Source organism: Amycolatopsis sp. VC5-11, from assembly GCF_037034185.1.
GTDB classification, from domain to species: domain Bacteria; phylum Actinomycetota; class Actinomycetes; order Mycobacteriales; family Pseudonocardiaceae; genus Amycolatopsis; species Amycolatopsis nivea.
This window is the reverse complement of record NZ_JBAGKF010000001.1, coordinates 1131121-1474209: the sequence shown is the minus strand read 5'-3', so window position 1 is coordinate 1474209 and position 343089 is coordinate 1131121. Positions and strand designations below refer to the sequence as shown.

338 protein-coding genes, 7 tRNA genes and 2 pseudogenes (1 of these 347 only partly in view) are annotated in these 343089 nt (G+C 68.9%); 133 read left to right on the top strand and 214 right to left on the bottom strand.

Translation table 11 applies throughout. The annotated features are described in order from the left end of the window. Window positions 1-345 precede the first annotated feature (345 nt). The 6 genes from WA670_RS07330 to WA670_RS07305 form a co-directional block, all read right to left on the bottom strand. The gene (locus WA670_RS07330; RefSeq protein WP_167754350.1) at window positions 346-744 is read right to left on the bottom strand and encodes a MaoC family dehydratase; all 399 of its coding nucleotides are present in this window, start codon (window positions 742-744) and stop codon (window positions 346-348) included. Further along, entirely contained in the window at window positions 741-1190 is a 450-nt protein-coding gene (locus WA670_RS07325) for a MaoC family dehydratase N-terminal domain-containing protein (RefSeq protein ID WP_037816309.1), read from the bottom strand. The genes WA670_RS07330 and WA670_RS07325 overlap by 4 nt, the downstream gene beginning before the upstream one ends. Before the next feature lie 125 nt (window positions 1191-1315). Then, window positions 1316-1480: a 50S ribosomal protein L33 gene (gene rpmG / locus WA670_RS07320; RefSeq protein ID WP_005152047.1), complete on the bottom strand. Its 165-nt coding sequence runs from the start codon at window positions 1478-1480 to the stop codon at window positions 1316-1318. A gap of 49 nt (window positions 1481-1529) precedes the next feature. Beyond that, window positions 1530-1602 (bottom strand) — tRNA-Met (locus WA670_RS07315). A 162-nt stretch (window positions 1603-1764) separates the two neighbouring features. Then, window positions 1765-1837 (bottom strand) — tRNA-Thr (locus WA670_RS07310). Between the two features lie 79 nt (window positions 1838-1916). Continuing rightward, window positions 1917-4538, bottom strand: coding sequence for a putative bifunctional diguanylate cyclase/phosphodiesterase (locus tag WA670_RS07305; protein ID WP_037816310.1), 2622 nt, complete (start codon window positions 4536-4538; stop codon window positions 1917-1919). A 249-nt stretch (window positions 4539-4787) separates the two neighbouring features. On the opposite strand from WA670_RS07305, the gene WA670_RS07300 reads away from it, so the two are divergent. The 4 genes from WA670_RS07300 (at window position 4788) to lon (ending at window position 9924) form a co-directional block, all read left to right on the top strand. Further along, window positions 4788-5729, top strand: a complete 942-nt coding sequence (locus WA670_RS07300) for a GNAT family N-acetyltransferase (protein ID WP_037816311.1) — start codon at window positions 4788-4790, stop codon at window positions 5727-5729. A 35-nt stretch (window positions 5730-5764) separates the two neighbouring features. Continuing rightward, complete coding sequence (locus WA670_RS07295) at window positions 5765-6613, top strand: SAM-dependent methyltransferase (RefSeq protein ID WP_037816312.1); 849 nt, start codon at window positions 5765-5767, stop codon at window positions 6611-6613. Next, the gene (locus WA670_RS07290) at window positions 6610-7434 is read left to right on the top strand and encodes an SAM-dependent methyltransferase (protein WP_275293183.1); all 825 of its coding nucleotides are present in this window, start codon (window positions 6610-6612) and stop codon (window positions 7432-7434) included. Before WA670_RS07295 ends, WA670_RS07290 begins: the two co-directional genes overlap by 4 nt. Before the next feature lie 87 nt (window positions 7435-7521). Continuing rightward, the gene (lon, locus tag WA670_RS07285) at window positions 7522-9924 is read left to right on the top strand and encodes an endopeptidase La (RefSeq protein ID WP_336157173.1); all 2403 of its coding nucleotides are present in this window, start codon (window positions 7522-7524) and stop codon (window positions 9922-9924) included. 63 nt (window positions 9925-9987) lie between these two features. Here the strand turns inward: lon and WA670_RS07280 are convergent, their stop codons facing one another. The 3 genes from WA670_RS07280 to WA670_RS07270 all read right to left on the bottom strand — a co-directional run bounded on the left by WA670_RS07280 (window position 9988) and on the right by WA670_RS07270 (window position 12754). After that, a complete protein-coding gene (locus WA670_RS07280) occupies window positions 9988-10635 on the bottom strand; it encodes a hypothetical protein (RefSeq protein WP_336157172.1) in 648 nt (215 codons plus the stop codon). A gap of 15 nt (window positions 10636-10650) precedes the next feature. After that, entirely contained in the window at window positions 10651-11532 is an 882-nt protein-coding gene (gene rfbA / locus WA670_RS07275) for a glucose-1-phosphate thymidylyltransferase RfbA (protein ID WP_336157171.1), read from the bottom strand. A 73-nt stretch (window positions 11533-11605) separates the two neighbouring features. Continuing rightward, window positions 11606-12754, bottom strand: coding sequence for an exo-alpha-sialidase (locus WA670_RS07270; RefSeq protein WP_336157170.1), 1149 nt, complete (start codon window positions 12752-12754; stop codon window positions 11606-11608). A gap of 198 nt (window positions 12755-12952) precedes the next feature. Between WA670_RS07270 and WA670_RS07265 the strand changes: the two genes are divergently transcribed. Further along, complete coding sequence (locus WA670_RS07265; RefSeq protein WP_336157169.1) at window positions 12953-13654, top strand: hypothetical protein; 702 nt, start codon at window positions 12953-12955, stop codon at window positions 13652-13654. Window positions 13655-13692: 38 nt separating this feature from the next. Here WA670_RS07265 and WA670_RS07260 read toward each other — a convergent pair whose 3' ends face one another. After that, window positions 13693-14184, bottom strand: a complete 492-nt coding sequence (locus WA670_RS07260; RefSeq protein WP_009072171.1) for a YajQ family cyclic di-GMP-binding protein — start codon at window positions 14182-14184, stop codon at window positions 13693-13695. A 118-nt stretch (window positions 14185-14302) separates the two neighbouring features. On the opposite strand from WA670_RS07260, the gene WA670_RS07255 reads away from it, so the two are divergent. Next, window positions 14303-14384, top strand: a tRNA-Tyr gene (locus WA670_RS07255). A gap of 184 nt (window positions 14385-14568) precedes the next feature. Here WA670_RS07255 and WA670_RS45170 read toward each other — a convergent pair. Continuing rightward, complete coding sequence (locus WA670_RS45170) at window positions 14569-15075, bottom strand: ComF family protein (RefSeq protein ID WP_442893075.1); 507 nt, start codon at window positions 15073-15075, stop codon at window positions 14569-14571. Between the two features lie 302 nt (window positions 15076-15377). Next, window positions 15378-16301: a DNA-processing protein DprA gene (locus WA670_RS07250; RefSeq protein ID WP_037816320.1), complete on the bottom strand. Its 924-nt coding sequence runs from the start codon at window positions 16299-16301 to the stop codon at window positions 15378-15380. 400 nt (window positions 16302-16701) lie between these two features. Between WA670_RS07250 and WA670_RS07245 the strand changes: the two genes are divergently transcribed. After that, window positions 16702-17190 carry a VOC family protein gene (locus WA670_RS07245; RefSeq protein ID WP_336157168.1) on the top strand — a complete coding sequence of 163 codons (489 nt, stop codon included), beginning with the start codon at window positions 16702-16704 and terminating at the stop codon, window positions 17188-17190. A 17-nt stretch (window positions 17191-17207) separates the two neighbouring features. Next, window positions 17208-18002, top strand: coding sequence for a MerR family transcriptional regulator (locus tag WA670_RS07240; protein WP_037816472.1), 795 nt, complete (start codon window positions 17208-17210; stop codon window positions 18000-18002). 6 nt (window positions 18003-18008) lie between these two features. On the opposite strand, the gene htpX is transcribed toward WA670_RS07240, so the two are convergent. After that, on the bottom strand, window positions 18009-18857 hold the full coding sequence (gene htpX, locus WA670_RS07235; protein ID WP_336157167.1) for a zinc metalloprotease HtpX: 849 nt from the start codon (window positions 18855-18857) through the stop codon (window positions 18009-18011). A gap of 147 nt (window positions 18858-19004) precedes the next feature. Between htpX and WA670_RS07230 the strand changes: the two genes are divergently transcribed. From WA670_RS07230 to WA670_RS07215, 4 genes are all read left to right on the top strand, one after another. After that, on the top strand, window positions 19005-19967 hold the full coding sequence (locus WA670_RS07230) for a YncE family protein (protein WP_238603422.1): 963 nt from the start codon (window positions 19005-19007) through the stop codon (window positions 19965-19967). A 39-nt stretch (window positions 19968-20006) separates the two neighbouring features. Continuing rightward, the gene (locus WA670_RS07225; protein WP_238603423.1) at window positions 20007-20876 is read left to right on the top strand and encodes an LLM class F420-dependent oxidoreductase; all 870 of its coding nucleotides are present in this window, start codon (window positions 20007-20009) and stop codon (window positions 20874-20876) included. Next, a complete protein-coding gene (locus WA670_RS07220; protein WP_037816326.1) occupies window positions 20873-21745 on the top strand; it encodes an LLM class F420-dependent oxidoreductase in 873 nt (290 codons plus the stop codon). Before WA670_RS07225 ends, WA670_RS07220 begins: the two co-directional genes overlap by 4 nt. 189 nt (window positions 21746-21934) lie before the next feature. Beyond that, complete coding sequence (locus tag WA670_RS07215) at window positions 21935-22912, top strand: hypothetical protein (protein ID WP_238603424.1); 978 nt, start codon at window positions 21935-21937, stop codon at window positions 22910-22912. Window positions 22913-22930: 18 nt separating this feature from the next. Here WA670_RS07215 and WA670_RS07210 read toward each other — a convergent pair whose 3' ends face one another. From WA670_RS07210 to WA670_RS07200, 3 genes are all read right to left on the bottom strand, one after another. Next, a complete protein-coding gene (locus WA670_RS07210; RefSeq protein WP_238603425.1) occupies window positions 22931-23344 on the bottom strand; it encodes a DUF2784 domain-containing protein in 414 nt (137 codons plus the stop codon). 137 nt (window positions 23345-23481) lie between these two features. Continuing rightward, the gene (locus WA670_RS07205; RefSeq protein WP_238603426.1) at window positions 23482-24984 is read right to left on the bottom strand and encodes a lipopolysaccharide biosynthesis protein; all 1503 of its coding nucleotides are present in this window, start codon (window positions 24982-24984) and stop codon (window positions 23482-23484) included. Continuing rightward, a complete protein-coding gene (locus WA670_RS07200; RefSeq protein WP_238603427.1) occupies window positions 24981-25916 on the bottom strand; it encodes a glycosyltransferase family 2 protein in 936 nt (311 codons plus the stop codon). Before WA670_RS07200 ends, WA670_RS07205 begins: the two co-directional genes overlap by 4 nt. A gap of 188 nt (window positions 25917-26104) precedes the next feature. On the opposite strand from WA670_RS07200, the gene WA670_RS07195 reads away from it, so the two are divergent. Then, window positions 26105-27304 carry an acyltransferase family protein gene (locus tag WA670_RS07195; RefSeq protein WP_238603428.1) on the top strand — a complete coding sequence of 400 codons (1200 nt, stop codon included), beginning with the start codon at window positions 26105-26107 and terminating at the stop codon, window positions 27302-27304. Here WA670_RS07195 and WA670_RS07190 read toward each other — a convergent pair. Both WA670_RS07190 and WA670_RS07185 read right to left on the bottom strand, forming a co-directional pair. After that, on the bottom strand, window positions 27226-28056 hold the full coding sequence (locus tag WA670_RS07190; protein WP_238603429.1) for a hypothetical protein: 831 nt from the start codon (window positions 28054-28056) through the stop codon (window positions 27226-27228). The genes WA670_RS07195 and WA670_RS07190 overlap by 79 nt on opposite strands. Window positions 28057-28127: 71 nt before the next feature. After that, entirely contained in the window at window positions 28128-29144 is a 1017-nt protein-coding gene (locus WA670_RS07185; RefSeq protein ID WP_336157165.1) for a hypothetical protein, read from the bottom strand. Window positions 29145-29418: 274 nt separating this feature from the next. On the opposite strand from WA670_RS07185, the gene WA670_RS07180 reads away from it, so the two are divergent. After that, window positions 29419-30234 carry a glycosyltransferase gene (locus WA670_RS07180; protein WP_275293226.1) on the top strand — a complete coding sequence of 272 codons (816 nt, stop codon included), beginning with the start codon at window positions 29419-29421 and terminating at the stop codon, window positions 30232-30234. A 5-nt stretch (window positions 30235-30239) separates the two neighbouring features. Here WA670_RS07180 and WA670_RS07175 read toward each other — a convergent pair whose 3' ends face one another. Beyond that, entirely contained in the window at window positions 30240-31766 is a 1527-nt protein-coding gene (locus WA670_RS07175; protein ID WP_336157164.1) for an O-antigen ligase family protein, read from the bottom strand. After that, on the bottom strand, window positions 31763-32608 hold the full coding sequence (locus WA670_RS07170; RefSeq protein WP_336157163.1) for a hypothetical protein: 846 nt from the start codon (window positions 32606-32608) through the stop codon (window positions 31763-31765). Before WA670_RS07170 ends, WA670_RS07175 begins: the two co-directional genes overlap by 4 nt. 78 nt (window positions 32609-32686) lie before the next feature. On the opposite strand from WA670_RS07170, the gene WA670_RS07165 reads away from it, so the two are divergent. Next, entirely contained in the window at window positions 32687-33841 is a 1155-nt protein-coding gene (locus tag WA670_RS07165; protein WP_336157162.1) for a glycosyltransferase, read from the top strand. A gap of 5 nt (window positions 33842-33846) precedes the next feature. Here the strand turns inward: WA670_RS07165 and WA670_RS07160 are convergent, their stop codons facing one another. From WA670_RS07160 to WA670_RS07130, 7 genes are read right to left on the bottom strand one after another with little or no spacing between them, the layout of a single operon-like run. Continuing rightward, on the bottom strand, window positions 33847-34560 hold the full coding sequence (locus WA670_RS07160; RefSeq protein ID WP_336157161.1) for a polysaccharide deacetylase family protein: 714 nt from the start codon (window positions 34558-34560) through the stop codon (window positions 33847-33849). Beyond that, entirely contained in the window at window positions 34557-35492 is a 936-nt protein-coding gene (locus WA670_RS07155) for a glycosyltransferase family 2 protein (protein ID WP_238603436.1), read from the bottom strand. The genes WA670_RS07160 and WA670_RS07155 overlap by 4 nt, the downstream gene beginning before the upstream one ends. Next, entirely contained in the window at window positions 35489-36625 is a 1137-nt protein-coding gene (locus WA670_RS07150; protein ID WP_336157160.1) for a class I SAM-dependent methyltransferase, read from the bottom strand. Before WA670_RS07150 ends, WA670_RS07155 begins: the two co-directional genes overlap by 4 nt. Window positions 36626-36629: 4 nt before the next feature. Next, entirely contained in the window at window positions 36630-37658 is a 1029-nt protein-coding gene (locus WA670_RS07145) for an NAD-dependent epimerase/dehydratase family protein (protein WP_275293232.1), read from the bottom strand. Window positions 37659-37661: 3 nt separating this feature from the next. Further along, window positions 37662-38312, bottom strand: a complete 651-nt coding sequence (locus WA670_RS07140; protein ID WP_238603439.1) for a PIG-L deacetylase family protein — start codon at window positions 38310-38312, stop codon at window positions 37662-37664. Next, window positions 38309-39097 carry a glucose-1-phosphate cytidylyltransferase gene (locus WA670_RS07135; RefSeq protein ID WP_238603440.1) on the bottom strand — a complete coding sequence of 263 codons (789 nt, stop codon included), beginning with the start codon at window positions 39095-39097 and terminating at the stop codon, window positions 38309-38311. Before WA670_RS07135 ends, WA670_RS07140 begins: the two co-directional genes overlap by 4 nt. Further along, window positions 39094-40344 (bottom strand): class I SAM-dependent methyltransferase, encoded by a 1251-nt coding sequence (locus tag WA670_RS07130; protein WP_238603441.1) that lies wholly within the window; start codon window positions 40342-40344, stop codon window positions 39094-39096. Before WA670_RS07130 ends, WA670_RS07135 begins: the two co-directional genes overlap by 4 nt. 282 nt (window positions 40345-40626) lie before the next feature. Between WA670_RS07130 and WA670_RS07125 the strand changes: the two genes are divergently transcribed. Together WA670_RS07125 and WA670_RS07120 are read left to right on the top strand one after the other, a co-directional pair. After that, entirely contained in the window at window positions 40627-41847 is a 1221-nt protein-coding gene (locus WA670_RS07125; RefSeq protein ID WP_240014141.1) for a glycosyltransferase family 4 protein, read from the top strand. A gap of 3 nt (window positions 41848-41850) precedes the next feature. Then, on the top strand, window positions 41851-43170 hold the full coding sequence (locus WA670_RS07120; protein WP_238603443.1) for a UDP-glucose dehydrogenase family protein: 1320 nt from the start codon (window positions 41851-41853) through the stop codon (window positions 43168-43170). Window positions 43171-43229: 59 nt separating this feature from the next. Here the strand turns inward: WA670_RS07120 and WA670_RS07115 are convergent, their stop codons facing one another. The 4 genes from WA670_RS07115 to WA670_RS07100 all read right to left on the bottom strand — a co-directional run bounded on the left by WA670_RS07115 (window position 43230) and on the right by WA670_RS07100 (window position 46402). Further along, window positions 43230-44153, bottom strand: a complete 924-nt coding sequence (locus WA670_RS07115; protein ID WP_238603444.1) for a glycosyltransferase family 2 protein — start codon at window positions 44151-44153, stop codon at window positions 43230-43232. A 141-nt stretch (window positions 44154-44294) separates the two neighbouring features. Continuing rightward, window positions 44295-44981, bottom strand: coding sequence for a glycoside hydrolase family 75 protein (locus WA670_RS07110; RefSeq protein WP_238603445.1), 687 nt, complete (start codon window positions 44979-44981; stop codon window positions 44295-44297). Window positions 44982-45130: 149 nt separating this feature from the next. Further along, window positions 45131-45763, bottom strand: a complete 633-nt coding sequence (locus WA670_RS07105) for a polysaccharide deacetylase family protein (protein ID WP_037816349.1) — start codon at window positions 45761-45763, stop codon at window positions 45131-45133. Between the two features lie 177 nt (window positions 45764-45940). Further along, complete coding sequence (locus tag WA670_RS07100; protein ID WP_134733059.1) at window positions 45941-46402, bottom strand: CGNR zinc finger domain-containing protein; 462 nt, start codon at window positions 46400-46402, stop codon at window positions 45941-45943. Window positions 46403-46498: 96 nt separating this feature from the next. On the opposite strand from WA670_RS07100, the gene WA670_RS07095 reads away from it, so the two are divergent. Further along, on the top strand, window positions 46499-47359 hold the full coding sequence (locus WA670_RS07095) for an alpha/beta fold hydrolase (protein ID WP_205673385.1): 861 nt from the start codon (window positions 46499-46501) through the stop codon (window positions 47357-47359). 23 nt (window positions 47360-47382) lie between these two features. Here the strand turns inward: WA670_RS07095 and ddaH are convergent, their stop codons facing one another. Further along, window positions 47383-48228 carry a dimethylargininase gene (gene ddaH / locus WA670_RS07090; protein WP_107051121.1) on the bottom strand — a complete coding sequence of 282 codons (846 nt, stop codon included), beginning with the start codon at window positions 48226-48228 and terminating at the stop codon, window positions 47383-47385. 74 nt (window positions 48229-48302) lie between these two features. Here ddaH and WA670_RS07085 point away from each other — a divergent pair, with 74 nt between their 5' ends. The 4 genes from WA670_RS07085 to WA670_RS07070 all read left to right on the top strand — a co-directional run bounded on the left by WA670_RS07085 (window position 48303) and on the right by WA670_RS07070 (window position 52835). Continuing rightward, window positions 48303-48746: an Lrp/AsnC family transcriptional regulator gene (locus WA670_RS07085; RefSeq protein ID WP_037712217.1), complete on the top strand. Its 444-nt coding sequence runs from the start codon at window positions 48303-48305 to the stop codon at window positions 48744-48746. A 51-nt stretch (window positions 48747-48797) separates the two neighbouring features. Continuing rightward, a complete protein-coding gene (locus WA670_RS07080) occupies window positions 48798-49559 on the top strand; it encodes an enoyl-CoA hydratase (protein WP_043827733.1) in 762 nt (253 codons plus the stop codon). 286 nt (window positions 49560-49845) lie between these two features. After that, on the top strand, window positions 49846-51774 hold the full coding sequence (locus tag WA670_RS07075) for a 2-oxoacid:acceptor oxidoreductase subunit alpha (protein ID WP_134663697.1): 1929 nt from the start codon (window positions 49846-49848) through the stop codon (window positions 51772-51774). Continuing rightward, entirely contained in the window at window positions 51771-52835 is a 1065-nt protein-coding gene (locus WA670_RS07070) for a 2-oxoacid:ferredoxin oxidoreductase subunit beta (protein ID WP_336157159.1), read from the top strand. The genes WA670_RS07075 and WA670_RS07070 overlap by 4 nt, the downstream gene beginning before the upstream one ends. Before the next feature lie 63 nt (window positions 52836-52898). Here the strand turns inward: WA670_RS07070 and WA670_RS07065 are convergent, their stop codons facing one another. Beyond that, window positions 52899-54329 carry a sunset domain-containing protein gene (locus tag WA670_RS07065; protein WP_336157158.1) on the bottom strand — a complete coding sequence of 477 codons (1431 nt, stop codon included), beginning with the start codon at window positions 54327-54329 and terminating at the stop codon, window positions 52899-52901. Window positions 54330-54341: 12 nt separating this feature from the next. Beyond that, on the bottom strand, window positions 54342-55379 hold the full coding sequence (locus WA670_RS07060; protein WP_037816359.1) for a polyprenyl synthetase family protein: 1038 nt from the start codon (window positions 55377-55379) through the stop codon (window positions 54342-54344). A 260-nt stretch (window positions 55380-55639) separates the two neighbouring features. Here WA670_RS07060 and WA670_RS07055 point away from each other — a divergent pair, with 260 nt between their 5' ends. After that, window positions 55640-56290 (top strand): hypothetical protein, encoded by a 651-nt coding sequence (locus tag WA670_RS07055; RefSeq protein WP_037816361.1) that lies wholly within the window; start codon window positions 55640-55642, stop codon window positions 56288-56290. Between the two features lie 750 nt (window positions 56291-57040). On the opposite strand, the gene nuoN is transcribed toward WA670_RS07055, so the two are convergent. The 17 genes from nuoN to WA670_RS06970 all read right to left on the bottom strand — a co-directional run bounded on the left by nuoN (window position 57041) and on the right by WA670_RS06970 (window position 76114). Continuing rightward, window positions 57041-58606, bottom strand: coding sequence for an NADH-quinone oxidoreductase subunit NuoN (nuoN, locus tag WA670_RS07050; protein WP_199818108.1), 1566 nt, complete (start codon window positions 58604-58606; stop codon window positions 57041-57043). A 12-nt stretch (window positions 58607-58618) separates the two neighbouring features. Next, a complete protein-coding gene (locus WA670_RS07045) occupies window positions 58619-60169 on the bottom strand; it encodes an NADH-quinone oxidoreductase subunit M (protein WP_037818895.1) in 1551 nt (516 codons plus the stop codon). A 1-nt stretch (window position 60170) separates the two neighbouring features. Next, the gene (gene nuoL, locus WA670_RS07040) at window positions 60171-62078 is read right to left on the bottom strand and encodes an NADH-quinone oxidoreductase subunit L (protein ID WP_134663695.1); all 1908 of its coding nucleotides are present in this window, start codon (window positions 62076-62078) and stop codon (window positions 60171-60173) included. A gap of 12 nt (window positions 62079-62090) precedes the next feature. Beyond that, window positions 62091-62390 carry an NADH-quinone oxidoreductase subunit NuoK gene (gene nuoK / locus WA670_RS07035; protein WP_033291119.1) on the bottom strand — a complete coding sequence of 100 codons (300 nt, stop codon included), beginning with the start codon at window positions 62388-62390 and terminating at the stop codon, window positions 62091-62093. Next, complete coding sequence (locus WA670_RS07030; RefSeq protein WP_037818892.1) at window positions 62387-63265, bottom strand: NADH-quinone oxidoreductase subunit J; 879 nt, start codon at window positions 63263-63265, stop codon at window positions 62387-62389. Before WA670_RS07030 ends, nuoK begins: the two co-directional genes overlap by 4 nt. Beyond that, window positions 63262-63807 carry an NADH-quinone oxidoreductase subunit NuoI gene (gene nuoI, locus WA670_RS07025; protein WP_037818891.1) on the bottom strand — a complete coding sequence of 182 codons (546 nt, stop codon included), beginning with the start codon at window positions 63805-63807 and terminating at the stop codon, window positions 63262-63264. The genes WA670_RS07030 and nuoI overlap by 4 nt, the downstream gene beginning before the upstream one ends. After that, a complete protein-coding gene (nuoH, locus tag WA670_RS07020; RefSeq protein WP_037818889.1) occupies window positions 63794-65140 on the bottom strand; it encodes an NADH-quinone oxidoreductase subunit NuoH in 1347 nt (448 codons plus the stop codon). Before nuoH ends, nuoI begins: the two co-directional genes overlap by 14 nt. Further along, window positions 65137-67599, bottom strand: coding sequence for an NADH-quinone oxidoreductase subunit G (locus WA670_RS07015; protein ID WP_238603451.1), 2463 nt, complete (start codon window positions 67597-67599; stop codon window positions 65137-65139). Before WA670_RS07015 ends, nuoH begins: the two co-directional genes overlap by 4 nt. Beyond that, entirely contained in the window at window positions 67596-68876 is a 1281-nt protein-coding gene (gene nuoF / locus WA670_RS07010) for an NADH-quinone oxidoreductase subunit NuoF (RefSeq protein ID WP_134663693.1), read from the bottom strand. Before nuoF ends, WA670_RS07015 begins: the two co-directional genes overlap by 4 nt. Then, window positions 68876-69739, bottom strand: a complete 864-nt coding sequence (nuoE, locus tag WA670_RS07005) for an NADH-quinone oxidoreductase subunit NuoE (protein ID WP_336157157.1) — start codon at window positions 69737-69739, stop codon at window positions 68876-68878. Before nuoE ends, nuoF begins: the two co-directional genes overlap by 1 nt. Continuing rightward, window positions 69736-71067: an NADH-quinone oxidoreductase subunit D gene (locus WA670_RS07000; protein WP_037818884.1), complete on the bottom strand. Its 1332-nt coding sequence runs from the start codon at window positions 71065-71067 to the stop codon at window positions 69736-69738. The genes nuoE and WA670_RS07000 overlap by 4 nt, the downstream gene beginning before the upstream one ends. Then, window positions 71064-71825, bottom strand: coding sequence for an NADH-quinone oxidoreductase subunit C (locus WA670_RS06995; RefSeq protein WP_134734101.1), 762 nt, complete (start codon window positions 71823-71825; stop codon window positions 71064-71066). The genes WA670_RS07000 and WA670_RS06995 overlap by 4 nt, the downstream gene beginning before the upstream one ends. A gap of 6 nt (window positions 71826-71831) precedes the next feature. After that, window positions 71832-72380 carry a NuoB/complex I 20 kDa subunit family protein gene (locus WA670_RS06990; RefSeq protein WP_009072052.1) on the bottom strand — a complete coding sequence of 183 codons (549 nt, stop codon included), beginning with the start codon at window positions 72378-72380 and terminating at the stop codon, window positions 71832-71834. A 4-nt stretch (window positions 72381-72384) separates the two neighbouring features. Then, complete coding sequence (locus WA670_RS06985) at window positions 72385-72795, bottom strand: NADH-quinone oxidoreductase subunit A (RefSeq protein ID WP_037818926.1); 411 nt, start codon at window positions 72793-72795, stop codon at window positions 72385-72387. 662 nt (window positions 72796-73457) lie between these two features. After that, entirely contained in the window at window positions 73458-74750 is a 1293-nt protein-coding gene (locus tag WA670_RS06980; RefSeq protein WP_336157156.1) for a geranylgeranyl reductase family protein, read from the bottom strand. Between the two features lie 10 nt (window positions 74751-74760). Continuing rightward, window positions 74761-75450 carry a demethylmenaquinone methyltransferase gene (locus WA670_RS06975; RefSeq protein WP_037818876.1) on the bottom strand — a complete coding sequence of 230 codons (690 nt, stop codon included), beginning with the start codon at window positions 75448-75450 and terminating at the stop codon, window positions 74761-74763. 10 nt (window positions 75451-75460) lie between these two features. Further along, complete coding sequence (locus tag WA670_RS06970) at window positions 75461-76114, bottom strand: DUF4386 domain-containing protein (protein WP_336157155.1); 654 nt, start codon at window positions 76112-76114, stop codon at window positions 75461-75463. A gap of 81 nt (window positions 76115-76195) precedes the next feature. Here WA670_RS06970 and WA670_RS06965 point away from each other — a divergent pair, with 81 nt between their 5' ends. Beyond that, window positions 76196-76654, top strand: a complete 459-nt coding sequence (locus WA670_RS06965) for a MarR family winged helix-turn-helix transcriptional regulator (RefSeq protein WP_167754427.1) — start codon at window positions 76196-76198, stop codon at window positions 76652-76654. A gap of 62 nt (window positions 76655-76716) precedes the next feature. Here WA670_RS06965 and WA670_RS06960 read toward each other — a convergent pair whose 3' ends face one another. Together WA670_RS06960 and WA670_RS06955 are read right to left on the bottom strand one after the other, a co-directional pair. Beyond that, the gene (locus WA670_RS06960; RefSeq protein WP_336157154.1) at window positions 76717-77820 is read right to left on the bottom strand and encodes a glycosyltransferase; all 1104 of its coding nucleotides are present in this window, start codon (window positions 77818-77820) and stop codon (window positions 76717-76719) included. A 3-nt stretch (window positions 77821-77823) separates the two neighbouring features. After that, window positions 77824-78942 (bottom strand): glycosyltransferase family 4 protein, encoded by a 1119-nt coding sequence (locus WA670_RS06955; RefSeq protein ID WP_205673459.1) that lies wholly within the window; start codon window positions 78940-78942, stop codon window positions 77824-77826. Window positions 78943-79118: 176 nt separating this feature from the next. On the opposite strand from WA670_RS06955, the gene WA670_RS06950 reads away from it, so the two are divergent. After that, window positions 79119-79952 carry an inositol monophosphatase family protein gene (locus WA670_RS06950; protein ID WP_037818869.1) on the top strand — a complete coding sequence of 278 codons (834 nt, stop codon included), beginning with the start codon at window positions 79119-79121 and terminating at the stop codon, window positions 79950-79952. Here WA670_RS06950 and WA670_RS06945 read toward each other — a convergent pair whose 3' ends face one another. From WA670_RS06945 to menD, 5 genes are all read right to left on the bottom strand, one after another. Continuing rightward, window positions 79953-80417 carry a DUF3592 domain-containing protein gene (locus tag WA670_RS06945; protein ID WP_037818868.1) on the bottom strand — a complete coding sequence of 155 codons (465 nt, stop codon included), beginning with the start codon at window positions 80415-80417 and terminating at the stop codon, window positions 79953-79955. Between the two features lie 9 nt (window positions 80418-80426). Continuing rightward, window positions 80427-81101: a hypothetical protein gene (locus WA670_RS06940; RefSeq protein WP_134734109.1), complete on the bottom strand. Its 675-nt coding sequence runs from the start codon at window positions 81099-81101 to the stop codon at window positions 80427-80429. A gap of 56 nt (window positions 81102-81157) precedes the next feature. Then, window positions 81158-82675 carry a M1 family metallopeptidase gene (locus WA670_RS06935; RefSeq protein WP_134734111.1) on the bottom strand — a complete coding sequence of 506 codons (1518 nt, stop codon included), beginning with the start codon at window positions 82673-82675 and terminating at the stop codon, window positions 81158-81160. Window positions 82676-82766: 91 nt separating this feature from the next. Beyond that, on the bottom strand, window positions 82767-83111 hold the full coding sequence (locus WA670_RS06930) for a hypothetical protein (RefSeq protein WP_336157153.1): 345 nt from the start codon (window positions 83109-83111) through the stop codon (window positions 82767-82769). 31 nt (window positions 83112-83142) lie between these two features. Further along, entirely contained in the window at window positions 83143-84819 is a 1677-nt protein-coding gene (gene menD, locus WA670_RS06925; RefSeq protein ID WP_037818922.1) for a 2-succinyl-5-enolpyruvyl-6-hydroxy-3-cyclohexene-1-carboxylic-acid synthase, read from the bottom strand. Between the two features lie 93 nt (window positions 84820-84912). Between menD and WA670_RS06920 the strand changes: the two genes are divergently transcribed. The 3 genes from WA670_RS06920 to WA670_RS06910 are packed head-to-tail and all read left to right on the top strand — an operon-like array spanning window position 84913 to window position 87907. After that, a complete protein-coding gene (locus WA670_RS06920) occupies window positions 84913-85836 on the top strand; it encodes a 1,4-dihydroxy-2-naphthoyl-CoA synthase (protein WP_037818864.1) in 924 nt (307 codons plus the stop codon). Between the two features lie 14 nt (window positions 85837-85850). Then, complete coding sequence (menE, locus tag WA670_RS06915) at window positions 85851-86990, top strand: o-succinylbenzoate--CoA ligase (protein ID WP_336157152.1); 1140 nt, start codon at window positions 85851-85853, stop codon at window positions 86988-86990. Between the two features lie 47 nt (window positions 86991-87037). After that, window positions 87038-87907 (top strand): 1,4-dihydroxy-2-naphthoate polyprenyltransferase, encoded by an 870-nt coding sequence (locus WA670_RS06910; protein ID WP_134663683.1) that lies wholly within the window; start codon window positions 87038-87040, stop codon window positions 87905-87907. Between the two features lie 127 nt (window positions 87908-88034). Here WA670_RS06910 and WA670_RS06905 read toward each other — a convergent pair whose 3' ends face one another. Next, on the bottom strand, window positions 88035-89474 hold the full coding sequence (locus tag WA670_RS06905; RefSeq protein ID WP_336157151.1) for an aldehyde dehydrogenase: 1440 nt from the start codon (window positions 89472-89474) through the stop codon (window positions 88035-88037). 104 nt (window positions 89475-89578) lie between these two features. On the opposite strand from WA670_RS06905, the gene WA670_RS06900 reads away from it, so the two are divergent. Next, complete coding sequence (locus WA670_RS06900; protein WP_336157150.1) at window positions 89579-90226, top strand: TetR family transcriptional regulator; 648 nt, start codon at window positions 89579-89581, stop codon at window positions 90224-90226. Here WA670_RS06900 and WA670_RS06895 read toward each other — a convergent pair. From WA670_RS06895 to WA670_RS06885, 3 genes are read right to left on the bottom strand one after another with little or no spacing between them, the layout of a single operon-like run. Further along, the gene (locus WA670_RS06895) at window positions 90204-91280 is read right to left on the bottom strand and encodes a PLP-dependent cysteine synthase family protein (RefSeq protein WP_037818859.1); all 1077 of its coding nucleotides are present in this window, start codon (window positions 91278-91280) and stop codon (window positions 90204-90206) included. The genes WA670_RS06900 and WA670_RS06895 overlap by 23 nt on opposite strands. Then, window positions 91277-91567, bottom strand: coding sequence for a DUF4229 domain-containing protein (locus WA670_RS06890; protein WP_037818858.1), 291 nt, complete (start codon window positions 91565-91567; stop codon window positions 91277-91279). The genes WA670_RS06895 and WA670_RS06890 overlap by 4 nt, the downstream gene beginning before the upstream one ends. Window positions 91568-91578: 11 nt before the next feature. After that, window positions 91579-92052: an Lrp/AsnC family transcriptional regulator gene (locus WA670_RS06885; protein WP_009072012.1), complete on the bottom strand. Its 474-nt coding sequence runs from the start codon at window positions 92050-92052 to the stop codon at window positions 91579-91581. Window positions 92053-92414: 362 nt separating this feature from the next. On the opposite strand from WA670_RS06885, the gene WA670_RS06880 reads away from it, so the two are divergent. Then, a complete protein-coding gene (locus WA670_RS06880) occupies window positions 92415-92627 on the top strand; it encodes a BldC family transcriptional regulator (RefSeq protein WP_009072010.1) in 213 nt (70 codons plus the stop codon). A gap of 174 nt (window positions 92628-92801) precedes the next feature. Next, on the top strand, window positions 92802-92984 hold the full coding sequence (locus tag WA670_RS06875) for a hypothetical protein (RefSeq protein WP_037818857.1): 183 nt from the start codon (window positions 92802-92804) through the stop codon (window positions 92982-92984). Window positions 92985-93088: 104 nt separating this feature from the next. Here the strand turns inward: WA670_RS06875 and WA670_RS06870 are convergent, their stop codons facing one another. From WA670_RS06870 to hemL, 7 genes are all read right to left on the bottom strand, one after another. Continuing rightward, the gene (locus WA670_RS06870) at window positions 93089-94372 is read right to left on the bottom strand and encodes a MinD/ParA family ATP-binding protein (RefSeq protein ID WP_043836155.1); all 1284 of its coding nucleotides are present in this window, start codon (window positions 94370-94372) and stop codon (window positions 93089-93091) included. A gap of 85 nt (window positions 94373-94457) precedes the next feature. Beyond that, window positions 94458-95450: a c-type cytochrome biogenesis protein CcsB gene (gene ccsB / locus WA670_RS06865; protein ID WP_037818853.1), complete on the bottom strand. Its 993-nt coding sequence runs from the start codon at window positions 95448-95450 to the stop codon at window positions 94458-94460. A 3-nt stretch (window positions 95451-95453) separates the two neighbouring features. Continuing rightward, entirely contained in the window at window positions 95454-97058 is a 1605-nt protein-coding gene (gene resB, locus WA670_RS06860; protein ID WP_134663679.1) for a cytochrome c biogenesis protein ResB, read from the bottom strand. Continuing rightward, window positions 97055-97828 carry a cytochrome c biogenesis CcdA family protein gene (locus WA670_RS06855; RefSeq protein ID WP_134663678.1) on the bottom strand — a complete coding sequence of 258 codons (774 nt, stop codon included), beginning with the start codon at window positions 97826-97828 and terminating at the stop codon, window positions 97055-97057. Before WA670_RS06855 ends, resB begins: the two co-directional genes overlap by 4 nt. Window positions 97829-98411: 583 nt before the next feature. Next, the gene (locus WA670_RS06850; RefSeq protein WP_037818850.1) at window positions 98412-98993 is read right to left on the bottom strand and encodes a TlpA family protein disulfide reductase; all 582 of its coding nucleotides are present in this window, start codon (window positions 98991-98993) and stop codon (window positions 98412-98414) included. Then, window positions 98990-99616 (bottom strand): histidine phosphatase family protein, encoded by a 627-nt coding sequence (locus WA670_RS06845; protein ID WP_009071997.1) that lies wholly within the window; start codon window positions 99614-99616, stop codon window positions 98990-98992. Before WA670_RS06845 ends, WA670_RS06850 begins: the two co-directional genes overlap by 4 nt. Further along, complete coding sequence (gene hemL, locus WA670_RS06840; protein WP_037818849.1) at window positions 99613-100917, bottom strand: glutamate-1-semialdehyde 2,1-aminomutase; 1305 nt, start codon at window positions 100915-100917, stop codon at window positions 99613-99615. The genes WA670_RS06845 and hemL overlap by 4 nt, the downstream gene beginning before the upstream one ends. Window positions 100918-101102: 185 nt before the next feature. Here hemL and WA670_RS06835 point away from each other — a divergent pair, with 185 nt between their 5' ends. Beyond that, window positions 101103-101588, top strand: coding sequence for a TspO/MBR family protein (locus WA670_RS06835; RefSeq protein ID WP_370318148.1), 486 nt, complete (start codon window positions 101103-101105; stop codon window positions 101586-101588). Here WA670_RS06835 and WA670_RS06830 read toward each other — a convergent pair. The 12 genes from WA670_RS06830 to WA670_RS06775 form a co-directional block, all read right to left on the bottom strand. Then, window positions 101585-102118: a DUF5666 domain-containing protein gene (locus WA670_RS06830; RefSeq protein ID WP_134663677.1), complete on the bottom strand. Its 534-nt coding sequence runs from the start codon at window positions 102116-102118 to the stop codon at window positions 101585-101587. The two genes, WA670_RS06835 and WA670_RS06830, sit on opposite strands and share 4 nt — an antisense overlap. A 7-nt stretch (window positions 102119-102125) precedes the next feature. Further along, window positions 102126-103328: an ABC transporter permease gene (locus WA670_RS06825; RefSeq protein WP_134734117.1), complete on the bottom strand. Its 1203-nt coding sequence runs from the start codon at window positions 103326-103328 to the stop codon at window positions 102126-102128. Beyond that, window positions 103325-104023 (bottom strand): ABC transporter ATP-binding protein, encoded by a 699-nt coding sequence (locus WA670_RS06820; RefSeq protein WP_037818846.1) that lies wholly within the window; start codon window positions 104021-104023, stop codon window positions 103325-103327. Before WA670_RS06820 ends, WA670_RS06825 begins: the two co-directional genes overlap by 4 nt. Then, window positions 104020-105267, bottom strand: a complete 1248-nt coding sequence (locus WA670_RS06815) for an efflux RND transporter periplasmic adaptor subunit (RefSeq protein WP_134734118.1) — start codon at window positions 105265-105267, stop codon at window positions 104020-104022. The genes WA670_RS06820 and WA670_RS06815 overlap by 4 nt, the downstream gene beginning before the upstream one ends. Before the next feature lie 64 nt (window positions 105268-105331). Next, window positions 105332-105670, bottom strand: a complete 339-nt coding sequence (locus WA670_RS06810) for a hypothetical protein (RefSeq protein WP_037818917.1) — start codon at window positions 105668-105670, stop codon at window positions 105332-105334. Between the two features lie 49 nt (window positions 105671-105719). Then, entirely contained in the window at window positions 105720-106190 is a 471-nt protein-coding gene (locus tag WA670_RS06805) for a hypothetical protein (protein ID WP_037818844.1), read from the bottom strand. Beyond that, the gene (locus WA670_RS06800) at window positions 106190-106762 is read right to left on the bottom strand and encodes a hypothetical protein (RefSeq protein ID WP_134663673.1); all 573 of its coding nucleotides are present in this window, start codon (window positions 106760-106762) and stop codon (window positions 106190-106192) included. The genes WA670_RS06805 and WA670_RS06800 overlap by 1 nt, the downstream gene beginning before the upstream one ends. 20 nt (window positions 106763-106782) lie before the next feature. Next, complete coding sequence (gene hemB, locus WA670_RS06795; protein ID WP_134734119.1) at window positions 106783-107754, bottom strand: porphobilinogen synthase; 972 nt, start codon at window positions 107752-107754, stop codon at window positions 106783-106785. Between the two features lie 93 nt (window positions 107755-107847). Beyond that, window positions 107848-109380 carry a uroporphyrinogen-III synthase gene (locus tag WA670_RS06790; RefSeq protein ID WP_037818842.1) on the bottom strand — a complete coding sequence of 511 codons (1533 nt, stop codon included), beginning with the start codon at window positions 109378-109380 and terminating at the stop codon, window positions 107848-107850. An 82-nt stretch (window positions 109381-109462) separates the two neighbouring features. Continuing rightward, window positions 109463-110410, bottom strand: coding sequence for a hydroxymethylbilane synthase (hemC, locus tag WA670_RS06785; RefSeq protein WP_037818841.1), 948 nt, complete (start codon window positions 110408-110410; stop codon window positions 109463-109465). Continuing rightward, window positions 110411-111724 (bottom strand): glutamyl-tRNA reductase, encoded by a 1314-nt coding sequence (locus tag WA670_RS06780; protein ID WP_037818840.1) that lies wholly within the window; start codon window positions 111722-111724, stop codon window positions 110411-110413. Continuing rightward, entirely contained in the window at window positions 111725-112513 is a 789-nt protein-coding gene (locus WA670_RS06775; protein WP_037818914.1) for a redox-sensing transcriptional repressor Rex, read from the bottom strand. It lies immediately after the preceding gene. An 864-nt stretch (window positions 112514-113377) separates the two neighbouring features. On the opposite strand from WA670_RS06775, the gene WA670_RS06770 reads away from it, so the two are divergent. Beyond that, window positions 113378-114028 (top strand): hypothetical protein, encoded by a 651-nt coding sequence (locus tag WA670_RS06770; protein WP_134734529.1) that lies wholly within the window; start codon window positions 113378-113380, stop codon window positions 114026-114028. A 48-nt stretch (window positions 114029-114076) separates the two neighbouring features. Here WA670_RS06770 and WA670_RS06765 read toward each other — a convergent pair whose 3' ends face one another. Genes WA670_RS06765 through WA670_RS06755 form a run of 3 tightly spaced genes read right to left on the bottom strand, consistent with a single transcriptional unit; the run spans window position 114077 to window position 117435 of the window. Beyond that, on the bottom strand, window positions 114077-115633 hold the full coding sequence (locus tag WA670_RS06765) for a molybdopterin-dependent oxidoreductase (RefSeq protein ID WP_134734530.1): 1557 nt from the start codon (window positions 115631-115633) through the stop codon (window positions 114077-114079). A 58-nt stretch (window positions 115634-115691) separates the two neighbouring features. After that, window positions 115692-115907: a glutaredoxin family protein gene (locus WA670_RS06760; RefSeq protein WP_134734536.1), complete on the bottom strand. Its 216-nt coding sequence runs from the start codon at window positions 115905-115907 to the stop codon at window positions 115692-115694. Window positions 115908-115929: 22 nt separating this feature from the next. Beyond that, window positions 115930-117435 carry an AMP-binding protein gene (locus tag WA670_RS06755; protein ID WP_134734531.1) on the bottom strand — a complete coding sequence of 502 codons (1506 nt, stop codon included), beginning with the start codon at window positions 117433-117435 and terminating at the stop codon, window positions 115930-115932. Between the two features lie 281 nt (window positions 117436-117716). On the opposite strand from WA670_RS06755, the gene WA670_RS06750 reads away from it, so the two are divergent. From WA670_RS06750 to WA670_RS06740, 3 genes are all read left to right on the top strand, one after another. Further along, window positions 117717-118427: a sigma-70 family RNA polymerase sigma factor gene (locus WA670_RS06750; RefSeq protein ID WP_199818095.1), complete on the top strand. Its 711-nt coding sequence runs from the start codon at window positions 117717-117719 to the stop codon at window positions 118425-118427. A gap of 97 nt (window positions 118428-118524) precedes the next feature. After that, window positions 118525-119613, top strand: a complete 1089-nt coding sequence (locus tag WA670_RS06745; protein WP_336157149.1) for a DUF5667 domain-containing protein — start codon at window positions 118525-118527, stop codon at window positions 119611-119613. 303 nt (window positions 119614-119916) lie between these two features. Then, window positions 119917-120825: an HAD family hydrolase gene (locus WA670_RS06740; RefSeq protein WP_051729659.1), complete on the top strand. Its 909-nt coding sequence runs from the start codon at window positions 119917-119919 to the stop codon at window positions 120823-120825. Window positions 120826-120832: 7 nt separating this feature from the next. Here WA670_RS06740 and WA670_RS06735 read toward each other — a convergent pair whose 3' ends face one another. Then, on the bottom strand, window positions 120833-121240 hold the full coding sequence (locus tag WA670_RS06735) for a RidA family protein (protein WP_336157148.1): 408 nt from the start codon (window positions 121238-121240) through the stop codon (window positions 120833-120835). 61 nt (window positions 121241-121301) lie between these two features. On the opposite strand from WA670_RS06735, the gene WA670_RS06730 reads away from it, so the two are divergent. Continuing rightward, a complete protein-coding gene (locus tag WA670_RS06730; RefSeq protein ID WP_336157147.1) occupies window positions 121302-121913 on the top strand; it encodes a TetR/AcrR family transcriptional regulator in 612 nt (203 codons plus the stop codon). Window positions 121914-121916: 3 nt separating this feature from the next. Here the strand turns inward: WA670_RS06730 and WA670_RS06725 are convergent, their stop codons facing one another. The 12 genes from WA670_RS06725 to WA670_RS06670 form a co-directional block, all read right to left on the bottom strand. Beyond that, complete coding sequence (locus WA670_RS06725; RefSeq protein WP_134734534.1) at window positions 121917-122945, bottom strand: lysophospholipid acyltransferase family protein; 1029 nt, start codon at window positions 122943-122945, stop codon at window positions 121917-121919. Then, the gene (locus tag WA670_RS06720; protein ID WP_037818830.1) at window positions 122942-123988 is read right to left on the bottom strand and encodes an NAD-dependent epimerase/dehydratase family protein; all 1047 of its coding nucleotides are present in this window, start codon (window positions 123986-123988) and stop codon (window positions 122942-122944) included. The genes WA670_RS06725 and WA670_RS06720 overlap by 4 nt, the downstream gene beginning before the upstream one ends. Window positions 123989-124249: 261 nt before the next feature. After that, a complete protein-coding gene (locus tag WA670_RS06715; RefSeq protein WP_007030867.1) occupies window positions 124250-124351 on the bottom strand; it encodes a 30S ribosomal protein bS22 in 102 nt (33 codons plus the stop codon). Between the two features lie 143 nt (window positions 124352-124494). Then, window positions 124495-124710, bottom strand: coding sequence for a helix-turn-helix domain-containing protein (locus WA670_RS06710; protein WP_033291067.1), 216 nt, complete (start codon window positions 124708-124710; stop codon window positions 124495-124497). Between the two features lie 770 nt (window positions 124711-125480). Further along, the gene (gene proC / locus WA670_RS06705; protein WP_037818829.1) at window positions 125481-126293 is read right to left on the bottom strand and encodes a pyrroline-5-carboxylate reductase; all 813 of its coding nucleotides are present in this window, start codon (window positions 126291-126293) and stop codon (window positions 125481-125483) included. Between the two features lie 24 nt (window positions 126294-126317). Beyond that, window positions 126318-127148, bottom strand: a complete 831-nt coding sequence (locus tag WA670_RS06700) for a thioesterase family protein (RefSeq protein ID WP_043836187.1) — start codon at window positions 127146-127148, stop codon at window positions 126318-126320. Window positions 127149-127309: 161 nt separating this feature from the next. Beyond that, window positions 127310-128113 carry a sugar phosphate isomerase/epimerase family protein gene (locus tag WA670_RS06695; protein WP_037818826.1) on the bottom strand — a complete coding sequence of 268 codons (804 nt, stop codon included), beginning with the start codon at window positions 128111-128113 and terminating at the stop codon, window positions 127310-127312. Between the two features lie 34 nt (window positions 128114-128147). Continuing rightward, window positions 128148-129854 carry a phage holin family protein gene (locus tag WA670_RS06690; RefSeq protein ID WP_205673410.1) on the bottom strand — a complete coding sequence of 569 codons (1707 nt, stop codon included), beginning with the start codon at window positions 129852-129854 and terminating at the stop codon, window positions 128148-128150. Between the two features lie 148 nt (window positions 129855-130002). After that, on the bottom strand, window positions 130003-130986 hold the full coding sequence (locus WA670_RS06685; RefSeq protein ID WP_037818825.1) for a Ppx/GppA phosphatase family protein: 984 nt from the start codon (window positions 130984-130986) through the stop codon (window positions 130003-130005). A 211-nt stretch (window positions 130987-131197) separates the two neighbouring features. Continuing rightward, complete coding sequence (locus tag WA670_RS06680; protein WP_009071942.1) at window positions 131198-131887, bottom strand: response regulator transcription factor; 690 nt, start codon at window positions 131885-131887, stop codon at window positions 131198-131200. Then, window positions 131884-133122, bottom strand: a complete 1239-nt coding sequence (locus WA670_RS06675) for a sensor histidine kinase (RefSeq protein WP_134733645.1) — start codon at window positions 133120-133122, stop codon at window positions 131884-131886. The genes WA670_RS06680 and WA670_RS06675 overlap by 4 nt, the downstream gene beginning before the upstream one ends. Window positions 133123-133272: 150 nt before the next feature. Then, complete coding sequence (locus WA670_RS06670) at window positions 133273-134160, bottom strand: oxidoreductase (RefSeq protein WP_037818822.1); 888 nt, start codon at window positions 134158-134160, stop codon at window positions 133273-133275. A gap of 75 nt (window positions 134161-134235) precedes the next feature. Here WA670_RS06670 and WA670_RS06665 point away from each other — a divergent pair, with 75 nt between their 5' ends. Together WA670_RS06665 and WA670_RS06660 are read left to right on the top strand one after the other, a co-directional pair. Beyond that, window positions 134236-134862 carry a response regulator transcription factor gene (locus WA670_RS06665; protein ID WP_134733643.1) on the top strand — a complete coding sequence of 209 codons (627 nt, stop codon included), beginning with the start codon at window positions 134236-134238 and terminating at the stop codon, window positions 134860-134862. Then, window positions 134859-135764: a hypothetical protein gene (locus WA670_RS06660; RefSeq protein WP_240691514.1), complete on the top strand. Its 906-nt coding sequence runs from the start codon at window positions 134859-134861 to the stop codon at window positions 135762-135764. The genes WA670_RS06665 and WA670_RS06660 overlap by 4 nt, the downstream gene beginning before the upstream one ends. Before the next feature lie 97 nt (window positions 135765-135861). Here the strand turns inward: WA670_RS06660 and WA670_RS06655 are convergent, their stop codons facing one another. From WA670_RS06655 to WA670_RS06625, 7 genes are all read right to left on the bottom strand, one after another. Further along, complete coding sequence (locus WA670_RS06655) at window positions 135862-136611, bottom strand: phosphoglyceromutase (protein WP_134733641.1); 750 nt, start codon at window positions 136609-136611, stop codon at window positions 135862-135864. A gap of 421 nt (window positions 136612-137032) precedes the next feature. Next, window positions 137033-137863, bottom strand: coding sequence for a DUF4349 domain-containing protein (locus WA670_RS06650; protein WP_134733639.1), 831 nt, complete (start codon window positions 137861-137863; stop codon window positions 137033-137035). 66 nt (window positions 137864-137929) lie between these two features. Further along, window positions 137930-138442 (bottom strand): YbjN domain-containing protein, encoded by a 513-nt coding sequence (locus WA670_RS06645; RefSeq protein WP_134733637.1) that lies wholly within the window; start codon window positions 138440-138442, stop codon window positions 137930-137932. Further along, the gene (gene mshA, locus WA670_RS06640; RefSeq protein ID WP_167754382.1) at window positions 138439-139737 is read right to left on the bottom strand and encodes a D-inositol-3-phosphate glycosyltransferase; all 1299 of its coding nucleotides are present in this window, start codon (window positions 139735-139737) and stop codon (window positions 138439-138441) included. The genes WA670_RS06645 and mshA overlap by 4 nt, the downstream gene beginning before the upstream one ends. Window positions 139738-139750: 13 nt before the next feature. After that, window positions 139751-140572, bottom strand: a complete 822-nt coding sequence (locus WA670_RS06635; RefSeq protein ID WP_134733635.1) for an alpha/beta fold hydrolase — start codon at window positions 140570-140572, stop codon at window positions 139751-139753. Window positions 140573-140600: 28 nt separating this feature from the next. Beyond that, the gene (locus WA670_RS06630; protein WP_134733633.1) at window positions 140601-141788 is read right to left on the bottom strand and encodes a L,D-transpeptidase; all 1188 of its coding nucleotides are present in this window, start codon (window positions 141786-141788) and stop codon (window positions 140601-140603) included. Between the two features lie 174 nt (window positions 141789-141962). Continuing rightward, window positions 141963-143018, bottom strand: a complete 1056-nt coding sequence (locus WA670_RS06625) for a UDP-N-acetylmuramate dehydrogenase (RefSeq protein ID WP_336157146.1) — start codon at window positions 143016-143018, stop codon at window positions 141963-141965. 309 nt (window positions 143019-143327) lie between these two features. On the opposite strand from WA670_RS06625, the gene WA670_RS06620 reads away from it, so the two are divergent. The 6 genes and pseudogenes from WA670_RS06620 to purU all read left to right on the top strand — a co-directional run bounded on the left by WA670_RS06620 (window position 143328) and on the right by purU (window position 146879). Continuing rightward, window positions 143328-143828, top strand: coding sequence for a DUF2505 domain-containing protein (locus tag WA670_RS06620; RefSeq protein WP_037807589.1), 501 nt, complete (start codon window positions 143328-143330; stop codon window positions 143826-143828). Beyond that, a complete protein-coding gene (locus WA670_RS06615) occupies window positions 143807-144607 on the top strand; it encodes a class I SAM-dependent methyltransferase (protein WP_134733629.1) in 801 nt (266 codons plus the stop codon). Before WA670_RS06620 ends, WA670_RS06615 begins: the two co-directional genes overlap by 22 nt. A 69-nt stretch (window positions 144608-144676) precedes the next feature. Next, window positions 144677-145474 (top strand): DedA family protein, encoded by a 798-nt coding sequence (locus WA670_RS06610; RefSeq protein ID WP_240691513.1) that lies wholly within the window; start codon window positions 144677-144679, stop codon window positions 145472-145474. Next, window positions 145374-145604: pseudogene (locus WA670_RS06605) on the top strand (maleylpyruvate isomerase N-terminal domain-containing protein); the annotation flags it as partial. The gene WA670_RS06610 and the pseudogene WA670_RS06605, both read left to right, overlap by 101 nt. Before the next feature lie 3 nt (window positions 145605-145607). After that, window positions 145608-145982 carry a mycothiol maleylpyruvate isomerase gene (locus WA670_RS06600; protein WP_336157189.1) on the top strand — a complete coding sequence of 125 codons (375 nt, stop codon included), beginning with the start codon at window positions 145608-145610 and terminating at the stop codon, window positions 145980-145982. Window positions 145983-146027: 45 nt separating this feature from the next. Next, entirely contained in the window at window positions 146028-146879 is an 852-nt protein-coding gene (gene purU, locus WA670_RS06595) for a formyltetrahydrofolate deformylase (protein ID WP_336157188.1), read from the top strand. A gap of 99 nt (window positions 146880-146978) precedes the next feature. Here purU and WA670_RS06590 read toward each other — a convergent pair whose 3' ends face one another. After that, window positions 146979-148025 carry an NAD(P)-dependent alcohol dehydrogenase gene (locus WA670_RS06590; protein WP_336157145.1) on the bottom strand — a complete coding sequence of 349 codons (1047 nt, stop codon included), beginning with the start codon at window positions 148023-148025 and terminating at the stop codon, window positions 146979-146981. A 120-nt stretch (window positions 148026-148145) separates the two neighbouring features. Between WA670_RS06590 and WA670_RS06585 the strand changes: the two genes are divergently transcribed. Further along, window positions 148146-148763, top strand: a complete 618-nt coding sequence (locus WA670_RS06585; protein ID WP_134733658.1) for a TetR/AcrR family transcriptional regulator — start codon at window positions 148146-148148, stop codon at window positions 148761-148763. Here WA670_RS06585 and WA670_RS06580 read toward each other — a convergent pair. Beyond that, entirely contained in the window at window positions 148744-149688 is a 945-nt protein-coding gene (locus WA670_RS06580; protein WP_134733621.1) for a helix-turn-helix transcriptional regulator, read from the bottom strand. The genes WA670_RS06585 and WA670_RS06580 overlap by 20 nt on opposite strands. A 62-nt stretch (window positions 149689-149750) precedes the next feature. Between WA670_RS06580 and WA670_RS06575 the strand changes: the two genes are divergently transcribed. Genes WA670_RS06575 through WA670_RS06565 form a run of 3 tightly spaced genes read left to right on the top strand, consistent with a single transcriptional unit; the run spans window position 149751 to window position 151258 of the window. Beyond that, window positions 149751-150143 (top strand): RidA family protein, encoded by a 393-nt coding sequence (locus tag WA670_RS06575; protein WP_037807569.1) that lies wholly within the window; start codon window positions 149751-149753, stop codon window positions 150141-150143. Further along, a complete protein-coding gene (locus tag WA670_RS06570) occupies window positions 150140-150544 on the top strand; it encodes an SRPBCC domain-containing protein (protein WP_037807566.1) in 405 nt (134 codons plus the stop codon). The genes WA670_RS06575 and WA670_RS06570 overlap by 4 nt, the downstream gene beginning before the upstream one ends. Window positions 150545-150598: 54 nt before the next feature. After that, on the top strand, window positions 150599-151258 hold the full coding sequence (locus WA670_RS06565) for a haloacid dehalogenase type II (protein WP_037807563.1): 660 nt from the start codon (window positions 150599-150601) through the stop codon (window positions 151256-151258). Here the strand turns inward: WA670_RS06565 and WA670_RS06560 are convergent. From WA670_RS06560 to WA670_RS06550, 3 genes are all read right to left on the bottom strand, one after another. Continuing rightward, window positions 151248-152261 (bottom strand): NADP-dependent oxidoreductase, encoded by a 1014-nt coding sequence (locus WA670_RS06560; RefSeq protein WP_134663651.1) that lies wholly within the window; start codon window positions 152259-152261, stop codon window positions 151248-151250. The two genes, WA670_RS06565 and WA670_RS06560, sit on opposite strands and share 11 nt — an antisense overlap. Window positions 152262-152375: 114 nt before the next feature. Beyond that, window positions 152376-152810 (bottom strand): SRPBCC family protein, encoded by a 435-nt coding sequence (locus WA670_RS06555; protein ID WP_037807557.1) that lies wholly within the window; start codon window positions 152808-152810, stop codon window positions 152376-152378. A gap of 96 nt (window positions 152811-152906) precedes the next feature. Next, on the bottom strand, window positions 152907-153824 hold the full coding sequence (locus WA670_RS06550; RefSeq protein WP_037807556.1) for an ABC transporter substrate-binding protein: 918 nt from the start codon (window positions 153822-153824) through the stop codon (window positions 152907-152909). A gap of 140 nt (window positions 153825-153964) precedes the next feature. Here WA670_RS06550 and WA670_RS06545 point away from each other — a divergent pair, with 140 nt between their 5' ends. Beyond that, window positions 153965-154657, top strand: a complete 693-nt coding sequence (locus WA670_RS06545; RefSeq protein ID WP_336157144.1) for an ABC transporter permease — start codon at window positions 153965-153967, stop codon at window positions 154655-154657. Beyond that, window positions 154654-155367 carry an ABC transporter permease gene (locus WA670_RS06540; RefSeq protein WP_037807739.1) on the top strand — a complete coding sequence of 238 codons (714 nt, stop codon included), beginning with the start codon at window positions 154654-154656 and terminating at the stop codon, window positions 155365-155367. The genes WA670_RS06545 and WA670_RS06540 overlap by 4 nt, the downstream gene beginning before the upstream one ends. On the opposite strand, the gene WA670_RS06535 is transcribed toward WA670_RS06540, so the two are convergent. The 5 genes from WA670_RS06535 to WA670_RS06515 all read right to left on the bottom strand — a co-directional run bounded on the left by WA670_RS06535 (window position 155321) and on the right by WA670_RS06515 (window position 159752). Beyond that, window positions 155321-156709, bottom strand: coding sequence for an aromatic amino acid lyase (locus WA670_RS06535; RefSeq protein WP_336157143.1), 1389 nt, complete (start codon window positions 156707-156709; stop codon window positions 155321-155323). The two genes, WA670_RS06540 and WA670_RS06535, sit on opposite strands and share 47 nt — an antisense overlap. Window positions 156710-156719: 10 nt before the next feature. Then, entirely contained in the window at window positions 156720-157265 is a 546-nt protein-coding gene (locus WA670_RS06530) for a YbaK/EbsC family protein (protein ID WP_134733617.1), read from the bottom strand. Window positions 157266-157296: 31 nt separating this feature from the next. Next, window positions 157297-157596: a DUF2516 family protein gene (locus tag WA670_RS06525; protein ID WP_037807548.1), complete on the bottom strand. Its 300-nt coding sequence runs from the start codon at window positions 157594-157596 to the stop codon at window positions 157297-157299. Window positions 157597-158676: 1080 nt separating this feature from the next. After that, on the bottom strand, window positions 158677-159360 hold the full coding sequence (locus WA670_RS06520) for a hypothetical protein (RefSeq protein WP_037807546.1): 684 nt from the start codon (window positions 159358-159360) through the stop codon (window positions 158677-158679). Then, entirely contained in the window at window positions 159357-159752 is a 396-nt protein-coding gene (locus WA670_RS06515) for a helix-turn-helix domain-containing protein (protein WP_037807545.1), read from the bottom strand. Before WA670_RS06515 ends, WA670_RS06520 begins: the two co-directional genes overlap by 4 nt. Before the next feature lie 140 nt (window positions 159753-159892). On the opposite strand from WA670_RS06515, the gene WA670_RS06510 reads away from it, so the two are divergent. Then, window positions 159893-161029 (top strand): methyltransferase domain-containing protein, encoded by a 1137-nt coding sequence (locus WA670_RS06510; protein WP_336157142.1) that lies wholly within the window; start codon window positions 159893-159895, stop codon window positions 161027-161029. A 14-nt stretch (window positions 161030-161043) separates the two neighbouring features. On the opposite strand, the gene WA670_RS06505 is transcribed toward WA670_RS06510, so the two are convergent. Beyond that, window positions 161044-161877, bottom strand: coding sequence for an enoyl-CoA hydratase/isomerase family protein (locus WA670_RS06505; protein WP_336157141.1), 834 nt, complete (start codon window positions 161875-161877; stop codon window positions 161044-161046). Window positions 161878-161999: 122 nt separating this feature from the next. Here WA670_RS06505 and WA670_RS06500 point away from each other — a divergent pair, with 122 nt between their 5' ends. Continuing rightward, a complete protein-coding gene (locus WA670_RS06500) occupies window positions 162000-162380 on the top strand; it encodes a winged helix-turn-helix transcriptional regulator (RefSeq protein WP_037807737.1) in 381 nt (126 codons plus the stop codon). A gap of 124 nt (window positions 162381-162504) precedes the next feature. Here WA670_RS06500 and WA670_RS06495 read toward each other — a convergent pair whose 3' ends face one another. From WA670_RS06495 to WA670_RS06485, 3 genes are read right to left on the bottom strand one after another with little or no spacing between them, the layout of a single operon-like run. Then, window positions 162505-163128 carry an AAA family ATPase gene (locus WA670_RS06495; RefSeq protein ID WP_037807536.1) on the bottom strand — a complete coding sequence of 208 codons (624 nt, stop codon included), beginning with the start codon at window positions 163126-163128 and terminating at the stop codon, window positions 162505-162507. A 19-nt stretch (window positions 163129-163147) separates the two neighbouring features. Beyond that, window positions 163148-163447, bottom strand: a complete 300-nt coding sequence (locus tag WA670_RS06490; RefSeq protein WP_078870243.1) for a TFIIB-type zinc ribbon-containing protein — start codon at window positions 163445-163447, stop codon at window positions 163148-163150. Between the two features lie 33 nt (window positions 163448-163480). Continuing rightward, window positions 163481-163849: a VOC family protein gene (locus tag WA670_RS06485; protein WP_037807534.1), complete on the bottom strand. Its 369-nt coding sequence runs from the start codon at window positions 163847-163849 to the stop codon at window positions 163481-163483. A gap of 94 nt (window positions 163850-163943) precedes the next feature. On the opposite strand from WA670_RS06485, the gene WA670_RS06480 reads away from it, so the two are divergent. Continuing rightward, window positions 163944-164411, top strand: coding sequence for a CGNR zinc finger domain-containing protein (locus WA670_RS06480; RefSeq protein ID WP_336157140.1), 468 nt, complete (start codon window positions 163944-163946; stop codon window positions 164409-164411). 708 nt (window positions 164412-165119) lie between these two features. Here the strand turns inward: WA670_RS06480 and WA670_RS06475 are convergent. After that, window positions 165120-166418, bottom strand: coding sequence for a DUF445 domain-containing protein (locus WA670_RS06475; RefSeq protein ID WP_037807530.1), 1299 nt, complete (start codon window positions 166416-166418; stop codon window positions 165120-165122). Between the two features lie 29 nt (window positions 166419-166447). Here WA670_RS06475 and WA670_RS06470 point away from each other — a divergent pair, with 29 nt between their 5' ends. Continuing rightward, the gene (locus WA670_RS06470; protein ID WP_238603481.1) at window positions 166448-167614 is read left to right on the top strand and encodes a pyridoxal phosphate-dependent aminotransferase; all 1167 of its coding nucleotides are present in this window, start codon (window positions 166448-166450) and stop codon (window positions 167612-167614) included. A 441-nt stretch (window positions 167615-168055) separates the two neighbouring features. After that, window positions 168056-169501 (top strand): hypothetical protein, encoded by a 1446-nt coding sequence (locus tag WA670_RS06465; RefSeq protein WP_336157139.1) that lies wholly within the window; start codon window positions 168056-168058, stop codon window positions 169499-169501. 436 nt (window positions 169502-169937) lie between these two features. Here the strand turns inward: WA670_RS06465 and yczR are convergent, their stop codons facing one another. Next, entirely contained in the window at window positions 169938-171377 is a 1440-nt protein-coding gene (gene yczR / locus WA670_RS06460) for a MocR-like transcription factor YczR (protein ID WP_275295567.1), read from the bottom strand. 61 nt (window positions 171378-171438) lie between these two features. Between yczR and yczE the strand changes: the two genes are divergently transcribed. Further along, window positions 171439-172080: a membrane protein YczE gene (gene yczE / locus WA670_RS06455; RefSeq protein WP_336157138.1), complete on the top strand. Its 642-nt coding sequence runs from the start codon at window positions 171439-171441 to the stop codon at window positions 172078-172080. Here the strand turns inward: yczE and WA670_RS06450 are convergent. Further along, window positions 172077-172610 carry a Clp protease N-terminal domain-containing protein gene (locus tag WA670_RS06450; protein WP_134733597.1) on the bottom strand — a complete coding sequence of 178 codons (534 nt, stop codon included), beginning with the start codon at window positions 172608-172610 and terminating at the stop codon, window positions 172077-172079. The two genes, yczE and WA670_RS06450, sit on opposite strands and share 4 nt — an antisense overlap. Continuing rightward, window positions 172610-172819 (bottom strand): hypothetical protein, encoded by a 210-nt coding sequence (locus tag WA670_RS06445; protein WP_009071860.1) that lies wholly within the window; start codon window positions 172817-172819, stop codon window positions 172610-172612. The genes WA670_RS06450 and WA670_RS06445 overlap by 1 nt, the downstream gene beginning before the upstream one ends. Before the next feature lie 425 nt (window positions 172820-173244). Between WA670_RS06445 and WA670_RS06440 the strand changes: the two genes are divergently transcribed. Both WA670_RS06440 and WA670_RS06435 read left to right on the top strand, forming a co-directional pair. Continuing rightward, window positions 173245-174009, top strand: coding sequence for a protein phosphatase 2C domain-containing protein (locus tag WA670_RS06440; protein WP_238603486.1), 765 nt, complete (start codon window positions 173245-173247; stop codon window positions 174007-174009). A 59-nt stretch (window positions 174010-174068) separates the two neighbouring features. After that, the gene (locus WA670_RS06435; protein WP_037807517.1) at window positions 174069-174752 is read left to right on the top strand and encodes a DUF998 domain-containing protein; all 684 of its coding nucleotides are present in this window, start codon (window positions 174069-174071) and stop codon (window positions 174750-174752) included. Here WA670_RS06435 and WA670_RS06430 read toward each other — a convergent pair. Together WA670_RS06430 and WA670_RS06425 are read right to left on the bottom strand one after the other, a co-directional pair. Beyond that, window positions 174730-175758, bottom strand: a complete 1029-nt coding sequence (locus WA670_RS06430; RefSeq protein ID WP_336157137.1) for a D-cysteine desulfhydrase family protein — start codon at window positions 175756-175758, stop codon at window positions 174730-174732. The genes WA670_RS06435 and WA670_RS06430 overlap by 23 nt on opposite strands. 48 nt (window positions 175759-175806) lie before the next feature. Then, window positions 175807-176412 carry a DinB family protein gene (locus WA670_RS06425; protein WP_336157136.1) on the bottom strand — a complete coding sequence of 202 codons (606 nt, stop codon included), beginning with the start codon at window positions 176410-176412 and terminating at the stop codon, window positions 175807-175809. 66 nt (window positions 176413-176478) lie between these two features. On the opposite strand from WA670_RS06425, the gene WA670_RS06420 reads away from it, so the two are divergent. From WA670_RS06420 to WA670_RS06410, 3 genes are read left to right on the top strand one after another with little or no spacing between them, the layout of a single operon-like run. Next, window positions 176479-177855, top strand: coding sequence for an amidase (locus WA670_RS06420; protein WP_336157135.1), 1377 nt, complete (start codon window positions 176479-176481; stop codon window positions 177853-177855). Then, entirely contained in the window at window positions 177822-178400 is a 579-nt protein-coding gene (locus WA670_RS06415; protein ID WP_037807509.1) for a TetR/AcrR family transcriptional regulator, read from the top strand. Before WA670_RS06420 ends, WA670_RS06415 begins: the two co-directional genes overlap by 34 nt. After that, window positions 178384-179229 (top strand): oxygenase MpaB family protein, encoded by an 846-nt coding sequence (locus WA670_RS06410; protein ID WP_336157134.1) that lies wholly within the window; start codon window positions 178384-178386, stop codon window positions 179227-179229. The genes WA670_RS06415 and WA670_RS06410 overlap by 17 nt, the downstream gene beginning before the upstream one ends. Window positions 179230-179257: 28 nt before the next feature. Here WA670_RS06410 and WA670_RS06405 read toward each other — a convergent pair whose 3' ends face one another. Further along, the gene (locus WA670_RS06405) at window positions 179258-179794 is read right to left on the bottom strand and encodes a CGNR zinc finger domain-containing protein (protein WP_037807507.1); all 537 of its coding nucleotides are present in this window, start codon (window positions 179792-179794) and stop codon (window positions 179258-179260) included. 54 nt (window positions 179795-179848) lie between these two features. Between WA670_RS06405 and WA670_RS06400 the strand changes: the two genes are divergently transcribed. Beyond that, a complete protein-coding gene (locus tag WA670_RS06400; RefSeq protein ID WP_336157133.1) occupies window positions 179849-180706 on the top strand; it encodes an alpha/beta fold hydrolase in 858 nt (285 codons plus the stop codon). On the opposite strand, the gene WA670_RS06395 is transcribed toward WA670_RS06400, so the two are convergent. Both WA670_RS06395 and WA670_RS06390 read right to left on the bottom strand, forming a co-directional pair. Further along, complete coding sequence (locus tag WA670_RS06395) at window positions 180665-182104, bottom strand: amidase (RefSeq protein ID WP_336157132.1); 1440 nt, start codon at window positions 182102-182104, stop codon at window positions 180665-180667. The genes WA670_RS06400 and WA670_RS06395 overlap by 42 nt on opposite strands. Before the next feature lie 169 nt (window positions 182105-182273). Continuing rightward, a complete protein-coding gene (locus tag WA670_RS06390) occupies window positions 182274-182534 on the bottom strand; it encodes a DUF397 domain-containing protein (protein ID WP_037712143.1) in 261 nt (86 codons plus the stop codon). A 481-nt stretch (window positions 182535-183015) separates the two neighbouring features. On the opposite strand from WA670_RS06390, the gene WA670_RS06385 reads away from it, so the two are divergent. Next, the gene (locus WA670_RS06385; RefSeq protein ID WP_037807502.1) at window positions 183016-183252 is read left to right on the top strand and encodes a hypothetical protein; all 237 of its coding nucleotides are present in this window, start codon (window positions 183016-183018) and stop codon (window positions 183250-183252) included. A 572-nt stretch (window positions 183253-183824) separates the two neighbouring features. Here WA670_RS06385 and WA670_RS06380 read toward each other — a convergent pair. Beyond that, window positions 183825-184673: an SAM-dependent methyltransferase gene (locus WA670_RS06380; RefSeq protein WP_037807500.1), complete on the bottom strand. Its 849-nt coding sequence runs from the start codon at window positions 184671-184673 to the stop codon at window positions 183825-183827. A 120-nt stretch (window positions 184674-184793) separates the two neighbouring features. Between WA670_RS06380 and WA670_RS06375 the strand changes: the two genes are divergently transcribed. Continuing rightward, on the top strand, window positions 184794-185948 hold the full coding sequence (locus WA670_RS06375) for a glycosyltransferase (protein ID WP_336157131.1): 1155 nt from the start codon (window positions 184794-184796) through the stop codon (window positions 185946-185948). Here the strand turns inward: WA670_RS06375 and WA670_RS06370 are convergent. After that, the gene (locus tag WA670_RS06370) at window positions 185908-186762 is read right to left on the bottom strand and encodes a helix-turn-helix domain-containing protein (RefSeq protein ID WP_037712135.1); all 855 of its coding nucleotides are present in this window, start codon (window positions 186760-186762) and stop codon (window positions 185908-185910) included. The genes WA670_RS06375 and WA670_RS06370 overlap by 41 nt on opposite strands. A 283-nt stretch (window positions 186763-187045) precedes the next feature. On the opposite strand from WA670_RS06370, the gene WA670_RS06365 reads away from it, so the two are divergent. Together WA670_RS06365 and gndA are read left to right on the top strand one after the other, a co-directional pair. Then, window positions 187046-187963 carry an MBL fold metallo-hydrolase gene (locus WA670_RS06365; RefSeq protein WP_037807496.1) on the top strand — a complete coding sequence of 306 codons (918 nt, stop codon included), beginning with the start codon at window positions 187046-187048 and terminating at the stop codon, window positions 187961-187963. A gap of 56 nt (window positions 187964-188019) precedes the next feature. Continuing rightward, window positions 188020-189456, top strand: coding sequence for an NADP-dependent phosphogluconate dehydrogenase (gndA, locus tag WA670_RS06360; protein ID WP_043840368.1), 1437 nt, complete (start codon window positions 188020-188022; stop codon window positions 189454-189456). 55 nt (window positions 189457-189511) lie between these two features. Here the strand turns inward: gndA and WA670_RS06355 are convergent, their stop codons facing one another. Both WA670_RS06355 and WA670_RS06350 read right to left on the bottom strand, forming a co-directional pair. Beyond that, window positions 189512-190234 (bottom strand): Clp protease N-terminal domain-containing protein, encoded by a 723-nt coding sequence (locus tag WA670_RS06355; RefSeq protein WP_336157130.1) that lies wholly within the window; start codon window positions 190232-190234, stop codon window positions 189512-189514. A 32-nt stretch (window positions 190235-190266) separates the two neighbouring features. Beyond that, window positions 190267-191244, bottom strand: coding sequence for an ArsR/SmtB family transcription factor (locus tag WA670_RS06350; RefSeq protein ID WP_336157129.1), 978 nt, complete (start codon window positions 191242-191244; stop codon window positions 190267-190269). Between the two features lie 70 nt (window positions 191245-191314). Between WA670_RS06350 and WA670_RS06345 the strand changes: the two genes are divergently transcribed. Next, window positions 191315-192466, top strand: a complete 1152-nt coding sequence (locus WA670_RS06345; protein ID WP_336157128.1) for an MFS transporter — start codon at window positions 191315-191317, stop codon at window positions 192464-192466. On the opposite strand, the gene WA670_RS06340 is transcribed toward WA670_RS06345, so the two are convergent. From WA670_RS06340 to WA670_RS06330, 3 genes are all read right to left on the bottom strand, one after another. Next, window positions 192426-193598 (bottom strand): 4-hydroxybenzoate 3-monooxygenase, encoded by a 1173-nt coding sequence (locus WA670_RS06340; RefSeq protein WP_336157127.1) that lies wholly within the window; start codon window positions 193596-193598, stop codon window positions 192426-192428. The two genes, WA670_RS06345 and WA670_RS06340, sit on opposite strands and share 41 nt — an antisense overlap. A gap of 12 nt (window positions 193599-193610) precedes the next feature. Beyond that, complete coding sequence (locus WA670_RS06335) at window positions 193611-194834, bottom strand: NAD(P)/FAD-dependent oxidoreductase (protein WP_275295807.1); 1224 nt, start codon at window positions 194832-194834, stop codon at window positions 193611-193613. 67 nt (window positions 194835-194901) lie between these two features. Next, a complete protein-coding gene (locus tag WA670_RS06330; protein ID WP_275295808.1) occupies window positions 194902-195981 on the bottom strand; it encodes an erythromycin esterase family protein in 1080 nt (359 codons plus the stop codon). 88 nt (window positions 195982-196069) lie between these two features. Between WA670_RS06330 and WA670_RS06325 the strand changes: the two genes are divergently transcribed. Then, a complete protein-coding gene (locus WA670_RS06325) occupies window positions 196070-196741 on the top strand; it encodes a MerR family transcriptional regulator (protein WP_037807483.1) in 672 nt (223 codons plus the stop codon). Here WA670_RS06325 and WA670_RS06320 read toward each other — a convergent pair whose 3' ends face one another. Continuing rightward, a complete protein-coding gene (locus WA670_RS06320; protein WP_336157126.1) occupies window positions 196742-197050 on the bottom strand; it encodes an NIPSNAP family protein in 309 nt (102 codons plus the stop codon). It abuts the gene before it with no gap. Further along, window positions 197047-198168 carry a 5-methyltetrahydropteroyltriglutamate--homocysteine S-methyltransferase gene (locus WA670_RS06315; RefSeq protein ID WP_134663627.1) on the bottom strand — a complete coding sequence of 374 codons (1122 nt, stop codon included), beginning with the start codon at window positions 198166-198168 and terminating at the stop codon, window positions 197047-197049. The genes WA670_RS06320 and WA670_RS06315 overlap by 4 nt, the downstream gene beginning before the upstream one ends. A gap of 75 nt (window positions 198169-198243) precedes the next feature. On the opposite strand from WA670_RS06315, the gene WA670_RS06310 reads away from it, so the two are divergent. Continuing rightward, a complete protein-coding gene (locus WA670_RS06310) occupies window positions 198244-199584 on the top strand; it encodes a nucleobase:cation symporter-2 family protein (RefSeq protein ID WP_037807478.1) in 1341 nt (446 codons plus the stop codon). 10 nt (window positions 199585-199594) lie between these two features. Here the strand turns inward: WA670_RS06310 and WA670_RS06305 are convergent, their stop codons facing one another. Continuing rightward, window positions 199595-201529: an amino acid transporter gene (locus tag WA670_RS06305; protein WP_336157125.1), complete on the bottom strand. Its 1935-nt coding sequence runs from the start codon at window positions 201527-201529 to the stop codon at window positions 199595-199597. 50 nt (window positions 201530-201579) lie between these two features. Then, entirely contained in the window at window positions 201580-202110 is a 531-nt protein-coding gene (locus WA670_RS06300; protein WP_336157124.1) for a hypothetical protein, read from the bottom strand. A 149-nt stretch (window positions 202111-202259) separates the two neighbouring features. On the opposite strand from WA670_RS06300, the gene WA670_RS06295 reads away from it, so the two are divergent. Together WA670_RS06295 and WA670_RS06290 are read left to right on the top strand one after the other, a co-directional pair. Continuing rightward, window positions 202260-203267, top strand: a complete 1008-nt coding sequence (locus WA670_RS06295; RefSeq protein ID WP_336157123.1) for a rhomboid-like protein — start codon at window positions 202260-202262, stop codon at window positions 203265-203267. 117 nt (window positions 203268-203384) lie between these two features. Continuing rightward, window positions 203385-206090: a sensor domain-containing protein gene (locus WA670_RS06290; protein ID WP_336157122.1), complete on the top strand. Its 2706-nt coding sequence runs from the start codon at window positions 203385-203387 to the stop codon at window positions 206088-206090. Here the strand turns inward: WA670_RS06290 and WA670_RS06285 are convergent. Further along, window positions 206084-206884 (bottom strand): arylamine N-acetyltransferase family protein, encoded by an 801-nt coding sequence (locus WA670_RS06285; protein ID WP_336157121.1) that lies wholly within the window; start codon window positions 206882-206884, stop codon window positions 206084-206086. The two genes, WA670_RS06290 and WA670_RS06285, sit on opposite strands and share 7 nt — an antisense overlap. 157 nt (window positions 206885-207041) lie before the next feature. Between WA670_RS06285 and WA670_RS06280 the strand changes: the two genes are divergently transcribed. Continuing rightward, window positions 207042-207875, top strand: coding sequence for a hypothetical protein (locus WA670_RS06280; protein ID WP_037807464.1), 834 nt, complete (start codon window positions 207042-207044; stop codon window positions 207873-207875). Window positions 207876-208485: 610 nt separating this feature from the next. On the opposite strand, the gene WA670_RS06275 is transcribed toward WA670_RS06280, so the two are convergent. The 5 genes from WA670_RS06275 to WA670_RS06255 all read right to left on the bottom strand — a co-directional run bounded on the left by WA670_RS06275 (window position 208486) and on the right by WA670_RS06255 (window position 211235). Then, window positions 208486-210219 (bottom strand): glycoside hydrolase family 9 protein, encoded by a 1734-nt coding sequence (locus WA670_RS06275; RefSeq protein ID WP_336157120.1) that lies wholly within the window; start codon window positions 210217-210219, stop codon window positions 208486-208488. A gap of 205 nt (window positions 210220-210424) precedes the next feature. Continuing rightward, window positions 210425-210498 (bottom strand) — tRNA-Phe (locus tag WA670_RS06270). 31 nt (window positions 210499-210529) lie between these two features. Further along, window positions 210530-210603, bottom strand: a tRNA-Asp gene (locus tag WA670_RS06265). 14 nt (window positions 210604-210617) lie between these two features. Next, window positions 210618-210690, bottom strand: a tRNA-Glu gene (locus tag WA670_RS06260). A 293-nt stretch (window positions 210691-210983) separates the two neighbouring features. Continuing rightward, window positions 210984-211235: a hypothetical protein gene (locus WA670_RS06255; protein WP_275295220.1), complete on the bottom strand. Its 252-nt coding sequence runs from the start codon at window positions 211233-211235 to the stop codon at window positions 210984-210986. Between the two features lie 451 nt (window positions 211236-211686). Here WA670_RS06255 and WA670_RS06250 point away from each other — a divergent pair, with 451 nt between their 5' ends. After that, complete coding sequence (locus WA670_RS06250; RefSeq protein WP_037807455.1) at window positions 211687-212106, top strand: hypothetical protein; 420 nt, start codon at window positions 211687-211689, stop codon at window positions 212104-212106. Window positions 212107-212692: 586 nt separating this feature from the next. On the opposite strand, the gene WA670_RS06245 is transcribed toward WA670_RS06250, so the two are convergent. Further along, window positions 212693-212896, bottom strand: a complete 204-nt coding sequence (locus WA670_RS06245) for a cold-shock protein (protein WP_003097368.1) — start codon at window positions 212894-212896, stop codon at window positions 212693-212695. 457 nt (window positions 212897-213353) lie between these two features. Here WA670_RS06245 and WA670_RS06240 point away from each other — a divergent pair, with 457 nt between their 5' ends. The 4 genes from WA670_RS06240 (at window position 213354) to WA670_RS06225 (ending at window position 216087) form a co-directional block, all read left to right on the top strand. Beyond that, on the top strand, window positions 213354-214562 hold the full coding sequence (locus WA670_RS06240) for a L,D-transpeptidase (protein ID WP_336157119.1): 1209 nt from the start codon (window positions 213354-213356) through the stop codon (window positions 214560-214562). 172 nt (window positions 214563-214734) lie between these two features. Next, a complete protein-coding gene (locus WA670_RS06235) occupies window positions 214735-215028 on the top strand; it encodes a hypothetical protein (RefSeq protein WP_037807446.1) in 294 nt (97 codons plus the stop codon). Between the two features lie 7 nt (window positions 215029-215035). Beyond that, window positions 215036-215581, top strand: a complete 546-nt coding sequence (locus WA670_RS06230; protein WP_037807444.1) for a SigE family RNA polymerase sigma factor — start codon at window positions 215036-215038, stop codon at window positions 215579-215581. Window positions 215582-215586: 5 nt separating this feature from the next. After that, a complete protein-coding gene (locus WA670_RS06225) occupies window positions 215587-216087 on the top strand; it encodes a hypothetical protein (protein ID WP_336157118.1) in 501 nt (166 codons plus the stop codon). 343 nt (window positions 216088-216430) lie between these two features. Here the strand turns inward: WA670_RS06225 and WA670_RS06220 are convergent, their stop codons facing one another. After that, entirely contained in the window at window positions 216431-217789 is a 1359-nt protein-coding gene (locus WA670_RS06220) for an MFS transporter (RefSeq protein WP_134663774.1), read from the bottom strand. A 204-nt stretch (window positions 217790-217993) separates the two neighbouring features. Between WA670_RS06220 and WA670_RS06215 the strand changes: the two genes are divergently transcribed. Further along, on the top strand, window positions 217994-218572 hold the full coding sequence (locus WA670_RS06215; protein WP_167754377.1) for a PaaI family thioesterase: 579 nt from the start codon (window positions 217994-217996) through the stop codon (window positions 218570-218572). Between the two features lie 484 nt (window positions 218573-219056). Here WA670_RS06215 and WA670_RS06210 read toward each other — a convergent pair whose 3' ends face one another. From WA670_RS06210 to WA670_RS06175, 8 genes are all read right to left on the bottom strand, one after another. Further along, window positions 219057-221522: a tetratricopeptide repeat protein gene (locus WA670_RS06210; protein WP_134732662.1), complete on the bottom strand. Its 2466-nt coding sequence runs from the start codon at window positions 221520-221522 to the stop codon at window positions 219057-219059. A gap of 696 nt (window positions 221523-222218) precedes the next feature. Next, window positions 222219-223154 (bottom strand): glutamate ABC transporter substrate-binding protein, encoded by a 936-nt coding sequence (locus WA670_RS06205; RefSeq protein ID WP_037807716.1) that lies wholly within the window; start codon window positions 223152-223154, stop codon window positions 222219-222221. A gap of 29 nt (window positions 223155-223183) precedes the next feature. After that, window positions 223184-224572: a hypothetical protein gene (locus WA670_RS06200; protein WP_336157117.1), complete on the bottom strand. Its 1389-nt coding sequence runs from the start codon at window positions 224570-224572 to the stop codon at window positions 223184-223186. A gap of 91 nt (window positions 224573-224663) precedes the next feature. Beyond that, window positions 224664-225719 (bottom strand): ATP-NAD kinase family protein, encoded by a 1056-nt coding sequence (locus WA670_RS06195; protein ID WP_134663775.1) that lies wholly within the window; start codon window positions 225717-225719, stop codon window positions 224664-224666. A gap of 142 nt (window positions 225720-225861) precedes the next feature. Next, window positions 225862-226083 carry a heavy-metal-associated domain-containing protein gene (locus WA670_RS06190; RefSeq protein WP_238603509.1) on the bottom strand — a complete coding sequence of 74 codons (222 nt, stop codon included), beginning with the start codon at window positions 226081-226083 and terminating at the stop codon, window positions 225862-225864. 182 nt (window positions 226084-226265) lie between these two features. Beyond that, complete coding sequence (locus tag WA670_RS06185; protein ID WP_009071749.1) at window positions 226266-226469, bottom strand: cold-shock protein; 204 nt, start codon at window positions 226467-226469, stop codon at window positions 226266-226268. 211 nt (window positions 226470-226680) lie between these two features. Continuing rightward, complete coding sequence (locus tag WA670_RS06180) at window positions 226681-227022, bottom strand: hypothetical protein (RefSeq protein WP_037807433.1); 342 nt, start codon at window positions 227020-227022, stop codon at window positions 226681-226683. 230 nt (window positions 227023-227252) lie between these two features. Further along, window positions 227253-228896, bottom strand: a complete 1644-nt coding sequence (locus tag WA670_RS06175) for a thiamine pyrophosphate-binding protein (RefSeq protein WP_238603510.1) — start codon at window positions 228894-228896, stop codon at window positions 227253-227255. A gap of 124 nt (window positions 228897-229020) precedes the next feature. Between WA670_RS06175 and WA670_RS06170 the strand changes: the two genes are divergently transcribed. Beyond that, window positions 229021-230301 carry a hydroxyacid-oxoacid transhydrogenase gene (locus tag WA670_RS06170; protein ID WP_336157116.1) on the top strand — a complete coding sequence of 427 codons (1281 nt, stop codon included), beginning with the start codon at window positions 229021-229023 and terminating at the stop codon, window positions 230299-230301. Continuing rightward, complete coding sequence (locus tag WA670_RS06165) at window positions 230295-230699, top strand: acyl-CoA thioesterase (RefSeq protein WP_336157115.1); 405 nt, start codon at window positions 230295-230297, stop codon at window positions 230697-230699. Before WA670_RS06170 ends, WA670_RS06165 begins: the two co-directional genes overlap by 7 nt. On the opposite strand, the gene WA670_RS06160 is transcribed toward WA670_RS06165, so the two are convergent. Beyond that, complete coding sequence (locus tag WA670_RS06160) at window positions 230700-231653, bottom strand: helix-turn-helix transcriptional regulator (protein WP_037807428.1); 954 nt, start codon at window positions 231651-231653, stop codon at window positions 230700-230702. It abuts the gene before it with no gap. A gap of 45 nt (window positions 231654-231698) precedes the next feature. Here WA670_RS06160 and WA670_RS06155 point away from each other — a divergent pair, with 45 nt between their 5' ends. The 4 genes from WA670_RS06155 to WA670_RS06140 all read left to right on the top strand — a co-directional run bounded on the left by WA670_RS06155 (window position 231699) and on the right by WA670_RS06140 (window position 233748). Beyond that, window positions 231699-232778 (top strand): epoxide hydrolase family protein, encoded by a 1080-nt coding sequence (locus tag WA670_RS06155; RefSeq protein ID WP_336157114.1) that lies wholly within the window; start codon window positions 231699-231701, stop codon window positions 232776-232778. Window positions 232779-232839: 61 nt separating this feature from the next. Further along, a tRNA-Lys gene (locus WA670_RS06150) sits at window positions 232840-232912 on the top strand. Window positions 232913-233111: 199 nt separating this feature from the next. Beyond that, entirely contained in the window at window positions 233112-233261 is a 150-nt protein-coding gene (locus WA670_RS06145) for a hypothetical protein (RefSeq protein WP_158714405.1), read from the top strand. Window positions 233262-233547: 286 nt separating this feature from the next. Beyond that, a complete protein-coding gene (locus WA670_RS06140; RefSeq protein ID WP_037807424.1) occupies window positions 233548-233748 on the top strand; it encodes a hypothetical protein in 201 nt (66 codons plus the stop codon). A gap of 18 nt (window positions 233749-233766) precedes the next feature. On the opposite strand, the gene WA670_RS06135 is transcribed toward WA670_RS06140, so the two are convergent. The 10 genes from WA670_RS06135 to WA670_RS06090 all read right to left on the bottom strand — a co-directional run bounded on the left by WA670_RS06135 (window position 233767) and on the right by WA670_RS06090 (window position 247814). Beyond that, a complete protein-coding gene (locus WA670_RS06135) occupies window positions 233767-235161 on the bottom strand; it encodes a hypothetical protein (RefSeq protein ID WP_336157113.1) in 1395 nt (464 codons plus the stop codon). 725 nt (window positions 235162-235886) lie between these two features. Beyond that, window positions 235887-236942, bottom strand: coding sequence for an FG-GAP repeat domain-containing protein (locus WA670_RS06130; protein ID WP_336157112.1), 1056 nt, complete (start codon window positions 236940-236942; stop codon window positions 235887-235889). A 32-nt stretch (window positions 236943-236974) separates the two neighbouring features. Further along, a complete protein-coding gene (locus WA670_RS06125) occupies window positions 236975-237904 on the bottom strand; it encodes a glycoside hydrolase family 6 protein (RefSeq protein ID WP_037807416.1) in 930 nt (309 codons plus the stop codon). After that, entirely contained in the window at window positions 237901-239781 is a 1881-nt protein-coding gene (locus tag WA670_RS06120) for an FAD-dependent monooxygenase (protein WP_336157111.1), read from the bottom strand. Before WA670_RS06120 ends, WA670_RS06125 begins: the two co-directional genes overlap by 4 nt. Next, on the bottom strand, window positions 239766-240707 hold the full coding sequence (locus WA670_RS06115) for a polyprenyl synthetase family protein (protein WP_336157110.1): 942 nt from the start codon (window positions 240705-240707) through the stop codon (window positions 239766-239768). The genes WA670_RS06120 and WA670_RS06115 overlap by 16 nt, the downstream gene beginning before the upstream one ends. Next, complete coding sequence (locus tag WA670_RS06110) at window positions 240704-242176, bottom strand: hypothetical protein (protein WP_336157109.1); 1473 nt, start codon at window positions 242174-242176, stop codon at window positions 240704-240706. The genes WA670_RS06115 and WA670_RS06110 overlap by 4 nt, the downstream gene beginning before the upstream one ends. A gap of 92 nt (window positions 242177-242268) precedes the next feature. After that, entirely contained in the window at window positions 242269-242739 is a 471-nt protein-coding gene (locus tag WA670_RS06105; RefSeq protein WP_158714401.1) for a hypothetical protein, read from the bottom strand. 385 nt (window positions 242740-243124) lie between these two features. Further along, a complete protein-coding gene (locus WA670_RS06100; RefSeq protein WP_336157108.1) occupies window positions 243125-244078 on the bottom strand; it encodes a helix-turn-helix transcriptional regulator in 954 nt (317 codons plus the stop codon). Between the two features lie 103 nt (window positions 244079-244181). After that, window positions 244182-244580 carry an STAS domain-containing protein gene (locus WA670_RS06095; protein WP_134663791.1) on the bottom strand — a complete coding sequence of 133 codons (399 nt, stop codon included), beginning with the start codon at window positions 244578-244580 and terminating at the stop codon, window positions 244182-244184. 174 nt (window positions 244581-244754) lie between these two features. Then, a complete protein-coding gene (locus tag WA670_RS06090; RefSeq protein WP_336157107.1) occupies window positions 244755-247814 on the bottom strand; it encodes a BTAD domain-containing putative transcriptional regulator in 3060 nt (1019 codons plus the stop codon). 123 nt (window positions 247815-247937) lie between these two features. Between WA670_RS06090 and WA670_RS06085 the strand changes: the two genes are divergently transcribed. Further along, the gene (locus tag WA670_RS06085) at window positions 247938-249419 is read left to right on the top strand and encodes an FAD-dependent monooxygenase (RefSeq protein ID WP_336157106.1); all 1482 of its coding nucleotides are present in this window, start codon (window positions 247938-247940) and stop codon (window positions 249417-249419) included. Between the two features lie 8 nt (window positions 249420-249427). Beyond that, window positions 249428-250090: an SGNH/GDSL hydrolase family protein gene (locus tag WA670_RS06080; RefSeq protein WP_336157105.1), complete on the top strand. Its 663-nt coding sequence runs from the start codon at window positions 249428-249430 to the stop codon at window positions 250088-250090. On the opposite strand, the gene WA670_RS06075 is transcribed toward WA670_RS06080, so the two are convergent. The 4 genes from WA670_RS06075 to WA670_RS06060 all read right to left on the bottom strand — a co-directional run bounded on the left by WA670_RS06075 (window position 250091) and on the right by WA670_RS06060 (window position 254657). Further along, window positions 250091-250930 (bottom strand): SDR family NAD(P)-dependent oxidoreductase, encoded by an 840-nt coding sequence (locus tag WA670_RS06075; RefSeq protein ID WP_336157104.1) that lies wholly within the window; start codon window positions 250928-250930, stop codon window positions 250091-250093. Further along, entirely contained in the window at window positions 250927-251859 is a 933-nt protein-coding gene (locus WA670_RS06070) for a patatin-like phospholipase family protein (protein ID WP_336157103.1), read from the bottom strand. Before WA670_RS06070 ends, WA670_RS06075 begins: the two co-directional genes overlap by 4 nt. 80 nt (window positions 251860-251939) lie before the next feature. Further along, window positions 251940-253544: a carboxylesterase/lipase family protein gene (locus WA670_RS06065; protein ID WP_336157102.1), complete on the bottom strand. Its 1605-nt coding sequence runs from the start codon at window positions 253542-253544 to the stop codon at window positions 251940-251942. A gap of 219 nt (window positions 253545-253763) precedes the next feature. Beyond that, entirely contained in the window at window positions 253764-254657 is an 894-nt protein-coding gene (locus WA670_RS06060; protein WP_336157101.1) for a LysR family transcriptional regulator, read from the bottom strand. Between the two features lie 124 nt (window positions 254658-254781). On the opposite strand from WA670_RS06060, the gene WA670_RS06055 reads away from it, so the two are divergent. Continuing rightward, window positions 254782-255771, top strand: coding sequence for an NADP-dependent oxidoreductase (locus tag WA670_RS06055; RefSeq protein WP_442893067.1), 990 nt, complete (start codon window positions 254782-254784; stop codon window positions 255769-255771). 42 nt (window positions 255772-255813) lie between these two features. On the opposite strand, the gene WA670_RS06050 is transcribed toward WA670_RS06055, so the two are convergent. The 7 genes from WA670_RS06050 to WA670_RS06020 all read right to left on the bottom strand — a co-directional run bounded on the left by WA670_RS06050 (window position 255814) and on the right by WA670_RS06020 (window position 263445). Then, window positions 255814-256218 carry a hypothetical protein gene (locus WA670_RS06050; protein WP_336157100.1) on the bottom strand — a complete coding sequence of 135 codons (405 nt, stop codon included), beginning with the start codon at window positions 256216-256218 and terminating at the stop codon, window positions 255814-255816. 9 nt (window positions 256219-256227) lie between these two features. Continuing rightward, on the bottom strand, window positions 256228-259596 hold the full coding sequence (locus tag WA670_RS06045; RefSeq protein ID WP_336157099.1) for a hypothetical protein: 3369 nt from the start codon (window positions 259594-259596) through the stop codon (window positions 256228-256230). Continuing rightward, entirely contained in the window at window positions 259596-259928 is a 333-nt protein-coding gene (locus tag WA670_RS06040; protein WP_037807383.1) for a hypothetical protein, read from the bottom strand. Before WA670_RS06040 ends, WA670_RS06045 begins: the two co-directional genes overlap by 1 nt. Window position 259929: 1 nt before the next feature. Continuing rightward, complete coding sequence (locus tag WA670_RS06035; protein ID WP_037807706.1) at window positions 259930-260187, bottom strand: acyl carrier protein; 258 nt, start codon at window positions 260185-260187, stop codon at window positions 259930-259932. Next, a complete protein-coding gene (locus tag WA670_RS06030) occupies window positions 260180-261787 on the bottom strand; it encodes a fatty acyl-AMP ligase (protein WP_238608206.1) in 1608 nt (535 codons plus the stop codon). Before WA670_RS06030 ends, WA670_RS06035 begins: the two co-directional genes overlap by 8 nt. A gap of 90 nt (window positions 261788-261877) precedes the next feature. Next, complete coding sequence (locus WA670_RS06025) at window positions 261878-263077, bottom strand: RNA polymerase sigma factor (protein ID WP_238603534.1); 1200 nt, start codon at window positions 263075-263077, stop codon at window positions 261878-261880. Beyond that, window positions 263074-263445, bottom strand: coding sequence for a YciI family protein (locus tag WA670_RS06020; protein WP_037807377.1), 372 nt, complete (start codon window positions 263443-263445; stop codon window positions 263074-263076). The genes WA670_RS06025 and WA670_RS06020 overlap by 4 nt, the downstream gene beginning before the upstream one ends. A 117-nt stretch (window positions 263446-263562) precedes the next feature. Between WA670_RS06020 and WA670_RS06015 the strand changes: the two genes are divergently transcribed. Then, on the top strand, window positions 263563-264330 hold the full coding sequence (locus WA670_RS06015; protein ID WP_037807375.1) for a methyltransferase: 768 nt from the start codon (window positions 263563-263565) through the stop codon (window positions 264328-264330). A gap of 6 nt (window positions 264331-264336) precedes the next feature. On the opposite strand, the gene WA670_RS06010 is transcribed toward WA670_RS06015, so the two are convergent. Beyond that, window positions 264337-265083, bottom strand: coding sequence for an alpha/beta fold hydrolase (locus WA670_RS06010; RefSeq protein WP_238603536.1), 747 nt, complete (start codon window positions 265081-265083; stop codon window positions 264337-264339). Between the two features lie 80 nt (window positions 265084-265163). On the opposite strand from WA670_RS06010, the gene WA670_RS06005 reads away from it, so the two are divergent. Then, window positions 265164-265760 (top strand): TetR/AcrR family transcriptional regulator, encoded by a 597-nt coding sequence (locus tag WA670_RS06005; protein ID WP_336157098.1) that lies wholly within the window; start codon window positions 265164-265166, stop codon window positions 265758-265760. A 320-nt stretch (window positions 265761-266080) separates the two neighbouring features. On the opposite strand, the gene WA670_RS06000 is transcribed toward WA670_RS06005, so the two are convergent. Beyond that, a complete protein-coding gene (locus WA670_RS06000; protein ID WP_336157097.1) occupies window positions 266081-266614 on the bottom strand; it encodes a hypothetical protein in 534 nt (177 codons plus the stop codon). 182 nt (window positions 266615-266796) lie between these two features. Here WA670_RS06000 and WA670_RS05995 point away from each other — a divergent pair, with 182 nt between their 5' ends. Next, complete coding sequence (locus tag WA670_RS05995; RefSeq protein WP_037807364.1) at window positions 266797-267843, top strand: LysR family transcriptional regulator; 1047 nt, start codon at window positions 266797-266799, stop codon at window positions 267841-267843. Window positions 267844-268436: 593 nt separating this feature from the next. On the opposite strand, the gene WA670_RS05990 is transcribed toward WA670_RS05995, so the two are convergent. From WA670_RS05990 to WA670_RS05975, 4 genes are all read right to left on the bottom strand, one after another. Next, window positions 268437-268802: a DUF427 domain-containing protein gene (locus WA670_RS05990; RefSeq protein WP_037807362.1), complete on the bottom strand. Its 366-nt coding sequence runs from the start codon at window positions 268800-268802 to the stop codon at window positions 268437-268439. A gap of 81 nt (window positions 268803-268883) precedes the next feature. Further along, window positions 268884-269597 (bottom strand): S1 family peptidase, encoded by a 714-nt coding sequence (locus tag WA670_RS05985; protein WP_037807359.1) that lies wholly within the window; start codon window positions 269595-269597, stop codon window positions 268884-268886. 158 nt (window positions 269598-269755) lie between these two features. Continuing rightward, on the bottom strand, window positions 269756-270118 hold the full coding sequence (locus WA670_RS05980) for a hypothetical protein (protein ID WP_134664139.1): 363 nt from the start codon (window positions 270116-270118) through the stop codon (window positions 269756-269758). Between the two features lie 22 nt (window positions 270119-270140). Beyond that, window positions 270141-270506, bottom strand: coding sequence for a hypothetical protein (locus WA670_RS05975; protein WP_037807356.1), 366 nt, complete (start codon window positions 270504-270506; stop codon window positions 270141-270143). Between the two features lie 318 nt (window positions 270507-270824). On the opposite strand from WA670_RS05975, the gene WA670_RS05970 reads away from it, so the two are divergent. The 5 genes from WA670_RS05970 (at window position 270825) to WA670_RS05950 (ending at window position 277360) form a co-directional block, all read left to right on the top strand. After that, on the top strand, window positions 270825-273278 hold the full coding sequence (locus WA670_RS05970; RefSeq protein WP_336157096.1) for a class III lanthionine synthetase LanKC N-terminal domain-containing protein: 2454 nt from the start codon (window positions 270825-270827) through the stop codon (window positions 273276-273278). Between the two features lie 320 nt (window positions 273279-273598). Beyond that, window positions 273599-275962, top strand: coding sequence for a sensor histidine kinase (locus WA670_RS05965; RefSeq protein WP_336157095.1), 2364 nt, complete (start codon window positions 273599-273601; stop codon window positions 275960-275962). A 42-nt stretch (window positions 275963-276004) separates the two neighbouring features. Then, window positions 276005-276430, top strand: a complete 426-nt coding sequence (locus WA670_RS05960; RefSeq protein WP_009071597.1) for a roadblock/LC7 domain-containing protein — start codon at window positions 276005-276007, stop codon at window positions 276428-276430. Beyond that, window positions 276427-276792, top strand: a complete 366-nt coding sequence (locus WA670_RS05955; protein WP_037807351.1) for a DUF742 domain-containing protein — start codon at window positions 276427-276429, stop codon at window positions 276790-276792. The genes WA670_RS05960 and WA670_RS05955 overlap by 4 nt, the downstream gene beginning before the upstream one ends. Further along, the gene (locus tag WA670_RS05950) at window positions 276773-277360 is read left to right on the top strand and encodes a GTP-binding protein (protein ID WP_009071593.1); all 588 of its coding nucleotides are present in this window, start codon (window positions 276773-276775) and stop codon (window positions 277358-277360) included. The genes WA670_RS05955 and WA670_RS05950 overlap by 20 nt, the downstream gene beginning before the upstream one ends. 60 nt (window positions 277361-277420) lie before the next feature. Here WA670_RS05950 and WA670_RS05945 read toward each other — a convergent pair whose 3' ends face one another. Together WA670_RS05945 and WA670_RS05940 are read right to left on the bottom strand one after the other, a co-directional pair. Next, complete coding sequence (locus tag WA670_RS05945) at window positions 277421-278794, bottom strand: tryptophanase (protein ID WP_336157094.1); 1374 nt, start codon at window positions 278792-278794, stop codon at window positions 277421-277423. A 45-nt stretch (window positions 278795-278839) separates the two neighbouring features. Beyond that, window positions 278840-279937 (bottom strand): tryptophan dimethylallyltransferase family protein, encoded by a 1098-nt coding sequence (locus WA670_RS05940; RefSeq protein ID WP_238603540.1) that lies wholly within the window; start codon window positions 279935-279937, stop codon window positions 278840-278842. 331 nt (window positions 279938-280268) lie between these two features. Here WA670_RS05940 and WA670_RS05935 point away from each other — a divergent pair, with 331 nt between their 5' ends. Then, entirely contained in the window at window positions 280269-280808 is a 540-nt protein-coding gene (locus WA670_RS05935) for a DinB family protein (protein WP_336157093.1), read from the top strand. A gap of 600 nt (window positions 280809-281408) precedes the next feature. Beyond that, window positions 281409-282764, top strand: a complete 1356-nt coding sequence (pcaB, locus tag WA670_RS05930) for a 3-carboxy-cis,cis-muconate cycloisomerase (protein ID WP_336157092.1) — start codon at window positions 281409-281411, stop codon at window positions 282762-282764. Window positions 282765-282823: 59 nt separating this feature from the next. On the opposite strand, the gene WA670_RS05925 is transcribed toward pcaB, so the two are convergent. Both WA670_RS05925 and WA670_RS05920 read right to left on the bottom strand, forming a co-directional pair. Next, window positions 282824-283354, bottom strand: a complete 531-nt coding sequence (locus tag WA670_RS05925; protein ID WP_336157091.1) for a DUF4383 domain-containing protein — start codon at window positions 283352-283354, stop codon at window positions 282824-282826. Between the two features lie 164 nt (window positions 283355-283518). Then, window positions 283519-283965 (bottom strand): anthrone oxygenase family protein, encoded by a 447-nt coding sequence (locus WA670_RS05920; RefSeq protein WP_043837668.1) that lies wholly within the window; start codon window positions 283963-283965, stop codon window positions 283519-283521. A gap of 90 nt (window positions 283966-284055) precedes the next feature. Here WA670_RS05920 and WA670_RS05915 point away from each other — a divergent pair, with 90 nt between their 5' ends. After that, window positions 284056-284634: a TetR/AcrR family transcriptional regulator gene (locus tag WA670_RS05915; RefSeq protein WP_037807340.1), complete on the top strand. Its 579-nt coding sequence runs from the start codon at window positions 284056-284058 to the stop codon at window positions 284632-284634. Window positions 284635-284753: 119 nt separating this feature from the next. Next, window positions 284754-285632 carry a hypothetical protein gene (locus tag WA670_RS05910; RefSeq protein ID WP_336157090.1) on the top strand — a complete coding sequence of 293 codons (879 nt, stop codon included), beginning with the start codon at window positions 284754-284756 and terminating at the stop codon, window positions 285630-285632. Window positions 285633-285635: 3 nt separating this feature from the next. On the opposite strand, the gene WA670_RS05905 is transcribed toward WA670_RS05910, so the two are convergent. Both WA670_RS05905 and WA670_RS05900 read right to left on the bottom strand, forming a co-directional pair. Next, the gene (locus tag WA670_RS05905; protein ID WP_336157089.1) at window positions 285636-286817 is read right to left on the bottom strand and encodes an alpha/beta hydrolase; all 1182 of its coding nucleotides are present in this window, start codon (window positions 286815-286817) and stop codon (window positions 285636-285638) included. A gap of 192 nt (window positions 286818-287009) precedes the next feature. Then, window positions 287010-287972: an alpha/beta hydrolase gene (locus tag WA670_RS05900; protein ID WP_134732628.1), complete on the bottom strand. Its 963-nt coding sequence runs from the start codon at window positions 287970-287972 to the stop codon at window positions 287010-287012. A gap of 164 nt (window positions 287973-288136) precedes the next feature. Between WA670_RS05900 and WA670_RS05895 the strand changes: the two genes are divergently transcribed. The 3 genes from WA670_RS05895 to WA670_RS05885 all read left to right on the top strand — a co-directional run bounded on the left by WA670_RS05895 (window position 288137) and on the right by WA670_RS05885 (window position 290063). Then, window positions 288137-288610 carry a MarR family winged helix-turn-helix transcriptional regulator gene (locus WA670_RS05895; protein WP_275291224.1) on the top strand — a complete coding sequence of 158 codons (474 nt, stop codon included), beginning with the start codon at window positions 288137-288139 and terminating at the stop codon, window positions 288608-288610. A gap of 49 nt (window positions 288611-288659) precedes the next feature. Then, the gene (locus WA670_RS05890) at window positions 288660-289508 is read left to right on the top strand and encodes an SAM-dependent methyltransferase (protein WP_037807331.1); all 849 of its coding nucleotides are present in this window, start codon (window positions 288660-288662) and stop codon (window positions 289506-289508) included. Window positions 289509-289580: 72 nt separating this feature from the next. Further along, a complete protein-coding gene (locus WA670_RS05885; RefSeq protein ID WP_336157088.1) occupies window positions 289581-290063 on the top strand; it encodes a hypothetical protein in 483 nt (160 codons plus the stop codon). On the opposite strand, the gene WA670_RS05880 is transcribed toward WA670_RS05885, so the two are convergent. Next, on the bottom strand, window positions 290027-290956 hold the full coding sequence (locus WA670_RS05880) for a patatin-like phospholipase family protein (protein WP_336157087.1): 930 nt from the start codon (window positions 290954-290956) through the stop codon (window positions 290027-290029). The genes WA670_RS05885 and WA670_RS05880 overlap by 37 nt on opposite strands. Window positions 290957-291179: 223 nt before the next feature. Between WA670_RS05880 and WA670_RS05875 the strand changes: the two genes are divergently transcribed. The 8 genes from WA670_RS05875 (at window position 291180) to WA670_RS05840 (ending at window position 298221) form a co-directional block, all read left to right on the top strand. Further along, entirely contained in the window at window positions 291180-291656 is a 477-nt protein-coding gene (locus WA670_RS05875; RefSeq protein ID WP_336157086.1) for a PE domain-containing protein, read from the top strand. After that, the gene (locus WA670_RS05870) at window positions 291653-292273 is read left to right on the top strand and encodes a DUF3558 domain-containing protein (RefSeq protein WP_134732632.1); all 621 of its coding nucleotides are present in this window, start codon (window positions 291653-291655) and stop codon (window positions 292271-292273) included. Before WA670_RS05875 ends, WA670_RS05870 begins: the two co-directional genes overlap by 4 nt. Beyond that, the gene (locus tag WA670_RS05865; protein WP_336157085.1) at window positions 292273-293550 is read left to right on the top strand and encodes a WXG100 family type VII secretion target; all 1278 of its coding nucleotides are present in this window, start codon (window positions 292273-292275) and stop codon (window positions 293548-293550) included. The genes WA670_RS05870 and WA670_RS05865 overlap by 1 nt, the downstream gene beginning before the upstream one ends. A gap of 2 nt (window positions 293551-293552) precedes the next feature. Beyond that, window positions 293553-294275, top strand: coding sequence for an ESX secretion-associated protein EspG (locus tag WA670_RS05860; protein WP_336157084.1), 723 nt, complete (start codon window positions 293553-293555; stop codon window positions 294273-294275). 74 nt (window positions 294276-294349) lie between these two features. Next, a complete protein-coding gene (locus WA670_RS05855) occupies window positions 294350-294892 on the top strand; it encodes a PadR family transcriptional regulator (RefSeq protein ID WP_238603553.1) in 543 nt (180 codons plus the stop codon). A 1-nt stretch (window position 294893) separates the two neighbouring features. Next, the gene (locus WA670_RS05850) at window positions 294894-296900 is read left to right on the top strand and encodes an NADPH-dependent 2,4-dienoyl-CoA reductase (protein ID WP_336157083.1); all 2007 of its coding nucleotides are present in this window, start codon (window positions 294894-294896) and stop codon (window positions 296898-296900) included. 29 nt (window positions 296901-296929) lie between these two features. Then, window positions 296930-297898, top strand: coding sequence for a prephenate dehydrogenase (locus tag WA670_RS05845; RefSeq protein ID WP_078870234.1), 969 nt, complete (start codon window positions 296930-296932; stop codon window positions 297896-297898). A 65-nt stretch (window positions 297899-297963) separates the two neighbouring features. Continuing rightward, window positions 297964-298221: an antitoxin gene (locus WA670_RS05840; protein WP_275291213.1), complete on the top strand. Its 258-nt coding sequence runs from the start codon at window positions 297964-297966 to the stop codon at window positions 298219-298221. A gap of 70 nt (window positions 298222-298291) precedes the next feature. Here WA670_RS05840 and WA670_RS05835 read toward each other — a convergent pair whose 3' ends face one another. Then, window positions 298292-300250: an FUSC family protein gene (locus WA670_RS05835; RefSeq protein WP_238603555.1), complete on the bottom strand. Its 1959-nt coding sequence runs from the start codon at window positions 300248-300250 to the stop codon at window positions 298292-298294. Window positions 300251-300324: 74 nt separating this feature from the next. Between WA670_RS05835 and WA670_RS05830 the strand changes: the two genes are divergently transcribed. Together WA670_RS05830 and WA670_RS05825 are read left to right on the top strand one after the other, a co-directional pair. Further along, on the top strand, window positions 300325-300771 hold the full coding sequence (locus WA670_RS05830) for an SRPBCC family protein (RefSeq protein ID WP_134663844.1): 447 nt from the start codon (window positions 300325-300327) through the stop codon (window positions 300769-300771). Window positions 300772-300856: 85 nt separating this feature from the next. Next, window positions 300857-301615 carry a polysaccharide deacetylase family protein gene (locus WA670_RS05825; protein WP_051728597.1) on the top strand — a complete coding sequence of 253 codons (759 nt, stop codon included), beginning with the start codon at window positions 300857-300859 and terminating at the stop codon, window positions 301613-301615. 52 nt (window positions 301616-301667) lie between these two features. Here WA670_RS05825 and WA670_RS05820 read toward each other — a convergent pair whose 3' ends face one another. The 6 genes from WA670_RS05820 to WA670_RS05795 all read right to left on the bottom strand — a co-directional run bounded on the left by WA670_RS05820 (window position 301668) and on the right by WA670_RS05795 (window position 309412). Beyond that, window positions 301668-304256: a CHAT domain-containing protein gene (locus WA670_RS05820; protein WP_238603557.1), complete on the bottom strand. Its 2589-nt coding sequence runs from the start codon at window positions 304254-304256 to the stop codon at window positions 301668-301670. A gap of 53 nt (window positions 304257-304309) precedes the next feature. Then, entirely contained in the window at window positions 304310-304795 is a 486-nt protein-coding gene (locus WA670_RS05815; protein WP_037807307.1) for a hypothetical protein, read from the bottom strand. Beyond that, on the bottom strand, window positions 304792-305397 hold the full coding sequence (locus tag WA670_RS05810) for an RNA polymerase sigma factor (protein ID WP_009071544.1): 606 nt from the start codon (window positions 305395-305397) through the stop codon (window positions 304792-304794). The genes WA670_RS05815 and WA670_RS05810 overlap by 4 nt, the downstream gene beginning before the upstream one ends. A 1664-nt stretch (window positions 305398-307061) precedes the next feature. Then, window positions 307062-307202 carry a hypothetical protein gene (locus WA670_RS05805; RefSeq protein WP_158242475.1) on the bottom strand — a complete coding sequence of 47 codons (141 nt, stop codon included), beginning with the start codon at window positions 307200-307202 and terminating at the stop codon, window positions 307062-307064. 99 nt (window positions 307203-307301) lie between these two features. Further along, window positions 307302-308051 (bottom strand): SGNH/GDSL hydrolase family protein, encoded by a 750-nt coding sequence (locus WA670_RS05800; RefSeq protein ID WP_134663848.1) that lies wholly within the window; start codon window positions 308049-308051, stop codon window positions 307302-307304. Window positions 308052-308782: 731 nt separating this feature from the next. Further along, window positions 308783-309412 (bottom strand): NAD(P)-dependent oxidoreductase, encoded by a 630-nt coding sequence (locus WA670_RS05795; protein ID WP_336157082.1) that lies wholly within the window; start codon window positions 309410-309412, stop codon window positions 308783-308785. 89 nt (window positions 309413-309501) lie between these two features. Between WA670_RS05795 and WA670_RS05790 the strand changes: the two genes are divergently transcribed. Continuing rightward, window positions 309502-310065, top strand: a complete 564-nt coding sequence (locus tag WA670_RS05790) for a TetR/AcrR family transcriptional regulator (protein WP_336157081.1) — start codon at window positions 309502-309504, stop codon at window positions 310063-310065. Here WA670_RS05790 and WA670_RS05785 read toward each other — a convergent pair. Next, window positions 310062-310547, bottom strand: coding sequence for a GbsR/MarR family transcriptional regulator (locus tag WA670_RS05785; RefSeq protein ID WP_037807294.1), 486 nt, complete (start codon window positions 310545-310547; stop codon window positions 310062-310064). The two genes, WA670_RS05790 and WA670_RS05785, sit on opposite strands and share 4 nt — an antisense overlap. A gap of 94 nt (window positions 310548-310641) precedes the next feature. On the opposite strand from WA670_RS05785, the gene WA670_RS05780 reads away from it, so the two are divergent. Together WA670_RS05780 and WA670_RS05775 are read left to right on the top strand one after the other, a co-directional pair. Continuing rightward, window positions 310642-311541 carry an ABC transporter ATP-binding protein gene (locus WA670_RS05780; RefSeq protein WP_043837696.1) on the top strand — a complete coding sequence of 300 codons (900 nt, stop codon included), beginning with the start codon at window positions 310642-310644 and terminating at the stop codon, window positions 311539-311541. Continuing rightward, complete coding sequence (locus WA670_RS05775; RefSeq protein WP_336157080.1) at window positions 311538-313133, top strand: ABC transporter permease; 1596 nt, start codon at window positions 311538-311540, stop codon at window positions 313131-313133. The genes WA670_RS05780 and WA670_RS05775 overlap by 4 nt, the downstream gene beginning before the upstream one ends. 2 nt (window positions 313134-313135) lie before the next feature. On the opposite strand, the gene WA670_RS05770 is transcribed toward WA670_RS05775, so the two are convergent. Continuing rightward, a complete protein-coding gene (locus WA670_RS05770; protein WP_037807288.1) occupies window positions 313136-313477 on the bottom strand; it encodes a hypothetical protein in 342 nt (113 codons plus the stop codon). 118 nt (window positions 313478-313595) lie between these two features. Here WA670_RS05770 and WA670_RS05765 point away from each other — a divergent pair, with 118 nt between their 5' ends. Next, window positions 313596-314837: an MFS transporter gene (locus tag WA670_RS05765; protein ID WP_336157079.1), complete on the top strand. Its 1242-nt coding sequence runs from the start codon at window positions 313596-313598 to the stop codon at window positions 314835-314837. Here WA670_RS05765 and WA670_RS05760 read toward each other — a convergent pair. Next, a complete protein-coding gene (locus WA670_RS05760; protein ID WP_336157078.1) occupies window positions 314760-316004 on the bottom strand; it encodes an MFS transporter in 1245 nt (414 codons plus the stop codon). The genes WA670_RS05765 and WA670_RS05760 overlap by 78 nt on opposite strands. Before the next feature lie 79 nt (window positions 316005-316083). Here WA670_RS05760 and WA670_RS05755 point away from each other — a divergent pair, with 79 nt between their 5' ends. The 3 genes and pseudogenes from WA670_RS05755 (at window position 316084) to WA670_RS05745 (ending at window position 318528) form a co-directional block, all read left to right on the top strand. Further along, window positions 316084-316662, top strand: a complete 579-nt coding sequence (locus WA670_RS05755) for a helix-turn-helix domain-containing protein (RefSeq protein WP_336157077.1) — start codon at window positions 316084-316086, stop codon at window positions 316660-316662. Between the two features lie 53 nt (window positions 316663-316715). Next, window positions 316716-317447, top strand: a pseudogene (locus WA670_RS05750) (IS5 family transposase); the annotation flags it as partial. A gap of 145 nt (window positions 317448-317592) precedes the next feature. Further along, window positions 317593-318528 carry an erythromycin esterase family protein gene (locus WA670_RS05745; protein WP_336157076.1) on the top strand — a complete coding sequence of 312 codons (936 nt, stop codon included), beginning with the start codon at window positions 317593-317595 and terminating at the stop codon, window positions 318526-318528. 72 nt (window positions 318529-318600) lie between these two features. Here WA670_RS05745 and WA670_RS05740 read toward each other — a convergent pair whose 3' ends face one another. Then, a complete protein-coding gene (locus WA670_RS05740) occupies window positions 318601-319146 on the bottom strand; it encodes a TetR/AcrR family transcriptional regulator (RefSeq protein ID WP_037807285.1) in 546 nt (181 codons plus the stop codon). A gap of 181 nt (window positions 319147-319327) precedes the next feature. On the opposite strand from WA670_RS05740, the gene WA670_RS05735 reads away from it, so the two are divergent. Beyond that, window positions 319328-320086: a nuclear transport factor 2 family protein gene (locus tag WA670_RS05735; RefSeq protein ID WP_134732644.1), complete on the top strand. Its 759-nt coding sequence runs from the start codon at window positions 319328-319330 to the stop codon at window positions 320084-320086. On the opposite strand, the gene WA670_RS05730 is transcribed toward WA670_RS05735, so the two are convergent. Beyond that, window positions 320070-321164: a winged helix DNA-binding domain-containing protein gene (locus tag WA670_RS05730; protein ID WP_336157075.1), complete on the bottom strand. Its 1095-nt coding sequence runs from the start codon at window positions 321162-321164 to the stop codon at window positions 320070-320072. The genes WA670_RS05735 and WA670_RS05730 overlap by 17 nt on opposite strands. Before the next feature lie 23 nt (window positions 321165-321187). After that, the gene (locus WA670_RS05725; RefSeq protein WP_336157074.1) at window positions 321188-322030 is read right to left on the bottom strand and encodes an NAD(P)H-binding protein; all 843 of its coding nucleotides are present in this window, start codon (window positions 322028-322030) and stop codon (window positions 321188-321190) included. 96 nt (window positions 322031-322126) lie between these two features. Here WA670_RS05725 and WA670_RS05720 point away from each other — a divergent pair, with 96 nt between their 5' ends. Further along, entirely contained in the window at window positions 322127-323083 is a 957-nt protein-coding gene (locus tag WA670_RS05720) for a helix-turn-helix transcriptional regulator (RefSeq protein WP_336157073.1), read from the top strand. Window positions 323084-323086: 3 nt separating this feature from the next. Here the strand turns inward: WA670_RS05720 and WA670_RS05715 are convergent, their stop codons facing one another. The 3 genes from WA670_RS05715 to WA670_RS05705 form a co-directional block, all read right to left on the bottom strand. Next, a complete protein-coding gene (locus tag WA670_RS05715; RefSeq protein ID WP_336157185.1) occupies window positions 323087-323872 on the bottom strand; it encodes a metal-dependent hydrolase in 786 nt (261 codons plus the stop codon). A gap of 60 nt (window positions 323873-323932) precedes the next feature. Continuing rightward, the gene (locus WA670_RS05710; RefSeq protein WP_009086015.1) at window positions 323933-324286 is read right to left on the bottom strand and encodes an STAS domain-containing protein; all 354 of its coding nucleotides are present in this window, start codon (window positions 324284-324286) and stop codon (window positions 323933-323935) included. Between the two features lie 220 nt (window positions 324287-324506). Further along, complete coding sequence (locus WA670_RS05705) at window positions 324507-324812, bottom strand: WhiB family transcriptional regulator (protein WP_009086013.1); 306 nt, start codon at window positions 324810-324812, stop codon at window positions 324507-324509. Window positions 324813-324963: 151 nt separating this feature from the next. On the opposite strand from WA670_RS05705, the gene WA670_RS05700 reads away from it, so the two are divergent. The 3 genes from WA670_RS05700 to WA670_RS05690 all read left to right on the top strand — a co-directional run bounded on the left by WA670_RS05700 (window position 324964) and on the right by WA670_RS05690 (window position 326637). Next, entirely contained in the window at window positions 324964-325380 is a 417-nt protein-coding gene (locus WA670_RS05700) for an anti-sigma factor (protein ID WP_037807276.1), read from the top strand. Then, window positions 325377-326153: a SigB/SigF/SigG family RNA polymerase sigma factor gene (locus WA670_RS05695; protein WP_037807274.1), complete on the top strand. Its 777-nt coding sequence runs from the start codon at window positions 325377-325379 to the stop codon at window positions 326151-326153. Before WA670_RS05700 ends, WA670_RS05695 begins: the two co-directional genes overlap by 4 nt. A gap of 64 nt (window positions 326154-326217) precedes the next feature. Then, window positions 326218-326637: an ATP-binding protein gene (locus tag WA670_RS05690; RefSeq protein ID WP_037807271.1), complete on the top strand. Its 420-nt coding sequence runs from the start codon at window positions 326218-326220 to the stop codon at window positions 326635-326637. On the opposite strand, the gene WA670_RS05685 is transcribed toward WA670_RS05690, so the two are convergent. Next, window positions 326583-327101: a hypothetical protein gene (locus WA670_RS05685; protein ID WP_336157072.1), complete on the bottom strand. Its 519-nt coding sequence runs from the start codon at window positions 327099-327101 to the stop codon at window positions 326583-326585. The two genes, WA670_RS05690 and WA670_RS05685, sit on opposite strands and share 55 nt — an antisense overlap. A gap of 124 nt (window positions 327102-327225) precedes the next feature. Here WA670_RS05685 and WA670_RS05680 point away from each other — a divergent pair, with 124 nt between their 5' ends. Then, complete coding sequence (locus WA670_RS05680; RefSeq protein WP_037807267.1) at window positions 327226-328227, top strand: helix-turn-helix transcriptional regulator; 1002 nt, start codon at window positions 327226-327228, stop codon at window positions 328225-328227. A 29-nt stretch (window positions 328228-328256) separates the two neighbouring features. Here WA670_RS05680 and WA670_RS05675 read toward each other — a convergent pair whose 3' ends face one another. The 3 genes from WA670_RS05675 to WA670_RS05665 all read right to left on the bottom strand — a co-directional run bounded on the left by WA670_RS05675 (window position 328257) and on the right by WA670_RS05665 (window position 333386). After that, on the bottom strand, window positions 328257-331973 hold the full coding sequence (locus WA670_RS05675) for a S8 family peptidase (protein ID WP_336157071.1): 3717 nt from the start codon (window positions 331971-331973) through the stop codon (window positions 328257-328259). A gap of 86 nt (window positions 331974-332059) precedes the next feature. Then, a complete protein-coding gene (locus WA670_RS05670) occupies window positions 332060-332713 on the bottom strand; it encodes an alpha/beta fold hydrolase (RefSeq protein WP_336157070.1) in 654 nt (217 codons plus the stop codon). Window positions 332714-332726: 13 nt separating this feature from the next. Then, on the bottom strand, window positions 332727-333386 hold the full coding sequence (locus WA670_RS05665; protein ID WP_134663874.1) for an HNH endonuclease family protein: 660 nt from the start codon (window positions 333384-333386) through the stop codon (window positions 332727-332729). A gap of 242 nt (window positions 333387-333628) precedes the next feature. Between WA670_RS05665 and WA670_RS05660 the strand changes: the two genes are divergently transcribed. From WA670_RS05660 to WA670_RS05640, 5 genes are all read left to right on the top strand, one after another. Further along, entirely contained in the window at window positions 333629-334666 is a 1038-nt protein-coding gene (locus tag WA670_RS05660; RefSeq protein ID WP_336157069.1) for a tetratricopeptide repeat protein, read from the top strand. Window positions 334667-334738: 72 nt separating this feature from the next. Beyond that, window positions 334739-335629 (top strand): hypothetical protein, encoded by an 891-nt coding sequence (locus WA670_RS05655; RefSeq protein WP_238603573.1) that lies wholly within the window; start codon window positions 334739-334741, stop codon window positions 335627-335629. Window positions 335630-335639: 10 nt separating this feature from the next. Next, on the top strand, window positions 335640-336005 hold the full coding sequence (locus WA670_RS05650) for a glyoxalase (RefSeq protein ID WP_238603574.1): 366 nt from the start codon (window positions 335640-335642) through the stop codon (window positions 336003-336005). 18 nt (window positions 336006-336023) lie between these two features. Next, window positions 336024-336560, top strand: coding sequence for a helix-turn-helix domain-containing protein (locus WA670_RS05645; protein WP_134663880.1), 537 nt, complete (start codon window positions 336024-336026; stop codon window positions 336558-336560). Window positions 336561-336618: 58 nt separating this feature from the next. Beyond that, window positions 336619-337398: a class II aldolase/adducin family protein gene (locus WA670_RS05640; protein WP_336157068.1), complete on the top strand. Its 780-nt coding sequence runs from the start codon at window positions 336619-336621 to the stop codon at window positions 337396-337398. 6 nt (window positions 337399-337404) lie between these two features. Here the strand turns inward: WA670_RS05640 and ppk2 are convergent, their stop codons facing one another. The 4 genes from ppk2 to WA670_RS05620 form a co-directional block, all read right to left on the bottom strand. After that, entirely contained in the window at window positions 337405-338295 is an 891-nt protein-coding gene (gene ppk2 / locus WA670_RS05635; protein WP_043837720.1) for a polyphosphate kinase 2, read from the bottom strand. 78 nt (window positions 338296-338373) lie between these two features. Beyond that, complete coding sequence (locus tag WA670_RS05630) at window positions 338374-339822, bottom strand: hypothetical protein (protein ID WP_336157067.1); 1449 nt, start codon at window positions 339820-339822, stop codon at window positions 338374-338376. Window positions 339823-339930: 108 nt separating this feature from the next. Beyond that, entirely contained in the window at window positions 339931-340674 is a 744-nt protein-coding gene (locus tag WA670_RS05625) for a hypothetical protein (RefSeq protein WP_336157066.1), read from the bottom strand. Continuing rightward, a complete protein-coding gene (locus WA670_RS05620; protein ID WP_336157065.1) occupies window positions 340674-341273 on the bottom strand; it encodes an RNA polymerase sigma factor in 600 nt (199 codons plus the stop codon). The genes WA670_RS05625 and WA670_RS05620 overlap by 1 nt, the downstream gene beginning before the upstream one ends. A gap of 181 nt (window positions 341274-341454) precedes the next feature. On the opposite strand from WA670_RS05620, the gene WA670_RS05615 reads away from it, so the two are divergent. Together WA670_RS05615 and WA670_RS05610 are read left to right on the top strand one after the other, a co-directional pair. After that, window positions 341455-342174 carry a hypothetical protein gene (locus tag WA670_RS05615; RefSeq protein ID WP_336157064.1) on the top strand — a complete coding sequence of 240 codons (720 nt, stop codon included), beginning with the start codon at window positions 341455-341457 and terminating at the stop codon, window positions 342172-342174. After that, window positions 342171-342947 carry a hypothetical protein gene (locus WA670_RS05610; RefSeq protein ID WP_336157063.1) on the top strand — a complete coding sequence of 259 codons (777 nt, stop codon included), beginning with the start codon at window positions 342171-342173 and terminating at the stop codon, window positions 342945-342947. Before WA670_RS05615 ends, WA670_RS05610 begins: the two co-directional genes overlap by 4 nt. Window positions 342948-343041: 94 nt before the next feature. Here WA670_RS05610 and WA670_RS05605 read toward each other — a convergent pair whose 3' ends face one another. Further along, a protein-coding gene (locus WA670_RS05605; RefSeq protein ID WP_336157061.1) for a hypothetical protein crosses the window boundary here: on the bottom strand, window positions 343042-343089 show its 3' portion. The gene runs 582 nt beyond the window's last position; the window shows 48 of its 630 coding nt (coding positions 583-630); its start codon lies off the right edge, out of view — the gene reads right to left on this strand; the stop codon is at window positions 343042-343044.

The window sequence follows — 343089 nt, the reverse complement described above, 5'->3', positions numbered from 1 at the left end:
GTGGGACGCACCCAATGTGGCGTTCGGTGCGTGCCGCGCACCCAATGTGGCTTTCGATGCGTCAGATGCACCCAACGCCACATTGGGGCGATCAGGCCGAGCTGCGGGCTCGTCAGGGGCGAGCGAGAGCTGCGGTTTGCGGCGGGTTCCCGGTAGCGCTCGCCGGGCCGCGGCGGAGCACCGGCTGGCGAGGCTGGCCGCGTGGCTTCGCTTCCCCGAAAGGCCGTGAAGGGCTCCTTGAGGGAATCTGGTTCCCTCAAGGAGCCCTTCACGGACCGCAGCAGCGCGCCGGACCTATGGCGGCAGGACCGGCCACGGAGGAACCGCTGGGCAAAGCCGGGTTGCTCAGGGGCGGACGAGAGCCTGCGGTTTGCCCAGCACGGTCTTGCCCTCGAACTTCACCGTCAGGTCGATCCGGGCCAGTCCCTCGTCGGTCAGGGCGCCGACCTTGGCGGTCACCTCGACCAGTGCGCCCTCGTCGTTGTCCGGCACCACGACCGGGCGGGTGAAGCGCGTGCTGAAGTCCACGAGGCGGGCCGGGTCGCCGAGCCAGTCGGTGACGATGCGGCCGGACAGGGCCATCGTGAGCATGCCGTGCGCGATCACGTCCGGGAGGCCGACCTTGGTCGCGAAGTTCTCGTTCCAGTGGATCGGGTTGAAATCGAGCGAGGCACCGGCGTAGCGGACCAGCTGCGCGCGGGTGATGCGGACCTCCAGCGGAGGCAGTTCGTCGCCGACGTTCACGCTTCCGCCCCCCGAACCACGAGCTGCGCCCGCGTCGTGCACACGAGTTTGCCGTCCGCGTCGGTGATTTCCGCGCGGAGGTTGATGAAGTCGTTGCCCGCCCGCGCCATGATCGACTCGATCGTGGCCGAGATTTCGAGCTCGTCGCCCGCGTGGACCGGGCGTTCGTAGCGGAAGCCCTGGTCGCCGTGGACCATCCGGGAGTAGTCGAGGCCGAGCGCGGGGTCGGTCACGATGCCGTTGATCTTCGGCAGGTTCAGGATGGTGAGGAAGGTGGGCGGCGCGAGCACGTCCGGGTGGCCGGCCGCGCGGGCCGCCTCCGGGTCCCGGTACACCGGGTTCGGGTCGTCGATCGCGTCGGCGAACTCGCGGATCTTCTCCCGGCTCACGAAGTACTTGCTGTCCGACGGGTACTCCCGCCCGGTGAACGACTGGTCCAAAGGCACGCGAAGAAGGCTAACCGAACCCGGCGGCCGTCCCGCGCGGGTGCCTAAACCCGTCGGTAACAGCGAAAAGCCGCCCCGGCGAGTGCCGGGACGGCTTTTGCGAAGCTGGTAAAAGACCGCCTGCGTCAGCGGGTCTCTTTGTGAGTCCGGTGCGTACCGCAGTTCGGGCAGAACTTCTTCATCTCCAGGCGATCCGGGTTGTTGCGCCGGTTCTTCTTGGTGATGTAGTTGCGGTGCTTGCACTCCTCGCACGCCAGCGTGATCTTGGGTCGCACGTCGGTGGCAGCCACAGCGTTTCCTTCTCTCTCAGATCCGGGGGCCAGCCCCGTCGTTACCGCGTAGCGGTGGCCGGACTTGAACCGGCGACACAGCGATTATGAGCCGCTTGCTCTGCCAACTGAGCTACACCGCCCTACGTGACACCCACCCCGCCCGAGCTGCCAAGTCAAGGTGACCCGGCCCGGGGGTCCAGGGGGCAAGCCCCCTGGCGGGGGTCTGGGGGTTCGACCCCCAGATGGACGCCGCGAAGCGAGCCACGTCTGCGTTTTCCGCAGACATAGCTCGCCTACTCGCGAGCCCCTTTACGGAATCGAACCGTAGACCTTCTCCTTACCATGGAGACGCTCTGCCGACTGAGCTAAAGGGGCCTGCCTCTCGCGAGGACTTGGAAAGATTAGCAAGCCCCTTCACCCGCACGTGCAACCGGGGTCGGTTAACCGCAAAACCTCAGGTCAGCAGGGTCAGCACGGTCTCCGAGTGCCGTCCCGGCGAGCGTGCCGTGCGGGCCTGCAGCCACGCCTCGAGGCGGTCCTCCGGCAGCGGCCGCGAGATCAGATAGCCCTGGGCGACGTCACATCCCATCGCCTCGAGCTGATCGCGCGCCACGTCCTCCTCGACGCCTTCCGCCACGACCGTCAGGCCCAGCGAGTGCCCGAGCTCGACAATCGACCGCACCACCGCGAGGTCGCCGAGATCCGTGCCCATGCCGAGCACGAAGCTCTTGTCGATCTTGACCTGGTCCACCGGCAGCTGGCGCAGGTACGCGAGCGACGAGTAGCCGGTGCCGAAGTCGTCCACCGCCAGCACGATGCCCAGCGAATGCAGCTCGCGCAGGATCGGCAGCGCCTTCTGCGGGTCGGACATCACGCCGGACTCGGTCAGCTCGAACGTCAGCAGTTCCGGCGGCACGTCGAAGCGTTCCAGTTCGCGCTGGACCTTCGCCGGGAAGTCGTCGTCGGACAGGTTCCGCACCGACAGGTTCACCGCCGCGGAGATCCGCAGGCCCTCGTCGAGCCACTTGCGCACGCGCTTCAGCGATTGCTCCAGCACGAACGACGTCAGCACCCCGATCAGGCCAGCCGCCTCGATCGCGGGCACGAACTCGTCCGGGCCGAGCCTGCCGAACTCCGGGTGCACCCAGCGCACGAGCGCCTCGACGCCTTGCACCTGCCGGTTCGGCAGCGTCACCTTCGGCTGGTAGTGCACGGAGACGTGGCCGTCTTCGAGCGACTGCCGGAACTGCGTGACCATCTGGAACCGGCGCAGGAAGATCTGTCCCATGCTCGGCACGTAGCCGCGTACTTCCTCGCCGCCGCGAGTGGCGCGGACGGCGACGTCGGCACGCTGCAGCAAGCCGTCGACGTCAACCTCGCCGGCGTCGTCCACGGAGCTGGCGTAGCCGATCATCGCGTTGGCCTCGACCGAAAGCCGGTCCACCGGGTACGGCTCGGACAGCTGCACGCGAAGCCGTTCCGCGGCGCGGTGTGCGTCTTCGATCGTGCAGTCCACGAGCAGTGCGGCGAAGGACGCGCCTTCGAGCCGGGCGAGCGGGACGTCCGGGCCGAGTGCGCCGCGGATGCGGGTGCCCGCGGCGACGACCATCCGGTCCGCCCACGAGTAGCCGAGCGCGTCGCTGACTGTGGAGAAGACGTCGAGGTCGATCCGCAGCACCACGACCTCCGCCGATTCGCGCAGCGGATCCCGCGAGACCTGCTGGAATCCGGGCCGGTTCAGGTGCCCGGTGAGCGGGTCGTGGTAGGCGTCGTGGCGGAGCGTGGCGAGCAGCCGCCGGTTGTCGAGCGACGTCGCGAGGTGGCTGGCCATCGTGCCGAGCAACTGGACGTCGTACTTGCCGAAACCGCGCCAGCGCGAGAGCCGGTCGTGCGCTTCGACGACGCCGAGCAGCCGGTTCGCGCTGCGCAGCGGCACCACGAGCGCTTCCTGCGCACTGCGTTCCAGCAGCGCCGCGCGGACGTCCGGGTTGGCCTCGGTGATCCGGAAGTGCCGCACGTGCGCGCCGGGCAGGCGCAGCAGCGGGTCGTCGCTGGCCGGGTCCGAGGCCGGGAGTTCGTTGCCCGCGACCACGACGCGCATCGGGTCTTCGGGCTCGAGCCGCAGCCGGAGCACGACGCGTCCGGCGGCGAGCTGGTCCTTGATCCGCTCGGCGATCGTGGCCCATTCGCGCACGTCGACGCCGCCCACCAGTTCCTCGCCGCGGCTCGCCGGACGGGCGGCGGCCTGCTGTCCGGACCGCGCGACCATCAGGCTGACGTCGGACAGCGCTTCCATGTCCCGCTGTTCGCGAAGCAGATCGGAGTAAGCCCAGTACAGCGCGGTCAGGCCGAGGAACACCGCCAACACCAGCGGCCAGGCCTGCGGGGTGCTCGCGATGACGAGGTAGCCGGTGAGGCCGACCGAGGCGTTGACGAAGCCGACCACGAGGATGCGGCCGGTCAGCCGGATCGCGGTGCTCACGCGCATCCGGCGGCGCAGCACGCGCACGGCGGCCAGCGCGAGCAGCGTGCTGACCAGCGGCGCGGTGAGCGTTCCGGCGAGCGCGGCGACCCACGGCATGGTCGGCCCGCCGCCCATGGCCAGGTGCACGAGCCCGGCGACGGCGAACGCGCCGGTGATTTCGAGCAGGAACGCGCCCGCGTTGTAGAGGACGCGGCCGGCGACCTTGCGGGCCAGCAGCGTGCCGATGCCCGCCACGAGATGCGCGGCGAGCACCACTTCGAACGGGGCGACGAAGAAACCGATTACCAGCGGAATCTCGGTGAACGAGATGGTCCACGAAATGCCGCTGCGGACGTCGACGTTGATGCCGAGCTGTTCGGCGAGCAGGAACGCGACCGCGAGCACCGGGCCGATCCACCAGAGCTTCGCCGAACCGTGGAACGGCAGCCAGGCGCCGACGGCGAAGGCCGCGAGCAGGCCGAGACCCAGCACGAAGAAGGTGTAAACGCGGAAGCGGCTCTCGTCCGTGCGGCCTTCGGCCGGTGCGGAGCCAGCACCTCCCGAGCCCATCGCCTCCGGCGCGGTACCGGGATGGGCGTTGCTGTCCGGCATCCGACCTTCCTTCCCGGCTGCCCGGTCGCGCTCGTCCGTGACGTCAGGTGTGGGCGAGGGCGCCACCTTACCCCGTAGGGCGTACCGGCGTCCCTTTCGAGACAGTAGGAGATCACCCCAGGGTTAACAATGGGCGTTCTTCTCTGACCTGCGTGGACCAAGGAGTGAAACTCCCGGTTCGCCCCGGAACCCCCGGGCCGGGGAGTGTTCTGGGGGTCTTTTCCGGCCCGGTCGGCGGACAATGGCGGCATGCACAACGACGTGACAGCCACCGGGCATGCGGCGCGCATCGCCACGGTGGACGCGCTGCTTCCCGCGCCACTCCCCTTCGAGGTCGGAGGGGATTCCGTCCTGCTTTCCGCCGAGGTCGGCGACACCACCGCGGCCGGTCTGACCACCTGCACCGGGCTCGGCCCGGACAGCCCGCGGTCGATGTGGCGGGCGCTCGTCGAGCACCGGCTGGAGGTTCAGCTCGCCGGTCCCGATCCGGCAGCCGGACTCGACGCTCTGCTCACTCGATGGGATGAACACCTGCGGTCCCTCGCCCGAGTGGGGGATACGGAGTGCGCCGCGGTGCTCTCCCGGCCCAGCCGCGACACCGCCGGGGCCACCGAACTCCTCCGGCACGGCTTCGCCCCGGTCGGCGTGCTGGCGGTGCGCCCGGCGCAGCGGATGGCCGCCGGACCCGACGCGACGCCGGGCGTCTGCATCCGGCACGCGACGCCGGACGACCTCTCCACCGCGGTCGCGTTGCAGCTCGAACTGCAGCGGTACGACGCGCAGTTCGGCCGGATCACGCTGCGCCCCGGCGTCGAGGAGCTGATCGCCAAGGAACTGCTGCACCACCTCGAACGGCCTGAGCCGCAGGTCTGGATCGCGGAGCTGTACGGCCAGCCGCTCGGCATGGTCGTGCTGCAGATGCCCGACGAGACCGGGTGGATCCGGCACCGGGTGGCCGCCTCCCGCGTGGGTTACCTGTCGTCGCTGGCGGTTTCCGAGGCCGCTCGGTCGTCCGGTGTCGGCACCGCGCTGGCCGCGCACGCGCACCAGGTCTTCGACGAGGCGGGCGCGGATGTCGTGCTGCTGCACCACGCCGTGGCGAACCCGCGGTCGACGCCGTTCTGGTACGCGCAGGGCTACCGGCCGCTGTGGACCGGCTGGCAACGCCGGCCCGCCGTGCGTTCTCGCTAGTCTGGCGCGGTACGGCCTGTTCGAGGGGAGTCCCAGTGACCGAAAAGCCCGACGCTGCACCGAAAGCGCCGGAAGGCGTCGATGTCGAGAAACCTTCGGCCGCGCGGGTCTACGACTGGTATCTGGGCGGCAAGCAGAACTGGGCGGTGGACCGGGAATTCGGCCGCAAGGTCGAGAAGATGTGGTCGCTCGCCCGGCCCGGCGCGAAGCAGAACCGCGAGTTCATGAACCGCGTGGTGCGCGCCGCGCTGGACGCGGGCATCCGGCAGTTCCTCGACCTCGGCTCCGGCGTGCCGACCGCGGGCAACGTGCACGAGGTGGTCGAGGCCGCGCTGGGCGACGACGACGAGGCCACTGTGGTCTACGTCGACTACGAGCCGGTGGCCGTGGCGCACGCGACGCTGATCCTCGAGGACGAGGCGGCCACCGACTGGGCCGGCATCGTGCAGGCGGACATGCGCGATCCCCGGGCGGTGCTGAACCACCCGCGCACCCGCGAGCTGATCGACTTCGACAAGCCGGTGTGCGTGATGCTGATGGCGGTGCTGCACTTCGTCGGCCCGGACGACGATCCGGACGCCGTCGTGCGCGCCTACCGGGACAAGCTCGTGTCCGGCAGCTGGCTGGCGATCTCGCAGATGAGCGAGGGCGACGGCAGCGGTCCCGCGCTGGAGGGGCTGCGCTGGTTCGTGGAGCAGTACCGCAAGACGAGCAACCCGATGTGGCTGCGCGACCGCGAAGAGATCGAGCCGTTCTTCGGCGGCTGGCCGCTGCTGGAGCCGGGGATCACGCATCTGCCGGACTGGCGGCCGGAGCGCGAGCTGAACGCGGTCGAGGCGGAGGCCCGTCCGTTCGCCTGGTGCGCGGTGGCGCGCAAGCCATGACCGCGCCGGACGCACCGCGGGGCGTGGACGTCGACAAACCGTCCGCCGCCCGGATCTACGACTGGTACCTCGGCGGCACCCAGAACTGGGCGGTGGACCGGGAATTCGGCCGCCGCGTCGAGAAGGTGTGGCCGCTGATCCGGCCGATGTCGCGGGAGAACCGGGCGTTCATGAACCGGGTCGTGCGCGCCGCGCTCGACGCGGGGATCCGGCAGTTCGTGGACCTCGGCTCGGGCGTGCCGACGGCGGGCAACGTGCACGAGATCGTCCGCGATCGGCTGCCGGCGAGGGTCGTGTACGTCGACTACGAACCGGTCGCGGCGGCGCATTCGCGGGTGATCCTCGAAGGCGAGGACGCGACCGACTGGGCCGGGATCGTCGAACGCGACATCCGCGATCCGGAAGCGATCTTCGCCGACGAGATCACCGAGGAGCTGATCGACTGGTCACAGCCGGTGTGCCTGCTGATGATCACCGTGCTGCACTTCCTCGGCCCCGGCGACCGGCCGGAAGAGCTGGTCGCCGCCTACCGCAACCAGCTCGCGCCCGGGTCGTGGCTGGCCGTCACGCACGGCACCTGCCGGGACGACGCGCCGCCGGAACGGGCCGCCGAGGTCCGCGCGTTCGTCGACGCGTACCGGGACACGTCGAACCCGGCGTACCTGCGCTCGGACGAGGAGATCCTGCCGTTCTTCGGCGGCTGGCCGCTGCTGGAGCCGGGGATGAGCGCGCTGCCGGACTGGCGGCCGGACGAGCCGGTGTCGGAGTTCGCCGCGGAGGTCCGGCCGTTCGCCTGGGGCGCCGTCGCGGTCAAGCCCTGACTTCTCTCCCAGCGAACACTCCCTGGGAAACAAACCCGCCCTTCGGAGAGTTGAGCACTGCAGACTCAACTTATTCGAGGAGTGCACATGTCCGACCCCCGCCTCCTGCCCGTCCTCCCGCTCGATGACGATGTCGTGCTGCCGGGCATGGTGGTCCCGCTCGACCTCGGCGACGCAGAGACCCGGGCCGCAGTGGAGTCCGCTCAAGCCAAGACCCCCGCGACCGCGTCGTTCCCCGGGATCCGCTCGGGCGCGGCGAGCAAGGCCGAAGTCCTGATCGTCCCGCGCGTGCACGGCGAGTACGCCGAACTGGGCACCGTCGCGACCGTCGAACGGATCGGCCGCGTTCCCGGCGGCAAGACCGCCGTGCTGCTCCGCGGCACCTCGCGCGCTTCCGTCGGCCGGATCGCCGACGGCCCCGGCGCGGCCCGCTGGGTGCACGCCGACGCCGCGGACGAAACCTCCGACGACCGCACCGCGCAGCTCGCCGCGGAGTACAAGGCCGTGGTCATCTCGGTGCTGCAGCAACGCGGCGGCTGGCAGATGATCGACGCCGTCCAGCAGGTCGAGGATCCGTCCGCGATCGCCGACCTGGCAGGCAACGCGCCGTACCTGTCCACCGACCAGAAGCTGGAGCTGCTGAGCGCGCTCGACGTCAGCGTCCGGCTGGAGAAGGCCCTCGAGTGGAGCCGGGAGTACCTGGCCGAGCTGGAGGTCACCGAGACCATCCGCAAGGACGTCGCGGACGGGATGGAGAAGCAGCAGAAGGAATTCCTGCTGCGCCGCCAGCTCGAAGCGATCCGCAAGGAACTGGGCGAACTCGACGGCACCGCGGCCGACGACGACTACCGGGCCCGCGTCGAGGCCGCCGACCTGCCGGACGAGGTGCGCAAGGCCGCGCTGGCCGAGGTCGACAAGCTGGAGCGGACGTCCGAGCAGTCGCCCGAGGGCGGCTGGATCCGGACCTGGCTCGACACGGTGCTGGAGCTGCCGTGGAACGAGCGGACGGAAGACGTCTACGACATCGCCGCCGCGCGCGCCGTGCTCGACGCGGACCACGCGGGCCTGGACGACGTCAAGGAACGGATCACCGAGTACTTGGCCGTGCGCAAGCGTCGTGCGGAATCGGGCCTCGGCCCAGTCGGCGGACGGCGTTCCGGCGCGGTGCTGGCGCTCGCCGGCCCTCCCGGGGTCGGCAAGACGTCGCTGGGCGAATCGGTCGCGAAGGCGATGGGGCGCAAGTTCGTGCGCGTCGCTTTGGGCGGCATCCGGGACGAGGCGGAGATCCGCGGCCACCGGCGCACGTACGTCGGCGCGCTGCCGGGCCGGATCGTGCGGGCCATCAAGGAAGCCGGCTCGATGAACCCGGTCGTGCTGCTCGACGAGATCGACAAGGTCGGCGCCGATTACCGCGGCGACCCGACGGCCGCGCTGCTCGAAGTGCTGGACCCGGAACAGAACCACACGTTCCGCGACCACTACCTCGAGGTGGAGCTGGATCTGTCCGATGTGGTCTTCCTGGCGACGGCCAACGCGCTGGAAACCATCCCCGGCCCGCTGCTGGACCGGATGGAACTGGTGACGCTGGACGGTTACACCGAGCACGAAAAGGTCACCATCGCGCGGGATCACCTGCTCCCCCGCGAACTCGAGCGAGCCGGTCTGGCGTCCGGTGACGTGGTGCTGACTGACGACGCGTTCAGCCGGATCGCCGCGGAGTACACCCGCGAGGCCGGAGTGCGCGACGCGAACCGGACGATCGCGAAGGTGCTGCGGAAGATCGCGACGAAGGTGGCTTTGGGTTCGGTCTCGCTGCCACTGTCGATTGCGGCGGCGGACCTGGAGACCTACCTCGGCCGCCCACGGCACGTACCGGAATCGTCGCTGCCGACGGCGACCCAGCGGACATCTTTGCCAGGCGTGGCAACGGGTTTGGCCGTCACCGGCGCTGGCGGGGACGTGCTGTACATCGAGGCGTCGCTGGCCGATCCGGAGAGCGGGGCTTCTGGCCTGCAGCTGACCGGGCAGCTGGGTGACGTGATGAAGGAGTCGGTGCAGATCGCGCTGTCGTACCTGCGCTCGCACGGTGCGGAGCTGGAACTGCCGGTGGGAGACCTGCGAGAGCGGGGAATCCACGTACACGTCCCGGCAGGCGCGGTGCCGAAGGACGGACCTTCGGCGGGCATCACGATGACGACCGCGCTGGCGTCACTGCTGTCGGGCCGGGTGGTCCGGGCCGATGTGGCGATGACCGGCGAGGTTTCGCTGACCGGACGGGTGCTGCCGATCGGCGGGGTCAAGCAGAAACTGCTGGCCGCGCACCGGGCGGGGATGAAGACGGTGATCATCCCGCAGCGGAACGAGCCGGATCTGGATGACGTGCCCGCGGAGGTGCTGTCGCAGTTGGAGGTGCACGCGGTGGCGAACGTGCGGGAGGTGCTGGAGTTGGCTTTGACACCAGCGTCTTCGGAGGTTCGACAGGCGGCTTGACCGTAGGTCCGTGAAGGGCTCCTTGAAGGAATCTGATTCCCTCCAGGAGCCCTTCACGGCACGTCAGGAGAAGTCGACCTTCTCCCATTCGAAGCCTTCCACCCAAGACGAGTCCTGCGCGGCAAAGCCGGCGAACGCCGTCACCACCTCCGCCAGGCTCCCGACCTCCGTGCGGTAATGCCGCTCCGGCGACCCGTCCCGGCGCTCCAGCGCGAACTTCCCCCGCGGAGCCGCCGCGAACTTGCCCTGTCCTATTTGGACATAATGGTCGCCGCGTTCCAAGACGGCATACCAATTCTTCGCCGACAACCGGCCCAGCGCCGTCTTGATCCCTGCTGCGTCAGGGTTTTCCACGCGGGAACCGTCGCACATGGTCAGGTCCAGCACGCTCGGCCGGTGCACCTCGCCGGTCTGCGGATTGAACACCGTCAAGCCGTGTTTTCGAGCCAGGTCAAGGACAACACGCGTCACCGCAACCGCGCGCGAGTGTTGGATCGCCAGTACCGCGCCGTCGCCGGAGCGCTCGATAGCCGCGTTCCACGGGGATTCTTCGGGATCCTCGGCCTCGTACAGTTCCGGGTATTTCGCGGTCAGGTCGCGGTAGAACCCGTCCAGCTCCGGAGCAGCCGAGCCAGAGCTGTCGCAAAGGCTGGCGTAGCGGGCTTGCGGATCCTCGGCGTCCCCAGCCCATACCCCCAGGTCGTAACTCACAAATTCCCCTCCGGGTCAGCCCTGCGCCCCCGCGAGCAAGGCCACGTTCATCACGTATTCGCCATATCCGGACTTCGCCAGTTTGGTGCCCAACGCGTGGCATTCTTCCGCGCTGATGAAGCCCATCTTCAGCGCGACTTCTTCCAGGCACGCGATCCGCACCCCGGTCCGGTGTTCCAGCACCTGCACGAACTGTCCGGCTTCCAGCAGCGAATCGTGCGTGCCGGTGTCGAGCCAGGCGAAACCGCGGCTCAGCTCGATCAGCTTCGCGCGGTCGCGGCGCAGGTAGGAGAGGTTGACGTCGGTGATCTCCAGCTCGCCGCGTGCGGAAGGCTTCAGGTTGCGGGAGATGTCGACGACCTCGTTGTCGTAGAAGTACAGCCCGGTGATCGCGTTGTTCGACCGCGGCTTCTCGGGCTTTTCCTCAATGGACAGCAGGGTGCCGTTCTCGTCGACCTCGCCGACGCCGTAGCGCTCGGGGTCCTTCACCTGGTAGCCGAACAGGACGCAACCGTCCAGGTCGGTCGCGGCGGTGCGCAGCGTCGTGGAGAAGCCTTGGCCGTAGAAGATGTTGTCGCCCAGCACCAGCGCGACCGAATCGTCGCCGACGAAGTCCGCGCCGATCACGAACGCCTCGGCGAGACCGTTCGGGCTCGGCTGTTCCGCGAACGAGAAGGAGAGCCCGAACTGGCTGCCGTCGCCGAGCAGGCGGCGGAAGTTCGGCAGGTCGGCCGGGGTGGAGATGATCAGGATCTCGCGGATCCCGGCAAGCATGAGCACCGAGATCGGGTAGTAGATCATCGGTTTGTCGTAGACCGGCAGCAGCTGCTTCGACACGGCCTGCGTGATCGGATGCAGACGGGTTCCGCTGCCCCCGGCGAGCACGATGCCCTTCACAGCCCCTCCTCAATGCGGTGGTGGTGTTCACCGTACCGAGTGAGCATGGAGGCCGTCCTGGGCTTCGCACAACTCAGAAAGCCGGACCTTTCCCGAAGAACGCCTGGCAGCCGTGCGCGTACTCGGTGGCGATTTCCAGCACGTTCTTCCCGCCGTCGACCGGCAGCACGGTGGACGAATAGTTGGGGCAGTAGTTGTTGTAGATGCCGCTGATGTGGACCGGCGCGGGCAGTTCGTACCAGTTGCCGGCGCCGAAGTTGTCGTTGGCCAGCAGCGTCTGCCCGTTTCCGGCCACCGGGGCGCCGTCGGCGGTCGTGTAGATCTGGCCGACCATCACCAGCCGCACGCCGTTGGGGCCGCCGGGGAACAGCGTGGTGGTCTGGGCGTGCTGGAAGTAGTTGCCGCTCGCGGTGTTCACCCTGGTGCCGGGATCGGCCGGATCGCCCCAGTTCGCGCCGTCCGCGGAGATTTTGTAATACGGATCGCAGTAGCGGTCGCGATAGTTGCAGATCTCGTAGCCGAACCAGTACCGGCCGTCGGGCAGCCTGCGGATGATCGGCATGCCCGGACGCACCCGGGACGGCCCGATGGCCATCGTGAGCTGCTTGGTGCCCCAGTTGATCCCGTCGGTCGAGGCGACGCGGTTGAGCACCTGGCCGTACTTCGGGGCCTGCGTCTCGTCGGCGTAGTGCAGCCAGAGCGTGCCGCCGGCGTCCACAGTGAACTCTGGTTCCCAGACGCCGTCGTGGTTGTGCGAGAGCGCGGCCTCGGACAGGTACCGCCAGTTGTGTCCGCCGTCGCGGCTGGCCCACACCTTGATCCCCATCCGGCGCTGCGGTCCCGCGTCCTGCCGGTAGGTCGCCGCCCACAGCAGCGTGCCCGCCCGCATGCGGCCGACCCGCTGCGGCAGTTCGTAGAGGGTTCCGCAGCATTGACCGGACCTGGCGTCGGGGTCGCGGATCTCGCCGATCTGGTGGAAGCTCGCGCCCTCGTCGGTGCTCTCGAGGATCGGCGCGAACCGGCCGTTGCCGTCCTCGCTGGTCAGCGACGCGATGATGTTCCCGCGCCCGAACGGCGAGTGTTCCAGCCGGATCAGCCGCGGGTACGAGCCGAAGCCGGGGACGAGCAGCTTCCGGTCGGCGGCTTCCGCGACCGGCGCGATCGCGGTCACGAGGACCGCCAGCGAGGTGAGGAAAGCAAGCACGGGAGTCCAACGGCGCATCCAGAAACTCCTCTCACGACCAGCCGGGCGATTACACCACGTGGTCGCGTCGCCACCATCGATTTCGCCTGGTCACCCGCGTGAGTCCACCCCTTCGAGGAGATCACTGGGCTGTTCAGGGCGCCCGTTTCGTAACGACTGGGCGGAGCGTGACGAAAGATCATCCGGAGGCCCCGTCGGGGCAAGCGAGGGGGAATCATGCGCCGCACCGCAGTGCGTCTGGCCGCCGTCTGCGCGGCGGTAGCGCTCACCGCGTCGTGCTCACTGCAGCCGAGCGGCATTGGGGCGATCGCGTACCCGATGGAAGACGAACCCAGCGACTCCCCCGCGCCGGTTCTGCCTCCGCCGCCGCGTCCGGAGAAGCCGCGCCTCGCCGAGAACCCGACGGAGACCCACCAGGGCAAGAACAACGCGACCGTGCCGTTGACCTGGCCGTCCGAGGTGGCGGGATTCCTCACCTTCGACTGTCCGAAGTGCACCGGCCACATCGCGGTGACGACCGACGGCACCGAAAGCCTGCTGGTCAACGACGGCGACGCCTACCACGGGACGGCCTGGTTCAACGTCTCCCCCGGCGGCAAATCCGTCCACACGCTGACGGTCGAGGCGAAGGGTGCGTGGACCGCGACGATCACCGATTACCGCGGAGTGCCGCCTGTCGAACCGGGCAAGCCGTACAACGGCCACGGAGACGCGGTCCTCGCGGTGCCGCCAGGGATGGTGACGGGGAAGTTCTTCACGGGCTCGAAGGGCTCGAACGGAGTCTGGGTGCTGGCGGACGGCTACCCGCACCTGGCGGTGAACCACATCGGCCAGACCACCGAGGAGTTCCCTCTCGAAGGACCCACGTATGTGGCAGTGGAGACGTTCGAGGCGGATTGGACCTTCACCGCCTGGTGAGGTGCTGCGGACGTGTTGGCGTCCGCAGCACCTGTAGGTCACCGGTAGTTGGTGAACTGCAGCGCGATCTCGAAGTCCTTGCCCTTCAGCAACGAGATCACCTCCTGCAGCTGGTCCTTCTTCTTGCCCGACACCCGCAGCTGGTCGCCCTGGATCTGGGCCTGGACGCCCTTCGGGCCCTCGTCGCGGATGAACTTCGCGATCTGCTTCGCCTTGTCCGACGCGATGCCCTGCAGGATCTTGCCGCTGATCTTGTAAATCTTGCCGGAGATCGCGGGCTCGCCTGCCTCGAAGGCCTTCAGCGAGATGTTCCGCTTGATCAGCTTCTCCTTGAAGACCTCCACCGCCGCGAGGGCGCGCTCTTCGGTCTCCGACTCGATCGCGATGGCTTCCTCGCCGGACCAGCTGATGCCGGTTCCGGTGCCGCGGAAGTCGAACCGCGTGCCCAGTTCCTTGCTGGCCTGGTTGAGCGCGTTGTCCACCTCCTGGCGGTCGACCTTGCTCACCACGTCGAAAGAGGGATCCGCCACGTGTCCTCACACCTTGTCTCAGCTCGTCAGGGACCCCCAGCGTAGCGCCGGGGGATCCCGGTTGACCGGCCGTCCGGACCGTTGGGTATCCTTCTTCCCGGCCGGTTCGCCCGGCCATGGCAGGTTACCCAAGCGGCCAAAGGGATCTGACTGTAAATCAGACGGCTCAGCCTTCGGGGGTTCGAATCCCTCACCTGCCACACCAGCCAAATCACCCCCGTGACCAGCACGAACCGGTCACGGGGGTGATTTCGTGCTGCATGGTCGAGCGCATCTGATTCCGGTTGGGCGTGCATTGGCCGCGGCGCACGGCGGCGCGGAAGTCACCGCGAGCCTTCGCGACGCGTACGGCTTCCGCTCAATGGCCCCGCTGGGCCGTGTGCATCAAATCCCAGTGCCCGACGCCGCGACGGTGCAGGACGGGCTCTGTACCGGGCACACGAACGCGTCGTAGGGCGCGGTGCATGAGTCAAGCAACTGCCGATGATCGGACCAGTCATGGCGACACCATCGCGCGACGCACAGCGCGGTCACCTGGCTCGCACCTGCATCATGCAGCGCAACCGCAGCCGATTGGACGGTTACTCCGGTCGTCCAGGTATCGTCGACCAGGAGGATTCTCTTGCCCGCAACCCTGTCAAGGGCAGATTCAGGAACTGAAAACCTGTCTGGCACGATCGTGCGCTTAGGCGCATCAATACCCACGCCTAGATGCAGCCTGAACCTGTTCTTGGATCCATTGCACAAGGCGACGTTGCGAGCAAGTTCCGCGACCGGATGCTCCGGACCCGGCCGACTTTTCGACGGGACGAAAGTGACCGAATCCCAGGCCTCCCCGGAACCCTGCCCCGCAATACACCGCCAATGTATGTAAGTCGCGGCAAGAATCATCATCGCGAGGTCTTCGGCACATTTTTCCGCTGGCGGAATCGATTTGTACTCTCGCACATGGTGAGCCGATTGATGTAATCCAGGCGCATAGCCTCGCGCGTACGCAAGGATCGCCACCTGATTGGCGAGCCTGTCGCCGAACTCATCTCGATGCCCCGCACATTTACCGCAGACTACCTCCGTGGCCGGTCCGGCACAGACCTGACATGCGACGCCCGGATCCTTGCGAACGTTATGAAAGAAGCCGCCCACGCGACGCGTGAGGGCCGCGCGAAGCCTCTCCGCAACAGGATCAGCCGGACTCATCGAACGATGAGCTCCCTAAACTGACTAAGCTCATCGCCCGCAGATGCGGCATCCATCGCCATACTGACCGCTTCATGCTCACTTGTCGCATGAAATACACCAGGCTGGTCAAGCAAGGCGATTCCCCACTTAGTCGCATCGAGCACAGAACTAGTCAGGATAACCGGACGACCGTGAGCCACCGCAACCCGAGCTTGAATGCGCGCCCCACTGTGCTCTCCAGCTTCGACGACGATAGTGGCCATTCCATACGCGCTCATTGTTGCGTTACGCATGGGGAATGTTTGCTTACTGGGCGGAGCATCCGGCCAAAACTGCGATAGAATCAGGCCGTCGCTGTCAATAATTCTCTGCCGAAGCTCAGCGTTCTCCGCCGGATAGACTTTCCGGATCCCGGTGCCCACGACCGCGACCGTGCGCCCGCCAGCTTCCAGGGTCGATTCGTGCGCGGCAGAGTCGATGCCCCTGGCCAGGCCGCTCAGGACCGATACTCCTCGCCGCGACAGCTCGGCGGCAACGTTCCGCGCAAACGCAAGCCCCCGAACAGACGCGTTTCGCGAGCCTACGACCGATATGCCACGGTCGTAGGCTCGGAGCGCACCCTGCGCGAACAGGACCGGCGGAAGCTGGTGAACCTCTCGAAGCTGGGCGGGGTACCGCTCATCCTTGAAGGTCATGAACTCGAAGTCGGCGTTCCGCCATCGCCGGACGTCCGCGCGAGCGGCATCCAACAGCTCCTCGGGACTTGACCCCCGTCCGGCCATGCTAAACAGACCGGCGGGGTAGAACTCGTCCCAGAGCCGCATGGCACTCCCGCACTCAGCAACTCGCGCCGTGATATGCGACCAGCTCAGACCATCCGGGCGCGCGCGAAGCAACGCAACCAGGGCGCTCCGCTCCTCGTCGTCCCACTCGTCCATGGCGGCCAGCTTAAAGCCATGCGCTCCGTTCACCTCGCCCCTCGCTCCCCTGATGCGTCACCCTGAGACTGAAATCTCGATTCTATCGAACATATGAGCGAAGAGAGTATCGGGAGAGCGGCAATTACACGGTCGGGGGCCAAGTCCGCCTGATCCTGACAAAGTAACCGCCCCATCGCTCCGCGGCCGCACACTCAACAACCCCACAGGTCAAAGCAAGCTTTCCGCTGGCCAACAGAGCAGACAACTCAGCCGTCCCGGGTTCGGATCCCGCACTGCCACACCGCCAGAACGGCCCCGGTGCCGAGTCACGCGGCTGTTCTCGACTGCTCGTCAATTTACGACCCTGCCACAAGCCCGGACTTGACCCTCCTGCGACAGGAGGCTCCACGCTCTCCCCATGAACGAATTTCGCGGCCCGGTTCCCACCCCCGCCTACGACGCGGTGTCTCCGGGCAACTATCTCGGCTTCTACGGGATGCCGATGTTCCCCAACGTGCCCACCGCCGACCTCGATGCCTCCACGGACTTCTGGCTTCGCGGGCTCGGCTTCGACAACCTGTTCACCTTGCCCGGCCAGATCGTGCATCTGCGGCGCTGGGCGTTTCAGGACGTCCTGCTCAAGCCCGGGACCCCAGCGACCCCGAGTGAAGTCAGCATCAGTTTCTCCTGCGTGCTCAGCGAACTCGACGAAATCGCCAAGCGGTGTGAGGAAATTACGCCGGGGTGCACTAGCGGGCCGGAGTTGATGCCGTGGAACTCGCGGGAGTTGACGGTCGTCACGCCGGAGGGCATGAGGGTCGTGATGACCGCGGCGGAGCCGATCGATCCGGACGGGCCCGTCGCGGAGGGGATGCGTGCTGTGGGGATCGACGTGCCACGCTCGTGAGCTGCGACACTGAGGTCGTGACCGAGCAAGACGGCCTCACTGTCGGACGCACGGCGACGCTGGTCGGCGTGAGTGTCAAAACCCTGCATCACTGGGACGCCGTCGCCCTGGTGCGTCCGAGTGGGCGCACCAGGGCTGGCTACCGGGTGTATTCCGCCGAGGACATCGCGCGGTTGCATCGGGTGCTCGTGTACCGCGAGCTCGGCTTTCCGCTGTCCGAGATCGGGCGGCTGCTGGACGATCCGACCGCCGACGCGCACGCGCATCTGACTCGGCAGCGGCGCGAGCTGCGCGACCGGATCGCGCGGTTGGAGCACATGGCGTCCGCGGTGGACCGGATGGCGGCGGCGACCCGGGGCGGGATGCAGTTGACGGCGGAGCAGCAGGTCGAGATCTTCGGGTCCGAGTGGGATCCGGAGTGGGTCGACGAGGCCGCGGAGCGCTGGGGCGACACGCGGCAGTGGGCGGAGTACCGCGAGCGGACCACCGAACTGACCCCGCAGGACTGGCAGGAGGCCGCGGCCGAGCACGAGACGCTCCACGCGGACCTGGCGGCGGCGCGGCGGGCGGGGGTAGAGCCTGGGTCGGCGGAGGCGAACACGCTCGCGGAGCGGCATCGGGCGACCTTGTCGCGGTACTTCGACTGCACGCATTCGATGCAGGTGTGTCTCGGGCGGAAGTTCGTGGAGGAAGCCGGATACACGGAGTACTACGACGCGTTGGCGCCTGGTCTCGCGGGCTGGCTGCGCGACGTGATCTTCGCCAACGCGATCGTGCACGGGGTGGATCCGGCTACCGCGGAATGGGAGTAACGCGGGTCAGCGGCCGCGGGCCATCTCCTCGAGCCGCCGGATCCGGTCCTCGATCGGCGGGTGCGTCGAGAACATCTTGCTCAGCCCGGCCCCGGGCCGGAACGGGTTCGCGATCATCAGATGCGACTGCGAAACCACCGCCGGTTCGGGGGCGAGCGGCGCGGCCCGGGTCCCCCGCTCCAGCTTCCGCAACGCCGAGGCCAGCGCCAGCGGATCACCGGTCAGCTCAGCCCCGGAAGCATCCGCCTGGTACTCCCGCGACCGGCTCACCGCCATCTTCACCACCCCGGCCGCGATCGGGCCGATCAAGACCAGCAGCAGCGACATGAACGGGTTGCCCTCGCGGTCGTTCCCGCCGAAGAAGAACGCGATGTTCGCCAGCACGCTGACCACACTCGCCAGCGCCCCGGCGACGCACGAGATCAGGATGTCCCGGTTGTACACATGCGACAACTCGTGCCCGAGCACCGCACGCAACTCACGCTCGTCGAGCAGCTCCAGGATCCCAGTGGTGCAGCACACAGCCGCGTGCTGCGGGTTGCGCCCGGTCGCGAAGGCGTTGGGCGCCGCGGTGGGGCTCACGTACAGCGAGGGCATCGGCTGCCGCGCGGACGTCGCCAGCTCCCGCGCGATCCGGTACATCGCGGGCTGCTCGACCTCCGACACCGGCCGCGCGTGCATCGCGCGCAGGGCCATTTTCTCGGAGTTGAAGTAGGCGTAGGCGTTCATCCCCAGCGCCACGACCAGGCCGATCACCAGGGCTCCGCGGCCGAACAATCCGCTGATCCCGACGATGATCGCGGAGAGCAGACCGAGCAGCATCGCCGTCTTCAGTCCGTTGTGGTGCTTGTGCACGCGCGCTTGCCTCCGTCCGCTCTGGCAGGTGCCGCAAGGTGGGTTACTCACTGGAAACAACGCGATCGGGGGACGCGAAGTTCCTTCAGCCGATCCTCGTCCGGGTTAGGGTCGGCGGGCAACCCAACCGACCGGGGCAGGTGAGCGATGCGCGGTTCCCAGTGGTCCCGGAGAGGGCTGTTCGGCCTGGTCAGCGCGGGTGCGGCGGCGCTCCTCGGCGGTACCGCGGGGGCGTCCGGGCGGGTCACCAGCGTGCAGGTCGGCGGGACGCTTGCGGCGCTCGCGGTGAGTCCGGTCACCGGGCTGGTGTACGCCGCCGACCAGGCGTCCGGCATGGTCGTCGTCCTCGATCCGGACGCGGCACGGGTCGTGGCCGCGCTCGCGGTGGGCGGGGAACCGAGCGATGTGGCGGTGGACACCGAGCGGATCTACGTCACCAATCCGGCCGGCGGCACAGTGCTCGCCTTCGACAGCCAGACGCACCGGTTCCTGAGCGCCGTCAGCGCGGGGGCGGGTGCGTCGGCGCTCGCGATCGATCCGCAGGCCAACCTCGTGTACGCGGTGAGCGGCAAGACCGGCACGTTCGCGGTGCTCGACAGCATCAGTCTCACTCAGCAGGACCTGCTGCCAGCGCCGAAGCCGGGCCTCGCCGGGATCGCGCTCGACCGCGGCCGACGGCGCGCCTACTGCACCAGCCCGAACACGAACTCGGTCGAAATCTGCGACCTGGACGCGGGCACGTTCACCGCGAGCGTTCCGGTGGGTGCTTCTCCTACCGGGATCGACGTCCACGAACTGAGCGGATCGGTGTTCGTGGCGAACTCGGCGATCCACCATATGTCCATTGTGGACGGCTCGGCGCGGGCGCAGGTGAAGACGGTGCTGCTGCGCAGTGAAGCTTCGTCGCTCGCGGTGCATCAGGCCAGCGATGTCGTGTACACCAACGGCGGGCAAAATGGACTGTCCCGCGTGGACGGACAAACCGGGACCCTGAACGGCGAACTGAGTCTCGGGGTGAACCCGGGCGCCGTGGCGGTGGATCAGCGCACGCACACGGTGTACGTGACCGATCCGCTGCACGGCACGGTCAACGTGGTGCGCGATTTCTGACTGCGCACATGAAGTTACTCCAGGTATACGGTGTCGGGTATGGAACTTGGCCTCCAGGTGCCCGACTTCACGCTGCCGGGAGGGACCGCCGCGCTCGGCGGCGAACTCGCCGAGGCGGTGCGGGCGGCGGACGACGCCGGGTTCGCGTATCTCGCGGTGATGGACCACTTCTTCCAGATTCCCAGCGTTGGTCCGAGCGATCACCCCATGCTTGAGGCGTACACGACGCTCGGCTACTTCGCCGCGCACACCCGGCGCGCGAAACTGTTCACCTACGTCACTGGCGCGATTTACCGGCATCCCGGCCTGCTCGCGAAGGCGGTCACCACGCTCGACGTGCTGTCCGGCGGGCGGGCCATGCTCGGCATCGGGGCCGGGTGGAACGAGGAAGAAGCCCGGGGTCTCGGCTTCCCGTTTCCGTCCACCTCGGAACGGTTCGAGCTGCTCGAAGAGAACCTGCAGTATGTCCGGCAAATGTGGGATGCGGACGAAAAACCGTTCTCCAGCAAGCATTTCACCGCCGAACGACTGCTCAGCAGTCCGCAGCCGCCGCACCGGCCGCCGATCATGGTCGGCGGCGGGGGCGAGAAGAAGACGCTGCGGCTCGTCGCGAAGTACGGCGACTTCTGCAACATCGGCAACGGCCCGGATCTCGAACGGAAGCTCGACGTGCTCAAGCGGCACTGCGAAACCGAGGGCCGCGACTACGCCGAGATCGCCAAGACCGTTTACCACTACCTGGACATCGGTCCGTCCGGGGAGAAAACCGGCGAATTTCTCGCCGAGGCGCAGCGGCTGCACCGGCTCGGCGTGCACGCCGTGATCGGCCCGCTGCCCGGCGGCCTGGGTCGGGACCGGATCGAGATTTTCGCGCAAGACATCATTCCGGCGGTTAAGGAGTTGGCATGAAACTCGGGTTGCACCTGGCTCAGCAGACCTGGCCGAACGGCCCGGCGGCGCTCGGCGCGGACCTGGCGCGGGTGGCCCGGACGGCGGACGAGGCCGGGTTCGAATACCTGTCGGTGATGGACCATTTCTTCCAGATTTCGAGCTACGGCCCGCCCGAGCACGAAATGCTGGAAGCCTGGACCACGCTCGGCTTCCTGGCCGCGCACACCGAGCGCGTCAAGCTGCTCACGCTCGTCACCGGCGTCATCTACCGCCACCCCGGGCTGCTCGCGAAGGCGGCGACGACGCTCGACGTGCTGTCCGGCGGGCGGGCGATCCTCGGCATCGGGGCAGGCTGGAACGAGGAGGAATCCCGCGCGCTCGGGTTCCGATTCCCGCCGATGAAGGAGCGGTTCGAACAGCTCGAGGACGCGCTCCGGTACGTCCACCAGATGTGGTCGGACAGCGACGAACCGTTCACCGGAACGCATTTCAGCGGTGAGCGGCTGCTCAACAGCCCGCAGCCGATCCAGCGTCCGCATCCGCCGATCATGATCGGGGGCAGCGGCGAGAAGAAGACCCTGCGGTTCGTCGCGCAATACGGCGACATCTGCAATCTGCTGCCCAACGCGGACCTTCCGCGCAAACTGGAAGTCCTGAAGCAGCATTGCGAGGACGTCGGCCGCGACTACTCCGAGATCACGAAAACCGCTTCGCTGCGGCTCGACACCGGCGAAAACGGCGAGAAAACCGGGGAACTGCTGGACGAACTCGGCCGGCTGTCGGAGCTCGGGTTCACCGTCGCGACCGGCTGGGCGCACGGCGTGCCGGACCCGGCGGTGCTCGAACGGTTCGCCACCGAAGTGATCCCGGCGGCGGAAAAACTGTGATCCGGCGGTGCCGGGTGGCCGTCGCGTCGCCCGGCACCCGCTCCGCCGGACAGCCGGAAAACTGATAACCGTAACGAAATCAGGGCGCAGCAACGACATCTCGGACGACCGCTCGGCGCATCCAGGGAGAAACCAATGCCCGCCAGCAGACCGTCCCGTCCTGTTCTGCACACCGGAGAGCGTGTGCGAGTGCGCAGTGCCGAGGAAATCCTCGCGACCCTGGACCAGAACGGCACGATCGACGGACTTCCGCTGATGCCGGAAACACTGCGGTTCGCCGGGCGGGAGCTGCCAGTGCACCTGAGCGCGCACAAAACCTGCGACACCATCAACCACAAGGGCACCAGCCGTCGCATGGACCGTGCGGTGCACCTCGCGGGTGCGCGGTGCGACGGCCAAGCGCACGGCGGCTGCCAGGCCGGATGCCAGCTGTTCTTCAAGGAAGAGTGGCTCGAACGGCTCGACGGCAGCCCCATCCGTCCGGAACGGCCCCGCACCGGAACCATTCCGCTGCCGCTCGAGGTCGTCGAATCCGGCACCCGGGCCGGCACTGACGCCGACGGCGAACCGCTCTACCGCTGCCAGGCCACCGAACTCGTGCGTGCGACGTCGTACCTGCCCGTGCAGGATTGGCGACAGTACGTCGACGACGTGCGGACCGGGAACGTGCCGCTCGGCTCGACTCTCCGAAGCCTGGCGATCTCCGCGTTCAACAACTTCCAGAAACTGTGCCGCAAACTCCCGCCGCGGCTGCGGATCCGCGGCGGCTCGTACTACCCGTTCTACCGCGGCACCGGGGCGGCGAAACAGGCACCCGCCGACCTCGACCTCCAGCCGGGCGAACTGGTCGAGGTCAAGAGCAAGGACGAAATCATGGCGGCCCTCGGCCCGAACAACCGCAACCGCGGCCTGTGGTTCGACGCGGAGATGCTGCCGTACGCGGGCCGCCGAGGCAGAGTGCTCGGGAAGGTCGAGAAGATCGTCGACGAGGTCACCGGCAAGATGCTGAAGCTGCGCGATTGCGTGGTCATCGACCAGGTCAACTGCGCCGGGCAGTTCAACCGGTACTGCCCGCGCTCGGACTACATCTACTGGCGCGAGGCGTGGCTGCGGCGAGTGCCGGAAAAGAGCCGGACAGCTGACAGCTCGGACAGCGCGAAGGTGTGACCGCCCGACCGGTCCCTGCTAGTTGACCGGGAGCCGCGACGAGTTCGGCGGCGCGGAGTCGAGCAACCGGCGAACCGCCCTCCTGCGATGTGCGTACCACCAGGCACCCAGCCAGCTGACCACGACCAGCAATCCGATCACGGCGCGAAAACGGTTGACGTGGTGCGGGTCGTAGAGCACGCCTGCGAGATAGGTCTCTACGAAGCCTTGGGTGTAGGGCAGCAGGCCGCCGGCCTGGCGCAGCCCGTTTTCCGCTTCGGTAAGCGGGCAGGCGAGCGGAAAAATCGAACTGACAATCGCCCACGCCACCAGCGGAATGTGCGCGAACAACGCACCCGGCCATTTCCACGCCGCGAATCCACCGAAAATCAGGTAGCCGAGCACTAAGAAGTGCACGCCCAGCAGGATGTAAGCCAGCAGCTGTGCGGCCAAGGGTTTCCTCCCTCCGCTCACCGGGTTGCCCCCGGTTCTCCACTCCATTGCCGAGACTCGGCAACGGGCAGGCGACATTCGGGAAATCGCACCGGGGACACGGATCGTTTCCGCATTCCCCCGATCGTGACCTCGGATCAGCTGTTTTTCAGCAGTTTTCCAGTCGACAGCATGCGCGCCGCGAACAGGCCCTCGCGGAATGCCCCAGGGAAGAACAGCCGCAGGAACCCGAGGTAACCGGCCAGCACCACGGCCAGTCCGGCGACGAGCGTCACGATCGCCGGAACCCCGTGCTGGCGCAAGACGATGTGCACCACCCACGCGGCCGCGACCGCGGGCATCGAGGAGATGAACGCGGGAAGGATGGTCAGGATCCAGGTGCCCAGCCCGAAGCCGGCGAGTTTGCCGATCGCACGCACGAGGAACGGCGTGATCACGACCGTCGCGATGGTGTAAGCCGTCGCCACCCCGGTCACGCCCCACGGGAGCCCCAGGAAGAACGCGGGCACCATCAGAGTGAGCGGAATCCAGGCCCAGCGGAGCGAGACGTCCGCACGGCCCAGCCCCATGAATACCGACCCTCCGGGCGTGGTGAGCGACTGCAGCACACCGGTGACCGCGAGCGCCGTCACCACCGGAGCCGAAGGCAGCCACTGTGCACCGAACACCGTCTCCACGAAGTCCGGGGCGAGCACGGCCACCCCGAGCATGCTGGGCAGTGCCACGAGCGCGATCACCCCGGTGATCCGGAGGAACACCGACCGCACCCGGGCTACGTCGTCCTGCACCTTCGCGAACACCGGGAACGCCACGCGGTTCGCCACGTTCCCCAGCAGGCTCACCGGAATCAGCATGATCCGGTACGGCACCGTGTAGTACGACAGCGCGGTCTGCCCGAGGAACCGGCTCACCACGACATTGTCGACGTTGCGCGCGGCGTAGCCGATCAGCTGCGCACCCACGAGCGGCAGGCCGAACACTCGCAGGTACTTCCACGCTTCCTTGTCCACCGCGATCTTCGGCAGGCCCGCGGCGGCGAACCAGAAAACCAGCACGATGAGGTCGGTGCCGACCTGCTGCACGACCAGTGCCCAATACCGCATGCCGAACTCGGCCGCGACCACGCCGATCGCTCCGCCGAGCAGGGTGCCCGCGATCTCGGTGACCGCCATCGCGCGGAACCTCAGGTTCCGCTGCAGTTTCGCGGCGGCCACATTGGACACACCCTTGAGGACCGGGCTGGCGGCGAGCGCGATCAGCACCGGGCCGAGGTCCGGCACGTCGAGAAAGCCCGCGATTTCGTCTGAGAACAGCACTGTTGCCCCGGCCATCGCGAGCCCGATCGCGGCCAGCGTCCAGAACGTGACCCCTTCGTCCTGTGGCCGCAGATCCGGCTTCTGCACGATGCTCGACGACAGACCGGCTTCGAGCAGCACCGCGGTAAGCGAGATGTACACCGTCGCGGCCGCCGCGACGCCGAAGTCCGTGGGACCCAGCAGCCGAGCCAGCACCACCGCGAAGCCGAGCCGCCCGAATTGGCGCACGATCATCGCCACGACAGTCCAGCGAGTGCCATTCGCCGCGGCTGCCGCCGTCGAGCGCGGCGGTGCGGGGGCGGGCTGCTCCGCGTGCGTCGTCACCGGCGGTTCCCCGCGCGTACCGCGAGCTTCGCGTACTCGTACCCGCCGCGAGCGACGGTGCGCAAGATCCGCCTCCAGTTCGTGCGCAGCCATCCGCGCATCTGCAGCAGGCAGCGGACCTTGTCGCGCGGGCTGATCCGGGACCGCAGCACCGCGAGCGCGTACTGGCGGCCGATGTTGAGCACTGGAAACGGGATCCGGCCGCGCCACTCTGGGTCGAGAATCAGGTATCGCGACCGTGCGGTGGGCGCCTGCCGCATGATGCGGCCGGGGTGTTCGCGGTGCAGGAACAGCTCTTCGTCGACCAACCGGATCGGCCCGTGCAAGGCGAGTTCGACGATCTCCAGGCGGTCGGCCGAATCGAACGACGCGTGCAGCGACGTCAGTGCGAGCAGATCCCGGTTCACGACGCCGAACCATGCGAAGCACATGTGGTCGCGCTGGGTCAGGTCGCGGAACCGCACCGCGACGTCCGGGTGTTCGGCTCGCAAGTTTTCGTCCCAGCGGTGCGTGCGGTTGCCGTCGACGTCGATGTCCACCGCGACGGTGTGCGCGCACGACGCCTCCGGGTGCGCGCGCAGTTCCTCCAGACACCGGCTGAAGTAGGTGGGCAGGTAGACGTTGTCGCCATGCACCCACGCGAAATAGTCGCCGTCGGTGTGGTGAAAACCGTAGTTGTGATTGCGCGCCGCGCCGAGGTTGCGATCGTGCCGGACGTACGAAATGCGCGAATCGAGCGCGCAGTACTCCTTCGCGATCGCTTCGGTGCCGTCGGACGAAGCGTTGTCGCAGATCAACAACTGCCAGTCGGCGAGATCCTGGGCACAAATGCTGTCGAGCGCCTGGGCGAGGAACCGTTCGCCGTTGTAGATCGGCATCGCCAGCGACAACAACGGTCTGCGTCCTCCGACTGCGCTTGCTCCGTACGCCATGCCTGCCCCTCCGCCGTTCTGACGCCGGGCGGCGGGTCCGGCCCGCGCACCTCATCGCCAACGGAATCGGAAACCGCCGATCGACGTTACGCGTACGGCACCGGTTGCGATGTACTGAGGACGGCATTGTTATTTCTCCGGCCCCGGTGTCACCGGGACAACGGAACCGGCTGCGGGGAGTTAGCGACATGACCGGCACCGAACCGGAGAAGACCGCGCGCGCCCGGCTCTCCGGGCTGGACGGCCTCCGCGGGATCGCCGCGCTGTTCGTCGTGCTGCACCACTGCCGGCTCTTCGCCTACCCCGGCTTCCCCGCCGACAACGGCCCGCCGTGGCTGTCGCCTCTGCTGTACGGGCATCTCGCGGTGGTCTTGTTCATTGTGCTGTCCGGGTTTTCCCTCGCTGCGGCTCCGGCACAGAGAGACTGGCGGCTGGGGCGCGTCCGTACCTTCCTCCGCCGGCGGGCATGGCGCATTTTGCCCGCATACTGGGCCGCGCTGCTGCTGAGCTTCCTGGTCGCGCGGTTCCTGGTGACCGAGACGCCGGATGTGGTTCCGACCGGAAAATCCTTGCTGGTTTTCGGTTTCCTGGTCCAGGACGCGGTGTCCGCGCCGAGCCCGAACAGTGCGTTCTGGTCGATCGCGGTGGAAGCTCAGCTTTACCTGGTTTTCCCGCTGCTGCTTGTGCTGCGGCGGCACGTCGGTGCGATCACGCTGATGGTGTGCGTGTGCACCGGCGTCATACTCATCCGGCTGCTGTCGGGACAAGTACCGGTTTTCGCCTCGCTGCTCCACGCGACTCCGGAGTTCGCCGTGCTTTTCACGCTCGGTGCGGTCGCGGCCGGAGTTCTCGCTCCGGGAGCGCGGCACCGAGTCCCGTGGCCATGGCTGGCCCTCGGCGGCGGAGTGGGGATTGCCGGGCTGATCGCGGTGCTGGGCTCCGTGCGCACGGTCAGCAACTATTTCTGGATCGACTTGCTCGCCGCGTTCCCGACGGCGGCGCTGCTCGCCGGACTCGCACAAGGGCGTCCCAGGGGTCTGGTGCGGCTCCTCGACACCGCACCGCTGCGGGCACTCGGGTCCTGTTCTTACAGCCTGTATCTGGTGCATGTGCCGATCGTTGCGGTGGTCAGCAGGCTGCTCATCGGACCGCATGTGCCGGCCGGGCTGCCTGCGTTCCTGCTCACGACTGTGATCGTCCTTCCCGTGGCGCTCGTCTTCGCCCGCGGTTTCGCGGCCGTGTTCGAACTGCCGTTCCAGCGGCACCGGTCCGCCGCGGCACTGCTCGCCGCAGTACGCGCGAGCCTGTCTCAGCGCGGCAGCGGCACCGGCGCGCCTCCCGCGAACACGTTGCCCGACGCGATGCGGACGTCGAATTCCGAAGGGTAGATCGGCCCGTATTTCGCGCCGGGCAGGAAAGTGTTGCCGGTGAAGACGACGTCCTTCAGCCGAGCGCCCTGCTGGCCTCCGACCGAATAGAACGTGTAGCCGCCACCGCCGAGAGTGTTGCCGGAGATGACGACAGGGCCCGCGTCGGGATGGTCGGGTCCGATGTCCGGGGAAAGGAACACCGCGGAGTTGGCCCCCTCGCCGGTGCCGATCTCGATACGGTTGTTCTTCACCACTACGTCGCCGACGTCTTCGGTGAGCTGCAGCCCGTCCGAGTGCGCGCCCGGCGAGGGGGCGAAGTCGTGGATCCACGAGTCGGTGATCGACGTGTGCGCGCCGAGTTTCGCGCCGTCGTTGGACATTCCCGTAATCTCGACCCGGATCGCCGACCAGTTTCCGTACGCGATCCCGGCGTCGGTGTAATCCCCGGTGATCAAGGTGTCCTCGATCCGGACCGAACCTTCGTTGCTGGTGCGGATTCCCCACGGCGTGCTGCCGTCACCGGTGAATTTACTGTTCCGCACCACCACTCCCGGCGCCGTGACGGTGAGCATGCCGCGCACATCGAGACCGCTCAGCACCATTCCCGGCCGGTCCGCGGTCAGCGAACCGGTCTGGGCCGGGCAGGGAGACGACCGGGCATCGGAGTCGGCGGAGGGTTCGCAGCGCTGAGCGGACACGGCCACGACGACGGCGGCTGCGGCCGCGGCAACCACCACCGCCGCGACCACAAGCAGTTTCGCCGGTCGCACTATCGCGACGATACCCGGAACACGGTCCGGCCCGATGCTGCCGAGAGAGTGGTACCGGGCCGGACCGCCGATCAGGACGGCATCTGCAGCGCGCTGCCGTCCGCGTACGTGTTGCCGGAGACCGTTTTCGCGACGAACTCGCTGGAGTACACCGGGCCGTACACTGCGTCCTTGACGAACTTGTTGTTCGTCACCGAAACGTTCTGCAACGTCGCTCCCTCGCGGCCGTTCACGCTGTAAAGCGTGTAACCGCCGCCGCCGAGCGTATTGCCGTCGATCGTGATCGGGCCGGCCGACGGGTTCTCGGCGCCGATGTCCGGGGACAGGAAAATCGCCGCGTTGCCGACCCGGGAGCCAAGGTCGATCTTGTTGTTCTTGATCACGATGTTGCCCACGTCCTCGACCAACTGCACGCCGTCGCTGTGCGCACCGGCGGCGGGCTTGAAATCGTGGATCCAGGAATCGGTGAGCGACACGTTGTTGCCCAGTTTCGCTCCGTCGTTGCTCATTCCGGACAGGTCGATCCGGGTGGCGCTCCAGTTGTGGTAGCTGATCGCTTCGCTCTGGTAGTCGCCGGAGAACGTGGAGTCCTCGATCCGCACCGAACCCTTGCCGGTGGTGCGCACCGCCCAGTCCTGGCCGCTGCCGGTGAACTTGCTGCGCTTGATCGTCACGTCGGGAGCCGACACGGTGATCGTGCCGCTCACGTTCAGCGCGTCGAGGACCTGACCGGCCTGGTCGGCGGTCACGTCCTGGACGCTCTTCAGCGTGACGCCGGCCGGCACGCCGTACCCGCCGGCGGGTGCGGGCTGCGCGGACGTGGACTGAGCCGCGCTGGTGGCGGACGCCGACAGAGCGGCGGACGCGGCCGGAGGCGCGGGCTGTTCGGGGGACGAGGTTTGCGTGGGGACGGAAGACGGGGTGGCCGGGCGGAAGTGCCGGTCGGCCCCGTGGTGGCGGGTGTGCCACGACGCGTCGGCCACCGCCGCCGGGGACTGGCTGGCGAACCCTCCGCCGAGCTGGATCACCACGAAGGCGGCCGTGAGGACGGCGGCCATGAGACCCGCGGAAACAAGGATGCGGCGCAAGAGCGCCTCACCTCCAAGGTAAAGATCACAGAAATGCAATCGAGATCGTTTTGTGATGGAACGAGAGGGACTATGCACGGTTGCCCTCGGCAGTGCAAGGCATCGCCCGGTGACAGCCCGTGAAAACCGGCGCCGACCAGGGTGATTATTTACCAGAAATGACATCCGACACGGCCCGGAAATCGATCTTCCACTCTTTCCAGTGAAATAATCACCGAAATTTCCCGGGACGATCTTCTTCCGCCGCGGCGGTGACATTCCGTAAACTGCACCAGTGGACGTGGTCATCCCTGCGCACAATGAAGAGGCGTCGGTCGGCGCGGTGGTCCGAAAGCTGTGCCGGGAACCGCGTCGGCTGCGCTGCGTGGTCGTCGCGAACGGATCTTCCGACCGCACAGCGGAAATCGCCCGGGCAGCCGGTGGCGACCTCGTACTGGAGACCTCGCGCCCCGGCAAGGCACACGCGCTGAACCTCGGCGACGCGAGGTGCGTCACCTTTCCCCGCGCGTACGTGGACGCGGACATCGGCATCGACGCGGACGGATTGCTCCGGCTCGGCTCCGCTCTGGCGAAAACCGGTGCACTGCTTGCGGTCCCGGGTGTTCGCCTGCGCACCGAGGACGCGTCGTGGCTAGTCCGCCGGTACCTCGCGGCGTGGCAGCAACTGCCGGCGGTCCGGACGAACGGCGCGGGCCGCGGCGTCTACGTGCTCTCGGAGGAGGGCCACACCCGGACGTTCCCGCTACCGGAGAATCTCATCGCCGACGACGGTTACGTAGAGCGCCGGATCGGCCCGGCGCAGCGGGTGGTGGTCGGGGAGGTCGAGGTGACGGTGACGCCGGTGCGCACCATCGCGGCCATGGTCCGCAGGCGGATCCGCGTCGTCGCGGGAAATCGGCAGCTCGCCGAACTGGGCCTGCCCGCAGCCAGCGGTGCCGCCGGAGTGGGCGCGCTGACCCGCCTGGTGCGCGAGCGGAAGGTGCGGCTGCTCGACGCGGCGGTGTTCGCCGGGGTGAGTCTCGTCGTGCGCGGGCTGGACGCGATCCGCCGCGCCCGCCGCCAGCGGGTCGCGTGGGGAACCACTCGCTGAGAGCCTCAGACCGGATGCCAGGTCTGGTTCGCCAGCCTGCTGATCCACGAGGGCGGCTGCCGCTGCGCGTCCGGCACGTCGCGAACCGACACCCGCCACAGCGCCGCGGCGCATCCGATCAGCAGGTGCGTCGTGATGAACATGATCGCGAAACCGAACGCGTCGAAGGTGAACGCCGCGACCGCGGCGGCGGCGATCGAACCGGCCAGCGCCTGGCCCATGCCTCGCGCGTCGGCGCTCGGCGCGCTTCGATGCACCCGCCGCGCGAGCGAGTAGCCCGTCCCGAACAGAGCCAAGCCCACGGCCAGTCCCACGACGCCGACCGTGACGAGTTCGTACAGATACTCGTTGTCCAGCACGCGGTACAGCTTCGGCACGTAGGTGCCGGGTCCGATGCCGAAGAACGGGTGGTGCTGCCACAGCCCGAACACCGCGGCGTAGTCGTCGGTCCTGCCCTGGATGCTCGGATCGGTGCCCGCGTTCGTGAACAGGCCCTTGATGCTCGTCAGCAGACCCGGCGCGCCCGCCTGTACCGCGACGAATCCGGCGATCGCGAACGGCAGCAGGTTCAGCAACGCCCGCAGCCGCACGGACCCCAGGTAGACGAGCAGCGCCACCCCGGTGGCGAGGATCGCCGACCGGCCGATGGACAGCGGGATCCCGCCGGCGATCATCGCCACGATCGTCCAGCGCGCGGGTTTGTGGCGTTGCGCGGTCAGCGCGAGGTGCAGCGCGAGCGGCAGCGCCATGCTCAGCACCACGCCGTATTCGATCGGGTGGGTGGCGAGCCCGGCGACCCGGTTGAAGCCGTCGCGGCTTTGGACGAAGTCCGCCGTCGATTCGTGCACGGTGAGTCCCGGCACGCGGATCATCTTCGACAGATCGACGATGTCGAAGAACTGCAGTGCCGCGACGAAGGCGAGCACCGCCGCCCCCATGGTGACCCGCGTCAGCACCCGGCGCACCGCGCGGATGTCTCGCAGCGTGTCCGCGGTGTACAAAAGCACGCCGATGGCACTCAACTCGCCGAGCAGTCCGGAGTTCGCTCCGGACGCTTCGAGCGCGCTGAGCCCTCGGATCTGCCCAGCCGCATAGCTCGCCAACTGGCTCACCACCGCCAACAGCACCAGGACCCGCAACGGCTGGAAGCGGCGGTCGGTGCCGAGGTCCGGCGCGAGCCGCAGGAAGAACCAGATCAGGAACAGCCCGGTCGCCAGCAGCCCGCTCGGCACGCCAGCCTGGCCGAGCGGGGCGATCACCAGGTTCGCCGGCAGCAAAAACGTCAGCGAGAGGAGGAGGGTCAGCCCAGTCACCTCGTCCTTGGGCGAGAACGCGTACCCGATCAGCAGTGCCGTGACGGCGAGGGCCAGAAACGTCAAGTCCGGCACGAATACCTCGGCGACCGTCGCCAGCGCTCCGCCGCCGAGCGCGGCGGTGGCCAGCCACGGGTGCTTGTCGATGCGCCGTTCGATCGGGATGAACTCGCCGAGGCCCAGCCGGGCGCGCAGGCCGGAGCGCGGAAGGCCGCTCACTGTGCCCGTTCGGCTTCGGGAACGTCACCGCGCGCCCCCGACCGGGCGACCGTGCCGTTCACCCCGACCGGGCGGAACTTGCGGGTCGGCTGGTCGGACAGCGGTGTCGCGGTGCGTTCCGGCCTGGACGCGCTTTTCTCCTCCGGCCATTCGATCCGCCGGTCGTCGACGCCCGCGGCGTCGTCCGGCGGAGGACCGGCGGCGGGGTCAGCCGTCGCGGCGGTGGCGGACGCGGCGGCACGGACCGAGCGCCGGCGCAGCAGGTAGTCCACATACACCGACGATCCGAGCGCCAGCACCACACCGATGGCGAGCGCGGCGAGCAGCACCTTGGTACGGCTGCCACTCGAGATCGCGGCTTCCTTGGGCTGCAGCGCGTCGTCGACGGTCACCCGGAACTGGGCAGGGATCTGCTTGACGTCCTGCAGCGCCTGCATCCGCCGATCGAGTTCCTTCCACAGCAGGCTGTAGGTGCTGAGCGAGCTTTGCGCGGTCTTCCCGGTGATGGTGATCAGCAGCAGCGGACGGCCACTGTCCACATTGATCACGTAGTCCGGGCTGCCACCCGCCTTCCCGACCACGTCGCGCACGTCCGGCGAATCCGCGATCGACCCCATCACCGACGCGGCGGTCCGGGTGTCGAAGTACGGGTTGCCCGCCAGCCGCGCGGCCGCGGCTTCGTCTTGCGCGTACGGGATGTTCACGACAAGGACGCCGTTGACCGAATAACTCGGCGCGACCTGGCTCGCGGCGAGGAACCCCAGTAGGCCCGTCGCGACCAGAGCGGCGGCAAGGACGTACCACCGCCGGAACGCGATCCGGAAAATCCCGAAGAGGTCCATTGACCCGCCCTTCGCCTGGCCGTCAGGATGGGTCTCCCCCGGCCCCTCGAGTAGTGAATCGACAAAGGCGGTCCGAACGTGACAGATCAAGGGTCACCGTCTGGTGTCGCGTCTCCACAACGAGGACAATCCGGCCGGATCTCACTCGGGTTCGCCTGCGCGTGGGACGACCCGCCACAGCCGACCTGGTCTTACACGCCTTGGTATTTGCGAGCCGCGTTGCGCGAGCGGGCCGACGTGCGCGACGTCGGCCTCACCTGGGCGCGCCCGGCGCGGACGGCGCTGAAAGTACTCGCCACGCACCGCCACGAGGGACGCTGGGCAAGCGGCTGGAAACACCATCCGCTCACCCAAGGGCTCGCCGGACGGCGGTTGCGGCGGTCGGCCGCGGACTGTGACGCGGTACTGCAGATCGGCGACCTCGCGCGGCTGCGCACGCCGTACCTCGTCTACCAGGACCTGAGTTTCGATCTGCTGCGCGAAGAACGCCGGCTGCGGCATTTTCCGCACTTGAACGCGCGCCGGCTCGCACAGCTGCGCGAGCGGCAACTGGAGATCTACGCGGAGGCGGCCGGGGTGCTGGCGATGAGCGAATGGCTCGCCGGGCACCTGATCCGGGTGACCGGTCTGCCCGCGGAGCGGGTCCACGTCGTCAATCCGGGCTGCAACGCTCTCCCCGAGTCCGCGCCGACGGTTCCCGAGCGCGCTGGCCCGCCGCGGCTGTTGTTCGTCGGAAAGGACTTCACCAGCAAAGCGGGACCGGAAGTGCTGGCAGCGTGGGAAATTCTCCGACGCGAGTCGGATCCGCGGATCGAATTGACGATCGTCGGGCCCGTCGCGTGGCCGCTGCCGGGGCCGGTCCCAGACGGTGTGCGGTTCCTCGGCAGGATCCCGCTCGACCAGGTGGCGGCGCTCTACCACCAGCACGACCTTTTCGTGATGCCAAGCCACTTCGAGGGGTACGGGATCGCGTTCGTCGAGGCGTTGGCGCACGGTATCCCGTGCGTTGGCCGCGACCGGTGTGCGATGCCGGAGATCATCCGCCCCGGAGACAACGGCGGTCTCGTGTCGACCGACGACCCGGCGGAACTCGCCGCCCTGATCGCCGACCTGCTGGCAGACGAAAGCGTCCGCGCGCGCACGGTGCAGCAGGCTCCCGAAGTGCTGGCACACGCCACCTGGGGGCGCGCGGCGGAGGAAATCCTCGCTGTGACAGCCAAAATCCTCAGCTGAGCACCTCACCGCCGAAACCACGCCCACCGCTCCGCGGTGCCCGTTCGCATCGCCGCCTCCAGCGAAACCCCCCGCAGTCCGCGCTCCGCCAGCGCGTCAAGCACGGCGGACGCCAACGCTCCGCGGTCGAACGTCGGCGCCGGAGCACCGGAAGGATCGCCGGGGTCGTCACCGTAACCATCGTGCGCGAGAAGGATCGCTCCGCGCTTCATGCCTTCCATCGCGCGTGCGGCCAGAACCGGCACTGGTTCGTCGAGCCAGTCCCACGCGGTCGGACCCCAGAGGACCGGCTCCAGACCAGTGCGCCGGACAGCCCGCCATGTCGTCGGGGTTTGCGCGCCGTACGGTGGACGAAACCAGCGCACCGGTGTGCCGAGGGCGTCCTCCAGCACCCGGCGGGCAGTCGCGACCCGCGTCCCGACCTCGCGCGCACCGAACCGCGTCAGCCGGGAATGATCGAGACCGTGCAACGCGATCTCGTGGCCCTCCGCGACTGTTTCCGCGAGTAGCGTGCGGTATTTCCCGACCCGCTCCGTCAGTACGAAAAACGTCGCGCTCGCACCCCTCGCCGCCAAGGCGGAAAGAACGCGCTCGGTACCGACCGGATCCGGCCCGTCGTCGAAGGTCAGGACCGCGTGTGCTTCCTCGGTCCGGACCGCGCGCACCGAACCCGCCCAGGTGGTGCCTGCGCGCACCGCCGCCCGGAGCACGGATCTCACGACGACACCCGGGTGCCCGGCCACCCGGACTCCCACTGGGCTCGCCGCTGCCACACCAGAGCCCAGCGCGAACGCCGACGCAGCACCCGTTCCGCGAGCGCTCGCACGGCGACGCCGAACCGCAGCATGAAGAGACCGTACCGTCGCCAACGGCCGAGATGCCGCTGGACGACGCCGGCCCGCCCGGCCAGAACGAGCACGTCACGGCTGGCGACATCGCCGGCCGAAGAAGCGCCGACGTCGTGCACGACCTCGCAGCTCGGCGTGATCGACGGCCGGCAGCCCAGATCGCGGGCGCGTCGGCACAGATCCTGATCCTCGCCGTAGATGTGGAACGCCTCGTCGAGGCCGTCGAGCCGGTCCCACAGCTCCCGGCTGAGCAGCATCAGTCCGCCGGAGACGACGTCGACGTGCCGCACGGAATTCCGTGCCCAGCCGCCGAGCGATTCCGGGTCGAAAATCCGGGACCCGCGCAAGAGCACGGCAAGCCCGAGCGCCGAGCAGGTCAAGCTCCACGGGGTGATCCGGCCGAAGCAGCTGCGCGGTTCCAGCCGCCCGGTCACGTCCAGCGTGCGCCCGCCGGCGATCCCGTCGGCGGGATTCGCCCGCAAGTGCGCGACCAGCGCGTCGATGGCCCCCGGCTTCGGCTCGGCGTCCGGATTGAGCAGCAGCAGATAGCGGCCGGACGCGCGTTCCGCGGCCCGATTCACGCCGTAAGCGAATCCGGTGTTGCGGCCCAGCCGCTTGACCGTGCCCGATCCGGCCACGTCGTCGACGATGTCCGCCACCCCGTCGGTCGACCCGTTGTCGCTCACCAGGATCTCGAACGGCATCGACGGAGCCGCCGGCCCGGTCAGCGCCCGCAGCGTGCGTTCAGCGTGTGCCGCGGCGTTGTAGGTAACCATCAGCACCGACAGTTCGACCCCGCTCATGCGCGTCCCGCCAGCACGTCGTCCACGCGGACCCACCTTCCGCCGCACTCCTCGACCTCCGGCACGCTGTGCCGGACCTCGTCCAGGAGATGCGGCAGCAGAAGCAGCACATCAGCGGGTTGGCCCCGGCGAAGGTAAGCGGGGGCGATCACCGGAATCCGCGTGCCCGGCATTCGCCTCCCCTGTTTGCCCGGCGACGCGTCCGCGACCGCGAGCAGCAGGTCGTCGTCAATCCCGGCGTGGCACAGCAGCGGCACCGCCCGGGAAGCCGCGCCGTAGCCGATCACCCGGCGGCGGGCGTGCTTCCGGCCGACGAGCCACTCGCGCAACCGGGCCGCTTCGGTGTCGGCCCGTTTCTGCAGAGCACGCACCTCACCAGCGGACACCACCGCACGCTCGGCTTCGATCAGCACACGCGTGTCGCGGTCCGGCTCCGGAGTTCGATTCGCGAGCGCTACCAGCGTGCCGCCCGCGAGCGGGCAGTTCCACGCCCGGTGCACGCCGAGGCCGTAGTGGCCCAGCGCCTCGTCCAACGCGGGCAGCGACCAATACGCGTGGTGCCCGTGCCGCAGTTCGTCCCACTGTCCCAGTCGCATTACGCTGCCCAGGCTGAACATCTGGAACACCAGCAGCCCGCCCGGCGCCAACCGGGCCGAGCGGCTGAGCAGCGCGTCGCTCTGGTTCGGTTCGTGCAGCATGCCGTAAATGTCGAAAACGAGATCGGCGCGTCCGTCCTCGGGGACAAGACCCCGGCGCCGCAATCTCGGCAGCCACGCACTGCCGTGCGGACTGCCGAATTCGGCCACCGTCTGCCCGGCGCGCAGCCGGCCTTCCGCGGCCAGCCGGTCGAGCACGTGCTCGGCCTGCTGCCGCATCGAGCGCGGCTCCAGGCCGAGCACGGTTTCGGGCAGTCCGGGGTCTTCCGCCAGCTGGGCAAGACCGCACGCCGCGCACAGCCACATGCGCAGCGGATATCGCGGGTCAGGCCCGTCGTCGTCCGGCTCGGCGAACTGCTCGCAACCCGGCTGCAGGCCGAGATCGAGCACCACCTCGCCACGCGCGCCGCGGCAGTACCGGCACCGGACAGATTCCGCCGGGCCCGCGGTCAGCGGGTCCGCCACCGGGCTGGCCACCGCCTCAGCCCACCGCGACCGGGCGAAGGCCGGCGTCGACGCTGCCGGTCGCCCCGCGGTCGCGCAGCCGGGCAAGCCGGGTGAACCGGCGGTCGAACGCCTCCTGGGTCAGCCCGAAGGCGCGGTACTTGCCGGCCAGTTCCCGTGCGCCGGCGGGCACTGTCCATACGCACGCGAAGCCGGGCAATGCGGCCCGAGCGCGGGAAAAGTCCACACGGTAGGAACGCGGGTCGTTGCCGGCTTCCCCGGTGATCAGCAGCTCGGAACCCGGCACCGCCTTCGCCACCGCCTCCGCGATCTCCGCCACCCGCAGGTTGTTCTCCTCGGTCCCGACGTTGAACGCCCTCGCGCGCACCGCTTCCGCCGGCGCGGTGAGCGCCGCGGCGAACGCGCTGGCGATGTCCGCGGCGTGCACCAGGGGCCGCCATGGGGTTCCGTCGGACAGCACCCGGACCACCCCGGTGAGAATCGCGTGGCCGACGAGGTTGTTCAGCACGATGTCGGCGCGCAACCGCGGCGAAAAGCCGAATGCGGTGGCATTGCGCAGGAAAACCGGCGTGAAGTCGCTGTCGGCGAGATTGACGAGATCGTCCTCCACCCGCACTTTGGACTCGGCGTACGGCGTGACTGGACGCAGCGGTGCGTCCTCGTCTACCAAGTCGTCGCCGCCCGCGCCGTATACCGAACACGTCGAGGCGTAGAGAAAGCGCCGCACGCCGGCTTCCTTCGCGAGCATCGCCAGCCTCGTCGACGCGCGGTGGTTGACGGCGTAGGTGAGGTCCGGGTCCAGCGAACCGAGCGGATCGTTCGACAGTGCGGCCAGGTGGATCACCGCCTCGAAACCGGCGAGCTGATCGACCGTGACGTCGCGCAGGTCCACTGCGAGCGCGGGCGGATCATTCGGCTGCGGGCCCAGCACGCAGTCGGCGAAGAGGCCGGAATCGAGCCCGGTCACCTCGTGTCCGGACTGGGCGAGCACCGGTGCCATCACGCTGCCGAGGTACCCCTGGTGTCCGGTGAGCAAGACGCGCATCGATCAGCCTCCCGCGAGGTCGAGGGTGAGTTTGCCGGTATGGAAGGCCTCCGCGTACCGCGCCTGACATTCGATGCCGCGGATCCGGGCCAGCCCCAGGAACGCCTCCCGGTCGTACCAGGGCCGGTGCCGCTGCGACGCGTAATACTCCTGCAACAGCGTCACTTTCCGCTCCGCGATCTCTGGCGTGAGCGGCTGGTAAGCGGATGGACGGCCGAGGTCGCCATCCCATTTGACGATCTCGTACCCGAGCGCCGGCTGGCCCCGGAACGCCGTCGGGATCAGCTTCGCCAGCCCCCGGTGGTCCTGGTGCGCGTCCCTCGGCTGCGGCCCGATGACGAGGTCCGGATCGATCTTCGAACGCAGGTCCTCCACTGCTTCCTTGGCCTCTTCCCACTGCGCGGGGAGCCGGCCGTCGCGCAGTTTCAGTACCGTCACCGAAAGCCGGGCGCCTGGGCAGAACGCGGCCAGCGCGGCTCGTTCCTCTTCCTCGCGCACGGTCCCGCCGCCCGACAGCACGAGCGCCTGGATCTCGAGCCCGGGTCGTGCTTCGCACAGGGTGAGCAGGGTCCCACCGGCACCGATCGCGAGATCGTCACAGTGCGCGGCGAGCAGGGCGACCTTCGCCAGCCCGGGCAGCCTGGCGCCGATCATCCGACCGGTACCCGGTCGTTTTCCCAAAGCGCCCAAGGCTTTTCTCCCCGTGCATACGCCTCGTTCAACGCCGCCCGCTCCTTGATCGTGTCCGTGGGCCGCCAGTAACCGCGGTGCGGATACGCGAGCAGCCTGCCGCGCTTGGCGAGTTCGGCGCAGCCGTCGGCGACCAGGTCGCCGTTCTCCGGGATGTGGTCGAACACTTCCTGTCGCAGCGCGAAATACCCGCCGTTGGCCCACAGCGGCATCTCGCTCACCGGCGTGATTCCCGAGACGAAACCTGCCTCCGATACCTCCACGCAGTGGAATGTCGCCGGCGGCGGGACGATCATCATCGAAGCGCCCGCGTCGGACGCGGAGAACCGGTCGATGAGGTCCGGCAGGGGCGCGTCGGTGAGCACGTCGGCGTAGTTCGCGAGGAACATCTCCTCGGCTTCGACATACGGCCGCACCCGGCGCAGACGTTCGCCGATCGGCGAGTTGATCCCGGTCTGCACGAACGTGATCCGCCAGTCGGAGATATCGGCGGAGAGCAGGTCCACCCGTCCGCCCTGCAGCACGAAGTCGTTCGACGCGCTTTCCTCGTAGTGCAGGAAGAAATCCTTGATGTGGTGCGCGCCGTAACCGAGGCACAGCACGAAGTCCTTGTGCCCGAAGTACGCGTAATACCGCATCACGTGCCACAGCAGCGGCCGCGGCCCGACGAGTTGCATCGGCTTGGGCGCGTCGCCCGGACCGGACTGCATCCGCGTGCCGTACCCGCCGCAGAACAGGACTACCTTCATCTCGCCACCTCGCTCCGCGCCGGGTCGACGACTTCCAGCCGAGGAATGGGGAACACCAGCTTGCCGCCCCACTCCCCGACGTAGGACAGTTGCTCGGTGAGTTCCTCGCGCAGATTCCACGGCAGCACCAGCACGTAGTCGGGGCGATCCTCCGCCATCCGTTCCGGGGCCAGGACCGGGATGCGCGTGCCGGGAGTGAACCGGCCGTGCTTGTACGGATTCCGATCGACGGTATAGGCCAGCAAGTCCGGCCGGATCCCGCAATGGTTCAGCAGTGTGTTGCCCTTGCCCGGCGCTCCGTATCCGACCACGGTCGCGCCTTCGCGGGCGGCTTCGACCAGGAACCCGAGCAACTCCCGGCGCACGGTCGCCACCTGCCTGCCGAACTCCGTGTATCCCGCGAGTTCGTGCAGTCCCGCGGTTTTCTCCTGAGCCAGCACCTCCAGCACGCGCGCGCTCGGCTCGCCGGCCGCCTCGTCCGGTCGCGCCCACAGCCGGAGCGAACCGCCGTGCGTCGGCAGCAGTTCGACATCCACCAGGGTGAGCCCGCCGGTCGCGAGAGCTCGCTGCGCCGACGCGACGGTGTAGTACTGGAAATGCTCGTGGTAGATCGTGTCGTACTGAGTGAGCTCGATGAGCGTCAACAGGTGCTGCACCTCGATCGAAACCCAGCCGTCGTCCGCGACGAGGGCCCGCAGCGCACGCGTGAACCCGATCAGATCCGGAATGTGCGCGTAGACGTTGTTGGCCACCACCAGGTTCGCCGGGCCGTTGCTTTCCCGGACCTCGGCGGCCGTCGCCTCGTCGAGAAAAGTGGTCAGCGTGGGCACGCCCCGGTCTCGTGCCGCCTGGCCGACGTTTGCCGACGGTTCGATTCCCAGACACCGGATCCACCGTTTGACCACATGTTGAAGGAGATATCCGTCGTTGCTCGCGACTTCCACCACAAATCCGTCTTTTTCCAACCCGAGCCGCTCGACCGCGTCGGCGACGAACCGTTCCGCGTGCTCGACCCACGACGCGGAGTACGAGGAAAAATAGGCGTACTCGGTGAAAGTGTCCTCCGGCGTGATCAACGGAGGCAGCTGGGCGAGCCAGCATTCGGTGCACACGCGCAGGTGCAGCGGGTAGGTGATCTCGGGCTCGGCGAGTTGCTCAGCAGTGAGGAAGCGCTCGCACGGCGGAGTCGCGCCGAGATCGGCCACGTCCGCCAAGCTCGTGGAGCCACAGAGTCGGCAGGTCAACATGGGGCGCCCTCTCCGGGGTGACCGCGGCTCCGCGGGTCGCGTACCGCTTACGACCCGGTATTCGCTCCGCACTGGGTGCCGCGTTACAGCGGTCCGGAATGCCTAGCCACCCGAAAAATGGCCACGGCCACGCCGTGCGGTGCGTTTTCGACACACCGCGACGCGGCCGGAAACCATTGCAGCGCAAGCGATCATTGCAACACGGTCACTTTCGCCGGCACCGTAACAGAGCCGAGCGGCGCAGCGAACTATGAACGTCGACCGTCTGCAGGAGAGGCCGCCATGACGCGTCCGCACATCCTCGTCATAGTCCAGAATCTCCCGGTGCCCCTCGATCGACGGGTCTGGCTCGAATGCCGTGCGCTCACCGAGGCGGGCTACGAGGTTTCGGTTATCTGCCCGAAGGGCGACGGAGATCCAGGCTACGAGGTCTTCGAAGGCGTGCACCTGTACAAGTACGCGCCCGCCCCGGAGGCGGGCGGGGTGTTCGGCTACGCGCTCGAGTTCGGCTACTCGTGGCTGCGCACCGCGTGGTTGAGCCGGAAAGCATGGCGGCGCAAGCCGTTCTCCGCGCTCCAAGCTTGCAATCCGCCGGACACCTATTGGGCACTCGCGCGGTTGTGGCGGCGCCGGGGCGTCCGGTTCGTGTTCGACCACCACGACCTCAATCCGGAGGTCTTCCGGTCGCGCTTCGGCGAACCGTCCGGCCGCGCCGCCCGCGCGCAGCTCGCCGGTCTGTACTGGTTGGAGCGGATGACCTTCCGCACCGCCGACCACGTCATTTCCACCAACGCCTCCTATCAGCGGATCGCGGCCGACCGCGGCGGCGTGCCGGAAGAGAACACGAGCATCGTGCGGTCCGGGCCGGACACCTCGGTAATGCGGGCCGGCAGGCCAGTGCCGGAGCTTCGCCGCGGCCGCCGGCACCTCGCCGTGTGGCTGGGCATCATGGGCCCGCAGGACGGCGTCGACGTGGTGCTGGACATCGCCCGGCGGACGGTGTTCGAACACGGCCGCGACGACGTGCAGTTCGCCGTCCTCGGCTTCGGCGACTGTCTCGAGGACCTGCGCCGCCAGTGCTCCGAACTCGGTCTCGACGACTACGTCGATCTGCCGGGACGGGTCGGGCCCGCTCAGATCTCCGAGTACTTTTCGACCGCCTCGGCCGGGCTCTCGCCGGATCCGCTGAACCCGCTCAACGACGTCTCCACGATGAACAAAACGATGGAGTATCTGGCCTACGGACTGCCGGTGGTCGCCTACCGGCTCGCCGAGAACGCTATCTCCGCCGGCGACTGCGCGGTGTACGTCGAACCCGGCGACGCGGCCGGTTTCACAGAACAGCTCGTCTCCCTGCTCGACGACCCGGATCGCCGGGAGGAGCTGGGCAAGCGGGGCAGGTTGCGCGCCGAACGCGAACTCGACTGGGCCCCGCAGGCACGAACCTACGTCTCCGTCTACGACCGGCTGCTGCGCCGCGACAACGCCACCGAGGGGATCTGACCCATGTTCGTCCGGAGCATCGCTGTAGTCGGCACCGGCTATGTCGGCCTGACCACAGGCGTCTGCCTCGCCTCTCTCGGCCACCGCGTGGTCTGCGCCGATGTCGACCAGGACAAGATCGCGCGGTTGTCCCGCGGCGAAGTCGACATCCTGGAGCCCCGGCTTGCCGAACTGGTGGCCGAGGGACTCGCCGCAGGCAGGTTGAGCTTCGTCCTCGGCGCCCGAGCCGCCGTCGCGCCGGAATCGGGTACCGCCGCCGAAATCGTGTTCCTGTGCGTGCCGACCCCGATGGGCGTGGGCGGCGTCGCGGACCTGGGCTCGGTGGAAGCGGTGCTGCGCGAGATCACCGAAGTACTGGCACCGGATTCGGTCGTGGTCAACAAGTCGACTGTGCCCGTCGGGACCGCAGACCGCACGCAGGAGCTGCTGGGCCGCGACGACGTCGCCGTGGTCAGCAACCCCGAGTTCTTGCGCGAGGGGTCGGCGGTCGAGGACTTCCTGAAGCCGGACCGGATCGTCGTCGGCAGCCGGTCGCAGGACGCGGCGGAACGCGTCGCCGCCCTGTATTCGCGGCTCGGCGCGCCGACGGTCCTCACCGACGCGGCAAGCGCAGAGCTGGTGAAGTATTCGGCGAACTGTTTCCTCGCCATGAAGTTGTCGTATGTCAATGCGATGGCCGAACTGTGCGAGCGACTGGGTGCGGACATCGGCGACGTCACCGAGGGCATGGGCTACGACCGCCGGATCGGCCAGTCGTTCCTCAGGCCCGGCCCGGGTTGGGGCGGCTCGTGCCTGCCGAAGGACACCAGGGCGATGTTGCAGATCGCGGACTCCGCCGACTTTGAGTTCCGCCTGCTGCGCGCGGCAATCGACACGAACGAACGGCAGCGGCAGCGCATCGTGGACAAAGTGCGGCAATCGGTCACCGGGCGGCGTTCCGGCACGCTCTCGCATGCGCGCGTCGGCCTCCTCGGCCTCACGTTCAAGGCCAACACTGACGACCTGCGTGATTCGCCCGCGATCGCGGTCGCCGCGATGCTCCGCCAGGACGGTGCCGATCTCGTCGCGTACGACCCGGCGGTGCCGGCCGGCACCACGCATCCGGCACTGGCGTCGATCAACGTGGTCGAGGATCCGGAGCTGGCCGCCAAGGACGTCGACGCGCTCGTCGTGCTCACCGAATGGCCGCAGTTCCGTACGCTCGATTGGCCGCGCCTGGCCGAGCTGACGCGGTGTCCGGTCGTCGTGGACACCCGCAATTTGATCGACCCGGACGTGCTCGCCCGCGCCGGATTTCGGTGGTACGGCCTCGGGAGGCGGTGAATACCGGCGCTGAGCCCGCGAGAACCGCCGGCCGTGCGCCGGGTGCGGACCAACGCCGTTCAGTCCGGAAGCGCGGTCAGCCGGCGCGAAGGGCGCATCAACGCCCCGAGCGCGGCTCTCGCGGTGCGTCGTCCGCCGAGCGAACGGAAGAACTCGCCGAACGCCACCGCGGCGAAGTAGGCCGCCGACGCCAGGCTCCCGCTGCGCCGGCGAAAAAGCTCGACCCGGTTGACGGTGAGCAGCGCCCGCAACTCCGGGTTGGCACGGGACTCGCCGCCGAGGTGATCGACCACCGCGGTCGGCTCGTACCACGGCTGCCAGCCGAAATCCTTTGCCCGCAAGCAGAACTCCGCCTCTTCGCCGTAAAGCAGGAACGATTCGTCCCACGGGCCGATATCGTGCAACGCCTCAGCGCTGATCAGCATCGCCGCTCCGGTGCCCCAGGCGACCGGACGGGGGTACTCGTATTGCACTGGATCAGTGATCAGCTCGCCCATCGTTCCCCATCGGCCCGCGCACGCGCTTCCCACGATCGCTTCGGCCAGCGCGCGGCGCACCGTGGGATCGCGGCGGATCGAAGGCTGGAGCGAACCGTCCACGTTGAGCAGCCGTGGATAGACGATGCCTCTGCGCGGGTAATCGAGCGCCTTTCCGAGCACGGCCAGTGAGCCCGCACGGGGGCGTGCGTCCGGATTCAGGACGAAGACCGCGTCCACGTCGACGTTCTGGACTTCTTTGATCGCCACGTTGAGGGCCGCGGCGCGACCGCCGCCGTGCCCGGTGCTCACCAGCCGAACGGGAAAGTCCCAGCCGCGGCTCGCGATCTCCGGGGTGTCGTCGCTGGACATGGTGTCGGCCACGACCACCTCGACGAGTTCTGTGCCGTGGCACGCAGCGGGAAGCGAAGCGAGGCATCCGGGCAGCACTTCGGCGCTTTTGTAGGTCACGACCACGACCGACACTCGGAACTGCTGCTCGCTCACATCCGAAAGGTCGGTCCGGAGCATGCCCTTGTTACGGCGAACTTCGTTGGGCACCAACGTATATCAGGCCGCCATCAGCACTGCTTGGCAGAGTTCGCGGCAGCTCTCGCGCCGAGCATTCTCCTCAGTTCTCTGAAAAACTCAGTTTCCGCCCACGAACTCCGACGCCAGCTTTTCGCCCGTGCTCGTCGCCGCGGCGTGGTCCTCGATCGGGTTCACCGCCGAGTCCTTGAAGCACACGTACGTCACGCCGGAGTCGACGCCGCCGTTCTTCGGGTCCGGGTTGATGCCGAGGTCCTTGGCCGTCGCGTACGACGCTTCGCCGATGATCTTGTTCGGCCCGGTGTCCCCGATGACCGCGTATTCGACCTTGCCTTTGTAGATCACCGCGCAGGAACCGCCTCCGTTGAGGCCGGAGTTTTCGTAGTTCCAGATGCTGCTCGAACTGGGGACGACGATGTACGGCAGCTTGGCGGCGTTGAGCGGTTTCCCGTCGGATTGCGGGAAAGCGGTGTCGGGCAGGAAGCAGCAGTCGGTGTTCTCGTTGCACTCGGTGGTGCGCTGGCCGTCGCAGTCGATGTCCATGTCGGCTTTCCAGAAGACCGCTTTGCCCGCGTCGCAGACCGGGACGGACGCGCTGCCGGAGTCTTCGTCGGTTTGGTATTTGCCGTTGGAGATCTGATTGCAGGACGCCACCTTGGCGAGGATCTGATCCGCGGTCGGGCCCGCCTGGACCGCTTCCGGAGCGGGGGTCGCCGCGGAGGCGAGCGCGGTGGGCAGGACGGCGGCGGCTATCGCCAGAATCGCGAGCAGGACGAGTTTCCGCATCGACGCTCCCTGTTTATTAGGAAACTTTCCTTACGGCGGCGCGCGCTCAGGATGCCGCCGAACGGATGCGGTCACAACCCGCCAAAAGAGGGTGTTTTTTCCCGCCGAAGCGAGCAGTCCGTGAAGACTCGTCTCGAATGGAGGACCGGTTACCGACCGGGCCTCGACGCCCAGCGGCCGGTGAATCGGCGCGGACGGCGGCTCACTGCCTCGGCCCACCGCGGGCTCAGGTCCGAGCGGATCTCCGTCCGCGACCGCACCAGTGCCGCCCCGCGCACTCCGCCGACATTCGCGTACACGCGCGTCGCTCCGGCGTCGCGCAGATGCGTCAGCACCCGACGGTCGAACCGGCCCTCCGGCAGCGAAAACCGCCGCACCGGCGTACCGCTCAACTGCTCCAGCAACCTCGGCGCGTCGTCCAGTTCCCGGCGCACCGCGAACGAACCGTCGAACCGCCGCCAGTCCAGCCGGTCCCAGCCGTGCGATCCGACGTGCATCCCCGCGTCCACCAGCTGCCGCAGCCCGGCGCGGTCGACGTACCCGCGCTCGCCGACCCGGCCGGCCAACGGGAAGAACTCGGCGTAAAGCCCGCGCTCGACCAGCCGCGGCAAGGCGATCTCGACGTCCGACGAGTTCCCGTCGTCGAAGGTGAGCTGCGCACCCGTCCCCGAGACGACGTCCAGCAGCGCGTCGAACTGCTGCACGGTGATCCACCGCTCGTCCTCACCGGGATCGAGGGCCCGCTGGGGCTTCCCGATGCCGTGCACCGCAAAGGTGATCATCGCGCCTCCCGTCCGTCGTACCGTACCCGATTAATCGGATTAGCAAACGGAGTAGTTACCGACGCCGATCCCATGGTCAACAGTGCATTTCCAGCCCAGACTAAACACTCCCGCAGGAAAATCGGAATATGTCCACACTTGTAGACAGCCCCCATCTTCACACGTTTGGGTGAAGATTCAATGATTGCGTTGATAGTGCCGCCGCGCCTTCTCCCGGTTGCCGCAGGCCGCCATCGAGCACCAGCGGGCGCGATTGGCGCGGCTGCGATCGAGCAGGAACAGCTGGCACTCGTCATTCGCGCAGGCCCGCAGCCGCCCAGGAAGATCCTTTTCGAGCGCCGCCCAATCCAGAATCGCTTCGACGGCCAGCCGAGCATGCGGCGGCGTTTCCACTGACCACTGCAGCCCGTCCGCGGAGACCTCCGGAACCTGCCGCACCCTGTCGAGAAGCGGACGCAACACAGTCGGCGAGCTGTCCCCGCGCACGACGTCGCGCAGGAGATCTCGCGCCTGACGCAGCAGCTCCAGCTCCGCGGCGCTTCCGTCTCCGCCGTGCTCCCGCGCCCACTGCTGCCCCAGCGCGTCCTGTTCCTCGCCGTTGACCAGCGGCCTGCTGTTGAGCAGGTCGAGCACGTCCATCGCAGCCCCTAACCAGATTGAACCCTTTGACAGGTTAGCCCGGCCATGCTTCCATGGCGAGCACCTAACCAGATTAAAACCTCAAAGGGGTTAGCCATGATCCAGCACCGGACGGCGACCGTCGACGGCCACGAGCTCTTTTACCGCGAGGCCGGTCCCGCCGACGCGCCCGCGATCGTCCTGCTGCACGGGTATCCGACCAGCTCGTTCATGTTCCGGAACCTCATCCCGCTGCTGGCCGGCCGCTACCGCGTGATCGCGCCGGACCACCTCGGCTTCGGGCACTCCGCCGCTCCCTCAGCCGACGAGTTCGACTACACCTTCGACGCACTCGCCGACCTCACGTCCGGCCTGCTCGACCAGCTCGGCCTGGACCGCTATGCGGTGTACGTCCAGGACTACGGTGCCCCGATCGCCTGGCGGCTCGCTCTCAAGCACCCCGACCGGATCTCCGCCATCGTCACGCAGAACGGCAACGGATACGAGGAAGGCTTCGTCGACTCGTTCTGGACCGGCCTCTGGGCCTACGGCGCGAACCCCGGCCCGGATACCGAACCGGCTGTCCGCGCCGCGCTGAGCTACGACGCCATCCGCTGGCAGTACCTGCACGGCGTCCCCGACCCGAGCCTGGTCAGCCCGGACACCTGGGAACACGACCACGCCCGGGTGTCCCGCCCCGGCAACGACGAAATCCAGCTCGCGCTGTTCCGCGACTACCAGAACAACCGCCCGCTTTACCCGCTGCTGCACGAATTCCTGCGCACGCACGACGTCCCGGTGCTCGCCGTGTGGGGCCGCAACGACGAGATCTTCGGCCCGGCCGGCGCCGAAGCCTTCGCCCGCGACGCGCGAGACGCCGAAGTGCATCTGATCGACGGCGGCCACTTCCTGCTGGAAAGCCATCTCGACGTCGTCGCGGGCTACCTGCACGGCTTCCTCGGCCGGGTCCTCAGGTAACCGGGCTCGGCGAAACCGGCGTCCTACTTGCGGATCTCCAGCGTGCAGCACTTCGGCCCGCCGCCAGCCTTCCGCAGCTCCGAAATGTCCACATACACCGGCTCGTAACCCCGCTCAGCGAGCCGCGCGCCAAGGTCGGTCGCCTCGACCGGCAACACGACGTTGCGCCCGTCGGACACCCCGTTCAGCCCGAAGCATTCGGCGTCGGCTGCGGTGGCAAGCACTGCGTCCGGGAACATCCGGCGCAGCACCCGCTGCGAGCCCGGCGAGAACGCGTCCGGGTAGTAGACGACCTGCGCGGTCGTCGTGTCCGTCGCCTCGGCCAGCACGAACAGCGCGGTGTCGAGGTGGTAGTAGCGCGGGTCGATCAGCTGCAGCGACACGACCGGGACGCCGAGGACCTCCTGCGCCTCGGCGTGCGCGGCCGGGTCGGTGCGGAAGCCGGTGCCGGCCAGCAGCACCCGGCCGGTCCAGGCGAAATCGCCCTCGGCCTCGTTGATCTTCTCCGGCATGGTCAGGTCGCGGTAGCCGTGTTCGAGGAACCAGCGGCGGAAGTGCTCCGCCTCGGCGGCGCGCTGCGGGGCGCGGAACCGCGAGCCGAGCACGCGCCCGTCCACGACGGTGCCCGAGTTGGCCGCGAACACCATGTCCGGAAGGCCAGGTTGCGGGTCGATTTCCTCGACCGTGTGGCCGAGGCGGCGGTAGGTGTCGCGCAGCTCGGTCCACTGCGCGACGGCGACGTCCGCGCTGACCGGCTTCGAGGGGTCCATCCAGGGGTTGATCGCGTAGTCGACGGCGAAATAACGCGGCGGGCACATCAGGTAACGGCGGGGCGTGGGCACCCGCGGCGGCACAACCTCTCCCTGCATGCAACAAGGCTAAGGTCGACCTAATCTCGCAATCAATCGCTGTTCACTGCGCACCTGCGTGCTAAACATTGCGTGTGAACACCATCGACCAGCGAATCGTTTCCTGCCTGGTGGCCAACGCCCGCTCCAGCTACGCGGAGATCGGCAAGGTGGTCGGGCTGTCCGCCCCGGCGGTGAAACGACGCGTGGACCGGCTGTTGGAAACGGGCGTGCTGCGCGGCTTCACCGCGGTCGTCGACCCGGAGGCGCTCGGCTGGGGCACCGAGGCGTTCGTCGAGGTGCACTGCCAGGGCAACGTCACGCCCGGCCGGATCCGGGCCCGGCTCGAACCGTTGACCGAGGTCGTCGCCGCGTACACGGTGTCCGGCGCGGCGGACGCGATCGTCCACCTGCGCGCCGCCGACATCCACCACCTCGAGACCGCGTTGGAACGGCTGCGCGGGTTGGAAATCATCGACCGGACAGTGTCGACAGTCGTGCTGTCCCGGCTGTTGGAGCGGCCGCCGACGCCGTCCTGAATGACGGTTCTAACCGGCAGCGGCACCCACGACCCTGCGATGCTGAGCGCCATGACCGACCGCATTCACAGCGAGCACGACCAGGGCATCGCGCTGCTCACCGTCGACGCCCCGAAAAGCCGCAACGCGCTCACCCTCGACCTCTCCGCCGAACTGGCCGCCGCGGTCGCGCGCGCCGAGGCCGACGAGAGTGTGCACGCCGTGATCGTCACGGGCGCCCCGCCGGCGTTCTGCGCGGGCGCGGACCTCACCGCGCTGGGCAAGGCAGACGCCGAAGGATTGCGTTCGGTGTACGCGGGCTTCCTCGCTGTCGCGGGATGCAGCCTGCCGACGATCGCCGCGGTCGGCGGGGCCGCCGTCGGCGCTGGTCTGAACCTCGCACTGGCCGCCGACGTCCGGCTCGTGGGTCCGCACGCCAAGTTCATCCCACGGTTTCTCGAACTCGGCTTGCACCCCGGCGGCGGCATGACCTGGATGTCGCAACGAATCCTCGGTCCGCAGCAGGCGTCCGCGATGGCGTTGTTCGGCGAAACCCTTACCGCGGAATCCGCGGTAAGGGTGGGGTTCGCCCTGCGCTTGGTGGACGGCGACCACGACGCATTGGTCCAGGCCGCCCGCGACCTCGCCGCCCCGGCGGTCGCCGCTCCGCGCGAGGTGGTGCTGTCCACCAAGCGGACTATGCGGCAGACGAGCGGCCTGACCGAACACGCCGCCGCGGTCGACGCCGAACTCGCTCCGCAGCTGGAATCGCTGGCCGCACCGGCATTCGCGGAGCGATTGGCGGCGATGAAAGCGCGCATCAGCGGCCGCTGAGCACCGCCGCGCACAAATTCTCACATTCCGAGAACCCTCAACCTGGAGCAAACTGCTGGTCAGTGCCGTACCGGCGGCGAGAGACGCGCGTCACTCCGGACGCCGGGCCGATTCGCCCTACGATCGAAGACACCCCGGTGGGCACTCGGCCTGGCGACCCCACACTTGACCGCTCTGCGACCGCGGCCACAGGTGTGGCGAGTAACCTCGGAAGCAGGCCTCGGCGGGCTCCCCGGGGAGCCGACCCTGGCCCGCAGCACGCCGGGAGAGAGGGATTCCCTGACCCATGAGCACCAGTGCGAACGGCAGCGCGGCCGGGAACGGGCACGGCGCGCTGGCCGCGTCCCGGACCACCGAGGTGAACAAGCTGGACCGGGTGGTCATCCGGTTTGCCGGCGACTCGGGCGACGGGATGCAGCTGACCGGCGACCGGTTCACCTCGGAGGCGGCTGCCTTCGGGAACGACCTGTCGACCATGCCCAACTTCCCCGCCGAGATCCGGGCGCCGCAGGGCACCATCCCCGGCGTCTCGTCCTTCCAGGTGCATTTCGCCGACTACGACATCCTCACGCCGGGCGACCGGCCGGACGTGCTCGTCGCGATGAACCCCGCCGCGCTCAAGGCGAACGTGCGCGACGTCCCGCACGGCGGGACGATCATCCTCAACACCGACGAGTTCTCCAAGCGGAACCTGGTGAAGGTCGGCTACGAGACCGACCCGCTCGACGACGATTCGCTGTCGCCGTTCCAGGTGCACCGGGTCGCTATGTCGACGCTGACCCAGGGCGCGCTCGCCGACACCGGCCTCGGCAAGAAGGACGCCGAACGCTGCAAGAACATGTTCGCGCTCGGCCTGTTGTCGTGGATGTACCACCGGCCGACCGAGGGCACCGAGCGGTTCCTGCGCGAGAAGTTCGCGAAGAAGCCGGACATCGCCGAGGCGAACATCCTCGCCTTCCGGGCGGGCTGGAACTACGGCGAGACCACCGAATCGTTCGCGACCACCTTCGAGGTCGCGCCCGCGAAGCTGAACAAGGGCACCTATCGGCAGATCACCGGGAACACCGCGCTGGCGTACGGGATCGTGGCCGCCGGACAGCAGTCCGGGCTGCAGATCCTGCTCGGCACGTACCCGATCACGCCGGCCTCGGACGTGCTGCACGAACTGTCCAAGCACAAGAACTACGGCATCATCACCTTCCAGGCCGAGGACGAGATCGCGGGCATCGGGGCCGCGCTCGGCGCGTCCTACGGCGGGGCGCTGGGCATCACGTCCACGTCCGGCCCCGGCGTCGCGCTCAAGTCGGAGACCATCGGCCTCGGCGTGATGACCGAACTGCCGCTGGTGATCATCGACGTGCAGCGCGGCGGGCCGTCCACCGGCCTGCCGACCAAGACCGAGCAGGCCGACCTGCTGCAGGCGATGTTCGGCCGCAACGGCGAATCGCCGGTGCCGATCGTCGCGCCGCTCTCGCCCGCCGACTGTTTCGACGCGGCGATCGAGGCCACCCGGATCGCGCTGAAGTACCGCACGCCGGTGCTGCTGCTGTCCGACGGCGCGATCGCCAACGGGTCCGAACCGTGGCTGGTCCCGAATGTCGAGGACCTGCCGGATCTGCGCGTGGAATTCGCGTCAGAACCCAACTCCGACAACGGATCCGGCGAGTTCTGGCCGTACGTGCGCGATCCGGAGACGCTCGCGCGGGCGTGGGCGATCCCGGGCACTCCCGGGCTGCAGCACCGCATCGGCGGGCTGGAGAAGGCCGACGGCACCGGGCACATCTCCTACGACCCGGACAACCACGACAAGATGGTGCGGCTGCGCCAGGCGAAGGTCGACGGCATCGACGTGCCGGACCTCGAGGTCGACGACCCGTCCGGCGAGGCGCGCGTGCTGGCGCTGGGCTGGGGTTCGTCCTACGGCCCGATCGGCGCGGCCTGCCGCCGGGTGCGCAAGCTCGGGATGCCGATCGCGCAGGCGCACCTGCGCCACCTCAACCCGTTGCCGCACAACCTCGGCGAGGTGCTGGCCCGCTACGACCGGGTCGTCGTCCCGGAGATGAACCTCGGCCAGCTCGCGCTGCTGCTGCGGGCGAAGTACCTGGTGGACGTGCACTCCTACACCAAGGTCGCCGGCCTGCCGTTCAAGGCCGAGGAACTGCAGAACGTGTTCGCCGACATCATCGCCAACCTCGTTCCGGAGGGCGTCAAGTGACCGCCATCGATCTCGGGCTGCCGCAGTTGGGCGGCATCGACCTGGTGCCGACCACCGACGAACCGCAGAAGGCCAAGGACTACAAGTCCGACCAGGAAGTGCGCTGGTGCCCCGGGTGCGGCGACTACGTGGTGCTCAACGCCGTGCAGTCGTTCCTGCCGACGCTCGGGCTGAAGCGCGAGAACATCGTCTTCATCTCCGGCATCGGCTGCTCGTCGCGGTTCCCGTACTACCTCAACACCTACGGCATGCACTCGATCCACGGCCGCGCGCCGTCGATCGCGACCGGGCTCGCCACCACGCGTCCCGACCTGTCGGCGTGGGTCGTCACCGGCGACGGCGACGCGCTGTCCATCGGCGGCAACCACCTGATCCACGCGTTGCGGCGCAACGTGAACATCAAGATCCTGCTGTTCAACAACCGGATCTACGGGCTGACCAAGGGCCAGTACTCGCCGACGTCCGGCCAGGGCATGGTCACCAAGTCGACCCCGATGGGTTCGCTGGACACGCCGTTCAACCCGCTGTCGCTGGCGATCGGCGCGGAAGCGTCGTTCGTGGGCCGCGCGATGGACTCCGACCGCAAGGGCCTCACCGAAGTCCTTGAAGCGGCGGCGAAACACCGCGGTTCGGCGCTGGTGGAGATCTACCAGAACTGCCCGATCTTCAACGACGGCGCGTTCGATGTGCTGAAGGACAAGGACGAGGCCGCGTCCCGGCTGATCCCGCTGCGCGCGGGCGAACCGATCCGCTTCGGCCCGGAAGCCGAATTCGGCGTCCGCCGCGGCGACTGGGGCGGCCTGGACGTCGGCAAGGTCGCCGAGATCGGCGAGGAAAACCTGGTGGTGCACGACCCGTCGATCGCGGACACGTCGTACGCCTTCGCGCTTTCCCGCCTCGGCGACCAGAACCTGAACCACGTCCCGACGGGCATCCTGCGCCAGGTCGAACGCCCCACCTACGACGACGCCGCACGGGCCCAGGTCGAGCAGGCGCGCGAAGCGCGGAAGCCGGACCTGCAGGGATTGTTGCGAGGCAAGGACACCTGGACCGTCGCATAGTCCACATAAGACAGAGGCCGCCACTCCCGATCTCGGGAATGGCGGCCTTTGTCTTATGTGGACTCAGTGCAGCGGACGGAACCCGACCCGCTCAGCATCGGCGGCGCTGCGGAACCACACCTCAGCCACCATCTTCGGGAACTGCGGCGAATCCTCCCCGCAATACCGCAACGCCGTCACGCTCGCCTTCACCGTGAATCCCTCCGCCGGACGACCGCCGCCCGGACGCGGCATCGCCGAACCGGGTCCGAACGGTCCCGGCGGCACCGCGTCGTCCGCGGTCTGCCGTGCGGGCGGCGGTTCCGGAGCGGCCATCGCGGCCTGATTCGGTTGCACGGACGGCTCGAACAGCGAACCGCTGTGTCCGCCCGCGAGATCCGGTTCGCGGCGCTCCACCGGGCGCATCGACGGCTGGATCGGCCGCGGCGGGTCGAAACCGCCACGCGGGGATTCGCGGCGCTGTCGCTTCGGCAGGCCCTGGCTGCCTTCCGGAGTGTCCTCTGTGGACTCGGCGGCGACAGGCTCGACGCTCGGGATCAGGTGATCGGTCGACGAATCCTCTTCGAGGTGGCCGACGGCTGACTCCACCGGTTCGGCGGGTTCCTCGAACGGCGACCGCTGCGCCGCTTCCGGCTGGTTGAACCAGTCCGGTTCCGGTTCGGGCGCGCGGCCCGGGCCCGGACGGAACAGCGAGACCGGCTCGGACTCCGAAGCCGTGCTGTCCAACGGAGTCGGGTCGAGCCGTCGCTCCAAAGAGGACAGACCGTCCGCCGGTTCGGCGAGGTGCCGGCTCGGCTCCTCTTCGGCGGGACTCTCCGAGTGATCCGCTGCGGGAACGTCGGCCGGTTCCGGAATCCGGTGGTAACCGCTGTCGTGCTCGTCCGCCGACTCCGCGCCGCGGTGGTAGCCGCTTTCGTGCTCGTCGGCGGGTTCTGCGACGCGGTGGTAGCCGCTGTCGTGGTCCGCGGCCGGTTCCGCGATGCGGTGCGAACCGGTGTCGACCGGCTGCAGGTACTCGGTGGCCGCGGCGCGGTAGGCCGAACCGGAGTCCTCCGGAGCGCTCTCGGCCGGGGCGCTGTCGAAAAGCCCGTTCGCCGCTTGGTGTTCGCGAGCCTCGGCCTGTGCGAACGCCTCGTCGAGGTCGTCCTCCGGCGCTTCCGCGGTGTCCGCGGCAGAAGCAGCGGCCGGTTCCGGCGCCGTGCGGTATTCCGCGTCGTACTCGGCTTCCGGCTCGAAGGCGCTCGTCGCCTGGATGACTTCCGTCGGAGCGTGCTCGCGGCGGTCTCTGGTCCAGTCCTCCGCGGGCGGCAGCACCGCGGTGCGCGCGGGCGTGCTGGCCGCGGCGCGGGCCGTGTCGGCGTGTGCGCTCGCCAGTTCCGTTTCCAGTTCGCGCACCCGTTTGCGCGCCGGACGCGCCAGCACCAGCCAGGCGATGACCGCGCCGACAATGAAGGCCAGCAGGCTCCAGAGCCACACCTGCCCGAAAATGGACATTTCTCGCCCCTTTTAGAACGTTCGCGCGACCAGGTAGTCGGCGACCGACTCGCAAGCGTCGCGCGCAGGGGAAGCGGGCAGCGAGGCGAGCTCGGCACGTGCTCGGGAAGCGTAGTCGGAAAGGGTTTCACGCGCGCGTTCGAGGCCACTGGAACGGCGCAGCAGCTCGAGCGCCTCGGCCACCAGGTCGTCGTCGGTGATGGGGCCGGCGAGCAGCTCGACGAGCCGCGGGTCGGTGCCCGGATCGGCCAGCGCGTACAGCATCGGCAGCGTGCGAACGCCTTCCCGCAGGTCAGTGCCCTGCGCCTTGCCCAGCTCGACCGAGGGCGACGCGATGTCGATGACGTCGTCGGAGATCTGGAAGGCCGCGCCGATGATGTCGCCGAAGCGGCGCAGTGCCTGGATGTGCTCCTCGGCCGCACCGGACATCATGCCGCCGAAGCGCCCGGACGTCGCGATCAGCGACCCGGTCTTCTGCGCGATGACGGTGAGGTAGTGCTCGACCGGATCGTCGCCAGGGCCGGGACCGACGGTCTCCCGCATCTGCCCGCTGACCAGCTCGCCGAACGTCTCGGCGATGATCCGCGCGGCGTCCGTCCCCAGGTCGGCAACGAGCCGGGAGGCGTGCGCGAAGAGGTAGTCACCGGTGAGGATCGCGACCGTGTTGTCCCAGCGCGAGTTGACGCTCTCCGCGCCGCGCCGCATGGTCGCCTCGTCCATGACATCGTCGTGATACAGCGTCGCGAGGTGCACCAACTCGACGGCGGCAGCAGCGATCAGCACCTGCTCGCCCTGCTTCGGCCCGAACTGCGCCGACAGCAGCGTGAACAGCGGACGAAAACGTTTGCCCCCCGCCTCGACCAGGTGCAACGCCGCGTCGTGCACAGCGGGCACGTCACTCTTCACGACGTCCCGCAGCATCGTCTCGACGTCCGCCAGCCCGCCCGCGATGGCGCGCAGCAACGGCTCGTCCTGGATCTGCAGCCCGACGGTCGCGCGCAGGTCCTCTACAGCGCCATCCCGGGCCGCCCCCGGAGGTGGTGAAGACACAGACACGTCGGCTCCGCTCTCTCATGGCGCTCTTCGCCAGTCGGTTACCCCCTTCAGGGTAGTGGTTGCCCCGCGGCCTGCCTTTACCCGCTGTCCTGCGGAAACGGTGACGAACGCGACACTGCCGCCCCTGATGCCCGCCACGCCACGAACGGGTTGATCCGCGATCCCGGACGGGTGATCGCCGCCCGAGGACGCAACGGGCGATTCGGACCTGCGGATAGTCGGGAGAGGGAGCAACACAGCCGAGGAGACCCGACATGATCATCAAGCGCACCGCACTGGCCGGAGCAGCCCTGGCCACCGCCGGCTTGCTCGCCACCGCCGGCACCGCCGTCGCGGACAGCCCGGCCGGAATCGCCGACATCGGCAACGCGAACTTCACGAAATCCGGAACCACCATCTCCATCCCGACGCAAGCCCCGTGCGCCGTAGAAGGCCCGACAAGCGCCTCCGCAGCAGCGGTGTCGCAACCAGGCGTCCGCTTCGGCGGCGGCACGTCCTCCTGCACAACGGAGGTCACCGACCCGGCGAACGACGTCACCACCACCACGTCGACGGCGACCGGAAACAACTTCGAACTGTCCGCCCTGGTGAGCTCCGGCGGCAAACGAATCCGCATCTCGTCGTACACCGTGACCTGCAAGGCAACCCAGAGCGGCACAAACGCGAACTGGACCCTGAGCGGCCTGACCGGAATCAGCGGCCTGCCCTCGCCACTCCCCGCGAACTACACGAAGCCGCTGACGAAATCGGACGGCACGCTGCTGGCGAACGCAGTCTTCAACATCCAAACGCTGCCCGGCGACGGAAGCATGACCCTGACCATGCTGCGCATCGACTTCGCCCCCGCCTCGGGCGCCTCGGGATCGGTCACCGTCGGCCACACCGCCTGCGCTCCCACTCCCTGAAGCGAATGAGGGGAACCCTCACGGAATCAGATTCCCCCAGGGTTCCCTTCACGACCAGCGACCGGCCGTGAAGGGCTCCTTCACGGACCTAGATTCCCTCAAGGAGCCCTTCACGGCCCGCCCGCACCGCACCGCGATGCACCCAATGTGGCATTCGTTGCGTCACACGCACCCAATGCCACATTGGGGCGCTAACCCCACCACGGTGCAGCGAGCGAAAGAGGCTCCGCCGCCGCACCCACGCACGCTCCGCGTGCGAGCCCCCGCGCGCCACCACAACCGCAGCCAACGCACCCAACCCCACATTGGGACGCAAGCTCACCCCGCCCCAAACCGCGCCCAATGCCACGTTGGGGCGCTAGCCCCCACGGCGCAGCGAGCGAAAGAGGCTCCGCCGCCGCACCCACGCACGCTCCGCGTGCGAACCCCCGCGCGCGCCACCACAAACCGCAGCCAACGCACCCAGCCCCGACTTGGGACGCATGCCGCCCCACCCCAAACCTCAGCCAACGCCACATCGGGACGCAAGCCCGACCCCCACAAACCGCAGCAGATGCACCCAAAGCAAGGCACCCACACCTCCCCCACCCCCGATACGACGCCAAAAACACGGCGCGGGGGTGCTTGTCAAGGCATCTTTCCCGCCTTGACAAGCACCCCCGCGCCGTAGTGACAATCAAAAATCGGGGTGCCCACGCAACCACTCAGGGCGCAATGTCGCCGCCAGGCGACGAGCCGCCCAACCCAGCCCTAAGAAGCAAACCCCCCAGCCCCAGCCCAGTCCAACGCAAAGGCCGGAAGAACCCCAAGCACCAACGTAACCACAACACCCAACGCAATAGCCGCAGTAGTAAACCCACCCGGCACAGTCACCGTAGGCCCATCAGCAGCAGGCTCGGAGAAATACATCAAAACAATAACCCGCAAATAGAAGAACGCAGCCACCGCACTAAACACCAGCGCGACAACCACCAACGGCGCCATCCCATCCGACAACGCCGCCGAGAACACCACGAACTTCCCGACAAACCCACTGGTCAACGGAATCCCAGCCAACGCCAGCAAGAGGAACGTAAACACCCCAGCCAACAACGGCGACCGCTTAGCCAACCCAGCCCAAGCGGAGAGATGCGTAGCCTCCCCACTGGAATCCCGCACCAGGGAAACAACCCCAAACGCAGCCAACGTAGTAAACCCATACGCCAGCAGATAGAACAACGTACTGGACAACCCGTCCTCAGTCATCGCAATAGCACCGACAAGCAAGAACCCAGCATGCGCCACCGACGAGTAAGCGATCATCCGCTTAACATCCGTCTGCGTCAGCCCGAGAATCGCCCCGAGCGCCATCGAAATAATGGCCACCGCCCACATAACCCCGCGCCATTCCCAGCTAGTCGAGGAAAACCCGACACTGAGCACGCGCAGGATGGCACCAAACGCAGCGACCTTCGTACAGGCAGCCATAAACCCGGTAACCGGCGTAGGCGCACCCTGGTAGACGTCCGGCGTCCATGTGTGGAACGGCCCGACAGAACCCTTGAACAACAGGCCCACCACAAGCAAGCCAAGACCAGCGAACAACAACGTGTCCGACCGATCCGACCCAGCAGCCGCGTGCGCGATGTCAGCCAGCTTCACCGAGTCCGCATACCCGTACAGCAACGCCAGCCCGTAAAGGAAGAACGCCGACGAGAACGCCCCCAGCAGGAAGTACTTGACCGCGGCTTCCTGCGAGATCAGCCGACGCCGCCGGGCGAGCCCGCACATCAGGTACAGCGGCAGCGAAAGCACTTCCAACGCGATGAACATCGTCAGCAGATCATTCGCCGCGCAGAACGTCATCATCCCGCCGAGCGCGAAGAGCGTCAGCGGAAAGACCTCGGTCTGCGACGTCGTAGCAGACTGCGCGCGGTCCTGGACCGTGCCGGGCCGGATCGCCGCCTGAGCCACGAACGCGCCGCCCGCCTCGACCTTCCGGTCCGCGATCAGGAAGACCGCGCCGAGGCCGAGCAGCAGCAGCGTGCCCCACAGGAACAGCGACGGCCGGTCCACCGAGATCGAGCCGGAGAACGTCGTCGTACCGGCCTTCGAGGAAGAAGAACCGGTCGCGTACAGGATCAGCGAAACCCCCGCGGCGAGGATCGCGACGAGGGAGATCGTCACCTGGATCCCCCACCGCGTGGCCTTCGGCGCGAACGCTTCCACCAGCACGCCGATGCACGCGACGCCGAAGACGATCAGCATCGGCAGCACGGCCGCGTAATCGACCGAAGGCACTTCCAGCGGCGCTGCCGGCGCTTGCGCCAGGAACATGTCGAGCACGGTTTACTTGCCTCCCTGCACGGCAGACAGCGTCGCCTGCACCGACGGGGTGATCGTGTCGAGCATCGGCTTGGGGTAGAAACCCAGTCCGATGATCAGGATGACCAGGGGCGCGAGGATCGCGATCTCGCGTTTGCCCAGGTCGGTAATGGCTTTGCGAGCGCCGAGTTCCGGCGCGATCGCGGTGCCCGGTCCCCCGCCGACGCCCACGAGAGCGTCGCCGCGGACCGGGCCTTGCATGATCCGCTGGTACAGCCACAGCACGTACGCCGCGGCGAGCACCATGCCCACGGTCGCGAGGATCGTGTACACCGGCTGGTCCACAAAGGACCCCAGCAGCACGAGGAACTCGCTGACGAACGAGTTGGTTCCCGGCAGCGACAGCGCGGAAAGACCGGCCAGCAACAACATTCCGCCGAGCAGCGGGGTCACCTTCGCCATGCCGCCGTAGTCCGAGATCTTGCTCGACCCGCCGCGCATCACGATCAGGCCGATCACCACGATCAGCATCCCGGTCGACAGGCTGTGGTTCAGCATGTACGACACCGAGCCGACCATCGCCTGCTCGTTGAAGGTGAAGATGCCCAGCGCGATGAACCCGAAGTGGGCGATCGACACGTAGGCGATGAACCGCTTCATGTCGCGCTGTCCCGCCGCGAGGATCGAGCCGTACAGCACGCCGATCACCGACAGGATCAGCACCAGCGGCGCGAGCGCCTTGCTGCCCTCCGGGAACATCGGCAGGCAGTACCGCAGGAACCCGAACGTGCCGACCTTGTCCAGCACGCCGACGAGCAGCACCGCGACGCCGATCGGGGCCTGGCCCGCGGCGTCCGGCAGCCAGGTGTGGAACGGGACCAGCGGGGCCTTGATCGCGAACGCGAGGAAGAAGCCGAGGAACAGCCAGATCTGCGTGCCGGTCGGCGCGTCGCGCACCACCGTCACCAGCGTGGCCCAGTCGAACGTGCCCTTGCCGAGCTTGTCCGAGGCCAGCGAGTACGCCCCGATCGCCGACGCCAGCATGATCAGGCCGCCGAGGAACGAGTACAGGAAGAACTTCACCGCCGCGTACTGCCGGTTCGCGCCGCCGTAGCCGCCGATCAGGAAGTACATCGGGATCAGCATGATCTCGAACAGCACGTAGAAGAGGAACACGTCGGTCGCCGCGAAGACGCCGATCGTGATCGCCTCCTGCAGCAGGATCAGCGACAGGAACCCGCCCGCGCTGCGGCCCGCGGGCAGTTTGTCGGTGAGCCCGAGCGCGCCGACGACGATCGGCACCAGGAGCGCGATCACCGCGATCATGATGAGCGAGATGCCGTCGGTGCCGAACGAGATGTGGATGCCGAAGTTCGGGATCCAGTCCATCGTGGTGGCCTGCTGGATGCGCTCGCCCGAGGGCGAGTAGCTCGCCCAGAACGGGATGATCAGCAGGAACTCCACAATGGACACGGCGAGCGCCGTGGCGACCGCGGCCCGGTCGTTCCCCTTGAGGAACGCCAGCACCAGCGAGCCGGCCAGCGGCAGCAGGATGAGCGCCAGAAGCCAAGTCATGTCAGGAGAACCTCACCAGCAGAAGGGCCGCGAGAAGCAGGAACGTGCCGCCGAGCATGGACAGTGCGTAGGAGCGCACGAATCCGGTCTGCGTCCGGCGCAGCCGCCCGGACCCGCCGCCGAGTGCCGCGGCGAGGCCGTTCACCGCGCCGTCGACGCCGCGGTTGTCCACGTACACCAGCGCCCGCGCCAGCCAGGTGCCCGGACGGGCGACCAGGGTTTCGTTGAGCGCGTTGCCGTACAGGTCCTTGCGTGCCGCGCGGACCGGCCAGGACACCCGCTCGGGCTTCTCGAGCGGAACGTCGCGCGAGGGGCGGAACAGCCAGACCGCCAGCAGCACGCCGAGCGCGGCCAGCACCAGCGTCGCCGCCGGGACCGTCCACGACGGGATCGGGGTGTGCTCGGCCTCCTCGAACTTGCCGACCACCGGGGCCAGCCAGTCGACGAACCGGTCGCCGATCGCGAAGAACGCGCCCGCGCCGACCGAACCGACCGCCAGGATCGCCATCGGGATCCACATGACCGGCTTGGACTCGTGCGGGTGGAAGTCGCGTCCGTCCGAGGACTTGATGTCCTTCCAGCGTTCCTTGCCGAAGAAGGTCATCATCATCAGCCGCGTCATGTAGAACGCGGTGAGCCCGGCGCCGATCACCGTCGCGAGGCCGAAAGCCCAGCCGCGCCAGCCTTCCTGGCCGAACGCCGCCTCGATGATCGCGTCCTTCGTGTAGTACCCGGTGAGGAACGGGAAGCCGATGATCGCCAGGTAGCCGAGGCCGAAGGTGACGAAGGTGATCGGCATCCGCTTGGCGAGGCCGCCGAACTTGCGCATGTCGACCTCGTCGTTCATGCCGTGCATGACCGAACCGGCCCCGAGGAACAGCCCGGCCTTGAAGAAGCCGTGCGCCACCAGGTGCATGATGCCGAGCGCGTAAATGCCCGGCCCGAGGCCGACCGCCAGCATCATGTAGCCGATCTGGCTGACCGTCGAGTACGCGAGCACCTTCTTGATGTCGTCGTAGGCACAGCCGACGACGCATCCGAGCAGCAGCGTGACCGCACCGACCAGGGTGACGACCAGCCGTCCGTCCGGCGTCGCGGTGAAGATGACGTTGGAGCGGGCCACCAGGTACACGCCCGCGGTGACCATCGTCGCCGCGTGGATGAGCGCCGACACCGGGGTCGGGCCCTCCATCGCGTCCGGAAGCCAGGCCTGCAGCGGGAACTGGCCCGACTTACCGCAGGCGCCCAGCAGCAGCAGGATCGCGATGGCGGTGATCGCGCCCGGCGGGATCTTGCCCTGCGCGACGCCCTCGAAGACCTGCGCGTAGCCGGTCGACCCGACGTACTTGAACATCAGGAAGATCGCCAGCGCGAGCCCGACGTCGCCGACGCGGTTCATCAGGAACGCCTTCTTCGCCGCGGTCGCCGCGGACGGGCGGTTCTGATACCAGCCGATCAGCAGGTACGAGGCGAGACCCACGCCCTCCCAGCCGAGGTACAGCGTCACGAAGCTGTTGCCCAGCACCAGGATCAGCATCGAGGCGACGAACAGGTTCAGGTACGCGAAGAAGCGGTACCGGCCCTCGTCGTCGGCCATGTAGCCGATCGAATAGAAGTGGATCAGCATGCCGACGCCGGTGATCAGCAGCACGAACGTCAGCGACAGCGCGTCGATGCGCAGCCCGAAGTCCACTTGCAACTGGGTCACCGGGATCCAGGAGTAGACCTTGGTGTCGGTGACCGAGCCGCTGTCGGTGGAGAAGAACAGGATCACGGCGTACACGAAGGCGAGCGTGACGGTGGCACAGCCGAGCAGGTGCCCCCACGCTTTCGCGCGTTTGCCGGATAGCAGCAGAACCAGGGCGCCGAGGGCGGGAAGGGCCACCAGCAGCCACGATGATGCGGTCACTCGGTCTCTCCCCTAGTACTTCAGCAGGTTGGTGTCGTCGACCGAGGCCGAGCGGCGGGTGCGGAAGATCGCCATGATGATCGCCAGCCCCACCACGACTTCGGCGGCCGCGACCACCATCACGAAGAACGCCATGACCTGGCCGTGCAGCCCGCCGTTGATGCGGGCGAAGGTGACCAGGGTCAGGTTCACCGCGTTCAGCATCAGCTCGATGCACATGAACACGACGATCGCGTTGCGGCGGACCAGCACGCCCACCGCGCCGATGCAGAACAGCAGCGCGGACAGCAGCAGGTAATAGCTCGGGGTCACTTTCCTTCCCCTTCTTCTTCCTCGGCGGGCTCGGCCTTGTCGGCGCCGCCGACCAGTGCGTGCGCGTCGGGCTTGGGGCCCTCGTCCGCGATGAGCTTGCGCTCGCGCATGAGCCGGATCGCCGAGGTGGATTCGATGATCTCCGACAGCGACTCCGGCGCGACCGAACCGTCCGGCAGCAGCGCCGGGGTCGACACCGAACTGGCGGTGGCGAAGACGCCGGGGCCGGGCAGCGGCGACGGGCGGTCGTGCTCGCCGCGGAAGCGCAGCTTGACCAGTTCGCGCTGGGAGAGCTTGCTCTTGCCGCTGCGGCCGGTGAAGGCCAGCACCATCGCGCCGAGCGCGGCGGTGATCAGCAGCGCCGAGGTGAGCTCGAACGGGAACAGGTACTGGGTGAAGATCAGCCTGCCGAGACCGCCGGGGCCGCCGCCGGTCTGCTGGTACGGGTCGAGCGGCTTCGCCGGGGTCACGTTCACCATCGCGCGGAACACGCCCGCGGCGATCAAGGCGGCGAGCCCGATGCCGAGCACCCCGGCGGCGAGCCGTTGCCCGCGAAGGACTTCGACCACCGAGTCCGAGCTGTCCCGGCCGACCAGCATCAGCACGAACAGGAACAGCATCATGATCGCGCCGGTGTAGACGATGATCTGGGTGAACCCGAGGAACGGCGCGGACTGCGTCATGTACAGCGCGCCGAGCGTCAGCATCGTGAGCACCAGCCACAGCGCCGAGTGCACGGCGTTGCGGGAGAAGATCATCCCGAGCGCGCCCAGCAGCGAGAGCGGGCCGAGGATCCAGAACGCGATGGCCTCGCCGGTCGTCACGGACGCGTCGACGCCGGACGCCGGCGCCTGCGCGAGAAGGGCGGCGATCACTTCTTCGCCTCCTGCTGCTGCGCGTTCGCGGCCAGCTCGGGGCCGTTCACGTAGTAGTCCTGCTCGTTGTCGCCGAGCCGCATCGGGTGCGGCGGCTGCTCCATGCCCGGCAGCAGCGGGGCGAGCAGGTCTTCCTTGGTGTAGATGAGCCGCTGCCGGTCGTCGTCGGCCAGCTCGTAGAAGTTGGTCATGGTCAGCGACCGGGTCGGGCACGCCTCGATGCACAGGCCGCAGCCGATGCAGCGCAGGTAGTTGATCTGGTAGTCCGCGCCGTACCGCTCGCCGGGCGAGTACCGCGCCTCTTCGGTGTTGTTGCCGCCCTCGACGAAGATCGCGTCCGCCGGGCACGCCCACGCGCACAGCTCGCAGCCGACGCACTTCTCCAGCCCGTCCGGATGCCGGTTGAGCTGGTGGCGGCCGTGGTAGCGGGGTGCGGCCGGGGCGCCTGCCTCGGGGTACTCCTCGGTCGCGACCTTCTTGAACATCATCCCGAAGGTGACGCCGAATCCCTTGATGGGATTGAGGAAGTCAGTTGCCGCCATCTTCTGTTCCTTCCTGTGCGGCCGCCGCGGTGACGCCGGCCGGCTTGCGCCGCGCGGCCTTCGCCTCCGCCTTGGCCAGCGCCTTCTGCCGCGGCGTCGCGTCCGGGACCCGCAGGTCGAGCGGCGGCAGCGGGTAGCCGCTTCCGGCCAGGTCCACGTAATCCGATTCGGGCAGCTTCTTGTCCGGCAGCGCGAGGCTCAGCAGCACGAGCACCACCAGCACGATGCCGACGCCGACGAGGATCTGCGGCCAGCTCCACTGGACCGTCTTGATCGCGACCACGACCACGATCCACACCAGGTTGACCGGGACCAGGACCTTCCAGCCCAGCCGCATGAACTGGTCGTACCGCAGCCGAGGCAGCGTGCCGCGCAGCCAGATGAAGCCGAACAGCAGGATGAACGTCTTGGCGAAGAACCAGAGGACCGGCCACCAGTTCTGGTTCAGCGCCGAATCGTCGCCGACGAACGGGAACCGCCAGCCGCCGAGGAACAGCGTGGTGCAGAACGCGGAGACGATCACCATGTTGACGTACTCGGCGAGGAAGAACATCGCGAACTTCATCGAGCTGTACTCGGTGTGGAAGCCGCCGACCAGCTCGGATTCGGCCTCCGGGAGGTCGAACGGCGCGCGGTTCGTCTCGCCGACCATCGAGATCACGTAGATCACGAAGCTCGGGATGAGCATGTAGAAGTACCAGCCGTGCGACTGCGCCTGCACGATTTCCGACGTCTGCAGCGAACCGGAGTACAGGATCACCGCGACGATCGAGAGGCCCATCGCGATCTCGTAGGAGATCACCTGCGCCGCCGAGCGCATGCCGCCGAACAGCGGGTACGGCGAGCCGGAAGCCCAGCCCGCCAGCACGATGCCGTACACGCCGACCGACGAGCAGGCGAGGATCACCAGCACGCCGACCGGGAGGTCCATCAGCTGCAGCACCGTCCGGTGCCCGAAGATCGAGACGACCGGGCCGAACGGGATGGCCGACAGCGCGATCAGCGCGGGGACCGCGGACAGCACCGGCGCGAGGAAGTACACCTTGCGGTCGGCGGTGTCCGGGATGATCTGCTCCTTGAACGGGAGCTTGATCGCGTCGGCGAGCGACTGCAGGTAGCCGCCGGGGCCGACCCGGTTGGGGCCGGGCCGGTTCTGCATCCGGCCGATCGCCTTGCGCTCCCACACGATCAGGAAGATCGTCAGGACCGGCCCGATCAACAGGACCACGACCGCCTTGATCAGGACGAGCCACCACGGGTCGTCGGCGATGAGCCGAGCCCGTTCCGCGGCGTCCGGGTACGCGGCGAGGAACTGCGTGAGCTGCGGGCTCACTGGTCACCTCCGGAGATCTGCACGAGCGCGCCGTGTCCGGCGGCGAGTGCGGCGCGGACGGCCGAGCCGTCGGAGTTGCCGGGCAGCCACACGACGCCGTCCGGCAGGTCGGCGACCTCGACCGGCAGGGTGATCGACCCGCGCTCGTTCGACACCCGGACCGTTCCGCCCAGGCCTTCGGCGGTCTTCGCCGAAAGCCGGGCGACCGGCGGCCGCTGGGTGCCCTTGAGGTGCGGTTCGTCGTCCTGCAGCGAGCCGTTGTCGATCAGCTGCCGCCAGGTGGCGAGCACTGCCTTGCCGTTCGGGACCGGGGCCGCCGCGGCGGCGACCGACGGCGCGGGCGCCGAGGCGGCGACCGGCGCGAGCTTCGCGAAGTCGCCCGCGGCGGCGGCCGGGGTCTGGGTGAACAGGTCGGCGTCCATTTCGACGGCCAGGGTGTCGAGCACTCGGCCGTCGGAAAGGGAACCGGTGCCCTCCAGCGTGGTGTCGAAGTCGCGGCGGCGGCCCTCCCAGTTGAGGTAGCTGCCGGACTTCTCGACCGCCGGGGCGATCGGCAGGACCACGTCGGCCCGTTCGGTGACCTCGCTCGCCCGCAGTTCCAGGCTGACCACGAAACCGGCGTTGTCGAGCGCGCGGCGGGCCAGGTCCGGGTCGGGCAGGTCGTTCGGGTCGACGCCGCCGACCACCAGCGCGTCGAGCTGTCCGCCGGAAGCGGCCTGGAGGATGCCGGTGACGTCGCGGCCCGGTTCGGCCGGAAGCTCGGCGCCCCACTGCTTGCCGACCTCGGCGCGGGCCGCCTCGTCGGCGACCGAGCGGCCGCCCGGCAGAAGCGTGGGCACACAACCGGTTTCGAGCGCGCCCCGGTCGCCCGCGCGGCGCGGGATCCACGCCAGCCGGGCTCCGGTGCGGGCAGTCAGCCGCAGCAGCGCGGAGAACAGGCCGGGGATTTCCGCGGCCCGCTCGCCGACCAGGATCACCGCGCCCTCGCCGCTGAGCGCCGCGTCGACGTCGGCCGCGTGCTGCGCGATCCCGTCCACCGCGGCCGCTTCGCCGCCGGGGACGCAGGCCAGCAGTTCGCCGAAGGTCTTGCGCACCGAGGAGGTCGTCCACTGTCCCAAGTGGACGACGCGGGTGCGGTTCTTGCGGGCCGCCTTGCGCAGCCGCAGGAACACGATCGGCGCTTCGTCCTCGGGCTCGAACGCCACGCACAGCACCGTCTTGGCCCGTTCGATCTCGCCGAACGTCACGCCGGTTTCCGGCGTGGTGCCCACGACCGTCGACCCGAGGAACGCGAGCTCCTCGTCCGAGTGCGCGCGGGTGCGGAAGTCGATGTCGTTGGTGCGCAAGGCGATCCGGGCGAACTTCGAGTACGCGTAGGCGTCCTCGACAGTCAGCCTGCCGCCGGTGAGCACCGCGCCGCCCTTGCCCTCGCGGGCCTTCAGCAAGCCTTCCGCGGCGGTCCGGAGCGCGTCGGTCCAGGACGCTTCCTCCAGCTCACCGTCGGCGTTGCGGACGAGCGGACGGCGGATCCGGTCACCGGCCTGCACGTAGCGGAACGCGAACCGGCCCTTGTCGCACAGCCATTCCTCGTTCACCTCCGGGTCGTCGCCCGCCAGCTTGCGCTGGACCTTGCCGCGCCGGAAGTCGGTGCGCTCGGCGCAGCCGGACGAGCAGTGCTCGCACACGCTCGGCGAGGAGACGAGGTCGAACGGCCGCGACCGGAACCGGTACGCCGCGCTGGTGAGCGCGCCGACCGGGCAGATCTGGATCACGTTGCCGGAGAAGTAGCTCTGGAACGGTTCGCCGCCGGTGGTCCGCGACGCCAGATCCAGTACGTCGGCGGTTTCCGCGGTGCCGATCTGCTGGTGCGCGCCGCGTTCGAGCAGCGCGATGAACGGGTCGCCGGCGACCTGGTCGGAGAACCGGGTGCAGCGCTGGCACAGCACGCAGCGTTCCCGGTCCAGCAGCACCTGCGACGAGATCGGCAGCGGCTTCGGGAACGTGCGCTTGGTGTCCACGAACCGCGATTCCGCGCGGCCGTGCGCGAGCGCCTGGTTCTGCAGCGGGCACTCGCCGCCCTTGTCGCAGATCGGGCAGTCCAGCGGGTGGTTGATGAGCAGCAGCTCCATCACGCCCTGCTGCGCCTTGTCCGCGACCGGCGAGGTGAGCTGCGTCTTGACCACCATGCCGTCGGCGACCGTCATCGTGCACGAGGCCTGCGGCTTCGGCATCGGACGGCCGCCCATTTCGACCTCGACCAGGCACTGGCGGCACGCGCCCGCCGGGTCGAGCAGCGGGTGGTCGCAGAAGCGAGGGATGCTGGTGCCGAGCCGTTCGGCGGTGCGGATCAGCAGCTCGCCCTTGGGCGCGATGACCTCTTCGCCGTCGATGGTCAGCTTGACGTAGCCCTCGGGGACCGGCGTTTCCGCCGTTTCGGGCTTGTCGGGGGCGATCGTCATGCCTGCGCTCCCACCAGTTCTCGCTTGTTGCTCTCACACAAGGCCAGGAACTCGTCCCGGAAGTACTTGATGCCGCTCTGGATCGGCGACACCGCGCCGTCGCCGAGCGCGCAGAACGAGCGGCCGAAGATGTTGTCGCACACGTCGAGGAGGGTGTCGATGTCCTCCTCGGTGCCGTGGCCCTCGACCATCCGCTCCAGGATCTGCGCCAGCCAGTACGTGCCCTCGCGGCACGGCGTGCACTTGCCGCAGGACTCGTGCTCGTAGAACTGCGTCCACTTCATGACCGCCCACGGCACCGAAACGGTCTCGTTGAAGACCTGCACCGCGGTGGTGCCGAGCATCGAACCGGCCTCGGCCGCGCCCTCGAAGTCGAGCGGGACGTCGAGGTGCTCGGCGGTGAACATCGGCGTCGACGAACCGCCGGGCGTCCAGAACTTGAGCGGGATGCCGTCCTTCATTCCGCCGGCCAGCTCCAGCAGCTCGCGCAGCGTGGTGCCGAGCGGGCACTCGTACTGGCCGGGCTTCTCGACGTGTCCGGAGATCGAGTAGATCTTCGGACCGGGCGACTTTTCGCGGCCCATCTCGCGGAACCACGACGAACCGGCGTTGATGATGTACGACGCGGACGCGATGGTCTCGACGTTGTTCACCGTCGTCGGCGCGGCGTACAGACCGGCGGCCGCGGGGAACGGCGGCTTGAGCCGGGGCTGCCCGCGACGGCCTTCGAGCGAGTCCAGCAGCGCGGTTTCCTCGCCGCAGATGTACGCGCCGGCCCCGGCGTGCACGGTCAGCTCGAGGTCCCAGCCGCTGCCGAAGATGTTCTTGCCGAGGTAGCCCTTCGCGTACGCCTCGCGCGCGGCCGCGTTGAGCCGGCGGATGCAGTGCAGCGCCTCGCCCCGGACGTAGATGAAGCAGTGGTGCGACCGCATCGCGTACGAGGCGATGATGCAGCCCTCGATCAGCGAGTGCGGGTCCGCCATCATCAGCGGAATGTCCTTGCAGGTACCGGGTTCGCCCTCGTCGGCGTTGATCACCAGGTAGTGCGGCTTGTCCTCGTTGGGCGGCATGAACGACCACTTCACGCCCGCCGGGAAGCCCGCGCCGCCGCGGCCGCGCAGACCGGAGTCCTTGACCACCTGCACGAGCTGCTCGGGCGTGGCGGCCAGCGCCTTGCGCGCCGCGGTGTAGCCCTCGAGCGCCTCGTACGTTTCGATGCGCCAGGATTCCGGGGACAGCCAGCGCTTCGTGAGGACCGGAGTGATGGGATCAGCCATTACTTCTTCTCCACTTCAGGAAGCGGAACATCCTGTGCACCGGGGGCGGACCAGCCGCGGTCGGCTGCGATCTGCGCGCCGCGCAAGGTCTCGACCGCTTGCGACGGACCGTCCACGGCACTGCGGTACGCGGCCTCGTCCTCGGGCCAGAACCCGGCGAGCTGCCGCTCCGCGCCCTTGAAGTCGGTCAGCGCCGCACCGCGCGTCGGGGCGGGCTTTTTGCCTGCCTGCAACGCGTCCACGAGCGCGACCGCCTGCTCCGGCGTCTGGTTGTCGAAGTACTCGTAGTTCACCTGGATGACCGGGCCGAGGTCGCAGGCGGCGAGACATTCCGCGTGCTCCAAGGTGATCGAGCCCTGTTCACCCGGCGTGCCCGCGGTTTCCTCGTGCCCCAGCGGCTTTTCCGCGGAACCGAGGTGCGTCTGGAGCTTCTGGTAGATGTCGTCGCCGCCCAGCGCCGCGCACAGCGTGTTGGTGCAGACGCTCACCAGGTGCTCGCCGCACGGGCGGCGCTTGTACATGGTGTAGAACGTCGCGACCGCGCTTACCTCGGCGTCGGTCAGGTCGAGATGCTGCGCGCAGAAGGCGATGCCTTCCTGGCTCACGTAGCCCTGCACCGACTGCACCAGGTGCAGCATCGGCAGCAGCGCCGAACGCGACATCGGGTACCGGGCGATGATTTCCTTCGCCTCGCGGTGCGTGTCGGCGTCGAAGACGTCCGCGGCCGGCGTGTCGGCGAGGATTCCCTCGGCGACGGACGGGTCGGGCGCGATCGCGGCGACGTCGGTGTCGGCTCCCGCGGCCGCGTAGGTCTTCGTCGCGTCGTGCGGCCCCGGCTCCGGGACTGCGGTCGGGTTCGTCATCGGTCAACTCCCCCCAGAACCGGGTCGATCGAAGCGATCACGACGACGAGGTCGGCCACCAGGCCGCCTTCGGCCATCGCGGGCATCGCCTGCATGTTCACGAAACTCGGCTCCCGCAGGTGCACGCGAAGCGGGCGGGTGCCGCCGTCGGACACCAGGTGCGCGCCGATCTCGCCGCGCGGCGATTCGACCGGCGCGTAGACCTGGCCCGGCGGCACGTGGAAGCCCTCGGTGACGAGCTTGAAGTGGTGGATCAGGGATTCCATCGACTGGCCCATGATCTTCTTGACGTGGCCGAGCGAGTTGCCCATGCCGTCGCTGCCGATGGACAGCTGCGCGGGCCAGGCGATCTTCTTGTCCTCCACCATGACCGGGCCCGGCTCGGCCATCTTCGCGACCTGCTTCATGATCCGCAGGCTCTGGTGGATTTCCTCGAGCCGCAGCAGGTACCGCGCCCAGCTGTCCGCGTCGGTCGAGGTCGGCACGTCGAACTCGATCTCGTCGTAGCGCGAGTACGGCTCGGTCTTGCGCAGGTCCCACGGCAGGCCCGCGGCGCGCAGCACCGGGCCGGTGATGCCGAGTTCGAGGCACGCGTCCAGCGGCAGCACGCCGACGTCCTTGAGCCGGTTCCGCCAGATCGGCTGACCGGTGAACATCTTGTCGTACAGCGGAAGCCGCTTGTCCATGAGCTTGCAGAAGTCGAGGACCTTTTCCGTCCAGTCCTCGGGGAAGTCCTGCGCGAGCCCGCCGGGCCGGATGAACGCGTGGTTCATCCGCAGGCCGGTCAGGTACTCCAGCAGGTGCATGGCTTCTTCGCGCTCGCGGAAGCCGAGCGTCATCGCGGTGGTGGCGCCGAGGTCCATGCCGCCGGTCGCGATGAACACCAGGTGCGAGGTGATCCGGTTGAGCTCGAGGAGAAGCACGCGCAGCAGTTCCGCACGCGGCGGGGCCTTGATGCCCAGCAGTTTCTCGACGCCGAGGCAGTAGCACATCTCGTTGGACAGCGGGGCGAGGTAGTCCGCGCGGGTCACGAAGGTGACGCCCTGGGTCCAGTTGCGGAACTCCGCGCTTTTCTCGATGCCGGTGTGCAGGTAGCCGACGACCGCGCGCAGCTGCGTGACCGTCTCGCCTTCCAGCTCCAGCACGAGCCGGAGCACGCCGTGCGTCGACGGGTGCTGCGGGCCCATGTTGATGACCATGCGGTCGTCGTGCTGGGCGTCGCCGAGAACTTCGTCCCAGTCCCCGCCGGAGACGTGGTAGACGGGGCCTTCGGTGGTGTCCCGGACTTCCGCGTACTCGGCTTCCGTCGTTTCGTTGGTGCTGGTCACGAGTACGACCTCCGCTGGTCTGGCGGCGGGATTTCCGCGCCCTTGTATTCGACCGGGATCCCGCCGAGCGGGTAGTCCTTGCGCTGGGGGTGGCCGTCCCAGTCGTCCGGCATGAAGATGCGGGTGAGCCCGGGGTGGCCGTCGAAGACGATGCCGAACATGTCGTAGGCCTCGCGCTCGTGCCAGTCCGCCGTCGGGTAGACCGGGACGAGGGACGGGACGTGCAGGTTGTCCATGTCCATGGTGACTTCGAGGCGGATCCGGCGGCGGTAGGTCATCGACAGGAAGTCGTAGACCGTGTGCATCCGCTGCGGGACGTCCACGCCGTAGTCGACGCCGGTGACCGCCAGCAGCATTTCGAACCGCAGGCCTGGGTCGTTGCGCAGGACCTTCGCGATGTCGACGAGGTGCTCGCGGCTGACGTAGAAGGTGATCTCGCCGCGGTCCACAGTGGTCTGGAGGATCGCGGTCGGCGGGATCTTGTTGTCCGCCAAGGCGGCCATGAACTCGTCGGCGAACTCGTCGAACCAACTGCCGTACGGGCGCTCCGCGGGCGGCGGGCTGTAGGCGGGCAGCCGCAGGCCGCCGTAACCGGAGGTGTCCCCGCTGCCGCGGACACCGAACATGCCCTTGCGCTCGCGACCGGCGACGACCGGTTCGGCCGCGCCGGGGCCGTGCGCTTCGAGGCCTGCTTCGGGCCGCTCCGCGCTGGACTGCGGGCCGCCGGTTTCGGGAGTCTCTTCGGGGTTCTCAGGCACCGGTGCTCACTTCTTCGCGTACTTGATCGAGGACGGGATCAGCTCGGTACGGGCCCCGCTGGCCGCGCGGATCGCGGCGCGGCGGGCGTTGATCGGCTCGTCCTGGATCTTTGCGTGCAGCTTGAGGATCGCGTCGAGCAGCATTTCCGGCCGCGGCGGGCAGCCGGGCAGGTACATGTCGACCGGCACGATGTGGTCGACGCCCTGCACGACGGCGTAGTTGTTGAACATCCCGCCGGACGACGCGCAGACGCCCATCGAGAGGACCCACTTGGGCTCGGCCATCTGGTCGTAGATCTGGCGAAGCACCGGGGCCATCTTCTGGGTCACCCGGCCGGCCACGATCATCAGGTCGGCCTGGCGCGGCGTGGCGGAGAACCGCTCCATGCCGAACCGCGCGATGTCGTAGCGCGAACCGCCGACCGACATCATCTCGAACGCGCAGCAGGCGAGCCCGAACGTGGCGGGCCACAGCGAGTTCTTGCGTGCCCAGTTGACCAGTCCCTCGAGGCTGGCAAGAAGGATGCCGTTGGGGAGTTTTTCTTCGAGGCCCATGGGTTCAGTTCCAATCCAGGCCGCCGCGCCGCCACACGTAGGCGTACGCGAACCCGACCGTCACGATGAACAGCACGATCTCCACCAGGCCGAAGACACCGAGTGCGTTGGCGTTCACCGCGAACGGGTAGAGGAACACCATCTCGATGTCGAACAGGATGAAGAGCATGGCCGTGATGTAGTAGGCCACCGGCATCCGGCCGCCGCCGACGAGCGGCTGCGGCGACGGTTCGATGCCGCACTCGTAGGCAGCGGTCTTCGCGCGGTTGTACCGCTTCGGTCCGACGAGCGGACCGAGCAGCACGGAGAACACGGCGAACCCCGCCGCGAGCACGAAAAGCAGAACGAGCGGCAGATACACGTTGAGTCCGGGCGCCGCCGGTCCGGGATCGGCCTGCGCCAGCACGGGCACCATCAGCACGGGGTCTTCGCCATCCTTTCCGCGCCGCTGCGGGTTGTTCTCGGGTGGTGGTCCGAGTTCTCGGTTGCGCACCCTAAGGGAGCTGGGTCACACCGCCGAGGGTCAGGGCGCCCTTACGGCCCGTGTCCGACCCACCACCTGCTTGTGAAATAGTTCACAAGCGACGAGTCGCGGTTGTGAAGCGATTCACAAAGCATGGGGGGAGTGTAGGACGTGAGTCACACTCTTGTCCCGAGGGGTTATGGACTAAGGCAGCCCTAACTAGACAGAACGCTTCGCCTGGCCCAAGCCGGGCCACAAAGGCGAGACCAGCGGTAAAGCCCGATTCAAGAACCGCGCCGAGCAGAACCCCCGACTCGATCTTGTGACGCATCACACTGACCGGCCGGACAACCCATTGCTCCACCCGGGTAACTCCGCAGCCGATGCACCCAACCATCGAGGCACCCAGCCCCACCCGCAGCCGATGCACCCAACAATCGAGGCACCCACACCTCCCCCGCACCCCGATACGAAGCGCATCTGCGGTTCGGGGGTGCTTGTCAAGGCATCTTTCCCGCCTTGACAAGCACCCCCGAACCGTCAGCACAATCAAGCTTCGGGGTGCCCCACGCAACCACCATGCGCAATGTCGCCGCAAGGCGACGAGCCGCCCACTACCGAGGACGAGGCGTAACCCGAGCCAACGCAGCGATCAACCGATCCACCCCATCGCCCCCACGAGCGTCGTAACACCCGGAAAGCCCCTTGTACACCAAGGGAAGAATCTTGTTGACCCGCAACCCGTACTTGGTAGCCGCGTGCATGATCTTCGGCTTCCCGATCAACTTCGCGAACACGTTCCCCAGCCGGTAATACCCGCCCATCAGCTCGCCGACAGCCCGCGGATACCCCTCCAACGCCCGCTCCCGAGACGGCCCCTCCGGCCGCGCCAACGCCTGCACCACAGCCTCAGCCGCGAGCTGCGCCGACTCCATCGCCGCCGAAATCCCCTCGCCGTTGAACGGGCTCACCATCCCCCCGGCGTCGCCGAGCAGCAGCAGCCCGTTCCGGTAATGCGGCGTCCGGTTGAACCCCATCGGCAACCCGGCCCCGCCGACCTTGCCGATGGCGTTCTCCTCGCGGTATCCCCATTCCTCAGGAGTCCCGTCAAGCCACTGCCGCAACAACGCGCGATAGTCGGTGTTCCGGAACGACGCCGAGGTGGACAGCATCCCCAGCCCGACGTTGACCGTCCCGTCCCCCAACGGAAACGCCCACCCGTACCCAGGCAGCAGCTTCGGATCCCGCGGATCAGACCGGTCCCACAGCTCAAGATGCCCCTCGATGAACGGGTCATCATGCTTCGGGCTCTTGTAATACCGCCGAACCGCGACCCCCATCGGCCGCTTCTCGTTCTTGTCGATCCCCACGCTCAACGCCAGCCGCGCCGACACCCCGTCGCAAGCCAGCACCAACGGCGCCCGATAACTGACCGGCGTCTTCTCCGGCCCGACCTTCGCCTCAACCCCCACGACCCGGCCGGAAGCATTGGTAATCGCCCCAGTGACCGTGGTCCGCTCGTACAACCGAGCCCCAGCCTTCACCGCGGTCTTCGCCAGCAGGTCATCAAAGTCGTGCCGAGTACGCGAGACGCCGTAAGGCGGGTAATCAGTGAGATCCGGCCAATCGAACTCCAGCGTCAGATCCCCGGTGAGAATCCGCAGCCCCCGGCTCCGCACCCAGCCCGCTTCCTCGCTGGTGTCCAGACCGAGGTCGATCAACTGCTTCACACCCCGCGGCGTGAGCCCGTCCCCGCACACCTTCTCGCGCGGAAAGACGGTCTTCTCCAGCAGCAGCACGTCCACCCCGGCGCGCGCGAGGTAGGTGGCCACGGTCGAACCAGCCGGTCCAGCCCCGACCACGATCACTTCGGCGTCGTGGTCCGGGCTGCGGCGCGAAGTCGTCATGCCGCCGAGTTTAGGCAGGCTTGCGCGCGCGGTGGATCGCGACGACGCCGAATGTGAGGTTCAGCCACTCCACCTCGGTCCATCCGGCGCTCGCGATGATCTCGCCGAGCCCGCGCTGATCGGGCCAGGCGAGCATCGATTCGGCCAGGTAGGAGTAGGCCTCGGGGTTGGTCGAGGACCGGCTGCCGACCCAGGTGAGCAGCTTGAGGACGAACCGCCGGTAGATGAACCGGATGGGGGCGAAGGTGGGCGTCGACACCTCGCAGATCACCAGCCTGCCGCCCGGTTTGACCACCCGCAGGATCTCCGCGAGCGCGCCCTTGGTGTCGACGAAGTTCCGCAGCGCGAGGGAGATGGTGACGGCGTCGAAGCTGTTGTCGGCGAACGGCAGGCACATCGCGTCCGCGGCGACCATCGGCACCTTCCGGTGCAGGCCCGCCTTGAGCATCCCGACGGAGAAGTCGGCGGCGAGGCACCAGGCTCCGCCGCGCGCGTACTCGACGGTGGACACCCCGGTGCCCGCCGCGAGGTCGAGCACCTTCTCCCCCGGCTTGGCGTCCAGCACGCGCGCCGTGGTGGTGCGCCAGCGCCGGTCGAACCCGAACGTCATGAACGAGTTCGCCCGGTCGTAACCGGACGCGACGCCGTCGAACATCGCGGCGACTTCGTGCGGATCCTTGTCCAGGCTCGCTCGGGGCATGGGTCCGAGATTAGTCCGTCCGTGCCGCGCGGTCGCGCGGGAGCAGGACGCTGGCGGCGACCAGCCACGCCAGCCCGCCGAACCGCCCGACCGGGATCAGCGGATACAGCGCCGGGGTCAGCAGCGACAGCGAGGCGAGCACCGCGGCCGCGGCGACCACCATCCCGGCGGCCGACAGCCAGCGCGGCAGCAGGTTCAGGAACAGCGCGGGCACCGCGATCCCGGCGATCAGCAACGCCAGCGGCACCACGAAGCCCGGCCCGCCGGACGCGAACGCGAGGCTGGTCAACGCCCGTGCCACCGCCGGCGTCTCGCTGGACTGCGCGGCGGTCCAGGTGATCAACCCGCTCATCGCGAGCGCGGCCGCGGACAGCACACCGCCGGTCAGTCCGATCACCGCGCCCGGCGCCGCGACGCCGAGTCGCCGCTGTCTGCGATACGCCGTCGCGGCCCAGACCGCCAACGGCACCGACGCGCCGAACACCGCGAACGCGAGCAGCTGCACAACGCCCTCGTTGCCGCCGATATACGCGGCGACTTCAGCCGCGCTGGAATCCGGCCGCGTCCCCGTCGCCCCGAGCACCGCCGATGCGACGGTCAGCACCCCGAACGCCAGCGCCGGTGCCAGCAAGGGCGGACCGCCCTGTCGAGTCATGGTCGTCATGGCAAACCTCCAGGTCAATTAGTTTCACTGCTAGAACGATTACACTGGTGTAATTGATTGTCAAGCGATACGGTTCAGGGCATGCAAGGACCTCCGCAGTTCGGCAGCGCTTTCCTGCTGGCCCAGCTGGGCGCACACGCGACCCAGCGCTTCGCCGAACGCGTCGCGGACCTGGGCCTGACCCCGCCCCAGACCGGCCTGCTCCGGGCGATCGCGCGGCGGCCCGGCGAGAGTCAGCAGGTGCTGGCCGCGGAACTGGGCACGCCGCCGACCCGGCTGGTCGCCCTCGTCGACGGCCTGGAGCAGCAGGGCCTGATCGAACGCCGCCGCAACCCGCAAGACCGCCGCCTCTATGCGGTTTTCCTGAGCGACAAAGGCCAAGAAACGATGGCCGCACTCGCGAAAGCCGCCGCAGCACACGAAGACGAGATGATGGCCGCACTGTCCACAGAGGAACGTTCGGTGCTGCGCGACCTGCTGGCCCGAGTCGCCGCCGACCACGACCTAACCCCCGGCGTCCACCCCGGCTACCGCGGCTAGTTGTCCGTGAAGGGCTCCTTGAGGGAATTAGATTCCCTCAAGGAGCCCTTCACGGACCTTTGTCAGCCCAGCGCGGCGAGCATTCCCCGCACCGAGGTCGGCCAAGCGAACTCCTCCGCCCGCGCCCTCGCGGCTGCCCGCCGGATCTCTTCAGGACTATCCAGCAGGCCGGTCACCGCGTTGGCGAACGCGGGCGCGTAGTCATCCACCGCCGCCCCGCACCCGGGCCGCACGATCTCCCGCAATGCCGAGGACGCCGAAACCACTACCGGCGTACCGGAAGCAAGCGCCTCCAAAGCCGCTAGCCCGAACGTCTCATGCGGTCCCGGAGCCAGCGAAACATCCGCGCTGGCCAGCAATCGAGCCACCTCGCCGCGTCCAGCCAAGAAGCCGAGGAACGTCACCGGCAAGCCCCGGGCCCGCCGTTCCAGCGCCCGCCGCCGAGGCCCGTCGCCCGCGATCACCAACCGCACCCGAGCCCCGGACTCCGTCAGCTCAGCGACCGTATCCACGCTCCGCTCAACATGTTTCTCCGGCGACAACCGACCACAATGGACAATCAACGCGTCGGCACCGCCAGCCAGCGCCGACCGCCACCCGGAGTCCCGCATCGACGGCGCGAACGTCGCCAGATCCACCCCTAGCGGCACCCGCCGGACGTTGGGCGCGGCGATCCGCTCGAACTCCGCGTGCGCGAAGGCAGTCGTGCACACCACCGTGTCGTACGACGCCGCCATCCGCCGGTTGGCGGCATCCGCGACGTGCCGGGCCATCGCTCCGGGCAGCAAAAACTGCTCCAGCAACCGGTCCAGCCGCTCGTGCGAAATGACCATGCTGGGCACGCCGTTCCGCCGCGCCCAGACGCCCATCCCCCGCAGGGTCAACCGGTCGGACACCTCCAGCCGGTCCGGTTCCAGCCGCCGCAGCACCGCACGGACCCGCTGCGGATCGACCGCGCGGTACCCGCCGGTCCCGGGAATTTGCAAGGCAGGCAACGAATACCGGCGCACCCCGGTCGGCAGGCTTTCCACCGCGTACCGCCGCCCCGGCACGACCAGCGTCACCCGGTGCCCGCTGGCGACGTACCCCGCGCCGAGGTGGTTCAGCGCGGTCCGCAGCCCGCCGGACCGCGGTCCGTAGAAGTTCGCCAGCTGGACGATGTGCATGGCTCAAGCCGCACGCGCGACTCGGCCCTGTACCGCTTCGTAGTGCCCGACCAGCTCCCGGCACACCGCGGGCCACGTCCGGCCCAGAACCACTTTCCGCGCCTTCTCGCCGAGCCGGGCCCGCAACGCCGCGTCGCGCAGGTCATTGACCTTGGCAACCAGCGCCGGGCCGAACGCCTCCCGGTCAGCCGGCAGCAAATACCCGGTACGGCCTGGCAAGACGAGATCCTTCGGGCCACCCGCGTCCGGCGCGAGCACCGGCAGTCCGGACGCCATCGCCTCCTGCACCGCCTGACAGAACGTCTCGTGCGGTCCGGTGTGCACGAAAACGTCGAGGCTCGCGTACGCGACCGAAAGCTCGTCACCGTACTTCGCGCCGAGGAAAGCCGCGCCAGGCAACCGTTCCCGCAACGACGGCAGCTCCGGTCCGTCGCCGACGACGACCACGCGCACGCCCGGCATCCCGGCCAGCACGGTCAGCCGGTCGACCTCCTTCTCCGGCGCGAGCCGTCCGACGAACCCCACCAGCAGCTCGCCGTTCGGCGCAAGCTCCGCACGCAGCGCCGGATCCGCGTGCGCTGGGGAAAACCGGCTGATGTCCACGCCGCGCGCCCAGCGGTGCACGCGCGGAACGCCGTGCAGTTTCAGCTGTTCGATCGAGTCCGACGACGGCGCAAGCGTCCGGTCGGCCCGCGAATGCAGGCGGCGCACCCAGCGCCAGGCCGCCCGCGCGCCGATGCCGAAGCCGTACGACGTGGCGAACCCGGCGATGTCGGTCTGGTAGACGGCGATCGACGGCACGCGCAGCCGTCTGGCCGCGGCGAGCCCGCGCGCGCCGACCACGAACGGCGAGGCCAGGTGCACGACGTCCGGGCCGAAATCGGCCAGCGCGGTCAGCACGGTGCGCGTCGGCAGGCCGATCGGCAGCGAGTTCACGCCGGGGAAGTCCAGCGCCGGAATGCGGACGACCGGCGCGCCGCGGTAACTCGCCGGACCCGGTCCGGGCGCGACGACCAGCACGTCGTGCGCGGATTCGACCAGGTGCTCGACGACCCGCAGCACGGAATTCGTCACGCCGTTCACCTGGGGCAGGAAACTTTCGGTGACTATGGCGACTCGCACGGCGTCACTGTCGCAAAACCGCAGGCAGGGCGGGCCAATCCCGCGTAACCGACCGGCCAACGGTGGCGAAACACTCCGCAGCGTCCGCGCCCGGGCGCCGACCGTCGAAGAATTCGCCACGACATGTCATCTTCCGGTCGTGTCCCGGACACCAGGAACGCCCAGACTAAGCAGGCATGACCCTCTTGTCCTCCAGGCCGTCGCGGCCCGTGGAACCCGGGCTGCTCTCCCGAGCACTCGAGGTCGCGGGGCGGCTGGCGAACGACGCCACCGACGTGATCACCGCGACCGCGGGCCGCGGCGCGCACCCGGCGACGCTGGATTCGCCGTTCGACTGGGTCACCGACACCGATCGGATCCTGGAACGGCACACCCGCCGCGTGCTGACCGCGGAGTTCCCCGGAATCCCGGTGGTAGGCCACGAATTCGGCGCCGACCACGGCGCGGACGTCGCGGAGTACCGCTGGGTGGTCGACTCCGTGGACGGCACCGCGAACTACGTCGCCGGAGTGCCGTGGTGCGCCTACAGCCTCGCCCTGGTCGACGCGAGCGGCCCGGTGGTGGGCGTCGTCGCCGACCCGTACCGGGCGCAGATCTACGCCGCCGCCCGCGGCCGGGGAGCCCGCGCGAACGGAAAACCGCTGAAGCTGGTCGACCGCGCGGGCACCGCCGGAGCGATCGTCTGCACCGAACTGGCGCGCAAGGGCCCGTGGCCGGGAATGGGCGAGTTCATCGAACGAGCGGCAGCCGCACACACCGGGGTGCGGGTGCTGGGGTCGGCCGCCCTGTCGATCGCCCAGGTCGCACTGGGGCACGCCGCCGCGGCGGTACTGCACAGCTACCACGAATGGGACGTCGCGGGCTCAGTCGCAATGGCGATCGAGGCGGGCGCGGTGGTGCTGGACAAACACGGCGAGGACGCCGCGCTGCCTACTGACGGACTGCTGGTCGCCGCACCCGGCGTGGCCGACGAAGTACTCGGCTGGTGGCAGGAAACCGCCGGAACCTGATCACACCTTCGCGGCGACCGGCTCCGCCACCGAAGCGGACCGGTCCCGCTTCATCAACCGGCGCAGCCACCACAGCAACGGGCCCGCCACCAGCCACGTGATCAGCACCGTCATGCCCACCGGCAGCAGCGTCAACGTCGCGGTCCGGCCGGCGACCCGGGTCAGCTCGGGGTTGGTCGCGTCGTACTCGATCGCCACCAGCTGGCCGGCCGCGAGGCCCGACGGGTACAGCACCCCGGTCGGCGGGCTGTGCACGATGCCGTCCGGGGTCTGGTACTGGATGATCGTGCGGTCGAAGGCCACCGACTCGACCGTCGCGTTCGCCGTGCCCAGGTGCGATTCGATCGCGCTGTCGTTGCGGAACGCGGCGAAAACCAGGCTCACGCACATCACCGTGAGCAGCACAGCCACGCCCAGCACGGCGAACCACGCGATCCGCCGTGCCTTCACACTCCTGGCTGCCACACCCAGAGTTTAGTCGGGTGCGCCGACCAGCTCGGCACTCGGCAGCCAGTGCGCCCGGTACAGCACGTGCAGGTTGTACGAGTTCACCAGCAGCCGAGACGTCCAATGCAGCTGAAAACACTTGTGCTGCGCCGATTCCTCGCCCGGAGCCGAACCAGGGGCTCCGAACGCGAGGTCGAAGAAGTCCTCGGCGGTGTGCCGGAAGACCGCCGGGCTGCCGGTCAGGAACATCGTGTTCGCGTGGAACCGGTCGAGCAGCCGGTCCCGGGTGGGCCATTCCGGCCAGTCGATCGGCCGCCGATCAGCCGGGACCCGCACGGTATGCGGCCGGGCCGGGCCGAGCGCCGCCCGCAGCCGCGGCCACTGCGAAGGGCGCAGGTGCGCGGTGTGCTGGCTCAGCACGAGATCCAGCGGACGACCGGTGAACTCCGGTTCCTCGGGAATCCGGCCGGTGCGCAACGGCAGGTGGATGATCGTGTGGCGGGACCGCGAGGCTAGCAGCCACAGCACCCCGATCCGGTACGCCGCGCTGCGGTCGACGTACATCTCCACGTGCGACATCTCCGTGCCCGGAGCGACCTCGAACAACAGCGCGGTGTCCAGAACGGGATCAGGGCGCAGCACCCGCCACTCCCGGCCGTCGAGCCGGGCGTGGCGGAGCTGCGCCCGCACTTTCATGGCCACGAAATCCTCCTCCTGGAGCGGAACTCTCCAGGATCCCGCGGCCAGGCAAGCGAATTTCAGTGCCGCTCAGCCGCCGCCAGCGCGCGGTGGTTCGCCTGGATCTGGTCCCACGCCTTCGGCTTCGCCGGAACGGCGGCGAAAGCCTTGGCCGCCGCGACCGTCCCATTAGGACCGACGGCGGGCTTCCCCTTGGTGAACAGCCAGGTCTGGAACAGTTCCTGCAACGGCTTTCCCGACACCTTCTCCGCGAGCGCGATGAAGTCCGGGATCACCGCCGCTTTACCGGCCTTGGCGGTCTGCCACTGCTGGAGGATCGAGAAGAACGCCTGGTCGCCGACCGTGGTGCGCAACGCCTGCACGGCCATCGCGCCCCGGTCGTACACCGCGCGGTCGAACTGGTTCGGCTCGCCCGGATCGCCCGGCAGGACCTGCCAGAACGGGTCGTCGGCCGCGTAGGAGTCGTACGCGTACTGCGCGAGTTCCGCGGTCGTGCCCTCGCCCTGGTGCTCGGACCACAGGTACTCGGCGTAGGACGCGAAGCCCTCGTTCAGCCAGATGTCGCTCCACTTGCCCAGCGAAACGTTGTCGCCGAACCACTGGTGTGCGTTCTCGTGCGCGATCAGCGTGGTGTTGGAGCCAGCGGCGAAGTTGCGCGCGCCGTAGGTCGGCCGGGTCTGGTTTTCCAGCGAGAAGGTGATCCCGCTGGTCACGACGCCGCCCTCGGCCTCGAACGGATACGGCCCGAACTGCGACGCCAGGAACTCGTCAACCTCCGGCGTCCGCTCCACGCTCGCCTTGGCCGCATCGAGCGAATCGCCGAGATCCGAACCGTAGGCGGTGATGAACGGCTTGCCGTCCGGCGTGGTGGACTGGACCACGTCGTACTTGCCGACGATGAACGACGTCAGGTAGGTCGCCTGCGGTTTGGTGCTGCGCCAGTTCCACCGCGTCCAGCCGGCCCGCTTCTTGGTCTTCTTCACGAGCGTGCCGTTCGAGATGGCGGCGAGCCCGTCCGGAGCCTCGATCGACACGTCGTAAGTCGCTTTGTCGGTCGGGTGGTCGTTGGAGGGGAACCACCACTGCGCGCTCTGCGGCTCGTCGATGCCGAGCGCCCCGAACGCGCCCTTCTTCCACGTGTTCAGTCCGCCGACCTTCTCCGTCGACGGGCTGTCGGAGTAGCTCACGACGACCGTCGCGGACTGGCCCTTCAGCAGCGGCTGCGCCGGCGTGATCACCAGCTCGCCGTCGCCGTTCTGGTTCGTGAACTGCGCGGGCCGGTTGTTCACCAGCACCTTCGACGCCTTGAGCGCGAAGTCAAGGTCGAAGCGCGACAGGTCCTGGGTGGCGGTGAGCAGCAGCGTCGTGGTGCCCGACAGGACGTCGGTCTCCGGCTGGTAGCTCACGCGGATGTCGTAGTGCTGCACGTCGGTGCCGCCGTTGCCGGCGTTCGGGTAGTACGGGTCGCCGACCCCCGGCGCGCCCGGTGCCGGCACTGCCGAGGCGGTGCCTGCCAGCAGCACCGTCGCGACTCCAGCCGCAACCGCCCCGATTCCGGCCCGAGTTCTCGATCGCATGGTTCCTCCAAGGTGGCCAATGCGACCGAACGTATCCACGTGAGCACCCCACAGGTACGTCCGAACGACGGGTTCTTACCCACTGGGAAGATCATCCGGATTCGGCGATCCACCACGCGATGGCGATCGGGATGCCGTACAGGATCGGGCCCGCGTACAGCCCCGGCCACGGTCCCCAGCCGCGCCGCACGGCGAGCCCGGCCATCGCGAACGACCCGGCGATCGCCGCGAACCAGCCCACCCACGGCAGCGACGCGACCGCCTGCTGCCCGGCCTCGCTGCAGATCGCCCTGCTGTCCCCGGCGAAGCAGTTGTCGCTGGCCATCACCAGAAACGACGAGAAATACGAGCACACCAGCCCGATCAGCGCCAGCGCCGCCACCGCCGCGCTGAACCAGGCCCACCGGCCTCGCGGGCGCAGGTCCGCCTCGTTCACGAAATCCCCCATATTCACCGGCCCCCGCCGGTTAAACCGTCCCCACCGCTTCCGCGACCGCGGACTTCAGCCGCGCGTGGAGATTCCGGTGCTGCGCCCGGTCGACCCGGACCTCGACGACCCGCAGGCCCGGCGCGGGCCGCAGCGCGGCACGGAACTCTTCGACCGTTTCGGCCAGGACGTGCGGCACCCGGTAGCCCGCGCACAGCGCGCCCAAATCCGCGCCGTGCGGCGTGCCGAAGACGCGCTCGAAGCTCGCCGAGTGTTCCGGCGCGCCCTGCTCCAGCAGCGAGAAAATGCCGCCGCCGTCGTCGTTCAGCACCACGATCGTCAGGTCCGGCAACTGCTCCGCCGGGCCGGTGAGCAGGCCGGACGCGTCGTGCAGGAAGGTCAGATCGCCGAGCAGCGCGTACGACGGCGCGCGGTGCACAGTGGCCGCGCCGATGGCCGTCGACACCGTGCCGTCGATCCCGGCGACGCCGCGGTTGCGGTGCACCAGGACGTCCGGCCGCAGCCGTCCAGCGAGCGCGACATCGCGCGTCGGGTTCGAGGAGCCGACCACCAGCAGCGCGCCTTCCGGCAGCGCGTCGACCAGCTCCGTCGCTACCCGTACGCCGCTCGGCCACGGCTCGGCGGCCAGCGCCGTCGAAACCGCTTGGCTGGCCGCGGCGTCCGCGCGCTGCCAGCTCGCGAGCCACTCCGGATCGGCGGGCTTCGTCGGTTCGGCGAACCACTGCCCGACCTGGCGGACGTTGTGCGCGGGCGCGGGCCAGTCCGAATCCGGACGCACCAGCAGCACCTCGACCTCCGGGTCCGACAGCACCTTCTGGACCTGCCGGAACACCGTCGGACGGCCGAGGCACAGCACCTGCTCGGGCCGGTGCCGCGAGATGAATTCCTCGACGCCCAGCAGCCAGGCTCCGGACGACATCGCGGTCGCGCCGGACAGGCCGAGCCCGCCGGTCTCCGAAACCACCGGCCAGCCGTGCTGTTCGGCCCACTCGCTGGCCGCCTGAGCGCCGGTGTCGCACGCGATCACCAGGCCGTGCCGCGCCGACGGGACCACGAACGAGGGCAGCGCGCCGAAGTCCGGCAGCTCGGTCCAGCGTTCGCCGTCGGGGCGGCCTTCGAGCGATTCGTACCACTCGCCGTCATCGTCGAGGTCCGGCACCAGCGGCTCGCGGAACGGGATGTTCAGGTGCACCGGCCCGCAGCGCCACTCGCCGTACGCGGCGTTCCACGCGCGGCAGATCTGGCTGCGCCAGTAGGAGTTCTGCCCGGCCCGGCGTTCGGCGACGGCCAGCTCGTCGAAGTAGCGGACCGCGTCGCCGTACAGCTCGTACTGGTTGATCACCTGGCTCGCGCCCGCCGAACGCAGCTCCGGCGGACGGTCGGCGGTGAGCACGATCAGCGGCACGCCCGCCCGGTCGGCCTCCAGCACGGCCGGGTGGAAGTTCGCCGCCGCGGTGCCGGAGGTGCAGACCACCGCCGCCGGACGGCCGGTGCGCGCCGCGATGCCGAGCGCGAGGAACGCCGCGCCGCGCTCGTCGATGCGGACGTGCAGCTGCAGCCGTCCCGAAGCGGCGGCGTCGTAGAGCGCGATGGACAGCGGCGCGTTGCGAGATCCTGGACACAACACGACGTGCGACACGGTGTTGCGGACGAGTTCGTCGACGATGACCCTGGCCTGCGCGGTGGACGGGTTCACCGGCAGGCCCCCGTTAAGGAACCGTCCGACGGGCACTCCCCGGGGGCGGCGTCAGGCACAGCGATCATGTCCACAGGTCCTATTCTCCCAAACGTGGATGACGCCCGAGTTTCCGAGCTGTTCGACCCCGCCGCCTGGTCCGAGGTCGAAGGGTTCTCCTTCACCGACATCACCTACCACCGTTCGCGAGATGCCCGCTCCGGCAAACGGGTGGTCCGGATCGCTTTCGACCGTCCGGAGGTCCGCAACGCCTTCCGCCCGCACACCGTCGACGAGCTCTACCGGGCGCTCGACCACGCCCGGATGAGCTCGGACGTCGGCTGCGTCCTGCTCACCGGGAACGGCCCGTCGCCGAAGGACGGCGGCTGGGCGTTCTGTTCCGGCGGTGACCAGCGTATTCGCGGACGGTCCGGGTATCAGTACGCGAGCGGGGAGACCTCGGACACGGTCGACCCGGCGCGGGCGGGGCGGCTGCACATCCTCGAGGTGCAGCGATTGATCCGTTTCATGCCGAAACCCGTGGTCGCCGTGGTGCCCGGCTGGGCCGCGGGCGGCGGGCATTCGCTGCACGTCGTGTGCGATCTCACCCTCGCCTCGGCCGAGCACGCGCGGTTCAAGCAGACCGACGCGGACGTCGGCTCGTTCGACGCGGGCTACGGTTCGGCGGGCCTCGCCCGGCAGGTCGGGCAGAAGTTCGCGCGCGAGATCTTCTTCCTCGGCCGCGACTACACCGCCGAGCAAATGCACCGGATGGGCGCGGTCAACGAGGTCGTGCCGCACGCCGAGCTGGAGCGGGTCGCGCTCGAATGGGGCTGGACGATCATCGGCAAGTCGCCGACCGCGCAGCGGATGCTGAAGTACGCGTTCAACGCGATCGACGACGGGCTCGTCGGACAGCAGCTGTTCGCCGGCGAAACCACCCGGCTGGCGTACATGCAGGACGAGGCCGTCGAGGGTCGCGACGCGTTCCTGGAGAAGCGCGACCCGGACTGGTCCGACTACCCGTACTACTACTGAGAAGGTCGTTCGCCGTGCACGTGGTGTGGCTCGACGGCAGCGCCGACGCGTTGACCGCCCTCGACGCGGCCCTGGCGGCTGCCCTCGACGGCGGTCCGGCGGTGCTGCCGCTGAACTCGGCGGATCCGTCGGCCCCGGCGCTGCTCGAGGCGATGGCCCCGGAGCAGCCGGTCGAGCCGGACACCGCCGTGGTGATCGCCACGTCCGGGTCCACCGGAGCGCCGAAGGGAGTGCTGCTGTCGCCGCGTGCGCTCATCGCGTCCGCGACGGCAACGCACGCCCGGCTCGGCGGCCCCGGGCACTGGCTGCTCGCCACGCCCGCGCACTACATCGGCGGCCTGCAAGTCCTGATCCGAGCGCGGCTGGCAGGCACGAAACCGGCGTTCCTGACCGGCACCGGCTTCCGCCCGGACGAGTTCGCCGCCGCTGCCGCGCCGGTGCTCGCGGAGAACGGCCCGCGCTACACCGCGCTCGTGCCGACCCAGCTAGTCCGCCTGCTCGACGACGGCGGCGCCGGCCTGGCCGCCGCGAAGGCCTTCGACGGCATCATCCTGGGCGCCGCCGCCACCTCGCCCGCCCTGCGAACGCAAGCGGCTGAGGAAGGCGTGCGGATCGTCCCGTCGTACGGCATGAGCGAGACCGCGAGCGGCTGCGTCTACGACGGTGTTCCGCTCGACGGGGTGCGCGTGGAACCCGACGCTGACGAGCGACTGTGGATCTCCGGCCCGGTGCTGTCGCACGGCTACCGTCTCGCCCCGGAACTGACCGCGGAGTCGTTCCGGGACGGCTCTTTCCGCACCTCCGACCGCGGCCGCTTGTTGCCCGACGGCCGGATCGAGGTGCTCGGACGCGCGGACGACGTCATCAACACCGGCGGGGTCAAGGTGTCCGCCGCCGCGATCGAACGGCTGCTCGGCGCGCAGCCCGGGGTGCGGGACGCCTGTGTCGTCGGGATTCCGGATCCGCAGTGGGGCGAGGCGGTCGTGGCGATGGTGGCGGGTTCGACGGACGAGGCCGCGCTGCGAGCCGCGGTCCGGGCTGAGCTGGGTGCGGCCGCGACGCCGAAACGCGTCGAGTTCGTCAGCGAGTTGCCGTTGCGCGGACCGGGAAAGATCGACCGGCAGGCAGTGGTCGCCGCCCTGCGGACGCGCTGAGCGGGTTCACCGAACGGGTGAAGATCGCATGGCGTTGAATGGACCCCATGGCGACAGTCAGTGAGTGGATCGAAGGCGCCCGGCCGAGGACGCTGCCGAACGCGATCGCACCGGTCGTGGCGGGCGTCGGAGCGGCGATCGCGCTCGACGCGTTCTCCTGGTGGCGTTCGCTGCTCGCTCTGCTGGTCGCGTTGTCGCTGATCATCGGCGTGAACTTCGCCAACGACTACTCCGACGGCATCCGCGGCACCGACGAAAACCGCGTCGGCCCGCTGCGTCTCGTCGGCTCCGGCGCGGCGAACCCGAAGGCCGTCCTGCGTGCCGCGCTGACCTCCCTGGGCTTGGCCGGAGTGCTGGGCCTGGCGCTCGTCGCACTGAGCGGATACTGGTGGCTGCTCGCGATGGGCGCGCTGTGCATCCTCGGCGCGTGGTTCTACACCGGCGGCAAAAAGCCTTACGGCTACTACGGTTTGGGCGAGATCGCGGTCTTCGTGTTCTTCGGACTGGCGGGCGTCCTCGGCACGGTTTACGTCCAGGCCGGCCGGGTTAGCTGGGACGCACTGGGCTGCGCGGTAGCGGTCGGCTCGTTCTCGATGGCGGTGCTGGTGGCGAACAACCTGCGCGACATCCCGACCGACCTCGAGTCCGGCAAGCACACCCTCGCGACCCGCATGGGCGACGGCGGCACGCGAAAGCTCTACCTGACCCTGGTGACGGTCCCGTACGCACTCACCGTGCTGATGGGGATCTGGCACCCGCTGCTGTTCATCACCTTCGTGACCGCGCCGCTGCTGCTGAAGCCCATCAAGTCCGTCGGAGGCGGCGGCAAGGGCCGGGAGCTGATCCCGGCCCTGCGCGACACCGGCATGGCGATGTTGGCGTGGGCAGTGCTGAGCGCGGTCGCCCTGGCGCTCTAGCGGCCGACCGCGATCGCCTGCTAATTCGCAAACACCGCCCGGGCCAATCGCGCCCACGGCCCACCCCGCTCCGCCTCGAACCCACCGAACCGAGCCGGGCGATGCAGAGCGCATTCGCCCTCGCGCTCTAACGACCCACCGCAATCGCCTGCCACTCCACGAACTCCGCCAACCCGTGCGAGCCGTACTCACGGCCCACCCCGCTCGCCTTGAACCCGCCGAACGGTGCGTTCCCATGCCGCGGCGCGCCGTTGACGTGGAACGTGCCCGTGCGCACCGCCCGCGCGAGCTCGACGCCGTGTTCCGCGTCGGCCGTCCAGACGCCGCCGCTCAGGCCGTAGTCGGAGTCGTTCGCGAGCCGGATCGCCTCCTCCTCGGTGTCGAACGGGATCACCACGAGCACCGGCCCGAAGATCTCCTCGCGCGCGATCCGCATGTCGTTCGTGACATCGGCAAACACCGTCGGACGCACGTAAAACCCGTCCCTCAGCTCAGGATTCGCGAGCGGCTCGGCACCGCCCGCCGCGATCCGCGCGCCCTCTTCGACGCCTAGCCGCAGGTACGACAGCACGCGCTCGTACTGGTCTTGGCGCACGATCGGCCCGACGAACGTGTCCGGCTTCGCGGGATCGCCGACCACGAGCCCGTCGGCCATTTCCGCGAGCGCGGCCACGACCTCGGCGTACCGCTCGCGCGCCGCGAAGATCCGCGTGTGGGCCACGCACATCTCGCCGTTGTTCGCGAACGTCGCGGTCCGGATCCCCTCGGCGACGGTCTTCGGGTTCGCGTCCGCGAGCACGATCGCCGCGGACTTTCCGCCCAGCTCCAGCCCGACGCGCTTGAACTGCTCTCCCGCCAGCGACGCGATCCGCCGCCCGGCCGCCGTCGAGCCGGTGAACGAGATCTTGTCGACGCCGGGGTGCGTCACCAGGTACTCGCTCACGTCGCGGTCGGCCGCGAACACGCTCACCACGCCCTCGGGGAACCCGGCCTCGGCGAAGATTTCCGCCAGCAGCATCGCGTCGAGCGGGGTTTCCGGCGCGGCCTTCAGCAGCACCGGATTGCCCGCCAGCAGAGCCGGAATCAGCTTCACCAGCGCGGCCGAATGCGGCGAGTTCCACGGGATCACCGCAGCCACCACGCCGACCGGCGCGGCCCGCACGATCGTCCGGTTGCCCGCCTCGTCAGTGAGCGTCTCCTCCCAGCCGAACTCGCGCGCGGTCTTGAGCCACGCCGCCGTGCGCTCCGGGAGGTTGTGCTGCGTCCAGCCGGTGAACCAGCTCGGCGAGCCGTTCTCCGCGGTGATCAGCTCGGCGATTTCGTCGGCCCGGGCGGCGTGCAGTTCGTTGAACCGCTCGACGAGCCGCAGCCGCTCGGCCAGCGGAGTTCTCCCCCACGGTTCGAGCGCCCGCCGGGCCGCCGCCACCGCGCGGTCGACGTCCGCCTTCGAGGCCTTTGGCGCGGTGCCGACCAGCGCCCGGTCGTGCGGCGAACGGATTTCGAAGGTGTCGGTCGTCGCGGGCGCGGTCCAGCGGCCGCCGAGGAAGAGCTGGTCGTAAGTGCGCATCGGGATCTCCTGCCAGAGTTAACGGAACACTGCTCTCTTGTTCTCGAAGTTAACAGGACGCTGTTCTTTTATCAAGAGAGCAGTGTCCTGTTACACTCCGAGGCGTGTCCGACTTCCAGCGCGCCCGCAGTCCCGAGCAGGTGGAAGCCCGCCGCGAGGCGATCCTCGACGTGGCCGAACAGCTGATGACGGAGGCGTCCGTCAGCGAGGTCAGCATGCGCGAGCTGGCCCGCCGGGTAGGCCTGTCGGCGTCGAACGTCGCGCGCTACTTCCCCACGCGGGAGGCCGTCTACCTGGAGGTGCTCGACCGCGCTCGCGGCGCGTGGCTCGACTCGCTCACCCTCGACGGCGATCTGTCAGAGGTCGCCGCGACCCTCGCCCGCTCACTCGCGACGCGACCAGTCCTGTGCGAACTGATCAGCGTGCTGGCGAACGTGCTGGAGCGCAATGTCTCGACGGAAATCGCGCGGGACTACAAGCTGCGCTCGGCGAAGCACAACGCCCGCACCGCCGACCTGCTGCACGCCGCGCTGCCAGGCCTTTCCGCGGAGACCGCACAAGAACTGTCGTCCGCGATCTTCATGTTCACCGCGGGAATGTGGCCGCTGGCGCACCCGAACGAAGCCGTCCAAGAAGCCATCAAGGACCCGCGCCTGACCGGCTCCCGCCTCGACTTCGAGGACCGGTTGCGCCGCCTGATCGTCGTGCTGACGCTGGGCTACCAGGAAGCTAGGCGTCGAATCGGCCAGTGAGCAGGAACTCGTCGAACCGCGCCCGATACGGCGCGAGGTCGATCCCCTGCTCGCCGAGCCATTCGTCCGAGTAGTACGTGTTCGCGTACCGCTCCCCGCCGTCGCACAGCAGCGTCACCACCGAACCCGCCTGGCCGTCCGCCAGCATCCGCGAGATCAGCTGGAACGCGCCGTACAGGTTGGTCCCGGTCGAGCCGCCCGCCCAGTGCCCGGTGCGGTCCCGCAGCAACCGGATCGCCGCCAGCGAACCGGCGTCGGGCACCTGGAACATCTCGTCGATCACGCCGGGCACGAACGACGGTTCGCAACGCGGCCGTCCGATGCCTTCGATCCGCGACGGCATCCCGGTCGCGTAGTCCGGCGCGCCGGTTTCCCACGCGCCGTAGAACGACGAGTTTTCCGGGTCCACCACGCAGATCTTCGTGGTGTGCCGCTTGTACCGGACGTACCGGCCGAACGTCGCGCTCGTCCCGCCGGTGCCCGCGCCGACGACGATCCACGACGGCACCGGATGGCGTTCGGCACGCATCTGCGCGAACACCGATTCGGCGATGTTGTTGTTGCCGCGCCAGTCCGTCGCGCGCTCGGCGTAGGTGAACTGGTCGAGGTAATGCCCGTTGCACTCAGCGGCCAGCCGCTCGGCCTCCGGGTACATCGCCGGCGCGGAGTCGACGTAATGGCACTCGCCGCCGTAGAACTCGATGAGCGCGATCTTTTCCTTGCTCGTCCGCCGCGGCACGACGGTCACGAACCGCAGGCCGAGCATCCGCGCGAAGTACGCCTCGGACACCGCGGTCGAGCCGCTGGACGCCTCGACCAGCACGGTGTCCGGGCCGATGTGCCCGTTGACCAGGCCGTACAGGATCAGCGAGCGCGCGAGGCGGTGCTTGAGCGAGCCGGTCGGATGCACCGACTCGTCCTTCAGGTAAAGGTCGATGCCCCATTCCGGGGGCAGCGGAAAAACGTGCAGGTGAGTGTCGGCGCTGCGGTTGGCGTCGGCCTCGATGATCCGGACTGCTTCGCGGACCCAGGCGCGGCTGTGCGGTTTGCTCATGCCGCGGAATCGTCGGCCGAGGTCTCGCCGCGCAGCTGCGAACGCAGCTGGGCACGAGCACGCGCGCGGGATTCGTTGCGCTTGGCCAGACCGGCCGTCACGCGCTGGTTCAGCCCGCGCAGGAGCAGCAGTCCGAGCGGAAGGCCGACGACGAGCCCGATCAGCAAAGAGACCAGCAGCGGCACGCCGACCAGCGAAAGCACGACCGCGACCACCGCGACGAGCGCGAACCGCGCGATCAAGTACACCGTCAGGTCACGGGGAAGGTGGTCCGGTGTCTCGCTCACACCGAAACAGGCTACGCCCCGCTTGCCGGGTCCTCGTCCAGGCCCGCGTTGTTGGGGCGGCCCTCGAACCGGGTGGAGAGCACCACTGTCGTGTTGGTACGGCCGACGCCGGGGATGCGGCGCAGCCTGCCGAGGGTGAGCTCCAGCTCGTCGACCGTCGAAACCCGCACCTTTACTACGAAGGCCTCGTCGCCCGCGACCGCGTAACAGCTTTCGACCTCGGGCAGCTCGCCGAGTGAAGCGGCGACGTCCTCGTCGGTGGCGGTGTCGGTGGGATGGATGCCGACCAGCGCGGTGACGCCGAGTCCGACCGTGTTCGGGTCGACCATCGCGTGGTACCCGGTGATCACGCCCGCCGCCTCGAGCTTCCCGACGCGTTCGTGCACCGACGACGCGGAGAGCCCCACCGTCCGGCCGAGGTCGGCGTAGGTAGCGCGGCCATTGGCCCGCAGCTCGGCGATGATCTTCCGGTCCAGCTGATCCACCGGCTCATTATGCGGCGCGCCCGCGCGGGAGGCGCATCCCGGTAGGCCCCGGATTGTCTCCTGCGTCACAGCAACCTCGACGCCGGACGCCGCCCAGACGCGGCCTTTGCTCAGTCTTTACCCGAATCTCGGCGCAACTGGTCAGAAAGTGCCTGGTCAGCGGGGCGCGAACGGGCGCTGAGCGATCCTGAGAATCTGCTGAGTTATGTCCCTTTTGCACTTTAAGGGCTCTTTACCCAAGGACAACCGTTCGAGTACCCGACGGGTGAAGTGCCACGATTGCCGCGTTGGCCACCCGGGCGCGACGGGCGAAATCGCCCGATGCCCCCGGTATAGCAAGTTGGGCGTTAAGGAGGCGGAAAATGACCGCAACCATGGGCGGACGGTTGCTCACCCCGGGTGAGGTGGCCGCTCTGTTCCGGGTGGACCCGAAGACCGTGACCCGCTGGGCCACCGCGGGCCGCATCGGCTCGATCCGGACGCCGGGCGGACACCGCAGGTTCCGCGAGTCCGAGGTGAACGACCTTCTGGCCGAGCTCACCACGGACGCGAGCGAGCCGACCCGCAAGATCTGATCCGCGGGTCTCGAACACGCCGAAGGGTCGTGACTGGCAAGGGGTGCCTCCCGCATCGCTTGCCGGTCACGACCCTTCGCCGCGTTCCGGGGCGGGTCCGCGCGCGCACCGTCCCCCCGGTCCGGCCCGATTGCGGCTAATCTGGGGGGCCAGCACGACGGAAGGACCCCGGGCATGATCCCTTTGCTCGCAGCGGTGGGCGCGATCACCATCGCCGTTCTGTTGTGGCGGGCACTCGGCGCGCAGCGGATCAGCGTCCCGCAGCGCCGCCCGGCCGTCGCTCCCGACGACGATCCCGAATTCCTGCGCAAGCTCTCCGAACAGCAGCGCAAACGCCCGGACGAAACCGACTCCTGAGCGTGCTTGATTGCCCCGGCTCCGCCGGGGCGCCGAGATCGCCGGGAAGCGATCTCGGGTTGTGGTTGCGGAGCCCGCACGGTCAATCAAGCGCAGCCGCTTGGTTAAGCCCTGCCGTTAAAACCGTCCGCCACGGTCGCCGCCAGTTCCAGCAGCGCCAGCCGGGTGTCCCCGCCGAGACGCTCCAGTTCGATCTCCGCGCCCTCTTCCAGGTGCGCGTCGAACGGGATCCGGCACACCGAGCGCACCTTCGCGCCGAAGTGCGCGGCCAGCTTGTCCAGGTCGACCGAACTGCCCTTCGGGCGCACCGAGTTGATCACCACGACCGAGCGTTTCACCAGGTCGCCGTAGCCGTGCGCCTCGAGCCAGTCCAGCGTCGCCGAGGCGCTGCGGGCCCCGTCGACCGAACCCGAGGACACCACCACCAGCGAGTCCGCGACGTCTAGGACGCCCTTCATCGCCGAGTGCATCAAACCGGTGCCGCAGTCGGTGAGGACGATGTTGTAGAAGTGCTCGAGCAGGTTCACCGTGCGCCGGTAGTCGTTCTCGGAGAACGCCTCCGACACCGCCGGATCCTGTTCGCTGGCCAGGATTTCCAGCCGGCTCGACCCCTGCGACGTGTACGACCGGACGTCGCTGTAGCGCGTGATCTTGTCCGCGTCGCGCAGCAGGTGCCGCACGGTCGCGGTGGTCTCGATGGCGATCTTCTGCGACAGCGTCCCGCGGTCCGGGTTCGCGTCCACCGCCACCACACGGTCGCCGCGCAGGGACGCGAACGTCGCGCCGAGCGTGGTCGTGGTCGTGGTCTTGCCGACGCCGCCCTTGAGGCTCAGCATCGCGATCTTGTAGCACCCGCGCAGCGGCTGGTTGACCCGCGCGATCAGCTCGCGCCGGCGCGTGTCCGCCGGGCTCTCCCCCGGGTTGAGCAGCTTGCCGCTGCCCAGGTACACCGCCTTGCGCCAGCCGGACTGCGGCGTGCGCTTCTGCTGTTTGACCAGGTGCGCGGTGGCCAGCTCGTCCGCGCTGGACGCCGGTTGCGGCAGCCCCTGCGCCCCGGCCGGAGCGCCCGGCACGGGAGCCACGCCCGGAGGAGCGACGGGCTGCTGCTGGTACCCCGGCGGGGCGGCGTGCTGCGGCTGGTGCTGCTGCGCGGGAGGCTGCAGCGGCGGCAGGTTCTGGTCGTAGTGCGGCTGGTAGCCGCCCGGCTGCGGCAGCGGCTGGTACGCGCCCTGCGGCGGCGGGTCGACGACCTGCGTCGGCTGCGCGTCGTACGGCCCGGTGCCGGGGTGCGGCGTCGAGTCGGTGCGTTCCTCGGAGAACATGGCAGCCGGTTCCTGGGCCTGCTCGGACTGCTGTTCGCCGGCAGTCTCTTCACTGGGTCCGGTCACCGTTGCCAACCTCCCGGGTACGTCGAAGGGCCCCTGGCGACGACGGTAGTCGCCCGAGGCCCGGTCCGGGCGGTGGACCCCCGGCTCAGCTCACTCCGGCGTAGGAATGCAGTCCGGCGGTAACCAGGTTGACGAAGAACAGGTTGAAGATCGTCACCGAGAACCCGACGATGTTGATCACCGCCGCGCGCGTCCCGCGCCAGCCCGCGGTGGCGCGGGAGTGCAGGTATGCCGCGTAAACGACCCACGCGATGAACGCGACAGTCTCCTTCGGGTCCCAGCCCCAGAACCGGCCCCACGCGGCCTCGGCCCACACCGCGCCGCACAGCACGCCGAAAGTGAAGATCGGGAACGCCACGATCGTGGCGCGGTAGGCGATCCGGTCGAGGACGTCGGCGGAGGGCAGCTTCGGGCCGAAACCGGCGAACTTGGCCGGGTTGCGGTCGTGCGCGGTGCGGAAGAGGTACAGGACGCTCGCCACGCCCGGCACCAGGAACACGCCGGAGCCGATGATCGCGGCGGACACGTGGATGTAAAGCCAGTACGACTGCAGCGCGGGCACGACCGGCGCGGCGACCGTGTAGAGCATCGTGCCGTTGATGAACATCAGGATCACGACGGGCAGCAGCAGGAACCCGGTGAGGTGGCGGACCGGGAACTTCTTGATCACCACGAGCCACGCGACGACGGTGATGAAGGTGACCGCCATGCCGTACTCGTACATGTTGCCCCACGGGGCGCGGTGCACCGCGAGTCCGCGCAGCACGATCGCCGACAACTGCAGCAGCGCGCCCAGCACCAGCAGCGCCGCGCCCATCCGGCCGATCCGCTCCGCGCGGCCGACCGCGCGCGGGGCCTCGGGCTCGGCCGGGACGTCGCCGTTTTCGATCGCGGCGTCGTCGGAGTCGGGTCCGCCCGCGCCGACCAGCACGCGTTTGCGGCTGCGCTCGGCGGCGAGACGGCCCTTCGCGCCGAACGCCTGCTCGAAGAGCGTGAACAGCAGCGCCAGCACGTAAATCGCCACTGTCGTCGTGTACAGCAGGTCGCTGTACTGCGAGAGAGTCTCGTTGATTTCCATGCCTCAGCTGCCCTTCCGGCCCGTGACCAGCCGTTCGCTGATCCGCTGGAATTCCTCGCCGTATCCGGCTTGATCCGTGCGCGCGAGCCCCGCGACCTCGATCACGGTACTCGCGCTCTCGTCCTTGCCCGGCCGCACCCGCACCCACACGCGACGCCGCTTGACCAGCAGCGACGCCCCGAGCCCGGCGAACATCACGATCGCGAAGCCGAGCACGTAGCCCTGCGTCGGATCGTGCGAGATCTGCAGGTTGACCCACTTGTTGACGCCGTCGAAGCGCACCTTCGTGCCGTCGTCGAGCGTCAGTTCCTGGCCGACCGCGAGGTTCTTGCGGGCGACCCGCTTGAGCCTGCCGTCCTGGACGCGGGACTGGTCGACCGAGAACACCGACTGGCCGCGGCCCGCGTCGAGACCGAGGTCGCCGCGCAGCACGTCGACGGCGACCATCGGGTTGTTCAGCTGCGGCGCGGTCGAGGTGAGGACGCCGCCGTGGATGAACGAGGACGGCGCGAAGAGGCCGGTGATCGCGAGCTGCTTGGTGCGCCGCTGGACCTCGTCGGTGACGCCGGGCTGGTCGAACTTCGTCGCGCCCTCGGACAGCATCGTCCCCGGGTTGGTGAACATCCACTGGGTGTTCTGGGTGCGCTTCTCGCCGTTCGGGAAGGTCACCGTGAACTGGGGCGAATAACCGTTGCCCAGCAGGTAAACCCGGTCGCCGACGGTGCGCAGCGGCTCGTTGACCTCGAGGTCGTACGGCTTCCACGTGCCGGTCTGCAGGTCCTGACCGGACTGGTACTCGATGTGCGAGTGGTAGTAGTCGGCCTGGTTGGTGGCGGTGTAGCGGGCGGTGAAGTCGTTGACCTTCACGCAGAACGGGTCGAGGTCGGTGCCGTCGACGCGCAGGCCCGCTTCGAACGAGTCGTAGTTGTAGATGCCCGAGTTGCAGAACTGGCCGCCGTTGGCCTGCACGATGACCTGGCCCTCGTAGCTGTAGAGCTTGCCGAGTGCGAAGAAAATGATCAGGCCGAGCATGCCGAAGTGGAAAAGCAGGTTGCCGGTCTCGCGCAGGTAGCCGCGTTCGGCCGAGACGCTGAACCCGCCGCCGTCCTCCTCGCGCTCGACGCGCCGCCAGCCGGACAGCTGCTTGCGCACGTCCTCGCGGATCGTCTCCGGCGTGCGCGCGGTGCGGGCGATCCGGTGGTGCGGCATGCGCGCGAGATTGCGCGGCGTCAGCACCGGCTTCGCGCGCATCTGCTTGAGGTACTCGAAGCTGCGCGGCGTGAGACAGCCGATCAGCGAGATCATCAGCAGGATGTAGATCGCGGAGAACCAGACGCTGGAGTAGACGTCGTAGAACTCCAGCTTGTCGAGCAGCGATCCCCACCAGCCGTGCGCGCTGATGTACTCGTCGACCTTCGGCGCGTTCAGCCGCCGCTGCGGCAGCAACGCGCCGGGCAGCGCGGCGAGCGCCAGCAGGAACAGCAGCACCAGCGCGGTGCGCATGGACGTCAGGCCGCGCCAGGTGTTGCGCAGGAAAGCCAGGAACTGCTTGGCCGCGGACGGCCGGTACGGCTGAGGGTTCTTCGGGGGCGCTTCGGTAGTGGTCACAGCGGCAGCTCGAGATCGGAGGCGACGGAGTTGCGGAGCCAGCCCATGACGTCTCCCCACAGCCCGGTGACCAGCAGGATGCCGACCACCATCAGCAGCACCCCGCCGAAAATCTGCACGCGGCGGCCGTTGCGGCGAAGCCAGTCGGTGGCGCGCACGGCCCAGCGGGCGCCGAGCGCGATCAGCAGGAACGGGACGCCGAGGCCGAGGCAGTAAACGAGCACCAGCACGTACCCGCGAACCGCGGCCCCGCCGGTGGCGCTGGCGAGACTGGTGACGGCCGAGAGCGTCGGTCCGATGCAGGGCGTCCAGCCGAGCCCGAACACCGCGCCGAGCACCGGCGCGCCCCACAGCCCGCCGCCGGGCACGCGGTGCGAGCGGACCTCGCGCTGCAGCCCCGGGATCCAGCCGATGAAGACCAGGCTCATGAGGATGGTCAGGATGCCGCCGATGCGCTGCAGCAGATCCTCGTTGACCAGCAAGGTGTTCGCGAGCCAGACGAGCGTGCCCATGGTCGCGACGAACACCACGGTGAACCCGAGCACGAACAGCCCCGCCGCGCCCAGCACGGCGTAACGGCCTTTCTTGCGCTCCTCGCCGTCGCGCACCGCCGGGGCGTCTGCGCCGACGAGAGCCGCGAGGTAGGCGAGGTACCCAGGCACGAGCGGCACCACGCACGGCGACGCGAACGAGATGGCCCCGGCCACCAGCGCGACACCCGCGGCGAGCAGCAGCGGCCCGGAGAGCGCCAGCTCGGACACGGAGTTCACGCACTTGAGAGTAGGCAGTGAGCTGGACGTGAGGCGGGCGGGGCCCGCTCACAGGACCTACGCCACAACGGGGGTGGGACCTTGGTCCTGTGCTCGTGAGCGGCTAGGCCGGTTAGAACCGGCATGGGCACTCACGAGGAGGCCAGGCCGCAGAAGAACGCGCGACGCCGGGCTGGCAACGGCCTCCTGCACGGCTCGGGCCGGGGACCCCCAATGCCACTTTGGGTGCGTCGGACGCACCGAACGCCACATTGGGTGCGTCACATGCACCCAACGCCACATTGGGTGCGTCACATGCACCCAATGTGGCATTGGGGGCTTCTCTGCAACGCAGTCCGCGCCGCGGCAGAACCGAGAGGTCGTGAGGGTTCCCCTCACGGAATCTGATTCCGTCAGGGTTCCCCTCACGGACCTCCCCGGCGCGGAGCGAGCACCCGGCGGAGCGGAGCGGGCCCGGGCCGAGCGGAGCGCCCTCTCGCGGAGCGTGCGGCGGAGCGAGCGCCGGGCTGAGCGGAGCGCCGGGCTGAGCGGAGCGCCCCCGGCCGAGCAGAGCGCGGGGTTCGGCGAGCGCTACTTCCCCCCGCTACTTCTCCGCACTGAGCCGCTGCACCACGGGAACCAGGTCCGAAGCCAGCACCTGCCGCAGGAACACCGCGGCCACCCGGTGCTGTTTGTCCAGCACCAGCGTCGACGGGATGATGTTGCGCGGATACCCGGCCAGCTGCAGCAGCACGCGGCCGGACGGGTCCCAGATCGACGGGTACGTCAGGCCGCGGTCGCGGACGAAGTCCTGTGCGACGTCGCGGGCCGGGTCGCGGACGTCGAGGCCGATGACCTGGGCGCCGAGCGGGGCGATCTGCTTGCTCGCGGTCTCCAGTTCGGGCGCTTCGGCGCGGCACGGGCCGCACCACTGGCCCCACAGGTTGATCACCAGCGCCTTGCCCGGGAAGTCCTCGATCGAGAGCTGTTTGCCCTCGTGCATGAGGTCGTCGCCGGCCAGCGTCGGGGCCTTCTGCCGTTCGTTCTCCGGGTAGCTGATGTCGACCTTGCCGCCGGGCGAGACGAAGGTGAAGGTGCCGCCCGAGACGACCGCGTCCTTGCCGGTCGAGCAGCCCGTCACGACCAGCGCGGCGGCCATCAGCATCCCGAGCAGCCGCCGTTTCATGCGCCGGTCACCTTGGGGTCGGTAGTGCCCGCGGGTTCGCTGTAAACGATCTCCAGCAGCTCTTCGCCGTCGAAGACGAGGCTGGTGAGCGACGCCAGCGAGCACTGCCGCTGCCGCGGGTCGTGCCACAGTCGCTTCGCTTCCAAGAAGCGGCGAAGCGTCCAGATCGGCAGCTGGTGCGACACGCACAGCGCTTCGCGCCCTTCGGCCTTTACGCGCGCACGGTGCACCGCGCCGAGCATGCGGTGTGCGATCTCGACGTACGGCTCGCCCCATGACGGCTTGAACGGGTTCACCAGGTGCGGCCACGCTTTCGGCTGCCGCAGCGCGCCGTCGCCCACGGCTACGCGCTGGCCCTCGAAGACGTTCGCCGCTTCGATGAGACCTTCGTCAGTGGCGATGTCGAGACGGTGCGCGCCCGCGATGGGCGCCGCGGTCTCCTGCGCGCGCTGAAGGGGCGAAGCGACGACGTACGCGAGGTCGTGCCCGGCCACCGCTTCGGCGACGGTGAGCGCCTGACGCTGCCCGCGCTCCGACAGCCGGAAGTTCGGCAGCCGCCCGTAGAGGATCTTCTCCGGGTTGTGGACTTCACCGTGCCGCAGCATGTGGACGACGGTGGTCATGGGCGAACCGCCTCAGCCGCCGCGCGCGCCGCCGCGGGCAACGCAGCTTCGATCACAGCGAACGCTTCGTCGTCCATCGCGGCGTTCACGAACCACGCCTCGTACGCGCTCGGCGGCGGGTACACGCCCGCTTCGAGGAGCGCGTGGAAGAACGCCGGGAAGCGCCACGTCTCAGTGGCCTGCGCGTCCGCGTAGTTGCGTACGGGCTTGTCGGTGAAGAAGACGCTCACCAGGTTGCCCGCGAACTGCACTGTGTGCGTGACGCCCGCTTCGCTGAGCGCCTTGTCGAAAAGCCCGCCGAGACGCTTCGCGTTGGCGTCGAGCTTCGCGTACACAGCGTCGTCCGCTTCGCGCAGCGCGGTGAGACCGGCGGCGACCGCCACCGGGTTCCCGGACAGCGTGCCTGCCTGATAGACGGGACCGCCGGGGGCGAGCTTCGCCATGATGTCCGCGCGACCGCCGAACGCCGCGGCGGGCAGTCCGCCCGACATCACCTTGCCGAACGTGTACAGGTCGCCAGCCACGCCTTCGAGGCCGAACCAGCCAGCGCGCGAAACGCGGAAGCCGGTCATCACTTCGTCCATGATCAGCAGCGCGCCGTTTTCGTGCGCGATGTCCCGCAACGCGGCGTTGAAGCCAGCGTCCGGCGGCACCGCGCCCATGTTGCCCGCGGCCGCTTCGGTGATCACCGCGGCGATCTGGCCCTCGTTCTCCGCGAAGGACTTCCGCAGCGCGTCAAGATCGTTGTACGGCAAGACAATCGTGTCCGCGGCCTGCGCGCCGGTGACGCCCGGCGAGGTCGGCAGGCCGAGCGTCGCGACGCCGGAACCCGCTTCGGCGAGCAGCGCGTCGACGTGCCCGTGGTAGCAACCGGCGAACTTGACGATCTTGGCGCGGCCGGTGAAACCGCGGGCGAGCCGGATGGCGCTCATCGTGGCTTCGGTGCCGGAGTTGACCAGCCGGACCTGCTCGACCGGGCCGACCCGGCCGATGATCTCCTCGGCGAGTTCGACCTCGCCGATCGTCGGCGTGCCGAAGGACAGCCCGTGCTCCGCGGCCGCGCGGGCGGCGGCCACCACCTTCGGGTGCGCGTGCCCGAGGATCATCGGGCCCCACGAGGAGACGAGGTCGACGTAGCGGTTGCCGTCGGCGTCCCACAGATACGGGCCCTCGCCGCGGACCATGAACCGCGGCGTGCCGCCGACCGAGTTGAAGGCGCGCACCGGCGAGTTCACCCCGCCCGGAACGGCCGCCTTGGCGCGTGCGAACCATGCTTTGGACTGCTCGGTGCCAGTGCTCACCGTCCCAGTCTTGCAAATCCTCCATCCGGGTGTCGGCGGCGCCCAAGCTGCCACCCGATTGCCACCCGGCACACCAGCGCAACCCCTCTTAACTCCACCTTCCTCCCCGCCGCCGCCCTCAAGCGAGTAGCTGCGCTACGCAGTAACATCCCAAGCGCATGGACGGGGCGAGCCATGGAGGAGACGTGACGGCGCCCACACACCGCCGGAACCCGTGGCTGATGCTCGCGGTGTTCTTCGGGCTGGTCGGCGTCATCGCACTGGTCGGCGCGCTGGCGGCGACGACCGCGCCGGACGCCTACAACCGGTACGTGCTGCCGGAGTGGGCCCCGCCCTCGTCGCTGTTCAGTCCGGTGTGGACGGTCCTGTACATCGTGCTCGCCGTCGCGGGCTGGACTTATTGGCGCACCGACGGCGAGAACCAGGGCTTCGCCGCGTACGGCATCGGCCTGCTGTTCAACCTGATGTGGATCTCGCTGTTCTTCGCGGGCGGCTCCACGCAGGTCGCGTGCGTGGACATCGTGCTGCTCGATTTCACCGTGATCGTGACGATCGCGTTGTTCTACCGTCGCTCCCGCGTCGCCGCACTGCTGCTCGTGCCGTATCTGGCGTGGCTGCTGTACACGACGGCGCTGAACGTCGCGATCATCGCGCTCAACGACGTCCCCTAGCGGGCCGGCTGCGCCACGATCGCCTGCGCGGTCACCGAACCGTCCGTTCCGGTGCGCCCCTGGACAGTCACCGTCTGTCCCGGTTTGAGGTCGCTGAGCTTGCCGGGCTGAGTCACCCCGACCGTAGTACTGTCCGAAGTGGACACTGTGACTTCGCTGCCCTGCACGGTCTTCACCGTGACCGTGCTGCCGTCGACCTTCTCCACGGTGCCGACCGTCCCGCGACCTCCTCCCGCGCGTCCGCCGAAGCCGCCGCCCTGCTGCTGTCCGTCCGCCGGAGCGGTACGGGCGCTGGATGAGCCGCTCGACGAGCCGAACGCCGCGTGCGTCCAAGCGCCGCCGGCGAACGCCAGCGCCAGCACGAGCAACCCGGCGAGCACCAGCGTCGGCTTGCCGAACGGCCGGGCGACCTGCTTCAACTCGGCAGTGAGATCGCCCTGGACGGCGGGCTCGGCGATGAGGTCTTCCGGACGCGACGCGGCGGGTTCCTCCGGCGGGGTCGGGATGGGCTGGGTGGTCGACGCGGACATGACGCTCCTACTCGTGCCGGAGGGCGTCGATCGGCCGCAGCCGCGAAGCCCGGTTCGCCGGGAAACTGCCGAAGAAAAGCCCGATCAGGGCGGACACCGCGAACGCGAGCGCGATCGACGACGGCACCACGACCGGCTGGATGCCCGCGACGGCGAACCGGCTGCCGACCACCCCGATCAGCACGCCGAGCAACCCGCCGAAGAGGCTCAGCATGGTCGCCTCGGCGAGGAACTGGCCGAGGATCGCCGAGCGCGGCGCGCCGATCGCCTTGCGGATGCCGATCTCGCGAATCCGCTCGGTGACCGTGACGAGCATGATGTTCGTGACGCCGATCCCGCCGACCAGCAGCGAGATCGCCGCGACCGCGCCGAGCAGCACGGTGAACGTCTGGATCGCCGACGTCCGGGTCTGCAGCAGCTGCGCGGAGTTCTGGATCTGGAAGTCCGGATTGGCCGAGGCCTGGATGCCGTGCCGGGCGTCGAGGATCGCGGTGACCTCGGCCTGCGCCAGCCCGATCGCGTCGGCATTGGTCGCCTGCACGGCGATCTGATTCAGCCCGCCGTAGCCGGCGAGCGAGTTCTGCACCGCGCTGATCGGGGCGATCGCGACGTCGTCGGCGTTCTGCAGCCCGGTGCTGCCCTTCGTTTGCAGCACGCCGATCACGGTGAACTGGATGCTGTTGATCAGCACGTTCTTCCCGACCGGCTCGGCGGTGCCGAAGATCGACTGCGCGGTCGTCGGCCCGAGCACGACGACCTTGCGCGCCTGTGTCACGTCCTCGGCGCTGAACAGCTGACCGTCGGCGATCTGCCGGTTCGTGGTGGTGAAGTAGCTGGGTTCGGTGCCGACGACGCTCGACACGTCGTAGGAGGTCTGCCCGTACGTCGCGGTCGCGCTGGTGTTCACCACCGGAGCCGCCGCCTTGACGTCCGGCGCACCCACCGGGTCGACCAGCGCGTGCGCGTCCTGCACGGTGAGCGGCCGGACCTGGCTGGACTGCCCGCCGCCCCGAAGCGGCGACACGTTGACCACGTCGGTGCCGAGTCCCTGAATGCTCGCGGTGATCGCCGCCGAAGCACCGTTTCCCACTGCCACCAACAAGATCACCGACGCGACCCCGATGGTGATGCCGAGCGTGGTGAGCACCGAACGCAGTTTGTTCGACGCGAGACCGCGCACCGCGAACCGCATGATCTCCACGAAGTTCACGCGACCACCCCGGTGCGGACCTCGTCCGACACGATCCGTCCGTCGCTGACCCGCACGACGCGGTGCGCGTGCCGCGCGACCTCGTCCTCGTGCGTGATCACCACGACCGTGCGGCCGAGCGCGTTGAGCCGGTCGAACACGCCGAGGACGTCGACAGTGCTTGCGTGGTCGAGGTTTCCGGTCGGTTCGTCGGCGAGCAGCAACGCCGGTCCGCCGACCAGCGCCCGTGCCACCGCGACGCGCTGCTGCTGTCCGCCGGACAGTTCGTTCGGCAGATGTTTGGCCCGATCGGTCAGCCCGACCATCTCCAGCGCGGCGAGCGCGCGGCGGCGGCGCTCCCCTCGTTTGAGTCCGCTGTAGACCATCGGCAATTCCACATTGGACAACGCACTGGTGCGCGGCACGAGGTTGAAGGACTGGAAGATGAAGCCGATCTTTCGGTTGCGCAGCAAGGCAAGCTGGCGTTCGTTCAGATCGGCGACGGAGAACCCGTCCAGCAGGTAACGGCCGGAAGTGGGCGTGTCGAGGCAGCCGAGCATGTTCAGCAGCGTCGACTTCCCGGATCCGGACGCGCCCATGATCGCCACGTACTCGCCCGGCCACACCTGCAGATCGACCCCGCGCAACGCGTGCACCGCGGTTTCCCCGCTGCCGTAAGTCTTGCGCAGTCCGGAGACCGCGATCACCGGCTTCATCCCCGGCCCCCGCCGCCGACGCCGCCCTGGCGTCCACCGCCGAATCCGCCCTGCTGACCGCCGCCGAACCCGCCGAGACCGCCCGTCCGCTGCTGGCCGTTGGAGCCGCTCGACGTCGTCGGCGACGCGGCGGTGAGCACCACGCTGTCGCCCTCATTGAGCCCGGACTTGATCTCCACAGTGGACTCTCCGCGCACGCCGACCTCGACCTGACGCGAAACCGGCTGCCCGTTCTGCTCCACGGTGACCACGTTCGTCGTCCCGCTGGTCCGCACCGCCGCGGCCGGGACGCTCAGCACGCCGTCGGCTTCCGCGACCGTGATCACGACGCTCGCCGACTGTCCGGGCCGCAGCCCCGACGGCGGATTCGCCAACGTCAGCTTCGCGCCGTAACTGACGACGTTGCTGCTCGTGGTCGGCGTGAGGTCAATGCTGGAAACGGTCGCCTGCAACGGTTGATCCGGCGTCGCATTCAAAGTCACGGTGGCTTTCTGCCCGGTTTTCACCTTGCTCACGTCAATTTCCGCCACCGAAGTATTGACGACAAGACTGCCCATGTCGGTGATGTCGATAAAGCCCGTGCTGCTGCTGGACGAGGATTGCTGCCCGGACTGCCCGCCAGAGCCGGAACTGGAGCTGGAACTCGACGACGCCGCCGCCGAACTGTTGCTGGAATTGGACCCGCTGCCCGTTTGCTGCCCGACCGTCCCGTTGATCGCGGTCACCGTCCCCGCACCAGGCGCGGTCAAGGTCGTGGCGGCGAGCGCTGATTCCGCGTTGTCGACGTCCAGCTGCGCTTGATCCACTTTGGCCTGCAGCGACGTGGTGCTGCTCTGCGCCTGCGTCGCGGTCTGGTTCGCGGGCGGGTTGTCCTCCGCCGTCGTGAGGTTGTCCTCGGCGACCGCGAGATTGGCCTTAGCGACCTGAAGTTGTTTGCTCGCCTGGGAAGAGTCGATGGTGGCGAGCTTCTGCCCGGCGCTCACGACGTCGCCGACCTTCACGTCGATGCTCGTGACCTTGCCGGACGTCGTGAAGTTCGCGGCACCGGTGTACGTGCTCGCGATCGTGCCCGCCGCCGAAACGGTCTGGGAGACGTTCGCGCGCCGGACCGGCGTGGTCCGGGTTTGTGCCTGCGCGGTCGAACTGGCCGGCGAAAAGGCTTGGTAAATCCCGAAAGCCGCGCCGCCGAGCAGCACGACAAGGACTCCGTTGACCACCCAGGTTCGTGTGCGCAGCCGCGTCATGGCCGCAAGATTGCGGGGCCCGCTTAGCAGTGAGCTGTTGGTTCCCTGTGGGACAGCTGTGTAATCAGTCCTTCTTCTTTTTGTGCCGCGCCCGCACCGCGAGCAGCAATTGGCGGACCGCGTCCACCACCAAGACCGCGGACAGCGTGCCGAGCCCGAGCGCCCCGGCGATATGTCCGCCGAAGTACCGTTCCGAGGCCAATCGCGTGCCGTCGCCCGCCGTGGTGACGACCGTGACGACCCCGGCGTGCCACAGCGCGAACGCCGCCCACAGCGCCAATCCGGCCACCACGACCTCGCCGAGCGCGACGAACGCGCGCCACGGCTGGTTGAGCTTCGCCTGCGGCTGGGTTTCCTCCGGCGGCCAAAGCCCGGCTCCGGTCGGCTGGGGTAGGTCGATCACGGGATCCAGCCTTTCAGGTTCGCCGTCGTCGCGCGTCCCTCGTGCGGGTTCAGTTCCGGGAGTCATCGGCCTGCTCCTCGGGTTGGTTCTTCGCGGCCAGCTCCGCGAGCGCGGTTTTCAGCGCTTCGACGTCGCGGGCCCAGGCGAGCACCACCGTGCCGTCGTCCAGCTCGACCGGCAACTCGTCGTACTTGCGCGGCACCGACCAGCCGCCGCCGAGCACGCGCGTCCCGACCGGCGCGCCGACGTCGGTCACCGAGGCGATCCGCTCGGCGGCCACCGTCTCGCGGCCTTGCCGCAGCCCCTCGGTGGTGACCTCCAGCGAAAGGAACCGGCGCCGCGCGTAAACCCAGGGCAGGGTCAGCGCGACCAGCGCGACGCCGATCAGCACCCAGCCGACGACGTGCGTCGGCCCGCCGGTGGCCAGTTCGGCGAGCGCGCCCAGCAGCGCGAACAGCGGGCCCCAGATCAGCGCCGACCAGCCGACGCCCGGCTCGGAGTACAGCGTCCTGGCCGCCATTACAGCTTCTTGCCGACTTTCGGGAAGTAGTCCGCGACCTTCGGCAGGTACAGCAGGATCAGCATGACGACCAGCGCCAGCGAAGAGACGAGCGCGAAGATGCTGCGGATCACCCCGAGTTCGAACACGATGCCGAGCACGGCCAGCAGCGTCGCGATGCTGCGTGCCGAACGCGTGCCCTCGCGGGCCTTCCAAGCGAACAACACGAGCAGCGCGCCGAAGCACAGCGAGCCGATCAGCATGGCCCAGACGAGCGTGTTGGCGTTGGCCTGTACCTGAGCGACGTCGACCTTCTGGCCGCTCTGCTGAACCTGCTCGATCGCGTGCTCGACCAGCTGCTGCTTGAGAAAGACCGTGACGACCTGCCCGGCCACCACGATCAGCGCACCCACGATGGCGAGCACGAACGCGGCGTGCACCGGCGTCGGCGGCGTTGCCTTCGGCGCGGTCTCCCCCGGCAGCACCGGATCCGGCGCGCGCCCGCGTTTGCGGCGCTCGTCGTCGGTGAGCCCGGAAAGATCGTCCGAGGTCACGCTGGCTGGCTTCGGGGTGTTCTCGTCCTTCTCGGCCACCCGAAAGACCCTACCCGGGCTCAGTCCAGCCAGGTCGCGGCGTCGGCCGCCCAGTAGGTGAGGATCAGGTCCGCGCCCGCGCGGCGGATCGAGGTGAGCACCTCGAGCACCGTGCGCTCGCGCTCGATCCAGCCGTTCGCCGCGGCCGCCTCGACCATCGCGTACTCGCCGGAGATGTTGTACGCCGCGACGGGAACCGGCGAAATGTCGGCGGCCGCCTTGATGATGTCCAAATAGGACAGTGCAGGCTTGACCATGACCATGTCCGCGCCCTCGGCCAGGTCGAGTTCGAGCTCGCGCATCGCCTCGCGGGCGTTGCCGAGGTCCTGCTGGTAGGTCTTGCGGTCGCCCTTGAGCTGGGAGTCGACGGCCTCGCGGAAGGGACCGTAGAACGCGCTGGCGTACTTGATCGAATAGGCGAGAATGGCGGTCTCGCTGTGCCCGACCTCGTCGAGCGCCCGGCGGATCACGCCGACCTGCCCGTCCATCATCCCGCTCGGCCCGAGCACGTGCGCGCCCGCTTCCGCCTGCGCGACCCCCATTTCGGCGTACAGCCGGAGCGTGGCGTCGTTGTCGACCACGCCGTCCGCGTCGAGAACGCCGCAGTGCCCGTGGTCGGTGAACTCGTCCAGGCAGGTGTCGGCCATCAGCACGGTGGAGTCGCCGAGTTCGCTGCGCAGATCCCGCAACGCGACGTTGAGGATGCCGTTCTCGTCGACCGCGCCGGACCCCTGCGCGTCCCGCTTCTCCGGAACGCCGAAGAGCATGATCCCGCCGACGCCGGCGTTGACCGCCTCGACCGCAGCCTTGCGAAGAGTGTCGCGAGTGTGCTGAACGACGCCCGGCATGCTGGCAATCGGCCGCGGTGCGTCAAGACCCTCGGCCACGAACATCGGCAGGATCAACTGCCGTGGCCGCAACGTGGTCTCACTGACCATCCTGCGCATTGCCGGAGTAGTACGAAGCCTGCGGGGTCGCTGCTCAGGGAACACGCATCCAAGGTACTCCCGCACTCATCCCGAAAGCCGTGAAGGGCTCCTTGAGGGAATCTGATTCCCTCAAGGAGCCCTTCACGGACCGAAACCTCAGCTGCGCCGAGTCCGCTTGGCCTTGCGCGGCGGCGGCAGCGCGCCCTCCGCCCGCAACCGAGCCGCGTGCTCGGCCAGCGCGTCCACCAGATGCGGCACATCAGCCTTCTCCGGCTGCACATCCACCCGCAGACCGAACTCCACCGCAGTCTCGGCGGTCTTCGGCCCGATGCACGCCACCAGCGTGCGCGTGTGCGGCTTCCCGGCAATCCCGACCAGGTTCCGCACGGTCGACGACGAGGTGAAACAGACCGCGTCGAACCCGCCGGTCTTGATCATCTCGCGGGTCTCGGCTGGCGGCGGCGCGGCCCGCACGGTCCGGTAAGCCGTGACGTCATCGACTTCCCAGCCCCGCTCGACCAGACCGGCCGACAGGATCTCGGTGGCGATGTCCGCGCGCGGCAGCAGGACGCGGTTGACCGGGTCCAGCACGTCGTCGTACGGCGGGAACTCGGCCAGCAGGCCCTCGGACGACTGCTCGCCGGTCGGGACCAGTTCCGGGATGATGCCGAACGAACGCACCTTCGCCGCGGTCGATTCGCCGACGCAGGCGATCTTCACGCCGGAGAACGCGCGCGCGTCGAGACCGAACTCCTCGAACTTCTCCCACACCGCGCGCACCGCGTTGGTGGAGGTGAAGACGATCCACTGGTAGCGGCCGTCGACCAGGCCCTTGACCGAGCGCTCCATCTGCGCCGGGCTGCGGGGCGGCTCGACCGAAATCGTCGGGACCTCGTGCGAGGTCGCGCCGTGGCCGCGCAGCCGCTCGGCCATCTCGCCAGCCTGCTCCTTGGTGCGCGGCACCAGGACCTTCCAGCCGTACAGCGCCCGCGACTCCCACCAGGACAGCTTCGACCGCTGCCCGGCGGCCTGCCCGACCGTCACGACCAGCGGGCCGACCAGCTCGCCCGCGTCGTTCGCGACCGAGGCCAGCGTGGTGTCCAGCGTGCGCTGGGTGTTGATGGTGCCGTTCGCGGTGACCGCGACCGGGGTGGTCGGGGGCAGCCCCTTCTCGGTGAGCTGGCTCGCCGCCTCGGCCAGGTGCGCCGAGGTCGCGTGCAGCACGATCGGGCCGGGGACCGCGGCCAGCGCGCCCCAGTCGACCTCGCCGCGGACGTCCGCCTCGGTGTAGGTGCCGCCGAGCGCGACCCCCGCGTACGCGGGCACCGCGGTGCCCGGCGCGACGCCCGGGATGACGTCGAACACGGCCGAGGTGCGGGCGACGGCCTGGACCTCGGCCACGACGGCCGGGCTGGTCAGCGGGTCGCCGGAGACCAGCCGCAGCGCGAGCCGGCCTGCCTTGGCCTCGGCGGTCAGGTCCTTCGCGACGTCGGACGGTTCGCCGACGGCGGGGCGGACCTCGGCGCCGGGGGCGGCGAAGGCGAGCACGCTGGCGGGCACGTCCGGGTCGGTCACCACGACCTCGGCCTTGGCCAGGAGTTCCTGGGCGCGGACGGTGAGCAGCCCGGCGTCCCCGGGGCCCGAGCCCACGAAGGCGACGCGCCCGGCGGTCTTGCGAGCAGGGGTCATCGTTGGTGTTCTTCTCCTCTTGGGCGGCCGGTGCTCCGGCCGCTGGTGTCGGGCAGGTCGTGCGGGTCGGTGACGGCTGGCGTCACAGCGCGGGGCCGAGCAGCGCCCCGGCTCCCAGGTCAAGCAGTTCGGCGGCCAGTTCCCGGCCGAGCTTCTCCGCCTCGCCGATCCCGGCGATCGCGGACGCCCGCACCATGTCGACGCCGCCGTTCTCGCCTTCGACGGCAGCGGTGCCGCGCAGCGAGATGCGTTCCACCACCGCGCCCTCGTCGTCGAGGTCCTCGACGATCTCGGCGAGCGCGCCCACCGGCGCGCTGCACCCGGCTTCGAGCGCGGCGAGCAGAGCCCGTTCGGCCGTCACCGCGACCCGCGTGCTCTCGTCGTCCACCGCGGACGCGAGCAGGTGCTCGATGTCCACGTCGGCGGCCCGGCACTCCAGCGCCAGCGCCCCCTGCGCGGGGGCGGGCAGCATCTGGATCGGGTCGAGGGTTTCGGTGATCTCGTCCACCCGGCCGACCCTGGCCAGTCCGGCACGCGCGAGCACCACGGCATCCAGCTCGCCGTCGGTCACCTTGCGCATGCGGGTATCGATATTGCCTCGGATCGGCACGATTTCCAAACCGAGACCCAGCGCGCGCAGCTGCGCCATCCGCCGGGCCGCGCCGGTGCCGACCTTCGCGCCCGGCGGAAGCTCGCCGAGGGTGAGGCCGTCGCGCGCGATCAGCGCGTCGCGCGGGTCCTCGCGCGGCGGCACCGCGGCCAGCACGAGGCCGTCCTCGGGCGCGGTGGGCAGGTCCTTGTACGAGTGCACGGCGACGTCGATCTCGTTGCGCAGCAACGCTTCCCGCAGCGCCGAGGTGAACACGCCGACCCCGATCTGCGAGATCGGGGCGCTGGAGAGGTCGCCGGGGGTGGTGACGGTGACGATCTCCACCTCCGCCCCGGTGGCGCGGATGGTGTCGGCGACGATGCCGGTCTGCGCGAGGGCGAGCTTGCTGCCCCGCGTGCCGATGCGAATGACTCTGGTCACTTACCGCTTCTTCTCGGATTCCGGCGCTGTCGGGCTCGCCACGGCCGCAGGAGCCTGCGGGTCGAGGCAGAACAGTTCCCGCAACGCGTTGGCGTAGTCGGTGTCGGCCGTCTCGGCGGCCAGCTGCTTGACCCGCACCGTCGGCGCGTGCAGCAGCTTGTCGACCACGCGGCGAACCGTGCGGCCGACCTCTTCGCGAACCTGGCTGTCGAGTTCCGGCAGCCGGTTGTCCAGGCGGAGCAGCTCCGCGTCCACGACCTCGGCCGCGCGCCTGCGCAGCGCGGTGACCGTCGGCGTGACCTCGGCACTGCGCTGTCCGGCGAGGTACTCGCGCACCTCGTCGAGCACGATGCCGTTGGCTTTGGCGGTCTGCCGCTCGGTGGTCGGGGCTCCGGCGTCGCGCATGCGGCGCTGGATCGTCTCCAGGTCGACCACGGTGACGTCGGCGAGTTCGGCGACCGCGGGGTCGACGTCCTTGGGCAGCCCGAGGTCGCAGACGACCAGCCGCCGGCCGGCGCGCGCGGGCACGTGCCCGGCGAGGAAGACCGCGTCCTGCGCACCGGTGCACGCCACGACGAGATCGGCCAGTTCGACCGCGTCCGCGAGTTCAGTCAGCGGCACCGAACGAGCCGGGATCCCCTCCGCGACGACCTTCTCGGCCAGCCGGGCGGCGTTGGCTTCGGTGCGGTTGGCCACGGTGATCTCGGCGATCCCGGCCTTGCGCAGCTGGGCGGCGGCGAGCGCGCCCATCGAACCGGCCCCGACGATCAGCGCGTGCTTGCCCGCGATGTCCCCCGCGGCGGCCAGCGCCTCGGACACGACGGACGCGCCGAGCTGGTCGAGCCCGGTCTCGGAGTGCACGCGCTTGCCGACGCGCAGCGTGGTCTGGATCAGCTCGTGCAGTGTGCGGCCGACGGTGCCGGCGTCGCGCGCGGTCGCGTACGAGGACCGGACCTGGCCGAGGATCTGCGTCTCGCCGACCACCATCGAGTCGAGGCCCGAGGCGACGGAGAACAGGTGCTCGACGGCCGCGCCCGCGTAGTGCACGTACAGGCTGTCGTACAGCTCGGCGGGCTCCATCCCGGCCTTGCGGGAGAGCACCTCCGAGACGTCGTTGACGCCGCCGTGGAACGTCTCGACCACGGCGTAGACCTCGATGCGGTTGCACGTCGAGACGAGCATGACCTCGCTGATGTGCTCCGCCTGCTGCAGGTCGTGCAGGACCTTGGTCAGCTCGTCCGCGGGGATCGCCGCGCGCTCGAGCGTGCCGAGATCCGCACTGCGATGGGAGAGCCCGACCGCCAACACGCTCATTCAGCGCACCACCATTCCGAGACCGCCGTCCGTACCGGCGCCGTTTCGTCCGCTCCCATTGTCGGCGGGCCCGCCGGCGCCGGGTAACCCGGTATTCCCCCGGTTTTCCCCGGCGGATGCCGCGCTGTCGGCGCGCCGAGCCACGTGGAACGAGAGGATCTGCAGCTCGACGGCCAGGTCGACCTTGCGGACCTCGACGTGTGCCGGCACCTGGAGCACTACCGGCGCGAAGTTGAGGATGCACTGGACGCCGCCTGCTACCAGCCTGTCGCACACCGACTGCGCGGCGGTAGGAGGTGTGGCGATGATCCCCACGGAAATCTCCCTTTCGGAGCAAACGCGAGGAATGTCGTCCATGTGGGAGACCGGGAGACCCCCTACGGGGACGCCGATCAGATCGGGGTCGAGGTCGAAGAGCGCTTCGACCGGGAAGCCGCGGCCGGGGAATCCGCCGTAGTTGGCGAGCGCGTGGCCGAGGTTGCCGATCCCGACCACGGCGACCCGGTGCTGCCGGGTGAGGCCGAGGATCCGCTCGATCTGGCTGACGAGCACCTGCACCTCGTAGCCGACGCCGCGGGTGCCGTACGAGCCCAGGTAGGAGAGGTCTTTGCGGAGCTTGGCGGAGTTCACGCCCGCCGCGGCGGAGAGTTCCTCGCTGGAGACGGTGGTCGCGCCCTGTTCGGCCAATCCGGAGAGGATCCGCAGGTAGACGGCCAGCCGGGCGACGGCGGCCTCCGGAATCTGCTTCGCGCGGACCGCGGTGTCCTCCGCATCGGAGACGGCGGGCATCTCGGCGGTAGGCGCGTTGTCGGCGTCCGGGGCTGGGCGGGAGGTGCGGGCGGCGCGGCGGGTGCGGGGTTTGGCGTCGCTCTCCGCTTCGGCCTGGGTTTCAGCCTGGGCTTCGGCGGCGGCCCGGGTGCTCGCCCGGCTGGCGCGGCCGTTGCCATTGCCGTTACTGGACGCGGCCCGGCCATTCCCGGAGACGCGCCCGTTGCCCGCCGCGTGCTCGCCGCCGCCAGCGACCTGGTCGTCCCCGTTCTCCGTGCCCGCCGAGTTTCCGTTGCGCGCCAAGCCGTTCTCGCTCACCGTGGCTCGACGGCGGCTGCCCGCGGCGTGCCGTCCACCGGACCGGCGCGCGGCAGGCGGGGCGGATTCGGCGACGTCGGATTCGTCGCGGGGAGGCGTGGCCGGCGGTTCGGCACCGCTGCGCCCGCCCCGCTGTGTCACCACGCTGACTTCTCCTCAATCCGGCTTCGTGCCCGCGCTGTCCCCCACCTGCCTTGACCGGCAGTGGAAAACCAACCCTTGACCCCACGGCTTCCGTCCGGTTCGATGCCGGTCCTCGCGGGGACGGGTTCCTACGGTAGTCCACTTGTGAACGCATGCACAAAGTCACTGGTCATCCGCATGACCAGAAGCACAACGAAGCCTGCGGTCCGCCTGTAAGCGCACTTCCGATGACGATCTTCAGTTGCCTCGCCATCGGCCCGTCCGAACGGCCAGCACCAACCTGCTGCGAGGCAGACTCAGCAGCCGCAAGCTGCGGCACGCCCGCACCCGCGTTAAGACGTAACCCCTTCGGGCAGCGGCTAAAGTTATCCAGTCGTTGCCGGGATGACAGCCACCAACCATCACCTTATTCGGGAGCAACTCGTGAGTCAGTGGCTGCTAGGCATCCCTTCCGTAGTTTTGATCGGCGGTTACGCGTACTGGTACTTCCGCAACTACCGCAAACGCCGCGACCAGTACGCCGCCGCGGCGGCCGAGCATGGTTGGGCCTACCAAGAGCGGGACCGCGACCTTCTCGGCCGTTGTCACGGGTATCCGTTCAACGATGGGCGGCGTCCTCGGGCTTGGCACGTCGTCACCGGAACGAACGGCGATCGCGAATTCACGTCGTTCGAGTACAGCGCCGTCTTTGGCCATGACGACGCTGAGTCAAGCGATCGCGCCGAGCGGCAGTTCACCCAGGTCTTCGCCCTCCAGTTACCTGGGGCGGCACCAGACCTGACCGTCCGGCCGCGCGGCATGCTCAGGCAGTTGGCCCATGGCCTCAAGACCAGCTCCAGCGGCGGTTCCGACTTCGATCGGGGTTGGGCGGTCGATGGGGCGCCTGCCGACCTCACCCCGCAGGTCCGGAGCTGGGTCACCACACACCGCCAGCCGTTCCGGCTTGTCGCGGGCCAGTTGTGGACGTGGGCAGACGGTCGCATGGACCTCGCCCGCATCGAACCGGCTCTCAATGACCTACACCAGCTCGCCGACGCGCTCAGCCGCCAACTGCCTCCGCCCCGCATCAGCTAGCGGCGGGCACCACGCCTGAGGCTGTCCCGGCTCTTCGCAGGTCTAGGTTCACACCGCGGTGAACGGCACCTTGTGCCATCCAGTCGCACCGTCCGGCACCGGGTCCGCAGGATGGTCAGTCTGCGTGTACCCGGACTGGTCCGTCGCCCGCACCGTCACCGTGTGGCTGCCCGGCGGCACCGGCACCTCGGCCCACCACATCCGCCACGTGTCCTTGTTGACCTCGGCCGACAGCGTCGCCGGGACCCACGCGCCCTGGTCCACGCGTACTTCCACCTTCGCGATCCCGACGTGCTGCGCCCACGCCGTCCCCGCGACCCGGACCTTGCCCGCGCGCACCGACGTGCCGTCGCCCGGTGCGTCGATTCGCGATTCGGTCTTGATCGGGGCCTGTTCCGCCCAGCCGCGCTGCAGCCAGTACGCCTGCCGCGCGTCCCAGGTCGTGAACTCCAGGTCAGTAACCCATTTGGTCGCCGAGACGTAGCCGTACAGCCCGGGGATCACGATCCGCGCCGGGAAGCCGTGCTCGACCGGCAGCGGCTCGCCGTTCATGCCGATCGCGAGCATCGCGCCGCGCGCCGGGTCGAACGCGACGTTGGCCGGGGTGCCGCAGGTGAACCCGTCGACGCTGGTCGCGTACATCTGCTGCGCGCCCGCCTGCACGCCAGCCGCGTCCAGCAGGTCGACCAGGTCGACGCCGATGAAGTTCGCGGTGGAGATCAGGTCGCCGCCGACCTCGTTGGAGACGCAGGTGAGCGTCACCGTCCGCTCGATCAGCGGCCGGTTCCGGATGTCCGCGTAGGAAAAGCTCACCTCGCGGTCGACCATGCCGTGGATCTTGAGAGTCCAGTCCTCGGCCCGCACCTGCGGCACGACGAACGCGGTGTCGATCCGGTAGAAACTCCCGTTCGGCGTGATGAACGGCGGCGAGCCGAGCTTGTGGAAATCCGCGTCCGGCGGCAGCGGCGGAGCCTTCTTCGCGGCGACCAGCGGACCGATCGACGCGCGCGAACCGGTCGCGCTGCTGGTGGTGGACACGACCTCGCCGACGATCGCCGCCACCCCGGCGCCGGCCGCGATTCCCGCGCCGCGCTGCAGGACCTGGCGACGGCTGAGCCCTTGCCGCGGTTCGGTTTCCGCCGGCAGCGCGCGTTTGTGCAACCAGCTGAACACCAGCAGCGAAGCGCCCAGCGCCAGCACCGGAGACAGCAACGCGAGCTGTCCGACGTCCGTGCGCTCGAACACCGCGAAGATCCCGAACGCGCCCACCAAGACCACCAGCAGCTGGCCGGGCAGCGCACGACGGCGCGAAAGCTGTCCGGCGAGCACCGCGAACGCCAGCAGCACCACAGCCAGGCCGATCTTGAGCACGGTCTTGTCGGCGGTCCCGATCGTCTGCTCCGCCCACACCACGACGGCGTGCGGGCTGTGCGCGATGACGAAGTCCGCGACCGCGACGAACGGCGACGCGTTGTACCCGACAAATCCGGCAACCAGATGCCCCACGCCCAGCGCGACGGCCAGTGAGACCAGCCCGATGAAGGTCGCGATGCCCAGCGACAGGCGCGGCCGGACGGTCGGCGGGGCTTCTTTCAACGCACTCACCCCACCATCTTCGGCGGGTCCGGGCGGGTCCGGCCCGTTCAAAGCGCTTACGGGTTGCTTACCGCAGTGCCGCGCGCAGCCGTTCTTCCTCGACGCGCCAGTACCCGTGCTCGACCCCGTCGATCAGGATCACCGGCACCTGGTCGCCGTATTCGGCCCGCCATTCCGGGTCGCTGTCGACGTCCGCGGTCTCCCACGGCACGCCCAGCTCGCCGCAGACCCGCGCGACGTCCGCCTCGGCCACGTCGCACAGGTGGCATCCTTCGCGGCTCATCACGGTCACTTTGTGCACAGGATCAGCGTAGCTTCAGCCGGCGCAGCTTCCCGGTCGCCGAATGCGGCAACGTCTCCGCGAACTCGACGGTGTGCGGCACCTTGTACCCGGCGAGATGCGCGGTGCACTGGTCCACCACCTGCTGCTCCGACAGTGCCGCGCCCTCGGCAGGCACCACGACCGCCTTCACCGCTTCGCCGCTTCGCTCGTCGACCACGCCAACGACGGCGGCCTCAGCTACCCCGGGCAGCTGCGAGATCACTTCCTCGACCTCGTGCGGGAAGACGTTGAACCCGTTGACGATGATCAAGTCGTTGGCCCGGTCGACCAGGTGCAGATCGCCGTCGGAGTCGAGGTAGCCGACGTCGCCGGTCCGGAACCAGCCCTCGGCGTCCGGGCCGTGCGCACCGTCCGGCCAGTACCCGGAGAAGAGGTTGGCACCGCGCACCGACACCAGCCCGGTGCTGCCGCCCGCCTCGAACACATCGTCCGGCTCTTCGGGATCGAGCGGCAACTCGTCCGCGGACCCGTCCGACTCCACCAGCCGCAGCTCGATGCCGGGCAGGGGACGTCCGACCGATCCGGGCTTCGGATAGCCGGTGACCAGCGTCGACGTCACAACCGGCGCGCATTCGGTGAGCCCGTAGCCCTCGTACACGTCGACCCCGGCGGCTTCGCGGATCGCCGCGAGCACCTTGGGGTGCAACGGCGCGGCACCGGACGTCAGCCGTTTCACCGTCGCCAGGCCATGAGCCAGCTCTTCGGGGTCGAGCGCGGCGAATTCGTTGTACATCGCGGGCACGCCGGTGATCGCCGTGACGCCATGCTCGGCGCAGTCCTGGAGCGTCCGCCGGGCTTCGAAGCGTTCGGACAGCACCAGCGTCGCGCCGACGGCCGTGGCCATGAGCAGGCCCGGGCCGAGACCGTAGACATGGAAGAGCGGGATCGAGACCAGCACCCGGTCGTCGTGCTCGGTCACTCCGTCCACTTGGGACAGCTGATCGAGGTTCGCCAGCAGCGCGCGGTGCGACAGCAGCACTCCGCGCGGCGGACCGGTCGTGCCGGACGTGTACGAGATGACCGCGATGTCCTCGCCGGACCGGCCGAGGTCGACCGCGTCGCCCGGCTCGTCGTCGCGCGGCGGCAGGCCGGCGATGCCCTCGGGCAGTTCGGCGTCGTCGCGCTGCACCACACGTTTCGCGCCGCAGTGCTCCAGCAGCCGTTCAAGTTCAGGTGCGGGGGCCTGCGGAGAGAGCGGGACGGCGATTCCGCCCGCGCGTAGCACCGCGAACAGGGCGACCGCGAAGTCAGCCGACGTCGGGAGCCGCAGCACCACCGGGTCGCCCGGCGCGACGCCGGAGGACACCAGCCGGCGTGCTTGCGCGTGCGCCGCGTCGTCGAGCTCTCGCCAGGTCAGCATGGCACCCGTGCCCGTCTCGGTGATCGCCGTGCGATCCGGCCAGCGGCTGGCCGCATCGGCGAGCAGGCCGGCGACGCCGTGGGCGGTGCTGATCCGGTCCACCCCCACCCCTCTCGTTCCGTTGCGGATTCGTCATCTTGTCACCCGTAATGGGGATGCTGCGCGATCGTCGCACCTCTGCCTGACCGGGACACTACCTACTTCGCGGTAACAACACGTATGCTGCACTGCGTCGCCGGGTGGCGTTGATCACTACCGGGTGACCCGAGCAAGGGAGTCGTCGTGCCGAAGCCGCCGGTCCACGAGGGTGTGGGACACGCGCCGAGGCACGCCCGCACGCCCTCGGGTACGCGCCCGGCCGCACCAGGGACCGCCGGAGGTGCCGCCCGATGAGCCGTCCGATCACCCTGTCCGCCGCTCCGCACCGCGGTCCGGTCTCGATGTTCGCCGACCGCGTGTTCGGCTCGCCCGCGGCCGCCGTGCCGCTGCCCAAGGCCGACGCCGAACCGGATCCCGCCGAGGTCGCGAAGGCCGAGGCGTGGGAACTGGTGCGGGCCGCGCAAGCGGGCGAGTCCTCCGCGTTCGGCCAGCTGTACGACCGGTACGTCGACGTCGTCTACCGCTACGCGCTCTTCCGCCTCGGCGACCGCGACCTGGCCGAGGACGTCACCAGCGAGACCTTCCTGCGCGCACTGCGCCGGATCACATCGGTCAGCTACCAGGGCCGCGACGTCGGCGCGTGGTTCGTCACCATCGCCCGCAACCTGATCCTCGACCACGTGAAGTCCAGCCGGTTCCGGCTCGAGGTCGTCACCGACGAGGTCGCCGAACCGGGCGGCGTGCCCGGCGGACCGGTCGGCCCGGTCGCCCAGGCCGGGCCCGAACAGCAGGCGATCGCGGGCGCGACCAGGGCCGAACTGCTGCGCTGCGTCGCCGAACTGGGCGAGGACCAGCGCGAATGCATCGTGCTGCGGTTCCTCCAGGGGCTGTCGGTCGCGGAGACCGCGCAGATCATGGACCGCAACGAGGGCGCGGTGAAGGCACTGCAGCACCGGGCGGTCCGGCGGCTCGCGCAGCTGCTGCCCACCGGCTTGCGTTGATCGTTCAACGAACAGCCGTAACTTTTTCGGCTTCTTAATCGTTTCTCACCCAGACCGGCGGTCAGGGCCGGGCGTTGGGTGGAGACGGAGCAGCACCGTGGGCGTGCCCGGGTGGTTTTCGCGTGGTCGGACCGAGAGCGAACGGTTCGACGACGCGATCGATGCTTCCCCCGGACAGCGGCCGGAAGAATTCGCCGAAGAGCTGGCACTGGTCGGTGCGCTGCGCGAACTGGGCCAAGCCGGAGCCCCCGATCCCGCCACCCGAGCCCGGATCCGCGCCGAGATCGAAGGCCGCATCGGCGAACCGCTCCCCCGCCGCCGGTGGCGGCCGCGAATGGCCGACCTCGCCGCCGCAGGCATCGCGCTGATCCTCGGCCTTGGCGGGCTCACGCTGCTGCTTTCGCGAGACGCCCTGCCTGGAGACGCGCTGTACAGCGTGAAGCGAGCCGGCGAAGTCACGTCGCTCGGGCTGACCTTCGGCGACGAGGCCAAGGCCGAGAAACACCTGAAGTTCGCCGCGAACCGCGTCACCGAACTGGGCCGGATGAGCGACGCCAGCCCGTCGGCGTACCAAACCGCGCTGCACGATTTCAGCAGTGACGTCCGCGCGGGCGTGTCCGAACTCACCGAACTGGCGACGACGAGCGGCAACCGCACGCGGCTGACGTCGCTGGAATCGTGGGCGCAGAGCCAGTCGCGGCAGCTGGAGTCGGAGCAGGCCGACGTCCCGGCGTCCGCCCTCGCGGATCTCCAGCAGGCACGCCTCCTGCTCGACCGGGTACAGCAGCGGACTTCCGCGCTGGGCTCGCGGCTGAGCTGCTACCAGATCACCACCGGCACCACGGACGAACTCGGCCTCCTCCCGGCGCGCGGCGCGTGCACCCAGCAACCGCTGTCACCCGGCGGCTCCACGCCGACCAGCCCGCCGCCTGCTGCCGGGACGAGCGTCCCGCCGACGGACTCCCCGCTGCCCGTGCGCTCGGTCTCGTCACCGACGCTGAGCGACCCGAGCACGCCGACCCCGACGCCGACGTCGCCCGAGATCCCGCACCCGCCGGTCCCGCCGAGCGTCCCGCCGCCGATCACCGCCCCCACCACACCCCGGATCCCGACCCGGCCCGCACCCCCGCCGGTCGTCTCGATCCCACCGCTACTCCCCGGACTCCCACCGATCGTCATCGGCTGACACCAAGGTCAGCGACATGCGTCACCCCAGCACGCAACCCCCTGAGCGTCCCGCCGCCGACCACCCCTCAACCACACCCCGGATCCCGACCCGGCCCGCACCCCCGCCGGTCGTCTCGATCCCACCGCTACTCCCCGGACTCCCACCGATCGTCATCGGCTGACACCAAGGTCAGCGACATGCGTCACCCCGGAACGCAACCCCTGTCCGAGGCGCGGGCCACATCTCCAACGGGTGAGTCGCACGGTCGCTACCCTGTGCTGCAGGACCCGGTCGGCGTCGTCCGCCGGGACGTGCCCGAACCTGGAGGCGGTGTGCGTGTCAGCTTGGCGTGGCAAGGATAAGAGTCAGGAACTGGAGCGGCTCGCCACGCTCGCCGGAGAAGCGTCGGCGGAGGCCGCGTCCTCCTCGGCGCAGCTGGCGACGACGGTTCCGCCCGCGCCGCCGGACCTCACCGCGGGCGCCTTCTTCGACGTGGACAACACGATGATGATGGGCGCGTCGATCTTCTACTTCGCCCGCGGGCTCGCCGCGCGCAAGTTCTTCACCTCGGCCGACCTCGCCGGTTTCGTGTGGGACCAGGTCAAGTTCCGCATCGGCGGGCGCGAGAACAAGGCCGACATCAAGACCCACCGCGAGCGCGCGCTGTCCTTTGTGGCCGGTCGCACGGTCGAGGAGCTCACCACGATGAGCGAGGAGATCTACGACGAGCTGATGGCGGACAAGATCTGGTCCGGCACCCGCGCGCTCGCGCAGATGCACCTCGACGCGGGCCAGCGAGTGTGGCTCGTCACGGCGACCCCGATCGAACTCGCCGCGATCATCTCCCGCCGCCTCGGCCTCACCGGCGCGCTCGGCACGGTCGCGGAAACCAAGGACGGCGTCTACACCGGACGGTTGGTCGGCGACATGCTGCACGGCCGCGCGAAGGCACACGCGGTCCGCGCGCTCGCGTCGCGGGAGGGCCTGAACCTCAAGCGCTGCACGGCTTATTCGGATTCGCAGAACGACGTGCCGATGCTGTCGGTCGTCGGCACCGCGGTGGCAGTCAACCCGGACAGCGGCCTGCGCGACGTCGCGCGCGCCCGCGGCTGGGAGATCCGCGACTTCCGCACCGGCCGCAAAGCCGCCCGCATCGGCGTCCCGTCCGTACTCGGCGCGGGCGCGGTCGCGGGGGCGGTCGCCGCGGGGATGGCGTACCGCCGGCGCTGAAACCGGATCAGTCCAGCACCGCGGTCGCCTCGACCTCGACCAGCAGGTCCGGTTCGGCCAGGAACGCCACGCCGATCCCGGTCAACGGGGCCTGAATGCTGACGCCCAGCTTCTTCTCCGCCCGCTGCACGCCCTCGACGAACTCGCCCATCTTCTCCGGCGACCACTCGACGAAATACACGGTCAGCCGCGCGACATCCGCGAACGTGGCGCCCACCTCGGCCAGCGCCGCGGCCACGTTCAGGTAAGCCTGCTCGACCTGCGCGGCCAGGTCCCCTTCCCCGACGTGCCCGCCGTCCGCGGTTCGCGCGACCTGCCCGGCGAGGTACACCGTCCGCGAGCCGGTCGCGACGGCCACCTGCCGGTAGAGGCCGACCTGCGGCAGCGAAGCGGGATTGACCAGGGTGACGGCCATGTTTCCTCCTGAAGATCCTCGGTCTTCAAAACATAGCATTGCAATGCTATAGAATGCCGCCATGGCGAGGGCGAAAGATCCGGCAGTGCGCACCTTGCTGCTCGAACGGGCAGCGCAGATGCTCCGCACCCGCGAACCGATCACCCTGCGCTCGCTCGTGACCGGCACCGGAGTGTCGACGATGGCCGTCTACACGCACTTCGACAGCATGGACGGGCTGTGGAAAGCCTTGCGGCAGGAGGGTTTTACCCGGCTGGCGCACCGGATGGCCGAGGTCCGCCAGTCCGCCGATCCGGTACGCGACCACGCCGCGCTGATCTCCGCGTACCTCGGCAACGCGCTGGCCCACCCGGACCTGTACCGCGTGATGTTCGACGCCAACTTCGACCTGGAAGACGCCCAAGCCGCCGACGACACCCTCGAGTACCTGGTGCAAGCCGCCGCCCGCGGCCGCGACACGGGCCGGTACCGCGAAGGCCTCGACGCGCTCGAACTCGCCACGCAAAGCTGGGCCATCGCGCACGGCCTGGTCTCGCTGGTCGCGAACGGCCCCCTGCCGCGCGACACGCTCGAGCACGGCGCGGCCTTGCTGACCGCGCTGTTCGTCAGCGTCGGCGACGAACCGCGGCGCTGCGAACGCTCAGTGCGGCGGGGCTGGCGCCTGCCCGGCTGAAGCTCAACCCCGGAAAACGCTGCGGCGCTGGGAAAGCCTGCGGTACAGCGAGTGCTGGATCGACTCGCGGACCTGGTCGGTGAGCGTGAACACCAGCATCGGATCGTCGACCGCTTCCGGGCCGTACTCGTCGGTGCGGATCGGTTCGCCGAACTCGATGGTCCACTTCGTCGGCAGCGGCACCGCGCCGAGCGGGCCCAGCAGCGGGAAGAACGGCGTGACCGGGAAGTACGGCAGTCCGAGCAGCCGGGCCAGCACCTTGAGCTCGCCGATCTTCGGATACGTCTCCTCGGCCCCGACCACCGACACCGGGATGATCGGCACGCCCGCGCGCATCGCCGCGGACACGAACCCGCCGCGGCCGAAGCGCTGCAGCTTGTACCGCGCGGAGAACGGCTTCCCGACGCCCTTGAAGCCTTCCGGCCACACGCCGACCAGTTCGCCGTTGGTCAGCAGGCGTTCGGCGTCGGCGTTGCAGGCGAGCGTCTGCCCTGACTTGCGGGCGAACGACCCGACCAGCGGCAGCTTGAACACCAGGTCCGCGCCGAGGCCGCGCAGATGCCGTCCGCCGGTCTCGTCGTGGACCGCGACCGCGGTCATCAGCGCGTCGAGCGGCAAGGTGCCGGAGTGGTTGGACACCAGCAGCGCGCCGCCCGCCTTCGGCAAGTTCTCGACGCCGAACGTGTCGACCCGGAACCACTTCTCGTACAGCGCGCGCAGCGGCGGCAGCACGAGCGTCTCGGTGAGCTCGGCGTCGAAGCCGAACTCGTCCACCTCGTAGTCGCCGGTGAGCCGGTGGCGCAGGAAGGTGAGCGCGCCGCGCACTGATTCCGACAGCGGATCGGCGGCCGGCTCGCGCACCGGACCGGACGGCTGCGCCGGGAACTCCACGACCGGCGCGTCCACCCGCTCCTCGACCGGAGCCGGGGCCTCGGCCGGCTTCTCCCGGCCGGGTCCATGCAGCGGAATGACCTGTGCCTCAGCACTGTTCACGGGATTCGCCTCGCTTCCGGCCCTCGTCGCGTGGTTCATCGGCGCGCCTGCCCGGTGGCGGCGGCCTCGAGCACTTTGCCCGCCAGTCCGGCCAGCGCGCCGCCGTCGAGCACCGGACGCAGGCCGCGGCCGGCCACGTAGTCGTCGAACGCCTCGCGGGTGGTCCAGCGGGGCGTGTACCCGAATTCCTTCTTGAGCTTCGTGATGTCGACCGCGCGGCCGAAGTTCAGCAGCCGCACCTGGTCGGCGGAGAAATCGACCAGCCGGGCGCCGCGCAGCAGCTTCCCGACCGACGGCACCACGCCGCGCGGCATCGGCAGCCCGACGCGGCCCGCCCGGCGGATCGCCTGCGACAGGGTCAGCACGCCCTCGGACGCGACGTTGAACACGCCCGGCCGGTCTTCCAGCGTCGCCATTTCGAGCACTGACAGCGCGTCTGACCCGTGCAGCAGCTGCAGCCGGGAGTCGTAGCCGAAGACCGTCGGCACGACCGGCAGCGAGAAGTACCGGGCCAGCACGGTGTCGACCTCGGGGCCGATGATGTTCGCGAACCGCAGGAGCGTGACGGTCAGGTCCGGGCGGCGGCGGGCGAGCCCGCGCACGTAGCCCTCCATCTCGACCGCGTCCTTCGCGTAGCCGCTGGTCGACGGCGGGATCAGCTCCGAATCCTCGGTGAACACCGCCTGCGAACGCGCGCCCGCGCCGTAGACCGCGGCACTCGACTTCACCACGAGCTTGCGCACCTTCGGCGCGCGCTGGCACGCGGCGAGCAGCCGCATGGTGCCGATGACGTTGACTTCCTTGACCGCGGCGCGCCGGCTCGGCCCGGCCGGATGCGCGGTGCACGAGGTGTGCACGACGGTGTCCACCTCGGCGCTGCTGATCACCTTCGCGATGAGCGGATTGCGGATGTCCGCGCGGACGAACTCGGCGCGGCCCATCCGCTGCTGGACGTCCTTGGACGGCGGGGCGGTGTCGACGCCGATCACCCGCTCGAGATCCGGATGCGCGCCGAGCCTGGCGAGCAGCTTCCCGCCAAGGTCGCCGGCGACTCCGGTGACGAGCACGATGTTCGAGGCCATGGAACTCCCTGATCGGCAGCAGTGTGCAAGACGGAGTGATCACTCGGGGTGCGCGAACCTGCACTCGCTGGAAGCATCGCGCTGATGCACCTGCCATGTTACCGGCCCCGGACACCCTGCTGACCAGGTCTTACCTGGTATTTACGAGGGACGTCCGGATTGCGATACGCGCCTCACTCGATCGGGCGTAGGAAGGTCCGAACATGAGTGTGGCCCGTCCAGAGACTGGACGGGCCACGAAACTCTAGCCGCGCGGACGGCTCACTTGCCGGCCTTGCGCCGCTGCACGCGCGTACGGCGCAGCAGCTTGCGGTGCTTCTTCTTCGACATGCGCTTGCGGCGCTTCTTGATCACGGAACCCATGGGCGCTCCTCTTGGTCGTCGGTCACGCTGCCCGGCGCAGCGTCCAACGGGTGGAGCGCACAGGCACGAGCGGTTTACCAGGTTACTAGCGTCCCGGCGCGGGCTGGTCGGCGGGCATGGTCTGACGCATGCCCGCCGTCGGATCAGCCCACGTCGAAGTAAGCACCCTGCAGATACTCGTGCACCGCTTTTTCCGGCACCCGGAAGGACTTCCCGACTCTGACCGCGGGAAGTTCGCCCGAATGCACCAGGCGGTACACGGTCATCTTCGAGACCCGCATCAGCGTGGCCACTTCGGCGACTGTCAAAAACTGGACCTGCCCTACCGCGGGCAAATCCTCCCTCTTGTTCGGCGACATGTTTACCGCGTCCTTCGACACGTGTCGCGCCACGAGGCTTCCCCACCTGTGGTATCGACACGCACGTGCTCTTCCGAGGGTAGCGGGACAGGTGGGACTCGTGCGACGCCTGTCACCAGGATGGGCCCTCACCTGGGGCTTCGCGTAGCCCAGACGGCGCAGCAGTATCCGATTTGCCGGATTCGGTCCGGTGTAGTGCTACGACATCGGCACCGCTGAACGGAGCAGCGGACCCGCCGCCCTCCCCCGGGCCCTGGCTCGGGGCACCCCAATGCGGCATTGGGTGCGTGCGACGCACCGAACGCCACATTGGGTGCGTCAGATGCACCCGTTGAGGTTTCTCAGCAGCGCGGTACGCGGTGGGTTCGTGGCAGCGATGCTGGTCAGGGCAATGCGGGCGTCGGCTTGCTAGGGCGCGCCGGGCGGCTCATCTCCCGCCGAGGTCCGTGAAGGGCTCCTTGAGGGAATCTGATTCCCTCAAGGAGCCCTTCACGACCCTCGCCCCCACCCGCCGCCAGAGGGACGCAGCCATCCGCGAGCGCGGCGCGTGACGCTGCCCTCGCTCGAGGAGCGCGGTCGGGCTGGTGCGGAGGTCGTGAGGGGAACCCTGACGGAATCTGATTCCCTCAGGGTGCCCCTCACGGACGTCAACCGGAGCGGAGAAGCAACGCAGCCCCGTCGACGCTGCGCCTCGCCGTACCAACGCCGCCCGCCGCGCCACTGAGAACACCCCAATGCGGCATTGGGGCGGTCCGGCCGGAGGCGGACGATCAGTTCTCGTGGGCGCGCCCCAGCTCCTCCGAGCGGTCGCGGGCGGCCTCGATCGCGTCGAGCAAAGCCGCGCGCACGCCGTGCTTCTCCAGCTCGCGGATCGCGTTGATGGTGGTCCCGGCGGGGGACGTCACCGCCTCGCGCAGCAGTACCGGGTGGTCTTGGCCCTCGGCCAGCATCTTCGCCGCGCCGACCGCCGACTGGATGATCAGCTGTCCGGCCAGCGCGCGCGGCAAACCGAGCAGGATGCCCGCGTCGATCATGGCCTCGACCAGGTAGAAGAAGTACGCCGGGCCGGATCCGGACAGTGCGGTCACCGCGTCCTGCTGTCGCTCCGGCACCTCGACGACCTGGCCGACGTGCGACAGCAGTTCCTTGACCGTCGCGACGTGCGCGGGCGTCGCGTGCTGGCCGGGTGAGATCGCACTCATCGCCTCGCCGACCAGCATCGGGGTGTTCGGCATCACGCGGACCACCGGCACGCCCTCAGCGAGCCGGCGTTCGTACAGCGCGGTCGGCAGCCCTGCGCACAGCGACACCACCAGCGACGACGGACCGAGCAGCGGGGCCAGCTCGTCGAGCACCGGCTCGATGTCCTGCGGCTTCACCGCGACCACGAGGATGTCCGCGCGCCGCGCCGCGTCCGCGACGGTCGCCGCTTTCATGCCCGGGTAGCGCGTTTCCAGCTCGCGCGCCCGCTCCTCGTACCGCTCGGTGAAGAGCAGGTCGCCTGGCTCGTGGCCGCCGTTGAGCAGGCCCGACAGCAGGGCTTCGCCGATCTTTCCCGCACCCAGCACCGCGATCACACTCATGCGCTTCAGCGTGCCAAACGCGGCTCAGCCGCCCGGTGCCGGGGCGAGCGCCAGCTGCCGCACCTGCGCGACGAGCCTGCCTTGGGAGTCCACGACGGTCGCGTCCGAGTCGAACCACGGCTCGTGCACCGAGCGCGATTCGACGAGGATCCGCAGCCAGCCAGGGGCCGGGCGGGTGCGCAGCAGCGAGGTCAGCTGGACCGTCGGAGCCCAGCCGTGCCTGCCGAGGTTCGCCACCACCGGCGGGTTGAGGTCGCCTGCCAGCAGCGAGAAGTACACGTCGGGCTGGCCCACGCGCGGACGCGCCCACATCCGCAGCCGGGGCGGGTCGCCGGTGCGTCCGGTGAGGAATCCCGCGGTCGCCGCGTCCAGGCGGACGTCGCAGGCGGCGGACAGGTGGAACGGGCCTTCCGGAGTGTCCTTGCCGAGCTGCGGCGCGTTCGACGGCGGTTCGGCGGGCATCTGCGGCAGGTCCGTCCATTCGGAACGGCGCATCGGCAACCGGCCGACCGTGACCCTCGCCTCGACGCAGGCCCGGCCGCGCTGTTCGAGCGACACCGCGACCACCGAAACCCGGCGGCCGACCTTGCGCACGTCCGCGCGCAGCAACACCGGGCCGAGCGCGGGCGCGTGCAGGAATTCGGTGCTCACCGCGAGCGGATCGACAGTCGCGTCCCCGCGCTCGTGCAACGCGGCGGCGGCGGTTTTCGCCAGCAACGCCACCAGGAACCCGCCGTGCGGATGGACCCCGATCGACCATTCCGCTCGCAACGTCGCGGTGAACGTGCCGTCCCCGAGCGACCGCACTGAGGTGGCCCCGTCGAAGGCGGTCGCGGTGTCGTCGGCCGCGCTCACGGACGACCGGCCACGGCGATACGGCGCGTGGAACCGGGTCCGGCGAAATCTGGAGACGGCGATGGCAACGAGGTCACGCCCGCACTTTACGGTGCCCGGCCGCCTTTGCGAGCCGAGCAGGGCAGGGACCGCCCGGACAGCCGAGCAAGATCACCCAGGGATCATTGCCCCAGATGCAACCGGGCGAACAACAGCGCCTCGGCCAACGCCCGCGCCCGCGCCGCCGCCCCCGTGGCATGCCGGGTGTTGACCTCCAGCACCACCTGGCCGGCGAACCCGTCACTGACCAGCTTCTCCAGCAACTCCGCACACGGCTGCCCGCCATGCCCCGGAATCAGGTGCTCGTCCTTCGGAATCCCGGTCCCGTCCGCCAAATGGACGTGGCTCAACCCCGCCCCCATCCGGTCCGCGAGCGCGAGCGCGTCCATCCGCGCCGCGGCCGAATGCGACAGATCCAAGGTGTAGTGCCGGAATCCGACGTCTGTGGGATCGATCGACGGCCGGAACGCCGACACGCGCGCATCACGCGACCCGCCGGGCGGACGGACCTTGAACATGTTCTCCACCGCGACGTCCACGCCGCTGGCGTCCTCCAGTTCGTCCACGAGATCGCCGAACGCGTCGCCGTACCGCCGCTGCCAGCGGAATGGCGGATGCACCACGACCGTGCGCGCACCGAGTTCCAGCGCGGCGTCCACGGAGCGGCGCAGGCGCACCTCCGGATCCGGCGACCAGATCCGCTGCGTGATCAGCAGCGACGGCGAATGCACCGACAGCACCGGCATCCCGGTGCGCCGCGACCAGCGCCGGATCGCCGAGACGTCCTGGCTGATCGGATCAGCCCAGACCATGACCTCGACGCCGTCGTAGCCGAGATCGGCGGCCAGCTCGAACGCCGCGCCCGCGCGCAGCGGCCACACCGAGGCGGTGCTCAGACCCACAGGGACGGGCGCGCTCTCACTCACGCGCCCATCCTGCCCCAGCGTCCTTTGCGGCGGACTACTTGGCCACCAGCAACAGCGCCGCGGGCGACACCGTCACCACCAACCCGACGAGAATCGCCAGCAGGGTCGTCTGCAGGTCCTCGGCACGGCGGATCTTCCGCACGATCCAGACCAGCGCGACGATCACCAGCAGCGCGCCCACGAGCGCGGCGGGCGCGAGGTTGACCCACAGCCAGTTGAAGCCCAGCCACACGGCGGCACCGCCGACGACGCCCAGCGCGAGCTGCCCGGCCAGCGTCAGCCACTGCTTGCCCGCGGACACCTCGGGTTCCGGCTCGGCTTCGGCCTCCGGAGCGTCCTCGGCGACGGCTTCCTCGGGGTAGTCGTCGTACTCGTCGCCTTCGGCGTAACCGTCGGCGTGCTCGTAGCCCTCGGCGTGCTCGTACCCGTAGCCGTCGTCGCCCTCGAAGTCCGGCTGGCCGTCGGGGTAACCGGACGGCTCGGCGAACTCGCGCTCGTACTCGGCCAGGTCGTCGTCGACCGGGTCCTTGGCGCCCGGGGCGAACGGCATCGGGGCCGGGTAGCCCGCGGTCGGCGGGCCCGCGTCGTAGTCCGCGGCGGCGGGCGGGTACTCGTCCTCGTAGCCGTCGTCGACGTAGTCGTCCTCGGCGTACTCCTCGGCCGGTTCCGGCTCCGCACCAGCGGGCGGAACGGCCGGCATCATGCCGACCTCGGTGTCCTCCAGCTGTTCCGCCTGCCGACGCTGGCGCCAGCCGGCGAGACCCGCTGGGGGCGCGTCTTCGGCGACGCCGTCAGCGGGCGGGCCGTCGATCGCGTCGAACTGCTCGGTGTGCGGCTCCTGCTTCGGAGCCGGACGACGGGCCGGAGCCCGCCTCGGCCGGTTCGGGGCCGGCGGGGCGCCAGGCGCGGGGAACGCACCGCTCGCCATCGGCGGCGCGGGCGGTTCCGGGGCGTCGCCGTCGAGACCGTCGAGCCGGGCAGCCAAGCCACCGTCCTGCGGCGGAGGCGGCGGTGCCTGCGGCGCCGGCCGACGGCGGACCGGCGGCACCGCGCCGCGAGTCTCCTCGTCGGCGGCCTGCGGACGCGGCGGACGGCCGCGCGGCGGCACCGGCATCTGCCCGGATTCCTGCGGCGGAGCGGGCGGACGCACGTAACCGGAGTCCTGCGGTGCGGCGGGACGCAGGTAGCCGGTGCCCTGCGGACCCGGCGCGGGACGGGCGAACTGGCCCGACTCCTGCGGCGGCGCGGGCGGGCGCACGTAGGCCGAGTCCTGCTGGCCGTTGGCAGGTCGCGGGTACTGCCCGGACTCCTGCGGCGGAGCAGGCGGACGCACGTACGCGGAGTCCTGCTGGCCGTTCGGAGCCGGGTACTGCCCCGACGGCTGGCCGTTCATCGGCGGCGGCCCGGCGTCCTGCGGCGCGGGGTACTGGCCCGAAGGCTGCTGCCCGGGACGCGGGTACTGGCCCGATTCCTGCGGACCGGGCCGCGGGGCCGCGTCCGGACGGCGGCGGCCGCCCGGGGGACGCGAAGGAGGCGGCGGGGTGCCGCCCTCGGACGCCACCCGGTCGATGATCGCCTGCGGTCCGGTGTCGGTGAGGCCCGAGCGCCGCGGGGCGGCCTCGTCCTCGTCATCGGCCGCCCTGCGCCTGCGTCGCCGTCCGCCGTCGACCTGCTGCCCGTGCTGGGCGAGCAGTTCGGCCACGGTCTTCTGGGGCTGGTCGCCGCCGGTCTGGTCCGTCATACCGTGCTGTCCAAAGCGCGCTCGGGGTTGGTTGTGGTCACTCGGGCACACCCGCCTCCGGAGCCGCGCGCAATCGACACCGTGCAGTGCATGTCCGTCACCTCTTCACCGTGCCTGGTCTTCGTCGGCCAAGTCCAGTCCGCTGCTGTCACCGGTCCTCCCCGCTCGCCGAAACGCCGGAGATCGCGGTTCCAGTTTCGTCCGACCCATTGGCGTGGTCCAACCGCCGCAGGATGACACCCTCTCGCAGCGCCCAGGGACAAATCTCCAACTCCGTGAGAGAGAGCGCCCGCATCGCGGCCTGCGCCACCAGCGCGCCCGCCACGAGCTGGTGCGACCGGCTCCCGCTGACGCCTTCCAGCTGGGCCAGATCCGCGGCGGTCATCCGCGAAATGAAGGCGATGAGCTGGCGAAGGGCAGTGTCGGTGAGCGTACGGCGCACGCGGGGGCCCGCCGCCGAGGGGGCCGCCCCGGTCAGCCGGGCGAGCGAGCGGAACGTCTTGGACGTCGCCACGACCCGGTCCGGAAGGCCCTGGCCGGCGACCTTTTTCGCGAGCCCGGCGAGCTGGTCCTCGAGCCAGGCCGACGTCGCGACGACCTCGGACCGAGTGGGCGGGTCGTTGCGGAAGCGGGTGCGGGTGGTGCGCCCGGCTCCCAGCGGAAGCGACTCGGCGAGTTCGGGTTCCTCGTCGCGGCCCATCGCGACCTCGAACGACCCGCCGCCGATGTCCAGCACCAGCAGTTTCCCGGCCGACCAGCCGTACCACCGGCGCACCGCCAGGAAGGTGAGCCGCGCCTCGTCCTCGCCGGACAGCACGCGCAGGTTGACGCCGGTCTCGGCACCTACCCTGGCCAGCACCTTCGCCGAGTTCTTCGCCTCGCGCACCGCGGACGTCGCGAACGCCAGCACGTCCTCGCAGCCGAGCCGCGCGGCCGCGGCCTTGGCCGATTCGACCGCCCGGACCAGGCCGTCCTCGCCGGGACGGCTCAATTCGCCGGAGCCGGTGAGCTGTTCGGCCAGCCGCAGCATCGTCTTCTCGGAGTGCATCGGGGTCGGGTGGGCGCCACGGTGGGCGTCGACCACGAGCAAGTGGACGGTATTGGAACCGACGTCGAGTACCCCTAGGCGCACGAGGATTCAGCGTACCGGTCCCAGCGCCAGGTCTCGAAACTGTAACCAACTCCACTCGGATCAACATCGACTCAGCGTGCGCGATCCGGCACGGTGTGCGCAGAAACCCGGACAAAAGCCGTGAAGGACTCCTTGAAGGAATCAGATTCCCGCAAGGAGCCCTTCACGGACCGGTTGTCCCGGCGGACCCCGCATTCCGCCGGGAGACCGCTCAGGTCTCGAACTTGTAGCCGAGCCCGCGCACGGTCACCAGGTGCCGCGGCGAACCCGGGTCCGGCTCGATCTTCGAGCGGAGCCGCTTCACGTGGACGTCGAGCGTCTTGGTGTCGCCGACGTAGTCCGCGCCCCACACCCGGTCGATCAACTGGCCGCGGGTGAGCACCCGGCCGACGTTGCGCAGCAGGTACTCCAGCAGGTCGAACTCCTTGAGCGGCAACGAAACCTCGCCGCCGTCCACGGTCACCACGTGCCGTTCGACGTCCATCCGCACCGGCCCGGCCGACAGCACCAGCGGCGCGAGTTCGCCGTCGCTGCCCGGCTCGCCGCCGCGGCGCAGCACCGCGCGCACCCGCGCGATCAGCTCGCGCGCGGAGTACGGCTTGGTCACGTAGTCGTCGGCGCCGAGTTCCAGCCCGACGACCTTGTCGATCTCGCTGTCGCGCGCGGTCACCATGATCACCGGCACCGCGGAGCGCTGCCGCAGCTGCTTGCACACGTCGGTGCCGCTCATCCCGGGCAGCATCAGGTCGAGCAGCACGATGTCCGCGCCGTTGCGGTCGAACTCTTCCAGCGCCTGCTGGCCGGTCACCGCGACCGCCGCGGTGAAACCCTCCTTGCGCAGCAGGAAGGCGAGCGGGTCGGCGAAGGACTCTTCGTCCTCGACTATGAGAACCCTCGTCACAGGTTTCCTCCATGGTCTGGGCTGGAGACTTCCTGCCCGGTTGCCACGAGCCGGGGTGTCCGCTCGGGGGTCTTGTCCGGCCGCGCGGGCGCGGCCTTGCGTGCGGTGTCGGCGGGTTCGGTGCGCACGTGCGCGGGGATGCGCAGGGTGAACGTCGACCCGGTGCCGGGACGGCTCCACAGGCCGACCGAACCGCCGTGGTTGGCCGCGACGTGTTTCACGATCGCCAGTCCGAGGCCGGTGCCGCCGGTGGCGCGCGAACGGGCTTTGTCCGCCCGGTAGAAGCGTTCGAACACGCGCTGCTGCTCGTCCTCGGCGATGCCGATGCCGCGGTCGGTCACCGCGATCTCGACCATGCCGTCAGCGAGCCGGCGCGAGATCGACACCGGGCTGCCCGCCGACGAGTACGCGACGGCGTTCTCCAGCAGGTTCGACAGCGCGGTGACCAGCAGCGTCCGGTCGCCCTCGATGAGCAGGCCGCTCGGGGTGTCGGTGGTGATGGTGATGTCGGCGGATTCCGCGGACAGCGTGGTGCGCCCGAGCGCCTCGCGCACGACGGCGTCGACCTCGACCACGTTGAGGTCCGGCAGCCGTTCGGCGCCCTGGAGGCGGGACAGCGCGATGAGTTCGGTGACGAGCTGGCCGAGCCGGGTGGACTCGCGCAGGATCTTGCCGCCGAAGCGGCGGACCTCCTCGACGTCCTCGGCGGCGTCCAGCACGGCCTCGGTGAGCAGCGCGATCGCGCCGACCGGGGTCTTGAGCTCGTGGCTGACGTTCGCGACGAAGTCGCGGCGGACCGCCTCCAGCCGGATCGCCTCGGAGTGGTCGACGGCCTCGACGACGGTGAACCCGTCGCCGAGCGGCCGGACCTCGCCGAGCACCGCCTCCGGCTGGCGGCGGCCGCGGCTCTCCAGCGGCGAGAGGTCGACCTCCATCGGCTCGTCGGTCTCGACCACCTGCTCGGCGGCCTTGCGCGCCCGCGGATCGGCCTGGTTGACGCGGACCAGGCCGAGTTCGTACGCCCGCGGGTTGTGCAGCACGAGGTCGCCGAACCGGTTGAGCACGATGACGCCGTTGTTGGACGAGCGGATCAGCCTCATCAGGAGCTCGGCGACGGTCGGGCCGAGGGGCCGGGCCGCCTCGCGCCGGGCTCGCACCCTGGCCGCGAGGAAACCGGCGACCGCGCCGACGACAAGAGCGCCGATGGCCGTCAGCAGGACAACAGGCGTGGTCACGGGGGAATCGTAAGCATCCCGGTAGCCTTCCGGCCTAGTCCTGGAAGCCCTGTCGTGAGGCGAGTGACACCTGAGGGGTACATATTCGCCTCGGGGTCAGACCCTGTTCACCCGATCGAGACCTTCCGGCCAAATCGACGCGCTCGGTGTTCAGCGTGCTGAATGGTCCTCGAGGGTTTTGAGGTCCTCGTCGGTGAGTTCGAGCGCCGCCGCGGCGACGTTCTGCTCCAGGTGTGCCGGGTCACCCGTACCGGGGATCGCCAGCACGTGCGGGCCCTGCGCGAGCGTCCACGCCAGCCGCACCTGAGCGTCCGTCGCGTCGTGCCGCCGCGCGACCTCGGCCACCCGCTCGCCCGCGTCGGACTGTCCGCTCGCGACCGCGAAGAACGGCACGAACGCCACGCCCTGTTCGCCGCACAGCCGCAGCAGTTCGTCGTCCTCGCGGCGGGCGGACAGGCCGTACTGGTTCTGCACGCACACCACCGGCGCGATCGCCTGCGCCTCGGCGAGGTGTTCGGCGCTGACGTTGGAAATCCCCAGCTCGCCGATCAGTCCCTCGGCGCGCAGTTCGGCCAGCGCGCCGAAGTGCTCGGCGAGCGAACCGGTGCCGCGGTCGAGGCCGGTGCCGATGCGCAGGTTGACGACGTCGATGCGCTCGCGGCCGAGTTCGCGCAGGTTCTGCTCGACCTGGCCGCGCAGTTCGTCGGGGCGGGCGAACGGCCGGAACTGGCCGGTTTCGTCGCGCGACGGGCCGACCTTGGTGGTCAGCACGAGGTCGTCGCCGTACGGGGCGAGCGCGGCCTTGATCAACGCGTTGGCCGACCAGGTGGCTCCGAAGTAGAACGCCGCGGTGTCGATGTGGTTCACGCCCAGTTCCACGGCCCGGCGCAGCACCGAAATCGCGCGGTCGGCGTCGACCGGTGCGTTCGGGTCGAGCGAACCGCCGAGCCGCATCGAACCGAAGCCGAGCCGGTTGACGGTGCGGGAGCCGAGCTGCCAGGTGCCCGCGGCGGCGGCGGGAAGTGTCGTTTCGGTCATGTCTCCAGCGTGCTTCGCGGCCGGCCGCCGCGGCGGGTTTGGCAGCAAGCTGCCAACGCGGGAACACTGGACGACGTGCCCCGAGCCGAGGAAGTCGCGAGCATCCGCGACGAGCGAGAACTGGTCGAGCGCGCCGGACACCTGCTCGCCGGAGCCGACGAGTTCGCCTGCGCCGCGAACGACCTGCACACCTGGTCCGCGATGCAGAAATTCGCCCAGGAGCTGCCGAAAGAGCGGAAGCTGCGGGTTCGCAAGGTCTACCTGTCGCGAGTCATGCTCGACCCGGCGGGAGCCGAGCACCTGCGGATGCTGCAGCGGCTCGGCGCGGAAGTCCGGATCAGCGACCACGAGATCAACGAGACGATCCTGCTCGACGGCCGCGTCGCGATCCTCGCCGCCGGCCCCGGCTACAACGTCGTGACCGCCCCGGATCTGGTGCGGGGCATCTCGTCGCTGTTCGAGGCCGCCTGGCGCTCGTCGACCGCGATGGAGGCGTACGAAACGCGGTTCGCCGAGCTGCGGCAGTACACGCCGCAGCTGCTGGACCTGCTGTCTTCCGGTTCCACCGACGAGAAGGCGGCCCGGGCGATGGGCGTCGGGCTGCGGACGTACCGTCGGCGGGTGGCCGAATTGATGGATGTCCTGGGTGCGACGTCGCGGTTCCAAGCAGGCGCTCTCGCGAGGGAGGCGGGCCTGCTGTGAGGCGCGCCGTTCTCGCCGCGGCCTTGCTCACCGCCGGATGCTCCGCCTCCCAGCAACCCGCGTCGCCCGCGCCCGCTCCCGCACCGCCGAATGTGGCCTATGTGGACGCCAAGGCGACCAGCGACGCGGTGTCCGGCGTCAAAAAGGCCATGGAGACGGCGTTCAGCTACGACTCCACGAAGCCGGACGAGGTCGCGAAAACCGAGCAGGAATATCTGACCGGCGGGGCCCGCGCGCAGTTCGACAAGACCTTCGCCGAGGTCCGCACCGAGCCGGTCACCACGCAGACGCAGGTGCTCGAAACCGGTCTGGCCGAGCTGACCCCGGACCACGCGCGGATGCTGGTGGTGGCCGCGCAGCACAGCAAACGCCCGGACGGAGCCAAAAATCAGGGCGTCGCGCTCATCCTGGTCACCGCGGGCAAGGCGAACGGGCACTGGCAGCTGCAAGATTTGAACTTCGACCCGCGCGGAAAGCTCACCGCCGCGCCCAGCCCCGCAGACAGCCTCGCGACGACCCGGGACGCCGCTGTCGACGCGGCCGTCCGGGATGGCGGGATCCTGATGACCATCGACCCGAAGGACATCGACGGCAGCTACGCGAAATGGGAAAAGGTGGCCGCCGACCCGCTGCTGTCGCAGTTCCGGCAGAGCCGCCAGGAAACCGTGGACAGCATCCGCAAGACCGGGAAGAAGGCGGCCTTCGGCGCGGATTCGACCGCCGCGCTGACCGAACTCAGCCAGGACGGCACCAAGGCGTCGGCGGTGCTGTCGGCGTTGGTGACGACGAGCGGCGGCCAGAACCCCGGAGAAAACCGGCTGCCGGTCCACCTCGACCTCGTCCGGCAGGGCACCGAGTGGAAGGTGTCCGGGATCCGGGCGTTATCCGGCGAGGGCTCGTGAGCGGCGGCTAGAAGCGGCCCCCGCCGCCGTGCTCGTGAGCGGCAAGTCCGGTTCTCACCGGCAACGCCGCTCACGAGCAGGCCAGCAGCGGAAGGGCTCAGCGCCCCTGGTTCGCGACCGCGGCGGCGGCTTCCTTCGCCGCCTCCGGGTCCAGGTACTCGCCGCCCGCCTTGACCGGCTTGAGGTCCGCGGTCAGGTCGTAGCGCAGCGGGATGCCGGTCGGGATGTTCAGCGCGGCGATGGCGTCGTCGGAGATCCCGTCGAGGTGCTTGACCAGCGCGCGCAGCGAGTTGCCGTGCGCGGCCACCAGCACGGTGCGGCCTGCATTGAGGTCGGGAACGATCGCCGACTCCCAGTACGGCAGCAGCCGGGCCACGACGTCCTTCAGGCATTCCGTCAGCGGGGCCTGGTCGCCGAGGTCGGCGTACCGCGCGTCGCCGGACTGGCTGAACTCGTCCTTCGGGTCGATGGCGGGCGGCGGCGTGTCGTACGACCGGCGCCAGAGCATGAACTGCTCCTCGCCGAACTCGTCCAGCGTCTGCTTCTTGTTCTTGCCCTGCAGCGCGCCGTAGTGCCGCTCGTTGAGCCGCCAGTCGCGCTTGACCGGGATCCAGTGCCGGTCGGCGGCGTCGAGGGCGATGTTCGCCGTGCTGATCGCCCGGCGCAGCAGCGACGTGTGCACCACGTCCGGCAGCAGCCCCGCCTCGGCGAGCAGCTGCCCGCCCTGGCGCGCTTCGCGCTCGCCGGTCTCCGAAAGGGGCACGTCCACCCAGCCGGTGAACAGGTTTTCCGCGTTCCACGTGCTCTGCCCGTGCCGCAGCAGCACCAGGGTCCCAAGTTCGGCCATGGCCATCAGCCTGCCAGAACGGGTCCGCGCCGCCAGTAGTGCGTCCACCCCTCTACCCAGAGTGCGTTACCCGGGAGTAACACCTTCACCCGACGCGCAGCCGGGTTGCCGACAAGCAGGCCAAAGAGTGCAAGACGCTGCACACTGTTATCCCCGTCAGCAAAGTTCACTCGAACGGAGTAACCAGTAGTCTTGTGATTACTGGTCGACATCTGACAGGTTGGGCATGTCCCGCTCAGCCGGATTCCACGCACTCCCGGCTGATCACGGGCAGTGACCGCGGCTCGTCTCCCCCCTGCCGAGCCGCGGCCCGCCGGCCCCGTTGGCATCCCCCTCGTCACCGGGTCCAGCAAGGCGGGACCTGCAGCGGGACGGCTCGAGATCGCGACTCCCCCCTCCCTCGAGCCGTTCCGCCAGCCCCTCACTCCGCGGGCCTGGCCTTCCGCCGCCGCAGCCACCAGAACACCGCGCCCGCCGGGATCCCGAACGCGATCAAGAACGGCAGCAAAACTCCGAGCACGCGCACGAGCCCGCTGCAGAAGACGACGAACGCGTCCCATCCCCCGGACAGCCCGGCGAGGAAGCCGCCCGTCTCCTCCGCCGCCGCGGCTGCCTGCTTCCTCACTGACAGCGACACGGTCGCCATCGCGACCTTCCCGGCCAGCGACGCCTGCTGCCGCTCCAGCGACTCCAGCGTGGCCTGCCTGCTGGTCAGCTCGCTCTCGACGGACGCGATCTCGGACACCGACTGCGCCTTCGCCAGCAGCGCGCGGATCCGCTCGACGCTCGCCCGCTGGGTCGCCAGCCGCGCGTCCACGTCGACCACCTGCGAGGTCACGTCCTGTGCGCTGATTTCCCGCCGCTTCACCTGGCCGAGCCCGCCCAGTTGCTCCAGCACGCCGTCGAGTTTCTCCGCGGGCACGGCCAAGGTCAGCGACGCGGAATCGTCCGTCGCGCTCTCCTGCCCGGCGTAGCCGCCCGCGCCGGTCGCGATCGCCTTGGCGCGGGACACGACCTCGTCGGTCTTCGGGGTGGTCAGTTCCAGCCGTGCGCTGCGCGCCAGCTTGCGATCAGTCGCGCCGGGCTCGGGCACCGACGCCTGCGCGTTGCCCTGCTTCGGTGCCGCCCCCTGCTCTTGCCGCTGCGCGGGCGCGACAGCCGACCTCGCCGAATCCGCGCTGGTGCCGCCGCTGCATCCGGCCAGCAGCAGCACCGCGGCTCCCGCGAGCACGTATCTCCATCGAGTCCGCATTCCCGTCTCCCTCCAGTCGTTGGCGGTGAGACGAAGCGACCGGGCGGACCCGTTGCACGGAATCGGTTACGACTCGGTCAACCCCGGTTCGTGCCCTCCGGCGGGTTCGGCGAGGTGTTTGAACGCCTCGAGGTTCGCCAGCGATTCGCCGCGCGAAACCCGCCAGTCCCATTCGCGCTTGATGGAGGTGGCGAACCCGATTTCCAGCAGGATGTTGAAATCGCCGTCGGCGGCCTCGAGCACCTGGCCGAGGATCTTGTCCAGTTCGGACTCGGTCACCGTCTCCTTGCCGAAGCGGCCGACCAGGTAGATGTCGCCGAGACTGTCCACTGTGTAGTGCACGCCGTAGAGCCGGGCGTTGCGCTGCAACAGGAACCGGTACACGTCCTCGTGCCGCTCGTCCGGACGGCGGCAGACGAACGCCTCCACCGAGAACGCGTGGTCGCCGTCCACGAGCCAGCAGTTGGTCTGCAGCTTCTTGGTTCCCGGCAACGTCACGAAATAACGGCCTTCGCCGCGACGGTCGTATTTGAGCCCACTTGAGTCCAAAGTGGACTTGATAGTCGCGTCAAGGCTCACACTGCCACCTCCGCCCGCAGTTCCAGCGCCTGCCGGAACGCTCTGGTCGCTTGAGCATAGATGTCCAGCAGCGAATCCGTGGTGCGCCGCCAGGAAAACCGCTGCGCGTGCCGTACCGCGTTGGCCGCCAGTTCGGCCCGCCGGTCCGGCCGCAGCGCGACCGCGGCGAGCGCGTCGGCCCATTCCGCCGCGCCGTGCGACGGGACCAGCAGCCCGGAAACCCCGTGCGGCACCGCGACCGGCAGCCCGCCGACCTCCGCCGCCACCACCGGCGTACCGCACGCCTGTGCTTCGAGCGCGACCAGACCGAAGGATTCGTTGTAGCTCGGCACCGCGACGACGTCGGCCGCGCGGAACACCGTGCGCAGCTTCGATCCGGTCTGCGGCGGCAGGAACCGCACCTGCTCGGCAATGCCCAGCGACACCGCCAGTTCCCGCAACGCCTGCGGCTGCTCCAACCCGGTCCCGGACGGTCCGCCGACCACCAAAACCACCAGCCGCGACGCCAATTCCGGCCGCTGCCGCAGCATTTCCGCCGCCGCGTGCAACAGGACGTCCGGAGCCTTGAGCGGCTGAATCCGTCCGGCGAACGCGAGCACGACCGCGTCCGGCGACAAGTTCAGCTCGCGACGCGCGTCCAGCTGCGAGCCGGGCGTGAACCGCTCGAGGTCGACGCCCGGCGGTACGGCGTGCACCGCGTGCGTGGCAGCCCCGTAGAGATCGACCAGCTGCCGAGCCTCGACCTGCGTGTTCGCGACAAGGCAGTCCGCCTCCGCGACGACCTGCTCCTCGCCCATCACGCGCGTCCGCGGCTCGGGCTTGTCCCCCTCGGCGAGCAACGCGTTCTTGACCTTCGCCAGCGTGTGCGCAGTGTGCACGAGCGGCACGCCCCACCGGTCGCGGGCGAGCCAGCCGACCTGTCCGGACAGCCAGTAGTGCGAGTGGATCAGGTCGTAGTAGCCCGGCTCGTGAAACGCCTCCGCGCGCAGCACGCCCGAGGTGAACGCGCACAGCTGCGCGGGCAGCTCGTCGCGCGCCAGCGGCTCGAACGGCCCGGCCGGCACGTGCCGCACCGTGACGCCGGGAGCCAGCTCGGCCAGCGGCGGCTGCTCCGACGAGGTCGCCCTCGTGAAGACCTCGACCTCGATGCCGCGCCGCGCCATCTCCTGCGCGGTCTGGCTGACGTACACGTTCATCCCGCCGGCGTCGCCGGTGCCCGGCTGCTCGAGCGGGGAGGTGTGCACGGACAAGACCGCGATCCGGCGCGGCTCAGCGATGAATCCCTTGAGGGTCACCTGGTCACTCCTGCTACTCGGCTGCGTCCCCGGCGAACCGCCGCAGCACGGAGTTGAAGTCCTCCGGCTCCTCGACGAACGGCAGATGCCCGGCCTCAACGAACCAACGCAGGACCGCCCCCGGAATCTTCCCGGCCGAATACTCTGCCGCCGAAGGATCCACGACACCGTCGGCCGAACCGTGCACGACGAGCGCCGGCTTGTCGACCGCGGCAAGCACGTCACCACTGCCGATGTCCCGCCGGAACAGCGCGCCACGCACCGCGGGCGGCACCGAAAGCGAACTGCCGAGCATCGCCTGCGCGTACGCACCAGGCACCTTTGGAGTGGCCTGGGCCCGGGTGAACTCGACCAGCGCGGGGATCGCCACCTCCGCGTCGTCCGAGAGCGCCGCGGGCAGCGCGGCCCGCATGATCGGCCCGGTCGCGCCGCCTTCGCGCTTGCGGCCAATCTCGGTGATCGCGCCCACCAGCACGATGCCGCCGAGCCGTGCGGTGCCGTGCTCGCGCAGGTAGTCGACGATCACCAGCCCGCCGTAGGACCAGCCGACGACGATCGCGTCCGGACCGGCGAAGTCGAGCACCGCGGCGAGGTCGCCCGCCCACTGCGCGGGGTCGTCGTAACCGCTGTCGGGGACGTCGGAGCCGCCGTGCCCGCGCAGGTCCATCGCGACGAGCCGGAACTGCCCGCTCAGCGCCGGATCGGCCAGCTGAGCGGACCAGGCCGCGGCGGACTGGGCCCAGCCGTGCACGAAGACGATCGGACGCGCGTTCTCCGGGCCCTCGACGCGCAGTGCGATCCGCACGCCGCCTGCCCCGGTTACCTCAGTGTTCACTTCTACTTGTTAGCAGACGGCTAGTGGATCACTTCGCGGCCGAGAGCGACTTCCACGTCGACCAGTCGTAGAACCAGTCCTTGACGTCGGAGTTGGTCGGGCTGCCCAGCCGCGAACCGGTGACCTCGACCGGGTCGCCGATCATCGCCGTGTCGAAGTAGGCCTTGGCGTCCGCCTCGAGCAGGTTGACGCAGCCGTGCGAGTTGTTCGTCTTGCCGATCGCGGCCGCGTTGTCCTGGTTCTCGTGGATGAACTCGCCGTGGTTGGAGAACCGGCAGGCCCACTTCTTGTTGACGTTGGTGTAGCCGTAGCGGGCGTTGTCGAAGACCGCGTGCGGCTCCTTCGACATGATGATGAAGGTGCCGTTCGGGGTGTTGCGCTGGACGTCCGAGTCGAGCCCGTTGGAGCACGGGTAGCTCGCGCTCTCCGCGCCGCCGCGGTAGACCTTCATCACATGGTCCGGGGTGTTGATCTTGACCACCTGGTTGCGGCCGATCTTGAACTTGGTGCTGACGTCCGATTTCACGTAGACGCCCCCGCCGAGGTCGACGCCGTACAGGTTCGCCTCGACCTCGACGGTCGTGTTGGCGGGCCAGTACTCCTTGGGCCGCCAGTCCACCTGGTTCGCCGACAGCCAGGCCCACGAGCCCTCGACGTCCTTGCTGGTCTTGACCTTGAGCGCCTTCTCGACGGCGGCGCGGTCCTTCGGGGCGGCCCCGTTGAACTTCACGCTGATCGGCATCGCGACGCCGACCTCGGCGTCGTCGCCCGGGTTCAGCGTGGCGCGCACCGTCTTGGCCGGGCTGACCGTGGCGAAGGACCCCTTGAGCTCGGCGGGCCGCTGGTCGCTGCCGGTCGCCTTGGCCGCGTAGTTGTAGGTCTTGCCGTAGCCGAGCGGTTCGGAACTGGTCCAGGACAGGCCGTCGGGCGCGATCTCGCCCTTGATCTCGTCGCCGCCCTCGTTGGTGAGCTTGACCTCGGTCAGCTTGCCTTCGGTGACCTTCACCACCACCGGCTCGCGCACGCTCGCGTCCTTGGCCCCGACGGCCGGGGTCGCGGTGAGCTTCGCCACCGGGGCGACCGGCTTGCCGCCGTTGTCGCCGCTCCCGCCCTGCGGCACCGCAGTGCCGTCGTTGCTGCCGCCCGAGCACGCGGCGGCCAGCGCCGCCGCGCCGGTCGCGAGAACGGCCTTGAACACCGTACGGCGCTCGATCACGGTCTTACCTCCACTTGTCCCCCGCACCGGCTTCTCCCACGCAGAACAGCGCCGGTGAGCGATTCGACGTTACCTGCGAACCGGAAATTCCTCTTCACCCCGCAAGACGTTTCACCCGGTGTCCGGTTGCTGCCGGTTTACTGTCGATTGCTCACCCGGGTTACCCCGGATGCTTCAGAGCGAACAGTTGATCAGCAGTGGTTCCGGATACAGCCGCACCCCGAACCGAGCCTCGACCCCGTCGCGGACCTCGCGGGCCAGCGCGAGCAGATCCGCCGTGCTGGCCCCACCACGGTTGGTAAGCGCGAGAGTGTGCTTGGTAGACAGCGAAACGCGACCCCCCGGCCCCGGGTACCCCTTGCCGAACCCGGCCCGCTCGATCAGCCACGCAGCGGACAACTTCACCCCGCCGCTCGCCGGATACTGCGGGATCTTCCCCTCAGTCGACTCCGCGATCCGGCTCAGCACCGCCGCGGCGTCTTCCTCGGGAACGATCGGATTGGTGAAGAACGACCCCGCACTCCAGGTGTCGTGATCGACCGGATCGAGCACCATCCCCTTGCCGCGCCGCAGCCCAAGCACCGCTTCCCGAGCCCGCGCGGCGGGGACTTTCGCGTCGATCTCGACACCCAGCGTGCGCGCCAGCTCGGCGTACCGAATCGGCGCGGACTGCCCACTCGGATCGACCCGGAACCGCACACTCAGCACCACGCCCCGGTCGGTGCCCTTGAGCACACTGGTGCGATACGCGAAGCCGAGCTCGTCAGCCTTGACCGTCCGCGCCGCCTTCGCGGCCCGGTCGTACAACTCGACGGAGACGATCGACTCAGCCACCTCGCCGCCATACGCACCGACGTTCTGGATCGGCGTCGCCCCCACCGACCCCGGAATGCCGGAGAGACACTCAAGCCCACCGAGACCGTTGTCGACGAGCGCAGCGACGAACGCGTCCCACTCCTGCCCGGCCGCCACCTCGACGATGTCGCCGTCACGGGTCCACCCGGTGTTGGCGATCCGCACGAGGGTGCCGTCGAAGCCTTCATCACCGACGACGAGATTCGACCCGCCCCCGAGCAGCAGGACGGGCTCGCCTGCTTCGTCCGCCGCCCGCACCGCAGCGACCAACTCAGCAGCGGTCGTCGCGGTGACAAACCGGCGAACCGGCCCGCCCAATCGGAGGGTCGTGAAGTCGGCGAGACGAACCAGACCAGGCGTTTCAGCGATGTCCACAAAGCTTGACGGTACTGCCCACCCCACCCACCCCCATCGACCCGTCCGTGAGGGCCACCCTCATTGACTCTGATTCCCTCAGCGCCCCCCTCACGTCCCTAAACCGCAGCCGATGCACCCAACGAGCGAGGCACCCAGCCCCTCCCCCGCACCCCGATACGAAGCCTCCCTGCGGGCGGTGGGTGCTTGTCAAGGCATCTTTCCCGCCTTGACAAGCACCCACCGCCCGTCAGCACAATTGGGCTTCGGGGTGCCCCACGCAACCCTCTTTCCGCGGCGAAGCCGCGGCCTCCCGGTACTGTCCGTCACATGGGATCCCGGATCGAGCACCGCGGCGAATTCACCGGCTCGCTCGAAAACGTCTTCACCGCAGTCGCAGGCAAGGACGCCCTCCAAGCCCGCCTAGCCGCCCTCGGCGGCGACGACGCGAAACTCCTCGCCTACACCGCCGAAGGCGACTCCGTCCGCTACGAACTCCAGCACGGCATCAAGGCGGCCAAACTCCCGCAAGCCGTCCGCGCCCTGCACAAAGGCGACATCATCGTCAACCGCACCCAGACCTGGAAGCGGTCCGGCGACGAGTACACCGGCCGGTCCGACGTCAGCGTCGGCGGCGTGCCCGGCGAGATCGGCGCCTCGACCTACCTCAGCCCGAAGGACGGCAAGGTCCTCCTCCGCACCACGGGCGAGGTCGTCGTGCGCATCCCCCTCTTCGGCGGCCGGATCGAGGAGTTCGTCTCCGAGCAGGTGGTCAACCTGCTGCGGCACGAGGACGAGTTCACCGCGCAGTGGCTGGCCGAGCACGCCTGACCCCGGTGGGGGCCCCGACCAGGGGCACCACCAATCCCAACCGGTTGCGCCGGGTCGACCGCTGGCTCGCGAGCGACCCGGGCGTCACGCGGCTGCTGCGGCGCGGCGAAAGTCCCCTTGTCGTCGATCTCGGCTACGGAGCGTCGCCGGTCACGACGGTTGAACTGGCCCGCTGGCTGGCGCGCGTGCGGCCGGACGTCCGGGTGCTCGGGCTCGAACTCGACCCGGAGCGCGTCGCCGCCGCCCTTCCCGCCGCTGATCCGCCCCGGCTCGACTTCCGGCGCGGCGGGTTCGAGCTGGCCGGGACGCGGCCGGTCCTGGTGCGCGCGTTCAACGTGCTCCGCCAGTACGCCGAGGACGAGGTCCCGGGCGCGTGGCAGCTGATGCTCGACGCGATGCCGCCGGAAGGCCTGCTCGTGGAAGGCACCTGCGACGAGATCGGCAGGCTGGTCACGTGGGTCGCGGTCGGAGCGGACGGTCCGCGCACGCTGACCCTGTCGCTGCGGCTTGCCGAACTCGACCGTCCGTCCACAGTGGCCGAACGGCTGCCGAAGATCCTCATCCACCGCAACGTTCCCGGCGAACGCGTGCACGCCCTGATGTCCACTTTGGACGAGTGCTGGGCCGCCGCGGCACCGCACCGTTCCTTCGGCGTTCGCGCCCGCTGGACCACCACCGTCGCCATGCTCGCCGACCGCGGCTGGCCGGTCATCGGCAATCCGGACCGGCGCCGGCTCGGCGAGCTGACCGTGTCCTGGGACAGCGTCGCGCCGCGCTGAACCCACCTGTTCACCACCCGCACCCCGCTGGGTCACCCCTTGGTGACCTTCAGTGCTGACGATGAGCGAGTGGAACTGCTGGAACACGTCACCGAGCTGATCCGGGGCACGCTCGGCTCGCCCTGGCTGTGGGTGCTCGTGTTCGCGATCGCCGGCCTGGACGCGCTGCTCCCGTTCATGCCGAGCGAAACGACCGTGGTGACCGTCGCCGTCCTGATCGGACCGGACCCGGGCAGGCTCGCGCTGCTGGTCGTCGTGTCCGCCGCCGGCGCGTGGGCGGGCGACTGTCTCGGCTACGCGGTCGGCCGCGCCGCCGGTCCGCGTGCCGTCGCCTGGCTGCAGCGCGGACCGTCCGGACGGCAACGCTACGAATGGGCCCGCGACCAGGTCCGCAGGCAAGCACCGCTGCTGATCGTCGCCGCGCGCTATCTGCCCGGCGGCCGCGTCGCGAGCGCGCTGGCCAACGGGAGCCTCGGCTATCCGCTGCGCCGGTTCGTGCCGCTCGACGCCGCGGGCGCGACGCTGTGGTCGGTGTACAGCGCGCTGATCGGGCTCGCCGGCGGGGCCGCGTTCGCCGACCGTCCGGCGTACGGCCTGCTGCTGTCGCTCCTGCTCGGGCTGCTGCTGGTCGTGCTCATCGAATTCGGCCGCCGGGTCCGGGTGCGCAGGCTACGGTCAGTGCATGGACGCGCCACGGCTGCTGGAAGCGATCGACATCCACGCCGACCGGATCAAGGCCGCGACGCTCGCCGCGGGTCCGGTCGCGCCGGTCCGGAACTGTCCGGAGTGGACAGTGCTGGACCTGGTGACGCATCTGACGACGGTGCTCTCGTACACGGTCGCTGCGATCACCGACCAGAAGGCTGAGCCGCAGCGCGCGACCACCTGGGAGGACGCGCTCGGCCGCTGGGACGGCGAACGCATGGCCGTCCGCGAAGCCCTGCGGCGTCCGGCGGACACCCCGCTGCGCTCACCGTTCCCGCACGGCGGCCCGATCACCGTGGCCGATTGGACGCGCCGGCTCGCGCACGAGTTCGCCATCCACCGGCTCGACGCGGAAAGCGCCCTGGCCGAGCCGCCGGTCACCCGGTACCGCACGGAATTCGCCGAGGACGGCATCGACGAGTTCCTCGCCTTCCTGACCCCGCGCCGCGCCCGGCCGAGCGGCCGCGAGGGGATCGTCCAGGTCAGCACCGACACGCGGACGTGGACCGTGCTGCTGCAGCCGGATGGGCCGCCGATGCTGGGCGAAGGCGTCCCGGACCTCACGCTCGCCGGTCCGGCCGACGAGGTGTACCGCGCGTTGTGGGGCCGTCCGAACCACGCCGAGAACGTCGGCGACGCCACCCTTCTGGAGCCCCTCGCCGCGCCCTGACCAGCGGCCGGTGAGAATGGGCGCGTGTCAGAACCCCAGCGTTACGTGCTCACCTTCGGCTGCCCCGACCGCACCGGCATCATCGCCCGCATCTCGGGCTTCCTCGCCGACCACGGCGGAATGATCGTCGAGGCCGCGTACCACACCGATCCCGACTCGGGCTGGTTCTTCACCCGCCAGGTCGTGCGCGCCGATTCGCTGCCGTTCGACGCCGAGGGATTGCGCGAGCGGTTCAGCGCGGTCGCGAACGAACTGTCCGCGGAGTCGAGCTGGCAGGTGCGCGACACCGGCGAGCGCCCGCGCGCGGTGGTGCTGGTGTCGAAGGCCGGGCACTGCCTCTACGACCTGCTGGGCCGGGTCGCCTCCGGTGAGCTGGACGTCGACATCGCCGCGGTGATCGGCAACCACGATTCGCTCGCGGACATCACCCGCGCGCACGGGATCCCGTTCCACCACGTGCCGTTCCCGGCAGGCGACCCGGACGGCAAGGCGGCCGCGTTCGCCAAGGTCCGCGAACTGGTCGACGCCCACGACCCGCACGCGATCGTGCTGGCGCGGTTCATGCAGGTCCTGCCCGCGGAACTGTGCGCGGCGTGGACCGGGCGCGCGCTGAACATCCACCACAGCTTCCTGCCGTCGTTCATCGGCGCGAAGCCGTACCACCAGGCGCACACGCGCGGCGTGAAGCTCGTCGGCGCGACCTGTCACTACGTCACCGCGGACCTCGACGCCGGGCCGATCATCGAACAGGACGTCATCCGCGTCGACCACGGCGATTCGGTGCAGGACCTGGTGCGCAAGGGCCGGGACATCGAAAAGGTGACGCTGGCGCGCGGCCTGCGCTGGCACCTCGAGGGCCGCGTTTTGGTGCACGGCAACCGAACCATGGTGCTCTGACCCGCCCCAATGTGGCATTGGGTGCGTTGAGCGCACCGAATGCCACATTGGGTGCGTCACATGCACCCAATGTGGCATTGGGGCGCGGTCGGCGCGGGGTCAGCCGATCGTCGAGGTGTCGATCACGAAGCGGTACCGCACGTCGCTGTTCTCGACCCGCGCGTACGCCTCGTTCACCTGGTCCGCGCTGATCGTCTCGATCTCCGCGCCGACGCCGTGCTCGGCGCAGAAGTCCAGCATCTCCTGGGTCTCCGCGATGCCGCCGATCATCGAACCGGCCAGCACGCGGTTGCCGCCGAGCAGGGAGAAGACGTTGTACTCCAACGGTTCCCCCGGCGCGCCGACGTTCACCATCGCACCGCCGACGCGCAGCAGGCTGAGGTAGGCGTCGACCGGCAGCTTCGCCGAGACGGTGTTGAGGATGACGTCGAACCGGCCGGCGAGCGTCTCGAAGGTCGACTCGTCGCTGGTCGCGTAGTAGTCCTTCGCGCCGAGCCGGAGCCCGTCTTCCTGCTTCTTCAGGCTCTGGCTGAGCACGGTGACGTCCGCGCCCATCGCGACGGCCAGCTTGACCGCCATGTGCCCGAGCCCGCCGAGGCCGACGACGGCGACCTTCTTGCCCGGTCCCGCGCCCCACCGGCGCAGCGGCGAGTACGTGGTGATGCCCGCGCACAGCAGCGGCGCGGCGACGTCCAGGTCAATGCCCTCCGGGATCCGGCAGACGAACGCGTCCTTCACGACGATCTGCCGGCTGTACCCGCCGTAGGTGTTCTCGCCGTCGAAGCCGACTCCGTTGTACGTCTGGATGTTGCCCTTGACGCAGAACTGCTCGGATCCGGCGCGGCAGTACTCGCATTCGCCGCAGGAATCGACCATGCAGCCGACCCCGACCCGGTCGCCGACCTGGTACTTCGTGACGTCCGAGCCGACCGCGGCGACCACGCCGGCGATCTCGTGGCCCGGCACCATCGGGAAGATCGCGGTGCCCCAGTCCTGGTTGACCTGGTGCAGGTCGCTGTGGCAGATGCCGGCGTAGGCGATGTCGATGAGCACGTCGTCCGGCCGCAGGGCACGGCGCTCGATCGTCGTCGGCGCGAGCGGTCCGCCCGGCGCCGCGGCGGCGATGGCGGAGGTGGTCGTGGTCATGAAGCCCTCCTGGGTGTCCCGTCCGTTCGGGACAAAGTCGATGTAAGAGCCCTCTTACATCGACTAGCGTGGGCCTCGGCTTATTCCTCGAAGCGACCACGATCGGGTGTGACACACGACATGGCGGCGCAGTACCACCACCGCAACCTGCGCGCCGAGCTGGTGCGCGTGGCGTTCGACCTGATCGCGGAGAACGGGGTCGCCGGGTTCTCGGTCGCCGAAGCCGCCCGGCGGGCGAAGGTCTCCACCGCCGCGCCGTACCGGCATTTCCTGGACCGCGCGGCGCTGCTGGCCGCGGTCGCCACCACCGCGGCGCGACAGCTGCGCGAACTCGCCGAGGAAGCGGCCGCCGCCGAAACGGACGACGGTGCCGCGCTGGCCGCCGTGTCCGCCGCGCACACCAAGTTCCTGATGGAAACCCGGATCGGCCTGCACGTGTTCTTCGCCGCGGAGCTGGCTGACGCGCAATACGTCGAACTGCACGAGGCCCGCCGGGAGCTGATCGACGCGTCGCTGCTGCGCTGCCTCACGATCGCGCCGGATCCGGCTATCGCGCTGGAACTGATGGAACAACTCCACACCCAGGCCTACGGCTACGGCGATTTCTACCTCAACGGCGTCTACCAATGGCTCGGCTACCCGACGGAGCAGGTCGTCGCCAAGTCCCGACGGGCGGCGCGGATCGTGATCGAGGCTTACCGCGCGGGGACTCCGGCGATCAGTCCGGCGGAGTGGTGACGTAGCGGGTAGCCAGCCAAGAACCGAAGGCGTGCAAGCGATCGGTGAGCGCGGCCGGTTCGAGGACGTCGAAATCCACGCCCAGATAAGCCAGCCAGCGAGCAGCCCAGTCGAGATCGTCGGTGCCGAACCGGAGTTCGCACTCGTCGCCGTCCTCGACAACAGTCGCCACACTCGGGTCGACGAGTTCCCGGACCAGATCAGCCGACGTGTGCACCTGGACCCGAACGCGATACCGCCAGCCCGCGTCCGTGATCAGATCGACCACAGTGGACGGTGGTTCCGGCGCGGGCAGTTTGATCCCGAGTGGCTGGACCGCTTCGATCCGTTCCGCCGCAAAGGTTTTCCATTCACTGGTTCCGCGCGGACAAGCGACGAGGTACCACTGCCGCCGGACAGTGATGAGCCGGTAAGGCTGCACATCAATGGGTTTCGCCGATCGAGCGTCCCGAGCTCGATGCCGGATCCGCACCGCTTCGCCAGCCCGGCAAGCCAACGCGAGCGGTACCAGAATGTCCTGCGCTGCCTGCCGGAAAGGCTTGCCGGGCAACGATTCCACGTCCGCGAGCGCGGCGAGCCGGGCCTGCCAGCGCGTCGGCACCACCTGGGTCAGCTTGGCCAGCGCGGTCACCGTGGCAGTTTCGAGCCCGTCGACCGCCACCGCCGTCTGCAGGCCGAGTGAAACCGCCGCGACCTCGTCGGCGTCCAGCAGCAGCGGCGGCATCGCGGTGCCGTGCGCGAGCCGGTAGCCGCCGACCCGGCCGGGTTCGCCGTCGATGCGATACCCGAGTTCGCGCAGCTGGGCGATGTCGCGGCGCGTCGTGCGCTCGGTGACGCCGAGGCGGGCCGCGAGGTCGGTGGCGGAGATGCCGGGACGCGCCTGCAGCAACGCCAGCGTCTCCAGGCGACGGCTCGTGGTGGTCATGCTCTCGATTCTCGCGCAAAACTAGGACAGTAGCCGACCGGGTATCTGGTCATACTCGGTTTATGACTCAGCTGCTCCGCCCCGAAGGGCTCCTCCAGTCCCCCGCTTTCGCCCAGGTCGCCGTGGTCCCGCCAGGCGCGACGACGATCTACGTCGGCGGCCAGAACGCGGTCGACGCGAACGGCGCGCTCGTCGGCGGAACCGACGTCGCCGCGCAGGTCGAGCGGGTGATGGCCAACCTGAAAACGGCGCTGGCCGCGGGCGGCGCGACCGTCCAGGATGTGGTGATGCTGAACATCCTGCTGGTCGCGGACGTCGATCTCGCCAAGGCTTATCCGGCCGCCGCCGCGGCGCTGGCGGGCGCGACGCCGCCGGTCACTGTCCAGCGCGTGGCCGGGCTGGCCGTGCCGGGTGCGCTCGTCGAGGTCAGCGCGATCGCGGCGGTGGCCGAGTGAGCGTCGGGCAGACCAAGGACGCGGGCTGGCAGATCGGCGTCTCGAAGACGATCGGCCGCTCCGCCGAGGACGTCTGGGACTTCATCACGTCCGCGGAAGGCGTGGCGATCTGGCTCGGCGAGGGCGTTACCGTCCAGCCCGAACCCGGCGTCGGCTACGAGACCGCCGACGGAATCCGCGGCGAGACGCGCAGCTTCCGCGAAATGGACCGGATCCGGCTCACTTGGCAGCCGGCCGGCTGGTCGCACGAGACGACGCTGCAGCTGGCCGTGCGTGCCAGCGGTCCGGGCAAAGCAATGCTGCGCATTCACCAGGAGCGCCTGGCCGACGCCGCCGAACGGGAGCAGCAGCGCCGCCATTGGCAGGGAGTTCTCGCCGAACTGATCACCGCGCTTGCCTAGCCCGCGACTGACGGAGGACCCTGGTACGCAAGCGGTTCACCGGCTGGAGGCGCGATGCTGTGCGTGTTCGACGTCAACGAGACGCTGCTCGACCTGACCGCGCTCGACCCGCTGTTCACCCAGCTCACCGGAGATCCGGAAGCGCGTCAGGAATGGTTCGCGCTCGCGATCCACACCGTGCTCACGGTGACCGCGGCCGGCCAGTACCGCGATTTCGCGCAGATCGCCGGGGAAGCCGCGGCCGCCGTGTGCGCGCGGCACGGCCATGAACTGACCGACGTCGAGCTGGTGAAGGTCGGCGACGGCCTGCGCACCCTGCCCGCGCACGCCGACGTCGTACCCGGCCTGGACCGCTTGCGCCAGGCCGGACACCAGGTCGTCGCCCTCACGAATTCGCCGCTCGCCACCGCCGAGGCGCAGCTGCAGAACGCTGGCCTGGCAACGAAATTCGACCGGATCTTCTCCGCGCAGCAGGTCAGCAGGCTCAAACCGGCACCGGAGCCGTATCTCCAGGTGCTGCGTGCCTTCGGCGTCGAACCCGGCCAAGCGGTGATGGTCGCCGCGCACGGCTGGGACATCGCCGGAGCACAAGCGGCAGGACTCCGGACCGCGCTGCTCGCGCGTCCCGGAGTCCATCCGCTGCCCGGGCTCCCCGCCGCGACCTACACCGCGGCGACGATGCCCGAGCTGGCTGACGAAATCGTCAGGAGCTGAGGCGCACCAGCATTTTGCCGGTGTTGGCCCCGCTGAGCAGGCCGAGGAACGCGTCCGGCGCGTTGCGGATGCCGTCCACAAAGGTCTCCGAGTACTTGATCTCGCCGGACGCCACGAGCGGCGCGACCTCGGCGACGAACTCCTGCATCAGGTGCCAGTGGTCCAGCACGAGCAGGCCGCGCATGGTGATCCGCTTCGCGATGAGCTGCACCAGGTTGCGCGGCGCCGGGGTCGGCTCGGTGGCGTTGTACTGCGAGATCATGCCGCAGATGGCGATCCGGCCGTGCAGGTTCATCGACGCGATCGCGGCCTCGAGGTGCTCGCCGCCGACGTTGTCGAAGTAGACGTCGATGCCCTCGGGCGCGGCCGCGGCGAGCTGCTCGGCGACCGGTCCGTCCTTGTAGTTGAAGGCGGCGTCGAAGCCCAGCTCCTCGGTGAGGTAGCGGACCTTCTCCGCCGAACCCGCGCTGCCGATCACGCGCTTGGCGCCCTTGAGCCGGGCCAGCTGGCCGACGAGCGAGCCGACCGCACCGGCCGCGCCGGAGACGAAAACCGTGTCGCCTTCCTTGAACTCCGCGCTCACCAGCAGCCCGGCGTACGCGGTCAGACCCGGCATCCCGAGCACGCCGAGGTAGGTCGAAAGCGGCGCGACCGAATCGTCCACTTTGACCGCTCGCTTGGCGTCGAGCACCGCGTGCGTGCGCCAGCCCGCCTGGTGCAGCACGTGATCGCCGACCGCGAAGTCGTCCACAGTGGACTCGATGACCTCGCCGACCGCGCCGCCCTGCATGGCCTCGCCGACCACGAAGGGCGGCGAGTAGGACTTCACGTCGTTCATCCGGCCGCGCATCGCCGGGTCGACGCTCATCACGAGGTTGCGCACCAGGATCTGCCCGGGACCCGGCTTCGGCACCTCGGTCTCGACGATGTCGAAATTGTCCATGGTCGGGACGCCGTGCGGGCGGGCCGCGAGCCGGATCTCAGTCGCTGTGGGTGCGTTCACCGTCGAACTCCGTTTCGTTCAAGCTGGATTGAAGCGGGGCGCGCGCCCCGGTCTATCCGGCCAACGGAGAAACCGGGGCGCGCATTCCGATTGTCCCCGGGGTTGTGGCCAGCGCTACACGATCTCCGCGAGCTTGCCGAGCACGCCGTCGTAGATCTTCTTCAGCCCGCCCGGCGCGAAGGTCTTCTCGAAGAAGCCGCCGATGCCGCCCGCGCCGTCCCAGCTGGTCTCGATGCGGACGAGGGAACGCTCGCCGGAGGCGGTGACGGTCCAGGTGGTGACCATGCTGGAGTTCGCATCGGTCTCGACGAAGGTGCCGGGCGACGGCTCGGTCACCGTGGCCGCGACGTCGCGCACTCGCTTGGACGTGGCCTGCAGCTTCCAGCTGGCCTTCGTGCCGGCGCCGACGCCGCCCTCGCTGACCTCGTAGTCGCGGTAGTGCTCGGTGAGCAGCTTCGGCCGGGTCTCGGCGTAGTCCGCGACCAGCTCACGCACGCGTTCCACCGGCGCGTCGATCGTGCGCTCCGCGGTGGCCGTGACCTTGCCCATGTCGTTTCCTCCTCAGGGTTCCGCCGAGGTCACCTTCGCACATGGGGTGAGGGGCGGCGATCCCGGTTCGCACCGGGATCGCCGCTCCCGAGAAGGTCAGGAGAGGCCCTGCTGCTTCAGCCAGTCCTTCGCCACGTCGGCCGCGGGTTCGCCGTCCGCGTCGACCCGCTTGTTCAGCTCGCGCATGCCGTCCGTGGTGAGCTTCGCGCTGACCGCGTTGACGACGTTCGCGAAGTCCGCGCCGCGCGCGTCGAGCACCTTCTTGTTCACCGCGGGCACCACGTTCTCGGTGGGCACGATGGCGAGGTCGTCCTTGAGCGCGACGTACTGCGGGTCGCCGACCAGCGGGCTGACCGAGTCGACCGGGATCACCGTGACCGCGCCGGAGTTGAGCTGCTGCACGCGCGGCCCGGCCTCCTGCACGGTCTGGAAAGTCGCGTTCGTCAGCTTGTAGACGTCCTTGAAGCCCTGGAAGCACGGCAGCCGCTTCTCGCACTCCGGCGGACCGGCCATCACGACCTTGTCGAGCTTCTTCAGGTCGCTGATCGACGCGATGCCCTTCGACTTCGCGAGGTCGGCCTTCACGATGTAGGTGTTCTTGTCCTCGGCTGCCGCGTAGTTCAGCAGCCCGACGCCCTCGGGCGCGAAAAGCTTCTCCAGCTGTTCGTGCTCGGCCTTGGCGTCCTTGGTGGCTTCCTTGCCGAAGCCGGTCGTGATCGCCGCGCCCTGGTACTCCGGCAGGAACTGCAGTTCGCCGGATTTGAGCGACGGGTAGACCAGCTCCCGCGAGCCGAGATTCAGCTTCCGGGTGACCGGATAGCCCTTGGCCTCCAGCGCGCCCGCGTAGATCTCGGCAAGGATCTGGCTGTCGGTGAAGTTGAACGAGGCGACGACGATCGGAGCGCCGCCCTTGCTCGGCGCGGCCGGCTGGTCGCTTCCCCCACCGCACGCGGTCAAGCCGAGCGCGGCCGTCGCCAGCAGCGCGGCCACTCGGATGTTCCGGGTCCAGCGCACGTGTCCCCACACTCCTCAGTTCACTCGTTAGTGGGAATGGACCCTAACCGCGACCCCCGACAGAAACCACTGGTTAGGAATCCTCGCCACGGAATCTCACGGGCCGGAATATTGTCGCTCGATCGGGGTAAGGTCGCGCCGTGCACGCGTCCGTGACCCCGCTGCTGGCCGACAGCAGCCGTCCCCTCTTCGAATGGCGGTGGGTCGAACGCAACGCTGACGCGATTCTTCAGCGGCTCGGCGAGCACGTCGCCCTCACCGCGACCGCGCTCGGCGTCGGCCTCGTGCTTTCGCTCGCGCTGGCCACGCTGTGCCTGCGCTACCGCTGGTTCTATCCGTTCGTGATCGGCACGGCGGGCGCGCTCTACGTGATCCCGAGCCTCGGCGCGTTCGCGCTGCTGGTTCCGCTGCTCGGGTTCTCCTTCGCCACCTCGGTCATCCCGCTGGCGACGTACACGCTGCTGATCCTGATCCGCAACATCGTGACCGGCGTGCAGCAGGTGCCGACCGAAGTGCGCGAAGCGGCGATCGGGATGGGCTTCACGCCGCGGCGGCTGTTGTGGCAGGTGGAGCTGCCGCTCGCGCTGCCGGTGGTGATCGCCGGGCTGCGGGTGGCCGCGGTGACGACGATCGGCCTGGTCACCGTCACGTCGCTGCTCGGCAAGGGCGGGCTCGGCTACTTCATCCGGGCCGGCATCCAGACGACGATCCCCAACCCGAGCCCGATCATCGTCGGCATCGTGCTGTCGATCGCGCTGGCCGTGCTCGTCGATTTGCTGCTGTGGCTGAGCGAACGCGCGCTGGCCCCGTGGGCGCGGAGGGCCGTTCGATGAGCTTTTTCGAGCAGCTGGGCCACTGGCTCGCCGACCCGAACCGCTGGAGCTGGACCGATCCGGCCGGGATTCCGTTCCGGACGGTGCAGCATCTGTGGTTCTCCGCGCTGGCACTGGCGATCTCGATCGTCCTGACCGTTCCGTTCGCGCTGTGGCTCGCGCACTACCGGCGCGGCCAGTTCCTGGCGAGCAGCGCGGTGAACATCGGCCGCGCGATCCCGAGCTTCGGGCTGATCATCCTGTTCTGGTTCCTGGCCAGCCGGTGGGGCGCGAACACGGACTTCTGGCCGCTGCTGCTGGCGCTCGTCGCGCTGGCGCTGCCGCCGCTGTTCACCAACACCTACGCGGGCGTGGTGCAGGTGGAACAGGAAGTCGTCGACGCGGCGCGCGGCACCGGGTACCGCGAATGGCAGATCATGCTGCGCGTGGAACTGCCGCTGTCGTCGCCGGTGATCGTGGCCGCCGCGCGAGTGGCGTTCCTGCAACTGATCGCGACGGTCGCGATCGGCGCGATCGTCAACGACGGCGGCGGGCTGGGCCGCTACATCGTGGACGGTTTCGCCCTCGGCGAGCAGGGCCATGGCGAAATCTTCGGCGGCGGTCTTGCGGTGGTGATCCTGGCGCTGGTGTGCGAGGGCTTGTTCGCTTTGTTGACCAAGCTGGCTACGCCTCGCGGTCTCGCACTTCAACAGGCCCGTCGGGACTCGTGAGACAGACCTCGGCGAGTTGGTCGATTTCCGGCCCCAGCGACCGATCGACCACCACCGGCTCGATCCTCGCCGCGAGCCAGGCGTAGGTGTCAGCCAGCCTCGGCGCGCCTGGGGCCTTGAGCAGATACCGCGCCTGCCGCCCCGCGATCAGCTCGCACGCGGTGATGGCGAAGAAGCGCTCGATCACTGTCTCCAGCTCGGTGCCAGCCTTGCTGGCGAACGCTTGCACATCCTCCTGACCAGCGGAAGTATCCAGCGACCCGAGCGTCGCCGGTGCGGCCAGACGACGCATCGCATGCAGCTCGCCAGCCGCGCGTTTGTGCAACGGCGTAAGCCCGGCCTGCGGCCCCGGGTCCACCGCGAGCTGCGGCGGCAACCCGCTGAACTGCGGGTCGAGGAGGCGGTGAAGCCGCTGAACCGAAACTTCCGCCGCGTGGACGAGGGCTGCCTTGACCGCGTCCATCCGAAGCCCGAGCGCGGCGGCGTGATAGCCGGTCGTCGGGACGAACTCGCCGTTGACGAAGCCCGGCGAGTCCGCCGGGGTTTCCCAGGACTCCTGCAAGGTTTCCCGGAGTTCCTCGACCGTCCGGCTGACGTATTCAAGCACCTTCGGCCCGACTCGCACCGAGATCGGCGCCTGCACGACGCTCTTGTTGGTGGCGGCCCCTTCGATGAGTTCCTCGATGCGGGTGCCGCGGTAGATCGCTTGCGGCGCACCAAGAACGTCCACGGTGATCGCCGCGCAGGCCGTCTGCCAATCGATCAGCCGACGCATCCTCTTGCCGCACACCCACGCGTACGCCTCGGCCAGCGGCGAACCTTGAATCAGGCTCGCCCCTTCCTTCGGCCCCAGCACGAACGGCCGCACCCCGCGCCGGCTTAACGCTTCCGCCGCCGGGACCTCGGCACCGTCCTCGATGACCGTGCCGAGCCCGACGAACGTCTGGAACGCGTGCGCCAGCGGGATGATTTCGCCGGCGCTGCCGAGGCTGTCGCGCGGGACGGCCGGGAGGAACCCGTCGTTGATCCGGTCTGCGAGGAAGCTGACCAGCTCGGGACTGACCGCCGCGTCGCCGCGGAGAAACCCGCGCAGCCGCATGCACAGCAACGCCCGGGTCAACTCCAGCGACAACCACGGCTTCCCGCCGACCGCCCGGCCGACCAGCAGATTGCGCTGATGGTCAGCCTGCTGCGCGGCAGTGAGCCGGGTCCCAGCGAGCCGCCCCATCCCGGTGTTGACGCCGTAGACGAGGCTGTCCTGGCCCAGCGCGGCCAACATCGCCTCGCGCTGCTGCTTCAGCTTCTGGAGGGCCGCCGGGCTGATCTCGACTGGTTCGTCCACTGTGGACAGTTCAGCGCGCGAGCCCGTCGATGACCTCGGCGTTCGGCAGCCCAGCGAGCGCCGCACCGGAGATCAGGAGCTTGCTGCCGCGGATCCCGCTGCCGATCACCAGCTCCGGCGCGTCCGCGACGGCTTGGTCGATGAGGATCGGCCAGTCCGCGGGCAGCCCGACCGGCGTGATGCCGCCGTACTCCATGCCGGTAAGGGAAACGGCCTCGTCCATCGGCGCGAAGGACGCCTTCCGCACGTCGAGGCGGCGCTTGATGACACCGTTGACGTCGGCGCGGGTGGTCGCGAGCACGAGCGCCGCGGCGAACCGGACCTCCCCGGCCCGCTTGCCAGCGACAACAACGCAGTTCGCGGAGGCAGTCAACGGCGACCCGTACGCCTCGCAGAACGCGGCGGTGTCAGCGAGCTCCGGATCGATCTCAGTGACGCCGACCTCGTCCGGCGCGGGCATCGCGGCAAGCGCCTTGGAGACGGGTTCGGCAAGCAGGTCAGTACGGGTCGGCGCGGGAACGACAGTGAGGCTTCCGGCGATAGTCCAGGTGGTCACCAGCCCGAATGTAATCCGCCGGGCTTCCCGGTCACCAGTTGCGGTGGCCTCGCTGAACCTCGATGAGCTTCGGCCGCACGTCGACGATGTAGACGAGCGCCGCCGCCATCGCGGGCACCCAGAAGATGAACCCGACCCCGTTCCCCTGCAGCGGGAACAACACCAGGGCGACCGTGGCCACGCCAGTGATCAACATCCAGACCGGCTTGGTCTTGCGATCGGCCGCCGAGTACGCGTCGGCTCGCTGGAGCAGCGCGTGAACGAAGGCGAAGAGCCCGACCAAGGCGCTGCCCCAGTGGATGACCCTGAGGATCCATTCGGCAACCAGCACGCAGCCAGCTTACGGCAAACCGCCCACGCCGCCCGCTCCCCCAAAAACCGGCACTGTGACATGACTGCTGGTCAGGCCCGGGTGGGGCGGGTTTGGCCGCGGTTATCTCAACGACGGCTGTCGGGGTGACAACGGTCACTCCGGTTGGGTGCCTCGGCTTAGGTCGGACCCAGTCCGCTGGCCCATGAAGCTAGGTCCGACCCAACTCGCTGCCGTGAGCCTAGGTCGGACCTAGTCGGCCGTGACGAAGCTAGGTCGAACCCAGTCCGCCGCCAGAGAGCCTAGGTCGGGCCTAACTCGCTGCCGTGCATCTAGGCCGAACCTAACGATGCTCGCGCGAGGTGGGCTCGACCCAACATCGACTTCGCCGCAACATCCGCGGCGGCGCACGGCGACCGGACCAACCCGCCCGACGCTGCCCCCGAAACACCCCGCACAGGGCGACGGCGGCACGGTCCTCCGATTCAACGGCGCGACGGCAGGTTCACCGACACCCCCGCTGCCACATCCCGGCACGCCGCCCGATTCAGCGGTGCGGATCAGCAGCGCGGGCCCAGTCCGCCACGCGGCGGCGCGGTGGCAACCTCACCACACCCCCGCCGCCACATCCCCGGACGCCACCTGATTCGGCGGCGCGAGGCACAGTCCGCCATGCAGCGGCACGGCACCACCGTCCCCAACACGGCGACGCTGCCGCCAACCCAACGGCGCCCCCGAGCATCCCCCAACACGGCGACACTGCCGCCAACCCAACGGCGCCCCTGAGCATCCCTCAACCCGGCGGCACCGCCGCCAGCACAACGGGCGCCCCCGAGCATCCCCAACACGGCAACCACCGCGGCCAACCCGACGGCACCCCGGAACATCCCCCAACACGGCAACCACCGCCGCCAACCCAACGCCACCCAGGAACATCCCCAACACAGCACACGGCGGCCGGACCAACCCAGGCCCGGCCGCCGTGCGACCCCTCGATTTTCAATTCTCGCCCTCGGCGTCCCCGGCGCAAACCGGTCCGCCCCAACGGTTCCGAGTGCCGGAGCACCCGAACCGCCGATCAGTGCGGCAGTGACTCCGCCGTCACTTCTCCGTCTTCGGCGCGGCCGGCTTCTTCGCGTTGGCCGTCGTGCTGGTGGTCGTGCGGCGGGCCGGCGTGGCGGTCTTCGGCGCGGTGCGGTTCGCGGCCTTGCGGGCCACCGACCGGGTCTCGTGCGCGACGTTCTCGCCGATTTCCTCAACCGCGTCCGCGGTGTCGCCAGCCACCTCGGTCACCTTGCGGGCAGCCTTCTCACCAGCGGAACGGGTGCGCTTGGTGACCTTCGCCAGCACGCCGTCGACGCGCTCGCGGGTCTCCTCGGTCAGGCCGTCGACGCGCTCCTGCGCGGCGGTCAGCGCGTCGTCCAGCTGCTCAAGGGCCTTCTTGACCTGCGGCTGCGCGGCGATCTTGTCCCACGCCTGCTCGCCGGACTCGGCCAGCTTGTTGTACAGCTTCAGCGCGGCCTCGGTGTACTCGTCGATGGCCTTGCGCAGTTCGGCCGGGTCGAGCTTCTCGCGGAGGCTTTCGACGTCGGTCGGCAGCTCCTCGAAGCCCTTGCGCGCGGCCTCGGTGTTCTTGGTGACGTTGGCGCGGGCCTTGGCGACCGCGTCGGTCACGGCCTGGCTGGCCAGGTTTCCGGCGCCGAGCGCGGCGAGCAGCGGGGTGCGGACCTGGTCGAGCGCGGTGTTGACGGCCTTGCGGACGTCCTCGGTCTTGGGCGTGGTCATGCCGACTCCTCAGTGGTCTCTTGGGTGGTCTTCGGTGCGGTGTTCGCGGCGGCGTTTTCGCGCCGGAAGGACTCGTAGACGTCGAGCAGGACCTGCTTCTGCCGTTCGGTCAGCTCGGCGTCGGCGCGGATCGCGTCGCCGACCGGGCCGCCGGTCGGCAGGTCGAGGATTCCGGCCTGCACGTACAACGCTTCGGCCGAGATCCGCAGCCCTTTCGCGATCTGCTGGAGGATCTCCGCGCTGGGTTTGCGGACCCCGCGCTCGATCTGGCTCAGGTACGGATTGGACACTCCGGCGAGTTTCGACAACTGGCGCAGCGAAATCTTCGCGGAACTGCGCTGCTGGCGGATGTACTCGCCGATGTCGGAGGCGATGTCCGCGACCTTGTCCATGGGGCGCTGTGCTCCGCCGGGTTCTGTCATCCGGTCACCTCCTCGCGACCTACTCGACAGTACGCTCGCGTGCTAGCTATTGCAAGCACCCTGCTTGCAACCATCGAGTGTGGTTCCGCTCACCCCGTTACCCTGGGCTTATGCGGGCACAACGGTTGCGTCGACGCCTGGTCCGGCACCTCGTCGAAGAGGACGTGCTGCACGACGAGGCCTGGACCGACGCGTTCGCGACCGTCCCCCGGCACGCGTTCCTGCCGCGGTTTTTCGTGCCAGCCGGCGACGGCTGGGCGGCGGTCGACCGCGGCGATCCGGACTGGCTGGACCGCGTCTATTCGCGCGACGTCCTGGTCACCCAGCTCGACGACGACCCGTCGCTATGGGACCGGGCCCGCGCGCACGGACCGGTCCCCGGCGTGCCGACCAGTTCGTCCAGCATGCCCGCGATCATGGCGATCATGCTGGAAGAACTCCTGGTCCGCGACGGCGACCGGGTGCTGGAGATCGGCACCGGAACCGGGTACAACGCGGGTTTGCTGTGCCACCGCTGCGGTTCCGGCCAGGTGTCCACAGTGGACATCGACCCGGTCATCGCGGCCGCCGCGCAGGAACGCCTCGCCTCCTGCGGCTACGCCCCCGCGTGCGCCACCGGCGACGGTGCACTCGGTTTCCCGGCCGGAGTGCTCTTCGACCGGGTCCTGTGCACCGCGTCGGTCTCCCGGATTCCCCTTGCCTGGCTTGCTCAAACCCTCCCCGGCGGACACATCGTCACCACCCTCAACCGCCCGTTCGGCGGCGGGCTAGTCCGCCTCACCGCAGGCGAAGGCGCGACCGCCGAAGGCCAGGTCCTGGCCCGCGACGGACGCTTCATGCCCCTGCGCGCACATCGCCTGCCGCCGCTCGCGGACCTGCCGTCCGCTGCCGATGTGCAATGGTGCCCGACTGAACTGTCAATGACAGATGTGCTTAAACCACAACGACATTTCGAGTTTTTTGCGTCACTGGAACTACCTGAGGTACGCCCGGTGCACGTCGACCCGAACGGCGCTTTCGCACTGTCCCATCCGGACGGTTCCTGGGCCCGGACCCGTCGCACGGACTCCGGTTTCGAGGTGGCACAAGGAGGTCCGCGCGCCTTGTGGGATATCGCCGAGGAAGCGCACCGGCGCTGGGAATCGCTCGGACGCCCCAGCCGGTCGCGTTTCGGCCTCACGGTCAACGCCGACGAGCAGACTTTCTGGCTGGACGATCCGCAATCCGAGAATCGCTGGCCGCTGTAGGGCGGATCCGCCGATCACCCCGCCAGCCCGCGAAGCAGCCCCTCCAGATCGCGCTCGCCCGTCCGCGTTTGCGCACCCCGCGCCAGTCCGCCCCGAATTAGCGCTTCCGCCGCAGGACGCGTGAACTGTCCCGCCCAAGCGTCGTGTTCCCGCTGAAATCCGGTGGCCAGATCATCCGGAACGACGGCTTTTTTCGCCGCGGCGATCACGCCTTCCGGCAACGCGGCGATGTTGCGGGCCAGCCGATCAACCACTTCTTCGAGTTCGTCAGCAGGCACGGCCCGGTTGACCCAGCCGTAGCGTTCGGCCGTCCGCGCGTCGTACAACTCGGCACCGAGCACGATTTCCAACGCCCGGTTGCGGCCGACCCGGTTCGCCAGATACTGCGTCCCTCCGCCGCCCGGGACAATCCCCATCAGCGCCTCGATCTGCCCGAGCCCCGCGGTCTCGATCGCCGCGAAGGCCAGGTCCACGGCCGCGACGAACTCCGCCCCGCCGCCTCGCGCCAGACCGGCGAGCTGCACGATCGTCACCTGCGGTTGCTGCCGCAGAAGTTCGCCCAACGCCTGGAAAACGTTGAGCCCCAAGGGAATCTCGGGAGCGAAGTGGTCGAACGCGTCCGGAGTGTCGACCAGAGACATGTCGACGTGCGCGATGAAGAAGTCCGGGTCGGCGCTGTCGAAAACGATCACGCGCGCGGAATCGTCGGCTCGCAGCGTGAGCAGCAGCCGCCTGAGGTCCGCCATGAGAGCGACGTCGAGGACGTTGACGGGCGGGTTGTCGATGGTGACGCGGACGATGCCGCCCTCGCGGCGCACGCGCAGGGTCGGGTAGTCGTCGGGGTGCATTCGGGTCTCCGATACGTATCCGGCAGGCAGCTAGGTTCCTGATGTATACCTAGGCTCGGGCGCGGACCGACCAGCGTCAATAACGCACTTTGGGCATCGCAAGGATCATGGAGGATACCGAGATGGCCGCTCCCGACACCGGCACTGTGTACCGGGCCGACTGTCCCAGCCGCCCGATCCTCGACCAGATCGCCGACAAGTGGTCGATGATGGCGATGGCAGTCCTGGAGGAGCCGCGCCGGTTCAACGACATCAAACGCCGACTGGAAGGCGTGACCCAGCGGGTGCTGACCCAAACCCTGCGCAGGCTGGAACGCAACGGCATGATCGTGCGGCGAGTACTGCCGACGTCCCCCGTCGGAGTCGAGTATTCCCTTACGCCACTTGGCGAATCACTGCGCGAGCCGTTCGGCCGACTGTACGACTGGACCGTCGCGCACACCGGCGAAATCCACGAATCCCAGCAGCGCTACGACGAACGGCTCCGCGCGGAACAATCGTGAGGCGTCACTAGGTCCGACCCAGCCAAAATCCTGCTCCCGCACTGATCTCTAGGTCCGACCCAGCTCACACACTGATCCTTAGGCCCGACCCAGCTCACGCACCGATTCCTAGGTCCGACCCAACTCACGCGCCAGTCCTTAGGTCCGACCCAATTCTGGCCCGAACCCACTTCTCCACCGCGGTCACGACGTCCTCGAGCGGAGCCTCCGTCGTGTCGATGGACTCGACCTGCCCGCGTATCCACAGGTTGAACTCGAGCATCTCCTCGATCCGCGGCTCGTCCCACTCCCGCCACGCCGGCCGGGCACGCAACCGGCGTCGGAGGGTCTCGTTGTCCGCGACCAGCGCCAGATAGTGCACGTCCGAGAAGAAAACGCGCTCTGGCAACGGTTCCAGCTCCTGCGGCGCGACCGTCCCGCACAGCACGACCGGTCGTCCGTTCTGGTGCAGCATCGCCGCCATCCGCAGCCAGGCCCCGCGAAACGCCGGGTTGCCGGGGACGTCGTCCTGCAGCGCGCCGGTCCACAGCACGTCCTGCTCTAGCACGACGGCCTCACCCGCCAACCGCTGCGCCAGCTTCGGCCCGACTGTCGATTTGCCGCCCGCGCTCGGCCCCGTCAACGCGAACAACGGCAGCCGCCGGAACGGCCACCGGTGTCCGCACTCCACACACCGCAGAAGGTCCGCCTCGGCCTGTGGACAACTCGCGCGGTCGCCACAGGCCGGACAGATCCGCAGGTCAAGCACTACTGGAACGGTGGACAACTCAGTCGAAGAGGTTCTCGAGGAAGCTGCGCTTGCGTCGTCCGCCGTACGGGCGCGGCGAATCCCCGTAACCACCGCGGTACGGCCGCGGCGAGTCCGCGTGCCCGCCTCGGTACGGGCGCGGCGAATCGGGACGGCCGTAAGGCGGTGGCTGCTGCCGGTAGAAAGCGCTCTCGGCACCGGCGATCTGCTCCAGCTCGCCGCGGTCGAGGAAGATCCCGCGGCAGCCGTCGCACTGCTCGATGTGGACGCCGTTCTTGTCGACAGTGCGCATCATGTTCTGACACTTCGGACAAATCACGCAGCCGACCCTACGCGGATTCGCCGCGCCGTGTCAGCAGGCGCAGAGGCAGAACGGGTGGCCGACCGGATCGGCGTACACCCGGAAGGTCTCCGGAGAATCGTCGAGCAGCTTCGCTCCCAGCCCGAGAATGCGCTGGTGAGCGGCCTCGAGATCGGGAACGTCGAGGTCGAGGTGCGCCTGCTGCGGCTTGTCCTGCGACGGCCATTCGGGCGCGCGGTAATCAGCCACCCGCTGAAATTCCAGCCGAACGCCGCCGCGCGGGTCGACGAGCGTGGCCCAGTGGTTGTCCGGAGCGATCTTAGGTTCGTCCCACTCAAGCAGGGAGCGGTAGAAGCCGGCGAGTGCCCCTGGGTCCGGACAGTCGAACGCAACGCCGCCGAAAGTCGGAATCGCACCCATGTTGCGGCCATCCTCTCCTAGTCGCGTAACCAGTAAAGTGAGTATGGGAGTTAGTGAGCCAGGTCGCAACCGGTATCGCCCGTACACTGGGCAGGTGCACACCGACGCTTCCTTGGTGGTCGCCTTCCTGAACACCGTCGACATCGAACGGGGCGACGACCTGCTGGACGATCCGGAGCTCTGGCGGCAGTGGGCCGCGGACCACGACGTGTCACCGAACGATCCCGCCGAAGCCCGCGCCGTACGCGACAGCCTGCGCGCCGCCGTCGGCGACCCGCGGCTGCCCGCGACCAAGCTGGACGTCCCGCTCCGCTTCACCCTCACCGAAACCGGCCCGGCACTGCTCACCCCGGACGCCGTCACCGCGACCCTGGCAGCGACCACCCGCCTAGCCATCCGCGGCGACTGGGTCCGCCTGAAAATCTGCCCCGCCGACGACTGCCTGTGGGCCTTCTTCGACGAATCCCGCAACCGCTCCCGCACCTGGTGCTCGATGCGAGTCTGCGGAAACCGCGAAAAAGCCCGCTCCTGGCGCGCCCGCACGGCGGCTGTGCACAACTGACCCCCTGTGGACAACTTGTCCACACACACCACATGTGCACGTGCAGATGCCCCGGGTCCCCACAAGTTGTGGACAGCGATTAGGCCATCACCGTGAATTCCTGTGGATAACCCCGGGGATAACTCAGCTTCCTGTGGACAACTGGTTTGAACAAGCGATGGCTGTGGTATAGGACGCCGCGCATCCGACCGACCACCCGCCGCAGCCAGTCGAGGCCGAGGAGAACCACGGAGGGCGCTGCACCCGAAGCGCCGGGACACCCGCGCTTTCGGGCCGCGATCCGCAGGGCTCCACGGCGACCAATCGAGCGCTGGCTCGATGGCGAATTCCGCTCAACCACAACGAAAAACCGAGCCGAATGCCAGCCCGGATCCAACGGCGACCCCGACCCGCCGCGACCAAGTCAGCCGACCGCCGCGCGGCAACCACGCCACCCTGAACCGCACCAACCAGACCAACACGGCCAACCACCGTGCGGCGACCGCACTACTCTGAGCCGCCCCGGCTTGACTAGATCAGCCAATCACCGACCGGCAGCTGCGTGATCCCGAGACGCACCCGCCAAGCCAAGCCGCCCAACTACAACCGACCGGCAACCGCTGGCCGACATCCCTGGCTGATGGCCGATGGCAGGCGAACTCCGCCCCGACAGCCGCGCCCCCAACCCAGCCACCGCGGCCAACCCACCGCCCGCACAGCGCAACAACCTCAAAAAAGCAGCTGCGCCACCGCGTAAATCACCAGCCCAGCCAGTGCACCCACCACAGTCCCGTTGATCCGGATGAACTGCAGATCCCTCCCGACCTGCAGTTCGATCTTCCGGGACGTCTCCTCGGCGTCCCACCGCTCCACCGTGTCCGTGATGATCGTCGTGATCTCGCGGGAGTAGTGGGTCACCAGGTAAACCGCCGCGCTCTCCACCCAGCCGTCCACCTTCGACGTCATCGACGGGTCGTCCACGAGACGCTTGCCGAGCGACTCCAGGCCGCCGCGGACCCGCTGGCGCAGTTCGCTGGAAGGGTCCTCCGCGGCGTTCAGCAGCATCTCCTTGGCCGTCGCCCACGCGTTGCCGATCAGCTTCTGCACTTCGCCGTGGTTCACGATCTGGCCCTTGACCTGCTCGGCCCGCTCCATCGTCTTCGGGTCGGTCTGCAGGTCCTGCGCGAACTCGCCGAGGAACTTGTCCAGCGCCAGGCGCATCGGGTGGTTGACGTCCGTCTTCACCGCCCAGGCGAAGGTCAGGACCTCGCCGTACACCTTGTCCGCCAGCATTTCGTCGACGAACTTCGGCGACCAGCTCGGCGCGCGGTCCGAGACCACGCGCAGCATCGTCTGGTGGTTGTCCCGGACCCATTCGTAGGCGCGGTCGCACATCAAATCCACCAGCTTGTGGTGCGCGCCGTCCTCGAAAACGCCCGCCAGGATCTTGCCCAGCGGCGGGCCCCACGGCTTGTCGATCACGCGCTTGACCACGGCCTGCTCCATGATTGCCTGCACGTCCTCGTCGCGGAGCACCGTGACCGCGCCGCGCACGACGGTCGCCAGTTCCGACGTCACGCGTTCCGCGTTGTCGCGCTGCGAGAGCCAGCCGCCGAGCCTGCTCGCGACCTCGACGCGGCGGAGCTTGTCGCGGATGACGTCGGGAGACAGGAAGTTCGAGCCGACGAACTCGCCGAGACTGTTGCCGAGCGCGTCCTTCTTGTTGGGGATGATCGCGGTGTGCGGGATCCGCAGTCCGAGCGGATGCCGGAACAGCGCCGTCACCGCGAACCAGTCCGCGAGCGCACCGACCATGCCCGCCTCGGCCGCGGCGCGCACGTAGCCGACCCAGCCGCTCCAGCCCGCCGACTCCGCCCAGCTCGTCAGCAGGAACACGATCGTCGCGCCGAGCAGGAAAGACAGCGCGACCAGCTTCATCTTCCGCAGGCCGCGCCGTTTCGCCTCTTCGCCGGCGGTGCCGCCGGGCGGATCCGCGGGCGTGACCTTGGCAGGGGTGAGTTGCTCCACACCGCCATTGTCCGTGAGGATGCGTTCTCGTGCGTGAACCAGCTCTCGTCCCCCGCCTCCGCCCGTTCACCTCGACGGTCTTCGCGGAGATGACCGCGCTCGCCGTCCGGCACGACGCGGTCAACCTCGGCCAGGGCTTCCCGGACACCGACGGGCCCGCCGGGATGCTCGAAACGGCGAAGAACTCCCTGTTCGGCGGCGACAACCAGTACCCGCCCGGGCCGGGCCGTCCGGAGCTGCGCGCCGCGATCAGCAGGCACCGCCAGCGCTACGGGGCCAGCTACGACCCGGACACGGAGATCCTGGTCACCGCGGGTGCGACCGAGGCCATCGCGGCGTCGCTGATCGCGCTGACCGAGGCTGGCGACGAGGTGATCGTGGTCGAGCCGTACTACGACTCGTACGCCGCCGCGGTCGCGATGGCGGGCGCGCAGCGACGCGTCATCGGGCTGGTCGAAACCGAGAACGGACAGCTCGAACTCGACCTCGACGCACTCCGCGACGCGATCACGCCCAAAACTCGCGCAGTGCTGCTGAATTCGCCGCACAACCCCACGGGCACCGTGTTTTCGCGCGCGCAGCTGGAGGAAGTCGCGCGGCTGTGCGTGGAGCACGACCTCATCGCGGTCACCGACGAGGTCTACGAACACCTCGTCTTCGACGGCGCCGAGCACCTGCCGCTCGCGTCGTTCCCCGGGATGCGCGAGCGGACCGTCGCGATTTCGAGCGCGGGCAAGACCTTCAACTGCACCGGCTGGAAGATCGGCTGGATCTGCTCGACGCCGGAGCTGGTGGCCGCGGTGAAGGCAGCGAAGCAGTTCATCACGTTCGTCTCCGGCGGACCGCTGCAGCCGGCCGTGGCGTACGCGCTCGACAACGAGCTTGAGTGGGTCGAAAACCTGCGCGCGAGCCTGCAGGAGAAGCGGGATCGGCTTTCCGCTGGTCTTGCCGATGCGGGATTCGCAGTACGGCCGAGTGCGGGGACGTACTTCGTGACGGCTGACGTGCGTCCGCTCGGTTTCGAGGACGCCGCAGAACTCGCTTGGACGCTTCCGGAACGCGCCGGAGTCGCCGCGGTACCCGTCAAGGTGTTCACGGATCACCCGGACGAGTGGAAACATCTGCTGAGGTTCGCGTTCTGCAAGCGCAACGAGGTGATCGACGAAGCCGTCGAACGCCTGCGGAAACTCGTCTGACGACTGGCGCCCGGGCCCGGTTCGCCCCTGCGGGAACGAGATACCGAGAGTGTCGCGGTGGCCGAAACATCGGGTCAACGCCCGAATTCGCGCCGCGGACGGGCCGCCCGGATGGCCGCATCTGGCCCGGTTGAGGCGACGCAGGGTGATCGACTAGGGCGGATCGGACACCAGAGCCGGTGCGGACGTTCCGCCTTACGGGGTGGATCGAGCGCGGGAGAGATGAAACACTCGCGTCCGGTGCTAGAAAGAGGGCAGCCCCGGGGGACCTGCGACCTGGCCGGAAGACAGCCCCAGCAAGATCAGTCTCGTGCGGTGGCACGAGCTTCAGGCGCGGACGGTGGTGGTGGCGTGACCGGCATGGCGCATTCGCGCGGCCTCGCACATCCCGTGGCGTCCGGCTTCAGTCCACTTGGGAACGCGGGTCCCGCGCTCCTCGGAATGGCCGACCGCGCTTCGAACCGCACCGAGCGGAACTCCTCTTTCGCGCGCGCGGGCGCGCGACGGCGGCCCCGAGCCTGGGCTGCTCCGATCGCCCGGCCCGCCGCCCGGATCGCCGTCGCCGGCGGACTCACCCTGGCCGGATGGCTGCTCGGCGCGGCGTTGTCGCAGGCGAACGCGGCGGCGGACGAGCACATCGACCGCCCGGCCGCTTCGGCTCCCGACACCGAACCGGAGCACCGCTACGCCGGAACGGCCACGTCCGGCACCCTCACCTGGGCCATGCCCGGCGCGCAACGCGCCTCGCTCCACCGGTTCCACATCTCCGCCGACGACTACCGGCCGGACGTGAGCTTCCGTCCGGCCGCTGTGTCCGGCAACGGCCCGGGCCACCACGCCAGCATCGCGGTGACCCGGCCCTCGACCAAGATCACCAAGCCTGCCAAGGCAAAGAGCCCGGGCGCGGCGAAACACCACGCACCGGCGAGCGACCCCGCGTCCGACGCGACCACTCAGCCGGTCAGCAGCCCGAGCAGCGAGCCCGGCCAGAGTTCGCCCAGCGCCGAACCCCAGCAGGGCCTGCCCAGCAGCCCAAGCAGCACCAATCCCGAACCCCAGCAAGGTCTGCCCAGCAGCAAGCCCAGCAGCGCCAATCCCGAACCTCAGCCGGGTTTGCTCGGCAGCACCAGCAACGAGCCCAGCCAAGGTTCGCCCAGCACCCAACCCGAGCCGGGCTTGCTCAGCAGCATCAGCAGCATCAGCAGCGAACCCGAGCCGCAGCAAGGGCTCCTCGGCGGTCTTCTCGGCGGCACCAGCCACGATTCCGGCCCGGGCCTCCTGGGCGGACTTCTCGGCGGCACCGAAACCGGCCACCCGGGGCTCCTCGACGGCATCCTCGGAACCGTCAACGACACTGTCGACACGACCCTGCACACCACGGTCACCTCGGTCGACACCGTGATCGACACCGCGCCGGTCCGGGTTGTCGAGCCGCCGGTCGACACGGTCGAGCCGACTCCGGTCGCCAGCGGGTCGATCAGCGTCTCCGTCCCGGCGGGCAAGCTGGCGAAAGAGCCGGAAGCGCCGGTTGTCGTGCAGGTCAGCAAGCAAGCGCCGGTCGTCCACTCCGCGCCCGCCCGTGTCCTCGCCGCGCAGCCCGCCGCCAAGCAGGAAACCCAGCCCGCGCCGCCGGTCAAGGAACGCAGCCAGGCTGGCGGCGGCAGCAGCGGTGGCGGCGAAGGTCTTCCCTCGGCTCCGGCCGCGCCTGCCGCGCCCGCGTCGACTGTCTCGCCGGGACACGACGGGCACGGCGGTCTGCGCCAGTTGTTCGCGCTGGCCGGCGACGGCGACACCGTCACTCAGCTCAAGCTCATCGGCGCCAGCCGCGACCACGAGGTCGACGGCGCGGGCAGGGACGCCGCCCTGCCGACCACCTCCCCGGACTGACCCGCCAACCGGTTATCCGGGGAGAGCTCCGTCCACCTCAAGATCAACTTCTTGATCGCGCGCGCCCGTTCGCTGCGCCGGACTCACCCCTTCGCACCAGTGCTACTTCGATCAAGGGGCTGAACCATGACCGCACTTCCCGACCGGCCGACCGCGCCCGGCCGGATCGGGTCCTGGTCCCGGCGCCGCGCTGCCCCCGCGGCGCCGGGACCCACCACGGGCGTGCTCCGGAGGCTTTCGCTCACCGCGCCGAGCAAAAGCCTGCGCCAACCGAAGCCCGCCTGAACCGAGGGCGCTTCCCGGCACTTCGAGGGGCTGTGCCGGGAAGCGCCTCGGACGATCGGCCGGTGCGCCGGACAGGTGACCGCCACCATCCCTGGAGTGGCTGGATCCCATCCGGTGCACCGGCTGTTCATTTTTCGGAGACAAAACCGCGCTAGGTCACCGCAATCCGTTCCGCGGGCACATCCGCGCAGCCGCGCACCGAAGCCGCCGCCGCGCTCACCCGCCGCACCGCCTCCGGCAATTGCTCGCGCGGCAGCCCGAACGGCAGCCGCAGCCAGCGTTCCAACCCGCCGTGCACCCCGAACCTCGACCCGGGCGCGATTTGGACCCCGTGGTTCGCCGCCGACACCGCCAGCCGCGTGCTCATCGGTTCCGGCAACCGGCACCACAGCGACAGTCCGCCGGGCGGCACCTGGAATGTCCACTCTGGACAGTACTTCCGCAGTGCCGCGACCGTGATGTCCCGTTGCTCCCGGAATTCGGCCCGGCGCCGGGCGAGCACGTCGTAGCCTTCCGGTTCGAGCAGCGCGGCCAGCACGAGCTGGTCGAACACCGGCGCGCCGAGGTCGACCGCGAACCGGGAGGACTGCAGTCGATCGAGCAAATCCGTCGACGCCCGGATCCAGCCCAGCCGCAATCCGCCCCACTGCGATTTCGCCGCGGATCCGACGCTCAGCACCAGATCCCCGCCGAACGCGGCCAGCGGCGGCGGACCGTCCACCGGATCGCCCTCGTAATCCAGTTCCACCAACGATTCGTCGACCACGACCGGCGTCCGCGACCGGGCGAGCAGCCCGCCGAGCCGTTCCCGTCCGGCCGCGTCGAGGCGCAGTCCGGTCGGGTTCTGGAAGTCCACCACGAGGTAGCCGAACCGAGGCGCGGCCTGGCGCAGCGCGGCCTCGATCCCCGGCAAATCCCAGCCGCGCACCGGATCGAGCGCGACCGGAACCGGCAACGCGTGCGTCGCGCGGACGGCGTCGATGGCGTTCGGATACGTCGGCTGCTCAAGCAGAACCCGGTCACCGGGCCCGCTCAGCATCCGCAGGCAGAGCACGAACGCGGAGTACGCACCGGACGTCACCAGCACCTGGTCCGGCGACGTCGGCAGGCCGCGCGCGGTGTAGCGCTCGGCGATCCGCTCCCGCAACCGCGGCAGTCCCCCAGTGAGATAGCCGTTTCCGCTGACGTACTCGACCAGATCACGCCGCGCGGTGTCGAACGCGGCCATCAGCCCAGGCACAGCGGGCGGCGCGGCCCGCGCGAGGTCGAGAAGGTCGTCCCGGACCGCCTCGGCCTCGTCGCGGTTGCCCACGCCCGCCACCCACGACCCAGCCCCGCGACGGCTGGCGACGAGACCGTCCGCGCGAAGCCGATCGAGCGCCGCCCCGATCAACGTGCGGCTGACCCCGAGCGCGTCAGCGAGTTCGCGCTCGGCGGGCAGCCTCGTGCCAATCGGCAACTGCCCGTCGAGCACGTGCAACTCGACCGCCGCGGCGAGGTCGGTCGCCCCCTGCCGGGAGCCACGCTGCCGCCACTCCCCCAGCAATATGGCCAATCGCCGTCCCGAGATGCGGCCGCCCAGAGGTTCCATAAGGCCAATTATCGCGCATTGGCCATGGCATACCAGGCCAGTTGGCGCCAATAGTGGAGAAGTGGCAGTTACCGACCTCAGTCCCCTCAGCCTCCGCCGAGCCCCCGCGCGCCGGGGTGTCCAACTGCTCGCCGGCCTCGCGCTCTACGGCGCGAGCATGGCCATGCTCACCCGCGCCCGCCTCGGGCTCGACCCGTGGGACGTGCTGAACGACGGCCTGACCAAGATCACCGGGCTGACGTTCGGCACGATCAGCGCCGTCGTGGCGGTGTTCGTGCTGCTGCTGTGGATCCCGCTGCGGCAGCGCCCCGGCATCGGCACCGTCGCGAACATCGCGGTGATCGCGGTAGCGGTGGACGCGGTGCGCGCCGTGCTACCCGACCAGCACGTGCTCGTCTGGCAGATCCCGATGCTGGTCGGCGGCGTAGTCCTGAACGCCGTCGCGACCGCGGTGTACGTCGGCACCCGCCTTGGCCCCGGCCCCCGAGACGGGTTGATGACCGGCCTGCACGCCCGAACCGGCTGGTCCGTCCGCCTGGTCCGGACCGGCATCGAGGTACTCGTCCTGGCCGCGGGCTGGCTGCTCGGCGGCGCGGTCGGCGTCGGAACCGTGCTGTACGCCCTCAGCATCGGCCCGCTGACCCAGGCCCTGCTCCCGCTGGTCACGTGGCGCACCGGGACGGACCAGCAAGAACAGCATTAGCGCTTGCCGACGGCCTGCCGGACCGCCGGATAATCGATCCCGCGTGCCGCGAGAAAGTCCGCCACCGGACCACGCTGTTTCACGAGCGCGAGCAGCAGGTGCTCCTGCCCGAGATGCTTGTCGCCGAGGTCATGCGCCTCCCGCACGCTCATCTGCAACGCGTTCTTCGCGTCCTCGGTGAACGGCAGATGATTGCGCCGCGTGGGCCGGCTCGCCTGAGCAAGCGCACCCGGCCCATGCGTCTGCTCGACCCGCTCGACAATCTGATCAACGTCGATGCCGAACTCGGTGAGCGCCTCGGCATCGGCGTCACTGATCCCGCCACGGCGGCGCACCCGGGCAAGCTCAGCGAAGACGTCCTCGCGCGACACCCCGAGATCTCGCAGCAACCGCACGGCCTCGCCGTTCTCGATCCGCGCCAACCCAGCGAAAACCGCCTGCGCGGAAATCTCGCGAGCCCCCGCCTCATGCGCCGCGGCCTGCGCCTCGACCACCGCTCTCCGGGCGTCATGGGTGAACTTCTCGAACATCAATGCCTCCCGTACTTCTTGTGGACGGCCTGCCGGCTGACCCCCAACTCGGCCGCGATGTCCTGCCAAGACCAGCCGTGCATCCGCGCACTGCGCACCTGCACCGCCTCCAACTGCTCAAGCAACCGCCTCAACGCAGCCACCGCCCGAAGCCCCACCCGGGGATCCCGATCACCAGCGCGAGCGGCCAAATCCGTCGCTTCCGTCATGATGTCAATCTAGGTTGACACACCGCGCCTGTCAACCCGAGTTGACAGGACGCGTGAGCCAGCGATGCGCCCCAATGCGGCATTGGGTGCGTCAGATGCACCGAACGCCACATTGGGTGCGCCACATGCACCCAATGCCACATTGGGGCGCTAACCCCCACCCAAACCGCAGCCAGTGCACCCACCACCGAGACCCCAGCCGCACCGATGCACCCAACGAGCGAGGCACCCAGCCCCTCCCCCGCACCCCGATACGAAGCTCCCCTGCGGTTCGGGGGTGCTTGTCAAGGCATCTTTCCCGCCTTGACAAGCACCCCCGAACCGTCAGCACAATCAAGCTTCGGGGTGCCCCACGCAACCAAAAGCCGATGTCGCCGCCAGGCGACGAGAAGTCCCGACCACCCAACCCGAGCTACAGTCGACCAGTGCCCGAGATTTCGACCGCCGAGCGAGCCGGAGTCGGTTCCGACGGCAACCCCCGCCCCACCGAAGACCACATCGCCCTCCTCGACCAAGCAATCCTGGTCCTGGACGGAGCCACCTCCCCGAGCCCAGACCTCCCCCCAGGCGGCTGGTACGCCCACCTCCTCCGCGACCAACTGGCCAACGAACTCCGCACCGCCCCCCACCAAAACCTCAGCCAAGCCCTGGCAACCGCAATCACCGCCGTAGCCAAAGACAACGCCCTAACCCCAGGCAACGCCCCCTCCAGCACAGTCTCGATCCTTCGCTGGAACGACCACGAAATAGAAGCCCTAGTCCTGGCCGACAGCCCGATCGTCGCGTTTGGACAGTTCGGTGCCGACGTCGTCTCCGACGACCGCCTGGTCTCCCTCCGCAACAACGGCCTCCTGCAAACCAGCGCCGACGTCCGCCGACGACGCAACGCCGAAGACGGCTTCTGGGTAGCCGAAGCCGACCCGGTCGCAGCACACAAAGCAGTCCGCCGCAGCTGGCCCCGCGCAGCCGTCGACGCCGTCCTCATCGCCACCGACGGCGTAGCGATCGGAGTGGACGAATACGGCCTCTTCACCTGGCCAGAAGTCCTGCAGCTAGCCAAAAACAAGGGCCCCGAAGCAGTACTGGACGCGGTACGCGCCGCGGAAAACGACGATCCGCACGCCGTCCGCTGGCCGCGTGCCAAACGGCACGACGACCAGGTGCTCGTCCTCGCCGACTTCTCGGGGTAGGGGCTTAATCAGGGGTTTTCCCTGATCACGAAACGCCGCGGAACCGCCAATCTGGCTACATGGGGAACACACGAGGCGTCCGGGGATGGCGCCTGACCGCGCTCGCTGCGATCGCCTGGGGGCTGTTCACGATCACAGTGCTGCACATCATCAGCTCGCACGACCCGATCTACGACACGCTTTCGAGCTACACGATCACCGACCGCGGGGAAGGCATGCTCGGGGCGAGCGTGCTGTCGGTGGCCGTCGGATCGCTCGCGGTGCTCGGCGCGCTGATCGCAGGCGGAGTGCCGATGACGTTCAGCACCAAGGCTTTGCTCATGCTGTGGGCGGTCGGGCTGGCGGTCGCCGCCGTTTTTCCGGCCAGTTACCCGCAAAGCCCGAATCCGCTCAGCGGCGACATCCACCTGTACTCGTGCCTGATCGCGTTCGCGAGCCTGCCCGGCGCGGCGATCACGATGCTGGAACCGTTGCGCGGCACGGCGGAGCGCGTGTTCGTGGTGCGCTGGCTGAAGTTCGGACTCGCCGCGGTCGGGTTGTTCGCGCTGAGTTTCCTGTTCGTCCGCCTCGACGAAGCCGGGGTGCAGCCGTTCCACGCGCTCACCGAGGTGCTGCCGGTGGGCGCGACGCAGCGGCTCACGCTGATCGCGAACGTCGCCCTGCTGCTGGTCCTGCTCCGGATCGCGGTACGGACCGAAACCGCTCGCGCCGCGGTGCTCGTTACTTCCGCGCCTCGGCCATGAACTCGGGCGCGTAACCGAACAATCCGGGAAGACCGCCGGTGTGCACGAACACCACGGTCTCCTCGGGCGAATACCGTCCCGCCGCCGCCCATTCCACCAGGGCGGCGGCGACTTTTCCGGTGTAGACCGGGTCGAGCACCACGCCTTCGGTGCGGCCGAACAACCGGATCGCTTCCCAGGTCCCCGACGCCGGGATGCCGTAGCCCTCGCCGATCGTCGTGTCGTTGAGCCACACGTGCGCCAGCTTCGGTGGGTCGAACCCAAGCAACCCCGCGGCCCCGGCGGTGAGCTGGGACAAGTTGTCCACAGCCTCGTTCAGCGGATGGCTGACGCAGGCGATATCCACCTCCAGCGAACCGAGCAGCTCTGTGCCGAGCGCCAGTCCAGCCGCCGTGGCCCCGCTGGCGTGCGGGCTCACGATTCGGGCGTGATCCAGACCCTGCTCAGCCAGCTGGGCAGCGAGCTCGCGGGTGGCATCCACATAGCCGAGAACACCGAGTGGGTCGGACCCACCGACTGGGATCGTCCGCACTTTCCGGCCTTCGTCCGCTGCTTCGGCAACCAGCCGTTCGTACGTCGCGGCCGATTCCTCGCCGGACGCGCAGACGTGCACCCGCGCGCCGAAGAGCAGGTCAAGCGGGACATTGCCGGACCGTTCGTACGCGTCACCGGAGCGCGGCACCTCAGCGGTCAGCACCAGTTCGCAGCGCAAGCCGAGCCGGGCGCACGCCGCGGCGGTCTGACGGCCGTGGTTGGTCTGCAGCGCGCCGAAGGTGATCACGGTGTCCACACCGTCGGCGAGCGCCGCACCAAGGTGGAAGTCGAGTTTGCGCAGCTTGTTGCCGCCGACGCCGAGCGGATGGACGTCGTCGCGCTTGAGCAGCAGCCGGGGGATGCCGAGCGCTTCGCCCAGCCGCGGCGCCGGGACCAGCGGCGTCGGCCCGTGGTGGAGACCGGCGCGCGGAAAGCCGTCGAAGGAGGGGAACCGGGCGAAGTCGAACGTCATCGATCCTCCGTGCGCTGGCGGGGCTGATGGTGGGCAGTTTAGGTGGCTTTATCCAGCCGTGGCCGGATCCGCAGCCCTCGCCGCCCGCTCGATTTCGGCCCGCCGCGCCTGCCAGAAGGCCGCGTCCCGGCCGCGTTTGGCCATGGCTTCCAAGTCCATTTCGACCGCACCGTCCAGCTGCTCGCGCAGGATGTCGGCGTGCCCGGCGTGCCGATTGGTCTCGGTCAACATGTGGACAAGGACGTTGAACAGCAGCACGTCCGGCCGCGGCCACCACGGCACGTGGCCGGGTGCGTCGATGGCGAGAGCGGCGATCGTCGTATCGGAGTGTTCGCAGACGCGCTGGTAGCGGCTGGTGATTTCCTCGCGGGTTTCGCGCTCGGTCGCCCACAGGTCGCGACCGCGCTGTTCGAGGTCGTCCCACCGCGGGACCGGCTCGGGAAACGGACGGCCGAAAACCTCGCCGAAGTACCGGGCCTCGGCGACCGCAAGGTGTTTGACCAGGCCGAGGAGGTTGGTTCCGGTCGAGGTCAGCGGACGGCGGATCGCGTACTCGGACAATCCGTCGAGCTTCCTGAGCATCGTCTGCCGGACCTCTTTGAGGTCGCTGTGCAGGTACTCCTTCGCGAAGTCGTCGATCACGACTCCGAGCATGCCCGAACTTCCCGGCCGTCGCCGTGATACGTTCGTTCGAGCGAACGAGAGAACGGGGAGCCGCCGATGCCTTCCGCGACAACCGAGTTCACGACCCTTGCCGCCCAAGCCGCCGCGCTCGAATCCGGCGAGGTCACGGCCGTCGAGCTGACCGAGCTCGCGCTCAAGCGGGCGCACGCGAGCCAGCCCGTGCTCAACGCGTTCCGCGTGCTGCGCGACGAAGCCGCGCTCGCCGAGGCCGCCGCCGCTGATCAGCGCCGCGCCGACGGTGATCGCGCGCCGTTGCTCGGGGTGCCGGTCGCGATCAAGGACGACGTGGACATCGTCGGCCTGCCGACCGCGTTCGGCTGCCCGGGCGAGTTCCCGGCGGCGACGGCGGACGCACCCGCGGTCGCGAAGCTCAAGCAGGCCGGCGCGGTCATCATCGGCAAGACCAACACGCCTGAGCTGGGCCAATGGCCGTTCACCGAGGGCACCGCCTTCGGTGCGACGCGCAATCCGTGGCAGCCCGCGCACACCCCGGGCGGGTCGTCCGGCGGATCCGCCGCGGCGGTGGCGGCCGGGATCGTGGCCGCCGCGCTCGGGTCGGACGGGGCGGGATCGGTCCGCATCCCGGCGGCGTGGACCGGACTGGTCGGCATCAAAACCCAGCGCGGCCGGATCCCGACCGGCAGCGAGCTGTTCCACGGCCTCACCGTGCTCGGCCCGCTCGCCCGGACGGTCGCCGACGCGGCCACCCTCCTCGACGTCACCGCGGGCACCGGCACCTCGTTCCAGACCGCCGCCCAGCGCGAACCGGGACGGCTGCGGATCGGCCTCTCCACCCGGATTCCCTTTACCGCCACTAAAACCAGGCTCGACCCAGTGGTCGAATCGGCGGTGCGCCAGACCGCCGAGACGCTTGCCGGGCTGGGCCACGAGATCGTGCCGGTCGAACCCGGATACGGCTTGATCGGTCTCACCTTCCTGCCGCGCTCGCTCACCGGCGTGCGCGATTGGGCCCGGCGCGTGCCGGAGCCGTCCGCGCTCGACCCGCGCACCCGCAGCAACGCCCAGCAAGGCGGCCTCCTCGCCGGACCCGCACTGAAACTCGCCCGCGCGCTCGAACCCGTGCTGCGCCGCCGGATCGGCGGGGTGTTCGGCGACATCGACGTCCTGCTCACGCCGACCACCGCAACTCCGCCGCCCGCGATCGGGTCCTTCGACGGGCTTTCCGGCTGGCAGACCGACCAGTCGATGATCGCCGCGTGCCCGTACGCTTGGCCGTGGAACGTGCTGGGCTGGCCCGGGGTGAACGTGCCCGCCGGGCTGACCGCGGACGGGTTGCCGCTCGGCGCCCAGCTGCTCGGCCCGTCGCATTCCGAGGAGCGGCTGATTTCCGTTGCCGCGCAACTGGAAGAGGTGCAGCGGTGGCCGGACCGACGTCCCGAGCCGGGGTGGTGACCACTCGCGACGCGATCCTTCGCGCCACCCTGAAGGTGGTCGGCGAGCAGGGCGTCGGCGGGCTCACCAACCGCCGCATCGTCGCTGCGGCCGGGGTTTCGCTCGGCACGCTGACCTATCACTTCCCCAGCCAGACCGAGCTCCTGCGCGAGGCGATGCTGCTGTTCGCCGAGGAGGAAACGGCGAAACTGGCGGGAATTGTCGAGGCATACCGGGAACAGGGGCTGAGCCTCGAACAAGCGGCGACCGTCGTGGAGCACGTGATCAAGCAATTGCCGTTCGGCACGGACGAACTGGCGCCGCACGAACTGTACCTGCAAGCCGCGCGCGACCCCGGGCTGCACGAAGCGTCCGCGAAATGCTTTGCGGCGTATGACGAATTGGCCATCACGATTCTGACCGCACTCGGCCTGCCGGAGCCGGAACGAGTAGCCGGGCCGGTGGTCGCGCTGATCGCCGGGCTGCAGTTGCGCCGCCTCGCGACCGGCACGGACGTTCCGGCCGCCGAGCCGTTAATGATGCTGCTGCATGGTGCGCGAGGCTGACGTGGCTCCGCCGGTCGTTCGCGGTACCGCGGCTTGGCGCTATTTCGGCGACTTCCGCGACGCGCTGCTCGCGGGACAGGTGCTCGTACTGCAGGTCGCGCATCCGGTCGTCGCGGCCGGGGTGCGGGATCATTCGGACTACCGCGAGGATCCGTGGACCCGGTTGATGCGCACCGTCGCTTCGCTGTCGATCTACGTTTACGGCGGGACAAAGGGCGCGCAATTCGAGGCCGAACGATTGCGGAAACTGCACCGCTCGTTCACCGGTATCGCCGATGGCCGTCGATACAGCGCGCTCGATCCTGGCGCGTACGCATGGGTGCACGCAACGCTGGTGATGGCTCCCGTTGACGCACAACGGTTTTTCGGCCGTCCAATGTCCACTTCGGAGCTTGACGAGTACTACGCGCAGATGTGCGGCATCGGCCGGATCCTCGGCGTCCGCGAGCGGGACCTGCCGCCGACATGGCCGGAGTTCGAGCGGTACTACCGGGAGACGATTGCCGGGTTCGGTCCGAACGAGACGATCAGCACACTGTTCGAGACCATCGACACGGTGCGGAAACCGTTCTCCCGCATGTCCGACCGCCGGTGGTCGAGACTCCAAAAAGGATATTCGACCGGGCAGCTGTTCCTGATCCGCACGCCGGACGTTCCCTTTCGCCCCGGCCCCGCCAGCGCAGCCCCCGCCCTCCTCCGGGGGACGGCCCTTGTCCAGTCTATCCGCCCCCACCGACAACCCCGCCCACTACGGCCGGGTTGTCCACAGCGACCGCGACTTGGGGAAAGTCTCGCGCCCACAGCCCCATGCGAGTGGTCGGCAAGCTGAATGTGTGGCTGCGCGCGCACCCGTGGGCCTACCGGTTCTTCGTCCGTTCGTAGTGCGCTCGCGCCTTTGCCCGGTTCCCGCAGCGCGACATCGAGCACCACTGGCGCGTCCGGCGAGGCGACGTGTCGACAAATCGCAGGCCGCAGTCGTCCGCCGAGCAGATGCGGATGTCTTCTGCGCCGGTAGCGAGATCGACGGCGTCGGCGGCCAGCACCGCGAATGCCGTCGCTACCGGGTCCGCCGGAGTGGGCGCTTCCCGCTGCAGCACACCGTCCTTCAACAGCAGCCGATCCGGTTCGGGGGCGGCCGCGAGGGCGTCGTTGACCAGCCGGACGTCGGCAACCAGCGGCTTGGCGGTCAGCAGCCGGTTGACCGCCTCGCGTAAGTCTTTTGCCGCGGCCACCTGGGCGGCGGTCACCGGCACACGACCGAATCCGGCCAGCTCAAGCCATTCGGCCAGCGCGTCCGGGCCGGTCAGCAGCTCGATGCCTTCCGAGAGATGCCGGGAGCGCAGCGTGTTCACCAGGTGCAGACACGGCCGTCCAGCGTCGAACACCCAATCCATGCCGCTCATTCTAACCATTGAAACCGGTGAGAATGCACGCTACCGTCTAACCCCATGAGCCGGTTAGAAGCAGCCATGGCCCAAGTAGCCGACCTGCGCATGCACTACCTCCGCGGCGGCGACGGCCCGCCGCTGTTCCTCCTGCACGGCTGGCCGCAGACGTCGCACTGCTGGCGCCGCGTCGCCGGACCGCTGACCGAGGCGTACACCGTGATCGCCCCTGACCTGCGCGGATACGGGCGCACCGACAAACCCCGCACCGGTTATGACAAGCGCACGATGGCCGCCGACGTCGCGAAGCTGGCCGAACAGCTCGGGTTCGACCGGGTCGCAGTCGCGGGGCACGACCGCGGCGGGCGCGTCGCTCATCGGTGGGCGCTCGACCGCCCGGACCAGGTCGAACGGCTGGCCGTGCTGGACATCGCGCCGACGCGAGAGATGTGGCGCCGCCTCGACCGGGACCTCGGGAAGGCGTACTGGCACTGGCTTTTCCACCTCCAGCCAGACCTGCCGGAACTGCTGGCCGGGCAGAACATCGCCGCCTACCTCGGGTACTTCTTCGAGCGCTGGACCTTCCAACGCCACGGGCTGCCCGCCGAGGACGTCGCCGAATACGTGCGTGCCTTCGAAGCCCCCGGCGCGCTCCGAGCCGGTTTCGACGACTACCGCGCCTCATTCCCGGACGACGCCGAACTGGACGACGCCGATTACGCCGCCGGGAAACGCCTCACCCAGCCAGTACTGGCGATGTGGGGCAAGGCCGGACTGCTCGGCAGCCTGCCCACGCTCGACATCTGGCGCGACTACGCGGACAACGTGACCGGCATCGGCCTCGACGACTGCGGGCACTTCCTCCCCGAGGAACAACCCTCACAGGTCGTGGCGCATCTGCGGGAATTCCTGGCCAGCTAACGGAATCCGTGCGAACCCGGCCCCCACCGTCCGCTCGATCGCCGCGCCGACGCGGAATGCCGTGCCGTCGTCGTACTTGGCCGCGGCGACCTGGACCCCCGTCGGCACGCCGTTGCTCGCCCAACCGGACGGCACGGCGAGCACCGGATGTTCACTGCCGACGTTGAACGCCGGAGTGAGCGAAGCGTCCGAAAAGTGTTCCAGCGCAACACCATCGACCACGACCTGCTCGGAAAGGTAATCCTCGCCAGCGGCGAACGCGGTGGCACCGAGGGTCGGCACGATCAGCGCGTCGAACCGCTCGAACACCGCGTCGAGGCGTTCGCGGATCGCCGCTTCGACCGCACGGCCGGTTTCCGCGTCCACAATGTTCTCGACGCCTTTGCGCGCGAAAGCCTGGCAGTACGGGGTGATGACGCCCGGGTTCTGCCGGTCCAGCTCCAAAACCTCGGCGGCCAAACCGGTCCCGAAGTGCGCCCACAAGGCCTGTTTGACCATGGCGAGCGTCCAGTCGATCTCGATCTCCGTCACCGCCGCACCGGCAGCCGACAACGCATGCGCGACGGCGCGGGTGTTGGCGGCGACCTCCGAGGCCACTGGGAAATCGCCAGGCACCGGACAGCACGCGACGCGGAGTCCGCGCACGTCGCTCACCTCAATGCGAACGGCGGGAAGTCGCGAGTGCGGGTCGCGCGGATCCTCGCCCGCCATGACGTTCTGCAGCGACGCGCAATCGGCGACCGTCCGAGCCATCGGGCCGTGGTGGTAGTAAGTATCCAATCCGGCGGGCGGGAGGACGGGATTGCGCCCGTGCGGCGGTTTGAAGCCCACGACGCCGGTGAAGGACGCGGGCGCGCGGAGCGAACCGCCGATGTCCGATCCGGTGGCGAGGTAGGCGGTTCCGGCCGCCAGCGCCGCGCCAGAACCGCCGGACGAGCCGCCCGCCGCGGTCTGGAGGTTCCATGGATTGCGCGTGGTTCCCCAGCGTCGCGTGTGGGACAGCGGCATGCAGCAGAACTCGGACGTCGTCGTGCGAGCGTGCAGAATCCCGCCGGCCGCCTGGATGCGGCTGAGCCCGATCGCGGTCTCCCGCGCCACCCGGGGCGAGCGCAGGAGGGTGCCTTCGGTGACGGGGTGCCCGGCCAGGGGCTGTTCTTCCTTCGCCGCGATCGGCAGTCCTTCGAGCGGCCTCGGCTGACCGCCGGGCGCGTACGCCTTCTCCGCGACGGCCGCCGCCCGCAACGCCTGCTCGAACATCTGCTCGGCGAACGCGTTGACAACCGGCTCGACCCGCTCCTCGCGCTCGACGACCGCGCGCATCACCTCCACCGGCGAGAGTTGCCGGGTCCGGAAGAGGCGCAACACTTCGCCGGCGGGGAGGTAGTGGAGTGGGGTCATGGCGCGCTCCGTGGGGTCGGGGCGCTCAACCTACTCAGACGGCGACCCTCGCCAAGCCGACATTGAACCCACACCGCCCGGCGCCCACGGTGACCGGAGCGCCGCCACACTCCACCCGATCGAGTGACTGTTTGCGAATCGCTCTCAGTCGAGACCTCGTCGTGGTGGACTACTCACTCGGCGGCAGGTCGAACTGACCAGCCTTGACCGCGACGAGGAAGGCGTCCCACTCGCCACGGTCGAACACCAGCACCGGGCTCGCGGCGAGCTTCGTGTCGCGCACGCCGATCAGGCCGGGACGGGAGAGGTTGACCTCGACACAGTTTCCGCCGTTGGGCTCGCTCGCGAACGACTTCGCCCAGGCCGCGGCCGCGAACAGCGACTCTGCCGTGTCCGGGTCGTAATCCTGGGGCGACGGATAATCCGCCATGGGTCGTCCACCTCCGAGCCTTGTGCAGGGCGTGCGCTCTAATGCACGTCCCCGGCTTCTTTGCGTCACTACGGAGCAAACCGCAGGGCCAAGCGGGTGATCAACTCGACCCGATCTCGACATGAAGATTATTCCAGGAGTAGGATTAATCGCAGCGATCGGGGCGTCAGTGGTGGGTGAATGGCTTGCGACATTCAGCCCAACACCGGCAGCACCGGCCCGGGCACCCGGCCCGGGCGGCGGAACAGCCGCGAGATATCGGGAGGAGTGCGGATGCGAGCCGACCTGTGCGAACCGGTGAGCCGATCCGCCAGCCTCGCCGGAATCGGCGCTGGTCCAGGTGCTGCGACGACCCTGCGGAGACACCGCAACGGAGCGGTTTCCCTGGTGCCCGGCGTTGACCCGTCGAGCGCGAACCACCCCGATCCAACCGGTGCCGACCCGCGCCGGTTCCCGTTATCCGAACTGGGGGTGTGATCCCATGGCCGTACGGCTCACCACGCTTTTCCGCCGTGAGGACGAACACACTCGCGGCCGGCGTGGGATCAATCACGAATTGCGCAACCGGTTCGGGTTCAGCCTGATCCAGGCCCCGCTGCGCAGCCCGATGGTTGTGGACACCGAGATCGAAGTACCGGCTCCGCGCCAAGCGGACACCGTCCACTCCACCCGCCACTGTCGCGAGACACGAGTACCGATTCTCCACGGGCTCGGCTGAGCCGAATCCCGCATCGTCCACGCTCCCCGGAATTCGTTGCCCGGGGAGCGTTTTCGTGTCCGGGTCGGGTTGCGGGGAGGTCCAGACCATCAGCGGTCTAGACCATGCGCCGGCGTGCATCCGGCACCACGTCGGGTGCTTCGTTCATGCCGCTCGCTGCCATCGGCGGAAGCGCTGAGGTGCTTGATCAGCGCACCGAACGCCACATTGGGGGTTTTCTCGGCGGTCGTCGCGTGCGGCTGCATTGCGGCGATACGCAGCATCAAGCGGGCCGCGCGACTTCCCCAATCCCGCCGACGTCTGTGAGGGGAACGACATCCGCACTGGCCGGATCGCGCCCATCGACGAGGGACGGCTTCACCCGCCGCGCTCGCGGAGGTTTCCGCCCCTCCCTCAGCGGGCGGGCACCCGGCGGCAAGGGTCCGTGAAGGGCTCCTTGAGGGAATCTGATTCCCTCAAGGAGCCCTTCACGGACCTAACGCGAGAGACGGAGCTGGCGCACACCGCGCTACTGAAGAAAACCCCCACGGGTCGTCAGCACCGGACGAGCACAGCGAGCCGGAATGGCAGCGTCAGGGCTTGCGGCCCAGCGCGCAAATCCCGCCGCTGAACGAGGGGTCGTCCGACATCCGGTCGCCCGCGCTCGAGTCGCCCGCTTCCGGGTGCCAGGCCGACACCCACGAGATGCCTGGTTCCACCAGTTCCAGCCCGGAGAAGAACTCCCCGAACTCCGCGCGCGAGCGGTAGTGGAACGGGGTGCTCGACTGCTGGTACTGCTTGTGGATCGCGTCGCGGCGTTCGCCGTCGTTCGTCGGGACGCCGTCGTCGGTCAGGTGCGAGGACAGGAAGTACGAGCCGGACGGCAGCAGCGACAGGTACTTTTGCACGATTTCCAGCGCGGGCTCGTCGCGGCCGATGAAGTACAGCACTCCGACCATGATCAGGCCGATCGGGCGCTTCGGGTCGAGGACGCCGGTGTCGAGCGCGCGCGGCCAGACGTCGGCCGGGTTGCGCAGGTCGCCGTGCAGCACCGCGTGCCGGTCGGCGACTCCGTCGCGTTCCAGCAGGATCTGCGAATGCGCGACGGCCACCGGTTCGTTGTCGACATAGACACAGCGCGCGTTCGGGTTCACCGAGGTGGCGATCTCGTGCACGTTGCCGACCGTGGGCACGCCGGAGCCGATGTCGAGGAACTGGTCGATGCCCTGTTCGGCCATGTACCGCACGCCGCGGCCGAGGAACTCGCGGCCGGCCCTGGCGATGGTCTTGATCATCGGAAAGGTCTGGACCGCCCGTTCGCCGAACTCGCGGTCGATCGCCCAGTTCGCGGTGCCGCCGAGGAACCAGTCGTAAATCCGCGCCGCGTTCGGCCGATCGAGGTCGACGCCCTCCGGGGCTTCCGGATCCGGTGCCTGAGTCATCAGCTTCCCCTTCCGTGCGGGTACCAGTGTGCCCACTCGCCGCGGTCGCGCGCCGCCGCCCCCGGCAACCGCCCGAAAATGCCACGACTCCGGTACATCCGGGCCACTAGGTTGGGATGGATGCGCATTCTTTTCTCGTTCGTCGGCGGTCGCGGCCACTTCGATCCGATGGCGCCGGTCGCGCGAGCGCTTGCCGCACGCGGCCATACCGTAGCCGTCGCGGGCGGCGGTTCGCACGTGCCCGCGCTCGCCAAAGCCGGGTTCACGACCTTCGCGGTCAACGAGCCACGCGAAGCCGAGGCGACGCGACAGCCGATGCCGCCGGTCGATCCGGCGCGCGACGACTGGGAAATCCGGGAACTGTTCGCCCGCCGCGCGACCCGCGAACACGTGCCGGTGCTGCTGGAGCTGGCCCGGGAATGGCGACCGGACCTGATCGTCCGGGACGAAGTGGACTTCTCCGCCGCGATCGCCGCCGAGGTGCTGGGCCTGCCGTGCGCCACCGTCCTGGTGCTCGCCGCGGGAACGTTGCTGCGCAAGGAACTCCTAGCCGAACCGCTCGCGGAAGCTCGCGCGGCGCACGGTCTGCCGGACGACCCGGAGCTCGAAATCCTGACCCGCGGCCAGGTGCTTTCGCCGCTCCCGCCGTCCTTTCGCGACCCCAGCTCGCCGCTGCCGCCCGGTACTTTCTCGTTCCGCCAAGGAGATCCGGTCACGCCGCGCCAACCCGCCGGGAAGCCGCGCGTGTACTTCACGCTCGGCACCAACTTCAACCTCGAGTCCGGCGACCTCATCGAGCGCACCCTCGCCGGGCTGGGCCAGTTGGACGCCGAGGTGACCGCCACCGTCGGCACCCAGATCGACCCCGCCGAGTTCGGACCGCAACCGGCGCACGTCCGGGTGGAACGGTTCGTCCCGCAGGCCGAACTGTTGCCGCGCCTCGATTTGATGATCTCGCACGCCGGGTCCGGCAGCGTGATCGGCGCGCTCTCGCACGGTCTGCCGTCATTGCTCTTCCCGATGGGCGCCGACCAGCCTGGCAACGCTCGACGCTGCGCCGCGCTGAACGTCGGCCGCGTGCTCGACCCGGAAACGTCCACTCCGGACGAAATCCGCCAAGCTGCCGCGGAGTTGCTGGCCGACTCCAGCTACCGCGAGGCCGCGCGCCGCGTACAGGCGGAGATCAACGCCCTGCCCGCCGCCGAAGCCACCGTGCCCGTGCTCGAAGCACTGGTCACATCATCTGCGAACGGTAGCTTTCCGCCAGCTCCTTGAGGAACTGCCGCGTCTCGCCCCGCTCCAAGGCCGCGCCGCGCAGGCGGTCCCACGAGTCCACGAAGATGTTGAAGTCCTTCACGTCGTCGAGGTACAGCCCGCCCGCGGAGTGTTCGATGTAGACGAAGTCGCGGGTGCGGTCCGGGAACCGCATGATCGTGAAGTCGTTGGGCACCGCGGCGAGCTTCGCGCTGAAGGGCAGCACGTGCACGTAGACGCGCGGGTGCCGGTCGAGCGCGAGCAGGTGCTCCACCTGGTCCAGCATCACCGCGGGCGCGAACCCGCCGGGAGCGCGGCGCAGCGCGCCTTCGCTGATGATGAACCGGTAGTACGGCGGCTGCTGCTGGTCGAACACCGCCTTGCGGTCCAGCCGGTTGCGCACCAGCGACGTGACGTCGGTGGCTCCCGCCTCGGTGAACTGCTTGAGCATGTAGTGCTCGGACTGCAGCGGCCCCGGCACGCGCTCGCCGTGCCAGGTAAGGATCTCCGCGGCGGCCGGCTCGAGGTCGGTGAAGGTGCGGAACCAGTGCGGCACCACCGACCGGTAGCCCGACCAATGGCCGCGCTGCCCGGCCGCGGCCCGGGCCAGGTTCATCAGAGTGTCGGCCTCTTCGCCGTTGATCCCGAACGCGTTCAGCATGGTCCGCACATCTCCGAGCTTGACCCCCACCGCACCGGACTCGATCTTGTTGACCTTGCCCTGGGTGCAGCCGAGTACCTCGGCGACTTGCTGCTGCGTCATCTTCGCGGCGTTTCGAGCATGCCTGAGCTCATTGCCGAGCTGCTTGCGGCGCGAGGTGACGGTGCTCGCCATCTCCCCTTGCTCTCCTGAACCACTACTGCCGACGGGCTCTCCGCCGGACCGCGAACTACGAACCACCCAGGCCACTGCGACCCAACGGAGTTCGATGATGACACCCGGCAGCGTTTCAGGAAATGCGCGAGAACGCCAGTCACCCGGCATGTCACCCTGCCGGAGCAGTGGATTCCCGGCGCCCCGGACATCCCGGCTACTCCATTCGGACTAAGAGGAGACTTCCGGGCACAGCTGCGCCGCGGACTCCCCGCGCCAGCTGCCGGGACGGCATAGTGTCGGCGTGATCGATCGATCCCCCGGCGCGGCGAGCGTCAAACAGCTGGCAGACGGCGCGTTCGGCTACGTCCAGCCCGACGGTTCCTGGTTCATCAACAATTGCGGCTTCGTCGACGCCGACGGGCACGCTGTGCTTATCGACACATGCGCGACCGAACGACGTACGCGGGCCCTGCTCTCAGCCGTCGGCGACACCGTCGGCCTGGTCACGACGCTCGTCAACACCCATCACCACGGCGACCACACCAACGGCAACTATCTGGTCGGCGGCGCCACCGTCGTCGGCCACCGCAAGACCCGCGAGACGCTGCTGGCCGACGGGATCCAGCGGTACGAGGGCGTCTTCACCGACAGCGACTGGGGCAAGCTCGAACTGCGAGTGCCCGACCTGGTCTTCGACGACACCGTCACGCTCTACGCCGGGCAGACCCGGATCGACCTCATCCACCCCGGGCACGCCGCGCACACCACCAACGACGTCCTGGTCTGGCTGCCCGAGCAGCGGCTGCTGTACGCGGGCGACCTGGTGTTCAACGGCGGCAGCCCGTTCGCGCTGATGGGCTCGGTGGCGGGCTGGCGAGCCGCGCTGAACGTGATCCGCGAACTCGACCCGGCGGTCATCCTGCCCGGTCACGGCCCGGTGTGCGGGCTCGAAACGGTGGACGCGGTCGACGACTACCTGGAGTTCGTCCAGCGCGCGGCGGAAACCGGCAAGGCGGCCGGGCGCTCGCCGCTGGAACAGGCGAAGGCGACCGACCTCGGCCGGTTCGCCGAGCTGACCGAGCAGGAGCGCCTCGCCGGGAACCTGCACCGGGCGTACGCCGAACTCGACGGCGAAGGGTGGGGTGCGCCACTCGATCTGGTGGCTCCGCTGAAAGACATGCTGGCCTGGAACGGGGGCCCGATCCGCTGCTTCTCGTGAGCACCGGTTTTGTGGCTAGGCTCGGAATCCGGCAGAGGTTTTCGGAAAGGTTTCGGATGAGCAAGAAAGCGAGCATCGGGGTCACCGGCCTCGCGGTCATGGGCCGCAACCTGGCGCGGAACCTGGCCCGGCACGGGCACACGGTCGCCCTGCACAACCGCTCCGAGGAGCGCACCCGCTCGCTCGTCGAGCAGTTCGGCGACGAAGGCGACTTCATCCCGGCGTACTCCGCGCAGGAGTTCGTCGACGCGCTGGAGCGGCCGCGGCAGATCGTGATCATGGTGAAGGCGGGCGGCCCGACCGACGCAGTCATCGAGGAGTTCGCGCCGCTGCTGGAGCCGGGCGACGTGATCGTGGACGCGGGCAACGCGCACTTCGCGGACACCCGCCGCCGCGAGCAGGCGCTGCGCGAACGCGGCCTGCACTTCGTCGGCACCGGCGTGTCCGGCGGCGAGGAAGGCGCGCTGCACGGGCCGAGCATCATGCCCGGCGGGTCGAAGGAGTCCTACGAGTCGCTCGGACCGCTGTTCGAGGACATCTCGGCGAAGGTCGACGGCGAACCGTGCTGCACGCACGTCGGCGCGGACGGGGCCGGGCACTTCGTCAAAATGGTGCACAACGGCATCGAGTACGCCGACATGCAGCTGATCGCCGAGTCGTTCGACCTGCTGCGCGGCGCGGCGGGCTACTCCCCGGCGGAGATCGCCGACGTGTTCGGCACCTGGAACACCGGGCGGCTCGACTCGTACTTGATCGAGATCACCGCCCAGGTGCTCAAGCACGTCGACGGCGCGTCCGGCAAGCCGTTCGTCGACGTGGTCGAGGACGCGGCGGAGCAGAAGGGCACCGGCCGCTGGACCGTGCAGATCGGGCTCGACCTCGGCGTGCCGATCAGCGGCATCGCGGAAGCCGTGTTCGCACGGTCGCTGTCCGGGTCGACGGGATTGCGTTCGGCCGCGCGCGGTCTGGGCGGCCCGAAGCGCACGCCGCTGACCGGGTCCGCGCTGGAGACCTTCGCGGACGACGTCGAGCAGGCGCTGTACGCGTCGAAGGTGGTCGCGTACGCACAGGGCTTCAACCAGATCCAGGCAGGTGCCGCGGAGTACGGCTGGGACATCGACCTGGGCCGCGTCGCGTCGATCTGGCGCGGCGGCTGCATCATCCGGGCGAAGTTCCTGAACGACATCACGTCCGCCTACGCCGCGGAGCCGGGCCTCCCGACGCTGCTCACGTCCGGCGGTTTCCGTGCGGCGGTCGAAAACGCGCAGGACTCGTGGCGCTCGGTCATCTCGACGGCGGTCCGCCTGGGCATCCCGACGCCCGGCTTCTCGACCGCACTGGCGTACTACGACGGCCTCCGCGCGGACCGGCTGCCGGCCGCACTGGTGCAGGGGCAGCGCGACTTCTTCGGCGCGCACACCTATCGGCGGGTGGACCGTCCCGGTTCGTTCCACACGCTGTGGGCCGGGGACCAGTCTGAGGTCGAAGCCTGATTTTTGGTGCTGAGGAAGGGCTCTCCCCCAGTTTTCGGGGAGAGCCCTTCTCTTGTCATTTCTGCATGGTGCTGAGAATTTCCGCGAGGAATTCCTTGATCTTCGTTTCGGCCCGTTCCTTGTCGACCCCCAGTGCGGCAAGGACTTCGTAGCCCGCGCCCTCGCCCTGTTCCAGCAAGGCAAGGAGAATGTGCTCGGTGCCGATGTAGTTGTGCCCGAGCCGCAATCCTTCGCGCAGAGTGAGTTCGAGGGTTTTCTTGCCCGCAGCCGCGAACGGCACCTTCTCGGGAGCCCCGTCGACCGGCTCCGGCAGCCTCGCCTCGGCTGCTTCCCTGACCGCATCGAGGGTTATCCCCTGCGCGACAATCGCTCCCGCCGCCAGCGCGTCGGGTTCGGAAAGCAGGCCGAGCAGCAGGTGCACGGTGTCGATCTCGGGGCTCTTGTTGTCGATGGCTGCCTGCTGAGCCGCGACGACCACGTGCCGCGCGCGGTCGGTGTAGCGGCCGAACATCCGTTGTATTCCACCGGATGAATCGTCGCTCTTCGGAACGAATCTCTTCTGGGCGGCTTGTTTGGTCACGCCCATACTGGCCCCGATGTCGGTCCAGGACGCCCCGCTGCGGCGAGCCTGGTCGACGAAGTGGCCGATGAGGTGGTCAGCGACGTCGCCGAGATGCTGGCCGACGTAGACGGCGTCGGTGAGCTGAGCGAGGGCGTCTTTTTCGTTGTTGGCCTTGATGGCGCTGATGAGGTCGTCGAGCTTCACGGAGTCGGTCATGACGTCAACTGTAGGTTGACGATTGGGTTGCGTCAACCTTTGGTTGACCAGGTGGGCATCGTGTCCTTGGGAGCGGCATTGGCCTGGAGCAACGCGTCGCCCAAGGCTGTGCGGCGGTAAAGCACGCGGTGCCGGCTGCGGTCGTTGGTCAGAAGTCCGGCCGCGCGCAGGGTGGTCAGGTGCGCGGACACTGTCGCCGGAGCGAGGCGCAACTGCTGGGCGAGGTCGACGGTCGCGGAGGGCCGGTCCAAGCGAGCGAGCAGGAGCGCGCGTGTCCGGCCGAGGAGATTGGTCAGCGCTTCCAGCGGTTCCGTTGGCGGGGCCCACAACGACGCGACGCCGCGGGCGGGATACAGCAGGGCCGGCTGCCACGGCGGCACCCCGACGTTCGGCCACGCGAACACGGCCGGGATGAGCAGCAACCCGCGCGCGTCGATGTCCAGGCGTTCCCGGGATCGAAGGTCGACGAGGATCGACGTCCCGGCCAGCCTCACGCCCGGATGCAGTTCGGCCAACGCCTTCGTGAGCCCGCCCTCGCCGAGAAGCCGCGTTCGGTACGCGATGTCGGCCGCGAGCAGTTCGCGCAGCGCGGGCCAGGCCGGTGCGAGCAATGCGTTCCAGACGGTCTCGAGCTGATCGGCAAGCAGGTCCCGTGCGGCGGCAGGGTCGTCGGGCAGGGCGCTCAGGTCGGCGTCGACCATCGCCAGTTCCAGTGCGACCTGGGAAGGCGGGGTGGCACGAACGGCGTTCAGTTGTGTTTCCGCGGTCGTTTCCGGACCGTCAGGAGGCGGGCTCAAGAACTCCGTGATGTAGTGCCGTGCGTTCAGCACTGTCGCCAACTCGGAGATGCCGAGGTCGGCCAGGGCGGGTGCGCTGGACACCCACGGCAGGTGTGCCGGATGTCCGCGAACGCCCAGCAGGGTCTGCACGGCGCCGAGCACTTCCTCCAGCGGCGAGATCGCGAACCGGACGCGCTGACTGCCCGCCGCGGTCATGACCAGCTCGATCACGGCCGAGCCACAACATTCGCTTCCACCCGAATCACTATGCCGCGCCTCGCGACCCAGCGAGCGTATTCGCATGTCAGTGCTCACTCATCGGGCGTATTGGCGCTGGTCGGCTGGGGTCCAGTGCGCTCGGCTCCCGGCGACGATGACACCGCTCGCGTTCACTCTGTTGACCACGGCTACCACTGGGTCGTACCGGCTCGGCGGCGTTCTGACGGCGGTCTACGTCGCCGCGGAGATGGCGAGTGCGGTGCCGCTCGCACGGTTGCCGGACCGCGTCGGCGTGGCCCGCGGCCTAACCGGGTTGCTGCTGCTGGCCGCAGCTGGATTTGCCCTGCTCACGGTTGCCGCGTCCGCGCATGCGCCGGATGCCGTGCTCCTCGGGCTCGTCGTGGTGCCCGGTGCCGCGGCGAGTGCGTCGTCCGGCGGCTTTCGGACTCTGCTGGCCGACGTGGTCGACGACGATCAACTGCCGAGGGCCGTGTCGCTCGACGCGGTCGTCCTCGAATGCGTCCTGGTCGGCGGACCGGCGTTGGTTGCTTTGTTCGCGCTGGCTGGACCGCTGCCGCCGTTGGCCGCCATGACCGTCGCGTACCTGCTGGCTGCGGCGCTGGTCCCGCGCCGCGTGGGTGTGCACCATCGGGCCGAGGTCGCCGATGATGTCCCGCCGCGACCGCTGACCGGCTGCCTGCCGTGGCTGTGCTGTGCGTTCACCGTCGGCCTGCTGCTGTCCACGATCGAGGTCGCGCCGTTGCCGCTGGTCCATCGCCTCGGCGCGCCCGATCCGGCCGCGCCGGCGGTGATCGCCGTGCTCAGCGGGGCCAGCATCGCGGGCAGCTTGCTTTGCGCGTGGCGAGGGAAGACTGGCGACCCGCGGCTCTTCCTCGCCGGTCTGGCGGCTGGCGGACTCGTGCTCGCAGCAGACCTTGGCTGGCCCGGTTTGGTGGGCTCGCTGACGCTGATCGGCGGATGCACTGGGCCGCTGGTGGCCGCGACCTCGGTCAACCTTCAGCGACTGCTGCCGAAGAATCGCCGGTCAGCGGGGTTTTCGCTGTCGTTCACCGTGCAGGCGTGCGGGTTTGGTCTTGGGTCGCTCGCCGTAGGGGTGCTGCCGTTGTCGCTCGCGCCGCTGTTCGGTGTCGCCTCCGCAGCCATCGCCGCCGGAATGCTGGCGGCCGACACGCTCAGGCGAACGGCAACCCCACGTAGTTCTCCGCCAAACTAGTAGCCGCCGCCCTAGACGAAGCCGTATACCGCAGCTGCGACAACTGCAACTTCCGAGCGAAAGCGTCCGCCCCCGGGTCCACGTGCAGCATCGTCGTCATGAACCACGAGAAGTGCTCCGCCCGCCACACCCTTCGCAGGCAAGTGTCCGAATAGGACTCCGCCAGCGACGAATCCCCCTGCAGCAACGCGACCAAAGCCCGCGAAAGCACCACCACGTCCGCGACTGCCAGATTCATTCCCTTGGCCCCAGTCGGCGGCACGATGTGCGCCGCGTCGCCAGCCAGGAACAACCGGCCGTGGCGCATGGGCTCGGTTACGAAGCTGCGCATCGGCGTGATGCCCTTGTCCAGGATCGGCCCCTCTTGCAGGGTGAACTCCCCATCGACCGCCAGACGCGTCGACAGTTCCGTCCAGATCCGGTCGTCCGACCAGGCCGCCAGGTTCTCCCCTGGATCGACCTGAAGGTACAGCCGCGTGACGTCCGGGGAACGCATGCTGTGCAAGGCAAATCCGCGCGGATGATGGGTGTAGATCAGCTCCTCGTGCGACGGCGGCGTCCGCGCCAGCACGCCCAGCCAAGCGAAGGGATACTCCCGCTCAAAAGTAGTCAGCACACCGTCCGGAATGGACGGACGGGACACGCCGTGGAAACCGTCGCAACCTGCTACGGCGTCGCATTCCAGGGTTTGCCAGGCACCAGAGGAATCCCGGTACTGCACAACGGGACGCGAAGTGTCCACTGAGGACAGTGAAACCTCGGAAACCTCAAAGTGCAGCGGCAGATCCGCGGCCTCGTGCGCGTCGACGAGGTCCTTCACGATCTCCTGCTGCCCGTACACCGTGATCGCCTTGCCGGTCAGCTCGGTGAGTGCGATGCGGTGATCGGCACCGTCGAACCGAAGCGAGAAACCCTCGTGCGGCAAGCCTTCCGCGGCCAATCGACCGCCGAGGCCGATCTCGGTGAGCAAGTCGACCGTCGGTTGTTCGCAGACGCCGGCGCGCACGCGTTGCCGCACGTACTCGCGGTCGCGGGCTTCGAGCACGACAGCCTCGACACCCGCCTGGTGCAGCAAATACGACAGCAGCAACCCGGCCGGGCCGGCACCGATCACGGCGACCTGCGTGCGCAACGGAACCTCCGATCAAGCCGCGGTGCGCGACTTCAGGTGTGCTTTCAGATCAAACGAGCTGGCTTCCAGATCCGCGTACGCCGGATGCGGTTCCGCTGCGAAAAGCCGGCGCGCGGCGATGTGGTCCGGCGCGCGGTTGACCGATTCGACGGCGATCAGCACGTCGTCGCGGAAGGACAGCACGGAGAACTTCCCGGCCGACCGGTCACCGGTGACGACGGTCCGGTCCGCGGCGTCGAGGATGCCCGCGATCTGCAGTTTCGCGCCGGTCTGGTCGGTCCAGAACCACGGCAGGCTGTCGTAGCGCGCGGGTTCCCCGGCGATCGCCGCGGCCACCGAACGGGCCTGGTCGACGGCGTTCTGCACGGATTCCAGCCGGGTCGCGGCACCGGCCTGCACGCACGGGAAGCACGCGCAGTCGCCGATCGCGAAGATCTTCGGGTCCTCGGTGCGCAGGTGCTCGTCCACGACCACGCCGTTGCGCACCTCGAGCCCGGCCGCCTCGGCCAACGTCGTCTCCGGCAGCACGCCGACCGCGACGACCACGAGGTCCGCAGGCAACCGTCGTCCGTCGGACAGCTCAACCGACTCCACGTGGCCGGACCCGTGCAGCGCAGTGACCCCGACGCCCAGCAACAGCGTGTGCCCAGCCGCCCGGTGGTGTTCGGCGAAGAATTCCGAGATCTCCGGCGACGCGACCCGCGCCAGCAGCCGGTCCTGCGCCTCCACCACGGTGACCGGACGGCCGGCGTGCGAGGCGAACTCCAGCCCGATGAACCCGCCGCCGATCACCACGACCTCGCCCGCCGCGTCCAGCGAAGCCCGCAGCCGGTCGGCGTCCTCGCGGGTGCGCAGCATCAGCACGCCGTCGAGGTCGGCGCCGGGCACCGGCAGCGCACGGTTGCGCGCGCCGGTGGCCAGCACCAAATGGTCGTAACCCAGCTCCGTACCGTCCTCGAGCCGGACTTTCGCCGCCTCCCGGTCGATCGCGGCGACCCGGCCGCGGACCAGCTCGATGTCCTTCTCGGCGAAGTAGTCCTCCGGCCGCAGCACGAGCTGCTCGACGCCCGCGCTGCCCGCCAGGTACGCCTTCGACAGCGGCGGCCGCTGATACGGCACTCCCGGCTCGTCCCCGATCAGAACCACGCGGCCGGCGAACCCCTTGTCCCGCAAGGACGCCGCGGCCTGGAAGCCGCTTTGCCCGCTGCCCACGACGAGAACGGTCTCGGTGCTCATCTCGCTCCTCCCGACATCCCGGGCTCCATCTGAGCACACCTCGGCCAAGATCGTCGAGGAGCAGCGGTCACACCCCGTGCAGGAACGCGATCGCGTCCGCCGCCTCGACCGCGTCGAACGGCAGATACCCGCGTCCGTCGCCGGTCCGCGCGGGCAGATCGGGGTCGATTCCGGCGGTTTCGACCAGTTCACGGTCCTGGACCGTCGCGGCGAGATACGCCTGCAGCGTCCCCGGCGCGGGGTCCTCTACTCCATCTGACGAGCCGAAATCGGTGGCAATGAACACATACCGGGCACCGAGCCGGTGCGCGACTTGCGCGCCCGCGCTCCACCACTGCGCACCCATCATCGAGGCCGCTCGCCGCTGGAGGTGCTGGTTGTGCGCGGAGACGAAGGCGCCCGGCAACGCGAGCAGGTTGTCCGCCATCATCGCGTCGCGCTGCGCCCCGAGCCGACCCATCCGTTCCGGCGAGGTGTCGGCCATCAGCGAGTGGTAGCGGCAGAGCCCGACCGCGGTCCGGGCGAGCAGATCGCCACCGGCGGGCAACGCGGGCCGAGCCCGTTCGAAGTGGCCCGCGAGGTCGTCGGCGATTAACCGCAGCTCACGCGCGCCCGGACTGTCCCCTTTGGACTTCGCGCCGTCCCACATCGCCGCTTCGCTCGCCCAAGCCGCGTCGTCGCCAGCGAGCCGCTCGATGGTCGCGACGTCGTGCGGCACGTCGTCAAGATGCTCGGCCAGGAAGCCATGCAGTTCGGTGAGCACGGCGCGCGGGCTGGGTGCGCTGGCCATCTCCAGGGGAGCGTCGAAGCCGTGGAAGTGCACCTGGTCTTCGGGCGCGCGACCGGCGTTGTGGGCCCGCATCCACTCGACCAGCGCGCGGTTGGAGGGGAACGCTCCGAAACCGTGGCTGAACCCGGTGGCCAGCACCTTGTCGAGGTCGCCCTCGCCGGTGGTCACGTAGCGGTCGACGAGGCGTCCGGCCAGGCAGTCGCTCTCCAGCGCGATCGAGCGGTAGCCGTGTTCGAGGACGAGGTGCTGGAAGATTTCGTTGCGGAACAACGGGAACGCCTCGGTCCAGTGCGTGGGTTCGCCCAGGCCGAGCAGGGTCGGCGAACGGTGGGCGAGGAAGTCGTCGAAGGTCTTCATTGCTTTGACCGTATCGTTGAACTCTCCGTTGGCACTTTTCCGTGAATCACCTGGTTGAATAGCGGGAAACCCTCAAACCGGAGGTGACATGCGTCCGAAGGACCTCGCCCGCGAGCACGGCTTGTCGACCCAGGCCGTCCGCAACTACGAGGAGGACGGCATCCTCCCGCCCGCCGAGCGCGGACCGCAGGGCTACCGGACGTACACCGAGCACCACGCGCAAGCGTTGCGCACCTTCCTCGCCCTGCGTCCCGGCTTCGGCCACGCCCGCGCGGCAGCGATCCTCCGCGCGGTCAACGAGCGTTCGGAAGACACCGCGTTCCAGCTGATCGACGAGGGCCACGCCGAACTGCTGCGCGACCGCGGCACCCTCACCGAGGTCGAACACGCGCTGCGGAACCTGACCCAGGAGCCGGACGTCCGCGAGACCGTCCCGTCGATCGGCGCGCTCGCGCACCAGCTGTCCGTGCACCCCGCCACGCTGCGCAAATGGGAGGCCGCCGGGATCCTCCAACCGGAGCGCGACCGAGCCGGAAACCGCCGCTACCCACCCGCCGCAGTCCGCGACGCCCGCCTCGCCCATCAACTCCGCCGCGGCGGCTACCCGCTCGCCCGGATCGCCGCGGTACTGGAGCAGGTCCGGCACGCGGGCGGGGTCGCGCCGCTGGAAGAAGCCCTGCGTACCTGGCGTTCCCGGCTCAGCGCCCGGGCGCACGCGATGCTGGACGGGGCCGCCCAGTTGTCGCGCTACCTCTCCTGATCACTCCGGCAGCAACGGCCGCATGAACGTCCGCCGGTACCGGACCACGCACCCGCTCTCGTCGCGGATCCGGTCCGCCGCCACGAACTCCGGGTCCACTCCGAACAGTGTCCGGTACCGCTCGTACGCGGCCAGGCTTTCGAAGCTGAACAACGCCCTGGCCTCGTCGCTCGCCCCTTCCGCGGGAAGGAAATACCCGTGGTGCACCCCGCCTTCGCGCTGCACGAGGCGCATCCACTCGGCGGCGAACCGTTCGAAGTCCGCGATCTTCTCCGGGTCGATCACGTAGTCGACAACGCAGGTGATCACGAACGACCCCAGACCCGCTCCGCCGTCGAGACGATCAGCTCCAGCTTCCGCAACTGCTCAGTGGCGGTCAGGTCGTTTCCCTCCTCCGTGGAGGAAAACCCGCATTGCGGCGACAAGCACAGCTGGTCCACGTCCACATACCGCGACGCTTCCTCGATCCGCCGCACCAGCGCGTCCGGGTCTTCCAGCTCCGGCCGTTTGCTGGTCACGAGCCCGAGCACGACCCGCTTTCCCTTCGGCACGAACCGCAACGGCTCGAAACCGCCGGAGCGTTCGTCGTCGTACTCCAGGAAGAAGCCGTCCACCGCCAGCTCGCCGAACAGCGCCTCGGCGACGAACTCGTAGCTCCCGGACGCCACCCACGACGAGCGGAAATTGCCGCGGCACAGGTGCGTCGTCACGGTCAGGTCGTCCGGTTTCCCGGCGAGCGCGGCGTTGATCGTCGAGATGTTGCGCAGGTGCATGGTGTCCGGGTCGCTGCCCATGCGGGCGACGAGTTCGCGCTGCTTCGGGTCGTTGAGGTACGCGAGGCTGGTGTCGTCCAGTTGCAGATACGTGCAGCCCAGCGCGCTCATCGCACGCAACTGTTCCGCGTACGCCGCGCTGAGGTCGGTGAAGAACTCGTCCAGCTCCGGGTACACGGTTTCGCTCACCGCCGCCCGGCCGCCGCGGTAATAGACCATGCTCGGCGACGGGATGGTCAGCTTGGGCGTGATGCCCGGGTCGGTGTGCGCCTTCAGGAACTCGAAGTGGTCGGCGAAGATCGGCTCGTCGAGCCGCACCTTGCCGTCGACCTGCAGCCCCGGCGGGCTGAACTCCAGGTCACCGGCCAGATTGTGGAATTTCACGTGCAGCCGCTCGTCGCTGCGCGAGACGCCGCCGAGCGCGTAGATGAAGTCCATGTGCCAGGAGGACCGGCGGAACTCGCCGTCGGTCGCCGATTCCAGCCCGGCCGCCTTCTGCATCTTGACGACGTCGCGGATCGCGTCGTCCTCGACGGCTCGCAGCTGTTCGGCGGAGATCTCCCCAGCCGCGTGGTCGCGCCGCGCTTCGCGCAGCACCGCCGGCCGCAGCAGGCTCCCTACATGATCGGCACGGAACGGAGGTCGTGCAGTCATGTCTGGCATGGTCACACACAAACCGGCGGTATGTGCAGCGATAATCCGGCGGGACCCACACCGAAGGAGCCGCTCATGACCAACGCCGCGCACCCGGTCGACCGGGGCCTCCCCGCCGGACGGCTGCTTCTGCTCGGACTGCAGCACATGGCGATCATGTACACCGGCTGCATCGCCGTGCCGCTGGTCATCGGCAGTGCACTGCACCTGGACAACGCGTCGATCGCGCTGCTGGTGAACGCCGACCTGTTCGTCGCCGGACTGGCCACTTTGGTCCAGTCGGTCGGCATCGGACGGCTGTTCGGCGTGCGCCTGCCGGTCGTCGCGGGCGCGACGTTCACCGTGGTCAACCCCATGATCCTGATCGCCGCGCAGTACGGCCTCACCGCGGTGTACGGCGCGATGATCGCCTCCGGCGTCTTCGGGCTGCTGATCGCCCGGCCGTTCGCCGCGCTGATCCGGTTCTTCCCGCCGCTGGTGTCCGGGACGCTGCTGCTGGTCATCGGCATCTCGCTGCTCGGCCCCGGCACGGCGATGATCGGCGGCCACGACACCGGCGACCCGTCCTACGGCGATCCGGCGAACCTCGGGCTGGCGTTCGGCGTGATCGCGCTGGTGGTGCTGTTCACCCGGGTGCTGCGCGGCTTCCTCGGCCAGATCGGCCCGCTGGTCGCGCTGATCGCCGGCGTCCTGATCGCGATCCCGCTCGGCCGCACGCACTTCTCCGGCGTCGGCGACGCGAGCTGGTTCGGGCTGGCCTCGCCGTTCCACTTCGGAGCGCCGACGTTCCCGGTCGCCGCGGTGGTGTCGATGTGCGTGGTGATGCTGGTGTCGTTCACCGAGACCACTGCGGACCTGATCGCGGTCGGCGAGATCACCGGCCGTCCGGTCACGCCCGCCGACCTTTCGCGCGGCCTGGCCACCGACGGTCTGTCCGCGATCTTCGGCGGCTTCATGAACTCCTTCCCGGACACCGCGTTCGCGCAGAACGTCGGCCTGGTGCAGATGACCGGCGTCCGCAGCCGCTGGGTGGTCGCGACGACCGGCGGCATGCTCGTCGTGATGGGCCTGGTGCCGAAGATCGGCGCGTTCATCGCCGCGATCCCGGAACCGGTCGTCGGCGGCGTCGCGGTGGTGATGTTCGCGATGGTCGGAGTGGTTGGCGTGCAGACCCTCAAGAAGGTCGATTTCTCCGGCAACCACAACGCTTTCGTGGTCTCGGTCGCCCTCGGCGTCGGCTTGCTGCCCGCGTTCGGCCTCGACCGGTTCGGCAACTCGGTGTTCTTCCAGCACTTCCCCGCCTGGCTGCGGACGATCTGCGGCAGCCCGATCACCGTCGCCGCCGTGCTGGCTTTTGTGCTGAACCTGCTGTTCAACCACCTCGGCCGGAAGCGCGAGGAAGACCTGCTGCCGTAATCGAGCCGACTCACCCCACATGCACCAACGGCCGCCGCTGCGGATCCGGCTCCGCCCTCCGCAACACCTCGCGGGTCACCGGCGGCACGTCCCCGTCCCCGAAAAACAGGTACCGAACCAAAAACTTGAACGGATTCCCCTCCGTCCAAGCGAAGTAGATATGCGGCTGCACCCCAGTCTCATCCCGCACATACAACAACACCGCCGCGATAGCGTTAGCAATAGACGGGCTCTTCATCCGCAAAATCCGATACCCGGCCCGCTTCTCCCCGTGCACCCGTAACGTAGTCTCAAAATCCGAAGCATCCGAAATAGTAACCTCGAGAAAAAACAACGCACTGTCCCGAGGGATGTGGTTGTCCTCCCGAGCTTCCCGCTCCTTCTCCCGGTACTCCTCCTCGTCCCGGGCGTCCGGCTCATTGGCAATGATCCGGACCGCCCCGGACCGCACCGCCTTGTCCAAGATCCGCCGCGCAGCCGCGTCGAACTCAACCTTCTCGACCCGCAACTCCAACGACCGGGTAGCCCGGGAAACCAACGACGTCACCACGATCGCCCCGATAAAGAACGCAGCGATCTTCACCCCCTCCGGCCGCTCCACGATATTAGCCACCGTCGTGTACAAAAACACCAACGTAATAACAAGGTAGGCCCAGAACACCCGCTGCCGCATCCGCCGAGCAGACAACGAAACCGCAACCGATGCCGACGAAATCAACACCAGGACTCCAGTGGCATACGCCCCGCCCTGCGCCTCGACGTCTGCATCGAAGATCAACGTGATCACAAAGGCGATAACCGAAACCACGATCACCAACGGCCGGGTAGCCCGAGCCCAGTCCGGCGCCATCCCGTACCGCGGCAAATACCGAGGCACGATATTCAGCAACCCAGCCATCGCCGAAGCCCCGGCGAACCACAAGATCGCAATAGTGCTGGCATCGTAAACCGTGCCGAAGCCGTCCCCGAGGTAGCTGTGCGCCAGATAAGCCAGCGCTCGCCCGTTGGCTTTGCCTCCAGCCTGAAACTCCCGCTGCGGAATCAACACCGCGGTAGCAAAGCTGGACGTAATCAAAAACGCACTCATGATCAACGCCGCGGTAACCAGCAACCGCCGGGTGTTCCGGACCCGCCCCGCCGGATCCGCCTCCGTGTCCCCGCGAGCGCCTCGGACCAGCGGCATCACCGAAACGCCAGTCTCGAACCCGGACAACCCCAGCGCCAGCTTCGGGAACACGACCAGCGCCACCCCCACCATCAGCCAGGGGTTGGGATGCTCGCTGATCAGCAGATTCTGCCAGTCCACAATCAACTGCGGCGCCCCGAAAACGTGCGCCAACGCGGTAACCACCACCACGACGTTCAACGCGAGATAGACCCCGACGAGCACCACCGCGACGCCGATCGCCTCGGCGAACCCCTTGAGAAACACCGCCCCCAGCAACGCGATGAGCACCAACGTGATCCAGACCTGCCCACCATGCAGCGCAGCCGGAACAAACGGGTTCTCAATAACGTGCGCGGTCGCGTCCGCCGCGGACAGCGTCACGGTGATGACGAAGTCAGTAGCAGCGAACCCAAGCAACGCCAGCACCAGCAGCTTGCCGCCCCACCGGGACAACAGCTTCTCCAGCATCGCGATCGACCCCTGCCCGTGCGGGCTTTCCCGCGCGACCCGGCGGTAAATCGGCAGCGCGCCGGCGAGCGTCAGCACCACCAGCACGACAGTCGCGAGCGGCGACAGCACTCCGGCCGCGAGCGCGGCGATCCCCGGCTGATATCCGAGCGTGGAGAAGTAGTCGACGCCGGTGAGGCACATGACCTTCCACCACGGCTGTTCGGCCTTTTTGGTCTCCCGTTTGCCACCGGTCATCTGCTGGGCGCGCTTGTGCTCGCCTTCAAGAAGCCAGGCGCGCAGCTTTGTATTCGGCACGCGGCCGATCATGCCGAGTTCCGCCGTGATGCGCGTGGCGCGCTCAGCGGGCGCTCAGGGTTCTAAAGGCAAATGATGTTCAGGACGCACGGCGGCTCATGGCTGCTCGACGAAGACGGCTGGCTCGAACTCGAGGGCGCCGACGTGCTCGTCGACGGCTGAGTCGGCCCAGTCGGACCGGTCGTTTCCGGCCGCTCGCTCGACGACGGACGCGCCGGAGCGGAATCAGCAGGGTGGTCCGCGGTGCTGTGGTCGCCGAACGGATTGACGTTCGCCTTGGTCGAAGGCGCGTCCCCCGCGCCGGCTGTGCCCTCTTCGGTCTCCTCGCCGGTGGGCGTCGGCGGGTTGGTCTCGTCGACGCCGCCTGCGCCGCCGGTGCGGTCCGGCATCTCGATCACGCGCATTTCGGTGATCCGGGCGGCCCCGTCGTTCGCGGTGGTCCCGTACGAGACGAGCATGGCCGCCGCCCCGCAGCCGACGATCACCGCGAGCATCACCGAAACCATGCGCCACCTGGACCGGGACGGCGGCGGGATCCGTCGTTCGTGTCCTTCGCGCACCAACAGCTCGGCGACCGAAACCTCGTCGTTCACCAGCGAGACCTTTCACCAGGAGTGGCCTATTCCTACCGGATGCGGCCACCGAACGGGTGACAAAAGAGAGAAACCTTCTACCCAGAGTGCTCACTCTAGCGGGTGTGAATCACAGCGCATTCACAGCTGCGCTTAGCCAAAATCCCAGCATGCCCAGCCACTCTGGACGCATGTCGCTGCGCGAGCCGGACCCGGCGCCCCGCCCGGCACGCAGTGCTGCCGCCACCGGAACTCCCCGGAAGTGGCGCTCCTTGACGTGGCTGCGCGGACGGACGCCCGCCGTCCAGCCGGTCTCCGTCCCGATGGCCGGGAAGCCGGAACCGGGCAACCCGGGCACCGCCACGGCAGCAGCCCCCGCCAGAGCAGCCGGCACCCAGTTGGTCGAGATCATCGACGGGTCCTCGCGACCGACGGCGACGGCCGTGCTGACCAAGAACGACCCGGCCGCCAGCTCGCTCGAACTCGTCCAGCCCGTGCCGAGGCTCCCCTTCCTGGCCGCCGTCCCCGCGAGCTGGCGGCCGAAGCGCGCGTGGCTGAGCCTCGTCCCCAGCCCGCGAGCCACGCCGTTCACGTTCGGCTACCTCGTCCTGCTGCTCGGAACCTCGCTGCTCCTCCGCTTCGGCAGCTCGAAGCTCACCGACAAGCTCCTCGCGGTCTCCAGCACCGACGCGCACAACATGGCGCGCCACCCTCTCACCGCGCTCCTGACCAGCGCGTTCTGGATCGCCGACGGCGGCTGGCTGCCGTACGCGGTGATCTTCGCGATCGCTGTCGCCCCGTTCGAGCGGCGGTTCGGCGGCCTGCGGACGGCGCTGGTCTTCTTCAGCGGCCACGTACTCGCCACGATCGCCACCGAACTGCCGGTCATGGCCTTGATCCACACCGACGTCCTGCCGCATTCCGCGGGCCGCTGGCTCGACATCGGGGTCAGCTACGGCTTCCTCACCACCGCCGGCGTGCTCGTCGCGCTGCTGCGCGGGAAGGCTCGGATCGCCGGGATCGTGGCCCTTGAGCTATTCGTTATCGGCGTCTACGTGACCGACGATCCGGCCAGTCTCGCCTCCGTCGTGACGGTCCTCGGACACGCCTGTGCGGCCCACTTCGGCCTGCTCGTGTGGGGTCCGCGACTGCGCAGCGTGCCCCGCATCGCCCGATAGCACCCGCCTTCATCGTCCGGACGAGTGACGCAAGCAGCTCCCCGTGCGGATATACACAGGCTTCACTCGGTGGTGTAATCGACGGGCCATACGCCGACAAGGGGGATCGGAAGCACCATGGAGGCTGACGCCCTGGCCGGTGAACCGGGTGGGATCACCCGGCGCGCCCAGCTAGCGGGCCTGCGGCCGGACGCCGGCGCGGGGGTCCTGTTCTCCCTGCGCGCCTCCGAACCGGCGACCCTCACCTGGCTGCCCGGCCTCGACGCGGTGCTCGGCCTCCCCGGCGCGACCGGCAAGGAGCTGTGCGACCGGCTCACCGAGCTGCTCCGCCCGCTCACCGCGAACCTCCGCCGCACCCCGCCCGGCCGCGATTTCGAACTCGAGCAGCCGCAGGACGGCCCCGACGGCACCGCGCGCCGCATCCGGCTGCGTGCGCGGACCGTCGGCGAACAGGACCACACGACCGGCCTGCTCGGCGTCGCTTCGGCGGTCGCGGAGACGGTGCCGGAGAAGTCCGACCTCGCGGAGCTGTCCGACCGGTACCAGCTGCTGATGGAGCAGAGCCCGGACGCGATCTGCGTGTATTCCGGCGGCGTCGTCACCTACGCCAACCAGGCGGCGCTCGACCTGTTCGCGGCACGGGCGGCGCACGAGGTCGTCAGCCGCGAGTTCGCGGACTTCGTGGCTGCCGAATCCGCGGACCTGCTGGAGGATCCCAGCGCGGAACCCCGCGAAGCGGTGCTGAAACGGTTGGACGGGAGCAAATTCGTGGCGGAAACCGTTTCGGTGCGCACCAGCGACTCGAACCCGCCGTCGTTCCAGGTGGTGATCCGCGACAGCACCGTCAAACACGCCGCCGCGGCCGCCGTCCGCGCGCAGGAAGCGCTGGTCACGCACGTCAGCGACGCCGTCGTCACGATCACCGCCGAGGGCATCGTCACCGGCTGGAATCCGGCCGCCGAGACGGTCTACGGCTGGCCCGCCTCGGAAGCGCTCGGCAGGCGGGTGCACGAGGTGCTCGGCATCGACCCGTCCCCAGCCTCGATCCGTGATGGCGACGTCGAGCAAACCCACCGCTGCCGGGACGGCTCGCCGCGGCAGGTCCGGGTGTCCGCGACCGAGACCGTCGACGGCTTCCTCCTGGTCTGCACGGACGAAACCGCACGTCGCCGCGTCGAACAGCACTACGCGACGGTCGTCGCCGCGCTCGACGAGGGCGTGCTGGTGATCGGCCCGACCGGGCTGATCCAGTCGGCGAACCCGGCCGCCTGCCGCATCCTGGGCGTCCCCGAAGCGGGCCTGCTCGGCGTGCCGTGCACGACGCTCGTGCTGTTCGACGAGGACGGCAACCGGATCCCCGACGACGAGCTGCCGTCCATGCACACGCGCCGCACCGGGATCACGCACAACGGCCTGGTCGTGCGCCTGCGCCGCCCCGACGGTCGCGACGTGTGGGTGTCGCTGACCTCGCGGTTGCTCGATTCGGACGACCCGAGGGGCGTCTCGGTGGTCACGTCCTTCACCGACATCACCGAACGGCGCGCGATCAGCGCCCGGCTGGCCCACGAGGCGACCCACGACCCGCTCACCCGGCTCGCCAACCGGACCCTGGTGCTGGACCGGCTCGACCGCCGCGACGGCGGCGAGGCGGCCGCCGTGCTGTTCCTCGACCTGGACAAGTTCAAGCTGATCAACGATTCCCTCGGCCACCCGGTCGGCGACCAGGTCCTGCGCATCGCGGGCGAACGGCTGCGCCGGGCCACCGGCCCCGACGACGTCGTCGGCAGGCTGGGCGGCGACGAGTTCGTGGTCGTCACGTCCGCGACGACCGGTCCCGCGCAGGTCGGCGTGTTCGCCGCACACCTGCGTTCGGTGCTGGCGGAACCGGTTTCGGTGCACGGCAGGCAGTTGCATCTGGACGCGAGCATGGGCATCGTGCTCGTGGAACCAGACGACCGCCGCAGCGCGGAGGATCTGCTGCGCGACGCGGATGTCGCGATGTACCAAGCGAAATCCCGCGGCCGCGGCCGGTTCGAATTCTTCGACGTCGCCCTGCGGAGACGCATGCAGCGGCGGTTGCGAATGGAGCAGGACCTCCGCGACGCTGTCCACAGTGGACAGCTATGGCCCGCTTATCAGCCGGTGGTCGACCTGCGCACCGGCGAAATGGTCGGCGTCGAGGCGCTGCTGCGCTGGACCCACCCGAAACACGGCGCGATCTCGCCCGCGGAATTCATCCCGCTGGCCGAGGAAAGCGAACTGATCAACGTGCTGGGCAAGTACGTCCTGCGCGACACCACGCGCGAACTCGCCGCGCTGCGCACCGGCCGGGGCCTCGACCTGAGTCTGAAGGTCAACCTCTCGGTCCGGCAGCTGGACGACCCGCACCTGGTGCCCGCGGTCCGCGATGCCCTTGCCACCACCGGTCTGCCGCCCGGCTCGTTGACGCTGGAAGTCACCGAAAGCGCCCTCATGCGCGATACGTCGGCAGCCGCAGAAGTGTTGTCCGCCTTGCGTTCTCTAGGCGTTCTGCTGGCGATCGACGACTTCGGCACTGGCTATTCGTCGCTGGCCCAGTTGCGTCGGCTGACGCTGGACACACTCAAGATCGACCGCTCGTTCATCACCGGAATCGCTGATTCCCGCGACGCGGCCGCGATCGTCACGAGCATCATCGCGATGGCGCACGCGGTGGATCTGACGGTGGTGGCGGAAGGCGTCGAGACGGCGGAAGAGCTGGCGCTGCTGCGGGAGCTCGGCTGCGACCAGGCCCAGGGTTACCATCTGGGCCGGCCGTTGGCTGCCGCGGAGTTGTTTCAGTAGGTCTCGAGCAGCGCCGCCAACTCGTCCTCGGTGAGGAAGACGTCGAGGTCCTCCAAAGTCTTGCCGAGATCGACCGGTTCGATCGTGCGCGTCTCGACCGTGCCGTCGGGGTGGCTTTCCTGGTACTCGCGGCCGAGAAGCCTGCGGAACCGTCCCGGTTCGAGCCGCATCACCACGACCCGCCCGGTGAACGGGGACTTCGGGTGCGTGGACGTGTAGTGGTGGAACACCTGGTAGTCGAGCGGTCGGCTGTGCACGAGGGGAAGCACTTCGTGCAGGTCTTCCCACCCGTCGCCGTCCTGCTTCTGGAGCACCCACCAGCCGTCGCGGAGAGTCGTCCGATGCGTCCACCCGGCTTGGTCCACTTCGGCCCCGTCGATCAACGGCATCGGCACCAGGATTCCGGCACCGAACCCGACGTCCACGAGAAACTGTTGCCCCTCAACGGTAATCACGAGCGTCATGTGCGTGTACGGCCCGCTCTTCCGCGGCTGCACCCGCGCGACCGTGCGCTGCACCTGGTAACCCAACTGCTCGGCGACGGCCGCGAACAACCCGGCCTGCTCGTAGCAGTACCCGCCCCGGCGACGTCCGACGAGCTTCTCGCTGACGACGTCCAGCTCGATCCCGCGATGGCGGCCGATCACCACGTCGACGTTCTCGAACGGGATCGCCTCGACGTGCGCCCGCGCCAACCGCCCCAGCGCGGCTACGGACGGTTCCTCCCGCCGCTGTCCGATGCGCGCGAGGTAGGCGTCGACGTCTGCTGCCTCGATGTTCCATTCCCCAGTCATGCGATCAGTGTGCAACCTCCAGCTAGCTCTAGGTCAATAGTCACCCAGGGTCACAACGGTTGTGACTGGCACCACTCTCTGGTGTGATGTACCCCCGATGCCTACCAGTCAGTAGCACACGTCCGAGTGAGTGCTGGCCTTTCTCGAAGGGAGCCCGATGAAGACCCCTCGACCACTGGCCCGGGCCAGTGCGGTGACGGCACTGGCGACCGCCGCCGCATTGCTGCCCGCGACCGCGTGGGCAGCGGCCCCGACCTGGGCCCCGGCGGACACCGCCGCCGTGCACCCCGGGGTGCAGACGCACACCAACGGGGCGCAATGCACCTCGAACTTCGTGTACAGCAACGGAACGGATGTCTTCCTCGGACAGGCCGCGCACTGCTCCGGCACCGGCGGCTCGACCGAAACGAACGGCTGCTCCGCCGGTTCGCTCCCGCTCGGCACCCCCGTCGAGATCGCCGGGGCGAGCAAGCCGGGAACGCTCGTCTACAACTCGTGGCTGACCATGCAGTCCCGCCACGAGGCGGACGCGAACACGTGCCAGTACAACGACCTCGCGCTCGTGAAGGTCGACCCCGCGGACGTGTCGAAGGTGAACCCAAGCCTGCCGTTCTGGGGCGGACCGACCGGCGTGAACACCACCGGCACGAAGCAACTCGCCACCGTGCTCAGCTACGGAAATTCGGAACTACGCGGCGGAATCACCCAGCTGTCCCCCAAACAGGGCACCAGCCTGGGCGACACAGGCGGCGGCTGGAGCCACACGGTATTCACCGTGACCCCCGGCATCCCCGGCGACTCCGGCAGCGGCTTCCTCGACCGCGACGGCAACGCACTCGGGGTGCTGAGCACGCTGAACCTGCTGCCCCAACCGGGGACGAACGGTGTTGGCGATCTGTCGCGTGAGCTGGAGTACGCGAGCGCGCACGGCGGGCTTGGGACTGTGCAGCTTGTCCCGGGGACGACTAAGTTTCGCGGGCCGTTGATCTAGGGCTCGAGTTTCGATTGGTGGCGTGCCCGGCACGATTCAGTTCGTGCCGGGCACGCAGCCGGTTCCGTGGCTTGGCGAGACTCCGCGCCGTGGTCTCTCGACCGCGAGCACTCACGGCGAGCCGGACAACAAGCAAGCTCACGCCAGGCACCACCAGATTCCGCACTGCAGCCGGACAGATCGCCCACAGTGAGCCGGGAAGTCCAGCCGGACACGATGAGGTGCCGCGCCGCAACCCGGCGACCGAGCACCGAGCAAGCCCGTGGCAGGCAGCGCCAGATTCCGCGCCACGACCCAGTCACCGCGACAAACAGGCAACGCGCGAGCCCACGCCAGATACAGGCAGGCTCGCGCGCCGCGGCCCAGCGGCCGCCGCAACAAGCCGGGCACCGGGCAAGCTCGTCTCTGGCTCCACCCTCTGGCCCGCTGAACTGGCGTCCGCAAAGTGCTCAGGGCAGCCCGGCACGAACCCTGCCGGACGACAGCCAGTCGCCGCAGTCCGTCGATGTAGCCGATCGTGCGGAATCCCTGCTTAGCCGCGAGCATCCCTCCACCGGGCATCACCGAAGCAGGCACCGTGCACCGCTACTCCCCAGGAATGCCGCCTGGATCAATCTCCCACCGCGACCGCGTACAGGTACCACGTCGAGTGGGGCAGCCACTGTTCATCCCACCGCCAGTCGTCGTCCTTTCCGGTGACCACGTAGCCGCGGTCCCAGGCGATCCCGCTGCCGTCCTCGTTCAAGCCGGTGATGCCGTTGACGATTCCGCCTGACGTCGGCAGGAACTGCCACGACCCGAGCCAGCTGTACTGCGGGTTGGCGTGGCCGCTGCCGTCAAGCATGCACACGCCGTACGGGTTGCTGCCGCAGATCCAGTTCAGCTGATCAGCCGCGTACGACCGCAGGCGTGCCGCGAACTCGTCGGGAAACCGGGGCGCAGCAAGGCGAGCGGCGGTCGCCAGCGAAGCGATCCGCGCGTTCTCCCCCTGCCACCACTGGTCCTTCGCTCGCGGAGTGACGTTGTGCGGGAAGAAAAATGAGCTATACCTCTTACCCTCCCCATCTTGCACAAGATTCCGCGCATACCCAAACGGGTTAGGCACCTCGGCGGTCACCGCAAGCTCGAACTCCAGCGAGCGCCGCACCACCTTAAGCACGTCAGAAACCGTTGCCGCGTCAGCGATCTCGGTGTACGCAAGCAGGCTGATCACCGGAAGGCCAGCGTCCGAGGGATGGAAATAAGGCCGGTCGCCGTCGTCCGCGCGCCAGTAGTCTCGGTAGGACTTCCAGGAAGCCAAGCGCTGCAACAGGTTGTGCGCCCGGCGATCCGCTGCTTCGCGGTAGACTGGATTCTTGGTCACCTGGTACAGCTCGACCGCCGCCAGCAACGCACCGTAGTCGTCCTGGATGTTTTCCTTGCCGTCATTGGTCATCTCGACGTTGTGCTGCTCCAGGTATTCGAACGCAGCTTCCGCTGTCGCCAAGTACTCCGTGTGCGAGTAGTCGCCCGAAGCATCCAGCGTGGTCGCCGCGGCCAGCGCCGCGATCGCGGCCCCGCCGCCTTCGCGGTAATTCACCTGGACGGGGTCGCCGTCGCTGTTCGCCAGGACGTACCGCAGCTTCGGATCCTTCGGCGGTCCCGGCTGGATGACCGACGTGGCGAAGGTGCCGCCGTCGAGTTTGACCCGGTGCAGGTAGTCGGCGCCGAACAGCGCTTCGTCGGCCAGCCAGGTCCGCAGTTGGGTGAAGTTGGTGTCGCCGCGCGCGGTGAGCCGCTGGTACGCCTTGGCCAGCACCCATGCGGTGAGCGGGATCTGGAGAGTATTGAAGTAGCTGCGGTCCGACAGCTGCGTGAAATGCTTGCCCAAGTCGCCGGTCGCGTCGTACCAGGCGCCGTGCGCGTCCATGACCTGCGTGCCATTGGGGCCGATCGGCGCTTGCCGGTCCTGGCGATCGAACCGGTCCGAGCTGCGGGTGCCCTTGAAGTAGTGCACGACGTGGGAGAGCGTGTAGCGCTCGAGCACCAGCTGGTCGATGCGAAACGGCTGCGACCGCCCGTCCGCGGCGAGCAGGACGTACTCGCCTTCGGTCTTCAGGGCGGAGAAGTCCGCGGTCCAGTAATGCCGGTCGTCCCATCCCGGGACCTGAGCCGCCGGTCGCGGGCTGCCGGTGAAGACGACCTTTCCGGTGGGGAGGTCCGCGACGGTGAACCTCGGAATCGCCCGGGGCGACTCAGCGGCGAGCACCGCCCGCTTGGGCGCGCCGGGCGCGTAACCGACGTTGTTCGCGTAAACCGCCACCCCGGACCGCGCCTCGACGGCCTCGGCTCCGAACGGTGCCATCACCCCGACCCCCACCGCCGCCGATCCGGCCAGAAAACCTCGACGTCCCACATCTCCCGGCATCCTCGACCTCCAGTGGTCCAGACCTTTTGAGATATCATCGAGGCTGGGGAGCGCTCCGAAGGTTTGGCAAGACTGTTTCCGAAGGGAAGACCGAGACGACGAAAAAGCCCCCATCCGCTGGGATGGGGGCTGAAATTCGCTGTGGCCAGGGCCGGGGTCGAACCGGCGACCTTCCGCTTTTCAGGCGGACGCTCGTACCAACTGAGCTACCTGGCCGGGAACGCCGGCTAGGAGCCGAACGATCTTGCGACCCTGACGGGACTCGAACCCGCGACCTTCGCCGTGACAGGGCGACGCGCTAACCAACTGCGCCACAGGGCCTTACTGGTACTGCGTACTCCCAACGGGATTCGAACCCGCGTTGCCGCCTTGAAAGGGCGGAGTCCTAGGCCACTGAACGATGGGAGCCCGATCGGTTTCGGTGGACCGACCGACCGCGCTCTCAGGTGTTCCCCTGGGAGCGATTACAAGCATAGGGCACGTTCCAAGGGCTTTGCACGGGGGGTTCATTAAGCGATCGGCGAGCCTCCGACCTGCGGTAACGCCAGCGCCAACGCCCCACCCGCGCCGCTTCCCGCCGATCGGCCGCTTCGAAGCCGGGTCGGACGATCGGTGTGCGCCACGCCACTCTACGCCGGAGACGAGCGCGCACGCCGAGAGTTCAGGCCGCCGAAACCCACACAGTTCGGCCGTCCAGCCTCTCAGCGCTGTACGGGCGCCTGACCGTCGTCACCCGGACTCAGCCCGAGCATCTCCAGCAACTGCGCGCAGTCCTCGACGTCGAGCGCACCGGCCGCGACGGCCAGGCGGGCTCGGCGGACCTGGTCGTCGGAGACCCGGTGCCCTTCCGACGACCCGCGCTGCGCCGGCACGCCGCCGGACAGTGACGTGCTTCCCCCGTCGGCACCTTCGTACCGAAGGAGGAACTGACGAACTTCGACCGATCCGCTCATGGCCCCTCCGTGCGGTTCGCAACAACTGGCCGCGAGGCTAACCAGCGGCGAGCAGCCCCGGCAGCCCCCCGGAGAGTGAACCTGCGAACACTCTCCGAAGCTTCCCTGGTAAAGCATTCCAAGATCGCGCAGAACGATTTCTCCCGGCTTCCCCTCGCCGATCCCCGGAACTCGTGCAACAATCGGTGTTGCTGACACACCCCCGGTCAGCGCCTGTGGAGATCCCCTCCGACCCCCGCGTTCCTCCCCCTGGCGCGGGGGTCTCTCCATTTCCGCACACCGGCACTGACCTGCGGATCTACTCTCCGTACCCCTGATCAACAGACAGTCGCGAAATGTGTTTACCGACTGGGCTGAACAGGTGATCGAATTAGGCTTGCCGGGCACGGAAATGCGTGTGTCGTGGCTCACAGTGGTTTCTTTGCCGAGACCCAACCGTTATCGTGACCGCGTGCCTCTTCCCTCCCTCGGCCGCCTCAGCAGCCGCACGAATCTCAAAGCCGTCTCGAGCGGGCGGCATCGCAATGCCGCCAAAGCCGCCGGCGACGAAGTCGTCGAGGACAAGGAGCTCACCAGCTACCTCGCCGCGCTCGCCCCGGACTCCGACCCGGAGAGCACCGGGACCGGCAGCCGCTTCGGCGATGCGCAGGTCTACCAGCTGCGAATGAACCTCATCGCCAGCCAGCAGCTCAAGGACATCGCCGTCGCCAGGAACCTGACCCCGCAGGCCCTGGCGCAGGAGTGGATCCTGGAGCGCCTCTCGTGGGAGGGCCAGGCCGCCTCCGCCCAGGAGCGCCGCCACTCCGACGCGATGACCGACGAATTCCACTTCCCGGCGGAGACGTTCGAGCAGCCCCTCGTCGGGCGCTGATCCCCGCCCCCTGAACGAAAACCCCCGGCTTCCCCCGACGGCCGGGGGTTTTCCCTTTCCAGGGGTCGCCGGACCGCCGGAGTCCCGGTGAGCGGGACGCTCTCGGATTCCGCCGCCGACGACGCGGTCTTGGCCGTGAAACGGACGGCGCGGCGGATAGCTCACGACAAGGGCGACAGCCGAACCCACTGCCGTCGAGCGGCCGCACGATCGCCCGCCAAGAGCGGTACAGCGGGGCTCGCGAGAAGCCAATCCGCCAACTCCAGCGACCGACCCGGCCCCCAGCAACCCGCCACAGCGGCCAGCGCCACCCGATCGGGTCGGATCACGCGCGCCCACTCGCAGTGGGGCAACCATCCGATCCGGCGTCGCCCGTACGTGCCGGGAGCCTCGCCGAAACCCGCCCTCGACCGGCGACCCCCGAACCCGAGCACCCGGCAGCTGCCGCCCCAACACCCGCCAGGATCAACCGCGGTAACCGTCGCTCCAAACATTCCCCACAACGGAAGTCGCAATGAAAAAAGGCCCCGACGGGAAATCCCGTCGGGGCCCTTCTTTCAGGCCTGAGAAAACGCGCGGGCCTGACTCAGATCGCGCGGACCTTCTGGGCCTGCGGGCCCTTCTGCCCCTGGCCGACCTCGAACTCCACTCGCTGGTTCTCCTCGAGGGTGCGGAAGCCGCGTCCCTCGATCTCCGAGTAGTGCACGAAAACGTCGCCTTCGCCGCCGTCCTGCGCGATGAAGCCGAAGCCCTTCTCCGCGTTGAACCACTTCACAGTGCCTTGCGCCACCGCTGTACTCCTCGTAACAGATCCGCTTCGAATGCCACCGAAGCGGCACCCAGGCCGTCCCGGGCGGTTCCAACGAGACGAGCGAAGAGCTTTACGGCCCCACGGCTCGCGTCAGAAGTTCCGCGAGTGTGAAGCCACGAACACGCAAAACGACGGCCTGGTCAGCAGCCTACCGGGATCTCACCAAATCTGAACCCCGTTGATCGCAAGGATCGGTTCCGACGTGCGCGCGTCACCGGAACGTCGTATCGCTGCCTACGCACCGAAGTCGGACCCGCGGCTACGCTGATCCAGTACACCCAGCGCACTTCGGGGATGCACAGTGCGCGGTCGTTCGAGCCGCTTCCGTGATGGTCACTCGGTGCAGTGTGATGCTGGTCACCCCGTTTCCGGTGAACGTGAAGGTGTCTCGGGACGTCTGGGTGTTCGGGGTACCAAGGGGAGATTGGGGATCGGTGTGACAATCCGACACTTCGCACGCCGCCGGGCCGGCGTCGCGGTGCTGGGCTTGGTCGCCGCGCTCACGCTCGGGGCGTGCAGCGGCGGCGGGTCGAGCGTGAACGCGGGCGGGACCGCGGGCGGCGGGCCGACCGAGGCGACGGCCACTCCGGTGAAACCGGCGGCCGTGGCGCTCACGCCGGCGTCCGGGGCGGGCAACGTCGCGCCGGGCGAACCGGCGAAGGTGACCGTCGCGAACGGCACCATCGGGAGCGTCACGCTCACGAACGCCGACGGCAAACAGGTGCAGGGACAGCAGTCCCCGGACAAGAAGAGCTGGAGCAGCACCGAAGACCTCGGCTACGGCAAGACCTACACCTGGTCCGGGCAGGCCACCGGCGAGGACGGCAAGCAGGTCCCGATCAACGGCTCGTTCACCACGGTCAAACCGCGCCGCCAGATGCAGGGCAGCCTGAACGTCGGCGACGGGCAGACCTACGGCATCGCGATGCCGATCGCGCTCACGTTCCCGAGCGCGGTCAAGGACAAGGCCGCCGTCGAGCGCGCGCTGTCGGTGGAGACCACGCCGAAGACCGAGGGCGCGTGGGCGTGGCTCAACGGCGACACTTCGGTGCACTGGCGGCCGAAGGAGTACTTCAAGCCGAACACGAAGGTCGTCGTCTCGGCCAACATCTACGGCGTTTCGATGGGCGACGGCGTCTACGGCAAGCAGGACGTCTCGGCGAGCTTCACCATCGGCCGCTCGCAGATCGTCAAGGGCAACACCCAGGAACACACCATGCAGGTCATCCGCGACGGCCAGCAGGTCATGGACTTCCCGGTGAGCTACGGCCTCGACTCCGACCCTGGCCGCGTCACGCACAGCGGCACGCACGTGGTCATGTCGAAGCACTCGACGTACTCGATGAGCAACCCGCGCTACAACTACACCGACGTGAACGTGCCGTGGGCGGTCCGGATCTCCAACAACGGCGAGTTCATCCACGGTCTCGCCGGGTCGATCTGGGCGCAGGGCAAGAAGAACATCTCGCACGGCTGCCTGAACCTGTCGCCGGCGAACGCGAAGATCTACTACGACAGCGTCCTTCCCGGCGACCCGGTGGAGATCTCCGGCAGCACCCAGCAGCTGGGCGCGAAGGACGGCGACTACAGCGACTGGACATACGACTGGGCGTCGTGGACCAAGCTGTCGGCGCTGGCCGCCTGACCGCGAACCGAACCAGCGTCAACCGGACGGCCGGGAGCTCTCGAACGCTCCCGGCCGTTCGCCTGTCCCGGCCGGAAAAAAGAAAAAACCCGATGCAACCCCGGCGACCGCCGACCGCATGACTAGAGCAGAGAAGCGCCACCCGGCGCTCGCCTGAACCAGGAGGAAACTCGTGCGTGTTCGCTTCGCTCTCGCCATCGGTTCGCTGCTGCTCGCCGGAGGCGCGCTGACCGGCGGCGCGGTCGCTTTCGCCGCGGACGGCCCGCCGTCGGTGCAGCCGGCCCCGGCGCAGACCGCTCCGGCCGAACGGCCCACCGCGGCGCCGGCCCCGGCTCCCGCGGACCGCCAGACCACCGCCGCGCCGAAGGTCGCCGCGCCGGGTCAGCCCGCGAAGTCCAAGCGCGTCCCGACCGCGGTGCCCGCGGGCCCGACCGGCGACCTGCACCTGCCCTCGGTCTGGGGCTGATCGCCCGGTGCCCTCCCGCTCCCGTCCGGCGTCCGGGCAGAGCTCGCCGTGGGACGGCGAGTTCGCCCGGTACTTCGGCGAGCGCGCGCACAGCCTGCGGTCCACCGCCTACCTCCTCTGCGGGGACTGGCACCGGGCCGAAGATCTCGCACAGGCGGCGCTGCTCAAGCTGTACCTCGCCTGGCCGCGGCTGGCCCGGCACGACGCGCTCGACGCCTACGCGCGCAAAATCGTGCTGCGCACTTTCCTCGCGGAAAACCGCCGCAGCCGCTGGAAACGGGAGCGGCTCACCGACGCACCACCCGACGTCCCGGCTCCTGCCGCCGAGACTGAGCACGACCAGCTGATCCAGCAGGCACTCGCCGCGTTGGCCCCGCGCCAGCGCGCGGTGCTGGTGCTGCGGTACTTCGAGGACCTGTCCGTCGAGGAGACCGCCGCGGCGCTCGGCTGCCGGACCGGCACAGTGAAAAGCCAGGCCGCGCGCGGTCTGGCTACCCTGCGGACCCGGCTGGGCCCGCATTTCGAGGCACTGCCCGTCCCTGGAGGGAGGTGAACGAGATGGTCTCCGATGATGCCGACGATGTGCGCGCGCTGTTCGCACGGACGCCGGACGGCCCGCCCCTGCAGGTCGACGCCGCGGACGTGATCGTGCGCGGTGCTGCCGTCCGCCGCAGGCGCAAGCGCTGGGCGGTCGCGGGCAGCTCCGCCGCGACGGTCGCGGTGCTCGTGGTGGCCGGTCTCGCGGTGGGCAGCCGCGGGACCGAACAGCCGCCGGTGATGCCTGCCGGACCGGGACTCGCCACCGTCTCGCCCGCCCCGTCCAGCCCGGTCGCGCCGAAGAAGGTCCCGTCGGATCCGGCCCAGGTGCCGATGCCCGGTCCGGAGGTGAGCCCTGGCTCGCCGGACCGGCAACCGCCGGTCGAGCCGTCCGGTCCGCGGGCGGGCACGTCGCGGGCGCCCGCACCGCCGCGGGCGTATCCGACCACGACCGACCGGGCACCCGCGTCCATGCGTTCACCTGCGGGAAGCACCTCGTTACCCAGCTCGACCTCCGGCTGAAACGCTTTCGCGGCAAGAGTGGCCGACGTCACCAGATCAAGTGGGTTTTCGACGAAATATCCCGGGCTTTCGGGGCGATGTTCTCAGTGGCGGCCGGAGCGGCCGTCGAACCAGTCGCTCAGCCGGCACAGGATTGGCCGGCCCGAGAACCTGAGGAGGAAGCACCATGGTGCTCGTTGCACTGATGATCGAAACCGTTGTTGCCGTCGTGGTCGCCGGTGGCCTGGCAGCTTGGGCCCGCAAGCGCTTCGCTCCGCAGGCGGTCGAGGCGACGCAGAACAGCTGACTTGGACGCGAAAACCGCCCTCTGTCCGCAATGGACGGAGGGCGGTTTTCGTTTCGCTTACTTGCTGGCGCCGGCGAGCTTGCCGCCGTGGTCCGCCGTGTCGATCTCCTCGATCGGCACGCGTGCCGTCTCCGGGATCTTGATGATCGGGACCAGCGCGATGAGCGCGGCGATGATCAAGTAGTACGCCGGCCAGTCCGCGTTGCCGGTGCTGCCGATCAACGCCGTGACGATCACGCCGCAGGTGCCGCCGAACAGCGACGTCGAGATGTTGTAGCCGATCGCGAACGAGCCGTACCGCACGCGCGTCGGGAACATCGCCGGGAACGTCGAGCCGATGACCGCCAGCATCAGCGCCAGCAGGATCGCCACGACCAGGAAGCCGACGATCAGCCACAGCAGGCTGCCGCTCTGCATCAGCTTGATGCTGGGCCAGCTCAGCACGATGAACCCGATGGCCGCGGTGAGCAGCAAGGGTTTCCGGCCGATCCGGTCGGACAGCGCGCCCAGCGGGATCAGCAGCGCGAACTGCACGATTTCCACCCCGATGATGATCAGGCTGGACTCGGTGTCGCCGATCTTCAAGGTGTCGGTGAAATACGTCGGCATCGTCGTGAGCAGCATGTAGTCGGCGATGTTCAGCAGCAGCACGATCCCGATCAGGTTCAGGATCATCCGCCAGTTGCGCTGGATGGTCTCCTTGAGCGGAGCCTTCTCCGACTTCTCGCCCGCCGCCTCGAGCCTGCGGAACTCAGGCGTGTCCTCGAGCTTCGACCGCAGGTACAGACCGATCGCACCGATCGGAAGCGCGATGAAGAACGGAATCCGCCAGCCCCACGAGTCGAACTGCTCGGTCGACAGCGACAGGTAAGTGATCAGCACGACCGAGTTGCCGAGCACGTAACCGGCGAGCGTGCCCATCTCAAGGAACGAACCGAAGAACCCGCGCCGTTTCGTCGGCGCGTATTCCGCGATGAACGTCGCCGCGCCGCCGTACTCGCCGCCGGTCGAGAAGCCCTGAATGAGGCGCAGCAGCAAGATCGCGATCGGCGCCGCGATGCCCATGCTGTAGCCGCCTGAGTACGTCGGCAGCACGCCGACCAGGAAGGTGCAGCCGGACATCAGCAGAATGGTGAGCGCGAGAACCTTCTGCCTGCCGAGCTTGTCCCCCAATGGGCCGAAGAACGCTCCGCCGAACGGTCGTACGATGAAGCCGACGGCCAGCAGGGCAAGCGATTTCAGCACCGCGTTGCCCTCGCCGGGGAAGAACAGTGTCCCGATACTCGTCGCGATCGCGCCCGAGGTGAATACGCCGTAGTCGTACCACTCGGTCGCATTACCCATCGCGGACGCGATCACCGCGCGTTTGACTGTTCTCTGATCGACCTCGGGTTTCCCCGTCTTTGGCTCACTCATCCCGGCGGTGACCTCCTCCTGCACACGTCCCGGTCCATCCGTTGGAGCACATTTCCCCAGTCTTGACCTGTTGAACCAAGCTGGCAGGGTGAGTCGCGAAATTTCTACCGTGCGGAATTTTCCGACTACCCTGCGCTCAGGAAATGCGCCCGCGCCGGTCAGGGCGGGTGCCGACGGGTCCTTCCGCCGGGTTAACGTCGTCCCATGAGTCCTGTTTCCGGCCCGTGGCCGCCGGTGCCGGTGGAGCCGCCGGAGATCCACCCGAAGGCCCCCGCCCCCGGCACCGAACTAGGCGCCCACTTCGCCGAATGCTTCGGCTGCGGCGACGAGGTAGACGACGGCCTGCACCTGCGCTCAGCCATCGGCGAGGGCTACACGGTGCACTCGAAGTTCACCGTGACGTCGGCCCATCAAGGCGCCCCCGGACTCGCCCACGGCGGCCTGCTGGCCTGCGCCTTCGACGAGGCACTCGGCTCGGCTGTCGGCAACCTGCTGCACCGCCCCGCGGTAACGGGAAAACTGGAGACGGACTTCCGCCGCCCAGTACCGGTCGGTTCGACGCTGTACATCAAGGCCCGCCTGGACGGAGTCGCAGGCCGCAAGATCTACGTCAGCGCAGACGGCCACCTGGACGCCACGGACGGCCCCATCGCGGTGAACGCCCGAGCAGTCTTCATCGCAGTGGGCTTCGAGCACTTCAGCACCCACGGCGACCCGCAGGCGTTGGAGAAGCTAGCCGAGCAGCACCGGCGCAACAAACGCGAGTGGGACATCAACCCCTGATCCAGCTGCTTTGCGCCCCTCCCGCGGTTCGTGAGGGCCACCCTCATTGACTCTGATTCCCTCAGGGTTCCCCTCACGACCAGCCGCCACCCGCCCGGGATGCCGCCCCAATGCGGCATTGGGTGCATCCCACGCACCGAACGCCACATTGGGTGCATGCCACGCACCCAATGCCACATTGGGGCGCTAACCCCCACCCAAACCGCAGCCGATGCACCCAACCATCGAGGCACTCAACCCCAACCCGCAGCCGATGCACCCAACGATCAAGGCACCCACCCCAAAAACCGCACCGATGCACCCGACGAGCGAGGCACCCAGCCCCTCCCCCAACCCCGATACGAAGCTCCCCTGCGGTCTGGGGGTGCTTGTCAAGGCATCTTTCCCGCCTTGACAAGCACCCCCAGACCGTCAGCACAATCAACCTTCGGGGTGCCCCACGCAACCAAGAGGCCAATGTCGCCGCCAGGCGACGAGCCGAAACTCAGGTAAGCGTCCGAGGCCGAATAGCATTAGCCCGATCCACCAACGCAATCCGATCACCAGCGTCATCCGTCAACCGAGCCAACGACCGATAACACCGCTCCAGCCCGAACCGGACGTCCCGCTCCTCCAGCTCACACCCGAGCACCTTCGCAGCAGTAACCGGCTTAGCCTGCCCAGGCACCTTCAGCCAGTCATAAGCCGCCTCAAGCACCTCGGCACTAAGCCGCGTATGCCGCTCAGCATCAAGATTCAACCGCTGCAACCGCCCGGAAGCGTCCACAAGATCGCCCTCGGTAACAGTCGGATGCTCCCCGGTACCCACACCTTGCGCCCGAGTCTTGATCTTGATAGCCGCGACCTGCGCATCCACATAATGCGTAGAAGTAGCCGGAACCCCTTCCAGCACCTCCACCGCACTCTCCCGCGCCCCCTGCGCCAAATACACCCGCGCAAGCCCGAACGCAGCACTCACATAAGTCCGGTCCGTCCGCCAAACCAGCTCATAGAACCGAGCGGCACCGAAGTAATCCCCCACGCCCTCAGCACTCACCGCCAACGCCAGCTTCGGCGCGATCTCCCCCGGCAGGTCGTCGTAAACGGCGTCAAACGCCACATGCGCGACCCGCGGCCGACCACCGGCCAGCTCGATCAACCCGCGGTACCAGTCAATCCGCCAGTCGTGCGGGAACCCGTGCCGAATAGCCAAATACTGCGCGGCCTGCAACTGCCGCTGCGCCTCCACGAACTCGCCCAGCTCGATCCGGGCACGCACAATCCGCAACCGCACCTCGATCGACTCGCGCGGCGCGGTAGCCAGCGCCTCGATCGCCTCGTGCGGGTCCAGCGCGGTCGTCGTAGCCAGCACACCCGCAGCCGGGTCATCCGTGTCGACCTGCGGAATCGGCAGCCCGGCAACGACCTCGGCCGCGTCCGGCAACGGCACCCGCTCGCCCTGCTCGGGCACCACGAGATGGACACCGAACGTCCGGCTCTCCGGCCCGAACACCGTCGACGCGGCGGGCCGCGGCTGACCGGTGCCGAGCGCCATGATCTCGCGCAGGACCCCGGTCAGCTGGTCGGCCATGTCGTCAGCGGCGATGAACCGGCGGTCCGGATCAGCGTGCGTGGCCCGTTTCAGGAACCGGTAGTACGACCCGAAAAGCGCGAACAACGGCACCGCGTCCGGCCCGGGCAGCGTGTTCTTGAACTCGCGGGTGTAGCCGGCGAATTCGAAGCTCAGCACGGCGAGCGTCCGGCCGACCGTGTACAGGTCCGAGGACACCGACGCGCCCTGTGACGCCAGCTCGGGCGCGCTGTAACCGGTGGTGAAGAACAGCGGGCTCTCGTAGTCGTCGATCCGCCGCACCGCGCCGAGGTCGATCAGCTTGAGCTGCTCGCGGGTCTGGATGACGTTGTCCGGCTTGAGGTCGCAGTACAGCAGCCCCTGGCCGTGCAGATAGCCGAGCGCGGGCAGGATCTCCAGGCCGTACGCGATGACCTGGCCGATCGGCAGCGGCTCCGGCCGGTTGCTTTCCCGGTGGTGCTGCAGCGCGAGCTGGCGCAGCGACTGGCCGCCGACGTACTCCATGACGATGTAGCCGACGGTGTTGCCGGTCTGCGCGTCCGGATGCTGCACGAAGTTGTGGATCTTGACGATGTTCGGGTGCTCGACCTCGGCGAGGAACCGCTGCTCGTTCGCCGCGGCGGCCATCGCGGTGGAGTCGCCGGTGTCGATCAGGCCCTTCAGCACGACCCAGCGGTCGGACACGTTGTGGTCCTTGGCCAGGTAGATCCAGCCGAGACCGCCGTAGGCGAGCGCGCCGAGCACCTCGTACTGGCCGCCGACGACCTCGTGCGCCTTCAGCTTCGCGATGAACGAGAACGGCGTGCCGCACTTCTCGCAGGTGCCCTCGGGCTCGCCCGGCTGACCGTCCTTGCCGCGGCCGACCTTCGCGCTGCAGTTGCCGCAGAACCGCTTGTCCTCGGCCACGACCGGGTTGGCCAGCACCGCGGTCGACGGATCGCGGTACGGCACCGGAGGCACGTCGATGAGCCCCGCGCCGAGCCGTCCGCGCCGGGAGCGGCGGGTGCCGCGCGAGCCAGTGCGCCGGGAGGTGCCGGGGAACGAACCCGTGCCAGTACCGGTGCCAGTGCCTTGCGAGCCCTGTGAACCGTGGGTGCCGGTGCCGTGGCCTTCGCTGCCGCCCGACGGCAGGACACTGTCCGTGCCGTGGTCGGGCAGCGGGCCGCCGTCTGCGGGAGCAACCCGCGGGGTCGGCGGCATGATGCTCTGGGTGTGCGGCGTCGGGCTGGCGAGCACGCTGGTCGGCATCGGCGCGGCCGGGTCGACGGGGGCGACCGGCTGGTTCGACTGCGGCAGGATCACCGGCGCGAGGTCGCCCGGCGGACGCGTGGGGGCGTCGCCGCCGTCAGCCGGGGGCTTGCCCTGCGCCGCGGCACCCATCGGGATCGGGCCGGAGTTCGGTCCGGTGGCGCGGTTCTCCGGCGGACGCGACGGGCGGTTCCCCTGCGCTTGCTGCGGATGGTTCGGCGGGGCCGGTCGCTGTCCGGTGCGCGACTGCGGCGGATAGGGCTGCCCCTGCGACGGCGGCGCGGGCTGTCCCGGGTACGGCTGGCCTTGCGACGGCGGCTGCCCCTGCGGACGGCCCTGCGGCGGCATCGGCTGGCCCCCGCGCGGAGCCGGACGGCCCTGCGTCCGCGGCTGCTGCCCGGCCTGCCCCGGCTGCGCCTGTCCCGGCTGAGCGGGCTGACCCGGCTGAGCGGCCTGGCCCGACGGCGCGGCCTGACCCGGCTGACCTTGCGGACCGCCTCGCTGAGCCGACTGAGCCTGCTGCCCGCCCTGCGGACGCTGCACCGGTGCGTTGATCAACGTCTCCGCGTCCGGATCGGCCTGAGGGTTCAGCCGCCCGGACACCGACGGTTCCGGGGTGTCCCAGCGCACGGGCGGCGGCGGGGTCCACGAAGCGTCGGCCGCCTCGCCCCGCCCGGACGGCTGGTCCGCGGCCTTCGCCTCGTCGCCGTCCCCCTCCGGTGCTGCGTGCCGAGGACGGCGCGCCTCCTCCGACACAACTACCTCCCGAGCTCCCCGCGGCAAACCTGCCGCTCAAAAAGTACAACTCACGCAGCGCGACTGGCCAGGTCACCCGTACTGCGGGGACGGCGGGTTCGCCGGCCCCAGCCGGGCGCCGACCCAGTTCTGGTAACTGCTCGCCCAAGTGCCGTCGCCGCGGATCTTGTCCAGCACCGCGTTCACGAAGCGGACCAGGTCCTCCTCGTCCTTCGGGACCCCGACGCCGTAATTCTCCTGTGTCATCGGATCGCCCGCGACCTTCACCGTCGGGTCCTGCGCGGCCATGCCCGCCAGGATCGTGTCGTCGGTGGACACCGCGTCGACCTGGCCCTGCTGCAGCATCACGAGGCAATCCGACCAGTTCGGCACCGACACCGCGACCGGTTTGGCCGGGTCGGTGGCGATCTTCGCGAGCGAGGTCGACTTCGCCGCCGCGCACACGCGTTTCCCGGCGAGGTCGGTCAGCGACTGCGCGTTGGACGACTTCGGCACCAGGATCTTCTGCCCGGCCACGTAGTACACCGACGAGAACTGCACCTGCTTCCGGCGGGCGCAGGTGATGCTGTAGGTCCGGACCACCACGTCGACCTGGTGTTCCTTGAGCACGTTCTCCCTCTGCGACGACGTGATCGCCCGGTACTGCACGTGGCCCTCGGAACTGCCGAAAATCGCCTTGGCGATCTCGTTGACCAGGTCGATGTCGAAGCCCTCGAGCTTGCCGGTCTTCGGATTCCGGAAGCCGAACAGGTAGGTCGTCTGGTCGACGCCCGCGATGAGCTTCCCGCGTTGTTTGATCTTCTGCAGGCTCGGCCCGGAGGTGTCCAGACCATTCGGCGCGAGGCTGGCCAGCGGGTTGCAGCTGGTGTCGGAATCGCCGCCGGCCGCGGCGTCCGGGCCGCCGACGCCCGCCGGGGCGGGCCAGGCCGCGTCAGTGACCGGCGCGGCCTCCATCGGCTGGACCGCCGTCCCGCAGGCGGCGGCGAGAACCGCGACCACCGCGAGCACGGCAGTCCGGACGAAGTGCCGCGACCGGATCACCGGTACTCCCTCAGTCTCTCTCGCACGCCGACTGTGATGCCGCCCGCCGCGAGCACCGCCAGCACCCCGACGCCTGCCGCGAGCGCGGTGAGCGCGTTGTCGCCGGATCTGGTGCTGTCGAGGAATTCCTGCCGGCAGACGTCGATCGCGGCCTGGAGGTTCGTGTCGAGCCGGGCGAACGCGGCGGCGGCGCTGTTCGGGCTCACGCTCGTCGCGAAGTCGACGGCTTCCTGGTACTGCCCGCCGTCGTCGAGGCGGCGGACCTGAAGGTGGGCCAGCGACCATTCGCGCGCGGCCTGTTCCGCCGCTTCGATCTTCTGCTCGCCCGCAGTGCCGGAGGCGAGGCCGCGCGCATCGCCGAGCAGGCCGCCCTTGCCGTCGGCTCCGACGAGCTTCTCGGCCAGCTTGATGAACTGCTGCTCGTACGCGCCGCCGTCGCCGCGCGCGACCAGCGTCAGGGTTTCATCCGCGCGGGCCTGCAGCGCGTAGATCCGGGCGCGAACCAGGATGTCGACCTGCGACGTGCCGTCGGTGCGCCCGGTCGCGACGAGACTGCCCTGCACGACGAGCGCGACCGCGCCCCACAGCAGCGACAGCACGATGCAGCCGGTGGCGACGAGCAGCCCGATGTTCAGCACCCTGTTCGTCCGCCGGGTCAGGTAGATCTGCGCGGCCACGAGCGCCGCGAGGAGCACGACGACCAGCGCGACCGCCACCCACGGCACGTCGCTGCTGCTGTCCTGCTCGTCGGTGAGCTTCTGCGTGTGCGCCTTGTAGAGCTCGTCCGCGGCGGGCAGGATCGTCGTGCGCATCAGCTGCGAGGCCTCGCGCAGGTACGAAGCGCCGGACGGGAAACCCTGCCGGTTGTTCGCGCGCGCGGTCTCGACGATCCCGGTGTAGACCGGGACCTTCTGGTTCAGGATGTCCACCTGGTGGGCGGCGGTGCCGACGTCAGTGGTGTCGGACGCCGCGCGGGCGAGCGCGGATCCCGCTTCGGCGATGTCCTGCTCGTACCGCTTCCGCAGCGCGGGCGGTTCGGTGCCGACGGAAAGAAAAGCGCTGGCCGCGGTCGCGTCCGCGTCCGACAGCGAGCGGAACACCTGCTGCGCGGCCGCCGCGAGAGGTTCGCGGTGGTCGATCAGGCCGTTGATGGTGTTGTCCTTGTCCTTCACCGACAACACGCCCACGAGCCCGGCCACCAGCGAAAGCAGCACCAGCGCGACCGCGATCAGCGAAAGCTTGCCGGGCGTGGTGGTCGTGGATCTGACGACCGCGCGCACCGCCTGCCCGGGCAGGTCCAGCAGCCCGGCGATTCCGCTGCGGCCCCGAAATTTCTCCGGTGGGGGCTCGGCAGTCGTTTCCGGCCGCGTCGCAGTGCTGCTCATCCCCGATCCTCCCCGTGTGCCACTCGCAGAAGGTAGCCGGTCGGGCGAGGCGCAGCGAACGACACCCGGAAGGTGTCACCTGCACGTGATCTCAGCCAGCGCACTGACCGCGGCTTCGGCCTTTCTCAACGGTTCCACTCGTAGCGGTACTGCGTAGCAACCCCTGGGTTGCCGCTTCAGCCATTGCCGCGCGTACGTCGACACACCACGGGCCGTCAGCGCGCAGTTCGACGTACGCTCCTTCGCCGTTTTTCAGTTCCAGTTCGCGTTCTCCGTCTACCGCGATAACGCCGCCACCTGCGGCAAGGTCCACGCGTACGCCGGGACGCAGCACTCCCCAGCCGCGTACGCCGACTGGACGCACCACGCCGGGTGCGATGGCGGCGTGCACCACGTACGCGGAACTGTCGACCGGACCAAGCTGCAGCGCCACACCGTCCGCACTGGAACGAGAGCTCGGACACAGCTGTCCGGCGATGCTCGACAGGCCAATGCCGTCCGGCTCGGCGAAGGTGCAGTACAGCTCAGTGAGCGCGGTCGGATCCCAGAGCGCCTTCGCGCCGACGTGTTTGTTCATCGAGACCGCGACGTCCACGAGCGCGATCTCGCGACGGTTCTTGGTGACGACCTCGAGCATGCTGACTCGCTGGGTGACGAGGTCGGCGTCGACCTGGCCGCTCGCGACCATCCCGGCGGCGAGCCCGGCCACAGTGGCTTCTCCGGCCTGCGGAAACGCGTTGTTGGTGCCAGTCGGCAGCGCGAGCAGGGGGACGTCGCCGCACGCCTTCGCAGCGACGCGGGCCGTGCCGTCGCCGCCGAGGCACACGATCACGCCCGCTCCGGCCTCGACCATCCGGCGCACCGCGTTGATGGTGTCCTGCGCGGTGCCGGTGAGGGTGTCCTCGTCGCAGAACTCCACGCGGGGCAGCGGCTCGCGGCCGAGGTCGCGCAGCACGGCGGCGGAGATACCGCTGAGGTCAGTGGACAGCAGAGCACGCTCGACGCCGGTCACCGCGAACGCCGACAGCAGCCGGCGCACCAGGTTGGCCTTTTCCTCAACCGGGACGGCCGACGCCTGCGTGACGAGTCTTCGGATGTCCTGACCGGACGCCGGGTTCGCCACGATCCCCGCAACGACTACCCCCATCGAGCACCCCTCAGTCCACTGCCGCCAGGGGACCAGCACACGCGTCCGGTCACGCGGAGGAAAGGGTTGCACGGACGTTGCATCGGCCGTGCCTCCACGCCGGCCAGAGCCTACCCTGGGTTCTCGCGTGGCTACCCGTCGTTCAAACGAGAGAAGCAAGCCCTTCGTAGGTGTATCCGGCTTCTTCGACCGCGGCGCGGACGGCGGTCTCGTCGAGGGCTTGGGCGCTGCGGACCGTCACGTGCCCGGTTTCGACGTCGACGGTCACGTTCTCGACCCCGGGCACCTCGGTCAGTTCCTCGGTGACCGACTGCGCGCAGTGGCCGCAGGACATGCCGGTGACGAGGTAGGTGTTTTCGCTCATGCCCGCGAGCCTACGAGCCTCCGGACAGCCCACGATCGGGTGATCCACAATGGCCGGTCCAGCATGCAAAGCCTTGTCCGGCAAGACAATCCGCATGGTGGGACGAGCGCGCGGCGGCAGAGACGAAAGAAGCCACCACCCCCGCAACCGGGAGTGGTGGCGACTTAGCGATTAGACGCAGGTCAGATCAGGCTGACCGACGTGGCCTGCGGGCCCTTCTGGCCCTGGCCGATCTCGAACTGCACGCGAGCGTTCTCCTCGAGGGTACGGAAACCGTTGCCCTGGATCTCGCTGTAGTGCACGAAGACGTCGCCGCCGCCGTTGTCGGGAGTGATGAAGCCGAACCCCTTCTCGGAGTTGAACCACTTCACGGTGCCCTCAGTCATCTAAACAATCTCCATACATAACACCAAAACAGGAAGCCGACCGACGTCCTGGGCCCAGACACGGGCGAGATGCGTTCCCCAGAGAGGAGGCCCACGCCCGCTGAGTTCTGCGAGCGTGCTTTACCACGAACACAAAAATCGAGACCAACTAAAGTAAAGCACAGCGGAGCGGGCGCGGACAAGCCGACTCACCCCAGTTCGCGAAGCCGGGTCACTCCCCGCTGGCGTGGCGGAGCGGCGCACCGAACGGCGAGCGCCAGTCAGCGCCCTGATCAGGCGCGACCACGGCTACGTCGTGGGCTTCCGCACTGGCGCTGAACAGCACCGGAACCACCCCGGACCGGGTCTGGGCAGGCACCTCGACGGCCTGGCCCTGTTCCGGCTCCTCGCGCACTACCGACACCAGCGCACCGGCCCGCGCGGACCGGGCCCGGCCGCGAGCCGTCGCCGCGGCGGTACGGGATTTCCCGTCCTTTTCGTCGGCCATGACGAACTCCCCTCGTTCCTTCCCCGCGGCAAGCGGGGCGATGACCGCGATGGTGCCATCCGGCACCGACAAAATCCGGCCGAAACCGGTTGTCCCCACCCCTGAAACGCGCCGAATGGCCGCGAACCGAGCCGGGGAACGTGTCCACCCGGGAATTTCCCCAACCGAACGCCGGCGAACCTCGCCGGGCGAACCGGGTCCGGATGCCGAACCCCGGGAACACCGTCAGGTTACCTGAGCCAACCCCCGCCAGCTACCGAACATTCCCGGCGTTTCCCTGTGTTCTCAGGAAGATTTCAGGTCCCGGAAGGACGCGGGGCTCCGAGAAGCGTGCTCAGCCGCACGTCGGGGGTCACGACGTCCGGGTCCGTCCGGACGTCGATGACGCACGGCCGCTGCCGGACGAGCGCGCTCGCGATGATCGGTTCGAGCCGCTCGCGATCGTCCACCGTGTACCCGGCCGCGCCGAGCCCGCGCGCCCACGACGCGAAGTCAGTCAGCGGGATGGTCACTCCGGACAGCCGTCCGTGCGTACGCGCCTGATGCATCGCGAGGGGACCGTGCAAGCCGTTCTGGAACACGACCACCATCACTGGCGCGCGGTAGCGCACAGCGGTCTCGATCTCTTGCCCTGTCATGAGCGTGCCCGCGTCGCCGACCATCGCGACCACAGCGCGTCGCGGTTCGGCGAGCTTGGCCGCTACGGCCGCAGGCACCGCGTACCCCATCGCAGCGTTGCTCGGACCGAGCTGGCTGCGCGGAGCGGTGAAGCACCAATAGCGGTGCATGAACTGCGCGAAGTTGCCCGCGTCACTGGTGACGATGGTGTCCTCGGGCGCGAGCTTTCGCAGCGCGCGCACCACGTCCACCGGGTGTACGCGCGTGTTGTTGCTTGTGTTCGGGGGTGTCATGAAGGTGTGTACGGCAGCGTTCGCGGCCGACGCTCTGCGCGTACGCGGCGAAGCGATCGCGCGCAGCTCCTTCAGGAACGGCTCGACCTCAGTGTCCACACGGAACGTCAGGCCGCGACGGCGCTGCTCGTCGATGCCAGTGCCGACAAGGACAAGCGTCTGCTGCGGAGTCGGATAGCGGAAGCCCTGCGTCGTGACTTCGTCGAGTTGGGTGCCGAGCGCGAGCACGAGGTCGGCTCGTTCGAGCGCGTCGAGCTGACGCGCGGGGATGCCGAGGCCGAGGTGCCCGGCGTAGCGCGCGTGGTTCTCCGGGAACGCGTCCTGGCGGCGGAAAGCGTTGTACACCGGCAGCGCCAGCTCGTCGGCTACCGCGATCAGCTCGTCCCGTGCGGACCGTGCCCGCCCGCCGACGATGACCACCGGATAGCGCGCTTCGTCCACCAGCCCGGCTACCGCTTCCGCCGAACGGCCCAGCGTTCCGGTGGCAGGCGGGCGCACCTTCGCCACCGGTTTGGCCGAGTCGTACGGGACGCCCCACGCGTCGCTCGGCACGCCGATCACGACCGGGCCCGGCCGTCCTTCGCGGCACCGCGCGAGACCTTCGGCGAGCAGATGCGGCACGTCGTCGGGATCGTCCGCGCGGACGCACCATTTGGCGATCGATTCGAACATCCCGGTCGAATCGGACGTCGGCACCTCGCCGGTGAGCACCGGGTCGAGCGCGGGGGTTTCGAGCAGCACCACCATCGGCGTCTCGTCCTGATACGCCGTCTGCACGCCCATGACCAGCGCGGCGGCGCTCGGACCGCGGCTCGCGAGCAGCACGGCGGGGCGTTCGGTGAGCTTGCCCTCGGCCTCGGCCATGAACGCGGCGCCCGAATCGTGGCGGGCCGAAACGAGCGTGACATCGCGCTCGCGGCGCAGCGCGTCGAGCAATTCCAGGAACGACTCGCCGACGACCGCGTACACCCGGCGGACCCGGGCCTCGTTCAAGACGCGTACGGCCGTTTGCGCGACGGTGGTTCCCACTTGGTATCTAATGAGGAGAGCTTAGGGCGGCACCGTGAACCGGCGTCAAGTGATCTTGAACAACTCGCCGCGGGATTGTGCCAATTGCCGGATCGGGCTGCCCACCAGTTGGGAGGACGCCGTCGTGACATCCGCCGAACATGAGACTGTTTTCACTTATGGGGCTCCGGCGCTCAAATACGGAACCGGCTCGAGCGACGAGATCGGATACGATCTTGCCCAGTTCGGTGCCCGGCGCGTCCTGGTGGTGACCGACCCGGTCGTCGCGGCGACCGGCTGGCCGGAGCGGATCGCCGAGGGCATCCGCGGCTACGGGATCGCGGCCGAAACCTTCGACGGCGTGCACGTCGAGCCCACGGACGTCAGCATGCAGAAGGCGGTGGACTTCGCGCGCGGCACCGGCCCGTACGACGCGTTCGTGGCGGTCGGCGGCGGGTCCAGCATCGACACCGCGAAGGCCGCCAACCTGCTGACCAGCAACGACGGCGAGCTGATGGACTACGTCAACGCGCCGGTCGGCGGCGGCCGCGCGCCGGCGAACCCGCTGAAACCGCTGGTCGCGGTGCCGACGACGACCGGAACCGGATCGGAAAGCACCACGGTGTGCGTGCTGGACGTGCTGTCGTTGCGGGTGAAGAGCGGGATCAGCCACCTGCGGCTGCGCCCGACGCTCGCGGTCGTGGACCCGCGGCTCACGGTCAGCCAGCCGGCCGGCGTCACCGCGGCGAGCGGGATGGACATCCTGTGCCACGCCGCGGAAAGCTACACCGCCAAGCCCTACACCGAGTTCGGTCGGAAGCGGCCCGAGGAACGGGTGCCCTACTGCGGGTCGAATCCGCTGGCGGACATGTTCGCGGAGAAGTCGCTGGAACTGCTGTCCTGGGCGCTGCCCGCCGCGGTCCGCGACGGCGAGGACATGTCCGCACGCGAGGCGATGGCGCTGGCCGCGACGTTCGCCGGGCTCGGCTTCGGCAACGCCGGCGTGCACATCCCGCACGCCAACGCGTATCCGATCGCCGGACAGGTCCGGGATTTCCACCCCGACGGCTATCCCGGCGAAGAAGCGATGGTGCCGCACGGCATGGCCGTCTCGCTCACCGCGCCCGCCGCGTTCCGGTTCACCTTCGAAGCGAACCCGGAGCGGCACCAGCGCGTCGCCCGGCTGCTGGCCCCGGATTTCGAATGGTCCGGTGACTTCGCCGACCACCTGCCCGCCGTACTGACCATGCTGATGCGCGAGATCGGCCTGCCCGCCGGAATCGGCGCGGTCGGCTATAGCGAGTCCGATGTGGACTCTCTGGTGGAGGGAACCTTGAAACAGCAGCGGCTGCTGGCCACCGCGCCGCGCACACCGTCCGAAAAGGACCTGGCGGGGATTCTGCGGGACTCGGTACGGCTGTGGTGAACTACCCGCATTGGCAGACGGTTCCGTTGCGCTGGAAGGACAACGACGCCTACGGCCATGTGAACAACGTCGTGCATTACTCGTTGATGGACACCGTCATCAACACCTGGCTGATCGAACGCGGCGGCCTCGACATCGAGTCCGGGCCGGTGATCGGGCTGTGCGTGGAATCGCGTTGTGCTTACCACGCCTCGGTTTCGTTCCCGGACACGCTGCGGATCGGCCTGCGGGTGGCGCACCTCGGGCGGTCGAGCGTGCGGTACGAGATCGGGATGTACACGGCGTCGGAAACCTTGGTGGCGGAAGGGCATTTCGTGCACGTGTTCGTGGATCGCGAGTCCCGGCGGCCGGTCGAGGTGACCGGGAAGCTGCGGGAATCGTTGGCGGAACTGGCTTGATCACCCCGGACTGACCGCACGCAACGCCCGGCCGCCGAGTTCGCGCAGGTGCTCCGCCAGCTCCGGCGGTTCGTGCACCTGGAACTCGCGGCCGAGGCTGGTCAGCCGGAACGCCAGCCACTCCAGCGTGTCGGCCGGGCTGACAACGCGGCAGGTGCGGTCGTCCACCGCGGTCACTTCGCTTGCCGCGCCCCAAATCCGCACCACTTCGTCGGCCGACGCGTGCACGGTGACCACCGCGCGATGCGTCGGGCGGGAGGTGTGCAGCTTCGTGGTCACATACTCCGCCGGGTTCTTGGCAGGAAGGTCTCTCGCGGTGAACCGGGTCCCGATGGCCTGCGGTTTCTCGATGCGATCGACGCGGAAGACCCGCCAGTCGTCGCGGTCACTGTCGAAAGCCAGGAGGTACCAGCGCCGGCCGGACGACACCAGATGATGCGGCTCGACCAGCCTTTTCGTCGCCTTGCCGTCGTTGGCGAGATAGCCGAACCGCAGCCGCTCGCGGTTGGCGATCGCCGTTGCCAGGACCGTGAGCGCTTCCGGATCCACCCGCGGCCCGTCGTTCAGCGGCAACGGCACCGTCGCCTTGCTCAGCACACTCACCCTGCGCCTTAATCGAGACGGCAAGACCCGCTCCAGCTTCGTGAGCGCCCGCACCGACGCCTCGTCGATCCCGGTCACCGCGTGCCCGGACGCCATCCGCAACCCGACCGCGATCGCGACCGCCTCCTCGTCGTCCAGCAGCAACGGCGGCATCGCACTGCCCGCGACCAGGCGATATCCGCCCTCCGCACCCATCGTCGCCTCGACCGGATACCCGAGCTCCCGCAGCCGCTCGATGTCCCGGCGAACCGTGCGCCCCTCGACGCCCAGCCGCTCCGCGAGCTCACTGCCCGGCCACTGCCTCGGTACCTGCAACAGGGACAGCAACTGCAACAACCGCGCCGCGCTCATGATCTAGGACCATACCTGCCCTATATGCTCTCTAACGTTCTTCTCATGACCATTCGCCCGTTCCGCATCGACATCTCCGACGCCGCCCTCGCCGACCTGCGTGCCCGGCTCACCCAAACCCGCTGGCCGTCCCCCTTGCCCGGCGACGGCTGGGCCCGCGGCGCCCCGGTCGACTGGCTGCGCGAGGTCGCGTCCTACTGGGCGACCGGCTACGACTGGCGCGCCCACGAGGCCCGGTTGAACGAATTCCCGCAGTTCCACACGGAGATCGACGGCGTCGACCTGCACTTCTTGCACGTCCCGTCCGCCGCACCGTCCGCCACGCCACTGCTGCTGACGCACGGCTGGCCGAACTCCTTCGTCGAGTTCGCGGACCTGATCGAGCACCTTTCGGACTTCCACGTCGTGGTCCCGTCCCTGCCCGGCTACGGCTTCTCGTCCGCCCCCGGCCCAGGCTGGGACGCCACTCGCGTGGCCCGCGCATGGGCCGAGTTGATGCGCCGCCTCGGCTACCGCGACTACGTCGTCCAAGGCGGCGATTACGGTGCCTATGTAGCCCCCGAAGTCGCCCGGGTCGGTCCGGTGCTGGGCGTCTACATCACCGCTGGCCTGGGGATTCCTACCGAAGCCGACCTGCCTGACCTGGATTCTTCGGAGCGCGCGGCGTTCACCGAGATGATGTCGCAGGACTGGATGAACGGCGTCGACCACCATGCCCTGCTGCGCGCCGCACCGCAGACGTTCGCTTACGGCTGGAACGATTCCCCCGTGGGTGCTTTGGCGTGGATGGCGCAGAAGTTCCACGAGTTCGGTGGTGGCGGCCGGGCACTGGACGAGATGCTGGACGGGTTCCTGACGAACCTGAGCGTGTACTGGTTCACGGAGACCTTCGGGACTTCGTCGTGGTCGTACTACTCGAGTACCGGGTTCGCCTGGCCGCGGGGCCAGAAGGACGCGCCGACCGGGGTGTACAGCGGAGTGCCGGGGATCCGTCGGCTGGCCTCGATGGAGTCTGAGATCGTCCACTGGCCTGATGACAATCCGGCTGGACACCACTTCATCGCGATGGACCAGCCGGAGGCTTACGCCGCAGACCTCGCTCGGTTCGTGGCGAAGATCCGCTAGGGGGCCTGGTGACACCAGGCCCCGGTGAGGGGCCGGGCGCTGCCCGCTAGACTGAGCGCGCGGGCCGTTAGCTCAATTGGTAGAGCTGCGGACTTTTAATCCGTAGGTTCTGGGTTCGAGCCCCAGGCGGCCCACTCAAACTTCCAGGTCAGCGGCCTGTCGGTCACCGCCGGTCAAGATCGGTTCCCCGGGTTACCCCCGGCTTTCGCCCGACTGGTTTATCTCGGCTCTCTGACGGCGAAGGCCGGAGCGCCTTGTAGGTTGTGGCGTGGGTCGCTTGGTGCTTGGGTCGGCGTCGGGAGGTGAGGGCTTGGGCTGGACTATGGGTGTTCGGTGGCCGAGTTTCGCAGCTACCTGGTCGGCAAGCTCTTGGCGGGCGTCACGTTCGGCGGGCCGGAGGTCAAGCAGCTTCCTGTAGGGCTGACCGAAATCCACGTTCGCGCTGTGACCATTTGTCGCAGCGTCTCGCTCAAGATCTATTAATCCTACTATGACGCCTTCTGGCCCGAAAGCACTTATGACCGCTTCGACTTCAGTCTGAGTGTCGAGTCCTGGAGGTTCAGAAACGGGCCGAGGTGGATCGGTGTCCATCATTGGCTTGATCATCTGTGCCCATGCTCCGATGCGCTCAGTCATAATGCGCAGTTTGGCGTAGGCGTCGGCAAGGCGTTCTTGTTCCCGAGCTTCCTCAGCTAACTGTCTCTCATGATCCGCCCGCTGCCCAGTGAGCCGGTCGGCATGGTCGCGGCCCTGCTTGGAACTACGCCAGGTGAAGTACATACCGGCGAGGCCGAGGAACCCAGAAGCCAAGCTTCTCGACATTCGCGCGAACTGGCCGGTCGTGCAGATCACGCATACTTTCCGCGTTGCTGACCGCTTCGACACAGAAGACGGCCTGACGGTTGAAACGGCGGACATGCTATTTTCAGCTGATCGCTACGAGCTTCTATATGCCATGGAAATCCGATAATGTCTGTTGTTCAGGCAGTTATGCATGCCAAAGAGAGCCCCTACTTCCGCAGGCTATCACTCTTTGGCACAAATAATGGATAAGCGATAAGTCGTAAGTCAGCTTGTTTGCTTCTTCACTGTACGGAAGTAGGACATCTGACGACGTCGGGCCGCCGTCGATCTTCGAGTGCACGATCCGACATCGGATTCTGTAGACTCGATCAGCGACCTGCGCCAAGACTTGAGCATTCGGCGAAAGAGAAACAGAAGGAACCCCCCTGATCTGCCCCTGCTGATTTAGAAATTCCTCCATGCCGTCCGCACTTTTGATATATTCGCGTACGTGACTGTCGTCGAGCGAGCCGCGCAAGGTGGCGAGAAGCTGATCTTTCTCGCTAGCTGAACCCCTTCCTGACGAGGACGCGATCGAAACGATTCGCTGCAGTTGATTATCATCTTCGATATCAAACCTCGGATCACGAAGTTCGTTTTTTATCTTCGATATAACTTCGGCACCGTAAAAAGATGGAAAGAAAAATTCGATAGCTTGGTAGTATGCCAGATATTGAAGCAATGGCGTGTTCAACGCTGTACGTCCATAGGAGTACAGCGTAACGGCCTCCTGGGCATACTTCCTCTTGGGAAGTTGGGGGCGCAGTTGGACGGCTCCGTTGGCAACCTTCCTCCTGACTCGCCTTGGAAATGAACGTCTGCGGCCGAGACTGAGGGCAAGCTCGAATTTTACATCCAGTTCAAAAAAGAGTGACGAAGTGTAGTCCTCCAGGGCTTTCTTTGCGGAATCGTGCTGCTGAATTCCGTCTATGTTGACCTTTAAGCTAGGTCGAAGTACGGAGTTGACCGGCGAGTCGAAACCGCCAACCAATGAAATTAACTCAGGACTGTTTGGTGAAATCTCAAGGCTAACCGCAGCGGAAGCATCTTGGAGAACGAGGCGCCACGGAGTTGTCAGTAATACATCTTTCCCGTTGTATAGCTCAACCGCGGCGCGCTTCAGCGAAGCTTCACTGTCATCGATCTCGTCGATGTTGACCGGATTGCCATTTGGGTCAAGAATCTCAACCCCAGGAAGGCCCATTATCCTACGTATCATAAAAGTGACAGACCCTGTTGAGGGGGCAAGTAGGGCCTCTATCTGACCCTTCTCCCGGTAAAGAACCGCATTATAGTCTTCGACAAACGTCCAAAGTGGAAAGTTGTGGAAACGTAATATATCAGCGTCTTCGCTGCTGATATAGACATTCCTCTTGCGTCGTCCATTTGGGAATCCGACGCTTAGGTACAAGTCGTCCGGGTCTACTGTCTCGCGTTCGTCCCAGTCTCCGACCTCGCATGGAAGATCTGCGGCCATTGCAACGCGATACACTTCATCACGTGAATCACCATACTGTACCCTACTATCTATTTCCGACATTTTACCGCTTTCAAGCTGAGGGCTCGACCGAAATGAGAATTTCCCTGGCAGGTTCTGTCATTCGTTGGTTGCCGAATTTGGCTCTATGGGATCAAGAGGGCGCCGCCGGGCGACGCGCCGGGCGCCTGGCGTAGCCGCTCCCGTTGGCGGCCGTCCCCGTGCCCGGCACGGCCGCCTTAGGTGCAGCTGCGCAGCGCCGCCCGCCGACGGCGCATCTGAGCCATTCAGCCAACGTCGAGCCCTCCCTCGCCGATGAGTCGTACAACTCGGGTCGCCGTCAGGCACCACCGTGTTACGCCCAGTCGGCGGTAAGCGCCATCCCGAAGCTTGATCGTGACAACGGCAGGTGACGCCGCGTCAAGGCTGGGAAGCGTGCCTTGACCCGACGTCACCGGCCGCGTGCTGGCTTCGTATCGGGATGGCGGGGAGCTGTGGGCGGCAGAGTAGGTACGCGCGAGCTGGCAGCGAGAGCCGCGAAGAGGACATGATCATCTCCCCGGTTTTCCCCTGGGAAACGACGAGAACCAGCGACCAACCATAATCGTTTCGCGCGGACGTTCATGCAGGGTGAAGGTTGTATATACAGATGACGAGACCTAGTCGCTGACCTGGTTCGAGCCCCAGGCGGCCCACTCAATAACCTCGCCCGGTGAACCGTGGCGCTGCGCTCGTCTCCCCGCGGAGACCGCTGTGGTGCACCCGGCTGGGCACACCACAGCGGCGCGTCAGAACACCCAGTCGTAGTTCGACCAGCCGGATTTGATCAGCTGGCCGGTGGCGGCGTTGAACACCGTTTCGGGCTTCGCCGGGTTCCACACTCCGGAGTGGAGAACCCCCCGGAACTCTCCCGACGCGGTCAGCCGGGCGGCGAAGTCGGGGTAGTCGTCGTGATTGAAGTCGGGGAACAGGATGTGGTCGGCCGTGTTCATCCCCGATCCGATGATCTTGAACCATTTGGCGACAGGCTTTCCGCTGGAGTCGACGTCGGCGAAAAGGTCGAGCATCCACAGGGTTCCGTCCGACATCGTGATGAGGATGTCCTTGAAGTAGTCGCCGGTCAGGTCGGCCAGCTGGATGCCGGTCACGTAGTCCGCCGCGGTGAGCAGCTGACCGCGGTAGCTGTAGGACGGCTTGCCGTTGACCATCCCGTCGTTGACGTAGAGGTCGATCGCCTTCGTGCTGGCATTCTTGATGACGATGTCGGCACGGCCGTCCGGCTCGAGCGGGTTTTTGGGGTCGCTGCCGACGAAGTCCGCAAGGCAGATCGGCGAGCTCGGCGTGAAGCCGGAGATGAACGACGCGTCGGCGCTCAGCTGGGGCACCCCGCCAACGGTGCCCTGGTTGTACGCGGCGTACATCACCCCGGAGCTGTCGATGCTCGCGACGTCGTTGCGGCCGTCTCCGTTGAGGTCGCCTTGGCCGAACCACACCCGGTCCGGAGTCGATGCCCTGATCTGGGTGGGGCCGGTGAGGGTGGCCGCACCGTTGAGGCTGCCGCTCCCCGCGAAGACGTCCAGCCGGGTGGTGGCGCGGTCTCTCGCGATGACGTCGTCGATGCCGTCGCCCGTCAGATCGTTGGCTGACGAGGTGATCGCCTCGCGGCTCTTCGCAGAGGCGGCGTTCTGTTGGTGCAACATCGTCGCGAGTGCCGGCCCGATGGCAGGCACGGTGGTCTTGTGCGGGGAACCTTGAGCGGTTGCGCTGGTCGTCGCCAACGTGGAACACAGCAGTCCGGCTGTGACCATTCCGGCCAGCAGCGATCTCTTCGCGGTGCGTTTCATGATCGTCTCCCCCAATTCGTGGTGTGGGTGGACTACCCGGTCATCTGGCGGGCCAGGTCCGGGACGAATTCACCGGCCTGCGAGGCAGGCGCGGCTCCGCAGGGTCCGTCGGAGACCCCTGGGACGGTGAGCCAGGCTTGCTGGAGCGCGCCCGGCTGATCGGACAGCACCGAGGCCGGCCCGAGCCTGGCACCGGCGGGATTGCAGGTTCCGGTGACGGCGGCAGCATTGCGGGAGCTGTCTGCCAGCAGGAAATAGTCGCTCCGGCCGGTAGCGGCGGCAAGTGCGTCGTGGAGTTTCCGAGCAGGCCCGGCCAGCTGCGCGGCCGGTGTGTAGCCGCCGACGCCGAAGGTGACGCCTGCGGCCTGTGCTACCCCGGCGGAAATCAGCCGGGCACGCTGTTCCTCGACCGTTCCACCGGCCGACACATCCAAGAACACGAACGCGTTGAGCGACTCAGCGCGGAGCTGGCGCACCGACGCGTTCAGGTAGCGGGTGACCGCCGTGGTGTCCGCGCATTTTCCGCCCAGCAGGCGGGGCTCGAGGACCACGATCGCTTTGCTGTCGCCGAGGCCGTGCGCGAGATCGCTGACGGCGGGTGAACGCTCGGCGGGACAGGCACCGGATTCGGTGAACGCCGCGACGAGCATCGGCATCCAACGCTGTGTCGCTGCCTGGGTCACGAAGTCGTGGACGTGCTGGCTCAGGTTCTCGTCCGCCGCCGTGAACCGATGCGCGACCGGGATGTAGGCGACGTCGCGCTCGATCGGTTCGAAGGCGGGCGACTTGCCGCCGGCGTTCTGGCGCGTCCAGACCGCGGCCGGGCTCTCCGGATCACGGGCCAGCTGGAACGTGCCCGCGAGCAGCCGTGACGCCGGTGGCGGACCCGCTTCGCCAGGCAGGTCGACGCATCCGCCCGCCAGCAGCAGCACGGCCAGCAAGATCGGCCCCAGCCGGTTCACCGCGCCACCTCCTCGTCCAAACCTGGAACCGGATTGGCAAGCGAATGCGCGAAATAGCGCAGCACCCGCTCGCATCGCGCGGGCACTGCGTTCGCGACCGACTCGTCGGCCGCGCGGAGCTCCCCCGCGATGGCCTCATCGAGCTTTTCCGTCAAAACGTTTCTCCGGGCCCGCATCTCATTCTCGCTCAACTGCCCGAACCGGACCGGCAACCCGGTGAGGCGCGCGGTTAACGCGCCGGTCAGCGTCGTGTCGAGCCGTCCTCGACGACCCATCAGCAAGGCGCGATCTTCAGCAAGAAGGAAAAGCCTGCCGCAAGTGCGTCCGAACTGCCGCAATACGTCAACCGTCGCGTCATCCGAACCCGCCGCATAAGCGCCGAGGCGAGCCGGAAATTCGAAGAAGTTCTCGAACAGCGCCTCCGCCTTGTGTTCCGCCCGAAGCGCGACGAGCGAGGTCAGCCAGGCCGCGAAAGCCGTGGCAAGGTCTGGTCGCGCAGTAGTCAGGACATCGGTCGCTGTCGCCAACAGGTAGTCCGCAGCCATCACCGAGGAGGCATAACGCCAGTCCACACCGCGGCTCGGCGCGCTTCCCTCCCCGGCAGGCACGCTGTGCGCGAGTGCGCCGAGGAGAGCCATTTCGATCGCAGCGGCCACCGGTGCCTGGCGCACGTCGGGATCGCCGCCTGCCGCCATCAGCGTTCCTGCGAACAAAGCGGAGGGCCGGATGCCCCGGTGAAGTCCGTCGCGGCCGCCGAGCGTGTGCATCGCGAGCAATGGCCATTCGTCGCCGATCCTGCGAACAGCCACTTCATTGCAGGCCATGGTGAACGGGGCGAGGTACAAACGCACGGGGTCGGCCGGTCCTCGCCCAGCCCGGAGAGCGTCGTGCGTCATCGCGCCGCCGAAGAGGACCGCACGATGGCTCTGACGGAAGAACGGGTGCTCCGAGGAAGCCGAACTCGACAGGATTCGCCAGGCGAGGTGATAGTGCCGGACAGCGTGCCGGGCGGAGTGGAAGTAGCCGACGAACGAAGCTCGTAGCCCGGCTTCGTAGGCACCGCTGATTCGCGAAGGGTCGGTTCGGTGCCGAGCGACCGACTCAGCCGCGATCTCAGCACTGCGAATCGCGTAGGAAATACCGTCGCCGGTGAACGGGTTGACCAGTCCTGCCGCCTCGCCCACTACGAGCGCACCGGCTCGGATCGCGTTCTCCGGTGCGAAGCCGGCGTTGACCGGATAGGTGCTCGACGGACCTGCCGCGACCGCTGCGGCCATCCGTGGGTCAGCTGCCCGCACGACAGACCGGATGCACTCCGCCGCGAGCGGCTCGGACGACATGGTGGTTACGGAAACCGTCGCCATCCCGGCCGTGCCCGGAACGGGAACCACTCGGACGACGACCGGGGCTGCCCGTGGATTCTCGTCATCGGGTTGGGTCAAGTGGGTCACGACGGCACCTTCGACGGCGCAATTCCGCCAGGTTCCAGAGACCGTCCAGCCCTGGCCCAGCCGCGCGGTGTGCGGTGCCGCACCGGTCGCGTCGACCACCACTGCGGGCCGGTTTTCGTCCGGTACCGCAGCGGCAACCACGGCACCAGCGGCTACCGCGGCTTCCCGCAACGACCCGACCAGCGAACGGTAGGAGCAGATGACCATGCCCGAACGGCCGAACTCCCGAGGCACTTCACCACCGAATGAAAGCAGCAGCCGGCTCGCCCCCGTGGCAGTCACGGGTGCGACAGACTGTTCGACCACGACGTGGTGATCCGGTCCGGTTCTGGTCTGCTCCACCAGCAGGACGTCGAAGCCGGCTGCGGCGAGGAGCCGCGCCGCCGTGCAGCCAGCCGGGCCAGCTCCCTTCACGAGAACGTCCATACCGCTTCGGTCACCTCCCGCAACCTCTGTCCCGCAGCCTCGTGCTCGAACGGGCGGAGTGCCTCGAACGCCAGCTCTCGATGACGGCGGGCTTCGCCGATCGCGTAGTCCAAGCCGCCGGAAGCGACGACCAGCTCACGGATCCGCCGTACCGCGGTTTCGTCGATTTCCGGAGCGAGCAGCAGTGGCTTGAGCTCGGCGGGACGGACGCGCAAGGCGTGCAGCGTCGGCAGCCCGTAGAGACCGAGTTTGTGGTCTGTGCCCGCGGGTTTCCCCGAACCGGCGGGGAGGAAGTCCTTGCAGTCGTCCTGGATCTGGAAGCAGACCCCGATCTCCGTGGCGAATGCCGCGACCGCGGTGACGAACGAGCTGTCGCGGTCGCCACTCCCGGCACCAAGGACGCAGCTGAGCACGAACAGCTCGCTGGTCTTCTTGACCACCATCGTCACGTAGGCTCGGGCGTCGAGTTCAGTGTCGTAAGCCCGCTCCACGTCCATCATCTGGCCCAGCGCGAGACTCGCGGTGCACCTGCCGACGGCGGTCGCGGTGACCGGCCCGAGGTCGGCGGCCTCTTGCCCGACCAGCGCCACGCAGGCGGTACCTGCCAAGAGCGCGACGTCGGGCCCCACCCGCTCGTGCGCGCTCGGCAGGCCACGCCGGGTCGCGGCGCGATCCACCACGTCGTCGTGGACCAGCGACGCGAGGTGAAGCAGTTCGACGATCGCGCCGAGCCTCACCAGCTCCGAACGCCGGGCGGCGCTTCCCGCGGCCGCGGCAGCCACCAGTGCGGCCCTGATCCCCTTGCCCGGCCGCTGGACCAACGGCACCACCGCCGGACGCAGCGTGCTGGGCAAATCTTGGGCCAGTTCCAGGAGTCTCAGCCGGACGGAGGCCGGAAAGTCCGTCGCCCGCTCGACATTCGTCACCGCGGCCGATGCTCGGCACCGTAGAGCGATCCGAGCGCCCGGATGGTCGGCACCGCCGCCGTCGTGTCCCAGACCTTGTTGAACACGTCGGTGCGATTCATGAACGCCACCAGCTGTTGATGGTTCATTCCCTCGGTCTGCCGGACGAGCGAGGTGAACAGGTCGTTGGTCGCGTTCGTCTCCTCAGCCGTCATCCTGCCTTGCAGCGAAGCCAGCCCCAGCGCGGCGTCGTCGATGTTCTCCCGGGTCACCACCAGGCCCGGTCGATCAGGGTTCGCCAGCGCGGAGTCGATGAAGTTCTGGTACTTGTCGTACATGCTCGCCGCGCCCGCCTTCTCGCTCGGCGACGCTTCGATTCCCTGCGTGCGGTCCAGGATCACCCCGTTGTTCAGGTAGAACAGCTGGGTCAGGAAGTTGCCCGTCGTGCTCGACGCCATGAACTGGTCGCGGACACGGTCCGCGAGCGGGATGTCGTTCTCCAGCGGCAGGTCGTACATGGACGCGACCGCACTGGTCACCTCGCATTTGCTGAGACCGAGATCGATCGGCAGCCGGGTGTCGCCGTCGCCGCCGAGCCGGATCGTGGAGCCGGAGTCACCTGGCCAGCCGAACCGGGGAACGCCGACGAGATCGGTGAACCACGCGATCCGCATGCCTCCGTTGATGTTCATGAACACGGGGAATTTCATGTTGATCGCGTGGATGCGAGACGACGCGTACCCGCTCCGCGCGCCGACCTTCTCAACGGGGGCGTTGAGGTCGGGAGGACCGGGCACGTAAATGGCTTCCGCGGTCAGAAGGTCAGCGCCGACCTCGGTCAACGTGTTGTCGATCTTCGCCGAGACGCCGTAGAAGTTCGTCGGATCGGCCGCGAAGAACAGTCCGACGCAGGGGTGGTCAACGCTGTACGGCTCCATCAGGTCTTCCGCGACCGCGTCGGTCACCTGCTTGGCCTCTGCCTCGGACAGCCGCGCCAGAGCGGCATCGGTGGTGTTCGGCTTGGTCACCCCGAACGTGTAAGGCGCGAACCGCGTGACATTCGCGACCGTGTCCGCCGCTTTCCCGGTGAACGGCTGGGTAATTGCCTGTCCGATCGAGGTACTGGAGTTGTTCAGGACGAGCACGTGGTTGTTCGACAGGATGCTCGGCCAGCCGTCCGTGGCGTCGCGGACGATCGCGCCGAGGGTGCCGTAGCCGTTCATCGCGATGTTGCTGATCTGGCTGCCCTGGCGCACCGGCCGGTACCTTCCGGTGATCGTCGCCGGAGCCTTGGGATCGAACTTCGTCGTGCCGCCCAGCATGAAGGGACCGGCTTCGACTACGTCGACACCGTGGTTCACGCCGTCGACGTTCACCTGCCTCGGCAGCAGATCCTCTTGCACGAGGAGTGCCGGTGAACGTTTTTTTGTCACGAAGGCAACGACTACGGGCTCGTCGGTTGTTTCGCCGTTGCGGATGCGGTAAGCCACGGCGGCACCGTTGAAACCCCGTCGCTGTGCGAATCCGCGGATCAGGTCGTCACGGCCCTGCTGCAGTCGATTGTGGGCCTGCCGGGAGAAGGTCATCTCGCTCCGGCCTCTCTTCCCCGCGCCGGCGTCGCGGCGAACCTGCGTGCGTAGTCCAGCCACAACTCCGCCGCTGGCCGTTGACCCGGCTCGAATCGGGACGAGATCGTCGCGATCGCAGTGGAGACCACGGCCCGCAGTCCGTTGACCTGAGCCGAATTCGCGGAAGCCCGGCCGAAGGCCCGGACGACCGTTTCTTTGTCGTCCCGCACTGACAACATCGTCCGCCCCTGGGCGAGACCGTCGACAAGATCGCCGCGAACGTCATCGCTCATGCGCGAAAGCACCTGATTCAAACGTTTTCGGGTGACCCGCTGCTCCGCCGTCCCATGCTCGTCGAAAGCGGGAAAGGCGACCGGGAGCACCGCGACTGTGCCTGCGATGTGCAAAAGCAGTTCCTCGTCGGAATCGTGCGATGCCAAGGGCGCCGCGGCAGCTGTCGGTGCCACCCCGACGACGGGCAGCACGGCGACTGCGACAGTGCCCGCAAGCACTGTTCGGCGCGCAATCCGCTCGGCCGGGACACCGGCAGCAGCGTGCGAAAGACTGAAAGGACGGGGAAACAAAGCTTCCTCCTTGGACTCCGTCGTCGCCTCCGGTGCGTCAAGCGCACGCTCCCCCAGTCCCCCCAGGGCGGATGCGAAATCCTTTCACCACGCTAACCCGTCGACTGCGACATCGGGACCGGCTGACCGGGTGACCTCCAGGTGGAGCAATGCCGGTGTCTGGACTCCCGAACCAAGCCACCACGACGACAGGGACGGCTCTGGAAGCGTGCACAGCAGCGATGCCAACTGGAACGCGTTGCGGCCTCTGAAGTTCGGCAATGACGCTCGCGTAAGCCAGACCTTTTCATGCACCGTCGTGAAGAGCCTGCGAAGGAAGCTCCCCATACGCAGCCCGATAATGCGCAGTAAACGCACTAGGCCGCATATACCCCCACCGAGCCGCCACCTGCGTAACCGTCGTCTCCCCCGGCGTAGCGGCCCTCAGCTCAGCTCGTGCATGGTCAAGACGCACCCGCCGCAGATAGGCCATCGGCGTCGTATCCAGGTGCCGTCGGAACGCCAACTGCACCGCCCGCGCTGAGACTCCAGCGGCCTGGGCCAAGTCGGTGGCCGTGAGGTCGCGTTCGGGATTCGCTTCGATGAACGCCACAGCGCGGCGCAAAGCTGCCGGATGCGCGTCGAGTGAAGTGCCAGCGCGTTCGTCCAGTGCAGTCGTGGGGAAAGCCGCGAGAACAGCCGCGGCGAGGTGCTGTGTGGCGGTGCTGACCAGCAGTGGGTGCTCGGCGATGTCCGGCGCGGAGAGGACTTGGTCGCGCACGTAGGTGATGGCGGCCCGCAGGTGCTGGGCGCCGGCAGCGGACACTGGGTTGTGGTCGAGCAGTTCGACGGGCTTTTCGACACCGGCGACGCGGGCCAGCACGTCTGGGTCGAGCATGGTGATGCTGTAGCGCGCCCGGCAGATCCGGCCGGAGTACGGGCGGTCTGGCGGGGCGAAGGAGAACAGGTCTCCGGGGCCGAAGTCGGCGGGTTCGGACCAGTTGGCGGGCCGATGGTCTTCGATCGTTCCGGTCTCGATGTCGCAGAGGCAGATCCGGCCGAGCGGGCTGACGTCGTAGCTCATCTCGAAGTGCAGGTCCAGCTGGTCGGCGCTGACGCTGTCCGAGGCGACCCGGGTGATGTGGGCGCCCGCGGCGCGGCCGCCGCTGCCGATGCGCATCGGGGCGTAGGACTTGGAGAGGAATTCTTCGGTGCGCTCCAAGTCGTCGCTGTCGAACACCAAGTGTCCAGGAGCGGACATCCGCCGGTTCGTCCTCCGTCCCACGCCGACAAAGCGACCCCGGCGGGTCCTCGGGCGTCGTGCGAGGACCTCCGACGTGCTTCGTCGCGGGGCAGGCCCCCGGTTACCCGCGTGGGTCGGGGATCAAACCGCCGAGCTGGGAGCAGGCGTCGTCGATGGTGGCGGCGAGGCGGAGCATGGCGTCGACCCTGGTGACGCGCAGCGGGCGCAGGACGGCCCGGTTGCCGCCGGTCACCACGATCAGTTTTCGGTGCCGGGCGGTGGCGGCGCGGTGGGTGTCGAGCATCAGCGACATGCCGATGACGGCCATGAAGTCCAGGCCGGTGCAGTCGAGCACGATGTCGCGGCCGGTCCGCAGCTGCGTGTTCAGTACGTCGGCCAGCTCGTCGGCGGTGGCCAGATCCAGTGCGCCGCTCAGTCTCACCAGCACCAGGGAGCCCAGCGGCCCACAGCGAATCGCCAGGTCGCCGGGGCGCAGCGACCGTTCGGTTGTCTCGGACATCAGCGGGGTTCTCCCTGTCGTCTGTGTGGCCAACGCCGCGACGGGGAATCGTTCCCGAAGGCACCGCTGAATCTCAGGCTCGGTTTCCGGCCTTCCGCTCCGGAACGAACTGGGGTTGTCTCCACCGTGCAGGGCTTGCGGGGAATGGTCTAGCGGCGGAACCGAACACCGGGACTATCCGGAAAACGAACCGTTCCGGTGCAGGCGGGCCGGATCGGCACGGGTCACTGCCGCCGGTGCGGGCAGCTGCCAGCCTCTCTCGTACGCGGCGGCGAAGCGTTCCTCGCCGAGGGCCAGTCGGCCACGACTGCTGAGCGTGCGTACCTGCAGGTCAGTCCGGTCGTGCGCACCGCGGAGGCGGGCCGCTGCGCCGAGGATTTCCGCTCCGTCCGTGAACCGGCGGTACAGCTCGGCCAGGCCGGCGACCGTCACCGCGACGGTGGCCACGATCGGCAGGTCCTTGCTGTTGACCGCGGCCGCGTACGCCCGGTCCAGCGCCGCCTCGGCACCGGGGCCGTCGCCGAGTTCCAGGCAGAGTTCCGCTCGTACCGCGCTGACCAGCGCCTGTCCGTGGTCGCCGCCGAACGGGAGCGGGGTGGACAGTCCGGCCTCGGCCGCTTCGATCAGCTCGCGGGCCCGGGTCAGATCACGGGTGCGCAGGCGGAAGCTGGCCTCCCGCGCGTCGAGCAGCACGACAGTTCCGGGCATGGTCGAGCGCAGCGTGCGGTCCCTGGTCACCGCGATCATCGCCGCGGCCTGCTCGGTTTCGCCCAGCCGGACGTGCAGGTCGATCAGGCGCAGGTCGATGAACGTCTCGTCGCTGTGGTTGAGCGACCCGAACTCCTGGGCCAGCCGTTTGGCCTCGGTCAGGTCGGCCAGCGCACCGGCCAGGTCGCCGTCGTATTGCCGCAGCAGGGCACGCATCGGCAGAGCCATCGCGACGCCCCAGCTGTCCCCCGACTCGGTGAAGCAGTCCAGTGCGACGGCGACGTCCGAATCGATCTGGGCTAAATGGCCGTCGTTTTCGGCCAGTTCGGCGCGGGTGATCCGGGCCAATCCGGCCAGCCATCGGTCCGGGCCGTCGGCTAGCCGCTGGAGGAGCGGCGACGCGTCGATTCCCGCGCGGGCGGCCAGTCCCGCAGCGGTCAGTACGCCGAAGGGCGGCAACTCCGGATAGTTCAGCAGGCGGCTGACTACCTCGTCGGCTGCGGCACCAGCGTCCAGCAACAGCGCTCCGGCGGCGATGTCGTGGTGCATGCCTGGCTGGGCGGTCGCTTGGCCGAGCCAGTACGACGCGTCGGCATGTCGGCCCAGCATGTGCCAGTACCAGGTCAGGTCGATCGCGAGAGCGAGCCCGGCGTCCGAGGTGTCGCAGAGGTGGCGCAGGGCGGCCAGCACGTTGTCGTATTCGGCGGTCAGCAGGTGGAGCGCGTCGCGTTGCCTGGGGCCGCGCAGAAGCGGATCGGTGGCGGCAACCAGTTCGGCGAAATATCGCGCGCTCCGGTTTCGTACGGCGGGCAGAATCCCTTGTTCGGCAAGGCATTCCAGGCCGTACTCGCGGATGGTCTCCAACATCCGGTACCGGCCGGGGACGAGCTGGAGCAGCGAGCGGTCGACTAGGTCGGCGAGCAGTTCCTGCGCTTGCTCGACCGGGAGTTCGCAGACCGCGCCGGCCGAGGCGGGGGTGACGCCGCCCGGCAGAACCGCGATCCGTTCCGCGACCGTTCGCGCGTCTTCGCTGAGCAGGTCCCAGCTCCAGGCGATCACCGCGCGCAGCGTGCGGTGTCTGGGGAAAGCCGTGCGACTGCCGGTGGTCAGGAGCCGGAATCGGTCGGACAGACCGGAAGCCAGATCTGCCAACGAAAGCGTCCGCAGGCGGGCCGCGGCCAGTTCCAGCGCCAGCGGCATGCCGTCCAGGCCGCGGACGATTCGCAGCACGTCGTCGAGATTCCCCTCGTCGACGGTGAAATCGGGGCGAACGGCTGCCGCTCGCTCGGTGAAGAGCCGCACGGACGCGGTGTCGCGGAGCGGACCGAGCGGGACCAATGCCTCGCCGTCGATCGCCAGCGGCTCGCGGCTGGTGGCCAGGACCCGCAGCCCGGCGCAGCGAGGCAGCAATGCGGAAAGGAGGTGGGCGACGGCGTCGATCAGGTGCTCGCAGTTGTCCACCACCAGCAAGGTTTCCTTGCCGCTCAGCTCATCCGCCAACACGTCCAGGTCGCCGACGGGCTTGGCCGAGGCCTCGAACAGTGCGGTGCCGCGCAGTCCGATCGCGGTCAGCATCGCAGCGGCGACCTTGGCCGGTTCGGTGACCGGGGAGAGGTCGATCAGCCAGCTGCCGTCGCGGTATTCCCGGCGGCGGGCGGCTTCCAACGCGAGTCGCGTCTTTCCGGCGCCGCCGGGACCGAGCACGGTGACCAACCGGCCGGTGGCGAGCAGGGCATCGATCCGGGCCAGGTCGTCGGTGCGGCCGACGAAGCTGGTCAGCGGCGCGGGCAAAGCAGCCGGTTTGGTCTCCTTGACGGGCTCGGCGCGCAGCAGGTTCAGGTGGCGTTCGCGCAGCGCGGTGCCCGGGTCCGTGCCGAGGTCGTCTGCCAGCGCTTCGCGGATTTGTTCGTACTGGGCCAAGGCTTCTGCCTGACGACCCTGCGCGGCGAGGGCGTCCATAAGCAGTGCGGCGGCGCGTTCGTGGACGGGGTGCTCGGTCAGCAGGGCCGTCAGGCGGGCTGTTGCTGAGTCGGGACGGCCCTGGGAAAGCTCCGCTTCGGCGAGGTCGGTGACAGCTTCGATCGACAGGCGGGCCAGCCGGGTCGCGGTGGCGGGATCGACCGCGGCGACGGCTGGGGGTTCGACGCCGGGACGATCGCCCCACAGCGTCACGGCGTCGTCCAGCGAAGCCGCGGCGACGAGTTGTTCGAACCGCAGCGCGTCCACGTCGGCGGGGTCGATGGTCAGCCGGTAGCCGCCAGCGACCTGCGTGACGTCGCTCGGCGAACCGAGGGCGCGGCGCAGGCGGGAGACCAGGGCTTGGAGGGCGTGCGCGGGGTCAGCGGGCAGATCCGAGCCCCAGATCGCGTCGACCAGGACGCTCTGCGGAACCGGACGTCCACCGGCTAGTGCCAGCCGCGCGACCAGTCCCTGCAACCGAGCACCGGGTATCGCGAGGGCCTCGGCACCCCGCGTCACCTGGAACGCCCCGAGCAGCGTGACTCGAACCCGCGCGCTCCCGTCCATTCGACGATCTTCGCGCGAACACCGGGGTCAGCACCATGTGCCCCCGCGTGAGCGCCGTGTGCGGGCCGTGTGAGCGGCCGTCGCCAAGCTGGTCGCAGCGAACGAGAACACAGGGGGTTTGCCATGCATGACGCAGTAATAGCGGGAGCCGGGCCGGTCGGTCTGTTCCTGGCCTGCGAGCTTGGTCTCGCGGGCAGTTCGGTCCTGGTGCTCGAACGGGAGCCCGAACCCGGTTCCCAGTGGCGGACGGCACCGCTCGGGATGCGCGGTCTGTCGGCCACGTCGATCGAGGCGTTTCACCGCCGCGGGATGCTGCCTCCGCTGATGGCGGCGTCGGACATCCACGATCCGCCCAGCGAGGAGCGGCCGCGTTCGGTGGGCCACTTCGCCGGAATGGTGCTCGACCCGGCCAAGGTCGACGTCGACGCGCTGCCGTACTGGCTGCCCAGTTCGCTGCCCGGCGGCATGATGACCAACCTCGACGCGATCGAGGCGGTGCTGTCCGAGCAGGCGGCCAAGTTCGGCGTCGAAATCCGGCGCGGGGTCGAGGTTTCCGGCGTTGAGCAGCACGAAGACGGCGTGCTGGTGCGGGCTGGCGAGCAGGAGTACACGGCGCGCTGGGTGATCGGCTGCGACGGCGGGCGCAGTGTCGTGCGCGGGTTGGCGGGTTTCGAGTTCGTCGGCACCGAACCGCAGTTCACCGGCTACACCATGCTCGTCAACGTCGCCGATCCCGAGAAGCTGAGCCCGGGATTCAACCTGACGCCGAACGGGATGTACGTCCAGATGCCCGCACCGGGCCACTTCGGCGTGCTGGACTTCGACCACGGCGCGTTCGACCGCACGCAGCAGCCGAGCCTCGAGCACCTTCAGACCGTGTTGCGCCGGGTGTCCGGCACGGACGTCACGCTGACCGGCGTTCGTCTCGTCTCGACGTTCACCGATCGCGCCATGCAGACCACGACGTATCGGCGCGGCCGCGTGCTGCTCGCCGGCGACGCCGCGCACATCCACTCCCCGCTGGGCGGCCAGGGACTCAACACCGGCATCAGCGACGCCGTGAACCTCGGGTGGAAGCTCGGCGCGGTAATCCGAGGCGAGGCACCGGAAGCGCTTCTGGACAGCTACCCCCGCGAACGTCATCCGATCGGGGCTTGGGTGCTGGAGTGGACTCGTGCGCAGGCAGCGGCGATGCGGCCGGACGCGCACGGCCAGGCGGTGCAAGGCGTTCTCCGTGACCTGCTCAGCACCCGTGACGGAACGACCTACGTGTACGGGAAGATGTCCGGCGCGTCGCTTCGTTACGACCTCGGCGATGAGCATCCACTGATCGGTCGTTACACCCCGGATTTCCAGCTGGCGAACGGAATTCGCCTCGGCGATCTGATGCAGGACGGCCGTGGTGTCGTCCTCGACTTCAGCGCTGACGAGCGTCTGCGTGAGGCCGCGGGCCGATTGCGTTACGCGGCCGGTCCGGCGAAAGAAGACTTCGGATTGGGTGCCGTGCTCGTGCGTCCGGACGGCATCGTCGCCTGGGCGGGCGACCGAGACTTTTCCCAGGAATCGTTCAGCCAAGCCAAAACTCAGTGGTTCGGCGAAAACTAGGAGCAGCCATGACTATCACTCTCCGGCCGGGAAGCACCGTGCTGTTCACCGGCGATTCGATCACCGACTCCCAGCGGAACGAGAGCGAGGACGGCCTCGGATTCGGTTACCCGCTGCGGATCGCGGGCGAATGGGGCCTCCGGCATCCGGATCGGCCGGTGACCTGGCTGAACTCCGCGGTCGCGGACAACAAGGTGATGGACCTCGAATCCCGTTGGCAGGCCGACGTTCTGGACGCGCGCCCGGACGTGGTGTCGATTCTCGTCGGCATCAACGACGTCGGCTGGCATTCGTACGACCCGGACGGCTACGACATTCCCGCCGACGATTACGCGGCCGGGTACGACCGATTGCTCGCGCCGCTGGCCGACTCCGGTGCCGAGCTGATTCTCATCGAGCCGTTCTTGCTGCCGATCAGCGGTGACATCGAGGTCGGCGACATGCAGCTTGGCGTCGCCGAGCGGAAGAAGTGGCGCGTCGATCTCGACCCGAAGATCCAGGTGGTGCGCGAACTTGCCCGCAAGTACGGCGCGCATTTGCTTGCGGCGGACGGGATGTTCGCCGAGCTTTCCACGACGACCGGTCCGGAGTATTGGGCCGCGGACGGCGTCCATCCGACTCCGGCTGGGCACGCGGCACTCGCCGAGGCTTGGCTGCGTCTGGTCGCCTGACTACTGCCGAGTTCCTTGCTGGGCTTCGAGATTCGCTCGGTACGAAGAGCGTTCCGGGTGGTCCGCGTGCAGCGCGCGGTCGTCTCGGACCAGCCGCCGGATGCGGTTGAGGACCGGTTCCGGGGTGACCCCCGCGGCCGCGGCGAGCAGGCCGACGTAGCCGGGCACGGCGATTTCGGCACGGCGGTTGTGCACCGAATCGACGACCGCGCGGCCAACGTCTTCCGGCTGCACCTTCGGAATCGGCCGCATGTCGAGGCCGGAGGCGAGTGCGGTGTCGACCGCCGAGGGCAGCACCGCGGTGAGGCTGACGCCTGCCTCCGCGAACTCCAAGCGGGTCGCGGCCGTCAGCCCCACCACGGCGAATTTGGTCGCGTTGTAGACGGCCAGTCCCTTGACCGGGAACTTGCCTGCCAGCGAGGCGACGTTGACGACGTGCCCGAAACCGCGTTCGACCATGCCGGGCAGGACCAGTTTCATCCCGTTGAGGACGCCGCCGAGGTTGACGTCGATTTGCAGCCGGTCGGTGGCGTCGGCGAGTTCGAGGAACTCGCCGTTCGGCATGAGGCCGGCGTTGTTCACCAGCACATGCAACGGTCCGTTGGCCTTTTCGGCCGCGGCGACGAAGGACGCGAACGAGTCGCGGTCGGCGACGTCGAGGTGGTGTGCGGTGCCGCCGACCAGCTCGGCGGTCTCCTCGGCGGCCGTCTGGTTGAGGTCGCCGATCGCGACGCGCGCGCCCTTGCTCGCGAACAACTTGGCGACCGCACGGCCGATCCCGGCACCTCCGCCGGTGATCGCGACCGACGCGCCGTCGAGGTCGATTTTGGGGTAGGTCATCGGATCGCTCCTTGCTCGATGGCGGCGCGCACGCGCGGCGGGGTCAGGGTGCGGCAGGCGCGGAGCACGTCGGCGCGGCGGCGCAGGTCCATGAAATTCGGGCCCATGACGTCCAGTTCGGCCGGGCCGGGTTCGATCCGGAGCACCCGGATCCCGGCGGCGCGGAGCTGCTTGACCTCGGCGTCGACGCGCCGGGTCATCGCGCGCCGGGCGAGCCGTTCGACGCGGGCGAAGCCGCGGCCGGGCGCGCCGCCGGAGGTGGACATCGGCGGGATGAGCACGACCTCCTCGACCCCGGCCGGAATGACGAGATCGGCGGACGTCGGTGAAACGGTGCCGCCGTCGACGTACCTGCGGCCGTTGACGGCGACCGGCGGGAACCAGCCTGGAATAGCCCAGGACGCGGCAATCGCGGTACCGAGCTGAGCCCGCTGCGAATTCCCGAACGCGACCCGCTCCCCGGTGCGGAGATCGGCTCCGACGAGCCAGGTCCGCGGATGGTCGACCCAGCCGTCGGCATTGGCCAACGCGGTGCCGAGGTCGCGCAGCCATCCAGCGTCGCCACGTCCCCTCGGCACCGCTCCAGCCAGCCCGGCCAGCAGGTCCACCCGGCCGCGCAATCCCGCGACGGCGAGGCCGAGACCAGGCCAAATCGGTGTCGGCAACGGCGGAAGCTTGCCCGGATGCTGCGCGAGATGATGTACGACGCGGTCGTCGGCGGGCTCTCCCAGCAGCGCGGCCATGATCTCGCCGACCCCGATGCCCGAGCCGAGGAACGCCGCCATCTCCGCGCCCGCCGACGTGCCGACCAGGACGTCGGCGTCGCGCGCGTCCCATCCCAGCTGGTCTTCGACCGCGGCGAGGGCAGCGGCGGTCCAGGCGAAGCCGAGCGTGCCGCCACAGCCGAGCACCAGTGCGCGTTGGGTCATCGACCACCTCTGCGGAATCGCGTGTCAGTGGCGGAACCGTATGTCATTTCTGCGGCGAGGGCAATACCGTCGCAGAGCGCCTACCGGTGGTGCACGAAGGGAGTCAACGGGTCCCAGAGCTCCGCACAGTGGTGCTGTCGCGGGATCTCCATCGTGAGCTGACTGTCTCCGGCAGCGTTGAGCACCATCACCGCCGGGCTGTCCTTTGTGTACGGATCCCATTGCGGCGCACCGTCCACAGTGGGGTTTCCGGTGCGGGCGAACCCTGCCCACTGGGTCAGGATCTGGTCGGCGAGCACCTGCTGGTTAGGGGTCAACTGGACGCCGTTCGGGAACATCAGCAGCCATTCGGCGACGTGGTAGGCACCATTCGGTTTGGCGGGGTCGACGAAGAATTGCGGCGGGATATCCGTGTCATCGACCTGGTAGGCGAAGACCGGGATGTGTCGCGAGAGCCGTTCGTCGTTGAGCAGTGCGGGGCAGACCGAGTTGGAATCGGCGACGGCGGTCCGGTAGGCGAGGAACGGGGCCGGCGCGGGGTAGCGTTTCAACGGATACGTCTTGCGGACCTCGTCGGCGTGCTTTCCGTACTGCTGCTTAATAAACTTGTCGTAATCGGCTGCGGTCTCGGCGAACGGAAGTTGGGTTTCGTCGCGGTCGACGCCGTGCAGCAAAGCTATGTGATTGACGTGCCCGGTGGCGAAAGCTTCGGCGGGTGACATCGGCAGCGTTGTCCCGTCGACGATCGGTGCGACCGTGCCGTTGTCCGGGTTTCTTCCGTGGTCGGCCTGTTTGAGCACCGTCTGCGCAGGCAGCGCACGCAGGCAGGCGGCGGTGGAGCAACCCAGCGCCTTGGCGAAGCGTTCTCCCTTTTGCTGCGCTTGCTTCTCGGTGGGCAGTTGGGCTTTGCAGTCCTGCGTTTGCCAGATGGTGTCGACGCCGAGCAGCGAGTTGTACTCCCCGCTTTGGCTGATCCCGCGGTTGAACAGCCCGGCCGAGCCTGGTGAAGCGGTGTGGGCGCAGACGCTCGAACCGCCAGCGGAATCGCCGTAGATGGTGACGTTGTGCGGGTCGCCGCCGAACTTCGCGATGTTGCGTTGCACCCAGCGGAGCGCGGCTTGCTGGTCCTGGAGGCCGCAGTTTCCGGCGTGCGCGCCGAAGGATTCATGCGCGAGGAAGCCGAAAATCCCGAGCCGGTAGTTGAATTCCACGCTGACGACGTGCCCCGCGGTCACGAGACGGCTCGCATCCGCCGGCTTCCACAACAGGAATCCGCCGCCGTGGATCTGCACCATCACCGGGAACGGACCGGGCCCCGCATTGGCCGGCGTGCGCACGGTCAGGTTGAGGCAATCCTCGTTGTCCGAACCAGGTCCGGTGCCGGGCGGCTGCGGACATTCGTTGCCTTCCGCGGTCGCGGCGAACGGTTCAGTCCAGTGCTCGGGCCGCTGCGGCGGTGCCCAGCGCAACTCGCCGACCGGCGGCGCGCCGTAGCGAATCCCTTGCCACGACTTGATCTCCGCACTCGCGACGCCGCATACCGGACCGTCGTCGGTGGTGACCGTCGTGCCCGGCGAACACGCTGGCGCGCTCACCTTGGCGGCCAGCGCCGCCGATCCGGCCACCGACAGCACCACTCCCACGACAGCCGCCAGGACAGCGGGCGCCTTTCCGTCGAATCTCATCCGTCCTCCTTCGGTCCCGCCTGGCCGGGGAGGCGAACGAACGACGAGCAGCGAACAGGCGGTTTACCGGAATGGGCTCGACCAATGACCACCTGCGGGTCATCGCGGCGGGAACACGTCCCGTGTGCCTCCAGTCTGGCGGCCGCGCGGCGAGGCACAACCTCCGTTCGGTCGCGCGGAGGGTGTCAAATTCCCGGGGACGATGGTCTTTGTCCGGGATCAAGCAGCGCCGAGGAACTCCGCCTCGGCCACTGCGCGCAATTCGCGCACTAATTCGCGCACCGCAAGGGATTGCGCACCGACGTAGGTGGCGACGTACCCGATCCGTCGGGTGGGCGGGTCGGCGATCGGGGTGACGGCGACTCCCGGCGGGGTGGCGGCGAGGGTGAGTTTCGGCAGGATCGCCATGCCGATCCCTTGTGCCACCATGGAAAGCACCACTCCGTCGTCGGCGACCTCCATTCTCGCCGACGGCAGCCAGTCCTGCCGCGCCCACCAGGACCGGGTGTAGGAGGAGCAGTTTTCCGGCCAGTCAAGCAGCGGGAGGCGGCGCGCTTCGGCGTGTCCGATCGGGTTGACCAGAAAGTACGGCTCCCGGAACAGTTCTCCGGCGACCAATCCGGCTGGCGGAGTTTCGTCTTCGCCGAGGGTCGCGATGGCGACGTCCGCGCGTCCGTCGGCGACCTCGCCCGCCGTGCCGCGGCCCAGTTCGGGGACGACCAGCACCTGCGGATGCAAGCCGGAATGCTTGGCGGTCAAGCGTTCCAGCGCCGCGGGCAGCAGATGTGCGGCGGCACTGCGGAAAGCGGCGATCCGCAGCGGACCGGTGAGGGATCCGGCGGCCGCGCCCCGGGCTTCGGCGCGGAGAACGTCGAGTTGGCGCAGGATCAGCCGGGCGTGCACGAGCGCGCGGGCACCGGCCGCGGTGGGGCGGGCACCGGTTCGGCCGCGGTCGAAGAGGATGGCGCCGACCTTGCGTTCGCAGGTCCGGACCGCGTGCGAGACCGCGGATTGAGTCAGGCTCAGCTCGGCGGCAGCGGCGGTGAAGCTGCCGGTGCGCTCCACCGCGAGCAACAGGCGCAGCTCGCCCGGAGTGAGGTCGACAGCATCCATGCGGCCAGCCTAGCCGTGGCCATGAGCGGGATTCATGGATCGGTGCGGTCCATCGATCCGGAGGTCTGCCGCGGCGGCTTGGGCGCGCTTAAGTTGCTGGTCAGAACCGACTAAGGAGATTCACGTGTCCCTGACCGCCGTCCGCCAGGTCCGCCGTCCCGAGGGCGCGCCGAGCGCCGCCGACTTCGAGTTCGTCGCCCAGCCGCTGCCGGACCTCGCCGACGGACAGGTGCTGGTCGAAAACCGTTACCTGTCGGTCGATCCGTACATGCGCGAGTTCATGGAATGGGGCGGCTGGGAGCTGGGCGCGGGTCTGGAAGGTCGCACGATCGGCGAGGTGGTCGAGTCGAAGGAGCCGACGCTGCCGGTCGGCACGACGGTGTTCCATCGGCACGGCTGGGCGACCCACGCGGTCCTCACCAGCGCCGACGCCCGGACGATCACGCCAGCGGACGGCGTTCCGCTGAGCGCTTACCTCGGCATTCTCGGCGGAACCGGGCTCACCGCGTACGTCGGGCTCACCCGGATCGCGCAGGTCCGTCCCGGTGACGACGTGTTCATCTCCGCGGCCGCCGGTGCGGTGGGCAGCGCGGCCGGGCAGATCGCCCGGTTGCTCGGTGCGGGACGGATCGTGGGCAGCGCCGGATCGGCGGCGAAGGTCGAGCACCTGACGCGCGACCTCGGTTTCGACGCCGCCTTCAACTACCACGACGGTTCCGTCACCGATCTCCTCGCGAAAGCGGCTCCGGACGGAATCGACGTGTACTTCGACAACGTCGGCGGCGACCACCTGGCCGCGGCGATCGACGTCCTCCGCGAGCGCGGCCGAGTCGCCTGGTGCGGTTCAGTCGCGCAGTACAACAGCCTGCGCACGCCGCCGAGCGCGCCGCACAACCTGTTCGACGTGGTCGGAAAAAGCCTTCGGATCGAAGGGTTTCTGGTGCGCGATCACCTCGACGCGCGCGAAGAGTTCGAGGAATTCCTGATCCCGCACGTCCGCGGCGGGCAGGTGCTCGTGAACGAGACTGTGGCAGAAGGGTTTTCCAGCATCGTGGACGCGTTCATCGGGATGCTGCGCGGGGAGAACGTCGGGAAAATGCTCGTCCGGGTCTGACCGCAGGGAGGGGGCCGGACAGCCCCCTCCCTGGTCAGAACCTCAATCGCGCCAACGGTTGTTGAGGAAAGCGTCGTCGTCCTCGTCGTCTTCCACCGGACGCGGTCGACGCGTCGGACGGCGCGGCGCTTCGTTGCGCAACGCGGGCTGATTCGGAGTCACCGCGAACGGCGACGCCGAACCGGGCTCGTTGCCGAACTCGTCGGAATCGAACGCCGAGGGCGGATCGGTGCTCGGCCGGTCCGTGCTCCACCCGGACTTGGTCTTGCGCTTCCCCATCTCCCGCCGGTGCTGGACGTACCGTTCGGCCGCCTGCACCTGCTTGGTCATGTACTCCTGGGACTGCGCCTTGATCTCCTCGGCCTTCTGCTCGCGCAGGGCCCGGCGATCGGCCTGCTCCCGGACCAGCGCGTCCAGTTCGGCCTTCATCGCGGCGGTTTCGCTCATGCGTGCCTCCTACCTGGTCCGGATGATCGGCGCGTCGTCGTCATCGTCGAGTGAACCAGTGATCCGGCTGGCGGGCTCCCCGAGGTTGTCGAAGACCGCGCCCTCCACGCGATACGCCGCGCGCCGCTCGGTTTCGCCGCCACCGCCACCGCCGCCGTGTCCGCCGCCCATCGCGCCCATGCCAGGCATCCCGGAACTGCCGGACTGCCCCGGCTGACCGGAGTGATCGCCCGCCGGCTGCGAGAACCCGCCGCCGGTTTGGGTGCCGGCGACCGGCGTGTGGTCGACGCCGACCACGGGCCCGCCGTGCAGCGGAGCGCTCGGTGCGCCGGCGGGCACGCCCGGACCGCCGCTGTGCGAGATCTCCGGACCGGGGCCGCCCTCGATCGGATGGCCGGGAGCACCGCTCGGGACGCCGTGGTGCAACGGCTGGGCCGGACCGCCCGAATGCGACATCTCCGGGCCCGGGCCGCCCTCGATCGGATGGCCCGGCGCACCGCTCGGAACACCGTGGTGCAGCGGCTGAACTGGCTCGCCGGGGTGCACCGGACCGGGGCCGCCTCCCGCCGGATGTTCGCCGAACGGGCCGCCGGTGTGCGACATCTCCGGACCTGGCCCGCCCTCGATCGGACGCCCGGGGTGGCTGCTGCTGGGCGAGGCGCCGCCGTGCCCGTTGCCGTCGGGTCCCTTGTGGTCGGGTCCCTTGTGGTCGCCGGGACCGTCGCCCGCGTGGTGCCGTCCGGTGCTGTCGCCGGGTGCGTCCGGGCGGTGGTCGACCTCGTGGATGCCCTGCTTCTGGTCTTCCTCGCCGAGCGTGTAGGTCGTCGGGTTGCCCTTGCCGTCGTCGACCGTGACGACGGTCGGCCCGTTCGGCCCGTCCGGACGCTCGGCGGTGATCTTCGTGTCGCCGTCGCGGAGGTGGATCTTGCCGTCCGGACCGGGGTGGTGGACCTGGGCGTCGTCGTGCTGGCCGTCGCCGCCGTGCGCGGACTTGTCGTCGGACCAGTCGATCTTGAAGTCCTTGACGTTCCCGGAGCCCTCGCCGATCTTGATGTCCATCTTGCCGTCGTGGTCCGGCTCGGACATTTCGAAGGTCTTGTCGCCCTGCTTGACCTTCAGGACATCGCGACCGTCTTCGTCCGGCTTGCCGTCATGGCCCTTGTCGTCGTCGGGCTTGCCGTCGTGGTTCTTGTCCTCGCCCGGTTTGCCGTCGTGACCCTTGCCGTCGTCGTCCGGTTTGCCGTCGTGGTTCTTGTCCTCGCCGGGCTTGCCGTCGTCGCCGCCGGGGCCGCCGTCAGCCGGGTCGGTCTTGATCGGCGGGCCGTCCACCGGACCACCGCCGCCAGGTGAACCGCCTCCGCCCTTGTCGCCGGAGGTCTTGTCGTCGCCGGGAACCTTGTCGTCCGGGCCCTTGCCGTCGGGACCCTTGCCGTCGCCGCCGGTCGAGCCGGGTTCACCGCCGCCGGGTCCGCCGAGGGGGCCGCCGCCGTGGCTGCCCTGCGCGTCCTTCTTCAGCGACTCCATCGCGGCCTCGGCCTTTTGCTTGGCCTCCGCCTGAGCCTTCTGTTTGGCCTCTTCCTCGGCCCGCTGCTTGGCCTCTTCCTCGGCCTGGTGCTGGTCCTGTCCGCCGCCGGAACCCGAACCGCCCGAGCCCGACGAACCACCGGAACCAGACCCGCCGGACCCGCCGGGATCGGTCTTGATCGGCGGGCCGTCCACCGGACCGCCGCCGCCAGTCCCGCCGCCGGGGCCTCCGCCCGAGCCGCCGCCGAGGGGGCCGCCGCCCGGCGAATCGGACGGGACGTCCAGGTCGGGGACCTTCCCGCCGCCCCCGCCGGAACCACTGCCCGACCCGCTGCCGGACCCGCCGCCCGAACCGGATCCGCCCCCGATACCGCCTCCGGAACCACCGGGGTGGTCGCCCTGCGGCGTGTCCGAACCGGATCCGCCGCCAGGACCGCCGCCGGTTCCCCCACCGGTGCCGTCGCCGGGACCGCCCGGGCCGCCGCCATAGTCGCCAGACCCGCCCTGGCCACCGCCATAGTCGCCAGACCCGCCCTGACCGCCGCCGTAGCCGCCGCCAGGACCCTGGCCGCCCCCACCGGGACCACCGCCGCCGGGACCCTGACCCCCACCGCCAGGACCACCGCCGCCGGGACCGCCCGGGCCGCCTGCTCCGCCTGCCCCGCCGTCCTTGGCGCCCTCGAACTTGTTCTTGATCTTGCCCATTTCCTTGTCAAGGGCGTCGTAGGCCTTGTCGACGAGGTCCTTGGCGTCCTTGCAAGCCTTCTCGAACCCCTTGTAGATGGTGTCCCACATGTCGGGGTTGAACTGGTTCATGATCCACTGCTTGGCAAGGTCCTTGCCGTGGCTCTGGATCTCGTCGTCGTTGCAGCAGCCCTGGTCGTTGAGGGTGTCGACCAGGTTGGTGCCGAAGTTGTAGTCCATCCAGCCGGCGATCTGGGCCAGGTCGTCGACGCTGCCGTGCTCGCCGTTGGCGACCGCGATGACCTTCTGCGCCATCGTGTAGTCGGCCTTGCCGACCTGATCGCGGTACAGGGCGATGACCTGGTCGGCCTTGCCCTTGCACAGGTCGAACAGCGTCTTCGTGGTGTGCAGCGTCGCTTCGCTGGCGTGGCTGAGGTCCTCCCCCAGCTTCGCGGCCTTCTTCTGGATGCTCTCGTTGTACCGGTCCGACGCCGCGTCGGCGCCCGCCCCGGTCCAGGTTCCGAAGAGGGTGCCCAGCTCGGTTCCGGTATCGGTCAGCGTCGCCTTCACGGTTTCCGAGCCGTGCTTGAAATGGATGGCGTCGTTGACGAAACCCTCGAAGCTGATGCCGCGCTGCTCGTCGAACGGACCGCGGATGTCCTTGTCGAGGTCGAGCTTGCGCGTGTTGCCCTTGCAGTCGTCGGGGAGCTTCTCGAGCAGCCCGCCGAAGGTCTCGAACACCCTCAGCGCGGCCGCCGCGGGGTCGAAGAGCTCGTCGGACGTCTTCGTGCCGGTGGCCCCGGCGTCCTTGCCCTCACCAGGAGCGGGCGGGGCCTTCTTGTCGAGCTCGCCCTTGCCCTTGTCGACTTCCTTCTTCTTCTCGTCCTGGTTGTAGCTGTTCTGCTGGCCTTTTTGCCGGGCCTCTTCATAGACCTGCTCGAGCGGCGGGGCGCCGCCAGGAGCCGCGAACGGGTTGTTCGGAACGGTGATGAACGTGCGTCCGTACGACTTGATGTACTTCGCGACGTCCTGGCCCTCGTCGCCTTCGGGATGCGGGTGCTCGTGGACCCACGCCCGGAGCAGGCCGTCCTTCAGCTCCGGCGGCACCGCCGAGTTGTCGAGCAGCTTTTTGACATCCGGCCACGTCTTCGGCTTGTTCTCGTCCGCCATCAGAGGATCCCGTCGACGCCGTTGCCGGTCTTGGTGATGGCGCCGGACTGGTTGTCCTCGTTCGTGCCGTAGGCAGACCCGGCGGTGCTGATGTTCGTGCCGAACGATTCGAGCGCCTTGCTGTAGCCGGAGAGCGCGCCCCACAGCTGTTTGGTTCCCTCGAGGTACTTGTCGGCGTGCGCTTGGTGCACCCGGCCGAACTTCTCCTTGGTCAGCTCGGAGGTTTCGAGGTCCGGATTGTCGTCAAGCAGCTTCTCCGCCAGGTCGCCGATCTTCTTCGACGCCTTCGACAACGCTTCGGTTGTCGCGGTGTACCCGCCCCCACCGCTCATTTCAGTGCTTCTCCTCAGCTCGGCAAGCTGTCAGGGCCTCCGCGAGCACGTCCGCCACGGATTCCACATCGGTGAACCGATCGAGCTCGTCCAGATCGATCGACACGTCGTAGTAGATCTCCAGCGCGGCGAGAAGCCGGATCCGGCCCTTCGAGTCGATGCCGAGCTCCTCGAGCGGAGCGTCGGGCACGACGAGGGCCGGGTCGAGCCGGAAGGTGTCGCTGACGACCTTCGTGACCTCGGCGCAGTGATCACCCACGGACGCCACCGTAACGCGCCTTGGCGGCCGACCGGGCGACCTTTCCGCTGGAAGTGCGCGGAAGTCCGCCAGAAGGGACCAGGTGTACCGCACGGAGCGTGAGATCGTGCTCCCTCGACACCGCTCGCAGCACGGCCCGGGTCACGTCCTTGACCTCGGCTTCCGCTCCGCGCACCCATTCCGCGACCACCATCGCGCCCTCGCCCTGGTCGTCGGCGACGCCGAACGCGGCGACCCGGTCGCGCCGGATCGCCGGGTGCGCCTCGCCCGCCGCCGCCTCGAGGTCCTGCGGATGGAAGTTGCGGCCGTCGACGACGATCAGGTCCTTGAGCCGGCCGGTGACGTAGAGGTCGCCGCGGTGGAACACGCCCAGGTCGCCGGTGCGCAGCCAGCCGTCGAGCCCGTCGAGGACCCCGCCGAACGAGTCCGCGTCGCCGCGGCCCCAGTAGCCGGACGCGACGTTCGGGCCGTGCACCCAGATCTCGCCGACCTCGCCCTCGGGCTGCTCGTGTCCGTCGTGGACGATCCGGACGAGCTGCCCGACCGGCCGTCCCACCGACATCACCGGCTGGCCGTCCGGCGTTTCGACGGCGCGGCCCTGGGCAAGCGCTTCCCGGTCAAGCACCGCGCCGCGCGGCCCTTCCTCGCCCGCGCTCGCGACGTACACCGTGGCCTCGGCCAGTCCGTACGACGGCCGATGCGCCTCGGCGCGGAACCCGCGCGGGCCGAACACCTCGTGGAACCGCTCGACCGTGCGCGGCCGGACGGGTTCGGCTCCGTTGAGCGCGACCCGGACGTCCGAGAGGTCGAGGTCGTCCTCCGCGCCGACGTCGGCGGCGAGGTCGTAGGCGAAATTCGGGGCCGCGGTGAAGACGGCCGGATAGTCCGAGAGCTGGCGCAGCCACCGCTGCGGCCGGTGCACGAACTCTGCCGGCGACATGAACACCGACCGGCCGCCGACGTAAACGGGCAGGCACAGCAGCTGGATCAGGCCCATGTCGTGGAAGAACGGGATCCAGCCGGCACAGGTCGTCTGCTCGTCCGAGGCGTACGCCTGGCTGGCCTGCCAGCAAGCCGCGACGATCGCCCGGTGCGGGATCACCGCGCCCGCCGGTTCGCGTGTCGATCCCGACGTGTACTGCAGGTAGGCAGGGCTTTCCGGAGCCACGTGGACCGGGTCGACGCCCGGTCCGGACAGCTCGTCCACCACCACGAGGTCGCCGGGATCGCTGAACTCGCGCACCTTCGCCGCGACCGCCGACGACGTCGCCCACACGCGCGCACCGGAATCGGCGAGGACCCCGGAAAGCCGGTCGGCCTGCGCGCGATTGCCCGGCAGCATCAACGGAACCGCGACCATTCCGGCGGCGAGCGCGCCGAAAAACGCCAGCGGATAAGCGAGTTCCTGTCCGGCGAGGATCGCGACGCGCTCGCCCGGTTCCGCGACCCGGCGCAATTCCCCGGCCACGATCCGGACTTTGGCGGCGAATTCCGCCCACGACAGCGTGTGCTCGACGCCACGAGTGTGCTCTTGGTGGGTGAACAACGGCCGTTCGTCGCCGGCGCGGGCGAACAACCGGTCCACGATCGAGCCGCGCATGACCTCGTCAGGCACGCTCGCAGACGTCCGGGACACGCAGCGCAACCTACTCGACTTCGCGACCGGCCCGCGAGCCCGGGCACGGAGAATTCACTCGCGCACCTTGGCGGCCCGGGATTCCAGATAACGCTTCTCCGCGATACTCGCCGTCGCCTTCGCGGCCAGCCGGTAGTTCTCGTACGCGCCAGGCAGATCCCCGGCTTTCTCCAGCAAATGCGCCCGCACCGACAGCAACCGGTGATGCCGGGCTATCCGCTCCTCGCTGTCCAATGTGGACAACAGGGCGAGCCCGGCGCGCGGGCCCTCGGTTTCGGCGAGCGCGATCGCCCGGTTCAACGTCACCACCGGATTGGGTGCGATCCGTTCCAGGATCAGGTAAAGCGCGTGCACCTGCCGCCAGTTGGTCTCGTCCGCGGTCGCCGCGTCGGCGTGTGTCGCGGCGATGGCCGCCTGCAGCTGGTACGGACCGAGCTCCGAACCCGCCAGCGACGCTTTCGCCAGCTCAGTGCCCTCGTCAAGCATGGCGCGGTCCCACGTCGTGCGGTCTTGATCGGCCAGCGGGACCAGGTCGCCGGACGGTGTCGTGCGGGCCGTCCGGCGCGCGTGCGTCAGCAGCATCAACGCGAGCAGACCGGTCACCTCGCTGTCGTCCGGCAGCCGGTCGTGCACCATCCTGGCCAGCCGGATCGCCTCGTAGGCCAGGTCAGCGCGGTGCAGATCGGAGCCGGACGACGCGGTGTAGCCCTCGTTGAAAATCAGGTACAGCACCTGCAGCACGACATTCAGCCGCTCCGGTTCCTCCGAGCTCGGGAACGAACTGCCCGCCGCCTTGATCCGCTGTTTGGCACGGCTGATCCGGGCAGCCATCGTGCCCTCCGGTACCAGGAACGCGCGGGCGATCTCGGCCGTCGTCAGACCGCCGACCGCACGCAGGGTCAGCGCGGTCTGCGACGCCGGGGTCAGCGCCGGATGGCAGCACATGAACAGCAGGAGCAGCGTGTCGTCGGTGTCCGGCACCTCGGGCACGGCCTCGGCAGCGTTCGCCAGCTCCCGCTCGCGGCGCGCCAGGTCGCTGCGCAGCTGGTCGACATAGCGCCGGGACGCGACCGTCGACAGCCAGCCGCGCGGATTGTCCGGCACGCCTTCGACCGGCCATTGCTGAGAAGCCGCGAGGACCGCCTCTTGCACGGCGTCCTCGCAGCCCTCGAACTGGCCGTACCGGCGCACCAGCACGCCAAGAACCTGCGGCACGAGTTCGCGCAGCAGGTCCTCGACGGATGGGGTGGTCACGCGTCCAATTGTCCTTCCGAGAACATCACCTGGCGCACCTCGACGCCGAGCCCCTCGATCGCGGCGTCCGGAACCTGCGCGGCCAGCTCGATCGCGCGTTCCTTGCTCTCGACGTCGATCATGTAGTAGCCGCCGAGGAACTCCTTGGACTCGAGAAACGGCCCGTCGGTCACCACCGGCTGCCCGTTGCGGACCGACACGACCGCGGCCTGCGAGGGGTCGGCAAGGGCCTGGGCGGCGATCAGTTCGCCGGACTTCTTCGTCGACTCCATGAACGCGGTGACGCCGTTGCCGAGGGCTTCCTTCTCCTCTTCGGTCAGCGCGTCGAGGACGGACTGGTTGATGTGCAGGCTGATCAGGAACTTCATCGTCTTGCTCCTCGTGGTTTCGGGGTCTTTCGCGGAGTGGTCGGAGGCGCGGGCGGGTTCTGGACATGGACTTTATGTGACGCGCGTCACTACCGGTCCGGGCGCACTATGAACGGCATGGAGACCGACGCCTGGGCCGCGCTGGCGAGTCCGTTCGTGGAAGGTGCGTACGCGACCGTCAAAGGCCGAGTGCGCACGTACGTCCTGCACCAGCAGCTCCTGGCACACCTGCCTCCGCCGCCGGCGACGGTGCTCGACGTCGGCGGCGGGGCCGGGCATCAGTCTTTCCCCTTGGCACGCCTAGGTTACGACGTCGTCCTGCTGGATTCGTCCGACGCGATGCTGTCGAAGGCGGAGCAGCGTCTCGCTTCGGAATCGGCTGAGGTTCGCGAGCGCGTCCAGTTTGTGCGCGGCCGCGGCGAGGACGCCGTCACGGCGGTCGCGGGCCAGAAATTCGACGCGGTGCTGTGCCACGGCGTGCTGATGTATGTGGACGATCCCGTGCCGATGATCGACGCGCTGTGCGCCTGCGCGGCACCGGGCGGGATCGTCTCGGTGATGGCGCTCAACGCCGAGACACTGGCCGTCCTCCCCGCGCTGGAAGGACGGTGGAGCGACGCGCTGACGGCGTTCGACGCGCAGGGCGAACGGGGCGTCCTCGGCGTGGACACGCGCGCCGACACGGTCGCGGGGCTATCGCAGCTGCTCGTCGGACAGGGAGCCGAACCGCTTGCCTGGTACGGGGTTTGGCTGTTCGCCGACTGGATGGACCTGGACGTCGACGAGAGCCGGATCGGCGAGATCGCGGAGGTCGAACTGGAGGCCGCGCGACGAGATCCGTACCGGCGGCTCAGCCGGGTGTTCCATCTCGTCGCGCGGGCCTGAACTGTCCTATTTGGACGAGTCCCAGAACTCCGTGAGCACCCGCGCGCCCTGGACCGGGTCCTGCGTCATCCACCAGTGCCCGAGCCCCTCCAGCACCGCGACCTTCGCCCCGGCCCGCTCGGCCGAACGGCGCCGCTGCTCGTCCGTCCCGACGTAGTGGTCCTCGGTCGCCAGCACGACGAGCCCCGGGCGCTCCGCCGCGCGTCCGAGATTCCGGCCGGACTCCGCGAGCGCGGGCTGCGCCGCGGACCGGTAGAGCGGAAGCACCGCGCGGGCCATGTCGTCGTTCATCCCCTCGGCGACCTTGGCCGCCACCGCCTCGTGCATGCCACCGCTGACCAGGCGCGCGGCCCGGGCTTCCGCCGGCGCACCGAACATCGCCGCGACGGCTTCCTCGCCGACGCCCGGCTTCTGCCACACCTGCGCGAGGTCGTGCCAGACGTAATCCGGGTCGAACGCGCCGGCCGTGTCACTGGCCCAGGTGCGCACCAATTCCGGGCGCGCCATGACGGCGTTGAGGACGTGCGCGCCGCCCCAGTCGTGCCCGACCAGGTCGACCGGTTCGGGGAACTTCTCCAACTCGGCGATCAGCCAGTCGCGGTACTCGACCGCCGTCGCGCCGAACCCCTCCGGCCACGGCACGCCGAATCCGGGCGGGGACAGGCACACGGTCGACCGGTCGCCCAGTTCGGCAAGCAGTGGCTCCCACACCGCGGCGGTTTCGGGATTGCCGTGGACAAACACTGCGGTCATCGGACTTCCTCCCTCATCGTCGCTCCCACTCTACGCATACTTGCTTGTCGGCTGGCAAGTATGTTGTAGAGTTTCTTCCCGTGACCACGCAGCGCCGCACGCAGCAGGAACGCCGAGACCAGGCGTCGGCCGCTTTGCTGGAAGCCGCCGCGGAGTTGGTCGTCGAGGAAGGCGTACGCGCCGTGACCTTGGCGCGCGTCGGCGAGCGGGCCGGGTACAGCCGCGGCCTGGTCACCCACCACTTCGGCGGGAAACAAGCGCTGCTGGAACAGCTCGCCCGCACCACGCAGACCGCTTTCGTCCCCGGCTTGGACACCCTGCCGCCCGGCCTGGACCGGCTGCTGCGACTGATCGACGGCTACCTGTCCCGGCTCAGCGACCCTGACGTGCTGAGCCGGGCGTTTCTGGTGCTGTGGGCGGAGTCGATGACCTCGCGCGAACTCGCCCCGATCTTCCGCGAACGCGACAACGCGTTCCGCGACGACCTGCGCCAGGAGCTCATCGCGGGAATCACCGAGGGCACCATCCGCGCCGACGTCGATCCGGAGCAGATCGCCGTGGCCATCGTCGGGCAACTCCGCGGCATCGCGCTGCAGTGCCTGCTAGATCCGGCCGCGGTGAAGCCGAGCGAGCTGTGCTGCTGCGCCGCCGAAATGTGGAAGCGGGCGCTGTCTTAGCGCTGGCGGGCTGAACAAATTGTGCTGAGAAGACGAGCGCGAACGCCAATACGTCCTTGACGGTCCCGCCTCGCCGCTGTCACGCGGCGAGGCGGAACTCCCCCTCGTACGGCACTCCCCTCGATGACGTCGGCGCTCCCCGCCATCCGTCCCCTCAAACGGATTTGCCGGAAACGCCGGTCTGTGAAACGCCGCCACAACACGGCCGCCCTCTACGGCTGCCCCCGACACAGCCGCCCTCCGGACGCGTTTGGCGGATCGGCTTTCCCGAGCGGCACGACCCCTCAGACGTGCCGACCGCAAAAACCGTCAAGAACCCATCAGACCGCGAACGCCGCGGCCTTCCGCGCGATCACCGCGTTCTTGCGCGCCCGAACCGCCCGGTTGGCCCCGGGCAGCCACTGCACCACGAGCACCGCCAGCAGGCTCACCACCGCGATGGCGTCGAAGGCGTTCAGCAGAGCCGGGTTCACGTCGATCAGGTCGCGCAGGCCCAGGCCGATGCCGAAGACCGCGAACACCGTCAGCACCACCCGGGCCCAGTTGTGCGCGGCAAGCACCATCGCGGCCGACACCAGGGTCACCACGCCGATGACCAGCCAGATCGCCGCGCGGGTGGTGAACGACGGCATGGCGATTCCGGTCAGGTCGTCGACCGTGAGCAGACCGCTCGAGGCCAGGTCGCGGCCTTCGGTCTGCAAGTATTCCTGCATGGCCGGGCGGATCAGGCTCTCGCCCTGCACCAGCACCATCGCACCCCACAGCAGTCCGCTGAGCGCGCCGAGCAACCCCAACCCTCCGCCGACGGTCAGGGTGCGCGAACGGCGCGCACCGGTGGAACTGTACGAACTCACTTCTGTCGAACTCCTTGGATCAGCAATCGAATCAAGCGTCACGGAGTTTCCCGCCGACTGCTTGCGCCGTCCACTGGTTCGCCGATATTATCTACAGATTTTTTTAACTGGCCGCGAGATCAGGAACGCCGCGTTAGGCTCTCCGACGTCCGCGAAGAGAATGAGAAGGCGAGCCCTGCCCGATGTCCGCACCCAGCCCGTTCCGGTCGCCGTCGTTCAACGTGCTCAGCAGGCTCCTGCGCTCGTCGCCTGCCCTGCTCGACACGACGTTCGACCAGTTGCGCACGCTGATCACGGTCGCGGAAACCGGCACCGCCCTCGCCGCCGCCCGCACGCTCGGCCGCGACCAGTCCAGTGTGCAAAAACAACTCGACACTCTCAACCGCAATTTCTCAGAATTGTGCGGAGAACCATTGTTGCACCGCCAGGGACGCGGCCGCGACGTTCTTTTCACCGACACCGGACGCGCCGTCGCACAGCAAGCGCGCCGCACGCTCACCGAATGGCTGGACACCATTCACGAATGCCGGCGCGAACTCGGCGGAACGCTCACCGTCGGCGCGACTCGCTACACCCTCGGCAGCCTCGCCCACGCCGGCGATCTCGTGGCCGAGCAGTTCCGCGCCCGCGACATCGAACTCAACGTGGTGCACGTGCGCACCAAGGACCTGATCGACCGGTTGCTGGCCAAGGACGTGGATCTCGTGTGCGGCAGCGTCGTCACGACCAGCGCGCTCGACTCCGTCGACGTGCTCGAATGGCGGCGCAGCGGACTCGGCATCGTGACCAATATGGACACTCCGAAACCCGGCGAGTCCGTCGCCACCAGCCAATTGCCGACGCTCCCGCTCGTCGTGCCCAGCGGCGGCGTGATCAACGACTTTATGCGCGGCTGGTTCGGCTCCGACTACCGCAACCGGCTCGACATCGTCGCCGAGATCGACTCCGCGCAATACGGATTCGAACTGCTCCGCTCGGGCTTGATCCGCGGCTGCATGCTCGTCACCCAAGGGCTCGGCGAGGCCGCGGGCGAAAACCGCCTGCACGCCGCCTCCGGATTGCGCACCATCGGCCTCGTCGACGACATCGAGCCGAAACTCGAACTCCTCGTCGGCGTGTTCGCCCGGCGCGGCGAACGATCCTCGTACCCGGACAGCCATCCCCTCAACCTGCTGTGGAACGCACTGCACCAAGCAGGAGAGGCGTCCTGGCTCGAAGTGGACCGCTGAACCGCACTGAAAGGCACCGAACCGCTGACCCGCACGCATCGCTGAGCCGCGCTGAACCGCCGAGCCGCACCACACCGCGGTGCCGCGCCGACCCAATGACCAGCACGCACCGCTGCGCCGCACCGAACCACCGAGCCGCACCACACCACAGCTCAGCACCGGACCGCCGAGCCGAACCGAAGCGCCAATCACCACCGCGCCGCGGCTCAGCACCACACCGCTGAACCACCGAGCCGCACCCAAGCGCCAATCAGCACCACATCGCGGCACCGCGCCGCGCCGACCCAATGATCAGCACGCACCGCTGAGCCGCACTGAACCACCGAGCCGCACCACACCACAGCTCAACACCGCGCCACAGCTCAACACCGCGCCGCGGCTCAGCACCACGCCGCTGAACCGCCGAGCCGCACTCAAGCGCCAATCAGCACCGCACCCCAGCCCAGCACGGGACTGCTGAGCCGCACCACGCCGCGAGCGACGCCGAATCCGGATCTCCCGCACGCGGAGCGGGCCGGATCAGCGCCAATCCCGCATCAGCAGCGCACCAGGCCAGCGAATCAGGATCAGCCCTGCGCCAAAGCAAGCACCCCTCAACCGACCTCCTCGATCTCCACCCGATCCGGATAGAACGCCACGTGCCCCTTGATCGCAGCCACCGCGTCGTACGGAGCCTCGTACACCCACACCGCGTTCTCGCCGTCCGGCACCGCGGCGAGGCTGTAGTAGGAAGCGTCGCCCTTGTACGGGCAGTGCGTGCGGTGCTCGGTGGGCGACAGCATCGCCAGGTCGACATCTTCCAGCGGGATGTACTGCACCGGCGGATAGCTGGCCTCGCGCAGCACCTGCGCGCGGGTGGTGTCGGCGATGGTCTTCTCGCCTGCCTTGACCACCACCCGCGCGGGGTTGGGCTCAACGGTGATCGGGTGGTCCGGCCCCGGGATCAGCTTGTCGGGCATGTTCTCCTCCTCCGCGCAACGGAATCGGTGCGCACTCCCAACACTAGGCCGGACCACCGACAAAATCAGACGTCGGAAAACTCAGACGCCCGCGACCTGCGAGATCCAGCTGCGGTACCGCGTGATGTTGGTGTACGCGGTGCTGCTCTGCCGGTCGCTGGTCGACGCGACGCCCACCTGCCGTCCGGACGCGAACATCGGGCCGCCCGAGTCGCCGCCCGCGGTGATGCCGTCGCCGTACGTCGCGCACACCGCGACGCCGCCTTCGTAGTCGCTGCACGACGGCGTCGTGACGCGCACGTTGGCGACCTTGAGGTACCGCGACTGGCAGTTGATCTCCGAACCGCAGCGGCTCGTCGCGCCCCAGCCGTACACCTGCACGGTCTGCCCGGCGCGGACGTCGGTCGAGGTGCCGAGCGGCGAGTACGTCGCGTTCACCGAGCTGGACAACCGGACGATCGCCAGGTCAGCGGCGCCCGGGTAGCGCGTGATCGCGGCGCCGGTGGCCATCGTGCCGCCGCTGCTCTGGTCGAGGCTGCCGATGCGGAAGGTGTAGGTGCCGCTGGAGGCGACACAGTGCTTCGCGGTGAGGATGTACTGCGGCGCGATGATCGTGGCCGTGCAGTTCTGCTGCCCGTTCACGAACAGCCGCGCGGCCCACGGGGCGTTGGAGGCGTAACCGCCGCCGATGATCGCCGGGGTCGAGGCCGGTCCGCTGGCGGCGGCGGCCTCTCCGGCGAATCCGGCCAGGCCAAGCGCGGTAGCGAGCACGAGTAAACAGGTGCGCAAACGCATGGTCTCTCGTTTCTGCGGCTTCGTCGCCGCGGTTCCGGTGGGGACGGGGAACCCCGATCATCAGGGCGTCGCCCAGGAACCAGAACCGGCGAAAGTAGCCGGGGACCACCTGTTCTTCCGCTGCTACCGCCGCTACGGACAGTTCCGCGTACTGTTCCTCAGCCGGCGATCCGGGTCCGGCGCAGCCAGTACAGGCCGATCACCGGGAGCACCAGCGGGATGAACAGGTATCCCTGTCCGTACACCGACCAGACCGTGGCGTCCGGGAACGCCTGCCGGTCGAAGATGCTCAGGGTGCCGACGGTCAGCACGCCCAGCAGTTCGACGGTGCACGCGGCGAGCGCGATCCGCCACCACGTCCGGCCGCCGCGCGCGAGCGCGATCGTGGCCAGGATGTAGACCACCGCGGCGAAGGCCGACAGCACGTACGCCAGCGGCGCCTCGTGGAATTTCGTGCCGATCTGGACGCCCGCCCGCGACGTCGCGGCGAGCGCGAAGATGGCGTACACCGCGACCAGGATCCGGCCGGGGCCGGTGGCCGTCTTACGCGCTTGCTCCACTCCACACCTCGTTCAGTCGCAGCACCATCACCGGAATGGCCAGGCAGGCGATGCCGAGCACGACCGTGCTCGACCGGCTCTGCTCGGCAAGCGCCCACGCCGCGCCGACCGGCAGCACGACGAGGCAGCCGATCAGGTAGGCGAGGTAGGTCGCGAGGCTGCCCGGGTGGTGCCCGCTCGCGAGCAGCACGATCCCGATCACGAGCTGGGCGACCAGCAGCACCTCGATCACCGCGAGCGCGACGAGCAGCGGGGTGTCCGGGAGTTTCTTGCGCGCCGCCTGGACGAAACTCCACAGCGCGACGAGCGCGGCGCATCCAGCGACCGCTATCGCGAACCCGACGATCACCCGTTCCTCCTTCTGCCCGCCGGCCTCAACGTACCCGCCTGGCTCACCGCCCCGGACGGGCGAGGGGCCGACGGCGTGGCCGGGGCCACGTTCACCGGAACGGGTCGCTGGCATTCCGTCAATTCCCGAATGCCACGGAAATCCCGCCCGACCGGGCGACGGCAACTCACTCTCGGTTCGTCACCGCCGGTTTTATTCTCGCCCCGCTCGGGTCGGCCGAACGCTGAAATGGCGGATTGGCGCGACGGCGAAGCTGTGCGGGAATGGTTTCCGTCGCCGGAGAACCGGAGAAGCGCACACGCGGAAGGATCCACTTTCATGAACGTCCGGCACGAGGCATTCTGCCTCGCCGATCCGTGGTTCTTCGACCGCCGACGGGAAATATCCGCCGACGACCTGGCCGTCCCGCTCTACAGTCCACAATGGACTGCCGAGGACCACGGACACTGGCGTTACCTCCACCCCGCCGGAGCCGTTTTGCCGGAACAGGGCTGGGCCGTGGAGATTTCCGCCGCTCCGGGCAATGCCGACCGGGTACTGGACCGCGTCCGCGAGTACTGCCGGACCGCCGGGCTGCACCACCGGCATCTGCGTTCCCGGTCGATTTTCCTCGACCGCAATGCCGAATATCCGACGACCGGCGGAACCGGTGCACTGGCCACTATTTATCCTCCCGACAATAACGCGCTCGAACGGATCCTCGACGATCTTTCCGAACTCCTCACCGGCGAGCCCGGACCGGATATCGACGGCGCGCTCCGTTGCGGGGAATGCCCGATTCACGTGCATTACGGGGGATTCACGCCCCTGTGGACCGAACACGGCGGCGCTCGCGTGCCCGCGTTGCGCAGGCCGAGCAGCGCACTCGAACCCGCGCCGCGGGGCCCGGAGTTCTCCGTGCCGAACTGGGTCCGGATCCCCGACTGCGTCGCGGAGTACACCGACGCGCCGATGCCGCCGCACCGGGTCGCCGAGGTGCTCCGCCAAGCCCACGGCACCGCCGTCTACCTGGCCGAACGCGGTGGCGAGCAGGTGCTCGTCGAGGAGGCCTGGCCCTACACCGGACTGGACGGCGACGGCGTCGACGCGGTCGCGCGACTCGAGCGCAAACACGACCTTTTCGAGCGGCTCGCGGGAATCCCCGGCATCCCGAAGACCCACGCCTACCTGCCCGGACAGCGGCACTACCTGGTGCGGGAGTACCGCCAGGGCCTGCCGCTGGACGTCTGGCTCACCCGGCATTACCCGCTCACCCGCCGCGACTGCCCCGAAGCCGACCTCGCCGCCTACCGCAGGCAGGCGTTGTCCGTGGTGGCGCAGGTCGACCGGATCGTCGCCGAAGCCGCCGAACGCGGCGTCGTGGTCGAAAACCCGCGCAACATCCTGGTCGACAGCTCCGGCACGGTGTCGCTGACCGGCTTCGACCGCGACGAAACCGCCCTGCGGCTGCGCCTCTTCCTGCCGCTGGCCCCGCTCTATCACCTGGTGCCGGAACGCCTCCGCTGGGCGGCTGAGCTCACCGAACGCCGGTTCTCGCTGCCCGCCGGGTACGCCGACAGCATCGCGCCGCACACCGAGCCCGCGCACACCGAACTCGACGAACCCCGTCCCGATTGGACCCTGGTGCGCAAGCAGATCGCCGAAGCCCTGCTCGCGTGCGCGACCCCGGAGCGGCGGGATCGCCTGTTCCCCGGCGACATCGAGCAGTTCCGCGTCGGCGGCGCGACCTTCGGCACCGGCGCGGCGGGCGTGCTGCACTCGCTGCACGTCGCGGGCGTCGGCCGGTTTCCCGAGCACGAGCAGTGGCTGCTGGAAGCGATCGAGGGAGAACAGCCCAGCCGCGCGGGTTTCTACGACGGCAGCCACGGAATCGCTTACGTGCTGGAGGAATTCGGCTATCGGAAGGCCGCGGCCGATCTCCTCGCCGCCTCGCGCGCGCTGGTGGACCAGACCGTCGGCCACGATCTCGCGAGCGGGCTGGCCGGCGTCGGCCTGACCCGGCTGCACTTCGCCGCGACCCGCGGCGACAACGAATTCGGCAGGCAGGCGCTGAACATCGGCATCCGGCTCGCCGAGGCACTGGACACCGCGGAACCGCCGGGAGCGACCGCGCGAGCCGGGCTTCTGTACGGCTGGTCCGGCCCCGCGCTGCTGTTCCTCCGGCTCTACGAACGCACCGGCGAACCGGCCTGGCTGTCGTTCGCCGACCAGGCACTCGAACGCGACCTGGAGGAATGCGTCCCGGCGCTGGACGGCTCGCTGCCGGTCCGCGACGGCAACCGCGGTTCGCGCCGCGGGGCGGGAATCGGCAGCGCCGGAATCCTGATCGTCACCGAACAACTGGCGCGGTACCGCTTCGACGCGAAGGCCGCGCGCAGCCTGCCCGCACTGCGCGTCGCGTGCCGCGGGGAGTTCGCGCTCCATCCCGGCCTGCTGAACGGCCGCTGCGGACTCGCCGCCGGACTGGCCTTCAGCAGCACGCCGGACCGGCGCACGCAGGACGCGATCGACCGGCACCTGACGCGGCTTTCCTGGTACGCGGTCCCGTTCCGCGGCGGCCTTGCCTTCCCCGGCGCTCGCCTGCTACGACTGTCCGCCGACGTCGCCACCGGCGGCGCCGGAGTCCTGCGCACCCTCGCCGCGCTTCAGGACGGCATCGAACTGCTTCCGTTCCTCGGCCCGACACCTCGGGGTCGCTCATTAGTCCACTGTGGACAGCAACTGTCGACAAGTCAATTCGCCGACAGTTCCACCACCCGGAACCTCGACTGAGTGTCCGGACACTTTTTGAATCACTCATTCAGCCCAGCCCGTTGGTCCGGAATCCGCAGTCAGGGCCAGGGCCTCGGGAAACGCCGGGGGAACCCGCCGCTACCGTCGGTAACCGGCGTCAAGACCGCGTTCGGCCGCACGTTCAGCGGCACCACGAGGCCCCCGTTCGTGATAGAAACCGGGGCTGTTCCGTTCGGTGGGCCTACGAAGGGTGTATCCGAGATTTCCGTGACGAGGACCACTCGCACCCACTGGCGTGTCCGCTTCCCCGGCCGTGTCCGCACTCTCGCCGAGGGTGACCCAGGAGTTCGTGAATCATCGTGGAGAACAAGGACGATCCCGGCAAGGCGTACGACAAGTCGATCCGGAAGAGGCTGACCCGGACGGTCCTGATCCCGAGCATCACCCTGCTCGTGTTGTGGGCGGTGCTGGCGACGGCCTTCTTCATCAACGGCTTGTACGTGCGGCTCGTCGCGGGCTCGGTGCGTGACGTTTCGATCCCCGCGCTCACCGCGCTGTCGTCGCTGCAGCAGGAACGCCAGCTCGCCCTGCAGTACCTCGACAGCCCCAGCTCCGGCCCGCAGCAGCTGCAGCAACAGGAGCAGGACAGCGACGGCAAGCTGAAGGGTCTGCAGGACGCCTTCGCCGCCACCATTTCCAGCGCGCCGGACGAGATCGCCGGCAAGGTCACCGCGCTGAAGGCGCAGCTCGACCAGCTGCCGGTGCTGCGCTCGCAGGTCAACTTCCGCAGCATCAACCGCGCGCAGGTCAACTCCTACTACAACGGCGTCCTCGACTCCGCGGCGACGCTGTTCGACACGCAGGCGCGCATCGTCCCCGACGCGACCGCGGTGCAGGGCGCGATCTCGGCGACCTCGCTGTTCCGCGCGGGCGACCTGATGTCGCGCGAGACGTCGCTGGTGTCGGCCGCGTTCTCCGGCGGCACCTTCGCGCCGGACGACTTCGTCCAGTTCTCCCAGCTGGTCGGCTACTACCGCACGCAGCTGGCGCAGATCTCGCCGTTCCTCGAACCGGCCGTGCGCCAGCACTACCAGCAGCTTTCGACGAGCGACGCGTGGAAACGGCTCAACGCGGCCGAGGACTCGCTGATCAAGCACGGCCCGTGGACCAGCGGCGACCAGAACAACGTCCCGGTATCGGCGGGCGACTGGCACGCGCTGACCGCACAGGTCGCGCAAGGTCTGAACCAGCTCACCATCGAACAGGCCGACCAGGTTTCCGCCGCCGCGATCGACTCCGGGAATGCGCAGCTGCGCAACGCGATCATCGGCAGCATCGTGGCCCTGCTCGCCTCGCTGGCCGCGATCATCGTCGCGGTGCGGGTGTCGCGGTCGCTCGTCGACCGGACCCTGATGACGCGCCTCGAGCGGCTGCGCAACGACTCGCTCGACCTGGCGCGCAACCGGCTGCCGAACATCGTCCGCAGGCTCAAGAGCGGCGATCCGGTGGACATCGAGGCCGAGCTGCCGAAGCTGGACCACGGCCGGGACGAGATCGGCCAGGTGGCCGAGGCGTTCAACACCGCGCAGCTGACCGCGGTCAACGCGGCCGCGAGCGAGGCGAAGGCGCGCAGCGGTGTGCACAACGTGTTCCTCGGCATCGCCCACCGCAACCAGGTGCTGGTGCACCGGCAGCTGCAGATCTTGGACGAAATGGAAAGCCGCGAAGAGAACTCGACCCAGCTGGCTTCGCTGTTCCAGCTCGACCACCTCGCCGCGCGTGCCCGGCGGACCACCGAGAACCTGATCATCCTCGGCGGCAAGCAGCCCGGACGGCGCTGGCGCAAACCGGTTTCGCTGATGGAGGTGCTGCGCGCGGCCGTCTCGGAAACCGAGCAGTACTCGCGGGTGCAGGTCGAGCAGGTGCCGGACGTCGCGATCGTCGGCACCGCGGTCGCCGACACCATTCACCTCGTCGCCGAGCTGGTCGACAACGCGACGTCGTTCTCCCCGCCGGGTTCGCAGGTCGAGGTGACCAGCCGGATGGTCGCGCGCGGCGTCGTGGTCGACGTGTCCGACCAGGGGCTGGGCATGAAGGAGGGCGTGCGCGAGTGGGCTAACGCGATGATGGCCGACGCGCCCGAATTCGACGCGATGGCGCTGCGCGCGGACTCCAGCCTCGGCCTGTTCGTGGTCGCGCGGCTGGCTTCGCGGCTCGGCATCACGGTCACCTTCGACCCGTCGCGCTACGGCGGCACCCGGGCGACCGTGCTGATCCCGTCGAACCACCTCGCCGACGCGAACGCGCCCGAACCCGCGGACGAGGCCCCGGCGCTGGCCCAGGTCGGCGCGCCCGCGCAGGAAAGCGCCGTCCAGCGATCGATCCCGGAGGCTCCGCAGCCGACGCCGCGGCCGCACCCGGCCCGTCCGCTTCCGACGCCGAGCCCGCGCACCCCGGAGCCGTATCCCCCGTCCGCGGGCCAGATCCCGGACGTCCCGGCCGCGCCGCGCGCCGCCGAACCGGACCTCAGCGGGCTGCAGGGCGACGACCGGCCCCGGCTCCCGCGCCGGCAGCCGCAGCAGAACCTCGTCGCCCAGCTGCACGACGACCCGGACGCCGCCGCCGAGGCGGACGTGACCAACGCGGGCGAGACCACCGCGCGGACGCTGATGGCGTTCCACAAGGGCACCCGCCGGGCGCGAGGCGGGCAAAATGACTCATAACGACCGAACACCTCACCACACCGAAAGTCAGGGTCTGTCCGCATGAACGAGTACGGGAATTCCACCCCTGATCTCAATTGGCTGCTCGACGACGTCGTCAACCGCGTCGTCGGCGCGCAGAACGCCATCGTGCTGTCCGCCGACGGCCTGCTGCTCGGCAAGTCGTCCGGGATGAGCAAGGACGACTCGGACCAGCTCTCGGCCATCGCGTCGAGCCTGCAGAGCCTCGCCAAAGGGGTGAGCAGGCAGTTCAACCGCGGGCCGGTGCTGCAGAACATGATCGAGATGGAACGCGGGTACCTGTTCGTCTCGGCGGCGGGGCAGGGCGCGTGCCTCGCCGTGCTCGCCGGCGCGGACATCGATGTCGAAATGATCGCGTACGAGATGAACCGGCTGGTCAAGCGCGTCGGCGACTACCTGGCGTCGGCGCCGCGCGAGGCCGCGAACCTGCTGCGGGAGGCGACATGAGCGACGACGGCTGGTACGACGAGGCCGCCGGACCCCTGGTCCGGCCGTACACGATCACGAGCGGACGGACCCCGTCCGAACACCAGCTCGACCTTTCCACCCAGGTGATGACCCTGCAGCAGGGATCGGACCCGGTCGGGCTCGGCCCGGAGCACCTGGCGATCACGCAGCTGTGCCGCAGACCCTTGTCGGTGGCCGAGATCGCGGTGTACGTGAAGCTGCCGCTCGGCGTCGTGCGCGTGCTGTGCGGGGACCTGATCGACCGCGGTCTCGTCATCACCCGCGCCCCGTCCCGTCAGCCGGCCCAGGTGCCGGACCACGAAACTCTCCAGGCGGTTCTCGATGGCCTCATCAAGCTCTGAAGACGCCGCGGCGTCGGTGCCGACCCCGGTCAAGATCATCGTCGCGGGCGGGTTCGGCGCCGGGAAGACCACCATGGTCGCCTCGGTCAGCGAAATCCCGCCGCTGTCCACCGAGGAGGTGCTCACCGAGGCGAGCACCGGCGTCGACGACCTTTCCGGCGTGGAACAGAAGAAGACCACCACGGTCGCGCTCGACTTCGGCCGGATCACCATCTCGCCGCGGCACGTGCTCTACCTGTTCGGCACCCCTGGCCAGGAACGGTTCTGGTTCATGTGGGACGACCTGGCGCGCGGCGCGATCGGCACCGTCGTGCTGGTCGACACGCGCCGGCTGGAGACCAGCTTCGCGGCGGTGGACTTCTTCGAGCGGCGGAAGATCCCGTTCGTCGTGGCGGTGAACTGCTTCGACAACGCGCCGCGCTACACCGCCGACGAGATCCGCGAGGCGCTCGTGGTGCCCGACGGCGTCCCGATCGTGATGTGCGACGCGCGGCAGCGGGATTCGAGCAAGATCGCGCTGATCCGGCTGGTGAAGCACGCGATGACGGTGGTTCCGCAACCCGCCTGAGCCGGGTTTCCGACCAGCGAGGGGGTTCCCGGCGCGGGGAGCCCCCTCGTTCGTCTGTCCTCAGTGCACCGGGGCCATCCGGAGATTGAAGTGCCGCAGGATCTTCGGCGCTTCCACGATCCGGTAGCCGGGCACCTGCTCCGGGTTTTTCGCGATGTCGCCGAGGATTTCGGCCACGTAGTCGTAGTGGCCCTGGCTGTACACGCGCCGCGGCAGCGCCATCCGGACCAGCTCGAACGGGGCCGGGGTGATCAGCTTGTTCTGCTCGTCGAGCGTGCCGAGGTAGAGCGAACCCAGTTCCACGCACCGGATTCCGCCCGCCAGGTACAGCTCGCAAGCCAGCGAGTGGCCCGGGAACCGCGAGGCGGACAGATGCGGCAGCAGGCGTCCCGCGTTGAGGTAGAGCGCGTGGATGCCCGGCGGCTGCACGATGTCCACCCCGGCCTCGTTGGCCTGCCTCGCGAGCCGAGACGCCTCTCCCGCGCGCGCGGCGAGGTAGTGCGGGTCGACGACTTCCTGAAGGCCCTTCGCGACGCGGTCGAGGTCGTGCGCCGCGAGCCCGCCGTAGGTGCGGAAGCCTTCGGTGGCGATCAGGTTGGTTTCGCAGGTCTGGGCGAGGTCCGGATCGGTCAGGCCGATGAACGCGCCCATCGGCGAGATGCCGTCCTTCTTCAGGCTCGCGACACAGCCGTCGACCAGGCCGAACGCCTCTCGCGCGACCTCGCGCGGCGTCTTGTCCGCGTAACCCGGCTCGCGCTGGATGACCAGCCACGCGTTCTCCGCGAACCGCGCCGCGTCAAGGAAAACCGGCACACCGTGCGTCCGCGCGAGCTTCGCCGCCGCGGCCAGGTTCGCCATCGAGACCGGCTGTCCGCCGCCGCCGTTGTTGGTGATGGTGAGCAGGACCTGGCCGACGCGGTTGCCGTCCGGGCCGGTCAGCAGGCGTTCCAGTGCGTCCAGGTCGATGTTGCCCTTGAACGGTTCGAGGCTGTCGAGGTCGCCGAACTCCGCGCAGGGCAGGTCGATCGCCTCGGCGCCGAGCAGTTCGACGTTCGCGCGGGTGGTGTCGAAGTGCGTGTTGCTGACCGAGATCCGGCCGCTTTCGAGCACGCTGGAGAACAGCACGCGCTCGGCCGCGCGGCCCTGGTGCACCGGCAGGAGGTGCGGGTATCCGGTGAGGTCGCTCAGCGCGTCGCGGAAGCGGTAGAACGAGTCCGACCCGGCGTAGGAGCGGTCCGCGGCGGCCGCAGCGGCCTCCTGCCGGGTCGAGACCGCGCCGGTGCCGGAGTCGGTGAGCAGGTCGATGCTGACCTTGTTCGCGGGCAGGTTGAAGGCGTTGTAGCCCGCCGCGGCGAGTGCTTGCTCCCGCTCGGCACGCGTGGTGACCGGAATTTCGGCGACGACTTGGGAGCGGTACGGCGGGAAGGTCCGCATCAGGGTATTTCCTCCAGTTGTGGGTGACAGCCGAAAACTACCGCGTCAGGTCATCCGGCCGAGCACCGGCCGCTTTCTCGGCGGCGCTACCGCATAAGCCTCGGAGGACAGGTAGACGGTGATTCCGGAGCCGAACTCGCCCATTCTCAGCGACACGTGCGCGATCAGCCCGACGCCGTCACGCAGCGGCCTTTCCGAAACCGCTGCCAGCGCTTTGTCCAGTTGTGTCGGGTCGAAGTCGTATTGCGCGAGAATGGCGTGCACGCGCGCACGGGCCACCTCGTCGTCCGGTACGTAACTCCGAATCGGGAGGTAAAGACTGTAGTTTCCCGGGGTGCCGCCCATACCCTCGACAAATGAATAACTGGAAACCAGCGGGCGACCTTCGAACGGACCTTTTCCGCCGCCGAGCACGGCGAGGAACTCCCGGATCAGCATCGGGTCCGTGCCCGGCACCAGCTCCGCCGCGCGCACCGCGTCCTCGGTCTCGGCGGCGTCGTGCGAGACGTAGACCTTGACCCGGGACAGCGGGTCGTCGTCGAGGTCGAGCGCGAAGAAGGTGAAGTTGTCGCGCTCGCCGCGGCGCAGCGCGTGCTCGACCACCGGGTCGAACGCCTCGCCGAGATTCAGCCGCCGGAACCCCTCGCTGACCAGGGAATCCGCCATGGTCGACCCGCTGATCTGCGGGTTCAGGTACACCTTGATCTTCGGCGCGGCACCGTTGCGGAAGATCAGCGAGTACCAGAGCGTGAACGGCCCGCGGCGCTCCTCGTGCGGGAGGAAGAGGTCGGCCACCGCGTCGAGCCGGTCGGTGACCAGGCCGTATTCGCCCGCCACCTGAGCGAGGAAGGAGCGCGGGTCCGGAGCCCCGACGGTCTCGCCCAGAACCCGTACCACACATTCGCCATTGGCGTCGAATGCGACCGAGAATTCCACCGGCGTAGTGTCGTCCGCCACATTGCACGGGAACTGCGCCGGAGCGTCGACGGTCATTTCCCCGGACTCCCCGAGCAACAACCGGAGAAGTTCCAGGTGACGGCGTTCTTCGGGATCAAATCCCACTGCCCGGCACAGCCGGTCGAGTTGACCACCGGCGTGGCTGTACATCGACAACTCGACCATCGGCACACTCGCTCCGACCATGGCGCTGTATTCACCGTTTCATTAGTGCGTCCGGCCCCGCGAAGCATCCGCTGTTCGGTGTAGCGGGAGTTCACGGGCCGCCGAGAAGATTAATCCCCGGAATGCCGATCACGATACCTCTGACGGAGCGACAACACCGTCCGGAAACCGTGCCTGAGTGTGCTGATCAACACCGGAATTCACCTGAATTCCGCATCGACAGGAACGGATTCTGCGGCTACCCACCCCCGCCATGTGGTCTAGCCCACTGCTACGCGCGGACGGTGTCCCGTGCACCCGATGCGACGGGACGGCGCCGAAAATTGTCGGTGGCGGGTGAGACGCTCGTCTCATGACAACGACCCCGAAGCATCTGTCCAAGGTGGCCGAAAGCGACCGCCCGCCCATCCCCCGCGTCGCCGACGAACGCTCGACGCTGCTGGCCTATCTGGAGTGGCACCGCGAAACCCTGGCGCTGAAGTGCGCGGGCCTGAGCCAGGAAGCCGTGTCGGCGCGCGCAGTGCCACCGTCCACAATGTCGCTCCACGGCCTGGTCCGGCACCTGGCGGGCTGCGAACGATGGTGGTTCCGCATCCAGTTCGCCGGCGAGGACGTCCCGCTGCTGCACTACTCGGACGACGACCCGAACCAGGACTTCGACCGCCTGGACGGGGATTTCGACGAGGCACTGGCTGTGTGGCGCGAGGAGTGCGCCCGGAGCCGCGAGATCGTGGCGGCGGCGCCTTCGCTGGACGCGCAGGGGATCGGGAAGAGCACGGGAGAGCCGTTCTCGCTGCGGTGGATGCTGCTGTCGATGATCGCGGAGTATGCGCGGCACAACGGGCACGCGGACTTGCTGCGGGAGGTGACGGACGGAGCCACTGGACGGTGAAGGGAGGTGATGCGGTGGAGAGTCGTGGCTACGTCGGATGAGGAGTGAGGCGGTGACATGGCCTGGAGCTCGGCTCGATTCCAGAGTGGAGGCGATCCGATGAGGTCACGGCTTGCTCGCGGGTGAGCGGCGACCGTTCGGACAGCACTTTCGCCGACAGCTTCGGCTGAGTCTTGGCGGCATCCGGCTGTTCATGCTCGGCCAGTTGTGGCTACGTCGCGCCTTCGACGCCTAACCGTGCGCACGCCACGCGCTTCGGGCGAGTCGGGAGTCGGCACTCAGCCGTCCACACACGCGGCCAACACTGGCTAAGTCGCGCCGTCGACGGTGAATCGTCCACGCGCCCTGCGCTCCCGCGCCGACACCCAGCCATGCGCTCGCCGTCACCTCGGTTGAGTCGCGCCGCGACACCGGGTCGTGCACTCGCCGTCACCTGCGGCTAGCTCGCGCCGTCTGCATCCGGCCGTCGCGCGACAGTGGTCAGCGACAGTGCCGTTGCCATCGGAGCTGGTCAGCGAAAGCCCGTCCTGCCACCACCCGTGCTGCGAGCGGTCAGCGGCCACCCCTCCCGAAAACACCCGGCGTGCGATGCTGGACCACATGACCGCCGATCCTGATTCCGGCCTGCTCTCCCCGGTGCGCGCCGGAACCCCGGCCGAAGCGGGGACCGGTGACCGGGCCTTCGCCGCCGCCATGTTGGACGCGGAGGCAGCGCTCGCACGGGCGCAGGCGCGGCTCGGCACGGTCCCGTCCGAGGCAGCCGAGCGCATCACCGCGGCCGCTCGAGCGTTGGGCGAGGGCGAACTCGACGTCGTCCAACTGGCCCGCGACGCGCGTGCGACCGGAAACCCCGTGGTCGGCTTGGTGCGCACGCTGTCCGCCAAAGTCCCGGACGATGCCGATTACGTGCATCGCGGCTCGACCAGTCAAGACATTGTCGACACGGCGATGATGTCGGTCGCGCGCGACGTTCTGCGGCTGATCACCGCGGACCTGGCAGCGATCGCGGACACGCTCGCCGAGTTGGCACGTACGCACCGCGAGACGGTCATGCCCGGACGCACCCTCACTGCCCACGCGGTTCCGACGACGTTTGGCCTGAAAGCGGCGATCTGGCGGCAGGGCGTCCAGGAATCCGCGCGCCGGATCGCTGAGCTCCGACTACCGGTCTCGCTTGGTGGCGCGGCAGGAACGTTGGCCGCGTACGTCCAGTACGGCGACGGCACCGCCGACTATGCGGAACGGTTGGTCGCCGCCTTCGCCGAGGAAACCGGTTTGACCGCACCGATCTTGCCCTGGCACGCGGATCGCGCACCGGTGGCGGAACTGGTGTCCGCGTTGGCTGGCGTGACGACGGCGTTGGGCAAAATCGCGGTCGACGTTCAGGTCCTCGCCCGCACCGAGATCGGCGAAGCGACCGAGGCGACCGGCGGCGGGTCTTCGGCGATGCCGCACAAGCAAAACCCGGTGCAGTCGGCGTTGATCCGGTCGGCGGCGCTGCAAGTACCGGTGCTGGCGGCGGGAGTTACGCAGTCCGGTCTGGCGGAGGACGAGCGTTCGGCGGGGGTCTGGCAGGCCGAGTGGCAGCTGTTGCGCGAGTGTCTGCGCCTGACCGGCGGGGCCACCCATACGGCCGTGGATTTGGTGCGAGGGCTGGACATTCACGCGGACCGCATGCAGAAGAACCTCGCGCTGACCAATGGGTTGATCGTCTCGGAACGACTGTCGGCCGCGCTGGCGCCGAAGCTGGGCAAGACCCGCGCGAAAGACTTGCTGGGCACTGCTTCCCGGCGCGCGATTGAGGAAAACCGTCCGCTGTCGGAGATTCTGGCGGACACGCCGGAGATCACCAGCGCCGTCGACGCAACGACGCTGGCCGGTCTGTTAGACCCGGCGCAGTACCTCGGGGCGGCACGGCGGTTGGTGGACCGGGCGCTGGAAGACCCCGCGGAATAAGCCGGGATCGCTGCCGGAAATGCCCGGCAAGCGATCCCGGTTACTCCACTGTGGACTGACTAGTGGGCCAAGCCATGCCCGCCGGGCTCGTGTCGACGAGGCTGGACAGCCGGGTCGACCTCGACGGGTTCCTCGTCCTCCGGAAGCAGAACCCCGTGCCGTGCCGGGAGAACCGCGGTCAGCAGGCCCAGGACGGCGATGCCGAGGTGCAGCCAGTTGTCCGCGTCGCCGAGGTTCAGCGGGTTGCCGAGGCCGGACACCGGATTGACCGAGATCATCCCGGTCAGCATCAGACCCCAGACGAACAGCGCGCCGTAGCCGATGAAGAGCAGCCAGCCGAACGTCCGCGCGCGGCCGGAACCCAAAGCGAGCAGCAGGCCGATCACGCCGGTCACCACGTGGACGACGTTGTTCAGCGGATTGGCGGAAAACCGCCACAAAGTGACACCGTGTCCGGTGAAATCCCCGAACCCGGACTTCACGAGCCCGATGATGCCGTAGGCGAGAAACAGGACTCCGAGCAGAACGGCCAGCACCTGGGCGGGCTGCAGCCCTTCCACCCGAACGCGGGCTCGATGCGCACGAACCATGACTCCAGTCCTTCCCGTACCGAGATGACGGTGGGTCAACCCTGAAGGAATACCCCCGCCGAAACCGGGCCGAAACCCGAATCCGGCCGTCCCGGACGCGCCGCCGGGCAAGATCGGGGCTGGTGAGGCTGCTGAGCCACGCGGTGACCCCGTGGGGCACCGGCTCAGACGAGCGCGGCGACCAGCAGGGCGAAGGCGGCGATGATGATCGCGACCCGCGCATAGTGGTAGCGGTCCCACCGGCTCATCTGCTCTTTCCAGTCCGCGGGCCGGTTCTCCGCCGTCCACGTCTTGCCGCGGTTGTTGATCGGGACGAGCAGCAGGATCGACATCAGCACGCTCACCACCAGCAGTCCGGCCCCGATCACGACAAGACTGGTGCCGGGCCGGCCCCACGCGGCGATCGCCCAGATCGCGCTCAGGACGAGCGAACCGATGTACCAGAACGGCATGAGGGCGCCGAGCATCCGGCCGCCGTGGGAGCGGCCTTGCTGATTGCTGTCGTCCGGGAGCCCGTTGAGGATCGCGTTGATGACGAAGGCGACAGAAAACTCGACCCCCACCATCACGCCGACGACCACGATGGTGCAGACCGCGAGTGCGCTGAGCATGATGACCTTCCCAAAATCTAGCGTTGCTAGCTGATGAGGCGATGCTAGTACTACTGCCGCTCGGTTGTCTAGCAGTGCTAGACTCAGCTCATGTCGGTCCACACACGCAAACAGCGCGAACAAGCGGAACGCGAGCGCCTCATCGTCGCGACGGCCCGTGAGCTCGCCGAGCAGCAGGGCTGGGACGCGGTCACCACCCGCAGGCTCGCCGAGCGCATCGAGTACAGCCAGCCCGTTCTCTACAGCCACTTCCGCGGCAAGCGCGAGATCATCGGCGCGGTCGCGCTCGAAGGAGCCGCCGAACTGGCGGCTGCGGTGCGGGCCGCGACCCTCGGCGTGACCGATCCGCGCGCCCGGGTCACCGCTCTCGCCCGCGCGTACCTCGACTTCGCCGAGCACCACCCGGCGGTCTACGACGCCATCTTCCAGCTCGACGGCGGCCTCGCGTTCGCGCAGGACGACACCCCGGAGCAGCTGAAAGACGCCTTCGCCGCCCTGCTGGAAACCCTCGGCGAGGTCGCCGGGGACGGCGTCGCACCGGGTCTGTTCACCGAGTTGTTCTGGGCGTCCCTGCACGGGATCGCGACGCTGACCCGAGCGGGACGGCAGCCGCGGGAGTTTGCCGAACAGCGCATCGGCCTGCTGGTGGAACGCCTCGTCGTGGTCTGATCCACCGCTGCTTGCCCGCAGCCCGCCCGAGCGTCACGCGTACTGGCCGGTACCGAGAGCCATCCCACAAAGCCACCCCATTCGGCGAACTCTGATCACTCGATCGGGGAAGTCGGGGCATGCGCAGGGCGAACACGTTCCTTTTGCTCGGTCTCGTTCTCGGTGCGGTCATCGCGTTTCTGGCCACCGAGGCCGAGCCGTACCGGCAGGTGATCACGGCCGCCGGACCGACGGACGGGCCGGGCGTCATCTCGCCTGCCTCCGACTCGAGCACCCCCGGCCCGAAGCGGAGCACCGGCAGCTCCGCGCCCCAGCAAGGCGCGGATCTCAACACCGAACTCCCCGCGCTCGTCCCGCAAGGGCACGTCAGCGTGGTCGTCTACGACCGCACCACAGGGACGACCCCGGTCTCCCTCGACGCGCACCGGCACTACACCTCCGCGTCCCTCGTGAAGCTGCTCATCGCCCTCGACGCACTCGACCGCGGCAGCAGTCCGGGAACCGTGCGGGAAATGCTCTCCCGCAGCGACGACGACACCGCCAGCCAGCTGTGGGTCGCGGGCGGCGAGACGAGGATCGTCCACGAAGCGGTGACCGAAATGGGCCTCGCTGAAACGAGGCCGCCCAAGGCACCGGGACGCTGGGGCGACACCGAAATCACCGCCGCCGACATCACGCGCGTCTACCGCTACCTGATGGACCGGGCACCGGCTGAGCACCGCACGACGATTCTCCAGGCCCTCGGCGAGGCCACCGAAAACGGAGCCGACGGCTTCCGTCAGTACTTCGGCATCCCGGACGCTCTCGGCGACGTGCGCTGGGCGGTCAAACAAGGCTGGTCCTGCTGCAACCCCGGGCGCATCCTGCACACCTCAGGCCTGGTCAAGGACAACCGGTACATCGTCACCGTCCTCACCGAGAACCCCCGCACGGTCAGCTACGACGACGCCGAAACCCAGGTCACCGAAGTGGTCAAGCACCTTCCCGGGATCCGCTGAGCGTCACTGCTCCACCGCGGTCAGCGCGCCCCGCGCGCCTGTGCTCGGCAACGGCCACGGCTTCACCCCGCCGGTCACGTCGGCCCGCTGCCCTGGCGCCGACGGGCCGGGGATCCGCTGCCCGATCCACGTCAGCACGTCCGGCAGCTGCGCCTTGAACGTGTTCATGTTGTGGCCCGCGTCCGGAATCCGCCACGTCGTGAACTGCACCGGCGGCTGGGCGGCGGCGCGCATTTGGTCGACCGCCCGGCTTTCGTTCTGTTCCTTCTCGCCGGAGATCGCGAGCAGTTCCAGCGGGGCCGGATGCTGCCGGAGGGTGATCTTGACGTTGTTCGCGTTCTCGATGTCCTTGCGGCCGCGGAAAAGGTTCTCGGTTTCACCGTCCACTTGCGCCTTTTCGTAGCCGCTCACGCTCGCCGCCTGCGCGTACCACTGCGGATGCCGCGTCACGAGGTTCAGCGCGCAATAGCCGCCGGACGACCAGCCCGCGATCGTCCACGCCCGGCGGTCCGGATTGAGGCCGAGTCGCTGGATTCCCCATTCCCGGACGTCCGCGGACAAATAGGTGTCGTTGGGACTTCCGTTGACCTCGTCGACGCATTCGGTGTCGTGGCCGATTTTCGGCGTTCCGGTCGGGTCCGGGATCAGCACGATCACCGGCGGCAGGAGATGCTTCGAAATCGCCGCGTCAAGCTGTTCGGGCAGGTGGTACCCGATCGGGGCGGTGGTGACCTCGGGGCCGGACGGGTAGTTCGGGATCCAGATGATCGCCGGGAACCGCATCGCCTTGTACGGGTGCTGGAAGTATTGCGGCGGAAGGTAAACCGTCACGTCGCGGGTCAGGCCGGTGCGCCGCCCGGTCACCGTCACGTGCGCGATGGTCCCCTTGCCGACCCGCGCGTGCGCCACGCCGAGGTCGCGCGCCCGGCCGAGGTCGACGCCGTTGTCGCCGCCCTCGACGTCGATGCCCTCGGCGGCGAACGCGCCGGTCCCGAGCAGCGAGCCGAGCGTCGGGAAGAATCCGCCGATCATGTTGCCGGTCAAGCCAAGGGTGACGATGACGAGGCACAGCGCGACAACCACCTGGGCACTGCGGCCGAGTTGCTTGCGCTTGCGCCATTTGTCCCAAAACCACGGGACCGAGACGACCGCGAGGAGCGCGAGCACGCCGATCACCGCGAGCATGACGGGCGAATCCAACCTGATTGCGCTCAGGTGCACGGGAAACCTCCAGGACCGATCGCGCGCCCGAAAGGCGGGACCCGCTGCTCTAGATACGTTTGAGGGGCCACCCTCGTTGTGATCACGTGACGGCGATCACGCCAGAATGGCCCCGACAAACTCAGCGAAACCTCAGGATTGCCCGTTCGTCCCTGATTAGTTGCCGAATGCGCCGCGCAGCACCGTGATCGCTTGAGTGATCGCCGCTTCCGCCGCGTGCGTTTCACGAAGCGCGTTCACCATCACGAAGTCGTGGATCACGCCCTGGTACCGGACCGCCGTCACCGGCACTCCCGCCTGACGCAGCTTCGCGGCGTACGCCTCGCCTTCGTCGCGAAGGACGTCCGCCTCGCCAGTGATCACGAGCGCCGGCGGCAGTCCGGTCAACTGCTCCACAGTTGCGCGAAGCGGCGAAGCGGTGATCTCGGCACGCTGCGCTTCGTCGGTCGTGTACTGGTCCCAGAACCACTTCATGCCTTCGCGGCTGAGGAAGTAACCGTCGGCGAACTTGGTGTACGACTCGGTGTCGAACGAAGCGTCAGTGACCGGGTAGAACAGCACCTGCTGCAGGAACTTCACGTCACCGCGCTCTTTCGCCATCAGCGTCAGCGCCGCGGTCATGTTTCCGCCGACGGAGTCGCCCGCGATCGCGATTCGCGTGGTGTCGAGCCCCTTCTCCGCACCGTGCTGGACAACCCACTTCACGGCGGCGTAGTTCTCTTCGATCGCGACGGGGTAGCGGACCTCGGGCGAACGGCTGTATTCCGGGAAAACGACAGCCGCGCCGGTTCCGGCGGCGAGTTCGCGGACGAGCCGCTCATGGGTGTGGAAATCGCCGAAGACCCAGCCGGCCCCGTGGATGTAGACGAGCACCGGCAGGTCCCCGGTGACGCCCCGCGGCTTGACGATCCGGACCTCGACGTCGCCGTTCGGTCCGCCCGGGACGGTCAGCGTCTCGATGTCGGCGGGGGCGAGTTCGACGTCGCCGTCCTGGACGCCGTCGACCGCCTTGCGGCCCTCGGCGGGCGGGAGCTGGAACAGGTACGGAGGCTGGTCGGTGGCCTCGGCGAACGCCTGGGCGGCCGGTTCGAGGACGAGGTTCTGCGGGTTCGCGGTCATGGCTTCCTCCGGTAGCGGATCGGTCGGACCGCACAAACATAGCTCTCCACTTAGTTGTGCACAACTTAATGTTGCTCAATGAGATCTAGAGCACTTGAGTTGCCCTCGCGGCCCAGCCGAGAGAGGATGGAGAGCTGGCAGGAGAAACTCGCGGGAGGCGACCGATGACCAGCCCAGACGCCGGGGAAACCGGCTCGCTGCTGCTTGACGACCAGCTGTGCTTCGGCCTGTACTCGGCCTCCCGGGCGGTCACCGCGCTCTACCGCGCGCTGCTGGAACCGCTCGACCTCACGTATCCGCAGTACCTGGTGATGCTCGCGCTGTGGCAGCAGGACGAGCAGCAGGTCAAGGAACTCGGAGCCGCGCTGAACCTCGACTCCGGCACGCTGTCGCCGCTGCTCAAGCGGCTGGAGAAGGCCGGGCTGATCAAGCGCGAACGCCAGTCCGACGACGAGCGCTCGGTCCGCATCCGGCTGACCGAGGAGGGATCCGCCTTGCGCGCCAAGGCGGAACGGATCCCGCCGCACGTCGGAGCGGCGATGAACCTGGACAACGCCGAACTGGGCCGGATGCGCGCCGCGATGGACCAGCTGACGGCGTCGGTCAACGCCTACCGGGAGTCCTACCGGCCGAGCTGACCCGGGCGCCATGGTTAGCATGAGCCCCAGGGCGAGCGTGAGGACGGCGATGAGCACACAGGACGAAGCACTGCGCGCGGTGGAAGCCAGTCTGGACCGGCCGTCGGCGGCCCGTGTCTACGACTACTTCATCGGCGGCACCACCAACTACGCGATCGACCGGATGTTCGCCGAGAAGGTGCGCGAACGGCTGCCGCTGATGGGCGAGTACTGCCGCACCAGCAGGCAGTTCCTCGGCCGCGCGGTGCGCCAGTGCGTGCGCGAGGGCATCCGGCAGTTCGTCGACATCGGCTCCGGCCTGCCCACCGCGGGCAACGTGCACGAGGTGGCCGACGACGAACGCCCGGAACACGACACTTCCGTGCTGTACCTGGACAACGAGCCGGTGGCGCTCGCGCATTCGCAGGTGCTGCTCGCCGACACCGCGGACGAGGACCGGCACCAGGCGATGGCCGCCGACCTCCTGCAGCCCGCCGAATTGTGGGACCGGGTCGCCGATTCGCACGTGATCGACGTCCGGCAGCCGGTGGCGCTGATCGTGAACGCGGTGCTGCACTTCATCAAGGACGAGCAGGACCCGGACGGCATCCTCGAGTTCTACCGCAAGCAGCTCGCGCCGGGCTCGTTGCTCGTTCTTTCCCAGATGACCAACGAAAACCCGGTGGACGACAACGAACGCCAGGCGCTGGTCGACATCATCAAGTACTACGAGTCGACGACGAACCCGGGCATCCTGCGCACGAAGGCGGAGTTCGAGCGTTTCTTCGGCGGCTGGCCGCTGCTCGAACCGGGCCTGGTGTACGCGCCGGCGTGGCATCCGGACGCCGACACGGTGTTCGCGAAGGCGCCGTCCGAGTCGCGCGTGATCGGCGGCGTGGCCCGCAAACCGCAGGCCTGACAGGGTTTTCCCACCCGGCCTCCACCCCCGGGTGGAGGCGCGGGACGGCCCCGGCCCGGCACTGTGGTCCCCGTGCCGAACACCTTCGACAACATCCTGATCGGCCTGGTCGTCCTGACCTGGCTGATCTGGCGACAACTGCAAGCCCGCCGCGCCGACCGCCCGCCGGTAGTCCTGCTCGTCATCAGCGCACTGGGCGCCGCCTCACTCGGGTTCGCCATCGCGACAACCACGCCAACCTCAGCGGCGATCCTGTTACTGGCCACCAGTTTCGTGGCAGCTGGCGGCTTCGGCGTAGCCCGCGGATACACCATGCGAATCTGGCGCACCGACGGAACCCTGTGGCGGCAAGGCAATTGGCTGACCGCCGCCCTGTGGCTGATTTCCTTCGGCATCCACTTAGGACTGGACTTCGCCGTCGACGCAGTCAATTCCACCCGCGGTCTCGGCAGCGCTTCAATCTTGCTCTATCTCGCCGTTTCCCTTGCCGCCCAACGACTAACAGTCCGCTCCCGTAGTCACGAGGCCCTGCGCAAGCCTTCCAACGCCGCGTAAACCGCGTCCCGCCCCAACTCCACCGCTCTCCGCAACACGGCTGGATCCCGTTCCAGCACCACAACATCCGGCGCACCAGCGGGCGGCCGCACACTCACCAGCCGCGGGTCTTCCCGCAACTGGCGCTCGTCCTCCAGATCCCGGTGATACTGCGTCCGCCAAGCATCGATGGTGCCCGGCGCGTGCCTCCGGAGAAACCGGGGCACCACCACGTCCTGCACCCGCGGCGGAGGCACCGGATGCTCGTCCTCGCGCCGGGTCCGCAACACCAGCACGTCCGTCGCCCCCTGCGCGAGCGCCGTACGAAACGGCAACGGCTCGGCGATCCCCGCGTCCACGAACCGCCGCGCACCCATCGCAATCGGCGGCCCAGCCAGCACCGGCATGCACGACGACGCCGCGAGCGCTGTTTTGATCCCGTCGACGTCCTCGATGAACGGATGCAGGTCAGTCGACTCGCCGGTGTCGGCGTCGGTGGCGAGCGGATGGAAGCCGACCGGATTCGCCAGTATCGCCGGGAAATCCATCGGTTCGAGCACCGAGTACACCTGGTGCACGAGATACTCGAGATCGATCACCGCCCGGCCGCGCAAGGTGTGCAGCGGGTTGATGATCCGCCGCATGACGGCCGGATTCCACCACGTCCGCACGCCGGTCCGGGAGCGGCCGCACAACAGCCACGCCGCGTTGAGCGCACCGGCGGAGGCACCGTAGACGTCGTCGAACGCACTGGTGGCCCCGAGTTCGTCGAGCGCGAGCACCATCCCGCTGGAGTACGTGCCGCGACTGCTGCCCCCTTCGACGGCAAGCGCAAGCCGGCGGCCGTCTGTTCGCTGCCCGGGCACGCTGCCTTCGGCGATTCGGGTGGTGAGCAGTTCTAGGACCGGGTGCACTCCTCCATCTTGATCCTTTCCCTGGCTTGGATCGACCCGATTTGCCCTGTCCCCGCGGGCGGCCTGACTTGTGCTGCGGCCCTGCGGGTCTCTCGCTCGCGGCAATCTCGCACTGGCACCGGCAGCACCGATTCGTGATCATCACGACCGGTGATTCTGTCACCGTCTGCAGACAACCGTGATACTGTCCGTATTGTTCGGTGAGGAAGCTGGGGAGGCTTTCGTGACTGATGACGACGTCGAGCGCGTCAGACACCTGCCTGCGAACATGCAGGGTCCGTTGGTGCCGGGGTACAAGTATGTCCGGGACAAAACGCCGGAGCAGGTGGCGAAGGAAGCCGCCGATGCACAGGCGAAGGCCAATGAGGGCATGTCCACCGGTGGTGGCGGGTATCGGCTGACTCCGGAGCTGCTCAAGGAGATCGTCACCGAGATCGACGACATCCTCGACTGGATTCAACTCGACCCTCGCCAGCAGGCTCGAGCCTTGACTTCTTTCGTGCCAATGGGTGATGAAGTCGCCAGCATCGCTTATGTGCAAGACGCCAACGCGGCAGGTCGGTCGTACAACAACTATCTCAACAGCGTGGTGGCCGAACTCCAGCGTCAGAAGGACGCGTTTCAACAGGCCCTGGATACTTACCAAAAGCAAGAGCACCAGGCAACGGATCACCTGAAAGGCGTCAACCCCTCGCGATGAATAGCCGCTACGCCGCCACGTTCACGTTCGCGCTCGCCGCAGTCCTGCTCAGCGGTTGTTCCGGCGAGCCTGGCAACGCAACTCCCACGGCGCCTCCCCCTTCCAGTTCTGCGGGACCCCAGTTCGGTGCGCCATCAGTGCCCGCACCACTCGACGCGACGCCGCTGGAAAAGGACCCCTGCGCCGCGATGAACGCGGACCAGGTCACGAGTCTGGGCGCTCCGTTTAAGAACACAGCCCCTCAACCCGACGGCGCGACCGGACCGACTTGTGGCTGGCGCTTCGCTACGGACGATGGACCTTCCTCTGTAGGCGGAACCGTGGTAACCAAGGATCCGAGCCACAGTGGCCTTAGCGGCATCTACGGCCAGCAGAAGGCTGGTGCATTAACCAAGTTCGAGCCCTTCACTGTGGCGGGCTACCCGGGTGTCATCTACGACCCGGCTAGCAATTCTCCGGCAGGGCTCTGCACGATGACCGTCGGACTGCGCAATGACCTCACCTACGTCATCAACGTCAACCTCGACAGTCTCAAGAAGCCTTTCGCCGACAGCTGCGAAGTCGGCAAAAAGGTGGCCGGATACGTGATCCAATACCTCCAGAAGGGAGGCCATTGATGCCGGACGGCTACACGGGCGCGGATGTCTACGCCCGGATGCATCGCTACGGCGGCAACACCGCCTCCCTCGATTCTGGCCAGCAGGCGGCCGAAGCGCTTAAATCCGCCCACGAAGAGCTCGTGACGCGGATTGCGCGGCTGCAGGGCAAGATGGACGCCTCCTGGGAAGGCGACGCGGCGGGCAAGGCCAAGGCTGGTCTCACCCCGCTGCTGGAAACCTCTCAGCAGGCGTCGGAGGACCTCGGCCGCAGCGCTCAGTCCCTCACCGCGCAGAACGGCGGCTTTCACAGCACGCTCAACAAGCTCACTCCGATGGACGCGAACCGTCCTGATACCAACGATTTGGCCAGCTACAGTCCGTTCGGCGCGAGTGATTCGGAAAAATCCGCGGCGCGGTGGGACGACGCCGACAAGAACAATAAAGAGGCCTACGGGTCTTACGTCGCCACCACGAACGGGAATCGCAATTCTTCGGCCAAGGACTATCCGGTTTTGAATGCCGCTCCGGCCGGGATCGCGGTTGGTTCCGCGCCGAGCGTCGGCGGGACGTCCGGCCCGACTGGCGGAACCGGAAGCAGCGGCGGGTACAGCGGAGGCTTCCACGGCGGCGGACACACGCCTGACCCCGGCACCGGGTACGCGCCCAGCCCTAGCGGCGGACACCCGTCCAGCCCCGGCGGCAGCCCCCTCGGGTCCAGCCCGGTCAGCAGCTCCGTGCCGCCACCAGCAACCGGCTCCGCTCACCTTCCGGACAGCGGAAGCTCCCCTGCGGAGCACGCCTCAGCACCGGATTCCACCACCACGGCCGGGTACACGCCTAAGGCACCGGTCAGCGACGCGCCTGGGTTCGGCTCCGGACGGCTGCCGACATTCGGACCGGCCACCAGCGGCACGGATTCGACCGGCGGCGGGTTCGGTCTCCCGACTGGCGGATTCGGCGCTCCCGGCGGCAGCGGGGAGAGCAGCGTCGGCGGACGGACCGGCAACGGAGGCAACGTCGGGTCGCGCAGCGGACCGCAGCTTGGCGCAGGGGCGGGAACCGGTACCGGGACCCCAGCGAGCGGCCAGAGCGCGGCGCGTCCCGGCATCGTCGGCGGAACGGGAGCCAAGGGATCGCCGGGAGTGGGCGGCATGGGCGCTGGCGCTGGTAAAGGCAAGGGCACCGAAGACGAGGAGCACCAGCGGAAAGTCACCTACCTCGACGACGACGTCGACGAGTTGTTCGGCGGCTACCCCGACGGAATGCGCCCGACCCCGCCCACCATCGGAGCCTGACGTTGCTCCGGAGCCCCCTGCGGTTTTCCCGTGACAGTTACCAGAATCTGGTCCGCCGGATCGACCGTTCCGACCCGCATCCGACGCTGATCGGCGGCGAGAAGTGGTACCCGCCGGACGAGCAGGTCCAGCAGGACGCGAAAGCGGACGCCGAACTCGCCGCCACCGGCTGGCCGGTCCGCGACTTCGCCGACGTCATCGGGCTCCTGCAACGACCCTCCGTCGACCGTTACTGCTGGGCGCGCATCAACGGCCGCGACGTGACTCTTCAGGCCGCGGCCGCCCGACGGGACGCGATCCTCGCCGTCGCCGACCATGACACGATCACGCTGTTCCCCAGCACCGCGGAATCCGCTGCCCGGGAACTGGTCTCCGCACTGCCGGGCACTCCGCCCGCGTCGAACCTCCATTCGCTGTCCTGCTCGGAAGCCGACTACAGCGCCGTGCTCGCCGGAAATCCTCCCCCGACCCGCACCAACAGTGCCCGCGACGCACGGCGCGCCGTCGAGTGGATGCAGGCTCCCCGAATCCACGTTGGACGGTTGTACGTCGCGATCCGCCGCGGCACCGAACGCGTCCGCAACGAACACCCGCCCTACTGGATCGACACCGAACAAGGCCGGTTCACCGCCGCGGTCACCGACGGCTGGCTCAGCATCAGCCCCGCCGGCGCCGACGACCTCGCTCGGATGCTGCACGCCATCGAAGCCGACCTGCGGGCCTGAACCTAGCCAAGCCCCAGGGTGACGTGGATTGCACTCAGTTGCACTGCACCTAGTTGCATATGACACTGTCCGGCATGGCACTGGAGCACGCGATCCTCGTCTCGCTGTCGGAACGCTCCGGCTCGGGCTACGAGCTGGCGCGCCGGTTCGAGAAGTCCATCGGGCTGTTCTGGAGCGCCTCCCACCAGCAGATTTACCGCGTGCTGAAGCGAATGGAAGAGGCCGGTCAGGTCGCCGTCGACATAGTGGTCCAGGACGGGCGGCCGGACAAGAAGGTCTACACCGTCGCCGAAGCGGGCCGGATGGAACTGCGGCGCTGGCTTGCCGAACCGGCACCACAAGCCGGGCCGCAGGAGTTGGCGGTGAAGTTGCGCGGGGCGTCGTTCGGCGACGCGAGTGCCATCGCCGAAGAGATCGTCCGGCATCGGGACGCGCACGCTGAGCGGCTCGACCTGTACCGGCAGATCGAGAAGCGCGACTTCCCCGCCCCGGACCGGCTCCGCGGCCGTTCGCTGCACCAATATCTCGTGCTGCGCGGTGGAATCCGGGTCGAAGAGGGCCAGGTCGAGTGGCTGGAAGAAATCCTGACCGCGTTGCGGGCCGACGAGAAGGACTGACATGACCGAGTACCCGAACCTGCTGTCCCCGCTCGATCTCGGCTTCACGACGCTGCGCAACCGCGTCCTGATGGGCTCGATGCACACCGGTCTGGAGGACCGCGCGTCGCGCTTCCCGCAGCTGGCCGAGTACTACGCCGAACGCGCGCGCGGCGGCGTCGGCCTGATCGTCACCGGCGGGTTCGCGCCGAACCGCACCGGGTGGCTGTTGCCGTTGGCCTCGAAGCTTTCCACGCCCGCCGAGGCGAAACAGCACCAGTTGCTGACCAGCGCGGTGCACGCGGAGGGCGGCAAGATCGCGCTGCAGATCCTGCACGCCGGCCGCTACGCCTACCACCCGCTGAGCGTTTCCGCGTCAAGCCGCAAGGCGCCGATCAACCCGTTCCGCCCGCGCGCGCTCACCGCGTACGGCGTGCACCGCACCATTCGCGCGTTCGCCGATTGCGCCGCGCTGGCCCGCGACGCCGGGTACGACGGCGTCGAGATCATGGGTTCCGAGGGCTATCTGATCAACCAGTTCCTCGCCGAACGCACCAACCGGCGCACCGACGCCTGGGGCGGCACCGCGGAGAAGCGCCGCCGGTTCGCGGTCGAGATCGTCCGGCGCACCAGGGAAAAAGTCGGGCCGGACTTCATCATCATCTACCGGCTTTCCATGCTCGACCTCGTCGAAGGCGGACAGAGCTGGGACGACGTGGTCGCGCTCGCCCGCGACGTCGAGGCGGCCGGGGCCACGATCATCAACACCGGCATCGGCTGGCACGAGGCGCGCGTGCCGACGATCGTCACGTCCGTGCCGCGCGGCGCGTTCACCTGGGTCACCGGCAAGCTGAAGCCGCACGTTTCGGTCCCGGTGGTGACCTCGAACCGGATCAACCTGCCGCACGTCGCGGAACAAGCCCTCGCCGACGGGGACGCTGATCTGGTCTCGATGGCCCGGCCGCTGCTCGCCGACCCGGACTGGATCCGCAAGGCCGAAACCGGCCGCACGGACGAGATCAACACCTGCATCGCCTGCAACCAGGCCTGCCTCGACCACGCGTTCAGCCGGAAACCGGTGTCCTGCATGGTGAATCCGCGAGCCGGGCACGAAACGACCCTGAACCTGCTCCCGACCCGGCGCGCCAAGCGGATCGCCGTCGTCGGTGCCGGACCGGCCGGGCTCGCCACCGCGACCGCGCTCGGCGAACGCGGCCACGACGTCGAGCTGTTCGAGGCCGACGACGAAATCGGCGGCCAGTTCGGGATCGCGCAACGGATTCCGGGCAAGGAGGAATTCGCCGAGACCATCCGCTACTACACGCGACGCCTCGAGGTCACCGGCGTGAAGGTGCGCCTCGGCACCCGGGCGACCGCTGCGGACCTGACCGGGTTCGACGAGGTCGTGCTGGCCACCGGTGTCACGCCGCGGGTCCCAGTGCTGCCCGGGATCGACCATCCGAAGGTGCTTTCCTACGTCGACGTCGTGCGGCACGGCAAACCGGTCGGCGAGCGGGTCGCGGTGATCGGCGCGGGCGGCATCGGCGTGGACGTCAGCGAATTCCTCACGCACAGCTCGTCGCCCGCGTTGGATCGCGACGCCTGGATGGCCGAATGGGGCGTCACCGACCCCGCGCTCGCGCCCGGTGGACTGGCCAAACCGAAGCCCGAACCGTCACCGCGGCAGGTCTACCTGCTGCAGCGCAAGAAGTCGCCGATCGGGGCCGGGCTCGGCAAGACGTCCGGCTGGGTGCACCGCGCCGCGCTGCGCGCCAAGGGCGTGGAAAAGATCAGCGGAGTTTCCTACGACCGGATCGACGACGCCGGTCTGCACGTCACGGTCGACGGGAAACCGCGGCTGCTCGAGGTCGATACCGTGGTGGTTTGCGCTGGCCAGGAATCCGTGCGGGAACTCGCCGGCGCGCTCGGCGACGTGCCGGTGCACCTCGTCGGCGGGGCGGACGAGGCACGGGAACTGGACGCCAAACGGGCGATCGACCAGGGCACCCGGCTGGCGGCCGTCCTGTAGCCGCTTGCGCGCACTGGCAGGATGGCCCCGTGCGAGACGTATGCGTGATCGGGCTCGGGCTCATCGGCGGTTCCCTGCTGCGAGCCGCCGCGGCGAGCGGCAGGACCGTCTGGGGAACCACAGTGTCCGAAGTGGACGCTGACGCGGCGAGCCGCGGCGGCTACGACGTCACCACCGACGCCGAAGCCGCACTACAGCGGGCCGCGGCCGCGGACGCGATCGTGGTCATCGCCGTGCCGCTGCCCGCGGTGGAGAACCTGCTGCGACAGGTCGCCCAGCACGCGTCGCACTGCATCCTCACCGACGTGGTCAGCGTGAAGGGCCCGATGCTCGACGCGGTCCGTCGGCGCGCGCCGTACACGCGCTACGTCGGCGGACACCCGATGGCGGGCACGTCGCGCTCCGGCTGGCTCGCCGGCGACACCATGCTCTTCCGCGACGCGGCCTGGGTCGTCGGCGTCGAAGAGGAGACCGACCTGACAGCGTGGGCCGAGGTCACCCGGCTTGTCCTGGACGTCGGCGCGCACGCCGTGCCGCTGCCCGCCGATTCGCACGACGAGACGGTCGCCCGGATCTCGCACCTGCCGCACTTGTTCGCCGCGATCCTCGCCTCGGTCGGCGCACAGGGCGGCCCACTAGCGATGTCGCTGGCCGCCGGTTCGTTCCGCGACGGGACCCGCGTCGCCGGATCGTCGCCGGACCTGGTGCGCGCGATGACCGAAGGCAACCGCGACGCCCTGCTCCCGATCGTCGACGACGCACTCGGCCGCCTCGGCGCGGCCCGCGGCTCGCTCGCCTCCACCGGCGGCCTCGCCGCGACCATCAACGCAGGTCACGAGGGCGCACTGGCGTTGGAAGCGGCCCGCGACGCGGCGCAGTCCGGCGTCCGCATCGACCTCACCGCCGCCGACGCCCGCGAAGGACTCGTCGCACTCGGCGAACGCGGCGGCCGGATCACCGGACTGGACGGAGCCGTCGCACTCGGCGAAGTGTCTTGACTTGCCTGGAACGCCTGGTGTGTGACGATTGAAGCCTCTCAATCCCAACCCCGGGGAGGCATTCGATGGGCATCAACTTCGACGAGCTCAAGAACAAGGCGACCGAGGCGCTGCGCGAGAACAGCGGCAAGCTCGAGCAGGGTCTCGAGAAGGCGGCTGAATTCGCGAAGTCCAAGGTCAGCGGCCACGACTCGCAGATCGACGGCGGCATCGACAAGGCCAAGGACCTGCTTGGCAAGGTCACCGGTAAGCACGAAGAAGGCGGCGAGAAGCCGGAAGACGGCCCCAAGCCCGAGGGCGGCCAGCCCGGCGGACAGCAGTAACTCCTCCGCCTCCAGGTTGGGCCCGGTCGCGCCCCGATGCGGCATCGGGGCGCTCTCGCAGGTGCGCGGCTCAGGTGCGCCGGTGGTACGGCAGGAACCGGCGCACCAGCCGCAGCGGCGACCGTTCCACCAGGTCCGGCCCGCGGACCGCGTCGAACGTCGAGCCCAGCTGGTCGACGACCCCGGCGAGACGCGGGTTGTCCGGCATCGGCACCGAATCCGGGTCCCGCTGCTCGCGGACCGCGGAAGACAGCTCCGCCAGCGCGTCCGTGAGCAGTTCGATGTCCGCGGGCGACGGTGCGGGCGCGCCCTCGCCAATGGTCACGCCGACCTCGGTCACCGCGTCGGTCACCCGCTCCAGCCCCGCGATCACCGGCCACCACGCCACCGCCTGCCGTCCCGCCGGCGACGGCTCCACGATCACCTGCTGAAACGCCGTCCGCAGGTCCGCGAGCGCGCGGTACGCCCCGCGCCGGGCCCGCGACCGGGCGAGCCGCGATTCGCTGGTCGAGTTCAGCACCATCGCGGTGCGGACGTACTTGGCGACCGTGTCGAAACTGTCCGCCAGCCGCCCGCCGACGGTCGGCCGCCGCGAACCCGGCCACAGCAGGTAGCCGACGACGAGCACGATCACGCAGCCGATCACGGTGTCGACCAGCCGCGCCAGCACGACGGTCCAGCTGCCGGTGTTCGCGAGGTCCATCTGCAGGATGATCAGCGGCGTCACGAACGTGCCGAGCATCCCGTAGTTGCGCACCTTCCCGACCGCGGCCCCGCCGGCGAACACCGCGATCAGCACCACCAGCACCCAGCCGCGCGCGCCGAACGCGAGCACGACCGCGCCGATCCCGACCCCGGCGACCGTGCCCATCCCGCGCAGCACCGCGCGGCCGAACACCGAGCCGAAGTCCGGTTTCAGCACCACGCCGACGGTGAGCGTGATCCAGTACGACCGCTCGAACGGCACCATCAGCGCCACCACTTCGGCCACCGCGACGCACAGCGTGAGCCGCAGCGTCGCGAGCCAGGTCAGCGGTCCGGAGAGGCCGCTCGCCCACTCGCGCAAGCGGCGCAGCAGCGAGACTTTCTTGCGGCGCTTGCGGTCGTCGAGCTTCCCGATCCGCGCCAGCCCGGCGTAAAGCGCGCTGACCACCGCGTCGGCGTTCTCGTCCGGCAGCTCCGGCGCGGGCGGCAGCGGCTGGCTCGCCAGCACCGACGCGGCGACGCGGGTCAGGTAGTCGATCACCTCGTCCGGCGGGCGCTGTCCGGCGTTGACCATCGCCACCGACGCCTCGACCGCGGGTGTCGTCGCGGACAGCCGGTTCAGCAGCCGGCGATACGTCGCGTCTCGACCGGACAGCCACGAGCGCGCGACCAGCAACCGGTCGTACGCCGTGCTCATCGCGGTGGTCAGCTGGTGGCGCGCGACCCGCGAGGTCGGTTCGTCCTCGGCCGACAGCATCGCCGCGAGTTCGATGTAGACCTGCGCGACGGCGGTGCGTTCGGGGCTCGTCGCGCGGAGCGTCCAGGTGCCGAGCGCGACCAGCAGCCCCCAGCCAGCGCCCGCGCAGAAGAAGCCGAAGAGCACTTCGGTACGTACGCCGGTCGCGTGCTGCGCGGTGCCGAGGACGCAGAAGACGAACATCTGCAGCCCGGCCACCGAAGCGTTGCTGCCCGCGGCGCTGATGAGCGCGGAAATCGCCGCTATGACGACGATCGCCGGGATCGACCAGGCGGGCATGCCGCCGGTCAGCAGGCCGACGAGGTACCCGATCCCGGCCGCGAACGTCGCCCCGCCCAGCCGGCGCGCGCGATAGCGGTAGGCCCCGGCCGCCTCGGACAGCACGGTCGGGAGCGCGCCGGTGGAGATCAGCGCGCCCACCGCGATGTCGCCCGCGGCGTACGCGACCGCCAGCGGAGTGGCCAGCGCGACCACCGCACGGGCGACCATGTTCCACGGAATGGGAACCGGTTTGGAACGCAGAAGTTGCGTCAGCCAGTGCGGCGCGGCGAAGTCGGGGCGGCTCACCGCACCATCTTGACCTACCGGGGCCGTCCGGGATTGATTTGTCGCACGGTCAACAACGTCTTCAAGGAGCTTTCATGCCGGGTCGCAGGTATTCGTTCGAGGTGAACCGCGTGAGCGCCGCCGCTCCGCCGGTGCTGTTCCGGCTGGAAAGCGACGGGACTCAGTGGTCGACCTGGGCGCGGCCGCTCGTGTGGCAGTCCCGGTGGGCGACCCGCGGCGACGACGGCGGTGTCGATGCTGTCCGGGAAGTCGGATTGTGGCCGGTTCTGCTCCGCGAGAAGACCCTCGAATACGTGCCGGATCGGCGGCACGTCTACACATTCGACGGTTTCAGCCCGGTCCGCGACTATCGTGCGGAGGTGATGTTCACGCCGAACGCCGACGGCGGCACGGACCTCAGGTGGTCGGGTTCGTTCGCCGAACGCATCCCCGGAACGGGTCCGGCAGCCCTCGCCGCGTTGCGCGGTGTGATCGGATTTTTGGCCACACAGCTGGCCAAAGCGGGCAATCAGGCTGCCTGACCGGGTGCGTTGCACCACAACGATCAACGAATGCCGGAGCACAGACGTCATCCCCCTCGGGTGACCCCGAGGGAAAGGAAGCTGCATGGCGAAACGCTGGCTGGCGGCGGCATTGGCCGGTGTGCTGGTGCTGTCCGCGTGCTCCGGCCCGGACTCGAGTCAACCCCCGGAACAGGCGAACCCCGCGCCGGGCGCCCAGAAACCGGGTCCGCCGCCGGGGCCGTACCCGTTCGGCACCGTGCAGCAGAAGGCTCCGGCGGTCCAGGACGGCAAGGTCCCGGTGATCCGCCGCATCCAGACCGACAAACCGTACGTCTTCATCACCATGGACGACGGCGCGGTGAAGGACCCGTCGGCGCAGGGCCTGATCCAGCAGTCCGGCGGGCATCCGGTGCTGTTCCTGAACAACCGGTACGTGAAGGGTCACGAGGCGTACTTCAAGGCCATCCTCGACTCGACCGGCGCGGTGCTCGGCGACCACACGGTCAACCACCCGAACCTCAAGGGCAAACCGCTCGAGTTCCAGAAAAAGGAAATCTGCGACGACGCGGACGACTTCCAGAAGTCGCTCGGCGTGCGCCCGACGCTGTTCCGCCCGCCGTTCGGCAACTTCGACCAGAACACGCTGAAGGCCGCCGCGATGTGCGGCATGCGCGCGAGCGTCCTGTGGACCGCTTCGGTCAACGACGGCGTCGTCCAGTTCCAGTCCGGCGACAAGCTCCGCCCGGGCGACATCGTGCTGATGCACTTCCGCAAGACGTTCAAGGAAGACTACGAGGCCTTCATCGCCCAGGCCAAGAAGGACGGCCTGACGCCGGTTCCGCTGGCCGACTTCCTGGGCTGAACCCGTCTCGTGAGCGGCTATGCCGGTTAGAACCGGCGTAGCCGCTCACGAGTCAACCCGCTCCGAGGCACACGAACGGCCGCCGCATCGGGTCCACCGCGATCGCTTCGGCCAGTGCCAGTGCGGGTGACGTCCCCTCGGCGAGCCGCCGGTGCAGGTCCGCCATCGTGTCCGCCGCCGCTCGGTCGCCGACGCGCGCCACCGCGCCGATGACCGTCTTCGACCCGCTCGCCAGCAGCGTTCCGGCGAAACCCAGTGCTTCCTCGCCCGGCCGGATGTGGCTCATCGCCAGCTCGCACGCGGCCAGCACCACGCGCTCCGGCGGGTTGACCAGCCGCGTCGTCTCGTGCGCGAACAGCGGGCCGTCGACCAGTTCGACGCGGGAGAACAGCGCGTTCGCCGGCTCGTGCGCGCCGTGCGCGACCAGGTGCGCCAAGCGGGTTCCGTCCAGCGCGGTCAGGACCGTGGCGCTCGTCGCGGCGTCGCCCTCGACCAGCCGCGCGTCCGGGTACACCGAGCGCAGCTTGCTCACCTCGCCGACCGCGCCCGGCACGCCAGGACCGCCCGCGAGCAGCACCGGACCGTCCGCAGCCGGACGCTTCGCGGTGATCCACGCGGTCGCCGACGGAGCGATCGACACCGGGTGCCCGCGCAGCGACGGCAACGCGCCCCACGGCATCGCGTACAGCTGGCCGATCGGGACGATCACCAGCTCGCGGTCGTCGAGAGTTTTGACCAGCGAAGCGGAAATCAGCGCGTCGAGCTTCTCCGCCCGGCGGCGCGCGGACGCGGACACCGTCTCGGCCAGCATCGGCGGCAGATGGTCCGGCGCGAGCGCGTCGAGGTCGGCGTGCAGCTGGGTCGCGGTCTCCACGATGTCGTCCAGCGGACCCAGTTTGAGCAGCCGGAACGTCCCGCGGTCGACGACCACCGAGTACAGCTGGTTGTTGTAGGGCACCAAACTCACCAGCACGCGATCGCCCAGCGCGGCGACGACCTCGTCCGGCGTCGCGACCGGCCGCGGACGGCCCCACTGGCTCGTGTACCAGCCGAGCCTGGTCGCCTCGCGCTGCAGTTCGGCGTACCTCTGCTCCAGCGCCTTCACCGACTCGCCTTCCAGCCGGGTGCGCTGGATGGTGCGCTGGACGTGCCGCATCTCGTTGATGTGCTTGGCCAGCACCGGATCCTCGATCACCGGCAGCGGTTCGTACCGGTAAACCTGCGCCCGGGTGCGTTCGAGCCAGGCGAACATCCGGCGTGCGCCGGCCGCGTTCCGCCGCGCGCGCCGCAGCACGAGCCGCATCGCCAGCCTGCCGAGCTCCTCGCCGTGGACGGCCGTTCCGCACAACAGGTCGAGCCCGCCCATCCGGTCGCGGATCGTGCCGAGTTCGCGCAGTCCGGCACGGGCCTGCGCGAGCGCCGCGCGCGGCCGGTCTTCGGCCACGGCCAGTTCCGCGCGGCACAATCGGAACAACATCCGGTGGTCGACCGGCGACGTCGCGCGCGGGGCGGGCACGTGGGTGAGGACGAGCGAGGCTTCGGCGATTTCCTTGCGGCGAATCAGCAATCTCACCGCGAAGAGCCGCGCGACCGCCGCCTCGTCCCGTAGTCCGAGCGCGGCCAGGCGTTCGGCGATCGAGACGAGTTCGGCGGGCAACCGCGAGGTAGAGCGCCCTTCGCGGTCCGACAGGACCTGCTGCGCTTCCGCCCGGAACCGCGCCAGACCGGCGATCTCGGCCCACGTTCGATTGCCGCGACGGAGAAATCGGCGCCGCGCGTCCGACGCGGACTTTCGCGCCAACGCGAAATCGCCCTCCAGCAACGCGGCCGCGGCCCGCGCGACCTCGGCTTCCGCGATGTGCTGGCCGGATCCGTTGGCGCGCAACTCCGGCAGCGCCTCGTCGAGGTGCCTGCCCGCCTCGTCGGCGAGACCCGCGGTGAGCAGCGCGCGGGCCTGGTCGAGCCGGATCAGCGGGATCGAACCGGGCGATTCGGTGACGAGGATCCGCGCGGCTTGTTCATAGCTGGACAGGGCTTGCGGGACGTCGCCGATGAGCTGCGCGTGGTCGCCGAGGTTTTGCCGGATCTTGCCTTCGAGCAGGGTGTGCCCGTTTTCGCGGGCGAAGCCGAGCGCGCGCTCCAGGTCGGCCTGCGCGGCGTTCGGATGGTTGAGCGCCATCTGCACGAGCGCGCGGTTCAAGAGCATGACGACCAGCGTGCGGCGGCTGTCGTCGAACTCGGCCTCGATTCCGGGGATGACGGCGTCGTACACCGAAAGCGATTCGCTGAACCGGCCGCCGCGCATCAGCACCACGGCGCGTTGGCCGGTGACCAACAAGCCGAGCTGGCGGGCGACCTTGCTCTCCGGGAGCTGGTCGCGAAGCTGCCGCGCGGTTTCGAGGTGCACGAGACCGGCGTCGGTGGAGGCGACCTCGGCTTCGGCCGCGCCGAGGCTCACCAGGACGCGGACCTGCAGTTCCCGGTGTTCGGGCAGCGGATCGGCGACGCGCGCCAGCCGCGTGAGCGCGCTGCGGAACAACCGCACCGCGATGCCGGGCCGCTGGTCGGACGCGGCGGCCCGGCCGCGCGCGTACAGATCGGACGCCGCCGCGATCGTTCGATCATGGACGGGCGCGGACACGGACTCTATGGGAGCACACCTCCGCCACTCTCCATAACGCCCGTCCGGGTTTCTCAGAGCACGACGGTCGGCGTGACGACGGTGCGGCGGTGCGGGCCCGCGCCGAGGTGCACGAGGATTTGCGTGGTTCCGCAGGGGACGCGTTCGAGCACGAACCGGCCGCCCTCGTCGGTCGCCGTCGCGAACGTACCGTGATCGGCGACGCGGACCTCCACGTCGTACTCGCCCGCGGGCGCGAGCCAGCCGTCGATCCGGTGCACCTTCCCGATTTTGGTCAGGTTGATCATCACGGTCAGGTCGCTGACGGTGAACGTGATGGTGCCGGTCGCCGTGCTGCGCACGCCCGCCAGTTCGTCGAGCCGTTCCCAGCGCGCGACCTCGACGTCGAGGTTCTCGAGCTCGAGCGCGAACTGGACCCGCTGCACCAGGTCGTCCGGCGGCGGGTCGAGTTCGTCGAGGAACCGGCCGATGTCGGCCAGGATGGCCTCGTCGTCCGGAACCGCGTGGCCGTGTCCCGGCCTGCCGATGTTGTCGCTCACCGGGCACCCCCTTCTCCTGCGAGCAGATCGCGCATCGAGTCGAGGCAGCGGCCCCTGGTGGGCCCGACGCTGCCGCGCGGCATCTGCATAGCCTCGGCCACCGCCCGATACTCGGCGCGGCCGGCGAGAACGGTCAGCCGCAGCAGCTCCTGGCAGCGTGCGGGCAGCCGGAGGAAGGCGCGCCAGACCCGGCGGTCCCGGTCGGCGCGGACGGCTTCCTCCTCAGGCGCGGGATGATCGCTTTCCAGCGTCGCGGCGACCTCGTCCGACAGCGGCACCGGCTGGGCGCGCCTGCCGTAAGGACGGGTCGCCTCCCGGCGAGTCGTGGTGATCAGCCAGGCAGCGAGCGCACGGGGGTCGCGTAGCTTCGCGAGCTGGCTGAACAGAGCGAGCCACACGGTCTGGACCACGTCCTCGGCCACTTGCCGGTCGAGCCCGTTGGCGCGCGCGACGTGCCACACGAGCGGCGTCAGCTCGTCGACGAGTTTCGCCATGGCGCGCCGATCGCCGCCCCGCGCCGCTTCCATGCACGCGGCGTGCAAGTCGGCGCCGGTCAAGCCTTCCCAGGGCGGGTCTACCTCGGTGGTGTGCACGTCGGTCACCGTAGCTGCCTCACTCCGGAGGTGGGCCGACCTGGGCGAGCAAGCCTCCGGTCGTGTCGGCACGTCCGGGCCCGTCGCGGGTCGCCTCTCCGGTCGGGTACCGGATCGATCGTGAATGGTGCGCGCTCTTTCGGTGGTGCGGATGGTGTCCAGGGGCACGGTGTGTGCCCCGTGGGTGGGCTCTTGGTTGAGGAGCAAACAGCTGGCTCTGGGATACATCAATCTCTGACTTTTTCCGGGTGAGTTTTTTTCACGAAGCCGATCGGGCGGCTGGTGGTGCGGTTTTGGTGCTGTTCGGTTGTGGGTTTGCGCAGGTCAAGCGGTACTCAGTTCGACGGGGTGCCGGGACACGACCGGCCGGGCTCCCCCTCCAGCACGGCCGTGTCCCGACAGCTCCACCGGACCCGATGAGTCCCCCAACGACCCATCGCGCCCCGCCGGACCGGTTCGGCCGGACGGATCCCTCCCCTGGATCCGCCCGTCCGCACCAGCCCGGAAGCTGTTTTGTCAGTCCGGGCGCGATCCCTGCCCTGGATCCGTCCGGTCCGTCTTGCCACCCTGTTGATCGAGCGGATCCCTCCCCGGATCCGCCCAGCCGATTCAGGCCAGCTCACCGGTTCGGTCCGGTCAGGCGGATTCCTCCCCGAACCCGTCTGACCGGACCGCACCGCGAGCCGACCCCCAGCCGGACCAGCTCGCACGCCCGCCGACCTCGCGAACCCCTCCCCGAAGTCCGCTCAGCCGGACAGGCAAGCCAATCCGTCAGTCGCACTGGACCAGCCCGCGGAGCCAGCCAGCCGGACGAATCCCTCCCCGGATCCGTCCCGCCGCGCCGACCCCTGAGCCGATCCGCCACTTCCGCCGGACCAGTCCACGAAGCGCGCCAGCCGAACAGGTCCTCCCCAGGCCTGTCCCGCCGCGCCAACCTCGCGAGCCGATCCGTCAGTCCCACCGGACCGCGGGCTCGCCAGCCGGATAGGCCCTCCCCGACCCGTCCCGCCGCGCCAGCCCACCGACTCGGCCAGCCGGGCAAGTCCTCCCGGACCGTCCCGCCGCGCCAATCCGCCGAATCCGCCAGCCGGAGAAGTCCTCCCGGACCGTCCCGCCGCGCCAATCCGCCGGTCCCGCCGGACCGCGAACCCGCCAACGGGGCAAATCCATCCGGACCTGTCCGGCCTCGCCAATCCGCCGGTCCCGCCCGAACCAGCTCGCGCAACCCGCTAGCCGGACGGGCCCTCCCCGAACCCGTCTAACCGCGCCAGCTCGCGAGCCGGTTCGCTCAGGACTGGTCGTTGCCGCTGGTCCGGTGGGCTCGGCGGCTGGCCGGGTCCCCTCCGAACCCGTCCGGCCGGGCCGGGTCCCCCAGACCCGGGCCGAGCTGAACCGGACCGGCGGTGTGGCCAGTCCCTGTCGCCATGTGCGTCAGTCGCTTCGCACTCGTCGGCGGCCTGCTCGCCCCCTTGTGCCGAGCAGGTCGCCAGGCGCGTGCGTTCGTGCGGGTGCGCACCGGCCGGCGTGAGCTGTCCGCCTGCGCCGACCGGTGCTTCCCGCCCCCAGGGGAGCCCGCTCCCCCTTTCGGGCTCCGCCAGAGGGGATTCCTCCCCGAACCCCTCCGGCCGACGACGTCCGGCAGCCCCCTCGGCTCCCGGGCGCCGCCCGTTTGGCTACTTGGCAGTCCCGGTGTCGTCGAGCGGCTCGTGGTTGCCGTCCGGCTGCACTCCCCGGTTCGCCCCCGGTGCGGGGCTCGTCTTGACGGGCGGAACGGTGGTTCCCGGCTGCCGCTCGTCCTTCTGATCCGCAGGCATGTGGCCCTCCCTTTCCTTGGTTCGCCCCATAGGACGCATCCAGGGTGCGCCTAGATACACGGAGCGCCAAAGTTTTTGGGATTTTTGTGAACCTGCCGGTCAGGATGGCCGTCCCACCTCCCCCGGATGCCAACCGTCAGTGACGATCGGTAACCCCTCCGAGAGCGCGGCGGCCCAGGCGCGGTAACCGATCGGGCCAGGGTGGAAACGGTCAGCAGCGAACATTCCCGGACGGAGCAATCCCGGCGCCAACGGGATGTGCGTGACCCCGGGAAGCCGGGTCAGCCCTCGCGCCGCCTGGTCGAGCGCGACCGACCGCGCGCCCAGCAAGTCCCGGAGCGGCCGCGGCAAGGACGGAAAACTCGCCAGCGGGGGCACGCCCGCGAGAACGACCGGGACGTCGCCGACCCTTCGCCGCACCTCGACGATGATTGCCAGCAGATCCCGCCGGTACCGCGCGGCCGAGTGCAGCTCCAGGGTGTCGTTCACGCCGAGGACGACCACCACGACGTCCGCCTCCCGCACGCGCGGAACCAGCTCGTCGAGCACCACCCGCGCCGACGCGCCGGTGATGCCCAGCGCGTGCCACCGCACCTCCCGGTCCGGGTACGCGCCGGCGAGCCCCACCGCGAGCTGGCCGGTGAGCGCGTCGGCGTGGGTGAGCGCGCCGACGCCGTCCACCGTCGATTCGCCGATGACGGTGAGCCGCAACGGACGCCCGGCGCCGAGAGCGCCCTCGATCGGACCCGTGGCCCCGGGAAGCCGCGGAGTCGCCCGACGCACCCGCACCGCCTGCGCGACAAGCACGGGTGCCATCAGGAAAAGGAGGAACAGCCGAAGAACTGCCATGCCTCCGACAGTAACGAGGGGCTACGACAGATCCGGGCTCGCGAGGGGAGTTGTCCACAGGGGATGTGAGTTGTGGACAACCCTGGGGATAGTTTGGGGAAACCCGCTGTCAGCAGCGTGTCTGCAACTGCAGACAGAACCAACGGACACGGGCGGCGAGGACTTCCACTCGGGACGGCAGGGGCGGTGGACGACCCTTCGCGGGCGGCAGGGCCGAGGGCGAACCCGCCATGCACGGCAGCATCTGCGAGCGATTCCGCTACGAGCGGCAGGGTGCGCAGGCAATCCCGCTGCGAGTGGCAGGGTTCGCGGCCTGGCCACACATGTCAGCATCCGCGAGCGATCCCGCCGCGGACGGCAGTGTCCACAGGCAACACCGCTGCAGGTGGCAGGGCCCGCGGGCCTGCCACCCAAGCATCGTGAGCAACCTCGCCGCAGGTGGCAGAGCCCGGGGCAAAGCCACCACACACGTCAGCATCCGCGAGCGATCCCGACCAAGGTGGCCGAGTCCGCAGAACAATCACGCCGCAGCCGCAGGCAAACCTGCCACGCACGTCAGCGACTACGAGCGATCCCGCCGCAAAGCGGCCGAGTCCGCAAGCAAACCCGCCACGCGTCAACGTCCGCAGGCAAACCCACCGCAGGCGGCCGAATCCACAGACAACTCCGCGACACGCGTCAGCATCCGCAGGCAATCCCGCCGCAGGTGTCGGCGACTGCAGACAGGCCCGTCACTGCGCGATCGACACCGTCTTCCCCACCAGCGAGTCGTCCTCAGCCGCGTCCAGCAAGAAGCGCGCCACGTTCGCTCGCGGGATCTGGAACCGCCTCCGCACATCCCGGCCCACCTCGCTGCGCACCTGCTCCCGGGCGGGCTTGTTCGTCAGCCTCGTCGGGCGCACGATCGTCCATCGCACGTCTGGGGCACCGTGCAGGATCGACTCCATTCGCTGCAGGTCGGCGTATCCGTTGCGCAACACCGCACCCAGCAGCGGCTTCACCAGCAGCTTCGAGAACAGGCTGTCGCCGTCCCCGGGCAGGCCGGATGCGCTCACCACCACGAACCTCGTCTGGGAGCCGTGCAGGGCGGTGACCACGGAGCGGGTGCCGTCGGAGTTGACGGTTGTCGGCTTGAGGTCTGCGGGGCCCAGGGCCAGGACGACAGCGTCACGACCGGTTACCGCGTCGGCCAGGCTGGGGTCGGTCAGGGAGTGAACCGCGACGTCCAATCGGGGGTGGGCGGGGACGGTCAACCGCGCGGGGTCGCGGACTACGGCGGTGACGTGCCATCCGCGGGCCAGCGCTTCCCGCACCGCCAGGCCGCCGATTCGGCCGCTCGCGCCCAGGACGGTGATCTTCATCAGAGGCCTCCAAGGAGGGGGTGAGTAAACACTTACCGGCTAGGGTAAGTGAACACCCACCACACTGAGAAGACCCTCAGGGAGCACGCATGGGAAGCCGCGAGGAGATCGTCGCCGCGGCAGCGACGGTCATGCGGGAGCAGGGGTACGCGCACGCCACGACCAAGGCGATCGCGCAGGCCTCCGACTACTCGGAAGCCTTGCTGTACAAGCACTTCCGCGACAAGACGGCGCTCTTCCTCGCGGTGCTGAAAGAGGAACTGCCCGACCTGGTCGCCACAGCGGCGAGGCTCACCGAACATCCGGAGAAGGCCGATCTCAGCGACAATCTCGCCGAGTTGACCACCACGGCACTGGCCTTCTACTGCGCGAGCTTCCCGATCTCCATCTCGATCTTCTCCTCGCGCGACCTGCTCCGCGCCCACCGGGACAGCCTCGAAAACGGTCCCGACCTGCCGATCCAGCACGTCGCCGGCTACCTCGCCGCCGAGGTCAAGCTGGGCAGGCTGCGCGCCGATCTCGACGTCGAGGCCGCGGCCCGGCTGCTGCTCGGGGCTTGTTTCCAGGAGGCGTTCCTCGCGTCCTTCGAGGAACGCCCGCCACGGCCAGACCTCGCCCAGCGGCTCGCCGCGACCCTGGAAAAGCTCGGCTAGTCGCGGTTCTTCCGCAGCTCGTGCCACCGGTCGTACAGGTTGTTGACCTCGACCAGCATGAACGCCAGGAAGTCCCGCATCTCGGCCAGCCGTTTCCCGGCGGGAGTGTCCGGGCCTAGCGCGTCGATGCCTTCGGTGGCCGCGTCGCGCCACATGATCAGGAAGCGGTCGCGTTTGAGGAAAGTCGCGTACCAGAGGTCGTCGTAAAGCTGGTAGTGGTCGCGGCGCTCGCCGGGTTCGCGCACCTTCCGCACCAGGCCGACCTGGTCCAGATACCGCACCGCGCCGGAGATCGCGGCCGGGCTCACCGACAGCTGTTCCGCCAGTTCGGCAGCCGTCAGCTGCCCCGAGTCGGTCGTCATCAGCGCCGCGAACACCCGCGCTGACATGCGCTGCATGCCGATCTGGGACATCACCAGCCCCAGGCTTTCGACGTATCGGCGGACGGCGTCCTCGTCTCTCTTCGTCTCAGGCGTCGTCATCCGTCCATCCTCTCCCACGCGCGCCTGGACGATCACTCGGTCCAGACGTTTTCTTAACTTCACAACTTCATGAAAAGAGTGTAGCTTCCGAACCATGGGAAACGCCATTGCGATCTCCGGCCTGCACAAGGCATTCGGCCGGGTGAAGGCCCTCGACGGCCTTGATCTTCAGGTTCCCGCGGGGGAAGTACACGGATTCCTCGGCCCGAACGGCGCCGGGAAGTCCACCACGATCCGGGTCCTGCTGGGACTGCTGCGCGCCGACGCCGGCGAGGTCCGGCTGCTCGGCGGCGACCCGTGGCGCGACGCGGCGAGCCTGCACCATCGGCTCGCCTACGTGCCCGGCGACGTCAACCTCTGGCCCAACCTGTCCGGCGGCGAGGTCATCGACCTCCTCGGCAGGCTGCGCGGCGGGCTCGACCAGAAGCGCCGCGAGGAACTCGTCGAGCGCTTCGACCTCGACCCGCGCAAGAAGGGCCGCACGTACTCGAAGGGCAACCGGCAGAAGGTCGCCATCGTCGCCGCGCTCGCGTCCACCGTGGACTTGCTGCTGCTCGACGAGCCGACCTCGGGCCTCGACCCGTTGATGGAGGCCACTTTCCAGGAGGTCATCCAGGAAGAACGCGCGCAGGGCCGTACCGTTTTGCTGTCCAGCCACATCCTCGCCGAGGTGGAAGCCTTGTGCGACAAGGTGAGCATCATCCGCAACGGGCGCACGGTCGAGTCCGGCACGCTCGCCGAACTGCGCCATCTCACCCGCACGTCGATCACCGCGGAGCTGTGCGGACCGCCGAACGGCCTGGCCAGGCTTTCCGACGTGCATGACCTGAAGGTCGAAGGCAACCGCGTCCGCTTCGACGTCGAGACGCGCTCGCTCGAGGACGCACTGCGCCAGATGACCGAGGTCGGCGTGCGCAGCCTGGAGAGCAGGCCGCCGACCCTCGAGGAACTCTTCCTGCGCCACTACGCGGACGAACTCGAGGCCGGGAAATGAGCGGCGCGCTCAACGGCACCGGGCCGCTGTTCCGGCTCGCCCTGCGCCGCGACCGGATCATCCTGCCGATCTGGATCGTCCTGCTCAGCCTCATCCCGGTGGCCACGATCAGCAGCTACGACCAGTTCTATCCGACCGCCGCGAGCCGGGCCGGACTCGTCGCGTCGGCCGCCGCGAACCCGTCGTTCGCGCTGCTCTACGGCCCGGCGTTCAACCTCGGCACGGCGGGCGGGTTCATCGCCTGGCGGATGGGCGGGTTCCTGGCGCTGCTGACCGCCCTGATGGCGGTCTTCACGCTCACCCGGCACACCCGCGCGGAGGAGGACACCGGCCGCGCCGAACTGCTCGCGTCCACTGTGGTCGGTCGGTACGCGCCGCTCACCGCCGCGCTCGCGGTGACCGGCGGGGCGAGCGTGCTGATCGGGGTGCTCCAAGCGGTCACGCTGGCGGCGAAGGTTCCCGCGGCGGGTTCCGTCGCGCTCGGCGCGAGCACCGCGCTTGCTGGGCTGGTTTTCACCGGCGTCGCCGCGGTCGCCGCGCAGCTCGGCGAGTACTCGCGCACCGCGAATGGCATCGGTACGGCCGTGCTCGGCGTCGCGTTTCTGTTGCGTGGCGCGGGTGATTCGACCACCGACGCGCATTGGTTGTCATGGCTGTCGCCGCTCGGCTGGGCGCAGCAGATCCGGCCGTTCGCCGAAGAACGTTGGTGGGTCCTGATTTTGCCCGTCGCGACCACGCTCGTGCTGTTTGTCGTGGCCTACGCGCTGCTGCCACGTCGTGACGTCGGCGTCGGCCTGCTTCCGCCACGGCTCGGGCCGAGCGAGGCCGCGCCGTCGTTGCGGTCGCCGTTTTCGCTGGCCTGGCGGCTGCAGCGGGGTCCGTTGTTCGGCTGGCTGATCGGGCTCGCGGTCGGCGGGGCGTTGTTCGGGACGATCGCGCAGGGCATTTCCGGACTGGTCGGCGGCACCGAGCAGAGCAGGCAGATCTTCGAACGGCTCGGCGGATCGCACGGACTGGTCGACGCTTTCCTCGCGACGATGGTGAGCCTGTTCGCGATGCTCGCCTCGCTCTACGGCGTGCAGGCGACGCTGCGGATGCGCACCGAGGAGACCTCGATCCGGCTCGAACCGCTGCTGGCCACGCGGGTCGGACGGCTGCGCTGGGCCGCGAGCCACCTCGTGTTCGCGTTCCTCGGCAGCGCGTTGCTCGTACTCGTCGGCGGCCTGCTGCTCGGGCTGTCGAACGGGCTGCGCGGCGGTGACGTCGGCCGCTCGGTCGGGAACATGGTCGCGGCCGTCGCGGTGCAGGTGCCCGCGGCGTGGGTGATCGTCGCGGTGGCCGCGCTGATCTTCGGACTGCTGCCGAAACTGGCGACCGCCGCGTGGGGCGTGGCGGCGCTGGCGTTGCTGATCAGCATGTTCGGGCCGGTCGTCAACGCGCCGCAGGTGCTGCTGGACGTCTCGCCGTTCCAGCATCCGCCGAAGGTGCCCGGCGCGGTGTTCACCGCGGTGCCGCTGGTGGTGTTGCTGGCGGTCTCGGCGGTGGTGCTCGCGGTGGGACTGACCGGCTGGCGGCGGCGCGACGTCGGCTGAGGTCAGCGTTCGTCGCGGACGAACCCACTGGTCGGGCCCAGCGTGGTCGGCGGGGGTGCCGACGGGCTCGACGGGGTCGGGGTGACCGACACCGTCGCCGTGGTCGTGCGCGGCGGCGGGGCCGGGGGTGCCGGCGGGCGGTGGGTCACGGTGATCGGCGGCAGAGGGAGGCCGGTCACCGTGACCGTCACCTGCTGCACGGGCGGCGGGGTGGGCGGCGACGACTCTCCGGCCGGACGCGGAGTGCGACCGGCGACCAGCAGCGCGGCGACCAGCAGTCCGCCTGCCAGTCCGGCGAGACCGGTCACGACGACATAACCCCAGGTGGGAGCGGTGTCCGACATCCGGCACCTCCTCGCCGCACGGTCACTCGGCTACGAGGGTTCGTCGCGTTGATCATAGGTGCCGTTACGCAGTGTGCAACTTGATATATACCGACTCAACTTATGTCACACTGGCCTTATGAGGGGGATTCTCCGCTCGCCGGACTTCCGGCGGCTCTGGCTCGCCGACGGCCTCAGCCAGGTCGGCAACCGCATCGACTTCCTCGTGATCCCGCTGCTGGCGACCACCACGCTCGCCGCGTCCGTGGCCCAGGTTTCGCTGCTGCGGACGCTGAGCACGCTCCCGTACCTGCTGCTCGGACTGCAGGCGGGCGCGTGGTGCGACCGGATGCGCAACCGGCCGGTGCTGATCACCGCCGACCTCGCCCGCGCGGTGCTCATCGGCTCGGTGCCGCTCGCCGCGGTGTTCGGGTCGCTGACGCTGGGCCATCTGTACGTCGTCGTGCTGCTGGCCGGCGGGTTCACGGTTTTCTTCAACGTCGCGCACCAGACCTACCTGCCGAACCTCGTCGAACGCGGCGAACTGCCCGCCGCGAACGCCCGGCTGCAGACGAATCTGTCCGTCGCCGCGATCGCCGGGCCGGGGCTCGGCGGGATGATCGTGCAGTTCATCGGCGGCGCGGGCGCGATGGCGGTCGACGCGGTGACTTACCTGTGGTCCGCCGCGTGGCTGCGCCGGATTCGCACGCCGGACGTGCGGCCCGAGCCCGCTGAGCGGAACCTTCGCCGCGAAATCGGCGAAGGGCTGCGGACAGTTCTGCGCAATCCGCTCCTGCGGGCGATCGCCCTGCACGGTGCCGCGTCGAGCCTGTTCCAGTCGATGTTCATGGCGGTGTCGATGGTGTTCATGGTCCGCGACCTGCACGTCGCACCGTTCATGATCGGCTTGCTCGGCACGATCTCGCTGTTCGGCGCCCTGCTCGCGAGCGGAGTCGCGCGACGGCTCGGCGCTCGCTTCGGTGCCGCGCGGGCGTTGTATTTCGGTGCCGCCGTGTACAGCGTTTCGTTCCTGTGCAACGCTTTCGCGACCCAAGACTGGGGCCTCGCCTGGTGGGTGGCGGGCGGTTTCGGGTCAAGTTTCGGGATCATCGTGCTCGGCGTGTTCGAGACGAGCTTCCGGCAGGCGGTCACCCCGCACGAGCTGCTGGGCCGCGTCTCGTCGGTGTCACAGACGGTCGTTTTCGGCATCGCCCCGCTCGGCAGTCTGCTCGGCGGCTTGATCGCGGAACTCACCACAACCCGGGTCACGCTGTACGTCTGCGGCATCGGAATCCTTGCCGCGTCAGCGATTCTCATTGCTTCGCCGCTTCGCAAGATGCGCGATCTGCCCATAGCCGAGAGTGCGGTCAAGAACGATTAGCGGGACAGCAAGCGCGGCTAGCACGGCTCCGATGAGGCTGACCCACGTGAGGGCCGTGCCTTGGGTCAGCGCGGCGGCCGCCAGGATCGGAGTGGCGCTGATCCCCAGTTGGAAAGCCGAAACCGTGGTCGCCCCAGCGAGTGTCGGGGCGTCGGCGGCGATCGCGAAGACCCGGCCGTAGATCGCGGGATTCAGCACGAAAGCCGCTATCCCGAGCAGGAAAACAGTGGGCAGCACCGCCCACGTGTGATGGATCGCGAAGATCAGGACGACCGAAAGCAGCACGATCGCGACGGCTCCGGCGAGAAGCGCGGCGTGGGGTCGCCGGTCGGAGATGCGTCCGCCGATGGACAGGCCGGCGAAAGCACCGACGCCGAACAGCGCGAGGATCGCGGGAATCCAGACCGTGGGTACGCCGGTGATCTCAGCGAGCATGGCGGAGAGGTAGTTGAACGTGATCATGTACGCCGCCGTCGTCAGGATCGTGATCCCGAAAATGCCCCAGAGCCGCGGTTTGCGGATCGTGGCCAGCTCTCGCGACACACTCGGTCGCGCCGTTGACCGGGTCGCCGCGGGGATCCCGAGCGAGCAGGCGACGACTCCGGCGAGCGTCAGTGCCACGACAGCCCAGAATCCGCCGCGCCACTGGGTGAAATGGCTGAGCAGGGTGCCTGCCGGTCCGCCCGCGACCATGGCCACGCTCAGGCCGCTGACCACGACACCGGAGGCGCGGGCGTTGCGGTCCGGGGTGACGAGACCGATCGCGGTCACCGACGCGACGGCGAAGAAGCCCGCGTACGAGACACCCGAGACGACCCGGCTCACCAGCAAAACCTGGTAGTCGCCCAGCAATCCGGCGGCGACGCTCACCGCGAACACCCCTTGGGTCGCGATCAGCGCGGCGCGACGGGGCCAGCGCAGGCTGAGCACGGCGAACGGCGGCCCGCCGAGGACGACCCCCAGCGCGAACGCGGTGATGAGAAATCCGGCGGAGGACAGCGAAACCTGGAGGTCGTCGGCCACCGCGGGCAGCACGCCCGCCAGGAGAAATTCCGCGCTGCCCATCGCGAACAGGCTGAAGGCGAGCAGGTACACGCCTAGAGGAAGTCGGCCGCTGCTCGGGTCGGCGCGCACACCGTCGGCGGTGGCACAAGTTGTCGAGTCCATGGGGACAAACTTCCGCGACCAGGATCGGAAGCGGCAAGAAACGTTGCCGTTTCCGGGGCGCATTGGTTGACTGCGCCGCATGAGCGACCAGCCCACCGTCGACAGCGTGCTCGAGCAGATCGCGCCCCGGCTGCTACAGGCGCGGGACAAACAGGGCGTCAGCCTCGCCGACCTCGCGCGAGCCACCGGCATCTCGACCAGCACGTTGTCCCGTCTGGAATCCGGACAGCGCAAACCGAGTCTCGAACTACTGTTGCCGATCACCGCGGCACTGGGCGTCCCGTTCGACGAGATCGTCACCGCGCCGCGGATCGTCGACCCGCGCGTGCCCCAGCAACCCGCGAAGAAGGACGGGCGCGTGCTGATCGCGTTGTCCCGGCACCAGGGGGAAATCCGCGCCTACAAACAGCTCATCCCGGCGCACGACGAAGAGCCCCACCTGCGCACCCACGACGGGCACGAGTGGCTCTACGTTCTGCGCGGACGCCTACGCGTACGCCTGAGCGATCACGACTTCATCATGGGACCCGGCGAAGCAGCCGAATTCGACTGCCACATCACGCACTGGTTCGGTGCCGCCGGCAAGGGCGACGTCGAAATCCTCAGTCTCTTCAGCAAGTCCGGCGAGCGCATCCACCTGCGCACCGGTCGCCGCTAGGGCCCGTCCGGCGGATCATGTGACTGCTTCAGTGACGGGTCGTTGGCATGGCTATGGGGCGGGGAGATCTGACGAATGAGGAGTGGGCACGGCTGAAGCCGCATCTGCCCATGACAGGGCAGAGGGGCGGACGTGGGGAGAACCATCGCAGGGTCATCAACGGGATCCTCTTCCGGCTCCGGACCGGGGCGCCGTGGCGGGATCTGCCTGAACATTTCGGTCCGTGGAAGACGGTGTACGAGAGGCATCGGCGGTGGTCGGCGGACGGCACCTGGGACAGGATCTTCGCGGCCGTCCTGGTCGATGCTGATGCCGAGGGCCGTATCGACTGGTCGATGGCGAGCGTGGACTCGACGTCCTGCCGTGCCCATCAGCACGCAGCTGGCGCATGCAAGAGTCCGCCGAGGGTGCCGGGAAAAAGGCGCACGCCCCGGCAACACCGTCCCGACGAGGGACTCGGACGCTCTCGGGGCGGACTGACATGCAAAATCCATCTCGGTGGAGACAAGGCATACTCCTCTCGCCGAAACCGCCGCTACCCGCGGCGACGCCAGATCAAGCACACCATCCCCGAGCCGAAGGACCAGCGAGCCCACCGCCAACGTCGCGGCAGTCGAGGTGGCAGGCCCACGGGCTTCAACAAGGCGATCTGCAAGCGCAGAAACGAAGTCGAGAGGACGATCAACGCCTTGAAGAACTTCCGGGCGGTGGCCACGAGGTTCGACAAGCGCGCCTACGTCTTCCACGGATCCGTGACGGTGCTCGCGATACGCCTTTGGATCCGCACTGAGCCGCTACAGGCCTCTCCAGCGATGAGCGCCAAATCGACGTCACAGGCTCTTTACTTCAACCAAGCTTGAGGTAAGACGATCTTCTGGAGTGGTCCGCGAGAAGCGGAGCTCGGGGATGAAGGGCAGGCCAATGGAGACAGTGACCGAATGGATCAAGAAGAACTCCCATGCGCTCGTGAACAGGAAGCCTGACGAGCCACTGGACGATCTGCGGCCGCTCGCCCCACTGGTGCGGGACGCCAAGATCGTGGCGCTTGGAGCAGCTGCCCGACAGACACGCGAATTATCGGACGTGGCGCATCGCATCGTGCGGCTGCTGGTGGAAGAAGAGGGGTTCCGCTCCCTTGCATTGGAGGGCGACGACCCTGGCCGCCTCGGCCTGGACGTCTATGTCGCCACCGGCGATGGAGACCCTCGTGCATTGCTGGGAAGGGCACGGCCGTTCTGGCAGACCGCCGAGATCCTCGATCTCGTCCACTGGATGCGGTCCTATAACAAGCGTCACCCCGGCGACCCGGTACGTTTCGCCCAGTTCCCTGCCGAACCGGTGCGGCATACCACCCGGCTCGATGGTCTGGCCGAACTGGAACGCACGCTGGCCGACGGTGTGAGCTGGTGGCAGCAGCTCACCGGCGACAAGGTCGTCTACTGGGGCGGTATGGCGCACACCGCCATCGGCGCCCCTCGTACCGTGTCCCCCTCCGAGCCCCTGGAGTCGCACCAGAATATGGGCGGATACCTGCGGGAACGACTGGGACTGGACTACCGGTCCGTTGGCCTGACCATGGCGCATGGTTCGATCGGTCAGCCCCTGCCCGCTCCACGCCCCGACTTCGTCGACAGCCTGCTGCATGCGGCCGCCGAGAACATGGCGGGATACGTCCTGGATCTCGGCACATCGCTACCCGAGCCGATCCGCCGCCTCCTGGACGCCCCGACGCGCACGCGGTTGATCGGCTCGTTCTACGACCCCCGGGATGATGCGGCCTACCACATGTCGGGCGGGTCGCTCGCGAGCTGGTTCGACGTCGTCGTCCACACGCAAGAGGTGACACCGTCCCGGCCCTTGCCCTGAAGGCTGCCCGGCGGAGCATTCCGCAGACGCCGGCTCCGTCACTTAGATATGCACTGAGCCGCCGGACAGGACCTAGACCTTGCGCAGACCGTCCAGCAGTACGCGCACCAGGTGCCGGCTGTCCGGTGTAAACCGCTCCACCGCGAGCGCGCCGACGATGAGCGCGCGCAGGTCTTCGCCGTCGATGTCCGTGCGTACAGCGCCCGCGGCTTGCGCGCGTTCCAGAAGCGCAGTGAGGTTCACGCGAAACCGCTCCGCTGCTTCAGCCTTGTACGCGGAACCGCTGGTCTCACCGAGCGCTTCGCAGATCGCACGGTTACGCGACGCCTGCTCGATGACGCGCGTGAAGTAGTCGTAGAACGCTTCGCCGGGCGCGTCCGAGTCGATCAACTCCTGCGCCTCGACGCCGTACTGCTCCAGCCGTTCCACGACGACGGCCTGGAACAGCGCTTCCTTGCTGGGGAAATGCCGGTAGACAGTGCCCGCGCCGACGCCAGCCAGCCGCGCGATGTCGTCGAGGGGCACCGAGAGCCCGTCGACGGCGAACGCTGCTTCGGCGGCAGCCAGCACACGGGCGCGGTTCCGGCGCGCGTCCGCGCGGAGCGCAGGCTTCTCCACCGGCTGTCTCCTCTGCTCTCAAAGTGGTGCGGTCGTCCGATTCTTCCTTGGAACGATCTGCGCCGCTTCTGACCGTGTCTCAGATCTCCAGACCGTCGTTGACAACCGGAGTGCAGGCTCCGTATCGTCGTAAGCGGGTGCCCCGTTCCGATTATCCCCCGTCTTCCCGAGTGAGGTTCCGATGCCCCGCACCGTGTCCGAAGTGGCCGAGATCGTCGCGAACGCGCTGAGCGCCTTCGACGCCGCGCCGCTCGCCGACGTTCTCGCCGAGGACGCCGTCTACGAAATCCCGTTCACCGGCCACCGCTCGGCCGGCCGGGACGCAGTGCTGGCCACGCTCGGCGCGGGCAGCGCCGTCGCGGCCCGGATCGGCCTGGAGAAAGTCAAGGTCACGACCACGGAGACGGCGGACGGGTTCGCCGTCGAGCTCGTCGCCGAGGGCCGCAACCCGCACACCGGGCACAGCTACCGGCTCCCGTCGTCCGCCGGGCTGCTGACCGTGCGGGACGGCGAGGTCACCAGGTACCGCGACTACCCGAACCACGGCGCGGCGACCGCGTTGCACGGGACGAAGGAGGTCTTCCAGCGTTTCCTCGACGCGGCTGTCGACAATCGCTGGGACGATCTCGCCGACCTGTACTCCGACGACGTCGTGATCGAAATCCCGTTCGCGCCGGCCGGAGTGCCGAAGGTGACGCGCGACCGGGAGGAGTTGCGCAAACGCTTTCACCAAGCAGGAGAGCGCCGCCGGATCACCAAGGCGGACCGGGTCGTGGTGTACGAGACCAGCGATCCGGAGGTGCTGGTGGCGGAATACGACCTGCACGGCGAGTACGAGGGCAAGCCGTATGTGTCGACGTACGCGATGGTGCTGACGGTGCGCGACGGCCGGATCGTGCACTCCCGCGACTACTCGGGCGCGCCTAGGTTCGAGGAGTAATCCCGCGGATGTCGTGGTCCGCGCCAGGAGCCGCGAACTTCAGCAGAAGCGAACCTTCGGTCTCGACCTCGGCGCGTTCGGCGGCGGTCAGCGGCCGGAACGGCTCGATCTCCAGCGTCGCCGACGTCTTGTCCTGCCGCAGCTTCCACGCCCCGGCGACCTGACCGTCCACCAGGAAAGTGGCGCGCACTCCGTTGCCGGTCATGACGCGTTTGCGGTCTTCGGTGGAGATCACCCGGGTGCGGTCGGCGTGCGAGGCCAGCAGGTTGTCGTACTCCGGCAGGAAGCGGACCGGCGCCGGAGCGTCGGCGGCGGGGCGGGGTGCGTCCGGCAGGTCGAACAGCTCCGTCCCGCCTTCGTCCCGGAAGACCGCCAGCCGCGGCCGCAAGCTTTCCAGGACCGGACGCAGCCGGGTTCGGCCTGCCCAGGTCTGCACGTCGGCGGCCGAGGCCGGGCCGAAGGCGGCGAGGTAGCGCAGCACGATCTGTTCGGCATCGGCGGCGGAGGCCGGTTCGGTTCCGGTCCAATCGGCCGCCGCCGCGTACCGGGTGGCGCCGCCGATGCCCCAGACCGCTCGCGGCGGCACTTGCACCAGCGGCACGAGGTTGCGCACGACGGTGGCGAGCGCGTGCGGCTCGCGGTCAGGCCACTGTTCGTGCAATGCCGCCCGGAGTTCCTTGGGGGTGAGCGGCTGGGCGCGAAGTAGCGCCCGGCCCGACTCCGCCACGGCCGCGCGGTCCACCCCGGCCAGCGGAGCCTTGAACGCAGTGTCGAGTTCGCGGTCGAGCGCGTCTTGCGACCACGGACGCAAGACGCGGTAGTCCGCCACGGTGACCAGGTGAACGGTGCTGCGCATCAGGGCCACCCGCACCAGCCGGCGTTCGGTCAGCGCGTCCGCCAGGTCGGCGGTACGGAACGCCCGGATCCGGCTCCAAAGCCCGAAGTAAGGCGCGTACGGCGCCTGCGCTTGCATGCCGACCAGCCGCGCGACCGCCTCCTCGACGGTCGCGTCGGCCCGTTCCAGCAGCCACTGACGAGCCAGCAGAGCGCGTCCCAGCGTTCGCCGCCCGAGCGTCATGGTGCGGTCCTTTCGGTCGTCGATCAGCTGCTGAAGTCGGCTCGGTGATCCGCGGTCCACTGGGCGTAGCTGCGGGCCGGGTGCCCGGTGACCTGCTCGACGATGTCGTTGACCGGTGCGGGCTTGCCGACCGTCTGCGCCATGAGGTCGAACAGGGCGGCCAGGAATTCCGGGTCCATGAACTGGCTCATCTGCTCCCGGACGGGTTCCGGATCGAGGTCTTCGACGACGAGCGGACGCCCCAGCGTCTCGCCGAGGACGCGAACCTGGTCCGCCTGGGTCATCGAGTCCGGGCCGGTCAGATCGTAGGCCTGCCCGGCGTGCCCGCCGCCGGTCAGGATCCGCGCGGCGACCTCCGCGACGTCCCGTTCGTGCACGGCGCTGAACGCCGCTTCGGCATACGGCACGCGGATGACGTCGCCGTGCGGAAGCTGCATCGCGAACGTCAGCGAGTTGATGGCGGGGAACAACAGCCGCAGGAACGTCCACTCGATGCCGGTCTCCTCGACGGCCCGCTCCACGTCACGGTGGTACTGGGCGATCACGTCAGGCTGGTGTTCGGCGCCGGGAACGACCGCTCCGGAGGACAGCAGCACCAGCCGCCGCACCCCGGCCTTGACCGCGGCCGCGAGCAGCGGAGCGACGTCCATCCCGTACTGGAGGACCAGGAACGCGGCTTCCACCCCGGCCAGCGCCGGCGGCAGAGTCTCGGGCTTGGTCAGATCTGCGCGGACCACGTCGACCCCTTCCGGGAGTCCGGCCCGCTCCGGTGCGCGGGTCAGCGCCCGCACCGGCGCACCCGCGGCGACCAGTTCTTCCACTGCCTGACGTCCGAAGTGGGCGGTGGCTCCGATGACGAGATACATGCGTGGTTCCTCCGTGCGGTTCCGTTTTCCGACTTGTCCCCACCGTAGGAGCCGATTAGGCAAGCTACGTTCCTATTCGCGAGGGATACTGAAAAAATGCTGGAAACCTCGGCGCGGTTGCTGCGCTTGCTCTCGCTGCTCCAGACGCCCCGCGAATGGACCGGAGGCGAACTGGCCGAACGGCTGTCGGTCAGTCCCCGCACCATCCGCAACGACGTCGAACGCCTGCGCACCCTCGGCTATCCGGTGCACGGCAGCCGCGGTTCGGTGGGCGGCTACCGGCTCGGGGCCGGGGCCGCGCTGCCGCCGCTCCTGCTCGACGACGAGGAAGCGGTCGCGGTGGCGATCGGGCTGCGCACCGCTGCCGGAGGCACGATCACCGGCGTCGAGGAGACTTCGCTGCGCGCGCTGGCCAAACTGGAGAAGGTTCTGCCCGCCCGGCTCCGGCGGCGGGTCGACGCAATCCAGCGCTTCGCCGTCGCGGTGCCTCGGGACGACCTCGGCCCGCGGGTGGACGCGGACGTCCTCAGCACCCTCACCGCCGCCTGCCGCGACCACGAACGCGTGCGCTTCGACTACCTCGGCCACGAGGGCACCGAGAGCAGGCGAGACGTGGAGCCGTACCGGCTGGTCAACTGGGGACGCCGGTGGTACCTCGTCGCGTTCGACACCGCGCGGGACGACTGGCGGACCTTCCGCGTGGACCGGATCAGCCCACGCACCCCGGCCGGGCCCCGGTTCCCGCCCCGCGACCTCCCCGAAGAAGCAGTCGACCAAGTACGCCGGGGCGTTTCCTCAGCCGCGTGGCGTTACCGGGCGCGAGTCGTGGCGCAGGTGTCCGCGGAAACGCTGGCCGAGCGGATCAATCCCGCGATCGGCGCTATCACGCCGATTGACGACAACCGTTGCGTGCTGGATACGGGTGCGGACAGCGTCGAGACTCTCGCTGTTCATCTCGGTTCGCTCGGGGTCGACTTCACGGTGACGGAACCACCCGAACTCGTCGAGGCCGTGCGTGCTCTCGGGGAGCGGTATCAGCGCGCTGTCCGGTGAGCCTCACTGAGTCGCGGTCTGCGAAGCCGACGGCGTGAACAGGTGCTCCACCGTGGCCACCGCCCAATCCCACACTCCCGGCACCAGCAAGATCCCCACCAGGACGAACACCGGGAACACCAGCCGCGTCTCGACCTTCTTCCCGGTGTGCAGCCGCAGCGGCTTCGGCGGGCGGAGTTCGTACCAGGTCTCCCCCGCGATCGGCAGCGGGAAGAGGAACGGGCAGCCCGATTCGGTGAGCGAATCGCCGAGGCAGTGCACGAAACAGCCGGCCGCGACAGCCACGCCGAGCCAGCCGGAGATGTCCGCCAGCTGAGCCACCCGGTCGTCCGGCGCGGTGAAGTACCACCAGGCCACCGCTCCGCCATAGGGCAGCAGCAGCCAGTCGCCCAGAGCCGCGACCGCGAGCAGCAAGCCGAACAGCAACACGCCCAGCACGGCCCAGGCCCCGCCGGCGGTACAGCCGGCAGAGGTAGCCGCGCCGAGCGCGACAGCGAACAAGAGGGTGTGCGACAGGTGCCGGTGCGTGCCGGTCACCTTTTCGTCGCGAGGGCCCTTCGTCAGGGCGTATACAGCTGCAGACACTCGGCGCAGCAGCCACGACAGCGCGCCGGTCAGCCAGCCGAACAGCCGGGTCGCGCTGGCGCTGGGATGGTCCAGGTCCGGCAGCAACGCGAAGCCGGCCGTGGTGGCCGCGAAGACCACCGCCTGGTGCACCGAGCCGACGCCGACCGCGGGCGCGAGGGCGAGCCCCGCGCACCAGCCGGTCAGGGCGTGCGTGCGCCCCATCATGATGGTTATCCCCCAGGTCGCGGACCATTTCAGAGTCCGCGCGACCGTATCGGGAGATCAGGCCGGAGGTTCCTCCGACACGCTCAGGTGTTCGGCCACGCCGGTGAGCTCGATCACCCGGCTGACCGCCGGGCTCGGCACGACCTCGAGTTCGACGTCCTGCTCCCCGGCCTGCCGCTGGGCGTGCAGGACGACGTTCAGCGCCGATGAGTCGAAGAAGGTCACCCCGGTGAGGTCGGCCACCACGCGACGGGAATTCTTGTCCGCGATCAATCCGGCAAGAGCTTCCTGCAGCTGCGGGCTGGTGAGCAGATCGAGCTCACCCGTGACCACGACCCTCGGCTCGGCGGCCGCGGTGTCCAGCGTGATGCCGAATCCGGGCGGAGTGGCGTTCTGGTCGGCTGCGGGCATGCAGTTTCTCCTCGTCAGGCGCTGCTCCTGCGCCGGTACGCGCCTGTTGTCTCAAGAGGCAACCGTGTCACGGTCCCAAGCATCTGGAGACCCAACCCTAACCCAGTGGGTGACTGAGTCCGCGTCGGCACATGGCAACACCCTTGGCGCGCGGGCGACGGCGGACGCACAGCACCCCGCGCGCCGCAGGTGGGCGCGCGGGTCGCGGGGGTCGGTCAGCTCAGGCGGACACCGTCTTGCGCTTCGCTCGCCGTTCGCGCATGAAGAGCTCGCGGCGCTCGATCTCGCCGAGCCCGCCCCAGATCCCGTACGGCTCTTCGACGGTCATCGCGTGCTTGCGGCACTGGGCCAGCACCGGGCAGGTGTGGCAGATCGCCTTGGCACGGGACTCGCGGCGCTCGCGCGCGGAACCGCGCTCATTGTCGGTATGGAAGAACAGGCTGCTGTCCGCTCCGCGGCACGAGCCTTGAAGCTGCCACTCCCACTCCTCGGCCACCACGTTGGGCAGTCGGCTCACGTCAGCCATGTCGTCCCCACCTTTCCCGGGATCAGCACACTCGACGGCTACATGCCCGCCGGTCGCGGCGGTCAAACGCGGGTTTGGTTTGCTCACCCCCCGGGCATGTGGCAGATCGGGCACGAAAGACTGGCGTGGCACGCCGGAGAGAGGACAGCACGTGGAGGAGAACGCCCCGCTCGAGCGCGAGGACGCACAGCTCATCGAGGTGCGGACGGCGGCTATCCCGCACGTGGTGCCCACCCTGCGCACCATCGTCGCCGACATCGCGATGCGCCAGGACTTCGACCTGGACGCGGTCGAGGACCTGCGGATGGCCGTGGACGAGGCCTGTTCGATGCTGCTGCCCTCGGCCGCCGACGGCAAGCTGACCTGCGTGTTCTCCTGGCTGGAGGGCCGGATCGAGGTCACTGTGTCGGTGGTCTCCGACCGGGCCGAGCACGGCGACGAGACCGGTCTGTCCTGGCAGCTGCTGACCGCGCTCGCGACCTCCGCGCGGCGCACCGTGACCCCGGCCGACGGCCGGTACCTCTCCCGGGTGCAACTGGTCCGGGAGAGTGAGGCGGCCAGCTCGTGACGAACCCCGCCGGCGGCGACAAGCCCACCGACGTGGCAGCACTGTTCCACGAGCTGACGCAGCTGCCCGAGCACGCGCCGCGCCGCGAGGAGATCCGGGACCAGCTGGTGCGCGAGCATCTCGAACTGGCGCGCAATCTCGCCCGGAAATTCCGCAACCGCGACGAGGCGATGGACGACCTCGTGCAGATCGCGACCGTCGGCCTGATCCACGCGGTGGACCGCTACGACCCGGCGCAGGGCACCGATTTCCTCGCATTCGCGGTGCCGACGATCTCCGGCGAACTGCGCCACCACTTCCGCGACAACAGCTGGTCGGTCCGGGTGCCGAGACGGCTCAAGGAACTCAACGCCACGATCTCGGCCGCCCGCGAGGAATTGACCGTGCGGCTTTCGCGCGCGCCGAAGCCCAGTGAGATCGCGCGGCATCTCGGCGTGCCGATCGAGGACGTCTACGAGGGTCTGCGGGCCGGTCAAGGCCGTTACGGGGCCTCGCTGGACAACCTGCTGGAGAACTCCGCGCACACGCGCTTCGGCGCGCCGGACGCGAACCTCGGCCAAGCCGAACTGCGCGAGGCGCTGCGGCCGATGCTGGACAGTCTGCCCGAGCGCGAGCGCAAGATCGTCGCGTTGCGGTTCGGGTCCGGGATGAGCCAGTCGGACATCGCGCGCCGCGTCGGGGTTTCCCAGATGCAGGTGTCGCGGCTGCTCGCGGCGACGCTGAAAAAGCTCCGTACCGGACTGGCCGAGACTGACATCACCGAGGGCACCTGATTCGCTTTCGGCCGGGTTGGGTAAACACCACATGCGAGCACAGCGGCCGGGAGGTGCAGAAGCCATGACGACGTCGAGGATGCCGACCAGGAGCACCGGGGCGACTGCCGCCACCGTGCTTCTGGAGCTTCCGGACGACGTCACCGCGCCCGCCATCGCGCGGGCACAGGTTCGCGCCGCGCTCGCCCAGCTCGACGTTCCCGCCCAGCTGCGCGACGACGTGCTGCTGGCGACCTCCGAGCTGGTCACCAACGCCTTCGAGCACGGCGACCGGCCGGACCGGCTGGAACTGCGGCTCGAACACGGCGAACTGATGGTGCGGGTCTTCGACACCTCTGCCTCCATTCCGCAGCTGAAGGAACCGGTCGCCCCGTCCGCGGCGCGCAGCCGAGGGCTGCAGCTGGTGCGCGCGCTGTCCCGGCGCTGGGGTTACGACCCGGCCGAGGGCGGCAAGTGCGTCTGGGCGGCGTTCGGCCTCAGCTGACGGCGGGCGCCCACCACGAGCCCGGCCGCGCCGAGCACCCCTAGCCCGACTCCCAGCCAGCCCACGATCATGCGCGGCCGTTCGGCGGCCGCACAGCCTTCCGCGCCGTGCGCCTCGGCGATCAGCCAGCTCTCCGGCGAGCTGAGCGCCGTGCCGCAGCCGATCCGGACGCTCGTGGTGTCCGTCGGCGGGTCGCCCTGGCCGAACATATTCGCCGGAAGCCCCAGCATCTGGTCGCTTCGCGTGCCGTAGATCGCCCGGACATCGGTCGGGTTCCCGGCGTCGTCGAGGTAATAAAGGGCAGTCACCGGCAGCAGGAAGAACACGATCCCGGTGATGAAGCACGCTGCGGACGCGAGTCCGATCCACAGCGCCGGACGCCGGGCGAGCGGTTTGCGCGATCTTCCCGGGAAGGCCTGGTCATCCGGGCCGGGGGACGTCGCGGGGCGGGGATCGTCGGTCATCGTCGAGCCTCCTGATCGGGGACGGCAGGCTCGGTTGTAGTCCGGTTCGCCGGGACTGGTCCCCGGCGGGCGCTGTCCGGTTTTGTCTCGTTCGCTCCCGTTGCCGGTGCCTTACGCTCGCCGGATGCTGGACGCAATCGGGGTGACTGGGGAGGAAGAGCGGGTCTACCGGCTCCTCGTGGGGATGTTCGACGCCGGACCGCGGCAGGTCGCCGAGCAGCTGGGGCTGAGCGCGGCGCAGGTGTCGGCGATCCTGCGTTCGCTGCACGCCAAGGGGCTGGTCAGCCTGGTCGCCGGAGACGAGCCGCGATACGCGCCGTCGCCGCCGGACGTCGCGTTCGGGCCGTTGCTGATGCGCGGGCAGGAATCCCTGGAATGGGCGCGCACCGCGGTGAGCCGGATGGCCGAGGAGTACCGCGGCGGTGCGCGACGGCGGGACGCGACCCAGCTGGTCGAGGTGATCACCGGCAGCGCGGCGATCCGGCAGCAGCTGACGAACATCCAGGTCGGCGCCCGGCACGAGCTGCTGTGGTTCTGCCGGGCCGGGCACATCGCGATGGCGTCGGGCGAGAACGCCGACGAGTACGACGCGCTGGCTCGCGGCGTGCGATACCGGGTCGTCTACGAGCGGGCGATGCTGGAAGAGCCCGGCATGATCGAGAACGTCGCGCACGGGATCCGGCACGGCGAGGAGGCGCGGTCGTCCACCGTGGTTCCGGTGCGGCTCGCGATCGCCGACGGCACCATCGCGTTGTGCCCGCTGGTGCAGAATCTCGACGGCTCCGGCGAACCGACCGCCGCGTTGATCCGCGAGAGCAGTCTGCTGGCCGCGCTGATCGCGTTGTTCGAAAGCTATTGGGAACGCGCGTGGCCGCTGCGCGCGGACGGGACTCCGCAGGACGCTCCCGGCGGTGCCGGTCCGGACCGCGACGAGCTGCACCTGTTGTCGCTGCTGGTCGCCGGGGTGACCGACAAGGCGATCGCGACGCGGCTCGCGGTGAGCCAGCGGACCGTGCAGCGGCGGATCCACGACCTGATGACCCGGATGAACGTGCAGACCCGGATGCAGCTGGCGTGGGAGGTCAGCAGGCAGGGCTGGCTCGACGAGCCTGCGGCAGCCGGATAACCGCGGGGGGTTATCCGGCTGCCTCTTTCTCAGGAGAGCCCGTAGGCCCGGATCACCGTCTGCTGCACCGCGTTCCCGTCTCCGTCGGATCCGTGCACGCGCAGCGCGACGAACCCGTTGGTGCGGTCCAGCCGCGGATGGTCGACCACGGCGCGGAAGCGGCCGCCGCCGAGGCTGTCCATCCGCTTGACGTTCGTCCACGTGCGACCGTCGTCATAGGACACTTCGACGGTCAGCCGCGGATTCTTCGGCGCGGCCATGCCGTCCTGGTTGCGGACGGTGAACTCGACCGGCAGCGAACGTCCGGCGCGGGTCTGCTGCGCCAGATCGGTCTGCACGCCGTAATCCACCTGCAGCAACGGAAGCAGGTCCGTTTTGCCTTCGGCGGGCCGCTTCGACCCGAAGGTCCACGACGTTTCGGTGTGCGTTCCGTAGGCCCAGCCCGGAGTGGACTTGGTCAGCGCCAGGTCGAGCCGGTACTTCGCCGGGTCCGCCGAAGCAGGGAACTTGCCCCACGCCGCCGGGCCTTCCTTGACGAGTTTTCCGTCCTGGTAAAGCTTCGCGCTCACCTGGTCCGGTTGCTCATCGCCCAATTCCGCTTCGGAGAACGCGTAGTGCGAGGTTTCCGGATCGGCGAACTCCGGGATGCGGAAGGCGAAAGTGTCGCCGGTGCGCGAGGTTTCCAGTCCGGCTCCGCGCGGGATCGCCGGGCGGACCACCGGTGCGTACCAGTTTTCCGTCGTCCGTTGCCCAGGGCTCAGCGTATGCGGCTGTTCGAGCATGCCGACCCCCAGCGGCTGGAAAGTGTCCCAGCTGAGCTTGTTGTTGACCCGGTGCTGCCAGATCGTCTCGTCGGTCGAAACGATTTCCTCGCGGGCGGTTCCGGTGTGCGCGTACCGCTGATACTGGTTGATCGCGGTCTTTTCCCACGGCCGCCAGCCGAACCGCTGCTCGGAAAGCCATTCGTCCTTGCCGGTCGCGTGGTAATTCGCGGTGACCGTCGCGGTGTTGCGCTCGCTGACCTGGTAGACGATCTTGTCCGGAATCTGGTCGTGCGTCACCTGCATGATGTCGTACAGGTACGGGCTCACCGGCGTGCCGTGCAGGAGCATGCTCGTGAAACCGAAATTCGCCCGGTCGGCCAGTTTCATGCCTTGTTCGTTCGTGACTCGCACGGCGGGAATCGGCAACCGCTTGCCGCGCGGCTGCCAGTGCGCGTACGTGTGCTCGTCAGGCAGGCTGACGACCATCACCATCGCGGCACCCGCGGCGGCGGCCAGCTTCGCCGCCTCTTCCGGGTTGGTGCCGTCCTTTGCGGGGGTCACCACCGCGATTTTCCCGCGTGCCTTGGCGTATTGCTCCGGTTTGTTCGCGTCGACCGGGACGACGTCGAGCCATTTCATCCCGGAAATCGTCGGGGACGAGGCGTAGTAGAACAGTTCGGTCTTGATGCCGAGCCACGGCAACGTGGTCGCAGTCAGCATCGGCGCGGTGAGCTGCCACCGGGAGCCGAATTCGAACGTTCCGTTCTTCACCTTCTGCGTCGGCGTCACGTAGATGTGCCGGACGCCGGGGAATTCCATAACGTAGTTCGAGATCTTGCGGGAGCCGAATTCGCGGTGCGCGTAGCTGCTGATGATGTTTTCCAGCGTCGACGGCCGCGGCGTCTTGATCTCGACCGGCACCGCGTTCCGCGCGTCCAGCACCAGGTTCAGGTCCTTGGTGATGGTGAACTCGGGCTTGAGCACGATCGCGAGTTCCTCGTCCGGAGCCAGTCCGGTGTGGAACATCCCGCGGGCGTAGTAGGTGCCCTCCGGGAGTTCGGTGACGAACGGGTGGTCGCTTTGGATGGTCCGGACGATGTCGTACCGCATGTCGTCGCCGAAGAGCTGGAGATCCATCGGGTACGCCTTGCCGTCGCGCCCGATGCCGGTGATGCTCACCTTGTGCTTCGGCGGTTCCTTCACCAGGCCGACCGTCGTGTGCACTGTGCCGACGAGAACGCTGCCGGTGTAGTTGCCGGGCACCAGCGCGGCCGAGTCGACGGTGATCGCCACTGTCGCGGTCCCGTTGGCCGGAACCTCCACAGTGGACTTGTCGAGCTTCACCGCGTCGCCAGGAGTGGCACCGTCACCGCGGCGCAGATCGAGCTTCGGCGTGAGGGTGACCGGCGTGGAAGTCGTGTTGGTGTAAGTGATTTCCTTGCGCACCGGGCCGCTGTCGTTGGTGACCGGGCCGAGGTTCAGCGTGCCGGTCGCGAAGACACCGGGACGCACCGCCGCGGCCGCGACGTCCACTCGACCGCCGCCCTGCTGGAACGCGTTCAGTCCCGCAGAAGGCTTCGACGTGCTGGCCAAGCCGTCCTTGAGCTGCTGAGCGGTCCATTGTGGATAGCGCTGCGCCAGAATCGCCGCCGCGCCAGCGACATGCGGAGTCGCCATCGACGTGCCGGACGCCGCGGTGTAGTACTGATCCACCACCTCGCCGAGCGAAGTGCCGGCCGCGCGCGCCGCGACAATTCCCACGCCGGGCGCGGTGATGTCCGGCTTCACGGCCTGGTCGCCCTGCCGCGGGCCCATGCTGGAGAACGGGGCCAGCTCGTCCTTGCGGTCCACCGCGCCGACGGTCAGCGCGGAGTCCGCGGTGCCGGGCGTGCCGATGGTCGACGCGCCTTCCTGGCCGTCGTTGCCCGCGGCGACCACGAACAGCGCGCCAGTGCGGGCGGTGAGTTCGTTGAGGCCGACGCTGAGGTCGTCGGTGCCGTCGGTCGCGCCGCCGCCGAGGCTCATGTTGATCACCTTGGCGCCGGAGTTCGCGGCCCACTCCATCCCTTGCAGGACTTCGGAAGACGAGGCCGTGCCGTCGTCGCCGAGCACCTTGCCGACGTACAGCTTCGCGCCGGGTGCCGCGCCCTTGCGCGTGCCGCCCGCGGCCGCGCCGGTGCCCGCGATGGTCGCCGCGACGTGCGTGCCGTGGCCGAACCGGTCGACGACGTCCGGGCTGGTCGAGAAGTTGGCCGACTTGGCGACCTTGCCCGCGAGGTCCGGGTGGTTGGGGTCGTAGCCGGTGTCGAGCACGGCGACCGCGACGCCGGATCCGTCGAATCCGGCCGCCCACGCCTCCGGCGCCCCGATCTGCGGGACACTGCGGTCGAGCGACGCGTGCACCTTGCGGTCCAGCGTAATCCGTTCCACCGCACCGGAAGCCGCGTGCGGACCGGTGAAGGACTTCCAGAACTCCCCGGCGCGCTTCTTGTCTTCCCGCACCGCACGGCCGTTCACGCTGGGCAGTTCGGCGCCCTGCGTGGTGGCGGCGAGCGCCGGCGCGGCAGCGATCGAGACGCCCTTCGCGTAGTGCGCGATCATCGGCACCGTCGGGCTCGACTCGTCGGCGTACCCCTGCGCGATCAGGTCGGTGACGTTGAACAGGGCTTTGTCGAGGCGCTTGTCCGCGACGAGCGACACCGCGTCGGCCGGGATGACCTGCAGTTTTCCGTCCACTTCGGACTGCGTGAAGCGGATGTTCTCCCGCCCCTTGCCCGGCCGGACCGTCGCGATCTGCCTGCCGCCTTGGACGCTTTCGACTTGCACGACGTCACCGGTGAGCAAGGTGACCGTGTGCCGTTCACCGGGACCAGGCGCCGGTGAACCGCTCGCGGGCTCGGCCGCCGCGGGCGCCGCGTGGCCGAGTGCCGCGACCAGTGCGCCCGTGCAGCCGAGAGTGATGGCTCGTGATCTCCACGTCATCGCACAAGATTCGGGGCGAGCCGGGGTTCACGTCACTACCTCGCGGTGTCGCCGTTGCGACATGTCGCAACTGGGACAGCGCCTGGTTAGCCAGCCACCGTCGCGTAATACGCCATTAGGCGGTCCGCCAGTTCGTCCGGACGGCTCAGCAGCGCGAGATGGGAGCCGGCCATCTCGTCCGCGTCCTCTCCCAGCCGCTCGCGCGCGACCCGACGCAGCAGATCCGCGGCGAAGAACCGGTCGTCGCGGAACAGCAAGACCTTCGTCGGCACGTCCGGCAGCCGCTCGCCCGGCCACGGAACGCTGTACTCGGCGCTGTTCTGATCCCGGCCGCGCCGCTCGTTTTCCTCCGCCAGCTCGGCCGGGACGTCTGCCATGAACTGCTCGGTGACGCTCAACCCCTCGGCCGACTCGAAGCCGACGTTGCCCCACCACTCCCCCGGAGCTTCGCCCGGCGCGGGCACCATCCCGGCGACGAACACGAGAAGCCGCGCGCCGACTCGTTCCGCCACGAGCGGCGCGGTGAACCCGCCGTAGGAATGGCCGACCACGACGACGTCCTGCGCGTCGCCGATCGCCGAGACGACGGTGTCGGTGAACTCGGTCAGCGTCGCTTGCGGGTTCTCGATGGGCAGGTCCGGTGCCACGACCTCGTGGCCGGACGCCTCGAGCCGCGCGGCGACCAGGTGCCAGTCCCAGCCGCTGCCGCCGCCCCCGTGGATCAGTGCGAAGGTCGCCATGGGGCCCAGCTTGTCACGCTGGGCAGCGCTTCAGCATGTCCTGCAGCGCGTTCTTCTCCATGTCGGTGATCGTCAGCCCGTAGTAGTGCTTCACCGTGACCCAGTCGGTCGCGTAGGTGCACCAGAACGACACCAGCGGCGGCTTCCACTCGTCCGGAGCCTTGTCGCTCTTCTGCCGGTTCACGCTCGCCGTCACCGCGAACAGCTGCGGCCGGGTGAGGTCGTTCGCGAACTGCTCGCGCTTCTCCTGCGTCCAGTCGCGCGCGCCGCTCACCCAGGCCTGGCCGAGCGGGACCATGTGGTCGATGTCGAGCTGGGTCGCCTTGGTCCAGGTCTGCCCGTCGTACACGCTGAGCCAGGTGCCCGACGTCGGCTTGCAGTCGCTGCCCGCCTTGACGTCCTTGCCCGCGCGCTTGAGGACGGCCTCGCGGGTGTCGCAGTTGTCGCCCTGGCTGTCCCAGTGCTTGAACTTGTCGCGCGAATAGCCGGTCATGGTGCCGCGCGCGCCGATCTTCAGCTCGGACAGCTGCTTCGTCGCGTCCGCGGCGGACGCGGGCGCCGCCTCGGACTGGGTGTTGCCGACTTCTCGCTGGCCGTACCAAAACCCGACGACAGCGATGAGCAGCACGACCGCGAGCAGCACGGTGCGCTTGGTGGGGAACGGCCGGGCCATGGTGCGCGGGATCCTCTCGGGCGGGGACTTCGGGGAGCCGGAGTATGCCTGTCGCCGGGCCGGTAATCGCGCAGACACTCTCGGCAGCGCTCGAGCCGTGGCAAGGACCACGTCGGGCCAGTTGTTGCCGGTCAACGAAAAAGCCCAGATCAGCGGGGGTGGATAACGCTCGCGAAGGTGTCACGCGGGCGCGTCGCGAAACGATTGACTTGAGTGGGGAGCCGGAAAGGAGCGGGTGCGAGATGCCCGGGCGGCTGCGGAAGTGGAACACACGAGTCGATGACTACCTGCGCCGGAAGGCGGCGGAGGGCGGCAACGTCGTAGCGATGACGCGGGTCGCTGCTGACCTGCGCGAACGCGGCGACTCGGCGGAGGCCGAGGAGTGGTACCGGCGGGCCGCGAACGGCGGCGACCGGATCGCCATGACCGCGCTGGCCCATCTGCTCGCCGAACGCGGCGCCGACGAAGAAGCCGCCCGCTGGTACCACGAAGCCGCGCAGGCCGGCGAACCGCACGGGATGGTCGGATACGCCCGCACCTGCGAAAACCAGGGTCGTCTCGGCGACGCCGAGCACTGGTACGCCGCCGCGTTCCAAGCCGGCGCGACGGAGGCGGCCGGACTGCTGGGCCACCTGCTGGTCCAAGACGGCCGGTACTCCGACGCCGAGGGCTGGTGCCGCGCGGCCGCCGAGGACGGTGACGCGACCGCGATGCTGGACCTCGGCGCGGTCCTGCGAGAACTCGGCGCACCCGAGGAAATGGCGCACTGGTGGCGAGCCGCGGCTGACGCGGGCGAACTCTCCGCGACCTGCTTGCTGGGCCGGGAAGCGGAACGGGCCAACCGGGAGGGCGACGCCGAGCGATGGTTCCGTCGCGGCGCGAAGGGCGGGCACGTCGAGGCGAAGGTCCGGCTGGGACTGCTGCTGCACCGCCGGGGCGACCTCGAAGAAGCGGAGACCTGGTACCTCGAAGCCGCCGAGGCGGGCGACGCGGCGGCGATGACCAACCTCGGCGTCCTCGCCCGCAATCGCCGCGACGACGGCGAAGCCGCGGCCTGGTACCGCAAGGCCGCCGAGCACGGCAGCATCCCCGCGCTCACCAATCTGGGGCATCTCGCCGAGGCCCGCAGCGACCTGGCGCAGGCCGAACGCTGCTTCCGGGTCGCCGCGGAAACCGGCGACGTCCAGGGCATGCTGAGCCTGACCCGGATGCTGCGCGCCCGCGGCGCGACCGCCGAGGCCGACCACTGGCAGGCCCTCGCCGCCGACCGTCCACAGTAGACGCTTTCTCGGGGTCGATCTCCGGGAACTTCCCCGATGTTCCCCGGCGCCGGCGCGGCTAGCGTCGATCGAGTGTTCCGACGCGTGCTTCTCGCCATCCTCGCCGGTATCGCGGTGTTCCTGGTGCCGTGGACCGTCTACCTCGGGCTGACCCTGCCCGAGCACTTCGACACGAGCCAGTGGCGGGTCGCCTGGGTCGGCTTCGACATCGTTCTGCTGTTGTGTTTCGCCGCCTCCGTGCTGCTCGGGATGCGCCGCAGTCGCGCCTCGGTGCCGATGCTGGCCGCGACCGCCGCGCTGCTGTGCTGCGACGCGTGGTTCGACGTCGTCCTCGACTGGGGCGGCCCCGACCAGTGGGCCAGCCTCGGCACCGCGTTGCTCGCGGAGGTGCCGATCGCGGTGTTCCTGATGCTGCGTGCGCGCGCTCTGCTCGCCGGGAACGCGCGACCGCGGCCGCTGACCATGCGCGACATCGCCGTGCACACGAACCCGAACTACCAGCGGTTGCTCCGGTTGCTGCCCGCCACGTCGGCCGAACTGCGCACGCAGATCCCGTCGATCGACGTTCCGGCCGCGCTGCTGACCCTCACCCACGCCGGATACACACGCCGCGCCCGCGACGGCCGCTGGCACTCCGTCCCGCAGAGCACGAACGAAGCCAGGCCGGAGGACTTCCCTGAGGAGGACCGGCCGAAGCTGGCTGCCTACCTGGACGCGAAATACGACCGCGAGGTGCGCCTGATGGCTTGGGCCGCCGAACGCCGCGACACCTTCGACGGCTGGACCGCCGGGAGCCGCGCCGGCATCCGGCTGAGCCACAAGGACTTGAAGGAGTTCGAGGCGGAGTACCTCGAACTGGTGCACCGCTACGCCGCGCGCAAACCCGGTCCGTCCGACGAGGCGCGTGATCTGGCCGTGCGGTTCTACGCTTTCCCGGAGCCGAAACCCGCTGAGCTGGCGTAGGTTTCGAGGCATGATCCATCACGTGCAGGTCGCCTGCCCAGCGGGCGCGGAGGACGACGAACGCGCGTTCTACACCGGTGTGCTCGGCTGGCCGGAACTGCCGAAACCGCCGCTGCTGGCGGCACGCGGCGGCTGCTGGTTCCAGGTGCCCGGCGTCGGCGGGCCGGACGGCGAACTGCACGTCGGCGTCGAGGCGGACTTCCGCCCGGCGCTCAAGGCGCACCCGGCGTTCGTGGTCGACGTGGATGCGGTCGCCGCCGCGATCGAAGCCGCCGGCCGGTCCGTGACGTGGGCCGACCCCGCGGAAATCCCCGGCAGGCGGCGGTTCCACACCTTCGATGCGGTCGGCAACCGGCTGGAGTTCCTCGAGGGCTGAGCCGCTTACAGTGGGGGGATGAGCCAGGAGGCGGAAGAGGCCGAGCAGCGGATCACGCGACGATTGCGCGAGCTTCGCCTGGAACGCGGCCTCACCTTGGACAAGGTCGCCGCCGCCGCGGACCTCACGCCGGGCTATCTGTCCCGGGTCGAGAGCGGCCAGCGGGTGCCCAGCCTCGGCACGCTGGTGGTTCTCGCGCGGGCGCTGGACGTCAGCGTCGCCGATCTCGTCGCTGCCGAGGAACGCCGCTCGCCGATCGTCAAGCGCGAGGACGCCGTCACGTACGGCACTCGCGGCGCTTCCATGACCCACCTGTCCCCGCCGTCGTCCGCACTTGAGGCGACGCTCGTGACGCTGCGGGGCAAGTCCGTCCCACCTCGTCCGACCCAGCACCGCGGCGAAGAGTGGCTGCACGTCGTCAGCGGTCAGCTCGAACTGACCCTGGCTGGCGAAACCCACCTCCTGACCGCCGGTGACTCCGCGCAGTTCCCGGGCAGCACTGACCACACCCTGCGCGGCGCGCCGGACGCGGAAGTCCTCGTCGTGATCGCTTGACTCCCGTTGTGCCTCCGAGGCACCCTAGTTGCCAGACAGGCAAACTTGGGAGATGCTGATGACCGACGCCCCGGTAGCCGAACTCGACCTCGACACCCTGCCCGAACGCCTGGATTCCGTTGCCGCCGAACGCGCGCACCGCAAACGCCAGCTCGCCGTCGCCTTCCGGCTGTTCGCCCGGTACGGCTTCGACGAGGGCATCGCCGGGCACCTCACCGCGCGCGACCCCGAGTTCCCGAACCGGTTCTGGGTCAACCCGTACGCGGTGCACTTCTCCCGGATCAAGGTCAGCGACCTGCTTCTCCTTGACGAGAATGGCAAGGTGGTCGAGGGAACGCGGCGCACGAACAAGGCCGCCTTCGCCATCCACTCGACCATCCACGAAGCCCGCGAGGACGTCGTCGCCGTCGCGCACGCGCACACGATCCACGGCCGCGCGTGGTCAGCGTTGAATCGTTTGCTGGACCCGATTATCCAGGAATCCTGTGCCTTCTACGAAAACCACGTGCTTTTCGACGAGTACAAAGGCTTGGTCCTGGAACGCGACGAGGGCGTGCGCATCGCTGCCCGGCTCGGCTCGAAACGCGCGGCAATCCTTCGCCACCACGGATTGCTGACCGTCGGCCGCAGCGTCGGCGAGGCGGCGTGGTGGTTCATCACGATGGAACGCGCCTGCCAGATGCAACTCCTCGCCGAAGCCGCCGGTACGCCTCGTGTGATGACCGCCGAGGAAGCCACACTCGCCGCCCGGCAATTCGGCAGCGCGAACATGGCGCGCAACAACTTCCGCCTGCTGGAGGACCTGATCGTCGAGGAAGAACCCGACGTGCTGGACTGACGGGATTCAGTCGCCGACCGCGTCCCGCCCGCGCTTCACGATCAGCGGATCCGGTTCCCCGACGATCTTTTCGTCCTTGCCCTCGTAGTCGAACCGGGACAGGAAGTACCGCATCGCGTTGATCCGGGCGCGTTTCTTGTCGTTGCTCTTGATCGTGATCCACGGCGCGTGATCGTTGTCCGTGCGGAGGAACATCGCCTCCTTGGCCGCGGTGTAGTCGTCCCATTTGTCGAGCGACTGCAGGTCCATCGGGGACAGTTTCCACTGCCGCACCGGGTCGACCTGCCGGATGATGAACCGGGTGCGCTGTTCGGCCTGAGTCACCGAAAACCAGAACTTCGTGACCGTGATCCCGCTCTCCACGAGCATTTCCTCGAACAGCGGCACCTGGTGCATGAACTGCTCGTACTGGTCGGGCGAGCAAAAGCCCATCACCTGCTCCACCCCTGCCCGGTTGTACCAGGACCGGTCGAACAACACCATTTCGCCGGCGGTCGGCAAATGCTGGACGTAGCGCTGGAAGTACCACTGGTGCGCTTCCCGGTCGCTGGGCTTGGCGAGCGCGACCGTACGAGCGTGGCGCGGGTTGAGGTGCTCCATGAACCGCTTGATGGTGCCGCCCTTGCCCGCGGCGTCGCGCCCCTCGAAGAGAATGACGTGCCGGCTGCCGGTCTCGCTGATCGAGTTCTGCAGCTTGAGCAGTTCGACCTGGAGCAGATACTTGGTCTCGTCGTACTCCTCGCGCGGCATGCGCTCGTCGTACGGATAGTTCTCCCGCCAGGTGTCGACGGCCTTGCCGAACGCGTCGATCAACACCGGATCGTCGTCGTGATCCTCGGCGACCGAATGCCCGTCGATCCCGAGCCGATCGATGTACTCCCGCACGTCCCGCAACATGCGGCCGACCTTAAGCAGGGCAGGTGAACGGGAGGTGTCTCCGGCTTCGCGCTTCCGGTGCGGGAGCCATGGCCGTGGTTAGCGCGCCTTGACCAGGTACAACTCCGCGCGCCCGTAGAGCGGCGCGGAAATCGTCCAGTGGGCAAGGTAGTCCGGCGGCGGCGGACCCCAAACTCGCTCCAACGCGAGGTCCAGCTTTCGCGGCCGTGCGGTGTAGTCGAAGAAGGCGAAGTTCACCCGGAGCAGCCCACGCGACAGATGCCCCGCCCGCGCCTCCAGTTCGGCGATCGCCCCGGGCATGCGGCCGCGGTCGGAAAACACATCGATGATCGCGCAGTCACAGGTGTAGGCCAGCACGCCGATCTCGTCGGCGGTGCCGACTGTTCTCCCAGCCGCCAGCCTGCCTACTTCGCGGCCGATCTCGGCGTACTGCGCGCTCGTGGTGTAGTTGGACGTGAACGGGGCGAAATCGCGCGGCAGACCGGCCCCGGCATAGCCGACCACACTGGCACCGACCAAAGCCACGACGACAGCTGTCCCGGCTACGCGCTCGATTCGGTGGGCGGAGCGAGCCACGACCGCACAGACAAACAGCGTCGCCGCGACGATTCCGGGGCCGTAATACCAATGGTACGGCGGCACTTTCAGCTGAACGTACGCCAGGCTGTGCCCCGCTCCGGCCACCGCGAGCGCGGCGAACGGGAGCAGTCGACGGCAGGCCGCGTCACCGCGCAACGCCAGGACCAGCCAGCGCAACCCGGCCAGCGCCGCCAACCCGACGCACAAGAACGCGAGCACCGTTTGTCCCGGCAGGTTCTGCCAGTACAGTCCGACGCCATTGCCGAATTCCCATTTCCCCCAAGCTTTTCGCGCGCCCTGCAGGGTCTTGATGACCAGCGTGTCCGGAACGGCGGCTCCCAAGACGACCCAACTGAACGCGAACCAGGGCACCGCCACGAGCGCCGCGCCTTGCACGCTGCGCAGGCCGTCGACCCAGAATCGCCGCCGGACCAGGAAAATCACTCCGGCGAAGAGCAGCAGATCGACCCGGACGAGGCTCAGCGCACCAGCCACGAGTCCGAACGCGAACGGCCGCCGCTCCGCTGAAAAGACCAGCAGCCAGCCAAGTCCGGCCGCGCCGAGTTGCACTTCCATGCCGATCGACGACACCAGCAGCGGATTCACCGTCAACGCGGCGGTCGCGAGAACCGGGAACCAGCGAGGCAACCCGGTTATCGTGCCCAGCCTCCGCAGCGCCAGCACCAGCAGCACCTGACACGCCACATACAACACGCCCGCAGCGAGAACCGCGTCCCGCAGCACGAACGTCAACGCCGCCAGGGAAAGCACATTCAGCGGCGAGGTTGCCGTATTCGAGGTGCTGTCGGCGAGCAATCCCCAATTTCCATGGAAAGCGAGATTGCGGGCGTAGCTCAAGGTGATATAGGTGTCGTCGATCAGATGACCGTGCACCACAATAAAGACCAACGTCGACGCGGCCGCCACGCCGAGAAGCAGCCAATCCACCCGTCTTCGGACAGAAACCGGCCGCGCCTGACCTGATCGAGGCGTCGTCAAACCCAGTGCCATTATTACGTTTCCCCCAGCAGTCTTCGCGCGAAGGCAGATCCGGTGCTATCTCCCCGGAACGTCGCGAACTTGCCCGTCGCGCATAGTCACCCGGAATTTTCGGCTGTAATCGTCATGCGGAGAATCGCCCTCGACGAATTTCACGACGAAAGTGCCGTCCTTCAGCAAAGCGGGCGTCATCGCGTCGTCCGGCCCGTACAGCTCCACTTTGGCCACGTCGGGGCTGGCGACCCCGAACACGACGCTCGGCTGGCGGGGATTGACGACACTGCTGAATCCGCAGATCGGGCGGGCGGCGTTGAGGAAGGCGTAGCTCTCGCGCCCGTGCACCCAGTCCCTGTTGTCGGTGACCATCAGGCCCGCGTTGCTGTCGGAACGCTGGCCGTGGTCGAGAACGCAGACCGCCGCGAGCGAAGCATTGCGGATGACGAGGTAACCCCGATTCGCGTCCTGATCGACCCTGAGCGTCGAGCGCCAACTTCCCGGGTCAGACAACGCGACTCCGAAAGAGGGTGAGCTGTCGAGACAGGCCTTGAGAACTCGCGCGTCGCTGGCAGCCGGCTTGGCACCGACCGGAACCCGCGTCACGCCCGGACTGGCGTCGTGCACCGGTGAGAACACCAGCGTCGCGCCCAAAGCCAGCCCGCCGACTCCCGCGGCGACCGCCAAGGGCAGGCCCAGTTTCCGCCGCCGCCGTGCGCGCAGTTCCGGAACAAGCCGGTTCCACATGGATTCCTTCAGGAGATCCGGCATCGGCCGTTCGGGCGGCAGGTTGAGATCGTCGGCCATCAGAACTCCTCCCCAGCCAATACGTCGTTGTCTCGCAGGAGCTCCCGCAACCGGGCGCGCGCCCGCGAAATCCGCGCCCGCACGCTCGGTTCGGCGATCCCGAGCACCGCGGCGCCCTCCGCGGTCGACAAACCGCCAAGCAGGCAAAGCTCAACAGCCCGCCGTTCGGCCCGAGGCAGTTTCGCGACCGCGGTCAGCACGACCTTCAGCCGTCGGTCCGCGTCGACCTGACCGGCCACGTCCTCCGCGTGATCGCGCACGACGGTGGTGCGCGTCAGCCGCGGCAGCGCAGCCGCGAACCGGCCGAGGCGGCGCTGTTCCCGGCGAGCCAGGTTGGCGGTCACCGTGAACAGCCACGGCCGGGCGCTGTCGTTCACCAACGTCACCTCGCCGAGGCGTCGCCACGCGGTGAGGAAGGTCAGCGAAGCCAGGTCCTCGGCGGTGGCCCAGGACCCGGTCAACCGGTACGCGTAGTTCCACACCGCGCTGACGTGCCGGTCGAACAACTCCGAGAACGCCGCGGCGTCGCCCGCCGCGGCACGCGCCCACAGCTCCTGGTCGCCACCGGGGGTGTCCGGGACGTCGTCCTCGGCCGACATCCCCCACCCCCGCCCCTGATCCGAAACTGTCGTCACAACCCCATGTCCCCGCTCGCCACGACAGCGTTGCATCGGACCCGGGACGAGAGTGATCAGTGTCTCGCCTCGGCGGAAGCGGATGGATATAGTCGGGCCGAGCCAGGCTGGGTCGCCCGGTTCGCTGGGCGGAGGGCTGCGGGGGATGACCGACAACGGGCGCGAAGAGCCGCCGACGAATCCTTTCGCCGCCGTCGGTTACGGATACCCGCCGCCTCCTCCGAAACCCCGGCGGACCGGCTGGATCATCGGCGGGATCGCCGCGCTGGTCGTCGTGCTGGGCGCCGGGATCGCCGTCGGAGTCGTGGCCGGACAGTCTTCCGAGCCGCCGCCGAAGCCGGTCGCCGCGCCGGGTTATTCGATGGACAACGTCGCCAATGCCTGCGATCTCGTCGATCCCGCCGCGTTGAAGAAGTGGTCGCCCACGCCCAAGGGCCAGCCCGAGCACAAGGAAGTCCGCCCGAGCGAGCACGACGCCGGCCGCCTGAGCTGCCAGCTCCGCTACACCGGCGACGATCTCCTGAACTCCGCCGAAATCCTCCTCGACGTCGATTTCACCGAGGGCACCGCGCCGTCCTCCTACGAGAGCTGGAAACGCGGCACCCTGGCCAAGACCGGCGAGGGCAAGGCATCCGGGCCGATCACCGGAGTCGGCACCGAGGGCTTCTGGCACTCCGAGGTCTACGGCGAACTGGTCGCGAACACGCGCTACGTCCTCTGCGCGGTGGACCAGAACGTCTCGGTCCGCGTCCGGCTCAACTTCAGCCGTACCCGGGAGGTCGCGCAGATGCACCGCGCCGAGGTCCAGCCGATCGCCGAAGCACAGGCCCGGAAGGCGTTGAACGGGCTGAAAGGGATTCGATGACCCACTCGCCTGGCAACCATCCCGTTGCCGGACAACCATATCCGCCGCCCGGCCAGGGATTCGGTTATCCCCCGCCGACGAAACCGCCGGGCCCCAAGCCGGGAGTGATCGTGGCGGGCGCGATCGGACTGGTCGTGATCCTGGGCGTCGGAATCGCGATCGGCCTGTCCCTCAGCGGCGGCTCGCCCGCTCCGGAAGCGGAGCCGACCCCGTCCGCCGCCCCGCCCCCGTCGACCACGGCCTCGCCCACCGCGCCGCCGGGCAAGTACTCGATGAGCGGGATCTCCAACGCCTGCGATCTGCTGGACCCCAAGCCGCTGGCGAAATGGTCCGCCACCCCGATCCCGCCGGTCCACCGGGAAGGCCAGCCAAGCGACGGCTACGGCGGCGACCTGAGCTGCAGCCTCCGCTACACCAGCACGTCCAAGACCGACGGCGTCGCCACGAACGAGGCAGGGATCGCCGTCCGCGCCGAGTTCGCTTCGCTGGACCGGCCGCCGGCGTACGAGCAGTGGAACACCAAACCGTCGCAGGGCTGGACCTCCGGCACGATCGCCGGACTCGGCACGCGCAGCTATTGGCGCGCGGGCAGCACCACGGAAACCGGCCCGGGCGCGAGTTACATCGTGGGGGTGGAGGACAGCAACGTGACGGTGGAAATCCAGGTCGCGGTCCACCGGGCTCCTGGCGAGGCCCCGCTGAAGATGGACGATCTGTCGTCGATCGCGCAGACCCAGACGCGTGCGGTGCTGGCTCGGCTGAAGAAGCCGTAAATGCACAACGGACCGAGATTCGGCTTACTGCGCCGGTTGCTGGCCGCTTAGGTCGGTCACCTCGGTGGCCGACCTAAGCGGCCGGTCGATCAAGCTATGCGGCGTTCCACATGTACATGTAGGCCCGTGCCTGTGCGCGTAC

Coding starts and splice junctions, on each gene's coding strand:
- WA670_RS07305 (WP_037816310.1), bottom strand. CDS start 4,538: ATGCCGGACAGCAACGCCCATCCCGGTACCGCGCCGGAGGCGATGGGC.
- WA670_RS07300 (WP_037816311.1), top strand. CDS start 4,788: ATGCACAACGACGTGACAGCCACCGGGCATGCGGCGCGCATCGCCACG.
- WA670_RS07290 (WP_275293183.1), top strand. CDS start 6,610: ATGACCGCGCCGGACGCACCGCGGGGCGTGGACGTCGACAAACCGTCC.
- lon (WP_336157173.1), top strand. CDS start 7,522: ATGTCCGACCCCCGCCTCCTGCCCGTCCTCCCGCTCGATGACGATGTC.
- WA670_RS07270 (WP_336157170.1), bottom strand. CDS start 12,754: ATGCGCCGTTGGACTCCCGTGCTTGCTTTCCTCACCTCGCTGGCGGTC.
- WA670_RS07265 (WP_336157169.1), top strand. CDS start 12,953: ATGCGCCGCACCGCAGTGCGTCTGGCCGCCGTCTGCGCGGCGGTAGCG.
- WA670_RS45170 (WP_442893075.1), bottom strand. CDS start 15,075: ATGATTCTTGCCGCGACTTACATACATTGGCGGTGTATTGCGGGGCAG.
- WA670_RS07250 (WP_037816320.1), bottom strand. CDS start 16,301: ATGGACGAGTGGGACGACGAGGAGCGGAGCGCCCTGGTTGCGTTGCTT.
- WA670_RS07245 (WP_336157168.1), top strand. CDS start 16,702: ATGAACGAATTTCGCGGCCCGGTTCCCACCCCCGCCTACGACGCGGTG.
- WA670_RS07230 (WP_238603422.1), top strand. CDS start 19,005: ATGCGCGGTTCCCAGTGGTCCCGGAGAGGGCTGTTCGGCCTGGTCAGC.
- WA670_RS07225 (WP_238603423.1), top strand. CDS start 20,007: ATGGAACTTGGCCTCCAGGTGCCCGACTTCACGCTGCCGGGAGGGACC.
- WA670_RS07220 (WP_037816326.1), top strand. CDS start 20,873: ATGAAACTCGGGTTGCACCTGGCTCAGCAGACCTGGCCGAACGGCCCG.
- WA670_RS07200 (WP_238603427.1), bottom strand. CDS start 25,916: ATGGCGTACGGAGCAAGCGCAGTCGGAGGACGCAGACCGTTGTTGTCG.
- WA670_RS07195 (WP_238603428.1), top strand. CDS start 26,105: ATGACCGGCACCGAACCGGAGAAGACCGCGCGCGCCCGGCTCTCCGGG.
- WA670_RS07170 (WP_336157163.1), bottom strand. CDS start 32,608: ATGGACCTCTTCGGGATTTTCCGGATCGCGTTCCGGCGGTGGTACGTC.
- WA670_RS07155 (WP_238603436.1), bottom strand. CDS start 35,492: ATGAGCGGGGTCGAACTGTCGGTGCTGATGGTTACCTACAACGCCGCG.
- WA670_RS07145 (WP_275293232.1), bottom strand. CDS start 37,658: ATGCGCGTCTTGCTCACCGGACACCAGGGGTACCTCGGCAGCGTGATG.
- WA670_RS07140 (WP_238603439.1), bottom strand. CDS start 38,312: ATGATCGGCGCCAGGCTGCCCGGGCTGGCGAAGGTCGCCCTGCTCGCC.
- WA670_RS07135 (WP_238603440.1), bottom strand. CDS start 39,097: ATGAAGGTAGTCCTGTTCTGCGGCGGGTACGGCACGCGGATGCAGTCC.
- WA670_RS07130 (WP_238603441.1), bottom strand. CDS start 40,344: ATGTTGACCTGCCGACTCTGTGGCTCCACGAGCTTGGCGGACGTGGCC.
- WA670_RS07125 (WP_240014141.1), top strand. CDS start 40,627: ATGACGCGTCCGCACATCCTCGTCATAGTCCAGAATCTCCCGGTGCCC.
- WA670_RS07120 (WP_238603443.1), top strand. CDS start 41,851: ATGTTCGTCCGGAGCATCGCTGTAGTCGGCACCGGCTATGTCGGCCTG.
- WA670_RS07110 (WP_238603445.1), bottom strand. CDS start 44,981: ATGCGGAAACTCGTCCTGCTCGCGATTCTGGCGATAGCCGCCGCCGTC.
- WA670_RS07105 (WP_037816349.1), bottom strand. CDS start 45,763: ATGATCACCTTTGCGGTGCACGGCATCGGGAAGCCCCAGCGGGCCCTC.
- WA670_RS07100 (WP_134733059.1), bottom strand. CDS start 46,402: ATGGACGTGCTCGACCTGCTCAACAGCAGGCCGCTGGTCAACGGCGAG.
- WA670_RS07095 (WP_205673385.1), top strand. CDS start 46,499: ATGATCCAGCACCGGACGGCGACCGTCGACGGCCACGAGCTCTTTTAC.
- ddaH (WP_107051121.1), bottom strand. CDS start 48,228: ATGCAGGGAGAGGTTGTGCCGCCGCGGGTGCCCACGCCCCGCCGTTAC.
- WA670_RS07080 (WP_043827733.1), top strand. CDS start 48,798: ATGACCGACCGCATTCACAGCGAGCACGACCAGGGCATCGCGCTGCTC.
- WA670_RS07075 (WP_134663697.1), top strand. CDS start 49,846: ATGAGCACCAGTGCGAACGGCAGCGCGGCCGGGAACGGGCACGGCGCG.
- WA670_RS07065 (WP_336157158.1), bottom strand. CDS start 54,329: ATGTCCATTTTCGGGCAGGTGTGGCTCTGGAGCCTGCTGGCCTTCATT.
- WA670_RS07055 (WP_037816361.1), top strand. CDS start 55,640: ATGATCATCAAGCGCACCGCACTGGCCGGAGCAGCCCTGGCCACCGCC.
- nuoN (WP_199818108.1), bottom strand. CDS start 58,606: ATGTTCCTGGCGCAAGCGCCGGCAGCGCCGCTGGAAGTGCCTTCGGTC.
- WA670_RS07045 (WP_037818895.1), bottom strand. CDS start 60,169: ATGACTTGGCTTCTGGCGCTCATCCTGCTGCCGCTGGCCGGCTCGCTG.
- nuoI (WP_037818891.1), bottom strand. CDS start 63,807: ATGGCGGCAACTGACTTCCTCAATCCCATCAAGGGATTCGGCGTCACC.
- WA670_RS07015 (WP_238603451.1), bottom strand. CDS start 67,599: ATGACGATCGCCCCCGACAAGCCCGAAACGGCGGAAACGCCGGTCCCC.
- nuoF (WP_134663693.1), bottom strand. CDS start 68,876: ATGGCTGATCCCATCACTCCGGTCCTCACGAAGCGCTGGCTGTCCCCG.
- nuoE (WP_336157157.1), bottom strand. CDS start 69,739: ATGACGAACCCGACCGCAGTCCCGGAGCCGGGGCCGCACGACGCGACG.
- WA670_RS06990 (WP_009072052.1), bottom strand. CDS start 72,380: ATGGGCCTCGAAGAAAAACTCCCCAACGGCATCCTTCTTGCCAGCCTC.
- WA670_RS06985 (WP_037818926.1), bottom strand. CDS start 72,795: ATGGTGCCCGTGCTGGCGCAGGCCGATCCCGGACCGGCGGCGCCCGGA.
- WA670_RS06980 (WP_336157156.1), bottom strand. CDS start 74,750: ATGACGACTTCGCGCCGCAGCCCGGACCACGACGCCGAAGTGATCGTG.
- WA670_RS06975 (WP_037818876.1), bottom strand. CDS start 75,450: ATGCCCCGAGCGAGCCTGGACAAGGATCCGCACGAAGTCGCCGCGATG.
- WA670_RS06970 (WP_336157155.1), bottom strand. CDS start 76,114: ATGACGACCATGACTCGACAGGGCGGTCCGCCCTTGCTGGCACCGGCG.
- WA670_RS06965 (WP_167754427.1), top strand. CDS start 76,196: ATGCAAGGACCTCCGCAGTTCGGCAGCGCTTTCCTGCTGGCCCAGCTG.
- WA670_RS06960 (WP_336157154.1), bottom strand. CDS start 77,820: ATGCACATCGTCCAGCTGGCGAACTTCTACGGACCGCGGTCCGGCGGG.
- WA670_RS06950 (WP_037818869.1), top strand. CDS start 79,119: ATGACCCTCTTGTCCTCCAGGCCGTCGCGGCCCGTGGAACCCGGGCTG.
- WA670_RS06935 (WP_134734111.1), bottom strand. CDS start 82,675: ATGCGATCGAGAACTCGGGCCGGAATCGGGGCGGTTGCGGCTGGAGTC.
- WA670_RS06910 (WP_134663683.1), top strand. CDS start 87,038: ATGGCGACAGTCAGTGAGTGGATCGAAGGCGCCCGGCCGAGGACGCTG.
- WA670_RS06905 (WP_336157151.1), bottom strand. CDS start 89,474: ATGCGCACTTACGACCAGCTCTTCCTCGGCGGCCGCTGGACCGCGCCC.
- WA670_RS06895 (WP_037818859.1), bottom strand. CDS start 91,280: ATGAGCAAACCGCACAGCCGCGCCTGGGTCCGCGAAGCAGTCCGGATC.
- WA670_RS06880 (WP_009072010.1), top strand. CDS start 92,415: ATGACCGCAACCATGGGCGGACGGTTGCTCACCCCGGGTGAGGTGGCC.
- WA670_RS06875 (WP_037818857.1), top strand. CDS start 92,802: ATGATCCCTTTGCTCGCAGCGGTGGGCGCGATCACCATCGCCGTTCTG.
- ccsB (WP_037818853.1), bottom strand. CDS start 95,450: ATGGAAATCAACGAGACTCTCTCGCAGTACAGCGACCTGCTGTACACG.
- WA670_RS06850 (WP_037818850.1), bottom strand. CDS start 98,993: ATGAAACGGCGGCTGCTCGGGATGCTGATGGCCGCCGCGCTGGTCGTG.
- WA670_RS06845 (WP_009071997.1), bottom strand. CDS start 99,616: ATGACCACCGTCGTCCACATGCTGCGGCACGGTGAAGTCCACAACCCG.
- WA670_RS06830 (WP_134663677.1), bottom strand. CDS start 102,118: ATGTCCGCGTCGACCACCCAGCCCATCCCGACCCCGCCGGAGGAACCC.
- WA670_RS06820 (WP_037818846.1), bottom strand. CDS start 104,023: ATGAAGCCGGTGATCGCGGTCTCCGGACTGCGCAAGACTTACGGCAGC.
- WA670_RS06815 (WP_134734118.1), bottom strand. CDS start 105,267: ATGACGCGGCTGCGCACACGAACCTGGGTGGTCAACGGAGTCCTTGTC.
- WA670_RS06805 (WP_037818844.1), bottom strand. CDS start 106,190: ATGGCGGCCAGGACGCTGTACTCCGAGCCGGGCGTCGGCTGGTCGGCG.
- WA670_RS06790 (WP_037818842.1), bottom strand. CDS start 109,380: ATGACCCCTGCTCGCAAGACCGCCGGGCGCGTCGCCTTCGTGGGCTCG.
- WA670_RS06780 (WP_037818840.1), bottom strand. CDS start 111,724: ATGAGCGTGTTGGCGGTCGGGCTCTCCCATCGCAGTGCGGATCTCGGC.
- WA670_RS06775 (WP_037818914.1), bottom strand. CDS start 112,513: ATGCCCGCCGTCTCCGATGCGGAGGACACCGCGGTCCGCGCGAAGCAG.
- WA670_RS06760 (WP_134734536.1), bottom strand. CDS start 115,907: ATGAGCCGCGAAGGATGCCACCTGTGCGACGTGGCCGAGGCGGACGTC.
- WA670_RS06750 (WP_199818095.1), top strand. CDS start 117,717: ATGAGCCGTCCGATCACCCTGTCCGCCGCTCCGCACCGCGGTCCGGTC.
- WA670_RS06735 (WP_336157148.1), bottom strand. CDS start 121,240: ATGGCCGTCACCCTGGTCAATCCCGCTTCGCTGCCGCAGGTCGGCCTC.
- WA670_RS06730 (WP_336157147.1), top strand. CDS start 121,302: ATGGCGAGGGCGAAAGATCCGGCAGTGCGCACCTTGCTGCTCGAACGG.
- WA670_RS06725 (WP_134734534.1), bottom strand. CDS start 122,945: ATGAACCACGCGACGAGGGCCGGAAGCGAGGCGAATCCCGTGAACAGT.
- WA670_RS06720 (WP_037818830.1), bottom strand. CDS start 123,988: ATGGCCTCGAACATCGTGCTCGTCACCGGAGTCGCCGGCGACCTTGGC.
- WA670_RS06715 (WP_007030867.1), bottom strand. CDS start 124,351: ATGGGTTCCGTGATCAAGAAGCGCCGCAAGCGCATGTCGAAGAAGAAG.
- WA670_RS06710 (WP_033291067.1), bottom strand. CDS start 124,710: ATGTCGCCGAACAAGAGGGAGGATTTGCCCGCGGTAGGGCAGGTCCAG.
- proC (WP_037818829.1), bottom strand. CDS start 126,293: ATGAGTGTGATCGCGGTGCTGGGTGCGGGAAAGATCGGCGAAGCCCTG.
- WA670_RS06690 (WP_205673410.1), bottom strand. CDS start 129,854: ATGACGGACCAGACCGGCGGCGACCAGCCCCAGAAGACCGTGGCCGAA.
- WA670_RS06670 (WP_037818822.1), bottom strand. CDS start 134,160: ATGACCGAAACGACACTTCCCGCCGCCGCCGCGGGCACCTGGCAGCTC.
- WA670_RS06655 (WP_134733641.1), bottom strand. CDS start 136,611: ATGGCCGAACTTGGGACCCTGGTGCTGCTGCGGCACGGGCAGAGCACG.
- WA670_RS06650 (WP_134733639.1), bottom strand. CDS start 137,863: ATGCGGACTCGATGGAGATACGTGCTCGCGGGAGCCGCGGTGCTGCTG.
- WA670_RS06620 (WP_037807589.1), top strand. CDS start 143,328: ATGGGATCCCGGATCGAGCACCGCGGCGAATTCACCGGCTCGCTCGAA.
- WA670_RS06590 (WP_336157145.1), bottom strand. CDS start 148,025: ATGACCACGACCACCTCCGCCATCGCCGCCGCGGCGCCGGGCGGACCG.
- WA670_RS06585 (WP_134733658.1), top strand. CDS start 148,146: ATGGCGGCGCAGTACCACCACCGCAACCTGCGCGCCGAGCTGGTGCGC.
- WA670_RS06580 (WP_134733621.1), bottom strand. CDS start 149,688: ATGACCACCACGAGCCGTCGCCTGGAGACGCTGGCGTTGCTGCAGGCG.
- WA670_RS06575 (WP_037807569.1), top strand. CDS start 149,751: ATGACTCAGCTGCTCCGCCCCGAAGGGCTCCTCCAGTCCCCCGCTTTC.
- WA670_RS06565 (WP_037807563.1), top strand. CDS start 150,599: ATGCTGTGCGTGTTCGACGTCAACGAGACGCTGCTCGACCTGACCGCG.
- WA670_RS06555 (WP_037807557.1), bottom strand. CDS start 152,810: ATGGGCAAGGTCACGGCCACCGCGGAGCGCACGATCGACGCGCCGGTG.
- WA670_RS06540 (WP_037807739.1), top strand. CDS start 154,654: ATGAGCTTTTTCGAGCAGCTGGGCCACTGGCTCGCCGACCCGAACCGC.
- WA670_RS06520 (WP_037807546.1), bottom strand. CDS start 159,360: ATGACCACGCCCAAGACCGAGGACGTCCGCAAGGCCGTCAACACCGCG.
- WA670_RS06515 (WP_037807545.1), bottom strand. CDS start 159,752: ATGGACAAGGTCGCGGACATCGCCTCCGACATCGGCGAGTACATCCGC.
- WA670_RS06510 (WP_336157142.1), top strand. CDS start 159,893: ATGCGGGCACAACGGTTGCGTCGACGCCTGGTCCGGCACCTCGTCGAA.
- WA670_RS06505 (WP_336157141.1), bottom strand. CDS start 161,877: ATGCACCCCGACGACTACCCGACCCTGCGCGTGCGCCGCGAGGGCGGC.
- WA670_RS06500 (WP_037807737.1), top strand. CDS start 162,000: ATGGCCGCTCCCGACACCGGCACTGTGTACCGGGCCGACTGTCCCAGC.
- WA670_RS06485 (WP_037807534.1), bottom strand. CDS start 163,849: ATGGGTGCGATTCCGACTTTCGGCGGCGTTGCGTTCGACTGTCCGGAC.
- WA670_RS06465 (WP_336157139.1), top strand. CDS start 168,056: ATGGCCGACCGCGCTTCGAACCGCACCGAGCGGAACTCCTCTTTCGCG.
- yczR (WP_275295567.1), bottom strand. CDS start 171,377: ATGGAACCTCTGGGCGGCCGCATCTCGGGACGGCGATTGGCCATATTG.
- WA670_RS06450 (WP_134733597.1), bottom strand. CDS start 172,610: ATGTTCGAGAAGTTCACCCATGACGCCCGGAGAGCGGTGGTCGAGGCG.
- WA670_RS06445 (WP_009071860.1), bottom strand. CDS start 172,819: ATGACGGAAGCGACGGATTTGGCCGCTCGCGCTGGTGATCGGGATCCC.
- WA670_RS06435 (WP_037807517.1), top strand. CDS start 174,069: ATGGGGAACACACGAGGCGTCCGGGGATGGCGCCTGACCGCGCTCGCT.
- WA670_RS06430 (WP_336157137.1), bottom strand. CDS start 175,758: ATGACGTTCGACTTCGCCCGGTTCCCCTCCTTCGACGGCTTTCCGCGC.
- WA670_RS06425 (WP_336157136.1), bottom strand. CDS start 176,412: ATGCTCGGAGTCGTGATCGACGACTTCGCGAAGGAGTACCTGCACAGC.
- WA670_RS06420 (WP_336157135.1), top strand. CDS start 176,479: ATGCCTTCCGCGACAACCGAGTTCACGACCCTTGCCGCCCAAGCCGCC.
- WA670_RS06410 (WP_336157134.1), top strand. CDS start 178,384: ATGGTGCGCGAGGCTGACGTGGCTCCGCCGGTCGTTCGCGGTACCGCG.
- WA670_RS06405 (WP_037807507.1), bottom strand. CDS start 179,794: ATGGATTGGGTGTTCGACGCTGGACGGCCGTGTCTGCACCTGGTGAAC.
- WA670_RS06400 (WP_336157133.1), top strand. CDS start 179,849: ATGAGCCGGTTAGAAGCAGCCATGGCCCAAGTAGCCGACCTGCGCATG.
- WA670_RS06395 (WP_336157132.1), bottom strand. CDS start 182,104: ATGACCCCACTCCACTACCTCCCCGCCGGCGAAGTGTTGCGCCTCTTC.
- WA670_RS06390 (WP_037712143.1), bottom strand. CDS start 182,534: ATGGCGGATTATCCGTCGCCCCAGGATTACGACCCGGACACGGCAGAG.
- WA670_RS06385 (WP_037807502.1), top strand. CDS start 183,016: ATGGCCGTACGGCTCACCACGCTTTTCCGCCGTGAGGACGAACACACT.
- WA670_RS06380 (WP_037807500.1), bottom strand. CDS start 184,673: ATGACTCAGGCACCGGATCCGGAAGCCCCGGAGGGCGTCGACCTCGAT.
- WA670_RS06375 (WP_336157131.1), top strand. CDS start 184,794: ATGCGCATTCTTTTCTCGTTCGTCGGCGGTCGCGGCCACTTCGATCCG.
- WA670_RS06370 (WP_037712135.1), bottom strand. CDS start 186,762: ATGGCGAGCACCGTCACCTCGCGCCGCAAGCAGCTCGGCAATGAGCTC.
- gndA (WP_043840368.1), top strand. CDS start 188,020: ATGAGCAAGAAAGCGAGCATCGGGGTCACCGGCCTCGCGGTCATGGGC.
- WA670_RS06355 (WP_336157130.1), bottom strand. CDS start 190,234: ATGACCGACTCCGTGAAGCTCGACGACCTCATCAGCGCCATCAAGGCC.
- WA670_RS06345 (WP_336157128.1), top strand. CDS start 191,315: ATGTCAGTGCTCACTCATCGGGCGTATTGGCGCTGGTCGGCTGGGGTC.
- WA670_RS06335 (WP_275295807.1), bottom strand. CDS start 194,834: ATGAGCACCGAGACCGTTCTCGTCGTGGGCAGCGGGCAAAGCGGCTTC.
- WA670_RS06330 (WP_275295808.1), bottom strand. CDS start 195,981: ATGAAGACCTTCGACGACTTCCTCGCCCACCGTTCGCCGACCCTGCTC.
- WA670_RS06325 (WP_037807483.1), top strand. CDS start 196,070: ATGCGTCCGAAGGACCTCGCCCGCGAGCACGGCTTGTCGACCCAGGCC.
- WA670_RS06315 (WP_134663627.1), bottom strand. CDS start 198,168: ATGACTGCACGACCTCCGTTCCGTGCCGATCATGTAGGGAGCCTGCTG.
- WA670_RS06310 (WP_037807478.1), top strand. CDS start 198,244: ATGACCAACGCCGCGCACCCGGTCGACCGGGGCCTCCCCGCCGGACGG.
- WA670_RS06305 (WP_336157125.1), bottom strand. CDS start 201,529: ATGATCGGCCGCGTGCCGAATACAAAGCTGCGCGCCTGGCTTCTTGAA.
- WA670_RS06295 (WP_336157123.1), top strand. CDS start 202,260: ATGCCCAGCCACTCTGGACGCATGTCGCTGCGCGAGCCGGACCCGGCG.
- WA670_RS06290 (WP_336157122.1), top strand. CDS start 203,385: ATGGAGGCTGACGCCCTGGCCGGTGAACCGGGTGGGATCACCCGGCGC.
- WA670_RS06285 (WP_336157121.1), bottom strand. CDS start 206,884: ATGACTGGGGAATGGAACATCGAGGCAGCAGACGTCGACGCCTACCTC.
- WA670_RS06280 (WP_037807464.1), top strand. CDS start 207,042: ATGAAGACCCCTCGACCACTGGCCCGGGCCAGTGCGGTGACGGCACTG.
- WA670_RS06275 (WP_336157120.1), bottom strand. CDS start 210,219: ATGGCACCGTTCGGAGCCGAGGCCGTCGAGGCGCGGTCCGGGGTGGCG.
- WA670_RS06255 (WP_275295220.1), bottom strand. CDS start 211,235: ATGAGCGGATCGGTCGAAGTTCGTCAGTTCCTCCTTCGGTACGAAGGT.
- WA670_RS06225 (WP_336157118.1), top strand. CDS start 215,587: ATGGTCTCCGATGATGCCGACGATGTGCGCGCGCTGTTCGCACGGACG.
- WA670_RS06220 (WP_134663774.1), bottom strand. CDS start 217,789: ATGAGTGAGCCAAAGACGGGGAAACCCGAGGTCGATCAGAGAACAGTC.
- WA670_RS06215 (WP_167754377.1), top strand. CDS start 217,994: ATGAGTCCTGTTTCCGGCCCGTGGCCGCCGGTGCCGGTGGAGCCGCCG.
- WA670_RS06210 (WP_134732662.1), bottom strand. CDS start 221,522: ATGGGTGCCGCGGCGCAGGGCAAGCCCCCGGCTGACGGCGGCGACGCC.
- WA670_RS06200 (WP_336157117.1), bottom strand. CDS start 224,572: ATGAGCAGCACTGCGACGCGGCCGGAAACGACTGCCGAGCCCCCACCG.
- WA670_RS06195 (WP_134663775.1), bottom strand. CDS start 225,719: ATGGGGGTAGTCGTTGCGGGGATCGTGGCGAACCCGGCGTCCGGTCAG.
- WA670_RS06190 (WP_238603509.1), bottom strand. CDS start 226,083: ATGAGCGAAAACACCTACCTCGTCACCGGCATGTCCTGCGGCCACTGC.
- WA670_RS06185 (WP_009071749.1), bottom strand. CDS start 226,469: ATGACTGAGGGCACCGTGAAGTGGTTCAACTCCGAGAAGGGGTTCGGC.
- WA670_RS06160 (WP_037807428.1), bottom strand. CDS start 231,653: ATGAGCGCGGCGCGGTTGTTGCAGTTGCTGTCCCTGTTGCAGGTACCG.
- WA670_RS06155 (WP_336157114.1), top strand. CDS start 231,699: ATGACCATTCGCCCGTTCCGCATCGACATCTCCGACGCCGCCCTCGCC.
- WA670_RS06135 (WP_336157113.1), bottom strand. CDS start 235,161: ATGTCGGAAATAGATAGTAGGGTACAGTATGGTGATTCACGTGATGAA.
- WA670_RS06130 (WP_336157112.1), bottom strand. CDS start 236,942: ATGAAACGCACCGCGAAGAGATCGCTGCTGGCCGGAATGGTCACAGCC.
- WA670_RS06120 (WP_336157111.1), bottom strand. CDS start 239,781: ATGGACGTTCTCGTGAAGGGAGCTGGCCCGGCTGGCTGCACGGCGGCG.
- WA670_RS06100 (WP_336157108.1), bottom strand. CDS start 244,078: ATGTCCGCTCCTGGACACTTGGTGTTCGACAGCGACGACTTGGAGCGC.
- WA670_RS06095 (WP_134663791.1), bottom strand. CDS start 244,580: ATGTCCGAGACAACCGAACGGTCGCTGCGCCCCGGCGACCTGGCGATT.
- WA670_RS06090 (WP_336157107.1), bottom strand. CDS start 247,814: ATGGACGGGAGCGCGCGGGTTCGAGTCACGCTGCTCGGGGCGTTCCAG.
- WA670_RS06085 (WP_336157106.1), top strand. CDS start 247,938: ATGCATGACGCAGTAATAGCGGGAGCCGGGCCGGTCGGTCTGTTCCTG.
- WA670_RS06080 (WP_336157105.1), top strand. CDS start 249,428: ATGACTATCACTCTCCGGCCGGGAAGCACCGTGCTGTTCACCGGCGAT.
- WA670_RS06075 (WP_336157104.1), bottom strand. CDS start 250,930: ATGACCTACCCCAAAATCGACCTCGACGGCGCGTCGGTCGCGATCACC.
- WA670_RS06070 (WP_336157103.1), bottom strand. CDS start 251,859: ATGACCCAACGCGCACTGGTGCTCGGCTGTGGCGGCACGCTCGGCTTC.
- WA670_RS06065 (WP_336157102.1), bottom strand. CDS start 253,544: ATGAGATTCGACGGAAAGGCGCCCGCTGTCCTGGCGGCTGTCGTGGGA.
- WA670_RS06060 (WP_336157101.1), bottom strand. CDS start 254,657: ATGGATGCTGTCGACCTCACTCCGGGCGAGCTGCGCCTGTTGCTCGCG.
- WA670_RS06050 (WP_336157100.1), bottom strand. CDS start 256,218: ATGAGCGAAACCGCCGCGATGAAGGCCGAACTGGACGCGCTGGTCCGG.
- WA670_RS06045 (WP_336157099.1), bottom strand. CDS start 259,596: ATGGCGGACGAGAACAAGCCGAAGACGTGGCCGGATGTCAAAAAGCTG.
- WA670_RS06040 (WP_037807383.1), bottom strand. CDS start 259,928: ATGAGCGGTGGGGGCGGGTACACCGCGACAACCGAAGCGTTGTCGAAG.
- WA670_RS06030 (WP_238608206.1), bottom strand. CDS start 261,787: ATGCGCGGCTCGATCGTGGACCGGTTGTTCGCCCGCGCCGGCGACGAA.
- WA670_RS06020 (WP_037807377.1), bottom strand. CDS start 263,445: ATGAAGTTCCTGATCAGCCTGCACATCAACCAGTCCGTCCTCGACGCG.
- WA670_RS06015 (WP_037807375.1), top strand. CDS start 263,563: ATGGAGACCGACGCCTGGGCCGCGCTGGCGAGTCCGTTCGTGGAAGGT.
- WA670_RS06010 (WP_238603536.1), bottom strand. CDS start 265,083: ATGACCGCAGTGTTTGTCCACGGCAATCCCGAAACCGCCGCGGTGTGG.
- WA670_RS05995 (WP_037807364.1), top strand. CDS start 266,797: ATGTCCGCACCCAGCCCGTTCCGGTCGCCGTCGTTCAACGTGCTCAGC.
- WA670_RS05990 (WP_037807362.1), bottom strand. CDS start 268,802: ATGCCCGACAAGCTGATCCCGGGGCCGGACCACCCGATCACCGTTGAG.
- WA670_RS05985 (WP_037807359.1), bottom strand. CDS start 269,597: ATGCGTTTGCGCACCTGTTTACTCGTGCTCGCTACCGCGCTTGGCCTG.
- WA670_RS05970 (WP_336157096.1), top strand. CDS start 270,825: ATGAACGTCCGGCACGAGGCATTCTGCCTCGCCGATCCGTGGTTCTTC.
- WA670_RS05960 (WP_009071597.1), top strand. CDS start 276,005: ATGAACGAGTACGGGAATTCCACCCCTGATCTCAATTGGCTGCTCGAC.
- WA670_RS05955 (WP_037807351.1), top strand. CDS start 276,427: ATGAGCGACGACGGCTGGTACGACGAGGCCGCCGGACCCCTGGTCCGG.
- WA670_RS05950 (WP_009071593.1), top strand. CDS start 276,773: ATGGCCTCATCAAGCTCTGAAGACGCCGCGGCGTCGGTGCCGACCCCG.
- WA670_RS05945 (WP_336157094.1), bottom strand. CDS start 278,794: ATGCGGACCTTCCCGCCGTACCGCTCCCAAGTCGTCGCCGAAATTCCG.
- WA670_RS05940 (WP_238603540.1), bottom strand. CDS start 279,937: ATGGTCGGAGCGAGTGTGCCGATGGTCGAGTTGTCGATGTACAGCCAC.
- WA670_RS05935 (WP_336157093.1), top strand. CDS start 280,269: ATGACAACGACCCCGAAGCATCTGTCCAAGGTGGCCGAAAGCGACCGC.
- pcaB (WP_336157092.1), top strand. CDS start 281,409: ATGACCGCCGATCCTGATTCCGGCCTGCTCTCCCCGGTGCGCGCCGGA.
- WA670_RS05925 (WP_336157091.1), bottom strand. CDS start 283,354: ATGGTTCGTGCGCATCGAGCCCGCGTTCGGGTGGAAGGGCTGCAGCCC.
- WA670_RS05920 (WP_043837668.1), bottom strand. CDS start 283,965: ATGCTCAGCGCACTCGCGGTCTGCACCATCGTGGTCGTCGGCGTGATG.
- WA670_RS05915 (WP_037807340.1), top strand. CDS start 284,056: ATGTCGGTCCACACACGCAAACAGCGCGAACAAGCGGAACGCGAGCGC.
- WA670_RS05910 (WP_336157090.1), top strand. CDS start 284,754: ATGCGCAGGGCGAACACGTTCCTTTTGCTCGGTCTCGTTCTCGGTGCG.
- WA670_RS05905 (WP_336157089.1), bottom strand. CDS start 286,817: ATGCTCGCGGTGATCGGCGTGCTCGCGCTCCTCGCGGTCGTCTCGGTC.
- WA670_RS05900 (WP_134732628.1), bottom strand. CDS start 287,972: ATGACCGCGAACCCGCAGAACCTCGTCCTCGAACCGGCCGCCCAGGCG.
- WA670_RS05895 (WP_275291224.1), top strand. CDS start 288,137: ATGACCAGCCCAGACGCCGGGGAAACCGGCTCGCTGCTGCTTGACGAC.
- WA670_RS05890 (WP_037807331.1), top strand. CDS start 288,660: ATGAGCACACAGGACGAAGCACTGCGCGCGGTGGAAGCCAGTCTGGAC.
- WA670_RS05870 (WP_134732632.1), top strand. CDS start 291,653: ATGAATAGCCGCTACGCCGCCACGTTCACGTTCGCGCTCGCCGCAGTC.
- WA670_RS05865 (WP_336157085.1), top strand. CDS start 292,273: ATGCCGGACGGCTACACGGGCGCGGATGTCTACGCCCGGATGCATCGC.
- WA670_RS05855 (WP_238603553.1), top strand. CDS start 294,350: ATGGCACTGGAGCACGCGATCCTCGTCTCGCTGTCGGAACGCTCCGGC.
- WA670_RS05850 (WP_336157083.1), top strand. CDS start 294,894: ATGACCGAGTACCCGAACCTGCTGTCCCCGCTCGATCTCGGCTTCACG.
- WA670_RS05840 (WP_275291213.1), top strand. CDS start 297,964: ATGGGCATCAACTTCGACGAGCTCAAGAACAAGGCGACCGAGGCGCTG.
- WA670_RS05830 (WP_134663844.1), top strand. CDS start 300,325: ATGCCGGGTCGCAGGTATTCGTTCGAGGTGAACCGCGTGAGCGCCGCC.
- WA670_RS05825 (WP_051728597.1), top strand. CDS start 300,857: ATGGCGAAACGCTGGCTGGCGGCGGCATTGGCCGGTGTGCTGGTGCTG.
- WA670_RS05805 (WP_158242475.1), bottom strand. CDS start 307,202: ATGCCTGCGGATCAGAAGGACGAGCGGCAGCCGGGAACCACCGTTCCG.
- WA670_RS05800 (WP_134663848.1), bottom strand. CDS start 308,051: ATGGCAGTTCTTCGGCTGTTCCTCCTTTTCCTGATGGCACCCGTGCTT.
- WA670_RS05795 (WP_336157082.1), bottom strand. CDS start 309,412: ATGAAGATCACCGTCCTGGGCGCGAGCGGCCGAATCGGCGGCCTGGCG.
- WA670_RS05790 (WP_336157081.1), top strand. CDS start 309,502: ATGGGAAGCCGCGAGGAGATCGTCGCCGCGGCAGCGACGGTCATGCGG.
- WA670_RS05785 (WP_037807294.1), bottom strand. CDS start 310,547: ATGACGACGCCTGAGACGAAGAGAGACGAGGACGCCGTCCGCCGATAC.
- WA670_RS05780 (WP_043837696.1), top strand. CDS start 310,642: ATGGGAAACGCCATTGCGATCTCCGGCCTGCACAAGGCATTCGGCCGG.
- WA670_RS05775 (WP_336157080.1), top strand. CDS start 311,538: ATGAGCGGCGCGCTCAACGGCACCGGGCCGCTGTTCCGGCTCGCCCTG.
- WA670_RS05770 (WP_037807288.1), bottom strand. CDS start 313,477: ATGTCGGACACCGCTCCCACCTGGGGTTATGTCGTCGTGACCGGTCTC.
- WA670_RS05765 (WP_336157079.1), top strand. CDS start 313,596: ATGAGGGGGATTCTCCGCTCGCCGGACTTCCGGCGGCTCTGGCTCGCC.
- WA670_RS05760 (WP_336157078.1), bottom strand. CDS start 316,004: ATGGACTCGACAACTTGTGCCACCGCCGACGGTGTGCGCGCCGACCCG.
- WA670_RS05755 (WP_336157077.1), top strand. CDS start 316,084: ATGAGCGACCAGCCCACCGTCGACAGCGTGCTCGAGCAGATCGCGCCC.
- WA670_RS05735 (WP_134732644.1), top strand. CDS start 319,328: ATGCCCCGCACCGTGTCCGAAGTGGCCGAGATCGTCGCGAACGCGCTG.
- WA670_RS05730 (WP_336157075.1), bottom strand. CDS start 321,164: ATGACGCTCGGGCGGCGAACGCTGGGACGCGCTCTGCTGGCTCGTCAG.
- WA670_RS05725 (WP_336157074.1), bottom strand. CDS start 322,030: ATGTATCTCGTCATCGGAGCCACCGCCCACTTCGGACGTCAGGCAGTG.
- WA670_RS05720 (WP_336157073.1), top strand. CDS start 322,127: ATGCTGGAAACCTCGGCGCGGTTGCTGCGCTTGCTCTCGCTGCTCCAG.
- WA670_RS05715 (WP_336157185.1), bottom strand. CDS start 323,872: ATGGGGCGCACGCACGCCCTGACCGGCTGGTGCGCGGGGCTCGCCCTC.
- WA670_RS05710 (WP_009086015.1), bottom strand. CDS start 324,286: ATGCCCGCAGCCGACCAGAACGCCACTCCGCCCGGATTCGGCATCACG.
- WA670_RS05705 (WP_009086013.1), bottom strand. CDS start 324,812: ATGGCTGACGTGAGCCGACTGCCCAACGTGGTGGCCGAGGAGTGGGAG.
- WA670_RS05690 (WP_037807271.1), top strand. CDS start 326,218: ATGACGACGTCGAGGATGCCGACCAGGAGCACCGGGGCGACTGCCGCC.
- WA670_RS05685 (WP_336157072.1), bottom strand. CDS start 327,101: ATGACCGACGATCCCCGCCCCGCGACGTCCCCCGGCCCGGATGACCAG.
- WA670_RS05680 (WP_037807267.1), top strand. CDS start 327,226: ATGCTGGACGCAATCGGGGTGACTGGGGAGGAAGAGCGGGTCTACCGG.
- WA670_RS05675 (WP_336157071.1), bottom strand. CDS start 331,973: ATGACGTGGAGATCACGAGCCATCACTCTCGGCTGCACGGGCGCACTG.
- WA670_RS05670 (WP_336157070.1), bottom strand. CDS start 332,713: ATGGCGACCTTCGCACTGATCCACGGGGGCGGCGGCAGCGGCTGGGAC.
- WA670_RS05665 (WP_134663874.1), bottom strand. CDS start 333,386: ATGGCCCGGCCGTTCCCCACCAAGCGCACCGTGCTGCTCGCGGTCGTG.
- WA670_RS05660 (WP_336157069.1), top strand. CDS start 333,629: ATGCCCGGGCGGCTGCGGAAGTGGAACACACGAGTCGATGACTACCTG.
- WA670_RS05650 (WP_238603574.1), top strand. CDS start 335,640: ATGATCCATCACGTGCAGGTCGCCTGCCCAGCGGGCGCGGAGGACGAC.
- WA670_RS05645 (WP_134663880.1), top strand. CDS start 336,024: ATGAGCCAGGAGGCGGAAGAGGCCGAGCAGCGGATCACGCGACGATTG.
- WA670_RS05640 (WP_336157068.1), top strand. CDS start 336,619: ATGACCGACGCCCCGGTAGCCGAACTCGACCTCGACACCCTGCCCGAA.
- ppk2 (WP_043837720.1), bottom strand. CDS start 338,295: ATGTTGCGGGACGTGCGGGAGTACATCGATCGGCTCGGGATCGACGGG.
- WA670_RS05625 (WP_336157066.1), bottom strand. CDS start 340,674: ATGGCCGACGATCTCAACCTGCCGCCCGAACGGCCGATGCCGGATCTC.
- WA670_RS05620 (WP_336157065.1), bottom strand. CDS start 341,273: ATGTCGGCCGAGGACGACGTCCCGGACACCCCCGGTGGCGACCAGGAG.
- WA670_RS05615 (WP_336157064.1), top strand. CDS start 341,455: ATGACCGACAACGGGCGCGAAGAGCCGCCGACGAATCCTTTCGCCGCC.
- WA670_RS05610 (WP_336157063.1), top strand. CDS start 342,171: ATGACCCACTCGCCTGGCAACCATCCCGTTGCCGGACAACCATATCCG.